Here is a 448,449-nt window from a genome sequence, read left to right as displayed (position 1 = left end):
AAGGGGGTGCATATTACGGTGATCTTTGGGCCGGAGCATGGGTTCCGTGGCACAGCAGATGCGGGTGAAAAAGTGGGGAATTATACGGACGGGCAAACGGGGATACCGGTAGTTTCGCTGTATGGCTCTAAACACGGCCCATCGGCCACTGATCTACAACATGTAGATGTGCTGCTTTTTGATATTCAGGATGTGGGCACGCGTTTCTATACTTATATTTCTTCGCTACAGGAGTATATGGAAGCGGCGATCGAAAACAATAAACCGCTGATCATTCTTGACCGCCCCAACCCCAATGGGTTTTACGTGGATGGGCCGGTATTGGATACGGCTTTCCGGTCGTTTGTAGGCATGCAGCCTGTGCCCATTGTTTATGGCATGACGATTGAGAGTACGCTTATATGCTGGCAGGGGAAAATTGGTTGAGTAAACCGGTTACGGGGCCTATCAATATCCCAGCTTCGCCCGAGCGTGCGGCTATGGAAAGAAGGCGGGCACCAGCTAGTAGTAAATCCTTTTCGCTGACGATCATTCCTTGTCTAAATTATACGCATACCAGTAAATACATTCTGCCGGTAAAGCCCTCCCCTAACCTACCAGAAATCCAATCGATCTACTGGTATCCCTCTACTTGTTTTTTGAAGGGACGGTATTGAGTGAAGGGAGGGGTACAGATAAACCATTCCAGTTATTTGGACATCCCAGTTTACCGAAAACGTTGGCCTCCTTTACACCACATAGTAAACCAGGTGCTACGAACCCCAAGTTAAAGGACCAGTTGTGTTATGGTTGGGACCTGCGGGGTGATGTAGCAGGGGTATTGTCCAAAGTAGACAGCCGTGTACAGATCAAATATTTGTTGGAAGCCTATCAACAATTTCCACAGAAGGATAGTTTTTTCCTGAACAAAGGGAACTTTTTCAATAAGCTGGCTGGTAATAATATCCTGCTACAGCAAGTGAAGGAAGGGAAAACAGAGGCTGAGATCCGGAAGAGTTGGGAGCCAGGGTTGAGTCAATTTAAGGAGATCAGGAAGAAGTATTTGTTGTATGAGGATTTTTGAAAGGCAACAAGGGGCACCAGGCCGGCAGCACACCGGGGTTTTCTGATGAAGGTGAGCCGCTCTACAGCGCTGCATACGCCAAGGCTGCAGAGCGACCCACCTTTAAGGGACAGCTTGCGCCAGGGGCGGCTTTTCTGTTCCTTTGCCAGGGGTGCCTGGGGCACTTTTTATATGTTCTTTTGCCTTGATGCAAAAGAACCAAAAGATCAAGTCTGGACCGATCCCCTCCGGGCGGCCAGACGGGCTCACCCCTCCCCTGTGCAACTTTGGTTATTGTTTTAGGCGACCTGTAGGTTTGAATGACTGGTAAACTTACTGTTCGGTTGGGGTACCAGGACGGCGGCACACCGGGGTTTTCTGATGAAGGTGAGCCGCTCTACAGCGCTGCATACGCCAAGGCTGCAGAGCGACCCACCTTTAAGGGACAGCTTGCGCCAGGGGCGGCTTTTCTGTTCTGTTGCCAGGGGTGCCTGGTGGCGCTTTTATATGTTCTTTTGCCTTGGTGCAAAAGAACCAAAAGATCAAGTCTGGCCCGATCCCTCCGGGCGGCCAGACGGGCCTGCTCCTCCCCAGGTGTAGGGTTGGTTATTGTTTTAGGCGACCTGTAGGTTTAAATGACTGTTAAACTTACAGGTCGGTTGGGGTACCAGGACGGCGGCACACCGGGGATTTCTGATGAAGGTGAGCCGCTCTACAGCGCTGCATACGCCAAGGCTGCAGAGCGACCCACCTTTAAGGGACAGCTTGCGCCAGGGGCGGCTTTTCTGTTCTTTTGCCAGGGGTGCCTGGGGGCACTTTTTATATGTTCTTTTGCCTTGATGCAAAAGAACCAAAAGATCAAGTCTGGCCCGATCCTCCGGGCGGCCAGACGGGCTTGCTCCTCCTCCTGTGTAGGGTTGGTTATTGTTTTGGGCGACCTGCGGGTTTGAATGACTGGTAAACTTACTGTTCGGTTGGGGTGCAAAGACGGCGGCACACCGGGGGTTTCTGATGAAGGTGAGCCGCTCTACAGCGCTGCATACGCCAAGGCTGCAGAGCGACCCACCTTTAAGGGACAGCTTGCGCCAGGGGCAGCTTTTCTGTTCTTTTGCCAGGGTGCCTGGTGGCACTTTTTATATGTTCTTTTGCCTTGATGCAAAAGAACCAAAAGATCAAGTCTGGCCCGATCCCGCCGGGCGGCCAGACGGGCCTGCTCCTCCCCAGGTGTAGCTTTGGTTATTTACTTTTGACGACTTGCAGGCTTGAATGAATTGTAAGCTTAATGGCGCATACTTGCGCTAATTGAGATCGTGAATCGGCAATCGTGAATACGTTTGCTTCGAAGGCACAAGTACGCCAGCACACTAAGCCGGGCTGCATACTTGCGCCAGGGGGGCTAAGAGGTGACACCTTTTCGTTTTCGTGGTAAGGGAAAGGTGTCACCTCTTTCCTGATGAAGGTGAGCCGCTCTACAACGCTGCATTTGCCAGTCTGCAGAGCGCCCCACCTTTCGCCAAGGGCAAACAAATAAAATTTGGATGACAGTTCCTTGCGCCAGGAATAGGAGTTCGTGCTTTGAAATAGAATAATCAAATAATCATGATGAATGATCTATTGAAAGATACAAGGATTGTATTTATGGGTACACCGGAGTTTGCGGTGGCTTCGCTGGATGGGTTGGTAAAGGCCGGTGCATGCATTGTAGGGGTGGTAACAGCGCCGGATAAACCGGCCGGCCGGGGCATGAAGCTGACTGAAAGTGCGGTCAAAAAATATGCGGTGGAGCAAGGGTTGCTGGTGCTACAACCGGAAAAGCTGAAAGATGCGGGCTTCCTGGAAACATTGCGGTCTTTAAGGGCAGACCTGCAGGTAGTAGTAGCCTTTAGGATGTTGCCGGAAGTAGTTTGGAGTATGCCGTCCCTGGGCACTATTAATGTACATGGTTCCTTGTTGCCGCAATACCGTGGAGCCGCGCCCATTAACTGGGCAGTGATCAATGGTGAAAAGGAAACGGGGGTAACGACGTTTAAATTGCAGCATGCAATCGATACAGGAAATATTTTGTTGCAGGACAGTTTTGCGATTGGTGAAGATGATACAGCTGGCGATGTGCACGATTATATGAAGGAGGTTGGCGCCAAACTACTGGTAAAAACGGTGGAAGGGCTGGTGAGTGGAACGATTGAGGAGAAGGCGCAGGAATCGGGAACGGAACATGGTGCGGGTGTGGAGCTACGGCATGCACCGAAGATCTTCACGGAAACGGCTAAGATCGATTGGCATAAAACTTCGTTTGAAATACATAACCTGATCCGTGGTTTGTCGCCCTATCCGGGAGCGTTTACTTATCTGCAGGACAAAATGCTGAAGATCTATCGCTCGAAAAAGAGATCGCACCTCCTACGATCCCACAGGGTACGGCAGATACAAACGGGAAGACGTATCTTAAATTTGCCTGTGCAGATGGCTATATCCATGTGCTGGACCTACAACTGGAAGGGAAAAAAGGATGACGATCGAGGAGTTTTTGCGGGGGTTTCGGTTTTAACCATACAGAACACAGTATACAGAATTCAGAATACAGAATCGTTTGCTTGAGGGGCACTAGTACGCCTAGACACCAGACTGGGCGGTGTAGTTGCACCAGGGGCTAAGAGGAGACACCTTTCCCTCGTCACGAAAACGAAAAGGTGTCACCTCTTTCCTGCATCTCTTTCCAGATGAAGGTGAGCCGCACTCCAACCCTGCATTTACGGCGCGACAGAGCGCGACCCACCTTTGTACTTTGCACCAGGAGATGAATACAGAATCGTGTGCTTCGATTTTGAGCTATTATAAGAAAAAAAGCTGCTGGGGTATCCAGCAGCTTTTTTTGATTCGTTTATGATGTATTAGCCCAGAGCTTAAAGCACGTAGCTAGTAGCTCGTGGCTTAGTATTTTACGTCTACATAGAACTTTCCATTTTCGGCGCCCAGCTCTGAGGCCGCGGCATCGTTGAGGCGAACGGTGAGGCCGAGGCTTTCTTTCATTTCGGGCAGTTGTCCCAATACCTTGGCATAGACGGTTTTTTGGGTAGAAGAAAAAGTGATCTTCACAATGGTGCCTATGGGTACATTGTTCATGAGTGCATAGAACTTACCATCTTTCCAACCGCTGGTGCTTCTGAAGATACCGGCATTGCCTGTAACGATCTTACCTGTTTCACCATATTGGGACCTGAAATAACCGCCTTTGAAATTCACATTGGCGGAGGTATTGTTGTTGGTTGTTGGACCGGCGCCAGGGGTAGTAGCTACGGGTGTAGTGGGGGCCGGTGCAGGGGTAACGGGTTTTTCGGCTGTTTTTCGGCAGGCTTTTCCACTGGTTTTTCAGCCGGTGTTGTAACAGGTGTGGTGGTTTTCGGCTCTTCGGTCTTTACCGTACCGGTGGTGGTTTCCTTTACGGGATTGGTAGCAGGTGGATTGACCGGAGGATTGGTGGTAACAGGTGTTTCTTTTAGGTTCTTCTTTGGCCGGTTCCTTTGCGGGTTCGGTTTTAGCTATTGGCGGAGCTGGGGTAACCGCTGTTATTTTGCTGACACCGGACGCCGCCAATGCAGATTGACCTTGCTTTACTTTGAGGTAACCCACGATGATGTTCATACCAGACTTGAGCTGGTCGTTGGTGATGTTGTTCCATTTTTCCAGGTTGGCCACAGGTACTTTGTTGTGGTTTTGGCTGATGCGGTAGAGCCATTCTTTGTCCTGCACGGTATGGTATAGGGGCACAAACACTTCATCGGCTGCCTTGGCGCCATCGACGGATAAATTGGTGGTCAGGGGAATCTTCAATGATTGCCCGATGGCCAGGGGTTTATCCATGGTAGTAGCGTTGAGGGGAGCTATTTCTTTGGGGCTTACATTGTACAAACGTCCGATACTATACCAGTTCTCTTTGGCCGCCACGGTGTGGGTGAGGTAAATTGAAGGAGATACGCCCTGCACTTTGAGCTGCTGGGCGCCCACCAAATTGGTCAAGAGTACAAAAACAACAATTAATACATTGATTTTCAACATAGACATGAATTTCGTAACGGTGCAAAGATGTAAAATATTTTAATTGTTTCCGCTTTTCAATATCCTCCATGCGGAAGGATAGTAATTGTTAATGCGATTGGCCAGGAGCTTCACCCAACCCAATGTAATGCCTTGGTATTTTATCAGTGCCCAGCCTGTATGGGGGTAGCTATTTTAACTTCCTCCCTCCTCAAATATTGTAAGGCTTCTTCCTTATTTAACGATACAGCAACAATATTTTCGGCTAACAAGTTGCTTAATGCCAATGGATGATCGGGGACGAGGGTATTACCTGCTATTTTACCAATTATTATACCGGCTTTGCGCAAGTAAAGGTGTTCTGCTGTGATGTGGAGCTCCTGTTCGAGTGAAGCCGGGAAAGCAATGATCATATCGGCTTGTTTCCACAGTTGAACAGGTAACTGGTCCTTTAGCCAAGGTTGAATGATGGCTGTTTCGGTTTTGGACAGTTTTTGCCATTTTGTTTTTTGGGTGGGCGTACGGTATTGGGGGTGCTGCCGGTTTTACGAAAGCAAGCGAGGAAGAAGCCCTCCCCTTTCACCTGATCGGGAAAAAAGCGGTACCCGGCGGCCTTGGTTTCGCTTTGGACTTCTACGATGCCCCAAGCGGGATCGATGCTGAGGGGCAGGCTTTCGACTTCCAACTCCTGCATCAACCAATCCATTATTTGCTCATCTTCTTCCTTGGAATAGGAACAGGTGGAATAGATGAGTACACCACCTTCTTTGAGGGTTGCCCAGCTATCGGCCAATATGCGTTGCTGACGCTGGGTACATAGGTGTACATTTTGTTCGCTCCATTCTGCAATGGCTTCTTCATCGCGCCGGAATAAACCACTGCCACTGCAGGGCGCATCGACCACCAATACATCAAAGAAGTTTTCGAGCCGTGCAAAGTGGGCGGGATCGTTGTTGGTAACGATGGTATTGGCCGTGCCCCATTTGGTGAGGTTCTCTTCCAGGATGGCTGCCCTGGATTTGATAACATCATTGCTGACCAGGAGGCTGGTAGGTGTAATGAGGATTGGATCAAAGTAGACTTACCACCCGGCGCTGCGCAGAGGTCTAATACGCGTATATCTTTATTGAGGTCGGTTGTTTGTTTCAATGCTTGTTCGAGGAACATGCTAGAGGCTTCCTGCACGTAGTACAATCCGCCATGGAAGGCAGGATCGAAGGTAAAGGAAGGCCTTTCGGACAGGTAGTAGCCGTGGGAGGACCAGGGGATGGGGGTCATCGTGAAATGTGAAAGGTGAGACGTGAAATGTGAATCGGGTATCGGCAATCGGCAGTCGGCAGTCGGCAATGGGTTGTTGTTCATTGAACTGTCCTGATTAATAGCCTGGTCCATATCGGCCCCTGGTTGCCCATTATCTGTTTTCAATGGGTTGAAACGGATAGAGGTGACCTGTTCGCCGGAATTGTGGACGGCGAGGAAAGTTTGGCGATTGTAGCCTTTAATGCCTTCGAGTGCATCCAGTAATGCCTGTGGTAAATTCAAATTGGAATCAAATTAATCGGCAAATTTACGGCTGAAAAATTAAATGTCAACCCCGTGGTGTGATGGTGCCTGTAAATGGAGGAAGATGGGCTGGCTCCGACGGGTGGATGCTGGATCAAAATGATCATAAAAACCAGTTGTATGCTGGTGATGATCACGAGTGACCAGAAGGGGGCAGTATCAGTTTTCTGTGGAGGTCAGGGGAATATTCTCGTAGCAGGAAATTACATAAAAGATCTATTCAATTGTATCGGCATAGTCGTCCAGGATTCCTGTATCCTGTACAACAATAGCCTTTTTCTCTTTTGTGCTAATACCTTTACCAACAATGTGACAAAACAAGCATGCCCCACGACTAAAAAAACAAGGACAATATGTTTTTCACATTAAATAGAGAGACACGCCACTTCTCAAAGCTTTCATTCCGGAGCAATCTATCTTTGAAATAAAGTATGCAAACATATAGCACAGGCACTATTACAATTGCTAACAAAAGGCTGATTATACTCAACCATACCAGCTTCTTCTGTACTTTTCTCTTTCTGATAACCCAATATGCAATAGCTTCACCCAGCAGGATTGAGACAAATATTCCTGCTATCACCAAAAACTTAAATTTCCTGGTACCGATTAGCAATCCCTTATCTACAGTTAAAACCTGGTATGAAAACCATAGCACCAACAAAATGAGAAATATCATCCACCATACGGGAGCAGTAAAGCTTTTTTAGCATCCAAGCATTGATCAGTTTAGACGTTTAACAAAGAGCAGATTAGGATCAGGCATAATCATTGAGGATATCTTGGCCATCGCTTGTAGCAGTATCTGAATTATCGCTACGTTTTTTAAAGGCATTGATCAATACCAGCACAAAACCAATATGCCCAATTATGATACCAGCCCATATTAAATATCTATTGATATTACTGATCCTGGCTATTGCAGATTGGGCTTCACCTGCGCCATTGGACAAGCTTTGAAAGGCTACAAATACCGAAAACACAATGGGAATCCCAACGAATGCCAGTAAAAGTCCTCCGATATGCATCCATACAAAATCCTTTCTTGTGATCCGGTTGCGGATCCTCCAATAAAGGATTGCTTCAGTTACCAGAATAATCAAAAAAGCACCCTGACTGATGAGCTCTCTTTTGATTTGCTCGCGATAAATATCCTGGATAAACGGCTCTGTTATCCTCATCAATCTTGTGAAAGAATACCATGTACTGAGCAAGAAAAGTATTTTCAGGAGGATGATCAAACTCATCCACCACAGGGGTGTCGTATAACTTTTCTTAGGAGTCAAAGGGGGTATATTGGGTCACAAATTCTTGATCTCTGCAATCAGGTCCTGCAATACTTTTTGGCATCGCCAAAGAGCATGGAGGTTTTGGGTTGGAAGAAGAGGTCGTTTTCGATACCGGCATAACCGGGCTTCATGGAACGCTTGTTGACGATCACATTTTTGGCCAGCTCCACATCGAGGATGGGCATGCCATAAATGGGGAAGTGGGATCGGTTTTGGCGGCCGGGTTCACCACATCATTGGCACCTAAGATCAATACCACATCGGTAGTGGGAAATTCTTCGTTGGCCTGTTCCATTTCCTGCAGCTTATCATAGCTCACATCGGCTTCGGCCAGGAGTACGTTCATGTGACCGGGCATGCGTCCTGCCACGGGATGGATGGCATATTTCACTTCCACGCCTTTGCTTTCCAATAGTTTTTCGAGTTCATGGCAGGCATGTTGGGCCTGGGCCACAGCGAGGCCATAGCCGGGCACGATCATTACTTTGTGGGCATAGGTCATGACGACCGCGGTATCGCTCAGGGAAATTTCTTTATAATGGCCCTGGTCTTTTTGGCGCCACCACCGCCGCTGTTGTTATTGCCTCCTCCAAAGGAGCCGATCAATACATTGAGGAGTGAACGGTTCATGGCCTTGCACATGAGGATGGTGAGTAAGGTACCTGCAGCGCCTACGAGGATACCCCCGGTAAGCATGACTTTATTATCGTACAGGAAACCGCCGCAAGCTGCAGCCACGCCGGTAAAGGAATTGAGGAGGGAGATGACCACAGGCATATCGGCACCACCGATGGGCATAACAAACAAGATACCATACAACAGTGACAAGCCAAGAACAGCATAGAACAGCATGGAGATATAAGCAATATTAAGGGCTACTTCGGGTGCATCGTCGGTAGACCCTACGCTGACCTTGATCTTATAAATGAGGAAGGTGGATAAAGCGAGGATGGCCACCAGGATGACCTGGTTGACAATATGCTGGCCTTTGAAGGCAAAGTCTTTTATTTTTCCATTGAGCTTACCCCAGGCGATCATGGAACCGGCAAAGGAGACGGAGCCAATGATGAGACCGGCAAAGATGGTGATCAATACACCTGTTTGTACGCCAAGGGACAATACAGCATCATTGATCTGATCGCCTGCCTCGTAGGCTTCCTGGATGGAATTCTTAAAACCTGCGTGTGCATAATGGCCAAATTCGATGATGGAGATGAGTGCGGCACAGGCTCCACCCATGCCATTGAACAGGCTCACCATTTCGGGCATGGCAGTCATCTTCACTTTTTTGGCAGTGAGAGTGCCAACGATACCACCAATGAGGAGGCCACTGAAGATCCATAGGTAGTTGTGCAATTTTTCACCGGTATCTTCATCGCGGTAGAGGAAGATGGTACCTATAATGGCGATGGTCATCCCTACCGCCGCTATGAGGTTGCCCTTGCGGGCTGTGGCGGGATTGGACAGCATCTTCAGGCCAATAATAAATGTTACTGAACCGATCAGGTAACAAAGGGTGAGTATACTGAATTCCATAGCGTATAATTCGTTATTTCCTTGGAAAATGGTGGGCCGCCTTTGGAAGGCGACCCACCATTTTTTATTTCTTCTTAGACTTAAACATTTCCAGCATGCGATCGGTGACGACAAAACCTCCCACCACGTTGAGGGTCCCCAGTACCACGGCGAGGAAACCAAGTGCCAGTGCCACATAATTATCACCTTCGGCTTTGCCCATCACGATAATGGCACCGATAATGACGACACCATGGATGGCATTGGCCCCACTCATGAGGGGGTGTGGAGTACGCTGGGTACACGGCCAATGACCTCAATACCTACAAAGATCATGAGGATAACGATGTAGATGATCTGCTGGTTATCGGATAGCCATTTTAATACTGCTTCCATAGCTGCTGAATTTGAGAATTTGAAAATTTGCTAATTTGAAAATGCCTATACGGCCTTCTTCCTGCTCCCTAGCTTACCCGCTGCCGTAGCTCAGTTTCCTTTCACGCGCTCATTTGTCACAGCTCCTCCATGGGTAATGCAGGCTCCTTTCACGAGATCGTCTTCCCAATTGAGGTGAAGGCCGCCTTCTTTATTGATGATGAGCTGCAAAAGTTCAATATGTTCTTACCATACAGTTTGCTGGCATCGGATGGCATGGTAGCGGGCAGGTTGCTATCGCCGACGATGCGTACGCCATTGAAGGATACGGTCTCGTTGTTTTTTGTAAAGGGGGTATTACCACCGGTAGCCGCTGCCAGGTCGATGATCACAGAACCATTGCGCATGTTTTGGAGCATGGGCTCGCTGATGAGGATGGGTGCTTTTTTGCCTGGTATTTGTGCGGTGGTGATAATGATATCGGCTTTGGCAATGCTTTCGGCTATTCTTTGCTGCTGGCGTTGTTTGTAATCGTCGGATTGTTCTACGGCATAGCCACCAGCTTTGGAAGCGTCGGCTGCGCCTTCTACTTCGACAAATTTAGCGCCGAGGCTCATCACTTCTTCTTTTACAGCCGGGCGTGTATCGAATACTTCGACGACGGCGCCCAGGCGGCGGGCGGTGGCTATGGCCTGTAAACCGGCTACGCCGGCGCCGAGGATCAATATTTTGGCGGGAGCAATGCTACCGGCAGCGGTCATGAACATGGGAAAGTAACGGCCATAGGTATTGGCAGCCAGCAATACGGCTTTGTACCCTGCAATATTGGCCTGGGAGCTTAGGACATCCATGCTTTGGGCACGGGTAGTACGGGGCAACATATCGAGGCTAAAAGAAGTGACCTGCCGGGTGGCCCAATGCTGCATGAGGCCTGGATTAAACAGGGGCTGGTATACACCGATGATGATCTTTGCAGCAAGGGTTTCGGTTTCGGGAAACTGGTGGATGGCGAGGATGATATCGGCGGTTTGTAGTACCTCCTGCCTGTTTTTGATCTGGGCGCCTGCTTTGGTATATTCCTGGTCGCTGCTGTAGGCTTTTTCGCCTGCACCCTGCTCTACCAGCACGGTGATGCCTTTTTGGTTAGGGTAGCTACCGCTTCGGGTAGCAGGGATACACGGGTTTCGGCTGATGGTTCTTTTAAAATTCCAAGCGTCATAGCCATTGATTGTGCATTCAAGGTACACAAAAACAGCTGAAGAATACAGAATTCAGAATACAGAATTTAGAATACGGAATTAGGCGTTAGGTGTTAGGGGAAAAGCTGCGAGCCTCGAGCTGCGAGCTTTTGAATACGGTAGCCTACAAAAAAGGTCCATGTACCTTGGGGGCGCATGGACCAGTATATCATCCAAACTCTTATTGATTTCTTTTCTTAATAAGCCTGGGCAAATAGTACGCGTTGTTTGCTGGGCTTGCCGCTCAGTACACAAACGCCTTCTTCCTGTGCATTGTCGAGGGAATACAGCGAATGGTGGCTTTGGTTTGTTCTTTGATCTTTTCTTCGGTTTCGGCTGTACCATCCCAATGGGCGGAAACAAAACCACCTTTTTCGTTGAGGGTCTTTACAAACTCGTCCCAGGTATTGACCCTGGTGATGTGCTCATCACGGAAAGTCAGGGCTTTGTTGTAAATGGCTTGTTGTATTTCGTCGAGGAGGGCAATAACGCGGGCAGCCAATCCGTCGAGTGATACGCTGGTCTTTTCGCGGGTATCGCGGCGGGCCAGTTCGGCTACATTGTTCTCAATATCTCTTGCACCGATGGCAATGCGTACGGGTACGCCTTTCATTTCGTATTCGGCAAATTTCCAACCGGGGCGGGTATTGTCGTTGTCATCAAATTTCACGCGGATACCGGCTGCTTTCAGTTCTGCTGCCAGGGTTTTGGCTTTGGCATCAATGACGGGTTTGCTTTCTTCGCCTTTGTAAATGGGTACGATCACAACCTGGTGTGGGGCAATCTTTGGGGGCAGGATCAGTCCTTCATCGTCGCTATGGGCCATGACGAGGGCTCCAATGAGGCGGGTACTTACGCCCCAGCTGGTGGCCCATACATAATCGAGTTTATTTTCCTTATCAGAGAATTTTACTTCAAAGGCTTTGGCAAAGTTTTGACCCAGGAAATGGGAAGTACCTGCCTGGAGGGCCTTGCCATCCTGCATGAGGGCTTCGATGCAATAGGTTTCAACAGCACCGGCAAAACGTTCGCTTTCTGTTTTCAATCCTTTGATGACGGGTAATGCCATCCAGTTCTCTACAAAATCGGCATATACATGGAGCATTTGTTCTGCCTCAGCTACTGCTTCTTTGGCAGTAGCATGGGCGGTATGACCTTCCTGCCAGAGGAATTCGGCTGTGCGTAAGAAAAGGCGGGTACGCATTTCCCAACGGACTACGTTGGCCCATTGGTTGATGAGAATGGGCAGGTCGCGATAGGATTGAATCCAGTTTTTATACGTGTTCCAAATGATGGCTTCGCTGGTAGGGCGTACTACGAGTTCTTCTTCCAATTTGGCTTCGGGATCGACCATCAGTTTGCCTTTGTGCGCGGGATCGGCTTTCAGGCGATAATGGGTAACAACGGCGCATTCCTTGGCGAAACCTTCGGCATTTTTTCTTCTGCCTCAAAGAGGCTTTTGGGCACAAAGAGGGGGAAATAAGCATTGACGTGGCCGGTATCCTTGAACATTTTGTCGAGGGCATCGCGCATATTTTCCCAAAGTGCAAACCCATAGGGTTTTATTACCATACAACCGCGTACAGCCGAATAGTCGGCCAGGCTGCCTTTAATAACAAGGTCGTTGTACCATTGGGAATAGTCGGCGCTTCTACTGGTGATCTCTTTGCTCATTTTGAATTTTATTAGCTCGGGGCGGCTTTTTCCAGTCGATGGAGGAATGCGATCAGTCGGTTAAAACCAGTGTTTTATCGCTGATTTTCACGGTCAACTTTAACATTCCGGCCACATTTTTAATGGTATTGGCCACCTTTTATTGTAATTTTATTCTGAAAGAACGCAAAAGTAGCAACTTCGCATCGTAAAACATTAAAATCGCACTAATCATGTCCCGACTTCTACTTTTCACTGCTTTGGCAGTTACTGCCTTCTCCAGTTGCTCGGTGTCCCGAACCGGGCAGTCAAAAACACCGGATGATGTTTATTATTCACCCGCCCGTGAGGGGCAGCTTATGTGGAGACGGAAAAGAAGCAGGATGGGTATCGCAACGAAGAATACAGCAATTCGTCGGATGACCGCTGGTTGCGTATGCGGGTGCGGGACCGTTATCGCTGGAGTGCATTTGATGATTATGATTGGAATGACTACCGCTATAATAGCTGGGCGATGGGCGCCAGCACGTATAATCCTTTTACTGGAATAACTGGAACTATAATTTTGGCAATTACTACCGTTGGAATAGTTATTGGAACCCGTATTGCCCTGGGATCATAATTGTAAACCCCAAGGCCAATCAGCCAGTGTATACAAAGGTGCGGGAGTTCAATCCGGGCCGTTATACGAATAGCAATTACAACAATAGCAACCGGCCTCTAAGCACCTCTAAAACGGGCACCATGCGTTATGGATCGCCCAGTTATAACAACAGTAATACGCGCACGAATAGTTTGGGCAGCAGTATCCGCAAGGTATTTTCCAATGAAAATGGCAGTGGCAGGAATAGTTATTATTCCCCGGTTCTTCAGACAGGCCCGCAAGGACTTATACGCCAACTGACAATTCTTCATCACGCAGTTATACGCCTTCTTCTTCCAGTAGCAGTTCCTCATCAGGCAGCAGTGGTGGAAGTAGTGGCGGTGGCGGTGGGGGTGTGAGCAGGCCAAGCCGTGGCGGTAACTAACATCGCAAATTATTATGAGAGGAAACAGGATTTAAGATATCTTGAATTTTGATTCCTCTTTTTTATACCTCCCTGATCATCTTGAATATAAACACATGAACAGAAAACTTTACCTGATTGCCGTATTACTTGCCGGACAGCAGGCGATGGCCCAGATACCGGAAGATGCTTTGCGCATGAGCTGGAATGTACCACAAGGGTCGGCCCGCAGCCAGGCCATAGGAGGGGCTATGGGCGCCCTGGGAGGAGAGATCACCAACCTGTGGGTAAATCCTGCGGGCCTGGGATTTTATAAAACGAGTGAGCTTGTATTGAGCCCTGGGTTTACGATGGCCAGGAGCAAGGGCAGTTTCCGGGAAACGGATGCAACGGCTGATAAGCTGAACCGGTTTAACCTGGGGGCTTCGGGATTTGTATTTGGTTGGGGGGGATAAGTATAGTAAGTGGTCGAGCAAGGCCTTCAGCATCGGCGTAAACCGCACGGCTAATTTTGCCGGCAGCTATCACTATAAAGGAATCAATGATTACAGCTCCTTTACGGAACCACTGGCCAATGAGTTTTTCAATTATTATACCAACCAGCGCCGCAACAATCCTTCTTTGACGGATAAGCAGATCATCAATAATGCCATCGATGACCGTTCTGTATCGGTGCCTACCAGGATGTCGTTGTACACCTACCTGGTAGATGTGGAAAAGGGGGCCAATGGCCAGGGAACTGTATTCTCCCGTGCAGAAGATGTAGGGATCGTTAACCAGGAGAAACAGATCACGACCAAAGGAGGTATTACGGAAATAGCGCTGGGCTTTGCCTCGAATATGGATGACAAGCTCTATATCGGCGGTAGTGTAGGTATACCGATCGTGAACTATCAGCGCAACAGCAGTTTTACGGAATCTGATGCTTCCACAGACGTGAATGATTTTGGTTATTCCAGGTATACGGAAGAATTTACCTCCAAAGGGGTTGGTATCAATGCCAAGCTGGGAGTAATCTTCAAACCCGTAGAAAGGCTGCGGATCGGGGTAGCTGTACATAGCCCAAGCCTATATGCCCTGAAGGATAAGACTTCCAGTAAAATGGTAACGGACGTAGAGGACCTGTTTCCGGGCAAACCTGGATTAGACAGTATCCAGTCCGCTACCTTATTCGATGCCAAGAAAGATCCTGAATTCAAATACGACCTGGTATCGCCCTGGAAATTTATGGTGAGCGGTTCTTATGTATTAAATGAAGTAGAGGATGTTTCCCGTCAAAAGGGATTCATTTCTGCGGATATTGAGTATGTAACGTATGGTAGTTCCAAATTCAATGAAGCGGAGGACAACGGGGAAGGAGAATATTTCAAGCAGGTAACAGAGGCGGTGAAAAAAAGCTATAAGGGTGCGTTGAACTTCCGGGTAGGTGGTGAGCTAAAGTTCAATACGATCATGACCCGGCTTGGCTTTGCTTACTATGGCAATCCTTATGAAGACAAAGAACTGAAAGCACATAAAATGAATGTGAGCGGTGGCTTGGGCTATCGTAATCATGGTATATTTATTGATCTTACGTACGTGCGCAGCCTCAATAAAGATGCCGACTTCCCTACCGGGTGGATGCTCCACGGGCTAATACCTACGCTACGATCAAAGATCAGAGCAGCAATATCATGCTGACGTTTGGGATTAAGTTGTGAGACGTGAGATGTGAAATGTGAGAGAGTCGTGAATCGGCGGCCGGCAATGCGTTTGTTTCAATAGGTTCGTGAATCCTGGATAGGGTTTAATACATAAAGGTTTCTTTATTAAAAGCATCTACGTACTTCAGCAAACGCATCAAAACGATTTTACATAAATGTTTTAAATAATAAACCCCGCCTGAAAAGGCGGGGTTTGTTTTCAAGGTTCTTTTAAAAACCTTAACCCTTCACTTTAAAGTCCTCATAGGGGATCTCTACGGATTGCCGGGATTCGCTCCCGGCTGGTTGTTTGGCATTACAAAAGTCGGATATCTTATTAGAATAATTTCACATCCAAATAGCCGTCTATCGCTAATATTAACAAAATTTACGTTTGGCTAAGTATTAGCCCTTAGACCAAGGGTGTTCACTGGATCGCTGCCCCTGTTTTCATGCTCCAGCCGTTGCCAATTGGCAATATTGGAGTACGGCGGCTTCATTACCCGGAGAAAACCATTGTACATCAATGCTTTTGCGAAACCAAGTGAGCTGTCTTTTAGCATACTGACGGGTGTTTGTTTTGATGGCTTCGACAGCCTGGGGCAAGGTGTTGTGGCCATCGAAATATTGAAACAACTCATTGTATCCCACGGTTTGAAGTGCATTTAATTGCCGCCAGTGTAATAAAGAACGTACTTCTTCCAATAATCCTTCCTGCATCATCAAATCTACGCGTTGGTTAATGTTTCTATGCAATTCTTCCTTGGGTAATTCAATCCAATTTTAACAATCCGGAACGATCTGGCGGCCTTTTTCCTTGTTGGAAAGTCCGGATTGACTGACCGGTGACCAATTTTACCTCCAGTGCTCTCAGAAGCCGCTGGGGTTGTGAATTTCGCCGGTACTGTAATAGAGGGGGTCCTGTTGTGCTACTTGTTGTTGCAACCAGGAAAGGCCCTGCTGTTGAAACTGTTCATTGATATGCTCCCTGACCTCCTGGGAGACGGGGGGATATCGTCCAGGCCTTCACAAAAAGCTTTTACATAGAGGCCGGTGCCGCCGGTCATGACGGCTACCGGGGTGTGTTGATATATTTCGTTAACGGATTGCAGGGCATATTGTTCAAAAGTGGCTGCATTTACATCCTGGTGGATGGAATGGGAGTTGATAAAATAGTGTTGTACGGTGGCCAGTTCGGCTGGCGAAGGTTTTGCGACACCAATGGTCATTTCGCGGTAGCATTGGCGGGAATCGGCAGAAATGATAGCTGTATTAAAATGGTTTGCTACACGGATAGCAAGGGCCGTTTTACCCACAGCTGTAGGTCCTACGATGACTATACAGGTTTGCTGCATGCTTGGTTGTTAACAAAAAGAGGTGACCTCCTGCCGATGTGGATATCACCTCCTGTATAAGTTCCGGGAATTTCTAAATATCTTCTTCTTTGCCGCCTTCTTCTTCGGCTTCTTCTGCTTCTTCGCCCATTTCGAGGCCATCATCATCGCCTTCTGTGCTGAACCCTTCCGCACCGGCTTTCAGGTCATATTTTTCTTCTACTTCGGTAAGTTTATCACCCACGAGGCCTTTGGTGCCATATTGTGAAGGGGCAATGCCTTCGGTTTTAACCAATACAGGATAGTCGAGTTTCGCATTTTCTTCTTTAGACACATTGATCAGCTCTACCATGAAACTCCATCCTTTGACAAAATCATAGTTGTAGATAAATTTCTGGTTGGGATCGCGGATCTCGGAACCTATGGTGGTTTCCTCCATGAGGAGGGGGCCACTTTGTAGGGTCTATCGTATTTGGCCAGGCTTATTTCCCTTCCGCGCTGCCAATGGTCATTGCTGCGGTAGAAAGTAGCCTGGTGTTTACTATCGAATTCGTAAGCTTTCAGGATGATCTGGTGCAATTGCAAGAAGGTTTGTGTGTGCTTTACAGCCACATCACGATAAATGCTATCGTCTTCCTCAAAATATATCCTGAATTTTAATACAGCCATAATAGTTGCTTGTTACTTGTTTCTGGTTTATGGTTCTTACAGGTAGTTACGTTTTTAATTGGACCGAATACCTGTTAAGCAGTTTCTAAGGTTAATAGTGCTGTTACTATTCCAAAAGTAATATAATTCCTTTAAACTCTTTTTTCGCACAACTATCATACCAGCAACTGATTTCGGGGCTGGTATTTATGCGACAGGTTTTAACCCTATTTCTTGTGCCGTTTTCATCATAAAATCATAGGCAGCGTCATAATTATTGTCAATTTTTCCGTCCAAAATGGCTTCCCGGATGGCATTTTTAATATCCCCAACGTATTTACAGGGGGTGAGGCCGAATATTTCCATGATCATTTCGCCGGTGATGGGTGGTTGCCAGTTGCGGATGCGGTCTTTTTCTTCTACTTCTTTTAATCGTTCTTTTACGAGCTCGAAATTTTCGAGGAACCGTTTTACTTTTTGTTTGTTTTTGGAGGTGATATCGGCACTACACAATAACATGAGGGCATCAATATCGTCACCTGCATCGAACAGGAGGCGGCGGATAGCAGAATCGGTAATATCTTCTTTGGTTAGGCTAATGGGACGTAAATGTAGTTCGACCAGTTTACGGACGAAGCGCATTTTTCGTTTTGGGGCAGTTTAAGCCGGGTAAAGATGCGGGGTACCATCCGGCCTCCTACTACTTCATGGCCGTGAAATGTCCAGCCGTGTCCGGCCTCAAATTTTTTGGTGGGGTTTACCGATATCGTGCAATAATGCTGCCCAGCGGAGCCAGAGGTCTTTTGTGTGCACGCTGATATTATCGACCACCTGAAGGGTGTGGTAAAAGTTATCTTTATGTCCCAATCCATCAACAAATTCGGCCCCCACGAGGTCGATCATTTGGGGAAAATAATGTGCAACAGGCCGCTTTTATAGAGGAGATCAAGTCCAATGGAAGGCTTATCGCTTAAGAGTATTTTATTGAGTTCATCGGTAATACGCTCTTGTGAAATAATGCGGATGCGTTCTACATTGTCCTTGATGGCCTGAAAAACAGGCGGGTGGATGGTAAAGCCCAATTGTGCTGCAAAACGAATAGCGCGCATCATCCGGAGGGGTCATCACTGAATGTTTGCAGGGGATCGAGTGGTGTGCGGATGAGTTTATTTTCCAGGTCTTTCAATCCATCAAAGGGATCCACCAGTTTGCCATAATCGGCTTTGTTGAGGCTGATGGCCATGGCATTGATGGTAAAATCGCGCCGATCCTGGTCGTCTTTAATGGTACCGGGTACAACTTCAGGATTGCGGGAATGGTAACGGTAGGATTCTTTGCGGGCGCCTACGAATTCGATCTCAAAGGCCTCTTCAGCCTCCCCCAGGCCCTCTTTTGAAGGAGGGGAGAGAAGATCCGTCTTCGGAGGAAGCAATGTGTCTTTCTTCGTGGTAGAATTCTTTGAGTTTTATTTGTGCAGTACCATAGGTTTTAAAAAAGCAACGTGGGGACGGGGCTTGAAACGATCGGCTACGCGATTGGCCAATTCGATACCATTTCCTACGCATACAATATCAGCATCCTTGGTATTGCGGCCTATCAATTTATCGCGCACGAAACCGCCGATGATCCAGGCTTCAATGCCAATATCGGCTGCAGCATGGGCTATTTTATTGAAAACAAACAGTTCTTTATCAGAACACCGGATATCCATTGGGCAAATGTAAATACAAGAATACAGAATATAGAATTTAGAATGGCCGGGAGTGGAAGGCGATGAGGCAGTGAGGGAGGTTGGGGCTTTCGTTCTATTACCTGGCAGGTAGGTGTAGCAGCTTCGGATGCACCACCCTCTCCCGAAAGTTTTCGAGCGCACTCTCTACTCCAGTGCTGCCAGGAGTTGTTCATCCATGATGTTGCAGGCGCATTTAAAGTGGCCCAGGGGGCAAGTTTTGCGGCCATGTAGTCCGCAGGGACGGCAAGGAAGGGGCTCCTGTACCTCTACGATAAACCGTTTATCGGATAAGGGTCCAAAGCCAAAAGACGGTAATGTAGAGCAATATACTGCAGTAACGGGTGCATTGACGGCAGAAGCAAAGTGCATGGGGGCTGAATCGTTTACATAATTCATCACGGCGCGCTTCATGAGGGCTGTGGATTGGAGAAAGTTCAACTTACCACATAGGTTGGTAAGGGGTAATTGGGGAGCTCCTGCTTTAATGGCTTCGGCCAGGGCAACATCACCCGGACCACCCAGCAGGTAAATGTGATGGGTGGTGGTAAGGCGGTTTACAAAACTGGTCCATTTATCAGCAGGGTACTGTTTGGTGAACCATACGGAAGCTGGCGAAATAGTGATATAAGGCACCTGCTGGTATTGCCATACGGCCTCCTCATCTGACTGTGAAGGGTAGAGCCTGGGTTTTCAGGCGCTCCGCTGGTAAATGCCTTGATCAGTTCGTCGTTCCTTTCTATTTCATGGCGAGTAGTTGTACCATCGCTGATGACGTGTTTGATACGTTTTGTAAAAAACGGCTGAATGGGTTCTTATCGAATCAATGGTCTCCCGGGCGCCGGAAAAGCAGTGAGCAGGCCAGTGGCTGCAAACCGTTGTATATTGATCACTTTATCGTAGTGGCGGCTGCGGATAATACGCAGGAGTTTCAACAGGTTTTTATTTTTTGACCGGATGCTTTATTCCATACCAATACTTCGCGCAGGTAAGGATGGTTTTTGAGCAGGCCTTCGTTGCCTTTGCGCAGCATAAAATCAATTTGTGCCCCCGGGAAATGGTGGTGTAATTTTTCGACTATACCGGTTGCCAGTACAACATCACCAATAAAAGCTGTTTGAATGACGAGGATCTGCAAAGTCTATGCTTTAGAATGTGAAAATTGGTGAATTTCTAATTTTCAATGTTCGATGCTTAATGTTCAATACTCAATGTTCAATGGGTAAGGATCAGGGTCGGATGACGGTAACCTGTCCGCGATCCCATCGCACGACGGCAGACGGTTCGGCAATGGCGGCATCGTGTTGCCGGTATTGCACGATATAATCTACCTGTTGCCTGATGGTTTCGGAAATCTCTGTAAAGGTACGGGGCGTAGGTTGGCTGCTGAGATTGGCGGATGTGGACACAATGGGTTTCCGGAGGCGTTTGATCAGGTGCTTGCAGAAGGTTTCCTGCACGATACGAATGGCAATGGAACCATCCTGGTTGACGAGGTTATCGGCCAGTCCAATGGCGCCCTCGTAAATAACGGTTGTGGGTTTGGTCACTGAGTCCAGGTAATCGAATATGGCGAGGTCGGGATGGGCCACGTATTGCAGGAGGTCGCGCTGATCGGCGAGGAGCACGATCATACTTTTTGATCCGGGCCGCAGTTTCAGTTCATAGATCTTACGAACTGCATCGGCATTGGTGGCATCGCAGCCAATACCCCAGACGGTATCGGTAGGATACAGTATCAATCCGCCTGCCTGTAATACGGTCAGGGCTTTTTCTACATCGGTGGTGAAATCCATGGTGCAAATGTATTGCGTAAAAACAAGACGGGAAAACGGGCCTTGTGGTCCTTAATTTCCCTGATAAAGGATGGGTATGTTGTGGCATTGTTCCGGTAAATATGCCTGGCATATAGTAGATTTGCCAAAAATTCTTCATCATGGAATTGCAACAACTGATTGTAGAAGCCTGGGGTAACCGGGAGTTATTAAAAGAGAATAAGTATACGGAAGCTGTAAAATCCACGATTGCTGAGGTGGATAAGGGTTTATTGCGGGTAGCTTCGCCCGGCGATCAGGGTTGGACGGTGAATGAGTGGGTAAAGCAGGCGATCCTGTTGTATTTTGGCATCCAGCAGATGCAGACCTGGAGTTTGGGGCCTTTTGAATTTTATGATAAAATGTTGTTGAAGAACAATTATAAAGACCTGGGTGTTCGTGCTGTACCGCATGCTATTGCACGGTATGGGGCTTTTATTGGCCGAAATGTGGTATTGATGCCTTCTTATGTAAATATCGGCGCTTATGTAGATGAGGGCACGATGGTGGATACCTGGGCAACAGTAGGCAGTTGTGCGCAAATTGGAAAGGGTGTGCACCTGAGTGGTGGTGTAGGCATTGGGGGTGTACTGGAACCTTTACAAGCTTCGCCGGTGATCGTGGAAGATGGTTGTTTTATTGGCAGCCGTTGTATTGTAGTAGAAGGGGTGATCGTAGAGAAAGAAGCGGTATTGGGCGCCAATGTGGTGTTGACGAAGAGTACGAAGATCATTGACGTGAGTGGTGCAGAGCCTGTAGAGTATAAGGGCCGTGTACCGGCCCGCAGTGTAGTGATACCTGGTTCGTATACCAAAAAATTCCCAGCGGGAGAATACAGTGTAGGTTGCGCCCTGATCATTGGTCAGCGCAAGCCCAGTACAGACCTGAAGACGAGTTTGAATGATGCGTTGCGGGATTTCAATGTGAGTGTGTAGGGAACCAGCATTCAGAAAGCATTGCCGGTATTTTGAAGGGTAGGTACAGAAACAATTTTAATTTTCAGCCCTGGTTGCGGGTGTTTGCTGCTTGCTGCCGGGGCTTTTTTATTGATGACGGAGCTAAAGAAATACAATAGTACTACCTGGGGATTTGGGATTGCCTTCCTGGGCAGTATTCTATTTTCCACGAAGGCGATCATTGTGAAGCTGGCTTTTACGCATGTAAAAGTAGATGCGCTCACCTTACTTACGTTGCGGATGATCTTTTCGCTTCCGTTTTACCTGGCCGCTGCATGGCTGGTAGCTAAACAGCAGGACAATACCCGGCTTAGCAAGCAGCAATGGGGGTATGTGCTGTTATTGGGGATATTTGGTTATTACCTGAGCAGCTTGTTTGATTTTGTTGGCTTGCAATATATCTCTGCCGGGCTGGAAAGATTGATCCTGTTCCTCTACCCTACTTTTGCGGTATTGATCAATGCTTTTGTATTTAAGCAGCCGATACAACGGATGCAAAAGGTAGCTTTGGTGCTTACGTATGTGGGCATTGGGCTGGCTTATTTTGGTGAATTGCGGGTAGACACGCATAATCCCAACTTCTTTTACGGCAGTTTTCTCATTTTCCTTTGCGCCATTACTTATTCTATTTACATAGCCGGGAGTGGTTATATCATTCCCAAGGTGGGGGCTACGAAGTTCACAGCTTATGCGATGCTGGCAGCCACGGGTGGCATCTTTACGCACTTTCTGTTTGCCGGCAATTACGCTGCTTTACAGCAAGGTGCGGGCCTATGGTGGTATGCTTTGCTGTTGGCCATTGTGGCCACGGTAATACCTTCGTTCTTAATCAGCTATGGCATGAAAAAGATCGGTTCCAATAATGTGGCCATTATTAGCAGCATTGGGCCGGTATCTACGATCCTGCAGGCGCATTTTGTATTGGGGGAAGGTATCTTCCCCGAGCAGATTATCGGTACGGTACTGGTAATCATTGGGGTATTGCTGATTGGCTGGAAAAGAAAGGAAGTAGTAAAATAAAAATTCTCTTTTTTGAAATGGCATTTTACCCTATATTTGCACCCCCGAACACAAAGTTAATAAGCCGGGACATCGAGAGATAAACGGCTGAATGACAACCTGCCCAGGTGGCGAAATTGGTAGACGCACTGTGTTCAGGTCGCAGCGCTCGCAAGGGTGTGCTGGTTCGAATCCAGTCCTGGGCACTTAGAAGCTTTGTAAGTCTATGATTTACAAAGCTTTTTAATTTGTACTTGTCAATCTTTGCTGACAAGCAAATGACAAGCAGTTTTCCAATTCTTCTTTTGAAAATTGTTTTTATCCGTAATCATAATTCAAAAGTTATCGTTTTATTACCTGAACCAACCGCAGTAGCAAGTCCTGTAACGTCATCAACCGACCGAGCTTCGTGTAGTTATAGGAAGTGGAAAATGTTTTATAAAACAACACTAAAGTGGAAGAACCGTATAACATCAAGTCTCCGGTTTGAATAGTACCTGGATTGGATGCATTCGTGGGAAGACTGCGGGGCATATCAACATACTTTTCATTGCCATTCAACTCAACCATGTTTACCGTTAACGGTAAAAGTGATTTGAACGCAGTTGCTGTTGCATTGTCATACAATGTTGCTGTAAAAGTGTTATTTCCGATTTTGATTTTCATTTTACCAGCTGTTGGATTTGTAATGTTGTTGCTGTCTGCTATAGAAGTATTCTTACTGCAAGATGCACAACTTGTCAGTGACCATGTCAAGAAAGCCAGCATAAGTAATTGTTTCATAATAACTGATTTTAAGCCTCAATAATTGATGTAACTGATAATCTACGGCTCGAATACTTTCTAATCTCTATTGTACTTTTATCCGTTTTATTGACAACCTACACCACCTGTTATGGTTTATTCTAAAGCTCCTGGGATGTAGGACGGAAGATGACTTCATTGATATCTACATCCTCCGGTTGGCTAATTGCAAATGCAACCACACGTGCAAAACTGTCCGGACTAATCCCTACAGCTCCGACATAACCTTCATTCGCCTCCCTTACGTCTGCTTCAGTAATATGTTCAAGCAACTCTGTTTTAACAGCGCCGGGGCAAACGATTGTTGTACGAATATTATATGGCTTCACTTCCATGCGTAAGCCTTCCGTCAATGCCCGCACTGCAAATTTTGTAGCAGAATAAACCGCAGAGCCATTAAATATTTTATGACCCGCTACAGAAGAGGTGTTGATAATCTGACCTGACTTTTGCTCTTTCATGTAAGGAAGAACGGCAGCAATGCCATTGAGCACCCCTTTAATATTGACATCAATCATCTTATCCCATTCATCAACATTAAGGCGGTCCATCGGTGACAAGGGCATGATACCCGCATTATTAAGTATGACGTCTACACGTCCAAAATGTTCAACAGCTGCATCAACCAATTTCCTTACCTGTTCCCGTTGTGTTACATCCATAGCAACGGCAAGTGCTTTTCCACCATTGTCCTGGATTTCCTTTGCCAGCTTTTCAATTCTGTCCCTTCTTCTTGCACCCAGTACCGCTGTTGCTCCAAGCATTGACAGGTGCTTTGCTGCAGCTTCGCCCATACCACTGCTGGCTCCTGTAATTATTACGACTTTACCTTTGATGTTATTTTCCATTTCTGTTTGTAATTTTAGATTGTTGCTGCATCAATAACGTACCTGTAGCGGGCTTGTTTGTTTACGACCTTTTCCCATGCATCGTTTATCTCTCCCGCTTTTATAATTTGAATTTGCGGATAGATTTCGTTCTTAGCACAATAGTTCATTACTTCCTGTGTTTCAGGAATACCACCAATTAGTGAGCCATTGAAATTTACCCGGTTAAAAATCATATTGAAATTATTAATGGTAAGTGCTCCGTTAATAGGTTGACCAACTTGTGTGAAATAGCCGTAAGGCTTTTACACAATCGATGTAGCCGGACATTTCATAAGCATAAGGGACGGTCGAAATCATGTAGTCTAACTTCCCTTTCCACGGCTTTAGCTTATCTGCTGCATCTACCACAATCACTTCTTTTGCACCAAAACCTTTAATGTCATTCACCTTTGAAGGAGAAGTGGTAAAAGCATACACTTCTGCGCCCTTTGAGGCAGCTATTTTGATTGCCATGTGACCTAGTCCCCAATGCCAACAACTCCTACTTTGTCGCCTTTTTTCACATCGTATTGCATCATTGGAGAATAAGTAGTGATACCTGCACAAAGTAATGGCGCCGCATATTGCAACTCTATATTCTTAGGAATTTTGATAGCAAAGTGTTCGGTTACCACGATGTTGTTCGCATATCCGCCTTGTGTAATACCAGTGGGCGATGATGGTTCTGGTGTACCATATGTACCTACCATACCTGTTGTCTCGCAATGATGTTCCTGTCCCTTTTACAACTTTCGCATTGCATGCAACTGTTGACCATGCAACCTACACCGGCTTTATCACCAACTTTAAATTTGGTTACATTTTTCCAACTGCTGCAACAATACCTGCTATTTCGTGTCCCGGAACCTGTGGGTATTGCTGCTTGCCCCAATGTCCTTTAATGGTGTGTATATCGGAATGGCAAATTCCGGAATATTTTATTTCAATTAAAATATCGTTGTCACCAACCGGCCTGCGTTCGAAATTCCAAACTGTTAGTTTTCCATGTTCATCTTTACCTGCATAGCCTTTCGATTTAATATTACTACCCATATAAATTGGTTGATTTGATTGAGAAAAACCTGCACTGGACTTGTAAGCATTATTCCCGCACCTGCCATTGCCGTTTGCTGAATGAATTTTCTTCTTGATGATTGATTGTTGTCTTCCATAAAAAATGGTTTCAAGATTATTTACTGCTGTTGTATTCTTCATCTGTCACTTTCTGCAACCAGGTCACGATGCCCTTTTCTGTTTTGGGTAGGATATACATCTGTTGCATACCGGTATTAGGGCTTGCACCATGCCAATGCAAAACATTTGGCGGACACCTCACCACATCACCCTTCCTGATTGTTTGCCTTGGTTGTCCTTTTATTTGGTGGTAACCTACACCGTCTGTAATAATCAGTATCTGTCCTGCCGGATGGGTATGCCAGTTGCTTCTTGCTCCCGGCTCGAAGTATACATTTCCAACTACCGTATTGTAGATGCTATCGTTTGGCACCAAAGGAGTGTTCCATGCATTTCCAGTAAAGTTTTCCGCTGGTCCTAATTCACCTTTTGTAAAGATGGCTTGTAATTCACTGCTTTCTTTGTTTGATTTATTTTCCATACAACTGATTGTTAGCAATGCCAAAGAAGCGATTGCGGTTATGTAGCTTGCTTTCATTGTCCTTTGTTTATTGCGTTGACATATTGGCTGTTGCTGAAGGGTTTTCATTCACTTTTGCTGTCTTGTTCTCCTTGTCTTGTTTCAAGTTTTGGGTAAAGAACGCAGTCAGTTTGTCAAAATGGATTTTGTCTAACCTGTCATACAAATCAACGTGGTCTGCACCAGGTACAATCACCAATTCTTTCGGCTCTGAAGCCATTTTATAAATGTCTTCAGAGTAGTAACGAGAGTGAGCATTCTCACCGGCAATCAGTAGTATCGGACGAGGTGAAATCATCTGTATGTTAGCTGCCATGGGGAAGCTGAAGAATGACATGGGTGTGGTAGCCGTCCATGCCGTTGTTGAGTTAATGGACCTTGGGTGAAAACCTCTTGGTGTTTTATAATAATTCCAGAATGCCGTTAAGACTGGATTTGGCTTATTGGGCAGCGTGTCGGGAAGTCCTTTGTTTCCTTTTATGATGTTGCCATTTTCGTCAAAAGGAACTTCGTGCAAGCCCACTGCAGTTTTACCATTTTCTGCATCTATCCAACGCTGCTTGCTAATGTAATTAATCACCTTATGGCGCTGTTCCATTGTATAACTGTCTTTGTAACTGCGGCTAATGCTGCGGGACATGTCATACATAGACGCTGTGGCAACTGCTTTGATCCGGCTGTCGCTGGTAGCGGCTGTTAGTGCCATACCACTCAATCCACAAATGCCCATTACACCAATCCGGTTACGGTCAACGGAAGGCAGCAAGCCGATATAGTCCACAGCTGCGCTGAAGTCTTCGGTGTTAATTTCAGGCGAGCCAACATTGCGAACGTCTCCGCCACTTTCTCCGGTGAAAGAAGGGTCAAATGCTAATGTCACAAAACCTCTGGCGGCAAGTTCATTTGCATAAAGTCCTGAAGACTGCTCTTTCACTGCCCCAAAAGGACCACTCAAGACGATGGCAGCAAGTTTTTGATTACCGATATTTTTGGTGTGTACAAATCTCCAGACACCGTAATTCCATACCGGTTCTTAAAGGTTACTTTTTGCCGTGTAACCTTATCGCCTAATTGAAAAGTGTAATGTTCTGTTTGACCTTGGTTATTCATAAATTCTTTTTTTTTGCTTTGTCTGAGTATAGATCTGCCCTATAAGTAGAAAGGACAGAACTGCTAATAGTGTTAACTTTTTCATTTGTCTAATTATTTATGATTGCTCAATTGCTTTTATTGTTTTTGCAGGTACACCACCAACCACTGTATTTGCTGGAACATTTTTCGATACAACTGCTCCTGCTGCTACTACTGCATTTTCCCCAATGGTTACGCCGGGCAGTATCGTTGCCCCCGCACCAATCCAAGCATTTTTCCTGATGTGAATATGCCCGGGAACAAGTGATTGTCTTTCGTTAGGGAAACTGGGTGTCCTTCGGATAATAGACTTACTTTAGGTGCAATCAATACACCGTCTTCAATGGTAATACCTCCTAAATCAAGGAAGACACAATCGAAGTTGATAAAGACGTTCTTACCGATTTTGATGTTCTTGCCGTAGTTCATATACAACGGTGTGAAAACGGCAACGCTTTCGTCAATTTCTGAATTAGTAATTTGGCTTAGTAAGTCTCTGATTTCTTCCGGGTCAAAGGAGTTGTTTAGCTGAACCAGTAGCTTCTTGGTAGCAAAAGAAGCCTCCCGCAATTTGTAGGCTTCGGGATTATTGGCTGGAATAGCTTCTCCATTTCTTAGCCGTTCAAAAATGCCTTTGCTATGCTGATTTGATACCATACCACAAAGGTCCCACAATAAGTAAGCCTACTAGTAACGATTATCAAACCAATAATTAAGAATTTCAAACTTCCTGCATCCGCAATGCTTTAGGGTTTGTCCCGGTTAGTCTTTTAAAGAAGTTATTAAAGTACGTAGCATATTCAAAACCAAGCGCATAAGCAATGTCGGCAATGTTCCAGGCGGTATGCAGCAGCAGTGCTTTGGCTTCGCTAACGATGCGTTCTGTTATGTGAGTTGTTGTGGATTTGCCTGTTACTTCTTTCACTGCACGGTTCAAGTAATTAACATGCACGTGCAGAACATTGGCATAATCCTGCGCCGTTTTAAGCCGCAAGGGGTTATCTGCACTTTCAATTGGAAATTGCCTTTCGAGAAGTTCAAGGAAAACTGCAGTGAGGCGTGAAGCAGCATTTTTATGCTTGTCGTAATGTTCTGAAGGTTGAAGTTTTAAGGCTTCATGAATAATCAGGTTGATGTAGTTGCGTATGAGATCATCTTTATAGGTATAATCGCTCTTTTGCTCCTCTATCATCCGCTGAAAGATGGTATTTAGAAACAACCTTTGAGGTTCATCTATTATTAAAACCGGTGTGCCGCCTATCTTAAACAAAGGAGAATTTTGCAGGCTTTCTGAACGGTCGGATGCTTTGAAAAATTCCTCGGAAAAAAGGACCGTATATCCTACATAGGTAGTGGAGATAGTCTCCCAGGAATAAGGAATGTGTGGATTGCCAAAAACAAAATAGTTCCTTCCTGCTCAAAGTTTTATCCGCATAATGGATTTTACTTTTTCCTGTAGTCAGGCAAATTTTATAAAAGTCCTTTCTGCTATAAGTCTTTGTGGCGCTACCATCAGCTTCTATTTGAAATACATTGAAGCCTTTCAACTTTAGCTCGTTGTTGAACTCTGAAACCTGCCGCAAATTTTTTCTTTCCATGAAACAAAGTTAAGAAAATCAAAACAGAAAATTTCCTTACCTGGCCGGATATCAAACACTTTAACGTTACCTAATAAATCAGCGATTTTAAACTATAAATTATTCGTAGTTCTTCTTTGGATTGGTTCGATAATTCTCCAATGTGGGGCACTATTTTTTTCTTTCTTCAAAACCCGCTCTGGAGGCGGGTTTTTGGTTCGAAGTCACGAATTGTTTTATAATTAAGATTCCATATACTCTCATTTCTAAATATATTTAGGTTCGAATTTAGTTATGGGTGTCCAAAAATGCAATGGTGCTGACCCTGCATATTTTGCCCGGGCGTTGGCATCGAATTACTGGTCATTTAGCGATCTTTGCAAATACCTGTCGCACTTCATCGTCCCAAAGGGCCACCAATTCTTTTACTGTTCCATTAGTATTTGTAACGAATTGAATTCGTAATCCCGGTCGTCCTTCTACCCCGAAGGTGTTTTCCATAAGGTAGGTAAGTTTTGTGGGAGGCATCTTGTCTTTTGCTTCATAATAAACCGAGTTGTTATCATACGTTACCACCCTGCCATTAGAATAAAGACCTTGTATATTTGAAAGGAAGGAGCTATCTGCCTGTTGCGGATTTAGCTGAGATTTCAATTCAAACAATTTCCATTTATACAGTTGCTGAAGCTCCTGCACGTCAACAGCCGACAATAGTTTTCGCATAGCTTCGACCTGTGCAGTTAATAAAGCTTTGTCAGCATTTATTTTTATATCTGGTATTACACCTGTGCCTTCCCAGTTTGTTTTGGTAATTGCATTGATATTTGCGACAGTAGGGATCATCATATACAGTGTTGAATCGATGGGGAACCTGAAGCCGGGATTGGCTTCACCGTTCGTTTGCTCCCCGATGATTACCGCTCTTTTCAAAGCTTGCAGGGTATACGCTACGCTTTCTGCCGCTGAAGATGTTTTTTTACTTACAATAATATAAACCGGAATACCCGTAAGCTTTTTAACCCGGGTGTCTTTGGAGAGATAAACTTCCACTACCTCGTTGTTTTCCTCTGTCTAAATTCTCCGATCTTAATTGAATCCTCCAGGAAATAACTCAGCAGGTAATTGGCCATATCGGCGTGTCCACCCCCATTTTCCCTCAAATCAATAATAAGGGCGTAAGAATTAGAAAGGAAATTCATGGCGGCTGTCACCGATTCTTTTGCCAGGCTGATATCCGCAAAGTGATTGAATTTAAAATAGCCAATATTACCATCCAGCCGCTTTACCTCCCGCAGACCAAAGTTTTCATATTGAAGAAACCGGAGGTATTTTTCATCAGGTTCTTCTTTGTTTGTAGTGTTTTTATCAGCCATAAGTTGACGTACGATCACTGGTCCGTAAAATATATCCAGGTGCTTATCGCCAGCAATTGTTTCCAGGTCTTTATTGAACATTTCCAGGAAGTCAAACAGAGTGGTAACGGTCTTGTAGGCATTGCTGTTTAGTTTTTGACGAAGCCGGATTTCGATATCAGGCAGTTTTCCGGGGAATACGTAATTGTCTTTTAGCAACCGGAATGCTCTTTCGATAATACTATCCTGTCCTTTGGCAGTGATTGGCCTGTTGCCTGGCTGTCCCAGGCACAAAGTGGTGTTCAGCAACAGGCATGAAATTGCCGTTGCAATGATTTGCATGACTTTCATAAAAATTTATTATGGTTAAATAATCAGGACTGTTTTTCAACAGCAAATAGTAGATGTAAAAGCCAAGAGCAGCAAATAAAGTAATAATCCCAAAAGTCATAAGTCCAAAGGGCAGGAAGTGTGCTACCACTGCTCCTGCACCGGTGCCCGCGAGTACCAATCCCCATTTTAATGCGCCAAACATGGGCTCGGTCCTGGAGAAAGTGAATAATTGTTTCAAGGTTTCTTCCGGCAGGCCCTTTTCAATCATTCTTATTTTAAGGGCCTTATTGGCATTGATCCTGATAATAGTTAATACTACATAAAAGAAAATCAGTATCAGCGCAGTGGGCAGTCCTATCTCAATTACCCGGTCGGGAATTAATTTGTTCTTATCGCGGTCGTATAGGTCCTGCAAAAGATGAGCGGCCTGTCTTAATGAATCAATGGTTATTTGCTTTTTAAGCGAATCAATTTCATCCTGTGCTTTCAGGCTGTTTCCCGCCGGAAAAATGGCCATAAAAAGAACGAATATTATTACCGGGAGCTTTTTCATAATTGATGTTTTGTAGTTTATCAGATTATTCAAACTAATTTTTGTTGCAGGTTTAACAGGCGTTTTTCCATATTTTGCCCTGTAGCTCCATTTACCATCAAGCAATTGAAAAAAAAAGCAGGAGCGTCCCTGAAAATAAGAATACGGAAAAGAACTGTATATATTGATGTTGCCCAAACAACTCTATTATGCCTGAAAAGGCTTGTGCCAGTCCTCTTCCAAACAAAAACAGGATGGAAGCCGGTACTGCAAGAGCTATTCCATACAGAATTATTACCTGGCTCCGGCCAGCTTTATTTTTAGCGCTGGTCATGATATTCGCCATGATGATATCGGGCAAGAGTGTATCTGTTGAAACAGGCAGGTTTTGTTCAATCACTGTAAAAATCTCCTTGTAAAAACTAACCTGCAACCGGCAAGCGGGGCAATCCTGCAAATGCTCGTTTAAAGGGCTGTCCTTGGCCAATACCCCGTCCAGGTATTGTTGTATTTCAGAATCGGTTAAATGATGACTGCTCATAAATCTTCTTTATTTACATGATGAAGGAGTATTTCTTTTAATTGTCTGCGGCTGCGGTATAAATAACTTTTCACGGTACCTATGGGTAAGGCGCAAATGGCACTTATCTCTTCATAGCTGTATTCATGGGTATGATATAATGTCACGATGGCTCTGTAGAGCGGCGGCAATTGCTCAATAGCCGAAATCAATAATTGCTGCGTTTGTTTGAGGTTGAAAATTTCATCTGGCTGAACGTACTCTTCGCTTTTTATACCAATAAGGGCCGGTATATCGTCTTCGGTAATATTATCTTTCACAAGATCGTCCAGCAAGAGATATTTCTTTTTCGCAGGAAGGCAAGGCAGGTATTGTAAGCAATGCGGCCAATCCAGGTGGAAAGTTTTGATTCGAATCTGAACACTGGAAGATGCTCATATACTTTTAAGAACACATCCTGTATAATGTCCGCCCTGTTATCGGGGCAGGGTATCAGTCCCGATACGATCATTGTCACCAGTTGCTGGTAATTTACAATAAGTTCCCTGTACGCCTCAGGATTGCGCTGAATACGATTTATCAATTCCCGCTCTATGTTGGTTAATTGGGGGACTTGCATAAAGTCTATCAGAGCAGAAAATTGGTTTTTGTTGCTGATTGGCAAAAAAATAAAGGCTTGATATTCGCTGTTTTGGTTGGATAAAGATTATTATAAATTGATTTTTAAAGGTTTATTTAGATTAAGAATTGTTTTAAGCTTATAAATTAAATCCAAATCTCCAATAAATTGGTTCGATAAAATTCCATTGTGGGGCACAAAGCCTTCCGAGGTAGTCGGGAGGCTTTTTTATTTGGCGGCGTTGAGCGCTTGCGCTCAAAAGCGAACAAATAAAAAAACCAGCGACACGAAGTGGCGCGAAGGCGTAATCATTCGGTCCTCGACATTACCGAAGCGATTACAAAGGAGCATACATTTACATTAGTTCTTTGAAGCTATTATGACGGGAGTTATTAGAACAGGAGCTCTTTGTAGATTCTTGCTATGATCCGGTATCTACACATGGATACTAATCTTATCGAGACGCCATCCGGCCCATCGCTTTAGGCAGAAACAACTTCCACTTCGCCGGTTCCCCAAACGCTGCTATTACATACTCTCTGCTAGCCACATGTAAACTGCATGATGTTAACGCTTACGACTGGCTCAAGTACGTGCTTACTACTATGCATACCCAATCGGTAATGGTAGAGTATGCAATACTGATATTACTACGTTTAAAGCTGTCCAGTTGGCGGTTCAGCGGCTTATGATCAATAAACTTATCGATGATGATATGGGCTAATAACTCAGGGGTCGCTATGCTTTTGGGCATAGCCTGTGACGGTTGTCCGGCTACTACTATACGGTGTTCGCCAGGCTGACCTGGTAACGGGCATTTATAACAGGGGCAAACAGTGCGTTTGATAAATATCTCGCCCGGCTTCCAACCGAGTTGCTCTTTGACTTCCTCCCCGTCTTTCTCACAATGGCTTACATCTTCATCCGGTTCTATGACTTGCTCTTCTACGCGTAAATGTTCCGGAAAGGGGTTTTGCAAGCCGTTTTCCCGAGGGGCTTGCTTGGTCTTGACATAGCTTATTTTTTGAACATCAGACAGGTTAGTAGCGACGAAGGCCTTTTCAAAATCCAGCGCTAGCTCTTGTTGTCCTTGTGTCCCGGAAGGGATAAAACGCTCAGACTTAAAACCACCTAATAACTTCGTGAGTTGCTGCACCTGATATTGTAGCTGCGTAATCTGGTTTTGTAATTGAAGATTGCTTTGCTGTTGCGAGTTTAATAGCGGCAGCAGTTGCTCGTAGAGCGCTTTGTAATCTATATTTTCTGCTGCTGACATAATGCAAAGATAGCCCGTAGTAATACATTTGATCCGCATAGTATAACCGAAAGTTATACAGCGCAAACGTGGATAAAGCCACACCCAAAACCGATTTAAAAAAATAGCACCAGGAAATGTGGATAACCCGGCATATTTTTCTTAAAATAATAAAAACGTTGCCATGTAAAAAAATGGCAACGTCAAATATATTCATCCAATGATCCATCAGAATCAAATTGTGGCAATGTACCGCTTTCGGAAAAATGCTTTCTTCAAAGAGACACCCTGTAAGATCATACTTAACTGTTTAGCTGTAATACTACTGTGAGTGCCTTCCATAATACCTGCCGGTAACTCAAAGGTCCCTTCCTCTAATCGCTTATAGTATAAGCTAAAACCATCCCCTTCCCATTCTAATGCCTTCAGATGTGTTTGCCGTTTATTCAAAAAATAAATACGTCACCTGTCTGCATTTCCATTCCCAGTTCGTTGGTGACAAGCCCGCTCAAACCGTCAAAACTCTTCCTTACATCCGCCCACTTGTGATACAGCCAGTAATGGGTGCTGTTGTTAATCTGTAACATGAGTTAACTGATTAGAGCTTTAAAAAAACTTACAGATGGCTCCTGGTAAAAACGGATACCACGGTATTCCGCAAAGAGATCCTGGGCACTGGAAACTTCTTGCGACTCCGTCACGTTAAGCAAAGTGAAACTACTTTGGTTCACTATCGGCTTATCTTCTAACCGGGCGTGATATTTCTTTTGCCAGTAGTAATACCTCCCAACGGACAGATCGTATAACTCACAAAAATCTTTTACTGTCATTGTACTGGCCTCATGTTCGGCTATCAGTGCAAACATCTTTTGCTCCTTCGATAACCCATTTACTTGTTTCTGTTCCATTTGTTTACTTTTTTTTGATAAACCCAAAAAGTAAACATTTTTCGACGCCTTAGTTTTTAACTCCTCGGAGGTACACCATGGCCCGGTGCTCCCGGTCTGTGAGGGTGCGGAAGGTTTTATCAATAAAGGGAATTAGTTCTTTTACCAGTAGTTCGGGAAAAACATTGCCGCCCATGAAGCCGGGCCCTCCGGCCGTTGGTCGCGTGGGGTCTGTAGCATATCCCCTGTCCATGACCACGATCATGGGCGTTGCTTTCCCTTCGGCCAGCAGGTTGTCGAGTATGAGGTCCATTTCCCCCTGATTGGACCAGCCCGTCTCATCTTCGCCCGCGCCGTGCTGCAGGTAGAGCACCGGGTATTTTTAGCAGGGTCTGTATCATAACCCGGAGGTGTATACACGTTGACCCTTCGCCAGTTCATTGGTACTGAACTAATCCCTTATGTTGACCTGCACTACAAAACACAACCTTTTAAAATTTTTGCCGGCCATTCATTCGGCGGTATCACCACGATCAATTGCCTGTTAACACAGCCGGATATGTTTGGGGCTTATATAGCGATAAGCCCATCCTTCTGGTGGGATAAGGGATATTTACTTAGACTCGCTGATGAAAAGCTAAAAAGATCGGGTTATAAACAAAATGATCTTTTACAGCGATGCGAACGAAGGATTGTCAGACAATTCTACCTTCCATACCGATCTTTTAAAATTAGACGCTATAATAACCCAAAGAAAGATAGCAGGTTTAGACCATAAGTATGTTTTCTATCCCGAAGACACACATATGACAGAACCCGTAAAAGCCTATTATGACGCTATGCGGTTTATTTTCAGGCAATGGGATCAGGGTCAATAAAAACAGGGAGAAAGTCATGCTTTTTTGTTTACGCACAATACAGCCAAAGACAAACAGTAACAAGGATCATTGCTTCAATAGCTCCCGCACCAGCATAGGTATTACCGGGCTGGCATAAAAAGGAGAAAAGCCGTTTTTCATATCGGCTACCCGCGTAAGGAAAAATCCATACAGGTTGTTCTTTTTATCTATCCAGGGATAGGCTCCGGCCCAACTGGGACTACTTACCAGTGTGGCTTCTCCCCGCTCATTCACTTCTTCGCGCCATTGGCCCAGCCCGTAAATGTCTTTCCGCTTACTGCCTCTTGCCCGCTCTACATACTCACCGGCCGACACGCTGGCATTGCCTACCTGATCGGCCTGCAGGATGGCAATGGATTGAGCTGTCAATATCCGTTTCCCCTTGTACACGCCATTGTTGATGATCATAGACAGGAAATGCGCATAATCGTCCAGTGCAGCACGGGCGCCGCCACCGATCATGGGGTTGTGGCCCGGCGTCTCATCTACCGGTGTAAAATGGGTATAGGGCATATCGAGGGGGCGGGCGATCTTTTCCCGGAAGATGGTTTCCCAATCTTTGCCAGTAGCCAGCTCGGCCATCCGGCCCGCTACCTGCATGGCCAGTCCACCGTATCTGAACTTTGTACCTGGCAGGGTATCGGGCGGCAGGAGAAGGATCTGTGCGACGGCCGAATCGAGCGACTGGTAATTATCGGGCCGACGGTCCCTGGGCTGGTAATCGGTATACCCGGCTGTATGGCTCATCAACTGGCGCAGGGTAGCTTCTCCCTTGCTGCCTGTAAACGCAGGCAGCCATTTTTTTACCGGGTCATCCCAGCTAAGTTTTCCTTCTTCTACCACGGCCGCTATGGCTGCAGCGGCCAGCCATTTGCCGGCTGAGGCGATGTAAACCACTGTTTGTGGCTGGTAATTGCCGAAGTAGTGACGATAGATCTCTTTATTATCTTTCACCACCAGCAGGGAGGCGCCGGTATAATAACCGCTGTCGACCCAGCGCTGTATCTTTTGTTGCAGCGGGGTAAAGTCGGGTTGCTGTGCAACGGCCCGGCTAATGAGACTTAGCAATATGAGGAGGTTTTTCTTCACAGGTTATGCTTTCACTTTATACAATTTTACGCCAAAGAGGAAGATGATCAAATAACATACAATGGGAAGGTAATATGCTTTTGCCACATCTTCATTGGCGATCATGCCCATCAGGTAAGGGAAGAAGGCGCCGCCCACCACACCCATCGAAATGAAGGAGGATGCCTGTTGGGTATGCCGCCCCAGGTTTTTCAAGCCGAGACTGAAAATGGTGGGGAACATGATGCTGAAAAAGAAATTGATCATTAGTAAGGCTATGAAGGAGGGCCAGCCCCAGCTTTGGGCTACCAGCACACAGGAGAGGATGCTGCCGAGCGCAAAGGTGGCCAGTAATTTATTGGGCGCAATGAATTGCATGAGCCAGGTGCCCACGATGCGGCCCGCCGCCATCATGGCCATAAACATAATCATGTAGTTGCCTGCCTTAGTGTCGCTAAATCCCATTTTTTCATGGCCGTAATTGATGAAGAAACCCCAGGTGCCTGCCTGCGCCGCCACATTGAAAAACTGGGCGATGACCGCCCACACGAAATGGCGGTGCCGGAATAGTTTTTGCCCGGCGCCGTATCGATGTTCACCGCTTCAGTAGCTGCAGAAGTGGTCACATGCGGATCGGTGAGCGCCGGTACTTTTACGAAGGCAAATGCCAGGGCCACCAATGCTATAAAGAGGGCGATGCCCGCATACAAAACTTTTACAGAAGATAGATCGCCCGGACTTTCACTGCCGGCCAGCAGGATATTACTGCCCAGTGCCGGGCCGATCATGGTACCCAGTGCATTGAATGACTGCGAAAAGTTGATACGCCGGTCGCTCGTGTGCTGGTCGCCCAGGGATGCTACGAATGGATGCGCTACTGTTTCCAGCGTGGCCATACCACAACCCAGGATGAACAGGGCAATCCGGAAGAAAGAAAAAGATATGCTGTTGGCTGCCGGTATAAAGAGTACGGCGCCCAGCGCAAAAAGTAACAAACCCAACAATACGCCTTTCTTGTAACCAAACCTTTTCATGAACAGCCCTGCCGGGATACTCATGACGAAATAAGCGCCAAATACGGAGAACTGTATGAGACCCGACTGGGCTTTACTAAGGGCCAGCACATTCTGAAAATGCTTGTTCAGCACATCACTGATGGAATGGGCTACGCCCCAGAGCAGGAACAGAGAAGTAACGAAGATGAAAACAACTATAAATTTCTTTTCGGCAAATGCGGCTTTGCTCATAAAATAATCAGGTGGAATGGTTTTGATTTAGGGCTTGATGCGGATGGCCTGCCCGCCGGAAGCTGGCAATTTCACGGTCAGTATGGTGGCCGCCGTTATCTTCTTCTCTTCCACTTTTACTTTGGTAGCCGTGGGCACGGTAGCATCGTCGGAATAAACAATGGCGGTAAAAGTTTTGCCTTTGGGCAAAAAGCTACAGTTGATTGTAAGCGTACGGGCTTCGTTATTGGTAATGGTGCCCAGGTACCATTCCTGCCCCTTACGGCGCGCCGTGGTAATGAATTGTCCCGGTACACCTTGCAATATCCGCGTCTCGTCCCAACTTACCGGAATATGGTCCCAGAATGAAAGTTCCGGTTCATCCTTGCTCATAGCCGGCTTGTCGTACCAGTAAAGCGTTTGTAACGGGCTGTAGTAGATGGCGGCCAATGCCAGTTGGTGGGCATGGGTGGTTTTGATGCGCTTGTCGTAATAGCAGATGGTATAATCGGCCGCACCGGCTATGTAGCGGGTAAAAGGCAATACGGTATTGTGGGTCGCATCAGGCATTTCTTCATTGCCACGTATCCCTTCAGCAGTCAGCAGGTTGGGCCATGTTCTTTGTTCGCCCGTAGGCCGCCAGTCGTCATGCACATTCACCATGACCTGGTTCTCCGCCGCTTTTTTGAACATCTCTTCGAGCCAGGTGGTCCAGCGATGTGACCCTACCTGCACAAAACCAAACTTTACGCCTTTCACGCCCCAGTCCCTGTATACACGAAACAGCGAGTCGGACTGGCTATACAAGCCCTGCAGGTTTACATAGAGCCATACGCCTACGCCTCTTTCCTTACCATACCGGATAATACCGGGCAAGTCGAAATCGGGGATGGCTACTTTGGTTGCATCGGAAGTAAAGGTAAAGGCCGGACCGTACCATTTCCAGTCGAACAGGATGTATTGCAGCCCATGCTTTGCAGCAAAGTCAATATTCTCCCTGGCATCGGCTGTGGTCTGCGTCATTACACGCATGATCTTGCCTGGTTGTATCCAGCTCAGATCTTTGATCTTCGATGGTTCATTGAGATTCAGGAGCAGGTAATTGTTCATGGCCAGTTGCCCGGGCTGCTCTGCCACCATGATCACGCGCCAGGGTGTACTGAAGGGAGAAATGAGATCGGCCGGGGTGTACATACTGGTGAGGATGGTATTGGGAGTTGTTTCGCTCAGTCTGAATTTGGTGCGTGCATAATCTACCATCTGCGCCTCGGCCAGGCAGGCATACAAGCCGTTGGGCAGTTGCAGGGTGAGTGGCCGTTCGCTTTGACCGGGCCAGTTGCGCAGGGGCAGCAGCGTGTACGGCGCCTGCGCCCAGGCAGCATGCCAGGCCAGGGAGCCTTCGGGCAGGGTGAAGGCGGTATTTTCCTGCATCACCCGGTAATAAGTTCCTTTCACATTCTCGGGGAAGTAATACCGGATGGCGGCGCCTTCATTGTAAGCCCTGATGACTATCTCCACCGGGTAGATGGGATTATCATCTTTCACGAGACGAATAGTTAGCGCATTATAATGATCCCGGATATGGCTGCTTTCGCCATAAAGGGGGCTGCCAGGTAGTATCGCGCGATGTACGTATCACTTCTTTTACCTGGAGGTTTTCGCACCAGCGTGCATGGCTGTCTACTTTGAGGGCCATGGCTCTTTCAGACAGGTTGTTGTCGAGTTGTATGTCCAGTGCCGACTCCTGTATAACCGGTTTGTTCTTCCAGGCAAGCTGGTAGTACATTTCTTTTTGCCGGGCGACAGTTGTTTCTGGTAAAACTGTACGGTGAGCTGTCCATCGGGCGATTGAACGGTGGCCCGGGTGCTTTCTATAATTTCCTGCGCTGTTGCACCTTGCAGGGCCAGCAATGTGCCAGCTGTTATCAATAGGGTACGGATCATGATTTGTTTCCTCCTTCCTGTAATAGCCGCTGCCGCAGCAGGGCTTCGATGTAATAATAATCGGCGTAAATGATCGATGCATCGATCTCTCCTCCATTGGGTTGATGGCCCGTGGAATGAAGCAGGAATGCATCGTTGAGGTTCCTGCTCTGGTAACCGGCTGAAGACAGAGAGACCAGCATATGATCTGCCTGCTGCCGGTAATGCTGTGCTTTGACCGTATCGGGCACGAGGGTGGAAAGCTCCAGCAAGGCGGAGGCGACGATGGCCGCTGCTGAAGCATCCCTCGGTTCATTGGGTATACCCGGCGCATTGAAATCCCAGTAAGGGATCCCATTTTCGGGCAACCGTTCAAGATATATATCACTCACTTTCTGAGCAAAGTCGAGAAAACGGGCGTTTTTCGTTTCGCGGGCCACCATGGTAAATCCGTAAATGGCCCAGGCCTGTCCCCTTGCCCACATACTGCTGTCGGAATAGCCCTGGTGGGTGATGCCTTTTACTTTTTGCCCGGTAGCTGTATCGTACACGACTACGTGGTAGGAACTGTAGTCGGGGCGAAAATGATTCTTCATGGTGGTTACTGCATGTGATACCGCTATATCATACAGGCGGCGGGAACCGCCATTGTTGGCCGCCCAGAACAACAGTTCGAGGTTGATCATATTGTCCATGATGGTATTGTGGTACAGCGGCCAGCCGGTGCCCGGCACTTCCCGTGGCCAGGAAAGGATGGTACCCACTTTGGGGTTGTATAGTTTTGACAGGCTATCGGCGGTTTTCAACAGGAAGTTCTTATACTGCGGGGCGTGTGTAAGACGATACCCGTTGCCCAGGCTGCAGTATACCTGGAATCCCAGGTCGTGGTCGATGGCGGCCGAATCGGCCAGCGGCAACAGGGCGGCGGAGAATCGCTGCGCCGCTTGTTTCCATTTATCATCGTGGGTGTATTCGTATGCATACCACAGGATCCCCGGAAAGAAGCCACTGGTCCAGTCGCGGTAATCCACAAACCGCCATTGCTGCTGTCCCTGAGCAATGCTGCGCGGAATGTGCGTGGTATCGTGCAGGGCACTTACTGTTTTTGACAACTGTGTAATGCAGTAATTCAGCTCTTTGCTATTATCTGTCATTGCCGGCCCTTCACCTGTACAGCCTGCCAGCCATCCCGTGATGGCGATCATCATCCATGCTTTTGCTTTGAGTAACTTCATTGATCCTATGTAATTGTTTAATTTTTGAGCTTAACACGTTTCTTCCAAAGGCTTTACTTCCGGACTTTCCGACTATACAGCAGCATTCTCTCAATCGCCAGCCTTCCCGCCGAATGGCGGATGACGCCTATTTCAAAGCCTCCGGCTTTGTTGATTTCGTCAACAGCAGCATTCCTTCAAGTTTGCTATACGGCATGGCGGGCAATTCAAAACGCAGCTGCGGCTGTCCTTTCTTCTGCACGGGCTTTCCGGAGATGCGCTTCGTTTGCCCATTCACAGTAATTGTAAGGATTGTCTTGCCTGCGAATAATCCGGCAGGCACCGTCAGTATTACCGGTTGTGGGGCTGTGATGAACCAGCCTTCGGGGGTGCGCGACAAGGCCGCACTTCCCTGCCCTTTCACGGTGCGCAGACTGTAGCCATGTGCCGACAACGATTGTCCATGACCGATAAACAGGTACTGCAATCCCTTACTGTTTTCACTCACTACTGCATATGTACCGGTAAACATCATTCCTATATGCGTAAAGGACCTGACCTCCTCCGCTGCTGACCATATATACTGCCGGTCGCCCCTGCGGCCAGTCACTACCACGCCGGTGAAATCGCCGGCATCCCCGGCTGGCCGGAAGTAATCGACAGACTGCACGGCAGCCGGCTGTGTGCCGGTAGCCGGCTCAAACACCACTACGAAGGGTTTTGTCCAGGCTTCGCCGCGCTGCCGTGCTACGATAGTGGGTAATGGCAGGTGGGCAATGGAGTCGGGCAATCCCATACGTCCGATGGATTTGGAGATGGGTGCCTTGACTGCAAACAGGGTACGATCCTTCTCTCCCTTGATCCACATATTCATTTGTATGACCGGCTTACCGGGCATTTGAAGATTGAAAACAGCTTTGGCGTCTTTTTCGGTAGCAATGGCTTTCTTGTCCCAGAAATAATCATAGGCAAAGAGGTGACCGCCGCTGAAAGAAAGTTCTTCTGTAGGTTGCAGCGGCAGCAAGGCGCCCTGCCGATCGGTGAGCGTTACCTGCTGGCCCATATTGCGGTAAAAATAATCGTGCATTTTGTCCTGCCCGTCGCGCCGCCGTGAGCGGAAGATATCTACATAATAACCGGTGCTGTCGCCGGTGCGGATGATGCTGGTAAGGCGTCGCTGGTCCGACTGTGTTTCGGGTTCTATGAAATACAGGTCACCATAACTCACGGCCGGGAAATAACCTGCCGCCTGTGCAGAAGCCGGGTAGCAGCTTTTTACCTGGAAGCCATGATTGCTCTTCATCACGGGATAAGCTGAGATGCCATCCACCGCCACGGTATTGTGCGCCGGGAACTGGGAATAATATTCGGCATAGTCCTGCTGGAAATAGCTGGTACCGATGCCGCTTTCGGGGCCAGTATCATGCCTTTGCCAAACAGCTCCATGCTGATGCCACCGGCATGCATGTGGTTGCCTTTGGAACCGCTCATAGCCACCATCAACCCGTTGACCGGATCGAAGCCATTGCGCAGGGCGAAATAACTTACATGGGGGCCGAGAATACAGGTGTTACATACGTTTCTATACTAACCGGTTCAATCGTTTCTTTCAACCGGACGGCTTCGCCGGGTTGCAACAGGGCTGCTATGCCTTCTCTCCTGCCCCCGCCGGCATTACGCTCATCGGCTTGTGGGCCGCCCGTACGCCGGTTGAATGCATCGATGGTTTTGATGTAGCGGGTAAGGGCTGTTTCCTGCATAGCTTTACCATGTTGCTGTGCATTGGCTACCAGGGGCCATGCCGCACCGGTAGAAAGGCGGCCATAATACGTATCGCCAAAGGAGGTAAAGAAGCCGTTCGGAAAGAGGTATTGCGCCGAAGCCGGCACCGCTTTTTCCAATACGCTCATACCGGGTAGCACATCGTGGTTGAACTGACGGTCGAACAGGGCTACCAATTCGGTAAAGTCGCGCAACACATTGAGCGAATAGCCAGGGCATTCATTCCACAATCCCGTTGCAGGATCGTAACCCTGTAATAGTTTGCGAACAGACCACTGGCGTTCGGCATTTTTATTCAGCACGAAGTTGAGGTAGTATTGCCTGCCCTTGCCATCGCTGTACTGCTTATCATCTTCCAGCACACTGGCAATATTGATAATATTGCGGGCTTCAATAAGGTCCCAGTTGTTGAAGGCCACGCCGTGGTTGATCTGCACATCGGCCCACCGGCGCAGCACCGTGGCGAAGAGGTCGGTCTTGCCCGGTGTTTTAGCTTTACAATAGTCGTACAGGTAATCGTAGATACCAATGAGATGGCCCAGTAAACTGCTTTCCTGTATCACCTCAAAAGTAGAAAGCCCGGCAATGGTTTCATGATGACCGTGGGTGAGGTCTTTAGGGGTAGTACGGTAGTACATGCCCGTCATGTAAGTATCGAACAGGTCGAAGGCAAAGCGGGCATACTTTTCTTCACCGCTGATGAAATAGATGAGGGCCGCATTGTGCGCCATGCCCATAATGCCGGTATTAATGTTTTCGATCACCCGGCCGGTTTTGGAGATATCCGTCCATTCCAGGGGCTGGCCTGGTTTTGACCGGTTCACGAGGTACACGCCCCGCGGGTCATCTACATACGGCTGCATGTCTTCCAGTTTGGGCGCTGCATAGACCGTTACGTTATCGCGCGTGCCGGGAAATTTTACAGTAGGCACCGGCGCTTCTCCTTCGGCATGATCATACACGCCTCCTTTGATGTACACTTCGGTCGCCTTTGTTTTCCAATACATCTGCAGGCGCGACAGGATCCAGGCACTGTCGGTCTGGTGACGGGTAACATAGGCATCGATACCCGCCTTCATGCGGGTGAAAGCCTCCTCACCACCACCGGAACGGATGGCTGCATTGATTCTTTCTTTATCGCTTTTATTGACCGACAGGCGCGGATGTTCCTGCGCATAGCTGGCAGGCAATGGAATATCCTGTGCCACTGCTGACTGCAAACAAAAAGACGAGACTATACAAGCACAAAAGTGATGGAACTTCAGGTTACGCATGTTTCAACATTAGAAAAACATTCATTACGGACAGCCCAGTCTAACATTAACTAACTGCCTCGATGTTGGATAAAAGAAGAGCTGTCCGTAATGAATGTGTATATGGGTTTTATTTATTCAATAGAAGGCCTGGCATTACTAGTTTACAAATGCAGTCAATGCTTCTTTACTCGTAAACGTACGTATCCACTCCACCTTATAGCCGGTTGCCGGATCGGTGGGCGGAATATCAGCGATCTTGAATTGGAAAATGGTAAAGTTTATTTGCTCATTCAATCTGGGTGCGCCAGTACCAAAACCTGTAGCAGACATATCCCAGTAATACACGTTTTTAGCAGCAAAATCTGTCGAGTACTTGTTAAATCCGTTACCCAATGAGCCGAGGTTGGTATCGAATGTAACACGTGCACCTTCTGGTTTCGTAAACTTAATGGCCAGGATGGGATAGGTTCCAGTATGTATGCTTACGGGGAGGGTCCTTTTCTGTGCAAGGTCGGCCCTTTTATTGCCCGATGCCTGCGGGAATGTCACATTGAGCGCACCAGCTGCAACTGTTGATGGCGCCGACTGTTGTGGCTCCCAGCCGTCATTGTCGCCATCTTTCATGAACTCCCATATATATTTTCCTACCGGATCGGGCTTATCGACCAGATTGCCATAAAACTCGATCTCTGCAATGTTGCAGTTTCCATCCGGTGAATAATAATAAATATACTTGTAGTTACCCAGGTCGGAGATCGTTACTTCCGTATATACCCCTACTGCTGGTGTTTGGGTTATTTTGTACAACACTTTATAATCATACAGTGTAGGGTCGTTGGCTACCCGTATTTCACCGTTCAGCATACGCGAAGCATGGGTAGACCGGGGCACATAGCGGACAGATTTCAACACCGCGGCTTTACCGGGGCCAAAATCATAACCTACATAGCCTGATGAAGTGGGACCGTCGATATACGTATTGATATTACCATCTACTGCGGCAGCGATCGTATTGGCCGGATTGTTGGCCCAGGAGCCGCTATGCCCCATCAAAGTACCTGTTAGTTTTTCCATGCCCACCATCAGGTAAGTACCGGTCAACCGTTGGCCATCTACAATTATTATCACTGTTCCCGAAGGCACATCGGGTACCTTAAACTTTATTTGAGTGGGTGTAACAGATGTTACCTGCGCTTTGTTGGTCCCAATTAGTACCTCCACTTTGGCCATATCCGTCCCGAAGTTTTCGCCTGTTACGATCAGTTCATCGCCCTGCATCGCTTTATCTGCACTTACTGCTGTAAACCTGGCCGAAGGTAAATATGTGAATGGCGTAGTAGTGGTATCTTTCTTTCCAAAGTAATCCACGGTGATTGTGCCTGAAACACCTTTAGCCGGGATCTGTACCACTATTTTATTATTTTCCACACTACGAACGGTATCGGCCAGCACCCCGTTAAAGTATACTTTTATAGCTTTCACCTTATCTCCGAAATCAGCCCCGTTGATGGTAACATCGCCTCCCACATAACCTTGTGCGGGAAAGAACTCTTTGACAACCGGTGCAGGATAATCAAACTCCCTGTATTTGGGGTCTTTCTGGCAGGATGTGGTATAAAGCAGTGCCACCGCCAATAAGCTCCTGCTAATTATTTTTATTAAGTTATATCGTTGCATAACGAATGGTTGATTGGGTTAAACAAAATAGATAGGGCTTAATCCTGCGTATACATTAATGTACCGAAACCAAGCTGATCAAATCCGCCACTATTGGGTCCGTAATCACCGCCGCCGCCTTCAGGTTTGGTAGTATTCACCCCCATTTCTGTAAAGGGTGCTGTTTTACCTTTGATCTTGGTATAATGAAAGTAAGGCGCCGTCCACATCGGCCGGGCCGTGCCCCTGCCGTCACTGCTTATTGCTGTGTGTACCTCCGTTTGTGCACAATTGGCCGCCCATTTCCGGGTATACTCATGGAAAGGAACCGGCAAGGCAGCCACATTGTATTTTGCAGCGTACTCACATCCTTTTAAAAACGGTTATTGTCCAATCCATAAAAATCATCCCCTGATTCCAGGCCATCTGGCAGACAGTGCCCATCAGTGCAATAACCAGTGTAGCATGCCCCTGGTCGCGCCCGCTTTCCTGCAACTGTGCCAAACCTTCATCTGCGCCGGTAAACACATAGTTGATCGCCTTATACCAATTGCCATTACCCTTTCCGTTTTGCAAATAGGCTACGACATAGTTATACATCATCCTGTTATCGGTCAATATGCCGATGGCCATCACAGAAGCAAGGTTGGCCATGTCCCAGTTGGCCCAATAGTGCGAGTTGCAGGTGCCATTATGCGTGGTTAAAAAGCCATGTTCACACTATAAAATACTGTCACCATCCATTGTTTGAAAGCGGCAAAATCGGCAGCCTGCCAGCCGGAGTAGTCTCTTAACAATTCCGCCGCCAAAGCAAACTGGTAACCATAAATGCCGGCTCCCAGGGCCACGTTGGAATCTCCGCTGAGTTTCTTGCAAACAGCCGCCCAGGCATTCAGTATTTTGATGGCTGTTGCTGCATACGCATCATCGCCGGTAATTTTCCACCTCAGGGCAAGCTGGTAGGCAGCGGCCACATCATTCATAGCCCGGGAATAGTTATCCGGTTCCGGTTCTTCCGCACTTCCTCCTCCCCTGATCAGCTTTGCCACCGGGTTGGGTATATAAGTGGTTTGTGCATGGGTATTGTCGACAAGTTTTTGTACCCCGATACCCAGGGTTCTGCATTGGCTGCAATTTTGGCCTTTATCCTGGTAAAGTCGGCAGGTGTGTGCAAGCCACCCACATGCTTCAGGGCGGTCGACGGCGACAGGGTGTCGATCTTCAGCCCCACCACATTGGAGTCGGCATCGGGTTTACGCCTTACATTGGAGCCCGGTTGTACTTTGGAGCAGGAAGCCGCCACACTGATCATCACCACAGGGATCAACAGCAACAGGAGTAAGGAAGCTTTATGTTTCTTGTATATATTCATGATAGATGCTTTATCTGATTGTTTACAATTAATAGCCGGGGTTTTGGAGCAACTTGTTATTCAGTTTGATCTGGGAGGTGGGTACCGGATATAAATAATGGCGTTGTGATACAGAGTTATTGGAAGAACTGGATATCACTACTGCCTTGAGATTGCCTTGGGGTGTGTTGACCGTCTCTTCACCCCATACATAAGAAGCGGGCTTGTAGGCAGCGGTTGCATTGCCAGTTGCATTTTTAAAAGGCGTGGTGTAGGAAGCATCGCCCACTATTCTGCCCAATCTTGAAGGATTGAGGGCTGCTTCGAGCAAACCCCAGCGTTTGAGATCGTCAAAACGTTTGCCTTCGCGATACAGTTCCACCGCTCTTTCTCTTCTTATTTCTTCTTTCATATCCAGGCCATTGGCTGTCGCGAGGGCATTGGTCAGCTTAGCAACTCCCGCCCTATCCCTTAATTTGTTGATGGATGCATCCAGTTGGGCATCCGTAATGCCGCCGTTCAGCTCGACGAGCGCTTCGGCATAAGTTAAATAAACTTCGGCGAGGCGGATGATGGGCCAGTTGGCCGATTCTGTACGGTCGGTCCTGCGTGTACCAAAACCCAAGACACTGTATTTGCTGTTACCGTATCCGCTAAATCCAAGGCTGCCAAATTCCAGGGTAATGCTGGTAGGAATGGCGCCGTTTCCGTACAGGTAATTGGTCAACCTCAGATCCCTGTTTTGAAATTCAGAAGTAAAGGTCTGGTATCCCTGGAACAAAGGTGATTTGGAAGCAGGCAATCCATCGGTACACAAGATCATATCCATAAACTTCCTGGAAGGATACAATTGTCCTGCAGTCCAGGTAATATTGATCCCTGATTGCTTCAGCGTATAATCATATACTGAATACAGGATGAATTCTTTATTGGTGGTTTTGGTGTAACCGCCCGGGTTGCTGGCCGCATCTTCGAGGTTAAACAAATACCAGGAACTCAACTTGCCCATTTTGGCATCGGCATTTTTGTTCCACAATTCGTAGCCGCCAATGGCCATAATATCTTCACAAATGGCAACTACCTCTGCCAGGTACTTGTTAGCATTGGCCGGGTCGTATCCTTTACTGCCGGCGCCTACGGTAACACCATCTCCGTCGGTAGCCTGTTTTACATATTTCTCCCAGGTAGCTTCATAAAGCATCGCCTGGGCTTTCAGGGCCATTGCCGCCCCTTTGCTCAACCTTCCTTTATCGGTTGCCGGAATACTTTGTTCTGTTGGCAATTTAGCGATCGCTTGATCCAGGTCGGCCAATACAAGCGCCATTACTTCATAACGGCTATTGCGGGGTTCAAACAACAGGGGGAGGAAACATCGAGTACGGTAGTAACAATGGGTACACCACCATATGTTTTCAACAGGTTGAAATAGGCAAAGGCCCTGAAGAAGTAAGCCTCTCCGATATATGGATTGATATCCCCTGCCCCTTTATAGGCACCCGCCTTCGACAATAAGATATTGCTGCTTCTGATCCCTGAATAGGTCCAGTTTGTACTGCCCACGGCAATGGTACCATAACCAATATCGGTGCCATTGCCATTACTGTTGGCCGACAGATCCGAACTATTGTCCCAGGTTCCAAAATTCCAGCCAGGCAGTTGTCCGTAAAAACCGGCTGTATAGGCTTTGAAATCAGCGGGCTTGTCAAAATATACAGCATCCGTGAACTGGGCAGGAGGCGTTAGGTCTATAAAACTTTTCTCGCAGGCCGTCATACTGATGCCGAGGCTGCCGATGATGAAATATTTATATAGCTTTTGCATTTGTATAAGCTTTTGTATTGTTAGAAACCGATGTTCAGGCCAAAAGACCAGGTCCTTGCAAAGGGGTACCCATTTTTATTATCTACAGAAGCCTCGCCCATTTCGGGATCAAAGCCATCCCTGATAGCCGCCACTTCCCACAGGTCGTTGCCGGAGAAGTAAACGCGTACTTTTGCAGCTTCACTTTTTCGGTTAAATGCCTGGGAAGCGTGTAGCCTACGATCAGGGTTTTAAGGCGCATATACCGGTTGTTTTGCAACATGAAATCATTGTTCACATAATTCCAACTTGCACGGGTTGTATTGACCGTTAAGCGGGGAAAAACAGCACCGGGGTTCTTATCCGTCCAGGTCTTGCCAATGAAATTCGGATTCTGATTGGTGTAAAGTGCATAATAAGGATAAGCCATGGGGCCCTGGCGCATAATGAGCTGATCGAGCTGGCCCTGGAAGAAAACATTCATGTCCAGTCCTTTCCAGGAACCACCCATGTTGATACCAAAAGTGTAATGCGGTGTACCATCACCTGCATACCACAAGGAGCTAGTTTCGTTACCGATGCCGGTAATATTGCCCGTATTGGCTACATCCACTTTCTTCACATCGCCCGGGCGCAGGGCTACAGACTGATTGTTGCGGGGCATGTTGGCCAGGTTGGTGCTACCTCCATACTTTGCATAGTAGGCATCCACGTCTGCCTGGTCTTTAAAGAACCCGTCTGTTTTGTATACAAACCAGGGCTGCCAGGGAAAGCCATTTACTATACCATTTTTACCCGCACCATAGCTGTCGGCCCCTTCCACACCTGTTACCTTGGTATAAGTATCTCCCATGTTGAAGGAAATATTATAACTAAAATCCTTCTTTGATTCTTTCCAACCGATCACTACTTCCCATCCCTTGGTATTAAACTTCCCGCTGTTGGTTTTGGGCGCACTGCCTCCTAAAACGGAAGGATAGTTGACATTGACAAGCATGCCTATATTCTCTTTTTCGTAGGCATCGAAGCTTACGGTAAGGCGGTTGTCAAGAAAACCAAGATCCACGCCAATGTTTTTTTGCACTACGCGCTCCCAGGTCCTGGTGAGGCTGATGAGCCCGTTGGCATTTAAACCGGATGATTGCTGTTGTGCAGGCGGATCTCCCAAAATAACACTACCGATGTTGATGGTAGAGAGATAATCAAACGCTCCCAGACCGGAAGCTTCGTTGCCCAAAACGCCATAGCTTCCCCTTATCTTACCAAAATTAATGACAGAGGAAAGTTTGTCCATGAAACGTTCTTTCGTGAACACCCATCCCAGCAATACGGTTCCAAAGTTCTTGAACTTATATCCTTGGGCAAACCGGGAGTTGCCATCTCTTCTGCCCAATAACTCCAGCAGGTATTTCTCATCGTAGTTATAATTGAACCTGGCCAAATAGGAATAACGTCCGTTCAGGGACTTACCGCCACCGTTTGTTTGTGTAGTGGTGGAAGCCAGACCGATGTCGAACACGCCTTCATTTTCAAAGCCGACCCTGTTGGCCGACAGTGCCTGGCTGCTATTTTTTCGGCATTAATACCTGCCATTACCGAAAAATTATGGACATCCTTGAACTGCTTATTGTACTTTATGGAGGCCTCATAGTATTGGTAAAATCCCTGCCATGCATAGGTGTTATATACATTATTGGCACCATCAGTTCCATTGCCATAACCGGTTTGTACACCATACCAATTATATAAAGGCACCCTTAGCACATATCTTTCCTGGTTGAACCTTTCGTTTTGCAAAGAGACCAGCCCTTCCAGCGTCAGGTTCTTCGTAATATTGTAAGTAGCCTTGATGTCGGCCCGTCCGGTGAGTGAGTTCCTGACATTCCTGCCTCCGTCGGCAGTCATGGCTGCTGCATTGCGGGTAGCTCCACCGTCTATACCGTTGAAGGTGGCAAACCACTGACCATACGGATTCTTGGCCGGATAAAGGGCATATCAAACCCATACAAGGTATTATCAAGCCCCACGGAAGGCTCCCTGGTATTGGCATTGATAATGCTGAGATTGGTTTCCAGCTTTAAGTTATCGGTAAGCTTGTAATCATAATTGAAGCGTGCATTGTACTGCTTCTGGCCATCATAGGCAGTAGCCAGGTTGCCCCTGTTATCGGCAAATCAAAAGACAAACGGTAACCTGATTTGTCATTGCTGTTGGATATGCTCAGGTTGTGCTGATGAGAATAACGGGTGGCAAACATTTCATCCAGCCTGTTGGCATTGAAAATATAGAAGTCGGTATTGAACAGGTTGTAGGCTCCTTCATAGCCTTGTTGCATTTTTTTCAGGTTATCCTCTCCCCATATCCACCAGTTGGGTGATGTTTCTTCTTTGTTTGCTTCCAGCCACATGGTGGCATACTCCTTCATATTGGGAGAATAAGAAGTGATGCCATTGGTACTGAAACGAAGATTGGCATTATAGTCCATCCGCACTTTTCCTTTCCCCGTTTGGTGGTCACCAAAATAACACCGTTAGACGCCCTTGACCCATAGATAGCGGCGGCGCCATCTTTCAATATGGAAATACTTTCAATATCATCGCTATTCAGGTTTTGAAAGGAATAATTGTTAAGAACAGGTACTCCATCTACTACGATCAGCGGATCGCTGCCGTTGACAGAAGAGGCGCCACGGATCCGGAAAGTAAGGTCTTCATTGCCGGGACGGGGAGAACCACGCATCACCAACAAGCCGGGCGTTTGCCCCTGCAAGGCCAGCCCCACATTGGTCACCGCGCGGCTTTCAAATGCCTTGGCGCTGATCGTTTCAACAGCACCCGTCAGGTTGGCTTTCTTCTGCCTGCCATAACCTACAACCACTACGTCGGAAAGATCCTGGATCTCGCCCTCCAGTTCTATGGTGATCGTACTACCCGTTGGTTTTACCGCATTCAACTTTTTGTGGCCAACACCCGAAAATTCAAGGGTCTGCCCTTCCTGAACAGTGATGGTGAAGGTTCCGTTGTCGGCAGTAATGGTACCACCTTTGACGCCCGTCACCCCCACGGAAACACCGGCAACCGGCAATTTGGTTTTACTGTCAATAACGGTACCCTGTATCGTCTTTGTTTGTGCATAACCCGGCATGGGCAATGCCAGTATGAAAGCAAAGAACGAAGCGATCAGGTAACCTCTGAGCTGCAATCGTTTGACTCTTTTCATAAATTCTAGTTGTGTTGGTTATTCTATGGGGAAATTTGTTTATTGCGTTTATCGTGTATGGCCAAATTTTCGTTTCATGATCGGGTGAGGTAAAAACTCCGGACAACAGGGTTGGCGGTTTGCAGGCGTGGCGCCGCCATGCGCCCATATTGCCAGGCTGCCACGGTGATCAGTACGGGATATTTTGCTTTGGGTGGAATGGGCGTAAATACGAGGCTATTCCCTTCTACCCTGGCTGGTCCTTCCAGCACATAGTAGTGCACCGGCATACCGGCATCGGATACTGCATTTAGTATAAGCTGTTGAATGCCGGCCCGCTGGTCGGCTATGGCAGGGAAACTGATCTGTTGCGCTTTGCCCTCCGCGATCTTCGCCGGCAGTGTCATCTGCGCTTGCTGCACAATAGGTTTGTATTGTGCATCGCCGGGATGCCGGGCTATAAAAGTGAGTACGTGCTGGCGGGCATTGGGATCGAGGCCGGGGCCCAATTGCAGGCGGAAGGTGGTGTCGTCCAATTTTGCGAATGGTCCTGCCACCCAGTCGATGGTGATTGGCCCGCCACCGGCAGCATGGCCCAACGGGGAACCGGCGGGCAATCCTGCCCAGTTGGCCAGGCGGGGGCTGCCGCTGCCAACCGTATCGTAAAAAGCCCCCTGCAAATGGAAGCTGATGCCATCCTGAACGGGTAAAAATTTGAGATCGATCTGCAAATGCGTATTGCGTTGCGCCGCCATTGTACCTTCCTGCACAATCCCAATGAGTTGGGGCTTTAAACCTTTATACTGCGCCCCATAGGCCTCTACTGCACGCACTGTTTCCTCATCAAAATACCAGAAGGCCTCCTCTTTGTTGCCCGTATAGCGTGCTACCGGTGCAGCCGGCGCGGAAGGTGGTGCATCAGGCCGCCATTTATCGGCCAGCCATCCTGTTGTTGCAGGGTCTACCGGCTGCAAAACGGGTGGTCCCTGCTTCGGGTATTTTTCGGCAGGCGATACTGCGCAGCCTTCTTTATATACAAAGCAATAAGATCCGTTTTGCGTTGCGAAGTGGCAAAATGCCCTTCTGCCGGCACAGCCAGCATACTCAGGGGCATATGGGGATGCGCCTGCCGCTCTTGCAACCCTTCCCTACTCCAGGAAGCAGCGGCCTCATACCCGCCCATGGTTTCCAATGAGGGAATAAAGTCGATGTTTTGTTCCGGCGCCCAGATATCCGGCGCTGCCGTGTTGCGTACATAAGGCCATTGGCCGCTGACGGAAATACAGGCCAGGGTGCGGCCGGGGTTCCAGGCCGCGAAATAATAGGGCCAACTGGCCGCTGCCGAATGACCCAGCCCTACCACAGGGGCATAGGACAGTTCGGGATATCCCGAACGGACCGCCAGGGAATCCATAAAGGCATTGAATACTTCCCCCGCGCTTTCTTTAAAATTGAAGAAGTGGTTGAATGAAGGCGATACCCATATTTCAGCAAAACCTAATCCACTCATCACGCGACGGAAAGAGGGATCCGCCAGGATAGAGAGCTCTTCCATATTGTGCTGCGCTACCACCACGCCACGCACCTGCCGGCAGTTTTCAGGTATCCACAGGAAGGCACGCACCGGCCCTTTGTTGCCGGGTACTGGTACCGACCATTGCCATATGGCCGCTGCTCCGTTGCCCGCTGCCGGGCGCTGCGCGTGGCTACATAGCAGGCACAGCAACAACAGGCAGACACCGGTTGCCGGCCTGGAGACAGCCCTCGTAAACAATAAAAATGCTCGAAAGATGATCATGAATAGTGGTTAGGTCTGGCCAATAAGAAACCGTTCAGGTATTGCGGGCGCAATTTACCTGTCAATTAGGGTCAACGTTTACTTGTTAAATTAGCTTCCGGCAGCAGTGCAGCTTCGGAAACGGTGGCGATGAGGCGCCAGCGGAGGTTGGTGTTTATACATACCGGCAAGTTGTTTTTTCATGCAATCGTTTTTATCTGTTCGGGGTCAGGCGTCGCCCAGCAACAAAAGGTCATTTAACTGATCGGGCGCCTGTTCTAAAAAACCAGCCCGGGGTGGAACCGGTACCAGGATTTTTACAGTATGCAAAATACAAGGGGGAAACAAGAAGCCGGCGGGGGTAAAAGCCGTAAAGGGGGTAAACTGGCCATTTGGCGTTTTCCCCCTATCATAACAGCTGGAGGAAAAGCTGGGAGTCATTTTCAGGGCACAACAGGGGTAATAAGGTTTATGATCTTTACGCTTTGGTTTGGCTAAAAAACTCCCTGATGAGTGCGGTATACAGTTTGTTAGCCGTAACATTGAGTCTTACCTGCGCTACGTGACGCAATGCCTCATCCCTAAGGATACTTTTTGCGTTCACATTGGCCGCTTCCATGATAGCCATACAATAACATTTTAAAGGTTTGGTAGAAGGGACTTCCTCCTCTATTCAACCTATGTAGTACCTTGTATCTTAGATTCTTCTTAGGGTATTAATAAGGTTATTTCAGGAAAAAAAACCAATCATAAGCCTGAAAAGACCCAAGGAAAACCCTAGGATGACCCTAGGATACACGAAGGTAAAGAGGTACAAACAGGTATGATCTCCCTCTTCTACTTCAGGTTTACCTGGTACTGATCACCGAAGGCTTTGCGGTATTTTTTGATGTAGTCAGAAGGATTCATGCCGAATACCTTGTTGAATTCGGCCCGGAAGAATTTGATGTCATGGATGCCCACGCGGAAGGCTGTTTCATTTACATTGTAATTGGTGTGGATGAACAGCTCCGCAGCCTTGCGGAGTCGTATGAGGCGGATGAAGGAACGGATGGACAAGCCGGATACCGATTTTACTTTCCTGAACAGGTTGGATCGGCTCATGTTGAGCTCGGCCAGCAATACATGCTGGCTGAACTGGTCGTCTTCGAGGTGGCTTTCCACGATAGCGATGCAGCGCTCCAGGAACTCCTTGTATTCGCGCGATACTTTCTGATCAGTATGGCGCAGGGTGATGGCATTATAAAAGTAGTGTTGCAGGATGGTCCGGGCTTTGAGCAAACTGGCAACCCGCGCTATGAGGATATCATTATCAAACGGTTTTGTAATATAGTCATCGGCGCCACCTTCCACACCCTGCAGCCGCATGTCTGTAGCTGCGCTGGCCGTAAGCAGGATCACAGGAATATGCTGCAGGGCTTCATCTTCCTTGATGTGGCGGCAGAGTTCGATCCCATTGAGACCCTGCATCTGAACATCGGAGATCACGAGGTCGGGCAGGTGTTTGCTCGCCAGTTTCAGGCCATCTTCCCCGGTTGAAGCCTGGTACACCTGGTAGGTATTGCGAAACAGCCCCGAGAGGTATTGTACCATCTGATCATCGTCGTCGATGAGCAGTACCGCTTTCTTTTCGGTCACGATGGCTTCCAGCGGTTCGCCGGCTGTGGCTGTGGCTTCCTCTGCCTGCATTTCCGTGATCTCATCGGGCGCCAGTTCTTCCAGCAACACAGGTGGGGCCGGCGGCTGCTCCAGGATCACTTCCGGATCAAAATGCTGTGTACCCTTCCGGATGGACAGGGTAAAAATTGTGCCTTCCCCTTCCTTGCTTTCCCAGGCAATATGGCCCTTGTGCTGGGCTGTAAAATGCTTCACGAGGTATAGACCGATGCCAAAACCCTGCTGTGCCGTAATGGCCTTGCCAGAGGCACGGTAGAATTTTTCAAATAACTGCTCCCCGGCCTCCTTGCTGATGCCGATACCGTTGTCCTGTACGCGGAACACCACTTCCGAGGCCGTTTCGCTCACCTTCAGGGCAATATGACCACCTTCCTGGGTGTACTTGATCGCATTGGACAGCAGGTTGTATAATATGATCTCCAGTTTTTCCCGGTCGGCATACAAGTCCGGCTGCTCACACTGGCAGTCGAAAGTATAACTCATCTTCCGTGTCTTTGCCTGCTGCACGAAACACAGGTACACTTCCTGGGCCAGCGCGCACACATCCTGCCTGGCCGGCCTGATGCTGTCCATCCCACTCTCGGCCTTGCGGAACAGCAGCAACTGATCTACCAGGCTCAGCATTCGCCGCGCATTGCGGTACACCGTATGCAATTCACTGTCCGGTGTCGCCTGCTCTTCCTGCCGGCGGCCCAGCAGGTCCTTGAGGGGATTGATGATGAGGGTAAGCGGTGTCCGGAACTCATGCGATATATTGGTAAAGAAGGTGAGTTTTTTCATTGATGGCGCGCTCCCGTTCATTGAGCACCTGCTCTTTTTCGCGCTCGGCCCGCTCCCGCTCCAGTTCGGAGCGTTTGTTTTCTGCATCGAGGTGGGCAATGGCCACTTCATATTTCAGGCGGGTTTGGCGGTTACGGTAGCGCCACCAGGCATATACCAGCCCTGTCACTGCACTTGCATACAATAGCCAGGCAAGCCAGGTACGGTACCAGGGCGGCAGCACAGTAATGTGCAACGTCACCTCCCGGGGATTCCAGACCCCGTCCGTATTGGTGCTCTTCACCCTGAATGTGTAGTCGCCTTCACTAAGATGGGTATAACTGGCCGAACGCTGGCTACCGGCCTGGTTCCAGCCCCTGTCCCACCCAACCATATAATAAGCATAATTTATTTTATCGGGCGTACTGTACTCTGGCGCCACATACTGAAAGGAAAAACCGCTTTGTCATAGGGCACTTTGATCTGTGCAGTAAACGGCACGGGATGGCCATCGACGGTAATACCGGTCAGGAATACCTGCGAAGGCAGGGCGGTAGACCGGATCTGTTCCGGATGAAAAATATTGAATCCTTTAATTCCACCGAACATCAGTTCGCCGGAGCGTAAAACCAGCCCCGCATTGGGGTTGAACTGGTTGCTTTGCAGTCCATCTCCCTGGTAATAGTTTTGAAAAGACCTGGATGCCATGTGAAACCGCGACACGCCATTGGAAGTGCTCATCCACAAATTACCCTGCTTGTCGGGCAGGATGTTGAGTACTGTATTATTGCACAACCCCTCTGCAGTGGTGTACCGTGCCATGATCCGTTTTTGCACCGGATCGAAGAGCACGAGCCCCCGCCTTCCGTACCCACCCAAAGATGGCCGGTACTGTCTTCCACTATACTACGAATGGTATTGCCAAAGTGGAAATATTGGTGTTGTTTGTCAATACGGTCAATGCGGATCAACTCCGCCAGGTTACCTGACCACAATACGCCGTTGCGGTCTTCTTTTAATACAAATAGTTCCGAGAGACGGGTATCGAACGCTTCGAAGCGGTCCTGCTGTTGGTTATAGCGGTATAGCGCCCCCTTCATACCCCCTTCCTGCAGCGTGGTGGCCCATAAGGTGCCGGTTTTGTCTACCAGTAACTGGTAACACATTTTATTTTCCTGGTTGTTATAGGCAGGATTGAGACATTGATAGCGGGTAAAAGTATTGTTTGCTTTATTGAAACGATTGATGCCACCCCAGTAAGTGGCGATCCATACATTGCTGGCGCGGTCCTGCTGTATGGTGGTGATAAAATTGTTGCTGATGCCGGAAGGATGATCAGGATTGTATTTGAAGTTGGTAAACAGGTTATGCTGCCGGTCCCACAGGCTGATGCCGCCAAATTCAGAACCTACCCATATGCGTCCGTCTTCCATTTCATAGAAAGCAAACACATAATTGTTCACCAGGCTGTTGGCATTGAGTGGGTCGTGAGCCATGGTGATGAAGCGGTCTTTCTGCCGGTCGATGACATTGATGCCGCCCCGCTGCGAGCCCAGCCAGATCCTGCCATCCCGGTCTTCCATTACCGCATTGAAATTTTCATTGCTGATGCTGTTGAGCCGGCCGTCGGCTACCAGGTGCGTCACTTTACGCGTAGCAGGATTAAAGCATTTGACGCCATTGCCCCTGGTTACCATCCATAACTGGTGTTGCCGGTCGATGGCAAAAGCGGCCACCTTATCGATGGCCAGTTCCGGATCATAAGCCGTGAGCACGCGGGCATAAGTATTGTTCGTGGTATTGTAGGTATAGATACCATTGTTGGTACCCACCCATAATTGTGCCCCGTCGGGCTGCAAAGCAAAGGCAAATTTAAGCTGGTCATTCACCAGTTTCAACTGGCGGGTACCGGCGTCGTAACGGCAAAGCCCTACGGAGACTACAAAAACCCATACACGTTCCTGCCCATCGATGCGGATGGCAGCTGCTGCATAGCGGGTATAGAGCGTATCATGCACCACCAGCGGCACCTGCCAGGCTATAACTCCGGCTGGAGCGATGATCAACCCATCGATCAGGCTGCTGACCAGCATGGTACCATCCGCATCCCGTTGAATATCCTTGACCTCGGTGGTAAGCGAGCGAATTGCCTGGGTGCCGTGCTGGCGATACTTCAGGAGGGAGAATTTATCCGTACCGGCCGAATAAATGCTGAGGCCATTACTGGTGCCGGCCCAGATATTACCGGCCGCATCTTCATTCACAGCATGTACATAATTGTTGACCAGCGAACTGCTGTCGTTAAAAGTATTGCGGAATACTTTGAAGCTGTAACCATCATAGCGGTTAAGCCCGTCGAAGGTGCCGAACCACATAAATCCCTTGCGGTCCTGGAAAATACTGCGCACGGTATTGTTGGAAAGTCCCTGTTCGATACCGAGGTACGTGAGCGGCAATCCGTCGTTGGCAAAAGCACCGGTCTTTCCGGCACAAAGGAGGCAAAGAAGTAATGTTCGCAAAACCATAACCCGCTAAAATTATCCCTAATTCCTGAAAAAACGTGAACCGGCAGTTACCCTGTGGTAACTCTTTGACACTGACCTGGGGATCGGCATTGGCTGTTTTCCTGAAACTGACCCCTTCCACATGGTTACCGGTATAGATCCCTGCCATATCACCCGTCTTGTACCAGGCAGGTTTGCCCTTTATATTGCCGGCAAGGGGTACAGGAGCTGGGATACAACTGCCCGGTGGTGCTCACCAGCGCGCTGGACCAGGCGCAGCAAGCAGCATGAACGAGTCAATACCTCCTGCCCCGGCACACTTATATCCTGCTGGGATCGTCGGGCGTGGGCAAAAGCATTTCCAGGCCAGCGCAGCGGATAAGCGGCGACATGAAAAGCGATTCACTAAAATGGCCAAGCAGGTATTCAAGCACCGCAAAGACAGCAAGTATTGATACCCGTAATCATTAAAGTAAAGCGGCCTGAATATATACAGGCCGCTATTTTATGCTTTCAATAATATTCAGCTCTATGAGGAATTACATCCTGAAGGTAATATTGGCGGATACGCGGGTAGGCATTTGAGGGGCCAGCCGAAATGACCAATACTGCTGGTTGGTGATATTGTCCAACTTCAAGCCAAGCCGGTAAGATCGACTGTCGTAATACAGCGTGGCATCGAGTACGGTATAGGAAGGAATGGTAAACTTGAATGCAGCGGTGTTGGTCTGGAAGGAACTGCTGCCATAATTGCCCCCACACCGACACCCAATCCTTTCACTTTGCCACTAAGGAAGCGGTAGCTCAACCACCAATTGGCCAGGTGTTGAGGACCGGCGGTTGCGGGACGCAGTCCCTCCACCGTTTTATCGGAACGTTTGTACTTGCTGTCATTGTACGTATAGCCGGCCACGATATTGAGGCCTTTTACGGGATTGGCAATCACCTCGGCCTCGATACCTTTACTCGCCTGGGTTCCATCCTGCAGGCTGAAGCCGGGATGATCCAGGTCTTCGCGTGTCATGTTGGTCACATCGATGTTATAATAGCTAATGGTGCTGCTGAGGCGGTGGTTGAACATATCTACCTTAATACCTCCCTCCCATTGATTGGCCTGCTGTGGCTTGAAGCCAACACCACTGAAGTCCTGACCACCCAGGTTGTTGAAACCATTCATGTAGTTGCCGAAGAATGACAATTGACCGGGCAGCAGTTCATACACGATGCCCAATTTGGGAGAGAATGCGGTTTGTTCAAAGGCACCTACGGTAGAATCCTGGGCTGGATAATAGGTACCCTTGTCTACGTAACGGTCTGCGCGGATACTTAGCATTACATTCAACTGGGGCGTAATATTGAGCACGTTTGATACATAGGCGCTGTAGGTGAACTGGTTGGTACGGTATATGGAGAAAGGGGCTCTTGCTGCAGCAGAATCCACTTTATCGGCATTGAAGTTGTTGTACGCTGGGCCGGGACGTTTAAAGTTGATGGCAGGTAAAGTAACGGTTGGTGTATTGCGGTCGCTGCGTTGGTTATAAAAGTCGATACCGGCTACCATACGGTTACGCAGGCCACCGATGAAAAAGTCACCGATGATATTCTGCTGTATCTCCGTGCCGTTGTAGGGGAAGTTTTCTTTTGTGCACTTTGTTGCAGGGTGCTGTCGGTACGACCGATCAATTGGGTTACATATCCTTTTGTGGCAGAATAGGTACGGGTATAGTTGGTTTGCAGTTTCCAGGCAGGCGCCAGCTGGTAGTTGATCTGACCATAAAAGTTTACCTGGTTGGTCACATAATCCAGGGTGTTGCTGGTAAAGGAGCGTTTGTAGTCGATGCCCAGGTCTTCGATGTTGGTGACCTTTCCGGTACGTGCGGGCGCAAACCGGATGGGTGATGTGGCATTGAAGGCAGAAGCTTCTATGTCCAACAAGAAGGTCAGTTTGTCGGAAGCCTTGTAAACAAAGCTAGGCGCCAGCATCAGGTTACGGGTAAATCCGGCATCCTGAAAGCTCTGTTCGGTGTGTAAGGCGCCATTGATGCGCATCAGCACTGTTTTCTCTGTATTCAAGGGACTGTTGACATCAAAGGTGATGCGGTTGAGGTTGTAACTGCCGCCTGTATAGCTCAGTTCTATTTTCCTGTTTTCATTGGAACGTTTGGTAACGCGGTTGAACAAGCCGCCAAAGGATATCTGGCTACTGTTGAACAAAGTGCCGGAGGGGCCTTTCACGGCCTGCAGCACTTCGAGGTTGGCGGGGTCGATATTGGTGTACACGAAACCGGAAATACTATTGCGGATCAGGTTGGCGGTGGTAAACCCGCGGGATAACATGGCGCTGCGCCCCTGATTGTACACCACCGGCACACCAGCACCGGGCACGTTCTTGAAAACGCTGTTGTAATCAGTAACTAATTGTTCCGCCATCAATTCCTTGGGAACAATGGAATAAACCTGTGGATTCTCGATATTCCTGAGGGGCAGCCGGGCTACATCATCTGTCTCTTTCTTGTTGAACCTATTGTACCCGGCAGTGATGGTCACTTCCTGCATCTCTGCATTGGCGGCCAGCAGCCGGATCGACAGTTCTGTCATTACATCTGCACTTACCGTAACCTGCTGGGAAAAATTGGCATAACCAATGAAGGAAACGGTCAATTCGTAGCTACCCGGCTTTATGTTTTGCAGGCTGAAGGTACCATCCTCTTCAGAAACGGTTTCCCTTTTAAGCCCCTTTGAGCCGTATGGTAGCGCCATTGGCCGGCGTATTGACATCGGTGAAGATCTTTCCCCTGATGCCCCCATTACCAGCAGCAGGATTGGCTGCGGCAGGGAACCCTATTCCTGTCATCAGCAGCAGTAACATTGCGTATAACTTATTCATAACAGAGCCTTTAACCAGTTTTTAATACTGGCCCGCAAGATGGCCTAAGTTTCGTAAAACGTATTAACGCAACAGGAAAAATGGGTTACGGGATGCGGAAAAAGGCAGTTCTACAAAGCGAGGCCCCCTAAAGGGACCCAGCTATGGGGAAGGTTTTCTTTTTGTTCCAAGTATGACCAATCCGGGGATCGCACAGCAGGTGCAATCCAAACCGCCTTACTCCCAACTGCATTTGTGCGTCTCCGAAAGTCCGGAAACAAAGTACAAGTGATCACCTTTGTCTGCATCATGCCGTTATTGACCGGAATCGATTTCGTAGTGGTATGGTTGAGCTATTGGAGTGATGCTATGGTGATTTTTATTGTATTATCTCCCGGAGTTTTGGTACATTTAGGAACAGACGTTGCTTTTTGACGCCAACCATCAACGATACCGAAACTAACCTCTTGTCTTTACTAAGAGCAGGAGATGAGCAGGCTTTTACCCAGATATACAATTTGTATTGGGAAAAGCTATTCTTCATCGCTCATAAACGTTTACACGCTGTTGAAGACGCCAAAGAGATCGTTCAAAATGTATTTTTACACTTTGGCAGAAGCGGGCTCACCTGGAGATCGAGCATCTGTCATTTTATCTAGCTGCCATGACCCGGTATGCGGTGTACCGGCACCTGAGTAATGAAAAAGGAGGTCAGGGCTGCTCAGCGGGTTCCGCAGCCAGGAACAGCAGGCTGACTCTTTCGATATAGACAATAAGCAATTGCTGGACCTGCTGGTACGTTTTTCAGAAGACCTGCCAGACAATTACCGCCTTGTATTCCTACACCATAAATTGTTGGACGAGCCGCTGGAAACAGTGGCGAAGCAGTTGGGCGTTTCTCCCCGGACCGCCGAAAGATATGTTAGTAAAGTAATGAGTATCATGCGTCATCGTCTGCAAAAGTTAGGCTCTCCCTGTTTTCATTATTTTTTTTTAGATCTCTGCGTACGATTTACCGGCTGATGTCTCTTTATGTATATGGGCAGTAAAAATCTAACGGACAAGCAGCTCGGCCGGCTTGCGAAAAAATTCATATCGGGGACCGCTAGTGCGGAGGAAAGTGCCTTACTGCATGAATGGTATAATTCAGTAGATCCTGATCATACGGAAATAGTACAGGTTGACTCCCCACCAGCTCCCAGGAGATCGGTTCGGCAATATTTGCCAGTCTACAGGCAAAAATAGAACAGGAAAGAGGCAGGGTGCTGGAAATGCCCCACCGGTCCAACTCCTGGAAGTATGCAGCGGCGGCGGTCCTGGTACTGATTGCCGGCATATCTGTTTATCTGAACCTGAAGGTAAAGACCATAGATGAGCAGTTAGCAACTACGAACCTTTCGGTAACGGAGGTGGCTGCCCCACAGTCCACGCGCGCGGTAATCACGCTTACCAACGGGGACCGGTTGTACCTGGACAGTCTTACGGATGGCATCATTGCCTTTGAAGGAAATGCGCGTGTAGTAAAAAAGCTGATGGTGTGGTATACGAACCCACGCTTGATACGAAGATCATTCATTATAACGTGTTGACGGTTCCCCGTGGAAGCCGGGTGGTGAACCTCACGCTCTCGGATGGTAGCAAGATCTGGCTCAATGCGGAAAGCTCCATGCGTTACCCGGTTAATTTTACGGGTTCAACAAGAAGTGTAGAGATCACGGGCGAAGGCTATTTTGAAGTGAGCAAGGACCCTCAACGCCGGTTTTATGTGACCTCGCGCGGATTGACCACGGAAGTACTGGGCACGCATTTCAATGTAAATACTTATGCGGACGAACCGACGATGAAAGTAACGCTCCTGGAAGGAAGTGTTCATATTCGGTACGCTCGTGGTGGAGAAACGATGCTTCAACCCGGCGAGCAGGCCAGTGTAAGTGAATCCGCCTCCCTGGTGGTTAAAAAGGATATCGATACTCAGGCGGTCATTGCCTGGAAGAATGAAAACTTTATGATGAAAGGAACAGATATCGGTGCATTGGCCCGGCAAATGGCACGCTGGTATGATATCCAGGTAGTGTTTGAGGGCAAGGTACCCGATCGCAAATTCGGGGATCTATCAGCAGGAATGTGAACCTTTCCACGATGCTGAAAGCACTGGAGGAAAGTGGGATCGAAAGTGCGTTTGAAGAAGGGAAGGTCCTTATCAAGTGAATCCGGAATGGGCTAAAAAAGCCAGAAATGAAGCAACATTTCTGGCAGAACGTTTAGGCTATTCCAATAAATACGCAACTGCATTTATTTATCTAACCAAAACTTAGCGAAGTTATGCAATTTATGGCTTCCCCACCCCCTTTCCGGACGGGGTGTGTCCAAAATCGCGGTAATTCAGACGGGATATGTAGAAAACCGTCTTATACCCCACTTAAAAAAACATTTCTGGCAATGAAACTAACAGCTATTCTTCTGTTTTGCTTTGCCATGCAGGCCAGTTCAAAAGGCTTCTCGCAGAAGGTTCACCTGACTGTTAAAAATGTTCCGCTGGCGGAAGTATTTAAGGAGTTAAAAAAGCAAACAGGTTTTTCCTTCATGTGGGACGAGGAAACGATTCGTTTAAGCAAATCGGTTACTATCCGGGCTAAAGGAAAAGAGTTCCGGGATGTACTGAATGAACTGATGAAACATCAGCCTTTGTCTTATTCGATCATTGATAACATGGTGCTGGTAAAGATCCGCAGGGAGGAGGCGGAGATGGTTGCGCCGCAGCCTCCTGACAAACCGCGGGATACGGTGCAGGTCAGGGGACGTGTGCGGAACCAGGCTGGTGAAGCGCTTGCCGGGGTTACGGTAACGGTGAAAGGGAAAAGCACTGTTGTGCAATCGAACGATGACGGCACTTACGCTATTCCTGCAGGGCCAAACGATGTACTCATCTTCAGTTATACGGGCCTTGGCAGTAAGGAAGAGCGGATCGATCGCCGAACGCAGATCGATGTTTCGCTGCAAATTGCGGCCAATGACCTGAATGAGGTGATCGTGATCGGTTATGGATCGAGGAAGAAGAAAGACCTGGTGGGGGCCGTAGGAGTTGCCAACTCGAAGGATTTTGGGGATGTGGCTACGAGTAACGCTTCGCAATTGATACAGGGTAAAATGGCGGGTGTCCAGGTACTGGACAATGGAGGTAATCCCGGCTCGGGTACGAACATTGTGGTGCGCGGAACGGGCTCTTTCACGAATACGACCCCGTTGTATGTGATCGACGGTATCCAAAGTGATGCGAATGTTTTCAACTCGCTCAGTCCTTATGATATCCAGGACATCACGGTTCTGAAAGATGCGGCCTCTGTAGCTATATATGGGGCACAGGGGGCCAATGGCGTGGTGATGATCACTACCCGCCGTCCGAAAAACCGCAAGGCGCAGGTATCTTATGACGGTTATGTTGGTGCTACGCGCCCCTGGAAGAGCTTTGACCTGATGGATGCTGCACAATATGTTGGCATTGTGAAGGAATGGTTTGCCAATTCCGGCGCCACGATGCCGGGCAATCTGAACAGTCCTGATGTATTGGTTACGAGAACTGATTGGCAGGATGTGATGTTCAGGACGGGTAAGCTGCAGGAGCATCACCTGAATATAGGTGGTTCAACGGAAAACATGCATTACACGGTTTCGGCAGGATATACAAAACAATCGGGCCAGGTGGTGGGTTCTGATTTTCAGCGTATGAACCTCCGCGTGAACCTGGAAGAAAAGGCGGGTAAACGATTTAAGTTCGGTCAGCAGCTAAGCACGCGGTACCGTGTAAGCAGGGGTGTATCGGCCAGCCTGGTGAATGGGCTGAGGATGCCGCCTTATATCCCGGTATATGACGCATCGAACCTGCTTGGTGGTTTCGGTATCGCCACCAGTGCGAAAGATGCGAACGATAGTCAGAACCCGCTGGTGGCTACCACTTACCGGGATGTACGGAACCGCGGATTCAACAGTTACCTGCAATTATATGGGGAGGTACAGCTCATGGAGGACCTTAAATTCCGTTCGCAGATGGGGGTCACCTTCGACTTTACGCAAAGTTATAATTATAACCCAACGTATGCTGCCAACCAGTTGATCACTCAGAACGGCATTACAGAAGGTTATGGCTATAATCTGGGCTATATCTGGGAGAATTATTTCAATTATGATAAGACTTTTGGGCTGCATGGATTGAACCTGACGGCAGGTATGTCGTACAAGGATGAGGGCCTGCTGAGGGGCTCACGATCAACGGCAGCAATTTTCCCAATAATGAAATCCACCAGATCGGTGCGGCGAAGACTGCTGTTTTGGGCAGTGCTTACGCTAATTCAGGCTCGCGGTTCATTTCTTATTTTGGCCGTTTGGGTTATAGTTATAACGAGAAATATATCCTTTCCGGAACCATCCGGCGGGATGCCACTTCTCTGTTTGCCCGCGACTTCCGGGTAGGTTATTTCCCTTCAGCAGGTGTGGCCTGGCGATTGTCTGATGAAAAGTTCATGCATACGGTAAGCTGGATCTCGGAACTTAAGGTTCGTGGAAGCTGGGGTAAGACGGGCAACTCGAATATTGATGGATTTGCCTTCCAATCGAATGTATGGACGGGCTCGAACAATAGCATTGTGTATCCTCTTGGTCCCGGAGAAACGCTTTTTAATGGTACTACGATCGCGGTTCCCTTCTCACCGGCTTTGCAATGGGAAACGACTTATTCGACTGACATCGGTATCGATGCAGGGTTCTTCAAAAACAAACTTTCGGTGAGCATTGGTTATTATAACCGGGATAACAGGGACCTGCTGGTACGGGTTCCCTTACCTCCTTCCCGGGGTTATGGCGGTGTTTCGGGCGCTCCCAATTCGCAGGTGATCAATGCGGCCTCTGTTTATAACCGGGGTGTGGAAGTGACTGTTGGGTATGCGGACCGTAAGGAAGGCTTTTCATACGGTGTGAACCTGAATGCTGCCTATAATAAAAACGAGGTAGTATCGCTGGGTACGCAGGGCGCGATACCCATCGTTGAAGGGGCTTTCTATGATGTACCCAACTCTACGCGTACGGCGATCGGTTCGCAGATCGGGGCCTTTTATGGATTTGTGTATGACCATGTGGCGATCGATGAATGAATGATGTAGAGAAATACAATGAGATTGCCAGAAAGGCGACGGGCAATGGCAGCGCTGTTTACCAGGATGGGCTATTGCCTGGAGACCGTATCTATAAAGATGTCAATGGGGATGGTGTGGTAACGGATGATGACCAGACGATCATTGGCCATCCTATTCCCAAATGGAGTTATGGCGGCAATATTAACCTGGCTTATAAGAACATTGACCTGATGATCGGTATCCAGGGTCTTGCCGGTGTAGACTTAGTGAATGGGCTGAATTTTTACATGCAGGGATTTGCGCTTCCCTTCAATGGAAAAACTGATATTCTTAACCGTTGGCAGAAACCCGGCGATATTACTGACATTGCCCGGGTTGGTCAGAATGTACCCAGCAATGTACAGCGGATGTCTTCGTGGTATGTAGAGAACGGTTCCTATCTCCGGTTGCGCAACGTGACGCTGGGTTACACGTTCTCTCCTGCCAAACTGAAGGCCTTTACCAAAAATGCACTGACGAGTCTCCGGCTGTATGTTACGGGTCAGAACCTGTTGACGCTTACAAAGTATACGGGATTTGACCCTGAAGTGGGTGGAGGCATTTTCGACCGTGGTGTGGATACGGGTGGTTATCCGCATGCCCGCAGTTTCCTGGCAGGGGTACGGTTGTCTTTTTAAACATCTAAGCTCATTCAAAATAAATAAAGGATGAAAACGACATTCATTTTAATAGTATGTACGCTTCTGTTTGTATTCACGGGGTGCAGAAAAACCCTGCTGGATACCAAGAATGAGAATGCGTACGATGCGCTCACTTATTTCAAGACGAAGAAGGAGTTCAATGAAGCGATCATTGCTGGTTATGCGGTACTGAACCATGGCGGGATGATGTCGCGCGAATGGTACTTCAATTTCGACCTGATGGCCAATGATGCATCTCCGGCCTTTTCGCTGGTAGGTACTGAGCTGCAGCTTTCGAACTATAGTTTTACGAATGCGAATACAGACATTGTGATGATGTGGGCATCGCTGTACCGGATGATCTTCCGGGCCAACCTGGCGCTGGAAGTGATGAAGAAATGGACGCCTGCCACGGCTGGGGAAGCGGGTTTGAAAAAGCAGTATACTGCAGAGGCACACTGGCTTCGTGGTTTCGGTTATTTCTACCTGGTATCCTGCTGGGGCCGTGTACCGGTGAAACTGGATTTCGAAGCATCGCTCCGGAATTCGGAACCGCGTGTTGCGGTGGCTGAGGTATGGAAACTGGTGGAAGATGAGTTTTCTGCTGCTATACCTGACCTGCCTGTCAATTATTCATCGAGTGATCTTGGCCGTGCTACGAGGGGCGCAGGGATAGCTTATCTTGGAAAAGCGTACCTGGCTCAACACAAGTACGGTGCAGCAGCAGCTCAGTTTGAGCAACTGACGAAGGCGCCTTATGGTTATAGGCTGGATCCCAGTTTCGACAACCTGTATTCCGACAACAATATCAATTCTCCGGAAGTGGTGTTTGCGGTGAACCATGTGTTTACCACGGATAATACGACCTACTACATGTTTGAGGGCTGGGAAGGTGATGATGGAAAGACGGCGCATACGGGAAGGGCGCAGGAATATGGATTCAATGACTGGTATAACGTGGACCTTTCGGATGCGTTGGTGTCGGCCTTTACCTACGGTAATCCTTCGCTACCCGGCAATCCGGCCTACCTGGACCCGCGTGCACGGCTGACCTATTATGGCTCTGCAGGTTCGGGAGGTGATGAAGAAATCTGCGACCATTGTCCGGGTGGGCCCCTGGATTACACAGACCAGGAAATATGGCATGGTCTTCCTGCTCCGCTTCCGAACACCTGGCGAAAATATGAGCCTTACGAATTTCAACAATTTACGGAGGCTCCCCGGAGCGGCATCAACACGCATGTAGTACGTTATGCGGATGTAAAACTGATGCTGGCGGAATGTTATATCGAGCAGAATACGAAACTACCAGAAGCGCTGGGCCTGATCAATGATGTGCGGAACCGGCCATCTGTCATGGCCGCGAACTATTTCACGAGCCTGAACCAGGCCAATGCCCGTATTGCGCTTAGGCGTGAACGACAAATAGAACTGGCGGGTGAACAGAGCCGGTGGTTCGATCTCAGGAGATGGGGTATCGCCAAACAGACGCAGAATACAGAACGTCCACCAGGCAGTGGTCAACGTGCATTTGAAGACAAGCACCTGCTGCTTCCGATTCCACTGGGAGAAATACAAACGAACCAGGCATTGGCCGGTGATATTGCGAACGACTGGAATTAATCCTAAACAGGAACTATGCGACTTAATTGGTGGTTGGCAGGCTGCTGGATACTGATACCGGCGGTCTGCATGGCTCAGCAAGCTGTGCCTGTCAAGAAAAGCAATGGTTATGAGCTCAGCAGCCTGAAAGGTCAGGTAATGGGGATTGACCCGGAAAAAGGCGGCAGGATCACGTTGCTTAGTATTGATGGGAAAAACTTTCTCACTGATAGTTTGGTGAACAAGGATAACTGGGGATCTACTTTTTGGCCCAGTCCTCAAAGTGACTGGAACTGGCCACCACCGGCTGCCTGGGATAACCAACCCTATACAGTTCAATTGGAAGGTAACCGGATAAAAATGCAAGGTGGAGTGGATTCCAAATCAGGACTGGCTGTGACGAAGATATTTTCCGCGGATGTAACAAAAGGGTTTTATGAACTTGAATATGTGATCACCAACCAATCAGCCCTCGTTAAAAGGTAGCACCCTGGGAAGTAACCAGGGTGCACCCCAACGGCTTTTCTTTTTTTCCGATGGGTAAAGGCAATCTCCGCGGTGGACTGATGCCCCAGACAAAACTCGAGAACGGGATCTGCTGGTATACTTACGATCAGCAAAAGATACCTTCCACAGGAGATTCACAACTTTACACGGATGGCAGTGAAGGCTGGTTTGCCACCGTGAACGGAGATGTGATATTGATCAAAAAGTTTGGGGATATCGCAATTGAAGCAGCGGCTCCTCAAGAAGGAGAAGTGGAATTGTATGCCAATAAAGAGGTACCTCAAAAAAGTTATGTGGAGATCGAACACCAGGGCGCCTACACCGAACTGGCACCCGGACAATCGTTTTCCTGGACAATGCAATGGTATTTAAGAAAACTTCCACGCAGTATCAAGGCAGCCTCCGGCAACGGAAGCTGATCGATTATGTGCGTAAGGTGATCAACTAATTTACGCTAACCTTTTAAGATTGGGTTATATGAAGGTATTGAACGGATTATATAATCTACCTACGCTACCAACTTATGTTTTCCTTTTGGTGGCAGTACTTACCTGCACTTGCTGCAGGGATAAAGAAGACCGGTCGTGGGGCGCTTACAAGGCGGATGCTGCCAGTACGAGTTACTCGGCACACGACCAGATCAACCTGGAGAACGTGACGAAACTGCAGGTTGCCTGGACCTTTACCCGGATGATGCAGCAGAAGGATCCCGTTTCAATGGCAGCCAGTGTAATCCGATCATCGTAGATGGTGTGATGTATACGGCCTCTGCGCGGCACAGGATCTATGCGATCGATGGCAAGACGGGGCAACAGGTGTGGGGATTCGATCCTTTCGACGGCGGCCCCGGCGGGGGCCTTTCGTGGTGTGACTTATTGGGAAGACGAAGGGGAATAACAAGCGGATCCTTTTCACGGGCGGCGATGTATTGTTTGCCGTGGATGCCAGAACAGGCAAGTTGATCCCCGCCTTCGGGGACAGTGGCCGGGTGAGCATGAACGTGGGGATGCGGGATAATCCGAAACTGATCTCTATCAAACCCACTTCTCCCGGGATCATTTACAAGGACCTGATCATTATCGGGAATGAAGTATCGGAGCTGTATGGAGCGCAGCCCGGTTATGTAAGGGCTTACAACGTAATTACCGGGAAACTGGTCTGGACCTTCCATACGATCCCATTGCCCGGGGAAGTTGGATATGAAACATGGCCGAAGGATGCCTGGAAATATGCAGGCGGTGCGAATAGCTGGGGCGGTATGAGTGTGGATGCCAAAAGAGGGATGGTATTTCTGTCGACGGGTTCGCCTGCTTATGATTTTTATGGGGCAGACCGGGAAGGGAAAAACCTGTTCGGGAACTCTGTGGTGGCGCTGGAAGCCGCTACGGGCAAACATATCTGGCATTTTCAAACTGTTCACCACGATCTATGGGACTATGACCTGCCCGCGCCTCCCAACCTGATAACGGTAGAGCATGAAGGGAAAAGGGTCGATGCGGTGGCGCAAACGTCCAAAGTAGGTTTCCTGTATGTGTTCAACCGGGAAACGGGTGAGCCACTGTGGCCCATCGAGGAAAGGCCTGTGCCTGCTTCGGATGTGCCCGGCGAAAAAGCGTACGCTACTCAACCTTTTCCAACAAAACCCAAAGCCTATGCTCGCCAACTGCTGACGGAAAATGACCTTTCCGACTTTTCCCGGGAGGCGCACGACTCCCTGGTACAGTTGTTCCGGCGTTCCCGATACGATGGTCTGTTCACGCCTCCCTCGGTGAAAGGATCGATCAACTTTCCTGGTACGATCGGTGGATCGGAATGGGGCGGGGCTGCGGTGGATCCTTATACGGGTGTGATCTACCTGAAGTCGAACGAATCGCCCGAGATCGACCTGCTGGTCAAGATCGACAATTCCAAGCTGAATGGCGCCGCTGAAGAACGGGTGAATGGAAGGGAGGTGTACATGACTTACTGTGCCTCCTGCCATAAGGCTGACCGTACGGGTATTGAACCCCAGTTCCCTTCGCTGGTTGGGCTGAATAAGCGCATGACGGAGGAACAGGCGTTGCTGCGGGTGCGTGAAGGGGCCGGGAAGATGCCGCCCTTTAAACAGATCCTGAACGGGAAAGAGCAAGCGGTGATCGACTTCCTATTTGATAAGAAAAGAGACGGTTCTGTACTGAATGGTGAACACCTGCAAGAGATCCAGCAAAACCGTACTTCGATGGGGCAGGTGAAAGCAGACCCGACTGCGCATAAAGATACAAGTGTACTATACCTCAATACTCAGGCTTATTACCCGCTACGGGATATTGAAGGGCGGCCTTCTATCCAACCACCTTACGGTACGCTGAACGCCATTGACCTGAATACGGGTGAGTTTGTATGGACGGTTCCTGCTGGCAACCTGGCGGATCTGCAACAAAAGGGGCTCCTCCCACGGGTACCACCGGATCACCGGGCCCGATGGTAACGGGAGGAGGGCTGGTGATCCTGGGCGGGGGCCGGGATAAACAACTACAAGCCTACGATAAACGAACAGGCAGGTTGATCTGGGCGTTTACGCTGCCTGCCTACTCTTCCTCCTCCCCTTCTTCGTATATGGTAGCCGGTAAACAATATATCGCTGTTTCTGTAGGAGGCAATAAAGAACATCCTGCCGGGATGATCATGGCCTTTGCATTACCCAACTAAATCATCATTTCATGACATTTAACATTCATTTTAATGGATTATCAGTGCTGGCTCTTCTGTGGGGGCTAAGCTCCTGCGCACAACAAAAAGCCGCAACGGAACTATTCAAAGCTACTGTACTGACACCTGTCAATAGTTTTACCAGTGATGTGGAAGGCCCTGCGGTGGATAAGAACGGGGTGTTGTATGCGGTGAACTTTCAAAAGCAGGGTACGATTGGCAAGGTACTGGACGATGGTACGGCCTCCATCTATGTTACGCTTCCTGACGGCAGCACGGGCAATGGCATCCGTTTTGACAGTCATGGCCATATGCTGATTGCGGATTATACGGGACATAAGATCCTGCAAGTGGATGCTGCAACGCTCGCCATTTCTGTGCTGGCGCATGAACCCAGGATGCACCAACCCAATGATATTGCCATCGACAGCCAGGACAGGCTGTATGCTACTGATCCTGATTTCAAAGCAGACAAGGGGCGGATCTGGCGGATCGATCCTAACGGCACCACCACGCTGCTGGATAGTGTGGGAGAAGGGGCCAGCAATGGCATCGAGGTAAGTCCGGATGAAAAGACGCTGTATGTGAATGGAGGCAAGTTTATCTGGGCCTACGACCTGGATGAAGGCAAGATCAGCAACAGAAGGGTTTTGATCGAATTCGCTGATCATACGGTAGATGGTATGCGCTGTGATATCAAGGGAATATCTATCTCACACGCTTCGGGAAAGGTGTGGTAGCACAGATCTCACCAGAAGGTAAGCTCCTGCGGGAAATAGTGACAGCCGGTAAACGGACGACGAACCTGGCCTTTGGCGGTCCGGATGGTAAAACTGTTTTTGTAACGCTCATGGACAAAGGAAATATCGAAAGCTTCCGGGTGGACGAACCCGGCCGTGAATGGAAGATGCTGAGGAAATGAGTCCGGAAGCCGGAAGTCCGGAAGTCCGAAAGAAAAACTTTTAGATGCTTTCGACAGGCTCCTTTGGAGTCCGGAAGCCGGAAAGTCCGGAAGTCGGAAAGAAAAACTTTTAGATGCCTTCGACAGGCTCCTTTGGAGTCCGGAAGTCGGAAAGTCCGGAAGTCGGAAAGAAAAACTTTTAGTTGCTTTCGACAGGCTCCTTTGAGTCCGGAAGCCGGAAGTCCGGAAGTCGGAAAGAAAAACTTTTAGTTGCCTTCGACAGGCTCCTTTGAGTCCGGAAGCCGGAAGTCCGGAAGTCGGAAAGAAAAACTTTTAGTTGCCTTCGACAGGCTCCTTTGGAGTCCGGAAGTCGGAAAGTCCGGAAGTCGGAAAGAAAAACTTTTAGATGCTTTCGACAGGCTCCTTGGGAGTCCGGAAGCCGGAAGACCGGAAGTCGGAAAGAAAAACTTTTAGATGCCTTCGACAGGCTCCTTTGGAGTCCGGAAGTCCGGAAGACCGGAAGTCGGAAAGAAAAACTTTTAGATGCCTTCGACAGGCTCCTTTGGAGTCCGGAAGCCGGAAGACCGGAAGTCGGAAAGAAAAACTTTTAGATGCTTTCGACAGGCTCCTTTGGAGTCCGGAAGTCGGAAAGTCCGGAAGTCGGAAAGAAAAACTTTTAGATGCTTTCGACAGGCTCCTTTGGAGTCCGAAAGTCGGAAAGTCCGGAAGTCGGAAAGAAAAACTTTTAGTTGCCTTCGACAGGCTCCTTTGGAGTCCGAAAGTCCGGAAGACCGGAAGACCGGAAGTCGGAAAGAAAAACTTTTAGATGCCTTCGACAGGCTCCTTTGGAGTCCGGAAGTCCGGAAGACCGGAAGACCGGAAGTCGGAAAGAAAAACTTTTAGATGCTTTCGACAGGCTCCTTTGGAGTCCGGAAGTCGGAAAGAAAAACTTTTAGATGCTTTCGACAGGCTCAGGGTGAGATTGCCCAGGCTGACCGCTTAATTCAACAATATTGAATCACGCTCTATTATTTTTTATATGAAAAGAAGAGAATTGATCAAAAACCTATCGCTGCTGCCAGTGGCAGCAGCGGTTCCCTGGAATCTTTGTTTGCGGCCCCTCCCAAAGTTGCTTCGACTGCGGCTTATACCAGTGGTTTTGATCCCAATACGAACCTGTTCACGGAACTGGGGTTACTCCTATTATCAATGCGCTGGTGACGATGACCTTCCTATCGGGTTCGCTGATGCTTCCGGAAGTACTGGAAGCGATCCATTCCACATCGGGTGACTTTGCCAACATGTATGAACTGCAGGAGAAAGCAGGCGCCAAGATCGCGGAGATGTTGGATGCAGAGGCGGCCATGGTGACCTCAGGAGCGGCCTGCGCCATGGTGCTGGGCACCGCAGCCTGTATCACGGGCAAGGACCAGCAAAAAATCAAAGCACTGCCCAACCTTCCGGGACCGCAGAAAGAAGTGATCATGCAAAAATCACACCGGTACCTCTTCGATCAACAGATCACTACGTGTGGTGTGAAGATCGTGGATGTGGTGGGGCCACAGGAAATGGAAAAAGCGATCCATGAAAATACGGTGATGGCGTTGTTCTTCAATGCAGCGGATGAATCGAGTGTGACGCGGGAAGATTTTGTGGCTATTTGCAAACATCACAAGATCCCTTCCTTCATTGATGCCGCCGCGGATGTACCACCGGTAGAGAACCTGTTCCGGTTTCAGAAAATGGGATTTGATCTTGTGACGTTCTCGGGCGGAAAAATGCTTCGTGGCCCGCAGAGCGCTGGCCTGCTGTTGGGAAGAAAAGACCTGATCGAAGCCGCCAGGCTCAACCATAGTCCGCATGAATCACCCATTGGCCGGCCTATGAAGGTGAACAAGGAAGAGATCTTCGGTATGTATGCCGCACTGAAAGTATATCTTCAGAAAGACCATAAAAAGAATGGCAGGATTGGCTGGACCGTATACAATTCATTGGGGACTACCTGAAGAAGGTTCCTACTGTTGTGACAGCCACGCGGCTTCCCAATAGTGAGGCCAATAATTTCCCTGGTATGACGGTGAGCTGGGACCAACAAAAAGTGAAGATCACCCCAGAAGAGGTATCCAAACAATTACTGGCCGGCAAGCCCAGTATTTTTGCTTCGGGAAGAAGGGATCAACTGTCCATCGGGGTGGTATTGCTGAAACCGGAGCAGGTGGAGATGGTGGCGCGACGGGTGAAGGAGATCCTGACTGCGGCAGTAGGATGATGAGTCGGGAAGACGGGAAGACCGGAAGTCGGGAAGTTGGGAAGTTGGGAAGTTGGGAAGACCGGAAGTCGGAAAGTCGGGAAGAAAAACCTTGAGACGGCTTCGACAGGTTGACAATCGGAAAGGCTGACATGGGTCTCTTAATTCAACCCTATTTTTTATTCAACCTAAAATAATGTTTATGCAAAAAAGGAGATCTGTTTTGAAAAATTACTGGCTTCGGCAGCCTGCATGGCCGGGGTGAATGGAGTGGCCAATGGAGCCGGCCATGCTGAAGCAGCCCCCATTCAACGGAAAAAGAAGCAGGGAATATTACTTATGATCAAGATGTGCCGCTCTTCTCGGGTCATACGAAACATAATGGCCTGGTGTATATTGCCGGTAAAGGGGCGCACGTTGCCCCCTTCGAGATCAAGGCACATACAGAGATTGTGCTGAAAGAGCTGGAGAAGGAACTGATCAAAGCCGGCAGTTCGATGGATAAGGTACTGAAGGTAAATGTGTACCTGAATGATATTGCGGATTACAAAGGAATGAATGAAGTGTATAAAGGCCGGTTCGGCCGCAACCCACCTGTACGCACGACTGTGGCAGTAGCCAAGGGCGGTGTTCCGGGCGACTCGCTGGTTGAAATGGATTGTATCGCGCTAGCAGGCTCTTAAGTAAAAAAGGTATATGAAGCAATTATTAATTCTAACGCTGTTCCTCCTGGGCACGGGTTGTTGTTTTGGGCAGGGCTATTCGATTGTGATCAAGGGCGGCCATGTGATCGACCCAAAGAACGATATGGATGGGTTATTCGATGTGGCTATCCGTGACGGGAAGATCGTGGGTGTGGCAAAGGATATTGATGGGACGCAGGCGGTACAGGTAGTGAATGCCACAGGTCTATACGTTACGCCGGGGCTTATTGATATTCATGCGCATGTTTTCGCCGGCACTGAGTTGGACCGTTACCTGAGCAATGGGCCTGATGCGCTCGCACCGGATGGTTTCACTTTCCGTGTTGGGGTAACGACGGTGGTGGATGCGGGTGGTGCAGGCTGGAAGGATTTTGGGCTGTTCAAAAGGAATATTATTGACCGGTCGAAGACGCGGGTACTGGTCCTGCTCAACGTGATGGGTGAAGGCATGCGGGGCGGGGTATACGAACAAAATCCCGAAGACATGAGCCCTGCCCAGATAGCCAAGGTAGCCGCCGCGCACGGGGACCTTATTGTGGGTATCAAAGTGGCGCATTATACCGGTCATGACTGGCGGCCTGTAGACAGTGCGGTGGCGGCCGGCCGGCTGGCGGATATTCCGGTGATGATCGATTTTGGCGGCAGCAGGCCGGCGCTATCGTTGGAGGAATTGTTCCTGCAGCATCTTCGACCGGGAGATATTTTCACGCATGTGTATGCGAACCTGGGGCAAAGCCGGGAGGCGATCGTTGATGAAACCACGGGCACGCTGAAGTCTTTCGTATTGGAAGGGCGCAAAAGAGGGATCTTCTTCGATGTGGGTTATGGCGGAATCAGCTTCCGTTTTTCGCAGGCGATCCCGGCCCTGAAACAGGGTTTCTACCCCTCCTCCATCAGTACGGACCTTCATGTTTCCAGTATGAACAATGCCATGAAGGACCAGCTAAATGTGCTCTCTACCTTCCTGGCGCTGGGTATGGACCTTCGTGAGGTTATCCGCGCCAGTACGGCTACACCAGCCCGTATGATCAAACGGGAAGAGTTGGGCAACCTGTCGGCGGGCAGTGTGGCCGACGTAGCGCTGCTGAACCTACGAGAAGGCTCATTCGGATTCTATGATCATACCGGGTATAAGATGGAAGGCTCCCGGCGATTCGAGTGCGCCCTGACTATCCGCAATGGAAAGATCGTTTATGACCTGAATGGCATTGCTACGCCTATTTATCCTCCGGGTGGGGAAAGGCAGGGAGGGAACAGGACCGGCAACGGTCATTAATACTTAAGGTACCAGTATAAAACAAAGCAATATGTCCTCACACGGAACGGTAAGCACTAAAAACGTACAACCAGGATTAAAGGCAGCCATCTGGCTGTCGTTCCTACTGCTGCTGGCGGCGCTTGGCATGACTGTATCCGGGAAGGTCTCAACTGCCGGTCCGCTCTACATTTTATTTTTTATTTTACTAGCGATCGGATTCCAGGGTTACGCTTCGTTAAAAGGGTTTTCGTATACGGTGATCATTTTTGCAGCGGTGACCACGGCGCTTTTCTATCCTCAGTACTTCAGGGCCTATCATGGATTCAAATTTGCGGTGCTGATCTCACCGCTGATCCAACTGATCATGTTTGGGATGGGCACTTCGATGAGCTTCAGGATTTTACAGGGGTGGTAAAAATGCCCAAAGGGGTATTGATCGGTGTGATCAGTCATTTTATCATTATGCCGCTGGTGGGGTTTACGCTGGCCACAATCAGCGGGTTTGCTCCTGAGATCGCAGCAGGGATCATCCTGATCGGCTGCTCTCCGAATGGCTTGGCATCGAATGTGATCTCGTACCTGGCCAAGGCCAACCTGGCGCTATCGGTGACGATCACAGCGATCTCGACGATGCTGGCACCCTTTGTAACGCCGATGCTGATGAACCTGCTGGCGGGGGCCTTTATCAAGATCAATATAACAGACATGATGGTGGACATTTTCAAGATGGTGATCGTGCCCATCCTTGCCGGACTGATCTTCAATAAACTGTTCAGTGGCAAAGGGGCTGGCTGGACCGTGCGATGCCCAAGGTTTCTATGGCGGGGATTGCCTTCATCATAGTGATCATTACGGCTGCAGGCCGCGACAGTTTGTTAAACATCGGTCCTGCCCTGGTGCTACTGGTGTTGATCCACAACCTTTCGGGCTACCTGCTTGGCTATTGGAGCGGGCGGCTGTTTAAAATGAGTGAGCGGGATTGCCGCACGATCGCGATCGAAGTAGGTATGCAGAATGGCGGTCTGGCCTCGGGCCTGGCGAAAGCGATGGGAAAGATTGGCACTGTGGGACTGGCCCCTGCCATTTTCGGACCACTTATGAATGTTACGGGCTCGATCCTGGCTTCTTACTGGCATCGTAAGCCGCCGGTGGAAAAGGAAGACCGGAAGTCGGAAAGTCCGAAAGACCGGAAGAAAAACTTTTAGTTGCCTTCGACAGGCTACTTTGGGGTCCGGAAGTCCGGAAGACCGGAAGTCGGAAAGAAAAACTTTTAGTTGCCTTCGACAGGCTACTTTGGAGTCCGGAAGTCAAGAAAGTCCGGAAGTCGGAAAGAAAAACTTTTAGTTGCCTTCGACAGGCTCCTTTGGAGTCCGGAAGTCCGGAAGTCCGAAAGACCGGAAGAAAATCCTTAAGACGGCTTCGACAGCCTGACACCGTGCTTCAGTAAACGGGATTGAATAAACACGCGCTAAAAAAAAAGGAAGTATGAAGCAACTATTATGTTTTATATCGGGTTTTATCCTGATCAGTTTTGTCACGCACGCCCAGGTGCCCGATGAAACCGCTGTGGCCAACCAGGTTAACTTGTTTAACAAAGCGATCGTGGCTACTGATACGGCCACACTCAGGCAACTCAGCCTGCCGCAATTGAGCTTTGGCCATTCCAGCGGTAAAGTGGAAGATCAGTCTACCTTTGTGAGCAATGTTAAAAAGGCCCGGTCTTTTTCAGTCGATCGATGTTTCGGAACAAACGATCTCGTTCTCAGGCAACAGTGCGATCGTTCGTTATACTTTCTTCGGAAAGATGACACAGGATGGCAAACCCGGAGAAATTACGCTGAAGGTGTTGATGGTATGGCAAAAGATACGAAAAGGCAAATGGGTGCTACTGGCACGCCAGGCGGTTAAAATATAATCAACCTGTTTGATAGGACAGCTTATATGAGCAGTAAATAAAACAATAAACAGAACTTAAAGTGTTTGAGTTTATGAAAAGCATGTTGAATCCTTTGTGTACCGTTTGTTTTATATCGGCATTTCTACTGGCAGGTAAGTTATCTGCGCAGCAGATCGTTTTGCCCAAAGAACAGTTGACAGCCCTCACGGCCAAATGGACGGGTGAACGCTTTGCCGACGGAAGACCTAAAGTACCGGACAGCCTGATCAAACGGCTGGCGAATATTTCGCTCGAAGATTGCTGGCAATATTTACAGAACCTGGGATATAATAATCAATTCGAGTCGGGCTGGAAAAATGTGCATCCCGAAAAAGTGCTGGTGGGCCGGGTGGTCACGGCCCAATTTATGCCTTCGCGCCCGGATGTGGACAGTATCATCAAAGCTAAAGGAAAAGCGGAAGGCCGGACCGGCGCCACCAATTCCTGGCCTATCGATGTTTTGCAATTGGGTGATGTATATGTAGCTGATGGTTTTTCCAAAGTGATCAATGGCACGCTGATCGGCGACAATCTCGGCAATGCTATTTATGCGAAAACGCAAACAGGTGTCATCTTCGATGCAGGGGTACGTGACCTGCAAGGCCTGGAAGGGATCGAAGGATTCACCGGCTATGTAAGAGGTTTCGACCCCTCCTTCCTGAAAGATGTGACGATGACAGGGATCAATTACGCTATCCGTATCGGAAGAGCGATCACGCTTCCCGGTGACCTGGTGCTGGGCAAGAAAGAAGGGGTGGTTTTCATTCCTGCACACCTGGCAGAAAAACGATCGTCTATTGTGAGTTCATCGCGCTGAAAGATGAATTTGGGCATGCGCGATTGAAAGCCGGCACTTACACACCCGGACAGATCGATGCATCGTGGACGGATGTGATCCGCAATGATTTTTTGCAATGGTTGAAAGATAATCCTTCAAAAGTGCCGATGACGAGAAACCAACTGGATGAATTCATGAAGGAAAGGACCTGGTGAATCGCTGATTAAGGGATTAAAGTGATTTCGCGGATTGAACCGGCAACCGGTATTCGACAACCGGCAATGCATACACGGTTGCTTCGATGGCTTTGGCAATTGGCAGCCGGTCATCTATTGGTTCGACGGCTTTTTTGGTCTTAAAACCGGCGGTGAGTGAGTAACCGCCGGTTTTGTTGGGTTTTATCTGGTCAGGCGCTTTTGCGTTGTACGCCGCCGGCATCATGCGGATCTTTCATGTGGGCTAAAACGGCCGGCAATTTATTCAACGGTGCACATTTGTACCTTAATTCCTGGCTGAGGCTGTATAACCAAGTGACCTTAAAACCGGCCAGGTCCAACACGAATGATCTTTCACCGAGGATATTGAACAGGATGGCATCAATGATCTTCCTATGCATTATGTTAGCCGGATCGTATAGTTCGGCGTAAATATTGACAAAATATTTACCGCCACCCAGGCTGGAGATAGCCCCAGGAGCTATCCATAGCTCACCTGGTTCAATACAGGTAGGACCAAAGCGATCCACTATGTTGTATCCCGGATGCCTGGGCGGGTACAAAGCATGGAAACTCCAGCCAGGAATGGCGGGCGCCTGTTGTACGAGCTGATGGATGATATCAATGTACTGTGCTTGCCTTTTTGTGGTAAAGATCATATCTGTACAGGTTCCATCCGGGCCTTGTTTGAGATGGACCTGACCACCATACCCGCAAAAAAGCCGTAGGTGTGCAATAAGTTCATCCATCCAAAAAACAGTGTCTTCCAGGGGAGCTTATGCACGAGTTGATACACTTGACTGAAACGGCTGAACCAATTCCAGAAATTTGCTACTTGTTTCGTATTCATAGTATATTTTTTTATTACAAATAATTAATCCCAGTTAAAGAATGCACAGACTTTGTCTATGTCGAACTTTGTGAACTCACAGAATTCGATAAGAAAACCGGCGCACCGGCTTGTTTTCCAAAGAGTTCTCTTACCTGGTTTAATTTACGTGTGGCCGAGCTTGGGCTTATTACCATCAACTCCTGCACGTTTTTATTGGTGATCCTTCGGAATTGCCTTGATTTGCGCATATATAATCGTTTTGATATTAAATTTTAAAATAAAGAAAGTGCAACGGTTGTTGCGATGGAGTTGTTGCTAATAGATTTGTATTACGGGCATGGTGGTCCGTTGGCCATGGGCCAGCCGCGCCAAGGAAGCAATGGCATAGAGTTTCTTTTGTGGTTAATAAAAAAGCCGGAAAAGTGCTGCAATAGTCTTAACTCTATTGGAGCATAAGAGGAAGCGGCAGCATTGGATCATGATGCCGTGGAAAGGATGTGCCTGAACAGACCCTTCCCCGAGTGTGAAGACAAGGTTTAACAAATAGTGATGTCTGGTTGGGACAAGTGGTACTCAATGGTGGGGGACCAATTTACAAGAGCTCTACTATTGAGATGTTGGGGTTGCATTTTTCCATAACAAAAAATATAAAAAGTTAAAAGACCGAAAACCTGGCATCACTGGTACCGCATATAGATGATGCAGAGGGGGCCGGGGGCTTTCTGACCAGGGCACCTTTATAACCTGCAGGGTCATACCAGTGGATGCCTACGGCTACTACGATCAGGCGGCCTTTCATGTGGGTAAATTCAGCTGTGAGATGCCTGGCCTTTAGTTGTATTTGTTTAATGGGGATCAGTGTGGTGGTCTTGGTTATTGTTTCCACCTCCTCTTCGTCCTGGCAGTTGATGGCTGCCGTTGTAGTAAAGATGCGACAATGGGTGATGCCTTCTGGTGGCATCAATGCCTCGGCGGGAATGAATGCGGGCAGCCTGGTGGTGATCCAGTTTTTATTTGTATTGGCTACTACTTCGGGAAGGATGGTGGTGCATTGCTGCCAATCGATGCGGAAATTGAAGTTGAAGTCAATGAGGTTATCGAAACAGGCGGTGGAGAAATCGCGGCCGGCGGATGTGCTGGTGCGCAGGGCAGTAAATAATCTGCCTGCCAGCAGGTGGACATTGGTTTTGATGGTGGTGTGTTGGAGCAATGCATTTCGGATGCGTTTGCCAAGGCGGGCTGCTTTTGCAAAGTCGCCGGCACATAGGCGGGTGCGGTGAAAAGCCGGATCTTTTTTACGCGTTCGGCAGTGAGGCTGATCTTTCTTACCTGGTGGTGATCGCCTTTGGGAATGAGGGAGTAGCCGGGAATGGCGGTTCTTGATATTTTGTTTTTGTAGATCATGATGTTTCGTTTTTGGATGAAGAGAATACAGAATACAGAATACAGAATACAGGAGACAGAAGAATACACGGTTGCTTCGATAGCTTCGGTCCCGCCATGCGGCCTATCGTGTGGACACATTTTTTGAATAGTTTGCGTGTTTAAACTATGCAAAAGAGAGAATTTACGGATTTAGACGACCTGCGTTTATTGTATCGTGGCAATAAGATTTTAGGGGATTTATTTAGCAAAGGAGTTCACTCGATCCCGCAGCTATCGTCTGATGAGTCTTCTGCCAAGGGGTTTTATCGTTTTTTGCAGAATGACCGTGTGAGTGAAGAAGAAATTGTCCGGAATCTGTCCGCTAACTGTAAAGCTGCCTGCCAGGATAAGTATGTGGTGTGTATTCAGGATACTACAGAAATAAACCTGAGCAGCCATAGCAGGCGGATTAAAAAAGATGAGTATATAGGTACCACCAATGCCAATAATAAAAAGGGTTTGGGTTTCCTGCTGCACCCCAGCCTGGTATTGGATGCTGTTGAAGGGATTCCTTATGGCTATGCAGATATCAAGGTCTGGAACCGGTCACTGGAGTTTAAAAGTAAACATGAGCGCAACTATAGTTCATTGCCGATAGAGGAAAAAGAGTCGTACAGATGGATAGAGGTGTCTAAAAACACCAAAGAGGCGTTGAGGGATGTAGTAAAAGGAATGGTCATTGTACAAGACCGGGAAGGTGATATCTATGAGCAATTTGCTGTTATTCCGGAAGCAGGGGCCGATTTATTAATCCGGGTAAGGACCAACCGGACATTAAAGGATAAAACAAAGTTATTCAGTTGTTTGTCAGATCATCCGGTGCAAGGCACTTATGAACTGATTGTGGATGCTAAAAACGGCAGGAAGAAGCGAATTGCCCGAATGGAAGTCCGGTATAGAGAAGTGGAAATTAAGAGAACGTATGGTAGCAGCGAAGGAGTAGTTCCATGGGTTAAACTTTGGTTGGTAGAAGCAAAGGAAGTGGGTTATGAGGGATCCGATAAGATATGCTGGCGTTTGTTAACCACCCTGGCTGTTGAAAGCGCGGACATGGCAAAAAGTTGCATTGAGTGGTATAGCTGGCGGTGGATGATTGAAGAAGTATTTAAGATACTGAAGAAAGAAGGTTATAACATAGAAGCATCGGAACTGGAATATGCTTCCTCTGTGCGAAAGATGTGTTTACTGATTATGGAAGTGGTCATTAAACTGTTCCTGATGAGGTTGTCTTATGCAGAACCTGAAGTCGCCCTTGGGGCAGAGGCTTGTTTTAGTGAGGATGAACAATTGTTTCTGGAACACCAGATTATACGACTGGAAGGCAAAACGGAAAAACAAAAGAACCCATACAGAACTCAGGATTTAAAAAGGTTTGTATGGGTTATTGCAAGAATGGGCGGATGGAAGGGCTATGAAAGTAGAAAACACCCTGGTATTACGACCCTTTGATTGGAATACAATACTTTAAAGCTGCTTTCGATGCATGGATGATAATGAAAAATGTGTCCACACGATAGGCCATGCGGCGGGAGCAATGAATACACTGTCGCTTCGAAAACAGCTGCGAGCTACCAGCTGTGAGCGAATACACGATTGCTTCGAGGCGATTGCTTCGATCATTTTTGAAAAGGAACCGGGATGAACCCGGTTCCTTTTTTTGCAGGTGTAGGGCTATCTACCAGGGTGAGCCGCCTTTGAAAGGCGACCCACCCTTTGAGAAAAGCCCCTACCCTGTTAAGGGAGTTGGTCGACCTCCCGGACCTGTAAGGAGCTAAGGCCCTTACTGAGTGGGTATGACTTGCCGTTGACGAGCTTCACAAATTCGACTCCCAGCAGGAGGAAAATGGGGAGCGGGGTATTGGGCGCCACAGCCATCTGCAATACAGAGAGTGTAGTAGGGTTATTGTCCCATGGCAGGTTGGCACTGTTTGCCCGGGTAATGGAATACTCACCTGTTGCAAAATCAATTGCGGCTGCTGCAGCAAAGAAATTGTAATGGGTGGCATTTTCGGGTGCTGCTATTTCCAACTTTGGAATATGGGAAAGCAGGTTAATGGATACCTGACCTGAAACGCGGTCGATGATAAAAGGAAACAGGGTTTTGACGGTGGCCGCAAAGGTGACACCGATGTTGAACTCAAATCCTTTAACAATGTGAGGTCTCCATTTTCCACGCGCCGAAACCCGAGATCACTGACGGGATCTGATTGCAGTATGGCCACCATGGCCTGAGTAACCCTACTGGTGACGCGGTTGTCACGGGCTTTGTTGAGCTCGGTAATCCATACGTCGCGGAAGAGTTTTCCGGATTTGCCGCCAGCGCCAAATTCCTGACCAGCCCTGCGGGTGAGGTCGAATTTGGGATCTGTCTTCATGCGTTCGGCAGAAATGGAAGTTTTCTGTCGTGCCATGAACCCGTCCTGGGATTTGTAGAAACTGAGATCGTCAATGGCTCCTTTGAGCTTGACGATGGGACTTATTTGTTTGGGCATTGTTTGTTGTTTGAAAATGTTAATGAATGTTCTTTAGAATACAGAATACAGAAGACAGAAGACAGAAGACAGAATAATACACGTTTGCTTCGCATCTTATGCTTTGCATTCTATGCTTCGTATTCCAGGCTTCGATGGCCTGCATTAACTAAAGAACTGTTTGGGACGGTTGCCCGCGGTGCAACCTATATACAACCATCATTGCTTTGGGTGGGAGGCGCCAGCTTCCCTGCCACTTTGTTCAAAAATGGGCTGTTTTTGTATTTAGTGCTATTAGCATACTCTATCTATAGGGAAGGTATACTGAAGCTATGGAGAAGGGATACTGAAGGGGTACGGATTCTTAATTACTAATTATTGATTATTGGTCGTTGACTGCTCAGGATTCTTCACGTTCTTCATTGTTGTTTTCTTGTCTTTCGTTCCATCCTTACCTTTTCTCTTTTTGTAACACTTCTCAACAAACATACGATAACGGTCAGGCCATTTCCAAATGTCTACATGTCGTTTCAGCTTTTTTGGTCGAAACGGTATAAAATCGACGTAATTAACGTCAATTTATAGCCGAAACGACATAAAAAGGTCAGGGGTATTGGAAACGGGTATCTGCGTGTCGTATGTTTGTGCTGAACAGTTAGACATAAGTATTTAATCATCGTTCTTAAACCACTTTATTATGAAAGCAAATACGATCCAGACAACAAACCAATCAGTATCTCCCTATCATGCGCAGGCTGATTTCGGAAGAGTAGCCAAGTATAATCAACTTATCTGCGACGCCTTCCATAAGCCTTTGTTCAACCTGCGTGAACAGCATTTGAACAGTCGTTTATTTGCGCGTGTATATGATGTATTGCGGAGTGACCAATTGCATGCTGCCGGATCGAGGACAATGACTTCGGGTAACCTTGGGTTACTGGAAGGCTTTGATTTTAATAAGCGAAAACCCTTGCACAGGATCTTTAACGGACCGTTTGATGTAAGGATCAACCGCAGTAAAGGGGAATGTGTGGTGGATGTGCCAAACTTTGATCCAATACGTGATCTGCGTTGGGATGGACGGATCACGCATATAAAAATACTGGCACAGCGGCGGTACTGGATTTCAGGTGTATGAAATTTCTGCCTATTTCCCAGGAGAGTGGTTTCCTGGATATTCAGAATCTTATTGGTGTGACGCTGTCGCTTCCTTTTCCTGCAAGGACACGCCGGCCACTCATCGTGGTGATGGGGATCGAGTTTTACCAGTTGGTAGGGAGCCGCTATTTTTGCGGCAGCAGGATGGGGCGAAGTCGTTGACGATAATAAAAACGAATCGCTGATTAAGGGATTATAATGGATTTCGCAGATTAGGAACTTTTGCTTCGCTGGATTCCTTTGATGGAATGGGCGGGGTTTAAATAAAAATGCTGATCGACTGTGTGGACGGGGCCCCTAAGCACGGTTGATGAATGGTAGTGTTGTGCAACACGAAATGAAGGCAGCTGTGAGCTGCGAGCTTCGAGCTACGAGCATTGAACGGTCAATCATCAAAGGTTGATGGTTTAGTGTTAGCTATCAGCAGTTTGGGTTCAGCTAATAGCTTTTAGCGATTGGGTTTTAGGGATTGGCTTCTTAGGTTTTAGCTGCCGTTATTTGCTTTTTGCAGATAGCTATCGGCTGAGGGCTATTGCCACTGGTTTTTATTTTGCCGCTGTGATCAATAAAAGCTTTGGTGAGCCAGCCACCAGGCACTGGACAGTGGTCCGCAAGCAACGGGGAATAAAAGGCAGGTTTTGGACGAGACATACAGCTACCGGAAGTTAGTTGTCTGAATCCAGTTATTAGCAGTTATGAATTAACTGTTAGTTATTAGCTGTAACCAATAGCGGATAAGGTATTGGAGAAGTAGTTATTTTTAACAATTAAAAAGTATCGTATGAGTATACAGGAAAGAATGCAGTCGCCTACGCCGCCCTTCTTTGTGAAGTTGCGGAACTGGAGTCTGATCCTGGCAGCGGTTAGCGGAACTATCCTCACCACACCGGTGGCCTTGCCGGCGATCGTGGTGCAGGTAGCGGGTTACCTGGCTGTAGCGGGCACGGTGGCTGGCGCAGTCAGCCAGGCGGTGACTGATGTTAAACAGGAAAAGTAATCATTGTTCCTGATCTGGTATTCCTATGAATTGGCCCCGTTCGGAAGAGCGGGGCCTTTTTTATCGCTGATTAAAGGATTATAGGGATTTCGGGGATTGTATGAGGTTGCCCCTGGCAGCCATTGAATAAGGAAATCCATTTGACTTAAAGCATTATGGTATTGAGTAAGTTTTCTATTCCGGACATAAACGGTTTGATTGGGGAATTCACTAAAAATTGTTATTGCCCATTTTCTAAATACCATTCAAAAAAACGAAAAGTTTCAGCACGTGGGTACAACTGATCCTGAACTGCCCGGTTATTTTCAAGGCGCATTGCATTAGGTATGGCCTTGCCGGTTAACAGTTTTTATATGTTTTATATAACCTGGCATTTTTGAGAAACTTTTCGCTCTTGTCATAATTTACAATCCTACCTTTTGCTTTCAGTTGTTCGGATATTTCATTACAATTGGCAAACAATCGGCTGGTGTATACAAAGTGAAGCAACAGCCATATTTCAAAACAAGGGTTGTTTTCAAGTACAATTATACCTGCAGCTTCGGCTACAGCTTTATCCTGCATGTATGCTGTTTGCTGCTTATCCTGGATGATTTTATCCATGTCAATAAGTGCATAAACGTAATCATAGTTTTCTGCAAGAGTTTTCGCCCGATCCAATACGCCCTTATAGTTACCGATTTTCCTGGGATAATCTGGAAAAATAGAGAGATTAGCCGGCCGGTCTGTATCACGCACATCAGAAAAATAGATGCGTTCGGTTTGCCCATCTCCAACTATTGCTACGGTATCTCTTTGTGGTTGTAGTTTGGAAGCTCTTGCCATAATTCTATTCCTCTATTAAGTAAGGGGAACCAAGATTAGGCTTTGCTCCCAATTTTCCTGCTTTGTATGCATTAATAATACTGGCATCTTTTCTTAAGGTAGCGCTGTCAAAATCAGCAGCGGAATAAAGATTGATTGAGCCGTCGTCGTTTTTTTCACTGAACCATAACGCATCCTTTCTTATGAAATCCTGGTTTTCCATCAATGAAACATTGTGTGTAGTAACAAGTAATTGCGAGTTCTTTGCATTCAGTAAGAAAACCTGCAAAAATGTTTCATTAAATCAGGATGAAGCGAAGTTTCCAGTTCATCAATACAAAGCAGCCGGGAGGCATGAATCAGTTCGTATAAAGGGCCACCCAACCCAAAATACCTTTTCGTGCCGCTGCTCTCTGATAAAATGGAAAGTGCATAATTTTTATCGTCCGACACTTTATGAACAAAATCAATTTTTCTCTGTACTGAACCACCACCAAAGAAATTTGGACCGGGAACGCCTGTTTTAGGTTTGACGGTAGTTTTTTTAGAATAGCTACCCTGGGTAAGAAATCGTGCGCCAAATTCGTTCTGTAAAATATCTTCTAAAGGAACACTGATCAGCTTGTCGGAATCAGAAACATTTACTTCTGAAATTTGATGATCGGCTTTATTCAGGAAAGTATTGATCCATTTATTGATCAAAGGGTTTTGATCAATAAGAGAAACCGTAACGTCTGTTAAGTTGTGGGTGGAAGTGATCATGCCTAACAGGAAAACGTTGAACCATCTATTCAATTTTTCCAACTCGGGGATATCAACATTTGTCTTGGCATATGCCCCGATAACTGTATTGTTATGCAGGGTATTACTTTCCAGCAAATCCCTTTCACGCACAGGCACTTTCACCTTAGTGCCGAACTGAATTTTAGCCAGCCTTTTCTTCATATCGGTTGACCTGGAAAATAATTCGGTAGGTTTGGCTGTTTGATAAAAGACGATCCTTTCGCCCAGGATGGCTTGTTTGGTAAAAGATATTTCATAAACATACCGGAGACCTTCAGTATAAAAGGATAACTCAAAACGAGATGCTTGTTTATATGGATTATTGCGAAAAAGAAAAGGCTCAAAGTCCAGTTCGATGGCTTTATCAGTTATGGGCTTGAGTAGCAATTTTCTTAAAAATTCAAATGCTTTGAGAATGGTGGTTTTACCGGAAGCATTGGCGCCGTAGATATAGGCCAATTTGAGCAGTCGTCTACCATCGGGCATTATTACCTCGTAGGCATCCTCCGTCTGTTCAGCCACTTCAAAGTTCATTTCCACCTCATCATTGACAGGCCCGAAATTCTTTATTTTGAGGTAATGGATCATTATTATGTTCGTTTTTGCAGATATTCTGCAAAAATAACACAAATAATTAAGTTTTCATAAAAACCATCAGGGGCGCTCTAAGGCAGGCGGTGACTGATGTTAAACAGGAAAAGTAATCATTGTTCCTGATCTGGTATTCCTATGAATTGGCCCCGTTCGGAAGAGCGGGGCCTTTTAATCGCTGATGAAGGGATTAAGGGATTTCGGGGATTGAATCGCTCATTGATGAATTAAAGTGATTTCGCTGATTGACGGGTGTGGTCTTAAAGCCGGCAGCGAGTGAGTAACCGCCGGTTTTGTTAAGTTTTACCTGGTCAGGCGTTTTTACGGTAAGGTCTTTTGGTACGGATGGCTGGCCAATGCCACCAAGCAAACTTTCAAATTTAAAAAAGCACCTGTCAACAGGAGACAGGTGCTTTCTCTATTGGGAAGTCATCTGTACTGGTTGGTTTACCTCAATCATGGCCTTGATCACTTTCGACTCTGGTAACAGCAGGCCTTCAAACAACTGTTTTACTTCGCTAAGCTGCATCCTGTGGGTGATATATTTTTGAGGATCGACGAGCTTTTCTTTGATGGCCCGGATCACCTGCTCAAAATCGGCCCTGGTGGCATTGCGACTGCTCATAAGTGTTGATTCCCGTTTATGAAAATCGGGATGGCTAAAGCTGAATGCTTCTTTTGCAACCCAATCAGTACAAAGGTACCCCCATGGGCCAGGTAATCAATGCCCCGGTTGATGGCTACCAGGTTGCCTGTGGCATCTACCACAACGGTAGCCATATCACCACGGGTGATGGTTTGCAATTGTTCCACTGTATTTCCCTGCATTGGATTCAGGGTATGGGCAATACTCAGTTGTGAGCGGCAAAAGGCCAGTTTATCGTCGCTCAGGTCCATGGCAATGACTCTGGCCCCTGCTACCCTGGCAAATTCCATAGCTGCCAGGCCAATCGGCCCGGCCCCTATCACTAATACGTTGTCATTTTTCTTGACCCCTGCCCTGCGAATGCCATGGGCTCCAATGGCCAGGGGCTCTACCAGGGCCAGCTCATCATAAGAGAGGGCTTGCCCAGGCAGCAATGCTGTAACAGGCACTTGCAAGTATTGAACCATGCCCCCATCTATATGCACGCCACATACCTGTATGGTTACACAGCAATTGGGTTTTCCGGAACGGCAGGCGACGCAATGGCCGCAACTCAGATAGGGAATAATGGCCACTGGATCGCCGGGTGCAAAACCAGTGTCAGGATCTACCTGCAGCAGGTCGCCGGACAATTCATGCCCCAATATGCGGGGATAGTTAAAAAAGGTTGTGTGCCGCCATAAGCATGCAGATCGGTACCACAAATACCTATGCGCCTGATGGCAACAATGGCATGGTCCTTCTTAAGCACCGGCATGGCCGCTTCGGCATAATCAAAAACACCCGGCCGGGTGCATATCAATGTATTCATCTTCATGGTATGGATCCAATTGTTTGTAGTTCGTTCCAAAACCCGGGGCCGCCGGACCTTGCCAGGTTGGCCTTCACGCAATGGACCCGGGTAGTATGGAGTAGCTGCTGTAAATATACTTTTATTATAAAAACCATACAGCCTACAAAAAAATCAACCCGCTTTGACGAATGGCTTTTGGGGCATTAGTTGTTTTGTATAAAAACCGGCCAGGTCCCGCCGCGCCGCAGGGCGGCCTCGGCCCAAATGCGTCCAAAGCCACGCGATGCGCCTGTAATGAACCAACCCTTGCTATTTCGTTGATTTTCCATACTCCTTTGTTTTTTGCATTTATTGATCCTGCAAAAATCAGGAGACGCCGCCTGCGCTGTGTAGTCAAGTTGAGGGCATTTGTAGTCTAACCGGGGTTGGTCATTCAAAGAAAATACATGATGCCCTTACTATGGGTACTGTATCCTTATATAAATCAAATAATACACCCGCGCAACCGTTTGCACATTGAAAACATATACCAGAGCCATGTGCAATCTTTGATGTTGTATGGCATGAAGATCACGGATGATGTAGATAGGGTGCGCGACGCTATTCACGATCTTTTCCTCGAATGCTGGAAATACCGGAGCAACCTGGCCGATGTAGCAGATCCCCGCTTTTATTTATTTCGTGCCTTGCGCAACAAGCTCACCAAAGCAATCGCCAATCAATCTTTCGTTAGCATCAGTGAGTTGCAGCTTGCAGCCGAAGACTTTTCGGTTACCCATATCGAGCTCGACATTATTTCCCTTGAACAGGAAACCTATAGCAGTGATACGCTCAGGAAACTGATGGACCATTTGCCCCGCCGTCAACAGGAGATCATTACTCTTCGTTTTTATTATAATTTCTCTTACGAAACAATAGCGTCGGTGATGGACATGAACTATCAATCGGCCCTCAACCTGCTGCAACGTGCCCTTAAAACCTTGCGTACCAGGTATACAGCATTGAAATCCCGCTCCTGACCGGTGCACTTACCTGTTTTTCATCCTACTTCAAAAAAATAGTTGCGCGCCGGTGAGTATATACGGTGCATTCCAAACACTATCTATCAGCAGCACCGCTTATGGATGAAAAAGAAGAACAGCTAAGCCAGTTACTGGCCGATCACCGGTTTATCGATTGGGTTGTAAACCCCGATAGTATTTACAGCAGCTACTGGTTGCCATGGATTGCCGAGCGTGATATCCATGCAGCGCTGGCAACAGAAGCACGCAACTTTATTATACTGCTCGGCGGGGCAGGAGTCCGAAACGATCATCCCCTGCCTCAGCAAGGTGTGCATAACCTGTGGCAGCAGATAGCGGACTCGGTACAACGGGAAGCAGCGACAGATACGGCCACACCCCTTGTGCTGATGAATACACAGGGCGTTGACAAACGCACCAAACGCCGGACACTCTATTGGCTCGCAGCAGCAGTAGTCATTGGCCTTGTTACGACCATTACGTTATTCTACCCGCGCAACAACGATATACGGTCGGCCATAGATACCAATAATACCACGTTATCCTCCCAACTGGTACGGTACAATGGCACCGACAAGAACCAGTTGATCTTCCTGCCCGATGGATCGAAGATCACCCTCGCCAAAGGGGCACAGGTGACTTACCACCGGCTGATGAACGGCGATACCCGTAATGTGGAGCTTACCGGCGAGGCTTTTTTGATGTGGCGAGGAACCCGGCAAAACCCTTCTTTATCTATACGCCTAAAATGGTGGTGAAGGTGTTGGGCACCAGCTTCCGGGTTATCAGCGGCGGCGAAAAAGAAACGGTACTGGTCAAAACAGGCAAGGTATCTGTATTTCTCAAAGGGCAGGATGTAGCACATGATGCACCCAATATTGTGCTGCCCAAACAAACCTGTACCTTATCCGGCGCAGCGGCAGCACTGGTTACAGCGACATATACCGGCCAGTTAAACATTGACCTGAAACTGATAATCAAAAGGAATACACTTTTGAAGATGCCTCCCTTGAATCGGTATTCAAGGCGCTGGAGAACATGTACGACCTGCCCATTCACTACGATCGCCAGGCATTTGAACATTGCTACATCAACATTACGCTGGGTAATGAGAAGCTGGAAGAAAAACTGGCTGTTATTACCCAAACCATCAATGCAAGTTTTACACTTAGCGATAAAGGCATTAAGATAGAAGGAACAGGATGTAAGTAACCCCCAATAAAATATAATGAAGCCCAACTAAAGACAACAAAAGGGCCGGCCACTCTGGAACAGTTGCCAACCCTTTCAAGGCCTTTTCATTTTCCCTTGCGAAGAATGGTGAAAAGGAGTTTTTACATTGTTCCTAAGCCATTACCCTTTACTGGCGGCCTGTACGCAATTGGATGGCGGCGGTATGCATACGGATTATAAGTACCTGGTTGATCTTTTCTATCAACACAAGGATAAGGTAAAAGCCTGTGTAAGCGGACATATTCACCTGCAAGATGAAGTGAGTTATAACCAGGTGCAATATTTCTGCAATGGTGCCCTTAGCGGTTTCTGGTGGGAAGAGGGTGATAAGAAATCAGCCGGCAAGTACTGGTACCTGCAAACGCCTCCCGGCTATGCCCTGATCGACCTTTATGAAGATGGCAGTATTGAAAACAAATACATAGCGCATCCTTACTAATAGTTATTCCGGTTATTACCTGTTTTTTGCAACAGGACGCAAAAACGCTCTCTGCAGGGCGTTTTTATTGATATCCTGCAGCGGTCTCTTTTTATGTTTGTAAGTAGCTTTGCCCTCTCCCATGGCCCCTGTTCTACTATTGCACGCACTGCACCAAAGTTGAATTGCGCTGTCAGCAATGACCTCCTGCTTTTCGGTTTTCCGGATTGATCGTATGCTGTACAAGTAAATTGGCAGCAGTGGGGGAACAATCATCCAAAAGCATGATCTTTTCGTGAAGAGCAGTCAGAAATCATTAAAAAGAGGAGTACAAATACGCGGTTATCAGCCTTTATTTGCAATAGTCAAAAAGCTTTAAATCAGGGAATGAAAAAGTTATTACTGCTACTGCTTGTGCTGATGGCATTGGGGCCTGTGCCATTGTTTTCCCAAACGCATGAGCTGGACAGCCTCAAAACCATCATTGGGAAGCATCCGCAACGTGATTCGCTGCGGGTAAGTTTGGTATATTTACCTTCAGATCTATTACTCAGACAGGGGTGATTTTGCCGCTTCTACGCTGTACGCAGATACTGCCATCCAGGTGCTGGAAAAAGGCACTGCCCGGTATGCGCTGTTCAACCTGGCTAGTTTGTATAATAATCTTGAGGAGACAGTTATAAGATGGGCGATTACCACAAAGGCATAGAACATTATACAAAAGCTACGGAACTATTGGAGCGGTATAAGCCTGAAAGGGTTGCTTCGGCGTATGGTGGACTTTCGGCCGTGTACGAGGCGATCTCACAGCCGGATAAAGCTTTTGAGTATGACAAAAAGCAATAGGGGCTGCGGAAAAAGTGGCAACAAAGCATCGATGGCGAGGCGTTACCTGAATTATGCTGAAAGGCTGCTCAACCTGAAATATTATAAAGCAGCAGACAGCATCTCTTCTGATGAAACGAAAAGCAAGATCACGCTGATGGAGACCCGTTTCAGGGTTGCCGGCAAAGACAGGGAAATAAGATCATTGCAGGATGAGAAAATGATACAGGAATTGCAGCTCCGTCAAAAGTACCTTTATTTACATCTTAATAGGTAGTGCCTTAGCGCTGCTCATCATTACCTTACTTCTCTTCCGCCATAACCGGCACCGCCAAGAACTGCAGCAGGTAAAAATCGATAGCCATGTAACGATTGATCAAACTACCCGTGTTGCCATTTACCTGATTGTACAGGAATTGGTCAACAATGTCATAAAACATGCCCAGGCAAAGGGTGTACTGGTACAATTGCATCATTCTGTTCAGGAAAAGATATTGGCTGTTACGGTGGAAGACAATAGCAAGGGGCTTAACGTAAACGCGCTGAAAGATGCTGCCGGACTGGGCTGGCGCAGCATTCAACACCGCATCGACTTTCTGAAAGGGAAAATTGATGTACATTCAAAACCTGGTGAAGGCACTTCTGTAATGATAGAGACGGGGGTATAAATATTCATTGTGATACCAACTGCATGAAAACAAAATTATTTATTGTAGATGATCATTATCTGGTAATAGAGGGCATTCGCCCGCTATTGCAGCATGAACATACTATTGAATGGATGGGGCATGCTACGAATGCTGGGTCCTGCCTTAGCCTTAAGGGAATCAAAGCTCACACAGCCACTGATCACGCGTCGCGAAAAGGAAGTGCTGTGTTTAATTGCCGAAGGGTTTACCAATGCCGAAATATCCGAAAAGCTATTCATCAGTATACCCACGGTGAACACACACCGGAAAAGCCTGCTGGAGAAATTCGGAGCTAAGAATACCGCAATATTGATCAGCATGGCCAGCAGGCAGGGGCTGATCCTGTAGTGCCGGCCAGGTGCCTGGTAAGCAGTAAACCACAAAATGGCCGTACATTAGTGGTTGAAACCACCAGATATGAAAAAGAACCTTTCAGTAGTCTTATTGCTACTTGCATTTGTCATTGGATCTGCTCAGCCGGTGAAGGAGCATGGCCGGTTGAAAGTGACCGGCGTACAGCTCCTGGATGAAAAAGGGGCGCCGGTGGTATTACGCGGCATGAGCTTTGGCTGGCATAACTGGTGGCCGCGGTTCTATACTGCAGGAACGGTAAGCTGGTTGAAAAAGATTGGGGTTGTACTGTGGTACGGGCAGCCATGGGTGTTGAACCAGACCGGGGATATATCAACCAACCTGATTGGTCGAAGGCTACCATCAAAGCGGTGATCGATGCGGCCATCAAAGAAGGGATATATGTTATCGTGGACTGGCATAGCCACAACATACGTCAAAAGAGGCACAGCAGTTCTTTACTGAAATAGCAACCACCTACGGCCAATATCCCAATATCATTTACGAGATCTTCAATGAGCCCGAACAGCAATCCTGGGCGGACGTTAAAGCCTATTCCGTTGAGCTGATAAAGACGATCAGGGCTATTGATCCGGACAATATTATTCTTGTTGGCTCGCCACACTGGGACCAGGACGTTCACCTGGTAGCCGATGATCCAATCAAAGGGTATGATAACCTGCTGTATACCTTTCACTTTTATGCTGCCACCCATAAGCAGTATTTGCGCGACCGGGGCGATTATGCCCTGAAGAAAGGGTTACCGCTTTTCATTTCTGAATCGGCCGGTATGGAAGCTACGGGCAACGGCCCAATCAACGAGGCAGAATGGAATGCCTGGATCACCTGGGCCGAGAAAAACAATATCAGTTGGATCACCTGGTCGGTAGCTGATAAAAATGAGACTTGCTCGGTTCTATTGCCTTCCGCTTCTTCCACGGGTAACTGGTCTGATAAAGACCTGAAACCATCGGGTATAAAAACCAGGGCATTGATCAGGAAATACAATGGGGTGAAATAGGTTTCCTACCTTCCTGTTCGCCCAGCACCTGGCCATTCAGTTTTACCTGGGCATAGGAGTTGACGCCATCAAACCGCACGAATACCCGTTTACCTTTCCAGCCGGTGGGTAAGGCCTAAATATGTAGCAATTAGGTTAATTTAGTTACCAAATGAAGGCACAATACCTAGATGTAGGGCTGGCAGGGGCCAAAACCATACAGATCAAGAAGGTAGACCAGGATTACCTCGATACGCCTTTTCATTTTCACCAGTCCTGCGAGCTGGTATTGATCGAAACAAGTTATGGCAAGCGCATTGTAGGAGACCGTGTAGACAATTTTGAAGTGGGTGACCTGGTATTGATGGGGCCCAACCTGCCGCATATATGGCAGAACGATAAAGCATTTCACCGGAACATGAAAGGAGGCGCCCCGGGCATGGTGCAGGTGCCACTCCCTGGCTGCTTATAGCCATTTAAGACCGGTTTGTAACAGCGCATTAAAAATCAAGATCATGAATAAACGTTTTAACCGGGTTCTTCTTCCCGTGTTGACTGGTATGCTTACGGTTTTGTCCAACAGTCTCCTGGCCCAGGACGGTAAGCCTTATGTACGGATCGCCAGCATTGTCGTTGATAGTGCACAGGTAGAAAAATACAATACGGCATTAAAGGAACATGCAGCCGCCGCTATTGCCAGGGAGCCGGGTGTGCTGACCTTGTATGGGGTATATGACAAAAACAATCCCACGCATGTAACGGTATTTGAGATCTATGCCAGTGTAGCGGCTTATCAAACGCATATTCAAACAGCTCATTTTCTACACTACAAAGCCACTGTAAAAGACATGGTAAGATCGCTGGTGCTGACTGATGTAGTGCCCATAGCGCTTGCCACGAAGCCGAAGTGATGGGGAGGGGAATGGCTACCGCTTTAATGGATCAGGCTTTGGGCGCCAGGGAATATAATTTTTCCAATACAAAGGGTATAATGATGCGCTCAACTACGTTGGTGGGGGTATCAAAGGCCAGGTAGCCTAACTGCTCCTGATATTGTTAAAAGAGGGTGTATGATGATACCGCTTTTCTACCTCATTGCTTCCCCGGGCCCCGAGGACCCAAAGAGGAGAACCCGAGGAGGCAAAGAGGAGGCAATGAGGAGAAACCGAGAAGAAACCTATGTTTTTATGTCGTTCGTCCCAATACACTCCCCGTTCGTCCCAGGTTTCCGACCACTCCGTCCCAAATTTCCAGGTGCTTTCGAGGGGAATATGTTGTTCGTCCCAAAACATCTGTCGTTCGTCCCACCTCCGCCCGAACTCCGATCTAAATTTTGACAATTGGGTTAGAAACTGGTTTAGATTTGTTCTATCAGTCACTGCAAAGGGGTTTTCACTTAGGGATAACAGGAAGAGTGAACTTGTGAACCCTCTCCTTGGCAGGGTCTGGTACAACAAACAAAAATTTTAAAAATTGAAAATTTATTACTCATGGCACATTCAAATAACAGTATTGTAACTGGTAAATTCAGCGGAACCCTCGGAAAAGAGTTGGTGTTCCGCGATTGGGACGGCAAAACAGTAGTGGCGAAATCTCCTAAAAAGAAAGGGAGGTCCAACGCCCGGGCAGGCCGAAACACAGAAAAGGTTCCTGCGTGCTTCAAGATTTGCACGGGTGTTGTAAAAACCCTAACCAGGGTATGGCCGCGGCTTATGCTACTAATCTGCGTCCCAGGCAAAACGTGTATAGCAGGGCGGTGGAAGATTATATGAATTCACCCGAAGTTTTCAGCATCCATACACGCAATTACACGGGTGTCAGTGGCGGCAAGATTATTGTTAGCGCCATGGACGATTTCCGGGTAGTAAGTGTACGGGTGGAAATATATGCCGCCAACGGACAACTGCTGGAATCGTCTAATACAGCACAAGATCCCAATAATAGTCTTGACTGGAACTTTACTGCCACGATGGCTAACAGCCTGCTGGCTGGTAGTAGGATCGTTGCAATCGCAACCGATGTTCCGGGCAATGAAGGAATAATGGAAGTTACGCTGTAATGGTTTTACCAGGAAGGTGTTCCGGCTCTCCGTGAACACCTTCTACTTATTTTTGATAGACTACAAAACAAATTATATGAGCAAGTTATCAAAGCGTCATTTTTGGGAATGGTTCAAACGCCATCACCAGGAATATCTTTCGCTGAAACAAAAGTCTAAAAAAGAAGTCACGTATTGGCTACAGGAATTGAATGCTCACGTACGGGCCTATTTCAAATTCTTTGGGTTTACCCTCGTAGTACCTGACCAGGGAACTGCCCGGTTGACTATTACGGTAAAAGGCAGGTCCAATCATTTTAAAAAGGCAGATGCATTTGTTGCCACTGCTCCCGACCTGCCCGGCTGGAGTTTCCATTCACTGGAAGATCCTATTCCTGTAGATTCTTTTTATTGGAAGAACAACTGGAAGAAACGGGTATCGATCCCTGGGATTTTCAATTCTCCATTGGAGGTGAACATCCGGAGGATGCCGTTATTACGATGTATCACCCGTTGTACACGACAGACTACAGGTCTCTTTTTTTGGAATCGGCTAATCAAACAGTCTTTCACCTATTGGGAGAACGATCTTTCGGGCTCGATGTCACTTACGTGGAAGTGGACAATCTTTCCTGCGCCGATCCTGAAGAATTATACAGGTTGGAACAATTGGCCGTCCATATCGGCAGGCGCAACTCTTCTATGGTGGTCAACCAACTTGGAACATTAGTAATTATACATTAGCAGATCATTGGCTGTTTCTTTTTTGTTATTTTAGATTTTGTCATATTTGCCCCGCATGTCCATGCGGGGCATTTTTGTCCGGCTAATCCTAACAGAGTAAGACTGAGTGCAAGTATACCCACAATAATAAGCAGTACATAAATGGTGAGTAATCTTTGATGAAAATATTTCATGAATTTATCATCTTTAAAAACAAGAAAGTAATTAGGTATTCCGAATAATAACGAAATACCAGCACCCCAATAGGCATCACACTTAAAGGAATTATCAATCAGTAGCTGATATGCACTTATCAGTGCATAGATTAAAAACTGCACCATAAGCAATGTCCCAAAAATGCACCTAAATAGGGGATATCAGAATTTACTTTATTCCGGAGAAAGTAAAACAGCCCGCATACAAATTTCTTATACAGGACCAGCATATTATTTAATCGTCTTTCAATAATGGTAATTTTGGTCGCTTCAGGCCCATAATAGATCACCAATCACTTCATAACATTTTACATAAACTCATTTATCCTTTCCGGGGAAATGCAGCCATCAGAACGAATATAAGGACAAACGAAGCTATGCAGTAGATTACAAGATATCTTCCACCTTTCTTTACCTTGGCTTCATTATACTGAAGAGTTTTTATGTCCTTTGGTTTTACCAGGTAAGCAACAAGGAGGAAAATTGGCAAAAGGAAAAGCGCCATTTTCCAATATTTTACCCTTGTGAATCCCCTTTTCTCGCTGGTAAAATTTCATCAATTCCATTCAAAACAATGAGTACTTGAACAATGTGAAAAAAAAATCAGTGTAACTACAGCACACAACGCACTGAAATAAGGGATGTGTCTTGTTCCTCCTGTTGAATAATACTTGTAAAAAGGTACATTACAAATTTTAATGTTTTCATGATTCTTATTTACAGCACTATCAGCCAGGTTGAAAAACATACAGTAAGGGCATACTTCCTGGTACCTAAATTACAAAGACCCATCTATCTTACTATCAATATAACAATGTTGCCAATTAAAATAACGCAGTAGCAACTACCTTAAATGCGGCTGGATTAGTTTCGCTTTTCAAACGACTGGAAAAGAGAAGCCGCAATGTATAAAATCTTGTTCCAGACCACTTTCATAAACAATGTCCTGATTAAGCTTGCCTTAACTACGAGCCGAATCGGGCCCTGCGATCACCTTCAAAGAAAGGCTACCAACAATTATTACCACAATTATTAGCAGTACATAAATGGTGGGTAATCTTTGGTGAAAATATTTCATGAATTTATCGTCTTTAAAAACAAGAAAGTAATTAGGTATTCCGAATAATAACGAAATACCATATCCCCAAATAGCATCACACTTAAAAGAATTATCAATCAGTAGCTGGTATGCACTTATCAGTGCATAGATTAAAAACTGCACCATAAATAATGTCCCAAAAATGCAGCAAATTTAGGGATATCAGAATTTACTTTATTCCTGAGAAAGTAAAACAGCCCGCATACAAATTTCTTATACCAAATTAGCATAACTTATTTTTTAATCATTGCTCCATAACCAGTTTTCGGCAAGTCCATAAAGAATGGCAACTCCCGCTCCATACGGACCACCCAATACTCCAATTGCCTGAACAAGACCGTTTACAATCAGATGCGCTCCAGATATCTCTCCTCTATCATATTTATTCCAATCATTGATTACACTAATACCAGCGGTAACAATACCCAAGCCCTGAAGCCCCACTTTCATTCCTTTCACCACATTTCTGCCAACCTCTACTGTTCTACCGGTTAACGGCACCTCAATATTTACCGGTCTTGTTCGAAGGTAGGGATTATTCCTTAGCATCCATTTCTCATTGCCTCCCCATATTTGATCCAGCCTATTATACTTTTTCCAAGCTGTCCCAACCTGATATTCAATGCCCGAGGTTGGTGCGCCAAAAGGAGTCAGAAGATCGTTAATCTTGTTAATTACTGGCGGATTTCCAGCTAACAACTTCATTACTTTTTCGGAGCTATAAAAGTCGTATCCTATGTTTTCATCCGTCATGGTCGGATCTGAACTTGAACTGATATTATATCCTTGGCCACCTTCCTGACGATCTACTATAACATTGTATCGTTCCCCACCTGATCGATACTGGAATAACCCCTTTACCATTCCCTCTGAAACATCCCTTATTTTTAAACTTCTTAGCACTTCTTTAAATGATCGCGCCCAGTTAGGTTGGCTACCCCACAAGTTATTTTGGGTCATATAACCTGCTGCATAACCCAAGGCCTCATCATTGCTGCCAAAAATGTAACATACCCGCCACCGGTATAAAAGATCCCATTCCCCCTCCTACTGCACTCCAATGCCCTCCGGCAGCAGAACCAAAAAGGCTTTAACCAGGCCGTCTAGTTCCTTCTGCGTTAATGCACCTGTAGGGTCATTGTAAGTAAGGGGGTTATTGAATCCAAACTGGTAGGGGTTGATGCCAAAAGTTTGTTCGGCGAGTATATCAATCCCATTGAAACGGCCGATCTGAGGATCGTATTTACGGAAGAGCGTATTGTAGTAGTTAAGGCCAAAATCTTCTTCCAGTTCGGTACCACCATTGAACTTCTCGGCGGTGGTTTGCTTCAACAAGGCCTTGTCGCTGATGGCGGCCATCTGGAGGCCAAAAGGATAATAGCTTTGTTCCTGAACCAGCGGGCCGGTATAATGCTTTACGTTTAGGTCGTCAAAATAAACGTCCTGCTGGCTTTCGTTGCTAACGTACACATAAAGATAGCCATTCCTGGTAATGGATTGCAAAGGAGCCACCAGGGCCTGCTTGCTACTACCGGGCTGCACTTGCTGTACGCCCGAATTGGAAGCTACATAATTAAACTGGTTATCGAATAAGATCCAGTTGAGATAAGCCTTCGGTTTTGTATTGTCGTAAGACCGGCCATTGAGGAACTGCACCACATTCGGACTCAGGGCATTGCCAATTCCAGTGACATCACCCAGCCCCACTTTACCCCCGCTGCTGCTTACCACACCCCACCCAATACAGTTATTATTTCTGACGCAAGATCTACTCCTCCCGGCGGGGGCTGAACAGCCCCATTGTAAAAGCATAAGTGCTGATCTGCACTTTATCGCCGGCCATTACTTTTAATACCAGGGAAGGGCCGGTCTTTTTATTGACGCCGGCAATGGCATTGAGGCGGGCCACCTGCAAGTTGGCATTGTCGGTATCAAATCCGGCAGGCTTGGCGGCAACGGTTCGTACGGGCGTATATACATTGCTGAACAGGGCATTGACCACGGCACTGTCGGCAGTTTCCATGGTGGCGGCATATGTAGCCGTATCACGGCCTTCGGTGAGCACGGTACGCACATTGCCCAAATGGTCTTTTATGAAATAATCGTATTCAAAAGCATAGTAAGTCGCACCAGATACGCTGTTCTTCTTTTTTGCATACCTTATACGCCCCTCTTCCTGGAGTACGTATTGTAAGGTATCGTTGAGGTAAACAAAACCATTGACGTACACATAATTCTTTATAACACCGCTAACGTCTTTTACTTCCCTGCGTAGCTGAACCCCACCCGCATCATAAAAGTAGCTGATACGTCCTTTGCCGGCAATAACGATGGAATCGGGTTTATTCATAAAATTGTAAACTGCCCCGGAACCATTGGAAGTGGTATGCAAATGACGATTGTAATCTTTGGTGATATTGCCATTGACATCATAGGTATAATCATCAGCAGCCAGGGCGGTATCCTTGAAATCGCCCATGGGGCTCAGGTCGGCAATACCGTCGGCTACCTTTTGCAATTGATTGCTGTTGGCCAGGTATTGGTAGTTGAGCGAGTCGATGGTAGCAGAATTACCCAGCTTTAGCCCCCGCTGCTTCATAGACAGTATATTGCCATTGGCATCATAACCCAGGCCGCTCACGGTATAATCTACAGGGTTATTGGTCCAGGCGGTGGAACCCTGGTTCTGCTGGGAAAAATCGGCTGTCTTCAGCCGGTTGGCTTTGTCGTAGGTATAACCATAGGCCCTGGCGATGCCATCACCGGCAGCTTTCCATTTGGTACCGGCAATTGCGCCATTGAGCTGGTTGGTAGTAAAGCCATAGTCGAAGGACATGGATTCACCGAAATAGTTTGCAGTACTGCCTGCGGTATTGATGTAGGCCTCATTAATGCCAGTAAGCCAGCCACGGATATGGTAACTGTAATTTTGGGTTTCGGTATTTGCGCCGAATACCTTTGTTTTTACCTGACCCAGTTCATTATAGGTGTACTGGCTCACCACTGTTTCGGGTGTATTGTCGAGTTTCTTTGCCAGGGTCAATAACCTACCTACGTGATCGTAGGTGAATTTGGTGAGCATGGTATGGCTTTGGGCATTGGTACCCGCTTTCTGATGTTGAACATGGGTACGCAAAATTTTTCCACTAAAGCTATATTGCATGGTAGCAATATCGGTACCACCGGTATAATTGGTGGAAGCTATTTGAATGGCCTGGATATTGTTGTCGTAAATGGCCAGGGTATATAATACAGTGGCGCTATTCAACACAATGCGTTTATTACCAGTTAATGACCCCCGCAGGCGGTTGCTGGCCGTAATGGGCTGCGCATACTCGGGAGATGCATTGTAGCTGGTGATAAAATTAGTGCCGTTGATGTTGGTGGTAACCAAACTGCTGCCCAGGGGCGAACCGCTGGCAGCTACCCAACTGTAATCATCATAATAGTTAATGGACAAATAGGTGAAGGTAGCCCCTGACGGCAGGGGGCTTTTGTTGACGTTGACGCCCTGGATCACGGTGGTTTCACCATCGGGACCGCCCTGGGCAGCGGCTGTTTGGGTGGTGACCAGGGTTTGCAGGTCGGTGCGGGTGCCTGTGTAGGTAAGCAAGCCACCGATCAGCGGGCGGTTCATGGCATCATACAAGATGGCGGACCACTGGGGCTGCGCCTGCCCACGCAAGCCTGGGTCTTGTGCAAATACTACCCGGTCGCGAATATCATACACGATATAGCTCTTGCCCTGGCCTGGTATGCGCTTCATTACCAGTCGCCCGCGGTGATCATAGTAATAAGCATAACACAGGTTGGTATTGATGGTGGGGTTGGCAGTGAGGTTCCAGTTGGCCGTAGCATTATTGAGGGCTTCTACAGCTTTGGGGGTAATGACCAGCCGCAACTGTCCCATTTCATCAAATACATTGTAGGTACAAAGCCAGCCTGCATGGCCAGTGGATGGAACAGCAGCTACCTGGCTTTTGGTTAAAACGGTTCTTCCTGCTTCATCAATGTATTGGATGGTTACGGCCCCCTGTTCGTCGGTTACCTGCATCACCATCAAGGTACCGGGTAGGTAGGTAGTGGTGGTGGCAGGGATATCGTCTTCGCCGGTGATGGCAATGGTCCACAGGCGTACGCTATCGGCTATTGTATTGGTTCTTTGGGTAGTACTGATGCCCTGTCCCATGCCTGTCCAACTGGTGCCGGGAGCGGTTGATTTGGTCAGGCGGTTAAGTGGCGACCCGTCGAAAAACAACTGGCTGTAATTGTATTTTTCATTGGGGAAAAGGGCCTTATAGAATATGGAATCCTGGTAATAGGGGTTCTTTTAAACTGGCCATCCTTGTTGTTTCCGGATTGGGCGGCAAAGGGCAGGTATTGGGTGCTGACCCTACCCCACTCGTCGTAGTGAACGGCTGCTACGAGGTCGTTTTTGGCTGGTGTAGCCTGACGGGTAACGCTTTGTATGGGTCGACCATAACCGTCCTGGTATTGGGTTTGAATGCCCACTTCATTGACGAGGGCGCTCAGGCTGAGTTGTGTAGTATCCTGTATGGGTTTGAGGCTGGTATAGGTCCGCACAAAGTTGGCGGGGTGGCATAAAAAGTGTCCGGTAGTTTTTTGAGGGGCACTATGGGTGCGCCGGGACCTGTGGCCCCAGTGGGCAGGTTGGTTTGGCCGAATGTTGTGGCAGTGCCCAGCAGCAACACGGGTAATAGCCGGAGGCTACGGAATATCCTCACTCGCCTCCGGCGAGCAAGTGAGCGATCTAGTGAGAACAGACTATATAAAAACTTATACATAAAGCAGGTTATAATAGGTTATTGGGATCTATTGGTTAATGGCGTTTTCGAGATCGGTGTTGAGGGGATCGATGACGTTGGAAAATACGCCCACGAGCCTGCCTTCCTTATTGACCAGGTACTTATAAAAATCGGCTTGCACAGGGCTGTCCATTGCCCCGTTGGCCGACGACCGGGTAAGCCATTGGTACAATGGGTGCATACCCGTACCACTGACGGTTGTTTTGGCTGCCAGTAAAAAACTAACGGGATGTATTGAGCGGATGGAATCGCCAAGGGCCGCATCAGCAATAGGTAAGTGGCCAAAATCGTTGGAAGGAATGGCTATTACCACCAATGCGTTTTTATGCTTTTGATACAATTGTTCGAGCTTTTCCAATTGGCCGGTATAACGGCTACGGGTAGCAATATTGACGATCAGGATATGCTTACCCTTGTAATCGCTGAGCCGGATGGTATCGCCGTTGATACCTGTAAGGGAGTATTGATAAATATCGCCTTGCAACAAGAGGGAAAGCGACAGGTATAATATATTGAACATGGTTTGTTTTTTTTTTTAGTTTTAAAAAGTCCGGAAGAAAAATTCTTAGTTGGTTTCGACAAGCTCCTTCAGGTCAGGGTGAGCCGCCCTTGAAGGCGACCCACCCCTGGACAGGCTGGTAACATTAATCACAAGCCGCGTTGACAGGGCAAGCGGTATCCCTGTATTCCACCCAGGCATATACGAGGGAGCAGTCGCTGTACTTCCAGTACAGGGTACATTTCCATTTCCAAACGCCGGTCTCTTTGGTCCACAGGGATGCACCTACTACCAGGATGCCGGTCTCGCATTGACAGTTGATCAGTTTTTCCGGTGGGGAGGTACATGTAGGGGCACAGGTAACGCAATCGTTGTGATCAAGTATTTTACGAATGGTATTGTAGGTATCGCTGTATGGATTCATATCCTGTTCGATCCTGTCCACTTTACCATTGAGTGGTATTTGGCATTCGGTTCCCTGATTTTGCCAATCGGGGTTGTTATTAATGGCGATAGGATTATTGCCATACTCATATTTCCTCAGGATGTTGAGATCTTTATCCCGCAATGCCTGAAGTCGCCCTATTTTATCATAAGCATAATAACTTATGGTATTATTGGCATCGGCAGCGCTGGTGATGCCCAAGACAGGATCGTAGGTAGTAGTAGCCATATTGGCTTCGCGTGGGTGTAGTCGCAATTCATCGATGAGGCCGGTACCGCTGATCGTAATGGTGGTAGCCCCTGTGACACTGGCCTGGTACAAGTTCCAGCCATTTTGGGTAGCCAGGGCTGTGCCAACCCCTGTTCCATTGACGCTTACAGAAGCGCCAGCCTTAGCCCACAGGAATACCAGGTAGATACGGGAAGCGGTTAGTCCGCTCTTACTGATAGCGCCTCCTGATAATTGGTAAGACCTGTTGCCCGTTACACTGCTGCTATAATCGCGGTTGGTGCTGCCAATGGTCCAGTTGCCGGTCCCGTCTGATTCAAAGCTGGTATAGGCCATATCGGTGTAGGGTGTATTGGCAACCCTGGCAATAGCGAATTGATTGGCATAGTCCATGACCAAAGCGCTCCTTTCGCCCGACAAGGCATTTTTCGACTCCAGGAGATTGCCCTTGGTATCGTAGGTGAGGAAGTTTTGTTGTGCTACCAGCCAGGTACTGTTGCGCACCAGTGATGCCGGATTGAAAGCACCGATCACTGATTGGGCTACGGGTGCATTTGACTGCAAGGCATAAACCGTCAGCGGGCGGATATAGCCCTGCGGCAATTGCTGGTAATCGGTAATACCTGCCTGCAGCATCCTGGGATTGGCATCGCCCACGATCCAGCTTTCGGCCGAAACCTGTGCACTGATGATACTGCTGTCCTTCATTTTTTTAATAGCACCTGAGGTCAGTGTATAGTGATAAGGATAATACAAACGTTTTTCGAGTGAAAGCGACCGGGTTTTATTGTAGGGGGTGGTGACTTTAACCAGGTTGTAACTGGTATCGTATTGCATGGTTTGTTCTGCCACCTGAATGGAGCCATTGGGGTGATACAAAGAATCTACGCTGGCTACCAGGTTGACGCGGCCGGATTCGGGGAAATACCCCTGGGCTACATAGAGTTCTGTACGCGGCGTGGATTCCAGGTTGGGATCGCCATTATAAGTAATAGAGAACCTTCCTTGTTTGACAGATTGGAATTGGCTGTTGTTATAAGCAACGGTGGTAATGTCGTAGGTATTTCTTTTCACCTTTACCAGGTTGCCCAGGCTATCGTAAGTAGTAATACGTTTTGGTAAGCCCAGTGCCCAATCGCGTTGTACAAGGGGTGGGTAAGGGAAAAGGGCTGGTGCATTGCTGGTATTGGCATCCTGCAGGGTGGTGAATTCATATACTTCCCTGCCCAGGTTACGGCTGGAGGTGCCTTTGTATACCACTACACGGCTATATCCTACGGGGCTACCCTGGGTATATTGGGTGTTCTTCACAGGATCGCTGGAAATAGCGGTATAGTAAGTGGTAGTAGCCAATCCATTGACTACTGTTCTTTGATAGGGATAATCGTATTTAGGTAAGGCACCGAGAAAGCCGGAGCTTTTACCATCGGCTGTAAGGTAATTGTAAGTAGCCACTGTATCCCATTTTTGGGTGACGGGATCATACGATAGCTGCTGTTTGATCCTTATGCCGCCTGATATCACTGAATTGGCCAGGAATGATTGGTTGAGCCAACTGATATTCAAGGGCACAGCAGCAGGGGCAGTACAACCGGCCGGCATGCTGGTGCTGACCTTGTATTGCGCATTGGGGCCATTGAAGGAGAAGTTTAAAGACCCGAGTTGGAACAACTCTGATAAGCTGGTAGCAAAACTACCATAAGTGGTCAATCCATCGGTACTGGTGACCAAAATCGTTAGATTACAAGTGCCTGAAAATGTAGGGGCAAACAAGGTTAAATAATCCGGCACGCTGAATTTTAAGGTATGGAGATTGTTTTGTGCCTGACTGCAGGTAATGGTAGTTTGTGCGTTGACCCTGGCATCGGTAATAGTAGCATTTTGTTGTACATAAGCATAATCGCAAACATCATTCGACTCATACAGGTACCTCGTAGTACTACCGGAGGGATCGGCAATGCTAAATAAGGTACTTGCCCTGGACGAAATTGGGGAGGCTGTTCGATTGGCCCCATTATAAATACCTGGCACTGTTGGAATAACATTGATCCCATTATCGGCTTTGTTATAAAAACCCCAGTGATCTCTTTTATTGAAGAAGGTATCGCCGGCCGAACCAACTGGTTTAAAATAAGGTCCGTAATAACTAAACTGGTAAGCGGGTATAGTTTCAGTGGAGGTATACTTTTGTAAACCATTCAGCAAAGTATAGTCCATCCCTACTTCGGGTGTAAACCATTTGAACAGGTATCCATACCTGAATACGGAGTCACTGATCTTGATCTTGTCAATGACGGAATCCTTTCCATCGTAGGTATACAGGCGGTGGTACAGGATACTCACCTGCTTATTACCCGGGAAACTGATACCGGCCAATTTCTTGAAATACCTTGTCCTGGTTCCTGTAGGGGTATACCTGAAATCGGCAGCCAGGGTATTGTTGTTTACAAACACTGTTTGCGGATAAGCAAATGCATTGGTTTGGTTTAAAGTGGTATAGGAAAAACGGATGGTATCGGTACCAAAGGTGCAATGACCTGGCTCAGGTACCAGGCGGTGGTATAATTGGTATTTTTATACCCGATGGCAAAATCGGGTGAATTGATATTTTCATATTCCAGGTCATTGAAAACATACTTAGTCCCATCTTCTGCTACCATGTAAAAGGAGGTGATGGGGCTGTTGGCAGCAGCGGTATAGCCAATGCGTAATTTGGAAAGGGGTACCACCACAACTTGTTTGTTCTTTCCGACATAGAATTTGCCGGACCGGCCATTGACGTTGAACTGGAACACATCCTGTTCTGCATCCAGGGAATCGTAATAGTATTTGGAAGCATTGTTGCGGTAATTGACCGGTAAAGCAGGGGCGTACATATATCCGGTGGCATCGATGTCATCAGGCCGTCCCCGGACGGTTCGGGTAATCACACCGCCTGCATTGAGGAACCACCCTATGCCGGCCGGAGAAGGGGCTTCATTGACCCTGATGCCTCCGCCGCCAATATAATCCAGCGTTACAGCCAGCGATAGTCCACCGGGGCTGCTGTATTGGTATAGGGGAAAGAAACATTGGGCGTACCGGTATACAAATTAATACCGGCATTGGCCTGCTGGTTGGCTGCATTGGCCGTACCACTCAAAGGGGCAAAATTGGCATCGCTGGGAGCTTGCGCCAACAGGATCATGCTTTTTAGCACCAGGGCTACGACGAATAGGGGTTTACATTTCATATTAATTGACATTGAACTTATTATCGAAGTTTAGAAAGCGTATCCAATACGAAATTTGATGGCTTGGGTGCGGGGCACCTGCTGGTAGCTCAGAAAATCCCATAGCAATTGCGCCTTTGTTTTTTTTGAATGTTTTGCTGCGCAAAGAGATCACCTTACTGATGCCCAACAGGCCACTTTGTTTCCATAGGTGGGTATCCGGTCCATCAGTTGTTGACGCAGGTGTGGCAGGCTGATAATTGTATTCAAATCCACCAGAGGCATAGAAGCTCTTTTTCAAACGCATATCCAGGTATGACCTTACACCCATGCCCTCGCTGGTGATACGGATATGGTTGATATTTTTGCCCCATCCAACTTTATAGCTGGCGCCTATGCCTACTACACTGTTATCGTTCAACTGATAACCAACGCTTAGACCCAAATCGCTGGTTGTAGGAAAGAAAAGGTTGGCCCTTACGCTTTGGAGGTTGGCGCCCAATTCCAGTCTTTGAAAAAAGTTTTGCTCCGCTGGCTATTGCGTTTAAAACCGGGTATGTCCAGTTCGGCTCCACCTATTCCCAAACGGCTGATCTTTTCTTTCATGGTATATAGCTGGGCCTGTGCAGCCTGTATTTGTTGTTGTACCACCTGCATGGCATTGGGGCCGCCTGCAGCCAATTGATTTTGCAGGAGTTCCTGTACTTGGGTTCTTGTTTGCAAACCGGTTAAATTGGCTGCATTGCCATAACTTCCGGGCAGTCCAAACAGGCGAGCCAACTCACTGTGCTCCTTCATAAAATCCTGGAATGCAGGCAGTTTATTTAACAACGCCAATAGCTTGCGTTGCATTTTATCCGGATCATTGAGCAGTGCCTTGTACTCCTGTACCTGTTGGGTGTAGTAGTAGGTTTCTTTGTTAATGGCAGCATAGCAAGCGGTGATCTCTTTGGGTAGACTGGTATAATTATCCAATGCCTGCTTAATCAATTGTTTGCGCTGCAATAGAAAGGCTTTTATTTGTTCGGATTGTTGTAGTTTGGATTGTAACTGCTGAACCTGATGGAGGGCATTGCTGACCTTGTCCTTTATTGCTTTTGTGTTGGTGAGCAGTTGTTGATTTTGCAGGAGAAAGGAAAGGCTGGTTTTGAGGGAATCGACATGGGAAAGGTATTCACCATTTTCATCAGGAGATTTATTTACACTGGTTATCAAGGCCTGATAATTGGTTGCAGTAGACTGATTGAACAATTGGTTGGCGGCAGAGGAATCGAGCTGGTGCAGCTTTCTTTGTAACCGGGCTTCCTGTTGCTGGATTTTTTGAGGTAGTTTTTGTCTGCCGGTTAAGCTGGTCACTTAATAGGGCAACGCGCCGGGCAACTTTATCTGTGAGGCGGGATTGAAGCTCAGTGACCTTAGATAAGGTCGCCAACTCCTGGGCAGATGTATGCAGGTAGCAGGCCATCAGGCATACCATCATCAACACACTACTCTCCTTCTTCATGCTGCGTTTGGGTTACAGGGTTACGGGTATCAATAATTGCGCAAAGAAAAAGCATCCGGTTAAAAAGACAGGCAATTATTATTTTTTTATTTATGATCATTTTCGTATGTGCAAATAGTTGCATATATGATTTTCAATCGGTTACTAACATGCGCCAATTTGAAAAATACAAAGCCACCCTCCAGGCAATTACTGGTACAGATTGGCTTATTCCTTTTGCGTATTTGTCAAAAAAGAATATGGTGCAATTGTTCTAAGGAAGTTGATTATTTAGAAGGGATAACACCTAAGGGGGTGGGTTATGTCAAATAAAGACCATTGAATCTATCCTACTAACTAAAACAAACAAACAGAAGGTAGGTACTAATTCCTTACTGTTTATCTTTTTGCAACCTAATCGCAGTTTACGCGGATTTGGATGGATTTCGCTGATGAAGGGGTGAGTGGGAAGTAATGAGAAAGGATGAGGGTTGTAGCCCATACCACTCCGCGCAGTTTTATGGCGGGCAGCCTACTATTGAAGCTTTTGCCAGCTATTGAATCAGAAAAATCAACTAATAATTTAATCGGGCTATTTTATTTAAAAAATACCCCGATTAAATTATGTCAAATATGACTCATGCTTGTTTTCCTATTTTAAGGAGCAAATACAGGTAAACGTTCTTATATAGATACTGCTGTTTTAATAGCAAATGCTCCCGAACAGATGCTTATGGAAAAGGTATTCCCACTATACCGATCTTTATGCGCCCTGCTTTTTCGAGCTCGTTGCCATTGGTTGTTATTGCTGTGCTCTTGTGCAGCGACTACCCTTCACGCGCAATTGCCTGATCCTTCGTCCTTTCCCTACCGTTCCTACCCGGGGCAGCCGGGGTTTGGCATCCCGCGCATCTGGCAGATGCCCCAGGTACCACCGGTAAATGGATATGTTCCACCCGGTTATCCTCCTTCTCCCGCACTTGATCCTGCAGTTATTAATGACTGGAACAGGCGGGTGCTCAATGGCTCATTACATGGAAACCCACATATTCATGTCTTTGATGTTTCCATCCAACCTGCCGCTGCAACCCATGCAATTGTCAGATCAGGAAGTTTATGAGTTGTCAGCAAACCGGGAACGGGATATACGGCTGGCCCGTACCAGGGCCTACCGGAAGACATTTAAGATGCTCCAGACCATTAGCCCGGACAACTATTCACTGACGATGGTGCAGTTCCTGGTGGAGAATGCCTATTATGATAATGCCTATGATTTCAACTCCTTCGATAGCCTCATCCGTTTTCATGGCGCTGCTATGCGTCAATTTTTGAAAAAGGAGGGCTTACCGCTCAACAATACCACGTTAAACTATGGCATCCAGCAATTGTTCCGGCGCAACCTGACGCTGCATGACGAAAAAGGCAGGTTGATTACCTTAAAACCTTTGACGTATCATTTTAATGATTTCAAAGGAGTAAACGATTATAGTCAACTTTTTACGCTGAAGCTGCTGCAAAGCGGCAAAGGGCAATGCAATAGCCTGCCACGCCTATACCTGATGGTGGCAGAGGAACTGGGGGCGCAGGCCTATTTATCACTTGGGCCTCAACATTCTTTTATTCAATACCCTGATGCCCGGAATAAGCTGGTAAATTTTGAAACGACCAACGGAACGGTGGTAACCACGAACTGGCTGATGCAATCGGGTTATATCAACGCCAATGCTTTAAAGATGAAAACTTACCTGGATACGCTTTCCAGGCGGGCGTTGTTGCCAGGAGCCTGTGCGACCTGATGCTAGGCTATGTACACAAGTTTGGCTATGATGAACTGGCGGAAGAAATGCGCCAAAGAATACTTCAGATTGACCCGCAGAATTTAACGGCACTGATCGTTGGGGCCAACCTGAAGACGCAGGAGGCCTTGGATAAATACATAGCGGCAGGCAAACCTCCGCTGCAGGAGCTTGATAAATACCCTGCTGTACAGGCTGTAAGACAGGAAATGCTGGCGGCCTATGAGCGGGTGGATGGGCTGGGGTACCAGGACATGCCAAGCGGGGCCTACCAACGATGGCTACGCTCGATAGAGCAGGAAAAAAACAACGGGCACAACAAGCCCTGCAGCAGTCGATACAGGATGATATCAGGCGGCTGCGAAATATTAAGGTCACGATCACACAAAAAAGGGGCGGTAAGCCGGCCCGCACAATAATATGAGACGCACTGCATCATTTGTTATTGTAATCATTTTGTTGGGCATTTAGTCCAAATATTTAAGAAATGAAAGCCCTTACTATTAGCCTTTGGCTTATATACTTGCTGTTGTCTTCATTTGTCATCAAGGCGCAAGTCGTTGAAGCGCGCCAGGTATTACAAGCCTTACAGAATGAAATAGATCCAAGACTGACCTTTGCAGATTCGCTATCACCGCTGAAGTTTAGTAAGCCTAATGATAAAAGAATACCCCTCACTAAAAAGAATGCAAGGAGATCAGAAAAAAAGTCATCCAACAAAAGGGCTTACACTCGATCACTCTTACTTCCCAGAAGGTCGGTTTATTTCCGCGGCCCGCGTTTATGAGACCATTATTAAACCGGATTCGGTCAGTAGAAACTTTATCCTTTCCAATAAACCCTTTTACCTGATCTCTCAACCCCTTCTTTTCAACAATTCGCAAAATGCCATTATTGACGTAGACCTGCTAGGAAGACATGGCATCACCTATATACTGGAAAAGAAAAATAATGCATGGGTAATAAAAACAGTGATTGCCCGCTGGTATGCTTCGGGCTAAGTGCATGGATATTACAATAATAAATAACAATTTAAGGAAGGGTGAGCAGGGAAAAAGTTATTTAACTCAAAATAAAAATAGTAAATGAGCGGAAGGCGCTATTCGGAAGGATTTTATCGGGGCATATTCCTTAACCTATTCCTTTTTTATTATCCATGTAGTTCGTTTGCACAAACAGCGGAAGACAAATTGACCTTTCAAGTACTTAAAATTGTTAAAAGGAAATGGACCTAAGTGTGCCAATCATTGACAGTCTGCCCCCTTTCGTTGTTACCCGGTTCGGAGCTGACTACAAGCTAACCAGAAAAGAGATCAGGGAGATCAAAAGGCAAGCTCAAGATCAAAAAGGTCTAAAACTAAATGAAGAAAATTTTAATGGAGGCCGCTTCATTCCTGCCGCACCAATCCTTGCTGCGTTCAAAGATGTGGATTCTGTCAGCTTCAAGATTATTGGTAAGCAAAAGCCATTTTACATGATCTCTATGCCCGTCTTTTTAACAATCAATGCAATGCTATACTATATCTTAATCTTATTGGGTCCTATAGTGCTACTTACATTCTTGAAAAAGGGGACAAGAGTGGATCATTCAAAAAACCATTCCTGGCTGGTACGTATGGAATAGCAAATACGTGCCAATGCCCCTTTATGGAACCATCAGAATGGAAAACTTAATACTGCGCGTAATGGGTTATGGAAATATACAGCGTGATGGAACAGATCATAGACCGGGGACAAAAATTGAAAATCCAAGTAAACTCCCCGGCTTCTGAATTAAACCTCTAATAAATGAATTACTATAATATCATTTTCAATCGTGCCCTATGGGATTAAAGCCAATGCAAGGAATAATACCGTCATTGAGGTATTTACTATCCTTTCTATTCATTTTGTTATCCACTTCCTGCTTAGGGCAAATTAATAAGGACTCACTAATATATTTAGTTTTGAACCCAATCAAAAGCAAGCTTGAATCCGATATAGCCATTGCTGATAGTTTAGCCCCTATTTCCTATATAAAATTTATTAAACAGTGGCAGGTATCCCGGCCTACTCAAAAGGAAATCCACCGCATCTTAAAAAAGAAAGAACCGGCTACTCTGTTAACGACAGCTATTTTCCAGGTGCCAGGTTCGTTTCCGCTAAAGAAATTTATGCAGCTTTCCGGGTTCCCGATACTATTACCATGAAAGTGATTGCCAAACTTAGACCCTTTTACCTAATTTCCGCACCACTCTTTTATCATAATCACCAGCGAGCCATTGTGTTTATTGAAATGGTTGGTGGATATGGCATGACTTATTTTCTTGAGAAAAAAATGATGAATGGATCATTTTAAAAGAATTTATCCGATGGGTATCGTAAATGAATTGTAAGATGGGTAAAATTTTGATACCAGGCCATTGTAATGATCTGGATGATACCCGGGTATTTGTTTACGTTCTTGTATGAAAAGAAACAAGATGCCTGGGAACAAACGAAGTCCCTGGGCGGATTGGGACACTATTAAAAATGACTTTAGGTAAATGACCATTGTTGGAAAGCTGATTTGTGGGACTTGCTTTGTACTCAAGATTTAGAATTTTAAGTATTTCAAATGAAACTACTATTTATATTATTTAACTTCTTATTGATTATTTCTGTTCATACCAATGCTATTGCGCAGGACAGTATTGAATTTGTACTTCAACCCATTCTCCGCGAGATTCAGCCAACTATACCGATAGCTGATAGTTTAAATGCTATTCCCGGTATCGTGTTTCATCGTCATTGGCCTATTACCAAAAAAGAAAAGAGGGATATTCTAAGAAATCTCAGGCGACAAAAAAGTAGTATTCCCTTCAAAAAAGTTATTTCCCTGGATGGGCCTTTGTACCCGCCAGTAAGATATTTCCGCCTAATGGGGTGCCAGATACTACGCTCATGAAATACATATCCAGCATCAAGCCATTTTATATTATTTCGGCACCGCTTTTCTTTAACCAAAGACAAAATGCCATTGTTACTGTAGACATGATTGGTTATTATGGCGTGACTTACCTACTTGAAAAAAGGGTAATGAATGGTTTATTTTAAAAGACATTCCACGATGGTACGTTTTACATAAAGAGCCTGCACCAATAGAATCTTATCTGGCAAACACCTTTGCAAGTAAATACCTCCGGGGCGCTATTAGATAAAACAGTTTGTATGGCACTACCTAAATCCCTTCAACTATCAAGGCCACTGAAGCGGCATTTGTCAACTATTGCATTTTACGCCTTAGTAAATGGTTGTTGTATGGCCCAGGCCCAGCCTTACCCGGATACCACGTTGAAAGCATACTATGCCCAGGCTTTATCCCGGCTGGACAGTCTGCTGCGGGTGAATGGCTCCTTCAAGGAAGCAGTGTATACAGTTGAAAATGCTTATTTCCGGGGCAGTTGGACAGGGACCGATTCATGCAGCCGATCCAGTTCCTGACAAAGTTGTGCCAGGGCTGGCGAATTGCGAACCCACTTCGGGATTACCGGTATGCGGACAGTGTGAACTTCCAAAAGAACTTAGCGATCTACCGGGTATTGAAAGATACTGTACGATTGAAGGGTAAGGGGGATACCATGTACAAGTTTGTACCCTTCCGGTATGAATTCGATGATTTTGCGGGCACCAGGAATTGGACGAATATGTTTGTATCGAAGCTGCTGGTGACCCGGAAGGGTAATTGCCATAGTCTACCCTACCTGTATAAGATACTGGCCGAAGAGACGGGCGCCAGCTGCTGGTTTTCACTAGCCCCCAACCATATTTACATTAAGAACCGCAGCAAAGAGCACGGCTGGTACAATACAGAGCTGACCAGCGGGGTGTTTCCGGTAGATGCCTGATCACGGCCTCGGGATATATCCCCTGGAGGCGATCCAAAAAGGGATTTACATGGATACGCTTAGTAATGTGCAGTCGCTGGCACTCTACGTACTGGACCTTACCAAGGGATATGAATTTCAAACCGGCAACTACCGGGATGATTTTCTTTTGCAATGCAGTGCGTTAGCCTTGCAATATTATCCGTTGTGTGTACAGGCACTGCTGCTGAAAGCAGAAACCCTGAAAAGGATCTATGAACGGGAACAGGCCGCACAAACACAGGCCGCCACGGTCGGCTACGGGGAATTGGAAAGGCTGTATACACAACTGTTTGACCTGGGTTACCGGGAAATGCCGGACGGGATGTACCGGGACTGGTTGCGCAGCTTGCAACGGGAAAAGAGTAAATACCTAAATAAACAAATTGAGAAGGGGAATCGATGATGAAGCGGTGAGTGGTAACTACCGGAAAACAGGTAAAAAAATTACCCAATAATAGGGTATTGGCAGATTGGGTTACATTAATTTGCTTTGTACTCAAAGTGTCCCGGCGGCGATGGCCATCCGTACCATCCGCACTTATCTAAAATACCACCCATGAACATAATGAAACGCAGTACCAGGCAGGCTTTTCTGTGCAGCCTCCTGTTGATGGCCGGCCTATCCGGCGCTCTGGCACAGAAGACCCCGGCCTTTATTTACCCTTCCACGCCTTTTAATGAAGAAGAAGCAGCCAAACAAATGGAAGAAGGCACGGCCACTATTTCGGGCATTGCCAAAATAAAAAGAAAGGCAGTACCTACTTTCCCTGGCAAAAGACCAGATCAACCTGTTTCCTGCCACCGCCTACATGCTGGAGTTTGCAGAGTTGAAAAAAAAGTACACGAAAGGCAAGAAGGTAGCCACCATCACCAATGAGGCATTTACCTACCGTATAGAAGGACGAACCACGGATGACAGGGGAAGTTTTGAATTCAGGAACCTGAAACCCGGCAAGTACTATATTGTTACCTGGATCGATTATGAAAAGCAATATACGACCAAGGAGCAAACCGGTACCGATTACGCTTTCAACCAATATGGCAATATGGTAGCCTCCTACCCCGTCTATACTTACTACACGCATAAGTATGCCGTAGAGAAGGAAGTATCGGGCTTGGTAGAAGTAAAGGCGGATGGAGAAAAAGTAACCGTAGAGATCACCAATTAAACCAGGAAGTAATGAAAGCATTAATTATACAACTCGGTGTGGCCCTGTTCTTCACGGGCAGCGCCCTGGCGCAAAACGTCAAGTTTCCCGACCCCAATTTCAAGAAAGCCTGTATCTATGCCGAGGTAGACCTGAATGGCGATGGCGAGATCCAGGTATCGGAAGCACAGAAAGTGACGAAGCTGTATGTAGACAAACGTAATATCGAAAACCTCACGGGCATCAAGCGTTTTACCAACCTGGAAGAGTTTGGATTTTACTACAATGATATCCGCAACGTAGACCTGTCGGGCCTCAAAAAGCTCCGGGCCGTATATGGCTTCGACACCAAACTGGAAAGTATCAACCTCCAAGGCTGCACCAATGTGGAAGGCATCTTTCTCAATTATAATGCACTTCGCCAGATAGACCTGACTGGATTGACGAAACTGAAAGAACTGGAACTTACCAAAAACCAGCTCTTTCAGCTGGACATCAGTAATATGCCCTTACTGGAAAAATGCAAGTTGAATGAAAATGAGATCAGGAGTCTCAAGTTCGCAGGTTCCAATAATATTAAAGAGCTGCAACTGCAAAAGAACAACCTCACTTCGCTGGATGTAAGGCCCCTTAAGAACCTTGAACTGCTTTGGCTATGGGACAATCGTGATCTGACCTCCCTGAAGGTGATGCAACTGAGAAAACTGGAGGACCTCAATGCCTGGGATTGCCCGCTCACGAACCTCAATATGAGCGGACTGGTAAGTTTGCGGAAATTCAACTGGTAGTACGGTGCTAAATAATCATATCCAACACCAATACACCGGCCAGGCCGATGATGGAGATGATGGTTTCCATCACTGTCCATGAGCGTAAAGTTTGAGGTAATGATAGTTGGAAAAACTCTTTGAACATCCAGAATCCTGAATCATTGATATGGGAGCCGAATACGCTGCCGGCTCCCACGGCGAGCACCATCAATTCGGGTGATAGATTAGGTGTTGCCAATAATGGGGCCACTACACCGGCGGCGGTGATACCGGCCACTGTGGCCGAGCCAATCATTACGCGCAAAAAGCCGTCACCACCCAGGCAAACAACAGAGGCGGCATGGTCCATTGCTTACTGAAGCCGGCAATATAGGTAGCTGTACCGCTGTCTATCAGCACCTGTTTGAATACGCCACCGGCTGTAATGATCAGCAATATCATGGCAATGCCGGCAATCGAATGACTTAGCAACTGCATCATTTGTGCAATGGATTTGCCGGCTTTGCGGCCCAATAGGTAACCGGCCAGCATTACGGTAATGAGCAGGGCGATCACTGAATCACCGGTAAACAATAAGGTGGTTTGTATTTTACTTCCCGCCGGCAAAAATGATCCGCCACCACCGCCAGGGCGATCAGGCATACTGGCAGCAGCGCAAACAACAAACTGGTAGCAATAGAAGGAAGCGCTTTGACCTCCTCTACCCTGGCTGTTAAAGCGCGGTCCTGCATAACCGTGGTGGTATTTTTATGCAGTTTGCCCAGTAGAGGTCCTGCAACGATCACTGCAGGGATGGCCAATATGGTACCATATACCAGCACCTTACCCATATTGGCATTAAAGGCTTTTACCAGCACCACAGGGCCCGGATGGGGGAAGAAAACAATGCGTAGTGCTTAGTGAAGCTGCCATGGGAATTACGATGTACAATAAAGGCAGGCCCGTTTTACGGGTCACTGCTACTACCAAGGGTACCAGGATCACAAACCCTGCATTGTAATAGAGGGAATGCCCATTAAAAATCCCGTGAGCAATACCGCCCATTGAATATGTTTGATGCCAAAAGCGCTGATAAGGGTGGAAGTAATTTGTTCTGCTGCACCCGTTACCTCCAGTATCTTGCCCAGGAAGGCTCCCAGGCAAATGATCAGGGCCAACCCACCCATGGTACTGCCCACCCCTTTTTCGATGGAAAGCAATAATTGGGCCGGTGGCATCCCGAGGAATAAACCAGCCAGGATTGCTACCACCAGCAGGGAAATGAATGGGCTTACTTTCCGGGCAGAAAGGAATATCTGTAACGCAATGGCCAGTACGAAGATAAGGATGGTCATGCTTTATTGTACCGTATTAATAAGTGTTCCTATGGAAGCAATGGTAATGCTTATTTCGTCACCGCTTTGCAAGGTAAAATCATGGCCCGGCACAATGCCCGTGCCGGTCATGATCAAGCAACCGTAAGGGAAACTACATTCTCTATAAACGAATGAAACCAACTCTTCGGGTGTCCGCTTCAACTGACTGATGGATACTTCGCCTTTAAAAGCAGGTAATCCACTGCGGTTGATCACCAGGCTGATCAGTGTGTCTTGCCCAATGGGTTGGTGTGTAACATAGATACAAGGGCCCAGGGCTGCACAACCATCGTATGTTTTTGCCTGTGGCAGGTAAAGTGGGTTTTCTCCTTCAATGCTCCGGCTGCTCATATCATTGCCAATGGTATAACCCACTATCTTGCCGGAAGCGGTGACCACCAATGTCAATTCAGGCTCTGGTACATCCCAGGTGCTGTCCTGCCGGATACGCACCTGACCGCCATGCCCTACTATACGGTGATGGGTTGATTTAAAGAACACCTCAGGCCGGGGCGCCTCATATACTTTAGCATAAAAATCAGCGCCGCCTGCTGCCTGGCTTTCTTCCTGCCGGCCAATTTTACTGCGCAGGTACGTCACCCCACAGGCCCACAATTCCTGCTGCCTGCTCATCGGTGGCAGCACATCCGCTATCAGACTGCTATCTCCTTTTGACAATGTCTCCGTAAGCCTGTCCAGCTTTTCCGACAGCCCGTCATCATTCACCAGCTTTCCCCAATCTTCATCGACAGCATAATAATGTCCATCCTTTTCAATAACTGCTCCTTTTGTAGTATTGTATAATTTCATATAGCGCAATTAGCATAAAATATCAACTCTTATTCCTACCCAACCCTCTTTTCTTCGTTCTCTTTCTCCTCTTCCTCTCCTAGCCCAAGCTCCTTTTTCCCCTTCCTCTCTTCCCCGCTTAGCTAATGGGAGTCTCTTGTTACCGTCGATCCTGAACTGCCCTGTAAAAATCGAGGTCAGCGCCTTTCTCTGCACCCAATACATGCCTGATGTACAGGCTCATATAGCCACGGGTGGCTACCGGCTTAGGTGGTGTCCAGGCCACCCTTCGGGCGGCCAGTTCATTGTCTGTTATATCGAGGTGCAGCCTGCGCTGCGCTACATCCAGCTCGATCATATCACCATTTTGTACGAGGGCCAGGGCGCCGCCGATCGCGCTCTCGGGCGATACATGCAATACCACGGTACCATAAGCTGTACCGCTCATTCTGCCATCTGAAATGCGTACCATATCAGTAACTCCTTTTTGTAATAGCTTTTTGGGAAGCGCCATATTGCCCACTTCCGCCATGCCCGGGTAACCTACCGGCCCCACGTATTTCAATACCATCACACAACTTTCATCAATATCCAGATCCGGCGTATCGATCCTTGCATGGTAATCTTCAATGCTTTCAAAGACCACCGCCCTGCCCCGGTGTTTCATCAGCGCCGGCGTGGCAGCCGATGGCTTCATTACTGCACCATTCAAGGCCAGGTTACCCTTCACTACAACACAACCTGCTTCGGGCATAATGGGGTTGGCCAATGTGGCGATCACGTTCTCATTGTAGCTGGTAGTGGCTCCCTGGATATTCTCGTGGAGGTTCTTTCCCGTGACTGTCACCACATTTTTATGCAAATGATCTTTTAGTTCATTCAATATCACGGGTAATCCGCCCGCATAATAAAAGTCTTCCATCAAATATTTGCCCGAAGGCATCAGGTTCAGCAGCATCGGTATCTTACTACCCATCCTGTCAAAGTCTTCCAGTTCCAGTTTCACCCCCATCCTTCCGGCAATCGCCAATAAATGGATAATGAAATTGCTGGAACCGCCTACTGCGGCATTCACGATGATGGCATTCTCAAAAGCTTCGCGCGTGAGTATTTTATCTATGGTTAAGTTCTCCCTTACCATCTCCACGATCCGCCGGCCACTGAGTTGCGCCATTTGCTTTTTCCGGCTATCCGCCGCCGGTATAGCAGCAGCCCCGGGTAAGGTGAGGCCCAGCGATTCCGCCATACAGGCCATCGTACTGGCCGTGCCCATTGTCATACAATGCCCGATACTGCGGCTCATACAACTCTCCGCAAATTCACAATCCTCAGCCGACATTCTCCCCGTTTTCATGTCCTCATCAAACTTCCACACCTGTGTGCCCGAACCAATTTCCTGTCCTTTGTATTTTCCATTCAACATCGGGCCGCCGGGCACTACGATCGTTGGCAGCCCCACGCTAGCTGCGCCCATCACTGTAGAGGGGGTGGTTTTATCACAACCTGTTAATAATACCACTCCATCCATGGGATTGCCGCGGATGCTTTCTTCTGTATCCATACTGGCCAGGTTGCGAAACAACATGGCCGTAGGTTTCAGCAGTGTCTCTCCCAGGCTCATTACCGGAAATTCCACCGGGAAACCGCCCGCTTCCAGCACGCCCCGTTTGACCATTTCGGCATGCTCACGGAAATGGGCATTGCAGGGAGTCAGTTCACTGAAGGTGTTACATATTCCAATCACCGGTCTGCCATCGAATAGGTCATTGGGCATCCCCTGGTTTTTCATCCAGCTCCTGTAAATAATGCCGTCCTTGTCTTTTCTGCCAAACCAATCGTGGCTCCTTAATTTTTGCTGGTCGCTCATATTTCGTGGATTTAATCTATGTGGTCCGGGAGTCTGAAAGACCGGAAGTCCGGAAGACCGGAAGTCTGAAAGACCGGAAGTCTGAAAGACCGGAAGACCGAAAGTCCGGGAGTCCGAAAGTGCGAACTTTACCGACTTCCCGACTTTCCTGACTCAACCTACTTTACTAACTTCCCGACTCTACCAACTTTACCGACTTTAAGGCTTATCCCACCATACCCTGGTACTTAATTTATCTGCCCCTTGATTAGCTATGGCTTTATTTACATTTTCGGTATTCACACTCAGTTCAGAAGCAGGGTAGGTAAGGCGCCTGATAAAAGTGCCATTGGGTACATCGGGGTTATTGGGTTGTCCGTACGGATTGGGGTCAGTGCCGGGAAGCCGCTTCTTCTAAAATTAGCGAAAGCTTCCGGACCATTCAAAAGGAAGCGATCCAGTATTGTGTATTGATCTGCTGCAGCTCGGTGCCTGCTGTAAGTGGATTGGCAGCAACATAGGCATCACGGGCTGCACCAGCTACAGCCGAGTTGGGATCATATACGGCCATTTGGTCTATATGGGCCCTGATCCCATCAGAATAATATTGTGTGGCCGAGCCCATTGTGATCCAGCCCCTGAACTGCGCTTCGGCCAGTAAAAGGTTGGTTTGTGCAGCGGTTAGCAGGAATACCGGCGAGGATACCTTCAGCATCCGCCGGCGATCGGCCTGACTATAATCATAAAAGCTGGCCAGCCCGTCTGCAGTAGCCGTTGCTACGATCGTACCATTGTCTTTCCCGACCGGCATGCCGATCTGCCTGGTGGGGTCGGTAGAACCGGTGGCCACCGTTTGTCCCGCACCGCTGGTAGCTCCTACATAACGAATGGCAATGGCCTGCAGGCGCGGATCATTGGTGTTTTTCAATTGATCTATAAAGGGCCTGGTGAGGTAGAAGTTGGCCGCCTCACTACCATTGAGGGTGTTGCCTATGGGCTGTGTGAAATTGGCATCGTGGCGTATATAGGCATTGTCGGCATTGGACGTAATCACACCACCGGCCACGGCGGCCTGCACGGTACTCCTGGCTTTGGTTTCATCCCTTTTGCTTAGCCGCATGCCCGCACGCAGCAGCAGGGAGTAAGCAAATTTTTCCATTTGGCTATATCGCCTGCATACAATACATCTCCACTCTCTACAATGCCTGCAGGGTTTAAAGCAGCAGCAGCTTCTGTCAACTCCTGGATGAGCCTGGGATAAATATCCTGCTGCTTATCATATTGGGGGAAGAGTACCTGGCTCGAAATACCGGCCCCTCCTTCCGAATAAGGAATGTCGCCATAAGCATCTGTCAGGATCATGAACACATACGACTGGTAAATGCGGGCCATCTGGTACATATTGCCCCTGGTGGTATTCTCTTTGGCACGTGTCAGTGCATCATGCGTATTCTTGATCACGCTTTGGTAGTAAGCCGTCCACAACGGTTGCGTGGTTACGTCGCGGCTGTCCTGGTTGAAATTAGCGCCTGCCAGTACACCACCATTGGGCGTTACCAACTGCTGCACCACGCCCATTTCAAATACCATGGTCTTTACCGGGAAAGAGGTATTGATAACTGCCTGGTTCAACAACAGCGCCGGGTCGAGCGAAGTAGGATTTGTTTTGTTCACATTCATGTCCGACAGTCCTTTCTCACAGGAACCAGCGGCCAGCAGGAATAAAACAGGTAAGCTATATTGAAATATCTTTTTCATAATGCAAAGTGTTAGAATTTAATATTCACATTCAGTCCTATGCTGCGGGCGGTAGGCAGTCCGGGCGATTCAATCCTACCTGGTTATCTGAGCCAAAGCCAAATGTCTCCGGATCAATATTATCTACCCATTTCTTCAACATCAGTACATTGTTGGCCACAAGGTCAAGCTTTAGTCCTTTGATGGGCCATTTGGCAGGTACCCATTTGGTAAGGTCATACCCCAATGATACCTGGCGCAGCTTCAATAACCGGCATTGTACACTACTGCTTCCACGATCTGTTGTGAACGCAGGTGTTCCCAATACGTTTGTACAGGCGCTACGGCATTGTTGGGATTACCATTGGCATCTACCCCATTTCCTTTCACACCGCCTGTGCGGCCTTCCAATGTCATCTGGTGCAGCCCATGCCGCACGGCATTGAAATTGGTGCCTGACAGCATTTTGCCGCCCAGCTTATAATCAATGAAAACGGTCAGGTGAATGCCTTTGTACGTAAACGAGTTGAGGAAGCCGCCTACCCATTTGGGTAATGCGCTGCCAAACAATACGAGGTCGGGTGTGCGCAGTGGCAACCCATTGGATTGAAATATCCTTTGGCCCTTTACATTCCGGGCATAACCATAGCCGGCAATCTGACCGATCTCCTGGCCCACCACCTGCCGGGTTTCTCCGTTAAATACATGTGTACCCGTGGTGATACGCTCGCCGGGTTTGTCTGTAATGATGCTGAGTACCCTGGTAATATTGTAAGAGGTATTGGCTGTAAACTCCCAAGTGAAATACCTGTTTTTGACGGGCACCAGGTTCAGCATTCCCTCAAAGCCATAGTTGCGACTTTTACCGCTGTTGATCGGCGTATTGAAATAACCCGATGCATCGGATATCTGCACCGAAACGATCTGGTCGCTCGTGATCTTCCGGTAAGCTGCCAGGTCGAGGTTCAGCCGGTTATTGAACATGCGCAGCTCCAGCCCGATCTCTGTTTCGGCCACGCGGCTGGGTTTCAGGTGAGGATTGGGCAGGGTAGTACCGCTGGTGGTACCGGTAATTATATTGCTGGTACCCACCGGTACCGGCACGCCAGCCGGATTATTGATGAAATTGGCATTGACATTATAGAACAGTTGATCCGAATAGGGCGCCACATCCCCATCACTGCCCACTTCTGCATAGCCCAGCCTCACTTTAGCAAAGTTGAGCCAGGAAGTATTTGGTATATGTTCCGAGAATACATAACTGCCCGATACGGAAGGATACAAAATGCTGCTGTTCTCCGGTGACAGTGTAGAGAACCAATCATTGCGCACGGTACCCGTCAGGTAGAAGGTCTTCTTCCAGTTTAGTTCCGCAGAACCATACAGTGAATTGACGCCTTGCTCTGAAAGCGCGTACACCGGGTCCTTCGCCCTGCCGTTCTGCACGGTATACAAACCCCTGATGATAAAATCCGTGACCACCACATTGTTAATGTCCGACCGCTTGCGCATGCGGTTGCCGCCCGCGTTTATATTGATGCCCAGGTCACCAAACTCCTTATTCGCATTCACCAGGAAATCGAGGTTCGTTTCCCGGAACCGGCGCGACTCCTGTGTAAACACACCATTCACAAATCCGGGAGGTGCAGCCGCCCTCGATGCCTGCCCCGTGGGGAAATTATTGACATCTACATCGCGCGACCAGTAATCCTGTCCAAAACGGCCCTGTACATTCAACCAGCTCAGCAGGTCGTACTTCAGTGTTATGTTGCCAAAGATACGGTCGCGTTTGATCGTATTGAACTGTTCTGCCAATACCCAATATGGATTTGTCCGGTTCGTAAATCGGGACCAGGGATATTCATTGCCGGCTGCATTGTACTTATTTTCATTCAGTACGCTGAGCGGCATCGAAGTTGCCAGCGCCATCAATGTGGTAGGGATCGAATTGTCCTGGTTCGTAATATTCGGCGGGTTCTTATTGATCTCCCTCGAATAATTCACATTGCCCGCCATGGTGAACCGTTCTGTCAGGTCATAACTGAAGCCCAGGTTCATGGTTTTGCGGTTGAAGGAGTTATTGGGCATGATGCCCTTATTCTCCGTATTGTTGAGTGACAGACGCAAGCCTCCTTTCCCGTTACTGCTCTCAAAAGCGATCGTGTTGGCAATATTCTGACCATGGCGGTAGAATGCCCTGGTGCGGCTTCCCTGTGGCAGGTAAGGAACAGTCAGGTTATTAAACAGCACCTGTGTGGCCGCCGGCGTAAATTTCTCACCAAACGACCATTGCCCTGAAGTAGGATTGGGTGATGTAGGACGTACACCATTCTCTCCTTGTCCATATTCATTTTGAAAACCGGTAAAGTCCAGTGGTGTATCGTTGGTATAATTGAGGTTGTATGTTATGCCGATGCCTTTGGTTTTTCCTTTCGTTTTGGTGGTGATCATGATCACCCCATCTTTGGCGCGTGAGCCATACAGTGCCGAAGCAGGCGCCCCTTTCAAGATAGTCATGCTTTCAATATCATCGGGGTTGATGCTTGACAAACCATCTCCGCCGTCGGCATATACCCCGCCTCCTTTTACCGATATTGTATTGTCGTTGAAGTTTGTATTGTCAACAGGTACACCATTGATAACGATCAGCGGATTATTTTGTCCTCCCAACGATGATTGACCACGGATACGGATCTTTGAAGTACCACCGGGTCCCGTGCCCAGGGAGGAAATATTAACACCGGCCACTTTGCCCTGCAATGAATTCATTACATTACTGGTCCGGTTCACAGTAAGTTCTTCGGGTTTTACACTGGTAGCAGCATAGCCCAGTCCACGCGCTTGCCTTTTGATACCCAACGCCGTTACGATCACTTCCCCCATGTCCCCGGTAATAGGTACAAGCGATACATTGATCACTGTGCGGCCCGCAAGGTCTACTTCCTGGGTTTTATATCCAATCGAACTGAAAACAAGCGTGGCATTGTTTCCAGCACCGGGCGGAATAGGAATACTGTATTTGCCTTCATTGTCGGTGATGGTTCCCTGTGAGGTTCCTTTTACTATTACGGAAATACGTGCAAGCTTCGTATCTTTTCCATCGGATACAATACCTGTCACTATTTGAGCATGGGCGGCGGATATAAACAAGAGCAGAAAGCTAAGCAGCCACAATCCCGTATAACGGGATGGCCTGCCGCTGGGATACTTTTTCATACCGGCAAGTTTGTTTTGGTGAGTAATCGTTAAGCTGCCAAATTATCTGCTATTGTGTTCAAAAACTTCCAAAATAGAACTGTGTTGAATTTTGTACATCTGACACGAATAAATTTCCTTTCTTTATGTAGCCCGATCGAAGAGCTGTAAAAATGTTTTTCTTCCGGACTTCCGGTCTTTCCGACTTCCGGACCACATCTAACGCCATATGAATCAATTCCTGCTACAACAAGGCAAGTCTGCAGAACTGCGGTTATTCCCGCACTTGCTCGAAGTGGGCGTTAGAAAGAACGGCGCAATCCAACTCAATGCATTCCTCACCACCACTACCGAATGCCTCCGTATATATATTATTATAGAAGGCAAGTTCGAATGGCGGATCAACCACCAGCCCTATGTTTTTATCCTGGTGATGTAGCCATTATACTGCCCGGCGTACCCTTTGGCAGCGACATCGGCATACTCGAAATAGGTTCCTTCACCTGGCTACACCTCGCTATTCAAAAACTCGACAACGGCCACCTCCTGCCCGGCAAATGGAGCGGCCTCTCCAAAAACGAAGGCGCTGCCATTGGTAAAATGTTGTCCTTAAACACCTCACCGGTGTTGGCAAGGTTTACCGAGGCCGTCAAAATATTCAAATGCATACAGGCCGAACTCTTCAACCATGAAATTGGTTACCAGGCATCCATCAATCACCAGCTCGATGAGCTCATGATTCAAACCACCCGGCACATGAGCCGGCAAAGCCAGCCCGGCAGAGACTTTCCCAAAATATTCATGCGCCTCGAAGAAGTATTGCGGAAAGACCTCTCCCACCAATGGACCGTAGAAGAAATGGCCGCCCTCGTAGGCCTCGGCACTACCCTGTTTACAGAAAGAGTAAAAAGCTATTCCGGCTTTTCACCCATCAACTACCTGATCAATATCCGTATATCAGAAGCCATTAAATTATTGAAGCGGCCCGATATCAGTGTTACCGATATAGCCCTCGATACCGGGTTCTATTCATCACAACATTTTTCCACCACCTTTAAAAACTGACCGGCTACAGGCCCAGTGAATTCAGAAAAACCATTTGAAGAATAAATAATTATTATACACATGAAATGTATCATCACCATTGAGCTGGGAACAAACGGGATAAGAGTGTTTGCCTTCGACCTCAATGGCCGTGTCATCGGTTCCCTGAAAGGGTACTACCCCACCTTTCATACCGAACCCGACCACAGTGAGCAGGACCCCGAGCAGATATTCATTACCACCCTCTATGTGCTGAAGAACCTCCTGAACGAACACGTACACCCGAAAAATACAAATGCGCCTGTATTTGTTTCAGCGCCGCCATGCACAGCGTACTGGCCGTCGATAACAATGGTAATCCCCTGGGTAATGCCATTACCTGGTCCGACAACCGCGCCAAAAAGAAGCCCTGGAATTACGCAGCTCCCCTCCGGCAAAAATTGTACGACGCCACCGGCACCCCATCCATCCTATGAGCCCCCTGCTCAAAATAGCCTGGATCAGGGAACACGACACTGAGCGCTTCCGGCGAACCAGCAAGTTCCTGTCCATCAAAAGTTATATCATCCACCAGCTTACCGGTGAATACCTCATAGACTATAGCATTGCTTCCGCCACCGGCCTCCTCAATATCCATACCATTGCCTGGGAAGAAGAGGCGCTGCAATACGCCGGCATTACAGCCGGTCAACTGCCCAGCCTCGCCCCCATATTTACTACTGCCGGCAAATTGAAAAAAGCCTACCAGCAATCCCTGGGACTGCCGGCCGATACCAAAATATTGATTGGTTCCAGCGATGGTTGCCTGGCCACCCTGGGCGATGGCGTAAATGGCGAAGGCAATGCCACCATTACCATTGAAGACAGCGGCGCCGTGCGCATCATGGGCCCCGCAGTATTGAAAGACGACCAGATGCGTTTCTTTAATTACCTCCTCACGGAAGGATCTTATGTATCCGGCGGCCCTACCAACAACGGCGGCAATATCTTCGAATGGTTTACCCGCCAGTTTGGCGATTTCACCAATCCCTTCGATATAGAGCACAGCATGCAGCAACTGATCGAAGAAGCTGCCCAGGTGCCCGTAGGTTCAGAGGGATTGTTATTCCTGCCTTACCTGCTGGGTGAGCGCGCTCCCATTTGAATGCCAATGCCCGCGGCGCTTACTTCGGACTCAACATCAAGCACGAACGCAAACATTTTGTGCGTGCTACCATCGAAGGCATCCTGTATGAAATATACAGTATTGGCAAAAGCCTGGGCGAGCAGCGCACCATCAAAAGCCTCTCCGTCAATGGCAGCTTTGGTACCCTGCCTATCTGTACCCAGTTAATTGCCGATATGTACAACAAGCCCGTGCGCCTGCGACAGCAGTTTCACAGTGTGAGCTATGGCGCCTGGTTATTGGCCGCTACGGAAATGGGTATTTACAAATCACTCGACGAAGCCGCCCAGACCGTGCAGCTCCCCGATCTGTACAAACCCAATCAACAACACCATGCCGTATATGCAGATTACTTCCGCATTTTCGAAAGACTGAGCACCAAACTATTCGATGAATTTGAAGCCATCGGCAACCTGCAACAAAAAACATGCAGCCACCGAAGCACCCATCAACCAAAAACAAAATAATGACAACGAAACCAACACCCGACAGACACCACCCTTCCGCCCCTCTCGTTGCCTCATTGCCTCTATGCCTTGTTGCCTTTTTCCTCCCTGCCTAAAAAAACTATATGAAAAAGAACACACTCACATTGATCCTCTCACTCCTGTGCGGCCTCCTCCACGCCCGGCAGGTAACCCCTCCCCGACCAGATCAAAGGCCTCACGCCTGAGTGGAAAGGTGAACGATCTGCCGACGGCCGTCCCCATGTGCCCGACCGTTTATTGAGCGCCTCAAGGCGGTCCACCTCGAAGAAGCCTGGGGCATCCTGCGCAACAAGGGTTACCAAAACCAGTTTGAGGGCGAATGGATCGTATTACATCCCGATTCAGCCATGACAGGCCGCGCCGTCACAGCCCAATACATGCCCCTGCGCCCCGATGCCGACAAGCTCATCAAAGACAAAGGCAAGGCCGAAGGCCGCATCGGTGCCCCCAACTCCTGGCCCATTGATGTGTTGAAAAATGGCGACATATACATTGCCGATAGCTATGGCAAGGTCGTCGATGGCACCCTCATTGGCGACAACCTCGGCAATGCCATTTATGCCAGGTCTGCCCGCGGGGTTATTTTCTTTGGTTCCGTACGCGATGTAGAAGGACTCGAAGAGATCAAAGGATTCAATGCCTGGATCAAAGGCTACGATCCATCCTATATACAACAAATGATGTTGGGTGGTATCAATGTGCCCATTCGCATCGGCAGGGCTACCGTATTGCCCGGCGATGCCGTGCTGGCGAAGAAAGGCGGTGTCGTATTCATTCCCGCCCACCTGCTCGAAGAGGTCGTATTGAATGCCGAGTTTATTTCCCTGCGCGATGCCTTTGGTCACCAGCGGCTTCGCGAAGGAAAATATACCCCGGCCAGATCGACACCCAATGGACCGAAGATATCAAAAAGATTTCCTGCAATGGCTCGATGCCAATCCCGGCAAACTGCCCATGAGCAGAAAAGAGCTCGACCAGTTCATGAAAGACCGTAGCTGGTGAGCCGTCATTTTTGTCGACCCCTGTATTCATCCTGGATTCTGGATTCTAAATTCTGTATTCTCAAAAAAGATATTATATGACACCATCACAACAACTCCTCTCCAAACTGGGCCTTTCCGATCCCGCCCCCATCAATGACAATCAACTCCATCCCGGCGATGCCCACAACAGCCGCCGTTCCTTTTTCAAAAATGCTTCCCTCGGTGGCCTCTCCCTCGGCGGCGCTTTCCTGTTCAGTCCTGTGGAAGACCTTGTAGCCCAATCCACCCAACGCGTCAACCGCGCCTCCGCGCCCTGCGACCTTAAGATCACCGATATGCGTTATTGCGTTACCACCGTACTCGGCAGAACCGCCATGATACGCATCGACACCAACCAGGGCATCTATGGATTGGGCGAGGTAAGAGACGGCGCGGACGAGCGCTATGCCTTATTCCTCAAAAGCCGCCTGCTTGGAGAGAATCCCTGCAACGTAGAAATGCTCTTCAAAAAAATAAGACAATTCGGCGGACCAGCCCGCCAGGCCGGTGGTGTATGCGCTGTGGAGATGGCCTTGTGGGACCTCTGCGGCAAAGCCTACAATGTACCCGCCTGGCAATTATTGGGTGGGCGCTACCGTGATAAAGTAAGATTGTATGCCGATACCCCCGAAGCCAATTCCCCGAAGAACAAAAGAAACTCATTAACTACCGGCTGAAAGAACAGGGATATACCTGGTTGAAGATGGATATTTCCATCAATGAATTAAAAGACAAGCCCGGCACCCTCATCAATGCAGATGCCTGGCGCAATGCCCAGGGCAACCTCGCCCAATGGGGCGACCTCAACAACCCCATGTCATACGCCAACACCCAGCATCCCTTCACCCAGATACAGATTACCGATAAAGGCCTGGCCGAGCTGGCAGCCATCGTAGACAATGTACGCAGCATGGTGGGTTATGAAACACCCATCTCCTCCGATCACTATGGCCATTTTGATTTGAACAATGGCATACGCCTTGGCAGGGCTTTGGAAAAATACCGCCTCGCCTGGCTCGAAGATGTTGTGTCCTGGGAGCTCACCGATCAATGGAAAACATTGAGTGATGCATTGAAACACCCTGCCTCACCGGCGAAGATATTTTCCTGCTCAAAGGATTCAAAGCTTTGATTGATAAAAGGGCCGTTGATATTGTGCATCCTGATCTCGCTTCTTCCGGCGGACTCCTGGAGACCAAGCGCATTGGCGATTATGCCGAAGAGAATGGCATCGCCATGGCCATGCACCAGGCCGGCACTCCTATTTCATTTATGGCCAGCGTACATTGTGCAGCAGCCACCCAGAATTTCCTGGCCCTGGAGCATCACTCTATTGACCTGCCTTGGTGGGAAGACCTCGTCAAAACAACCGATGGCAGAAAACTCATCACCAAGGGATTTGCCAACCTGCCCCTGACTGCTCCCGGCCTGGGCATTGAATTGAATGATGAAGTGATTAAACAACATTTGCATGCTTCCGACAAATCCTATTTCGCACCCACTCCGGAATGGAACGCCATTCGTTCACACGACAGGATCTATAGCTAACGTCGACAATAACCGCAATAATCAATAATTATTAATGAATAATTATTCCCAATGAATCGTTCATCCGTTTACTACCTTATCTCCACTATTGTTCTAATCACCTACATCGTGCTGTCCCTCCAGCAACACCACCAAAGGGGCGGCTGGTTATTATTGGCTTTCTTCTTCAGCCTGGCCCTGGCCTTCCGGCAACATCGCCTGTTGAAAGGCCTTTCCTACACCTTGATGGTGATGGCCGTGGTGAGCCTGGCCATGTATTATCCCCAGCATTTTAAAACCTATCGCGGTTTTAAACTGTCCGGGCTTATCATTCCCTTATTACAGATTATTATGTTTGGCATGGGCACCGAATTAAGCCTCAAAGATTTTGCCCATGTAGTGCGCATGCCCAAAGGAATTATCGTAGGCGTCGTATGCCATTATATCATCATGCCCCTGATCGGTTTTTCCCTGGCTTACCTGTTCAACTTTCCACCCGAGATTGCCGCCGGTATCATATTGGTGGGTTGTTGTCCCAGCGGACTCGCCTCCAACGTCATGTGTTACCTCGCTAAGGGCAATCTTGCTTTATCAGTGTCTGTTACCACCATTTCTACCATGGTGGCTCCTTTCTTAACACCCTTGCTCATGCGCTTGTTGGGTGGCAGTTTTGTAGCCATTGATTTTTTGGGTATGGTATGGGACATTACCAAGATCGTGATCCTGCCCGTGGCCGCTGGTCTGGCATTTCATTACCTCATCCATGGCCGGTTCAAATGGCTCGATAAGGCCATGCCCCTGGTGTCCATGTCTGGCATTGCCATTATCCTTACTGTTATTACTGCGGCGGGTCGAGACAACCTGTTGAAAGTAGGCGCCCTCTTACTCATCGCCACCATCCTGCACAATGTATTGGGTTATATCATGGGCTATTGGTCGGCCAGGGTATTGCGTTTTCACGAGCGCGATTGCCGCACCATTGCCCTCGAGGTGGGCATGCAGAATGCCGGACTCGCCTCCGGGCTGGCTTTGGCCATGGGCAAACTGTCCACCGCCGGATTAGCCCCGCCATCTTTGGTCCCGTCATGAACATCAGCGGTTCTTCTTTGGCCAGCTGGTGGCACAACCATCCGCCCAAGGACGACGAGACCAGTAAAGGAGCAAAGCCCTTAACTTAAACCCTCACCCCTCGAAAGCGGTTTTTCTTCCGGACTTTCCTCCGATTGTTATCGGAACAGTCTTCCGGTCTTTCCGACTCTAAAGGAACCTTTCAAAGCCCGAAGGTTTTTCTTCCGGACTTCGGGACTTTATTAACATACTCACTTCAAACACATCTATATGCCTCAATGTAAAAACCTGCTGCCTGCATTCATACTAATGCTCTTTTGCCAGTTCACCGCCGCCCAGGAAGTGCAGATCAGCAAAGAAGAGCTCCTGGCCTTAACCCCCGAGTGGAAAGGCGATCGCTTTCACGATGGAAGGCCCAAAGTGCCCGACAGGATTCTCGAACGCATGAGACAGGTAAGCGTAGAAGAGGCCTGGGCTGTGATGAAGAATGCCGGTTATGCCTACCAGGTCGCTGAGCAGTGGCAGGTCATCAATCCTGATAGTGTGCTCGTGGGCAGGGCCGTCACCGCCATGTTTATGCCTGCCCGGCCCGATGTATGGAAAGCCATTGATACCGTGGGCAAGAAAAAGGGAAGCGCGGACAAAACACCTGGCCCGTCGATATTCTCGTAAAGGGAGATGTATACGTGGCCGATCAGTTTGGCGCCCATCGGAATGGTCCTACCATTGGCGACAATGTGGGCAACGCCATTTATGCACGTACTGGTAATGGTATTGTGTACGATGGGGCCCTGCGCGATGTGGAAGGCCTCAAAGAGATTGGGGTTTCACTTCTTATTATACCAGTTATGATCCTTCTTACCACAACCCGCCGGGCGATCTCAATACCATGATTGTGGGCATCAACCGGCCTACCCGCATCCGCACCGTAACCGTTATGCCCGGCGATGTGGTGTTGGGCAAATTGGGCGTGGTCGTATTTGTGCCGCCCCACCTGGCCGAGAAAGTGTGTACTACTTCCGAGATTGTGCGCCTCCGCGATATGTTTGGTCACCAGCGACTGCGCGAAGGCAAATACACCGCCGGACAGATCGATACCCGCTGGGCCGACGACATTGAAAAGGATTTTTCCAAATGGATCAATGACCATATCCATGAATTGCCTGTGCCCAAAGAAACCATTCAGCAATTCCTGAAAGACCGTACCTGGTAAATCAATATTAAAAACACCTTACAATGTCCAACTCAAGAAGATCTTTCCTAACCAAGGCCGCCATTGCCGCCGCCATGTCTCCCCTGGCCGCACTCAACAGTTTCGGCAGCGGATACGAAACCGCCATTGCCAATACCCCCAAGCCTTCTGCACCTGCCGACCTCAAGATCACCGATATCAAATGCGGTTACATCCGTGGAAGCCTCTTCGTAAAAATATATTCCAACCAGGATATCTGGGGCTGTGGCGAGGGCGTCGATGCCATTCCCGGTACCTATCATTTGGTGAAGAATTTTGGCGAGCGCATCAAGGGAAAGAATCCCTTGAACGTGCATCGCCTGTTTGAGGATATCCGCAAATCAGGTTTCTTCCAGGGGGCCCAGTCAGGTATGTATGTGGCTGTGTTGTCTGCCATTGAAGCTGCTTTGTGGGACCTGGCGGGCAAAGCCCTTCATTTGCCCGTATACCAGTTGCTGGGTGGTAAGTTCCGCGATAAGGTGCGCGTGTATTGCGATACTGCGCTGTATCAACGTGCCCTGCCCAAGCCTTCAGATTTTACAGAAGCCGCCACTAAAGCAAAGCAGATGGGTTTCAATGCCATCAAGTTCGACCTCGACCAGGCCAATGATCCCAACAAATATGATTTTTACAACTGGACTGCCAGTCCTGCTGAGCTGCAGCGCATGTACGACCAGTTGGCCGCCGCCCGCGAAGCTGTAGGTCCCAACATTGATATCTGTGCTGATATGCATGGCCGCTATGATGCCGTGACCGCCCAGGCCATCGCCAAGAGACTGGAACCCCTCAACCTTATGTGGCTGGAGGAGCCCATACCCGCCGAAAATGTGGAAGCCTATAAGCTGCTCACCGAATCCACCAGTACCCCCATCTGTGCCGGCGAGAACCATTACCTGGCTTATGGTTTCCGGCGGATGCTGGAGTTGGGCGCCGTGGACATCGTGATGCCCGACCTGCAAAAGTGTGGCGGCCTCGGTGAGGGCCAACGCATTGCCAACCTGGCCAACCTATACTACATACCTTTCGCCCCCCATATGGTGGCCTCCTTCCTGGGCGCTATGGCCTGTGCTCATGTATGTGCTGCTGTACCCAATTTCATGATCATGGAATGGCAATCCTATTTTCATACGCAGCCTATGTTCAAAGAGATCATCACTTATGATGGAGAGTGGGTGAAGGATAGTTTCATCACGGTATCGGATAAACCAGGCATCGGTGTAGAGATCAATGAAGCTGGCATGAAGAAGTATGCTATACCTGGTATGCCTTTCTTTGAATAGTGCCTGGTAATTCTTCTTTTGTCCAGGTGGCGGGCGGGTGAGCCGCTCCCATAGGACGGCCCACACTGTAGCGCCTGATCACAATAAAGAACAAAGCCGCTTCCGTTACCGGAAAGCGGCTTGTCTATGAATAGAACTACTGCGCTTACTTATTTGACCACGATCCACCGGTTGAGGAAATTATCCGGTGTTTCAATCACGATCTTGTAGAACTTACCAGTGCCATCAGTATCAATAATGGCTTCGCCTTTGGAAACGGGTACGGTGGCTTTTAATACGTACTCATCGCGGCCACCTTCTTTGAAACGGTTGGTGGTGGTAACCCAGATCTTCGCATCGCCTTTACGCCCGGCAGGCTTCCAGGTTACGTTGATCTTGCCATCTACCAGTTTGGCATCGGGGTGAGTAGCCGCTATTTTACCGGTCAATGGTACGCCGTCTACCTCCATCAACTGTTCACGGGGGATGGTTACCCCTAAAAAGTTGGCGATGGAAGGCATAATATCTACCACACCCGGATTACCGGTTTTGAAGTAGTTGTTCAGCTTTTGGGCATTGGTTACCATCCAGGTACTTCTTTCACGATTGGATTGGCCGCCATGGCCTTTACCGGTGGCGCTGTCGCGCCCATGATCGGTCGTAATGTAAATGACCCAATCTTCGTTGAAGTTTTGCTGACGGTAATTGATGGCTTCCCACAAACGGCCCATCTGCTGGTCCATATAGGCAATGGCCTGGTGAAACTCCGGGCTGTCGCCATACCGGTGTCCCATATCATCGGTGTACTCCAGGTATACCCACGATAGGTCGGGCGCTTGCTGTTTGATATACTCAGTAGCCTTGTCCACCACCGCCTCGTCAATGCGGTGCATATAGTCCTTCTTTTTGTCGTGGGGATAATTGACAGTATCCAGTTCCAACCCATCAAAATGATAGTCCAGTTGTATGTTGCCCGTAGCAGGCAAGCCCTCTCCTACCAGTTTGGTGCGGTTGTCGAGCCAACTGGAGAAAATGGCCGCTTTCTTTTGAGGGTACTGTTGTTTAAAGAAGCGGAAGATGGTCCAATAATCATAATCAGGCCTGGCTATGTCATTGTCCCATACATTGTGTTTATTGACCCAGGTGCCGGTAAGTAAACTGTTGTAGCCTACGGCAGAAATGGTGGGTGTTTGCGAATAGCCGCCTTTTTCTCCCCCTACATGGGCGCGGGCATAGCCGCCTACGCTGGCAATCTTTTTCAAATTGGGCGTGGGTTGCTGTTCGATCACATCGGCCGCAATACCATCTACGATCACAAATAATGCCTTCTTCGGTTTTTGCGCTTGCAATACTGCAATACTGGCAATCAATACGGCCGTTAAGATTCCTTTCTTCATGGTGCTCTAAATAACGTTGTTATTGTAATATCCACATCACGCCATTGATATTATCCCCATTGGGATACTGGCTTTTTACCGCATTCTCCACGTTTATCCGGTTATTGGTATACTCATCATTGGGGTACATCCAGCGTTTGGGAATAATACCACCATTCAGGATACCGCTTCCGGTAACATCAAAAGCAGGAAAACCGGTACGCCGTTGCTCATAAAAAGGCATCCAGCCGGTATTCATGAACATGCTAATGTACTTCTGTGTAATGATCTGCTTTACTTCCTGACCAGTTTGCAAAGTTACCACCGGCTGAGCGAGGTAATCATTGATCTCGGTAGTAGTATAGCCATTGTTGAAATTAGAAAACTCCAGGGATGCTTTGATACCGTTCTTGTAATAGGTATCGGCATTGCCGGTGATCCAACCGCGCACTACCCCTTCGGCCAGTATGAGCTGCAATTCAGCATAGCTCATCAATAAACTGGGCTCGTTGATGGCCTGGTAAGAATAGCGGTCATGGATCTGTGAAGCATTCCCTGCCTGTCTTTTAGCTGTATTCTGCGACAGGGCAGCGCTGCCACGCAATCCATCATAGGCATTGAAATCTTTCACAGGCAGGCCACCGGCAGGCTTGGGTTTACCAAAAACAAATAAGCGCGGGTCTTTCAGGTCCTGAAGGATATCCACGAAAGTACTATCCAGGTAGTAATCCGTTTTCATGGAATTGTTGTTGAAATAGGGATACTGGTTGCCCGTGATATCGTAATAAGGCAAACGGCCATTATCGGCATTGGAAACCATTAAAGGATATTTAGCCGGATTGGAAACGATCTCATTAAACCGTTGTTTGATATTCAGGGTAGCATCGCCTTGTTTTTTAGAAAGGCTGATCAAAACACGTAAGGTAAAAGAATTGATCAGCTTTCTCCACCTGTCAATATTGCCCCCATACACGAGGTCGCCGTTGATGGCTACTTCGGCAGCCGACAAAGAATCGCTGGCAATCTTCAGTTCATCCAGTACACCCTTGTATACCTCCTGTTGTTTGTCGTAAGCTGGCCTGATAGCGGCCGTGTCTACCACATTATTATTCCGGATGCTTTGCATCATTTTTGAATAGGGAATATCACCGAAGGTTTGCGTCATGCCTACGATGAAGTAGGAAGTGAAGAACTTACCAATGTAACGGAAATTCTTCTTGCCTACGCGGGCAGTTTCCTGCTCCATCTTCACTACCTGCGAAATACTGCTATATCCCATACCACTGCGCTGCCAGCCATAATACTGGGTATTGCTGGCGCCCTGGGTATACACCAGGTAACGGGATGCCAGGGCAGCATCGGCCGATATGGTGGAAAAGGCATTTCTTTCAATATTGGTGAGCAACAGCGCCGGATCGGCTTCCGTGGGATTATTGGGATTTTTCTGGAATTCCTCAAACTTCTTGCAGGACCCAAAGGCTGCCAGTGTTGCCAGGAATAAATATGTATATCGTTTCATCTTGTTGTCGTTTAATAATGTTAATACACTGAATTAGAACTTGAGGTTGACGTTGATCCCCATGGAGCGCATAGAAGGCGATTGCAGGTTATCGCTCTCTGCATCCGGATCCACATTCTTCAATTTGGAGATGATAAACAGGTTGTTGCCAATCAGTGAAACAGAAGCGCTGTTGAAAATACCTTTGATCAGTTTATTGGAGAAATTATAGGTCAGCACCAATTCACGCATCTTCAGGTAAGTACCCTTGTAATAGTGGTAATTGTTGAGCATACCACCGCTGGTTGTTTGCATGAAGCTGATGTAGTTAACAGCTGTTGTGTTGGGCGCAAATTTGCGGGTATCGGCCGTGATATTGCCATAGGCATCGTAGGTCACAGCACCATCTGTTACCACCACGCCGGGTCCTACATAGGTGTTTTTGCCTGCATTGGCATCATCCCGGTATTGGTTCACTGTACCGGGCGCTGAACCACCCCACCACATTTTTGGTTGGTAGTTGAATAGATCCAGCCACCGATGCGACCATCAACTGAGAAGCTAAGGGTAAAGTTCTTGTAGCTAAAGCTGTTTTGTACGCCATAGATCCAGTCGGCATCGCTATTGCCAAAATACTGGCCTACGGGGGTATTGGCCTGCATACCATTGGCATTGTAGATGGCCTGTCCATCAGGAGCGCGGCTTTCGGTGATATAGATCCGGTCGGTACGTTGTCCTTCCTTGATCTGGCCCAGGTAACCATCGGGATTATCTGTAGCGTCTTTCAACCAGCGATGTACGCTGCTGAAGTTCACACTGGCTTCCCACTTGAAATCCTTGCTTTTAACAGGTGTACCGTTCAGCATAAACTCCCATCCCTTGCGGATATACACGTTGGCATTCTTGAGGATGCTGGTATAACCGCTGCTTTGAGAAAGGGCTACATTGGCAAAATTGTTATAATCCTTGTTGCGGAAGTAGGTTACATCCACATTCAGGCGGTTGTTGAAGAAACCGGCGGCAATACCATACTCACCGGATAAAACTGTATTGGGAATAAGGTTGGGTGAAATGAAGGTGCCCGGCCAGGTAAGGGAAGGCACATTGTTCCATTTGGGGCCAATACCATAGGTAGTAATATGCCTGTAAGGATCATTCCCATCAATGGTACCGGAGTTCACTTTGGCCCAGGAAGCGCGTGCTTTCAGGAAGGAAACCGCCTGAGGCAGCTTGAGGGCATCAGACAGTACGGCGGAGATACCGGCAGAAGGATAAAAGAAGCCATTGTTATCGAGGGGCAAGGTAGATGTTTTATCATACCGGCCAGTGAAGTTGAGGTACAGGAAGCCCAGGGTTTCAATGTCCACCATACCATAGGCGCTGGCTGCCCGGCGTTCACGGAGGAGGCTGGAAGCCTTGAGGGGTTGATGGAATTGCTGAGGGAGTAGAAACCGGGGATGGTAAGACCATCGGTAGTAGTAGATACATACTCATACCGGCGGTAATTATTCGCTCCACCCGCTGTTACATTCAGTTTAAGGTTATTACTAAACTGGTGGTTGTAGTTAACGATCAGGTCGGAGTTGATGTCGAAGTAATTGCTGACTTCGGTAGCATAGTTGCCCCTGGAAATATAGCTGTACGCAATATAGCTGTAGGGCTCACGCACATCGGCATTGCTGGCATACTGGTTAAAACCATTGCGGAACTTGACAGACAGGTCGTTTGTGATCTTGTAATCAAAGGTCAACGAACCAAAGCTATTACTCCTTTTATAGCCATTCAGGAATTCGTTGGCTACGAAATGAGGGTTGTTGTACCAGGACAGGTTATAGTTGCGCTGCTGCAAACCTTCTTTTCCTTTGACCCAGTAATTTTTGAGGTCATTGATGTCGATGTCCGGACCGATCCAAAGGATCAGGTTGTACAGGTAGTTGGGCGGACCATAACCAATGGTGGGATAGTTGTCGGAGTATTCGCGGTTATAGGTCAGTTTGCCATCCATGGTTAATTTGGGCGACAACTTATAATTACCGCCAATGGAGAAGGAGGAGTTATTCAAACTGGTATTGGGCACCATACCTTTCTGATAGATATGGTTGGCCGATACGCGGAAAGAACCTTTCTCGGTACCGATAGAGGCGGATACGCTATTGGTAGATAATAAACCGGTGTTGAAGAAATTCTTAATATTGTTGCTACCTCTCGATACCCAGGGTGTTTTTACACGCTGTCCGGTTACCGGATCGATGGGGCTATCGTATTGGGTGGTTTCATAGTAACCGCTGGGCGTGGAAGGATCACGCTGATCGAGCTTGGGCCCCCATATCCAGCCACCGCCTTCGGTACCGCTGCCAGAACCATTTACATAGGCATACTTACCCTGGTCGCCACCACCATAAGTAGTTTGTACTTTAGGGATGACGGTATAACCAGTTTGGAATAAGGTAGAAGAATTGAACTCAACGGTTAGCTTTCCTTTATTGCCTTTTTAGTAGTATACATGATAGCGCCATTGATACCCATAGAGCCATACAGGGCGGCAGCAGCCGTACCCTTCAGTACGCTGATGCTTTCGATATCATCGGCATTGACCTTATAAGGATCGGCATCGGGATCGGGTATACCATCAATTACCACCAGGGGCGTTCTGCCACGGAGGGATATACCGGGATTACGGAAAAGATCGGTGGTATTGGTGATATTCAAACCGGCTACTTTACCGGTCAATGCGCTCATCACCGTGGCCGTTTTAGTTTTGGCCATGGTTTCGCCACTTACTTCCTGCACAGCATAACCCAGGGTCTTTTGTTGTTTTTTAATACCCAGGGCGGTGGTTACTACCACGGCGCCCAGCTCAGTGGAAGTACCTGGCTGCAATTGAATGTTGATCTCTGTCCTTCCATCCAGGGGCACTTGTTGGGAAATAAATCCTAAGAAAGAAAAAGCGAGCCTGGCATCTTTTGCCACTACAATAGAATACTTACCATCCTTGTTGGTAGTAGTGCCGCGGCTGGTGCCACTGGCCGAAATAGAAACGCCGCTCAGCGGAGCATTGTCGCTTGCCGAACGGACGGTACCTGTTACGGTAACATTTTGTGTAAATGCTACATACTGCAACAGTAAAGCGCAGATTAATAAAGCAGTTGTTTTCATAACTGAACTTGGTTGTTAATAAAATGAAAGTTGCAGGAGATTGGAGCCTTTTTTATACCGGCGCAAAAATGATCATTTAAAGCAAAGTACAAAAATTAATTGAACGTTCATTCAATTAATTATTACAACCGTAATACAAACTTTACAATTAGATAATACAGGCATTGCGTTAAATAGCCTACGGCCAATGCTTTCATAGGATCACGCAATCGATTGATGGGATTGTGCAACCGGTTGTTTTATCTGCAAATGTTATCCTGGATCAGGTGAAAGCATTATTCTGGCAGACCAGCACCAATGAAGAATGAAACCTATATATTTGCCTGAAATCAGCAGAACCAACTCTATATGGGAAGAAAAAGCATCAAGGAATCCAGGCAAAAGAAATTATTGAAGCTTTTTACCTGCTCGCTAAAAAGGAGGGATTGGAAAATGCGTCGATCGCCAAAACTGCCGCACTCATCAATATTAACCCCAGCCTGGTGATCCATTATTTTAAAACCAAGGAGTACCTGGTATATGGGCTCATTGAGTATATACTGGACCAATACTTACTGATCTTTAAAACACCTTCCACTTATCATAGTGATCCCAGGCAACGGCTGTTGAAAGTGATCGACAATATCTTCTCGCAAAAATGGAATACGCTTTTTGATGACAGTGTTTCTTATAGCTGTTATTCGCTGGCTTTTCGTGACCAGAATGTAAAAGAAAATTACAAGGTGCTGCTGGATACGTTGCGCAATAACCTGAAGGGTATTATTGAGGAATGCAATGAACAGGGAATATTGGAGGTAAAAGATCCGGCACAAACAGCCGATACGATATTTGTGATGGTGGATGGCGCCTATTATTATTTGAGCCTGGTAAGCAACAAACAGGAATACAAAAGAAAATTAGTGCAGTACAAGGAACTGGCCTTACAGCAACTCAATTTTGTTTCTTCTTCCTCCTCCGGTAAATCACGAACAAAGCACAGATCGCAATAAGTCCCCACACAAAATTGACCACTACATTGGGCAGGTCGGCATAATACAGGGCATTGACGGTAAGCCCGATGGCCCCTACTACATTAAGGGTATGGTAGCTCAATTGCCGGGCATTGATCCTGCCCACACTTAGCAGGAAGTAGGCCAGCAAATAAGCCAGTGTACCTACCCAGCCCAGCACGGGATAGATACTATTGATCGCAAATAAAAACATATTACATTAATTTGGTTGTCAGAGCTATACTGGCCCACTTAGGGCCCAATATACGCAACCTCATGCATACGGGTTAAAAATGTGACTGGAGGCGGGCTAGTGGCGAGGTGGGGAAGTCGGGGAAAGTCGGGAAGACCGGAAGATGGGAAGAAAAACCTTTTAGTCCTTCAAGAAGCGCCGGGAGTCATTATACCCTTAGAAGAACACAAAGCCAAAGGCTTTGAAATTGGTGTCAGGAGAAGGCGAGTGAAGAGATGATGCATTCGAAAACGATTATGCATGGGCTTATATGCGCTTACTTTGGAACCTGCAAAAATGTATGAAACCGGGCCTTAAGTTTTGAGAACAACAAGCTGTAGTTAGTTGCCGGCTTACATTTAAACATTATTTTCACCCGACCATTTTCTTAACATACATAGTTAGTAGCGTACAGGTTATTTAGTCTGTTTAACTAACACCCATATCAATATATACATCTAATAATCAACAACTCGAATATTTTCACAATTTTAAATACAATAAACAATCCTATAGAAAACATATTGACTATATTTACGTTAGTATTTGGTACTTAATCCAACAAAATGGACTCTTTAGCATACAAACCTAAAATATTAGAAACGTTAAAAAACGTTCAAAAGCTATCTTTTGCAGAAAAGAAAGAAGCAATATTGGATGAAGGAAAAATTAATGCATTTCTAGATAAAGTTTTAGAGTTTAAAAAAGCATTTGCAGAGAAAACAAACAAACTAAACTCTCTTATCGAAATAATCGAGCAAATTACCTGGTTTACAGATGTGGATAGCGAATCTTTAATGAAAATAAACGATTTGATTTCAGCAATAAGAGACTTACGCTCAACTCTATTAAGACAATATGTATCACTAGATGTCATTCGTGTTAAGGGGATTGCAAAAGTTGAAATTAAAAATTTTAAATCCACCATAGACGACTTAAGAGATGTTGCAAGCGATCTTGAATCCAGATTCTTTTTCTTACCAAACATCCCCGGTTTTCAAGAAACCACTAAAGAACTCTCCTTAGTTTAATGACTATCCTGTCCTGTGCATAGACAGTTTTAAAGTTGAATTTGATAAATTAAAGAAAAAGACTTCTTATTCTTTCCTTGAGAGGGATATTATAGAATATTTTTTTGATAAAGACATAATTCACCTAAAGGCAGGGACAAGATTGAATAATAGTGACGACACTCCTTACATAAAGAAGCGATTAAATGGAAGTGGAGGTTTTCGGGTATATTATTTACTGATCATAAAAATGAAACCGTGTACTTAATGTTTGTTCATCCCAAGACTGGCTCTTTGGGTTATGACAACATTACTGATGAATCAAAAGCCTTATTATACAAAAAGGTTTTACAGTGCATACATACCAATGACCTATACGAGCTTACAGTTGAAAATGCCAAATTAGTCTTCAAAAGGAGGCAATAAATAATACAAAAGAAAATCTTACCTGTAAATACCCATTACGTTGCCCCCAAAGCAATGCAGTTCTAAATGGAATAATATTACCCATAAAAAAACCGCCTCTAAGCATAGAGGCGGCTTGTTGAATACTATCTACTGCGTAGGTGCTACAATCATTCTACTCCTGAATACGGCGGAAATCAACATTCCACACGCTTAGGCCCTGGGTACTGAAATGACCATTGGAAGCGTTGCAACCTGCCTTGATCACCACATAAATGGTGCCGCTGGCGCCAAAGGTCATGTCCACCGTTTTGGTGCCATTAAAGGGCGTCCAGGTACCCCAGTTGATGAAGCTGATCTTCTGGTTATCGGAATAGTCCTTACCATCGGCAGGTACTGCCTGACCAAACAATATCTGGAACCAGGCATCCTGGGTCACTCCATAGGAGCCGTTCATGGTATAGCGGTAGGTTTTATTGGCTACCACCTGTACGGCCTGGTAAATACCCCCATTTACCGAAGCGGTAACCGGCCTGTTGATGGTAGTAGCGGTATAGGTATTGTTGGCCAGGGTCCAGATTATTTTACTGGCATTGGCATCATACTTACCCCAATACTGATCGTCGCCGGCATTCATTTTTCCGCCCTTGATCAAATTATCATACGCCGGGTCGTTCCTGGTGGTCGTTACACTAGCGGCGGCTGCGCTGTACAATTTACCTCTTTTATCCAGGGCCTGCATTTTAATGGTATAGGTACCGGCCAATGGATAAAAACGGTATCGGATGTTTTACCCATCACGGCGCCACCGCCTTTACCTACATCCCACCGGGTACCCACAAAATCGCCCTTGGTGGTATTGGTGATCACAAATTTGGTATCATTTCCCGGCACCGGGGTTACTGTAAAAGTAGCAGCCAGGCTATCAACGGGTGCATACACTTCATAATCGGAATTGGCATCCTTATCGCACCCGATCAGCAACAGGGCACCCAACGCCAATGGCGCCAGGGTTGTTTTTATGTTGACATTGATTGAAGACTTCATGATCATAATTTTAATAGTATTTATGATAATAGCTGTGTTTCCTTACCAACCGGCATTCTGTTCCCAACCGGTTTTGGTGATCTCAGCTTGTGGAATGGGATACCAGTTCATTTTAGATACATCGAACACCCGGTCTTCCAGTTTAGTAGGGGTATATACAAAATTGGACCCATTGAGTGTGATGGAAATGCTTCTTACGGGTGTGGCAAACACATTGCCTTTTTCCAGCGGCGTACATCCCACCAGCGATGGCCTTCAAAGCCCAGTTCAACCCTGCGCTCATGAATGATGGCATCCTGTGTTATATCAGCCAGGTTGGGCATGGTAGCGCGTGTTCTTACCCTGTTGATGGCCTGCAGGGCGGTAGTACCATAACCCAGGGGATCGCCCGATGCACCGTAGGCATTGTACATCGCCTCGGCATAGTTCAACAATATTTCGGCATACCTGAAATACAACCACTGGTGTGAAGTAGTGGTATTGTTGAGCAGGTCCACGCTTGGGTTCACATATTTGGATAAATAGTAACCGGTTTTGGTAGCATTCAATTTAGGCTGACCACTGTTGCCCCCATAATAGGTTTGGATGGTGGTAGATTTAAAGGAGGCGCCATTGAATATTACGGAAGCCGCCAGGCGGGGATCTCTGTTGGCATAAGGATTGGCTGCATGCACGGGATTGTTCCAATCGAAAGGAACTGAAGTAGCGCCGGTCTTCACTTCAAATTCATCTACATAATTCTGGCTGGGTGTAATGCTGTTGCCGTTGGCGCCTTCAAATACGATGGGGAAATTGGCTCTTTCAAGACCATTTTGGTTACCATACCGCTTGAAGAAGATGGCTTCTACAGAAGCGGCATTGGTAGCGCCAAAGTTGTTTCCATAGGTAGCATCCAGGTTGAATACATTGATGGCCATCACTTCGCGGGCTGCTGCTGCCGCATCTGCCCAGGTATAGGTAGCGCCTGCATCTTTAAACAGGGGACTGGCAGCATACAATACAGCCCTTGCTTTCAGGGCCTTAATGGCGCCATAGGTGGCCCGGCCCGATTCGTACCAACTGGTAGAAGCGCTGGTGCGCACGCTATCGGGTATTATCAGGGCCGCCTTATCGCATAAGGAAACGATGTACTTAAAGCAATCATTGACGGTATTGCGGGGCAATCCCTGCCAGGTGGAGGGCTGGTTATAATCCAGGGGTTGGTCAATCACCGGCACACTTCCATAACGCTTTACCAGTTCCAGGTAAAAGAATGCTTTTAAGAAATAGCATTCGCCTTCCATAAACTTCAGGTTATTGACGGCTCTTTTGTAGGCAACAGAATCGTTGTTAACGATACCATTGGCAATAGACGACAGGTCAACGGATCCCTTATTCTTCAAAAACAGGTTGGCCTGGTAAATACCATTGAAGTAGTTGGACCATACGCCATCAGGATTGTCGAATTGGTTCCAGACACCGTAATTAAAGGTATGCGACCGGTTGTTCACATTGGTATGGTAGGCATCGTCGGTGGCGGCTTCCATATCCATCCAGGCATAACCATCGGGCATATAGCTGTAGGCACCCCATACAATGCCCTGTATGTAATCGTACCTTTTGTACATCAGGTCGATGGGCATATCGGCCGGAATCTTTTTCACATCCAGGAAGTCCTTCTTACAGGAAGCCAGACCAGCTGCTGCAAATACGATAAGAAGGATGGTATAATAATTTCTTTTCATGCTGCAAGATTTCAAATGTTCGTTCTAAAATTTTACTTTGGCTCCCAGGGTAATCGTCTTCATCAAAGGATAGCCCATGGACAATCTTTCCGGCTCAAGGCCTTCTACTTTTGAGCTCAGCAGGTTGTTGCCGCTCAGGTAGAACCTCATCAATTCAAATTTCTTCAGGAATCCTTTTGCCGGCAGTGTATAGCCCAGCTCAATGCTGCGCAATTTGACGAAGTTGCCATTGCGAAGCCAAAACTCAGCCTGCTGGTTATTGTTGTTGTTGACCAGGGTAGACAACCTGGGTGAAGTAGCGGTATTGGCTGTTTCGGGCGTCCAGGGATTGTTGGAGAAAACAGTGATGTTGTTGTTATTGGCCAATGGATGGGTATAATCAAAGGCATCATCCAATAAACTAACTGTTCTGTTCATGACGCCCTGTACAAAAGCGTCAATATCAAATCCGGCATACTTGAACCCTATATTGAAGCCCAGGGTAATTTCGGGGAGTTTGGCAAACTTCAGGGGTGTTTTATCATAATCATTGATGATCCCATCCTTATTAATATCCACATATTTCAGATCGCCGGGGCGCACCTGTCCATAAGTAGATTTTACCACACCTGCCTTCAGGCTTCCATTGGCTTCAAAATCTGATGCCTGGTAGAAGCCGGCATTCTGCAAGGCCCTGAACTGATTGATCCGATAACCTTTCTCATAGAGGTAGTTGTAAGGCTGTGCATCTTCGGCCCTTTTGGTGATCTCATTACGGGCGAAAGAAAATGCAGCTCCTGCATAGTATTCCAGGTTGGAGGCGGTTTTATGGCGGTATTGAAGGGCTACTTCTATTCCTTTATTAACCACTTCTCCGCTATTGGTGTTTCTAAAATTAAAGCCTGTATAAGCAGGCACACCTACGGGCGCTTCTAAAACACCGGTACGTTTTTCTCTAAACACGTCGATGGTAGCATTCAACTTATTCAGCAGGACTAACTCTACGCCCAGGTTGGCGGTTTGTTTTTCCTCCCAGGTAAAGTTGGCATTGGCATAGTTGCCTTCGCTACGGCCACCTGAAGTAGTATTGGTAGTACCCAGGATAATGCCGGTACGGGTGGTGCCCCAACGCTCGAACAGGAAACGGAAGGCTTCATTGGTACTGGCAGTAACGCCATAAGAGGCCCTTACTTTTAAGAAACTAACTGTTTTGTTATCTTTTAAGAATGCTTCGTTACTGGCCACCCATCCCAAACCAATGGCGGGAAAGAAGCCATACCGGTCGCCTTTTTAAAATCGCCGGAACCGGCATAAGAGAAAGAAAAATCAGCTACATACTTTTGGTTGTAATCGTAGGTAATGGCGCCACGCAAACCCTCTTTTACAACAGGATAGAATTGACCATCGTGGGTATAGTTGGAGCGCTGTACCTGCAACATACCGGTAAACGTATGAAGGCCAAAGCTGCGGTCGTAATTGAAACCCAACTGGAAGGAGTTCCTGTTCCAGTGGTCATTGCCCTCATCGGTGATACCCTGGCTTACAGCACCCAGTACTTTATACACCACATTGCCATTGGCATCAATCACCGGGTTATCGAAGGCATCTTTTGTTACTTCGTAAGAAGGTACGCTGAATCGCTTTTCATAAATACCCACGTACAGGTTGCTGTATGAAATTCCTCCATTGAAAGACAGGCCCTTGACCAATGCATCCAATTTTTGGTTGAAGCTTAGGTTGGTTTGTATACTTCTGGTATGAGAACTATAGATACCATTTTGTCTTAATAACTGTACGGGGTTAAAATTGTACACGGCATTGTTGCCCCAGCCACCATCTACATTCTTCACCGGAAATGCAGCGGCCGGTATCTTTAACAAATTGGAGAAAAGTGAGGAAGCCGTAAAACCAGCGGGGGTGCTACGGTCTTCACTAACGCCGGACACTGTTGCTTTGATGGTTAAGTTTTTATTCAACTGCACGTTCACATTTGCTCTCAGGTTCAACCTCCTGTACCTGGCATTGGTACCAAAGTCCTGATCGATCGCATCGGCATTTTTATAAGCGCCGGTGAAATCGGTATAACCACCCAATACATAAAAACGGGCCTTGCTGTTGCCCCCACGGAAAGAGAGGTTATAATCCTGAGTAGCAGAACTATTGTTCAATACTTTATCGTACCAGTTCACATTGGGGTGAAAAGGGTCGTCGCTTGCTTTGTACAGGTCCGGATTGTAATATTTAATAGGCAATCCATCATTTTGCAAGGCTTTGTTATAAGCTGTTGTATAGCCATAGGCATCCATTACTTTGGGCATGGCGATGGGCCGCAGGTTGCCATAGCGGGCATTTACTTCAATTTTAGTTTTGCCGGTGGTAGTGCCTTCTTTGGTACGCACACTTAATACGCCGGCGCCTCCATCAAATCCAAAGATGGCCAAGGCGGCAGCATCTTTTAAGAGGGAAATGGTTTCAATCTCGAAGGGAGACAGTGCCGATAAAGCATTCAGGTCTACCTGGAACCCATCGAGGTAAATGGCGATCGCATTACCTGCTACGTTCCAGCTGCTTTGTCCACGCAGGTATAAGGTGGGGTTATCGTATCCAGGCTCACCAGCTCCTGTGGCCACCGTTAATCCCGGGATCCTTCCTTGTAAGGTATTGAGCAAATTACCGGTGTTGGTTCTTGCCAACTCTTCGCCGGTGATGGTGAAGATAGCGCCGGTAGATCTCCAACTTTGTTCGGTCCTTAGCCCCTGGTCAATGATCCTGACCGAAGGTTGCAGGGGAACAGCAATAGTATCTGGCAGGCTGGCATTGGTTGATTGTGCCTGGGTTGCGGTGAACCCGCACAAAAGAACCACGCAAGCGAGAGGTATATGTTTATATTTCATTGTTTTCAGGTTAATCGTTCAAATAAGCAGTTATTACCATCCGGGATTTTGGCCATCCCAATCCTTTCCACCCAAATACCGCATACTGATCTCTGTATAAGGGAAGGGCACATAGTAATATTTAACCGGGAATGTTCTGGTACCATAACTAACCATGTTCCAATTGAGGAAGGGGTTGGTAGGTTTGGGGTAACGCCATTGGTGGAGGCAGTTACTGCAAATCCATTGAATGGTTTATTCAATACTACATGGGCAGTGAGCCAACGGTGCAAGTCGTTGTACCGATGGTCTTCAAACGCCAGCTCTATGGTACGCTCATTTTGGATAGCGGTTCTGAAACTTACCTGGTCGGCCAGCATGGAGGCATCCTTATTGGGCATACCCGCTCTTTGCCTGATGAGGTTTAAGTACTGGAATGCTTCGGCAGTAGGGCCACTGTATTCATTCAATGCTTCGGCATAGGCTAAATAGCATTCGGCCAGTCGGAAAACGGGCCAGGCAAAGTGACCATCGTTGTTGTTGTCAACGCGGGCAATGAATTTGGCGCATTCAACGGCACTGCCGGTATTATCACCTGCATTGGTATCATCTACCAGCCGGCCTTTTACGTACGACGTACCATCGGCAGAAGCTTTGTAATAGGCCAGGAATGTTTTGCCGCCATTGAACCATTGACCGCCCCAGGCCAGTGATTGATAAGCACGGGGGTCGAGGTTGAGGCCTTCAAAGTAGGTTTTGAAATCTGTTCCGGAAGCAGTGGCTGTCCATTTGGTACCATCTCTTTTTCATACAGTTGCAGGAATTCAACGGGCACGTTATTCTTAGCGCCCCATTCCTGCATACGTACTTTGGAGGAGTTGTACCTGCCCCAGTCGGCCCAGCCGGTACGGTTGGGGTCATTTTGGTTGTAGGTATTTGCCAGGATGAATTCGGGATTGCCATAGGTTCCTGCGGTGCCGAATACATTATTGAACACGGCTTCATAATCGCCCAAACCGGCATAGTTATCTGTTTTGACGGTAGTCAGCGGCTTATTGGTATTGTACAACTGAACGCCTGCAGCCGGCGCCGCATCGATCACTGCTTTGGCAGCATCGGCAGCGCGTTTCCAACGTTCTTTACTATAAGCGGCGTAGGCCAATAAAGTATCCTTGCCATCGCCATAGCGGGCGCCGGCAATGGCAGCTTTCATATCCTGGGGTGTATTGTACAGTGGACTGGCAGCATACAACAAGATCCTTGCTTTGAGTGCTAAAGCAGCCAGGCTTGTAATGCGGCCATAGTCGGTAGTGGGCCTGGTAGCGGGCAAATTGCTGGCCGCCATATCGCACCATTTCACCAGGGTATCGACCAGCGATTCGATGGAAGCGCGGGGAATGTCGATCTTACCGTCGCCCGATAAGGGTACAGATACGATGGGAATACCGCCGTATAAACGGAAAGCGCTGTAGTGGGCCATGGTACGGCAGAACAAGGCCTGTGCTTTTACATCGGTCTTCCATTCTTCGGGAGCATCGGTTACCTTATCAATATTCTTCAGTACCAGGTTGGCCTTGCGGATGGCCTTGTACCATCCTGTAAAGGCAACGGCAGCGGTGTTACCACGCTGTGCAATGGGCCCACGGTCGATACTGGAAGTGGGACTCATACCCCCACTACATAATATTGATAATTGAGGTTACCAGCCACCCAATTGGCACCGGGTAGTAACAGGTGCACCTGGTCGGTCAATACATCCTCGCGGCTATCGGCGGAGTTATTCATGACAAAACCGGTAGGTACACACCAATTATACATATCTGCTACCGCATATTGGGCCTGTCGCTGGGTATGGAAAACGGTGTCTACGGTTACATCGCCCCCTTTGGGTTTTTCAAGGAATTCTCTTTACAACCTATCATGCCGGCCGTAACGAATACGGCTACCAGCATCAGCGGAATATATAATCTTTTCATTGTTTTTCTTTTTCTGTACAAGAATTAGAATCCAACATTAATACCTGCATTGTAGGTGCGGGTAAGTGGATAACCCATAAAGCCCATATTTTCCGGATCGCCCCAGATCTTATGTGCACTCCAGGTGTACAGGTTAAATCCATTGGCATATACACGAACGGTGTTCACACCCAGTCTACTTAGGATACCGCGTTGGAAAGTATAACCCACTTCTACGTTCTTGAGCCGTATGTAAGCAGTATTCTTATTGAAGTAGGTATTTTGCCAGGCCTGGCGGTTGTAAGCTGCAATGGGGAAATCGATCTTTTCGCCGGCGGCATAACGCTCGGGTGTAAAACGGTTCCAGTCTACTTCAAATAAGGCTTCGGTAGTACCGTTGAAGTGCAGGTTGGTGGCCACCATGGGATCGGCGGCTACCCTGGCAGCACCTTGCAGCAATACGGACATATCGAATCCTTTGTAGCTAAATCCGAATGACATACCGTAGGTGATCTGCGGAATGTTGGTATAGCCGGATCTTTTATAATCCCTGTTATCAATCACCCCATCGAAATTGATATCCTGTAACTTAATATCACCAGGTTGCAAAGGCATATTCCCGAAAGAGAGGTCTCTTTGTAAAACATCCTGGCCGCCGGCATTTTTATAGGTTTTACCGTCGGGACCTTTGCCAATACCGGTCTGGATAAAATGGGATTGTTGTTGGCATCTACTTCATACAGTTGAGCCCAGGAAGTATACAAACCATCGGCTTGTAAATAAGACTTCTGGTTGATGGGCTTGCCGGTGGAAGCCTGGTACTCCAAGCCTGGAACAATGGCCTCATCCCGGAAAACGATCTCATTCTGGTTGGTGGCGATATTCGCTTTTACCCAGAAGCTGAAATCTTTTCCCACTTTGTCGCGGTAGGAAAGGTCCAATTCCATACCCTTGTTCTTCACTTCACCTAAGTTATAGAAAGGCAGATCGGCCGCCACGATGCCGGGTATGGTTCCTTTACGGCCAAGAATACCCGTTCTGTTTTCAGTAAAAACGTCGAACTCGGCGGTGATCTTATCCTTCCAAAATTGGCGATGAAACCAAGGTTGTTTTTTTCGGCGGTCTCCCAGGTTACATTCGGGTTACCCAGCCGGCTTTCAAAGGCAGCCTGTACCAGGTTGCGGTTGGAACCGTATTGGCCAAAATAGTATCCTTGCAGCGTGTTGGAGCCATAAGCCCATACATCGGGCAAATACAGGTAACGGTTGTCATTTTGGCTGGAACCACTTAACCTGTCATTACCTACTTTACCATAGGAGCCTCTAAATTTCAGGAAAGTAACCACATCATTTACCGGCCAGAAATCTTCTTTGCTGGCTATCCAGCCCAAAGACACGGCGGGGAAGTAAGTAAAGCGTTGTCCTTCGGGAAAGTTTTCCGATCCGTTGTAACCCATGTTCAATTCACCCAGGTATTTTCCCTGGTAGGCATAGGTCAACCGGCCCACCAGGCTTTGGTAAGCGTGGGGAAGTTTAAATTGTAGATTGGGGTCGTAGGTCTTGGTCAGGTTGCCCATGGCCAAAGCGGTAATGGCATGATCGCCAAAAGTGCGGTTGTAGTTGAGGGCAAACTCTGCATACCAGGTACGCCATTTGCCGGAATACCAGTTTTGCCATCTTTGAGAAGGCGCCTCGTTGTTCAGTTGCACAAGTATCGGATTCAGTTTATCGCCATTGGGATTCTCCCGTGCCGCCCACATCACGGGGTACGACTGGCCACCTGCGGTGCTGGAGAAATAACTATCGTAAGAAACCCTGACATTGGCAGTAAGTCCTTTGGTGATGAAATCCAGTTTATGGGTAACATTCAGGGCTGAATTCAGCAGGCTGTTGTTGTTGAGGTTATAGGCATTGCGCTGGGCCAGGCTGTATAAAGGATTGAACTGTTCGGCCGTCTTTTGCCAGATGAACACAAACTTGCCATCGATGTACCCGGGAGAGCCCATGGGATTGGTCCACATCAGGTTCTTTTCATAGTTGTACCCGTCGTTGTTCATACCGGAGATCTGTACGAACTGGGTTCCTACATCGAGGGAAACCTTGAGGTTGTCGGTTACCTGGAAATCGAAGTTGCCCCTTAAATTGTAACGATCCTTCCTGTAGTCCATTTCTTTGGAGAAAGGCATGTAATCGGTATTGAACAACCCTTTTGTGATAAATAACCGGCAGAAATAAAGTATTTCATGCCTTTGGTGCCACCAGACACGTTCACGTTGGCCTGGGTTTGGGGCGCCACGTCCTTATAGATCTGCTTTTGCCAATCCTGGTCGGGATGGAAATAAGGATCGTAATAAGGGTTGGGAGAACCATCAGGCATTTTGGGTGTGTGGGCATTCTGATAGTATTTCAGGTCCTCATTGGAATATTGAGGGGTATACCCTGTATTTCTTTTCTGCACAAACTTAGCCCAGCCATCGGGCTGGCCCCACACATCGTTGTCATTGGCATGTTGCTGCCACCAGGTTTCAAAGATCTGCTCGTTGCGCAGGGTGGCATATTGGTAGGAGTTCACATAATTGGGCATCCTGGTAAACTGGTTAAGGGCGCTTTGAACGGTAGCGCTGACCTTGGGGGTGCCTTCCCTGCCCCGCTTGGTGGTGATGAGGATGACCCCATTGGCGCCGCGAACACCAAATACGGCAGTAGCACCCGCATCTTTCAGGATACTGATGGTTTCAATTTCGTTGGGGTCGATATCGTTGTAGGAGTCGCGCACGATACCGTCGAGCATGATGAGGGGGCGGTATTACCATTATAGGTACCAATGCCCCGGATGTACAGGCTGGAGGCGTCGGCGCCCGGTTTACCGGTACCTTGTACTGAGATCAATCCAGGCAAACGACCGGCCAGTGAATTACTGATATTGGCAACGGGTGATTGTACAATTTCCTTGGCACTGATGGTGCTGATGGCAGCAGTGACCGAAGCCTTTTTCTGCTGTCCATAGGCTATCACCACTACATCGGTGAGGTTCTCCGCATCACTCCTTTGCAGGGTAACACCAAAAACCGTTTTATTACCAATGTCCAGATCCTGGGACGCAAAACCTACCCCAGTTACCGTTAAAGTTTTATAGGAGGGGTCGACGGTCAGGGAAAAGTGACCGTTGGCGTCGGTAGCAACACCTATGGAAGTACTTCCTGGTTTGGTGGCTGATACAGAAACGCCGGGAATAGGAGCTCCTTTATCATCATTGACGGTGCCACTAATTTTTCTTGTTTGTGCGATACTTTCCTGTTGAATAACAATCGCCAGAAAGAAAAGCAGGAGCCGGCACAAAAGTTTTCCTTTGTTCATGATGCTCATCAGTTGATTTGGTTGATAAATGAAATTCTTACGGTAAAATTTTGCACTAAACCGTCGTGTTGACCATCAGGTCGGGAGTATAAATAATCGTTTGCTGAGGATGGCCGGATACGTTCCGATATACGCGTTTTGAGTTCGCAAGCATGTCGTTAGGGGTTTTAGTTACGGGATGCAATTTTGGATTACCAGGAGAAATATCCAAAATAAGGGGTACGTCAAAACCTCTACATCAAGAAATACATTAATTGAAAATCAATCACTTGCATATACGCACCACTACATAAGGCTACTACAGCGGCTTTCCTTGCTGGCAGAAACAAATATTTGCCTGCTGCTATAACAAAATCCTATTTGTTATTCACCAAGCATATATCCTACTATAGGCACTTACAGATCAGTACTTATTATATAATCGAGTAGGAAGTAAGGGATTAGTTCCCTTACTGTCCTCTCACACCACCGTACGTGCCGTTCGGCATACGGCGGTTCATTAAACATAAACAGATTGGCAAGGCTTTACTATGTCCATCAGACTGGTAAAGCCTTCCTTCTTTAAGTAGCTGTTATTCAGTGCCCGGGTAAGTATAGGGCTGTGTACACTTCGCCATTGTCCTTTACGCGTATTACCCCATTGGTAAGCCTGGTTCTCCGCTATGCCAAGTTTCTTTAACTCGGCAATCCGCGTCCGTACACGTTTCCATTGAGCAGGAAACCAGTAGTAATGAGCAAGCGCTGATGGCGATGGATAATATTCTTTTCAACATGGTAAATAATTAAGGAATGAGTACCTGGTTGATGCCATGCACCACACCATTGCCGGCCGGTTGGTTGGCGAAATTGTGGCGTTCGTTGAGCACGCGGTAAATACCGGCTGTGCTGGTGTTTTGCCTGCCACGAAAGGTGGTGGAATTGTAGGTGTCTATATTTCCTCCGATCATGATCTTTGCGCCCTGCAATGTGGTAACACTGGCATCGCCAGTTGCCTTGGCGGCCCGGTGGATGCCATCCAGGAAATACCGGCCCGGCAGGATATGATACTTCAGCAATTCAGCCAAAGTTGCCGGGTCAGTTGCCAGGATATCAGCAGATGAACTGAGGTTGATGCCCGGTTGAATGGTCCCCTTACTCCTTAAGGCTACATTGTGTGGCGCCAGTAAGGTATATTCGCCGGTTTTCAGGGTAGACAACAATCCGCTGTGCTGTAAAGCCTGGGTGAACAAAGTGAAGGCCGTATCGCTTAGCAGCTTGCCCACCAGGTCGTTTTTCGTTTCCGGTTGTATCACTTCCAGCAGAGACTGCATTAAACCATTGCCCGTTTTAATATCGATCACCGAAACCCTGGCTCCATTCACCCGGGTGATGGTATCGCTGCCTGCTTTGTACCGGGTTACATACCATTTATAACCTGATGAAGTGATTAGTGGTTGATTTTCGCCCAGGGGGGATGGCCCGCAGGCTATGCCTGCCGGGCAGGATCATACCTGGATACGTATGCCAGGCTGCTGTACAAATCGGGGCGTAAGCAGGAAGGCATCAACGCGATGAAAAAGGGATAGAACTTGGAAAACTGGGCAAAGAGGACATCCGTGCCAGTAAGAAATGGTTGCAGGAGTCATTACCTTTATGACCTAATACCCGTCAATCGTATGAAAAAGGTGCCCGGATTTTCCAAAAGGTCCTTAAAAGGATAACGATCGTACTACTGCTCCTTGTTGTTATTGCAGGCATCGTATTGTTCTATATGAGCCCCGGCACCACATCGCCCATTGTGGATGACCAGGGGCATCCCCTCCCTAACAGTATCGCCACTATTGAACAACCTGTTATTGGGGGCATTGAGCAATCGCTGATCATACGCGGTGAAAATAGCAAGAACCCCGTGCTGCTGTTCCTCCATGGAGGGCCTGGCATGTCGACCTATCCCTTCATCAAGGACTCGTTTAAAGGGATGGAAAAATTATTTACGATTTGTTACTGGGAACAACGGGGGCCGCCAAATCGTATTCGAGTAAGATAACACCTGAAAGTATGACGCTGGATCAATTTACGGCGGACGGTGTGGAAGTGAGCCGCTACCTTCTCCAGAAATTCAACCAACAAAAGATCTATGTATTGGGCCATTCCTGGGGATCTTACCTGGCATCCTTTATGATCCATGAACACCCCGAGTTGTATCATGCTTACCTGGGTATCGGCCAGGTGGCCAATACGCCTTTGTCGGAACAACGGGGCTATGAATTTGTAGTTGGGGAAGCCAAAAAACGAAATGACCAGGAAGCATTGAAAAAGTTAGTGACCTTGAAGACACCTACGCAGGCATCCTCCAATCAGGAGTGGTATGATTATCTCTGGATCGAGCGGCAACTGGTATTCCAATATGGAGGCGCCCGCTATGGTGTTGACAGAAAGATTAGCGACCTGGTGAAGCCATTGCTCAACTGCCGGGAGTATTCCATCGCAGACAAATTAAACTATCAACCGGGTATCAAATTCTCCACGCTTCATTTATGGAAAGAAATGGTGATAAAGAATCCGGCTAGTTTATTAACAGAACAACAGATACCGGTTTATATTTTCCAGGGAAAACATGATCATCAGACGGACTTTGGGGTAGCCAAGGACTATTTCGATCAATTAAAAGCGCCCGTGAAAAAGTTTTATGCCTTTGAACAGTCAGCGCATGTGCCTCACCTGGAAGAATATGACTCCTTTATTAAGATCATACAAACAGACGTACTGGGCAATAAAAATTAGAAGCGCCGGTAACGATGATTTTCATACTCCAACTGTGTTTGGTAAAAATATAACCAAAGGTAGCTGGACATAGGGGCTATGCCTGGACGGTTGGCGCAGGAAACTGGACTTTTGGGTAGAAGTCCGGAAAGTCCGGAAGTCGGAATGAAAAACCTTTAACATTAATTTCTGATCAGGGTGAGCCGCCCTGAGAGGGCGACCTACTCTTTGACAAGTTCTTTTGGTGGCATTCGCAAAGCCGGAGGCTTTGAAATAGGCGTCACCAGCCAGAGGCTGGCGACTGTGCGAGAAAAGGCGTACCCGCTTACTGATTAATAATTCCTTTTGCTTTTGTTACCAATCCGGCAGCATTGGTGGCCGACAAGTTTTGATAGAGAATGTAGCTAATGCGGTTTCGAGTTCTTTTAATTTGGCGGATTGACTGCCCGCTTTGTATTCTTTTCTTAGTAGTTGAATTTTTCATGGTCCTGTATGCCTTCTATCAGCTTCTCGAATCGAATAGAGCTGAACGGACCGGGATATACCTGGTAGGTATCGCCGCCAGGCCAGGCTGTAAAGCGGCTGTCTTTCAATGGCTCCTTGGTCCAGCTATTGAAGGCCCAACGCAGGTACCCATCCATGTTGGAAGCAGCAGTATACCAGCCCATCCACACATGCTCATCGGGCGGAGAGAAGGTAAAACCATTGGGATAGTTTTCAACGCAACAGGTATACCAGGTACTTATTTTTCCTTCGCTTTGGCGCCTTGCCAACACAGGAGCCGGAAACTCCTGCTTGAAAGCAATGCAATAATCGGTAATATCCTGCTCTATTTCGCCATGGTAATTACCCGCCAGGGCGATCTTCCAGTCTTTATCGATGGTCTTTAATAAAGCAATTACTGATTTCATTGCATCCAGGGGACGTTCATCCATTGCAATGGCAGTAATAGCAAACCAATTCTTTTGCTTCAAATGACGGGTAAAATCCTTTAACATGACGGTCCAAAACTCATTGTAAGCCGGAGTTCCGATTGCTTGTGTAAAAACGGTGTCCTTACCGGTCGCTTCATCATAATAGGTAAAGGCGATCTTCCAGGGAACCATACTATAACAGTTGATGCGGTTTTTGATGCCGCAATCCATCACAAAGGATACATACTTATCAAACAGGCTGTAATCAAAGTTCCATTGGCCGTCTTTCTTTTTTGTCCATTTGATGAGGGAGGGAAAATCGTCATAGGTTTGATGCCCCCAGGGCTCGTTGACTATACTGGCGGTGATATTTTTCTGTCCGGCGGCTGCCAGCATGGTATAGTATGCTTTCATGCGGGTAAAATGGGCATCGCTCCATAATGGCAATTGGTGTATCCGCGCTATAGCAGCCGGATGCTGCCAAAGATCGAGCTGATAGGCCCATTGGGCGGGAGCAGGTAATATTCTGTTAATAACGTTCAATGACACCTGCAAGTTGTATCGTTTATCGGCCACCACGGTGATGGTACCGGTATACAAACCCGCCGCAGCAGTAGCCGGGACGCTGATGCTTACCCATACCGGTTGCACGGATTGTGCTGTAAGATCAACCGCCGGCAAACCGGTTTGTATGAGATCGGCCACGAGGGAAGAATCAAAATTGGCTGGCTTTCTGTAGCCACAACCATTCTTAAATTCATCGGTCATTACGTATTGTACAAAACCGGTAGTAATGTTTTGCTTACTAATGGTATTGCCCCGTTTGTCTTTCAGGTCAACTTTCTCTATGCTTACCCTGCTCACCGGCCGGGTTACCCATACGAGCACCTGGGTATGTAATTTTTCCCCCTTCCAACCCGATACGGCCCACTGATTGCGCATAGCTACGGGTGGTGGTGTATCCTTATCAAAACGGGTACTGCTGGCAGCAAAGCTTACATAAACAGGTTGCTTCAACTGATCCCAGGGGGCCGCTTGTTGACCAGTTGTATTGGTTACCTTTTGAGGCAAGGGGTGATTGGTTTCCTGAGCAAAAGAACTCTTGAGCAGGAAAAGGACTGCAGGAAGAAAAACCAGGTATTTCATCACTATTATTTAGATGTCGAAATTTGAAAACCGCAGGCCCCTGATGATCAGTGACCCCAATGGCAACAAATTTACCTGCTTAATCCTACTCCTGGAACCGGCAAACTTAACTTGCGCAACCGGTTGAAATGGCTGATTACTTGTTTGGCTTCTTATTTTTGGATTTAATCCAAAGCCTCCTTGTTGTATTTACTGCGGTAAGCCAATGGAGACACGCCTGTAATTTTTCTGAATACTTCCCTAAAGGCTTTCATATCGGAATAACCCACTTCGTACATCACTTCATTGATAGACTTACGACTTGTTTCCAGTGATTTTTGGCCGATTCTATTTTTACTCTTTGTGCATATTCAACGGGGTATTACCAGTAGCTTTAATAAAGCGCCGGTCAAAATTGCGCCTGCCCACGGCAAACCTGGATGCCAGGTGCTCTACCGAGATCTTTTCATCCAGTTTGCCCTCGATATAGGCTTGTGCTTTTTCACCATATCATCGCCATGCAACTTCTGGCCTTCAAAGATGATAAATGGCGACTGGCTTTGCCGGTCCAATTCGATCTGAAAAACTTTGGAACAATAAATAGCGGTTTGGCGGTCGAAGTATTTCCCTATGAGGTAGATGACCAGGTTGAGAAAAGAAAAGCCCCTCCGTTGGTATAGATCCCTTTTTCATCGGTGATCAATTTATCGGTTTGCAGATGCACCTGGGGAAAAAGGGTTCTGAATGCATCGGCCACGATCCAATGGGTAGAGCAGGTTTTTCCATCGAGTAAGCCGGAAGAAGCCAGCATGAAAGCCCCGGCACAAATACTGGCAATTTCGGCGCCGTCCTTGTATTGCTTTCTTATCCACTCCACCAGTATCTTGTTTTCTAATGTAGTTACCTGGTAATCATGGTTCAAAGAAGGGATAATGATGAGATCGGTTTTGTGAATAGCCTCCATGCTGGTATCGGGCCTGGCTATGAACGATCCGCCGGAGAAAGTGACCTGTTTGGAGATGCCGGCTAATGCTATTTTGAACAGTTCCTCTCCTTGTGTTGCTTTCCAATATTCATTGGCCCGGATAAATATTTCATGGGTTCCTACGATGCTGCTTAGGTTGCTGGGGCCGTCGGGGACAATAATGGTAAGGTGTTTCATGGCTAATTTTTGGGAAAAGGTAGGTTATTGGTCTGTCCAAATCAACCCATCACAAAGTCCAATATGCACCCCGGCTATGCAAGAATCAGACAATACTTTTACAGTCTGCAAATCATCATTAACCAAGGTTATTCATACCTAAAAGTAAAGTCATGCAAAATCAAGATTTCACACTTACGTTTACAACCAACCATTCGCCCCGGGAAGTATTTGATGCGGTGAGGAATGTACGAGGCTGGTGGTCGGAAGATATTGAAGGCAATACCGGCCAACTCAATGATGAGTTCCGGTATCAATACCTGGACGTTCATCGTTGCACGATGAAGTTAACAGAAGTGATTCCAGATCAAAAAGTGGTATGGTATGTACTGGAGAACTATTTTAGTTTTACCGACGACACAAAAGAGTGGACGGGCAACAACATCATTTTTGACATCTCGCAACAAGGCAATCAAACGCAGCTTAGTTTCACGCACCAGGGGTTGGTTCCGGAATATGAATGTTACAGTGCCTGCACCAAAGGATGGGCGCAATATATACAGCAGAGTTTGCCGAGCCTGATTACTACGGGCAAGGGGCAACCCAATACACGTAAACAAGCCTATACGATTCATGAAGTGGCGGCACAATTCGATATACTGGCACAGCAGGAAAAATGGTTTGAGATCCAGGATACTTTGTTTGCTGACAATGTTAAAAGCATCGACCCGTCGCATTCGCCTTATTTTAAGAATGCCGAGGGAAGGCAGCAGTTCGCAAAAAGGGGGAAGACTGGGTAAAACGGGTGGAAGCGGCACACAAGCTATTTACGGGCAAACCCATTGTGGCGGGTAATCATTTTGCGGTAGTACGGGAGGTAGATATTACAGTACAGGGATTTGACAGGATACATATTAACCAGATCATGCTGTATGAGGTAAAAGACGGAAAGATCATATCGGAGCAGTTCTTCTATTAGGATATTTTAGAAGGCAACAAGGCATCGAGGCAAAAGGCAACGAGCAAGACCTCGACGGCCCTTGGACAAGCTGCTGTTGCACCAGGCCCCTTTCCCGGTAATACGAGGGAGGGGCCTCGTTATTTATCCAGGTGCATGGGTAAACAATAACCCGGGTCTGCAGGATATCTTTACTTTTTTAAGTTACCATAACATTTGTACATTGTACTTTAGGAAAGTTTGTGTGTCTTATCGTAACCCCCACACCAATCATGAAAAAGGTATTGTTCTATTTGCTGTATTGCTGGCCTTTACCATGGTGGTAAAGGCACAACTGTCTGACCCAGTTAAATGGACCTTTGTCGCCAAAAAGAAAGCAGCCAACACGTATGAAGTGATCATCAGTGCCGTTTTTGCCAAACCCTGGCACCTTTACTCTCAAACGACTCCCGATGGCGGCCCTGTACCTACGAAGATCACGTTTAAGAAAAATCCTTCCCTAACGATGGAAGGCAAGGTAAAAGAGGTAGGCGCTATGAAGACGGTTTACGAAAAGCTCTTTGGTGTAGATGTAAAATACTACAGTGAGGAGGTCAATTTTGTGCAGGTGGTGAAAGTGAAGGGGAATGTTAAAACCAATATTACGGGAACGGTAGAATACATGACCTGTGATGACAGACAATGTATGCCGCCTACCAGCAAAGCATTTAATATTCAACTACCCTAGGCACTTGATCGCCAATTGTATACCCAAAGCTTTACAACAGGTACGCAAAAAACCGGCCGCATGAGCGGCCGGTTGCCTGAGAAGGCAAATCCCCATAGGATAAAGTGCAGGGATTTGTCCGCAACGGACGTCCTGCATTTAAGCACAGACAAACTACTAAAACAACTATTCAAACTACCTACACGGAACGAAGGTCCTGTGTGGATAAGCGGATAGTTTCTTAACTCTTAGCTCGATAATACTGGTCGATCAGGTTGCTGATCAACAGGCCGAGGACGATGCCGGCACAAAGGATCATGATCAGGACCATGGGCAAGCATTTAAAGGCGCTAAATTCCCCGGTACGCTGACGGGCAGGTACCAGGCGCCCGATGGCGCTTGCCGGAAAGGAATGGATCGGTTTAGGGTTTCAGAGGAAAGCAGTTTTGGTTTGGTACGGTTAAATTTCATGGTGTTGAGGTATCTTTGTTTTAGGAACATTGCCCAACAAATATAGGAACTATTTGGAACAATTGCTAATATTTTTAGGAAATTTGTTATTCACATTATCCCCTGTTAATTCAACCTCATGGCATTTGGTAAAGAGATAAAAAGGCTTAGAGATGGTATTAATTTATCGGCGCAGAAGCTGGCCGACCTGATTGGTATTGATGCTGAACGACTTAGAAAATGGGAACAGAAAGACCTGAATCCCCGGGAAGAGGATGTGCTAAAGATTGAATCGTATTTCGGTCTGCGGCTGGAAGAGATCATGGGCCTGCAGCATTTCAGAGCGGCGACGCTGCCTCCCGGGCCGCACACGGATGCCATTGCCCAAGCTGTTGAGCGGATCATTGAGGCCCGGGAATCGAAAGGATGGACACAAACGGAGGTAGCCGACAAATTAGGTATAGCCCTGGGGCAAACCTATTCGCTAAGGCAGTACCAAAAGATGGAGGCGGGTGAGTTTCCCAAGTTTAAAAAGAAGTGGTAAAGCAATTGGAAAGTCTATTGAACATATCCATATATGAACTAATATATGAATTAAACAATCCCCGATATGAAGGTTTAGACGCGCTATTGGAAGGACCGGTCAATCACCAGGCATTGCGGCGGAAACGGAAGATGGAAGAAGACTATGAAAATGATGGGATTATTTATGTGCCCATTGCCGCTCAGGCTGGTTACGCCAAGTCATACGGCAGTCAGCTTTTCCTGCATCACCTGCAAAAGTTTGTGTTGCCGGGGTTTCCTTACCGGGGCGAAAAATACCGGGTGTTTGAAGTGAAGGGAGACAGTATGGAACCAGTATTCAAGGAAGGTTATCATTTGATATGTGAGCGCATTGAACAGGAGGGCTGGTTACAAATAGCACAATTTTATGCGTACATCATTGTACTGGAATCGGATATTATTTTGAAGCGGCTGGCCTTTAAAGACGATGCCAATTATGTAGCCATCAGTGATAATGAGTTCTATAAGCAGTTCCTGTTGCCCATGAATGATATTAAAGAACTCTGGCTGGTAAAAAGGAAAATGGACTGGGAGATGGCGCCGGGGAAGAAGTATAAGATTGAGATCTGAAGAGGCATTAAGGCGAGGCTAGGAGGAAACGAGGATGCGAAAAAGCTTTGATCATCCTTTGACAGGCTACTTTAGAGTCCGAAAGTCCGGAAGTCGGGAAGTTGGAAAGAAAAAACTTTTAGTCGTTTTCGTCAGCCTTTCGACAAGCTACTTTAGAGTCCGAAAGTCCGGAAGTCAGAAAGTCCGGAAGTCGGAAAGAAAAAACTTTTAGTCGTTTTCGTCAGCCTTTCGACAAGCTACTTTAGAGTCCGAAAGTCCGGAAGTCGGAAAGAAAAACTTTTAGTCGTTTTCGTCAGCTTTTCGACAAGCTACTTTAGAGTCCGAAAGTCAGAAAGTCCGAAAGTCGGGAAGTCGGGAAGTTGGAAAGAAAAAACTTTTAGTCGTTTTCGTCAGCCTTTCGACAAGCTACTTTAGACGAATGCCTGGGTCCCTAGCCGGAGGCCAGGAAATAGACTCTTCCCGCCATACGGCGGGATGGCGAGCGAGTGCAGCGCTTCTTTAGCCCAGGGTGAGCCGTCCTTAGAGGGCCGACCCACCCTTCGACAGGCCGGTCTGTTACTTGTGTATTCGTCAGCGGGGCTACTTCTTTTCTGCCAGCACATCGAGGACTGGCTTATGCAGGCTTTGCAAACTGTTTTGACCGGTAGTCAGTAATTCCAGTACTACGATTTCATTCTTCCCTTTCCGGAGCCATTCAGCCGGCACATAGATGGTTTGCTGGGGACCAATGGCCCAGTAACGGCCCAGGTGATGGCCATTGACCCATACGGCGCCCTTGCCCCACAGGCGCATATCGAGATAGGTATCCCCTGTTTTAGTTAATTCAAATACTGCCTTTTTCAGTATGGGCGCTTGTTTTGATTGGTAAGGTTTGTTGAAGGAGATATTACCAATATGGTCAAAGGGCAAGGAATACATTTGCCAATTGTGGAGTTCCTGTCCGTTAAATGTGACGCGATTGGTAATGCCTTTTTCATTCTTTAATAAATTGGGGCCAAAGTTGATGCGTCCCATGTTTTCTACCAGGATGTCGATGGTTACGTTACCCGTTGGTAACTCTACCAGCAGGCTGTCCTGCTTCAAGCGTCTGTCCAATACGCCGACTCTTTTTCCATTGATCAAGACGATGCCATAATCGCGCAATTCTTTGATGGTAAGGGTTCCTTTTTACCACCCGGTTGTATAGTACGGTACAATACAAAACCATAGGGTTGATTGAGCGCTTCAAAAGTGAGTGGTTGAAGGGATGACTTTGGTGCAGGTAATACAGAAAAGATATCTGTTGTTCTTTGGAAAGTAATGGCTGGCAAAACAATGGTTGGTTTAGGCACTGGTATTTCGGGCAAGGATTGTCCGGCAGGCAGGTGCTTTTGAATGATATTCCTGAACTGCATAAACTTAGGGGTGGCATTGCCCGCTTCATCCAGCGGGGCATCATAATCATAACTGCTGGTCTGGGGTTCATAAAAACCGGTATCGTAACAGTTGGCGCCATTCATGAACCCTCTTGTAGTACCACCATGAAACATGTACATATTCACAGAGATGCCGCCGGCCAGCAGGGTGTCTAACTTGCCGGCATAATATTCCGCCGGAACGGTATGGTGTTGTACGCCCCACCAATCGAACCAGGCGGGGTACCACTCTGCCACATAAAAGGCCCTTTGCCATTGTTGTATTGGCGCACGAGTTGTTTTATCTGCCCGGGCTTATCCAATCCATTCACTGCTGGCAAAAACCGGGCAGGTATCCTTTGACTACATCGCGTGCAGGATCGCAGGTATAGAGAAGGCAATCAAAACCAGCCTCTACAAATAGCTTTTGATTAATGGCTAAGTATTCCTTATTGGAATCATAGGAGCCATATTCGTTTTCGATCTGTACCAGTATAATATTGCCGCCATGGGTTACGAGGTAGGGGGATAATTGTTTACCCACCTGGTGAATGTAATTTTTATACGCAGCCAGGTATTGTGGTTCGGTACTTCTTACCTGCAAGCCTTTCCTATTCTGGAGCCAATAAGGATAACCGCCAAACTCCCATTCAGCACAAACGTAAGGACTGGGTCGCAGGATGACCCATAGACCTTCTTCCTGGGCAATTTTTACAAAAGCGGCAATATCATTGTTGCCTGAAAAATCATACACGCCTTTTGAGGCTCATGCACATTCCAGAACACATAGGTGCCAATGGTATTAAGGCCCATGGCTTTGGCCATTTTCATCCGTTGCCGCCAGGCTTCGCGTGGTACACGGGGATAATGGATCTCGCCGGAAATCATCTGGAAGGGTTTGCCGTCCAATAAAAACGCCTCTTCGCCATAACTAAAACTATGGGCTGCTTGTGCTATTGCTCCCTGCCGGATAATCAATAAGGCGATCATCCATACAATACATCTAACCATGATAAAGGGTCTTTTTATGAATAATGTTGCTAATAAGTAAAGGACAGCCGGCATTGGTTTATTGGTAGGGAATTACCAGTGTAACAATGCTTTCGGGTTGAATGTCCAGGGAACCAGTAACCTGTTGCCTGGCCAGGCGGCTGGATACGCCGGTGGTATAGGACGTCATTTGTGTAAGGTGTTTTGTTCTTTTACCTGCCGGTAGCTGGATGTTTAAGGAATAGGTTGCTTTGCCGGTATTCACGATCACAGCTACCAGTTTGTGTAACTTACTATCGCGGTAGGCGGAAACAAAACAATCGGTGGTTGTGGCGGGAAAGGATGCGGCCACGCGTTGCATACCCGGTCTTATGAAGCGGCTGTAGTTGCCTAAGGCCCATAGCATTTTGCTATCATAGTAATTCCCATCGGTTTTACTCTTGTCGATATAGATCAATCCATCTTTGTAATCGTAGGGAGAGATGGCCAACCACCATTGCCAGGCTGCTGCATTGGCTATGGCCAGATCGGTATGCAGGGTGCGGGCCAGGTATAAGGCCGATTGCATGCCGGTATCGCGTTTATTACCGCTGATCTCTCCTTCATTATCGCCCAGTATACAATACTCCGTTTGCCAGAAAGTAAGTCCGTTCACAGCAGCCACCCGTGTGGCCAGTTCCTTCCTCAGGGTTACTGATTGTTGGTAAGGGGCGGTACTAAAGTAACTGTGGCCGGCTATTACTTTGGCCAATGGGACTAAGTTGCCAACATAATTGGGTGATGCCCGCTGCCAAAAATCATTCACCTGGTTGCCCTTGCCCGGTTTATCATCCTCCTTCAACAGGTATTTGATATTTCCTGCTTCGCCTAGCAGTATTTTGGTGGGCAGTTTGTGTTGTTGTAATTGGCGGGACAATGCCTTCACTGCTCCACTGATCTGTTGGTTGGTAAACGGGCAGCCTTCCTGCCCGCCATCGCTCCAATCCCATTGGGGTTCATTAATGGGGCTGATGTAATTAAAACGGATGGCATGTTTTTGCTGGATGGCTGCCAGGGCTTTTACGGTATAGGCGGCCCAGGCAGTATATTGGGTACTATCGATATTGGATTGGCCCTTCACTGCAGCAAAGGCCTGCTTATTTTTAGTGAATTGTACAGGCGGGCTGTTGTAAAAAGCCAGGAAATTATTAACGCCCCGTTGCCTGGCAGCCGTTAAAAACCATTGCTCCCCTGCCTGTCTATTCCAATTGTAACTGCCATCTGTTTCCAGAAAAGATCCGGCCCTGCGCCATTCATCTTTAATACCGCTGGCATTGGCTTGCTGGCTGCTACCTGCACCCAGGTTAAAACGCCATAGGGAAAGGCCAATGCCTTTGGGATTGCCATTGGACATGGTATCGAGGCTAAACAACCAATCGGCGATGGCATTCTTTTTAGCATCGGGCCAATTGCCTACAAATTGGCAGGCCCAGGCATCGGAAGCACCAAAGTTGTCGATGGTTTGAAAGGTGGTATTGGCATCAATGGTCAAGGCAATGGTAGCAGACTGTGCTGCTACCATTTGACTGTACAATAAACAAACTGCTGGTACGAATTGCTTTGCGTTCAATTGAATCATTGTTTCCTTGTTTACGATCCCATGTCGTTTACTTAAATGTGATTTCGGTTTGTGCTCCTACTTCCTGTAGGGTTAGCCGCGCTTAGAGGGCAACCCACCCAAAGACAACGCTTCGACAGGATCAGGGTGACAAGGCCAGGGTGACAACTAACGTAAACGACATGCCATTATAGTTGCGCTATCTGCCATTGCTGGTTGCGGCCTCCGCTATAGGGCCATTGAATAATGCCGGCCCCATTGGTATTGGAAGCTCCATTAACATCGAGTGATAAACCGCTGTTGCGGTTGATGATCTCAAAGTATCCAAATCCTATATCTATAATTTTCCATTGCTGGTTATTACCTCCCCAATAATCCCATTGCACAATACCGGTACCACCGGCAGTAGAACTACCATTTACATCGAGGGCTTTGTTGCTATTGCGGTTGATGATGCTGAAGTAGCCATTGCCCAGGTTGGTGATCTTCCATTGCTGGTTATTACCTCCCCAATAATCCCATTGGATAATGGTGCCACCATTGGTGGTGGATGATCCGTTTACATCCAGGCTCTTATTGCTTTGCCGGCAAACCAGCTTATACCATACGGAGCTGTTGAAGCCAGCGCCCGGCTGGGTGATGCTGTTATTACCCCAGGCATATTGCAGGCGCGATAAACCGGATGCATTGTTGGTGGTTAAGGTGGTTCCACTAAGGGTCAATAAGCTATAGCCGTCGCCATCGCGCAGGCCAGGCCAGTATACGCAACCCATGGAGCGGGCCAATATACCATTGGTCATGCCCTGGAAATAAGCGACCTCACGGTCGGTACCCGGCGCACCGAGGTAATTCTTCCCATTGGTCATGGGAATACCAAATTCGGTCACCACGGTACGGGCAGGATAAGCAATGGACTGAATAGCGGCTTCCCAATCGCCGGTGGTTGTTTTGTTGTTATCGAACCAGGTGTAATTGTGGCAGGACAACAAGCAATTGGTAAAACGGGTATCGGACCCCACTACATTTACATCCTGGGCATACCCTGCTCCATCCAGCAGTATGCGGTCCTGCGGCACGGATGGATAATTGGTGAGCCAGGTAGCATAGATATTCTTCAGGTCGGTGGCACTATAACCATGTGGTTCGTTGAAGGGCTCAAAGAATACGTGGCTGTTTCCGGCATACTTGTTCACGATGGTCTGCCACATGCTCCAAAACTGGGTTGTATTATCAATGATGCCATCTCTTGAACTGCTGCCTTCCCAATAGGCCAGGATCACATTCATGCCCTTGTTGACAGCGGTATCGATGGCGCCTGTATAGGCATTCCACCAGGCTTGGAGCACGGTGGGTGGATTCACGGGCATACGGATGGTATTGGCGCCTATTTGCTGGAAAGCATTGATGATGTTACCGGCTTTTGATTTGGTGGTGGCATAGTTGTCGGTGGACGATAAGCCACTGATGACCACCCAGCCATCTTCAAAATTATCATCGGGGTCGGCCCAGTTCACGCCTTTCAGGTCGGCCGAAGTAGCCAGGAGTGAAACGGATGCCTGGACTGCGGATGTGGCATCATCATTGATGCCGGTTGTTTCTTTCAGATTTTTCCTGCAGGCAGTTAGCGCCAACAGGAGAAGCAGGTAACTTAGTAACTTTTTCATAGCAAGCGTTTTTTGATGAAGGTTTAATGATTGAAAGGGAACGCGGTTAGTTGGGTGAGCCGCCCGGGAAGGGTCCGAAAGTCCGAAAGTCCGGAAGTCCGGAAGATGGAAAGAAATACCCATCAACAAGGTCCTTTTAAACTACTACCCGGGTTTGTAGCCGGAGGCTACAAAATAGCCTCACTCGCCAGCGGCGAGCGAGTGCTGGATATCCTGGAAGGGCGACGCACCCTGAAGGCGGTTTCGACAAGCTCCTTTAGACCAAAGGTGAGTCACCCTGCAACCCGGCAAAGCAGCGCGGCAGGGTGGCCCAACTTCTACAAGGTTGAAGGTCGACAGGCACCTGACAAACGTTACTTTACTAAATGACTTGATCAATAATTGTCGTTTTGTTTGATCTTGTTGGCCGAGGCCTGTATTTCGGCACGGGGTATGGGTAGCCAGTAATGCTGGGTCAGGAACTTGCGGCCATCGAGGGCCACCTTGGGTGTATAGGTAAAATTGCTGCCTGACTTACCGATGAGCATACCGCCTGCGGGTTTATTCTCTGTGATATCGGCAATTTTCCAGCGGCGTACATCATAGTAACGGTGTTCCTCAAATGCCAGTTCTACTCTTCGTTCGGACCGTACCAGGTCGCGCAACTGTGTTTGTGAAATCCCTGCTGCAATGGCAGGCATGTTGACACCCATGCGCGCCCTTACCTGGTTCACCGCTGCTCTGGCGGTGAAAGTAGCACCGGCAGGCAGTACATCCGGCCCATAGGCTTCGTTGGCCGCTTCGGCATAATTGAGCAATACTTCTGCATAGCGGAAATAGATCCATGGTTGGAATCCTGCATTGCCCCAGGGATTTTGTAATGGATAGGCATCGTTCATGAACTTCCTGAGGTAATAACCTGTTTTGGAAGTGTTCCAGTTCTCCGGACCATCCTTGCTGTCTTTACCACCAGGCGTAAACGTTTCAATGGTCGCCCCGCGGTAGGTAGCGCCATTGTACAGTACGGTGGCATAAAAGCGGGGGTCGCGGTTATCGTAGGGATGGGTGGGATCATAGCTGGTGCCGGGTTCTGTAATGGTGGTACCATCCATCATGCGGTAATCATCTACCAGGTTTTGCATGGGCAGGTTGCCTCCCCAGCCACCATAACCATTGGGACCATTGGCAATTTCGAGGTGGGTATGATTGGCATTTTTGGTGTAGAGGCGGGCAAAGATGATCTCGTTGTTGTTATCGGTGGTTTGGAACAATTTACCGTAACCGTCCTGGTAAATATTGTATTTGTTCAAAGCGATCACGGCTTGTGCTGCGGTGGCTGCCGCAGCCCAGGTACCGGTAGCATAGAGGGGACTGGCAGCGTACAGCAATAACCTTGCTTTGAGTGCTAAAGCAGCGCCTTTGGTAGCACGGCCCAGTAGCCAGTTGCCATCATTATTGACGGGTAATGAGGCGGCGGCTTCATCCAGTTGCGCTACTGCATAATCAATGCTTTCTTTGAGGGTAGCTCTTTTAAACAGGGACTCGTCCTGTAAATTATCTTCCAGGTTCAGTACCTTATCGCCCATCAGTACTACGCCACCGTAGTTGCGAATGAGGTCATGATAGCGGAAAGCCCTGATGAATTGCAGTTCTCCTTTGAGCCTGTTCTTGCGCTCCTGGCTCATGGTGATGGCTGTGAGGCCATTCAAGGCAAAGTTGCACTCGCGGATACTGCGGTAGCTGCGTGGCCAGATGGTGCCGGCCATACCCAGGTTTTCCGGCGCGAGCAGCCCCCGCTGGATCAACCAGGTATTGTCGTCGTTGTTGTAGATTGACTCATCGGTAACAGAACTCCACATACTGTACTCGAATCCCCTGCCGAAACCGGGATCGGTACCATCGCCTTCTTTGTCCTGCAAACGGGCGCCAATATACCGGTTCACTACAAATGCCTCAAACACCACCGAGTCTGTCAGTACCACCCCTTCGGCAATTTTATCTGTAGGCTGTATGTCGAGGAAATCTTTCTTACAGGAAACCAGCAGGGTGGTCAATGCGGCCACACCCATTGCATATTTAAGTTTATTGTTGATTTGCATCATTCTTTGTTTTAAGGTTAGAACCTGACATTTACGCCCACGTTGATGATCCTTTGCTGGGGATAGAACTGGCCGCTGCCACTATTGCCCTCGGGGTCATAGTCTTTTACTTTGGTAATGGTAAACAGGTTAAAGGCATTTACATAGATCCTGGCGGCTTGCAGGCGTACGGCCGATAAAGCCCTGCCTGCTACATTATATCCTAATTCGATGCTCTTTAAGCGCAGGAAGGACGCATCGTTGAGCCAAAAGGTATTGTTGTATAAGCCACCATTGATGGAAGAAGAGGTACGGGTATCTACACGCGGATAGGTTCCATTGGTATTGGAAGGGGTCCAACGGTTATCGGCCCAACTACTGTAAAAATTACCTACGGTACCTGATTCGGGCAATACATACTGGCTCACTTTTGTCTGACCAGCGAATACAGCGGACAGGTCGAAATTCTCATACTCTACTGACAGAACGGTACCATAAGAAATGAGGGGAATATTGCCGTACCTGCTTCTTACCTGATCGTCGGCAGTGATCTTTCCATCGCCATTGTAATCCTGGTAGATGAGGTCGCCCGGCTGTGCAGCACTCAGATGGGGTGTTTTATCGATCTCTTCCTGGGTGCGGTAAATGCCAATGGCATTGTACAACAGATAGGTGTTGAGGGGATGGCCGGTTTGCCTTTGATGGCTTAATACGCCGGGCGCTTCGTCGATAAACACGATATTGCTTTTGGCATAGGTAAAATTACCGGTGATGGTATAACGCAGTTTACCCTTTCGTTTAGAATAACCCAGGGTAGCTTCAAACCCATTGTTGTCTACTTTACCAATGTTCTCAGATGGCACCAGGGGATCGGCCTGGAAGGGGTTTACAATACCTGAAATAAATGGAATGGAAGCATTGCGGGTGGCCAGGATATTGGAACGTTTCTGCCGGAAATAAATGAACTCAAGATTAAAATTATCCAGGAAGGTGGCTTCAATACCTATATCCAATTTACGGGCATCTTCCCAGTGAATATTGAGGTTCTTTAATTTGGTTAGGTCCAGGCCTGGCACAATGACCGGTCCGCTGCCGGAATTCACTACAAATTGGTTCTTTAGGCTATAGTTGGTAAAGTATTGGAACAGGCCGACGTTGTCATTACCCAGTGCGCCATAAGAAGCTCTTAATTTGAGGTCATTGATAAAGGTCAGGAAGTTCATAAAAGGCTCTTTGGATATTCTCCAACCCAGGGAGGCAGAAGGGAAAAACCCGTATTGGTTGCCTTTGGGAAAGGTAGAAGAGCCATCGATACGCATTTGCACTTCGGCCAGGTATTTTTCATCGAAGTCGTAGGCGATCTTTCCGAAATAGCTTTTGCGGGTAAAGCTGTAACTGCTGCCGCTGTTGTCGCGGTCGGTTGCAGCTGAGCCGCCTTGTGACAATTCGGGGGTGAGGGTACTTAGGAAGTTGATACGGGAAGCGGCAAAATTCTCACGTTTGATCTGGCTTTGCTCGTATCCGGCAAAGGCATTGAGGTGATGACTGGCCCAACCAGTTTGGTAATTGAGTTTGATATTATAGGTGGATTGGGAAAGGGTTTGTTGTGATTGGTTGATAGAAGCAGCATTATTGTTGCCCCCTACAATACGAGGTTCGTAAACATTGGTACTCTTTTTATAGGTGTATAATACGTAGGGGGTAGCAAATGCTTTACTGAATGACCAGGAACGGTCAAAAGCCGCAAAACCATCCACGGACAGTCCTTTCACCGCCGCAATATTGTAACTGCCTTTCAGGATACCATTAAAAACCTGGGTAGGGTTTTTATTGATGCCTCAATGCCGGTAGCCATCATGATGGGGTTATTGCCTTCGATACCGGAAGAGGGTAATGCATTGGGATAGCGGGCAGGTATGGTGGAATAGGCGCGGTAAATAGAACGGAAGATATCGCCGGCGCCGGCTATAGGATACTGGCGGTTCTCTTCCCGACCTGACAGGTAGAGGCTGACTTTAAAGTCTTTGGTGATGTTGGCATCGATATTAGAACGGAAACTGTATTGTTTGTATTTGGTAGCGCCGCTCTTGTATAAACCATCCTGGTAGAGCATACCAGCGCCTACGTAGTAGCGCACATTTTCGGAGCCGCCTGAAATAGAAATATTGGCCTGGTTTTGTAAAGCAGTTTTCTTCAATGTTTCTTTGGTCCAGTCGGTATTGGGATAATTGATGGGATCGCTGCCGTTGGCAAATTTGGCGATCTCGTCCTGGGAGTACTGCTGGTTTAGGCCACCTGACTTGTTGTTGTAGTAAGCCACTTCATTGCTAATGGCGGCATAGGTAGCAGCATCGGCCATATTGGGTAACCTGGTGGGAGATGCAAATCCCTGGTTGAAACTGGCATTGATGACGGGTTTGCCTGTTTTACCGCGCTTGGTGGTAACGAGGATGACGCCATTGGCAGCGCGGCTTCCGTAAATGGCGGCGGAGGCATCTTTCAATACGGAGATGCTTTCGATATCGTTGGGATTTAATCTTTCTAATCCGCCTACCTGACCGGGCACGCCATCTACTACGATGAGCACATCGTTGTTGCCGGTGGTAGCCAATCCGCGAATGGTAAAGGAAGAGCCATCATAACCCGGTTCGCCACTGCGGTTATTGATCACAATGCCCGAAAAACGGCCGGCCAGTGAGTTGGATAGATTGGGCTGGGGACTTTTAACCATATCGGCCCCTTTTACCACGGAAATGGAACCAGTAAGGGTGGCTTTTTCTGAGCGTTGTACCCCACGATCACCACTTCGCCCAGGCTATTGCTTAGCAGGTCGAGCTGGATATCCAGGGCGCCGACGCCTGCTACAAGCGCTTCTTTGGAGGTGTAATTGACGTGGGAGAAAACCAGGGTGGCATCGGTTGTCGCATTGATGGTGAACTTACCCTGTTCATTGGTGAGGGTGGCGGTTTGGGTGCCTTTTATTGTTACGGTAACACCGGCTACAGGTGCATCGCCCGACCGGACGGTACCTGAAACAGGTTGTTGGGCTATGAGGGAAAGGCTGAGGAAAGTGAATAAGCTACAGCATAGCAATTTCAGGGGTATACCCATTGGCAGGAATCGTCTCATATTTACAAGCGGTGTTTAGTTTTTACAATCGTTTCGCAATCTGGCCGGGTGTTCGCTTTTTGGCATGGCGGGACGGCCCGAAACACTAAGGTAACGGTGTGAAGTGGGGCCGCTGGGTGGGCCAACTGATAAAATGAGGGGGTAAATTGTATGATCTTGCTCTTTCTGGATAGTTAATACGGCCTTGTAAATAAATAAGTTATCGTGTAAACCAGGTAAACTGTCACTCCAGACCAGGGTGAGCCGCTCTTGGAGAGCGACCCACCCTAAGAGGTTAAAAGCCCTCTTCTTCGCGCAGGATGTTCAAGTCGTTGTTGAAAGATTGGCGGTATTTCTTAATGTAATCGGAAGGGGTCATACCAAATAGCTTTACAAATTGCTCGCGGAAGTACCTGGTATCACCGATACCGACCTGGAAGGCAGCCTGGTTGACATTCATGTTTTCGCGGATCATGAGCACGGCCGCCCGGCGCAACCTGACGCTGCGGATGAAAGCATTGAGGGACTGGCCAGAGATATGTTTTACTTTGAGGTACAGGGTTGACCGGCTTAACCCCATGGCCTTGCAGAATTTCTGGATGGTAAAATCTTCTGTATCCAGGTTTTGTTCCACCACTTTAAAACAATGGCGCAGGAATTCACGGTACTCGGTGGGTACTTTGATGGAAGATTCCTGTAAGGTGATGCTGTCGAGGAAATACCGTTGCAACAGGTTGCGGTTCTTTACAATGGTTTCTACCCGGGCCAGGAGCAATTGGCTATCGAAAGGTTTGGTAATATAATCATCGGCCCCGCCTTCAATACCCTTTAATTTGGTATCGGCCGATGAAGCAGCGGTTAATAAAATAACGGGGATATGGCCCAGGAGATCGGATTGTTTTACTTTGCGGCATAGCTCCAGGCCATCCAGGCCATCCATATTGATATCGCTGATAATGAGATCGGGCAGGCGCTTGTTGGCCTGTTCGAGACCAGCGAGGCCGTTATCTGCTGTATACACATGGTATTTGTCTTTAAATATATGTTGCAGGTAATCTCTGATCTCGGCATTATCGTCGACCACCAATACGGTTTTCTTTTCTGTGATCATTTCTTCGGCGGTTCTTCCTTCGGCAGGCGCCGCTACCTGGCTGGCCACGGGTGTGGCGGTTTCGCCGGCGAGTTCCTGCAATAGGCGGTGATCGGTATTGCCGGCTGTATTGATGGCATTTATGGGCAGGTGTGTCATTCCTTTTTGGAGGTAGATGGTAAAGACGGCACCTTGCTGCAATTTACTGCTCACCTCCACTCTACCCTGATGGCTGGTAATAAAGTGTTTCACCAGATAGAGGCCAATACCAAATCCTGTTTTTGGGTACCGGCAGCAGGAGCCTGTTGAAACTTCTCAAAAATATTGGCGGTGTCCGTTTCGGGAATACCGCAACCGGTATCTTGTATGGCAATGACTATATGGGTGGCAGTTTGGCTCACCTTAAAAGTGATGGTACCACCATCGGGGGTAAACTTAAAGGCGTTGGAAAGCAGGTTGAAGAGGGCTATTTCGATCTTCTCATAATCTGCATATAGCATTATTTCCTGACCGGCAGTGGTAAACTGGTATTGTATATTCCTGGCCTGGGCCTGTTGCACGAAACACTGGTATACCTCGTTGCAGAGATCAATGATATTTAAGTGGGATATTTTAAGGATATCATTGCCACTATCGGCTTTGCGGAAAAGCAATAGCTGATCTACCAAACTCAACAAGCGTCGGGCATTACGGTAAGCTACGGAGAGTGCCACATCGGTTTGCTGGTTCAGTTTTTCCCGGATGGGATTGATGATGAGGGATAGTGGGGTACGGAATTCGTGGGATATATTGGTAAAGAAGGACAGCTTTTTCTCCATCAGTTCTTTGTCCTTTTCATTTTCAAGATGGGCCAGCCTGATCTCGTAGCGTAATCTTTCCTGGCGGCGGGTGTATCGGATATAGGCATAGATGCCGCTAAACAGGATGCAAGCATATAATATATAGGCCCACCAGGTTCTGAACCAGGGCGGCAAAACGGTAACCTGTAATAACCGGGCTTCGGTGCCCCAGCTTCCATCGGGATTGGAAGCTTTTACCAGGAACTGGAAGGTACCTTCCTGCAGGCGGGAATAATTGGCAGTTCTGCTGTCTTTCACATAGTTCCAGGTTTTATCCCACCCCTGGAGTAACCAGGCATATTTTATTTTATGGGCGCCGGAATAATCCAGGGCAATGAAGTCGAGGGAGAGCACGGCCTTGTCATAAGGCACAGTAATATGTTGTATGGTTTCGAGGTTGCGGGCGGTAATGGCAGGATCATCTTCTTCCACGGGTTTGTTATTGACCCTTACTCCATCCAGGAATACAAGGGGGTGGGCTGCTGTTCGGTTATACTATCGGGGTGGAAGCTATTAAAACCCCTGATACCACCAAAGAGGAACTGGCCGCCCGATAAGGCCAGGGCAGCATTAAAGCTGAACTGGTTGCTTTGCAAGCCATCGGTTTGGGTGAAATTGGTACAGGTGTTGGTAGCGGGATTAAACCGGGCCAGGCCATTGTAGGTACTGAGCCAGTAATTACCTTTCGCATCTTCCAGCATGCGGAGAATGGTATTGCTGGGTAGTCCTTCGGAAGTGGTAAATTGTTTATATTGGCCGGTATTTTTATCCAAAAGGAGTAAACCCGCGCCTTGTGTACCCAACCATAATTGGCCATTCTTATTTTCATGAATGCTGCGTACGGGAAGACCAATATTGTAAACGCGGTGTTGTTTGTGTACGCGGTCGATCCTGATGACAGCGGTATAATTGCCACCCCATAAATTGCCCTCCCTGTCTTCAGCAATGGATTGGAGGTTGACGATGGCCGGATCAAAAGCTCAAAGGTATTGGTGGTGGGATTGAAGCGGTACAGGCTGCCATCGTTGGTAGCGCCTGCCCATATATTTTTTGGGCATCTTCGTACACGAACCAGGCATTGGTCTCTTTGGTATTGGTGTGTGGATTAAAGAGGGTAAAGTGTTCAAAGCTGTGGCTACCTTTTTCAGGCGGTTGATGGCTCCAAACCAGGTGGATACCCAAATGTCCTGTCGGGTGTCTTTGATGATGCCGGTGATAAAATTGCTGCTGATGGAAGCGGGGTTACGCGGCTCGTGGCGAAAGGTGGTATAGGTACTTTTTGGCGGTTCCAGTAACGCAGGCCAGCGCCATCGGTGCCTATGTATACATTGTGTTGATCGTCCTCGCAAAAGGACAGGATGAAATTATCTACCAGGGAATTGCTGCCGGGTGCGCTGTAGGTAATGTGGCGGAAAGGCTGGGCCCTGGGCTCGATGAGGTTAATGCCGCCACGCAGGGTGCCTATCCACATGCGTCCATCGCGGTCTTCGCGGATAGCATATACCACATTGCTGTTGATGACGGAGACCTCATTAGGTAGTTTATAAGGGATGGCAACGGGGGCGCCGGTAGTCAACCTGTAAAGCCCTGCTCCATCGGAACCAATCCATAGCTTGTCCTTTGAATCGAGGTAGAGGTTGACCACATTGCTGTTTTCCGGCATCCGATTATTGGAAAGGGTATGTGTAACGGCATTGAAGAGGAAGAGGCCATCGGCATTGCCAATCCAGAGATCGCCTTGTTTATTGGCCAAGAGGCAAAAAGCCTGTTTGACATTGGCATCAACGGGGTGAAGTTGTTTTTCAGGGTATCGTACTTACACAAACCATGGCCTTGTACAAACACCCATATATTATTGTGGGGTTGGTCGTATTCGATCTTGCGGGCCTGGTAATTGTATATTGTTCCTGCTGCTGTAACCAGGGGCACCTGGCTGGCGGTTCTATTGCTGTTCTCAAAAAGGAGTAAACCGCTGAAATAGGAGCAAGCTAATACGGAAGTATTGTTGATACTCCTGATGGAAGTTATTTCCTGTTGTATTTTAATGGGCCTGCGTTTGGCTTTGTCGATGTACCAACCGGTGGTGAATTTCCCGGTCAATGGGTTATAGATATTGAGCCCATTTTGTCCGCCAATCCAAATATTGTGCTGGGCATCGCCTTCAATATTGTATACGTTGTTGGTAGAAAGGGAAGTGCTGTCGCCTATGATATTCCGGAAGATCCTGAAGTTATAGCCATCATAGCGGTTCAATCCATCGTAGGTGCCAATCCACATAAAGCCCTGGTGATCCTGGTAAAGGACTACTACGGCATTGTTGGAAAGGCCCTGCTCTATGCCCAGGTAGCGCACAGGCGTGCCACCTGCCCTACTCACAAGACTGGCTATGAAGAAAAGGACGACCAGCAAAAGTGTTTTAAATAACATGGTTGGTATTGGCTTATAAAGAAATGATGGACGGGACAGGTATAAATCCAACATTAAATTACATTTTTTGATGCAATGAGGGGTTATTCCTGGTTGGAACTGTTGTGGTTTTCTATTGCGCTGAAAGGGGTTTTTGTGTACGCCTCGGAAACAGTCTTTATATTTGCCTTTTCAGGTTATTAATCCGTGCATACAAAACTATAAACGATGTCAACGCTGAATCTCGATATACCACACGAACTTCCCAAAGAAGAGGCGCTGGAAAGAATTAAAGGGCTGCTTACCAACTTAAAAGAGGAGCAAAAGCAGATCATTTCCAATGTAGCAGAAAAATGGGAAGGTGATAATGGGCAGTTCAGTTTTTCGGCCAAGGGGTTTGACCTGGCTGGGAATATAGAGGTACAACCTTCGCGTGTAAAGATCAATGCCGACCTGCCCTTTGCGCTGTCTTTTTCAAAGGCATGATCAGTTCGGTGATCATGGACAAAGCGACTGCCTTGTTGAAATAATTATTGGTTACCGGCAATCAATGGCCGTCTTCATCTTATTTAGTTGTTTTTCAGGCTTCAAGAGAATCTTGTTCTTTTGCCTTAGGCGATGGCCCAATTGGCTATGGCATAAAGTACGGGTTATTGCAATGCGGGAAGGCCTGCCGGAAAACGATTACCAACTAAACAGGTATGAAGTAGTGGGCAACCGGGGTTTTGCCGATTTTGCCAAAGCGTTTGCTTTTGCTTATAACCATCATTCCCGATAAAGCCATATAATTAGCAGGGCTGCCCAAACCTGTGGGCAGCCCTTGCTTATTTTATCCTACTATTCTTTGAGCTCTTTTATTGTTCCCTGGTCCTGTTCCTGTTGGATATATTGAAGAAGGGCAGGTCTACGGCCAGGAAGAAACACCAGCGAACGACAGGATTGCGCACGGTAGTATTGTTTCCTCCATCAATCTTCGCTAAGCCGGGACCATACTGGAATCCATAACCCAGCGATAAAGGGAGGTTGCCGGGAAAGCCGTATACCAGGTAGAGGCCGGGTGAAAATATTTGTCCCAGCTTGACGGAGTAATCCTTGGTGACGGTGGTACTGGCAGTACCTGTAGCACCTGGTACGGAATCTTTGCGCAGCTTGTAATCGACAATAGCGCCGATGTCAAACACGGTTCCATATAAACTAAGGCAACCTTTTTCCTGCCAGCTTAAAAAGCCGGGTGTCCAGGCCACGCCGATGGTGGCCGTAACGCCAAATTTATCGGACCAGGCGCCCATGGAAGCGGTTTTGCCGTTGGAGGTAGACAGGTAAGCACCGAGATAGGTTTGCAAAGTGAAATTGGAATGGGTGTTCTTCTTGATGGTAGAGCTGCCCACAGGCAGGATGACATTGGACAAGGCTGCTTTTACTTCATCGGGGTTTTGGCCTGGGCCATATTGGCCATGAAAATAGCATAGGGTTTTACCTTTTCTACAAAGGTGGACAGTTTGTCCAACAGGTCATTTTTATCGGCAATGGTCCTGGTGGAGCCTTTCACGAGGTTGTGTACCTGTGTCAGGATGGATAAACCATCATCTACGGCCTGGGTATACTGTTGGGTATAAATGTCTTTGTACAAGCTGTTGGATTTTCGGGCAAGGGTAAGGTACTCGCCGGTAGAGAAGCGGGTATCAAATATTTTCACCAGACTAAATGCATAGTCAATGGCATCCAATGACAGGTTGATATAATTGTAATAGTCTTCATTCTCCAGCTTACGCCCAGACCGAAGGTCTTTGACAGCGGTATTTACTTTGGTAGCCAGGCCGATGAACCCGGACAATTTGCTTTGAAAAAGAAGATATTGTCTTTTGTTTCAGGAATATGGTGGCTATGTCCTCAGGTTGGCCATTGGCGTTGATAAATTTAACGCCGGTTCCCCCATCACGTTTGATCTGCTCATAGAGCAATGCCATGTATAACCTTAGGGTGACCTCATCGGTTACCAATGCCTGGATCTTTTAACGGGTACCCAAATGCTGGTTGAATCTTCGGCTTTATTGCCACGCATGCTTTCGGAAATAATGGCGGATAGCCGGAGCATACTGCCGATATTCTTAAAGTTCCTACTGCCGGTGGTATCGCTCCAATCGGCTATGGTACTAAAATCGCGGATCACATCGGCCGCATTGGCCTCGTCGTTAATGAGCCTCCGGAATATCTGTATGCTGCGTATGGCTACTCTGATCTCCGGAAAATTGGCCAGGAGGGTCTTGTACTTATCGGAAGTCAGCAGGTTTTCGAGGTGGTAGGTAAGTTGTTTGAGGTCGTCGAAAAACCTTCCCGGAGTTTAGGCAACATTTGGGGATAGTTATAGGCCAGCAGGTTGCTCAGGTTGTCGGTGGTTTTGGGAAATAAGATGGCAAATTCAGGATGATCGGGATCGCTGGCAAATGCTTTGAAGCGGTTGAAAAAGGCCACGGTCAATTCCTGTTTGGCCCGCTCGATCATGAGGTCGGCAATGCCATTGACTATATTGGTTACATCCAGCCCCCACTTTATTGGCTAAAAAGCCGGATACATTGAGGCTTGAACCGCCCTGTACATCGAATTTCATCCTGGTGTTCACAAATTCATTGGCACTGAGGGCGGCTTTTACTGCGGCTGCGCCGCCGGGAATGATGTCTTTGAGGTCATTGGCGATGGCATCATCGATCATCACGATGGTATCACCGGTAACGGTGCTGTAATTTTTCTTCAGGGCAACGGCTTTGTAATAGAGCCCTTCCTGCGCCACTACAGCCAGGGAAAGCATACACATCAAAAACATGAACAGGGTCCTTTTCATAACGGTTTATTATAATTGTTCAAAAGATTAAAGGGGTTGATGAGCCTTTTTGTATCGGAGCCACCAATCATGTCGCCCGTATTGTAAATCGCTTTCAGCAATTCTTTTTATCCCAATTGTTGGAGTGGTTCTTTTTTTTTTGAGGTAGGAAACGGCCAGGGCTGCTATGGCGGCTACGATGGGTGTGGCAAAGCTGGTACCCGAAGCCGGGCTTGGCATGTTTTGGGTATCGTAAGCTTCTATGTCAACGCCGGGGGCATGGATGATGGTCTTATCGCTTATGATGGTGATGGAACTGATGTTGCCGGCAGCATTGGTGGCCCCTACGGAAACGCAATCATCAAAAGAGGCAGGGTATCGCTCTGCGTGGATCGGATCGGCGCCGGCATTGCCCGAAGCTGCAAAAATGAGTACGTTCTTATTGGCTACTAATTGCTTCACCTGGGCATTAAAATCTTTCACCTCCTGGTCGGTCAGGTCGCCAATGGAATAGCTGATGGAAATAATATCTGCTCCTTGTTCAATGGCCCATTTGATGCCCTTGATGATGTAATTGAAATCGCGCATTTCTTTGTTGACGCTTATTTTTCCAGCGATCAACTGGCAGGCGGGAGCAATGCCTACGATCCAATTTCTGTTGTTGAGGGCGCCTACCAGGGAGGTGGTGCGTGAACCATGGGCATCGGTGCTTTGGTCGTTCATTACAAATGCCGGCAGGTTGGGATATTTGGTTTTGTCGATGATGATATTGGTGGCGGCGATCTTTCCTGCTATTTCGGTATTGGTGGATAGAAAGCCGGTATCGAGTATGGCTACTTTGGCCTGGTCGCCACGTTCATGGTATTTGTCCCATACACGGCGGATACTGAGGCGATTGAACCAGGAGAAGGTGACCTGATCATGGCTTACGCCGCCACTCCAGTAATAATTGCCAGCGCCATCTTTTAGCCAGGTGTCAATGCCTTCCAATACATCGCCCTTGTACAACTGGCCATCTACGTCGATCTCGCTGCCGGGGGCTATGTACTGGAAGCAGTCGGCATTTACGCTGGGGTGACCTACCCTTACGTTGAGGTACCTGTCTTTTACGGTTACTTTCATGGCCTATCCCACTCTCTCTATTTTTTTAACAGGAGTTGTTTCTTTGCCTGCGTTGCTCTTATCGGCGGGTGGCGTGGAACCTCTCAGTTTGATGAGCTTGTTGAGCAGGTCGAACCAGAAGGGGGCGCCAAAGGAAATGGCCAGGGCGGTGAGTATCCAGCCGGGGAAGCTGTAGCCATCGAAATTCTTGCCCAGGAAACCGCCATCCCATCCCAGGCCCAGTATATCGTTCAATTGTTTGATATCGCCCTTTACCAGGTCGGCGGCCTGGCTGTATAAACTATCGCTTAGCTTTTTTGCCTGGAGGTAGCCGGCATCGGCATTTTTTGAGGCTGTCTTTCACGGCCTGGGGCATACTCAGCATGTTTTCGATGGCTTGTTTTCGCTCGGCCAGTTCTTTATCGAGGTTGGGATGTGCTTTGGTGAATTCGGTGGCCTGGGCAATTACCTGCTGGCGCAATTGGGGATCGTTCTTGAGCTTGTCGGCAATTTTAAGGGTATCGACATTGAACCCGATGGCAATGCCCAACCCCAGTATGAGGAGAATGAGCTGGGTGTATTTTTTGTACCAACCGGTGGTACGGTCCATCATTTCATTGAACCATTGTTCGAGGAAGCCTTTGAATTTTTGTACATCGCCCTGGCTATCGACCCATAAAGTTTGGAGGTAGAGGTGGGTTTCTTCTTCTATCTGCACATTGCTGTTCCAGGCCAGTTTTTTATCAGTGAGGCTGGTATCGATGAGGGGCCTGATGGGATCGCCCGGCTTGACATCCTTTCCCCTCAGGAGGTCGATCACTACTTTGGAGAAGGTTTCCTGTGTAAAATAAGCGGGATCTTTTTTGATGGCCCAGGCGTCGGCGCGGAGGTATTTAATGAGGGGATGATCATAATAGGCCTGGCTAAAACGGGCGCATTGACTTTTTGATTTGGCCGCACCATCATCGAGCATACGGCGGATGGCCATTTTGAGGATGATGCCCCGAAGACCAATATTGGTAGCTACGATCTCTTGCAGGAGGGTACCCAGTAAACTGTAGAGGAGGTAAACAAATACCAATCCGATCACTACGTCCAGGGCCGCATTGTTGAACATATAGGAGGGGTTTTAATCTATTCCAAGGGTGGCTTCAACAGTTTCCCAGGTCAGGACTGATTCCGGAGCAACGGATTGATTCGCAAGCATGAAGCTACGCCGCCCCGCTACCTTGTGCTACGGTGAAAACACCTAATTGTTAAACGTATTAATACTGGGGATAGTATTGGGGGAGAGGTAAATCGGCAATCGGCAATGAATACACGTTTGCTTTGGAGGCACAACAGGTACGCCAGCACACGGAGCTGGACTACATACCTGCGCCAGGTAAGTGCCTTGCCAGGCGGAGCGGCTTTTCTGTTCTTTTGCCTTGATGCAAAAGAACCAAAAATCAAGCCAGGCCCGAGCTCTGTCCCCGCCCTAAAGGGCATAGCAATAACCTGCCCCCTGCGCAACTTTGATTACTTATTATTGGCAACCTGCTGGCTTGCGTTGTCTTTGCTACCATGGGATCTCTCCTGCTACAGGATCGTTTTCTTCGCTGATGAACCGGCCGGTAGGCCCCTCTTCACCAATCGTAGCGTACTTCACCAGTCTTTCTCCGGCATCGGCCACTTTTCCAGTGCCCCGGTGGTGATTGAAATCGGTGGCAATGTATCCGGGATCCACCATGTTGACCTTAAACGGGGTTTCACGCAGTTCGTGTGCGAGTGCAACGGTGTACATATTCAGTGCGGTTTTTGATGGCAAGTAAGCGGCGAATTTATAATCATAATACTGCCATGAGGGATCGCTGTGGAGTGTGAGGGAGCCCATGGCGGAACTCACATTGACGATGCGGGGCTGGGAGGAGGCCTTTAATAAATCAATAAATGCCTGGGTAACTCTTATGACACCGAAAAGGTTGGTATCAAACACCTGCCTGAAAATAGTCATGTCTGTTGCTGTGGCGGTTTGGGGGGATGCTTCCGCTGATGCCAGCGTTGTTGATGAGCACATCGAGGACCTGAGTTTTAGCTCCTATCACGGACCGGGCGGCGGCTACCGAGGTTTCATCGGTCACCTCCAGTTGTACGGCTTCGACGGCGGAAAGTCCTTCGGCTTTTAGTTTTTCTACAGCTCTCTCCCCGTTCTCCAGGTTGCGGCTACCTAAGTATACATAATATCCCTTTGCAGGAGTTGACGGGCGGTTTCAAATCCTATGCTTTTGTTGGCTCCGGTAATTAATGCTTTTTCATTTGTTTTATTTTGTAGTGAACCATTCGGGGAGTTCAGTCGCCTGTGGTGGCTATGTACTCCTGCGTTTTGTTCCTACAAAATTGAGTCAAACAGAAAGGCTGCCGTTAATGGGAATCAAACCAATATGTTCAATTTTCAAACCTTTTTCTTTCTGAAGGATTGGGGGTAACGGCCGCGATGCGCTTAAAATAGGTATTAAAGTAGGTGGGATATTCAAACCCGAGGCTATAGGCAATGTCTGCAATGCTCCAATTGGTATGTATCAGTAAGGCTTTGGCTTCGGCAACAACCCGTTCTGCGATGTGTGCGGAGGCAGGCTTACCGGTTACCTCTTTCAGGGAACGGGTCAGGTAATTGACATGAACAGCGAGTGCGCCGGCAAAGTCGTGGGCGGTTCTAAGCCGAAGGGGTTCGCCGGTGCTATCCACTGGAAACTGTCTTTCCAGTAATTCCATGAACAAACGGGTAATGCGGGTAGCTCCGTCCTTTGGTTCGAGGTTGTTATTGGCAGGCTTAATCCTCAGTACTTCGTGAAGAATAAGTGTGATACAGCTTCCCAGCAGATCGTCTTTATGCTGGTAATCGCCATTGTTCACGTCCATCATTTTTTGGAAGATGCCGGTCAGGAATGTCACCTGCTCTGTATTCAGGCGAAAGATGGGTATTTCACCAGCGCGAAAGAGGGGTGATTGCTGTAGAATACCGGCGCGGTCCCTGGCAGCCATAAAAGTTTTGGTAAACAGGCATACGTAGCCCCTTCTACCGGGAGAATGGTCGACCACTGAATAAGAAACTGTTGGATTGGCCAAAAACAGGAAGGTGTCCTTAATGCGGAATAGTTGATCACCGTAATTGATCGTCATATCGCCGGTGACCAATACGATCTTGTAAAAATCGCGCCTGTTCAGCGAAGACGGGTGGCTGGCACTGTGTTTAAATTCATGGACCTTAAACCCTCTCGATGCGGGGTCGAGCCCATAAGATGGATGTGCAGATCTTGTTTTGACGGCCATGGGGCAAAGTTAGAGAATCAAACCTCAAAAACGTAATCGGCAATCGAATCGCAGATTACGCAGATTGTGGCGGATTTCGCAGATTGGAGAAACGGATTATCGGCAATCAGTCGGAAATCGGCAATCGAATCGCAGATTACGCAGATTGTGACGGATTTCGCAGATAGGAGAAACAGATTATCGGCAATCGACAGTCGGAAATCGGCAATCCTTAGCTTCGATAGCTGATAGTTTGCAGGGAATGAGAAAAGGGCCGGAAGGAGACCTTGAGCGCAAGCGCTCCAAATAAAACGATTATATGAAGGAAAACCTGGCAGCCATTTTGATTAAAGTAGCGGTATTCTTTGCTTCAAATTTAGCCAGCAGGTTTTTCTATGCGAATCAACTGTTGTGATGCTGATGAACAGTTGTTTGGCAATTTCATTATTGGTCAATCCATCGGCAATGAGTGCCAATATCTCCATCTCCCTTCGGGTAATCACTGGTATTTTTACCTCTTCATTACTACTTATCGTTTCTGCAGCCTCCAGGCTTAGAAATGTATGGCCCTGCATCACCACTTCAATGGCCTCGATCAACTCTTCCCGTGTGGCATTTTTTAATACATATCCGCTTGCTCCGTTTTCCATCATCTTTTGAATAAAGCTTTGCTGGTTAAAAGAGCTTAGCCCCAAAATATGCATGGCAGGATATTTTGTTTTTAGTTCCTTACATAAATCGATACCACTCTTATCGGGGAGATTGATATCCAACAGGAGTATATCGGGTTGTTGCTCCTGCAGCGATGAAAGACAAGCGGCTGCGCTCATCGCATGCCCCATCCATTCCAAACCTTTTTCCTGTTGCAGCAGGGAGCGGATCCCTTCCACAATCATGTAGTGATCGTCTGTAATAAATATTTTTATTGCCATCAGTTTTCCAATTCAATATGAACAGAGGTCCCTTTACCGGGCTGTGAATCTACATCCAGTTTGCCTTTCAAAAATCAATCCGATGTTGAATATTTCTCCATCCCATACTTGTTGAACTTTTTACATTCGTGGTATCAAATCCTTTACCATCATCCTCCACCGTTACCATTAGCCGGTTGTTTGTGTTGGCCAACTGAACGATGGCTGTTCCGGCGTTCGCGTGTTTCAATGTATTATTTATCAATTCCTGCACAATTCGATATACGGTCACTGCCACGGTTTGTTCTATTTGCAGGCCGGCAATTCCAATTGACTGGTAACTGACCTTCAACGCACGGCTTTTGTTAATGCTATTACAAAAATCTTTTAGTGCTGTATCCAGCCCAAAGTTCAACAGTGACTCGGGCATCATGTTGTGCGCCACCCTGCGCATTTCCTGTATGGAGCTGTCGAGCATGCCCATGCTGCGCTCGAAGGCCAGGTAATTCTCGGGTGTCATCACCATATTTTCTTTAATGGTATTAAAAGAATATTTTATTCCGGAAAGCATGCCACCCAATCCGTCATGAAGATCCTTTGCCAGCCTGGAACGCTCCTGTTCTTCCCCTTTCAGAACGGCTTCGGTAGCAGCCAGTTGTTTTTCTGTTTCCAGCTCTGTAATGCGTTGCTGCTGGAGTTTTTGTTTTTGCCTGTAGTTCCGGTAGGAAAGTAAGGAGATGACGAGTATAATCATTGCAGTAGCAATCAAACCGTAATTCAGTGTATTTTTTTTGCCGGATGGAAAGCTGCTGTAATTCCCCTTCTGTTTTCAGGTTTTTAATTTCGTTTTCCTTGCTTGCAATCTGATACTGCATTTCAAGGGAAGCAATCCGTTTATTATTTTCTTCGGAAAGAATACTGTCATTCAGTGCTATGGCCTTTTTAAGATAAATGTTTGAATTTCTGTAATCCCCTTTTTTTCATACCATACAGCAAAACCGTCATATACTTCCTTTCTTCTCATTTTTAAACCAGCTTCTTCGGCCAGTAAAAGGGTTGAATCCAGGTATATTCTGGCTTCAGGAAGCATATTAATTGCATTATAACAATCGAAGAGGAGGCTCATTGCACCTGATACCTGGTGTGCATCATTATCTACTTCTGCCAATTGGAGTGACTTCTTTAAAGATATAATGGCGCTCCCAAAATCTTTCTTCCGCAGGTCCAGGTCGCCTTTCATGTAAAAATAATATTGTGCATAGGCTGTGTTTTCCAGTTTCAGCACAATTGGCTCCGCTTTATTAAGTACATCCTGTGTTTGGGCAAGTTGACCTTTATTGAGTAGTTCATTGGCATAATTCATCAGGGTCTGGCATTTCAGATCATCATTTGCCGACTCTTCTGCCAGGACCAATGCTTTTTGGATATACTCAATGATTTCGTTGAATCGCCTGTATGGGTATAAATGCTAGACAAATTCCCATAGAGTGAGGCCAGGTAATTTTTATCCTTAAATTTCTCAAAAAGTGCAATGGACAGTAAATAATACTCGATGGATTTGTAATAGTCGCCAATGCGGTTATAATTATTGGCCATATCCCAATACAGAATACCCATTTCTCTTTTAACCGCATAGGTGGTATCGTTTTTCAGAAAACCGGTCAGGGAATCAGCATACGCAAATGATTGCTGAAAATCGCCTCTGTCGCCATGGTATTTAACATACATGGAAAAGCCTTTGCGAATACCATAGGGGAAATTAATCTTTCTGCTTATAGCCAGCATTTCCCTGATATAGGGATCGTGGCCGGACGAGTTATAGAGGGTTGCCCTCAGGTATTGATAAATTGCTTTTGCCCTGAAACTATCCGGCGTGGGGTGATGATCAATATTGCGCTTCAGGCTATCAATTACATCCGCCGTTTGCGACTGCGCCTGCAGGCAAAAGAGGAATGAAAATATAAATGCTGCGAATTTTATCATTTATTAAAACAGTCTTTATACGTTACCAGAAACCATGTCTACCAGAAATTCAATCTTTATCCCCTTTTTCCATGATTTTTCCGTTTTACTAGAAAATCCTGCTTTTAGGGGTATTAATTTCATTGGCACTTGACTACATTAGCTTATTAAATCTAATCATTACTCAAGACGATGAAAACAATGGCAACCATAAACAAGATTGAATTTTAAAAGCCGGAGGACCAGGATTTGTTTATTGCAGAAAAGACAAAATACGGAAAAAGATCCGGAACGCAACAAAGTCTTTTACCGGATGGTTTTTGCACATTGTAAAGCTGAAGGAGCAGGTTTACTTAAGCCTGGAGAAGCGTCATCCCGCCGGGGCGGGACAAGCTCAACATTGAATCCTACTTTCCATTAGCCCCTGCGGTCATCCTTCCGGAATGAACACCCTTAAATATCTACAAATGAAAAAGAACAAGTTAATGGCCACTTCTCTTGAAGTAATTGGTTTGGCTGTGCTGGTAAGCTGCGGGGGCGCGGGCTCTGCGGGCCCTTCCACCCCCAAGCCGGTAGTCGCTGAAAACAGCACGTCTATTGCTACGCAAAACGGCAGCGCCATGATGGACCATGATACGGAACTTTCTACCGCGTTTGCGGGTCTCGCCGTTGAGCAGGCTTACATCATAGATGGCAACGACAAAAAAATTACAGGCAACAAGGTGGCGCTCCACTCGAATTTTTCCATTGTGTATGAAGGTGTAAAAACTATACGCTTAAAAACGATAAAGCGTTCCCCAATTTATCGATGCAGGTAATTGACGACCAACAACAAACCATACTCAGTAAATCTGACCTGTTTGCTGCTTCCTATCCCGACGGGCTTTCGGTAAGTGATGCTTCTGTTCTCCGGGCTACAATTACTGTAGGCGATCCGATAAAGCCTGGCAAATACCTTTGTTCTGTTCAGGTAATTGATAAGCATAACAACAATGCCTCTATCCAATCGACCTGGGAATTTGAAGTAGAGTGAAACCGAACCGGATGGCCTGGTTAAATGCACTCTTTTATGAACCCGGTATATCAAACATGAACCTCATGAAAAAGTATGTTCTCCTCTTACTGTTTATTGCCGTTACTGCGGCAGGTACGGCGCAAACCAAACCAAAGCCTAAACCGAAGGAAGCTGTTCCTACCCAAAAAGAGTTGGCAGACATGATGAAGGAGATGCAGAGCGCCATGGATGGAATGAGCCCGGAAGATAAAAAGATGATGGACAGCATGGGCATTAAAATGCCGGACATGAAAGGTCTTAAAAGACGGTTTCCGGATAACTGATGCGCAAATAAAAAAAACATACGAAGCAGGAAACAGGGTTGTTCCCAACCGGGATGGAGCAAGGATTGCGGCGATACCCCAAGGAGTAACTGATGCCCGCCTGGCAACGTATGTTTCCTCCATTCATAAAAAAATAATACCGCTGCTTGAACCGGATGTGGTAAGCTCCGGTGACAATATGTTGACCTACCTGGAAACGAAGGGTATTAAAACTGCGGCAGCAGGCCATATAGCGGCCGGCCTGTGGGCTACGGGCAATGCAAAAATAGCGCTTTACCTGATGGGGAAAATTTGCGCTGCGGCACCTGTTACGGACAACCTGAACAATTATGCCTCCATGCTGAGCATGATGGGTGCTGAACAGCTGGCCATACCGATATTAAATAACCTGAACACCAAATTCCCCCACAACAGTACGCTGCTTAATAACCTAGGGCAGGCCTGGTTTGGGTTAGGTGAAATAAGCAAAGCAGAAAAATACCTCGACAGCACGATTCGCCTTTATGCCTATCATTCGCAGGCCAATTACACCAAAGCTGTTATAGAAGAAAGCCGGGGTAAAATAAGGGGGCAACGGATGCGTTGATCAAATCTATTAAAAGGGGCTATAGCGCCGATAAGGATAGTAAACTACAGGAGCTGCGCAAAAAGCAGGCTGACAAGGATATGGATTTCCCCTTTCCCATGCCACAGGATCCTTTGGGGCTGGAAAAATTTAACTGGCCCGACTACCCTACCACTGTGCAGGAAAATGCGGTGAGGGAAAAAGAATGGGCTGATTTCAGGGAAAGATGCAATGCGGAGAATAATGATCTGAATGAGCGTGCGGCACAACTTGAAAAAATTGCCGAAGATGCCCGTAATAAAAGAACAGAAGCCATGTTTGCAGCGCAGCGGAATGGAAAAATATTCCTTCCCTTTCCCTGGTATGCGGCTGCAGGCGCCCGAAAGCTACAATACCTGATAGAGGATAAGGACAATGGTGTTCAATACAGGCTGCTGTCAACCAGGGAGCGGGTTGCTGATGTGATGAAAAAGATGAAGCATGGCAAGATAAGCGGGCTGCTGCAGAAAAACTGGTAGATAAAGAATTTCAGCCGCGGATTGGTGAAGGGCGGGAAAATCCGCTCAGTGAATATTGCGAGGCAGTGAATAAAGTGCGCAATGAATACCTGTCGCTGGCGAACACCCAACTGCAAATGGCGCAGCAGGCTGTGATAGACAATATGCGCCGCATGCTAAATGACCAGGTGTATTATGCGCAGTATACCAGCTGGCCCGAGGATTTTGAGGTAACAAAAATTCATGCTAAAATGGGGTGGCTGTCGATCCTATCGGGGCAGGTGGTAAGATTTATGGACAAAGCATCGATCTGTTCCTTTAATAAGGAACCTGACCTGGTGAAAACAAAGCTGGCAGAATTTGATGACATCGCCTGTCAGTATAATAGCAAAACGAGTTTCCCTGGCCTTCTCACGATGGAAACAAACTGTAGTCATACGACATACCGTTTTGAAGCCAGCATCATTAAATACACGCGTGTGGAGGCAGGGAATGAGTATTTGCGCTCTACCCTGGTATTGAGCCCGAAGATAGGGACAGGCTTAACGGAGGGCAGCCCGGTAAAAGCAAGTGCATCGGCCGGTGCGGATATTACCATTGACATGGATAAAGATGGAAAAACCGAGTGGGGGCCGTAGTAAAAGCAGGTGTTGAACTGGGTGTGGGTGGCAGCGCAGGTCCTGTAAAAGCTGAGGCTACCATTGGTTCGGGGATCGAACTGGAGATTGATCAAAGCGGGGTACAGGATGTAAGCATCGTATCGAAAGCCAAACTGGAAGCTGGCATTGAAGCGCCGAAATCGCCCGGTAAAACGCCCACAGACAAAAAGATCAATAAGGGCATAGACCAAATAAATAAAGGCATCAGTAAGTTGGACACCTCGGTAGAGATAGGCGTAGAAAGCCGTTCAAGCCTTATCAGTGGCCGGGGATCGGTTAGCGGGACCGGTATACTTAAAGGCATCACTTTATCACAATGGTAAAATACTCAACCACCCCATATGAAATACATTCTTACAACCTTTTTCTCCTTAATAACCCTAACTGTCTTTACGCAGGATTGCAGTAAAGAATTGCTCCGTCAGAAACCGGGTACCTGGAAAGCGGGGCCGCAAGGATCTATTCATGATGTAACTGCGGCAGACCTGGCAAAAGAAAAAGCGGTCATAGCAGGTATCCATAAAATGATTACGACTAACTATGCCCCCACGGGATGCCAAATCGGATACAGTACTGTATATGGCAAGTACTCCGTTGCCGGACAAACCTGGGTTGCAGACCCCTATCATTATATCATCTATATTCTCCGGTACCTGTGTGAAGGGAGTAGCACTGATAAAACAAAATATTATGTTGATTACTCTACTCCAACCACGGTAACCATTACAGCTAATGTGGTGTACTCCTTAAATAATCTCTATGCCGCCACTGTTGCCCCGGATGAAGTGAGAAGTTATTTAAAATTAAAGCAAAGGCCCGTGCAAAAAGATGGGGTATGGTATATGGGTGAAGAGGTGGTGGGTGATTATGGCACGCCCGGCGAAATTAAGGAATATCGCTGGCTGATCACGTACCATGACACGCTTCCCTTTTATTATGTAAGCCGTAAAGAATATTTACTGATACAGAAGCAAAGATTGGAGAAATCAATAGCGGAAGTGCCCAGTGAAAAAGAATACACCAACCAATACCTCCACAACGTGAACGAATATTTAAAAAGCCGGAAGCCGAATTAGCGCTCCCGGCCATTAGTATGTGGAATGAAGAGGAAAGGTTTGAAAAATTTGTGGAGGAGGGAACGCGTGGCTCTTTCCTGGCAGTAAAGCCCAATCTTGATTACTATCGCAAAAAATTGCCTAAGTCTACGCCCCAGTTCTTTACTGTGGTTTATAAAATAGCCAAAGGCGATGCGGTATTTGCAGACAACTATGCAGCGATACAAAAAGCCGTCGATCTTACAAAACTGAAAAGCATGCTGGGAAAATAACTGATCTGAACGTAAAAAAGGCATTCCACCGCTATAAGGATATGAAAACAATTTTTCCACTCCTCGTCCTGCTATTACCATCAGCTTCCGTATTGGCACAGCAAGCCACCTTTGACCTGATCACCTATACAGTGCCCGTAAACTGGGCAAAGGAAACCAGGGAGAACGTGGTGAGCTATGTTAGTGTTGACCAGCAAAAAAGTCGTGGTGCAGGATCAGTATTTATAAAAGTACGGTCAGTAAAGGCAATATTGACAGGGATTTTGAAAGCGAATGGAATAACCTTGTTGTAAAAGCGTACAAGGTAACCGAAGCGCCACAGACGGGTGAACCAGCGGAAGAAGCGGGCTGGACAATAAAATCAGGGGTCAGTAAATTTATTTTTGACAAGGCAACCGCCACTGCCCTGATGACCACGCTTAGCGGTTTTGAACGCGTGGTGAGTATTGTTGCCGTTACCAATGATCAGGCATATTTGTCGTTCGTGCAGCATTTTTGAGCACGATCTCGATGGGAAAGCCGGAAACGGAAAAGGCGCCAACGGCTACCACGCAGCAAACTGTTATAAGCGACCGCTCGTCGGTTATTGGCACCTGGGTAAAAGCCTCGACCAATAACAATAGCCATGATGTTGGTAATGGCCTCCACGGGTACTTCAGCTGTCAATACCTGTTTGATAAGAACGGCAGGTACAGTTTTGTTAGCCGGACTTTTTCTTACCTGCCCGATATTATTCTGGCAAAAGAAAGTGGCAGCTACTCAATAAATGGCAATACAATAACGCTTACGCCTCAAAGCAGCATTATTCAAAAATGGAGTAAGGGTTACACGACCGGGGCGGATGGCCGAAAAGTATACGTGGATAAACTCGGCACTTTGCTATCGAGCCAGCAACGACCCTTGGAAAAAACCAGCTACCGGTTCACCAAAGAATATTTTTCCGGTGTGCAGGAATGGAGCCTGGCCTTATCGGCAGACAAGGTAACCCTTCGCGATGGTCCTTACAATGGGGGCCATTATTATCCCGGCACCTGGTTGTACAAAGCCGTTGTTTCGGATAAATTTCTTGTCAGGACTGATTAATGTGTTGGTTTACTCGCGGAGAGGAAGTGACGCATCGGGCAACCATGATGGCCATTCATGGAATGTACCGGAGGTAGCGCCCGAGCCTTTTAAGCTGGTCGTAGCGCTATTCCGCTGCAGAGGGACAAGTTCTGCGGCACCGCATTGAATACACAACAAATTGTTACAAATCGAAGATCCCTTAAAGGAGGCTACATACGCTGTGCTTTAATACTCCCTGTGCAATGCGTAAAGCAAAAGATCAGGGAAGATATTTAATACCGGATATGGTATGAGGAAGGGGAAATATGGCCTTAATCAGGAGTAAATGAGGAGGAACCCAGAAGGAGAGCACAAGGAAAGCAGAAGGAATATCGCTATAAGGTCGCTATAACATCGCTATAAGGCCGCTATAAGACCGCTGTAATACCACTATAGTATCGTAGAAAGTACGCTGTAATATAAGGTAAAATACAACTATTAAGAAGGCATTTATCTGATTTAACTTTCATATGTTTTGATATATGGGCATAATGATTACCTGTTTGTCCTTTGTTTACTTTTAAAATAGTTTTATGGAAAAGTGTAAACCGGCTGTTATCAGGTTGCAAACTCCATCCCGGATATGATAGTGGTACGTGGCAGGAATGGCTTGATCAAACACTACCTTTAAACAACAATTAGCTTGCCAATATGTTCTTTGCTGCCATAATAAAAATGAGGCTAAAGTGCGTGGGGTATGATGTGTGAGTTGTCAGTGGGGAGCCGTGAGTAAGGGTATGAATAGTCAATAGTGAATGCGTATGCTTCGATAGCGGTTGGCAACCGTGAATCGTCAATCGGCAGTCGGCAATCCTTTTGTTTCTAATAGAATAGCTGTGGTAAAGACAGAAGTAGCGAAGGGAAGCCGGGCATGCCCCCTTAATTTTGTTGGAGCAACTTTTGATGTTTTTGTTATGGGGTATTTGCATTGCTGTCTGGTTGGTTGGGCATTGGCAGGCGGAATCGCTGATTACGCAGATTTGAGTGGATTGCGCTGATTAGATAGTGGATTTCGCAGATTGGAGGAAGGATTACCATAACCAGAAGGGCACAAGTACGCCAGTGTACCGGGCTGGGCTGCATACGCCAGGGGCTAAGCCGTGACACCTTTCCCTTGCCACGAAAACGAAAAAGTGTCACCTCTTTCCTGATAAAGGTGAGCCGCTCTACAGCGCTGCATTTGCCGGGCGACAGAGCGACCCACCTTAAAGAGGCAGCTTGCGCCGAGGGGCTAAGCCGTGACACCTTTCCCTTGCCACGAAAACGAAAAAGTGTCACCACTTTCCTGATAAAGGTGAGCCGCTCTACAGCGCTGCATTTGCCGGGCGACAGAGCGACCCACCTTAAAGAGGCATACTTGCGCCAGGGGCTAAGCCGTGACACCTTTCCCTTGCCACGAAAACGAAAAAGTGTCACCTCTTTCCTGATAAAGGTGAGCCGCTCTACAGCGCTGCATTTGCCGGGCGACAGAGCGACCCACCTTAAAGAGGCAGCTTGCGCCGAAGGGTGGGCAGGCCTACAGCTTCGAGCAGTGAGTAAAAATATTTGAGGTATGAAACGGCGGGCAGCAATGGCCCTCCACAAAAGTAAAAGAGGCCGCCTCAATAAAATTTGGAAACGGCCTCTTCGGGGCAACCAGCTTGCAGGTTTATTGAATCATTATTTTGGTAACTACCTGTTGTTGGGTTGTCGTGGCTTTTAGCCAATAGACACCTTTGGGCAATTCTTCTACGCTTATAGTAAGATTGTTTTTGACGCCCGCTCTTACCAGTCTTCGCCTGCCCTCGCTATCAAACAATTCAATACGGGCATTGGGCGGGCCCTGGTATTGAATATGGAGATACCGGCTGGCGGGATTGGGAAATACTTTTACGGATAGGATGCCCGACGCAGCCAGGCTATCGGCTGTTGCGCCTGCAATAACAGGCGTGGTAATGATTCTTCCCCCATCAAGGAATTACAGGGTGTTTCAAAAGCCCATTTGAAATTGTCGTTGTTCAACCATTCCCACTGTACAATATCATCGCCATTGGCAGTACCGCTGCCCAATACGGCCAGGGTTTTATTGGTGTAACGGGAAACGATCTTGTAATAACCGCTGCCCGCATCGGCAAGTTCAAAGCGCTGATTGGATTGGCCCAGGTTATCCCACTGCACCAGGGCGGCGCCGTTGGTAATGCTTTGGTTGCTGACGGTAAGCAATTTTGTGTTGTATACGGGCTTGATGGTGTAACCTGCGCTGGTAAAGGTAACGGTAAACTTCTCATTGTCCTGGCATACATTGGCCCACTGCTCGATGATGGCGCCATTGCCGGTGGACTCACCGGCCACGGACATTACTTTGCTGCTGTGTTTGGCCTTGATGGTATAGGTGCCATTGGCCAGGGGAGACGCTAAAGCTACGGGGTTCAATTTCCATTTGGCATTATCATAATTCAACCAATCCCATTGTACAATGTCATCGCCATTGGCGGTACCATTGTTGGTAACAGCCAGGCATTTGCCGCTGCTGCGGGAAACGATCTTGTAGTAACCACCACCCACATCTACCACACTAAACCGTTGGTTGGTTTGCCCATAATCGGCCCACTGGTTGATGGCACCACCATTGGCATTGCTGTAGCCATTGACGGTAACGGCCCTGGCATTGTAGGATGGCAGTAATTTATACCCGCCGGGGGTAGCTTGTATATTGAATACCTGGTTGGACTGGTTGACGGAATCCCATTGTTCGATAATGGCGCCATCGGAATCGGACCACCCGGCCACGGTCATGTATTTGCTGCTGTGTTTGGCTATCAACCGGTAATTACCGCTGGTCAATGGTGTGGCGGTGGCCTGGGTAACGGGAATGAGTAAAGTGCTAATGGATTTTTATTGGCAGTAAAACTGAATATGCCATTTGAAACAGACACGGGGCTTAGTAAGGCACATTCTTCATTATTGCCATGGCTAAGGCTTTGGACATAATCGGCAGCGGCGGTATTGGCGGTGCTCCAGCCGGGAATGGTTTGAGAAAACACATTGGTATTTTCAAAATTGTAATTGGCCACATAGTTGGCGCCGGGCGCACTATTGAGGTAAAGCTCAATATCATCAAACTCGCACCAGGTGTTGCTAATCCCATCAGAATAAATACCTATTTCGCATTGTGCATTGGTAACATTGATATTGGTGATGGTGACCTGGGTCCAGGCAGCGGAACGGGGTATATTGGTGGTAAGGGCACTGCCACCATAATTTTTGCACCCAGGTAGCATTGCAACTGACGGCCACTTGATTTGACCCAGGCTTTGGCGGTATAGGTGCCATTGGGAATACCGGTGATCAACTGGTAAGTATATACCTGGTAAGCAGACCCGGAATAATGGGCGCCTTCCATACCAGTGGAAGTGCGGTATACCTGGGCGGTGCTGCCGGTGGCGCCAAATAAATTGAGGTTGATGGAATAGGCTTTATCGGTCAGGGAGCTGTTGTTGATGACGAGGGCAATGGTATCGTTGGTAGGATTGATAGCGGCCAGGGAAGCGGCCTCACTGCTGGCAATGAGGGTATAGCCGGGCTTGATGAACCTGGATACCTGCATGCGGTTGTAATAATTGGGTATTTTGGCAAAAGTGGCATTGGAATCGTATTGTATATGGCACCAGGTATTGCCCAGGTCGCCATACTGCCAATCGCACCACACGACGGGCTTCAGGTTGCGCATGTCCTTAATGAGGGCATCGGTCATGTATAAGTTATTGGCAAAACCATCGCCGGGAATACTGCCCAGCCCCAGGGGCCTGATTCGGACTGCCATAAACGTTTCTGGTATTTCTTTACGGTATCGTACAATTGCTGGTACTGTACTATGGAATCCAAATGGGTATAGGCATGCACATTGACCTGGCTTATTTTGGAGAGGATGTTATTGGCCGCAAATACATTCAGCTCGTTGATGGTTTCGCGGGGATTGCTGGCATCCATGGCGCTGAGGGTACAATAGCTCAACATGGTTTTTGACTGTAGCTTGCTGTACACTTCATTGAATATACTGACCTGGTTGGCCGAGGAAAAATGGCAACCGGCCTGTCCACCATTTACATACCACCAGCCAGAGCTGGGTTCATTGATGGGTGCCAATGTTCTAAAAGTAATGCCGTAATTGTCGTGGTAATATTTTACTACTTCGGTGAGGTAATCGGCAAAATCATCATAATAGGCGGTCTTTAAATTATCGGTACCGCCTGTATTGCCGGCTGTACAACCGCTGTTGGTCATCCAGTAGGGAGGTGAATAAGCAATGGCCTCAAAAATACAATCGCTTCTTTTTGTTTTTAGCTTCAGGAGGATCTTGCGCTGGGTAAGATCCCTGGTAAAATCATAAGGGCCTGCTTCGGTGGTCTTGTAGCCCTGCAACTGGGCGCTGTACCGGAAATGGTTGTGGGCAGGATTTTCTTCCCCGGCAATGTTGAAGCGGAACACATTCATGTTTAAACCAGTGGGGCTGGTAAGCCAGGTGCATAAGGTGTCTATTTTGTCATCGGACCAGCCACCGGCCACATTGGCCCACCAGGCCAGTGACACCCCCCAGCCTTCGATGGTTTGGTAGCGGCTATTGGGATCAACGACGAGGTTGGTTTGGGAAATTCCGGGCAATACATAGGCAATCATCCATACGATGAGTACAGTTTTTTTCATAATGGCAAGTTTGGTAATGAAGGGATGAAAATAACATTATGAAAATATTCAGGATACTGATTTTATACAATAGCTATAATTGTGGAAATAATGGATATTCTTATGGATCACTGATTGAATCGCTGATACGCTGATTAGAATACGGATTACGCTGATTGAGGCGCAGATTGAATCGCGGATTATGCGGATTAGAATGAATTTCGCAGATGAATGGAATGATATGAGTCCGCTACACGCAGTGCCGCATACGCGCCAGTAATGGTAATAAGATTGGATTGGTTTAGCCCCAAGGGCTTTTTTGTTCTTTTACCAGGGTGCCTGGCGGCCCTTTTTCTATGTTCTTTTGCCTTGATGCAAAAGAACCAAAAGATCAAGTCTGGCCCGATCGCTCCGCGCGGCCAGACGGGCCTACTCCTCCCCTGTGTAAGGTTGATTATTGTTTTAGGCGACCCTTGGTAGCATTGGGGTTAGTTGTTGTGGTTTCAGGGTGTGAGGTTGGTTATTGTTTTAGGCGACCTGTAGGTTTGAATGACTGGTAAACTTACTGTTCGGTTGGGGTACCAGGACGCCGGCGCACCGGGGTTTTCTGATGAAGGTGAGCCGCTCTACAGCGCTGCATACGCCAAGGCTGCAGAGCGACCCACCTTTAAGCGGCAGCTTGTGCCAGGGGCAGTTTTTCTGTTCTTTTGCAAGCTCCTTCTGTTCTTTTGCCTTGATGCAAAAGAACCAAAAGATCAAGTCTGGCCCGATCCTCCGGGCGGCCAGACTGGCCTACTCCTCCTCCTGTGTAAGGTTGGTTATTGTTTTAGGCGACCTGTAGGTTTGAATGACTGGTAAACTTACTGTTCGGTTGGGGTACCAGGACGCCGGCGCACCGGGGTTTTCTGATGAAGGTGAGCCGCTCTACAGCGCTGCATACACCAAGGCTGCAGAGCGACCCACCTTTAAGCGGCAGCTTGTGCCAGGGGGCAGTTTTTCTGTTCTTTTGCAAGCTCCTTCTGTTCTTTTGCCTTGATGCAAAAGAACCAAAGATCAAGTCTGGCCCGATCGCTCCGCGCGGCCAGACGGGCCTACTCCTCCCCCTGTGCAACTTTGGTTATTGTTTAAGGCGACCCTTGGTAGCATTGGGGTTAGTTGTTGTGGTTTCAGGGTGTGAGGTTGGTTATTGTTTTAGGCGACCTGCGGGTTTGAATGGCTGGTAAACTTACAAGTCGGTTGGGGCACCAGTACATCTACAGGGCCAAGGCTAAGTATTTTAAATACGAAATAAATCGTACATTGAAGCTTCAATTAAGAACCGTGAAAAAAACCGTCTTATTAATTTTTATACTGCTCCTATTTGAGTATTGTTTTTCGCAACGTACATCACCCGCTTGTTATATAACCCCTATTACAATCGTTGATGTAAAGAATGGGAAAATCCTTCACGACATGACAGTTGTAATTACCGACAGCGTCATATCAGCCGTCGGGTCATCCAAGAAAATCAAGCTACCTCATGACGCTAAGATCTTTAATGGCAAAGGTAAATTTATTATCCCCGGGCTTTGGGACATGCATGTTCATCTAGGAAATGCGACTGGTTATTCTTTGCCACTATTTATTGCAAATGGAATCACCGGAGTCAGGGATATGGGTACTAAAAGTTTTGATTCAATACAGCTATGGAGGAATCAGATTCATTCGGGTCTAATTACAGGCCCGAGGATTGTTTCCTGCGGGCCAATTTTGAATGGGGAAAATCACTGCCCGACTATCAAATTGGCGTTACTACTACTGAATACGCCAAGCATGTAGTGGATTCGCTTGTTTCGCTCGGCATTGATTTTATTAAAGTACACGGCGGACTCACCAGAGAAGTGTATTATGCTATCGCCAGCGAATGTTCAAAACTTCACATTCCCTTTGCAGGTCATGTTCCCGCATCCAGCACGGCCGTTGTCATTTCAGGTGAAGAAGCTGCCGAAGCCGGCCAACGCTCCCTGGAACACATGCTTGGAATTCCTTTTGCCCGTGATACCATAAAAGAATTTCAAAATATTTACCCTACCGAAGAAAGCCTAAAACGTCTTTTTCTGTACTTATAAAACACAGAGTTAATGTTACCCCGACACTTTCAGTGTATGCTGTTCCGCCGAATTACAAGAAGATCTTACAAAGGCAGGATTCCTTAATGAAATACATTTCACCTGAGCTTATATCCTTCTGGAATAGCCAAACTGGTGACTGGTCCAAAAGGGATAAATGGTTTATGGACTGGATGTTAAAAGCGAGGGCAAATATGGTTTTACCGCTATTTAAAGCAGGTATTTCGATTCTGGCAGGAACTGACACCGGCTTCCCTTATGTACTTCCGGGATTTGGTTTGCATGATGAATTACAATATTTGGTTGCGGCAGGACTCAGCCCTTTAGAAGCACTTCAATCAGCTACTATCAATCCCGCCATTTTTTTGGAAAGCAAAACAAATTGGGTGCTATTGAAAAAGGGCACCTGGCAGACCTTGTTATATTAAATGCCGACCCAACTCAAAACATTGAGAATCTACGATTGATTGATGCTGTTGTCGTGAATGGAGAAATGTATGACAGACGGGCACTTGATATTGTATTGACAAATGTCACAACCCGGTTAAGCCCAATAAAATAAGGATATATTGGATAGGCGTTTACTTCAGATTTTGATGATAGAAACTCAGTTGTTGAGAAAAACATTGAAAAAGGAATCAAAGAAAACTGCAACAATAAATGGAAAGACAGGCAAGCACCAGACAAAAGTATTTGTAAAAGCAAGGCTGGACAATCAATGAATTCCCTGCCTTCGTAAATATCCCAACATTGTACGCAATTTATGAAACAGCATATCTTTTTAATTAATGTTCTATTTGTTTTATTATTCATTAACAAACAGTCTTGCGGACAAAACGGTATAACACCCGGACATTCGATCGGTCAGGTATCGGTAGCAGGCGATTTAATCGTGATCGAGTTGCACAGTGCAGCGCTTGGGGAATCGAACCTGTTTGATCTTGCCGGCCGCACGCTTCGATTTAGTAAAGCCGGTTCCAGCTACCATGTGACGAATGAGCCTTTACGATGGGACACCACCTATGGTGTGGAATTCACCGGTGCTGACGTCAGGCTTCAGCGGTTCACGTTTCCCTTTCAGGGCAACGGTGGAGTTCATTTTCCGTGGGGGCGTCGGGCTCCATTCGATTCGGTCCGTCACTGAGCGTGGGTGATATCGATGCGTACGGTCGCCCTGATGGCGGAATCGCTTCGGCCATTGGACGATTTGACCATCTCGCTGAAGTGGCCCCAGTCTGGGTGAACGTGCACCAGCCATTTGCGTGTTTCTGAAGCCCAGGATGTCCGGCACGCGCTACGTGCGGGAGTTGGCTGATCGCCTCGTCATCACATGGGATCTCACCGAATCATTCGGAGGATATTTGGATTTTTCCTGGTTCCCCACGACCAATATGTTTCAGGCTGTCCTGCACCGCGACGGCTCAATCGAGATGTCGTACAAGACCATGGCAGCGAAAGACGGCATCGTGGGGATTTACCCAATCTTATCGGCGGGTAAGCGTATGCAATCCATTGACCTGTCCAGTCTGACTCCGAAGAGCGGTCCGTTCGCAGCGTTGTATGAGTCGTTTCATTACCTGAGGCCGCCCCGACCACAGGATCTTTCCTGCACAGTCATTCAGGCGCTGGGCGACAAGTTCGATTTTCTCGCCTACTATTCGGATTTCCGGATCGACAACCAGGAGGCCAGCAGCCCGAGCGATGGGCCGATTGGTGGCAAGGTCACCGGGATCGGGGATACCAAACAAGCTCAAACGAAACCGATCCTCGGGAGCCGCTGCACGGGTGGGCGATTTCAGCTCGGCCTGTATCATCCAATCTTTGTCGGTGCGAACGAAATGCAAGAGAGCCCGCCCGACAATGCGCCAGGCGGAAATCCGAAAAATATTGCGTTCTATACAGGCCCGCTCGGACAGGCGACACCCGACGGGAAGCCCCGTCCATACAATTATGCCGTTGGGCATCTCGGTCATGAGATCGGACACCGCTGGTCGGCATATGCTACTGCCCATGTGAATGGCGAGACGATCAAGCTCGGAACGTGGCCCCATTGGGATCCCGGATTGGAGGCACGGGTGGCGTATCCTTATTCACTGCCTCTGGAGGCTTCCACCCAAGGTGGAAGTGCGTGGCAAGACAATCCCGACGGCACGTTCACCAAATTGCGCGATGGCTTTTTTGTACCTGCCTCGGGGTACTCCTATCTCGAACTCTACCTGATGGGATTGATTGCCGCCGCTGAGGTGCCCGACTTCTACCTCGTGAGGCCGCTTATGCAGATCGGCACGGATGCAAACGGACGTCCCATCTTCAAGGGCCAACGAATGAGGATTACGATTCAAGACGTCATCGCCGCGGAGGGTCCGCGCTTACCCGACGTCAATCATTCCCAGCGACATTTCAACACCGGGATCGTGGTGATCGTGGAGCACGGTCGAAAGCCAAGTGCTGAACTCATTAACCGAGCTAACGGTATCCGGCGGCAGTGGATTGACTACTGGGCCATCACGACGGGACATCGTTCATCGATGACGGTCGATCCACACTGACGAACCCAGCGGCGCAATCATAGAAATTATAGGAGATAACTTAATATTTTCACCTGATCCATTATTTAATGTGGTAACTGCTACACGCAGGGCCGGGCCGCATACTAGTGCTAACAAATTTGGATGACAGTTCCTTACGCCAGGTATTGTAAGTGCCTTGAAAGGGGGCGGCTTTTGGGTTCTTTTGCCTTGATGCAAAGGAATCAAAAGATCAAGTCTGACCCGATCCCTCCGGGCGGCCAGACGGGCCTACTCCTCCCCGAGTGTAGGGTTGATTACTTACTATTGGCAACCTGCTGGCTGGCGCTAACAGAGGATTAAAGCTATTTCACAGATGAAAGGCAGGAGGAGGCGGAGGGTTTGAAACAGGTTCAACAAGACATTGAGGCAAGGAGGTAACAGCCAGGGTGAGCCGCCCTGCAGCGCAACAAGAGCAGGGCTTGAGGGCGACCCACCTTAGTGATCAAGCTGATTATTTAAAATAGTTTTGAATGGTGGCTGGTTGTACATTGACCTGGGGTTTGAAAGCAGGGCTGTTCATGTATTGCAGGAGGCTGTATCTTAATTGCCGGGCTTGTGGACGTTGATCTAAGTTGGATAAAATATCAATGGCTGAAACAATCAAGCTGCCTTTGCCCACCTTCGCTTCAAACAGGTTGGTGAGGTGATGGTTGCGTACAAAGTTATCGATCACCCGCACAATAATGGCTTGTTGTGGCAGGCTATCGGCAACCAATGTTTTGCTGTGTATGGCAAGATCCCACCACTGCCAATCGCTGTGAAAGGAAGTAGGGAAACTGGCCAGGGCTTTGTGTTGCTCATTGATCAACAATCCCATGGTGCCGGGCTGGTTGGGAAAATGTACGGGACTCCAAAATACAGGGACAAATTTACCGGTAATGCCTTTTAAGGTATCGGGCAAGGGACATAATAATACTTTACGGCCCTGCTGCAATGCCTGCAGGGCTTGATCAACAGCAGAGGTAACCAGTACGTCTTTGTTGTTCCCGGGTAAAGCTGCCGGATATACCCATATATGCCACTCATTCCGGTAAGAGGTACCTGCTACAGCTACTTCAACGGTTAATTGACGGGCCAGGCTGACGGCAGACAGGTTGTAGTTAATTTCACCGGCCGGCAGGCAATTGCCAATAGGGTATTGCCGGGATGTTGTGGTACCGGTTTTTAATACGGCGCCCTTGTTGTCTTTAATCGTCCACCGTAATACGGCATTGGGTAATGGCTTATAAAAGTTGGCCAGCTCGATGGTGGCGTTGAATGTTTCGGCATTGGTATAAATGGCTTTGGGGAAACGCAGCAAGGGAGTCAGCTCGCTGCAATACTGTCTGAATGCTGCCGGGGTTAAAAATCCCTTGGCTTCCCAGAATGCATTGAGCAAACCTACGAGGGCAGTACCCTGCCCGGGGAAGTCCTGCAACTGCAACAACTGGAATCCGTCAAAACCTTTGGTTTTATACGCGCGTTCTATTTCTTCTTTGTACAATAAGGTAGCAAACTTGCCGGTTGCTTTGAGATAAGCGGGCGCCAGTTGCAGCATGGCTTTTTTAGTGAGATCGTTCCTGATACCAATCATATTCTGCGGCAAGAGGTTGCCTTTGTATCTGGCTATCTCCTGCATATCGGGGAAGACGGAGTATTGTCCAATCTCATGTGAAATGATGGGAATATCCAAACCGGCTATGGCAGCGGTATAGTCTTTTGAAAAATTGGGCGCTTCATCATTAAAAACGCCCTGTCCTCTTACCCACCCTTTTTTTGGTCCATTGGGTGACATAGTAATCGTCCTGTGGCTGAGGCAAGCCGGTCAATTCTTTTTGAAAGGTAAAGGTGGTGGTACTGTACAGGTGGCGGTTGTCTTTTGCTTTGAGGGTAGCCACGAGGTTGTTGAGCTTACTGAAATCGCCTTCCAGTTCATTGCCCATGCTGAAGAAGAGGAAGGAGGGGTGATTGCCATAGGTATCCAGTATGCGGTGGGCTTCGCTTTCGAGAAAGGCAAAGGAGGCGCTATCCTCTCCTACGTTCAGGCTCCAGTGTGGTAGTTCGACCTGCAAATAGAAACCCAGTTCATCGGCGGCTTCAAAAGCAGCAGCGGGCGGGCACCAGCTATGGAAACGAAAGCTGTTCAAGCCGTAAGACTTGGCGGTGGTGAACAAGGCTTTCCATTCTTTCAACTGCATGGGAGGATAACCTTTCAAGGGGAAGATGATGCATTCCAAGTTGCCTCTTATAAATATCCTGTTGCCGTTGAGGTATAGATCGCCTGCCTTGGTAGTCAACTCGCGCAGACCAAAGGAAGACCGTACGGTATCGGTACCTGCTGCTGATTTCAGAACGGCAACGAGTTGGTAAAGCTGTGGGTTGAACTCGTTCCAGTTTTGTGCATTTTTAGCAAAGGGAATCTCAGCTACTGTAATGCCATCCAAGACGCCTGAGTTGACAACACCTATTGGCCAGGATCTGCCGGTTGCAGGATTCACTACGGCAAAAGCGATGTTGCCATTTTGGCCAGCGGGGTTGTTTACTTTGTATCGAATGTGCAGCTTTTTGTTTTGCAGGTCGGGCCGGATAATGATGTGCTCAATGTGTACCTGTGGGCGGGCAGTGAGGGTTATATTGCCCAGGATGCCATTCCATTTTATTTGGGTATGGTTGGTATAGGCATGGGCCATTTCGCTGCTTTCTTTGGCCGGGTATTGTTTTGCATATACGTTGATGCCGGGATGAATATTTTCATTGTCAACACAAATAAGGAGTTGCTGGGTTTTACCAGGTTTGATGTAAGTGGTCAGGTCGTATTGATGTGGTGTAACGAGGCTCTCCTGGTTTTCTTTTACAAGCACGCCATCTATCCATACGGAGGATGACCACAATACGCGGCCGAGTGTTAAACTGATCTGTTTGGATTGCCAGTTGGCCGGTACTGTAAAACGCCTGGTATAATACGCTTTGCCAATGAATTGCACTTTACGGGCCAGGTGGGCCAGGGCAGCAATATCCAAGGAGGGCGCTACTGTATTTTTGTACCGATGCCTGCATCATCCAAAGTGCCTGGCAGGTGAATGGAATGGGCCGGTGCATCGGGCGAAGCCAGGCTTACTTTCCAGTTGCCAGCCAAGGATAATTCTTGTGCACGCACATTACCAATGCCTAAAGCGGCTACCAGCATCAACAGAAAATACTTCATATAAGAAATCGTTTAATCAAGGAAAAAGTTGCGTCACCTATGGCGCCGCATTGAATACATCATATTTTTTTCTACAAAGCTGTGGCACCTAAAGGCGCCAATGGAAGGCAGCGGCTTTGAAATAGGCGTCACCAGCCAGCGGCTGGCGAGTGCCGGATTCTGTGATTCAGGATGAGCCGCCCCTGGAGGGTATCGACAAGGTACCAGTTTACCGCCGATGTTTGTAGCCGGAGGCTACGGAATAGCCTCATCCCGCCAGGCGAGCGAGTGCAAGAAGGCGGTTTTGACAACCAGGGTGAGCCGCCCTTAGAGACCCACCCTAAGACGGTTTTCCCGTCAGCTGGCGGGACTCCACCTGACATCGTAGACAGCATACAATCTGACATTTGTTTCTTGTTTTCACACGCCTGGTTATTTATAGGTACCTGTAAATGTAACAATGGACTTCGCGCCGATCTTAATGTTTTCGCCCGCTGCCGATTCAGTGAATTGTAATTCCTTGTTATCGGAAGTGGTATAGGTTTTTAGTTGGGCGGTGGCGAAATTCAATCCGGCCAGTTTGATCTTTTCACCGGTATTGCTCATATTGATCACCACAATGACCAGCTCTTTGGTAGTGGGATTCTTGTAGGCCGAGATCATCAATTTGGCAGCCGCGGTTTGTGGACTTGTAATGCCCTCAATAGTCGCCTCTACCCTGATCATACCGGGCCTTACAAAACGGGAATAATTACCCAGGGCCCACAACATTTTGGATTTATAGACGAGGCCATCATTTTTGGTAGCAGGCAGCTCACCCATATTGCCATTTGCATCAGCCACATATACCAGTCCATCTTTGTAATCGGAAGGACTGATGCCCAGCCACCACTGCCAGGAGCTGGCATTGGCAATGGCGAGGTCGGTATGGATCACGCGGGCGATGTACAGGGCTGCATTGATGCCGAGGTCGCGGCCGCCACCGGCTATATTGTCTTCGTCGCTCAGGATGCAATATTCGGATTGCCAGTAATTCAATCCCTGGTTGGCTGCGGTTACTTTATTGGCCAAACTTTGGCGGTTGGAGATCAAAGAAGCCATATCGGGCTGTGAAAAATAACTGTGGCTGCTGATGATCTTTTCCACGCCACTCATGGAGCCGATATAACCAGGGCTGGTGGGATTCCAGAAATAATTGATGACATCGCTGCGGTTTGGGTTGCCTGTAATGGGGCCATAGGCATAGCTGTGCTGAGCCACTTCGCCAATGGCCAACTTTGAGGTAAGGGATTTATTGGTGAGTTGAGTTTGCAGTTCTTTGATGAGTTGGAATGCTTCGGCATTGGTTGCAGAAGAACCTTCCTGGCTGGCTTCGGATCCTCCTTTGGCGGTCCAATCCCATTGTGGTTCATTGAAAGGACTGATGTATTGGATGGGAATACCTGCCTGTGTATAGTTCTTGGCTACCTCTGTGAGGAAGTCGGCCAGGTCATCGTATTTATCGGCCTTCAAATTCAGCTTGCCCAATTCTGCTCCCCCATCGCCAAAAGCCAATCCATTCTTTGCCATTTGAACAGGGGGTGCAATGGAGAATAGCAGGAAATTCTCTACACCTCTTGCTTTGGCAGCCTGAGCAAACCAACGGTTTCCCGCTTGTTTGTTCCAGTCGTATACACCCGCTGCATTTTGAAAGCATTCTTCGCGCCTCCATTCGGAGCTGATCTTACTGGCCGCACCTTGTTCATAACTACCGGCCCCCACATTGATGCGCCACATGGAAAGGCCAATGCCTTTGGGATTACCATTGGCATCAAGGTCTTTACTGAACAAGAGGTCGGCTATCTGGTTGCGTTTGTCCAAGGGCCAGTTCTTACCAATGAATTTAACGCCCCAGCAATCGGAAGCGCCAAAACTGTGGATGGTTTGCTTTTCGCTGCCCAGGCTGATGGTTGCTTTCAAGGAAGCATTGGCCGCGCAGGTATCCACGCCATTGTAGATACAAGGGTTTACCGGATCGGGCGGCGGTGTGGGCGGGCCAAATTTGTTACAGGCCAGCAGGCAGAGTGCGGCTATCAAATTGATCATCATATAAAAATAGGTTCTGGTTTTCACGTATTATAATTTTAGAATTTGCGGTAGGGTTGTGCGCCTATGGCGCACAAAACTCCTTAAATACATTTTTCTATAAAGCGGGAGCCCCTATAGGGGCTCGTCGAAGCTGGCTTGCTACAACAAGCCGGAGGCTTGTAAATACACTCACTCGCCGGAGGCGAGCGAGTGAAGCGGAAACTCTCTTAATCAGGGTGAGCCGCCCCTGAAAGGGCGACCCACCCTTGACGTATTCTTAATACCCCGGGTTTTGTACCAGGGCGCTGTTGGCATTGATGGCGCTGGCCGGGAAGGGCCATAATTCATTGATGCCTTCTTTAAAATAATACCCTTTATTAATGGCCTCCCGGTGGCCGGCTTTTTCAATAGGGTCGGTGCTGGTGGTGGTATTGTACTTTACAAAAGTTCCATTGGGTCCCATGAGCAGGGCAATGAGTTTTTGCCGTTGATGGTAATGCGACGAATATCGTCCCAGCGGAAGGTGCCTTCCCCTGCCAACTCCAGGCGGCGCTCATTCCAGATGGCCAGCTTCAGGGCATCACTGCTGATGCCTGTTTTATCGGCCAGGCCTACGCGCGTCCGCACCTTATTAAGGGAGATCAGGGCCTGGGGTTCTTTGTTGTTGAAAGCGGAAGCTTCGGCATGAATGAGGAGTACCTCGGCAAAACGCATTTTGAGGTCATTATAGGGCCAGGGTGATCCTACGCGTTTATTTAATGGAATATAAAACTTTCGATAATAACGGAAAGAGGTATGGGCGGGTTTACCGCTGATGAGGTGGGATGGGAAAATGCGGGCAGGCAATTCATTGTCGACCACTTCGCCGGCCTTGTTGATGGTGGCTTTGCGGCGTACGGCATCGCCTTCGGCCAGGTAGGCATTTTCCAGATCGCTGGTCAATCCAAACCATCCCCAGCCCCCATCAACGGTGGCCGCACCGGTTACTTCGGCTGGTATGGGACCATTGCCAAAACCTACAGCATTCTTATAATTCACTTCAAAAAGGCTTTCAGTGCCATTCACATTTTCGGGTTCAAATATTTTACTGAAAGTAGTTTCGAGTTTGTATTTGTTGGATGCGATGATGGTTTGGGCAGTGGTCTCGGCATTTGGATAATCGCCATTGAATAAATAGGCTTTGGCCAGGAATCCCAGGGCGGCGCCTTTGGTGGCACGGCCTATATCGGCACTGCCATATTCATCTCTCTCCGGCAATCCGGCGCTGGCTTCCTGCAGGTCTTTGTAGATCTGTTTGTAGATATCGGCTACAGGTGTTTTGGGCAGGAACAAGGTAGCATCGTTGGCATCGAAGGTATTGTGCATTACATCAGCGCCAAAATGCTTGACCAGTTCAAAGTAGAACCAGGCGCGCAGGAATTTGGCTTCTGCCATATACCGGTTCCTGGTCCCTTCGGGCAGGGTCTTTACTTTTTCGAGGGAGGTGATCACAAAATTGCAGTTGCGCACACCCTCGTGCATGTTCTTATAGAAGTAATCGATATAAGAATTATTGGGGCTAACACCGGTAAAATCACAAACGCCTAGCTCGGCGGGGCGGTCCTGGTAGTCGTTGGCGCCCCATCCATTGTCGGTACTGGATTCCATTAACAGGCGGGGAAACAAGGCCTGGTTCCAATCGCCTCCATTGACATAGGCATAGCAGGCATTCAAGGCAGCCCGCGCATTTTCCGGATTGTCGAGTGATCCCGATTGTGGGTTGACGCCAATCAGCTCCCGGTCGAGGAAACTTTTGTTGCAACCTGTTATTATTAGCAGGATCAATGCGATGAGCGCGGTAACTATCCTGTTTATTGTATTCATACAAACGCTTTTAATAAAATGAAATAATTTATAAGCCAATGGCCAATCCAAAAGTGGCGGCCTTGCGGGTAGGTGATTGTGACAGATCGAAGCCAGGGGCCAGCAAACCAAAATCGGTATTGAATATTTCGGGATTCAATCCTTTGTAACTGGTGAAGGTGGCAATGTTTTGCAGGTTTACATAGACCCTTAGACGGTTGATGTGTAATTTTTCGGACAACCGGGGACTTAGGGTATAACCGAACTGCACATTGTTTAACCTGAAATAATCACCATTCTCAATGAACCAGGAGTTGGACGATTTGAGGTTGTTGTTGGCATCCTGTGCATCGTTGATGAAGCGGGGGTAAGCGTTGGTGAAACCTTCGCCACTCCAGGCTTTGTTGAGTGAACCTTTGAATACATTGGAGCCCAGGGCACCCATTTCAAACCATTTCTTGGCTACCCAAAATACTTTGTGTCCAAAGCGGCCGTAACCGGTTACTGCCAGGTCGAACCCTTTGTATTCTACGCGCAGGTTGATACCTATTTCCAATTTCGGATAGGCATTGCCCATAACGTGTTTGTCCTTTTCGTTGATCATGCCATCGCTGTTGAGGTCGGCAAATTTGAAATCACCGGGTACAGCATTGGGTTGGATCTTGTTGCCATTCTTATCGGTATGGGCATTTATTTCAAACCAGTTTTGGAATACGCCCAATACTTCATAGCCATAGAAGTTGCCCAGCAGGCCACCTTCTTTTTCTACCTTGATGAGGCTGCCGCCAAGATCTTCCCCACCCTATAAGAACCTTGTGAGGTAGCCAGGATGGGTACTTTGTTGGTGCCGAGTTCGTTGAGGTATACGCGATTCCTGGACAGGTTAACGCTTACATCGTATACCAGGCCATTCTTCAGTTTGTCTTTATAACCCACTACAGCTTCTATACCTTTTACTTCCATGGTGCCCAGGTTGTACCAGGAGCCGCTGCGGATACCCAGGTCGGGGCGGCCAGCATCGTCAAAGAACAATACGTTCTTTGATTGGCGGTTGTATACTTCGAGGTTTACGTACAGTCTGTTCTTTAACCAATAGGATTCGATGGCGCCATTGATATCCTGTGTGGTTTCCCATATCAGGCCGGGGTTGCCTGGCCTTGCCAGGGCCAAAATGCTGGAAGGCGCACCACCAATTACATAATAGTTATTGGGGCCACCGTAACTCACGATGCGGGTGCTCAACAGATCGAGGCCTACTGAAGGATCGTTGAAGGAGGCGTTGCCCACGGTGCCATAACCACCGCGTATTTTGAGGAAGGAAAGTTGTTTGAGGCCTTGTGCAAACTTTTCATTGGATACGATCCAGGACCCGGAGACGGAAGGGAAGGTACCATACTTGTTGTTGGCCGGGAAACGGGATGACCCATCTCTACGTACGGATGCTTCGATAAAATATTTGTTGGCGTATTCGTAGTTCAGTCTACCGAAGTAGGACAGCCAGGTTTCTTTATAGCGGCTGCCGTCGGCGCTGATAAAGTTATTGGGTGAGGTGGATAAAATAGGTGTACCAGCATTGCTGGGATTCCACAAGCCCGGCTGATCAACTGGTATGTAGGCACGACCGGTGGAATTGTTGGCGCCACTTTCTTTTCTCGATTCGGTACCGATCAACAAATTGAACCGGTGATCGCTGCCGATGGAGTAGAAGTAGTTGGCGGAGTTGGTAATACGCCAATCCACATTGTACCTGCTGGAAGAATAAGCGCGGGAGGCATATAGGTAATTGTCTTTTGTTTGATCGGGTTTGGAAGCCACGCTGTCGTAGTTCTGATCGCGGGCGCCAAAAGCATTGTTATAAAAAGGTGGTGAATAAGAACGGGAAAATGTATTGCCGGTATTGATGCCTACCTGGCTGCGCAGGGTGAGGTTCTTGATAGGGGATATATCTACGTGCACATCACCGATGAGACCAATAAAATAATTCCAGTTGTGGCGTGAGCGGGCCAATACAGCTACCGGGTTGGCATTTCTTTCAATGAAGGAAGCGGAGTATTGGCTGTATTCATTTTGGCCGGGCCTGCTCACAAAAATAGGCAAGGTAGGTTCGGTACGCATGGCGGGCATGAGATCACCTAATCCTGAGTTTTGCCAGTTCTCCCACCGGGGTACAGGCTGGTACCTGCTTTGATAAAGCGGTTGGGTTTAAAATCTATGTTGACCCTGGCGGTAGCGCGTTGGGTATGGCCATAGTAATAAGGACCTTCGGTACGGTAATAACCCAGGCTGCCATAGGAAGTGAGTTTATCGCTGCCGCCGCTCATGCTGATGTTGGCGTTGACCACATTGGCAGGCTTTACAACGGTGCCCCACCAATCGGTATTTTGGGCCCAGGTGGGTACGGTGTAATTGGAAAACCTTTTTCTGTATCTCTATGTATTCGTTGGCATCGGCCATGTTGGGGTTTTTATAAAACTCTGTTCCATAGTTCACATTGGCTTCGGTTTGTGTTTTACCGGCTTTGCCTCTTTTGGTGGTGAGCACAATTACGCCGCCTGACGCATCGCTTCCATAAATGGCAGCAGCAGCGCCGTCCTTCAAAATGTCGATGGTTTCAATATCGTTTACATTCACCAGGTTGAGGTTGGCCCGGCCCAGGTTGATACCATCCATGATGATGAGGGGATCGGTATTGGTGTTGAGGGTGGTAAACCCGCGAATCAAAATTTTAGGGTATCCGTTGCTGGTATTGGTAACCTGTACGCCGGTGGCCTTACCTTGTAATAAGGTACCGAGGTTATAGGCCGGCTGGTTTTGGATATCCTTGCCGCGCACGGAAGCAATGGAAGAGGAAACGGCGATGCGCTTGCTTTTGCCATAACCTTTATCTACAATCACCTCCACATCGGCCAGGTTGGTGGATTTGGGGTGAGTACAATATCCATATTGGCTGCAGCAGGTAGTTCTTTTGATTCGTACCCTATGTTGGAGATGATGATTATGGCGCCACTGCTTACTTTCAAAGAAAAATAACCATCCTGGTTGGTGGTGGTCACGGCCTTACCATTTTTCGGTAATGGTAGAGCCGGGCAAGGGAGTGCCTTCGGGTCCTTTTACCTGGCCCCGGGTGTTGACCTGGGCAAGGGAGTTGGTGGTGATTGCAAGCAATAGAACAGCCAGGCAAGCAGCCAACTTTGTTGTGATCTTCATAACTATCTTTTTGAATTTATTGCTTTTCAAATTTGCTTCTGTTTAAATAGGTATCGAAGGTTACCTTATAGGTAACGGTGTAGACGAGATGGGGAAAGGGCCACCGGTATTGCCGCCATTAAAAACGGCAGCTTCGGGATCGGTGCCGCTGTCGAACCGCCAGAAATTGGTCCATCCATTGTTGGTGGTAAAAATGAAAGAGGCTTCTGTATAGGTTTGGCCAGGGGTACACCCAATTTCAGTGTTTTGGTAAACAGGTAAGGGTTCACAGGGTCCTTATCCATTAAGATCAGATCAGGCATTGTGTTTTGCCACAACATATTGGGGAATTCATAAAACCCCTGACCTGCCAGGGCTACCTGGGGGTAAGCATTGGCTGGATTGGGGGTGGGTAAAGGGGTTACGGAATAGGTAAGGTTGAGGGTATGGAAATTGATCTTGTAATAGCCAATGGCGGGCAATATAATGGGTTGTGCATTGGCGTAATCGCCGGTAAGCTTTGCATTGTTGGCGGGATCGATACCATACATGATGGGCTTGAGGGCTGTTTTGCCTGGAATGAACCATATTTTGGTATTGGCCGCCGCTGCATAATAAGTGGCTTCGTAGGTATAGGAAGTTAGTTTTTTGATGAGCATGGGCAGGCCAAAAGATCGTTGGTGAGCCTGGCCGGGTTGGGATCATCTACCAGGTACATCTTCGGGGAATCGGCATTGAGGAGTATCTTGAATTGAGCCGCGGTTTCCTTGTTGCCTACATTGGTAGCAGTCAGGGTAATGCTGTGAATTTTATTGGCGGCGGTATCGGGCATCCGGAACTTATACCGTACGTGGTATTGGCGGGGATAATTGCTATCCTTCAACGTAACGGTATTGTACAGGTACCAATCGTCATAACGCAGGGTAAAAGACTTCAGTCCTACTGAATCGGCCAGGTCGGCTTCCATAAAATTCCCCGCCCAGTGAGGTGATCACGATATCGTTGGATACGGTGATCCTGGGCGGATTGGGTGCATCGGGCAGTTTTTCGCCGTCTTTCTTACAGCCTGTTATGAGGAGGAGTAAGAAGATCGTAAAGAGATGGGGTGTGCTATTTTTCATACTGCAGTGTTTTGAATGGTTTATTGTCTGATGGCTTGTACGCGGCCTGTATAGGTATCGAAGGTGAACAGGCAGGTAACGGGCGTGGTGGTAATAGGAATATCGGTATTGGCGCCGGCATTAAAAACAGCCAGCTCGGGGCTAAGGGCATCATCGAAGCGCCAGAAATTGGTCCAGCCATTGTTGGTGGTCAGAATGAATTGAGCGGTGTTATAAGTTTGTCCGGGTGGTGTGCCTAGTTTAACCTGTTTGGTGAAGAGGAATTTGTTGACGGGGTCTTTGTCCATCAGGATGAGGTCGGGCAGGGCATTCTGCCAGTTCATATTGGGAAAATCATAGAAGCCCCGGCCTACGATGGCTACCTGGGCCTGGGCATTGCCCGATGGGGTAAAGTTTTCTACGGTATAGGTAAGCAGCAGGGTATTGACGGTGATTTTATAATATCCTTTAGCGCCCAGTGTAATGGGGAGTGATTGGCTGCCTGTGGTGAGGAGTTTTTGGGGATTGGCCGGATCGAGGCCAATGGCTACGGGTGTAAAGCTGGTTTTATTGGGAATAAAACGCAGTTTTATATTGGCGGTGCGGGCATAATAGATGAGTTGGTAGGTATGTGATCCTGTTTTATCCATCACCATGGGTACGCCAAACAGGTCGGTACTTAAAGCAGCGGCATCGGCTACATCGGCCAGGTAAAGTTTATTGTAATTGAGGTCCTGCAAGCCCACTTTCACTTCTGTAAAGTTGGTAGCGCCTTGCTTGTCGGTAGCCTTGATGGTTACAGCATGGATCTTCAGACCTGCATTGGCCGGTATGAGGATGGACTCACTTAAGGAATAGGACTTGGGATTGGGGAAGCTGGTAATGGTTTTGGCAATGTTCCAGGGCTGGTAAATGAGCTCAACTTGTTGCAGCTCGTTGGCTGCCTGGATGGTTGTTTTGGCAGTAATGGTTTTGCCGGTACTGTCGATGATAAAATCGGATGTTTCGGTAAATACAATGGTTTGTGATGGGGGCCGTAAACCGGCGCACCACTTTCATCCTTTTTACACTGTACCCCTAACAGGCAAAGGCATAAAAGCGGCAGCAGGTGATAGGTTACTTTTTCATATTGGCGTTATAAATGTGTACAAGCGTTAACGCCGGCAGCCAGGAATAGTAGTTGGGTAGTAGTAAGCCTCCGGCTTACTCATTCAACTCACTCGCCGGAGGCGAGCGAGTGTGAGCGAGTGAATACCCAAGTTGGTACTATAGAAAGGATAAGGCAATACTAATCGCAAGCAACCGGAAACAGAAACAGTTTGATAGGTATAAGGTTACGGAATCTGGTTTTGCATTGGATAATGAAAGGTTTGGTTGGGTCAGGATAATACTTTGTTCATTTCTTTTCGTTTTATATCGAGCATGGCTTGGTGAAGGATAATGCCTTCGTGGGCAGGATCAAGCGCCAGTCCTTGTTTGAATTGTTCAGCGGCCTGCTCCCATTGTTGCAAGCCCAGGTAACCCAGTCCCTGCAGAAAATGGCAATGGATGTTGTTGCGCTGATCGAGGTCATCATCAAATACGGTTAGATCGGGCAGGGAAACGGCAAAATAATCCAGCTTAACCTTCTTATTGCTATGCTCACTGCCATAACGTACCAGGTTGTTGAACCGGGTATGGGCTGCTTCTTTTACCCAGCTTCATCAGGGCCATGCCCTGGTAAAAGATCTTATCAGGCTGCTGGTCGTTGTAGAAAAATGCCTGGGCAGGTACTTCCAATCCAACAGAAGCGCGGGTAAAATATTCCAGTGCTTTTTCGGATTGGTGCAAAGCTGTATATACCACGCCCATCCAATAATGAATATCATTTTCCTGGGCACCATAGAGTTTGCCTTCTCCCAGGCCATCCGGGTATTGTTGTGCTTGTTGCAGCCAGGTCAGCGCTTCTTCCCATTTGCTTTCCTGGATGGCCTGGCGGGCCAGTTCTACATGAATGAAAATATGGAGACGGGAGGTCTTCCCTTCCCCACCCTCCCAGGGATGGAAATTGCGTGCTGCCAATAATTGTTGGGCACTTGCATATTGACCGGTGAGGGCATGCAGTAGTACATACTCTGTATAGAGGTCGTCGCGCTCTGCCACCAGGTGTTCATATTGTTGTAAGTAGGATAAACGGTCGGCAGGCTGTTTGTTAAAGCGTTTGTGCAATTGGTCCAATTCAAACAATACACGGGCATCAAGCTCATCGCAGGCAAAGGCTTTTTCAAAAGCCACCAGTGCCTTTTCTTTTTGTTGAACTTGTTGTAGTAAGCGATGCCCAGGTTTCTATGGGCGGTAGGGAAGGTATCGTATAGGGCGGTTGACTTTTTCCAGCAAGTGCCGGCATCGTCATAACGCCGTTTGGCGTAATAGAAATTGCCCATATAATAGAGGGCCTTGTAATCTTCGGGATTGAGCTCCATGGCTTTTTCCAATACCTCCATATCTTCCAGGCGATTGGGGAATACGGCATCGGGCGAACATTCAAAGGCATCGATCACCCAATCTTTGGCTACGGTGTGATTGTCACTGTGGGCTGCATAAAAGCCCAGGTAATAAAATACCATGGGATCTCTTTTTGCACGGCCAGGGGCAATAGGAGTTGGTAAGCATCGGCATACGCGCCGCTATTGGCATAATCAATGGCTGTTTCGATATAATTAGGACTGGCATCGCGCATGAGCCGCCGGGTATCGGCCAGTACGCCGGAAGCCGCTGTGGCATTGCCTTGTTCTACCAATACTTTGTACAGTTCATTCCGGCTGCCAAAATCAAAATGATCAATGGCCAGTGAAGTGTTGATCCACTGCAGGGCGGTATCATACTTTTTGGTGTGGCGCAGTATGATAGCTTTCAGGTGCCTGGCTTTGAGGCTATGGTTATTTCTGACCAATGATTTTTCCACCAGTTCCAGGGCCTGAGGCCAATTGGCTTTCCTGCTTTCTATCTGTGCCAGCTGTAAATAAGCGGTATCCTGCCAGGCGGCCGTCCAGGTGGATTTGTGGAATACGAGGACTGCCTCCTCATAACGTGCCTGGTATTTTAAGGAGAGGCCCAGGTTGTACAAAGGTTCGGCTTCATAGGCATTGGGATTGTGCCTGGTTAGTTTTTCCACTGCCTTCCTGAAGTAGGGTTCGCTTTTGCGGTACTCACCCCGGCGGAGGTACAGGAGTCCCAGGGCATTGTTGCTGCGGATATCGGAAGGATCGCGGCGAATGGCTTCGGTATAATAATCTTCGGCGGCATAGGTTGCATGGCGGTATTGCTCCAGGTGGAGGCCTGCCAAATACAATTCTTCCAGGGTAGTTATTTCAGCCGGTACCAACATCGGTTTTGCCGGTTCGGGATTGGCTTCTTCCTTGCGGGTAACGGGGCGGTAACTGATCAGCACTTTACCTGCTTCATCAATGACCTCAATGCTGTAATCGGGTTGCGCAGTTACCGGCTGTGGTAATGTAACCTGCTGTCTGAAGGTGGCTGCGGGTGATAGCTCTTTGGTTTGGGTATAGATGGACTTGCCATTTTGCAGGAGGTTAATGGTGACCTTTTGGGCTTGTGTAAGGTACGCACCAATGGTTGCGGTATTGCCCTCTATTTCCAGGTTGACCATGGCATCAATGGAAGCGTTTTTCACATAACCAATCTCTTTATAGGGCATGAAATATTGCCTGAACTCGCGGGCTTCATTGGGCATGATCCAACTAAAATCGGGTTGATTGTCGGTGTATACGCCGCACATCAGTTCAATATAGGGACCATCGGTATCGGTCAACTGACGATCCCAGGCCTGGCCAAAATCGCCTGCGCCCCAGGTCCATTGTTTTTTGCCCGGACTGATGTGGTGATCGGCTATGTGCATCATACCGGCTTTCTTCTGGTGGTGGTAGCCACCGACAAAATTGAAATCGCTGTTGACAGCCATGTACGAAGTGGGCACTGGTATGTTGGTATAACGTGATATATCGGTGCCGGGCGCATAATCCACTTTATAATAGGTGCCTGTAGCGATGGGAAAGGAACTCACGGCTCTTTTGCCATGATCGTACACGGCCTGTACATCAGGCGGAAAACGCTTTGGTAATGCTCATCAACTGCCACGGCAGGATTGGCCCACCACAAAAAGGTTTGTGGGAAGGGGGTTGCATTGTATAGTTTGGCATGCAGCTCAATATAGGCCTTACCCGGATACAATGTGAAACCTAAAGCACACTTGGTACGGAACATGATCTCATATTCATTGACCCAAACGGTTTTACTGCCATCGGCATTTTCTTCGATGGTATAGTCGGTGGGTTCAAAAGTAGAGGGCCGGTGGTGCTGGGGCCAGTTGAATTCAATGCCACCGCTGATCCAGGGACCGGTTAATCCTACCAGGGCGGGTTTGATAACATTGTTGTAATAAATGAAATGGTAATCATTGGTTTTATCATAGGCCATCTGGATACGTCCGCCGAGCTCGGGCAGGATCATTACTTTGAGGTATTCATTTTCGAGGTAGAGGGCGGTCCATTCTTTGGGTTCTTTTTCATCGAACACTTTATCAATTACGGGGTGGGGATATACTACGCCACTGCTGCCCTGGTACACTCTTTTTCGAGGAACATCGGGTTCTTATCGGGTTCTCCAATCTTATAGGTTGGGATGGTTACCAACTGCTTCCATGCTTTGACCTCCATTGGTGTATTGATTTTACTTGTTGAATGCTTGTATGAATGCCGAGCTTCGAGCTACGAGCGGAAAACCTTTTGACTTTTCAGAGGTGACACCTTTCGCTTGCGACGAGAACGAAAGGTGTCACCTCTCTGCTAACCCTTCGACAGGCTCCTTTGACCATGGTGAGCCGCCTTTGGACAGTGCAACAAAGCCCGAGGCTTTGAAATAGGCGTCACCAGCCAGAGGCTGGCGACTGAGCTTGACAAGTTCCTTTGATCAGGGTGAGCCGCTCTTGAAGAGCGACCCACTCTTGAGTCGCCTTCGACAGGCTGACAACAGTCTTAATGTCCTGAAAAAATATTCTCCAGGTCTTCCAGTGATTTGCCTTTTGTTTCTTTCACTTTGCGGCGCACGAACCAAAAGCCCACTAGGCATATACCGGCATAGATATAAAAGGGTGTATAGGCTCCCATATTCCTGGCCAGGATGGGAAAAGTAAATACCAGCAAGGCATAGGAGAGCCATAAGGCGATCACGGCTACTGAAGTAGCTACGCCTCTTACTTTATCGGGAAATATTTCGGATATCAAAACCCAGGTTACAGGCGCCAGTGACATGGCATAGGTGGCAATGGCGGCCAGTAATGTCCAGGCGGCTGCGGGTGATCCGCGCTGTAATAAAAAAGCACTGACCAGGTACAGGAAAGCCAGGCCCGCCGCACCAAATAACATCAGGGGTTTTCGGCCGATCTTATCTACCTGCCACATGGCCAGGAAGGTGAATGCCAGGTTGATGACGCCTACGAAAACGGTTTGCTTTAGTTGATCATCCTGGTTAAAACCCACGCTTTCAAAAATGGTGGTGGTGAAATTGAATACGACATTGATGCCGCAGAACTGTTGGAATACGGCGAGGCCAATGCCGATGATGACAGCCGGTAATACTGATCTCTCCCATACGGCTGCATAATTCACTTTGTTATTGTTGCTGACCACCGGCGCCATGCCCTGCAAGGTATCTTTTGCATAATCGCTGCCACCGATCCTGGCCAGTATCAAAGCCGCTTTGGGTTGGTACCCTTTGGTCAATAACCAACGGGGGCTTTCGGGCAGCCAGGCTACGCCCACCAGGAATAAGAGGGAGGGTACTGCCCCCAACCCCACCATCCAACGCCAGGCATCGGGACCATCATTGCGCAGGGAATAGTTAACGATATTGGTGATGAGGATGCCAATGACAATGGTGAGTTGATTAATGGCTACCATTCTTCCCCGGATGGAGGGAGGTGCTATTTCGGCAATGTACAGGGGTGAAAGCATGGAAGCCATCCCTACGCCAATACCGGCCACCAGGCGGGCGCCAATAAAAACGCCGCGGGTAGTAGCCCATGCCATGGCCAGTGATGATAGCAGGAAAATAAAGGCGGCCATCATGAGGCCTGGCCTGCGGCCATACTTATCGGCAGCAGAACCGGCCACGATACAACCTATGACGCAACCCAATGCCAGGGAGGCGGTGGCGAAACCTTCCCAGTATTCATTGAATGCAAACTGCTCTTTTAAAAAGGGAAGGGCACCTGAGATGACGGCAAAATCGAATCCAAATAAATAACCGCCCAGGGCCGAGATAAAAGAAAGGGCCAGAATATACCCGTGTTTGAAAGGATAACGTGTTGTTTCCATCATGGCAAAGCAGTTGTGATAACAAAAATGGGTTAAATCAAATCAAAGGACAATGGAAAAAAGCTGTAAAAGATGGATATTATTACGAAATTCAACAAATCAAAAAACGGGCATCGCTATTCATTCCACCCGTTAAACAGGATATTCATGGATAAAATTATGAAGCCAGTGGGCGCTGTTGTACGCAAAAAAGAAGGCTTTGAAGGGCAAAGGGCCTGCATTCTTACGCATGCCAAAAGGAACTATTGCGCCAGGCATTCATTTTGCCAGCAGCTTTATATTACGGATATCGGGTATTATCCCACAGCTGCGCTTCATGACCGGGAAAGGAAAAATGGTTGTGCGCAATATATACTAATATATTGTGTGGGGGTGCGGGGTGGTATACGCTTTATAATAAAACATACCCCGTAAGCGCCAATCAGTACTTTATTATACCCGCTGGGGTGGGCCATAAATATGGGGCGGACATGACGAATCCCTGGAGTATTTACTGGGTGCATTTTACGGGGCATCATGCAGGATTTTATCATAAGCTCTTAACGGGCACCACCAATTATGCACCGGCCATTGCTATTGGTAATGCTACCCGGCTGATGTTGTTTGATGATATATTACAGCACCTGGAGTTGATGAACAACAATGACAATATTGTGTACAGCAATAGTTGTTTGTACGCTTTTTTGGCTTCGTTCCAGGTATCGGAAATGAAAATATCGATCAATGAAAATGACCTGATACAGCAGTGTATTGGGTATATGAAAGCCAACCTGCACAAAAACTTACGGCTGGATGAACTGGGTAAGGCGGTGAATTTATCGTCGAGCCATTTATCGGCACTGTTCCGCAGCCGGATGAAGTACTCCCCTATTCACTTGTTTACTTTCTTCAAAATGCAGCGGGCCTGTCAAATGCTGATGGACGGGCATCACAATATTAAAACGATTGCACATAAACTGGGGTATGATGACCCTTATCATTTTTCACGGGTGTTTAAGAATACGATTGGGGTGTCGCCGAAGAAGTTTAAGAAGGAGTAAGGGAGTGATAAGGATTTTAAGGACATAGCAAACCGGGTTTGCTTCCTTAATCATCAGCGATTAAACAAGTGCTAGGTACAATACAATATATAAAGCAAAGAAACGAATCAACAATCCAAAAAACCTGACAATCCATAGCGTTTATCCCTCCATAATAATCAGGTGTTTTAACGGTGACGGTAGTTCATAAGAGATAATAATTTTACATGTTACTTAATGTGAACATTTAAAATTAAAGCTTATGAAAAGACTTAAAAGGCCTGGATGGCCAGGCTATTTATTACGCAACACCCATTTACTTGCCGTTGTAATTATATTGTTCCTCCTGCCTCAGTGTAAGTCTTCTTCACCCCAATTCACAGGCAGGGAAATACCTATTGAATTTGCCCAGGAATTCAGGGATCGATTTGGCTATCAATATTACAGATTGGCCATCCTAAAACAGAGTACATCGTACATAACTATGAGGAATTGAAGGCTTATTTAGATAAACTGCAATTTAATGACATAGACACTCCGGATACAAAAACAAATTACCTCAAGGGTGTGGCCTTTTACTTTGCCAGGTCTTATCACAGGACGGCTTATCTTCATACTGACAGTATAAAAGGGCCTGCAGTACTTGAACCCAATAATCTGACCATTATACTTTATCCCGTTAAGTACACAGAAAAGGAGGTCGCTCTTGCCACTCACAGGAGAATATACCCCAACCCAAATGGTAAATATGAACCCAAAACTAAATATAAAAAACTCGACCAGGTATACGATAATTTTGATAAAAACCTGAAAAAAGCAATAAACTATGAAACCTCAGGCAATTTACCTTTCGACCTGGGTCATACCAAACCATGACAATATTAGGAGTGATACAAATTGCAACAGAAGTGATCGCCTGTATCACTTCTGTTGTCTTTACCGGTCATTGCATAAGCACCACTGGGCGGTATGGATCCCTTTTTGTTGTATACCTGCTTTGTGGAGATATGGGGGTTCATCATCGCTGACAGCCCACAAGACTTGTCCAATGTATGGCTATACAATCCCTATATTATTATTTCAGTTACTTTTTATTGCTGGTTCCTGATCTCGATAGCCATCCTGCCCGGGCAGGTCAAACGGCGTCTTTATTGTATCCTTTTCCCATTGGGCACTGGCGTCTTAACAGCCTATTTGATATGGGGTAACCGGGAAAGCCTGATCAAGCCAATCCTTAATATTGGCGCTTTCCTTATTAGCCTGCTGTGCTTACTTTTCTTTTATACGCAAATTAAAAACCCGGCTTGTCATCAATCCCTGCTACGGGTTCCAGGCTTTTGGATGGCGGCTGGCTTATTGATCTTCTATACGGGCATTTCCTTACTGGCCTCTGTTTATGACCTCTTAGAAAAAAGTAGCATTAATATTGGAGGGTCTTCTATACAAAACTTCATCACCCAGGTACTGTCATTATTCCTGTATACCTGTATAACCATTGCCATCATTCAATGCAGTTATCCACCGAAAACATAATTGCCATCCTGCTAACAGGAACGCTTTTCCTGGTTATGCTGGCAGGATTTATCCTGCTGTTGGTAAAGGCTTTTGACAATGCCCGAAAGGCGTTCACGCTGGAGAAGGAAAATATCAGCAAGGAATACGAAACGCAAATACTGCAAACACAACTGGAGATCCAGGAGCAAACGCTGGAAAAGATAAGTCAGGAGATCCATGACAATATCGGTCAGGCTTTGAGTTTTGTAAAGCTGAGCATCAGTACGGTTGACTTGCAGCAACCAGCAGCCACACAAATCAAATTAGATGAATCCAAAGACCTGATCACAAAAACTATACAAGACCTCCGCAACCTGTCGAAAATACTCAATACCAGCTTTATTAATCATGTAGGGCTTATCACCGGTATACAATACCAGCTTGAGTACCTGCAAAAAACCGGGGTTTACGAAACGGTCTTTGACTTTCCGGATACTACGCAAGGGCTTCCACCCGATGCGGAAATGGTCTTATTCAGAATTGTACAGGAGTTGCTCAACAATATTGTAAAACATGCAGGGGCTACGAAAATACAGATAGGATTGGTGTTTACTGATGATAGTCTGTTTATTACTGTACGGGATAACGGGAAGGGGTTTGATAAAACCTTACTGGCAGATAAGCCCAATTTAAAAGGCCTGGGTTTAAGCAATATGCACAAAAGGCTGGCGCCTATCCAGGGCAATATGAGCATCGAAAGCGATGGAGCCACAGGCACCTGTATAACAATCCAGGTTCCCCTACCCTCTTCGCCCTTTCAGTACGCTTAAAACCTGATCACAGCATTGGGAGCAGGGCGTTCTTTGGTAATAACGGCAGGCGCCACCTCTTTCCAGGCGACTTTACCAAATTTAGTCATATCAGCATAAGCGCCCAATAAGGTAAAGCGTTCAAAAGCAAATGGGATACCTTCTGCTCCCAGGGGTGAGTTGGCATTGGCCACGTGAAAATGAAGATGGGGGCCGGTTGTTTGACCGGTAAAGCCCAGTGCCGCTATTGGTTCTCCTTTTTAACGGCCTGCCCTGGTTTTACTTTGATGCTGCCCGGCTGAAGGTGTTCATAAAAAGCGATATGGCCCTTGTCCAGGTCGATGGCGAGATAGTTGCCGGTTGCCTTATCCGAAGGATACACAGGATGGGCTGAAAGAGTTTCGCTTTCTGGAAAATCATTTTTCGCAGCCACCACTACCCCATCGGCTACAGCTATAACGATTGCCGCATAACCATACCAGTTTTTGATATTGTTCTCATCACCGGTTGCATACTGGCCCAGGGAATCGAGTTGGATAAAGTCGATGGCAAAACGGCCGGGTATGCGACTGGTTCCATCGGGTGCATATACTACGCGGCGATGGCCACGGAGCCAAGCGGGTTCATAGATGGCTGCCCAGTTGCCTGTCTGCAAGGGAGGGCCTAATAACAGCGTAGTTGGCTGATAGGTGGTCAGCGCTCCATGCAGGGTTTGTGTTTTTACCTGCTGGTGATGGATGGTTTCAAAAGTGAGGCGATGGCTGAGTTTGCCGGGTTTATCAGCCGGCAATGCTACTGAGGTAAATGATGGCTGCGGAGCCTGGAGGCAACAAGGTAACCCACCGGGTGCCGCTTTCTTTTCGCGGCTGGTTCTTTTGCCCAGCTCATTGTTGTCAAGTGTCCATAGGCGGGTGCCTTTATTTCCCAGCACTTCCAGTTGTTGCAAACGGATGGAATCGGGGCCATTATTGGTGAGGTGCAATTCATAATACACGGTGGGCTTGCCGTTGATGGGCACTGACTGCGGATTGAATTGGGCCTTCAACTCCACAGGGGCATTGGATTGCTGACCACAAGCAGGCAGCATCAACAGGACGGATATGAAGACACTCAACAAGCGGATAGCTACGGCAACCTGGTTTAATTGTTTGAGCATGGTACTGGGTTTTGAAATTGAATCGCTGATTATACTGGTTTTTATGGATTGCGCTGATTAAAGATAATTGACAAGTTGAGAAGTTGATAGGGTAATATGGGTAGGAAGTTGGTAGTATAAAAAAGCCTCACCATAAACAGGCAAGGCTTCTACAATATGGTTATATACCTATTAAATCACTTTTTTCCAGAGGGTATTGAACCCACCGGTGAAGCTGTAGGGTAGTATTTCGGCTACTTTACAATCAAGTGCCTGGAGTGCTTTCACTCTTTTGGTGAGCAGGGAGAAAGGAAATACGTCTTCTACAAAATTGGTCTTGCTAAAGCGGATGATCTTAAATTGATTGGCAGCGGCCAGTTTTTCCAGGTCGCTTTGGGAGAAGAACTGTACATGATCCAGGTTATCGGCCTGTGATTGAACGGTGGTACCCTTATACCCCAATGAACCTTTAATGCGGTGAATAAAGTTTTGCAACTTCGGGTTCTTGCGGGCGCGTAACATAGGCTTGGTTACAAACACTTCGCGCGGGCCTTTGCCATTGGGCACTGTAACTACGAGGGTGCCATCATCTTTCAATGATCTATAGAGGGTTTTGAGCAGGATACCCGGCTGGTGCAGGTGTTCCAGCACTTCACTGCATATTACGGCATCGAATTGCTTGCCCTGGGCTATGAGGTCTTCGGCACTGATCACTTCAAACCTTACATTGGGCAGGGTATTTTTGCTGGTAGCTACTTCGATGGTCTTTTGGCTGATATCAATGCCCAGCACATTGTACCCAAATTGGCCTAAGTGCCTACTGATCACACCATTACCACAACCCACATCCAAAATATTGCCTCCGGCCGGGATGGCCTTGGCCAGGCTATCGGTAATAAATTTCAAGCGTTTTATATCCGCAATACGCTCGTATTCATACGAAATTGATGACTGTTGCATGCAACAAAGTAACGAATGAGAACGCAGGTATGCAATAACTGCTTGTTATTTTTCTTAATATCCTGAAAATCAGGTGCAAGAAAGGGCATCACCCATACAATATTGTACTAATGCGACCTATGGGCAAACAGGCTCACGGGGATGTATGAATGTTACCTTCCTCCGGAATTGGGATGGTATTTGGCGGCAAAATATTGGGCTTCTTCCTGCAGCAGCTGCAATACATCGGGCGGGATATTGTCGTTGTATTGGGTGCTTACGTATTTATAGAGGCTGTTGAAATCCATGTGGGCTTTCCGTACTTCGGCAATGGCTTTCATACGGGAAGAAGTTTGTGCAGTGGTTGTTTCAAGGAATTTCTTTACTTCAGTGTCTGTGATTAAACTCATAGGGATAAGCGTTATGGCATGAAAATACAACAAATGCACAGATCAAAAGCAAATCCCGGTAACATATATCAAAAATACCGTTTTTACCCGGTATAGTACCCCGTAAAAAAACGGGTAGTTTCCCCAAAGAAAACTGGTGATTGAATTGAGCGGTTGATTAATTTTTGTTAAAGGAAGGTAATCTGTACAACAGGCTTATTTGCAAACCGATCCAGCTTTTGTTGCTGGAGGTAACGCCTGCCTTATAGTTATTACTGATGGTATATACAGGTTTGACCACGTAATAGGTACCGTCGATATCTGTTCCGGGAGGGAAACGGGTATCAAGGGCAGTAGGTTTACCACTGATATAATAATTACTGCTCAGCAAATTGAATACGGGTCCAAAGCGTAGCTGCCAGTGGTTATTCAATTCTTTTTCGAACTGCAGGCCCAGGCGCATCAAACGCCCTTTACCAGGACGGACATGGTATCCATGGGCAGGTATGATTTGGACAGGTTTCCCATGGATACATCAAGGCCTATTTTCCAGTTATTATCTCCCAGTCGCAGGGAAGTACCTACGCCATAGGAAATCCCCTGCACATCGAAATTGGTGTTCCATTTGGCCAGGAGGTACAGCCAGGGGAAACCTGCGTTGAGGGTAGGGCTTGCATAAAAACATCATCGGCTGCCAAACCTCCTGCTACAAAAAAATTACTATTTCCGCTGCGGGTACGATCTCTCCCCCACGGCGGCCACCACCAGCATTTCCGCCGGGCTTGTTATTGGCAGAAAGGTTGTTGGCTGTTGATTGTGTAAGTAATGGACGGGAAGTAGTAGCCCGTGGTGCAATAGCACTGGGGTTAATGCCCGGCCTGTCGTAATTGCTTACCACTGCTGGCAATACGGTCAATCGTTGGGCAGGTTGTTGGTGCCTGGTGCCAGGTGTAGTAGTAGTAGTAGTAGTAGTAGTTGCCACAGGTGGTTCCTGGGAGCTGCTATTTGACCTGGGTCTTGTATTACTGGTGGTTGTCGACTTTGCGGTTGTAAGGGGTTTATGTCGGGTCGTATTAGGGGTGGTATACGCTTTACGGTTGCCGGAGTAGCTGCATTCGGCGGGGGTGTTGGAGCCAGGGGCAGTTCCTTAGTAGTAAGTGGTTCATTGTGGATAATGATATAGTTACCAGCAACCCTGTGCCGCAGTTTATAACGGCTTTTGAGTTGTTGCAGTAAGGCTTGAACGGTGATGGATCTGCCGGTTAGTAAGATCAATAGGCCAGGGTTGATCTTTTGGGCATTAAAAGAAAAATGTATCCGGTTTGCCGGGCAACGAGGGCGCCCAGCGAATCCAACCGGAGTTTTTACCGGGCAGCAACAATTCTTTCTCCTGTTTGAGGCTGCTTTGCTGCGCATAAGCGGGTTGCAACAAAGAAATAGACAAAGAAAAAGAATGATCACAGTTATACTTACCGCTTTACCTGCACTCATCCCCTGAAATATAAATGGTTTGTTGTTCTATTCTGTAATGGATCCCTAAAGAAGCTGCAATTACCTCCATGATCTGTTGTATGGACTGGTGATTAAATTGGGTATTCAGCCGGCAGTGCGCCAATTTACTGTTCTCAAAAACAATCTTCACGCCATAGGCGGCTTCCAATGCCTGCTTTACGTCCTGCAAGGGCGTACTGTAAAAGTAAAGCTCGCGGGTGGCATAAGCAAAATTGTTGCGCACAACGGAATCCCACAGCTTCAATTCTTTTGTTTGGCGGTTGTAGATACCGGTTGAACCGGCCGATACCAATAGGTTGCTGGCGCCTGCATATAATTTAACCAGGCCCTGCTTTACGCCCACGGTAATAACAGTGGTATCCTGGTTTACATTAAATTCCGTTCCCACTACTTCTATTTTTAGCTCACCGGCTGCAATGGTAAAAGTTTTGCCTGCCTGGTGTTTTACGGAAAAGTATCCCTCTCCTTCCAGGGTTACCTGCCGGTTGCCGGTAGCAAATCCCGGCGCCAGCTTTAAACGGCTGTTCCTGGTTAAGATAATAATGGACTGATCGGCCAGGGTATCGGTACGGACGGAATTACCGGCGGTAATGACGCCTGTTGGGGGCGTAAGGGTGGTACGGTTCAGAAAAAGTAACTGCCCAGACCGGCTCCCAACAGCACCAGGATGGCCGCAGCAACGGCAAATGGCCGCGAAAAAGCTTCCGGGCGGGGGCTGTTGCGGGCACCTCAATACCCTTCCTTAGTTGTTGCCAGGCGGCGGCATCGTCGGGCGCCTGGTAGGTATTGCCTGGCGAAGCCTGTTCCCATAAGGTAACCAGGGCCTCAAATTGAAGGCGGTTGTCTCTTGACTGGTCCAGCCATTCATCAACGGCAATAGCTTCCTCCGGCGAAGCTTCACCGGCCAGGTACCTGCCTATCAGGGATTCATTGATTACTATGGGAGGGTTTTGGTTCACTATTGTTTACTACATTTATAACCAACTATTTGCATACAAGATAAGCAGGCAAAGGTATTCGCCCAATCGAGCACGAAATATTTTCAATGCTTTACCGATCTGTGCTTCCACAGTTTTTACTGAAATATTCAACTCATTAGCAATATCTGTGTATTTCATGCCTTCGACGCGGCTTTTAATAAAAACAAGGCGGCACTGGGCAGGCAGGCTATCGGTGACGGATTTTATTTTTACGGACAGTTCGCTCACCACCACTTTATCCCGCGCGTTAGCAGCCATCATGGGTGCATTCATGGCCATGGCCTGCACATGCCGGACCCTTAATTTTTGATCGCGGATGCTATTGAGGCATAGGTTGTGGGTAGCTTTGTACAGGTACGCCTTAATATGCTCTTCCATCAACAATTCATCGCGTTTTTCCCATAGCTTTTTGAAAACAAGTTGTACTATATCGCTGGCGGCATCGGCATCCTTGAGTAAGGTAAAGGCATACCGATGCAGCTTTGCATGGTAATCATGAAAGAGTTGTTCAAATTTTGCCAACTGATGGTTATTGCCTGATACTTTCAACACGTTAAAAGGTCCCCCCGCTTTGTCTGTAAAACTACCTCAAAACGCTCCAAGGGGTTAGAAAACAATAGACAAGTTATCTCCCCCTACCGTTGCACCTACAGGTATTGAGCCGGACAGGGGCAATTGGAGCAAATCAAGTACAATACTCCCACTTTTTACTAAACAAAGCAGTCATTTCCTACCAACAACCTGTTAAAGTCTATGAAACGTTGGATCCATATTTTGCCATTATTTTTTTAAACCGCTCCAGATGGTCATTCCATTGGTATTTACCCAGGATACGGCTGGTTAGCCCGGGGCCTACCCATTGTTCCATTTGGCGGAATAAGGTGATATCATATTTCCGGTGAAAATTGATCCAGCAGCCATTGCAATCGCGGCAATGTTTCTTTTGCTGTTCAATGGTTACGGCATCATTGAAAATAGTGTCGAGGCTTGCTTGATAAATATTGCCCAGCTTGAGGTCGAGGTTTTGACAAATTGGTACATCGCCATTGGGTAAAACAACCAGGCTGTCGAAAATAGAATAGCAGGGCAATTTTAACTGGCCTTGTTGCCAATGCTGGTACAACAAGAGGAAGTCGAGGTTTTCTTCAAAATGACCCAGCTGCTCAATAATGTCTGCTGGAATGTTGAATGTAGCAGCCGGTTGTGCAGCCATCTCCCCCTGGGCTGCTTTGCTGGCATTGGCTGTGTCATGTGCTTTCTCAACGGTATCAAAATAGGAGATATTGTTGTAGATGCCTACCCGCAAGTCAATGGCATGGGTTTTACAAACTTCCATTACATGGGTCAGGTCGGCAAAACTATTGTAAGGGGAAAGGGTAAACATCACAGATATCCTGCATGTAGCTTTCAGCGCAGTGATCACCTGCAGCACTTTATCATAACCATCTTTACCCCGCATGTGTTGGTAGGTTTCGCGGGTGCCATCCAGTGAAATGAATAGTCTTTGGGGCGGAAATTGTTCTACTGCCCGGATCACTTTTTCGGGCTGGAGGCAGTTGGACAACAAATCGAAATTGGGATGGTGTTGGTGAAACCATTCGAGTATTTCAAAAGCCTGTGGATGGAGGAGGAACTCACCGCCTTCCAGGCCGATCGTCGTTGAACTATTGATGCAATCGCTTTGCATGATCTCAATGATGGTGTCCTTGGGCAGGTGGACCACTGGCCGTTTGGCCCATATCAGGCAATGCTTACAACGTGAATTGCACAGATCGGTAGCATAGATCATGAGGGTGGACAATACTTTCTTTGCAGGTTGTAATTGATTGCGTACAAACCTGGATCCGCGGGTAATATAATCGGCAGTGGTATACATAGTATCAGCTTAATAGCACAACAAGTAAAAGGATCATGCCTGCGAGGATAACCACCAGTATAGGAATCACCATATAGAGTAGCATCCTGGTCAATTGCCGGCACTTTTCCACCTCTTCGTAGTGCATGTGATTGCTTTAGTATTGGAACCCTTGTGCCAAACAATACCCTTACATGGTTTGGGAAATTAATTTGGAAGCGGCTAATGAGGAATGGCTGGTGGCTAGTGGAGAATCAGGTTCTTTTCAGCCAGCCGGTGATACTCATACGCGGTCTGGAGGCTATGGGTGGAGTGGGCGGAGAAATAGCACCGGCTTAGCGGCTACAAAGATGGTTATCAACTAATGAGGATTGGCCCAAAGCAGGTTTAATTGGGGGCCAATCCTCACTTATAGTGCTGCTATTTCTTTCTTATTGTCGCACAAGGTGCATAGAGCGGTTTATTCCTCCTTCCTGGTATACGGCATTATAGATACCCGGCAGCAGTTTTTGCACCTCAAAGTCTTTACCTGGCTGCCCTTTTGTACGAGCCATTGGGTACGCGCTACCAACCGGCCGGTTGCATCATAGACAGCTACCGGAATAAGCTGATCAATGGGCGACTGGATACTAAAAATGGCTTGACTACCGGTAACGGGATTGGGCATTAATTGAACAGTTAATTGCTGCGCGAGTCCACGATCGAGCATAATGATGGATGCATAAGTGATGGCACCATTGCTTTCTTTCATTTGCAGGTGGTAATAGGCTTTACCGGCAATTGGGTTTTGATCGGCCAACTCAAAAGGGTTATTGCAATCGCCTACAGTGGCCAATACCAAACCTATCTGCAGGAAGTGGATGCCATCGGTACTCCGTTCTACGATAAAGTCGGTGTTTTCGGTGCAGGAAGCTTTCCATTGCAACCTGTTGGTTACCGGCCCGGTTACACCTTTAAAATATTCCAGTTTTACCGGCAGGGCTGCGTATGCCTTACTGGCGAAGTAGAAAGAAGAAAAATGGTTCACCTGTGCTGTGTACACATAATCCAGGCCCCAGGTGGTGACGGTAGCTATAATGGGGGTTGCTTTGGCACCCACCTCGCTGGAACAGGCTTCTTCGTTTTTAAAAATGGTTAGATCACTTACGTTCAAGAGGCCAGATGCAGGGGTATTTTTAAGGATTCAAATTCAGTCTTACGAATATAAAAGCGTACGCTTACAGGTGTGGCGGGTTGGTTAGCTACGGTGATGCTGATATTGCGGTCAAGGTACAACCTGCCGGCTGCATCTTTTCTCGTGGCGCCATTGTGGGTATAGAAGCTAATAGATACGTTGCCGAGGTTATTGCCATTGGCATTGATCTCGGCCACAGCATACCCTTCGTCATCGGTAAAGGGCACCCAGGTAGTATTGTTGGTGGTATTGATCATTGCCGATCCACCGGGTGTACAGGAGCCGGGGGCGCCAGTAGCTACGAGGGCAGGCACAGTGGTAAGCTGGGTAAACCGTGGGCTACTACCATTTATCACATTGAAAGCGGACCTCTGCTGGTAATTATCCATCACCGGATCGTATTCATACAACACACCGCCATCATATACATCGCCCCTCGCCAGGTGGTTCCATAAAATTTATTATTGAGTATAGCAAGGCTTGCCATTGGATAATTTCCGCCGGGTGATTTGAACTCATGGTGTTTGGTGTATACACCCGTTCCCAGGTTGTAGGAGTACAAAACGCCATTGCCATCGGGTGCACCGCCCATATTGGTAGTGCCGTAGAGTTTGTTGTTGAACACCACCAGGGTAGCCCGCGGATGTTCACCCTGGGCCGGCGAAAAATCATACAATTTCTGAAAACCATTGCCGGCCGGTGTGTACACAAACAAGGTACCTGCATCATTGGCGCCACCACCGGCGGCAGTGCCGTATATTTTGCCGTTGTGCAGGGTGAGCCCGGCGCAGGGCCATTTGCCAAAGGAGCCGCCAAAGGTCACTTTCACCGAATAGGTACTGGTAGCCAGGTCGTATTCGTAGAGCACACCATTGAATTACCACCACCCAGGTAAGCTGTACCATAGAGTTTGCCATTGTAGTACACGGGGATTCCCAATGGCATCATACCTGTTGCTATTTCGAAATAATGCTTTACGGTATATTGATCATTGAGGGGATTGAATTCATACAGTACGCCTTCATTGCCGTCATCATATTTGGTTACGCCATAAAGCCTGTTGTTGAAAAGCATCATACCCCCTCATCATCTACATTGCCGGTTGCGGTGGTCATATGGTACCGGATGGCATACGTGTGCGTAGCGATGTCGTAGGAATATATGACGCCTTTGTTGAAATTACCTCCTGAACTTGTGACACCGTACAGCTTGCCACTGTAATAGGTAAGCTTGCCTTCAGGCCTAAAGCCATTGCTGGAGCCGAGGTCTACCCGCCTGTGGTATCCGTTCACATCGGGATCGTATTCAATAAGGGCTCCCTGGTTATTGGCGCCTCCTTCGTTGGGCAGTCCATACAGCTTGTCATTGTACAGGCATAAGGTACCCACCGGATAAGCGCCGGAAAATTCGCGCTGGAAGATGAGCCGGGGCTGGTATTGATTCAGCACGGGATCGTACCTGAACAAAGTGCCCTGGCTCATCGAAGCGCCTGAACGGGCGAGGCCATACAGCTTTTGATCGTATACTACCATGGCGCCGTTGATAAAGGTGCCCATGGTAGCACTGAGGTCGATCTTTTTCGTCAATTTATTCGCCAGCGGATCGTACTCATAAATAACACCGCCATTGTTGGCACCACCCTCCCGTGTACCGCCATAGAACTTGGTCCCGTTGTTGAAAAATCGCACCATACCGCCTGAAGCTTCGGCAGCGCCTATGGAAGCCATATCCGCTATTTTGTTCAGGGTATTGGTGTTGAGGTCGAAGCTAAATAAGATACCGTCATTCAATGTACCGCCAGCAACCGTTGTACCGTACAATTTATGCTGGTACTCCAGCAAAGCGCCATTGCGGTAATACCCCATGGCATGAGGAAATTCGGCCAGTTTGGAAAATACATTCGTTTCCAGGTCAAAGCTATAGATCACACCCGCATCTACCCCTCCGTTGAAAGTAGTACCATAAATTTTATCAAAGGCCACTGTGATATTGGCATCCGGAACGTAACCGGTAGTACCCTGGAAAATGTGTTTGATGGCCAGGGCATTGCTCATGGGGTTGTATTCAAACAAGACTGCCTTTGTGATCCCTCCACCCTCTACAATACCATACAATAATCCATTGTGGATTACCATGGTACCCTGGGCTTATTAATACCATAATCATAGAAGTCGATCTTTTTGGTATACGTAAAGGTCAGGGGATCGTACTCATAAATGAGGCCCCAGCTTTGTTTGCCGGCACTGGGCAGCATACCATATAGCTTGCCGTTTGCAGCGATCACCCCTGCATCATAAGGCTGCCCTCCGGGCGTGGATATATTGAAAGCATTGTATGCCCTGATACCGGTGCCATCATATTTGGCGGAGAACAGGGTACCCTGGTCATTGTTGCCACCACGCTCGGCAACGCCCCAGAACTGGTAGATACCCTGGGCAGTGCCGGTAGTGAAGAGTACCAGCAGGCAATAAACGATGGAGTATACTTTTTCATATCGATCATGTTTTAAGGAAGCACCAAATTAAACCGGGAGCAGGGGCGATCACATGATCGCTTAATGGATAGGGTGTTTGGCTTAACGGAATAGATATTCCTAATAGCAGTATTCAACTGAAATAAAATTACAGTACTGCCACTTAATTTTACCCGAACCTGTCTGGGTGCACCTATAAACCTTTTCTTACTGAATGATAGCCCCTTTTGATACAATACCGGACTCATTATCTATGCCAGTCATATATGATCTTCGTAGTGCGTTGGCTATGCTTGAACAATTGCCTGGGCAATTGTTGCAGACGGATGAACCGGTAGACCCTAATGCCGACCTGGCTGGCATCTATAAGCTCATTGGTGCGGGTGGTACTGTAGAAAGGCCTACCCGTACAGGTCCTGCCATGATTTTCAATAATGTGAAAGGATATGCAGATGCACGTGTGCTGGTAGGATTAATGGCCAGCCGCGAGCGGGTTGCTGCTTTGCTGGGGGCCCCGGCTGAGGAACTTGGTATTTATCTTGGAAAAGCAGTCAGGAATCCAATTCCCCGGTACTGGTGGAAAATAAACAGGGGGTATGTCAGGAAATAGTGTACAGGGCAACTGATCCAGGCTTCGACATTATGAAAATCATACCTGCACCCACCAATGCTCCAGATGATGCAGGACCATTTTTTTGCCTGGGGTTGGTTCTTGGCACTGATCCCGATACCGGATATAATGATGTTACTATCCATAGGTTATGTGTGCAGGGAAAGGATGAATTATCCATCTTTTTGCACCCGGGCGCCATATAGATGTATTCAGGGCTAAGGCAGAGGCTGCGGGAAAAGCTTTGCCAGTATCCATTAATATGGGTCTTGATCCTGCTATTTATATAGGAGCCTGTTTTGAGGCACCTACCACGCCATTAGGTTTTGATGAATTGTCTGTGGCTGGTGGATTAAGGGGGCAACCTGTGGAGTTAGTGAATTGTATTACTATTCCACAAAAATCAATAGCGCACGCAGAAATAGTGATTGAAGGGGAAATTTTGCCAAACATACGGGTCAGGGAAGATCAGCATACCAATACAGGACATGCAATGCCCGAGTTTACAGGTTATGAAGGAAAAGCGAACCCGGCTTTGCCCGTTATTAAAATTAAAGCGATTACGATGCGTCGGCATGCGATCCTGCAAACACTGGTAGGCCCAGGGGAGGAATGTACCAACCTGGCAGGGCTGCCCACAGAAGCAAGTATTTACAATGCGGTAGAAGCAGCCAGGCCAGGCCTTGTTAAAAACGTTTATGCCCATACTTCGGGTGGTGGTAAGCTGCTCTGCATTATGCAAATCCATAAACAAGGCCCGCTTGATCAGGGGCGTGAACGACAGGCCGCCATATTGGCGCTGGGCGTATTTTCGGAATTGAAGCAGATCATTTTAGTGGATGAAGATGTAGATATATTCGATAGCAGCGATGTATTGTGGGCATTAACGACCCGTTTTCAGGGAGATGCCAGCACCATATTCATTCCTGGTGTGAGGTGTCATCCGCTCGACCCTTCACAGACACCAGAATATAATAGCAGTATAAGGGGAAAAGGTATCAGTTGCAAAACGATATTCGATTGTACCGTACCCTATGAGTTGAAGGCCGTCTTTCGCCGGGCAAAATTTAAAGAGATAGACCCCAGGCCCTGGGCGCCTGGGTTGTTCCCATAATTTGTTTACTTAACTTTTTCACTATGGAAACTTCATCTGCTCAGCCGCTTGCCTCGCCTGCCGGCGAAATGTTTGAACTTTCAATTGCTTTCTGGCGATCATGCTGTTTGTATACAGCCGTTCGGATTGGAGTTGCAGACATGTTGGAACAGGGGTCTCAAACGGCTAATGCCCTTGCCAGCGCAACGGGGTGTAACCCCGATGGACTTTATCGCTTATTACGTGCGCTGGCGGGCCTGGGGGTGTTTAGAGAAGAGAAGGAAAGAACATTTTCACTGACGCCATTGGGCACTACCCTAACGAGCAGCAATCCTGATTCCATGCGGTCCTGGATTCTATGTATGTTGGGAGAAAGGTTTGTTCCCTGGGGTGATCTTCTGTATAGCGTTCAAACGGGCCAGCCCAGTTTTACAAAGGTACATGGGCTGCCAGTGTGGGAATATTACTGCTTGCATCCACAGCAACGTAGTAATTACATCCAGGCTATGGAAAATCATACCAGGCCGGTGATCAGGAATGTGATAGCAACTTATGATTTTTCGAAGTTTGCAGTCGTAGCAGATATAGGCGGTGGAAATGGTACGCTATTAGGGAGCATCCTGGCCTCAGCACCACAAAGCATGGGGATTTTATTTGATCAACCTAATGTTATAGCCGCCATACCCGAAGTTGGAGACCTACCAGCGCTGAAAACAAGGTGCAGTATTATACCGGGTAACTTTTTGAATCCGTGCCTACAGGAGCAGATTGTTATATTCTAAAAAATATTCTACACGACTGGCCAGATGAGCGGGCTTTGCAGATCATGAAAAACTGTGCGGAAGCTATGAAACCAGCAAGCAAGTTGCTGGTGCTGGAAGCTGTATTAACCGAGGGCAATGACTATCATCCTGGCAAATTCATGGATATCAATATGCTGATAGTGCAGGGCGGTAAGGAACGCACAGAACAGGAGTTTAAACAACTTGCAGCATCTGCGGGATTACAGTATATCCAATCCATACCCACAGGTTCCCTGAATGCAACATTATTGAATTAGAAAAGCTGCCATAAAAAACCAAAATACTTTTTCATTAATCAACTTACTATGAACGATAATCTACAAAGCTACCCACGGTATTCACTATTTGTGAAAAATATCAGCAGCCCCTGAGCTCGATTCCCTATCACAGTGATGTAGAAGGAATAGAACGTTTCACTGCCCAGGACTTCCCCTCCATCTTGCCATCCATAAGGTCCAGGATTTGCAGGTTCGGCCATCACCTTATACAAAGCCACACACACATAATGATTTTGATGAGATCAACATCCTGATTGGCGATTCATTACGGTACCTAATACAACTCGGAGAAGAAACATACGAAATGGAAGGAAACCACAGCATCTGGATACCTGCCGGCACTTTACATGCAGCCAATGTGATACAGGGAAGCGGCTATTTTGTAGCGATAAGGCTAGAATTCAGGAAATAATCTTTATAATAAACAAAAATACAACATCATGCAAGACGAACATACTGCCGGACCCACAAAAAAATGCTCCAGGTACTTGAGTATCACTGGTACTCCTGTTGTGTATTTGTAGCAGCGAAGCTGAATATTTCAGATCATCTTTATAACGGACCGAGATCAGTGGAGGCGCTTGCATCTGCAACCGGAACGCATGCCCCATCCCTTTACCGAGTGCTGCGGGCATTGGCATCTAAAGGTATATTTGAAGAAATAGGAACGGCAGTTTTTTCGCTCACTCCCGATGCTACTGCCCTATTGAGCGATGCACCGGGCACCATGAAACATTTTATACTGGCAGAACATGGAGAATTATACAATCCCTGGGGACAATTGCTGCACACGGTACAAACAGGCGGTACGGCTTTTGATCAGTATTATAAGATGGACCTTTGGCAATATTATGCTACAAACGAGGAAGCGGGGGTGAATTTTATGCAGGCCATGACGAGGCTTACACAATATTCCGAAAAAGCCATTGTAGAAGCATACGATTTTTCCAGGCTTAATACCCTTGTAGATATTGGCGGGGGCAATGGGGGCTTGCTGATGAGCATTGCAAAATCTGCTCCACAATTAAAGGGCATTGTTTTCGACGCTCCTTATGTAGCGGAAAAACAAAGTTGGCTATTGAAGCGAATGGAATGAACGACCAATGCACGGTACAAGGTGGCGATTTTTTAAGGAGGTCCCAGCCGGCGCCGATGCCTATATTATGAAATATATTCTGCACGACTGGCACGAAGCTGATGCCATACGTTTGTTACAGTGCTGCCACCGCGCCATGAAAAAGGAAGCAAGCTGCTTGTTGTTGATGCGGTAATTCCGCCAGGCAATACGTTTCACCCGGGCAAATTCATGGATATAAACATGATGGTGGTTACCGGGGGAAGGGAACGTACCGCAGCAGAATTTCAGCAACTATTTGAGCAAGCTGGCTTACAGTTTAACCGGGTCATTGACCTGAAGGTTCCAGATGTAAGTATTGTTGAAGGAGAGAAGGTGTAAAAGATTGAGGAAGGATAGTGACCATCGCGGCAGCAAATGGATTTCGCAGATTATTGTGGTAATATATAAAAAGGGCGGCACCTTGCCATGCGGCCCTGTATTGAATGAAGCTATACTTACTGATTAATTGGGGATCATGCCATGGGGGTCGATCACAAACTTTTTGGCGACGCCTTTGTCGAAATCGTGGTATCCGCGCACAGAATCCTGCAAGGTGATCACTTCCACATTGACAGCCTTCGCTATTTTGATCTTATCGTATAAGATGGCATTCATAAGTTGCCGATGGTATTTCATAACGGGGCATTGTCCGGTGTGCAGGGAATGGGATTTGGCCCAACCCAAACCAATACGTATGCTAAGGCTTCCTATCTGAGCGGCTTTATCTACAGCATCGGGATCACCGGTAACATATAAGCCGGGTATACCCAATTGGCCGCCTGCACGGGTAATTTCCATAATGGAGTTCAATACGGTGGCGGGATGCTCTGTATTGCTATCATGCCCATGCCCGCGGGCTTCAAAACCATAAGCAGCACCTGGCCGGGCTGGATTGACGTTGAGGCAAATACCTGTTTGACCGGCTTTACAATTGTGGCAACGGCCACAGGCTATATTGAAAGGAACGGAAACCAGGTCGCCCACTTTAATAAATTCTACATCGCGGCCTGTTTCGATGATCTGTCCGGTAATCTCATGACCCAGGATGAGCCCTTCTGGGGCAGTGGTACGTCCGCGCACCATATGCTGATCGCTGCCGCAGATATTGGTGGATACTATTTTGAGGATAACGCCATGTTCACATTTCCGGTTGCCCAAGGCCAGTTTGGGGTATTCGATTTCCCTGATCTCGACTACCACGGGTTTTACATAGGCTACGCCATGATTTTGACACATACGACAAGCTTTTTAAGTGAAAGAATTGTCAATGTTAGGATCAATCAACATGGATTAATTGAACAATATTCTACATTAATGCAACTATTGTATTGAGGGATTCTGTACTGAACTCGTTAGCAATTTCCTTTCACGAGATCAACATTTCAATAACGATGCATAATTATAATTCTCCTAATTAATTCATTACCAATTATATAAAATTAAATCAGGAATATTAATCCATGGAAATGCGGAATATTTTTATTGATTTTTGCAAATAACTTACCTTCGTGCAAACGATGCTATATGTCCAGACAAATTCTTCGTCTGAAAGATGCGCAGCCAATCTTATAAACTGTACATCAGGATTTATTACACGTAATACAAAGTGGTTTTAATGACTGGCTGAAGATGAGGGAATTTTCCGGAACCCTTGGTGCTAGCCCTGTTAACTATAAGCCACGAACGAAGGCTGGCATAATTCATGACCATACTGAAAAATACGTAATAGAACAGTTCTCAGGCCGTGATGGCATTTTAGTAAAAGATTTCAATGGCGTATTTGGGATGGTTTTGCAAGAGGAGTTATTTATTCGATTCAAAAGATGGATAATACCTATTCAGTCAGGAATTTGCATACTCATCAACACACCAAATACATGAAGCAAGGGCAAATAGACGGTTTTCCGGAAAAACCTACATTCCTATTTGCGGGATATATACCAGACAAAACCTGGTCTGTTATCAAGGGCATATATGTTGCTTGCTGGATTAATGATACACTTGAATGGGTTGACGAATTTGGGAAATACACTGCGGAGCAAGCGATCCTGGATTTTGAACAAAAAGAAGATTCAACAATAGGGAAATTGAAAGGCGTATCCAACTAAAAGGGAAAAGCAAAGACGGAGAAAAGAAAACTGGTACTGATAATGAATAGGGTATGGAAAAATAAATTCAGAAATATTAAAACTTGCAAGAGAGATCAGGGGTGTCACTCAGGAAGAATTAGCGAACAGTATTGGCATAGAGCAAGGTACATTATCTAAAATTGAAAAAGGAATTTTACCAGCAGATGAGGAAATTATAAAAGCTTTTTCGAAGTCATTAGACTTCCCCAGTACCTTTTTTACCAGGATAAAAAGTATTTCTGGTAGAGGGTCATTACAGGCGAAAATTTTCGATTCCGGTTAAGAAAATGAAGCAATACGTTGCGCAAATGACAATTGCAGAATGGCATTTAATTTCAATGCTGGATGAGGTTGAATTACCCGAAGCCAAACTGCCTAAGTGGGATGTTGTGGAAGATGGCAATCCAGCTATATGCGCAAAATTCCTGAGAGATTTTTGGAGAATTCCCAAAGGCCGAATTGCAAATCTTACAAAGTATATAGAAGATAATGGAGTAGTAATAATTGCACTTGATCTAGGTGAGCTAGACGGTTTTTCAACTTTCTTCAACGGTAGTATTCCGGTAATATTTGTTAACAAAAATCTATCCCCGGACAGATATAGACTAACCGTTTCACACGAACTAGGACATTTGGTATTGCATTTTGGAAACAAAATCGGTCTGGATAGAGATTTGGAACATGAGGCCTATGAATTTGCCATTGAATTTCTCATTCCTGAAAATAATGTACGCCCCTATCTCACTAGGCTAACAATTGAAAAACTAGCTGATTTAAAAGGATATTGGTATGTGTCGATGGCCGCACTTTTGAAGTATGCCAATACACTTGGTATGGTTACAGGTAATCAATATCGCTACTTATGGACACAAATTGGAAGTTTGGGATATCGGAAAAAGGAACCAGTTAATATTCCCTCTGAAACACCAGGGATCATTAATGAAATTATTAGTGCTTACCTATCAGATTTAGGATATTCCAAGGAAGAATTAGCCTCTACTTTACATATTTCTGTTCCTGAACTTGAAAGGGTTTATTTGCATTCCAGAGTTAAACTAAAAGCGGTATAAACGATTCTTGATAATCGCAGTTGCGCATCAATTTATCACAGGTGTGGTTTTTCAACAACCTTCATTAAAGCTCTTTAAGAACGATCTCTTCTGAAGTTTTACTGTTCTGTTGGATCAGCAACTTTCTCCCATTGGGATACTCATGAATAAATTGGTTGTCTTTCTTGCAGAAACTATTTCTATAAACCAGGGGCAGGTTCATCCTGACTTTTTTTCCAGTTCTGTTTTCAGTACATTTTCAAGCTGAATATTCAATTCAGCAATGGAAGTATCAAGAATAACTATAGCTTTCTTTTTTGACGGCATGCTTTTTACCTTAGTAGGGCAAATTTACCAAATCTGCCAAAGAGTAGAAAATACAGTATTAATTAATATTCAACACAATACAAGCATTTACAGAATCCCCGTATTTTTACCCCGGCCATTGTAATATTTCTATTTATTTGACTACTAACAGGTGGTTATCTTTCTTCCAATAAAAACAACTTCTATGGGACTGTTTGATTTTATTAAGAATGAGTTTATTGAGGTCATTGAATGGGTAGATGACACGACGGATACGGTAATCTACAAATTTCCCGACAAGGGCAATAAGATCATGAATGGTGCACAGCTTACGGTGCGGGAATCGCAAGTGGCGATATTGATGAATGAAGGAGAGTTTGGAGATGTATACCAACCCGGCCGGCATGAGCTCACCACGAATAACATGCCCATCACCACTACGCTCAAATCCTGGAAATACCTGTTTAATTCGCCCTTCAAGGTGGATGTATTTTATGTAAGCACCAAACAGTTCACCAACCTGAAATGGGGCACTTCCAATCCAGTGATCGTGCGTGATCCGGAATTCAAACAGGTGCGCTTACGTTCCTTTGGTACGTATACGATGCGGGTTGTTGACCCCAAGAAATTCATCAAGGAATTTGCAGGCACCAACCCCTGGGTACGGATTGACGGGGTGAGTGAGCAATTGAGGAATACCATTGTGAGCAAACTGGCCGAGGGCCTGGCAGAAGCCGGTATTTCGGTGCTGGACCTGGCCGCTAACTTTACGGAGATCGGAGAGAAATTAAAACCCATCTTCCAAACAGAGTTCGATGCCTGGGGTATCGAGCTGGGCAAATTCTACATTGAAAATGTAACGCTTCCGGAAGAAGTGGAAAAGATGCTGGACAAAACTACGCAACTGAATATGCTGAGTGACAAGCTCAACCAGTTCAACCAAATGCAGGGTGGCATTGCACTGGAGAACCTGGCCAACAACCCTGGAGCTGCCGGCACGGCTGGTATTGGCGCTGGGGTGATCCTCACGAACCTGTTACAACCACAGCAACAACAACAAGCCAATAATACACCTGCAGTGGACCCCAACGAAAAGCAAAAGCTGCTGGACGTGTTAAAGCAGTTGAGCGAATTGAAAGCACAGGGCATTTTAACAGAAGATGAATTCAACCAAAAGAAAGCGGAGATATTAGGCAAGCTGTAATCGCTGATTACGCAGATTTAAAACTGATTGCGCGGATTTGAATAGGGATTTTACTGATGTGAAACCCGATTGATACGATCATAATTCATGGAACAAGTACAAACAGAACCCTTATTGCTCTTTCCCTGCCCGGGATGTAATGCACAATTGTATTTTAACCCCAAGTTACAACAGCTGGTATGCGAGCATTGCGGCACCAGGGTAGCCATTGATAAAGCTACTGACCTCATTAAAGAAAATAACCTAAGGCAACAGTTAAACGGCAGTACGGATGCTGCGGTGACCGTAGAGCAATTGGTGTATAAATGTAATCGCTGCGGCTCGCAATCGGTATTTACTACGGAAACACCCACTTTTACCTGTAGCTTTTGTAACTATGAAGCGGTCAACCCGGTAGCTTATAAAACCCGGATCATACAACCTTCGGGCATGATCCCTTTTATAGTGGACCAGCAGCAGTCCTTGACCATATTTAAAACCTGGACCGGGAAAGGCTGGTGGGCACCTGGTGATCTACAACAAGTTGCCCGCCATGATGCGCTGCATGGCATCTACCTCCCCTTCTGGACCTACGACGCGCAAACGAATAGTCAATGGAGTGGTTATGGCGGACGGTATTATTACGAAACGGAATATTATACAGATAGTCAGGGCAACCGGCAATCGAAACAAGTACAGAAAACGGAATGGATCTACCGCAGTGGTACCTACGATCATTTCTTTGATGATATACTGATCGGCGGCGCTACGGAACTATCACAAAAGGAATATGAAAGCATTTTCCCCTACCAATTGGGAGAGCTGGTCAACTTCGACCCCAAGTACTTATCTGGCTGGAAGGCGGATGTATATGATATTGCGGTTAATGAAGGGTACGACAAAGCAGAAGGCATCATGAAGGACGCCATCTATGAATCCTGCGCTGATCTGTGCCGCATTGATACCTACCGCGACCTGGATGTCAATACCTCGTACTCGATCAAACTTATAAGTATATTCTTTTACCCATCTGGCTGTGTACGTATGCCTATAAAAGAAAGACTTATCATTTTCTGATCAATGGGCAAACGGGTAAGATACATGGTAAGAAACCGGTGTCTACTACCAAGGTAGTCCTCACTATCCTGATCGTATTGCTGATCATTATTGCGATTCTTGTATTTGCGCAGGGGCAATAAGAGGTGACACCTTTCGCTTGCGATGCAAGGGAAAGGTGTCACCTCTTCAAATCTCTAAAACACTGCTGTGGAAATAAGGGAATTTCGCATCCAATTACTAAAACAACATGTTCAACCCGTATTATATATTTCTGATCCCGATGCTTTGGCTAGCTGGTGGCCAGCATCAGGAAATCGCCCAAGGGGCACAATCATTGGATCTCGGCTGCAAATCCTATTACCACAAGACACTTAAGAAAACAGTTTACACACAGGTGGAGATTGAAGCTCAATTTGACGGAGGTCCCGGTTCCTGGCAGCGTTTCCTCACCAAAAATCTGCGTATTCCTCAAGCTCTAATTGACTCAGATGACATTCAATCTTATATAGGGTTGCAATTCATAGTAGACGAAGACGGGCAAATTATCAACCCGGGCATACAGCATAAAAGTGATACCGCATCCTTTACCCCACTCGAAAAAGAAGCGGTAAGATTCGCTAAGCTAATGCCTATCTGGAAACCTGCTTTTGCCAGGGAAAGAAGGTGGCTTCAGAAAGAAAACAGCCTATTTTTCTTTGCTTCTTCAGTCCAGAATAAAATAAAAGCTGATTCAACATCTATTTACTCCTTTACCGCTTCCTCGATCGCCTTCAATAAAGATTTTGGTTGATCGCCCGGCACGTCCTGTGTTACTTCCCAGATCATTACGCCTTTGAAACCTTTTCTTTTGGCATAGCTGGTCTTTTCTTTGATCAGGGCAGGTCCGTTAAATACTACGAGGTTGTGCTCATTTACATCAGCTCCCAGGAAAGGAAACCAGTTAACAATTTCATTATACGGTACCTGATCGGCCAGACCGCCTGCATCACTCTTGAATTTATAGCCATAAAAGGGAAGACCGATCACCATATTGGCTGTTTTGGTATACCCCTTCTGTTTCCAGAAATCCACGGCATCGAGTACATGCTGAAAAGTAGCATGGTTGCCATAAGGGCTGGCAGCCCAGGAGCCCGATTGGTCATACACCATGAGTTGAATCCAATCGGCATATTTTAAAGCATGGGCCGTATAATATTCACCACCCCATCCATGGGCCACGGTGGCCACCAGTAATAATTGTTGGGCATGTAATTTTTCAGACAGCACCTTCATCAAGGCTTCATAATTGGCGGCATTGGTATTGTCGCGTATGATCTCCCAATCCATGTCTACACCCTGCAGGTCATTGTCTATGCAAAACTGGAGGCAGTTTTGTGCAAAGGCATTGCGGCCCGCCTCGGTAGTAGCCATCGCTGGCAAGGTTTGATCGCCACCACCACCCAGGCTGATGAACCTTTTTTACCAACCGACCGGCTTATAAACTGTGCAAAGGCAGCCTGCTCCTGGGCATTGAAAGCTGGTAAACTACCATCGGGATTGGCTTTCACGAATGAAAAAGACATGGGTCAGTCTGCTGTAATCGATGGTCGATCCATCTTTCCAGGATGGTACATAACCGCCTACCAGGAAGGATTCTTTTTGGGCCGTGCTTTTGGTACAGGCGAAGCGGAGGATAAAAAATAGTGTATGGATTAGCTTCATTAGTAAATAGTCAATGGTGAAAATTGATTCGTTTGCTTAGGCCTAGCCCTTTGAAGGTGAGCCGCTCTGCCGCGCAGCGGATGCGCTACTGCAGAGCGACCCACCTTTACCTTTTCCGCTCGTATCTCGTAGCTAGCAGCTCGAAGCTTTCTTCCTAATTCAGTGCTCTGAAGACGGTACGGAATAATGATTTGGTGGAGTCGGCTGCATCGGCATCAATGTACCAGCCATACATTCCTTTATAGGTGCTTGATTTAATGAAATTGGCTTTCTCTTTGATCAGGGGCACCCCATTAAAATAGATCCCTTTGGCCGAATTGATGTATTCTTTGGTATCGGCAGTAGCATCTAAAGCCAATATGCTTTTGTAAGGGGCATAATCATACGACGACCAGCTGGCGCAATTGCCATTGGCATCGAGTGCTGTATACCGCAATCCAAATACCGGGAAACCCACTACTACCTTGGAAGGGGGCACGTGGAATTGGGCCCAGATATTGGCGGCTGTTTTCATAAAATCCAGGGAAGAAGCTTGTCCTACCGGGGCACCAGGACCTACATGCACCCCATCTTCAAAAGCGCGTACATTGACCCAATCAACTGCCGACAGGTCGGGGTATTCCCAATGTTGCCATCCGGTACCCGCCGTGATGGTAATAATTGCATTGGCGGGTAAAGCAGCCCTTAATTCTTTTACAAAAGGCCCAAGGCGGTAAGGCTGGCGCTATAGCTGGGCGAGCCATTGAAATCGGTCATCATCACATCAACACCATCCATTTTCGATGCTGCCAGGTAATCTTTTACCTGTTTCACCAGGCCAGCACGTAAGGCAGCACTGCGCAGGGCAGGGCCCATATCATCGCTCTCATACAAGGCCCAGCCATCCACCGGTGTAAGGCGGCCAAACAGGGTAAGTAATACAGGTATACCCCTGATATGGCCCCTGGCCACCAGTTCATCGGCCAGTTGATTGGCATTGCCTCTTGTAATATCCAAAGCACCATCGGCACTTACCTTGCCCACTTGTGCAGCCAGGTGGGTAATAAAGGGCCATTTTACATCGGTACCCACACCATCATAGCTGAGATAGCCCATCACCACTTTGTTGAAGTTCTTAGGGGTATAGGAGGCAGGCTTTACCACTACCTGTGAACTGCGGGTGGATATCAATCCATTTACTTCCACTTCCAGCTTGATATTGTATTCGCCACCGGCGGTGGGTACAAAGGTGAAACTGGTATCATTCGATTTTACTTCTTCATTTACCTTCCAGCTGATCTTCACTTTGCCGGCCGGGGAGTAGGTAATGCCACCATATTTGGCGCTGCCTCCCTGGTTGATGATGATGGCCGCAGGGAAATTGCCCTGGGCATAAAATATCCGGGGATAATCGCCCTCGCCAAATTCAGGATTATCGGCAATATCTTTTTGCAAGCCTGCAATATGGAAATACAGGCCATCACACCAATAACCTGTATGAATAAGGGGAAAGTTCTTTTATTGATAATACGCATACTATTTTGATTGATGATGTTCTAAATGATCCAATACGCTGTTCCTTAGCTCAAAGCATGTTTACCTGTCAGTGGGCCCTTGAGGGGGTGAGCCGTTGGGTAAGAACGACTCACCCTGGTGGCTCTCCGTTCGTTTATGGCATATCCCACCAAACGCGGTTGTTCCAATCATCTTTGCCACCCATGCGTGTAATGGCTTCGCCGGCATTGGTCGCATTGAGCGATTTTTCGGAAATGGGATATTCCATGCGGCGCGGCATCTGCGTAGCATCTGAATATCCGCTTTTAAATCCTGAAGGCAATACGGGAAATCCGCTCCTGCGCACATTGGCATAGGCTTCGGGGCCATTTAAAAAGTATACGATCCACAATTGAGTATTGATCTGCTGTAGCTCTTTGCCGGGCGCCAGGGCATTATCGGCAATGAATTTGGTAATAGCAGCATCATCAATGGCCGGCGCATTGGGGTAAATGCTCAACTGCCGACAGGCTGCTGCCAGGCCACGTTTATAATGTTCTTCGGCACTTACGCCCAGTGTTATATTAAACCTGATAGAAGCATCAGCCAACAGGAGCTCTGTTTCGGCATAACCCAGGTGCAGGAAAGGGGCATTGGGCGCTATCAGCCAATTAGCTGCCTGTATAAACTGTTCGTTGTTTGATACGGGCACATTCTGTGCATCGGGTGTATTGATATAAATGGTATTCTGCCAGTTGTCCCATATAAAATCGGTGGGTTTAACACCAAAAGAACCTACCTGTGCTTTTACCTGCTCGGTAATATCAACGCGCTCGAAGGGCTTGAAAGCTTTGTCCAGGTAATTACGGGCCATGACATAGAAACGAGGATCATTGCTGTTTTGGAATTGGGCAATGAGGGTAGTAGTCATTCTGTAAGCAATAAAATCACCTTGGTTAAGGGCGGCTGATACACCATTGCCCCGCAAGTCGGTATAATCGTTCTGTACATCATCGTGCCTCAGCATGCAATTGTCATCAGCCGAGGCGATCACACCGGCCGCATAGGCTTTCTGTATTTCTTCTTTGGCTTTGGTGGGATTGCGTTTGGCCAGGCGCAGGGCCAGTCGTAAACGCAGGGAAGCGGTGAACTTCTTCCATTTGGCTACACTGCCTTTGTAAAAGCATCATTGCTCACCACATCCTGTCCTTCATTGAATTTGGTGGCGGCAGTATCCAGCTGCTTGAAAAAGTCGGTATAAATATCTTCCTGCTTATCATATTTGGGAGAGGCTTTTCTTTTGAATAAGCACTGGAGGCCTCTGAATAAGGAATATCCCCATAGATATCCGTCAGGCGTGCAAAGAGATACACTTTCATTACCCGGCACATGCCATTGAGGTTTTTGGCGGTGCTCACGTTGCGGGTACGCTCTTCGGCATCCAGGATATTTTTTATTTCATTCACATAGTTATCTTCCCACAACAGGGAGGAAAAGCGTTCTTGTTTGATGTAGAATTGTCCATACTGGTTGGCCCAGGCGCCACCCAGGTGCCCCACCAGCGGCATGGTAAGAATGATGTTCAGCCTTTCCTGCACATTGAGGTCGCCGGAAAATTTTTGTTGTGCATAGCCCAACTGGATCGAAGGATCGAGGTTGGAAGACTTGGTAGGGTCGGTATTGATGTCGCCAAACTTTTTACAGGATGTTACCAGCACCACTGCCAAAGCTATTAAGGATATATATTGTTTCATAACAGTTGTATTGGGTGAGGTAGATTTAAAACTTTACGTTAAGGTTAATACCCCAGCTTCTGCGTCCAGGCAGGGAACCATATTCCAATCCTTGTCCATTGCCATTGTTGTAATTGGAATCGGGGTCAATATTGGGTACGTTTTTATGGATGATGAAAGGATTGCGGCTCACTACTGAAAGGGAGATGCCTTGTGCGCTTATTTTCTTCGACAACCTGGAAGGCAGGGTATAGGAGATCACGATCTCGCGCATTTTGATATAACTGGCATCATAGATAAAAGGAGGTGCAATGCCTTTATCATCGCCATAATAGCCGGGCCAATAGGTATTGGGATCTACGGGTTTGGTGTTGGCGCTGTAGATGGGTTTGCCTGATGCATCGGTACCCGTTTGCACCACACCCTGGGGCACATATCCTTTGGCATTGCCCGATGCCAGCCATTCATCGAGGGGTTTACCAGCAGCCAGCCTGGCTTCTTCGGATTGGATCCATTCTTTGCGGCCGGCCAGGGTCATCTTGTGCTGACCACGGGTTACAGCAAAAAGGTTGGTCATCGAAAACAGGTCGGCACCTGTTTTAATATCAATTACAGCCGTAAGGGAAATATTTTTGTAGCGGAAAGTATTGGTTAAACCGCCTGTCCAATCCCAGGTACCTTTACCAACCGGCACGCGCTCATCGCTGGCCAGTGGTTGCAGGGTTACGGGATCAAGTATCGCTTGCCCGTCGGGTGTGCGCTGATAATCGTATCCCAACATGGTGCCATAGGGCATATTGGGTTGGGCTATGACGGAAATGCCCAGCCACCTGGCTTCAGAGAGGGTGATAAAAGAAACACTTTCGGCCAGGGATTTTACAGTATTCTTATTGTGAGCGGCATTGGCAGCTACCTCCCAGGTAAAGTTTTTGGTAACCACTGGTTTGCCAGTTACCAATACCTCTACGCCGGTATTCTGGATGGTACCAGCATTAATGACCTGTGTGGCAAAGCCACTGGAGAAAGGCGTGTTTACGTAGTTGATCTGGTCCCTGGAAGTTTGCGTATACCAGGTAAATTCAAGACCAAGCCTGTTGTTGAGAAACCGCATATCGGTACCCACTTCAATGCTGCGGGTGCGGGTGGGCAGGAGATCTGCATTGGGATTGGCCGGATTGAAAATAGAACCTATAACGGTACCCGACGGTTGCAGGCTATGCAAGCCATAATTAAGGCTCAACTGGTAAGGGTCCACATCATTGCCCACCTCGGCAGCAGAAGCCCGTATTTTCAGGTAATCGAGGAATTTGCTTTTCAGCTCCAGGGCATCACTCACTACAAAGGAAGCACCCAGGGATGGATACCAGTAGCTGTTGTTTTTGGATGGCAGGGAAGAGGAAATATCCCTTCTGATGGTGGCATCGAGGAAGAGGTAGCCATGATAACCCAGGCTTAGGGTAGAGTAAAAAGAATTGGTGCGTTTCCGGATATTTGTTTCGGTGACAGTATTGGTTTTAAAACTGTTGAAAGCTACTGCATCAGTTACCACCATATTGGTGCCTACTTTAGCACTGCCGCGGTTGCGGTAAAACTCCATGCTGCCCCCAATATTAACCGACCCATCAAGCTGCCCCCACTTCTTCTTCAAGGTCATCAATACATCGGCTGATGTAAACGAAAACCGGGTATCGGTACCATCCAGGCGGCCCGTAAGCGCGCCGGGGGTGGTAGGGGGGACTGAACCGCTGAAAGCCCAGGAAGGTAAAATCATTGTTGATCCTACCTTGCAGGGAGAGCCAATAAGTAGGGTTGTAGTTGAGCTGAATAATGCTCATCAACCTGTCTTTGCGGGTAATATTGCTCATGCGGTTGATGACCCAATAAGGATTGAGGTGATATTGACCTCCACCCCACTCTACATAGTTACCAAACTGGTCCTGGTAGCCTTTTTCAAAAACCTTTTGGTCAACATTATTGGCCAGGCCTACGAAATTGAAACCAATATTGCTGGGATCATCCGCCAGTCCGGGCCGGTTCTTTACATATTCATTCATGTAAGTGGCCCTGACATCAATATTTAACCGGGTGCCTATTTTACTCGTTCCGCGCAGGGTAAAGGTGTTGCGGTTGATATAGCTTTTGGGTACAATATCATTGTTGTACAGGTTGCTGTAAGAAAACCGGAAGGTGGTTGTTTCATTGCCACCGGTGAGGGATATATTATTGGCAAAGGTGGAACCGGTGCGGAAGAAGTTCTCAATATTGTTTTTCACCAATCCATATGGAGCAGTACTGCCGTCAAAAGCAGGTATGGAAAGATTGGGATCGAGCTTGGCGCCAAAATTAGAGAACAAGGTATTCCGCGATACCAACTGACTGGTAGGGATACTGCCGCTCATGCCTTGTCCATATTCATACTGATTATCACTGGCCCTGGTGAGCAGGGTTTCAATAGTGGCCGTGGAATTAATCTCTATGCCCAGGCTTTTGCGTACAGCGCCTTTGCGGGTGGTGATCATGATCACCCCATGGCCAGCCCGGCCTCCGTAGAGGGCCGAAGCTGCGGGGCCTTTCAACACTGAAATAGATTCAATATCATTGGGGTCAATGGCCGAGATCGCATCGCCCAGGTCAAAACCCGAAGCATATTTATCACTACTGGAAGCGCCATAATTGGAATTATCCATAGGCACCCCGTCTACAACATACAGAGGTTGGTTGGTACCGGTTATATCTGTATTGCCTCGTATCAATACTTTGGCTGCACTACCGGGACCACCGGCCGTATTGCTGATGATCAATCCGGGTACGCGGCCGGCCAGGGTATTGATCACATTGGGATCGCGGGCTTTGTCAATATTCTCGCCTTTCACTTCGCCAATGGCATAACCAAGGGCTTTCTTTTCTCTTTTAATACCCAAAGAAGTAACGACTACTTCATCGAGGCTTTTAGCAGAAGAAATTAAACTTATGGTAGCCTGCTGATCGAAAGATTGCACCACCACCATTTTATCTTCAAAGCCTACGCTGGTGAAAACCAGTCGTTGCTGCAACTGGGCAGGCACTTCAAATACACCATCCTTGTCAGATGCCACGGTGATCTTCAGACGTGGGTTGCTGATACTTGCCAGGGGAATGGCTTCACCTTGTTCATTCACTACTTTGCCCCGGTATACAGTATTGACCTCATTGCCCGAAGTACTTATTGATTTTACAGTAACGGTATTGTTTTTGAGCTGATAGGTAAAGCCTGCCAGTGAACATACCTTATCGAGCAGGTCTTTTAAGCGGTAATTGGCAGTTTGCAGGGTGATCTTTTAGTAAGATTGATCTTGCCTGCATCATAGGCAAAACGAACGCCGGCTTTTTGGGTAATTTCATTGAATACCTTTTCTACGGGAACATCGGTAAAGCCAATTTGTACCATTTGGCCCTCTTGTGATAAGCCCAGTAAGGGCAAGAGTGAAATTAAAAGCAAGGCAGTTCCTTTGAGCAAAGTAGTCACTTTGCCCACAGCATTTTCGTGTAGGTCATAAGCAGTATTGTTTAAGCGGCCCGGTTAAAAGGCGATGTTGACTGTTTGGTTGTGGATCGTGTATTTTAGATCATAGGTAAATTCCAGCGATGATAAAATTGATTCCAGTTGGTCGGCCTTGAATTCTCCTGTAAAACTGATGTCCTTCTTATCATTGTCAAAGACCAGTTTTTTATCAAAGTATTCTTCGATGATATTCCTTACCTGTTCCCAGTTGGCATTTTTGAAAATGACCATTCCTTTGGTCCAGTTCACCAGTGCATTCTGATCAAAAGTTGATTTCACCAATTCCTGTTCAGTATGATAAATACCTTTTCATAGGGCACCAGGTGAATGGGCGACTGTCCTTCCACTTCTACCCTTACCTTGCCCGTGAGGAGGGATACTGTAGTGGGGGCTTTATTGGAAGATTGGTGGATATAAAAAGAAGTACCCAGGGCCGTAGTGCTTACCTTACCGCTGATGACGGTAAATGGTTTATCGGCATTTTTGCTACCTGGAAGAAAGCGGTTCCATTCAACAATACTTCCCGTCTGGTATGGTTAAAGCCTGGTGTAATGCTAATGGAGGAATTGCCATTCAGGATCACGGTACTGCCATCGGGCAATGCAACCTGCCTGATATTCTTTTGGGTAGTAGCAAAAGCCACAAAATCCTTCAGGGGTGTAGTTTGCCTGACGGTTTGCCTGAAATACCAGGTGCCTGCCAGCAATATAATTACCGCTGCTGCAGCCGCCCAGGCATAACGCAGCCGTGACCGCTTGCCGCTCACAGCAGAGATCACTTTTACCCGGTCGCCATTGTCCGCTTCCGCTCTACTGATCAGCTGTTTTAACTTCGCCCGTTCTTCCTCTTTATTGATATTGACTGGTTTATATTGATCACGCAGGGCAAAGAACAGGGTTATGGCGCGGTTGATCTCCTGCTCTTGTACCAGGCCGGCATCCCGCCTGTTTTGCCATAAGCTGGCATCGGCTTCATTGTTGCGAAGCAGGTAGTTTACAAAGGAGGGATCGGATAGATAATCTTCAGCGGTATAATTCTTAAAGTCAGCCATACAAAGGGTTACAGGGGTAAAAAGGGTTGCCTACGCCGGCAAATCATTACCCTGTATATATAAGATACATAGTAGGGGAGTTTTTACCGTGGATTGGGGATAATTTTTTAATCGCAGATTGTGCCGATTTGGGCGGATTGCACAGATTAGATGCAAATGGCGGCAGTTCGTGAATCGGCAGTCGGCAATCGGCAGTCGTTTGCTTCGAGGGGAGGCATGAGGGCAGCCGTGACACCTTTCGTCCGCATCGCCAGGAAAGGTGCCACCTCTCTCCCAATAAAGGTGAGTCACCCTGCAGCCCCGCATAGCAGCGCAGCAGGGTGGCCCACCTTTTTACCGCTTTATTTATCAAATATCTTCTTCAGGGCTTTGATGCTTTCGTGGATGCTGTTGTAAACGGTGCGGACTGATATATTCAATTGAAGGGCTATATTTTCATAGCTCATTTCTTCTATGAACCGCAGTTTGATCAGTTCTTGCTGCCGGTCGGTGAGGTGGCTTAAAAGCGCGGCTGTTTGTTGTTTGAGTTGTTCATATTCCTGCAGTTCAATGAGTGTTTCTTCTACTGAAGCGGTGGAGGCCAGGAAATCATCTGCCACTACCTGTAAAGGCACCAGCTTTTTTCCTTGCTGCTTTAAGCGTACCAGTTTGTTTTTGTAACAGGTAAAAAGATAGGCCTTGGGGTGGGTAACTTCAGGCAGGCGGAGACGGTTGTTCCACAAGGCGGCAAAAACCAGGTTGATGGCATCTTTACTATCGTCGGCATTACTACAAAGCCTTAGTCCATATTGCAGTAATTCATCATAATACTGGTTGTACAGGGTATACAAAGCACTTTCATCACCATTTCGCAATTGGTTCCATAAAGCAGTATTAGTTGATGGCGTCATATTGTGGACCTGCGCCCAATGTAATAATTTCTGCCATTAATTGCAAAAAGTCGTGATGAGAGGTGACACCTTTCGTTTGCGACGCAAGTGAAAGGTGTCACCTCTCATCAGCTGCGAGTTCGCAGCTTGTACTCCTTATGGATTTTCGTTTTTCATGATAATGAGGTTGGCCACCAAACCTGTCCAACCCGTTTGGTGCGAAGCACCCAGCCCTTTACCACTATCACCATGAAAGTATTCATGAAACAGGATAAGGTCTTTAAAATGGGGATCTGTTTGCATTTGTTCCTGGTTGCCAAATACGGCCCTCCTGCCCTGCTCATCACGCAGGAATATTTTCAACAGGCGGTTGGCCAATTCCGTACCTACTTCTTTTAATGAGCGGTAATGGCCCGAAGCAGTAGGATATTCGATCCTGAAATCATCGCTGTAGTAAAAATGATATTTGCGCAGGCTTTCAATCAACAAAAAGTTCATGGGCATCCAGATGGGGCCCCGCCAATTGGAATTACCGCCATACATATCACTATCACTTTCACCAGGTACATATTGTACCTGTAGCGCTCCACCATTAATATGTATGCTATATGGTTGCTCACCATATTTTTTCGATAGTGAGCGGATACCATATTCGCTTAGAAATTCTGTTTCATCCAGCATACGGCTCAGGAGTCTTTTTCATGCGATGGCCCCTTAGCAGTCCCAATAGGTGCACATCGCCCTTGCCTTCTTCAAACCAACGCGATACCAGCAGGGCCAGGTCGGGCCGGTGATCCAGGAACCATTGCATCCGTTCGGCAAATACCGGATTGTTTTTCAGCGTTTCTTCCGTGATCACTTCCACTGCAAATAAAGGGATCAGCCCTACCATGCTTTTCACCTTCAGCTTTACAATGCCTTTATTGTGTACCCGCACCTGGTCGTAGAAAAATTCATCTTTTTCATCCCACAAACCGGTATGCCCTTTACCCATGCTGGCCATGGCGCCTGCTATATACAGGAAGTGCTCAAAGAATTTAGTGGCCATGCCCGTATATGCCTTATTGTGGGTAGCCAGTTCTAAAGAGATGTGCAGCATATTCAAGGCATACATGGCCATCCAGCTGGTGGCATCCGCCTGTTCAATGGTCGCGCCTTCGGGCAGGGGGCACTTCTGTCAAACACCCCAATATTATCCAGTCCCAGGAATCCACCTTCAAAGATATTGCTGCCCTGGCGGTCTTTCCGGTTTACCCACCACGTGAAATTGATGAGTAATTTATGGAATACCGATTCCAGGAAGGCATAGTCCTTCCTGCCTTTGGCCCGGGCATCCTGGCGGAAAACGCGGTACACCGCGCCGGCATGGATGGGCGGATTGGCATCGCCAAATGACCATTCATAAGCTGGCAACATACCCGATGGGTGCATATACCATTCTTCCGTAAGCAATTGCAACTGCTCTTTGGCAAAATCGGGATCTACCATACCCAGGGTAACACAATGGAAGCCCAGGTCCCAGGCAGCATACCAGGGAAACTCCCATTTATCGGGTACAGATAAGATATGCTCATTGTTGACCTGTTTCCAATCGGCATTGCGTCCTTTCCATCTTTCCGCCGGCGGCTGGGGCATGGCGGGGTCACCATCCAGCCACTGTTGTACCTTATAAGAATAAAACTGTTTGTTCCACAACATACCGGCTATGGCCTGCCGGTGTACCAATTTTTCGTCTTCATTTTGAATAGCATGTTGCAGGTGGGCAAAGTAGCCATTGGCTTCATTGATCCTGTCCGTAAAGATCCTGTCAAAATGATCAAAAGGCTGTTCTGCTTTTTGATCCCCCAGCCGAAGCCTGATGGTATGCGACTGTCCGGCTGCAATGGAAATATCAAAATCAATGGCTGCTTTGGTGCCCTCCATGGCGGGGTTTACCGAATCGGTGGCATGTACAATATGATCCGCTATGCCATCCTTAGGCCAGGCATGTTTGTTATCATAATTGTATAAGCGCCGCGTATTGGTTTCATTGTCACAAAAAAGCGTTCTGGCATTTTCCTCAAAATGCAAATACGAAACGGCCAGGTCTTCATGCGAGATGCCAATGCTGTTTTCCCCTACCTGGTACAAGGCCGGTTTATAATCCTGCCTGCCCCAGCTCCAGGTATTGCGAAACCATACCGTGGGTAATACATGCAAGCTCGCATCTACCTGCGCGCGGTTGTGGATCGTTATCCTGATCAGGATATCGTCTGTACCCGCTTTGGCATACTCCACCACTACATCAAAATATTTATTGTCGTTGAAGATGCCCGTATCCATCAATTCAAACTCTTCTTCCTGTTTAGTACGACGGGCATTTTCCCGCACCAGCCAGTCATAAGGAAATTCCTGCTGCGGATACTTGTACAGCATTTTCATGTAGGAGTGCGTAGGCGTGGCATCCAGGTAATAGTACAGCTCCTTCACATCTTCTCCATGGTTACCCTCCTTATTGTTGAGGCCAAAAACGTTCTTTGATCAGGGGATCTCTTTTATTCCACAAGGCCAATGCAAAACACAACAATTGTTTCTCATCACTGATGCCGGCAATCCCTTCTTCACCCCAGCGCCAGGCCAGGCTGCGGGCCATATCGTGCGTAGTATAATTCCAGGCATCACCATTGGCGCTGTAATCTTCCCGTACAGTACCCCATTGCCTGTCGGATACATACGATCCCCATCTTTTCCAGCCGGACTGTTCTAAACGGTGTTGTTCTGCATTCATGGTATTTCTTTATTGAGCTGCGAGCTTCGGGCAACGAGCTATAAGCCATTTGATTAGAGCTATACAAGAATGTCCTAACAAAGATAAGTGCCTAAGGTTGAAGTCTTAAAATAGCGGTACCTTTCAGGTATAATAAAATGCTTATATGGAAATCCAGGCAGTAACCACCTTAACTATCCGGAAAGTACAGGCCGGACAGGTAGTGGAAGCCGATGACAGGCTGGCCATTGAAGAACCGCTGGAACTGCAACTGCTGTATGGCCCCGAACCTTTGTCGAGAAATGTGGCTATTACCATGCGTACACCTGGTAACGATGAAGAACTGGCCGCAGGTTTCCTGTTTACCGAAGGGATCATTCAAAACTGGCAGCAATTAGCCGCTATTCAACCCGTATTGCCCGGCATGAATACCGTGCGGGTGCATTTACAAGCTGATTATCTACCCCGGTTGGAAAAAGCCGACCGCAACTTCTATACCACCTCCAGTTGTGGCGTTTGTGGCAAAACAAGTATCGATGCTATTAAAACCGTTTCCCCTTTCGACCCTATCTCCACAGACCTGCTAATAAGTGATGAACTATTACATGGCTTGCATGAACGGCTCTTAGCGCAGCAAGCCATATTTGATCATACCGGTGGGTTGCATGCCGCCGGCCTGTTTAACGCTGATGGTGAACTGTTGCTGTTGCGCGAAGATGTAGGCCGGCACAATGCACTGGACAAGTTAATTGGTGCCGCTTTGTTGCAAAACCAGTTGCCACTCAACCAGGCTATTCTGTTATTAAGCGGACGTGCCAGTTTTGAGCTCATTCAAAAAGCAGCCATGGCCGGCATAAAAGTGGTGGCGGCTGTGGGTGCTCCTTCCAGTTTGGCAGTGAGCCTGGCGCAGGAATATGGTATTACACTGATTGGCTTCCTGCGGCAGCAACGATTTAATATTTATTGTGGTAGCGAAAGGATAATTATATGAACGAAGAAACAGTACCCATACCCGGTGCAGAGAACCCGGATATCTTTACCGGCTTAAAGCTGGGCAGTGTTAAAACCAGTGCCGCCGGTATGCCGGCTGTATTGAACAGTTTCAAACAGGTATTTGGCGAAGCAGGCGTACTGCGGGGATTAAAAGCGTTAAGCCACCTGAATCAAAAGGTGGCTTTGACTGTCCCAGTTGCGCCTGGCCCGATCCGGACGATGAGCGCAGCGGCATTGCCGAATATTGCGAAAATGGCGCCAAGGCCGTAGCAGAAGAAGCTACAGCCAAAAAACTGACGCCGGATTTTTTTGCGCAACACGCCGTACAGGAATTGGGTTTGCTGACTGATTTTGAGATCGGCCGCAAGGGGCGTATCGCCCAACCCATGTACCTGCCCAAGGGAGGCACCCATTACCAACCCACCACCTGGGAGGCTGCTTTTGAAAAAAATAGCCACTACCCTTCAATCATTGGCATCACCCAACGAGGCCATTTTCTATACTTCGGGCCGAACGAGTAACGAGGCTGCTTTCCTGTACCAGTTGTTTGTGCGGGCTTATGGTACCAATAACCTGCCCGACTGCAGCAATATGTGCCATGAAAGCAGCGGTGTGGCCCTGGGCGAATCATTGGGCATTGGCAAGGGATCGGTAAAGTTGGAAGATTTCTATGAAGCAGAGGTGATCATGATACTGGGGCAAAATCCCGGCACCAACCATCCCCGTATGTTAACCGCCTTGCAAAAGCCAAGGCTAACGGAGCGCAGATCATTTCCATCAATCCCCTGCCCGAAGCGGGCCTCATGGGTTTCAACAATCCACAACAATTAAAGGGCTTGTTGCACATGACCGTTCCCCTTACCGATCTGTACCTGCCGGTAAAGATCAATGGCGATATGGCCTTACTGCTGGCCGTGGAAAAATTATTACTGCAAGCCGAAGAACAAGCACCCGGTACTGTATTTGACCATGATTTTATCAAGGCCAATACGGTAGGCTACGACGCTTTTGTGCAGCACTTGCAACAGCAAAACATGGAAGAGCTGGTACAGGCTGCAGGAGTTGACCTGCCGCAAATACAGGCCCTGGCACAGTTGTTACAACACAAAAAAGATCATCGCCTGCTGGGCCATGGGTCTTACACAACATAAGAATGCGGTAGACACCATTAAAGAGCTGGTCAATTTATTATTGCTTAAAGGCAGCATTGGCAAAAAAGGCGCCGGCACCTGTCCCGTACGTGGACATAGTAATGTGCAGGGCGATAGAACCATGGGCATTTACGAACAGCCTTCGGCCCGCTTTCTTCAATCCATCAAAGATCAGTTTGGTTTCGACCCGCCACAGGCGCATGGCTGGGACGTAGTAGCTGCCATTAAAGCCATGTATGCCGGTGATGGCAAAGTATTTATTGCCATGGGTGGCAATTTTCTATCGGCCACCCCGGATACCTTGTATACGGCAGCGGCCCTGCAAAAATGTTTATTAACAGTGCATGTATCAACCAAATTGAATCGCAGTCACCTGATACATGGCCAGGAAGCACTGATACTCCCCTGCCTGGGCCGCAGCGATAAAGACCTGCTGAACCAGGAGGAGCAATTTGTAAGTTGCGAAAACTCCATGGGTGTTATTCAATCGTCCAAAGGGGTATTGACGCCCATCTCCGATCACCTGCTTAGTGAACCGGTAATCGTATGCCGGCTGGCCAAAGCCACGCTGGGCAACCGCAGTACGGTGAACTGGGACAAATACCTGCAGCATTATGACCATATAAGGGATGATATAGAACGCACCATTCCCGGTTTTGATCAATACAACCAACGGGTGCGTATACCAGGCGGCTTTTACCTGCCCAATTGCAACCGCGAAGGCAGTTTCAATACCGCCAGTGGCAAGGCACATTTCAATATGGCTATTCCTCAATCCATTACCCTGCAACCAGGCGAGTTGCTGATGATGACCATACGCAGCCACGACCAGTTCAACACGACCATCTATGGATTGGATGATCGTTACCGGGGTATTTACCACGAACGCCGGGTGATACTCATGAACCAGGAAGATATCCATCAACAAGGATTGGAAAATGGCGCCATCGTAGACCTATTCAATTACCATGATGGTGTAGAAAGAGTCGCCCACCGTTTCATTGTCGTACCGTATGCTATCCCCATGGGTTGTACCGCTACTTACTTTCCCGAAACGAATGTACTGGTGCCCATTAACAGCGTGGCCGATAAAAGCCATACGCCTACATCCAAGCTTGTGGTGCTACAGGTGAGGAGGAGTGGGTTGTGAATCGGCAGTCGTGAATCAATGTCGTTTAGTTAATGCTCGAAGCATTCGAAATGCAATAAATTAAAAGTTCTTTGACAATTGGTTGTAATTCAATTGTGGGCGTTATTTTTGGGATATAGATTATAGGGGCTGTTTAAACGATCCAACTCCTTTAATCGATTTTCGGGAAAATTGTATTGATGACGTAATTCAAACCATAGAAGATGAGAAATTTGTTGAAAGAAGCCGTTCGAAAGACGGCGGAAATGGATTTTCCCGTAAACGAAAATTACACTTCATAGATCTAATAACATTACTTACGCAAGGACTAAGCCGCTCTATACAACGGGAACTCAATAGCTTCTACCAGAAGATCAAATCAAAGGATTTTAGTATACAACATGTAACCAAGGGTGCTTTTAGCCAAGCACGGGTGAAGTTAAAACCTGAGGCATTTATTGAGTTGAATCAGGTTGGCATCAGATCCTTCTATAAAAACGCGCCTTACCTGACCTGGCGAGGATGGCGATTGTTGAGCATAGATGGCAGTACTATAGTATTGCCTAAACATAAAACAGTAACGGAGGAGTTCGGCATTACCAATTTTGGCCCACAGGCATCCTCACCCCAAAGTGTAGCGAGGATATCGATGCTGTATGATGTATTAAACTTTACCACATTGGATGCCTGTATAGATCGCTATGATGTACCAGAAACAAAACTGGCCCGCAAACATTTAGGGCAGGTAGAATCAGGAAAAGATCTGCTGATCATGGACAGAGGATATCCGAGCTTGGCGTTGCTTTTTGAGTTAAAGATGAAGGGCATCGATTATTGTATTCGAATGCGGGATGATTGGTGGCTGGAGGTGAGGAAGATGTTACATGAAGGGGAAAAGGATAAAGAAGTCACATTTAAATTACCAGCAAATCATAATGACCTGCTCAGTCAATATAACACCAATGACCGGGAAATAAGATGCCGATTAGTAGTGATAGAATTGCCAGATGGAAGCCGGGAAGTGCTTTGTACATCTGTACTGGATAATCAAAAACTTCCATACGAGAACTTTGGGGAATTATATAATTATCGATGGAATATTGAGGAAGGTTATAAACTGTACAAATGCCGGCTTCAATTTGAATCTTTCTCTGGCAAAACTGCCATTGCAGTCAAACAGGACTTTTATGCCAAGGTATTCATGATGTCTATGATGGCAGTGTTAGCCTTCCCACTGGAGGAAAAGCTAAAGCAAGAACAAGCGCAGGGTAGAAGAAAACATCCTCATAAAATAAATCGCACCAATGCCCTGGCTATGGTCAGGAAATTGCCCATAAATTATTCATTGAAAAGATGATCAGGCCTGCATTAGCAGCCTTTGATAAAATATTAAGGGTAACGACCGAAATCATCCGGCCCAAAAGAAAAGCGCCCAGAAAAAAACGCACCAAGAAACCTCCTGCTATGAATTACAAACAATTGTAGCTAACTTAACGACATTGAGTCGTGAATCGTGAATCTTTTGACTCGAAATAATTGTGACACTAAAAAGGCTGCCCTTGATGGAGCAGCCTTGTATAAGTTTAGATTACGTGATAAAGATCATGCACCCGCGGGCTTATCATAATCCTTTGTAACCTGCTGAATGAATAAGGGTTTCAGTGTAAACCAGGCCAGTGCCGGGAAAAAGTGCATGGGCACCGCCAGGCCGGGAAATAATTCCGGCATTTCAGCTTCCAGGGGCAGTCTATAGGCCAGGGGCATTAAAATGCTGGCAAAGCTCAGGATGGTAAGCAAAAAATTGAATACGATCTCCCCTTTGCTTTTTAATAACTTGTACAAGAGCCAGTACCCTACTGCCGCCAATACCCCACCCAATAAGGATGCCGCGATGATAGAAGTAGCAGCAGCTACGGTAGAGAAATCAACACCTAATGAATCGTGATACACCTTGGCATAGATCAGGGATGCTGCTCCGGCCAATGCACCAGATACGAGGCCCAACAAAAATGCTCTTTTAAACATGTGGGTACGTTTTATTTTTTAGTTACAGGCACGTACACTTCCAGCTTGATCATAGCCGCTGCTCCTGTAGCTGGTTTACCAATACCAAAATCGCTGCGGTTCACATTGAAAGTTCCGGAGAATACAGCATCATTGCCCTTAGGTACAAAAGTAAAAGGAATGGTTACCTCTTTCTTTACCCCACGCATTTCCAGGGTACCGGTTGTTTGCCAGCCACTGCCTGCTTTGCTGATCTTGGAAGATTTGAATACGATCTGAGGATATTTTTCAGCATCAAACCATTCAGCTCCCTTGGCATGTTTGTTCTGCATACCATTGCCTGTATTAATAGAAGCAACATCTATTGTTACATTGAATGTTGAAGCTGCCAGGTTTTGCTCATCAAATACAATAGATCCGGCAAAGGTTTTGAATATGCCCGAAGCATCTTCGCCCGAGAACTTAATACTGTAATCTTTTTGATATCCCAGCTCTTGGCTATGGAGAAGGCAAACACTGCTGTAAGTGCCAGCAGTGTTGCGAATGATAAAACTATTTTTTTCATCTAGTCCCTGATTAGTCTTTAATGAATTCAAAATCGCCATTGAGGGTTACTTCATCAGCTAAAGCAGCTGTGGGGAAACCGGTAGCTATACCAAAATCTGAACGTTTGATAACGCCAGTAACTTTAAAGCCTACCATTTCTTTTTTGCTTTGTGGGTTAACTGCATTTCCTACATGCGTAGCATCCAGTTCAATTTTCCTGGTAACACCATGTAAAGTAAGATCGCCGGTTACTTTATAGGTCTTGGCGCCTGTCTTTTAAACGAAGTGCTTTTGAAAGTCAATTGGGGGAATTTGGCGGCATCAAAGAAATCAGCACCTTGTAAGTGCTCATCACGCATTTGATTGTCGGTATTGATGCTTTTCACTTCGGCAGTCAATTCTACCGTTGCATCAGCAAAATCAGCACCAGGATTGGTGAGGGTAATTTTGTAATCTTTGAAGCTGCCATTAAAGGTAGCAATACTCATGTGGGTTACACTGAATCCAAACCTGGAGTGTACACTGTCACTCTTCCAGGTGCTTGCCATAGGCAGGGCGAAAGACATCATCGCAATAGCGGCTACAACTGTAATTGCTTTAAACTTGAACATTGGGTGATTTTTATTGTTTTTAATGAAGCTTCTTCTCTTTTACGGTACAAAAATAATTACCTTTACTATACAAAAGTAAGCACTATACAAAAGTATACCGGTATATTTTTGTATAGCAATATACAAAATTCCCCAAATATGTCCACTTTTGAAAAAGAGTTAAAAAATGTTAAAAGTTGTTCCTCGGAATTCATCCTGGCAGTGAATGACACACTCAATGTATTGAGTGGCAAATGGAAATTGCCCATTATCGGAACTTTATTATTTGGTAAGAAACGCTTTCGGGAAATGGAACGTTGCATACCCAATATTACAGCTCGTATGTTATCAAAAGAATTAAAAGAGCTGGAATTAAATGGAATGGTAAAACGTACCGTATATGATACCATACCGGTAAGTGTGGAATACGAGCTTACCAAATCGGGCAAATCGCTTACCCTGGTACTGGACAGTATGGCCGTTTGGGGCTTGCGGCACCGGAAGATTGCCATGAATGGCGAAAAAGTATAACCAGGCCATGCCTTCCCGCACTTCCATACCTACCTATTCCCTGCGTGAAAGAAGCACCTGCGGCGTTGAACTCCTCCGCGCCGATCACCACACCGCTGGCGAACCTACCGCCCACGCCGCCCACCGCGATGAACATTATGTATTGATCTTCCAGGAAAAAGGGCGCAGCAGGATCATGGTCGATTTTGAAAAGATCACCGTCAAAGGGGCCGCTGTTTTAACCATTTTACCAGGCCAGGTACACCAATCATTAGCGGCCCAGGAAAATACCATCGCCTGGTTTATAGCCCTGGATGTATCCTGGATGAATGAAAGCTTTCGCGCTGTATTCCAAAACTCCCCACCAAAAAGCCCCCATACCCATTGCTGCCCCTGCCATACCTCCATTAAAATCCTGTATCAACGCCCTACGGCAGGTATATGAAAGCCCCGCTCACACACCCTTTCATGAACATACCTTACGATCACTCACCGATGCCTGCATCAGCTTGTTTGCCGCCGCCTACCTGCAACAGGAACAACCGGGTGAACGTACAGACAACCGTACTGATATTATTACCCGGCAGTTCAGGAGCTTGCTACAACAGCAATTCAAGACCATGAAAAGTCCTTCGGCTTATGCCGCCGCCCTGAACATCTCTCCCGCTTACCTGAATGAGGTGATCAAACAAAGTACTGGTTTTCCCGTAAGCCATTGGATACACCAGGAGATCATCCTGGAAGCCAGGCGCATGCTTTATTACACCGACAATACGGTAAAAGAAATTGCCCACCTGCTGGGTTATGAGGACCATACCTATTTTACCCGCCTCTTCAGCAAAATAACCGGCCTGTCGCCCCTGGCTTTCCGGCAGAAATACCGCAAATAGTCCAACCTTTTCCGGGATGCGGGCATTGCCCGGTCAATCCTTTGTTGTCACTTTGCAGTATGAAACACCACCATCATTCAACCCATACCCATGAGCAGGGTTCCTGCACCCACACAGATCATGCACAAGGGGCCTCCCTTCATATTCACCCCGTGGTGAAAAATATGCGGGTAGCACTTATACTCAACGTACTATTTACCATCATAGAATTTATTGGCGGCTTGTATACCAATTCCATTGCCATCCTTTCCGACGCTATTCACGACCTGGGAGATAGCATCGCGATTGGCGCTGCACTGGTGTTGGAAAACAATCGGAACAAGGCCGTACCTCCACCTTCAGCTATGGTAAAAGAAGGTTTTCTACCCTGGCCGCCTTTCTTACCTCTTTAATACTGATCGTAGGATCGGTAATGATCTTAACGGCGGCCATACCCCGCTTCTTTGTGATCGAACCCGTAAAAACAACCGGCGTATTGTGGCTGGCGGTAGCGGGTATCCTGTTTAATGGCCTGGCCATTCTACGCCTGCGCAAAGGCAAGCACCAATCCTTAAACCAACGGGCTGTGATGTTGCACCTGTTGGAAGATGCATTGGGATGGATTGCTGTATTGCTGGGCGCCATCATCATGTACTTTACCCAATGGTATTGGATCGACCCCTTGCTATCCATAGGCATTGCCCTGTTTGTTTTTTACAATGCCGCCCGGAATATCATCGCCACTTTAAAGATCTTCCTGCAGGCAGCGCCTGCCTCAGTAAATGCCCAGGCCATTATAGCCGAACTTATAAAACTGCCGGAAGTAAAGGGGTACACGATGTACACTGCTGGAGTATGGACGGTGAAAAGAATATCCTGTCATTGCACCTGGTGGTGAACCCTACCCTGGACATGCCAGGCATTAGCAAACTATTGCAAAGCGCCCGTGAAATTACGGCGGCTCAAAATGTGCAGCATCCCACCATACAGGTAGAAATGGATGGCAGCCCCTGTAACCTGGTGAATTGTTAACCAAAAGGTCTTACATCATTTTTGCAGGCAGGTAATACGAAAGGTCCAAGGTCAATTGCAGCTAAATAGGTATATTTATTATATGAACTGCCTGATCATTGATGATAATAAAATAGCCAGAACTACACTTAAACAATTGGCCAGCCAGGTAAACGACCTCACAGTTGTAGCCGAATGCAGCAATGCCATGGAAGCCTGGAACATTATTCAGGAACAGCCCGTACAATTATTACTGCTGGATATTGAAATGCAAGGCATGAGTGGCCTTGAACTCACCCGCAACCTGGGCAACAAAAGGCCCGTCATTGTATTTACCACTTCCAAAAAAGATTATGCAGCTGAAGCCTTTGAATTGAATGTGGCCGATTACATTGTAAAGCCCGTCACACCGGCCCGTTTTGTACAGGCTATTGACAAAGTGCGGGAAATATTGGACAGTGGCAAGGAGGAGGTCAGGTATACAGACGATGCCTTTTTGTTTATCAGGGATTCCAATATTGTACGGCGCCTTAGCCTGGATGATATTTTTGTATGCAGAGGCCATGGGCGACTATGTAAAACTACATACCCCGGGAAATTCTATGCCATTCATACCACACTGAAAGCGGTAGAGGAACGATTACCGCCCGGCAAATTCCTGCGCGTACACCGCTCTTATATCGTAGCTGTGAGCAAGATAGAAACCATTCAGGATGGCGCCCTCATTGTCAACGGAAAACCCCTGCCCGTAGCCGACGCCTATCGCAGCGCCCTCAATAAACGGATGAATATCTTGTAAGGCTATGAGGCAACAAGGCATCGAGGCAACGAGGCAACGAGTCCTTCAGACTTCCGGACTTTCCCGACTTCCGGTCTTTCAGACTTCCGGTCTTCCGGACTTTCCCAACTTTCCCAACTTCCCAACTTCCCACCGACTGCATTTCCCCATTCAACGACTCATTTTTCCCCGCCATCGTGTAGCACTTTTGGGCTATGGCAATTAGCTGCAATTTTACAGCAGCAAGTACAACAAAATATACACACAGTTCTTTATCTATTTTTCATAAGCAGTTAGTTTTGGTTACGGCCCTGGTTTCCACCGGGGCCTGTTTTTTTACACATGAAAACAATGCTGACCATATTATTTATCGCCGACACCTTTTTACTCATTGGGTTGGCCCTGTCTTTCCTGAAAACGATGGACAAGGGCAGGCATAGCTAAGGATCACCCTTTTGAACTACATTAGTATAATATTTACCAGCAATGACCAGTAAAAGAATCATTTATTATATACTGGCTGCCTTTATTGCGGGCAACTTACTGCTGATCTATCTGCAATATAATTCTGCCAAAAACATCAATGGCCTCATCACCGGCAATGAACGGCTAATGGACGAATTCAAGGTCGACAATGAATTACGCGCCCTGGAGATGAGCGTACATGCCATCGAAAATGGCGTATTGCACACCATTAGTACCAGGGATACCGTCAACCTGGTAGGGATCGAGCGACAGGTAGTCGAAGTGGAAAAGGAGCTGGGCATGTTGCAAAAGATCAATGATGACGACAGTTCCGTAAAGTTTATTGATCAACTGGATGCATTGGTACGCCAAAAGCTGGCCATCAGTCATCAGGTGCTGGATACCTTTCACCAGGCGGGCAAAGTAGCTGCGGAAGCCGTATTTACCACCCCTCAAAACAGGCAGTTGACGCTTGACATTGCGGCTACAGCCCATAAGATAGACAGTAGCCGGCAGCAACTGCTGTCCACCTTAACAGATGCCATCGACAAAAATGGCCAGCAGGCCCGTACCTCCGGTATGGTGCTCATTGTGCTGGTACTGATCAGTGGTACTATCCTCTTTTGGTTCATCATCAACCGCATAGGCCAACAAAACCAATTGATCCTTCAGCTCGATGCTTCGGAAAAGGAAGTGCGGGAGGCAGCAAGGATAAAGGAAAACTTCATGGCCAATATGAGCCATGAGATACGAACCCCCCATGAATGCCATCCTGGGCTTTACCAGCCTGCTGCAAAAACGCGAGCTGGACACTGTTTCAACCGGGTATGTACAGGCCATCCAACGATCGGGCGATAGTTTACTCACCATCATCAATGACATCCTGGACCTTTCCAAAATAGAGGCCGGTATGATGCGCATTGAGCCCACCCCCTTCAGTGTGCGGGAACTGCTGTATTCAGTAGAAACCATGTTCCTCGAAAAAGTAAAGGAAAAAAACCTTCAGCTGATCACCGGGGTCGAAGAATCCGTACCCGATACCCTCAATGGCGATGCCACCCGCCTCACCCAGGTACTGGTGAACCTGATTGGCAATGCAGTTAAGTTCACACAGAAAGGAACCATCAGCGTTAACATCCATAATGAAGGTATCCAGCAAAACAGCATATCGCTGGGCATCACGGTAAGTGATACGGGCATTGGTATTGACCAGGATAAACTGTCCGGCATTTTTGAACGCTTCCGCCAGGCAGAGGATTCCATTACCCGCAAATATGGAGGTACAGGCCTGGGACTTTCTATTGTAAAAGACCTGGTTGAATTGCAGGGAGGGTGGATCACCGTAAGCAGCGAACCAGACAAAGGAAGTAGCTTCCGGCTGATGATCCCTTATAAAATAAGCCACGAAACCATCAACAACCAACACCGGTGGAATAACACCCCGTTAAAGAATACCGTTCCCGAACATATCCGGATACTGGTAGTGGAAGACAATGAGATCAACCAACAGTTGATGAAACATTTGCTAGGCTATTGGGAACTGCCCTACGATATGGCCGGCAATGGGAAAGAAGCCATCGAAAAACTACAGCAGCAGGCATACGACCTGATCCTGATGGATATTCAGATGCCCGGTATGGACGGCTACACCACTACGGCGCAGATACGCCATACCTTACAATTGAATACCCCCATCATTGCCATGACGGCCCATGCGCTGGCAGGAGAAAGAGAGAAATGCCTTAGCGCCGGTATGAATGAATACATTTCCAAACCCATCCATGAAGAAGAGCTATACAGACTCATCATCAAGTTTACAGGCAACCAGCATACACCTGCGGTGCCCGCCAAAAAGCCGCCCTATGAACATACCCCGGCTGCCTACCGGCATATCCACCTGGGTTATATGCGCGAGGTGAGCAATGGCAACAAAGAGTATGAGAGAACAGTTACGGAACAATTCCTGGAAATGATACCCGAAGACCTGAAGAGCCTGGAACTGGCCTGGAAAAGAAAGGACTTTATTATGATCCGCGTATTGGCCCACAATATGAAAACATCCGTATCTGTCATGGGCCTCACAGAAAAACTGCAACCTTACCTCGATATTTTGGAGCAGGAAGACGCCGATGAAGAAACCCTCTGGAACAATATCAAAGCCGTACAGCATGTTTGCATCCCCGCATTGAAAGAAGCCCGCCACTTTTATACTACTTTGTAACCTGCACAATGCATACACTTGTACAGCTACACCATTGATAAATGCCCTTCCACACACCCTTTTGATTTCATTAACAATCACCCTAAGCAGGTTGCAGTAAGCATACTTTACTATAACAAATGATTTAGGCCTGGCCAACGATCCATTTAGCCTGTTGGCCGAGCGGCGCATGGGAAGCCACCCTACCGGGAGTAGCTTTATACCACAATTTAATTATTACCATTAAAATATTGTAAGATGAAAACAATAATGATCGCCGCTATAGCCATGATGCTCACAGCAGCCGTTTATGCACAAGCTCCATCCGACATTGCCGCTGTAAAAGCGATATTAAACAAACCACCAAAGAAGAAACCACCATAAAAAAGAAAAGAGAGCCGAAAAGAAAGCCCTGCGCAAAATGGAAGGCAAACAAGCCAGTTACCAATCCAAACAACAATTTGATCAGGATTTTGGGATGATGGACAATGTATCCTGGAAACGTACCAATTATTTTGACGAAGCTACTTTTACCAAAGAGGGTCATACCATGACCGCTTTCTATGATTATCAAAACCAACTGGTGGGTACTACCGAAGTAAAAGCAATGACCGGCCTGCCCGCTGTAGCGCAAAAAACCATCAGCAATAAATACAAAGATTATACAGTCCAGAAAGTGATCTTATTTGATGACAATGAAGACAATGATACGGATATGTTATTGTACGGCCATCAGTTTGACGATGCAGACAACTATTTCGTAGAACTTCAAAAAGACACTAAAACCATTGTTGTACAGGTAGACCTGCTGGGAGGTGTAACCTACTTTACCAATATGCACTAAAAAAGCAAGAATTTGCCGGAACAAAGGTGGGCCAGGCTGCAGCGCTGCATCTGCCGGGCAGCAGCCAGGTATATTTCTATGGCATCAACGATTTTGGCAAATAAAATATTTCTTACTGGTATACTTTGCATAGAAGGTTAATTTGTGGTATTTCAGCAGCCTTCCCGGTAAAAACGGGGAGGCTTTTTAGGTACTGGCAGCCCTTTTAAGCTTTATTTTATACATATTACCTTTGCGCTATGGAATATTTCAAAAAGCTACAGGAGCTACTGAAAATTGAGCAGGAAGAGGATAAAAAGCTTTACCAGCAACAGGCTACAACCCTTTCCGTAATTGAACGACGGTCCTATGGATTAACCTGGTATCCCATTGCCATCCGCGATACGGAAATGACCCGGGGTGACTACCTGAGTGTGGAAGTGGAACGCACCACCCACCAGGATATCGTACACCAGTTGCGCTTTGGTGCGGCTGCCGCCCTTTTCTCCAACCACAATGCCAAAGACGACCGCGTAGAAGGCGTGGTTACCTGGCAGGGCGGTAACAAACTGAAGATCACTTTACGTACGGATGAACTGCCCGACTGGGCACGTGATGGGAAACTGGGCATCGACCTGTTGTTTGATGACAACAGTTATGAGGAAATGCAAAATGCCCTGAAACAGGCCATTGTGCACAGTGAGAAAAAAAGAAGAGGGCCGTTTAATACAAATACTTACAGGTGCCCAATCCCCCGGCTTTCAGACCGATATTTTTGCCTATCCCATTCCACGCCTAAATATTTCCCAGCAGGAGGCGGTACACAAAATTGTAGCCGCCAATGAACTGGCCATTGTCCATGGCCCTCCCGGAACCGGCAAAACCACTACCCTGGTACAGGCCATCAAAGCTCTCATCAAACAAGAGCCGCAGCAGGTACTGGTGGTAGCGCCCAGCAATGCCGCTGTAGACCTATTAAGTGAAAAACTGGCCGATGAAGGACTCAATGTACTGCGCGTAGGCAACCCGGCACGGGTATCAGACAAGTTAGTGGCGCTGACACTCGACAGCAAGGTAACCGAACATCCTGGCACCAAAGAAATAAAGCGCCTTAAAAAACAGGCCGCCTCTTACAAGGATATGGCCCATAAGTACAAGCGCAATTTTGGTAAGGCCGAACGCGAACAGCGCAAAGCCCTCTTCGATGAAGCCCATAAGATCATGAGAGAAGTGGAGCAAACAGAGCAGTACATTACCAACGACCTGCTGGCCAAAGCCCAGGTGATCACCGCTACCCTGGTGGGCGCCAACCATTATACCGTTCGCCACCTTAAATACAAAACCGTAGTGATCGATGAAGCAGGACAGGCCCTGGAGCCTGCTTGCTGGATACCCATCCTGAAAGGACAAAAACTGGTACTGGCTGGCGATCATTGTCAGCTGCCGCCTACCATCAAAAGCAATGAAGCAGCTCAAAAGGATTGGCAGTAACTCTATTGGAAAAGTGCGTACACCTGCATCCCGAAGCCGTGGTATTGCTGGAAGAACAATACCGCATGCATGAAATGATCATGGGTTACTCTTCCGGTGTATTTTATGGCAACCGGTTAAAGGCCCATGCTTCCGTAGCCAGCCATGTATTGTTTGATGCCGATAAGCCACTGGCCTTTATAGATACCGCCGGTTGTGGTTTTGACGAAAAGCAGGATGGCACCAGTACCACCAATCCGGAGGAAGCTGCCTTCCTGTTCAAACACCTGACCCAACTGGTAACCGGCCTCGCAGCCCATTACCAGCCCGGCAGCTTTCCTACCATTGCCGTGATCTCGCCTTACAAACAACAGGTGGAACTATTAAAAGAACAGCTATTGCATTCCCCTGCCCTACAAGTGTACAATGGCAAGATATCTGTCAACACCATCGACAGTTTCCAGGGGCAGGAACGGGATATTGTGTATATAGGTATGACGCGCAGCAATACCGAAAACAAGATCGGCTTCCTGTCCGATATACGGCGCATGAATGTGGCTATGACCAGGGCCCGCAAAAAACTGGTAGTGATTGGCGATAGCGGCACCCTCTCTCAATTGCCCTTTTATGCCGGTTTTATTACCTATGCCGAACAACGCGATGCATGGCAAAGCGCCTGGGAGTTTGTGGATGCCTAGCCGGCATACACAAAAAGCCGGTAGCGCCTAATGCTACCGGCTGTAATGAGGCAGATAACCTGCCTTACCTGCATGGACCTGTTTAATCTTTCTCGTCAACTTCTTTCTCTTCCTTTATAAACTTGCCCGTGTTATCAAAAACCAACGTAGTTTCTTTGATCTCAATTTCATAGATCACCGAGCCATCGGCCCTCGTGGTTTTAGCGGGATCTTTAATAGCAGCACCTTTATGATGCTGTTTCACATAATCGCCCACCCCTTTAGGTAATTCAGCGACAGTGATCTCCACTTCCGTTTCTTTCAGGGCGCCCTTTAGGTCGTAAATCGCTGACATTTTTTTACCCTCTTTTTTAAACTCAGCTTCATAATCGCCTTCTTCCTTATACCATTTAACGCCTGAGATGCCTGGCCACGCTTTTTCAAAAGCTGCTTTTGCTGCGGCAGGGGGCGTCACAGGTTTTCCTTCCTGCGCCAGCACACTCATTGTGAAGCCTGTTGCCAATAACAATACCATGTAATGTTTCATCGATGATAATTTTATGAAAGAATAAAACAAACCTATACGACGATCCTGTTGAAATGCTGTAGTATACCAGGAGGCCAGCCTTATTAACAAAAAGTTTTAAAACCTGCGCACCATGCATAAACCGATGGCGCCTTGCTGATAAAAAGGAGCTACTACGGTAGCTGTTTTCTTATCCTTCACAAAGATCCTTTTCACAGTGGGATACAGGCAATAGGCCAGGTCGGTAGAGAGAATGCCAATACCTGCACCCGCTACCACATCGCTAAACCAGTGTTTGTTGTTGTACATGCGCAGGTAGCCGGTAGTGGCCGCAGCAGCATAACCTGCAATGCCATACCAAGGTGACACTTTCCAATATTCCTTTCTCAGAAATTCGGCTGCGGCAAAAGCTGTGGCCGTATGGCCAGAGGGAAAGGAGGATCTGTCCGATTCATCGGGGCGCCATTGCTTGCTCATGCTTTTGGTAGCATATACCGTCGAAGCCATGATAGCCGTAGATAGACCATAAATTATGGTACGATCCCTGAAATTATGTTCCCCTTTAATACCCAAAGCATTTAAGCCATATACAGCAACTGCAGGCGCCCATTGTAAATAGTTGTCGATTTGTATTTGCCGGTGCGGTTTGTCGTCCCATATCTCTTCCCGGATGCCCTCATTGATCGATTTCAGTCCATCGTTCTCCATGGAGGTAATGCCATAGGTAATAAGCGTAGCGGGAATAATAAGCATGCTTACCGGAAAAGTTTTTTTAACAGGGGCTATTATCCTGGCTGTAACTGCAGGCAGGGAATCACTCAAAGGCAACCTTGCTGAAAGGGTACTGTCTACAGATTGCCCCAGGGTATTCCTTGCCATCAACAGCAACAAGGGAACAAAACGCACAAATAACTTAACCATTATTAGTTGTTTTAAGAATAAGCAAATACGCCAAACAATGAATGATTAATCAGGGAAAACAATTTGAGCAGTTTAAAAGTACAGAGTGATTCTGGAGGAAATCTAAAGAACAGGAATAGGTTTGGCTTACCCATTGGATTCAAACAATAGGGCAAATACATGTTTCCCGCCAGTATATTGGTATTTAATAGTATACCCCGATACATCACAGATCTGTTTGATGAGGGACAACCCCAAACCATTACTGTCGAAAGAGGAGACAGGCTTATAAAAGCGGGTAAATAACTGATCCTGTTGCAGGGCTTCCCGCCTGCCTGTATTACTCACCTGCAACTGTTGCCCATCCAAAACTATATCCAGGGTACCCTTCGTATCGTTGTGCCTGAATGCATTACCCAACAGGTTATTGAGCAGCACATCAGCCAGTTCAGGGCTCATGGTAAGCTTCAGCGGCTGCAGGTGCGTAGTTATCGTCAATTGTTTCCCTTCCCATAGCTCACTAAAATGCACCAGTTTTTCTTCCAGTTTGGCAGTCAGGTCCACCGGGCAGGTATTGGCAAATTGCTGGTTTTCAATTTTCGCCAGCAGTAATAAAGACCTATTGAGTTTCGACAATCTTTCCAGTGACCTATCCGCCCCCTGTACCGCCTTACTCTGCTGTTCTGATAAATGCTCATCCTGCACCAGTATGTCTAATTGTGAGCGGATGATGGCCAGTGGTGTTTGTAATTCGTGGGCGGCATTTTCTGTCCATTCTTTCAGTAACAGGTAATCCTGTTGCACCTTCCCTGTCACCTTCGTCAGGATATTGTTCATCAGCGCAAACTCATCTATTGCCGTGGCAGAAAAATGAACAGGTTCTTTTTGCCCCAGCTTAAAACCAGCCATGGTACCCAGGGACTTATAAAAGGGTTTCCAAAGATTGCGGAGTACCACCCGGTTGATGAACATGGTCGACAATAGAATGAGAAAGATGGTAATAACGGTAATAATGATGATCGAACGGATAATATCGTCCGTTTCTTCCAGGGATTTACGCACAGTTACTTCCTGCCATTTCCCCAGTACAGGGATGCTGAAAATAAACTGCCGGAAGGCTTCTTTTCATGATCGCCCAAATCAGTAGCCTGTACCGTGCTAAGCCTTTCTCCAATCTGGGTATCCACATGCCGGTAAGTTATTTGCAGATCGTGTACCGGTATTATTTCAGGAAGTTTGTTGTATTTGCGGGTATAGCTGGCAATTTCCTGTTGTTCAATATGGAGGCTTTCATCGAGTTGTTCTATTAATACAAATTGCAAGAAAAATAAAAAGCCAGGCTGGCCAGCAGAAATACCAGGATGGTGGCCAGGAGGGTAATACGGTTGTATTGACTGATTAATTTCATGGAGGCCTTATTGCCTGCTTTGGGTTAATTTATATCCCATACCATATACTGATCTGATGTAATCAGGGCAACCGGCCTGCAGCAGTTTTTGCGCAGGTTCTTGATATGCGTATAAATAAAATCAAAGCTTTCGGCCATGTCCATATCATCACCCCATAAGTGAGCGGCAATGGCTTGTTTACTAATAACCCTGTTCTTATTGCTGATAAAATACAAGAGCAGGTCATATTCCTTGCGGGTAAGGTCGATTATTATATCCCTTACGCTGGCTGTTTTTTCGGCGAGGTCCAACTGCAGTTCATCGAACTGTACTATATTATTGCCATTATAGGTTTTACGCCTGATGATGGCAAATACCCTGGCGCCCAGTTCGGGTAAATGAAAAGGCTTGGTAAGGTAATCATCGGCGCCTGCGTTCAACCCCTCCACTTTATCGTCGAGAGAGTTTTTGGCAGAAATGATCAGTACCCCGTCTGATTTATTGGCCGCTTTTAATTGTTGCAACAGGTAAAGTCCACAACCACCCGGTAGTGTAATATCCAGCACAATACAGGTATAATCGTACAAGGCTATTTTATCCAGTGCTGTATCAAAGTTGGGGGCTATCTCGCATACAAAACTTTCATTACCCAGGTAAGTTTTAATACTGGCCGCCAGGGATGGTTCATCCTCCACAATCAATACTTTCATGATACCTGGTTTGGGTTGGGATTGACCGGTAAATGCCTGCCAGCATTACGGGTAGGGATTACTCTCCCTGTTTTTTATTTTTAACAACCAGCTCGTACACTGATAATAAGCGATGGCCTGATTTACCAGGCTGTCATTAAGGCTGATAGCTCCGGCATTACCGGTTTCAAAGTCGGGCTTGAATTGACGTACCGTTTTAACCGGCGATTGTATCACCAGTTTGCCGTCCCGCAAATAACCCAGTCCCTGGTAAGTACTGATAAATGCCCGTTGCTTTTCAACAGGCGTATTCAGTGCATCCAGCCCAAAGAACTTCGACCGGTACTGGAAATTCAGCATACCCAGTATGGTGGGCGCCACATCAATTTGAGCCGTTAAGCCCTCAACAATCCGGGGCTGCAATATTTTGGGAGCATAAATAAGCATGGGGATATGATAACCCGTTACAGGCAACTCTACACTGCCCGCACTGCCGGCGCAATGGTCGGCAACGATAACAAATACCGTACTATCAAACCAGGGTTTGGCAGCCGCTTCCTTCAGAAACTTGTTGATCGCATAGTCCGTATACTTCACCGCCCCTTCCCTTGATTGCGTGGAAGGAGGTATATCTATCCGGCCATCGGGATAAGTATAGGGCCGGTGATTGAAACCGTCATTACCTGCGTAAAGAAGGGTTTCCGACTGGCAGCATTGGAATCAAGCGTATGCAGGGCCAGCGTAAACAGGTCTTCATCAGCTACTCCCCAGATATTCTGGTAATGCACATCTTCCGGTTTAATGGCACTGCGGTCAATCACCGCATACCCATTGTTGCCAAAGAAGGCCTTCATATTGTCAAAATAGCTATACCCCCATAAATGTATTGCGTGGTATACCCCTTGGAGCGCAATACACTACCCAGCGAAAACATACCGCCATTGTCGGGCCTTTTTACAATACTTTGTCCCGGCGTGGGAGGTATCGACAGCGATAAGGCCTCCAGCCCGCGCACCGTGCGGGTACCTGAAGCGTATAAATTCGTAAAAAACAAACTATGCCTGGCAAGCGAATCAAGATAGGGCGTAATGTTTTTGGTACTGCCAAAGGCCTGCATAAAATCGGCACTGAAACTTTCCACACTGATCAATACCACATTGAGCTTTCTTTCGGCGCCCGTGGGCAAAATATCCCGCTCTATACTGTAAGGGTCATTACCTGCAAACCGCGTATTGGGCATTTGCAACTGCTGCTTCACCAGGGCAAAAGCCGTTGTATCCGGAAGCGTTTGGTAAAACTTATAGAAGTCCAGCTCATTTTGTGTGAAGGCGAGGGCAAATTCATAGAGGCCATTGCCTGCCATGGAATTGGCATACTCATTTTTACTAAAGTGACGCCATTTTTCAGTCATACCAACATATACCAGCGCAGGTACCGCCAAAAGACATACCGCCAGCAGCGTACGGCCTGCAAAAGAAAGCGGCTGACTAACACTGTTGCGGATCAGGCGCCGGCTCATAAAAGCCAGGGCAATAGCAGTGACGATCAATACCGTCATGATCAAGGCGATGGGATACGACTCAGTAATATTGCCCAATACCTCCGTAGTATATACCAGGTAATCGACAGCAATGAAATTATAACGGGTAGAGAATTCCTGCCAGAAGAAAAACTCACTCACCGCATTCAACAACAATAAAAAGATCACCAATACAAAACCAAAGTATAATACACCGGTACGCCAGCGTTGGCGAACACCAAGCGGCATAAAGAACAGGAAGAGATAAACCCCAAAGCGGAAAATAATATAGCCTATAAGGGCCGTGAATAAAGGAGGACTAAAATCCTTGGGTATAATATTGGTAAACAGCAGCAAGGCCAGCAGGGCTATAAAAACACCGCTCACCACCGGCAACATGCCTTTGCGGTAAATAAATTCATTCTGCAGCCAAAGGTGCAATACGAAGGGGATGATAACAAAGGAAACAATAGCCAGGTCATACACAAAGCCAATAAAGAACAATCCGGCAAACTGACCAATGGTAATGCCTGCTGAGCTGGTGATCAATAAAAGCGCTATCCGGGTAAGCACAGAAAGGATGAGGTATAAGCCAATGATCACCCAAATAAATGCAAACCTGTTACGAGTTATCCTGTTGTACATTCAAGCAATTTTAGAAGCAGTTTCTGTTGGGGTTAAAGCAAACGTAAATTCCAAATCTGTAGGAATTTTAAAGAAAACGGCTAATTGCGGGTATCCCCTACCCCAGGCTTCCACTAAATTTTATTGTATGGAGAAGAAAATAAAGAGGAACCACTGCCTTGGCCTGCCGGCAGCAAGGTGTGCTGCTGGCTGATTCAGCTTGTTAAAGCACAGTTAACAACCACCCACTGGTCAGTTACTCAACCCAATAAACCCGTTTAGCGCATCCGGCACCAGGATAATTAGCCAGCCAGGCAGCTCCTATCCCGCACCTGCCTGCAGCTTAGCCAGGCCCCATTATTCATTCCTTCAACTTAACTTTAGAATTCACCAGTTCATTTGTGTTATGTGGAAATACTATGCCTTATTATCAGCCGTTTTTGCCGGCCTCACCGCCATCCTGGCCAAAATGGGCTTGAAGGGCATCAGCGGCAACCTGGCCACTGCCATCCGTACGGTCGTCATTGTATTTATTTCCTGGGCCATTGTACTGGCCGCCGGTCAGTTGAAGGATGTAAAGAGCCTGACACGTAATAACTTACTATTTTTGATACTCAGTGGCATCGCTACCGGCCTTTCCTGGATCTTTTATTTCAAAGCCCTGGAAACCGGCCCCGTATCGAAAGTGGCGCCTATCGACAAATTGAGTGTGCCCATCGCCATTGGCTTATCGGTATTGCTGTTGAAGGAACAGCTAGATTGGAAAACCGTTACCGGCGCCCTGCTCATTGTGGCAGGAAGCATCATCCTAATACGCTAAGCCCATGAAATTATTATTGGTAGAAGACGAACCACTATTGCTGGATGAAATGGACAACTACCTCACCGAGCAGGGATACCGTTGCGAGAAGGCAACCACCTTTGAGGAAGGTGAAGACAAAATAAGTCTGCATGAGTATGATGCCATTGTATTGGATATTACCCTGCCTGGCGGCAATGGGCTGAAGTTGCTGGAGCTGCTGAAAAGCAACAGAAAGAAGCCGGCGTACTCATCGTTTCCGCAAAAGACTCACTCACCGATAAACTCACCGGCCTCGAACTGGGGGCCGACGATTATATCACCAAACCCTTTCACCTGGAAGAACTCAATGCACGGGTCAATGCCCTGCTACGCAGAAAATCATTCAGCGGGCGCAACCATATTTTGATCGACGACCTGGTAGTGGATACCGTAGCCCAGGAAGTGCGTTGGAAAGACGATATCATTGCCCTTACCAAAAAGAATATGAACTGCTACTCTACTTTATTGTGAACAAAAACCGTGTGGTGAGCAAACAGTCCATTGCCGAACATTTGTGGGGCGATCATTATGATATGGTCGATAATTATGATACCGTATACGTGCATACCATGAACCTGCGTAAAAGATCACCACCTATACCGGTACCGACTATATTAAAACCGTGTATGGAATGGGTTATAAATTCATGTTGCCATGAAACTGCTGCACCGCACTACCCGCGATTTTTATCCGCCACCATTATCATACTACTGATCACTGGGGTTGGCATGTACCAATTGCTCCAAAAGAGGTTACCGATGAAATGAATGAGCAGTTGACATTTCAGGCAGCCCTCGTAGCCGATCAATTGGCCACCAGCCAGGCCCCGGCTACCCTTTTGCCCAAATTACCCCCACCACCGACCCCGTTAATACCAGTCCCATCTATGGCGATACCCTGCTTTATGACAGGGTACAGCATCAGAAAGAAGATTACCATTACCTCGATATCGTAAAGCAGGTTGGGGTGCCAACTACCATATTAAAGTCATGACCGCCTATATTGGCTGGGGCAATTATTACAAGACCATCTTTTACCTGTTGCTGGCCGCCATTTTATTGCTGGCAGCATCCGGTGTACTGATCAATTATTTCTCCAACAAAAAGATATGGACCCCTTTCTTCCTCAACCTGGAAAACCTGAAAAAGTATACCGTCAGCTCTCCTACCCCACTACAACTACAAAGCTCTCCCATCACCGAATTTAAAGAACTGCAGGCAGCCTTAAAAGACCTCACCGATCGCAGTCACCGTGAGTACATGGCCCTGCGCGAGTTTACAGAAAATGCCTCCCATGAGATCCAAACACCCTTGGGCATCATACAATCCAAACTCGATCGTTTAAGTCAACTGGAAATAAATGAAGAAATGGCCAGGTATATTGTAGAAGCCAGAAGTGGTGTGGAACGCCTCACCAAAATGAATAAGAGTTTGCTGCTGCTGGCCAAGCTCGACAATAAGGCCTTTGAAACCAAACAGGCCATCAACTTTCAGGAGGTGTTGCAGCAACAACTCCAAACCATGGAAGACCTGTTTGCAGCCAAGCACATCAATATTACTACCCGCCTGGTGCAGGCTACCCTGGTGAGCGATCCTTATTTGTGTGACGTATTGCTATCGAACTTATTTTCCAATGCCCTTCGTTATACCGAACAGGGCGGCACGGTCAATATCACCTTATGGCCCCATCAACTCATTATCGCCAATACCGGCGAGCCGCTTGATTTCCCGGCCGAACTATTGTTTGAGCGCTTCAGGAAAAGTTCTAAAAATATACAATCCACCGGCCTTGGATTGGCCATTGTGCAGCAGGTATGCCTACTCAACGGCTGGGAGATCAATTACCACTACCAGGAAGACATGCACGTATTTACCATGGCGTTTTTACACCCTCTTTTGGTATATAATGTAAAAATCAAATGCCATCTACAGGGGCAGTTGGTGCATTCATTTTAACTGCATAAATACCAGAATCCCGACCTGCAATAGTTTCATACATTTCACTTACTCCAATTATTTGGCTATTTACCGCGGCCAGGTTAAAGTAATATTTGCCATTACTCGCAGTCTTTTTAATGAACCTACTTTCTTCCTGAGAATTCGTTCGAACGGATTCAATTCCGTTGTTACAATTAGCCTTTGACGAATAACCCTCACTTACTAGAATTGTTTCGCCATTATTCGCCGTTAACTTGAAACGAAACTCTCCATTCTTATCCTTCGATATTATAAACTTACCCATATTTAAACTCTTTAAGGTGTCTTTAAATTTACTTCTGCTACAAAACCCTCAATAGCTTTTTTCCATTTCAATACTTGGCTATAGCTTATCGATTTATATCTATGATTACCGCTGCCAGCATTATCATTTCGATCAGCTTGGTGAACTATGTGATGCCTTCGTTGTATCATAGGGTCTAACTCAGTAAAACATTGCCTAATATCTGGCGAAATTGTACAATTTATCTGAGTTAATCTCGTAGCTAAATCCTTTGCATTATTAAAACTAACAGTATCTAAATGCTGCTTCACAGAAATAGTCAATAGCTCCATAATAGTCTTATTCCTGTCGGAGTGTAACTCACCAAAATCGAACTTAAAATTCCTGGAATCACCACCAATTAATGGCACTTTACTTAGAACATCAGGTTCATCCGTTCAGCGGGCATTCCTTTTGAACTTGCACAATGAAAGGGAATTTGCTCTTATCGTCAATACCAATATTGGCGCCCATCCCGCCGGACATTGTTTGTGCAGTCCCCATTTGCCAACACAACAATAAGGCAACAATTGTCAACACAGATTGCTTGATCAGCTTTTGCATATAACGTATGTTTTTAAATACAAGATTCAACGTTGTAAAACCTACGTAAATATGCATTAGCCAGATGCAATTCAAGCTGGTGTTTTGCCCCAATTATTGAGGGGCATTCCCCTAATTGATGAAGGTAATGATCGCTTCGCCATTTTTACTGGCTTCAGCATATACTTCTTTGACAATTTTAAAATGTTCCAATAAATAATCCACCGCATCCGCTTCATCCCATATCGTGGGATAAATGTCAAGCTCCGTCATTTTTTTACATCATATTTACTACTTAGATCGGCAGCAGTGATAGGAGCAATTTCTGCATGTACTTCTTTTACCTGGCGTGGTGTTAAGTAGTGACCCGGTCCATAACCCAGGTCCTGTTCTTCATCAATGATCTGTCCACTAAATAGTACCCTGGCAAGCGGATGATCCAATTCATCCAGGTTTTGCCCCGTCAGCAGAAACAAAATACCGCTCCAGGCTTTGTCGATGTCTGTCAGGCCGGGGTCTCCTTCTTCGGATGCATCTTCATAGATCCTGTTTTCCAATAGCGAACTGTTTTCCAAATACCTTTCCAACGCTGCATTGGAAACCCGAAGCAAATTGCCGACCATGCCCATGATAACTATCTTTTACTGATTGATTTAGCCATTACAGTCACTACTAAAATGCCAAAGTACCAAGATATTACAAATCAACGACTTACTATTGTATTTCAGCCCTTTTACTGTCCGGTTTTGATACGTAAAGTGTACGATTTATTGGCTGTCCTTCGTCAATATGTTATGGTTATTTGTTGTATTTTAAATGCAAATTGAATAAGAGGAATATGAAACACGGAAAAAGAAGCAGGTTGCTTTCAAAAAAGACAGAAAAAAACAGCAAGAGCCACTACAGCGCCAAAGCACGATCAAGACAATTTATTGATCTAAGCGATTTTGAGGAAACTGCTGATCGTTCGTTCTTCCAAAACGTAGGGCAGACTGCTGCCAAAAATGCGGTGAACGAAAACAAGGCAATGCGCATTCCAATAACCTTCCTGCAAGATGGATGGATTGTAAGAAGAATGCCTACCGGAGATATTCAAAAGATCTTTGAAGTAGCGGCCAGCTACAAAACATTTAAAAGAAGAAGAATAGCCAAAGGAACCATACTGCATGCTAACAGATCTGCCTGCTAAAAGAATGCGTGTGTTCGCCGGCCCAAACGGATCAGGCAAAAGCACGATTATTAAAGAAATCGCCAAACAAGTAAGAACAGGCACCTACATTAATGCAGATGACATTGAGCAGGCCGGCAGAACCAATAAATTCATTAACCTCGGGAATTACAAGGTAACCTCCTCTACTGAAGAGTTTATTAATTATCTGAGTACTTCACCCATAATCAAAAGGCTTATTTACTAACTTTTCCTATCTCCCTAAAAGATACTATGCGAGGCGTCTACCAGTGCAAGGAACTCAATCTGCGGCTCCACTTCCAGTTCACTTGCATCCCTTTGTTGCTGGAACGATTTGAAAGAAGGAACATCCAACAATTGCTTTTGGATCGCTTCATGCTTGTATTGCGACAGGTGCACAAAGGTTTTACCATCGGCGCCGGCCAATACCGTATACCGGAAATCATTGCCCAGTACTTTGAAATCATTCAGGAACCCTTGAATATTCTCTTTGTTTTTAGCAGCAAAGTTTGCTTGTACCGTGTAAGTTACTTTTACAGTGATCATAATATTGAGTTGTGAATGGTGAATAATGAATGGTGAATAGTGAATCTTCCTGCCGGGCGGGATAGGTTTTGCTTCGATGTAGTTGTAAATCCTCTATGAATTAATTAAGCCACTTACGAAAAAGGCGATTATACAGCGGCAGCAGCCAATACGAGGTTAAGGGAACTGCCAATAGGGTAAGTACAAAAGTTCTCCCTACCAGGGGCAGTGGCGCCAGGTAGCCTTCCAGGAGGTACACCAAAATGGTGATTAGTGGAAAAATGGCCAGCCAGATGATAAACGTTCTTTTATGCTGTAGCTTCTTTTGCTGACTGGCAGATGTTGTAGTAGGTGTCATCACGGTTATTTTATATTCTAAAATGTATTGCTACAAATAAAACACCCGTGTGATCTGAAACGTGACGAGGACTTTAAGAAAAAGGAATATTTTTTAATTTTTCAGGATCCACCATCGAATAGATATGCTTGATCTTGCCACTACCTGGTTCTATATCAAATATTTGGCAGTTGATCAGCACCGCTTTGTCGTAAAATAAAAGTGCGGGCTGGTGGTTAACAAAGCTATGCCGGATGGTAAATTGTTGCTGGTATTGCTGGTATACGTACATGACAAGGCGGGCAGCAGCCTCAATACCTTCCGTCAATTCGCTGACGATCTTAATTTTTCCACCGCCATCGGTAGTAACCGCTACTTCCTGCGCCAATAATTTTTCCAGCGACTGCATATCTCCGCTTTTGATCACAGCTATATAATTTTCCAGGTAAGCCGGCGCATTGAGGGTAGTTTCCTCAATAGGTTTTACAGGATTGGCCAATTTGCTTTTTGCCCGGCTAAGTAGTTTGCGTGAGTTTTCGACAGTAATAGAAAGTGCGGCTGCAATATCCTCATGCGAATAATCATAGGCTTCTTTTAAAATAAAGGCAGCCCTTTCTTTGGGATTGAGGTGTTCCAGCAATACCATCATCGAATAAGAAATGAGCTCTTCCCGGTTGATGCCTGTATCTGCTTTTTCCGTGGCTACCGGTTCGGGCAGCCACAGGGGATCGCCGGCTATACGCTGCTTTTTCTTCCTGATATTGATCGATTGGTTGATCACCCCCGGATCAGGTAATTCTTTTCATCTGCAATATCCTGCCGGGCGCCTCCCAGGTATTTGACCATTACATCCTGAATGGCATCTTTGGCATCTTCTACCGAGCCAAGGATATTATAGGCATATGAAAATAAAGTACGCTGATAATCCTGCACCATCACAACTGTAGTTTTCCGTGAAAGACAAAGCTAGTCCGAAAAACGTGACCAACCCCACAACATTTTTTTACATGCCACTCACTTTCACCACGGCCATAGCTTTGGTAGTAGGTACATCCTTTGCCACACCCTTCACAGCTCCCGCCACACCTAGAAACAATATCCAGGGGGCCGAAGTAGATGGCATAGGCACCTCAAAATGGAAATGTTTCAAGTCATCATTAAAAGAAGTGACCGGCGCACGCAATACCACTTTCTTACAACGATCCTGTTTAAAGTCAGGAAACACCACCACCACACTCAGCTGGTAGCCTTCCAGGTATTCTTTCTTCCTCCACTGTGGATGTTGGTAAAGATCAATTGTCACCTGCATCTTTTTCCTTTGCGCGTTTGTTTCAACAGAAAATTGATTGTGCAATACCTTATCCAGCGAGTATTGCCGGCTGCATTCCAGCTTAATTAGCGAGGGTAAACTAAAACCTTTACCTTCTTTCAATTGTTTTCTAAATAGCGACAACAAGTCCGTCCAAAGGTTGCCATCTTTGTGTTCACTGCGAATGGCATCAAAGATCAGTTTGGCAGGTTTATTGCTGCTTAATAAGCGTTCTTTGCTTTTTATCAGTTCGAATTTAGTTTGGCGGGTTTAACAGTGCCGCGTTTTCGCCGGGCATGCCTTCCATACTTGATACTATCAACGATGGTGTAGTCATCAATCGTTCCTGCCAGCTTAATAAGAGAGGGTTTCACCTTTGCCATAAGACATCAGTTTTAAAAATGAAACAATAAGCGGGGATCACTATGCTAATATACGAAAATATATGATAAAATATGCTAATAAATATTGTACTTTTATATCCAAAACGGCCCATACTACAGCGTTTTTACAACGGGCTTACACCAACTTCACAGCGGCTTTATAGCGACCTTACAGCGATATTATAGCGACCTTATAGCGATATTCCTTCTGGTTACCTTCTCTTTTCCTCCTGGTCTCCTCCTCATTTACTCCTGATCAGGTCTATATCTACCCCTTATTACCATTATCCGACTTGTTCCATCCCTTCATGATCTCTATTACCAAGCCCTGGCATGGGGTAGCATTTTCACCTTCTGTCAAAAAAGACGCACTCGAAATTCATTTCTACAACTGCATGTACTATCTTGCAGCCACATTGGTCATAGATAACACCCCCTTTGTCCACAGATCAATGTCTCCTTTAGAGATAATACAAATACAATGGCAGGTTATTAACAGCCACCGTTGAGCGCATCGGGTATTCCATTAGTGATAAAAATTGTTAGTTAAAGTGCCGCAAGCTGGCAGCACCAACCATTGCAGCGTACTTACCCGCTATGATATGGCAAGGTATTGCCGTGCGCCGAGAAGGCATTGAAGAGGAATATAGGTAACATCAGGGAAGAAAAGACTTGGTAACAGGGAGGCGGGTAGCCTCTGTAATCGTTACCGGCTATAGAAATATGCCAATTGATCAATTCAAAAGCCCGGAGGCTTTCATAGGTTCCTCCAGGCTGTTACGGAACTGCTACATAGTATCCGTATTGCTATTGACATTATACACATGCTCCGCACGGGCATCGTATAATGCTGGGGAGTTGTCCAAGGACACGATGATGTGTTCCAACTACATGAAGCCGGTATGTTTACCGGCTTTTTTGCTGTGTATTGTTCAAAGCACTGCCGGGATGGCGGCGCTTTCCTTATTTCTTCGTAAGTTAGCCCTGCTGTAATACCAATAGGCTTAACCGCTCACCCAAAGGTGCAGAGGCTGGCCATTTTTGTATTTACCAGCATATTGGGCATGGTATAGCCAGCCCTGGCATATCAGTAAGGATGAGTCCTCCTTTGCTGCCATGCTCATTATTTGCTTTGGACAAGGGGTTGCCAGCAGGCTTATCGCCTCCCTGGAAACCGGTGAAACTGGAAAGGAACAGGGCAAATATAGGTCAAATATGACATAAAAAGGTGCTTTTCTGTAACATTTTGTAATTATTTTTAACCGCTTAGTTTGGAACCAGTTAACGAGCTTGATTATATACTTCAGTTTTTGGATGCCAATGGCGTTAATATGCACGAGGTAGCCAAGGAGCTTAATAAGGGGTATAACTATGTAAAGGCCCAGAAAACTCAGAAGGACCCAGGGCTGCAAAGCAAAAAATTACTACGAAATATCAAACTGAAGTTCGCTGAAAAATTAAAGAACCTCGCTTCTTACCCCAAGCCATATACACCCAACGAAACAAATCAAGAAGCCAATGAGGATGAACCTAATTATGCAAAATCATCAGAAATTGCCAACACTGGAGAGAAACCTAAAGAGAAAAACAATCACTTATTACACAGCATTAATAATAAACTACAAGTGATTATAGAAAATCAAAACAAACTAGATGCTAAGCAACAAGCACTCGCAAAATATGTAGCTAAAAAGGAATCTGGTGGTGATGAAACAAGAATGAAAGAAATACTTGATCAGATTGAACGAGATGCCATCGCAATTGAAGTTCCTCCTACGCCCGATAACTAAGAATTATTTACTCTTGGGGAGAGGCCCATCATAATTAAACAGCTCCATTATTTCTACCTCCAGGGCATCAGCCATCCGCGCTATAGTATAGAACTCCATATTGACCAATCCATTTTCAATTTTGCTGATCTTTCCATGATGCATTCCAGTAATAGATTGCAAATCTACTATAGTTAATTCTTTATGCTTGCGGATAGCGCGTATACGCTGCCCAGTTTTGACTAACTCATTTGTTAACTTTTCTGGCTCCATTGGATATGATGATATAAGTAGAAATAATTTAAAATAATATATATCTTATACGGTACATTGAAAAACTCTTCTTATATTTGAATATCACTTAATACTTACTGTAATGAATACTTCATAATAGTATGCCAAACATTGGCACAAGGCTTCTTTATGCTCAAACTTTAGGGCTGCGTATCCTGAAGGTCTGAATGGGTTTTCGCTGGTCACTCAATTATTCTTTTTTGATTAATAGCACTACACCATTATTCTTTCACTTCAAATATAACAATTATGAAAAAGGCAAACAAACAACTTGAAGTACAACACCAACTCCACAAGTTAACAAAGCAGGAACAGGAAAATCCAATATTGGTATTGGATGCATTCTTCGACAATTACCACCTGAAAGATGTACGGGAAGCACTGTGGAACTGGTTATCGGCCGGGCTTACCAGCAATAACAGTAATTTCCGGGATAGCCGGGAGCGCAGCAACCTGCTCTTTCTCTACGAACATTTAGAAAGCCTTACCGAAGCTGCCTGGATAATCCTGCAGCACAGGAAGGCGGCACAATCGAAAGATTAATCAACACTTACCGCTAAGAAACAACTCCCCATTTTATCCCCCTTTCCTTCTAAAACTGCTCCCTTACCACTTTATCCTTCGGCATACTTATCACATCAACACCCCAATAAGCTTATTCCTGCAGCATCAATACAAAAAACCTGCTACTTACGCAACAGGTATCCAACTATTCAATTTGTTATTTATTAGTAGGCACTTACAACAGTGAAATATTATCTACTTCAGAGAAATGACTATCCTTTGTATACAATGGTAGATTATACTGTAAAGCAGTTGCAGCAATCCAGATATCATTTTCCGGTATGGGCTTCCCTTTCTTCAATAAGGCAGCCTTTACTTTCGCACAAGCTTCTGCAGTAGCTTGATCAGCACTAAGCACTGTACACCGCAATAAAAATCCTTTTATCTGCTGAATATGTTTTTGTTCATTAGCTGATCGATAAGCGCCTAAATACAACTCAGCCAAAACTGCAGCAGGTATAAACACATTTTGTTGCTCATCCAAAAGGTTAGAATTTGCTGGTCCCCTTTGAACAAGTCTATTACTATGTTAGTGTCCAGTAGTACTTTATTTCCAGTCATCAGGATTTATTTGCTCAAAGCTTTCTTCTATTATACGTTTCATCTCATCCGCCTCTTCTGAAGACCAGATTCCCGAGAACTCTTTAAAGCTTTTACGCTCTACAGAATGAAGCTTACTTTTACTAATTACATTATCTACTTCATCCAATACCGCATCATTCTCAATTTTGAGAATTTCTTCAATCAAATGCAACTTTTTGGCCTCGCCGTACATAACTCGCTGGTTTATTGAACAAATCTACAAATTTTAATCCTTACCTGAAAGAGCAGGATCAAGCCAGGCATTTTACCCTCACTTATCATAAAATAGCCTGTCCCACATATACCAATTTAGGGCTTTCAAAAGGGTACTATTTCCCATTAATATCCAAATATTTACATGGCGAATCCCTCCTAAAACTGCTCCCTTACCACTTTATCCTTCGGCATACCAGGTTACAATACCCCTCATCAGGTAATCCCTACACTATCGAATGGACAACAGCTTTCCATCTAATTAAATTGAAAAAAATATTACGGTACTGCTTATAGCATTGTTATATACATTATTTTAATTATATTGCAGTTGTAATACTATGTCTAAAGCAAAAAAATACCACCTCAAATACCCAATCAGGAAGAAGTACAAAGTCAGTTAAAAGACTTTATTACCAAATACCGTGAGTCTATTACTACTAAAGCCGGCTCCCTTTTACATGGAGAGCAATTGCTGGAATTAGGAGCTAAAACTTCAGATATCCAGGAATTGGAGCAGCTATTCTTTAACCCCATACAAGGCTTAGTAAACGCAAGGAAAAAGATCGACAATAATTTATTCCAAATCACTGATAAGATGATTTGCTTTTTTATCAAAAGAGCAATAAATGATGAGGTGATTTCATCCGCTTTCAAAAAAGTAAAAGAAGGAGAACCCTTACTTTATGGTATAACCCTTGTTGAAGATACATTTTCCAATAGAGAATTAGTACTTGGTTTTCTTACTTTTTACTCATCGTTAGAGCTATCAGAAAAGATTCCTGTCCATTTTCAATTTGTACCACAAGCTTTAAGATCATCATTTAAAAAGTACAAACCGTTGTTTAGCCTATGGACGAATTCGTTATGCATGCAAATCACAATGATGTTTTTCACACCTCGATTTGCAAAAACTTTCCCGATACGTATTATGATTGGAAATTAACTTGTTTATTTTATGTTGCCATCCATTACCTGAAAGCCCTGGCTAAAAAAAGGAAAAAGATATTGGACAATCGCACTTTGAAATAAATAACAACATTAAATCAGGCAGGCACCGGCCTGCAATGCCAATCACCGATACTGCTTTTAATAATTATATGAACCTATTTCATTACAGCCAATCAGCAAGGTATGATGGAATTGAGGACATTAAAGTTTTCACCGCGTTAAAAGGGGAGACTACCAACACGCTTTAAAGTGTTTTGGCGACTTTCAAAAGTTTATTATTTCAAGCGGGGTTCAATTGTCTTAGCTATATCTTAAAGCTGATAATAGAACCGTTTCACAACAGTTCCTAAAACTGCTCCCGCACTACTTTATCCTTCGGTACACCTAGTTTCAACAGGGTAGCTTCCAAACCATCCACCATCGCATCAGGTCCACAGAGGTAGAAGTATTGATTAAAATCTGGTACCTTCTCTTTGAGGTAATCCGCATCGATTTTCCGGTTATCATACCGGGTAGTGGTTTGTTGCGTCAGTGTATTGATAAAGTTGCTGCCCAGCATGGCCGTAAACTCATCGCGCAAAATGATATCCCTTTCCGTGCGGTTGGAGAAAATGAGCTGACTGTTTTCGAGTTGATTTGTTTTGTGCAGTTGCCGCAGTATGGCAATAAAAGGGGTAACGCCCGCCCCGCCAGCAATAAAAGTACCAGGCCCTTTATAATGAATGGTGCCCCATACATCGTGCAGCAGCAGCCTATCACCCGGTTGCAGTTTTCCCAGCTCATTGGTCACCCCATTGTGATCCGTATAGATCTTGATCGTAAACTCAAGCGTAGGCCACTCTGCCAAACCGGTGAAAGTAAATGGACGACGCTCATTCTTCCACTCGGGTTTATTGATGCTGATCTCCGTAGCCTGCCCCGGTTGAAAGCTATAACCAGCCGGTTTCTCCAGGGTGAAGCGACGAACATTGTGCGTAACAAATTCAGCCGCCAATATCTTTACCAGGTGTTCTTCTGCTGCCATATAGATTGATTTGTAGAATAATAAATAACTTAAATAATTATGCCACAAAGATAAAAGGCTCAGGCAGGGGAATAGTTGTACATATCACTGCTTTTGTTAGCTGTATTGTGGCTATAATAGCTTTTTTGTGGCACCTCAATCAGTACAGAAGTGCCTTTACCCGGTGTACTGTCAATGAGGATATGACCTTGTATAATAGCAATTCGTTTTTCATATTGCCCAATCCCAGCCCCTTTTCCCCATGGTTCAATACCTGTGCAGCCGGCATAAAACCTTTGCCATTATCACTTACCGTGATCAGCTGTTTACCCGCCTCACATTCCAGTTTCACATCAATGGCAACTGCTTCAGCGTGTTTTACAATATTGTTCAACAGTTCCTGCACAACGCGGAATAAAACCAGTTCGGTTTCAGGCTCGCTTTTGCACCAGCTTTCCGACATATAAAAACGGGTGGTGTATAAACCCGTCTTTTCCAGAAAATGCAACTGGTATTCTATACAGGCAGCCAGGCCCGCTTCATTGATGAAATCCGTATTGAGGGATTTGGCCACATTGCGCAGATCCTGGATGGCCTTGGAAATAAGCTCTTTCGATTCAGTAAGTTTATTTTGCGTCTCTTCCAGCTTACATAAGTCGATCGTATTGATGTTGAGCTTTACAAAGGTGAGCGCCTGCCCTATATTATCATGGATCTCCTGACTAATTTGCTGCAGCGTTTGTTCCTGTAATTCCAATTGGGTTTTGAGCAATTGGTTTTCCAGTTCATTATTGCTTGCGGCTGATGCTACTGGCAGGGATTGCGCCTTGGGTGGCGCTTTGAAATATTTGAGCAGGAGAATAATACAGGCTGTTACACTGATCACAAACAGTGTGGCAGTCAGAAAAACATCAATAATGTTGTTGACGGGCATAGGTGTTTAATAGCTAATACAATCTTTGTGATAACAGAACACCCTGGTACATGAGTGAACAGTACGTAAATTGGGTATGCAGGGCTATTTTCTTAAAAGGGATGGGATAAAAGGAAGGTGGTACTAATGCAGGGCCGCAGAAATTTACTGCTAATATAAGCGGATTATACAATACATACAAACGTAGAACCACGGATTTTACACATTCCTGATGAGCTGGTCAGGGCATCAAGCTAACGGAACTACGAAAAAGGTGCAATTAAATGATCCTGGTCAAGGCTTTACAGCGCAGGCTTTCAACTATAGCGGTCATTGCGCCAGGGATAGGCCGTATTGGAATAGCCGCGCTCTTCCCAAAAGCCCAATACATTGTGTGCCAGGAACTCAATGCGGTGGATCCATTTAGCCCCTTTCCAGGCATAGAGCTGGGGAGTGATCATGCGTACCGGGCCACCATGTTCCTGCGGCAGGGGTTGCCCTTCCACCGTATGCGCCAGCAATACATCGGGCTTCAGCGCTTCTTCCAGCGAAACATTGGTCGTATAATCGTCATAGCCATAACACAAAATATGCGTGGCCGTATCTTTAGCTTGTACATAGGCAGCCAGGTCAAGCAGGCGAACGCCCTTCCAGTTCATATCCAGTTTGGACCAGGTGGTTACGCAATGGAAATCTGAAGTGTCATTGGTTTGCGGTAAGGCCATAAAATCATCCCAGGTTAGTTCAACAGGCTGTTCCACTTCGCCATCCACTATTAGCCGCCATTCATGGAGGGCAATATCCGGCTGGATACCCAGATCCAGCACCGGCCACTTTTTAGTAACGATCTGCCCAATGGGCACTGCCGGCATACCATGCCGGTTGGGGTTTCCGTACCCAGTGGTTTATCATCGGCTACCGAAGGAGTGCCTTTTATCTTTTCCTCAAAACGGGCTTTGAGCTTCATACGGGCTTCTACTACCCTTTTCAGTTTGTCAGAGGCTTCCATGTGCGGATAATTATGACTATAAAATTAATCCAATTTGGGCAGTCCCCAACGCCTGATCCTATTACTGGGGTTGCTCAAATCATGTCTGTAATCCTCCAATTCATGCAGCGGTCCATTCCCCATTCTTCGTGTTTCCTGTTGTTTTGCGCCTGCAATATTCATTCATCTTTTAACAGGAAATGCTATTAAGCCTTTTTATGAAGCAATTTATTACTTCCCTTTTATTTTTTGTACTACTGGCTGGTAACCTGGCTGCTCATCTGCCCAACCAGCCTTGGGCGCCACCTACAGTACCAGCTACCAATATCAGCTTTGGCAGCGGCGCCAGCACTGGCGGCGGGTATTCTGTATACAACAACAATGGCAATACCGTTACAGTAACCGGGATCACCGGCGGCGCTACCTATCATGTAGCCATCTTTGAATACAATGGCAGCACCCAACCCGTTCACATTACCAGCAGTTATCCTACCGCTTCTTTTAGTACCTCCAATCAGTCATATTGTTTTTGTAAAAACTCCATTGAGAGGTAAATCTTCTGCCGTCAGGTAGGATAAATTGCCACTCATTAAACGGCGTCCCATTTGAAAAATTACCGAATAAAACCATTGAGTATCCAGGTTGGTGTATTGCCACAATTCGGCCTCTACACTATCAGGTCTACTATCCATGAAATCTCCGAGCGCAAAGTAGCTGTCTTCGAAAACATTCCGGTACTGATGACCTCCTGATGACCTTACCTGGAACTTTTCGTTCTTTCGCTCTCTAACCCCTTGAAATTCACATCCTATAATCAGGAACTGGCTAATTATCAATCCAATTAGGAACAACTTCCGTTCTTTCGGAATGGCATTTGGCTTTATTGAACAACTATGTATATCACCATTAGAGGCTCTGGATGCAGAAGTTAACCCTATTATCGTATCATTTTGGGGTTCAGGGAACGAAATAAGGACGATTTACCTAAACCACCAATTAAAACAACTACGATATTAATCTCCCTAAATTATAACGCCCCATCCTTTACAGTGTTCAATAGGTCTTCTACAGCGAATACACTACCCGGCTATACAACATCATTTCGTTTGTAAGATACCAGCAGGTACTTTGCCTGCCGGAAAATCCAGCCCCAGCAATAGCGCAATGACCGGCGCTATATCCGTCAGGTTCATTTCATTAATAACAACTCCTTTGGCTATACCGGGACCATACGCTACAAAACCGGTTTGTATCTCTTTGAAATCGGGATAGAATCCATGCGTACCCCCTTGGCAGTTTTTACCACCCCACCCGTGAGGCCACCGCCAATCGTAGTGTTGTTCATACCCGTGATAGCGAAAGCAGCATTAGGGTCGGCGCCTATTTCATCCAATTGCTTACGCTCTATTATTTTAAACAATTGCTTTTGTTCCTGGGGCAAGCTGTTGAGCAGCTGCCGTACCTGGTTAAGCGTTTGTACATCCCCTTTGTCTTTTAAATGGAGAAAGGCCGAACCGCCGGCAGAATGAAATTGCGCTTTCCAATCGTCTTTCTTAATATCTTTTATAATTCCTGCCTGCACCAGCACTACATTGGGCTGAAAGGAGGTTTTAATATCTACAAATCCATGATCGCCCGTTACTATCACCACCGTACTGTCCTGCATACCGGCACGCACCAGCGCTTCTAAAATAGTGCCTATACCCCTATCAGCGCCGGCCACAGCCTTCCTCACCAGGTACCCGTCCCGGCCCTGCTCATGCTCATAGTGATCGGTACAGGCCAGGTGCAAAGCAGTAAATGCAGGTTTATACGTTTTCAGCATATAAGCTCCCATACGGGCCACATTTTCATCCATCACCAGTTCTTCTTTTACCATATTGAAATCGGCCGCTTCCATAACCCCCGTGGCTTTCTCCTGCAACTCCTGCCACAACGTGGCTGGTGTGCTACTGGCTGCCGTAATGGCCCGCCTGTCTGTTTTTAACCTGGGCGACCATACATCAGGTACATTGTAATCAATGGGCCCGCCAACGGTTACAGGCCATATCACATTGGCCGATTTCCTTCCTGCTTTACGTACCGCATCAAAAGCGTGGGTACTTTAATAGCAGTGTAATGAAAATACCACTGGCCGCTGGCGCCATTGGGCTCAAAGGGAGCATTGTAATAAATACCATGTTGCGCGGGCGGCTGGCCGGTAATGATGGTAGTATGGTTGGGATAAGTTACGGAAGGGAACACACTGTTCACCCCCTCGCACATACGCCACTATCCTTCATCATCCGCAGGTTGGGTGTTCCCCACGAAGCATCCATATAAAAATCCGGACGAAATCCATCCACCGTGATCAATACTACATACCTGGTTTGCTGTGCCCAGCCTGTGCAGGCAAAGAGGCTTACTAAAAAGAATAGGGTATATTTTTTCATAAAACCGGCAATTTAGACCAAGTTACTATGAAAGAGAGATGTTTACAATAAGATAATGCGTGTACTATTTACTCTTTTTCTTACCCCATTTTTGTTGCACGTAGGCATAAGCTTTCTTTTCCCTCGGCCGCTGGCAGGATAGCATTATTATAATCCTTGGCCTCCTAGGCGCTCCTGATACGCGACCGCAGAAAGGACATATTCATGGAATCCCTGGCCAATCCAATTTCCAGTAGACTATCAGCTCTATTGAAGTTTTTCAGGTCGATCAGTACTTCCGCCAGCGATACCAGGTTCCTCCCATCGCCAGGCGCCATGGCATAGGCCAGGTCAAGGAACAACAGTGCCGGGTCTTTCAGCTTACTGCGACTAAGCAATGCTCCCAGCCCCCGGTAATAATGCGCTGAACTGGGTTGCAGCCGGATCAGCCGTGCAAAGAACTGCATCGCCAGTTCTGGATCCCTGTTATAATAAAACGTGGCCAGGTAATGATTGGCTGTTATGTTGACAGAATCATTGGCAAACATTCTCCGGTAACATTGCTGGGCTGTTTTTACATGGTCACTCATGTAATACGCATAACCCAGGTAACGCAGCGCCTGCTGATTGGCCGGATCAGCCGACACAATAGGTTGCAGGTAGTCAATGGCTTCATCAAACTGTTGTTCCTGGAAATAATCCAGCACTTTGTTCTTATCAATGGACGAAGGCTGAGCCAGCGCAGTAAGTGCCAGCAACAGACAAATAACGGAGCATAAAACAGGCTTTTGCATATAGGTTGGTACTGATGGATAAAAAGGAAACAGGCGCCGGAATAACCAACGCCCGGCAGGGGGTGTACTACTAAATGGAGGTGAGATTCAAGTGTGGCAGGAATCCATAAAAGAAAACAGCTTTTTTTTTTTTAGCCACTATCTTTGCCCTATTCAACTCAAGGGGTGCCTTGCCGCCGCCAAAAGCGGCCGCTGAAAAACAGGCTGAGATTATACCCATTGAAAGAACTTGCTTCTTTCAGCCACCTGATCCGGATAATACCGGCGTAGGGAAGAGGAATAATACTTACCGGTGCATAACTTATGCACCTGCCTCCCTTTGGGTTCATACAATCATAAATAATCTACCAGGTATGAACTTGTCAGAATGGATAACCCTGCTGAGGCAGCAATTAGCCGAAACACCTTTTATTCAATGGGTCGCACTGGCACTGGGCGTATCAGAAGTGCTTTTTGCCAGGGCCAATAAAATATGGCTGTACCCTACCGGCATAGGAGCTACCAGCCTCTCCATCTTTATTTTATTTGAAGCCGGCTTGTATGCCGAATGCCTGTTGAACGGCTATTATATTGTCATGAGTGTATATGGCTGGTGGTACTGGATCAAAAAAGAAATGAGCCGCCCGTAAAAATTACACGTAGCAGCCGGCAGGAATGGATCACCGTAGCCCTCATTGTAGTACTGGGCTTTGTCTTGTTGTCATTCTTGCTCAAGCAATACACCCCTTCTACCGTTCCTTATTGGGATGCCTGGGTAAGTGCCACCGCCTGGGCAGGTATGTGGTTACTGGCCAAACGGAAATTAGAGAACTGGCTTTTACTCAACTTATCAAATGCCTTTGCCATTCCCTTACTCCTGCACAAGCAGTTGCCATTATATGCCGGCCTCACCCTTTTCCTGTTTATTGTAGCCATTCAGGGATACATCAGGTGGAATAAGCTATTGAAGAAAGAACAAAGCATACAGAACACAGGAGACAGCATACAGCAGGTAGAATACAGCGCTTAGAATACAAAAGACAGAATACTGATTAAAGAATTTAGAAGACTAAATATATGACTACAATAGCCCATCCAGGCAGTGTGATACCGGCTGAATTAACAAATACCATCAGAGAACTGGCGCCTGTGGCAGAAAAACTCGGCAAGTTGCATGACCAGCAATTGGCCATTATATACGACCAGGGTTGGTTCAATTTGTTTGTACCCAAAGTATATGGCGGATTGGAACTTTCCTTACCCGCTGCACTCCGTACAGAAGAAGCATTGGCCTGGACAGATGGCAGTACGGGTTGGACAGTAACCCTGTGCAGCGGTGCCAACTGGTTTGCCGGTTTCCTGGCGCCATCTGCCGTACAGGAAATTTATACCAATAAAAAGGTTTGCCTGGCAGGCAGTGGCCGGCCTTCAGGCATTGCCCAGGTAACACCAGCGGGATACCGTATTACCGGAGAATGGCACTATGCTACCGGTTCTTTGCACGCTACTGCATTTACCGCCAACTGTACAATAGAAAAAGACGGGGTGCTGTTGCAAGATGCCGCAGGAAATCCATTGATACAATCATTTTGGTTTTATCCCCATGAGGTCAATATCATCCAAAACTGGCACTGCATCGGTATGATGGCCACCGCCAGTCATGGTTTTGAAGTGAAAGGAGTAACCGTTCCTGTCAATAGAACATTTATTCTTGAGCCCGGCAAAGCAGTGCTGGAACATCCGGTTTACCATTTCCCTTTTCTACCCTTTGCCGAAGCTACCCTGGCAGTCAACTATTCCGGCATGGCCGTACGGTTCCTCGATCTTTGCCAATCCTTATTTGAAGATAAACTCAATAATCCCCACAATAGCAAACATATCCAGGCACCACTTCGCGAGACCCTGCAGCAGGCAACCGCAGCACTGCAACAGGCCAGAGATGCATTCTATGCAGCCATCGAAACTGCCTGGCAAGCCATGCTTACACAACAGGCGGTTGCTGCTGAGCTACTGCAAGCCATCAGTCATACCAGTCGCCGCCTAGCCACCATTGCCCGGCAACAAGTGGATACCTTGTATCCATTTTGTGGCATTACTGCCGCCAACCCTTCCACTGAGATCAACCAGGTATGGCGCAACCTCCATACTGCCAGTCAACATTCACTGCTGGTATATCCTCAATCATGATGTGTTGGAGTTAGCTATGAGCGGCGAGCTAAAACACCGTAACACAAATACAGTATAACCAAAACGATAATAGTATCTTTAGGCCTGGTATCACCAGGCTTTATTCTTTTATGATCTTCTTGCCAGTTTATGTGGCAAAGCAAATCGTTCGTGCAGCAATCGTACACAAAGTATCGTCTTACTAATATGTACTTACCAACCCCTGGCAACCACTGGAAAATCCATCACCGTAGCAAACGATTGAAAGGCAACCTCGCATCGGGCAGTGTATTGCAGGCCCCCGCTTTAGCGGAAATAATGCTGAACGGCAAGTTCAAAACAACGAAAGGTGCAAATTCAGCAATACAGGTGCAATATGTAGAATAAACGAATCGACAAGTTAAGTTATACAACGACCTAGAGAACCCCTCCCTACTTCATGATATTGTATTTAAACCAAAAACCATCATACAGGTATGCAAAATTGTAACACAAGCAGGCATGCTGATGCCCGGTTAAGAATGAAAAGGTTGCTTCGCGTCATACGACTGACAACCCTTCTACTATTTACAGGGATACTCCATGCGGCTGCACAAAACATTAACGGAACTGTACTCGATGAAAAAAATGCGCCCATTGAAGGCGCTTCCATTGTAATTACGCCCGGCGATAAGGGAACCACCTCCAACAAGGATGGGAAATTCACCTACAGCCAATTAACGCCCGGCACCTACAAGCTGGAAGTTTCTTTTGTGGGATTTGAATCGCAAACAAAAGTGGTTACAGTTGGCAGCGGTACTTCGGCTACCGTAAGTTTCACCTTGAAAATCAGTGACACAAAAACAGAAGCCACCGTAGTAGTCACCGCTTTTGGTGTAACCGCCCAAAAGCGATCACTGGGCTATTCCTTACAGGAGGTGAAAGCACAGGCCATCACCGAATCGCACCAACCCAACCTGGTGAATGCCTTACAAGGTAAGGTAGCCGGTGTGCAGATCACCAATTCGGGTGGCGCTCCCGGAGCATCGTCCATCATGCTCATCCGGGGAGGTACTTCACTAAGTAATAACAACCAGCCCTTGTATGTTATTGATGGTATCCCGATGGATAACAGTACCCAGGTTACACAGGGCACCAACCTGGTGGGCCAATCGGCGCCGGCTTCCAACCGGGCCATTGACCTCAACCCCGAAGATATTGCCAGCGTAACCGTATTGAAAGGCCCTGCCGCTGCAGCCTTGTATGGTTTACGGGCTGCTTCGGGTGCCGTGATCATTACTACAAAAAAGGCGTAGCCGGTAAAGCAGTGATCAGTTATTCCGGTACCGCTTCTTTTGATCATGTGAGCAACCTGCCCGATATGCAAAGCACTTACAAGCAGGGTGAGCAAGGTGTATTTGATCCGGCCTCCACAGGTTCCTGGGGACCTAAATTCAACGCAGGCGAAGCTATTTATGACAACCTGGGCAATTTCTTTAAGTCGGGCTTTACCCAACGGCACGATATCTCTTTCAGTGGCGGCAATGACCGTACCACCTTCTATGCCTCAGGTTCTTACTTCGATCAGGATGGTATTGTAAAGAAAACCGATTTCAACCGCAAATCATTCCGGGTGGCAGCAGATACCCGCATCAGCGATAAATTCAAAGTAGGCGGTAGCGCCAACTATGCCCGCACCGACCGGCGTTATGTATTACAAGGTAAAGGAGTGGCCGATGGCTCTACCTCCAATACCGGTGGTGGAGGTACCATGCTGGCAGTCATGTTCTGGCCCAAAAATGATGACATGCGCAATTACCTCAAGCCAAATGGTACACAAAGAACCATTACTGGTACCGACAATCCTTATTGGGGTATTGAGAACAACCCGATCAATGATAAAGTCGACCGGTTCATTTTTGTAGGTAATGCCATCTATGATCCCTTCAGGTTCTTAAACATTACCTACCGCCTGGGTACGGACTTTTACACAGATAACTTTTCCAGTATCCGTGCTGTCGGAACAACTATCCTTGGGGAAGAAAAGGGAGCCCTCTCACAAAATACCCGCAATAGCCAGATATCCACTTCTACTTTGCTGGTAACAGGAAAACACGCCATTAATGATATAAATCTAAGTCTTACCCTCGGTAATAATATTGAAGATTACAGGTCTCAAACCCAATACTGGTATGGCCGTAATTTTATCGATCCTACCTTCCCCAGCATCAACAATGTGAATCCAGGCGACCGAACTATCTCACAAACCATTGAGCGACGCAGGATCTTAGGTTTGTTTGGCGATTTCAATGCCGACTGGAAAGGCATTGTTTACCTCAATGTACGCGGTAGAAATGATTGGTCTTCTACCCTGCCGGTAAACGCCCGCTCTTTCTTTTATCCTGCCTTCAGCACCTCCGTGGTAGTAACCGATCTGCTGGATGAACTGGGCGTGAAAGCCACCGGCAAGCTACTATCCTATGGTAAGATCAGGGCTTCCTGGGCACGGGTAGGTAAGGATGCCCCATCGCATGTATTGAATACCACCTTAGCAAACGTCACCAATACATTTACCATCAACCCACGTGGGTTTATCCTGAACTCCAATAGTTTTTTTGGTAACCCTTCCCTTCGACCCGAATTTACCAACTCATTGGAATTAGGCGCTGAGGCAAGGTTCCTTGACAACCGCCTGGGATTTGACTTTACGTATTACAGAACAGTCTCTGACGATCAGATACTTCTCACACGGACACCCCCTTCATCAGGTTCATTCCTGGCCTACCTGAATGGAGGTTCCATCAAGAATACAGGGGTGGAATTGATGATCAATGGTACCCCCATCAAACAAAAGGATTTTACCTGGCAGGTAGACCTCAACCTGGCCAAAAATACCGCTACAGTTGAATCATTACCCGGCGCATTGGACCGTGTTGAATTGTCCGATGCCTGGGCCGCCGGCAATGTGGCGCAGGGTGCTGCCTTCTTGCGTGGTAGCTTATTTGGCATCAATGGTAATGTGTGGAAACGCAATGCAGCAGGTCAATTATTATTGGCCAATAATGGTTATCCGCAAGTACAATCCACCAACCAGAATATTGGCGACCGTAACCCCGATTGGGTGGGTGGCATCACCAATACCTTCACCTATAAGCAATTCTCACTGGCCTTTATGTGGGATGTGCGCATTGGCGGAGACATTTACAATGCCACCGAAAACTACCTCGTACGGGCAGGCTTAAGTACTAAAACACTCAACCGGGGCAGCTCTATGGTATTTGACGGTATTATAGAATCCAGCGGCGCCAAGAATACCCAATCCGTAGTACTGGATCAGAATTTTTATCAAACCTTGTATCCTTTTATCGGTTACGATTTTGTGGAAGATGGTTCCTGGTACCGCATGCGGTATGCCACACTTAATTATACCCTTCCCAAAAACTGTTGGGCAAAACGCCTTTTACCAATGCCATCGTATCCGTTACCGGCCGCAACCTTATCCTGATCACCAATTATTCGGGTGTTGATCCGGAAGTATCAGGTAGTGGCGCCGGTGTTGGAGGCAGTGGCTCCTTTGGTTTTGATAACCTGGGTATACCCGCTACCCGCGGCGTGGACATCAGTTTGAAAATAACACTCTAAAACTACCGATTATGAAAAGTATAAAAACCAAGCTCAATTATACCATACTGGCCATGGCCTTATTAACGGCCAGCTCCTGCAAAAATACCTGGATGTAAACAAAGATCCCAATAACCCCAGCGCATTGCCGGCCCATAACCGGTTGGTGGGCGCCATCACCACCACCAATGGCGCTTCCATGTGGCGGGGCGAACGGGAAATAGCGGGGTAACCCAATACGGCGTCACCAAATTGCTCACAGGTACCAACCGCAATGCAGAAACCTGGCGCTTCACCGCCAGCTACTTCTTCTGGCAAAATGTTTATGTATTTACCATGCCCAATTGTATGGACCTGATCGTGCTGGGCAAAAGAAAACAACCTGCATTTTGCAGGAGCCGGGCAGGTATTACTGGCCATCAACCTGGGTATGCTGGCCGACCAATATGGCTCCATCGTAGCCCGCGATTTTTATGATGGCAATGCACAGATCAACCTCCTGCCAAAAATGGACGATGGGCCCACCGTTTATCGCTATATTGATTCACTGCTGGCAGATGCTGTTACCAAGTTTGATGGCGTCAATACCACGCCCCTGAATTTCAGTGGTGGTGACATTATGTACCAGGGCGATGTGAACAAATGGAAACGCCTGGCCTGGAGCTTACGGGCAAGGTATATGAACCACCTGTCTAAAAAGGCAGCCAGTACAACAGCGCCAACATCATTGCTGCTTGTAACAATGCTTTCAATGCAGATGGCATGGATGCCCAGTTTGCCTATATTGCCGGAGCCCAGCAAACAGATGAAAACCCCTGGTCGAGCTGGGGAGGTTTTACAGACCTGACCAATCCCAGGTATTTTACCTGGTCGCAGTTCTTTGTCAACATCCTCACTAAATTCCCGGTTACAGAAACCAGTTACCAGGACCCCCGCATCAGCCGCATCATGAAGCCCGCTACTTCCGATGGGCAATACCGTGGCTTGAGGTCCGGCGCAGGACTGGCAGGTGGCATGGATGGCAGTGGCACCTTTACCAATGAAGCCGACTATGGGCCCTTTAGTAAGAGTGGCTATTATACCAATACCATTTCACCTTTCCCTTTTATCACCTATTCTGAGGTGAAGCTGATACAGGCAGAAGCCAGCTTACGGGCAGGCAGCAAACCCGATGCATTGGCTGCTTACCGCGAAGGCGTCACCGCCAATATGCGCAAGCTGGGTGTTACCACCGCCGAGATCAATACCTACTGGACTGCCCAGGATGCCGATGGGCTAAGTACCCATTTTGACAACCTCACACAGGGGCTAAGCCATATCATGCGGCAGAAATACATTACACAATGTCTCAACCCCGAAACCTGGGTTGATATGCGGCGTATGGATTTCAGTACAGCCATCTACGGCCCTTCACTGAGAAGACCAGCCAATATCAACAATGTGATATTCGACGTAGCCAATCCCAATCAATGGATACGGGCCATGATCTATGAAACGAATGAACAAAACCGCAATCCACAAGCAGTAGGTGATAATTCGGAGAAATACCGGTTACTGACACCACTGTGGTGGGATACCCCATAGGATATTGCAACCGCGATCTATTCGATTGTGAGGATGGGTAAGTGGAAATAACTTTTAGTGGGCAGAATATCCAAGGGAGAGAGGGTGTATCGGGTACGATACATCCTTTTTCATTTGAGTTGCTGATGAAGACACGCTAACCCCTATTTTTGATCAATGGAACAGGCTACCAATACCGTGCAATGGATCGTCCAAAAGAATGTAACCAACCCCAACGATTTAGATGGATTAAGGGAGGCATGTAAGCTTATCAATGTGAATTGTATAGAGGTAAATATTATTCCTTTTACGGATGAATTACCAGCCTTTGAAATAAAGCCTTGCAACGTTTATTACGGATCAACCACTTTTACGGGCCTTATCCATGAGCGTGTGCAAGACAGAAAAGGGTTATTTTTTGACCCGGTGGCTTTTTCAATGGAAAACTATATTGAACACTGGGGTAAGCATATGCTCAATTTTGAAGCCTCGATCATCACCTTTAAGGAACTTATGGAGCGTGATCATGATAGTGAAAAAATGTTATTTATCAGGCCCAATAACGATGACAAATCATTTTCAGGAGAAGTGAGAAAATTCAGTGAGATAGCAGGCTGGTACCAGCAACTGGCGTCGATAGAGAATTTGAACCTGAACCTGGATACAAGAATCGTTGTATCAGAGCCCTATAATATACAATACGAGTGGCGCCTTTGGATAGTGAATAAGCAAATAATTGCGGCATCGAAATACCGGGAATACTTTAAGCTAACCAAAGAAGCCGGTTGCCCGACCGCTGTGAAAACGTTCGCAGAAGACAGATGCAAGGAATATACCCCGCACGATATTTTTGTAATGGATATCTGCCTTTGCGGAGATGCCTATTATATTGTTGAATGTGGCTGTATGAATGGCGCCGGCTTTTATCATGCGGACATTTCTGCCATTGTAGCGTCTGTAACAGCTTACTTTAGAAAGAACTGTCAATAATTTTACTGATAAGCTTAAGCCTTCTTCTTTTCCTGCGGCTTTTGCAGGGTTCATCCCAGATCCGCCAGAAAATCGGGTTGATTGCAGGTGAGTCGGCCGGTTAATTTCCATTCAACACCCGGTTGTATCACTTTCATCAGGAAATGATTCCAACCCTGGTGCAGTTTGAAGTACATAAGCCTTGGCCCTTCCATTGGTGTAGGATCCCTGTCAATCGACAACCTGATCATTCTCAGGTTTAGCCCGAAAATTTTCCAAATCAACAGTATTTATGCAACGAGTTCACACTATAAGCTATCATTCATCCGTTACATAATTCCTTAAACCCATTAGCTTGTACACCAGTATCTACACTGACCAGGCCAAAAAGCCTGTGCATAAACTATTCCGGGATGCCCTGGATAGGACTTATGATCAATGGTCAGACATTAGAGATTATGTGTTTCAAAACAGGCCGGGGACAGAGGAATTGTGGTACTTCAACAGCAAGGTAGGTTGGCATATTCGCCTGAGATATCATAAACGGGTGATCGTATACTCCATCCCCTGCGATCAGTATTTCGTAATCCTGCTGGTATTGGGCGAAAAAGCAGTAGGAGAAGCCCTGGACAGCAGTATTTCATCAGCTACCAAAACAATCATCCAGCAATCAGCGGCACACACAGAAGGGAGAGGTTGCTATTTTGTTGTCAACGAACAAGACGCCGGGATAGACTACCTCATCAAAGACCTGAAAAAACTCCTGGCCATCAAACTCTTTCTATAAAATCCTTTCAGGCGCCCCATCATAAGAATAGTGTTTACAACAAATTACGCAATATGTTCTTGTAATCGAACTATCCATGGTCAGGATGGAATATGCGTGTAAACCTGGAGCGTTTTTATAAAATGGAGCAAATGGGGGCAGCCGCCTGATGCTTATCAAGGCTATTATTGAGTAAACTCAGTACCAAACGGTGGCAGGTGTAGTATCTTTGATGAAAATCCAGGAGATATGAAAACACTTTTCGTTGCTACCGATTTCTCCAATGCAGCTCACAATGCTTTATTATATGCCCTGGCCATGGCCAAACCCTTCGGCGCAAAGGTCATCCTATTTCATGCTTACCAGGTGCAGGTGCTGGCTGGGGTAGATACAGCAATGCTTGTAGCTGAAACCGACACGAAGAAAGTAGTGGAAGACCGGCTGCGGCAGCACCTCCTGGCCATTAATGAAAGTGAAGTTGATATTGAACTATTATATGGTGAAGGACCCGCTGCAAGGACCATCCTGGAAACCGCTGTAGCGCAAGGAGCTGATATGATCATCAGCGGCATGAAAAACCATGGCAAAACCTTCCGGCAATTCTTTGGCAGTACAGTTACAGAATTGGCACAAGCCTCCACACTACCCCTCATTGTAGTACCCGAAACAGCCAGTTATCGACCTCCCCATAAAATAGCCCTGGCCAGTGATATAGCACCTGAAACGGATTCACGAACACTGGACAGCCTGGCTACCATTGGCGAACGTTTTCATTCTAAACTATACATTGTACGCGTGATCAGAGACCGGTTTGAAGAAGTTTATGAATTATTGCACCGGCCTGCTAAGCTAAACCGCCTGCCCAATACACTCGAAACAGAATATACCTATACACAAAACAAGAGCGTACCAGAAGCGCTGGATTTCTTTATCCATGCAGCGCAGATCAATCTGCTGGCTATGGTGCCACATAAACATACCCTCCTGGAAAAATGGTTCTTCAAAAGCAATACAAAGGCCATGATCTTTAAAAGTGATATACCATTACTGATATTGCCGGAGGGAGAACGTAAATAAATATCGTTTACTTATGCATACTTCTGTCAGGTTGTACTTGTCGAAGGGTGGGTCGCCCTCCCTAGGGCGGCTCACCCTGGCCTAAAGGAGCCTGTCGAAACCGTCTTCTAAAACTAACATTTTCACTGTCTACCTTTCAACAAGCTCAAGGTGACAGGTTAAGTAAACGTCATTGTTGTTGATTAAAAAAGTCTCCCATTGCGGGGAGACTTTTTACTTGGACATTGATATGTGGTATTAGCAAAAACAGTTGAATGGCTGCTTTGTAAACGCAGCACTTTTTAAAGACCCGCCCGCCCACAGGCGAGCCACTCACCACTAGCCTATCATACACCCCTGGAGGCATTGTACAATTCGTACCAATCCTGGTTGTCCAGGTCGATGTTAAAAGCATTTGCAATATTGCGGATCCTTTGTTCACTGGTAGTACCAATAAGCGGCAATGCCCCCAACTTTACCAGCCAGGCCACGGCGATCGACTCCTGGTCGGCCCCGTATTTTTACCAATCTCCTGCAGTTTGGCGCGTACCCGTACGGCCTGTTCAGACTGGCCATTGGCAATTTGCCCCGCAGCCAAAGGCGCCGAAGCCAGGGGACGCATGTAACGTTGCTTGCTGTAATCTACCTGCCCATTATCAAGGGCAGTCGTATTTAATAAGTTCAGCTCCACATGATTCGTTACCAGGGGCGTTTTAAGAAGAGCCGCCAATAACTGGTGCTGGAAAACAGAAAAATTCACCACACCAATATTCTTCACCTTGCCCGATTCTTTGAGACGTTGGAGCGTAAGGGCCGTTTCTTCCAGGTTAGATATGGGATCGAGGTTATTGAGCAGGAAAATATCTATATAGTCAGTCCTAAGTTTCTTCAAAGAACTTTCCACACTTTTCAGGATATGGTCTTTGGAAGTATCGCAATAGCGCACGCGCACATCAGGGCGTGAAGCGTGTGGTTCCAGTATACCGCATTTGGTAAAGATGACCAGGTCTTCTCTTTTAATAGAACCCTGTGTGATCACATGGCCAAAGAGCTCTTCACAAGCATAGCCGCCATAAATATCGGCATGATCAAAAGTATTGATACCCAGTTCGAGGCACAGGTGGATCGTTTTCTCCATGGCCTTTTCCTTGTTGTCAACTTCCTGCCACCGGTAAAAACCATAAATAGCCGGTGATACCTTGGGGCCTGCGTCACTTAAATAGATCTTTTTCATGTTGTTTAATACAGGTTAAAATGGATACGTATCAGGATGAAAGATAGTAATTTTCTATCAATTTAGTAGGGAATGGGGATGCCCCTCTAATTGCTTACAACTAACTACTGGCTTTTTCTACGCCATCGCCAGCCGGAAAACTGGCCCCTGTATAGGTTGCATCAGCGTTAGACCTTGCATTGATCATTTCGGCCGAAAGATCGTCCGCTGTCAAACCACCAGTGGCGGGGCCACCCCGGCAGGCAGTTCATGAAAAGGTTCCTGCACTACCCCGTCGGCTTGTACCAGCCTGATCAATTCTTCCATATTACGGCGGGCAGCACTGATGTATTCCTCATCATTGCGGATGGTGGACAGGTATTTGAGCGCCTTTTCATCATGCGTAAAAATGTCTTGGCGGCACGGTCCGCAATATCGGCTGTATACCCCAATATTTTCAACACATCTACACCCACCCGCAGGCTGGTATCGAGGGTTTCGCGGTAAATATGCAGCATCCCCGCATTCATAAGGTCGTAGGCATCGTACCGATTGGACGACCGGACCAACATTTGCAGGTTGGGAAAATGTTTTTAATGGTATCAATTACCTCCAACCTCTTCTTTCCATCGCCTATGGCGATCACGATGAGCTTAGCCTTATGGGCCCCGGCTATTTCCAGCAGGTTATGCCGGCTGGCATCGCCATAATATACTTTGTACCCAATGCGGCGCAGCCAGTCAACATTGTCGCTATCCGTATCGAGGATCGTAGTACTGATTTTATTGGCCCGCAAAAAACGGCCTATCGTATTGCCAAAATGGCCATAACCGGCAATGATCACGGGATTGTTCTCTTCCTGTACATCACTTTCACGTACCTGGAGGGTGGCGGCTGTAACGGCACACAAGCGGGGCACGATCCATTTTTCATTCACCATCATCACCAACGGGGTAAGGGCCATACTTAGGGCCACTACCGCCATCATGATATCCGTCAGTTCTTTGGAGAGGATACCGCCCTGTGAAGAAAAACTGATGAGCACAAAGGCAAATTCACCGATCTGGCTAAGACCAACAGCAAAGATGAAATTCTGCGCAGTACTCATGCGAAATGACTTCCCTACCACAAACAGTATCGCCATTTTAAGCAAAAGCACAGCCAATACCAACCCCAATATGAGGAAAGGATGGGGTAATATGAGTCCAAAATTGATGGAAGCGCCCACAGCAATGAAGAAGAGGCCGAGGAGCAATCCTTTGAAAGGGTCAATATCACTTTCCAGTTCATGGCGGTATTCACTGTTGGCCAATACCACCCCCGCCAGGAAGGTGCCCAGGGCCGGACTTAGGCCTACTGAGGTCATCAATACTGCAATGCCCACCACCAGCAACAACGCAGTGGCAGTAAACATTTCGCGCATCCCTGTTTTGGCAATCAGCCTGAACAAAGGACGCATCAGGTAGCGCCCCGCTACAATGATAAACAATACAGAACCCAGGGTCATGAGCGTTTGGGCCCAGGCAGGCAGTTCACCTACCCATCCATTGTTGTGGGCAACTGCGTGGCTACCGCTACTGTCGCCACTATTGACAGCCAGCAGGGGAAATAAGGCCAGCATGGGGATCACAGCTATATCCTGGAAAAGGAGTACAGAAAAAGAGCTTTGACCTGCGGCAGTTTGCATCAATCCTTTCTCTTGCAAAGACTGTAATACAATGGCAGTAGAGGAAAGAGAAACGATCATGCCCAGGGCCAGGGCTTCGCGCCAACTGACATTAAACAGCATCGTAATACCAGCCACTACAATGGCCGTAAGCACTACCTGCATACCCCCATGCCCAGGATGGAGCGACGGAGGCGCCAAAGGCGGAAGGTTCCAGCTCCAGGCCGATCACAAACAACATCATGACGACACCAAACTCGGCAAAATGCATGAGGTCCTCCCCTTCTTTACCAATGAGTTTCAGACAGGCGGGACCAATAATAATACCCGCAATGAGGTAACCCAATACAGAGCCCAGCCCCAATCGCTTTGCGATGGGAACCATAATAACTGCCGATGCGAGGTAAAGCATGGCCTGGAAGAAAAATGAATCTTGCATAGTCGTGATTGCAAATTTAGGTTACCCGGACCGGTTCTCCATACGAAGGCTATTTACATAGTACAGCCTGGCAGACTTAGCCCCGGCCAGATGTTACCCGTTGATTTACTGTGGGTTTTGCAGGTGGTAAGGAATTGTCGCAAGAGACCCTTATTTTGTCGCTTCTACCCTGCCGGCAAACCGGCACAAGCAGTAAATTTGTATCATTACCTTACACTCAAAAGTTGACTTATGGCTTCCAGTATGAAAAGCGCCCCTGCCCCGGATATTGATGCCTATATTGCCGGCTTTCCAAAAGAGGTACAAGCTGTATTACAACAGATCCGCACCACCGTCCGGGCCGCTGCACCTGCTGCACAGGAAGACATCAAATATGCAATGCCCGCATTTATACTCAACGGGCACCTGGCACTATTTGCCGCCTTCAAAAATCATATCGGTTTCTTCCCCGCGCCTACCGGTGTAAAAAGCTTTGAAAATGACCTGGCAGCCTACAAAACGGGCAGGGGGTCCGTCCACTTTCCCTCAACAAACCCATGCCATTGGACCTGATCACTAAAATTGTCAAGTACTATATTAAAAGGAATGCAGCAGCCGCGAAAGAGAAAGCAAAAGCCAAATAATAATCTTCTCCCATAATCTACAAGGCCCATGTTTCTCTGATGGAATATGCCAGGTGGAACTTTCATGAGTCATGATAATTTACCACACCAGTCAATTACCTGGATACCGGTAGTTTGGAATAACGATTTCCAAGGATTGTTACCAAGCTGTCCGCCCTATATTTTTGCGGGAAATTTTTCCTTTTTAAAACGAAGTCATGAAAAAAATTGGTGTATTAGCTGGTACTTTATTATTTTCAATAGTTCTGTTCGCTCAGAATGGAGCCTATTCCAAAGGTGATAAATTGTTGAATATTGGCCTGGGTCTTAATTCTTATTACAGTGGTGGTATTCCTTTTGGCGCTTCTTTTGAAGTGGGCATAACAGATGACATCAGTGTGGGTGCTAATTTTGACTACCTCTCCCATAAGTATAAAGGGTTAGGTGATTACAAATTCACGGCCTTGTATTTCGGAGCAAGAGGATCCTACCATTTCAACACCTTATTGAATATCGAAAATAACAAGTTCGATGTGTATGCCGGCGCTACACTTGGATACCGCACTTTCAGCTGGAAGGATGGTTATTCCGGAACAGGACTTAAATCCAGCTATGGCAGCGGCTTATACCTGGGTATCCTGGCTGGTGGTAAATATTATTTTTCTGACAAAATCGGAGCTTTTGTTGAGCTCGGCGCCATTGGGTCTACCAATGCCCGTATCGGCGTTGCCTTCAAGTTCTAATTTAACTTATTTATTGATGAATGCCTGCAAGCCTATGCTTGCAGGCATTTTTATTTATACTAAGAAGTACTGACCCAAATAGCCAGGGCCCCATTGATTTAAACCAGCTTATGAAATACATTTTTTAACTTTAGCTAATCTCATCAGATAAGTTTAAAGCATTCATAATGGACATTACAAGAATAGGTTCTAAGCCTTCCGGCAAAGGCCCGGGCGACTGGTTTACTGGAAATGTACGTATTGACCCATTGTTTGATGCCAATGAGGCAAGGCGCGCAGCAGCAGCCAATGTAACCTTTGAGCCAGGGGCAGAACGGCCTGGCACACCCATCCGCTTGGGCAAACGTTGATCATTACTGCCGGCTGTGGTTGGGTACAACAGGAAGGAGGGCCCATTGAGGAGGTACATCCTGGCGATGTAATATGGTTTCCACCAAATAAAAGACATTGGCATGGCGCTACCGCCACCTGTGGAATGACGCATATAGCTATACAGGAAAACCTGGATGGAAAAGTGGTAGAGTGGATGGAAAAAGTGAGTGATGAGCAATACGGCGCCCTGTAAAAATTGCTTAGACCGTAATCGTTAAATCCTCCTCTATGGAATCAGGTTGCTTTTACGCGCCATCTTCCGGAAACGCAGGATCAGAAAACCCGAAGCGAATGTAAGGCCTGTAATAAGCCCCAGCCAGATGCCTGGCGCCCCAAGATCAAAATGAAAAGCAAACAGGTAACCCACAGGGATACCGATCACCCAATACGCAATGGTTATAAAAATAGTAGGCGCTTTTACGTCTTTAATACCACGCAACAAGCCTGCACTGATCGCCTGCGTACTGTCGGATATCTGGAAGACCGCAGCAAACAACAACAGCAATCCTGCCAGTTTTACTACCTCCACATCGTTATTGAAGAATTGAGGTAACACATTGCGCAGCACGGAGAAAATGATGGCGCAAAAGATGCCATAACCCAGGGCTGTAAAGATCGTGCTCTTACCAATGACCCGGATTAACGGCCAGTCTTCCCGTCCGTACGCATTACTCACGCGTATGGACCCAGCTTGTGCTAACCCCATTGATACCATAAAGGTAAAAGAAGCAAGACTGAGTGCAATTTGATGTGCTGCCAGTGTAACGGCGCCGAGGGTTCCGATAATGATGCTGGAAACAGCAAATGCACCGGCCTCCATACCTAATTGCAGACTGCTGGCAGTACCGATATGCAATAGTTCGCCCATCGTCTTTTACTTAGCTTCCACTGGCTTTTACTAACGGCTATATATTTTCTAAAAGTCCGGTGCTTTAGTATAATGATGCCCAGTACAATAAATATGAGTGTCCGGGTGATGAGCGTAGCCCACCCCGCTCCTATTAGTTCCAGGCGTGGAAATCCTGCATTGCCATAGATCAACAACCAGTTGAGCAATACATTGACAGGAAGGGCAGACAAGGACAGCAGCATAGCTGTTTTGGTAAACTCAACCCGTCAGTAAACTGTTTGAGTGTCATGAATAGCAACATGGGGATCAGTGAGAAACTCATGAGCTGCATAAAAGGGATGGCCAGCTGCACGACCTCCGGATCCTGCCCAAGATGGTATAAGATATTTTTTCCGAATACGAGGCCTAAAGAAATAATGATCGCGAAAACCGCGCAAAGGATGAATCCATTGAAAAAATAATGGGAAACCTGCTTTGAATCGTACCGCCCATTGGCCATGGATACCATCTGCGATACCGCGATGGTCATGCCAATTCAAATACAAAGGGGATATTCACCGTGGCCAGCACCAGGGAAACAGCTGCAAGTTGTTTGTAACTAACGGCTCCCACCATCGCAGCATCGATGATGTGCAATGACATCTGCGCCAGCTCTCAATTACGATGGGTATGGCCAGTTTAATAGTCGATGACGCCTCTATCCTTAATCCGGTACTTTGATCCTGCATAACAAGCTACAAATGTAATAAGGTTTACAGGCATATCAGTGAACCAGTTAAAAGGTTTAGCCGACAGATAAGTTGCTGGGCAGCAATACCCTTGAATACCATAGAGATAACCAGGATAGTGGAGTTTTGTGTATATTCGCTACCACAAGAAGCAAGATATGAAAGCAGCTGCATTATTCGTTTTAGCATTGATAAGCCTTAGCGCCTATTCACAGTCTACGCTCAATAATTACAAATACGTGCTGGTACCCGAAAAGTATGACTTTGCAAAATCAGAAAACCAATACCGGTTGAATAGTTTAACCCAAATACTACTGGAAGAAAAAGGATTCACGGCTTTTGTGGGCAATACCAACTTACCCCGGCAGTAGCTGCCAACAAGTGTAATGCACTGAAAGCCGAAGTGGTGGAGAAAAGAGGGCTATTTGTTACCAACCTTACGCTGCTGCTCAAAGACTGCCAGGGCAATATCATCTTCAAAAGCAAGGAAGGCAAAAGCAGGGAAAAAGAATTTGATGCTGCCTACTCACTCGCTTTACGGGATGCTTTCACCTCCCTGAACAATACACCATATCAATATGACAGCACCACAGTCATGCAGCCAGCACCAGCTACCATGACACCAACGCCAGCGCCGCCGGCAACTGCTCCAGCACCAGCACCAGCCACCACACCAGTAGCTATAACAGAAGCTACGGGCACCTTATACGCACAGGCAACCGCCAATGGATACCAATTGATCGATACCACACCCAAAAAGTATTAACGCTGCTCAAAACCTCCCAACCCGATTATTTTATAGCAGAGGGAGGTGCCTCAGCCGGCATTGTTTTCAAACAAAACGGGGCCTGGGTATTTGAGTACTACAAAGACAATAAACTTGTCTCACAGCCATTGCAGATCAAATTCTAAGAGGAACAAAAGAGATTGGCTATTGCGGATTACCCAACGGTGATAGAATTCACCGCTTGAACAGTTCACCCTTCCGGACCGAATACCAGGCTATTAACTAAGGTCGGGCGTTTTACTTGTTGGCCTCCGCCTGATCTTTAGCAGCCATACCCTGGCCATCGTTCAGTTGAATATTCTTTTGTTGCTTGCCGCGCAATTTGATATTGAGCATTTCCACACCCAGTGAAAAAGCCAGGCAGGAATAAATAATGCTCTTGCTTACTTCCTGGTGAAAACCACTGGCTACCAGTACCACTCAATAACAACCAGGAAGGACAAGGCCAGCATTTGCAAAGAAGGATGTTTATTGATGACGCGGGTAACAGGACCGGCAAACAGCATCATTACCCCAATAGACACCACCACGGCAATGATCATGATGATCACATTTTCTACCAGTCCTACAGCCGTAAGGATCGAATCAAAAGAGAATACCGCATCTACCAGGATGATCTGGCCCAGTACAGAAGCTACAGACATAGAAGCCTTTTTGCCAGCGCCTTTCTCTTTATCCCCTTCTTCTTTCCTGACCAGCTTATGGTGAATTTCGAGGGTGCTTTTGATGATGAGGAAGACTCCACCGGCAATGAGGATGAGGTCTTTCCAGCTAAGGCCAATCGGGCCATCCGTAAGTCCTTTTACCTGAGGCAAGGTAAAGACCGCCTCTTTAAGACTGATGATCCAGTTAATTGAGAGCAGCAGCAGCACACGGAAGAGCATGGCCAGCAATAAGCCCGTATTGCGGGCTTTGCGCTGCTGTGCCTCCGGCAGTTTGCCAGCTACAATAGAGATGAAAATGATGTTATCAATACCCAATACGATTTCAAGGAAACAAAGGGTCAGGAGGCTTATCCATACTGCCGGGTCGGCAAAATTGGGAATCAGAAAATGGTCCATCTGTTATTGTTTTATTTACTCGGCAGGGAGGGGTTCTTTTTCTTCCGGTCCGTGATCATTTTTATCAGTACCGGTGCAGTAGTGATGACCACAATACCAATTATGATCTTATCAAGGTTGGCCTTTACCCAGGCATTTTCACCGAGCAGGTAACCCGCGGTTACAATGCTGCCGGCCCATGCACAGGCGCCGAGAATATTGTACAACGAAAACTTCCTGGGTTCCATCTTGACAATACCGGCCACGATGGGGGCAAAGGTACGTACTACGGGCAGGAAGCGGGCGATCATAATGGCGCCCCCACCCTTCTTTTCATAAAAAGCCTGTGCCTGGACCAGGTATTTCTTTTGAACAACCAACTGTCTTTTCTTTTCATCAGCATTTCACCGGAACGTTTACCAAACCAATAGCCCACATAATTGCCAATAATGGCTGCCCCGGAAATGAGCAATACCCAATACAGCAAATTCAATACAGGTTCCGTACCGGGGGCCACAGACTGCGCAATGATCATACCCGTAATAAACAGGAGCGAATCGCCGGGCAAAAAGAAGCCCGCAAATAAGCCCGTTTCTGCAAACACGATAAATACTACAAAATATAAGCCCCCATGGGCCATGATCCAATCGGGGTTCGTAAGGTTGTGAAACAGTTCCAACAATGCCGACATACTACTTTAGGTTTTAATGATCCAATTTGTTTGTGAATGCCTAATCAAAATCAAACAGCTCACCCAGGAAACCTTTTTTTCTTATGGGGTTTGGGATAATGGTTGTTGTTGTGTTTGTAATGATCGTTATCGTTCTTATAATAAGGGGGTTGATTATGCTGATAACCGGGATGCTGTTCCTGGCCTTTATTGTAATCCTCCTTGCCGGCATGGTGTTTTTGCTCCGCATACTCGAGCATTTTATCCAGCTCTCCTTTATCGAGCCAGATGCCACGGCAAACAGGACAATAGTCTATTTCAATACCGTTTCTTTCAGTCATGAGCAAAGTCTCATTACAGGATGGACATTTCATATTATTAAGTCGGGAAGTCCGGAAGTTGGAAAGTCCGGAAGCTATGAGTCCGGAAATTCTTTGGGCCGCCCCGTTTTTTGAATGTTAGGTAAATTCCGGAAGTTGCTTGGTTTGAAAATCCGGCAGTTAAAATGTTGATAAGAGCAATGGAGTGGAAGGATTACAGCCGGAATGACTGTATAGTTCCAGGATGGCCATATTGGTCGATCCGTATGAGGGGGATCAAAATAAAGTAAACCGAAAGAGGAAACTATAATAGGCAGGACGGGCGCCCTGATCATAACCATTCGGTGAAAAGGGGAGGCTATTGTCAACCTGTGTCCATTTTGCAGCCAGGGCATCCTGTGGCGAAGATTTCTTGACACATTTTACCTTGATCTGTTTTCTAACAGTAAGATGAAGGTCATTGTTGGGATTGGAGGCCAGGTGCGATTCGGCCAGGTAATCCGTGGCCGTAGTGGCGTTGTGCAGGGACCAACCAGGTTGATCGCCAGTCAATGCTTGTTGATACTGTGGGGTAGTGAAACTACAAAACACGATGAACAGTAGTCCCAGTATACACAACTGGGTCCGTACGGTTACTTGTTTCCAATTCAACAATATCTTACTGATCATACCTTGTTTCATAATTCCCGGCGGCGCGAAAATAGCGCAAAAACAGTTTTTAAACTGTTAAAGTGGGAGAAGAAGGGCTTTTGAGTCATTACCCCTAGGGTAGTCCTGGGGTACCGGAAGGGTAGTAAAGGCGCATTTTCTTAAATAAACGCCCCACTGTAGGATACAAAAAGTAGTCACAACAAGCCATATTATGCCATTGCAAACACCTTACTGGAAATTACCAGCACCATGATGAACCTGATTGCCTCGGGGCACACACTTCCTTTACACAAAATAATCCCCTTACTTTTCAACCTGATCCAGGATGACTACAAAAACGTCTTCAACATGCACAGGACTACAGCCGTTACATGCTTTATATCAATTAATGCGGTTTCGACAGGCTTAACCTTACCACCGGCATTTTTACAAGGTGACCTTCGGGATACCCTCTACCAATTACTTACTTCAATATCTGCTCAATCTTCTCCAACTCATCGCCCGAGAATGGCTTACTTTTCAAACATTGCAGTGAATCAGCCAATTGATCCGGACTGCTGGCGCCAATAAGCACAGAAGTAACACGCTGGTCTTTCAGCAGCCAGGCCAGGGCCATCTGGGCCAATGACTGCCCACGCTGCATAGCTATTTCATGGAGTTGTTGTATTTGGGTAACACGTGCCGGGGTAACCTCTTCTTCTTTCAAAAAGCCATGTTCCTTAGCAGCCCGTGAACCGGCAGGTATGCCTTTGAGGTATTTGTTGGTGAGCAGGCCTTGTGCCAGGGGAGAAAAGGAATACAACCTACCCCTTCCTCTTCCAGTACATCCAGCAAACCTTCTTCCACCCAACGCACAAACATCGAATATTTGGGCTGATGAATAAGGCAAGGGGTACCCAACTGACGTAGGATAGTAATGGCCTTACGCGCTTCTTCGGCGGGGTAATTGGAAATACCGGCATAAAGAGCCTTACCCTGTCGCACAATATGGTCCAGGGCGCTCATGGTCTCTTCCAGGGGCGTATTGGGATCCGGACGGTGGTGATAAAATATATCTACATAGTCCAGGCCCATGCGCCGGAGACTTTGATCCAAACTGGCTACCAGGTATTTTTAGAACCCCAATCACCATAGGGGCCTTCCCACATCGTATACCCAGCTTTGGATGATATGATCAGCTCATCGCGGTAACCCGCCAGGTCTTCCCTCAATATCTTACCAAAATTTTCTTCAGCACTGCCGGGGGAGGGCCGTAATTATTGGCCAGGTCGAAATGGGTAATGCCATTATCAAAAGCAAGGCGTATTATTTTACGGGAATTTTCCAATACATCTACATGGCCGAAGTTGTGCCAAAGGCCCAGGGAAATAGCAGGTAATTGGATACCGCTTTTACCGCAACGGCGGTATTGCATGGTACCGTACCGGTTGGAAGCTGGCTGGTAGTTAGTCATGCTTCCAAAGATAATCCGGCCCCTACAATTTACAAGGATTATTTACTATCTTAACCCGTTGTTTATACCGACCGGTTTATAAAAATGAGCCATGGAAGAAACCATTACACTTAGCATAACCTGTCCCTGCATCAACAGGAAAACTTTTGAGCACCCGGTAAAGAAAGCCGCCAAACAAAAAGCGCCCCCTGGCCGTGCAAATTGATTGCCCTTATGGGCATCAAAACTACTGTCTTAAAAGGATCACCATTGAACTGCCGGGTGGTATACAACCAGGTCACGATGAAGAAATACTTAGGGGCGAATAAAAAGCAAGTATTATGTCAGAACAACAACTACCAGCTCCGCCCATTCCCATCCAGGCTACTGCCGCCAAAGCAGCCGACAGCAGTTGGATAAGCTGGCAACAGCAGGAAAAGCAGGCCACACTGAAAAGACTGGAAAAACTGCATCCTGAATACCTGGCCGATCTTACGGATACCATGAGCGGATTACTACACCAGCAAAAAGGAATGGAAGCATTTTGGCAAACGGTACAAACACAACCGCAGCACAGTTATCATTTACACCTTACGCATAAAGATAAAGCACTGCTGAACCTGCCTTGGCAAATGGCCATCGACCGGGATGCCTATCCTTCGCTATATGTTTCGAAGGGAACCCGATAGTATCACGCTTTTGCGCTGGTTTATTTTTCGGCAAGGAGTGAACTGATCAATTCTTCAAACTCCTTTTTAAATGCTTCATAATGCTTACCCGTGGCAGGGCCATCATAACCGGTATGGATCTTGCGCACCTGGCCCTTCTTATCAACAAAGATGGTTGTAGGAAAACCTTGCAAAGGTTCAATCTGCGGCAGCGTTTTTTCGGTACGCTGAGGATCAGAAACAGCAGCCGTAGTGACCAGGAAAGGATAGTTCACACCCAATCTTTTTTTGAAAGGTAGCCAATGATTTCTTAGACCGCTCAAACTCTGTAGTACGTTCATACGCCAGGCCCAATATCTCCACACCTCTGTGCTTGTTCTTCTTGTAATAATCTACCAGGAACTGTGTTTCATCCATACAGTTGGGGCACCAGGAACCTAGTATTTGTATCACAACAACCTTGTTCTTATACTTCTCGTCATTGATAGATACCTGGTCGCCATCGGTAGAAGGGAAGCGGAAATTCAGTTTGCTTTCGCCTGGCCTAAGTTTTACTGCATCAAAACCATCGGGCAATTGCGCCTTGGCATCTTTATGGGCTACCCAGTTTTCAGTACCAGCCGCACCCGCATAAAAAACAGCCCGGGTAATGGTGCTGTCATTATCCAACCTGGCAGTAAAGAGGTACACATGACTGCCATCGAAGGCCGAAAGTTTCAAGGTATCGGCATAGATGCTTCCTTCTAAGTAACGGTAATCGCCGGTAGGGGTAAGAAAGGTGCCGGTTACTTTTCCATTAGTAGCCTGCTGAAACTCTCCTACTGCCTGACTGGCGTCTTTGCCTTCTCCGAAAGTAACTGCCCATCGGCCTGAAATATTATAGGGCGATTTGGCTGAAACGGGATAACGTTCTTTATTGCCTGGCAAAGCATAAAAGGGATCTCTGACCGGCGATCACCACTGATCTTAATGAACTTGCCTTCCAGGCGGCCATCGGCTTTGATCACCGTGGCAAAATGGGCATCATAGAAAGGCATCGTGATCCAGAGAGAATCGCCTTTTGACGGATATCATCTACCAGCATACGCTCGGTAGCATTGAGCACATACAACACCGTTTTACCATTCAAAGGCTTTACCTCAAAATTGAAAATGATCTGTTGGCCATCGGCGCGATGGATCACGGCTTTATAGATACCGGGTTTCAGGGAGGTTTTTGCCTCCGCTGCCGCCTGACTGCTGAGGACCCAACTGGCTAGCAGCACCAGGCTAAAGCAAATTTTTCTTACTACAATGTGCATGGAGCGAATTTATATATTTTTCTGTTTGCTGAGTTGTTAATCCATTGGGCTAAAGCCCAAGATTGTATTTGTTTTTTGTCCCTCGCCCTAAGGGGTGAGGTAATACAAGGTGATATGCTTAAAGCTATTAAAACCGATCAAACCATAATTTGGTCAATAAATTGTCGGTACCCTGGTCAATGACGGCTTTTTTGTAACTATCGCCATTCAGTGCCTGTTCGGAACCGGGATAGATAAACCGCACCGGTATCTTACCATCGAGGGTGCCGGCAGCGCCCGCTACAAGCTGGGGATAATCCAGCCTTCTCCATTCAGCAAATGCCTCCAGGCCCTGGCCAAATAATGCGATCCATTTTTGTTCGCCAATAGACTTCTTATAATTGGCCGCATTATACTTCACAGTAGCCTGGGCCGTATAATTATTGATAACAGTATTATCTGTAATCCCATATTGATTAAAGGATGCTTTAATGGCCAGGTTGTACAAAGCTTCCGCATCTTCAGTGGTAAATCCTCTTGCTGATGCTTCGGCCCGGCCAAATAACACCTCAGCATAACTTACAATCACTGCAGGAGCCGTGGCCGCAGAAAAATAAGAACCGGGCTTGGATGTTTTAGCAAAGCCCAGGTTATTGGCATCACTATTCGTTAACCCACTGGGCACACCCACGTAATTAGTAACAGATGGATCGGTGGGTTTGTTGGCAAAGATGGGCAGGCGCGGATCATTCAACCCATAGAGTTTGTCCACCAGGGTTTTACCTATGCGAAAATCATCACGTGTATCAAACCAGGCCCCCACGGGATTTTGCTGGGGTGGTGTAGTATAGGCAAAGCGGGTAGCTTCGTCAATACCGGCAATCAACCCGCCTGCATCATTTAACACCTCATTAATAACCTCCTTTGCTTTGACTGGCTCGCGGTCAGCAATGCGGAGGGCGATGCGCAAACGCAAAGCATTCGCAAACTTCTTCCACCGGGCAATATTGCCGCCATAGATAATATCGCCTCAATGGCGCCACCGGAAGCTGACAGAGAGGCCCCCGCCGCTTTCAGTTCATCCAACAATCCAAAGTAGACCTCCTTTTGTGTATTGTACTCCGGAGTCAGGTATTGGCGTATATCACCAGCTTGCTTATAGGGTATATTACCGTAGGCATCAGTAAGCAGGCTAAATATCCAGGAACGCAAGATCGTGGCAACACCTTTGTAATTGACATTCGTCCTTGCGTCCGGCATCTTCAAAATAGTATTGAGGTTGGTAATGCTGGTAGCATAGCCCGTACTCCACAGGGAGGTGAAACTACTATTGGAGAAAATATACCGGTCTGGCTCCGTATACTGGATCTTGGCCCAATGCTGAATGAGCAGCAGGGTGGAATTGAAATTGTTATCAGCGCCCCAATAGAGATCGGAGGTTATTTTTTGGGTAGCGGTGAGCAGGTAATCCGGTTGAGGATTTTCCGCGGCATTAGGATTCTTGTTGATCTCTGCCAGGTCCTTTTTGCAGGAGGTGGCCGTTAAGGATAAGCCCCCGATCAACAGCGCATATATATACTTAGTCATGATTGTACAGTTTAAAATTTAACGTTGATGTTGAAGCCATAACTGCGGGTAGTGGGCAAAGTAAGATCTTCCAGGCCCTGTGCATTGCCATTGGTGAAGGCTGTTTCGGGATCAATATTGGGCACATCCTTGTGAATGATCCACAGGTTACGACCTACCAGGCTTACGGTAGCCCCGGTAAGACCCAGTTTTTTGATCCAGCCCAGGGGCAATGAATAACCCAGCTTCAGCTCACGGAACTTAACATAGGAAGCACTGTAAACAAACTCTTCTTCAATGTTACGGGCGGCCTTATAGTATTGGGAAGCAGGGATGATAGCAGCATTTTTATTGCCATTGGCTGTAACACCATCGAAAATGATACCATCCTCATACACCGTTTCGCCAGCCGGCGCATTACCGCCTTTGGGTAGGCCTACAGTACCATTGGCTTTGTTGTTGCCCGGATAGTAATAGTACAATCCACCATGGTCAGCATCACGGCCAGGCAGCGTCATCGCCAATACACCGGTATAGCTGCCAGTAGAATTGGTACCAGCAAACAAGGAACCACCCACACTGGCATCAATGAGGAAAGACAGGTTAAAATTCTTATAAGTAAAACTATTGTTGATACCGCCTATCCAATCAGGAGTAAACTTGCCCAATACCTTTTTGGAAGGGCTAGCCAAAGGAATACCACTATTATTCACCACAATATTGCCTTTGTCATCGCGCAGGTACCCATTACCATACAGAGTGCCATACGCTTTACCTACAGAAGCCAGTACCTGGATATTCCGGTAGGAGCCTAGTACATAATTCTGCAATTTCCCTTCATCATCCAATCGCTCCAGCTTGCTTCTGTTGGCTGCATAGTTCAGGTCAATATCCCACCTGAAATCTTTTAACTTAACCGGTGTGATGCCCAATTGCACTTCAACACCCTTGTTGTTGATCTTACCCGCATTCAGCAGTTTTTGGTTGTATCCGGTTGTGGAGCTCACATCCACTTTCAGGATCTGGTCAACACTATTGGTATTGTACAACGACACATCCAACCGCAGGCGGTTATTGAGAAAAGCTGCCTCCACCCCAACTTCCGTTGAGTTGGTGCTTTCTGATTTGAGATTAGGGTTTAAGTCAATACCCGAAGTGCTTAATTGAGGGTTGCCATTAAAAGGGGCATTGAAGTTATAGATATTGATCAGTTGATAAGGATCGGCATCAGCACCTACCTGCGACCAGCCACCTCGTACCTTTAAGAAACTAAGGATATTGCTTTTAATATCGAGGGCATCGGAAAGTACCACACTGGCATTTACTGATGGATAGAAATAGGAAAGGTTTTGCTCTGGTAAGGTAGACGACCTGTCATTACGCGCAGTAACATTAACAAAAGCAAAGTTCTTATATCCCAACTGGGCCGAAGCAAAAGCGCTCCAGGTTCTCAGTTTAGAATAGTAACTGGAAGAAACGAGCGGATCGCGTGAGTTGGCCAGGGTATATACATTGGCTACCGCCAGCCTGGGGGCCTGTTGATCATTCTCTTCATAGGTTTTGGTCCGAACATTGGTACCAGCCAATACATCGAGGCTAAAATCACTGCTGATGTTTTTATTGTAGCGCAGGGTGGCTTCGGTATTATTCTCAGTTACGATATAGTTGGTTTCCTGGTAGGAGCCAAAAGGTGTACCATTGGTTCCATAAGCTATTTTTGATTTGCGCTTATCATTGTAGTAATCACTGCCCGTGCGGAAATTGAAAGTAAGTCCATCCAGGATATCGTAGGTAAGATTCAGGTTGCCGATAAAGCGGTTACGCTTTTGCTGAACAGTATTTTCATACGCTACCCAGAATGGATTGCTGTAATAGCTGTTATTCCAGTTGAACGTATTTCCATCAGCGTCTTTGTAATCCCTGAGCTGGTTAATATCTACCTGACGGCCAAACCAGGTGAACTGGAGCATGGTGCTGGTAGCACGGCGTCCACCCGATCCTGGTAAATTGGGCGCATTGTTTACAATATAATTAGCGCCTACTCCTATTTTCAGTTTGGGAGTTACATCGAATGAACCATTAAAAGAAAGATTGTTCTTACCAGCTTCGCTGTTGGGAACAATACCCCATTGTTTTTCATTGTTGAAAGAAATGCGGTAATTGTATTTATCACCGGCGCCATCCAGGGCAATGCTGTTGCTGAGTAGTACACCGGTTTTGAAATAGTCTCTTACATTATCAGGATGGGCTACAAAGGGTACAGCAACCCCTTTGGAATTGAATTGGGGAATGAGGCGGCCATCGAGTTTTGGGCCCCAGCTTTCGTCCACACCATCATTGATACCACCACCTTTTCCATCTACATAACTAAACTTGCCTTCGGCGCCCTGCCCAAATACATTCTGGTAATCGGGCAATACGAGCAAACTGGAAAAGGTACTATTGGAATTGACAGTAACGCCAATGCCATTCCTGCTTTTGCCCGTTTTTGTTTTAATGAGGATCACCCCATGGGCGGCACGGGAGCCATACAGGGCGGCTGCGTTGGGGCCTTTCAATACACTGATGGTCTCTATATCTTCCGAATTGAGATCCGCTATCGCATTCCGGTAATCCCTGGAGCCGCCCGCTCCCAATTGGGAGTTATCAACGGGAATACCATCTACAATAAACAAGGGCTGGTTATTACCTGCAATGGAGGTTTCGCCACGGATCACAATACGGGAAGACCCCATATCACCCTGCGTATTGGTAATACGTACACCAGCTATTTTACCGGTCAGCGCATTTACAATATTGGCCTCCTTGGCTTCAGAGATATCTTTTGCCTTTAATTCCTGCGTGGCATAACCCAGCGACTTCTTTTGTTTGAAACACCCAGGGCGGTAACCACCACCGCATCCAGTGAGTTATCGGAAGGGGAAAGCCATACCTGTGCATTTTGTTGCAGACTATCAACAGGCAACTGACGGGTGGCATACCCCACATAAGAGATCGTGAGGATGGTTTTACCCGTAATGCTGATGGTAAAATTTCCGCTGGCATCCGTAGTAATGCTGCCTGCAGCACCCCGGCCTGGATGGTAACACCACTCAGAGGTTGGTTGTTTGACTTGTCAACCACCGTCCCCTGCACAATACGGGTTTGTGCGGCGAGGCTGGCAGGCAATACAATAATAATAGCCAATAAGGCAATGATCCTGTTCATTGTAACTTATAATTGAATGTTAGGGAAATCGGGCAATAAAGCAATGAGCCGGAACACCGGTCTTGCTTCATTAATGGCAATAAAACGTTTGTGCTACCCTTGGGATAGCACCAGGTAAATTCAGTAAATCAATTGGTTAAATACAGCAACAACAACGAGCAATGCTGTAGGATAGAATATTCGAATGAAAGGGGATTTCATCCGGGAAGGGTTCAGCAGCGATGTAGGCATTTGTCTCATGGTATAGCTTTTAGTAACCTTTGGTTGGACAAGTAATCTGGATAACCAGCGCAAAGATACCGGCCTGATGATTAAATGCAAAATAAATCTACTTATTTAGTAGACTTCACTACAAATCATGCCGTTGCATAGCCCATCGGGCCTGTGTATCCCGTCAGAAGAGGAATAGACTTTGCTTTCCGCCCACCTTGGCTGGCTTAAAGTTTCGGATATTATAAGTAAAAGTGAGGAGCCAGTACCTGCGTAAGATGTTTATCTGCCGGTCGTTGATAAAGTTTTCGGCGGAATACCTTGTCACAGCTATATTCTGATTCAAGGCATCGAACACCGCCAGTTTTAATTGACCTTTATCCTCTTTTAAGAAAAGCCAGGTAATGCCTGCATTGAGCAGGAAATTGATCTTTGAATACCAGCCACTGCCTGTGAGTTATATTTATGATCCAGGGAGGTTTCCCAAACTATTTTTACGTGGCCAGCGTATCACCACATCCGTACTGATCCCATACCGGTTCACGGTCAGGTTATCAAAATCATTTCGCTCATACCTGGTGTTGTAAATACCTTTGCTAACGCCCAGGTTCCACTCGATCTTATCTTTCCAGTTGATCCCAGTCCTTACAAAACCGTTCAGGTCAGTAGTATTTACAAAACCTTTCAGGCTATTAACAATAATTAAGTTTCTATAATAATTAAGCGAGTACCCAATTGAGGTTACCAATTGGACACCCTTATCTAACCTGTATTGTTTATTAATGCTTGCCTGGTTAACAAAATGCTGGAGTCCACTTGCATTTACAGGATAAGTAGTTTGAATGCCGGTTTCATCCACCGTTCTGCTTCTTACAACCCCATTCCTGCTCAAATTTGCGTTGAGATACGCACTTATGGAAAGAGAACGGGAGGGAATGCTTTTGTAAAAGTTCAGGTAAATATTGTGAACCACTACAGGTTGCAGGTCAGGATTACCCTTGATCACATACAGGGGATTGGTGTTATCGGGTACTGTTTGTACATCTGAAATAGCCGGCGGTGTTACCGAGGCGCTGTATTCTACATTCAGTTCTTTCCAATCGATGGCAATGCCAGGAAAGAGGTAATTATAATTTTGCTGGAACTTATTGCTGTTGCCTGGACGGTATTTCAGAGCGAGGTGCTGATAGTTTGCTGAACCTGTGATGGTAAGGTCTTTAAAACTCCATACCCATGCAGCCGAAAAGCTATTACGCCAGGTGTTCCTGAAGATGGAATTGGAAAGCGTTTCATTCAATTCATCATACTTACCGCTTGAATTATTCCGGTAGTAAGTAGTAAGCCTGTCTTTATTGTCAAGAAACTGTAGTGCATAAACCAATCTGATCTTCGTGTTTTTGAATAAAGGTTCATTGTAAGTGAGGGTTGTATTGACCGATGTATTAGCAGGCATCCTGTTTCGCAGCTGATTAATATATAGGGTATCATCAGGATAAAGGATATTTTGCACAGCGTTGATCTGGTCATTATCAGTCCGGTTGAAATTCGCTAGCTGGTAGAAGCTAAATGTCCGGCCCTTCTTTTTAAAGGTCTTTATCACGCTGAGTATATGGTTATACCCAATATCCTTGCCATCAGCACCCTGCTGGTTGTTGCTCCTGTTTAAAAGCCCATTTTTATTACTCACCGTACTGATAGTTGTAAACCGGTCGCTATGTTGATCTGACAGCACAAAACCTGGCCTGAAATCAATCCTTGTGGAAGGATTCACCTTCATGCGGAGTGAAAAATTGATCCGGTGATTGGAGCTTGCTATGTTTTCATTCCTGTTGGTACGCGTATTCAGTATGGTATCACGGATAAATTGCTGCCGGTTATTCAATTCAACAATCTCACTTTTGAATGGCCGTAAAAGTATTGTGTATTCAGTGTAACATTCTTTTAAACACATAGTTGAGGTTAAATCCCGCCCCAGCTGACGTCTGTACGCCCTCACCAGTGGCACCGAATGAAATACCGTTAATCGTCAGGCCGCCATTCACGGTTGAAATGGCGCTGATACCGCTTCTGTCAAACCCTCCCAACTTTCGCACATCACTGAATCCGAAACCTGGCCTGTTCAGGTTATTGGCAAACCCCAAAATGCTAACCTGCAGGGTATCCCTAAACAGGTTGAGAATAGTTCCTGCTTCATACCGGTCATCGGTTCCTCCCCCGGCATAAGCTTTTCCAAACCAGCCTTTCTTGATTCCTTTTTTTAGTTTAAGGTTGACTACTTGCCCTATGGAAGCTTTTGCTTTATCCGGAAATTGTTCCAGTTCCTGCTCATCATTGGTTACCTGAACCTTATCAATGATATTGGCCGGGAGGTTCCGGGTAGCCATTTTGGTATCGCCACCAAAAAATTCTTTGCCATCAACGAGAATCCTGTTTACCCTTCTCCCATTCACCGTTATATTCCCCTCTCCATCCAGTTGAACGCCTGGTAGTTTCTTTAGCAGGTCTTCTACCAGGGCTGTTGGCAGGGTCTTGAATGAGGAAGCATTGAATTCGATGGTGTCTTTTTAATGATAATAGGGGACGTTCAGCATATACCAGCACTTCTTCTAATGACCGGTTGTCTGGCACCATTCGGATCGTACCGGGTGATCCCTGTGGATGTTCCTCTGTCAGCACCAATTCTATCCGGTAAACAGCATACCCGGAGTAGGAAATAAGTAAACGGAGTGCGGTATTCAATGGAAGGCCGGGCACCTTAAATTCTCCATCCGGGTTACTCATCCTGTAAGTTAGCAGCACCGTATCCTTAGCAGAAAATACAGCGACAGTGGCCAATGGCATAGGCTTTCCGGAAAGAGAATCAATAAGTTTACCAGTAATAGTGCCACCACCCTTCTGCTGTGAGAATAAGGTGTAGGGAAAACAAACAACCACATAAGCAGGAGACAGGTACGCATAACAGTGTTTATTGAAGCGCCGGAACACCGGCAAAATTTAGCTTATCTTATTTTTAGCAGCAAGCCAGTAAAAAGAGTCAGTAGCAATGCCATCACTCCAACACCAACTTGTATCCGGAGGTCTATGTCGAAAAAAATATTGGAACAACCACAATTACTGCCGGTTTTGATGAAAAGAAGTAAGCTATAAAGTGTATATCCTGTAAAAGCAACAATGGCCGGCCATACAGCGCCCGGATGGTCCCAAAAGATAAGACAAAGCACAGCTGTCGTATTAAGGGCTATTAAGCACCACGGAATAATCCCGGTCATTTCAGGAGAAAAAAATGACTCATGCCCAGTTTAATCGTGATCGTGTCCCTGTACTGATACAGGTAAAAGATAATTACCAATAGCAAGGATATGATGAGTATATGAGCAATCCTGGAAGCCTGGCTTGCCATGGGTTGCCTAAAAATGATTGATGGCATATTTAATGATTGACTGGTTTTTATACAGAACAAAGAGCACACCATCCTGTAGGGCTATACTGACAGGGCCTTCGGCTTTCCCGTTACGGGGTACAAAAAAGCTTTCCTTGTAATTTCCCTTTCTTTCGAGATCATACACATCAACCACATAGTCTCCGGATTCGTTAATTGAATTCAATAAGTACAGTTCATTGTTATACAAACAAGCGCTGGTGAAAAACATGATATCAGGTTTGATCTCCAACGATTTATTTTTCGGTGTGATAGACACATAAAACGCATGGGGCGCAGGGGTTTTGTCAATCGTTACCCCCTGTACCGCTGTTGGTTTACCTGATTTATTAAAGTAAATAAACCGGCCTGTGAAGGAGCAATAATAAACCAGGTAATCACTGGTACTATGAGTAATAAACTGGCCATCATAAGCCATAGAAGGGAAGGGCTTCTTGTTGGTTATTTGTAGCAGCTCATTCAATGACCAGGTAGCTTTTATACTATCCCTGGCTGCATCCAGCAAGATAAAATCCACATCCATCAAACTATCTCTGGGCTGTGCAAAAATATATTGATCGTCAGAAAGACGCCCTACCCTGTAAATCCCGACAGAATCGCGCAACTGCCGGCTGTATATAAGCGAATTGTCAGTAACGTTGTACCTTTTTATGGTCCTGTTACTAAAGTCGTATAGGAAAAGGCTATCATCCCAAAACTCAACAAACAACAGGTTCCTGTTGGTGGTCAAATAATTGGCTACTTTTTGTTCAAGTGGATTGATTCGGGAGAGGGCAGTATCGAAGAAGGCAAGCCGGGATGCCTGGTAATTGAGCCCTGCCAGTGTACATTGATTGATATGCAAACTCAGCAGTCGGCCATCTTCAAATACAGTCCGCCCGGTTGCACTAAGTTTCTTATTAACATTTCTTATAAAATCCCATTTATAGGAAGACTTTTTGTCTTTATACTGTACTGCAATACTTCCTGTAAGGGAAGCATAATCTTTTTGTTGCCAGGTATTGCAGCTTTGCAGGGTGGAGCATACAATGAAAATGAGTAAAACAACGGAAGGGAACTTCATGGGTATCAATTGAGATAGGGAAAACCCTGGGGTTAGGCCAGAAAGATAAGGTGGCGCTATCTGTTAGCTACTTGCTAGTAAACAGGCAGCATGAAATGGCGCCACCCTATTAACCATAGTTACTGAAGCAATTAATTTGCAACCAGTCTGCCGGTACCTTCACCTACTCCGGTGATTATGCACTTATTCTGGTTGGAAGCATCGCACATTTTTGCTCCGCCATCGCCAGGTACTTCTACTTCCTCCTGGGCAAAAGCGCCATATACAGAAATAGCCAATACGGCGCAAAGCATCAGTTTTTTTAACTTAGCATTCATTGTATAAAGTTGATGTGATTTAAAAATATCCCCTGTTTATCGGTAAGGAGATTTTTTACCTAGCCTCATTTTAGACGGACAAGGCTGAACCGCTTCCTGGCCGGGAATATTTTTACCTAAAGAATTGTTAATAAAAAGCCTGTGTTTGATGAATGTTGTTTTTAAGGAGTATTCTATAATTCTGGCTACTACCGAATGAATAAGTAACTAAAGTTATTTTCAATTGATATAGCTACCAATACGGAATACCACTACAGTTTATGCCAAAAGGCATTAAATTTAATTTGGTCCCGATATACTGCTTTCGTATATTCATTTTAGGTATATACAGTTACTTAAACCTTATCAGCAAATATGCCACCCATCAACATCGCCATAGCGGACGACCATGCACCTACCTTAACCAAAATAGCTTCTTACATCAACAGCAGAAAAAAAGTACAGCATAAACTTTGAAGCAGTGAATGGTTATGACCTCATGCTGAAAATGAACAGCGCCAAAAATCTTCCAGAGGTGGTCTTGCTGGATATCAATATGCCTGTAGTCGATGGAGTTTGTGTAGCTTTCTACCTTAGCTATCACTTTCCACAGGTTAAAATTATCGCTTTGTCCACCTATGACAGTTTGAAGATGATTGTCAATATTATGCATTCAGGCACCGTTGGGTACCTTTTAAAAACAAATATGGAATCCCTGCTCGATGAAGCCATTTCCCAGGTACTGGCAGGCAAGGTATTCCTTGATCCGCGTATTGAACTGGATGAACAACAATTGTATAATTTAGTGGTGAAGAAACATGAAAACAGCTTCAAAAAAGGGAACGCTTTTGGGCTCACAGCCCGGGAAGCCACCTTTGTTATTCTTAATGCTACCATGTTGACCTACGACCAGATTGCCAAGATCATGTTTGTGGAAACCAAAACCATTCAAACCTATTTTGACAGGGTATCCAAGAAACTCAATCTCAACAGCAGGCAGGCATTAACCATTTATTCCATCCAGAATGGGTTGTCCAAACTGGCCTTTTATTCCTAAATCCATTTCTTTAAGCCTGAATTCCAAACCATTCACCTTTCTCCCTAGCCGCAGTTTGGGGTCAGCCCGGATTTCGTTACCTTAGCCGTTACAAACTGAATCCCATGAATTTATCTACCCCGGCAAAAGCATTTATTGGCATTTTTCTATCCTTTTCCATAACCTTGCCTGTTCAGGCACAAACGTCCAAAAAAGGATTTATTATCAAAGGGCATATTGAGGGTATCACCAATAATACACCTATTTATCTTTTCGATATTGAAGAACAGGTAAGAATTGACTCTGCCATTTCCAAGAACGGCCATTTCACACTTAGTGGTAAGGTCAAAAGACCTACCACCTGCTGGCTGGAATGCAAGGACCAATACGCTATTTTACAGGTTGAAAATACCCTTATGGAATTTAAAGCCCCTATTCAAAACATGCGGCTATATGCATCCGCAAAAGGAGGCCGGGAACAATCGCTTCAAAATAAACTGGCTCAATTACAATTCCCGTACGACAAAACTTATATGAGCGCTTATGACAGTCTTGAACATAACCAATTTACCACTGAGCAGGACAGGAAAAGACTGGTAGACATTTTCAATACCAACCAGGACATCTCTCAACAGGTTTACATCAATTTTGGAAAACAACATCCCAACTCCTGGCTTGGACTGGATATCCTTTACCGGAACAGGGAACAGATAACTCCTGATACACTAAAGTTAATTTTCGATGAGCTAGACAGCACATTAAAAACATCACAGAAGGCAATATCACTAAGAACTTACCTGTACGGAGAATTAGCCGATATCGGTAAACTGTTCATCGATTTCACTGCCCAGACATTAGAAGGCGCCTCTTTCCGGTTATCTTCTCTAAAGGGAAATTATATTTTGCTCAATTTTTGGAGCGCAGCCTGTGTGCCCTGCCGGAAGGAGAATAAAAGATCAGTAAGAACTATGATAGATTTGATAATAAAATTTCCGTAGTCAGTTTTTCTATCGACAAAAATAAAGACACCTGGATGAAGGCCAGTAAATCAGACAATATAGTATGGACCAATGTTTCGGATCTGAAAGGGGACAACGGAATTATTAAAACAAAATATGGCGTTCAGGCCATACCCACCTCTTTTTTGATCAACAAGGATGGTATAGTCGTTGAAAAATTCGTAGGATTTGACCAGGATTTCAATGATAAGATAAACAGGCTGCTCAAATAGGCGCTGTTAGCTGGAACAACCATTCGTTTGCCTTTTCCTCTACCTGTTGTTGCTATAGCAACTTTGTTATCTGGCCCGGGTATTTAATTGTTACTCAAGCCGTTTGATGATTTCCTGTGCATGATAATACTTCATGGCATAATAGATAGTCAGCCCAAGCGTGATCTTACCGGCAATACAGAAAATAAAAACCAGGAACGCCAGTTCTTATGTACGGTTATATAAGGAGATCGTTCATATACGGGAATAGGATGAGACTGGTTGTTGCCATTGCCGCCACCTGGTGGTATTTGTTCGCGCCTGTATCGAACTACCGGCGAACTTCGAGTGAAGTTTTCCTGGCGTTGTTTAATTTCAGGAGGAGGAGGAGGCACTTCATGGTCAAAAGCCAATCGTTCTATCGAACGTTCAAAAGCAAACATGGCTTGCTACAATTCGGGATAATCAGGTAAGAGGTATTCAAACTCTATCCGTTCGGCATCACTTATCAATCCCAATACATAGGCTTCTACAATGCCACTTTGTATGTATGATTGTAAGCTCACTGCATATTTTTTTGCATGATCAGCAGGCTCTCCTTCAAGAGACGGCTGATTTCCTGTACCTCTTTTGTAATTGAATAGCCAGATCTTCTTTATCACGACCATGGAGATAGATCTCACTAAACACCAGTTTTTGCTCGTCTGACGCATTCTGTAATAAAGAAAGGTAGTACGTATTTTTATTTGCCGGGGCCGGATGGGGCTGACCATTCGCCCCCTTGGCCTTTTGCTTTCTGTAATCCAGGATTATTTTCCTGGCTTCTACCTGCATCCAGCAATATACGCTGAGAGTAGAAGTACAGGCTTCCTGGAGGCGGGCAGCCAGGGTACCGAATACAAGCACCAACACTTTTTCGGCTTCCTTTTCATCAGGAATAAACTGTAGGACATAGCCATACAACATGGAGCTATAATGGGAATACAGCAAATCAACCGCTGGTTCGACGCCGGCATTCAGCTTGGATTTCAGCGTCTCTTTAATATTGAGGGTTTCCAAATTGTAGAATGGTTTTCACAACAACTAATTTCATAGGTCGCTCCGCGTAATGAAAATAAGTAATATTACTTAACTCCATCAAAAAAAATCGTTGAAAATGCGGTTATTATCGGGTAAGTATGCCCTACATTACAAAAAGCCGTAGGTGCCCGTTATTGTTCTACCCAAATACCCTTTGTGTTCTATGAACAAGAAGTGGCCTGACTTAGGGCTGCTTCGCGGGCAGGCTGATCCGGTCAATAAGCCAATTCATCCATTGAAATTGTCATTTTGTAGGCTTGTGCTGGTTAGCAACATTGCCCCAGGGTAATTTTAGGGTCAACAACACACTGAGCCTTATTAAGACATGAAAAAGATTACCGGTATACTATTGTTGTGCCTGGGAGTAGTGGGCACGATGGCATTTGTAGCCGTCAATAGTATTTTTGACCAACTGGACATTGCAGAAGCAGAGGCCAAGGAAAGCATTTTCGACAATTTCAGGGAAAGCAAACTAACCTTTCCTGTTACATCGGTCATTAAGGGAATGGCTACCGGCAAAAGGGCCGGAGTAGTAAAAGAGCTGGGCGATTATATCCGTAAGTATACTAATTCACCAGCATTTGCAGAGGAATATAAAAGGTACGTGCAGCGGAAAACCCAAAAACCAGTTAATAAGGAAGAGAAGATACAGAAACAGATTGCCGAAACTAAAGCAGAGATCGCAGAAACAGAGAAGGAATTGAAAACAGCAACCGCCGATAGTAAGAAATTACTGGAGATGGCGCTTCAATTGCAAAAAAATATGTTGAAAGACCTGCAGGACCCCAACAGCCTTCAATACAATTATACAGTAGGTATCGGGGAAATGACACAAGCGGAATTTGATGCCGCCATGAAAGTGTATGAAAAGGAGTTTCCTGTTAATCCACAAGATATGGTGAAACAAAGGCTGCAGGATTTCCTGGCACTTACTGCTGATATCAATTTTGATGCCCCCTTGGATAGCCGTAAGCGTTTTGTTGATCCCAAACTGGAAGCCAGGGATGATAATTGGAAGCGTTGTTTCCGTAGTGGGCGGGAAACGATCACTGCTGCCAGGGTTTATGCCCAGCAATGGCTGAAGGAATTGAAATAGGCCCTTGTCAATTGGCCATTAACTTGTTGGCCGCTTCTCTTCCGCTTACCAGGGCCGCTTCCACGGTACCCGGGTGTGAACCTTCATAAAGTGCTTCACCGGCAAAGTATAAGGTATTCGATACAGGTTGTTGGAGTAATTGCCTGGCTGTTTTAGAAGGCAGCATATCGTAGGAATAAGCACCACGGGAAAAAGGATCATTACCCCAATCAGTTATGCGCCAGGCCACCAGTTGTTGTTCGAGGAAAATGAGTGGTAAACCAAATATGGCCGAGAGTGAATAAAGGGCATATTGTAACATCTTTTCCGGCGGCAGTTGGGCGAAAGCATTGGCCTGTGGACCATTGATCCAACCGGTTAACAAGGGCACGGGATGCGGCAATTGAGTCCACCAGGTAGGAAAGATCTCTTCGCTGAAAACAAAACCCAGTTCTTTTTCATATTCCTGCCAGAAAGGCTGTTTGAATTCAAGACTTGCTTTGATCACCGAACTGAAGCCTATTTGTTGAAAAGCCGTTATCTGCGGCTCAATGGCAGGTATAAAATCAATGGCATTTTTACCAGCATTTTCCTGCCATAAGCCAAGGGGTATGGTCACAATAACCTTACCAGCTGCAAATGATCGCCCATCGGTGGTGATGGCCTCTACCCCACCTGCTTTCCAATGCACCTCTTTTACAGGCGTGTTAAAGTGCAATACACAACGTTGACTCACACAGTGGGCCAGGAGAAAATCCGTTAGCTTTCCATAGCCGCCGCCAATATGGTACTCTTCCTCTTCATCTCCCTCATTTATCCATTCGTGACGTAGGGCAAGAATACTGGCTTTATTAATATCAGCCCCATCATAGCCTTCTGCAAAACGCTGTACAGAGCGCCTGAGTTCGTCAAAACGATGTTCGGGAAAATGGGTATTCAAGAAATCACGGATGGTCATATCATGCTCCAATCCCCGTAAATGCTCCAGCAAGATATCCCATCCTTCAACAAAATGATCCTGCCGATGCCAGCGGCCCTTGCGCACCTCGATCATACGGCCTTGTACGGGTGTGTAGGCAATTCCAGCTTCCTGTAAAAGGCCCAATGTTAAAGGCAGTTGACCATGTACAAATTCAGCGTCGGCCTCTACAGGTACGGTAAACCCATCAGGATGCAGGGTATCCATACGGCCTCCCGCACGGTTACGAGCTTCGAGAATGGTAACGGCATACCCTTGGGCCAACAAGTCGCGGGCGGCCATTAAGCCCGCCGCCCCTGCGCCAATGATCAAAACAGATGAAGCCATGTTTAGCGGTTGATAAAAAGACAGCTGCAAAACTCCGGCCAGTGATGTGGAATTGCTCAATTGGCAGTATTGGTCACGGGAATATCCAGGGCCTGCATGATCTTATAAAACAGCGCAGTATTCTCATACACGCCGCAGAAAAGCCTGGAATGGGGGCCATAGGCAAAAACGGGTACTGGAATAGAGTATGATCATCGGTCACAAACCGGGCACTGATATAACTACTGTCATAATTGCCATCCAATAAGGTAAGTCCGCCGGTTTCATGGTCGGCCGTTACGATCACCAGGGTTTCGCCATTGGTATCGGCAAACTGCAGGGCACGCCCCACCAGTTGGTCAAAATCCATCACTTCAGTAGCCAGCCAGGGCAGGTTATTGTCATGTGCGCCATGATCAACCTGGGCCCCTTCGGCCATCATGAAAAAACCAGCTTTATTACGGGCAAGTATATTGATGCACCTATCAAAAGCATCTTGCGACCAGGAGCCCCTACCCTTGAGCATGGATAAACGGGCGCGTTCATCGGCCACGATCCATTTATCCTGGGAGGTAACAGGCAGGCTATCGAGGGAAGTAGTGATCTTGAAGCAGTGGTTTTGGAGCGCCGACTTTGCCGCCTGATCAAGGGCTTTATTAGATGCACCCATCAATAACTGAATGGGAGCTGTAGCCAGATCGTTCAGGATACCTGCTCCATTGGGCGCTCGGTACGGTGTGCATAAAAAGCCGCTGGTGTGGCATCAGTCATATCGCCCGAAGTGATGAGGGCTGTACGCAACCCCTTTTATGTACATAATCAGGAATGAGCGATAAGGCCACGCCGGTATGATCTACCCCTACCGACCGGTTATTGGTTTTTACGCCACCGGCAAGGGCCGTGGCCCCGGGGCCGAATCAGTAATAAAATTATCATAGGAACTGGTTTTAGAAAGTCCAATACTGCGCATGTTAAATACATTGAGGCGGGCCTGGTTGGCAGTATAACCAGTATACCAATGGGCCAGGCCGGTACCATCACCAATCAACAGGATCACATTCTTTACCTTTTTATTGGCGCCATCGGCCTTATAGGTAGGCTGATAAGGGATATACGTTTTATCCTGGCGGTGACTATTATTCGGCAGTTTGCGCAAGAAGGCACCCATCTCTTCAGTACGATCAGTATTGAGGTAATCCACTTTCAATTTCATCAACTGGTACCAGGCATTGACATTATCAGGCGTAGCCCAAAAACGAACAGGTTTGCCCAGCGCATGTGCGGAGGAAATGAGCTGCTCCAGGGTATCGAGCTCTTTGGCCACCAACCTTCCTTTACCATTCCAGGCTGTGAACTTATGGAAGTCGGCGCTCATTAGGGCTATCCTTTCAAGGGCTGCGGCAGGATAGGTTTGCGTAAGGTTGCCATCAAACCAAATAAAGGCCGGGTATTGATGCCAGGTAGCCGGATCGGGTCTGCTGCCAGAGATCACAAAACGGATATGGGCATTATTAGCTAGCGAAGGATACTGGCGTAAAGCGGTTACCACTTTATCGAGAGTGGGAATGGCGGCTGTTTTAAGGTCAATGAGCACCTGCAATTTTTTAGTATGGTCGGCATAAGGATAACCATTATGGAGCCCTACTTCTTTATCGAGGGGTTGCAGGTACAGCCTTTCAAAGGTGGGGCTGATGCCTGGCTTTGCACTGTCATGGGCCACCCATAAGGTGTCATTGATGAGGTGCAGGTCGGCTTCTATGGAACCGAAGCCTTCATTGTAAGCCGCACGAAAAGGCAGGGGATTTTCATAATCGTTGTGCGAATGGGCATTGGCTGTAGTATAGGCAGCAGGTTGAGCCAGGGCCATCATGGCATAACAATTTACTAAACAGAGGAGTAATTGCTTCATGGAGGGAAGTTAAGCGTTCGGCGCAAGTTACTACTACGGGAAAAGGATTGAAGGAGGGTATAATTAAGAAATTATTACTAAACCGGTTTCGATGAAAGGGCGGGTCGTGAGTGATCAACGGCGGATATTTCCACTCAACCGTATTTGGCAACTTTTTTGCGGGAGGGTGCTTTTTTCAAAACAAACGCTATGAAATATGTATTCCTGCTGCTGGTCATCTGCAGCCTGCAAGTATCCGGACAAGACAAAACGATTCAGGGTTTAAAGAGTGAATCCAGCCGTACCATTAGTAAAAATGCTGCTGATACAAGTAAGCGGAAGTGGAAAACAGGTGGCACTTTCAACCTCAATGTAAACCAGGGAGCCCTCAGCAACTGGGCAGCAGGGGTGACAAATTCTCTTTGTCACTGACATCTTTGCTGAATTTATTTGCACACTACAAACATGGCCGTCATTCCTGGGATAATAGTTTGGACCTGGCTTATGGTATGGTAAATACGACCAGCCTGGGACAGCGTAAATCAGACGACCGGATCGATTTCGTTTCCAAGTACGGTTATGAGCTGGATAAGAAATGGTACCTGAGTAGCCTGTTGAATTTCAGGAGTCAGTTTGCCAAAGGGTATGCTTATCCTACTGATTCCACCAAAGTATTAACGTCCAATTTCATGTCGCCGGCCTATGTGGTACTGTCGCTTGGTATGGACTACAAGCCAGTGCCTGAGTTTTCGTTGTTCCTATCGCCCATTACAGCCAGGTGGGTCATTGTCCAAAATGATTCTTTGGCATCAGTAGGCGCTTTTGGGGTAGACAGTGGCAAGAATGTAAAAATGGAGGTGGGCGCCTATGCATCCATCAATTGGGATAAAAACTCACTCCTACTACTTCCTACAAAACCAGGCTGGAACTGTTTTCCAATTACCGGCATGATCCCTTAAATGTGGATGTATTCTGGACCAATATAGTAATGGTTAAGGTAACCAAACTGATCAATATGAATCTTTCCGTTGATTTGATCTATGACAATGATGTAAAGACCGTAAAGGCTAATGGTACAGCAGGCGGCGCCACGGCCCAGATCAAGGAGTTGCTGGGGGTAGGATTTGTCTATAAATTTTAAAGAGCTCTTAACCACCCAATGAAGCTTTTCTTCTTACAGGGGCCTTATATTGCAGGCTTATCAACTTTACCCACATGAGATATTGGTTATTGGCCGGATTATTAGGTGCAGGCCTGGTGGCCGGCGCACAATCAAAAAAAACTTCGGGCAATCCGGTCTTTCCAGGTTGGTATGCCGACCCGGAAGCTACGGTCATCAACAAAGAATACTGGGTATTTCCTACTTATTCGGATAAGTATGAAAAGCAAGTGTTCATGGATGCTTTTTCCTCTCCTGACCTGATCAATTGGCAAAAGCATGATCGGATCATTGATACAGCTTCAGTGAAATGGGCTAAAAAGCCATGTGGGCGCCCGCCATCGTAGAAAAGAATAAGCGCTATTACCTGTTCTTTGCAGCCAATGATATCCAAAACAACAATGAAGCAGGTGGTATAGGAGTAGCAGTGGCTGATGCGCCACAAGGACCTTTTAAAGACCTGCTGGGAAAACCGCTGCTGGACAAATTCCACAACGGCGCTCAGCCCATTGACCAGTATGTATTCAAAGACAAGGGTGGTCAATATTATATGATCTATGGAGGCTGGCGGCATTGCAATATCGTAAAGCTGAAGGATGATTTCACCGGCTTTATTCCATTAGCCGATGGCACCACGTTTAAAGAGATCACACCCAAAGGTTATGTGGAAGGGCCCATCATGTTTATCCGTGATCATAAATACTATTTCATGTGGTCCGAAGGTGGCTGGGGTGGCCCGCATTACAAGGTAGCTTATGCCATGTCCGACTCCCCGTTTGGACCTTTTGAAAGGATTGGTACAGTATTGCAGCAGGATTCAACAGTGGCCACGGGCGCCGGGCACCATTCGGTGATACCGGTGGCAGGCAGCAACGAATGGTATATCATATATCATCGCCGGCCATTGGGAGAAACAGACCCCAACCACCGGGTAACCTGTATTGACAAAATGATCTTTGACAAAGACGGGCTGATACTACCAGTGAAGATCACATTTGAAGGAGTGAAGAAGCAGAAGCTGAAGTAGCTCTGTATGCTACTTCCGCTCCATCACATATCCATTAAAGGAGATCGGTGTACGGTTATTGCTGGTAACTTGTAAAGTAGCAGAGCCATTGTTGAAGATTGTAAGGAAGAACTGTTGTACATCACTCACATCCGTTGGTTTGATGGTTACCTGCCAGCCTTTCTTAATCGTTTCTACCTTATAATCAAACTTGGTTGAATTGAACTGAATACCTCCCCGGGTAGGGTCAATAGGTGCGGTAAAGGCGCGCCCAAAATAAGGCAGGTCAGATACAATGGTATCCTTGCTCACCTTCACACTGTATTCAGTCGTTAACTGTACCGTACGCCCCCGCATAGGATTGGCGCTTTGGGGTTTAAATATATATCGCTGGGCATCGATCATAGCCTGCACTTCGGCCGCTTTGGCCGCTCTCTTAGCCGCCTTGTCATTTTGGGCCCATCCTGTAGTGACAGCAAGAATGCTGATCATTCCCAGCAATGCCAGGCTTCGGATAATTTGCAATGATTTCATACTGTGTGTGTTTTAAGATGAATAATAATGCATAATAATATACATGAATATAATTCATCTGTAATAAAACACCTGAAAAGCATCGTAGGTTTTATTCACCGCCTGATAGGGGCAAACTTTAACTATTGAGCCAGAGGCTACTTATGGCTTTATTTCCAGGGCATGGTCGGCGGGCAGATCCTGTCCGCTCCACACTTTTACGGCCGTCCAGGCTTCAGCAGGCCCAGCCCAAAATTCATCAGTATCGGGAAGTCCGAGGGGTAAAAAGATGACTGTACACAAATACACGCTGCCCGTATTGATATATCCTTCCGCCAGTCCGGGTTGGCTGCCATACAGCCCAAGATTCAGCCAGCCTTCCTTGGTAAAGGTGGTGGGCGGCTCAAAGGTTTTATTGATCACAGCCGTTAAGGCGCCCCTTACCTGCGCTGGTTTTAATTCCTGCGGCAATTGTTTACGCCAGCTCATATCCGCCAGGTGGTGGAAAGCGCCGCCACGGTAACAAATAGAACGGCCGGTTACAGGAAAAGAACCATCGGTATTGATAAGACGTTCCTGCACCACGGCATAGCGTTTACTGATCTGTTCAAATTTAGGTGCATACCAATCATAAGCCCGGGGATTGCGTTTGCGTAATACATCGAGAATATTGCCTATGTAAGGTTGTATCACATAACTGTTGTAATAATCCCAATGAAATTGGGGGCCATCGCCATAAATGCCATCGCCCATATACCAGTTATTGGCAAATTCACGGATACCATAGTCAATGCGCATAGCATCGTACGCCAATCCATATTTACAAAAGAAAGCTTCGATCATGCCCGAAAACAATATCCAGTTGTTATAACCGGGCGTAATGGTACGGGTGGCTTTAAAAGCAGCTACTACCTGGTCCTTTACTTTGGCATCCAGGTGTTCCCATAACCAGGGGCAACGTACCAAACCAAGGGCCATGAAGGAGGCATCTACCAGGGGCTGGCCGCCTGTAAAGCGCATATAATCTTTATCTGCGGTATCTACTGCATGGGCGATCGCTTTGAGGGTCCATTCGCGGTATTGATTGCGCAAGGCTACTTCTTCTGCCGTACCACCTTCGCCATTAAGCCAGGGAGCAATGCCCGTTAATACCCTGCCAAATGCTTCGAGGTAGGCCACCTGAGCACGGTTGCCGGCATTGTCAACTTTGGGAGACAGGATCACCGGCATGTTTTGCCTTAAAGTGCCTGCCGCCAGGTTCGACAATACAGGCCGGGCCAGTTTATCGAGATGGGCCAGCCACATTTTTCTATCATTGATGAGGGCAATTGATTTCTTGACGGTTTGAGCCTGTGTGGCAAAGACGCACACCAGGTAACAGATGGCAAGGGTAACTCTTTTCATTTCGTTCTTTTGTGAGGCAACAATATACGAAGGATTGCGGAAGTCAGTTTGATCAATGGAGATTTCTTCACACGGCCGCACAAAAAAGCCCACCTGCTTTTCCTGACAGGTGGGCAACGATGACGCTAACAATCCTACACCTACTGCAGGAATATTTTTCTGACAGCTTTGTTACGGGCATCAAGATACGATTGCTTTAGCTGCTGAATCCCATACATTGGTTTCAATAATGGGATGAACCAATTCTGTCGTGCCGGGCATAGTGCGTTTAATAAAGGCTTCGACTGATTCATGATCCCCCTCACAACTGTTTGGGCAAAAGATAGGGTACCAACAACGAGGAACCCTATAAAAAGTAAGGCGCGTTTCATAGTGTTTGGCAGTATTTAGGAATACCCTTATTTACTCAACTCTTTATACCGTTTCATGGCCTCTACGTAATAATAATCACCATAAGTAAGTGGCACATCAACTTCTGATTTCGCAGGCAGGTGCCCTACCCCATGTTCAAGAATAAAACCACCGTTGGTGCCCGGCGCTGCTTTGTAGGCAGGCGAAGAAAGGGTACGCAACATGGTTTCTGCCGCCTGGAAATATTCCTTTGCCCGGGCAGCATCCACATAGGATTGCAATTCCAGCAGTGCAGCAGCCATAATGGAAGCAGCCGAAGCATCACGCAGGACATTGGGAATACCAGCAGCATTGAAATCCCAATAGGGTACCTTATCCGCAGGCAGGTTAGGATGCGATAAGATGAACCGGGCAATATGATTGGCCTGGTCAAGATATTTCTTGTCTTTGGTAGCACGATACATTACCGTGAATCCATAGAGGCCCCACGCTTGACCACGTGCCCATGCCGACTCATCGGCAGCCCCCTGTGCAGTACGTTTTTGTTGTACCGCTCCGGTTTCAGGATTGTAGTTGATCACATGGTAAGAACTGTAATCAGGACGGAAATGGTTCTTAATGGTGGTTTCGGCATGGGTAACGGCTATTTTATAATAGGTAGAATCGCCGGTAGCCTGGGTAGCCCAAAATAACAATTCCAGGTTCATCATATTGTCAATGATCACCAGGAACTCAGGCTTTTGGAATCCCAGGACTTAATACAGCCTACCTTAGGGTCGAAGCGGGTGATGAGTGATTTGGCGCTATTGACAAGGATATCTTTATACTCAGGTTTAGACTGTATACGTTCTGCATTGCCAAAGCTGCAAAACATCATAAAGCCCAGATCGTGCGTGCTTTTATTGTATTGTTCTTTCTTAAGCGGTTCCAATATGCGCATGGCTTCATTGTACAACGTGGCATCTTTTGTTTGCTCATAGAGATACAACAGGGTCCCGGGGTAAAAACCGCTGCACCACCAACCGGAGCCACTGTATTCATGTTTGCCCGTAGTGGGAAAATAGGTTTTGGGGAACTTATCAGCAGGCAGGTCTTTCGCCAATATTTTATACTGGGCGCCGGCCTCCACAAAACCTTTATCGAAGGATTGTACCAAGCCTTTATCGGGAGTAATGGTGACTTTCCGGGCCGGACTACAGGCAAGGCCCGTAAAGGCCAGGGTAATGGATAAATAGCTTAACCAGGTGATACTACGGTTCATATTTGTTGTTGGCTGTTTTATAGTGGTCAAATGTAAATTACTTCTTATCCACCAGCCTGATGATATAGGCGTAGGTATATTTTTTATCCAGCAGGCGATAGGCCTGGTGGGGCAATGCGCCCCAGCTGTCATCACCCCCTACACCTCTTTGCCTGAGATCAATATGCAGGTTTACTTCATTGCGTGGCCTGATATCAATAGGATGCTGTTGTTTTTTGGTAAAGCCGGGATCGATGTCCTCCGTACGCTGATCGAGGGCACTGAAACAAAGGGGTTGAAGGCCTTCGATCTGCACACCATTTCCTTCGGCATTGGTAAGAGACAGCCACCGTACATCCGTCTTGTACCCATTTTCCTGTGGACGGATATAACTGCGGGTACTTTGGTCTTTCACCTCGCCGGCATAAAGTCCAATGAAGGCAGCCGTGTTGCGGTCACCGTAATTTTCCCAGGGCCCCCGGCCATAATAGCGGAGGTTGCCATACCGGGCCGGCAGTATCATCCGCATACCAAACCGGGGCAGTTCGGGCAAGTCCCTGCCGGTCATGTCAATCGCAGCTGTTACTCTGATGGCCCCATCGTTCTGAATAAAATAGTCAATGGTATACGGTACATCTATACCTGTCAATACCAGCGAAACAGTGACAGGCAATCCAGTGGCCGACTGCTCGCCTACCTGTACATTTTTCACCACCCTGTTCACATGCGCATTGCGCCAGATACCCAGGCGGGCGGGCATACCATTACCAAAATCATTATCGGTGGGTGCACGCCAGAAATAGGGCTCCGGGAATTGACCGATCACCCATTGATCGTTGATCGTATAGCGATTGATATTACCATTGCGCAGGTCGATCTCCCCTTTCACCACACCGGATTGAAAGCTGAGTTTACCAGGCTCTTTAGTAATGGAGAGTGTGCCGCCGGCATCGGCCGTACGGGTAAAATAATTCGCTTGCCCCAGGTGAAACTGCTCACGCGCTATTTCATGCCCCGCCGGAAACAACTCAGTAGCCTGTGGTACCATGGCATATACATTGAGTAAATATTCACCACTGTCTCCTGCGGGCATGACCGGCAAGCCTAGTCTTACTTCTTTTTGCTGATGGGGGCCAGGCTAATGCTAAACTGATCTTGCTGTACTTTTTCTCCATTCCTGAACAACTGCCATTGGAAGCGGTATCGATCGAGATTGGTAAAATTGAACTGGTTGTGTACAGTGATAATGCCTTTGCACAGGTCCTGTGGCAGAAAGGCGATATCCTGGTATACCTTCTTTACTTCATACAATTCGGGATTGGGGGTACGGTCAGAGCTCAGCACGCCATCGGCAACACCATTCTCATCGTTTTGCAGGTAAAAGCCACCCAGGTCCCCGCCATAAGCCCAATAGGATTGACCATTATGATCGGTTGTTTTGAGGCCTTGGTCCACCCAGTCCCAGATAAAACCGCCCTGCATGTGGGTACTGCTGCGGATGATGTCCTAATACTCCTGAAAATTGCCATTGCTGTTGCCCATGGCATGGGCATATTCACACATGATATAGGGCCTTTTCTTAGCGGTATCAGCTGCATACTTTTTCATGGAGTTGATGCCGGGATACATGGGGCATACGATATCGGTATTCCAGTCTTCTCCTGCCTGTTCAAACTGCACCGGGCGAGAAGCATCTCTTTGCTTTATCCAGTTGTAAGCATCATGGAATACGGGGCCATTGCCACATTCATTGCCCAATGACCAGATAATGACCGAGGGGTGGTTCTTATCGCGCTCCACAAGACGACGGATTCGATCCATATGCGCAGGCGCCCATTGCGGCAGATAGGCCGGGTGTTTTGACTTATCAAACCAGGCCTGCCATTCGGCGCCCATGCCATGGGTTTCAATATTGGCTTCATCAACGAGGTACAAGCCATATTCGTCGCAGAGCTTATACCATAATGGATCGTTGGGGTAATGGCTGGTGCGCACGGCATTGATATTGAATTGCTTCATGAGGCGAATATCCTTCAGCATGATCTCACGCCTCGGTACATGTCCTTCTTCATCATCGTGCTCATGGCGGTTCACCCCTTTTACCAGTATGGGCATGCCATTGATATGCAGTTGAGCATTTTTGATCTCCACCTTGCGGAAACCCGTTTTGGTACCGGTAATACTTAGTGGATTACCTTTATCGTCATTTAGGGTAATGATGCAATCATAGAGGTAAGGTGATTCAGCACTCCATTTCGCAGGATTCTTTACAGAGCCGGTAAATGTGAAGGTTTGTATGGAATCGGATGCGTTGTTTATTTTTGCTGTTGCCTGAACACCCGCTTGCCCAATTTGTCGTGCAGCTCGATGGTTAGTGTAGCCGTCCTGGTAGTATTGCCCTGGAAAGGGCGCATCGATACGGCTGCGGAGAACAAACCATGGGCGTATTTGCTGTCCAAATCGCCTTTCACAAAAAAGTCCCAGACCGTGAGTTTGGGCAGGGCATATAGGAATACATCCCTTTCAATACCGCTCAGGCGCCAGAAGTCCTGGTCTTCCAGGTAGCTTCCATCATGCCAGCGAAATACCTGTACGGCGAGGATATTGACGCCCTTTTTCAACAAGGAAGTGATGTTGAACTCAGCAGGCGATTTAGCCGCTTTGCTCATACCGGCTTTTTGTCCGTTGACGTATACCACGGCATAACCAGCTATGGAACCAAAATGCAGTAATACCTCCCGGCCATCCCAGCCCGCAGGTACAGTAAATGTTTTCCGGTAAGTACCTACGGGGTTATCGGCACCGATGAAGGGCGGGTTGCGCGGATGGGGATAGACAATATTGGTATAGATGGGAATGCCAAAACCTTTCACCTCCCAGTTGGAGGGCACGGAGATCGTTTGCCACCTGGCATCGTTGAGGGCGGGATCATAAAAATCCTGGATACGGTTGGCATACCTGTCGGTATATACAAACTTCCAGTTGCCGTTGAGCGACTGGTACCAGGGCGAACGGCTGTAATCATCTGCCTTTACAGCAGCGGGCGCATCAAACAACATAAAAGTAGCATGGGCCTTTTCCTTATTCAGGTCTATCAACTCCGGGTTTTCCCAATCGTTGCGCTGGGCTATGGCCGCCATGCTGTCTGCTGCCAGACAGGCCACCAATAACAAATGTTTCATCTATTGTGTCGGATTTTTGTAGGGTAAGTCAGGGTTTCCATTCTAATACATAAACCGGTTGCGGGGGATATTGGCTTTACCTTCGCCGTCCACCTGCTCCACCCGCTGTACAAACAGCTGTAATACTTTTTTGCTTCCACCATTCCGTATCATAAGTAGGCTCCCAGGCGCCTACGGCATCCTCTGTGAGATCACTGATCTGCCAGGCGCCGCGGGCAAGGTCTTTTTCGTAGCGATGGAAATCTTATTCTGGCGCTCGGCATCTCGGAAAACCAGGGTGACAGATATGCGCTTACCAGAATAGCCTACGATGACCTGCGGCCGGGCAATGGGAATACGTTTGGTACCTCCTCCGCTGAGGCTGAAAGGAGTTTTTCGGAAGCCCAGGTCCTGCACCTGCCATTGTTTGCCATCAGCATATACCAGGTGGTATTGTGGTATGGTGGAGCCTTCCTCCCGCCAATAGGTGGCTATATAGGGCCTGCTGTTCTCATCTGCATAGATGGATGTTTGGTTGATCAGCTCACTCTTTTGAGGAATGCGGCAGGCATATTCTGCAGTGGCGGCTGTAATGGGCAACCGGTATTTTCACCGGATAATTTTTCCCAGGTGATCCCTCCATCCGTGGAGCGGGCATAGGCAAGGTCATGGTTGCTGGCCACATCCGGGCTTTCGCGCCATACCCACGAAAGATGAATAACACCTTTGGTATCAACACAGGCCTGCCAGTAGGCATTGCGCTGTCCTTCGCCATCAATGAGGTTGTTGTGCAAGGAAGTCCATTGACGGGTACGACGGTCATACCGGTTGATGACGAGATTACCCTGTCCCGATTGCCCGTTGCGGTATAGGAAAAGAAGGTCGCCATCGGGCAATTTATAAAACTCCGTGTAAGCAACCTTTTCTTCTGCTTCACCTGTCATCGGCATTTTGGCAGTTAGTTCAAGCGAACCTGGTGTTATGCTGCGACAATACCGGAGTGGATGATTGTGGTGATCCCAGGCCAGGTGCAGGTAACCATCGCCATCGATCATCAGACTGATGGTATTGTGGGCATCGGCGGCATTGCCTTGGTAAGCTGTCTTACTGAGCGTCCATTGAGAGCTGCCCTGTTTACGCTTTCCCAACACCACGTAACGATCCTGGTCGTAAAAAGCAGTGTATTGCCAGTTATTGTGGGTGACCAGCGAGTTTTTACGGAACACCACTACATTCACCGAATTATTGGCCCAGCCATCGGCCACGATAGTGCTGGTAAGTGCGGGCCTCGATGTTTGACCCTGTATTGTCGCTACCTGCAGCATCGTCAGTAATAAGATCCACCCCTTCCCGGAAAGTACCTCATCAATAAATTATTTAATCCGTTTCATTGGCAGGCCATTCGCCTTTGCCCCGCTAAAGTAAGGATGGATGGGGAGAAAAGAGGGGGTAATTCATTCATTGAAGGGGATAATCGTAAAAATGCCATCCCTTTCCGGGATGGCATTTCCTTTCAGCACTTTATGAGTCGCAGGACACTCACCAGCCCGGGTTTTGTACCATGGCCGGCATCTTGGATATCTCCGATTGCATGATGGGGAAGAGGTACATCTCTTCCCGGAAATTGTGCAGGCGGATGGAGTTGACCACTTCGTAGGTATAGGTACTGCCACTGCTGGTGATCTTCATACACTTGTTGTAGCCATTGCCCACGGCCACGCCGATCTTCCAACGCCGCATATCCCAGAAGCGGTGCTCTTCAAATGCCAGCTCGATACGCCGTTCATTTTGCAGGAGTGTCCGCATTTGTACGACCGTCATATTGGGCGCCAGACCGTAACTGTTGTCCACTCCGGGATCGATGCCTGCACGCTGCCGCAGTTCGATGAGTTTGGGATAGGCCAGTTCGGGATGACCCGTTTCGTTGACCGCTTCGGCATAATTCAGCAATATTTCCGCATAGCGGATGAGGGCCCATCCCCGTTCGGTATTGGCGCCGCCGCCTGCACTGGTATTGGCATCGCACATCTTGGCCACATAATAACCGGTGGTGGTACGGATTCCATAACCATCCTGCGCCGCATTCACATAAGTATATACCGGCTGTTTGGCATTGGCGCTGGCCCGGTAATAAAGTGCGCCATTGTAGGTGATGGTATACCCAAAGCGCGGATCGCGGTTGACGTAGGGATTGGCTGCACTGTAACCCGAAGTGGGATCGGTAATGGATTTACCATTCTTCATAGGGAAGGCTTCAGCGAGGTTGTGCGAGGGCCAATGGTAACTGGCGCCGCCACGGGTAGGTGGATTGTAGAAGTTCTCAAAATCCTTGTTGGCCGGCCGCAGGCGGGCAAAGATGAATTCGCTGTTGACTCGTTTGAGGAATACATTATAAAATCCATAACCCGGCTCGGTGGTATTGTCGACAAATAATGAATAATAGCCAGATTTGATCACCGCATCGGCCGCATCGGCAGCTCTTTGCCAGCGGGCCACATCATAAGCGGGATAGCTCACTATTTTTCTCAGATCGCCTTGTGCCTTATCGATAGCGCCGCCATTGAACAGGGGGCTGGCAGCATATACGAGGATCCTCGATTTGAGGGCCAGGCAGGCGCCCCGTGTAGCCCGGCCATAATCCTGCTCGGCATAGCCGACGGGTATTGCCGTTGCAATATTGTCGAGCTCGGATACCATGTACTCCACGCACTCTTCGTAACTATTGCGCGGGATATTGATGATATCATTTATCCCAAACACCTTATCGCCGATGAGGGGTACGCCGCCAAAGGCCCTTACAAGGTGAAAATAATACCACACGCGCAGGAAGCGGGCTTCGAGGGCCGTACGGCTTTGCATTCCGGCCGACAGGGGCGTTGATGGCAGTTTGGACAGGAAGAGGTTTACCCGCCTGATATTGGTGTAAGGGGTATTCCAGAAATCGGTGAACGGAAAATTGACGGGGCTCAGCGTACCTGCATATAGTATTACCGCTTTCTGGGTGGCTCCGCTGTAAGTGTATTCGGCGTCATCGGTGGCGGGGTCGAGGCTGCCGTGGTTATCCCAGCGATCCTTGCGATAGCTGAAAGCCACATCGGTATAAACGGCATTCAGGAACTGCATGGTACGGGCACTATCGGTGAATACATCCTTTTCACCAATGCCGGTGGTTTGTGAATCCAGGAAGTCGCCGGCCTTTTACAGGCAGCCAGCAACAGCAGGGAAGTGAGTATGATAAGAATATGTTTCATGATCGTTTGATTTGTCGTTAAAAGGTGGCCGTAATGCCGAAGTTGATGATGCGTTGCGGCGGATAGTTGCTCCTGTCATTGCCGGAATTGATCTCGGGGTCGAACTGGTAGCGATCCTGTATTTTGGACCAGGAGAAAAGGTTATAGCCATTGATGTATACACGGCTGTTGGAGATGCCCACCTTTTGGTCCATTTCGCCGGTAAGGCATAGCCAATTTCCGCATTGCGCATCCTGATATAGTCGCCTTTGATAAACCAGAAGGTAGAGGGATAGGCCCTTGGTTCATTGGTGCCCGCCTGCAGGGAAAGCCGGGGATACCTGGCTGCATTACCCCGCTCGGGTGTCCAGTACTCCTGGTGCAGGGGCTGCATATTGGAGCCAAATGCCTGGATGGCTTCGGCCACACCTCTTACGTTGAAATTGAATGCACCCTGGAAAAGCACGCTGAAGCTAAAGTTCTTATAGCTTGCCCCGAAGCTAAAGCCCACATTGGTATTGGGCAGGTTGGGGAACCCAGCATATTCCTGGTCGTATCCATCGAGAATGCCATCGCCATTGAGGTCGGCATACTTCAGGTCGCCCACCTTGGGCCGGCTGCCGAATTTGGCGCTCTTGTCGATGTCCTCTTCGCTTTCATAAAAACCGATCCAGCGGTACACCATGATCATGCCTACACTATTGCCGGTTGCTTGCATCCAGGGATAGGCAGCCTTGGGCTCATCGAAAAAGATGATCTTATTGCGGGCTAAGGAATAATTGGCGCGTACCCAGTAATTGAAGTCTTTGCCAACATTGTCCTTCCAGGTCATGTCTATTTCAAAACCATGGTTGTTGACCTTACCGAGGTTGACGGGCGGCAGTGTCTGTCCGAAGATGGCCGATACTGTACCACGGGTGGTCAGGATGTCATAGCGGTTGTGATCAAAATAATCGGCTGTAAGGGTAAGCTTGCTGTTGAAGAGGGTAAGATCGACCCCAATGTCCAGCTTCTTTTCTTTTTCCCAGGTCACGACCGGATTGGCGAGGGTGCCCTCGGTGATGATCGTTTGCCCGTTGTCGGCAGTACCGAAGGAAGTACCTCCGCCGGAATTGTAGTACTGCTCATAGGAATACTTCATCCCATTGGGCAGCTGGTCGGAGCCTACGAGGCCGTAGGAGCCGCGGATCTTGAAGCGGTCGATGAACTTGATATTGTTGCGGAAGAACCCTTCCTCGGAAATATTCCAGCCCGCAGAAACCGCCGGGAACAGCCCAAAGCGTTTGGAGCCAATGAAACGTTCCGAACCATTGTAACCCGCATTGAACTCGACGAGGTATTTCTGCCTGAAATCGTACCCGATACGGCCTGAATAACCACGGAAATTGGAAGGGATATAATTGGTAAGTCCATTGTCTTCATATTTGATCACCGTATTCTGGTTGACGAGGGCGAGGCCATATACATGGTGATCGCCGAAAGTGCGGTTGTAACTAAGAATGCCCTGCAGGTTCACTGTCCGGCCGGTATTGCCCGCATTGTATACAAGGAAGAAGCGGCGCACCCTGTAGAGGTTGGCATCTTTGGGGGTATATACCTTGGTATCCGGATTGTAAATGAACTGGGGGTAGTCGTTGGTCTGCCGGTTCATATCCCGGTTGTAGGAATAGGTGCTGGCATAGGCCACTGTACCGCGCACCGAAAGGCCCGGGGTAATGAAATCGAGCTTTTGGTTGAGCGTGGCATTGAGGTTCATATTGTTCTCAAAATTGCGCTCATACCCCCTGCGACAGCCGGGCCACGATATTACCGATATTGTAGCGGTCGGGTTGTTTGGTACTATATCCATACGAACCATTGGGGTTGTAGATGGGATACGCGTAGGGCGACAGGGTGAGGAAGCTGCCGTATTCCCAAAACACATCATTGATACCATTGGCGCTGCGGAAATAGGGACTGTTGCGCTCGCCTACATTGCCATAGAGATCGAGGCGCAGATCGGTCGTGCCGGTCACTTTCACATCGAGATTGAGCGGTAATTATATCGCTTGTAATAAAAACCGCTGTTGACATCATTGTCTTTCCCGAGGTTCTTCAGCATCCCGTTCTGCCAGAGGTAGCCTACCGATACGAAATACTTTACCCGTTCGGTACCACCGCTGATATCGAGGTTGTTGCGCCATTGGGCGCTGTAATCGCTGAACAGGACCTCCTTCCAGTTATTGTTCGGATGGCCATAGGGGTCGGAGCCATCTTTATACTTCTGCAGATCATCATCGGTAAAATAGGCCGTCCCTCCATCGTTGATCCTTGCCTGGTTGTAGAGCTTCGCCGTTTCATAGGCATCGAGGTATTTGGGAAAACGGGTTGGCTGCTGGGCGCTGACCTCTGAGCGCAGGGCGATCTGGGGCCTGCCAATACGGCCACGGCGGGTAGATACCAGCAACACCCCGTTGGCGCCTTTGATACCATATACAGCGGTCGTGGAAGCATCTTTGAGGATGGTGACATTCTCAATTTCATTGGGGTCGAGGCGGGAGAACTGATCGTAGGTAAACTCAATATCATCTACGAGGATGAGGGGATTGGTATTGCCGCCGGCGAGGGTGCTTACACCGCGGATATTGAAGGCAGCGCCATCAAGGCCCGGCTGGCCCGAGCGTTGCTGGGAGAAAAATCCCGGCAGGCGGCCCGATAAGGAATTCTGCAAACTGGCTGAAGGGTTTTGTCGTATGTCCTGCCCGGTTACCGAGCTCACGGCGCCTGTAAGGGTTACTTTCTTCTGCTTACTGTATGCTACCACCACTTCTTCCATCTCATTGCCTTTCTTTTCCAGCTCTACTGTGACGGTGGTTTTGCCGGCCACGTTTATTTCTTTCGTGAGGAAGCCGATGGATTGTATCACGAGCACCGTGCCGGTGCCGCGGAGGGTGATGGTAAACTGACCCTGTTCGTTGGATGTCGTACCATTATTGGGCACCCTTTCTCCATTACCGATACGCCGGCCAGCGGGCCATCCGCATCTTTTACCGTACCGGTGATGACTTTTTGCTGCGCCCTTGCCGAGCCTGCGCTGGTAAGGATCAGCAGCCAAATGATATATAAGTAGTATCTCATAACAATTTTATTAATTCATGTGTGTAAAAGGATTGCGCCTCGATTACCATCCTTCATTTTGAACAAGCGCCTGGTTCTTCACGATCTCACTGTAGGGAATGGGCAGGTGGTACAGTTTGGCGGCATTGAAGGTAACCGGTGCAGCATCCACAACCTGGAAGGTGAGAGCACTGGTGCCGGCATCTTTGGTAATGCGCATACCTTTTACCTGTCCGGTCAATACATCCGGCGCAATTTTCCAGCGGCGTATATCCCAGAAGCGGTGTTCTTCGAAAGCCAGCTCAATACGGCGCTCATTCCGGATGACTGACCGCATCTGTGTTTGATCGAGGCCCGGGGTGAGTCCGTAGAGATTATTGCTTCCGGCAGTAATACCGGCCCGCTTTCTCAACAACACCAGCTGATCGTATACTTCTGTGGTGCGGCCCAGCTCATTGAGCGCTTCTGCTTTATTGAGGAGTATCTCGGCGTAGCGGAAGTAAATAAAATTGTGGCTCTGGTTGGTGTAGGTGGTATTGTTGGACATATCGGCCATGAACTTGCGCAGGTAATAACCGGTACGTGTTTGCACCGTAGTACCACCCGGCTTGTCCTTACCACCGGTAAAAGTTTCCACGGACCGTTTCAGCCATGTTGCGCCATTGCAGAAAACAGTGAGCGCCAGTCTTGGATCGCGGTTGGTATACGGCGCCTGCGGGTTGTAGCCCGAAGTGGGGCTGGTAATGGCCTGGCCGTTGGTCATGGGGAAGGCGTCCACGAGGTTTTGCGTGGGGCTGGTAAGTCCGTAACTGATGGCAGGATCGCCATAACCCACGGGTGCATTATTGGTTTCAATATCGAAAGTATTGCCTCGCTGTTTGGCAAAGATCACCTCCGTATTGCGCTTGACGGTAAATACATTGTTGAAGCTGGCTTGCAGCGCATAATATTTGAGCGCGATGACCGAATCGGCTGCGTCCAGCGCTTTTTGCCAGCGGCTGGCATCGTAGGAGGGATAACCTGTGAGGGATCTTAAAGCGGGATTGGATTCCACGCCACCACCATTCATGAGTGGGCTGGCGGCATACAGGAGCACCCTGCTTTTCAGCGCGAGGGCGGCGCCGCGCTGGGCTTTGCCCCAATCGCCATCGGCAATGGTTTCCTTGCGTAACTGGTCTTTAATAGCATCACATTCGTTCACTATATAATTAACACACTGCTCAAAATTGTTGCGCGGAACCTGGAGGTTGTCCTGGAGGGTAAATACCGTATCACCGATCAGGGGCACGCCACCATAACGCTTTACCAGCTCAAAGTAGCTCATGGCCCTCAGAAAGCGGGCTTCTGCCTTGCCAAAGGTGCGCAGCACATTATTGGGCACCTTATCAATATTCTTCAGAAAGACATTAGCCGCCCTGATACCATAATAAGCACTGCCCCAATAGGGATCGGGATTGTTGAGCACATTGATGCGGCCATTGGTAAAATATTGTACCGGCTGGTTGTTCAGCGAAGGCAGGGCGTCATCGGTCGCTGCATCGAGGAAATCGCCCGCGACACGGTTAAATCCATTGGGCAGATAGGTATAAATATCGGCAAGGAACCAGCCTGCCAGCGTACCGAGTGAATCGAGCTCATCCCATACCAGCTCGTCCTGGATGGTATAGAGTGGTTCTGTCTCATACTTCCTGCAGGCCTCCGTGCACAAGAGCACTGCCAGCAGCAAGGAAAGCACAGTATATTTTGATGGAGAGATTGCCATAATGAATATTTTTTGCACTTAAAATTTGATAGTGATACCGGTATTGATCATCCGTTGATTGGGATAGGCAGTGCCAAACACTTCCGGATCCACCCGGTCGAAAGCGGCGATGGTAAACAGGTTGGTGGCATTGACAAATACCCGTACCGTAGAAAGCTTCACTTTTTTGATGAGGCTTTGCGGCAGGGCATAACCCAGTTCTACAAACTTGAGGCGTGCATAACTGCCATTGTGTACCCAGTAGGAAGAAATTATATGATTGTTGACATTCGTACCGGCGGTTAACCGGGGATAGGTGGCCGTGGCAGCATTTTCGGGAGTCCACCGGTCGAGGTGGTGTTGGAATGCCTGACCAAAACCATTGAACTGGAATTCCCATTCGCTGTTGCCGGAAAGCACAATATCCCGGTTGGCCACGCCCTGTAGCAGGGCGCTTATATCGAATCCATTCCAGGAAGCGCCGGCTGTCACACCATAATAGAAGGTCGGTTTATTACCGGCAATGGGCGATTCATCAAACTGGTTGATAATACCATCGCCGTTGAGGTCTTTATAACGTATATCACCGGGCTGTGGTGCATACCCATCGATGGTAGCGCTTTTGTTGATCTCATCCGGTGTTTGAAACAGGCCGGTAGCGGTGTAGCCAAACAGGGCGACTATTTGCTGGCCGGTACGTTTCATCCATTCATACGGTTGATTGACCTCATCCTGGAAAAGCACTTTTGTTTTGAGGGTGCTGGCATTGGCCTGCACAAAATATTGCAGCTTGCCGGCCGTGGCCTGCCAGCCTGCAGTGAATTCCACACCTGACAGGCGGTATTGACCAATATTCTCATCGGGATAGGTATTGCCAATGATGGTGGAGTTCTTACCACGCTGCATGAGCAGGTCATACAGTTTGGTAGAAAAATATTCCGCTTTGAAGCTAAGGCGGTTGTCGAGGAAGCTGCCTTCTACCCCTGCATTGAACTTATTGGCTTTTTCATAATCGAGGTTGGGATTAGACAGTACCTGCTCGCGTATGGTGGTGGTACCCGAAGCTGAAGTGCCATAGGTATAACCGGGGCCATCGAAGTAGTACTGGCGGTAAACAAAATAACCGGCTTTGTCCCATCCTGTGCGGCCGAAGGAGCCATATAATTTGAGTTGGTTGATCCAGCTCAATGGCTTCAGGAACTCTTCTTCCTGTACATTCCAGGCCAGGCCCACAGCGGGAAATGCGCGGAGGCGGGTGCCTTCGGGGTACCGGTTGGAACCATTGTATCCTACTGTTACTTCGGCGACGTACTTCTTTTTCCAGTCGTAAGCTACGCGCCCGGAAACTCCCTGGTAAGTAAGCGGCAGGTTGGAGCCATCGACCACATTATCCTTATTGGCAAGTACGATGGCATTGATGCCATGGTTGCCAAAATTGCGCTCGTACCCAAGGGCAAACTCTACATAGCTTTGCCGGCCCTGGTATTCTATATAGGTATTGTTGGCCTGGGTGCCATCGCTGCGAAACCTGGTATAAGAATTGGCTCCATTCCATTTATACGTAGCAAAGGATTTACTGCGATCACTATTCTGCGAAAGCGTAGCATTGAATGACAGGACACCTCTTACCCATAATCCTTTGGTGATATCATCGAGGGAACGCCTTAGATAGAGGTCGGCCAGTGCATCGCGTTTATAATTCAACTGGTAGCCCGAACGCATTGACAGACCATACAGGTTGGACTGGTAAACCGTGGTACCGCCCAGTGAACCATCGGGATTGAAAACCGGGGTAGCATTATTGGGTGTATTCATAATGCCGTTGATAAGAGACAGGGTACCGGCTCCGGGTTGATAACCATTCAGGATACGCCCCAGCAGGTTGAGGCCTACTGTAAGGCGCTTATCGAGGTTGATATCGACATTGGAGCGGATGACATAACTCTTAAAATCGTTGTTGGTATTGTACTTGTTAGCGGAGCTGGTACGCAGGAAACCGCTTTGGTTGATGTGTTCGAGCGAAACAAAATAATGGGCAGTCTGGCTGCCTCCGCCAAAACTCAGGGTGTAGCGGTCGAAACGGGAGCTGTTGCGGAACAATTCATTTCGCCAGTCAACATCGGGGTGACCATAGGGATCGGAATGATCTTTATAGGCCTGCAGGTCGGCATCGGTATAAGCCGGTGGAAGGCCATCATTGGTGAGGGCCTCGTTGTACAGCCGGGAATAATCATAGGCATTGAGGGGTTTTACAAACTTCAATGAACGTTGTACACCCGTTTGTGCCGTAAAGGAAAGCTGTTGTTTGCCGGCCTGCCCTTTGCGGGTGATAACCGACAATACACCGGCGGAACCCTTACCCCGAGCATGGCCGTCGATACGGCATCCTTTAGTACCGTAACCGACTCGATCTCTTCGAGGTCGAAAATGGTGAGGTTGCGGGGATGCCATCGATCATCACGATCGGGCTGATGCCCCGCAGGCTCAGGAATACGCCGTCATTGCCGGGCGCGCCTGAGGTCTGGTAAGTGTACACACCTGCCAGCCGGCCGGTGAGGGTATTGCGCAAACTGGTAACGGGCATTTTCACGATCGTTTCATTGTACAATACCCCAGTAGCAGCAGCCGTGAGGTTTTGGGGTGCCCTGGTATAAATAAGGTCTACCTGTTTTTTATTACTGACTACGATCACCGGTTCTTCCTCGAGGGTAAAAACGAGTGTCTTTGCTTCCGTAAGGGTGAAGGATTGGGGATAAAAACCCGGTGCAGAGAGGACCAGTTCATCACCTTCATTGGCGCGGATGGAAAAGCGGCCCTCGCTATCGGTAGAGGTATTGAGGCCGGAGGCGGTCACTTTGACCGTAACACCCGCCAGGCCTTTGTGTTGCTTATCGCTCACTTTGCCTGTGTATAGCGGCGCTTCCTGCGGCACCTGCCAGGCATTGATGTGGTTGAAATTGTTCAGGGGCTGCCTACCAACGGCCCGGCACACAAGGCGCCAGCCATCAACAGGCAGCAGGTTTTGTATAAATAGGTTTGCATAAGAGTTACTTTAGAAGAGATAATCGGAACCGGGTATACGTTGGAGGAGGGAACCGGCCGGTTCTTTGTACAAATAATAGCGGTATAACAGGAGGTAAACGGGCAGTGCCGGCCTGATGCCACGCAGCAATCGTGTAGTTTGATGTTCCATACGGCAGTTAACTTTTCTTTCGTTTGTTTTGGGGCGGCCCTGGTCTCCCGGATCGGGCAGGGCCTTTGTATTACAGCAAACAGTTGTCAATGCTTACTTCTGCGCACCAATATCTTCTTTACATAATAATTTGTTTCGGCCTGTGGCCCAGGCATACCACTGGAGCCTTCCATCTGCAGGTTGATGATGATCCATAAGGGCTTGTTCATAAAATTGCAGCGGTGTACTCCTGTGAGCTGATCGTCGAAATAATAATAGATGTCGATATCCGTAGCGTTTACTTTTCTCAATATGGCTTTATAATGGTGCCAGGTAGTAGCAGCATCCGGAACAGCCACTTTGGTGGTATTGGCTTCCTGTGGAATGATAAAAGTGTTGAACCAGTTAATGCTATCGCCCTTGAACTCAAGGATATCGGATTCCGGAGGCCATCCTTTCACGGCAGTGAGCCAGAATGCTGGCCAGGTCCCCTGGCGACGGGGGCTTTGAAATAACCGCTTACCTCATAGCGGGGATATTCGTTGGATACAGTAACCTGGTGCCTGGCATGAATGGCGCCGGAATGGTACTTAATAGCCTGGTAAGGCTCATGCCTGCTTTTACCTTCATCGTGGGTAATATAGCTGGCGCGGATACGAAGTGTTTTGTTTTTCAGGGCTACCTGCCGGTGGTTGGTGGGGCTGGCATACATCCTGGCCGATCCATTATGGTCTTTTCCCCAGGGGTATAAATAATTCCAATGCTGTTCAAAACGGGTATAATCGGAAAAAGAAGTACTATCCAGCACCGTTTCCCAAACCACGGAAGTGTCCCCATAGGGAGGATTAAAAAAGGGAGAAATCATCAAAACCTTCACCCGGCCATTCGCCATTGACGAACAGCCCGCTATGATCAGGAGCAATAAAACGGGGACTTTTTCATAAAGACAGCAATTGGTATCTCCATGTTATATAAGTGTCAGAGATACAATTGCTAAAGTAGGATTTGGGGGGATGATAAAAGAGGGGGTAAATCGCCAAATTGGGGGTAGGATCTCGTAATGTCGCCTATTTATTCACCTGGAAGTTCTTCTGAAAAGGCTTGCGGTACTTCTTAATGTACTCGGAGGGGTTCATGCCGAAGAGCTTATTGAACTGTTCGCGGAAATACTTTACATCGGTCATTCCCACCTGGAAAGCAGCTTCATTGACATTGCAGGTGGTATTAATGAACAAGGCGGCGGCCTTGCGCAGGCGGATGAACCGGATAAAACCATTGACCGATTGGCCGGAAATGGACTTTACCTTTTATAGAGGTTGGAATGGCTCATCCCAATTTCAACGGCCAGGGTCTTGATACTGAAGGAATCATCATCGAGATGCTTTTCAACAATGGCAATACATTTTTCCAGGAACTCCCGGTATTCCTCGGCAATATTGAGGGTATTCTGCTGGAGGGTGATCTCATTGTAAAAATATTTCTGCAGATGGTTCCGGCTTTTGCGGATACTGTTTACCCGCGCTATCAGCAATTCTTTTTCAAATGGCTTGGTGATATAATCATCGGCCCCACACTCCACCCCTTTCAGTTTGATATCCGACGAGGAACTGGCTGTAAGCAGGATGAGGGGAATATGGCTGAGCGCAGGGTCTTCCCTGATACTGCTGCACAGTTCAATACCTGTGAGCCCCTGCATGACCACATCGCTGATGATGATATCCGGTTGGTGCCGGCGGGCGAGAACAAGTCCTTCTTCTCCATTTTCGGCCTCGTAAATGCGAAAGCTTTTCCGGAAGATCCGGGAGATGTATTGACGGATCTGATGGTTATCATCCACCACCAGCATAATGGGCAGGTCGGTAACCAACAAACCGGGGTCTTCTTCCTGCTCCGTTACCGAATTGTCATCCTGCCCTTCCACAGGGTCCATGATCAATTCTTCCAATAAGCCCGAACTGCCGGATACTGGTTCTTCCTGTATTTTACTGGCAGGAAAATGTTGATGGCCCTTTTTTAAGGCCACTACAAAGCGCGTACCTTCTCCGGGCCTGCTGGTGTAATCAATCTGCCCATCATGGCTTGCCACAAAATGCTTTACGAGGTAGAGGCCGATACCGAAACCCGTTTTCTGGACATGATCCCTGTCCTGCACCTGGTAAAAACGTTCAAAAGCCTGTTGCCAGTGCCGGAGGGAATACCTGGGCCCGTATCGGCAATGACCACTTCGACATGCCCAGCCGTTTCTGTTACTGCAAACAATACCTTCCCTGCCCGGGCGTAAACTTCAGGGCATTGGACAGGAGGTTGAACAAGGCAATCTCTATCTTTTCGCGATCCGCATACAATTCGAGGTGAGGGTTATCACACTGAAACTCATATTGTATCTTTTACTACGGGCCTGCTGCACAAAACAGAGGTATATTTCCTTACAGAGGTCCGAAAAATTCAGCCGGGCCACCCGCAATTGATCCGCCTCACTGTCGGCTTTGCGGAAAAGTAATAACTGATCCACCAGGCTCAGCAGGCGGCGGGCATTACGGTATACAACATTCAATTCGCCGGTATCGACCAATTGTTCTTTACTGTATAATAACTCCCTGATGGGATTGATGATGAGGGTGAGCGGTGACCGGAACTCGTGGGAAATATTGGTAAAGAAGGATAGCTTTTTTCATTCAGCTCTTTTTCCTTGTCGGCATTGATGCGGGCCAATTGCACTTCATATTGCAACCTGGCCTGCCTGTTCTTATACAGTAGATAATAACGAATGGCGGCAGCGATCAATAAGGCATAGATCAAATAAGCCCACCAGCTGCGGTACCAGGGCGGCAATACCGTAATGTTGATAATACGCTCAGGGCCTTCCCATACCCCTTCGGCATTGGTAGACTTAATGCGCAAGGTATAATGGCCTTCCTTGAGGCGGGAATAGGTGGCAGTTCTTAACTTACCGACATAGTTCCAGTCCTTATCCCATCCTTCCATATAATAAGCGTAGGCGATCTTATCCGGGGCCGAATATTCGAGCGCTGAAAAATCGACTGATAATACCGCCTTATTATAAGGCAATGTCAGTTGGCCGATGCCTTCCAGTGTTTGCCCACGCAAATGCGTATTGTCCTGCTCAACCGCCACATTATCGATCTTCAGCCCTGTCAGCAACAGATTGGGGATGTGGTTATTATTGCCAATACTATCCGGATAAAAAATATTGAACCCTTTGATGCCGCCGAAAACAAATTCGCTACTGCTCAGGCGAAGGGCTGCATTGTAATTAAATTGATTGCTCTGCAAGCCATCCGACACAAAGAAATTCCGGAAAGTACCTGAAGCAGGTGTGAACTTTGAAATACCGTTGAACGTGCTGATCCAAAGATTGCCAGCATTGTCTTCGAGCGTATTAAGCACGGAATTGCTGGAAAGGCCCTTCGATTCAGTGTATGCTTTGAAAGTCCCTTTTTCCCGGTCGAACAATAACAGGCCATCGCCTTCTGTACCCACCAGCAATTGCCGGCCTTGTCCTCATAAATGCTGCGTACCGCATTGCGCATGGGAAAAAAACGATGCTGCCGGTGTTGTACATCCACCTTTATCAGGCTGTTGAACGTTCCAGCCCATAATTGCCCTTTCCGGTCTTCGGCCAATGTGATCACATCCACCAGCTTTTCGTCAAACGATTCAAACTGGTTGGTAGTACGATCATACCGGAACAACCTGCCGGAGGCAATAGCGCCTGCCCAGAGGTTGTGCTGACTGTCCTCCAACAGCTTCCATACATTCCGGTCGCCATAGCTATATCCCGGATAAGTGCAATTATAATGTTCAAAAGAGCGGGTATGCTTATTGAAACGGTTGATTCCTCCGCCATAGGTAGCCATCCAAACATTGTTCTGGTGATCCCGCACAATACTCGTCACAAAATTATTACTCAGCGATTGTCCATTACCGGGCTCATGCTTATAATGCGTCCAGGTATGTTGCCGCCGGTCCCAATAGCTGACGCCGCTGCCATCCGTGCCTACCCAGCAATTGCCAACCTCGTCTTCGCAAAGGACAATACAAAATTATCGGCCAGGCTATTGCGGTTCAATGGATCATGCGCCAGGGTGGTAAAACGGTTCTTTTGCGGATCAATGATATTGATACCTCCCCGCAGGGTGCCGATCCATTTGCGGCCTTCCCGGTCTTCGTACACAGCATATACAGAAGTGCTGGTCAACGATTTTTTTGCTGGCCAGGCAAGAGGTAGCTAATACTACCGGTTGCGACATCGAGCATATTGATACCTCCCCCATCCGTAGCGATCCATAAGCGGTTGCTTTTATCCAGGCAAAGGGCCACCACCCTATTGCTGGTGAGCATGCCCGGCTGCTCATCATAGGCCTTTACCCTACCTGTGGGCATATGCCAGGATACCAACCCGTTTTCCGACCCTATCCAGAAAGTGCCCTTATTATCGGTTTCGAGGCAGAAGCCTGTATGCGCTACCTTGCTCACCGGCTTTACCACACCCGCCTGCTCATCATACAGGCAAAGACCCTTGCCCTGGACAAACAGCCAGATGCGTTGCTGCTGGTCGACCCTGATCGCCTGCGCATGATACCGGAGTAATACATCGGCACCCTCGCGGTAGGGTATCTGCCGGGCCTGTCGCTGCTCTTTACGACAAACCATCAATCCCCGGCCGCCCGATGCGATCAGGATATTACCCTGCTCATCGGTTTTGATATCATTAATGGCGAGGTTGAGGCGTTCGGGAACAGCCTGCTGATAAGGCAGGTAAGTGAGCGGGGCAAAAGACAGTGTTTTGTTGCTGTAGACACTCACGCCCTGCTTCGTACCGATCCAGAGGTTATCCTGCTGGTCTTCGCAAATGGCTACAATGCGATTGTTGATGAGCGAAGTAGTATCATCGGGCTTATTGCGGTATACTTTGAACTGGTATCCATCATACCTGTTGAGGCCATCGTAGGTTCCAAACCACATCTGGCCGTAGTGGTCCTGGTAAATGGCCGTTACCGCATTATTGGAAAGTCCCTGTTCAATACCGAGGTATTCGACCGGCATATTGCTTTGGGCGTAGGCCCGCACTAAAAGGAGGAGACGTAGGCATAGGCAGGCAAAAAGCCGGCAGTAACGGCGTATTGCAGCAAGGCAGGCGTAGCAGGGGTTATATGGCACAGTCATCCATCGCAGCATAAGACAGTCGGCATGTCCTTCAGGACCAACAGGGGTCAAAATTACATCCAAAATTAATAAGCGTCAAAATTACAGCCATCCTGCAGCTACCGGCAGGCCCCTTCCTGCCATTCCTAAAGCAACCATCAATCCGGAAAACAGGATAAATAAATCACACACCGGGAAATCCCTCACATCCCGATAAAAGCTGCAACACCCTGTATACTAATATTTGCCTTTCAGCCTCCTTATCGCTCCTTCGCTGGTCCATGACCTCAAAGTGAAAATAGGCCTGTTCCTTTTGTATGGCCCAGCCCTGGTTAAGTTTGCCCATGCCGTTAAGCTTTTGCTCCAGGTCAGGAAGACCAATAGCCGTAAGCCTGATACCGCTATATGCCCGGGGTTGTATGGCTCTTTGTTCATACCAGTATGCCTGGTTGCCCTTATAACCAATGATCAATACATCATACTTCATCAGTTCATTCAATTTTTCTTCGTACCTGCCATCAGCGCCCGCTACACGCATAAAGCTGGTAAGGCTATCGGGCAGCAGGTACACATACAGGCGGTCAAATTGGGTTGGCTCCTCAATTTGAAAACTAACAGGCAGGTATTGGATCACAGCCTTTTTCCTGTAAGGCGATCAGTCGCATTCAATGTAGTGCGGGCGGCTGTAGCTTCTATTACTGCCCGGTCAATATTGTACCACCCTGTATTGACGATCTGTACAGCGTATTGCTGACCAGGTGGTAAACGCAATGCACGGCCGGTATCGTAACCCAACTGACGGGCTGCTTCTTCCAGGTTAATGCTCAACTCCTTCTCGAAGTTTCCCTTAACCCGGTTTAAAGAATCCCTGGTATGTTGTTGCTTCTTTTGATCAGCATTTGCATCCAAAGCCGCTTGTTGTTTCCAATGAGCTTCATTTGTTTTGCTTACCGCTTCCATATAAGCGGTTGTTTTTGACTCATAATAATCCCTTAGTTTTTGAAAAGATACAGAGGTCTGTTTTACTTTCCCATCTTTTCGGGCAGCAAATGCCTGGAATTTTTCAGCCAGCCAGGGATGCACTTGTAAAGCAGCCAGCGAATCAATGTACCATAAGGGTTTATCCAGGTTATGGATATACAGATCAAGCACTTCGTTTGAAAATGAGCGGTGGATCCAGGGCATCCGTTCTCCAAATTCGCGGGTAGCCAGTAAAGTGTTTTGGAAAACTTTATTCCATATTACCTTGATCTTAGCCGGGTTGATTAGGCAGCCTGATACATGATCGGCGTAGCGTTGGAACTCCAAATCCGGCTTTGTTGTGCCTTTGAGCGAATTACTCACAATACCGGAAACACTATCCTGTCCCATATTATCTTCTTCCTTAACAGGTGTATCCAGCATATCCGACTTTCCTCCTGGATAATAATCAGCCATTGCATAATACAAACTATCCGTAAATTGTTTATCCCGGCTATTGTATCCCCATGCCTTCAAAGAATCGAGGTACCCCGGCGGATAAAAATCCAATGATAAAATATCTACGGTTAGCAGGTCTTTTTCCAATGGTACCGGATTTACCCAATCTATTTGGCCATCAGGCAGTCGTTTGCCATTGTACAATTGCATACCAGGTTGGATGGTATCGGCAGGCACCTCCGCATAAATGCCAGCAGTGGGATTGATCTTTACCCGTTGTTCTCCCTGCCTGGCATCCAGGAAGAACATACCGCCGGTTTCCAATAACTGGTTACCGCTTGTAGTAGAAAGTCCTCCCTGCATGACCGTGGCTGCATCCAGTGCTTCCTTCACCACCAGCGATAAAGATCCGGCAACTGGTGCGCCACTTTCATCCAGGAAACCATTGGCGGGAATGGCCATCACGATACCTCCCTTTGTTTCAATCACCGTATCACGGCCGGCGTGAATGGTGAATGCCTGCGCAGCAATATGCTTATCAGCATCAGCCCATTCCTTGGTACCCACCTCATTGTATTGCGGTAATTGCTTACCCTCATAGGAACCGGTGTGATGGCCATTATTCATTACCAGGTACAACACCAAGGCCCCTGATATCAGGATGCCGAACCCACCTAAGCCCCATCTTGTAAAATGGCGCCAGCGTATAAATTGTTTGCCTGCCTGTTGTATTTGTTGCCGCAATGCCGTCCTTGCCACTCCCTGCATAACTTCCTGCTGCAACTGCACCGCTTCCTGCAGTTGGGGATCATTGGTCAGTTGTGCTTCAAAAGCGGCCTTTTCTTCAGCCGGCAGTTGATCACTTAAGTAATCTTCTATTTGTTGGATCAGTTCAAGTTCTTTACGCATCCTATAAAAGATTAAATAGTTTGAGTGGTTTGTTTCAGTTCTTTCAGCTTGTTACGGGCTGCTTCCAGGCATTTGTATTTCTGGTTCTTTGCGGTGTTCTCAGAGCTATAGCCCATCCTCGCGGCAATGTCTTTGAGTTTCAACCCGCCATTGTAGAAAAGGAGCAGTAATTCGCGGCAACGTTCACCCAGTTCAAGCAATACTTTTCGGCCAGGCCGGCTTGTTGATCTGCTTCGCGTCCTGCTTCCAATGCCTGCTCTTCTACCGGGGTGAGGCCGGTATCAAAATCAGGTAGTATATCCAGCTTGCGTTTTCAATTCATCTTTCCAGAGGTACCGGCAAATGCTGAAGAGGTAGGTACTTAATTTGGCAGTAAGCTGCAAGTTCTTTCCCCGTACCTGGGTGCACAGGATGATCAAAGCCTCCTGGAAAATATCCTGGGCATCCTGCCTGGTGCCTCCCTTTGGCTCGGATCATTTTTCCATCATCGGGAATGACCTGTACAATGCCTTCAGGGCCTTACTATTACTGCCCGATCGGAGTAGGTCGATAAGCTGCGGATCGTCCATTTTACAGGGTTTACAAGATATATGGTCAAAAACGAAAAAAGTCACCCTGAATAGATGACTTTTTCAAAAAAATATTGCGTACCGGAGTATTAAGCAGTTACTGCGGGTCGAGGGCGTCAATGGCTTCCTGCACTTTTTCCCGGATGAGGGATTCAGAAAGCTGGTCTACCTCTACCCGGGTAGCATCTTCATAATTCCATTCATCGCCTTTATGAATTAACGTGCGCATGGCTATTTTACCTTCCGTTTCCATGGGCGCCAGGAGGAACATGCAATAGCTTTGGGTATCATACCGGATATCCAAAGATACATGAGGATGAGCCCGGTTCATCCGGTCTACCTGTTGTGCCACGATGCCATACCTATTGAGCGATTGAACGCATTTACCAAAAGCAGGGGTAATGACCTGCTCCATTTTTCGCGGAAATTTTTGATGAAACTGGCGCGGCGGGCCTGATCATACGGCTCCTGATCCTCTTGCGCAGGGTGTGTAAGCTGGTCAATACGTTGTTGTTCCAGCCTCTTTCTCCTGCAAGCTAAAAAGTCTTCCCACATCATAAACTCAGTTGTTAATGGTTATTAAATGATCACTGGACTATACGTAGTAGCTTTTCCGGGGATAAAGGGGACTCAGGAACGCAATCGTTTGCATTTATGAATACATTAAATTACTAATTTTTCCTGACATAGAAATAAGGGGCGATAAAGGCCCAAATGTCCCATTTTGTCTGGCAAAAACCTGCAATTGTATAAAAACTTAAACATTTGATAAAATACATGCTGGCACATCGTTACATTTGGTAACTAAGTTTGCCGCCATTATGAACTATCAGGAATTTACCCCGATGAAGGGTCATTACTGTTGCAGTTACGAGCGGGGACAAAACTGCTTTTGATGAGCTCTTCAACCGCTTTAGCGGCCCGGTGCATACCTATATACGGATGCGCCTCAACGGGTCAGAAGAAGCCGATGATGTATTGCAGGAAGTGTTCATACGCCTGTGGCATAAACGCCAGTCCATTGTTATCCACTCTTCTTTCCGCAATTATCTCTATACCATTGTTCAGCATTGTATCAGTGATCATATCCGCGCCAGTAAAAGAAGAAAATATACTTTACCCGAAGATATGCCCGAGCAGGAAGAGGGTACGCCCCAGCCTGATGAACAATACCAATACAAGCAGGTGTATTATATGTGGCGCGGCGCCATGGAAAAGCTACCTGGCCAGATGCGCCGCATCTATACCATGAAAATAGAGGAACAACGTTCTGTGAAAGAAATAGCTGCCGAACTACAGTTGAGCGAGCAAACCGTCAAAAACCAATTGCATACAGCCGGGCAACGCATAGTAAAGTTATTGCGGCAGGTGCAGCTGTTATTTTAATTGAACGTTGAGCATTGAAAATTGAGCATTCAGCGTCTCAAACGAAATGTTCAATGCTCAATTTTCAATATTTATAGTCCCCCCCCCGAATGTGACCAAATTATTAACTCGCCATTTTTCTTCAAAACGCTCTAGTACCAGATCCTTTCTGTCTACGTCTATATAATAAATAAGGCGCTCATGCCCCGTAAATCAAAGCCAAAACATACACCTCACGAAGATCAGCAATGGCAGCAGGCATGGGAACAACCGGATGCCCTCCACCCCGACCGGAAAGAATTACTGCTCCACAATATTCACCAACGATTCGACAGTGGCCGACGGAAAAAAAAGCAGTTATTCTACATTGGCCTTAGCGCAGCCGCCGCGATACTGGTAGCCGTATTGATCAAAATACCCTGGACACAGCAGGAAGTACCTGTAGAAGCCTGGACAGAACTGGTATCTACCGACAGTACACGCAAGGTTCGGCTGGAAGACGGGTCGGTATTGTGGATGGCGCCACGCTCAGTGGTAAGGGTATATCCCGATTTCAAGCATAAACGGAATACACTACTTACAAAGGGTACCGTATTTTTCAGCATAGCCCGGGATACAACACGTCCGTTTTCCATTGGTGTCAACAACCAGGAAGTAACAGTACTGGGCACGCAGTTCACGATCAACAAGCTGGATTCGACCGATATACAATTAACAGTAAAGGAAGGTAAAGTAGCACTTAGTAATATGGACGGCAGGAATGTGCTTGCCGCCAGGCAACAGGTAACTACCCGTCATGGAAAAGCCGGTGCTGTACAAACAGCCGATCCATTGACAGCCGATTGGTGGGCCCAACCTGAAATACGGCTGTACAATATTTCTATAGAAACCTTACTGCGTTGTATAGAATCTTATTATGGAGTAGTACTATCGAAAGGACATATCAACCCGGCCATGAAAATTAGCTTAACCTGGAATATGACGATACCACTGGCAGATAACCTAAAGGTCCTGAACGCACTGACAGGCTATAATATCCACTAACATATCATTGGAATAACCACTTGGTTCATCACTGCTTCTGCTCATTGTGGAGCAGCAAGCTAACCTATTGTCTATACTGTAATGCAAAAAACATGGAAAACGTAAAACGTAGAACACCTCTCCTTTTTTTTTGGTACTGCTACTCACTGCAGGATGGCTGCAAGTGCAGGCACAAACAAGCCAATTAAAATTCCGGCATGGCGCAGGTAACCTGGCCAAGATAGCCGAGGACTTTGGCAGTCAGTTTAAAGTGCAATTGGCCTATGTCAATGAAGAACTCACAGCTATCAGGGTACCGGCAGGCAATTATGAAGCCCCCACTGTAGGCGAGCTGCTGAACAAGGTATTGGCGCCGGCCAACTTTAAAGCCATTGCCAATGGGAATAGCTGGATCATCCGCAAATCAGAAACGCCCCGGCAGGTGCTCGCCACCATGGTATTGCAGGGCGTCATCAGGGAAGGAGATAACCCTGTAGCCAGTGCTACGGTCATTATTAAACAGGCAGGACAGGGCTCCACTATTGCCGTAGCCGACGAGAAAGGGCATTTCAGCAAAAACTCCCTTTACTGGAAGGAACCGTGGAAATATCAGCGGTTGGTTACCTACCCATGAAAAAGAAATTCGCCGCCGCAGAACAACAAAGTATAAAGATAGAGTTGCAGAAGGATGAGCAACAAATGCAGAATGTAGTTGTAACAGCACTGGGTATTAAAAGAGCCGAAAGGGCGCTCGGTTATGCTACCTCTACTATAGATGGCCAGCAATTGACGGATGCCATGAGTGGTAACTGGACAGATGCCTTGAGTGGTAAAGTAGCTGGTCTTAACCTGATCCGCTCCAATGCCGGCCCTACCGGTTCAAATAAGATCATTTTGCGTGGTGAAAATAACCTGACAGGCGATAATGAAGCGCTTATCGTTGTAGATGGAGTGGTGATCAACCGAAGCAGTGGCAAACGCACAGGTATTGAAGGGGAAGTAGCCTATGGCGTAGGATCAGAAAACATGCCTTCGGATTATGGCACCAGCCTCAATGATATTAACCCGGAGGATATTGAAACAGTAACGGTATTGAAAGGACCGGGCGCGGCTGCTTTGTACGGACAAAATGCCGCCAATGGCGCCATCATCATTACCACCAAATCGGGTAGTAATAAAAGAAAAGGCTGGGGCGTAACGCTTAACTCAAATGTAGGTTTTGAACAGATCAACCGCTGGCCCGACCTGCAATGGGAATACGGTATCGGGTTAGATGGACAAGCTGATTATGATTATGGCAGATCAACCAATTCAACTTCCAGTTCGGCCTACGGGCCCCGGTTTGACGGTCAAAAGTTTTATCAATTTAATAACGGACTGCAAGGAAGAGATACCGTAGCCACCCCTGGGTAGCTTATAAAAATAAGATCCGCAAATTCTTTGATGTAGGCAGCACCATTACCAATAGCATCAGTCTGGATGGCGGTACCGATAAAACTACTGCCCGCTTTTCGGTAACGAATGTGACCAACAAATGGATCATCCCCAATACAGGTTATAAACGCAATACAGTGTCCTTGTCGGTCAATTCAAAGATCAACGACAAGCTGCAGGTAAGCTCAAAATAAATTATACCAATAAGTACAGTGACAACCTGCCAGGCAGCGGCTACGGCAACCAGTCTATTATGTACTGGTATATATTTTGGCAGCCCAATGCAGATATTGACTGGTTAAAGAACTATTGGGTAAAGGGACAGGAAAAACAAAAGATATTCTATCCTTACAGCACCTTCCCCGAGAACCCCTATGCAGTGGTCAATGAATTCATCAACAAAACCAACCGTCACGGAGTTACCGGCAATATCCAGGCTACCTATAATTTCAATAAGGAGTTAAGCCTGATGGTCAGAACATCGCTTGACTTTGGATACGACCAGCGGGCACAAGAGCGCCCTAATGATGCAGGCTCCAAATTCCCTTATGGCAGTTACCGTACACAAAATATCTTCTCGATTGAAACCAGCGGGGATTTCCTGTTGAAGTACAACAAACGTATCAGCCCTGATTTTGATTTCTCCATTACCGGTGGTGGAAGCGCCCTGCGCAATACCTACAACCGCGATGAAGTACGTGCAGATTCCTTAACCAACCCGGGCGTATATTCCATGGCCAATAATGCAGGGCCATTGGTCAGCTTACCTTACAAGACCAGGTTGGCCATCAATAGTTTTTATGGTGTAGCTACTGCCGGCTTCCGCGACTATCTGTACCTCGATATCACTGGACGGCAAGACTGGAACAGTGCACTGGCTACGCCCGAGCGGACAGAAAATGCCGGCTTCTTTTATCCATCAGCCAGTTTGAGTTTTGTAGCTTCTGAAGCTTTCAAGCTGCCCAAGGACATCAGTTTCCTGAAACTTCGCTTTTCTGCTGCCAACGTAGGTAGCGGACAAACGATCCCGTACCGCACTTCTTTTTATTATTCTTCAGCAGGCAGCTTGTACAATGGTGGTCTGGAAAATCCTACTACCCGCAATAATCCCAACCTCAAACCATTGCGCACCATTACCTACGAAGCAGGTATAGCCATGAAAATGTTTAAAGACAGGTTGGGCGTTGACCTCGCAGTCTATTCAGGATTCACCAAAGATCAGATCCTGTATCGCCAACTTGACCGGGCATCAGGTAATGCTACTGCCCTCATCAATATTGGCAAAGTAGCCAACAAGGGTATAGAAATAGCCCTGAATGGTACACCCGTGGTAACCAAATCGGGCTTTAAGTGGAATACCAGTATTGTGTTTTCAGCCAATTCCAATATTGTAAAAGAACTGCCCGACAGTTCGATCGTGTTGCAAACAGGACCAGTAGGTGGCGGACAGATCGTAGCGAAAGTAGGCGGCAGTATGGGCGACCTCTACGGCAGGGGTTATGTAAGGGCTCCGGACGGACAAATTGTGTATGATCCCAACACCGGGGTAGCACTTATTTCACAAGATGTTCAATACCTCGGCAATACCATTCCCAAATGGAAAGTAGGTTTTAGCAATGAGTTTTCCTTTAAACAATTCCGCCTGGGCTTCCTGTTCGACGCACAATACGGCGCAGTAGGGCACTCCCTCACACATTACAAACTATCAGAACAGGGCAAACTTACCAAAACATTACCCGGACGTTACAGTGGTATCATTGGCAATGGTGTGATACAGGATGCAGATGGCAAATACCGGAAGAATGATGTGATCGCTAATGACATTGATGAATACTACCGTTCGCATTTTGGAGTAGACAATGCAGAAGGCAGCACTTTCCGTACTGATTACATCAAGTTCAGGGAAGCTCACCTGGATTATACCTTAAAACCTTCCATTGCTAAAAGATCGGGCTGCAACGGGTTACCGTTGGCGTATATGGCCGTAACCTGTTTATCTGGACCGACTGGCCCATGTTTGACCCCGAATTTGGAACGCTTACGGGAAGTGATATTGTACAGGGATTTGAAATTGCACAATTCCCCTCTACCCGCTCTTTTGGATTTAACCTTTCTGTTGGACTCTAATTCCTGAAAAAATGAAAACGATCATCAATAAATTCACTGTTCTACTTGTGCTGACCAGTTTAATACTGTCGTCCTGCACCAAAGATTTCACCGACCTGAACACCGACCCCAATAGTACACCTTCGGCCAAACCCCACCAGTTGCTGGCCCCTACCCTGGTAAGTATAGTAGGGTATAATATGATCCGCAACCGCAACTTCAATAATGAACTGATGCAGGTTACGGTAGATATGGGTGATGGAGAAGGTAAAGTATTCAGGTATGACTACCGCGCCACCTGGGCCGACTATCTTTATAATGGCTGGTACCTCGAAATGCTGAACCTGAAGGATATGCAAAAGATAGCAAAGGATACGCCTACTTTAAACAAGTCGTACCAGGCTATTTCGCTCATCCTGCAATCCTGGGTCTTTTCCCTGCTCACAGATACCTATGGAGATGTGCCCTACTTTAAATCCAGCCTGGCCAAGGATTCACTGTTGTTTGAACCACCCTTTGACAGGCAGAAAGATATTTACCTGGATATTTTCAAAAAACTGGAAGAAGCCAATACACTGCTGGCCAGCGGACCTCAAATTGTAGCTTCCAGTGATCCGGTCTATAATGGGGATATCACCAAATGGCGCAAGTTTGGCAATTCACTTTACCTGCGTTTGCTGTTGCGCCTTTCCGGAAAAGCAGAAGTAGCCAGCGACTGTATTGCCAAGATCAAGGAAATAGTAGATACGAAAGCCTCTACTTATCCCAAGATCACCAAACTGGAAGAATCGGCTATCTTACGATGGACGGGCCAGGGCCCCTATGTTTCACCCTATATGTCCGTGCGGGAACAGGATTTCAGGGCGCCAGGCATTTGCAGTTTCTTCATTGATAACCTGACCACCTGGAGCGATCCCCGCATTAATATTCCTACCTATGGAACAGGTTCTCCCACAAAAACCAACCGTTGGTGCATAGCCCCTTCTTCCGGAGCCTTTGTAGGTGTGCCCAGTGGTTATTCGCCCGGACAAGTAACCAGCAAGAAAGCCTCTTTCTATTCTATTACCAACAATACCAATACAGGCCCCACCCTGATGACCGACCAACTGACGGGTATGATGCTCAACGTAGCCGAAGTAGATTTCATGCAGGCCGAAATGGCCGCCAATGGATGGATCAATGGTTTAGCTAAGGCTTTCTACGACAGCGGGGCCTTACACAGCATCCGCCAATGGCTGCCCCAATGGCCCGATACCTCTACCAAGATCTATACGATCACCGATTACCTCAATGCTTCCGACCTGGGCTATAATGAAAGCGGCACGCTGGAAGAAAAGATGGAACAGATACACCTGCAAAAATATTATGCCCTTTTCCTCAACGATATGCAGCAATGGTTTGAATACCGCCGTACAGGGCACCCCCTGTTACCCAAAGGACAAGGTTTAAGGAATGGTGGTGTAATGCCGGCACGTATGACCTACCCGGTATCGGTACAATCGACCAATCCCACCAATTATAAAGCCGCAGTCGCACAACAGGGTCCGGATGTGATCTCTACACAGGTATGGTGGCAGAAGCCGTAAAAAGGCGGGTAGCGAATGCTGAATAGTTCATAGAGAATCGTTTGCCTCGAATAATGAAAAATTAAAGTAAGTGCTCAGCAATAAATAAAACGCAATGAAAAAGCTTCAACTATATTCTTTCATTTTGCTGTTATCAGTTCCCTTTTGGGGATGCCAAAGGATAAGTACCCGGGTGGGGAAATAAGTCCTTATATCGCCATGTATGATCTCAGAAATATCTTTAAGGGCCAGGATGTAACCCTCACCAGGGAAAATATGCTGGGATCAACCACCATCACCGGTACGGTCGTATCGGACCACTCCGGCGGCAATTTACCAGCCGGTCTGCTGGTCATACAAGACAATCGACGTTTATCGCTGCTGCGTGGTATTTCCATTCCCATTGGCGCCGAAGCTGCCAATTACAAACCGGGTGATTCCGTAGTACTCAACGTAGAAGGTAAAGTATTAAAACGCGTAGATGGTATTTTGCAAATTACAGGAGTAGAAGCCAGCAGCATTACCAGGGTATCTTCCGGCAATAGCTACCTGGCCTTGCGGGTGCCGTCCAGCAATATCCTGAACAACCCCGAAAATTATGAAAGCATTTTATCAATCATCGTAAAAGGTGGTTTTGACCCACTGCCTTCACCGGGTGATATCTTATCGGGCGACAAGCTGGTGAATGACGGCTTTGGCAACCTGACCCTGCATACAGAAGCTACTGCTAATTTCTCCAATGAACCCGCTCCCGTACTGGCCAATTTCTATGGCATTGTTTTCAACACCAATGGGCCTGAAGGAAAATTAACCCCGCAATTCAGGATGCGCACCAAAAATGACCTGGTGGTATTGAGTGCAGTGATTGAAATACCGCCCGTTATTATTAGCGGTATTATGAGCGATGTAGATGGAGGTGATGGCAACTATGAGTATGTTCAATTCCTGGCTACGCGGGATATCAATTTCGCTACCACCCCTTATTCGATGGTTACTACCAACAATGCCGGTACCTCGGCCCCAGGTGGTTATCCGGCCAATGGATGGGCCACCGGCAATATGCGTACCTATAAGTTTAACCTCACTACCGGCACCGCTGCCAAGGGCACCTATTTCTATGTAGGGGGCACCGGCAAACGGATCAATGGCGCCAGCTCTACCAGTATGAGCACTTCCAACTGGATCAAAGCGTATGACTATGTAGGCAAAGACGGTGAAGGTTTTGGCAAAGCAACCGGCGGCCTGTTGGCCAATAGCGGTAATGCCTGCGGGGTAGCCATTTTTGAAGGCACCAATGTAACAGTTAATTCCAAACCGGTTGATGTGCTGTTCATCAATGGCGGCGGTCAGTTGTATACCTCCACCCCTACCCCCATGGGATATCGCATCACCAACAATGACTGGTACGATGTGGTGAACCCCCTCAATTTACAAAGTCAACCTTTTTTTCCGGCAGGGGGCCAATAACCTGTTCCTCGCTTATCCTCCGGGCCAGGGCTATTTTTATGTTTTGGGCGGCGAATACAACCTGAACCTGGCCCGATGGACAAAAGCCAGAACACAAAACCTGATATTGCTTACCAAGCAATCACCTGTTATTGATATTGAGGGCGAAACAGCAACGAAGCTGAAGTAATAACAAAGTCGGGAAAGTTGGGGAAGTCGGGAAAGTCGGGGAAGTCCGAAAGTCCGAAAAGTCAGGAAGTAGAACCGCTTAGCTCTGTACTAGTGTAATGACAAATTAATTATGAAACATTTTGTATATTAGTGCTCTAAATCGACACTAATATGGCATTATCCTTAAAGCTTAACCGGAAAGAACTATCCTTTCTAGAGTCTAAAAAGCAAGGTAAGGATTTGGGGTTGCGCAGATATAACCGCATTAATGTGCTATTGCTTCTTCACAAAGGGAAGAAGGCGTCAGAGATAGAGGAGTTCCTGGGAGTCGACCGTATCACGGTCTGGCGCACAAAGAATCGTTATCTGGAACAAGGGATAGAGGCGGCCATTGAGGAAGAAAGTCGTACAGGTCAGCCGGTGAAGTATACAAGCGATCATGAAGCTGAATTGGCCTCATTAGCCTGTGGTCCGTGCCCTGCAGGCAGAAAGCGTTGGACAATACGTTTACTCACAGAAGTGATCCGGTCCAAACCCGGTTTTGAACAGATCAGCCGCGAAAGTGTGCGGCTGGTGTTAAAAAAATGAATGTAAGCCTTGGTTAAGGAAGATGTGGTGCATTCAGGAGATAACCCCGGAATATCGTAAACGAATGTACCGGCTCCTGGATCTTTACAAGCAGCCATATGACGATAAACACCCGGTGATCTGCCTGGATGAAAAAAGTAAACAGTTATTAATGGACAGCCGTTCACCGATAGCGGCCAAACCCGGAAATCCGGAAAAGTATGATTACGAATACAAGCGAAAAGGAACCTGTAACATATTCGTTGCAGTTGTACCCAAAGCCGGAAAGCGTATCGTGAAGGTAACAGATACAAGAACAAAGGCGGACTTTGCCTGCTTCGTTGAAGAACTGCTGAACAACCATTTTCCAAAAGCCGATTACATACAGTTAGTCGTGGACAACTTAAATACACATTTTGAACGTTCCTTTTATGAAACAATGGGGCATCAAAAAGCTTCCCGGATACTGAAGCGAATAAGATTTATTTACACCCCGAAACATGCAAGTTGGCTGAATATGGCAGAAATTGAAATCAATATTATGGATAGGCAGTGTACCGGCGGCAGGATAGAATCAAAGAAAAAATTGATCACTGACATCCACGCCTGGAGCAAAAAGCGCAATCGTAATAAATGTGACATCGAATGGAAGTTTACACAGCAGGACGCAGATAAAAACTTTCTAAACACTACGTTTCATAATTAATTTGTCACTACACTAGTTCCGGTCTTTTGGTCTTCCCGACTTCCGGTCTTTCAGTCTTCCGGTCTTCCCGACTTCCCGACTTCCGGACTTAATAAAAACACAAAGTAGCTGCAAGGAAAATTATCATCCCAGTTACTACCTTTCTTATTCTATATAAACAACAACCAAATATCTATGCTCAACAGAAGAAGTTTCCTCAAAAATTTTGGTTTGGCAGGGGCTGCATTCACTGCACCCGTTGCCCTGGTGCATGCTGCTCCCGTAACAGCCATTGGCAGCCTTACCTTGAAAGGAAAAGTGCAAAGTAATGGCAATGGCCTTGCAGGCGTTGCTGTAACCGATGGTTATAGTTTTACTACCACTGACAAAAAAGGGAATTACACTATACAGGCACATTCAGCCGCCGAATTTGTATACATCAGCATACCGGCGGGTCATGCTTTTCCCAATGATAAAGGTATTGCCCAATTTTACCAACCCATTACCCAAAAGGAAGGCAGCTTTAAAGCCGACTTCAACCTGGAAAAGCTGACGGTAGATGATACCAAACACAATTTTGTAGTGTGGGCCGATACACAGATCATTTCTGAAACAGATGGGGAGTTGCTCAAAACACAGTCTGCCCCCGATCTGAAACAACTCGTAGCCTCCTATCCCCAGGGAGCCTTGTTTCATGGCATTGGTTGCGGCGACCTGGTGTGGGATCATTTTGAATTGTTTGCCGATTACAAGGAAGCGGTAAACATCGCCGGTGTTCCTTTCTTCAATGTTATTGGCAACCACGATATGGATATTGATGGCGGTTCCGATGATGTATCGGCCAAAACTTTCAAGCAGCAATTTGGCCCTACCTGGTATTCCTTCAACCGGGGTAAGGTGCATTACATCGTATTGGATAATGTATTCTTTATTGGCACAGCTAAGAAATACATTGGTTACCTTACTGATGCACAATTGCGTTGGGTGGAACAAGACCTGGCATTGGTGAAGCCCGGCTCAACAGTTGTGGTGAGCAACCATATACCGACTGATACTGGAAATCAACGCAGGAACAAACTGGCCGAAGAAGCCATTGGCGGTACGGTTGCCAACAGGAATCAATTGTATAAGTTGTTAAAGCCTTTCAAGGCTCATATCATGTCGGGCCATACCCATGTAAACGAAAAATGGGAAAAGGACAACCTGATGGAGCATGTACATGGTACCGTATGCGGCGCCTGGTGGACGGGCCCTATTTGCAGTGATGGAACACCGAATGGTTATGGGGTATATGAAGTGGATGGGGATGACATCAAATGGTATTACAAATCGACCGGCAAAGAAAAAGGCCACCAGTTAAGGGTCTATGCCAAAGGAAAACTAAGTACGGCGCCCGATGAAATAGTGGCCAATGTATGGAACTGGGATCCCAAATGGAAAATAGAATGGTGGGAAGACGAGGTTGCCAGGGGTTTGATGGAACAAAGAGTTGAGCTGGACCCCTGGTCGATAGAATTGCACGGTGGGCCACAACTGCCCAAAAAACATAAGTTTGTAGAACCTACTTTAACAGACCACCTTTTCTTTGCCAAGCCTTCTCCTGCTGCTAAAAAGATCACCATCAAAGCAACAGACCGGTTTGGGAATGAGTTTACAGAAACGATTACTGTGTGAGCCGGGAGTTGGCAAGCTGGGGCGTTGACAGGTTAAAAAGGTAACTAGGCTTTTATTAATGAAAAGAGAGTGTCTTTAAAAGAAGGCATTCTCTTTTTGCATTAGGGGTAGGCGTATCGCTGATTACACAGATTGGAAAGGATTACACGGGTTAAGTGGATCAGGCGGCAGTTTGAATCGCGGATTTATTGGATTTAGTAATTTGCCGGTGTTCTTCCTGTTCTTTATAGCGGTCTTTGAAGTATTGTTCTTCCAGCCATTGGCGTTTCTTTTCACGTGCTATACACCTACGTTCCTTTTCGAGCAGTCCGGCTGTGTTATCATAACTGCTTTTCCAATGATTGGCCCCCAGGATGCGGCGGTACCGGTGGCGTTTGGGATTGCTGTTGCGGTGTTTCAATCGGGTGGCATAATCTTTATCACGGCGGAAGGATTGTTTTTTGGGGCCCGTATCGAGCTTTACGCCGGTGGCTTGCTGGTAATGTACCCAATATTCCGCATAAGTTTTCCATAGGTAGTCATGAGCTTGCTGTGGGGTAGCTCCTTTAGCGTGTACCTCCGAGTAGCTAAAAATTAAGATATTATAAAAAGTTTACTTTTGGGCTTATCAAAAATGTAAACGTATGGAACAAAAGCAATCAAGTGGCTTATCGAAGGAGCAAAAAATGTTCGCGTTGATAGCTGAACATGAAGCCAGTTCGATGACAGTAAAAGATTTTTGTGAGTTGTATGATCTTTCACCTGGTACATATCACTACTGGCAGAAGAAATATCACGCCCGGTTGGAAGATAAGCCGATGGAGAATCAAAGTAGTTTCACTTTGCTAACAGTGACAGGGCAGCAAGAGGTTTCCATTTCCCAGGATCTCTTTGCGGAATACCGGGGCATCCGTTTTTACCGGGAGCCATCTGTGAGTTTTTAAAAGCTTTAATCAGTTAACTTATGTTACAGATCAACAACGGCACCCATTACTGGTTGTATCATAAGTGGGCGGATGTAAGGAAGAGTTTTGACGGTTTGAGCGGGCTTGTTACCAACGAACTGGGAATGGAAATTCAGACGGGTGATGTATTTATCTTTTGAACAAACGGCAAACGCACCTGAAGGCGTTAGAATGGGAAGGGGATGGTTTTAGCTTATACTATAAGCGATTAGAGGAAGGTACCTTTGAGTTACCGGCAGGTATTATGGAAGGCACTCACAGTAGTATTACGGCTAAACAATTAAGTATGATCTTACAGGGCGTTTCTTTGAAGAAAGCGTTTTTCGAAAGCGGTACATCGGTACGATGTAATCCTTATGGATCATGGGTTGAATATATTTGACGTTGCCATCGAAAAAATGGCAACGTTTTTTATTTTAAGAAAAACAGGCCGGGTTATCCACATTTTTGGTGCTGTTTTTTAAAATCATTTTTGAATGCGGGTTTATCCACGCATCGGCTGTATAACTTTCGGTTATACGATATAGCTTAAATGCATAGCCGGGCTATCTTTGTATAATGTCAGCAGCAGCAGAAAATATAGATTACAAAGCGCTCTATGAGCAACTGCTTCCAATGCTGCAACTACAGCAACAAAATAATGGACAATTACCACAAAACAACCAGGAGCTATTACAAAGCAATAAAGAATTACGCGATCAGGTAACGCAGCTTCAATATCAATTGTATCAACTAACGAAGTTACTGGGTGGTTTTAAGACTGAGAAGTTTGTTCCTTCCCCTTTACAGCAACAGCAGGAATTAGGCCTTTCCTTTGAGCAGGGGTATAAAGCAACCAACCTTGCTGATGTTCAAAAGATAAGTTACGTAAAGCAAAAACAGGTTCAACGGGAAAACGGGTTAGCCAATGCCTTTCCGGATCATCTACGGGTGGAAGAGACCGTGATAGAGCCTCCGGAAGATGTGAGCGGATGCGAGAAGGTGGGAGAAGAAGTAAAGGAACAGCTTGGCTGGAAGCCGGGAGAAATATTTCTCCAACGTACTATTATCCCTCAGTATAAATGCTCTGTAGCAGAACGGCCTGATCAGCATCGTATAGTGCAGGCGCATCTTCCAGAGCAAGCCTTGTCTAAGAGCATTGCCACGCCGGAGTTGTTAGCACAGATCATTATAGATAAGTTTATAGATCATAAACCGCTGAATCGTCAGTTGGACTGCTTCAAGAGAAGTAATGTCACCATTGCTTATTCAACCATTACCGATTGGGTACGGCAGGTTGCGAACGTGGTAGCGCCACTGGGCCATCTGCACCTGCATGAGATGTACCAATATGATTATTGGCATGGTGATGAAACAACCATACAGGTTCTGGACAGGAATAAGAAGAAAGATACCCACCAGGGGTATTACTGGACGTACTTAACGCATAACGGGCAACTGATCTACTTTGATTATCATCGGGGAGGGATACATTGGCAGCCAAACATATCTTACAACATTTTAAGGGTTACTTGCAGGTAGATGGTTATGATGTCTATGAAGAGTTGGACATCAAAGGAATACATGTGTTCTTTTGTATGGCCCATGCCCGTCGTCATTTTTATGAGGCGAAAGGCAATGATAAAGTTCGGGCAGAATATGCTTTGACCGAGATAGCGAAGCTTTATAAGATCGAGGAGCAATGTAGAGAAGAGCAGCTCAACCCGGACCAGATCAAAGTGCGGCGGACAGAACAATCTGTGCCTATTTTAAAAGAACTGGGAGAGTGGATGAAGCAGGAGTATGTAAAGCTAAAACCGAAAAGCCCTATAGCACAGGCTATAGCTTACAGCATCAAACGCTGGGACGGCTTAAGTCTCTATGCCTCTACTAATCATTTGCATATTGATAATAATCCCATAGAGCGCTGTATGAAAAACCTGGCTGTCGGACGCAAAAACTACCTGTTCTGTGGCTCGCATGAAGCGGCCAAAAGAGCAGGCCTCTTATACTCGCTGCTGGTTACCTGCAAACTTAATACCGTAAACCCTTATGAGTGGCTCCGCGAAGTGCTTAGTCATAACATCAACGAGATGACTACCGCGCAACTCAGGAAACTCTTACCCCACCAGTGGAAAAAAACACAAGCCATCACTACGGCTTAAAGCAAAATTAGGCAACTAAACAATACGATTTTTAGGCTACTCGGAGACACACGGCACAACAGCGCAGACAATTTGGATTAGGCATAGCCACCAATGTACCTTCGGGATGTAAAGTCAATTCCGTATTAATAAATCTGACTGTAAAGTTTTTCCAGGATAAGACATCGATAAACTTCCGGCAATACCCATTTCCAATCCCCGCAGTTCGGCCAGGCCTTTTAGCCGCCCAATGGCTGAATAACCCGGGTAGGTTTTCTTTTGCAGGTCGCCCAGCATCTGGTGGCCATGATCGGGGCGCATGGGTATGGATACCTGCCTGCGTTGCATGATGTGGACCACTTCTTTTACAATGGCGTACATATCTGCATCACCACCCAGGTGATCGGCTTCATAGAAATTACCTTCAGCATCTCTTTTTGTATTGCGCAAATGCAGGAAATGAACCCGGTCGCCAAATTCCTGTAACATAGTCAGCAGGTCATTATCCGCTCTTGCACCAAAGGAGCCGGTACAATAGCACAAGCCATTGGCCGGCGAAGGGGCAGCGGCCAGCAAGTCCCTGGCATCCTGCGCAGTACTCACAATACGTGGCAATCCCAATATGCTATAGGGTGGATCATCGGGATGAATCGCCAGCTTCAATCCACAGGCTTCGGCTACAGGTACCACTTTGTGCAGGAAATAATACAGGTGTTGTTTCAACTTCGGGGCATCAATTCCTTCATAAGTTTTCAATGTAGTTAACACCTGCCCGGGAGTAAAGGCTTCATCACTACCCGGTAAACCCAACATAGTATTGCGGAAAAGGGTCGCTTTTTCCTCCTCCTGCATGTTGTCAAACTTAGCCTTTGCTTTGGCAATGTCCCCAGTGGTATAATCGTTTTCAGCCTCTGGCCGTTTCAGCAGGTAAAGATCAAAAGCAATAAAGGCCGCCCGTTCAAAGTACAGGGCTTTGCTTCTATCTGGCATTTCATAAGCAATATCCGTACGCATCCAATCCAGGATGGGCATGAAATTATACGTCACTACTTTCAAACCGCAGGCGGCTATATGGCGCAGGCTCTCAGTATAATTCGTAATGTATTGCCGGTAATTACCCGATTGCTTTTGATGTCTTCATGTACCGGCAGGCTTTCGATCACCGTCCAGGTCATCCCCACCGCTTCGATCATTGCTTTGCGGGTGTTGATCTCCTCCAACGTCCATACCTCCCCTACGGGAATATGGTGCAAAGCCGTTACTACACCCGTACAGCCTGCCTGTCGTATATCCCATAAACTTACCGGGTCATTGGGCCCAAACCAACGCATTGTTTGCTCCATTAATATCATAAACACTATTTTTACATACCGTTCAGAAAAGTTCATTTTCTTTGTTAAACAACCAGCTACCGCAATGGCCGAACACCGGGAAATAACGATTTACGACATCGCCAAACACCTCAATATCTCGGCAGCCACCGTGAGCAGGGGATTGAAGAACAACCCCTCCGTCAACAAAAATACCCGGAAAAAATTGCCGAAGCCGCCGTAGAGCTGGGTTATCAGTCCAATACATTTGCCAGCAGCCTCCGTAGCAAAAGCACCCATACCCTTGGGGTATTGGTACCCCGGCTCAACAGCTATTTCATGTCTTCCGTTTTAGCAGGTATGGAAAATGCAGCCAACAGGCATGGGTACAACCTCATCATTGCACAATCGCTGGAAGATGCAGAAAAAGAAAAGATCAATGCCGCCACCATGTTCAATAAACGGGTGGATGGACTGCTCATCTCGCTTTCCTACGATACTCAGAACATCAACCACCTGGAACCGTTTTTTAAACGTAATATACCCGTAGTATTCTTCGATCGGGTGCATCCACACAATGCCAGCACGTCTATTGTCATCAACAACTATACCGCTGCTTATAACATTACCAAACACCTGGTAGACCAGGGCTGCCGCCGGATCATGCACCTGGGCGGCAATATGTTTAGAAATGTTTATAAAGATCGCTTCGATGGTTACCGGCAGGCATTGAAAGACCATGACCTGCCCTTCCATGAAAAATGCATTACGTCAGTAACCTGTCTGAAAACGCCGGTGCAGAAGCGGCAAAACATATCCTTACCCTTACTCCGGCAAAACGGCCCGATGCCGTATTTTCGGCCAATGATACGGCCGCCGTTTATTGCATGATGGCCCTCAAAACAGCCGGCCTGCGCATTCCGGAAGAAGTAGCTTTTGCCGGTTTCAATAATGACCCCATCAGCAAGGTGATTGAACCCAACCTCACCACCGTCGACTACTCAGGCGACACCATGGGCAATACCGCCGTCACCAACCTCATCAATCACCTCAAAGGCATTAGCAATCTCTATAACACCAATTCCATCACGCTACGGGCCGACCTGATCATCAGGGATTCTTCGTTAAAGAAAGTCTGAAAGTCGGGAAGTCAGAAAGTCCGAAAGAAAAACCTTTTACGACCCTTCGACAAGCTCCTTTAGATCGGATGAGCCGCCTTTGGAAGGCGACCCACCCTTCGACAAACTCAGACTGACAGCTAACTTTTTACGGTATCTTTTTTAAGAACTCATTTGCTTTGATATCATCCAGGTTATTCACCGGCCGTTCCAGGTAATAAGGGATGGGCATGCCGCTGAATTGTTGAAAATAAAGCAGGCAGGCATCTTTCCATACAACCGCATCACTGCATTGCGTACGCAGTTTGCGCTGTACTGCCTGGAAGCGGACGCTGTCAACATAAGGCTGCACCTTATCCCAGGTCTTTTGAAACCCACGCACTTGCTGCACCCCTTTGTCATAATGCACACATAACTCATCCCACAAACGCTGTCCGCTTTTCATCGTATAGTTCCAGGGTAAATGATGAAACCACAGCAAGAACATATCCGGACAGGTTGCCGGATCGTTGAACCGTGCCGCCAGCGGTTCATGATACTGACCAACCGCATCACTGCCTTTTGCGTACGGTCAAAACCTACTCCGTTTGTGCTTGCCTGGTGATAATAAGGCGGTGTCCAGTCTGCCCGCATCTTTTCGGGCGCCCACCAGGGGCCGGGGCCATAATGCCCGTTGGACGACATGATATGGTGCAAGCCCAGCGGCGTCATATAGTTTACCACCGCTTCCCTGCTTTCCAGCATCATATTTTTTACAGGCACCAGGAAATTTTCTTTCCACTCACTGGAGTAAAGCGTTGATCCTATTGAGGCAGGTGCTACCGGGGTAAAGGTTAGCCTGATCCATTCATCGGCAATCTGTTCACTCCTTAATTGGTTGTTCCAGGCCAGGCGTCCATAGGCATACCAGTTGGCCTGGGCAAGGTCGTGGCCGCACCAGTTGGCATCCAACCCCACATTGGATACACCTGCAATAGCGGTCAATTTTTGAGCATAGATACTTCCGTCGGTACAAAGGGCCACCGTGCTTCCTGCTCCTCCCTGCCAGGTATCAGTTTTCAGGCATTCTTCCCACATCGTCGATAAAAAAGCTATATGGGTTGAATGCCCCAGGTATTCCTGGGTTACCTGCAATTCGGGCATTACCGGTGTTTTTCATCGCTCCAAACAGCGGGCTGAAGGGCTCCCTTGGCTGAAAGTCGATGGGTCCGTTCTTTACCTGTATGATCACATTATCCCTGAATTGCCCGTCAAGTGGTACAAACTCATGGTAAGCCTGTTTTGCCCGGTCCTTGTCGTTGGGGCTGTATACAAAGGCGCGCCATAACACAATGCCCTTATAAGGTTGTAAAGCATCGGCCAGCATATTGGCGCCATCCGCATGTGTGCGGCCAAAATCCTGCGGGCCTGGTTGCCCTTCACTGTTTGCTTTTACCAGGAACCCGCCAAAATCGGGGATCAGCCCATATATCTCTTTCACCTTATCCTTCCACCATTGCATCACCCCGGGGTCCAACGGATCAGAGGTAGGTAAACCACCAATTACTTTGGGTGAAGAAAAATTTACCGACAGGTATGTTTTTACACCATAGGGACGTAATATGCCGGCAATGGCTTTTGCGCGGTTGAGGTAATCAGTTGTTAAAACATTGGGAGAAGCATTCACGTTGTTGATCGATGCGCCATTGATACCGATCGAGGCATTGGCGCGTGCATATTCCTGCCAGCGCTTTTTATCCTCCTCCTTCACCACAAACGCATCATCCTTGCGCCAGAATATCGACATACCTGCATAGCCCCGCTCCACCGTTCCATCCAGATTGTCCCAATGGTTCAACATCCTGATGCCATACGAAGGGTTGCAAATCTCATCTTGTACTACTTCACCCGTTTGCTGGCGACGCAATAGCTCATACACCCCGTACAGGATACCCATATCCGTATTGGCCTCTACCCCATTGGGTGTAAGCCTGAATCCATCGGGCTTCAGTGTATTATTTTTTGTGAGCGTAAGGGTAATCATGGCATTGGGTTGCCCTTGCCATCCTTCCTGCAGTTCCTGTTTTGCAATGGTAAGTGCGGGTGTGTTTTTAGCACAGATGATCTTTACCGGCACTCCTTTTTTGTTATTACCCAACCAAAGTTCATGACCATCCTGTGCCACCAGGGCAAAAGCCATAAATACAAAAAGGATACTGAGGGAGATTGTTCTCATTATTAGATGCTTATTGTCTGGTGTTTTACAACAGGGAAGGAAGATAGATCAATGTCGTTTACTTAGGTTAGTAATTGTCCTTTAGACCAAGGTGAGCCGCCCTTGGAGGGCGACCCACCTTTTGAAGTCGTTATGATAAGCTCCTAACTTAAATAAACGATATCGCCTTACTGGTATCCGGGATTTTGATAGGCCGCTTTTTCTTCTGCTGTCATTTCCATACCATCCAGTTGTCCCTGCGGAATGGGCCGGATATAATGTTTTGGTTCAATAGTACGTGTAAACGTTTCCGGTGTATGGTTGCCATAAGCTACACCCCCTATCTGATAAGTACCGGCCAGTTCATTCCACTTTTGCGTACGCACCAGGTCGAACCAGCGATGGCCTTCCCCGAAGTATTCACGGGACCGTTCGGCCAGGATATAATTAATGTCGATCGCAGCAGGGGTGGCAGCGATCATCGCCGCACTGTTATCAGCAACAAGCGCCGCATTGTTCCTGTTGGAAAATTTCCACTTGCCGGCACGTGCACGGACCACATTGATCAGGTCGCGGGCGCTTTTGCCTGCTACCGTAGTAGCACCTTTTACCGCTGCTTCAGCTGCTATAAAATAGAGTTCGGAGAACTTGGCAATTTTGAATGGACGGGTGCTGGTAGCATTGGGCTGGCCCAGTCCTGTGCCATTATCAGTACGGTATACACCCATTTTCCATAAGCCGGGAAATACCACCCTGCTGATGCCCAGGGGAGCGATCACAAAATCGGCCCTGCCTGGCATTACACCCGCGCCAACATTATTGGAGGTCTTTCCGGGAAAGGATGCCCCTGCAGGATAAACAAGGCCCACCGCGTCTGCCTGGTATTCCAGGAAACTCAATATAGGCTGCCCCGGCGTAACCGCCATATCATTCGCATTGTAAAGCGTTGCATTGGTAGTTCCTCCCTTGGGCCAGTTACCTCTGTACACCGTGCTGAACGTACCATCATAACGCGAATCCAGGGTTTTCTCCGCAAACGTGTTCGTAAATACACCAACAGGAGGCGCCATACGCGTATAAGGACGGCCTAAAGCCTGCGCTGCCTCACGCTGTACCGAACTTATGCCGGCGCCCGTACCATCGGCATTCGGAGCGCTTCTGATCACCGTATAGTTGGAGGTAACCATCCACACAGCCGAATTCTTGCCATTGCCATTTTCATTGTCAAAGCAAGCCAGGCAGGCCCCATTATAAAACTCACTTTCCTGGGTATGGTCCGCATACAAGACCATTTCCTTGTTGCGGTCATTGCCTCCTGCATGCAGGTCATAAAACGTATTTTCCAGGCCAAAACCACCCGGCTGGTCAATGCCCTGGGTAGCAATATCATAAGCCTTTTGAAAATACCAGGCAGGATCATGCGCATCGGGGTCCGTCCTGGCGCTTTGTGGATAAGTAGGAATATTGTTCGGATTCTGCAGCCACCAGCCATACGTTAAATAGGCTTTCGCCAGGTAAAGGCGTGCCGCTGTTTTAGTAACACCACCCGTTACCCTTGGCGCCGCCGGCAGATCGTTGATGGCCTGAACCAGGTCGGGGAAGATAGCTTTGGTGTATACTTCGGGTACCGTATTGCGCACCGATTTGCGCGAGGGAGCAGTATTGAATTTCAATTCACCGGCGCCCAGGTCCAAAGGCACACCACCAAATGTTTGTACCAGGAGGAAATAATCAAATGCCCGGAAAAACCTCGCTTCGGCTATCAGCGAAGCCGGGATGGTGCCCACCGCTCCCGCATTCTCAATAATACCACTGGCCGTATTGATATTGGAAAAGGCAGCGCCCCATAAGGCATCTGAGCGGCTGCTGGCAGCAGTTAAATTGCCTACCCCACTAAGGTCCGCATCCTTAAAGTTAGCATCAGCACTTTGCGCCCAGGTATATTCATCCGTACCCGTTTCCAAAATATTGTAGTAATAGGGTTGGCCATATATGAAGCGCAGGTGCGCATACTGAGAGGTGATGCCACCTTGCACCCCTTTTTCCGTTTTAAAGAAGCCCGGTTCATAAAAACTGCGGGGCTGCTCCTCCAGGATCTTGCTACACCCTGAAAATACCAGCATTGAACAGGCTGATACTATAAGTGATTTTATAAGCAGATGTTTCATATCTAATGATTTAAAATGTCAGGTTAACGCCAACAATATAGTTACGGGTGGCAGGGGTATTATACCCTACAGTCAGGATACGCCTCAGGTTGGCGTTGAGGTTGACCGACGCATTTTCATTGCCAAACGAATTGGTCTCCGGGTCCATACCCGATTCTTTGTGGAATGGCGAGAACAGCACAAATGGGTTTTGAGCCGTAAAGTACATGCGCAATTTAAAAGGAGAATTCTTCAGCAGGCTCCGGTTGAAGTCATAGCCCAGTGTGATCGTACGGATCTTCAGGAAAGAACCATCGAAGTAACTGAGCGTGCTGCCATATTTGGGATTGTCATTGGCAATAATGCCACCGGGTTTGGGATACCTGGCATCCGTATTTTCCGGTGTCCAGTAATCCACTTTGATATTGTTCCGGCGACCACTCAGCAAATTAAGATAGCCGTTTGAACCATGAATGGTGCTGAATAGAATACCACCGCTCCTGAAAAATCCTACCACCCCCAGATCAAAGCCTTTATAGGATACCCGCGTATTGAAACCTCCCTGGAAATCGGGGTCCACATCCATGATCTGCCGGTCGGCCGTACCGATCGCCCGCTCCGGAGTTCCATCGGGCTTAAAGCCACCCGTATATTTCACTTTGATCATACCGATATTGCCACCCGGTTCCAACGTACTCAGGTATTGATCCTCCTTTTGCCAGAGACCTGTTTTCTCATAATCGAAGATCGCATTGATATTATGCCCTACAAAAACCAGTTGGCCTCATCGCGGGTAGTACCCGAAGCGAGCGATACCAGCTTGTTATTGTTCACATAGAAGTTAGCACCCATCTCCCAGGTCCAGCCATTCACATTATCGAGGATCGTACCATTCAGCGATAGCTCAAACCCCTTGTTTTCTGTGGCGCCAATATTGGCTGAAGTACCCAGCACGCCGGAAGTTGGTGGCAAGCCTAACCCAAGCAGGATATCTTCGGTCTTCGTGATATAATACTCGATGGTACCTGACAAACGATTCTTGAGAATAGAGAAGTCAAGGCCGATATTGAAGGTCTTGGAAAACTCCCAACCCAGTGCCGGATTGGGCAGTTGCGACACATAGTACCCGGTAGAATAATTCGAGGGACCAAAATTATAAGGCCTGGTGTCCAACCGTCCAAGCGTAGCATAAGGGGCAATTGACTGATTGGAGGTTTGTCCAAAGCCGGCACGCAATTTCAAGCCGTTGATCAGAGATACGTTTTTCATAAACGATTCATTGACGATATTCCATCCTACCGACACGGCAGGATAGGTATGCCACTTGTGACCCGGCGCCAGCCTGGAAGAACCATCAGAACGAACCGTTGCAGAGATCATATAGCGGTTATCGTACGAGTACATCACACGCCCCATGGCCGACATAAGGCCCGACAACTGGTAATCCTGGTTATTGGGATCGATGGTCAACTGACCACCAGCCTGTCCCAGGTTATAAAACTGGAAGGCATCGGCAGGAATATCCCTGGCCGCCATGTTTGACCGGTTGTATTTTTGTTGCTCTACAGAATATAGGGCCACCGCATTGATCGTGTGCTTACCAAAACTGCGATCGTAGGAAAGCAGGTTTTCCAGTATATAGTGATACGTAGTTCTGTTATCAACAGAAGCAGCCGAAGGGGTAGTAGCATTCAGTGCATCGCCTACACCGGCTCCGGTATATGCTCCATTATTCGTTTGTATATAATCCAATCCCAGGTTTACCCGGTACTTCAATCCATCTACAAAGGGTGCTTTCACTTCTGCATATAGCGCATTGTAGGTGGCAAAACCCCGTGTTTCATTGATCCATTGACTATTGTCTCTTAATTCTTTTACCCTGTCTTTTGTAAATATATACTGGTTATCTGCCGCCATCCTGATACCTCTTCTCAAAGTTCCGTCGGCGTTATAGGGAGAAGAAATAGGCGTCATACTTAAGGTATTGTATAAGCCCACCTGGTTGCCTTCACTTTGATTGTAGTTGGTATTGCTGGTGAAGCCAACCCGTACATATTTACCCACCTGCTGATCAATAGAACCCCTCAGCGAATAGCGTTTGTACTGCTGCGTAGGGATCACACCCTGGTTAAGGTAATAACCTCCGCCAAAGTTGTAGCTGCCAGTCTCTGTACCACCCGACAGGCTGATGTTGTGATCTGTTACGAGGCCCGTTTGATAAAACAGGTCCTGCCAGTCCGTATTGATGTCGTCCGCCTCATCCTGTCCGTTGGGGTATAGGTTAGCCGCTTTACGAAGCGCCACAAACTCGGGACCATTCATCATGGGGTATTTGGCAAAAACTTCCTGGGTCCCTACATATCCACTGTAGTTAATGCGGGGTTTCCTGTTCTTAGCTCCTTTTTCTGTGGTAATAATTAATACACCGTTGGCGCCACGGGAGCCATAAATGGCCGTTGCCGAGGCATCCTTCAGCACATCAATGCTTTTGATATCATTGGGGTTGATATCCGCCAACGACCCGATAAAGGGAATACCATCCAGTACGATCAGCGGATTGTTGTCGGCAGTCAGCGACCTCGTACCACGAATACGGATCTGCATGGTAGCACCCGGCCGGGTGGAGGTTTGTGAAATATCTACCCCTGCCATACGCCCTTGTAGCGCCTGTGAGATATTGGGCGAGGGCACTTCCCGCATCTTCTCTCCGCCAATAGAAGCAACCGAGCCGGTTACGGCTTCTTTTCGCTGCGTGCCATAACCCACCACGATCACTTCGCCCAGGTCGCCTGTTTTGGCAGTCAACCGTACATCAATGGTGTTATTATCACCCACCGTAATCTCCCGGGTGGTATAATTAATATTTGAAACAACAAGCGTGGCTCCCTTTGCTGCTGTAATGGAATAACTGCCATCCACACCGGTATTGGTACCAATGGCAGTTCCTTTTACCACTACAGAAGCGCCAACAACAGGCTCGCCGGTGTTGCCTGTTATTGTACCCTTGACAGTATTTTGAGCAAATGCTGCTGTTCCTGCAAAACAGGGCAATAAAACCAGAAAAACCATGGCAGTCGTTTTCTCCCGCACCAGCCTTAGCAGGATAAACCTTTTTCGGTTTTGAGTCTTTTTCATATTCATCGTTTTGGTTGTAGACAATTTTGATGGTTATTAAATGAGATCAGCATGCTTCAATAAGGGAGCTGCCCCGGTATGCCTAAGCCGGCTACAGTTATTTTTTCGCGCCAGGGTTCCTTATAAGGGCGGAGTTCAATAATAGACAGGCCAAAGAAAGGGGTGGAAAAGGCAGCCGCTAAACCGGCTCGCATGACGAAAATGCAAGGGGAAAATGGTGTGCTCGAAAGGCAATTGGGTTGTTGCATACGGCAATTTTTAAATAGAAATTCAATCGTTGAACAAGTAAAGGGGCTTACCTGCGGAAACGAATATAGGGAAAAAATCCAAAATAGCAACCGATTGCATTTTTTTAATACTAAATCTTGCTTTAATGCAAAAGGCCTGGACCCTGGCGGGCAGGTTGAAGCCATTGAATACCTATATTATATAGGGTGGGTATTGTGTCCTTAAAACAAATTACCACAAGTTGATTATTTTTGCGACCTTCAGCAACCGATTGCAAATATGAACCAGCAAAAAGAGGTTACGATCCATGATATTGCCAAAAACTCGCCCTTTCCTCGGCCACGGTGAGCAGGGCCCTGCAGGATAATCCCGCCATTACCAAAAAAACGAGGGCAAGGGTACAGGAGGCTGCGCGGCTCCTGGGCTACCGGCGTAATATTTTTGCCAGTAGCCTCCGGAAGCAGCATACGAATACAATTGGTTTGATCGTACATGAATTGAGGAGTAACTTCATTACATCGGTGCTGGCGGGCATAGAAAGGATCACCTCGGAAGCAGGATATGATCTGATCATTGCGCATTCTTCGGAAAGCTTTACAAAAGAAGCTGCTAATGCAGCCAATCTTTTTCATAAAGGGTAGACGGCCTTATCGCCTCTCTCGCATTCGATACCATCGGCCTGGACCATTATGCTTTGTTCCAGGACAAAGACATACCGGTGGTATTCTTTGACCGGGTGGAAGAAGGATCGGAAAGTACAAAAGTGATCATCGACAATTACCAATGTGGTTACCAGGCCACCAAACACCTGGTAGAACAAGGTTGCCGGCGGATCGTAATGGTAACGGCCAGCCTGGGACGCAACGTATATGAGCAACGCTTCCTGGGCTATAAAGCTGCCCTTGCCGACAGTGGATTGCCTTTCGATGAACAGCATTTGCTGATTAAGGACCTGAGTGAAAAATGCGGGGTGGAAGCAGCACGGCAGATACTACAAATGCAACCCTTGCCGGATGGCGCTTTTATCACGAATGATTTCTCTGCCGCGGTGTGCATGCAATATTTAAAAGAACAGGGGGTGCGGATACCCCAGGACATTGCGGTAGTAGGTTTTAACAATGATACGATTGGCAGGATCGTTGAACCCTCGTTAACCACCATTGATTACAGGGGTCAGGATATGGGTGAGATCGCTGCCAGGAGCCTGATCAATCACCTGCAGGGTATTTCCAATATCAGGCATACCAATACGATCGTGATCCGTTCGGACCTCATCATCCGCAAGTCATCATTAAGAAATGGAACTGCCTGAAATATTTAAGAACCTTAGAACAGACTATAAATCAAGTATACTATGACAGCAACGCGCCCAAAAACAGCTATTGTGACCGGAGGCGGTTCAGGCCTTGGATTGGCCATTGCCTCCACCTTTGTACAACATGGCATCCAAACGATCATTGCAGGCAGGGATAAAGAAAAACTGGATGCTGCGCAACAACAACTGGGTCAACTATGCACCGCCCTACCCTGTGATGTATCGGACCTTGGATCCATACCTGGCTTTGTGCAACAGGTTATCGGGCAATATGGCCAGATCGACATCCTGGTGAACAATGCCGGCATCAATATGAAGAAGGAGTTTACTGAAGTTACGGATGAAGAATTCCAACAGGTGATCCTCACCAATCTGACCTCGGTATTCTCGCTCAGCCGCGAGGTAGTAAAACACATGCTGACCAGGCAAACAGGATGCATCCTCAACATCAGTTCCATGGCAGCACAATATGGCCTTCCGAAAGTGATTGCCTATTCGGCCAGTAAAACAGCCATCGATGGCATGACCAGGGCCATGGCCGTTGAGCTGTCGCCCAATGGTATCCGCGTGAATGCCATTGCGCCGGGTTTCATCTATTCCGAAATGACGGCGAAAGCACTGGACAGTGATCCTGAAAGGAAAGCAAAGGTCTTTGGCCGTACACCCATGGGCATCATGGGGCAGCCTACGGATATCGGCGAAGCTGCTTATTTCCTGGCCAGCGATGCGGCTAAATTCATAACGGGTGTTGTACTGCCGGTAGATGGTGGTAACTCCATTGGTTTTTAAGCTATCCGCCACCATAAAGGCTACTCAAATTCCATCACAAAACCTCCATTGGGCAACAGGTTAACAGTTGTTGGTTTACCCGCTGGTGAAGCAACAGGCTCCTGGACAAAGGAAAGGGGCTGCTTACCATCTGTAATAAGGGTACCTTTCCTGCCACGCAGAAAAGACAGGTTGAGGTGTATTGCCTTGGCTGTTTTCTCCCCGTTAAGGCCCGCTATATACCATTTGCTGCCAGCCCGCCTTGCCACTATGTACAGCTTGCCGGGAAAGCCATCCAGGAAGCGTACATCATCCCAATGATTGGGCAGGGTACGCAAAAATGCTTTTACATAATCCGGCACCTGGCTCATGCCTTCCGGGGTTTCGGCATAATGTTGAATTCCTGATAAAAGGCCACGGATAAGGCCAGCTCAAAAGCACTGGTCGTTGTTCTTTCTATCCGTGGTATCTTATACAGGCACATGGGCGTAAAATCCATCGGATCGAAAGCATTGCGGGTAAAAGGCAGCATGGTGCAATGATTGGCAGCAACATCGGCATCCTGCTGACTGAAAGTGATCATTTCAAATCCTTTTACGGCTTCAGCACTCATAAGGTGGGGGTAAGTACGTTGCCATCCGCGGGGTAATGTAGCACCATGAAAATTTACCAGCAGCTTGTACCTTGCAGCATCAGCCAAAATATCCAGGTAATACTGCATCATCGATCGACCATCGCCATTGAAAAATCAATCTTTACGCCTTTAATTCCCATGGACTGTAACCGGGCAAATACTTTTTCTCTCGCCTCCCTGGTTAGCAAAGCACTCTTTGGATGGTAGGGAGTGGTATTCCAATTGCCGGAAGAATTGAACCAAAGGATCAACCCTACGTTTTTGGTGGCCGCATAAGCCGCCAGTTCTTTGATCTTATCATAACCAATCCTCGTATCCCAATCCACATCCACCAGGCAATATTGCCATTGCATATTGGCAGCATAATCAATAAATTGTTTCTGTACATCATATACCACGGAATTGTCTTTCAGCAAGGCCCAGCTCCAGGAGGCTTTACCTGGTTTAATAAAAGAAGTGTCGACTGCTATAGCCGGCTTTGCCAGATCGGTGCCCAGGGTAGATTCGGCAATAGTTTTTAAAGAACCGATGGTGATGATACGCCAGGGAGAATACCAGGGTAAGGCCGACTCGGGCAATAGTCCCTTACCTGTAAATACTTCGCGCGGGTCGGGAAAACCAATGGTATATTCTCCACCAGGTGCGGCAGGTTGCAATCGGGTAGCACAAAAGGAGCTGTCTACAGCCGCCTCAGTGATCAGCACCCAGGTATTTTTTTTCCTGAATAAGGCGGGATATACCCATCCCGCTTTGGCAGGAGAAGGCGTAGCCGGAGAAATGGCTTGGAGGTAGTGTTCTTCATAACAGGGAAATGCATGCTCCCAGCCACCCTGTGCCTCCTGCATGGGCTGCAGCCAGGCTTGTACATCATTACCCAAATGCCAGGAAGTATATTCGGCCGTAATTGTTTTACGATCAGTAGAAGCATCCGGAAAATAATAACGGAAAGCTACTCCGTCATCCGACACCTGGAATATAATGTCCAATCTTTTGCCAGCCGCATTTTGCAAATGCAGTACCCTTTATTGGCCTTGTAAGTAATGGCGCTTTTCTTCGCGTTGAGGATATTATAATTATCTATTACCTTTTCCACGGCAGACTTACTCTTTAAAAGCAGCCCTTCTGCAAATTGCTCATCCTGCCTGCTGATCCCCAACTTCGACCGTTGCAATACCTCTTCACCGTTGTATTGTACCCGGTACCAGGCCCGCCCCATGGTTACACCGGCCGTAACAACTAGTTTTTTATCAGGACTTGGAATAGCCATTTCCGATTGTGCAGTGGCCCATAAACTGCTGATGATTGAGGCTAGCCAAAGAAAGGTTGTTTTCATAAACAAGCATTTATCAATAGAGGCGTAGCGCCTCGTTTACGCATTTTAAACAGGAAGGTAGTTTTTATTGTCAATATAACACTAAAATGAATGTAGCGGCAATAAAAAACAGGAAAGGGATGTCCTTTCCTGTTTTTGGCGGGGAGTAGCGGTGGCCCTCCCCTGTCAATTATATTAACTATGATCAGCTTTCGCCGGATAAGATGTTTTTATCCACTTCATCCTGCTCCCGCTGGTTTTCCTTCAGTTTCCGCAACGATTTACCATAAGCGATCCTGGTGATCAGTACAAACAATACGGGCACCACAAAGATGGCCAGGGTGGTAGCTGCCAGCATACCGCCAAATACCGTCCAGCCAATCGTTTGGCGCGATACAGCTGCGGCTCCACTGGCAAAGGCCAGGGGCAGTACACCCAGGATGAAGGCCAGGGAGGTCATTACAATAGGTCGCAAACGCAGTTGCACGGCCTGCAGGGTAGCATGTACCACATCAATACCCCGGTCAACCCGCTCCTTGGCAAACTCCACGATCAGGATGGCGTTTTTAGCTGCCAACCCGATAAGGGTGATCATACCAATCTGCGCGTATACGTTATTGGTGAGCTTGGGAAGTAAGGTCAGTGTTATAATAGAACCCAGCATACCGATGGGTACAGCGAACAATACAGAGAATGGAATAGACCAGCTCTCATACAAAGCCGCCAGGAACAGGAATACAAACACGATGGAAATGGCAAAGATGGTAGTGGTACTGCTACCCGCCTTGATCTCTTCACGGCTCATACCGGAAAACTCATAGGAGTAGCCGGCTGGCAATACCTGGGCTGCTACCTCACGCAATGCCTGGATGGCCTGTCCGCTACTGAATCCCGGCTTGGGCGACCCATTGAACTCAATAGCACGGTAGATATTATAGTGAGATATTACGGCCGGGTTTTCTACCACTTTAGAAGTTACCAGTGAGCTCAGGGAATCATATTTCCCTGGCTATTGCGTACATAATAATTCTGGAAATCATTCACTGATGAACGGAAGCTGCTATCGGCCATGGCCATTACCCGGAAATTACGACCATAGAGGTTAAAATCATTTACATAACTACTACCCAGTAAAGTAGACATGGTAGCATACACATCAGACACGAGTACACCCAGCTTTTTTGCTTTTTCTTTATCTACATCTACCTGGTAACTGGGAGTTTTGGTAGAAAAGAAGGTATACGCTACGCCAATCTCCGGGCGTTGGTAAAGGGCCATCAGGAACTTCTGCCCTACTTTCTCAAACTCCTGTATATTATCGGTACTGGTGGTTTGCAACAGTTCAAAAGTAAAGCCTGATGTGGCGCCAAGGCCCGGAATGGCAGGCGGGGCAATGGGCATGATCCTGGCTTCCTTGATATCGCCGGTACGTTTGCGTATCTCCCCCATGATCCCTTCCAGTTGCAGTGATTTGTCCTGTCGTTCATCCCAGTGATCCAGGCTTACAAACATGGTACCGGAGTTGGACTTGAACGAGAAGTTGATGATGTTCAAGCCTGCCAACCCGCCCACTGTTTTCACACCGGGAATGGACTGTACCCGGCCCATAATATCTTTCAGCATGGCCACGCTGCGGGTGGTAGAAGAACCTTCGGGCATTTCATAAGTCACAAACATACGGCCTTCATCTTCTGTAGGAATGAACCCCGTTGGTTTGTTTTTGAACAGGAAGAATAATCCTACGAAGAGGCAAAGCATCATAATCACCACATAGGGGTTGCTTTGATCCACTTACCTACGCCCCTGGTATAGGAGCTGGTAAGCCGGCCGAAGACCCTGTTGAACCAGGCAAAGAATTTCTCCAGTATATTCTTACGTGCATTCTCCGCTTTGGAGGGTTTCAGCATAATGGTACACAGGGCAGGTGTTAACGACAAGGCTACAAATGCCGAGATAACGACTGATACGGCAATGGTAATGGCAAACTGCTGATACAGCCGCCCCACAATACCCGGAATAAAGCCTACGGGAACGAATACGGCCGCCAGGATGAGGGCAATGGCCACTACCGGGCCCGAGATATCGGCCATGGCTTTTGGGTGGCTTCTTTGGGCGATAGCTTTTCGTGGTCAATATAGTGTTGTACGGCCTCCACCACCACAATGGCATCATCTACCACAATACCGATGGCCAATACAAAGGCAAACAGGGTAAGTGTATTGATGGTAAATCCAAAGGGGAGGAAAAATATAAACGTACCGATCAAAGATACCGGAATGGCCAATACAGGAATGAGGGTGGCTCGCCAGTTTTGCAGGAACAGGAATACCACTACGATCACCAGGATCAGGGCTTCTACCAGGGTATGCATTACCTCATTGATTGAAACCTTTACTACTGTTGTTGTTTCAAGTGGTACGGCATAATCTACATCCTTGGGAAAAGCGGCTTTCAGGTCTGCCAGGGCTTTCTGCAAACCATCCCAGGTCTCAATGGCATTGGCGCCGGGGGCCTGGTAGATGAGAATAAAGGCGGCAGGCTTACCATTCACAAATGAATTGTTGCCATAATCAAACTTGCCCAGTTCTACGCGGGCTACATCTTTCAGGTGTACAATACTACCATCGGCCGGGCGGGTGCGCACAACAATCTTTTCAAATTGGGCAACGGTATTGATACGGCTATTGGTGAGTACACTGTATTCAAATGCTTGCAAATTGGGCTGTGGGTTACCACCGATGGTACCGGCTGCCACCTGCAGGTTCTGTTCGGTAAGAGAACTCAATACATCGGAGGTGGTCATGTTCAGTGCAGCCAGCTTTTTAGGATCGAGCCAGATACGCATACCAAAATCATCGCCCCGGGTAAAGATATCACCTACGCCCTTTACCCGTAACAGGGCGTCCTTCATATATATATTGGCATAGTTGCCCAGGAAGATGGGGTTCCTGGTACCATTGGGTGAATACAATGCCAGGGCCACCATGATGCTGGGATTACGTTTACGGGTCGTCAATCCCAAACGTTTGACCGCGTCCGGTAAAGTAGGCTCTGCTACACTCACCCGGTTTTGCACATCCAGTGTGGCAATATTAATATCAGTACCTACTTCAAAGTTGACGGTAATGCTACTCTGTCCGCTACTGGTACTGTTACTGTTGATGAAAGTCATACCCGGCGTACCATTTACCTGGGTCTCAATGGCCGTGGTGGTGGTTTGTTCCACCGTCTGAGCATCCGCACCGGTAAAAACACCCGATATAGAAACGGTAGGTGGTGTAATATCCGGGTACTGGGCAATGGGCAGGTTGATCATAGTGATCAGGCCCACCAGTACGATCACGATGGATATTACAATGGCGGTTACCGGGCGTTTTATAAAAGTATCTGCTATCATTAGTTATCGTCTTTAAGGTCCTCAGTTCAATTAATAACGCGAAATCGGAAGCAAAGGAGTAACCTGTTTTTACTTCCTGGCGGGCGCTGCACCTGCTCCTGGTTGTGGTGGAGCTGCGGTGATTATCTTAGCACCTTCGCGCAGGTTCTGTACGCCCTGTACTACAATGGTTTCACCTTCCTGCAAGCCATCGCGGATGATGACATCCGACCCAATCTGGCGACCCAATACCACCTTACGCTGGGTAACCTTACTACTATCACCTTCTACATACACAAAGAAATCGCCCAACTGTTCAGTAATGGCTTTATAGGGAATGATCACGGCTGCAGCGGCAGTATTTCCTTTCACCCTTACCGTACTGCTCATACCAGCTTTCAACATGCTTTTAGGATTGGGGAATACCAGCCTTGTTTTGATGGTACCCGTTTGAGGGTCAACCGCACGATCGATCAGGCCTATGGAACCTGCAAAAGGATATACATCATTACCAAATGCAATCAGGAATACGGAATCCTGTGGCCTGGTGCCATTTTGCTGTAATTGAATAAACTTGTATAGTTCTTTCTGATTGATGGCAAAATCAACTGCCATCGGATTGTCGGAGGAAACAGTATTGAGAATGGTGGTGCCGGCATAGATGGGGCCACCCACTTTTACCTGCGAGATGCCGATGGTGCCATCAAAGGGCGCCAGAATAGTGGTGTAGCGTACATTGGTTTGTACAGCCCGTATATTGGCCTTCGCCGCATCTACCTGCTTTTGGCAGCTTCCAGGGCAGCATCGGCATTGTCCACCTGTTGCTTCGCAATGGCATCCTGTTTATCCAGTTCATGAAAACGGTCAGCATCTTTTGTGCTTTCACCAGGTTGGCTTCCTGTACTGCCAGGCTGGCCACCGCCTGTTGGTAAGTAGCTTCATATGCCTGCTGATCTATTGAATACAAACGTTGTCCTTTCTTTACCCGGGCGCCATCTTCAAAATAGATACCTGTAATGTATCCATTAACCTGCGCCCGCAGCTCTACCTGGTTAAGGGCAGTAACCGTGCCGGGGTATTCATCATAGAAAACGGCATGGCTGGTTGTTACCTTGGTTACAGTAACAGGGATTGCCTGGGGGCTTGTGCTCCGGGTTGTTGCTGCTTGTTTCCTCCACAAGAGGCCATCACCACCAGGCAACCTACGCTTGTAAAATATCCTATCCTTTTAAACAACATATGCTGAGATGTTTGATATTAATAATTGAATTGTCCCAATGCCTTTTGTACATCTATTTTAGCGGATAACAACAGGTATAAAGCATTGTAATAGTTAATGCGGGCAGTGCGCAGGTCGGATTCGGCGGTTACAACTTCCAGGTAGGTTTTAACGCCGGAGCGGTATTGAAGATTGATCACATCATATACTTCCCGCGCCAGCTCCATATTTTCCTTTAAGGCCAGGTAACTGGCCAGGCTGCTCTTATACACCGCCAGGGCCTGGGCATGTTGTGAGTTGATGCTATTCCTCAGGTTGATCTCCTGCCAATCCAAAGACTTCAATTCCCATTCGGCCTGCTGGATATTGTATTTTCTTTTCCCTCCCTGAAACAGTGGAAGTGACAAGGTAAGCGCCGCAAAGGAATTGGGATAATTGGTATTATATAGCTTACTGAATTTATCGTTCTGGAAGTTGAAGTTATAAGCGCCGGAAGCATATACATTGGGCAGGTAGCTCCATTTATTGTACCGCACATTAGCTTGTTGCAGCTTTTTTTGTGTTTCTAACAACTGAAACTCGATACGGCCTGTATAGTTCACCTTTTGCAAGGTATCCAGGGCTACCTCATTTTCCATTTGAAGGCTATCGTAAACAATATCTATTGGCTGGCTGGCGGGATATCCCATCAGGGCCTTCAGGTACTCCTGTTTTGCTTTCAGGAGTTCTTCATTGCCTTTTAGCTGGGCTTTGGCATTGTTCAGGGCAATGGTAGCTCTTTTATAATCTGTTTTATCGGCCACACCAGCATTGTACTGGGCCCTGGCATCCTTTAAACTACGCTCTAGCCGCATGATGTCCTGGTAGGTCACTTTGATCTGCTGTTCGGTAGCCAATACATCATAAAATGCTTTGGATATATTAACCGCTACGTCAATTTTAGTACTGCTGGTATTTTGCTTTGCCAGCCTACGCACATCCTTTGCTGTGCGGCTGGCCAACAGGGCATCGCGGTTAAACAGGTTCTGTGTAGCGTTGAACTGCAAGGCAGATGTATTGTTTACACCCAGTTTACGGGCCTCTCCTCCAATCACTGCTGTTTGCACCTCAAAGTTGTGTTGAAACAGGTAGTTGAAATTCAGTTGTGGAAACCAATCGGCCAGCTTGCTCCTGATGGTTGTTTCCGTCGTTTCCTCATCGATCATCGATTGCTGGATCAGGGGTTGCCGTTTAATAGCATACTGTATTACATTTTGAATAGTGGCCACTTGTAATACACTGTCGCCACCTGGTTGCTGTGCGGGCAACAGCAGGGGCATAGCTAAAGCCAATAGGCAGGCCTGGAAAATCTTCTTTTTTTCAGAAAGCCTTTCTTTATATAGGTTGCTCATAATGCACATTTATTTACTAATATACCGGAACACGCAAATGCCTGCATGGGTAATCATGGCTGCTTTTAATAAAGCAGGGATGACTGGGGCGTCAATCCTGGATAATACCTGCCTGAGAGTTGCAGGAACTTTTCCTGAGATGCTCCAAAATTATTAAAGTGCTTTGTAAAAGGCAATTTATTTTGAGCTTACGCCGCTTTAGTTTATTTGGTTACAATATTTTATTATCGGGTGAACCAACTGTTCAACTTTTTTGCATGCCTCGTTTTTGATCTCTGAACGCAAAGTTCAGCCCGCAAAAATCAAAGAACAATTGGCATTCTCATAGATTGGAGCATTAAAAAGAGATTAATAGCAAAGACCTATTGTGCTATGGGTTGCAGCGTGTGGTCCAGCTGTATATTTTCCGATTGGTTAGGATGCCCGGCAATGGTGAAAAAGAAAGTGCTGCCCTTGCCTGGAGAAGATTCCACCCAGATCTCACCGCCATGTATTTCCACGATCTTTTTACAGTGTGCCAGACCAATGCCCGAACCCTCATAATCCGACCGGTTATGCAATCGTTGAAAGATAATAAAGATCCGGTCCTGGTGACTAGGGTCGATGCCAATGCCATTATCCGCTATTGAAAACCTCCAATACCCATTCCTTTGCTGTACATCAATCCGTACCACCGGAGGTATGCCGGGTATTCTGAACTTAATAGAATTACTGATGAGGTTTTGAAACAATAATTTCAGTTCGGTTGGATAGGCATTGATCACAGGAAGGTCACCCACTTGAATAACCGCTTCGCTTTCCTTGATCACAGTCGCCAGGTCGGCCAGTACTTCAGTCAACATAACCTTGCAGTTAACTTGTACAAATTGCTTTTCGCGTCCCAGGCGGGAATAGTCCAACAGGTCTTTGATGAGTACTTTCATACGATCGGAAGACTGGGCAATATAGTCGAGGTACCTGTCTGCATGTTCATCCAGCATGCCTTTATATTGTTTACGAAGTGCTTCTACAAATCCACTGGTAGTTCTCAAAGGTTCCTGGAGGTCGTGAGAGGCTACATAGGCAAATTGCTCTAACTCTTTATTCTTTCGCTCCAGCTCTGCCGTACGTTGTTCTACTTTTCGTTCCAGGTCGACATTCGTTTCCTGGATCACATCCGTCATGCGTTCCAACTCTGCCGCCATGATATTAAAATCGTTGGCCAATATACCAATCTCGTCTTTGGAGAAAGACTTTGCCCTGGCACTCAGGTCACCCAAGGTAACCGCTCGCGCCGAGTTGAGCACTTCATTCAATCCTTTTTGTATACTGCGGCTTACAATGATGGCCAGGCCCAAACCCGTTAGCTCAACAGAAAGTGCAATAATGAACAATATCTTTAGTACCAGGTTTTCCAGCCAGCGGGAACCCTCCCCCATGGTGAGAGAAAATTTGTCTTCAAAGGGGGTGATTTTTTTATTGAGTGGATCAATTTCTTCCAGGATGGCATTGATACGCTCCGATGACGGCTGAGCACTATTGATTTCCCGATGCAGCTTATCACCTATTACATAAAATTCCGGGACCAGACTATCTGCTGCATTCCAGGCATCAATTGCCCGGTGAATATAATAGTTGTTATAAAATCTCCTGAACAACTTGATCATACCTTCCACATCATCCGGATGATTGCGGCCTGCTATCAACCCTTCTTTGACGATTTGCAGGTTAGGCTCAGGTTTGCTTAATTCAACCAGCGCCCGGTGATCACCTATCGGCACCTTCATAAATTCCTGAAATTCCTGGTAATCTGCTTCACTTTTACTTCGGCCATATACAAGCAACTGATACATGGCATCTTTCTGGGCTTTTGACCAAAGCCCTTCGCCATTTACATAGGCCCTTACGGAAGAAAGTGTGTTAATGGAAAATATTAGCGCTCCTAATTCAATGATAATCAGTAAGGCCATTATACCCACTGTGAAATAGAGCTTTTTTGCAATCGATACGTTCCTGAACCACCGGGCAATGGAGAGTCCTTTCATGTTGTGTAATTTAGACGAGCCCTTATACCCAAAAGCGAAAATTGAAGCGCCCGCTACAAGGCAGCAAATACACGAGAAATGTACGAAGATTTTAGAAAGAAAGTTGCGATAAAACACGAATTAGAGCGATTTCAGCGAATCACTCCTCCTTAAAACCACTATTGTGATATAGAAAAATAACGAAAGCCAAAAACAAAGGCCGGTTAACAGCACTATCCAATAAAGAGATAATGTTGTTGACCAGCCCTGTTACCCGAAACAAAACTTGTCTTACTCCACAGAACGCTCCTATCTGTTCACCAGTTTCATTGCCCCCTCACTATAACGTTCGCCGGCAGTGGGGTATTTTTTCAACAGGGATTCGATGGTTTGCAGATCATCTGCCGTTAATACCACCTCGGCCGCAGCTGCATTTTCTTCCAGGTATTTCCGCTTCTTGGTACCGGGAATGGGAATAATATCATCTCCCTGTGCCAGCACCCATCCCAGGGCCAGTTGCGCAGCCGTTATGTTCTTTGCTTCGGCCAGTCCGGCAAATTCTGCTACCATGCGCTGGTTATTGTCCCAGTTGGCATCACTAAAGCGAGGCAGCGTACGACGAAAATCGTCTTCGGCCAATTGATTTTTATCCTGCACCGCCGCGGTGATCAATCCTCTTCCCAGCGGGCTGTATGGAATCAAGGAAATACCCAGTTCACGAAGTACAGGTAATACTTCAGTTTCAATACCCCGGGTTACCACAGCATATTCACTTTGTACCGCCGAAATAGGATGCACAGCATGTGCTTTGCGAATGGAAGCCACTGAAGCCTCTGACAAACCCAGGTAACGTACTTTACCTTCCTTCACCAGTTGCGCCATGGCACCTACCATGTCTTCCACCGGTACATTGGGATCAATACGGTGGGCATAATACAAATCAATCGTATCAATTTTCAAACGCTTCAGGCTGGCTTCCACGGCACTTTTAAGGTGCGCTACTGATCCATCAAAATAATAGGAGCCATCCTCTTTGAACCGGAAACCGAATTTGGTAGCGATGAAAACTTTATCGCGATTAGGTACCAATACTTTTGAGATCAGTGCTTCGTTGGCGCCATTTCCATACATATCAGCCGTATCCCAGAAGTTGATGCCCAGGTCGAGCGCACGGTGCAAGGTGGCAATAGACTCAGTATCATCTACCGGTCCGTAAGCAAAACTCATTCCCATGCAACCCAAACCAACAGCCGATAATTGCTCTCCTGTATTCGCAAGTGTTCTGTATTTCATTATTTTAAATTTAGATACCAAAGGTACATGACATCCCAGGGGGTGTTTATAAAGTTCAAACCAATACTTATGAAATTCAAATAAGATCGGCAGCCGGGAATCGGTAGTTGGCAATCAATGTCGTTTAGTCAGGAAAATCCTGGCCAGTTACAAAGGTGGGCCACGCTACAGCGCTGCATCAGCCTGGCGGCAGGGTGACTCACCTTAAAGGTGCGACAAGCTAAACAACATTGAGTCGTAAATAAGCAGTAGGCAATGGGCCGCTGAACTGTAGAAATGCAGGCAGTCATTTAATTGCCGCATTTGCCATAAAAAACCAGTTACCGGCAACCGGTAACTGGCCACAGATAACCAAAAGAATTTCCTTTATTGGGATACAGGAACTACTTTAACAATTTTCACATCCGCCCCATTCCTGATCTCCTCACTGGCTTTTTCACCAGCTGATCGCCAGGCTGCAGGGTGTTTCCATAGATCTCCAGCTTACCATCTGCTTCGCGACCTTTTTCACATCTACCCATTCGGCTTTATTATTTACAACACGGATCACGAACACGCGCTCCGGCGAATTGACCAGGGCTGTTTTAGGAACGATAAGGGTACTGTCTTTGGCAGGAAAGGCAATATTCACCTCCGCGATCATACCGGGCAGCAATTTCTTGTTGTTATTTTCCACATCTATTTCTATACGCTCTGAGCGCAACCTGGCATCCAGGGCACCGGATTGACGATTGATATTTCCGGTAAAGGTGTCATTGGGAATGGCTTTTACGGTAAACTGTACCGGATGCTTGCTATCCAGGTAGCCCGTATAGGCCTCTGGCACCGATACTATTAGCCTCAACTTTCTTTGCTCTTGTAAGGTAAACATGGGAAACTCTGATCCTTTGCCTGATGGCCCCACATAGGCGCCGGGATTGGCATTACGTGCACTGATCACACCATTGAAGGGCGCTCTGATCTCAAGATAGCCTTGCGTAATGATCACCTCTTTATGGGCTGCCCTGGCCGCTTCGAGTTGTGCATAATCCGAGTTTTTGCGGGCAGTAGCCTGGTCCAGGTCATTCTGCGAAATGGTGCCCGGTGTTTTACTCGTTTCATACAAACGGTCGTACTGCGACTTACTGGCTGTGTAAATAGCTTCTTGCGATTTCAATCTCGACTCTGCTGCAGCCAATCTTGAATTAAGCTCCGGCGCTTCCAGGGAAACAAGTAGCTGACCCGCCTTCACTTCCGAACCTACATCCACATAGAGTTTCCGCACAAAACTATTTTCCTTGGCATACAGGTCTACCTGCTGCCAGGCAATCAATTCGGCAGGTGTTTGAAAAGAAGTAGATAGCTTTTCTTTTTGCAGCGAAAATACTTCGGTTGCTGCCGGAGGTGCTGCTACTGCATTGTCGGCCTTCTTTTCTCCATGAGAAGAATTACAAGCCGATTGCACCATACCCCAGCCTGCTAAGGCCAGGAATAATATATGTTTTGATCTCATATGCGCTGTTTTAAAGATCCAGGAATTAGCGGTCAGGTGTTAGCCGTTGGCTATTGTTCCAGATTTCAAAGTTCTCAATTATTTTAGGTATCCTGCTGTATTTGAAATACGCTTCTCCATAATCAATGCTCAATATTCAACGCCCAATACTTCTTATTCACCTACATAATGCCTGCTCTCTTTATCCTCGGGATCCAATGACACGGAAACTGTAGGCGTCTTCCCCTGTACCCAGGCAAATACCAGGGCAATAGCAACAATGTGGCAAATGTGGAAGCCACCAACCCGCCTATTACTGCCCTGGCTAAGGGAGACACCTGATCGCCCGCTTCGCCCAGGCCGGCCGCCATGGGTATCATACCCACTACCATGGCCACACTGGTCATCAGGATAGGGCGCATACGCAGGGCAGCAGCTTCGCGGGCGCTTTGCAAAGCATTACCATTGTGTTTACGCAATTGCTCGGCATTGGTAATCAATAACACCGCATTGGCAATGGAAACGCCTACGGACATGATGATACCCATATAGGATTGCAGGTTGAGGGTAGAGCCCGTAGCCAACAGCATAAGTAAAGCACCCAATAAAACCGCTGGCACCGTGGTTAATACCACCAGCGATACTTTGAAAGATTGGAAATTGGCCGCCAGCATCAGGAAGATCACGACAATGGCCACCACCAGACCTGATTGCAAACTATCCAGCGTTTCAGTTAATACCTGTCCCAATCCAATTGGTTCAACGCTTAACCCGCGTGGCAGTTCACCCAGGGCAGCAATGGCTGCTTTTACATCATTGGTAGCCGTTCCCAGGTCTTTATTTACCAGGTTAGCCGTGACCGAAATGATGGGCATGGCCCCAGGTTGTCATTCTCACCATAAGTAGTATCCGCTTCAATAGTAGCTACATCACTTAATACAGGACGGGGTGCATTGCGCAATACAGGGATCTCACCAATGCTTTGAATGCTGGCCATCTTATTTTCTGGTATCTGTACTTGTACACTGTAGCTCAGCCCCGCCTTTTCATCCAGCCACACATTCTTTTCAGTATACCGTGAAGAAGAAGTGGAGGCGATAATAGAACGGGAAATGTCCGACATATCCAATCCAAGTTGCGCAGCCTTGACCCTGTCGATATTGATGTTAAGGGCGGGGTATTTTATGGGCTGTGCAATTTGTATATCACGCAGGTAGCTGATCTGGTGCAGTTTGTCCATCAATTTATAAGCATACGCCTCATTCAGCTTTTTGTTGCGTCCGCCAATCCGCACTTCAACCGGGGTAGGCGATCCCTGGCTTAATATCTTATCCGTAAGTTCTATGGGCTCAAAGGACAACATCACTTCGGGCATTGCTTTTGCGACTTCTGCCCGGAGCTTTTCTTTCAGCTCATCCATATTTACTTTATACCCTTCCTGCAGGGCTACCTGCAATACCGCTTCATGCGGGCCGCCGGTAAACAGGTAAATAGGACTGATGGAAAACAAGGCAGGGTGTTGTCCCACGAAGGCCGAACTAATAGCTACATTTTCCTTGCCTACTGTTTGGTCCAAAATGGCCAGCATTTTAACCATCTTCTCTTCTGTACGTTCAATACGCATTCCCTCCGGTGCTTTGAGCCGCACCTGAAACTGAGAACCATTTATTTTAGGCAATACATCACGCCCGATATTGGACAGCAATAAGGCTACAGCACCGATAGCCAGTATGAGTGAGACAGCCGCCACTGGTTTTCGGAAGCGCAGCAACCGGTCCAGGAAACGCATGTACCGTGTACGGAATTTCTCAAAGCGGGTAAGTTTACCATCCCGGTTGGTATCAGTTCTTTCGGCCATGGCTGCTTTCAGTTCCCAATCTTCCGCATGATCAGATACGGCAAGCTGCTTACCCTTATGACCTTTCATGATCCAGTTGGCCATGATGGGTACAAAGGTTTGCGACAACAGGTAGGATACGATCATTGAAAATCCGATGGCCAGCGACAAGGGCAGGAACAAAGAACCTGGTATACCCTGCATGGTAAAGGCAGGTGCAAATACGGCCAGGATACAAAACAGGATCAATAATTTGGGGAAGGCTATTTCTTTACAGGCATCCCAGATGGCCTTGGCCTTGGGTTTACCCATATCCAGGTGCTGGTGAATATTTTCAATCGTTACGGTCGATTCATCTACCAGGATACCAATGGCCAGCGACAGACCGCTCAGCGTCATGATATTGATCGTTTGACCAAATAACTGCAGGAACAATACACCTGCAATGATGGAAGTAGGAATGGTTAATATAACGATCAGGGCGCCCCTGGCATCACCCAGGAACATCAATACCATCAATCCCGTAAGGATAGCACCAATGGCACCTTCACTCAATAGGCTCTTCACGGCATTCATTACATATACGGACTGATCGAACTCGTAGGACAATTTCACATCTTCCGGCAGTTGTGCCTGGAATTTGGGCAGGGCCTCTTTCAATTTCTGTACCACCTCCCAGGTAGAAGCATCAGCCGATTTTGCAATACTCAAATAAACAGAACGTTTACCATTTACCAGGGCATAACCCATGGTAATATCAGCCCCATCCTCTACAGTAGCTACATCCCGGAGATAAAGGTTCTGTACGCCTCCCTTGTATAAGGGCATACCTTCAAAATCTTTAACTGTTTTAATGACTGTGTTTGCCGGAGTTAAGTAATTGTAATCGCCAATACGCACATTGCCGCCGGGCGATATCTGGTTATTAAGTCGCAGGGCTTCCACCAATTGATCAGGTGTAAGTTGGTGCGACCGCAATAGTTCAGGATCAGCTTTGATAACGATGGTACGGATATTACCACCAAAGGGCGGCGAACCCACCAATCCGGGTATTGATGTAAAGGCTGCCCTTACATATACATTGGCCATATCCATCAACTCGTTGTTGGTACGCGTAGGGCTGCTTAGTACCAGTTGTCCTACCGGTAAGGTAGAAGCATCAAAACGTATTATGAATGGTGGTTGTGAACCTGGGGGAAAATGGCCTGGGCCCTGTTACTGAAGGCGCTCAGCTCGGCAGCCGCCTGAGCCATATTCGTATTGGGATAAAAAGTGATCTTCAATAAACTAAGGCCTTGGGTATTCTTCGTTTCAATGGTCTTAATACCATTTACAAATAATAATATATTAATGTATTGTTTACCAAAGAAGGCCTCCATTTGATTGGGCGTATAACCACCAAAGGGGTGAGATATGTATATTACCGGCAGGTTCATTTGCGGAAATATATCCACCTTGATGGTACGTACAGCCCCAATACCAAAAAACAATAACCCGGCCACCATTACCAGGATGGAGATAGGTTTTCTAAGTGCGGTTCTGATCAATCCCATGGCTATGATAGGTTCAGTTAAAACTCATTAATAAATAAAGAAAAATCGCCTGTGGCGGCAGCTTTCAGCAACAGGGCCTGCCACACATTACTATAAGTAATGGCACGATCGGTTTCGGCACGGTTCAGTGCGTACAAAGCCTGCGTAACATCCACCATATTGGTAAGCCCGTTGGTATACAAGACCGATTTCTGTAGGTAAGCATCCGAAGCGGCCTTCACTTGAACAGGCACTTCCTTGTAATTGTCCAATGCATTCCTGATCTTGTTATCGGACAATGCCAACTGTGCTTTTAATCGCTGGTCAGTTAACTCATATTCATCTTTAAGCGCCTGTGAAATAAACTTCTGGGCATTTACCTGCTGTTGTATACGCAAAGGAGTAGTAAGGTTCCAAACCATGCCCACACCTAGCAGGTAGTTGTACCTGTTAGGATTGATACCTGAAAAATAATCGGTTTTATAGTGATCCAATCCCTGGATGCCGTAATTATAATCAAAGCCCGATCCCCTGCCCTGGAATACACCAAACAAAGAGAAGGTGGGGTAATTGAAGGTCTTGAAATATTTTGCCTGTTCATTGCTCAGGTCTATGCGCCGTTGATAAAAGACAGTATGGGATGCTGCTGGCGGGAGCCTGAATCATACAAGGCAGCAGGTATACGCGCTATAAATAAGGTATCGAGGATAAAGCTTTGTGCAGGTACCCCATGAAAATGGCCAGTTGATTGGCCTGCTCCTGTTCAAAATCACGGGCACGGGTCAATACGATCCGGGCATTCGATACTTCTGCATTGGCCAGCGAAGAATCGACACCTGCATTAAGGCCATTTTTACCCGGGTAGTTACGATACCCTGCAAGGCCACCGCCCTGTCGAGGTTATTTTGCCAGGATTGGGTAAGCCTTTGTGCTGCCAATAGGTTCATATAAGCAGCCGCCACCCTGATCTCATGCTGAAACTGCTCTTGTACCAGGTCACTTTCATCCCTGGCCACGGTAGCCTGTGCCGTTTTGATCTTTTCTTTGGCGCGACCAAAAGAGAAGAAGTCCCAATTAATGTTGGTGAGGTACAGGGCGCCGAAAGCAGCATGCCAGCTTTGTTCGGGCAAGGGTGCACCGGAAGAAGCAGCATTGCTAATGCCCCGCAAAGCATAGGAAGGGCCGGTAGTTCCATTCACAGTTCCAAAATCGTGCTGGAAGGAAATACCCAGATCGGGCAGGTAATCCCTTTCACTTTGCCTGACGCCTGCTTTAGAAGCATTGACATAATTGACCTTTGCTTTGATCGCACTATAATTATGCACACCTGTTTGTACTGCCTCTTTTAGGGTCAATACCTGTGCTTCAGCCACCTGAAAGCTAAAAGCAATACTTAGAAGCCCTAATAGGGAAACCGGGTAATTTTTTGACATGCTATTGCAAATGAATGAGAATCAGATTGTAATATCCTTAACCACGAGGCAAGCTATTCGTTAGCGAAGAATTGCATTTCAAGGAAGTAAAGGTAGCCAGGGTTAAAGGGATTGTCATTATACATTTCAAACAAAAACCTATAAAATTCAAACAACCACACCACGGAATGACCTGGGCGTTACAAGGGTTTGTTTTTAAAGAAGTTGTTAAAATAGGCAGGATATTCAAAACCGAGGCTGTACGCAATTTCAGATACGTTCCAGTTGGTATGCAACAACAGGGCTTTCGCTTCTTTCACGATCCGGTCGGCAATATGTTCTGTAGTTGTTTTGCCTGTAATTTCCTTTACCACCCGGTTGAGGTGATTGGCATGTACTGATAAATTGATGGCATAATCGCCGGCTGTTTTCAGTTTGAGTACATGATCGGGCGAGTCGATGGGAAATTGCCTTTCCAGCAATTCAATAAATAAGGCAACTATTCTTGAGGAAGCATTGGTGTGCTGGAAATAGCTATCAGCAGGTTTCGACTTCAATGCTTCATGAATAATGAGGTTGATATAGTTGCGCAGCAGATCATATTTATGAATATACTCGGATGCAAGCTCTACCTGCATTGTAGCGAAAATACCGCATAGCAGGTTAACCTGTTGTGGTGTTACAAAATAGATAGGATCGCCCCCTATTTTAAACAAAGGCGATTCCATGATGCCTTCATTTCTGTGGGTACGGTCGGCAAACTGTTGATCAAAGAGACAGAAGTATCCTTCCTGCTGTGAAGAAGCCGCTTCCCAGGCATAAGGGATGGAAGGGTTGGAAAACAATAAGGCCGGCCTGTCTATCTTAATGCCTTTATCGGCATAGTACAACATACCCTCGCCAATTATAAGCGATATCTTGTAAAAGTCGCGCCGGTTATACGGAGAATAGGTTTTACAATAAAAGTCACTACGCTTGTACACATTCAGGTGACCCAATTCCTGCCGCTGATTTTGCTTGTCGTAAATAACCCGTCCGCTACCCGTTACCGGACTACCGAGCCGTTTGTAAAAATCGCTGATTGATTCCGCCTTGCCCATAAACCGAAATTATGAAATTCAAATAATTAGCAGATTAAAATGTTTATAAAATTAGACGGATTGCCCAATTGTTGAGATGGACGGTATGCCCTTTTCGACCACTGCGCAAATGTCGGTTTGCCAGTTGTTAACGGCTTGTTACCGGGGAGTAGAAAGTCAACAAGGCATCGAAGCATAAAGACAACGAGAAAGGGATTCGACTAACTCCTGGCAATCGACAAATAAGGAGAAGGGCAACTGCTGCCTGTCAGGATACTAGCCGGATCCATGTGGGATACACTGAATACCCTATGATACTTGCACTGGAACCCATACAGACTTGCACTGGCCTCCTATGGTGCAGTGCAAGTATCATAGTATACCAGTGCAATTATTAGTGAATTATTAGGCGTATAAGCTAGTACCAGACTAGGTTTCAGCTACATCGACTAGTGAATATTAGTACAACAGGGCTTGGCAGCCGTCTGCCCGAGGATAGAATCGGTTTTCCTTAATTTCTGATAAGCAATTGGTTATAAATAAATTACCTTGCACCTTATGCATCTGTACATTAAAAATATGGTTTGCAACCGCTGTATCATGGTGGTAAAGCAGGCATTTGAACAAGAAGGACTGCATCCCCTCCAGGTAAAACTGGGAGAGGTAGAACTGGATAAAAAGCCGGCCAGCGCTACCCTGGAAAACATAAAAGCCAGGCTGGCCGCCGTGGGATTTGAAATACTGGACGATCAGAAACAACAGACCATTGAAAAATACGCGATGTCATCCAGCAATTGATACAGGGAGGTGAGTTGGATGAAAACCATAAGTTCTCTGAATTGCTTTCTAATGCCATGCAAAAGGATTATGCATTGCTTAGCAAACTATTCTCTGAAGTGGAGGGTATCACCATTGAGAAGTATGTGATCCTTCAAAAAATAGAAAAGGTAAAAGAACTGATGATCTATGATGAATTACCGCTTACTGAAATTGCCTTCCGGCTGGGTTATAGCAGTGTAGCGCATCTATCGGCACAATTCAAAAAAATAACAGGTTTCAATCCTTCTGATTTCAGGAAACTCAAAGACCACCATCCTACTATCGGGCACTAAGCTGAATTATATAAATAATACCTGGAATGGTATAACAGGGCTGTCTGGTGCTGGCAATAGTTTTGTGTAATTAATCACCTACCACCGGGCAATAGACCTACTGTTGTTTTAAAAGTGACCAATATGCACAAATTCTTACTTACACTGCTCACCACTGTTTTTGTAGTTACAGCCACCAATGCCCAGCACGAGCACCATAGTGTAGATAAAACAAAACGCAAGGCTGCACAAAAAAACGGCCACGAGGGGAATAAGATGCCCATGCCCGAAGATCAAGAAACACCCGACAGCAGCATGAAAATGGGGGTTCCCATGAGCCATGCTTTTTCTTTAAACCTGCCTATGAACCGGAATGGTTCCGGCACAGGCTGGCTGCCGGATGCCAGTCCAATGTATGGGGTGATGCTGCATTCCAAAAAATGGATGTATATGATCCATGGTAGTATATTTCTTCGTTATAACAAACAGGATATTGGCAATAAAGGGGTAAGAGGAGGAGAGAAATGGGATGCGCCCAACTGGCTCATGGCCATGGGACAACGTAAAGTAGGCGAAAGAGGATTGTTCAGGTTCAGTGCCATGGTATCCCTGGATGCTCCTATTGCAGGAGGATCCGGCTACCCGCTATTGTTCCAGTCGGGCGAATCCTGGAAAGGGCAACCGCTGGTGGACAGGCAGCACCCGCATGATCTGTTTTCAGAACTATCTATCGGCTATACATATGCCATTTCAAAAAAGGTAGATGTATTTGGTTATTTCGGTTACCCCGGCGAACCTACCCTTGGCTCGGTAGCCTTTATGCACCGCCCCTCGGCCTTGCCCAATCCCGATGCGCCGCTCAGCCACCACTGGAATGATGGTACCCATATTACTTTTGGCGTGGCTACCCTGGGTATAAGATTGGACAAATTCAAATTAGAAGGCTCTTCCTTTACCGGCCGTGAGCCGGATGAAGACCGGTACAATTTTGACAAAGCCCGGTTTGATTCATGGAGCGGACGATTGTCGTACAACCCTACCGCTAATTGGGCTTTCCAGGTAGGTCATGGCTATATAAAAAGCCCGGAAGCGCTCCATGGCGAAGAAGATGTACACCGCACTACTACCTCTGCGGTTTATAGCTTGCCCATGAAGCATGAGGGCTCACTCAATGTTACTGCTCTTTGGGGCCTGAATAAAACAGCCGGACATGATGGAGAACATGCTGTACTACTGGAAGGCGCCTTGCAACTTAGGAAACTGGCCATTTACAGCCGGTATGAATGGGTACAGAAATCTACGGAAGAGTTGGACCTCGATGAAACAATTTATGGCCATGATGCCATTTTTCCTGTACATGCATTAACCGCCGGATTGAATTATACAATGCTAAAGGTTGGGCCAGTACGATTGGCTACTGGCGGACACCTAAGCTTTTACCATGCGGATAAAAAGCTGGATGGACTCTATGGGAAAAACCCCATTGGCGGACAACTGTACATCCGGATCTATCCCAACCTGATGCGCATGTAAAGTTGAGCGCTTGCTTACCTGGAATAGCTGGTTACTAAGTTTTCCAAAGAAAAAAGGGGAATATATACCGGAAGATCAGAAGAAGTTAATACCAACACTAAAGCCCGACCAAATTTTTAATTCATCATCTTTAGACATGGACCTGATATTTTGCTTGTAGCCGTCGAACTTGGTTTTTTGATCAGAAAAGTAGATGGACACGGATGGACCGGCAAAGAGTGAGATGTATTTATTCAGTTTAAAGGTCAGGTGCGTTTCCAGGCGACTGAGCACGTTGGCATAGTTCCAGCTACCCAGGTATACATGTTGCGCAGTGACTTCTGCATTCACTGCCCAGCGAGGATTCAGGTAAAATTCCCTTCCCAGGCCATATCCAAAAGTATAGGCTTTATTATCTTTGGTAGGTTCAACACCCCCCCAACAAAATACTGTACAGTTTGGCATTTCCGGTTTTAAAAGCCGCATTGAACGGAAACACTTCGTTGCCATAGAAGGCCAGTTTATGGTATCCCTTGAAGATGATATTGATCAATCCTATACTATAACCATCCGATGTATCGGCAATATTAATCAGGCCCACCTGTACGCCCGATAGCTTCCTTGTATAATTGATCACACCGGAAATCTGTGCCCCCTTTACCTCCTTAAAGTTGACATTCAGCACGCCGGCAATTTGTGCACCATCCATTCTGCCACCATTAACATTTAAAATACCGGCAATCTGAGCTCCATTGGTTCCACTGTTTGCATAATTGCCAATACCGGCAGCCTGCAACCCATTCATGCTGCTTCCAACATGATTATAGATACCGCTTAATTGTGCGCCTATAAACTGCCGCCTTACAAAATTGGAAATACCAGCTGCCTGTACACCTCTTACACTGTCCATCACCGTATTATGAATACCTGCCCATTGTACCCCATCTACCTGACCACCGACGATGTTGAACCATCCTGCTGCCTGTACATAACGAACATCTTTTTTGACCAGGTTAAACCATCCTGCCAGCTCTACACCATCCACCCCACCCGAATAACCGCCCAACATGTTGAGGGAAATATGGTTAATGACCTGGCTGTTCAATGGCCCGTTGGTACTTAAACCTGGCAGCAGGGATAGCTGATAAGGCCGCCTAACGAAAAACTTTTTCAGGTTAATGGTCTGCACTTTCTGCCAGGTAGACAGGAGCCATTGCCCCATTTTTGTTTTTCGACCATGGTCGAATCTGTTTTCCGGTAGGTATACAACCAATGAGTACTATCGGCTTTGCGCACGGCTATCACAATGGAGTCGGGTGCATCAAAAGTATAGGGGCTGATGGTAATTGTTTTATCGGAGTTTTCCACCGGCATGATGGCAATTGAAACCTGTTGATTGTACCTGGGCTGTATAACAATGGTGGTATCTTCATAAAACTCTTTACTCACGGTTATTGAGGCCTTGTCATGTCGGCTCTTTAGCCTGAGCTTAAAATAGCCTTGTTTGTCGGAAATGGCGGAAACCAACTGGTTCTTTTCATAAATACTGGCATTACTGATGGTTTCACCGGTTTGATCGTCCAGGATAAAACCGCTTACATAATAAACCTTTTCTTCGCTGGCGGTCCGGTTAGTGATCACCGCCATCTTAATGGGCGTTTTGCGAAGGATGATATAATTGCCACTTTCCCGGTATTCATACCCTTCTGAAAAAGCAAGTCCATTACCTGCTTCACCGTTTTATTGTACACCTTCAAAGTAACCAGGCTATCACCTTTGATAATATTGCTATTGTAAGAGAAATAAAAGTTCCCCTTATTGCTCAATATCTCCAATACCTGGTCCAACTGTTGCCGGTATACATCAATCGAAACCGTTCGGCCCAATACATTTTGCGCCGAGGCTGCAACGGAAAACAATAAAATATTTGAAAGTAAGATAGCTCTTACCAATCCTGCTGTCTGCTTCATAACTTTTTCTGCGTATAACTTATTTCAATATGATCTTGGGGTCGTTACGTACAACGGTAAAATCAAACGTCTTAGATAAAATATTCAGGGCACTGTCAAGGGGCTGATTGTGCAAAGTGGTGGTCCAAAGGTATTTTTTCTTCTCATTTGACTCAATGGTGATGTTTACATCATAGGCTTCATTGAGTACCTGTACTACTTTCCACAAGGGAGTACGATCACATACAAAGGTCTTATCACGGTAATACTTGTAAAGCTGATCAGTTACCTGCTCTTTCATCAACACTGAATCCGGATGATTGACAATGACTTTTTCTTTGGGGGTAAGAGACACTGTTTGCTGGTGGCTACTTACCCGTACGGTACCAGTTTCCACAATCACTTCAGTTTTACTGCCGGTGGTCTTGATATTGAAGGAAGTACCTGTTACGGTAACAGTAACGCCATTAACAAGGACCACAAAGGGTTTATGCTTATTGGGCTTTACATTAAAAAAGGCCTCTCCTTCAAGCGCTACTGTTCTGCCATCTTCATTAAAAGCCCCTGCGTAGCTTAGGGATGAATGCTTGTTGAGCGTAATGACTGAACCATCGGGTAAAGTATCGACCTGGCTGGCATTGGTGCTGGCGAGGGTGACTGACACATCTGATACCCGATGACGGGCAAAGAAGAGGATCATAGCTATTACCCCTCCGGTGATCAGGATCATAGCCGCTATCCGCCAAGGCCTCAACCGGCTGTTGATAGAACGAACAATAGCGGGTGCATTACCACCGCCATTAATAACCCTTTGCTGAAACCTATTCCAGGCAAGGTCTTCATCAACTGTACTTTGAGCAGCCAGTTGCCGGCTTTGATCCCAGATCAGTTTAAAATGCTCAAAATAACGCTGATTGGCAGCACCCGTCCCGATCCAGGCTTCCACTTGCCTGCTTTCATCAGGCGTGGTTTCCTGCAACAGGTATTTCACCAGCAGGTCATCATTCATATCGTGTACATGATCTTTCAAGCTTTTTCTGGTTTACAGGTTTAACAGGGATAAGATCACAAACGGTAAAAAATCGATCAGCTTTAAACGCATTAGTTTAAGGGCTTTACCCATCTGGTTTTCTACGGTCTTGATGGACAGGCCCAACCGGTCGGCAATTTCCTGGTACTTGAGTTCTTCAAACCTACTCATCTGGAAAATGGTACGGCATTGCTCGGGCAATTCTTTCAGTGCCGTACACAAACGTTCTTCCAGTTCCCCATCAATACTTTCTTTTCTGCGTTATCTGAGTGTTGATTCATACGCGCTGTAGCATAGGACTGATAGGCCGATTTCACTTTCAGGTGCTTGATGTAATTCAGGCTTTCATGATAAACAGCGCGGTACAGGTAGGCGGTCAGGGAGGTTTGAATGGTCAGATGGGCCTTACGTTCCCAGATCTTGTAAAACACGTTCTGCACCATTTCTTCGGCCATAAAATCATCCTTCACAATAGTACAGGCATAAGCATGCAAGTTCTTAAAATGTGATTTAAAAACATCTTCAAAAGCTGCTGTGCCCACTTCAGTACGTAACTGAATGTTGCCCGTATCGTTAACTGCCATTCGAACGGTTTGATATCTGCCGCCAAATATAACTGCTTCTGCCAATTGCGCTTTATTATATGACAACCGGCAGAAACCTTACCCCTATTTGGGTGCACGAAATACAGTAATTAAAACGAATTGGACAAATGAAGAATGGAGTAAATGGTTGATTTACGCGTTAAATATCAATGTACTGCAATTAAAGTGGCGACATTAATTATTGATACGGTGCATTTGTTGATTCACATATTCCATATAGCGTTCGCGGGCAATGATAGAGGCTACCAGGTGGTCGTGTGAAGTAGTAGCTTCCGGCGCAATATCGTAGGCCTTCGCTGCCGGCAGCAGGGTAGGGTCATTATTGGCCCGTACAAAATAAATGGTATCCATTTCGGTCATGCCCGTTTTATAGTACTTATAAAAGGATTCGTGCTCCATAAAGAAGCGGCTTGCCAAAAGCAACTCATTTTGCCAAAATTTGTATATGTCTTGTTGATCTTCTTCAGGAAGGAATAAAGCCGCTTTATATACCAGTGCATAATACTCAATCAAGCCGGTAAACTTGGGTTTGATGGTTTTGAAGAACCAGGCTTCTTCCGATTCACTGTGAAACCTATAGGTATGCAGGAGGTTTTGTAGTTGTTTCCAGTTCATTTCACAAGTACGGAAAGCGCATTCAATATGCTCTTTTTCGGTGAGGTGCTGCTGCCTGCAGGACTCCATTTCAGCCAACATCCTCTCGTACAAGAGTTTGCATTGTTCTTGCATAGATAAACCAGGGGATTTTATAGGGATGTAAAAACTTTGTATCAAAAAAAAAAGCAGGGAGAGTAAAAACAATCCCTGGTTAACCAAAAGGTCACATGAGAAAATCTACTATTTGAAACAAAGTTTATTGTCATTGATTGGTTTCTTCCGGTTTGCCCGTGTCCCATCCCGGCATGACCGGGATAAGGACAAAGCGGACATTGACATATAAGAAGAAACAAAACCCTCCTGGAAATTCCCAGCTATGCTATACCTGGGTTTTAAAACAGGCATACGGAAGCAAATAGGGAAGTCTTTTAATGGTTACTAATTCATTACTGGGGTGGGAGCATAAAAAAGCCCACCTGCTGATAAGCCAAGTGAGCCTGAAAATATTTAACAATGCCAATGGCAGTGCCTTTCAAAGCTGAACACAGACTTATCTACCTCCGCATTTTGTGCGAAGCAGGAATTGGCACCTTCATTCCCCGCATCATGCACAATGTCTATACAGCATGAAACAAAAGAAGGGTTGCCAAGGCATCATCGGGCCCGTTTTCCCTCAGCCTTTCTTGATAAGCAACACATAAAAGGAACGTAGCAAATATATACAATCCATCTGTTTAAACTGAAAGTGAAGCTGTAAATATTTTACTACCTGAAGCGAAAAGTATAAATAAACGAGAATTTACGCCATGGAATTGTCACAATTGCCAATTGTCAAATGCGTAACCCTTACACGTTAGAAAGGCCAACAGCCTGTTCCCGCTGCTCCTTTAATTGCATTTTGTATTGGGAAGGAGTAAAGCCAGTAAACTTTTTAAAGGCCTTATTAAAAGAAACTTTATTATTAAACCCTGTGTCCAGTGCAATCGACTCAATTTTACTATTATCTCCCGCTATTAACATCTTTTTGGCCGCTTCAATTCGTTGTTGATTAACAAAATCCGGGAAACTGATGCCCATATGTTCATTAAGCACCTGTGATAAATGGTGAACGGAAGTAGCTAGTTTATCGGCAACCTCCTTCTGTTTAAGATCCCGCTGCAGGTAAAACTTTTCTGTATCTACCAATTGTTGTAATTGTAATTGAATTGCCTGGGCCGTTTCATGATCCAGCTTGGAAAACTTGTATTTTTCGGCTGGCCCCGCTGGCATCTCCATTACTACAGGTGCCACCTGGTGTGCATGTTGTACATTCAGGTAAGCGATGGCAAAAATACCTATTGTAGTAAGCAGTTTTACCAACACCGAAACGTACAGGGATATAACAAATGGAATATAATACCAAAGCGAAAACCCAATGAGCTGTACCACTGAATAAGCAGCAAAGAACAGCAATATCCATTTCAGGTAAAGCTTTGTTTTCAGGCTATTTTCTTCAACAGTGCTCCAGACTGCATATACACGGAATTTGTAATAACAAAGAAAGGTAATACCGGTTACATAGGTAAGGCCTAGCCAGCCATAACTCACATAGTCCTCTCCTCTTCTAGATGCATATATATAACGAACAAAGACAAGGATCGCAAAAATGCAGTTGGAAGCCAATATAGCCAGGCCATGCGTGGCCAGGGCCTTAACCCAAAACAAGTACGCAAATACATCAACAGGAAATTGGCACCTGCTGTACCCAATATCCAGCCTGCTACTACACCGGGGTAAAGTGGATGATAATAATAATCTTTGTAATAGGTGGCAATAAAGAACAGTACACCAAGTGAAAACATAAGTACCAGCCAGCCAAGCAACTGGTTTTGTATTCGGTTGTTTTTAAACCGCCACAAAACAACTGCTAACACCAGTCCCTGCGTGCCCGCCATGAGGAACAGGAGCATGAACGCACCTGGTAGAATAAACATAGCATCCGACATACCCGTAAATATTGCTGTCTATTAATGTTTACACAGCAATATTATACAGAATGGCCTAACCCTAATAAAGCTTTATTAAGTATTTTCAACCGTTCCTGTAAAAGCAGCCCCGAAGACGCTATTCACCCAACCATATTTTAAAGCCATTTACCCGCTCCCGGCTGATGATGACGTCTTCCGTTGCACCCGGCTGGATCCCGACCTTGAGCTTGCCATTGAACCATACGAGTATTTTGGCGATGGCGGCATGGCTAATAATGTATTTTCTGCTTACGCGAAAAAAAGGACAGGCGCAACCATTTCTTCGATCTGTGTAATGGTAAAGGGTAATACATAGTCTTTATTATCCAGGGTTTTGACAAAGCATATTTTCTCCTTTGAATAGAAATAACGGATATCTGTAACGGGGAGGGAAATGTACTGGTGTCCTTTCCTGATCAGGAAACGATTTCTGTAAACAGGCTCCTGCTGTTTTTCCGGATTGAGCAATTGAAGCAACTCTTCTAACTGTGACGACAGGTTGTTCGTTGATGATGGAAATTCCTTGCTAGGGGATAGGAAAGGAATGGCGGGTTCGCCTGTATGCCGGAATGTCATATCCCGGACAGTACCCTGGGTTGTCTTTTTCGCTAATAGCACGACGCATAGTAATTGTTTTTCTTGACACCCCAAAGGTCACAGTTAGACATATCAACAGCATTTTCCGGAGCAGGAAAAGCGTAAAGCTTTATAATCTTTCACACGAAATACAAGTTTGCTGCGGGCATTTACACGTTTGTCGAATCCGGGAAAGGGGGATGACTAGTCAATTCAAGAATGGCAGCAGGCTTTCCTATTGATTGAAGCGATCATTGATTAATAAAATAAGGGGCACCTGCCATCTCATTTTAATGACAAATTGACCATAAACAAAAAAGCAGGTGGTAGAAACCACCCGCGAGTCACATGAGAAAAATTCTATACCGCAACTATTTTTGTAGATCCAGGGATGAGTTGCGATAGGCATATACCGAAATCCCCGGAGTTCGTTTATCCTTCGGCTTTTTGCCGAATGACCTTTGAATGATGTAATGGCTGTTTGTTTAAGATATCCAGTAACAACTCAAAGAGGTCCGCATCGCGGAAATTGTACCGGAATTCTGTTTCCTTGACATGGAGGTACAAGGTGTTGCCATTTAATCCCCTGAATTTTACGAGGCGTGCCTTAAGCATACCCCAGAACAGGTCAATTTCATCAACATGCGAGCGCCCTCTGGCAGCCCCATTGAGGCCTCCCTGCAGTCGCAATAATCGTACATTGTTGAAATCGGCAATACCATTGTAAACATACAAATGGTGCTTTTGTAATAGATCTTCATCAGCCTCTACCCTGCCTTTTAACCAATCATACAACCAACTGGTTTCAATGCCGGGCATTTTGTCTGTGTAGATATGCTCCTCTTTTTTGAAAATACCATAGAAGGGTTTCTTCCCCGAAAGTCCATTACTTTCAGCAGGATGAGGTATTCCATGGTCAATGGGAAGGAAAGCAACATTACCGTTCTGGTAACGAAGGGGATTTTTCTCTTCGCAAAACCGCGCGATGTGCGTGCGAATGAGTTTAAAATAGGCGTTCACCGTGATCCGGCTTATACCGGAGATGTTTGCTATTTGCGTAGCGGTGAGGTCTTCGCAAAATAATTTCAATAGCTCCCTCACTTTCCGTTCGGAAAGGTGGGCGCCTTTAAGGTATTTGTTTTTCATGGCGCTAGCTGGTGGTTAAGTACGATACTCTACGTAAATAAGACAAATTTTATTATAACCGATTTGTTAAAATATTATAAGCGGCCAATGCAGGGGATGTATGCAAGAATCTTAAAATCTACTTATCATGTAAAACCAACTAATTGGGTAGAATAAGTAGAATGTCACAATAATGTAAGCTGGCTTTTTTGCTAAAACAATAGCAGCCTGCTTATGGCAGCTTTTACTTTTTCAGGATTAGGTAGAGCAACTTGTTCCAGTTGCATGTTCATAGGTATGGCTGGAATGTTTATGGTACCTGTTACTTCTACGGGGGCGTCGAGGGATTGAAAGCAATGCCGGGAGATACGGCCAGCCAGGGCTTCAGCAAAGGAGTTTAGTTGTTGTTCTTCAGTTAACACAAGGCATTTGCCATGTTTTTCACTGTGCTAAATACGAGTTCTTCGTCTAAGGGGTATAGTGTGCGCAGGTCTATTATTTCTATCTGGCCGGGAAAATGAACGGCAGCAGCCTTGGCCCAGTACACACCCATACCGTAGGTAATGATGCAACAGGATTCGCCCCTGTTTACAGCCTGTTCACTTGCTTTTACTACAATATTTCCCTTTCCTAAAGGAAGTATGTAGTCACGGGAGGGTTCAGCGGTTTTGGCATCTTCGGTGCCAGGTACTTTACTCCAGTAAAGCCCTTTGTGTTCCAACATGATTACAGGATTGGGGTCCAGGAAGGCTGCTTTCATCAGGCCTTTCATGTCGGCAGCATTAGAAGGATAGGCTACTTTAAGGCCCTTAATAGATAACAGTGTTGTTTCTATACTGCCACTGTGGTAAGGGCCGCCACCTCCATAAGCTCCTATGGGCACCCGGATCAGGGTTTGAACCGGATACTTCCCACAGCTAAGGTAGCATGATTTGGAGATTTCAGTGACAAGTTGGTTAAAACCAGGGTAAATATAATCGGCAAACTGCACTTCTACGATAGGTTTAAGCCCTACCGCACTCATTCCCACGGTGGAACCAATAATATAGGCCTCCTGGATGGCCGTATTGAATACGCGGTGATCGCCAAATTGCTCGGCCAGCGTTGCAGCTTCGCGGAATACGCCTCCCAGCCGCCTACCCACATCCTGTCCATACAATAGGGCTTCAGGATGATCTTCCATAATTTCCCGGATGGCAAAAAGAGCTGCATCTACCATCATTATTTTTCCAGCCGCAGAATTAGGCTGACTACCGTTCCGGTTGCCTTTTTCGGTGCTTACTGGCGTTGGGGCAAAGACAAAGTCAGCCACGGTGGCAGCCTCGGGTTCCGGAGCCTCGGTAGCCTGCCGGAAATGCCCGGCCACTAGATCTGCAGATTCTTGCTCAATCAATTTCAGCTGTGCCTCCGTAATCCCTTTCTGAATGAGTTGTTGACGAAGCCGGGGTACGGGGTCATTGGCAAGGTGCTTTTCCCAATCTTCGGCTGAACGATAAAATTCTTTGCGAACCCCACTGGTATGGTGTCCCAGCAGCGGTACTTTAGCCTGTACCAGGTAGGGCCCACGGTGCGTCCTTACATACTGCACCACACGCCGCAGGCTGTCATAGCTTTCTTCAAAATTACTGCCGTCTATACGTACTCTTTCCAGGCCAGGAAAGCCGCCAGCATAGTCGTAGGCATCCATTACCCGCGCTTCTTCCGCGCTCACACTGATACCCCAATTGTTATCCTGCACCAGGTAGATAATTGGTAGTTTTTTCAAAACCGCCACCTGGAAAGCCTCGCTCACCTCCCCTTCTGTTACACTGGCATCGCCCAGGGAACAGATTACTACCGGTAATTCGCTATTAGGGCCTTTTTTAGCCTGGAATTCAGGGATGATTCCAGGTACTGAACTCCCTGCGCCAGGCCGGTAGTAGGAATCACCTGCATACCTGTAGCGCTACTTTGATGTATAATACCTGGTTTATCTTCTCCCAGGTAATTGGGGTGTGAATAATATTCTCTACCGCCGGTAAAGGGTCATCGGCTTTAGCCAACAATTGGAGCATCAACTGATAAGGAGTAAATCCCAGTCCCAATAAAAGGCTTTCATCCCTATAATAGGGGCTTACGAAATCACAAGGCAGTAACTGAAAAGCGGCGGCCAACTGGATAGCTTCATGGCCACGGGAAGTGGAGTGTACATATTTACAAACAGACCGGTTGGCTTCATAGGTTTGAGCCATAGCGCCGGCGGTACACATTAAGCGATAAGCTTTTAACAAGATATCAGGATGGATCATGGCAAGCAAACAATGTATGGAAAATAGTCAAAAAGCCATTCCGTTGTAACGAAATGGCTTTTGATATTCTTTATCATGTAATCAGATCTTATTTAACTCCTACGCTCAACAGGCTGTCGTCTTCGATAAACCCTTCGAGTTCATCACCCACTACACATTCTCCTACACCGGCAGGTGTTCCTGTAAATACCAGGTCACCGATGTTGACGGAAAAATAGTTGGAAATATAGGCTACTACCTTATCGAAGTTATTGATCATCAGGTTGGAATTACCCTGCTGCACCAGTTCCTTGTTTTTGTACAAACAGAAATTGATGTCCTTTTATTTTTGATATTCTGAAGGGGAATCCATTTTCCAATGACGGCCGAGTTATCCCAGGCTTTGGCTTTTTCCCAAGGTAATCCTTTCTCTTTGAGCTCATTCTGTATATCACGCGCAGTAAAATCAATGCCTACTGTCACTGCATCATAATATTTGCTGGCAAAGCGATCCTGGATATATTTTCCATTTTTGGATATACGCAATACCAACTCACATTCATAGTGCAATTCGTTCGTAAACTCCGGATAATAGAATGGCGTGTGTGCCTGTAATAAAGCACTTTTGGGTTTCATAAAAATGATAGGTTCGTCCGGAACCTCGTTACCCAATTCTTTTGCGTGAGCCACATAGTTACGGCCTACACAGAAAATTTTCATACTCAACAAAGGGTTTAACTGAGATAATTGTTTTCAAGTTTCATAGCCTGGAAAGGCAGGGGGTACAGGTTCACAGGAATATTAGATACTAAAAATACAATATCCAGTAGGATATTATTGGCGAAAATAAAGATTGAAATTAACAAATCATAGCGGAAACTCCAATTTATTCGCTTCATTCATAGTCCTTTCGATACCAATCGTAGTAAAGCTTTCAATGATTTCAACGCATTTTTCCACCTTTTGTTTCACTACCGGCAGCTCCGTATCGTCCCAGCGCCCTAGTACAAAATCCACTTGCCTTCCTTTGAGAAAATTATTCCCGATCCCGAAGCGTAACCGTGGATATTTGTCCGTTAAGAGGGTCTCCTGAATACTTTTAAGTCCATTATGACCAGCATCACTACCCGAAGCACGTAAGCGTATTTTGGCCAGGGTTAGGGCCAGATCATCCAGTATTACCAATATATGCTCCAGCTGAACCTTCTCTTTGTCCATCCAGTACTTGATAGCTTTACCACTTAGATTCATATACGTGGCAGGCTTGACAATTATCAACTGCCTCCCTTTCCATTTTACTTCGGCAATTTCGGCCAGGCGATCTACTCTGAAAAAGGCTCCATGTTTCCTGGCGAGCGCATCAGCCACGTCGAACCCAATATTATGACGGGTACCTACATAATCAGCCCCAATATTTCCCAAACCGACGACCAGGAATTTTGACATGGAAAAAGTAGTTAAAATAAGTAGTACGGCCTATACTCACATAATAGTATTCATGCAATATTGGAAGGATAAAAAAAGCCCGGATGGATACCGGGCTTTGCTAATATAGACAAAATATCTATTATTATTTTTTTGCAGCCGGTTTTGCAGCAGCAGCGGCAGCGGGTTTCGCAGCGCCTGCAGCAGGCTTAGCGGCAGCAGGAGCAGCAGCTTCTTCCTGTTTCAACTGACGGGTCATAACAATAGAAGCGATGGGAATACGGGGAGAGTTGAGAATTTCATAATTGTCAACTACTACATCTTCCACACGTATGTTGGAGTTCAACTCCAAATTAGTAAGATCTACTTCAATATTTTCCTTCAGGTACTTGGGGAGCGTTTTTACCTTGAGGGATTTGATCTTAGTGATCAATTTACCACCTGCTTTTACACCAGCAGCAGAACCTGTAAACTTCAAAGGAATGGTAGCAATAACAGGTTTGTCAGCTACCAGCTGCAAGAAGTCGATATGTGCCAGCTGATCTGTAACGGTATCAAATTGCAGGTCCTTCAGGATACACTGATAGGATTTATCACCTACTTTAATATCTGCTAACAAAAATTCGGGCGTATAAACGAGCGATTTGAAAGCCAGCACAGGAGCAGCAAAATTGATCTCCTGTGAACCGCCGTAAATTACACTGGGTACCAGACCCTGAGAGCGGAGTTGGCGGGCGGCTTTCTTCCCGGTTCCGGTCCTCAGTTGGCCTTCAATTGTAATTGATTTCATTGTATTTAATTTAAAAATTTCCTGATTTTCAAGAGCTGCTACCTTCAAATGGTATGCTCTGTTTTAGCTCATAGCCCGTAATTACTTATTCCTCATTTGGCTGTGGATAAACAATCCTGTAATACTTCTGTTTTCATATGCATTGCGAATAGCTACGGCAAACAGTTCAGCTACACTAAGCAACTTGATCTTGGAGATCTTTTGCTTTAACGGGATAGTATCACAAACCACTAGTTCTTCCAACACGCTGTTTTCAATGTTTGAGTAAGCGTTACCACTTAAAACCGGGTGTGTACACAAAGCTCTCACACTGCGGGCTCCTTTCTCTTTTAATAACCCGGCCGCTTTGGCCAGGGTTCCCCCGTATCACAGATATCATCAATCAATACGATATCCCGGTCAGTCACATCCCCGATCACCACCATACTCGCAATCTCATTAGCCCGCTTACGGTGTTTATCACAAATCACCATTTCGGCATTGAAATAAGTGGCGATTTCCCGGATCCTATTGGCACTTCCCACGTCGGGGGCCGCAAAGGTAAGGTTTTCCAGTTGAAGTTGCTGTATGTAAGGAATAAATATGGCCGAGCTATCCAGGTGATCCACTGGGATATCAAAATAGCCCTGGATCTGTGGCGCGTGTAAGTCCATGGTAATCACCCTATCAGCACCAGCGGCCACCAACATATTGGCAACCAGCTTGGAGCCAATGGCCACCCGGGGTTTGTCCTTCCGGTCCTGGCGGGCATATCCATAATAAGGTATTACTGCCACCACTTTATAGGCAGAGGCGCGACGCGCCGCATCGATCATTAATAACAATTCCAGCAGGTTCTCGGCCGGCGAAAAAGTGCTTTGGATCAGGAAAACCATGTCGCCCCGGATACTTTCCTGGAAAACAGGCTGGATTTCCCCATCACTGAACCGTGAAATTGTAATTTTTCCTAATGTAATCCCGTATTTTCGGGCAATTTTTTCAGCCAGGTATTGTGAACCCGTACCGGAGAAGACCTTGACAGACGTTTGCATACCACGTAAATGTGCGGCGAAGATAGAGAGAAGGAAAGGGATTTAACAGTACCTGTACAGGAAATTTTTCCCCGGGGTGAGATAAAAAAACATATCCTGATCCAGCCACAGAAACCTGCAGATTGTATCAGGATATACCTTTTGCGATGGCCGGCAGCCGGCCTGAGTAAAATAAAAAGATTGAACTTATTTGGTTACAGTAAGCAAAACCTGTTTACTACTGGCTGCTGTAGCTGTTTTTTGAACAGGAGTATCATTTTTGCGAACAATAGAAATTTTAGGATTTAGTACATGAAATATGGCTGAACAGATGAAAATGGAAAAGAAAAGCGCCACGCAATACATACCGATGCAGAAAAAGAAAGGCTGATAGCCGCCAATTGCTAAAAATGTAGTTTTCCGTTTCATGGGATTGTGGATTAACAAGTTTCTAAATAAGGATTGGATTTTCTTTAACAATAACGACAGTTTGGTAAGCTTATTACACACTGTGGTTACTATTCAAGGGTGAAAATTAACAGAACCTTTTTATACATGCAAGCGAAGAATTACCCTATCAAACACTGGGCAGAAGACGATCGGCCCAGGGAAAAACTACTAAGCAAAAGTCCCACTACCCTGAGCAATTCCGAATTATTGGCCATCCTGATCCAATATGGATGCAAAGGGAAGTCGGCTGTAGACCTAGCCCAGGACATTCTAAAGTATAGTAATAACAATTTGAACAACCTTTTAAGCTGACAGTCAGCGAGTTAATGGGACTAAAGGGAATTGGCATGACCAAGGCAGTATCTATTGTGGCTGCCCTGGAACTGGGGCGGCGGCGGCATGCATTGGAGGCCTTCGACCGATCGGTCATAGGCAATAGCCGGGATGTAGCTAATTACCTGCGTACCCTTTTAAGAGACCGGACAGCTGAGGTTTTTGCGGTTATATACCTGAGTCAATCCAATAAGATCACCCGTTTTAGCATTGTGAGTGAGGGCGGAATTACCGGCACTATTGTCGATCCCCGGCTGATCATTAAGAAAGCGCTGGAAGAAAATGCCGTACACCTCATTCTTTGCCATAATCATCCCTCGGGCAGCCTCCAACCCAGCCTGGCCGATCGGGCCCTTACACAGAAAATCAAACAGGCCGCCCTCCTGTTTGACATCAAAGTGTTGGACCATATTATTGTAGGTGAAGAGGGATATTACAGTTTTGCCGATGAGGGCACCCTGTAGGCCTGTCCTATTTCTAAGCTTGCGCAGTAGGGCCGCCAAAATTCATAGGGAGCTGTACATCTTCCAGGTCTTGTATTTTACCATTGAGGGTTTCAAAGCGATTAACATTCTCAATAAGCGCCTTCATAAACCTTTTGGCATGCTGTGGCGTAAGGATAATGCGTGATTTTACTTTGCTTTTGGGTGTACCCGGCATTACATTCACAAAGTCAATAACAAATTCGGCATGAGAGTGTGTAATGATAGCCAGGTTGGCATAAATCCCTTCGGCTATTTCTTCGCTGATCTCAATATTAAGTTGATTCGGTTGCTGATTTTCATTATCCATTACCTATATAATTAGGCTGTAAAAGTAGGATAGTTTGCCGTGGCAGCCAAAGTAAACAAAACAGGCTGACTCCATTGCGGGAATCAGCCTGTTTTCTTATTTAGAATATCAGAGATTAATCTACATCCCAGAAGATCTTCGTATCAAATGCACTGATAGCACCCTGTGCCTTTACATTTACCTCGTTGCTGGATTCTTCAGATTGCGGATAGAAAAGACGGGAGGGCCTTTTCTGACCCACGGCCGCAGAAGCCGAAGCAGGTGTTTCAGGATAATTGGTACGGCGGTACTCACTCCAAGCTTCCAAACCACCATAGTGCACCAAAGCCAACCACTTTTGCATCCAAATAGCTTTCAACTTATCGGTGGAAGCTGTCCAATCGGCCAGGTCTTTGCCACTGGTCAGCAAAGTAGTAGCCGCGGCTGAAGCTGTTCCTGTAAGGCGGAATGACTCTTTAACACCTTGTCCATAATATTCCTGCGCAGTGAGTGGCAGGTTTACAGCTCCTGCATAACGTAGTTTCGCTTCGGCGAGCAGGAAGAAACTTTCGGCCGCAGTAAACAATACCATTGGCTTATTGAACACGCCTCTTACAATCTGGGCGGGGCCAATGTAGGAAGAATTCTGGGCAAGATAACCAGAACTGGCGCCAAAGGGAACAGGCACATAATGCTTCAGGGTATCTCCTTTTGCACTTACACCCGGATTATTCTGATTCTCCCCTCCTGCCGCATAAAATAGGCGTTTGAGGCGGAATGTATCATTGGAAGCTTTTAATACATCAAAAGAAATACTGTAGGGCGTGGGTAACGACCCAATGGGCGAACTGCATTATTGGCCTGGTAGCCCCAGCGGTCATAGAAAGGATTGGTCTTTCCATCGCTGGCAATGTATCCCGGGTTACTGGTTACATCCTGACCGGCTGCAAGGAACCCTTCTGCTACTGCCACTGCTTTATTGATCTCTGCAGTAATATACCCATCACGGCCACTTATTTTGCTTTGCCTGATCAGTAAACGCAGCTTGAGGCTGTTGGCAAAACGGATCCAACTGGTAGCAGAACCTTTAAAAACAATGTCAGCACTTACCCCTGGAGCACCAAATACATTTGCTTTTACATCAGCAATGGCACCATCCAGTAATTTGATCAGATCTTCATAAACAGCCTTTTGATCATCAAACTTGGGCGCCAGGCTGCCTGTTCCTTTCAAGGCATCGGAATAAGGCACATTACCATATACATCCACCAACTGGTGCATGATATACGCCTTCATTATTTTGGCCGGCCCCTTCATATAAGGTTGTGGCTGGGCATGGTCATCGGCTGTGTCGATCACATACTGGTAATCTTTCAAAATGTCATACCAGGTATCCCAATAGTTGAAGTTGGTATTATTAAAAATATACTGAAATTGAGACGGGCTGATGATATAGGTGCTGGATTGGGTCATCTGGCCACTCCAGTAAGAACCCAGTTCATTGGGGTCAAGCACAGCGGCTGTACGATTGACAGCTGCCGTGAATACATAATCGGCTGTAGACGTAGGCAACTGATTAGGGTTGGTATTAATATCCAACCATTTCTTCTGGCATCCACTCAATGCAACAGCAATACAAAGAATGGGTATTATAGATTGACGTAGTTTCATGATTACTTTGTATTTAGCAATTATTTAAAAGTCAGGTTTACATTGATACCATATTGACGAACAGGAGGTGTTTGGCTGGTATTATTGATACCCAAACCATTACCAGTTGTAAAGCTGTATTCAGGATCAGTGAAATCGTTCTTTGAATCCACAATAGTAATCAGGTTACGACCATATAACGAAATGCTGGCGCCGGCAAATATCTTTGTCTTGGAGATGAGCGTTGAAGGGAAATTATAAGAAAGGTTGATATCCCTTAACTTGATAAACCAACCTGGAACAGTGAAGTTTTCAGCGATCAAACGGTAATAATCTACCCACAGGGAATATTCTGCTTCTGCTACATTCACGTTCGTATTGGGAACAAATTTGCCGGTACCGTCATCATACGCTGAATTGGGGAATACATGCGGTGCACGATCTGCTGTCCAACCACCGGAACCTGTAAAGGTCATCTGGCGGCCAAGATCACTGTAAATAACATTACCACCACGATATTCAAAGTTAACAGCCAATGTAAAATCCTTATATCCTGCCTTTGTACCCCAGCCAAGGATATGTTTAGGCAGCGCACGGCCAAGGTTTTTCAATGGTCCTTGAGAAGGATAACCAGTGGTTTTATTTACAATAACCCTGTTTGTAGCAGGATCACGCACATAAGAAATAGCCTTTATTGATGGGAATGCTTCCTTGTTTATTACATAAGATCCTGCGTAGGTGTAACCGCTTAACAGGAAGTCATTTACACCAGGATACAGATCGATTACCTTGTTTTCGTTATTGGAATAACGAACGCTGAAATCCCAGTTGAAATTGGTATTGCGGATGATCTGTACTTTCAGGTCTGTTTCATATCCCCAGTTCCTGGATTTACCTACATTCAAGCGAAGGTTATTATATCCTGTAGAATTGGGTATTTTTACAGTGATCACCTGGTCAGTGGTGGTTTGTGTATAGTAAGTAAAGTCAAGGTTCACACGGTTATTGAATAACTGGAACTCACCGCCTACCTCAAATGAATTTACTTTTTCAGGTTTTAAGTTATTATCGGGCAAAACATCACCCACTGTCAAACCAACCGTATTACCGTAAGGGAAACCACCGGCATTGGGGTAAGTAAGATCAAGGCCATATAATGGAATATTATCAGCTACGTTCTTGCTATATCCCGCGCGGATTTTTGCATAATCCAGTATGTTGGTTTGCAAACCTGGCACAAGGTCAGTTAAGTTTGTAGAGATATCAACACCGTAATACGGATATTGATACAGGCTGGAAGAACGATTTTCTTTGTAGAACTTGGATGTTCCATCCATACGGAAAGTACCATGTATAAATACCAAGTCTTTCCATCCTGTTAACAAGTCGGCATAATAACCATATTTCCTGTATTCAGTATTACCTTCACCACCGCCCAATTCACCTTGGCGGTTAGCAACGTTATTTACACCAGCCACTACAATAGAACCGGAACTTACTTCTACTGTTTTGGTTTTCCTGTCATATAAGCTAAAGCCCAGTACACTCTTAAAACTCCAATCACCAAAGTCCTTATTCATTTGTATCTGGAACTCATTGTTCACGATGTTTTCTACAGCATTCATATCATACACACTTCCTGCAAGGTCAGCACCTGTACGGGTAATACCTTCGCCATCATCCTGATCCCAGGGATCTGGTACATAAGCTTTTGTCTTGGCCCAGGTGCTGTACGTGTATTTCCCAACAGTATTTTTTGACTACGCGTATTGTTGAGCACACCCAGTTTGTTGTAAATATTCATCCAGCTGAACAGCTTATAGTTCAACTCCACATTTCCAGTAATATTGGCATCACCATACTTTGTACGGTCATTATCCAACCGAAAATAAGGGTTGGTAAAGTAATCATTATAATAAGCATTGGGGCTGGCAAATTTATTGTTTCTCCAATCCCTCAACTTAGATAGAGGTATATGTGCTGCCTGGTTGATCGTTTCATTATAAAAATCAAACGTGGTCCGGTCATAATTGGCTTGCACATAACCCAGGTTGAAAGCAGCTTTCAGGCGACCTGATTCATGAGCAGCAGAAAGCCTTACACCTGTACGGCGGCTCTTGTCTTCCGGCACAACACCTTGCGCCAGGTTATTTTCAAGCGACATGTAATAGCTGGTATTATCATTACCACCACTGAATGAAACCTGGTTATTGGTTGTCAGGCCTGTGTTCCAGATACGCCTTCTTTCACCTGCAATAGCAGAATAAGGTATCTCATAAACACTGCCATCTTCCAAAACGCGGCCTACGGGACGCATGGACCCATCATACTGATCACCAAATTGCTGGTTCTCATAAGAGCGCCAGTTGTCTTTCATGCGATCCAGGTAATTCGGCTTCCAGGCACCGGTACCAAAACCAGCTGCATAGTGCGAACCACTACCAAATTTATCCTGGTACTCAGGCAGAAAACTGATCTGCTCAATATTGGTAGCATTGCTATAGGTAACCTTCATTTTGCCTTTGCTTCCCTTTTTAGTAGTAATAACAAGTGCACCATTTACACCATCCGATCCATACAAGGTAGCAGCCTGTCCACCTTTCAGGATCGAAATACTTTCAATATCATTGGGGTTAAGCAAGTTGAGCATGGTAGCTGATCCGGGTGGCATGGGCAATCCATCAATCACCACCAACGCGTCATTATTACCCGTCATGGAACGGTAACCACGCAATACTATTTTAACAGCCGGGTCTACTGAGTTATTAACATTGAAGATGGCCAGACCAGACACTTTACCAGATAAACTTTGCGCTATCTGGGGCGACCTTCCCACCGTTATGTCTTCATTGGTTACCCTGGCTACTGAATAGCCCAGCTCTTTAGGCCGACGGCGGATGCCCTGCGCTGTTACAATCACCTCATCCAGCTGTTTATTTGATTGTAAACCTGCAGTAAGTGTAAGCTGGTTTCCAACAGTTATTTCCTGTTGATCATAGCCTACTGCGGTAAACACCAATACATCGGTGGAAGAAGCTTCGATAATAAAAGTACCATTTTGATCTGCGGAGGAACCTGTAGTTTTTCCTTTGATTCTGACTGTGGCAAAAGGGATGGGGATGCCTTTTCCGTCAGTGACTTTACCAGTAATCTTTCTGGTTTGGGACAGTGCAGGTAATGCAATGACCACCAGCACTGCGAGCAGTGATAGAATTTTTCTCATGTGACTGTTAGTTTATTTTTAAACTTTTTTAAAAGTAGGGATTTTTATACTTTTAAAAAAATTAACAAATAATAAATTGCGTATCGGTATAAAAAACGTACTCACACATGGGTTTGCTTCCCGACATAATTAATCCTAGCCAAACCTACCCCGCACACGCAAAAAGCCGCAAGTGCAAATGATGGGGACAGCAAAAAATGTTGTGGAGGGGAAAAACAAGTTGAAGTAAAACCAACCACAGAGGTAATGAACATCCCGGGAGATGCCAATAATGCAGTAGCATAAAGTACTGACGCTGTAGGCAGCGATAGCTTTTTTCTCATGTGACTGTTCTTTTTAAGTACCTGGTAAAGCGTACTTATTTCAAATGTTTAAATGTCCAATGTAACAATTAGGATTAGACAAAGTCAACATTGTAATAGCTGCAATATGATGAAAATTATCCGAAAGAATCAAATCATCCTACAATTATTACCTCAGCTTATATGATGCAAAAGGAATCAATCACTTATAAATAAAACATTTGTATCTATCGAAAAACAAACGCCCCGGAATGATTTCCGGGGCGTTTAATAAATACAGAGCAGTGCTTATTACTGCTTCCAATACCCGATAAAAGCTGGTTACTTCGGTCTTTTATAGATCAGTGTATCAGTATGTAACCTTGCTGCAGGCCCTGCTCCCCAGGTAAATTGAATATAAAATGTTTTCGTAGCAGGGTCGTAATGCTGGTCATAGGTACTGGTAGCTATAATACCAGCAGCACTTGTAATGGACAGTTTATTGGTTGCCTCATCCAGCGTAATTTTGGGCTCATAGCCACCAGGCAAAGCACTACCTCCTCCATTTGCCCAGGGTACCTGTCCTTCCCATTGGATGGAAGTAGGTCCTGCGGTTCCGAATGACCTTTCTATAGGACCTACCGGCCCACTCAATACAGGATCACCTGCCCTTAAGGCAGCACCCCGCACTTCATAAATGCCTTCATAAGCATTTTTAATGCTTAATAAAGCCAATATATCCAGCTTGCCGGTAGTGAGGGTATATGTTCCGCCATCCGTAACTGTAAATCCCAAAGCATACCTTTTGGAGAGGTCCCATTTTTTCCCATTCAGGTTAATGGCAAATTCATGGGCAAACTGACCTGCCTGGAATTTAACCTCAAATTGAGCTCCTACTTTAGGGTTGCTTTCATGCCAGGTATACAAGCTATCGGGCAATAATTCGTAGGAAGTACCATGAGCACCATTGTAAGCGGCTAACAGGTCAGGCGTTGCCTTCAATTTGACAGCGCCTCCCCCTCCTGCAACCTGGCAGTTGAATTCGCATCTTTCCGAACACTGAACAGCTCTATTTTTTAATCGTTGAAAAAGGTGTCAAAAAGAGTTGATTTTCGGGTGACTCCATTACTTTGACAAACGTGCTTCCATGATTGGTCGTATCTGTTACTTCGTCCTTGATACAGGAAGCGAACAACAGGCAGATCCCAGCCACCAGGAGTGCTTTATTGATTATGTTGAATTTCATATACTTTCAGTTTTATTGGTGTTAGGGCAGGTTTATTGATCCCACCATACTTTAGCGTCCTGTGTATCGCCACCGGGCATAGCGGCCGCTGCTGCTTTTACAACAGTATTGTTGGTTCCATATTCATGTATACCGTACGTCATCCGGCGCACAATTTGCTTGGAAGGATTGGTTGCATCAGGAGCTGGTGTCAATACCGGGAAACCCGTCCTCCTCCATTCGCTCCAACCTTGTAAACCATCGGGATAAGTAGCAATCCAACGTTGGGTAGCAATTTGCTTCAGGTTGGCCCCTGTTCCCGTAGGAGCAGTGAAAGCCACATTGGTTTGGGTAAAGTAGTTGGCAGCAGGAGCAGGCAATGCCCACTGATCAAAAGAGGATCTGATACCGTTCTCAAATAAGGCCTGTGCACTTTCGGTAGTCCAGCCACGATCAGCCGCTTCTGCCCTGGCCAGGCTTACATGGGAAGCGCCTAAAACCACCACAGAAGCTTTCTCCACCCTATAGGAACCACGCAGAATACGAGCCCATCCGGGATTAGCAGTAGTAAAAGCCTCTGCTTTGGCTCTTTCAAGACCGTAAGGCACCCCAACATTAGAGGTTACATTGAAGTCAGGTGAGGATAACAGTTCGGACTTACCACCAAAAGCCGTTTGACGACCATCGCCCAGAGCAGCCATCATATCCGTCATGGTTTTACTTTCTGCCACATCCTTTCTTCCATCATATGCAACGTACCAGGGACTCTTAAATCCTTCGCCTGGATAAGTAACTATCAGGTTATCCGCATTGGTAGTAATAATTCCTCCTGGTGCAGTCAGTGCAGCTTTAAACTGGGTAGCAGCATATTCACCAGCGCCAGGGAATTTTTTTGATAAGCGTAATGCCATTACCAACCGCACAGAATTGGCAAATTTTTTCCATTTTGCCACATCGCCATTGGTAACTACATCGCCTCCGAGAAATGAATTATCGAAAGCGGCAGCTGCCTCGGTTAACTCTTTAATTACTCCTTCATAAATGTTTTTTGTGCATCATATGTTGGATTAGGATTCCCTTTAGGGCCGTACTGTAAGGCACATCACCCCAACGGTCGGTCACAGTCCAGAACACATAGGCCTTGATAATACGGGCCAGTTGTTTTTGATTATTAGTGGCATCCTTAAGCTTGCTCAGGTATTCACAGTCATATAAAACACCGGCATATTCATCCCTGAATTCAGCTTGCGGAACACTGTACAAGGAGGCATCGGTATATTGTGTTTCAGAGAAAAACTGGCAATACAATCCGCCCCTTCCCTGAGTAGCATAACCTCCCACACTTGCGGTGATACTGGCCATTAAGGCATTGGGAATAGCCGTACCGGTAGTACCAGGATTCACGTTGGTATCTCCGAAATCATCTATTTTGGTACAGCTTGTTGCTACCATCAGCGGCAGTAACAGTACTGGTATATATTTCTTAATATTCATGATTTAATACTTTTAGGATAATCAAATTAAAAACTTACGCGAAGGTTAAAACCAATGCCACGTGTACCAGGCAGGTTACCTGCTTCACCACTTAGGCTGCTGATCTCAGATGGATCAAAGTCTTTTGTTTCAGCATAGATCAGTAACAGGTTCCTGGCTACCAAGGAGAAATTGGCCCTGGTGATCCATTTATCAATACCCAGCTTTTTAATAGGGATGTTATAGCCTATTGACAATTCGCGCAGTTTCACATAAGTGAGATCGTATACAAACTCATCAAAGGTTCTGTTATTATACATGTTATGATAGTATTCCTGTGCTTCCACATAATGATCTACAGGTTTACCATCAGCATCTACCCCAAATATGTGCATACCGCCACCATCAGCCACTGCATCACGAATGGGATTTCCTTTATCATTCACAGCAGCTGTGCGGGCAGTAAGACCAGAATAAGATCCCCACATATCAGACAGGGAGAAGAACTTACCACCTTTCTGATAATCGATGTTTACGTTAACGGTAAAGTTCTTGTAGATCTCGAAATTGTTCTGTATACCACCAGTATATTTAGGTAAGACGTTTCCATAAAACACTTCAGCATCACGAACATAAAAGCCATGATCGTCCAATACGGGTTGTCCGTTAATGCGCTTGATACCATTGCCGAAGATCTGTCCCCACTCTTTTCCTTCGTCATGTACCAGAATAGGACCAGTGGTTCCCCATAAGCCTTCAACTGTGATACGCTTAACCTGGTCGGCAATTTTCACGACCTTATTTTCCAGCAGGCGTCCCCAAGTAGCATTGATCTCCCACTTGAAATTAGGCATCCATAAAGGACGGGCATTAAATTGTAGATCTATACCTTTTTTGGTGATCTCACCTGTATTAATGAGCAAGCTGGTAAAACCGCTGGCACCATTTACAGGTACTGACCTGGGGATGTTTTTTTCTGTACCGTCCCAATAGGTAACTCCTAAACCGATACGGTTATTTAAGAATTTCAGATCAATACCTATCTCTTTCTGTGATTTTACAGCACCCTGGATGGCAGAATCTACCAATCCATCTGGCGTACTCATCAGGAAGTTGGAACCCCAGGGGTTAGCTCCTACACCAAACTCAAAGCCTGGATAACGGTATGCTCCAAAGGTTGTAGAGGTTGCTCCCAATGCTTGGGGATCTCACCCCAGGAAGCCCTGATCTTACCATAACTCAAGGCAGGTACCTTCAGCAGGTCACTAAATACAAATGAAATACCAAATGATTTAGACAATACATCATTGTTTGCAGGAGGCAACGTAGAATACCAGTCATTACGCAGGGTAAAGTCGGCAAACAGTAAATTACGCCAGCCGATATCACCTTTCACTAGGATGGCTTTGTACTTTTCTTCTGTTCTACCGTTACCGATAACGGGCCGGCCCTTTGAGTTGTTGATATTAAATAAGTCCGGCACGTTCAATCCATCCACGGTTTGGGCCGAATTGGATTTAAACAACCAACGGAAGAAATCAATACCAGCATTAACACCAAACTGAAAATCATTGACCTTTTTGGTATAAGTGGCCATAACCTCCAGGTTTTCCCTGTTGGAATAGGATTCGCCAGTGCTATAGAAACCTTTACATTCGCCACAGTTACCCGTAGTTTGGGTACCGCTGGTAGCCAGGTTGGAACTATATTTTGATTCACCCCAGGTGGTATTTTGTTGTTTGCGATAGGTACCTCTAACGCGAAGATCATTGTTGATCTTATAGGTCAATGATATATCACCATAGAGCCTGTCGAGACCATCGTTATTTCTTACCAGGTCGGCCCAGGTATAGAAATTATACCAATAGTTTCCTGCGTAAAATGCAGCAGGATCATCAGCTTTGTAGGAAGTTGGATCATTGTGGTTCCAACTGGCATAAATACCTGTAGGAGTTCTCAGGCCTCTTAACTCCTTCATGATACCCATATCGAGATCGCGGTGAAACCACTGGTTAAATGAACCTGTTGACTGGTTGGAATAACCATCATCGAAATCCCCTTGCCTTTTTTGTGAAATATAGTTCACGTTGGCGCTCAAGGTAAAATGTTGGTTAAGGTCAACGCTGGTGTTTATATTAAGCGTATGTTTCTTAAGCCATGAACTGGGTAACAAACCTTTTACATCCACATTACCATAAGATACGCGGAGGTTCATATTATCAGTGGCTTTAGAGAAACTGATGGAGTTATTATAGATCGAGGCCGTTTGAAAATAATCCTTGCCGTTATCAGGCTGTGGATTCAGCTTGGCCGTTTTAAAGGAGTAAGGAGTTCCTTCATACCAGGCATACCAGGGAATATACTCCTGGCCTACCATGCGTGGACCCCAGCTGGCATCATCAGAATAGTTGTGGTAATATTTTCCATCCAGTGCTTTCCAGGCTTCGGGCTGACCTGGTTTCCATACATACTGTTGGAGATCAGCATTACCACCACCAGCATAAGTATTCTGATAATTGGGCAGTACATACACTTTTTCAAATTGTGCACCGGTATTTACATCAACGCCAATACCTTTTGCATTCTTTTTAGCCTTTTGAGGGTAATAACAATGGCGCCATTAGCACCCTGTGAGCCGAACTGGGCTGCAGCAGCAGGCCCTTGCAATACCGTAACGTCCTCAATATCATCTATGTTGATATCGTTGGCGCTTGGTAAAATGGTTCCATCTACTACATAGATAATACCTTCATCACCACCTAACCCAGAAGCACCACGTAAACGGATATTACCTACGTTACCCAGTTTGGCGGCTGATTGGCCACGAAACTGGAGGCCGGAAACTTTACCCGCCAGTGCACCATTGAGGTTCGTTTGGCGAATCGTGTTCAACTGCTCATTACTAACAACTTGTGCGTTGTAAGAAGTAGAACGCTGTGTTTTTTGGTACCATACGCACCAGTCACAACTACCTCTGCCAAGGCATTGTTGTTTTTGGTAAGCGTAATGGCTACCACATTGGTGGCGCCCACTGTAACTTCTTTGGTAGTAAGGCTTTGTGCAGAGATCACTAAAACATCGCCTGATTTAACTTTTGCGGAGAAGGTGCCACTGGCATCAGAAACGAAGGCAATCTTGGTGCCCTTAAGTACAACAGTGGCGAATGGAACGGGATCACCTAGCTCATCAGTGATCTTACCGGTAACGGTTTTGGTTTGCGCAAATGCCAATACTGTATATAGTACTAGCACTGCGAGCAGTGTTAGAAATTTTCTCATGTGACTGTAATTTTTAAATATGAACCAACGTAAATATAGGAACTTTCGAATAACCTCAAAAAAATGTTAAAATAGGATGACGGTATATATAGGTAGACAAGCGGAAAATTTAAAGTGCTGCAATGTTTTTCATGAAAACTTTATCGCATTGAGAATCATTATTTAAGAATATCGATGAGTGTTAGTTTAAGATTGATCAGTTACCAACTGCATCCTACAGATAACCGTTGTAAAAAGGAGGATTCAATTTGGGGGAGGTGCTATATGGGGGCCAAAGCAGTAAAAAAGCCGGCTGTAGAGAACTACACCGGCTGAATTACAGTCACAAAGAATAAAAAATGTTATTGGTCAACCCATGTCCTGGTGGTCAACGCGTCGGGCCCTTGTCGGCCGATGACTGTATTATAATTTTCTGTATTGAGATCTCTTTCGGTAGTGGGGTACGCCTGCCTGCGGGGTATTTGTCCGCCTGAAACCGGTGCTGCGCCGGGTGCAGGGGTCAAAACAGGATACCCTGTTCTTCTCCACTCTGCCCATGATTCATAACCGTTACCGAGATAGCTGGCGATCCATTTTTGTGTTTGAATAAGTTCTACAGCATTGGCTGCATTGTATACTACCGCCGGTTGGATGATATATGTGGCATAACCACTTGCTTCAAACTGATCCAAGGATGCTTTGATACCAGCCAGGTAGAAGGTAGCTGCGGCGGCTTCTCCGCCAGGTATCCAACCAAGGTGAGCAGCTTCGGCCTGTGCAAACTGCAACTGGGCATAAGTAGTAACTGCTGCTTTGGAATTTTGCTGCCTGAATACCCTGCCTATCAGGGAGATATTACCTGGTCTATCAACGGTACCGGCTGCATAGCCTACAGGCGAGGTAAGCCCATAAGGCATTCCCGCATAAGTACCACTGGCTGTAGTATCGGCAAATTTTGCCAGGCGTGGGTCATTCAAAGCTTTCAGTTTATTAACCATTGTGGTACTGATAGCGTAATCATATCTTTTACCCACCACATAGTTATTGTACCAGGGGTTTTGGTTATTGGCATCGCTGAGGTACTTATAGAAAATAGTATGGTTGTTATTTTCGAGTACGCCGTCTGCCAATGCTGCTGCAAACTCGGCTTTACCGGTAGCGGCATCCGCTTTTGACAAGCGCAAGGCCATGGTCATGCGGATAGAAGCAGCCCATTGTTTCCACCAATCCATATCACTACCCAGCAGGATATCGCCAGTGGGACCGGCCCCGGCATCAATTCCCGCAGCGGCATCCTTTAATTCCTGGAAGAGCGCCTTGTATACATCCTGTTGCTTATCAAAAGCCGGGGTAATATCTTCCAGCTTTTTCAGGGCGGCAGAATAAGGAATATCGCCCCAGCGATCAGCCATTTGCATAAATATATAGGCCTTCAATATACGCGCTGCAGCAATTTGATTTGCATGCGAACCATTCGGAAAAACATACGCCAGATCCTTGGTGGAATCATAGGTATTCAGATCAATGACCGTTTGCAGATCATTGAGCGCACCGTTGTATAAGGAGTTGTAATCAAAGATGCGGCTCGAATAGCGGGAGGCCTGTGTATAAAACACCTCTGATATTTGTTGCACATACAATAATGGATCTGCAGCAGTTATTGATCCTATACCTGTGCTCAACCCGGACCGGATGGCATTGGTAAATAACAATTTGGTATTGGGATCTTTAGGATTATTGGGATCGACATTCAAATCACCAAAATCGCCTGGTTTCTTACAGGAGGCTACTACTGCAGCAACCAGTAAGCAGGAGGCCATATACTTGACAATACTTTTTTCATAATTCTCTCTTTTAAATTGGTTAGAACTGCAGCTTCAGGTTAAATCCAAGTGTGCGTGTACCTGGTAACTGACCACTGTCGAACCAGGGAGTTTGCAACTGAGAAGGATCAATTCCTTTCACCGTACTGTAAATGAGCCAGGGGTTCTGAGCGATGATGGAAAAGGTGGCATTTTGGATAGCCAGCTTTTGATACCAGCGTTTGGGCAGGTTATATCCCAACCTTACTTCACGAAGTTTAACGAAAGTGGCATCATATACCCACTGCTCCCAAAGGGAAGAAAGAACAGACTCATAATATTCCTTGGTATCCAGGTACACTTCATTGGGTTTACCATCTGATTCACGTACACCATCTACGCGTACGCCACCACCATCGGCCACATCATTACGCTTGGGAATTCCCTTGTCATTATTACCTACAGTAATTTTTGCCAACCCAGAACTCGCATTCTGCATGCTGGTCAAAGACATCAGCTTACCGCCTTTTGAAAGTCAATGGAAAATCCAAGGGTAAAACCTTTATATGTTACTTCGTTGTACACACCACCGGTATAATCAGGCAAAATAGAACCCAGTTCTTTATTTTGCTCAACAATGGGATAACCATCATCGTCTACCAGAATTTTTCCGGCATCATTGCGCTTGTAACCATCACCCACCAATATACCGTATGACTCCCCAACGCGTGCATTCACGCTGATAGAAGGAGATCCTACGAACCCAAAGGAAGAGCCTAGTCCGGCAGGATTCACTACCAGGTTCTTACTATCCATATACAGTTTCTTAACCTTATTCCTGTTAAAACCAATATTAAAATCAATATCCCAGGTAAGGTCTTTGGTCCTGATGGGTGTACCACCCAGGCTTACCTCAACACCATGGTTGGCAATATTACCGGCATTCACCAGGGCAGCACTATAACCTGTAGTACTTGGAATGGTCAGGTTAATGATCTGATCCTTGGCCTCACGGCTATAGTAATTGAAATCAAACCTTACCCTGTTCTTCAGGAACCGGAGTTCGGTACCTACTTCATAAGAAGTAGACAAGGTTGGTTTCAATACGCTATTGGGAATTGAATTGGGTACAGAGAGTGTAGGATAAATATCATACAGGGTACCCATAGTATAGGACTGATTAATATTATAAGCATCAATATCAGATCCAACCTTGGCTACTGAAGCCCGGATCTTACCAAAGCTGAGGATATCATTGGCAGGGAGCAATTCAGTGAATACGAATGAAGCTGCTGCGCCGCCATACAAATAAGAGTTGTTGCTTGCAGGTAGTGCTGAAGACCAATCGTTACGTAAGTTCAGATCCAGGAACACCATATTTTTCCAGCCCAGTGAAGTGTAGCCATATACACTTCTGACTTCTTTCCGTGTTTCCAGGTTATTGGTAGTGGGCCTGTTTACAGAAGCGGCAATATTATAATATCCAGGGATTGCCAGTCCACCTACAGTAGCCTCATTCACATAATTCCTGTAGTTGGTTCTTTTCTCTACATAGGCACCGGCACGAACAGAATAGTCACCAAATTCATTATCATACTCCACACTACCTACAAAGTTCAATTCGCGGGTATTATCGGTATAAGTTCTATAAGAATCCTGATTCAGCGTTCCAGAAGCAACACGGGTATTGAAATTTTGGTTGTATACATCCGCTCTTGCCAATATGGAAGCCCTTAAGTGTGGAGTAAATTTATAAGTACCACCTATGCTTCCGTAAACTCGCTGGCGCTTATTATTGGAGATATTCTCATACACTTCAGTATAAGGGTTGTCCCAGTATTTCGGACTGGGGTCTCGGGGATCATTAATATTCCAGGAGGTATAACTACCGTCGGATTTCTTATATCTTTTCAACTTACCCACTTCCAGGTTACGTTGAAACCATTGGTTGAATGAACCGCTGGTTTGGGTACCATACCCTTCTTGCGGTACATTGAACAAATACTCATACACATAGTTGATATTGGTATTTAAAGTAAACTGCTTGGTGAGATCAATACCGTTATTGATCGACAACCAGTTTTTAGTTTGACGGCTATTGGGGTTATACCTGTACGCGACAAGTTAGTAAATGATACACGCGTATTGGAATTATCCGTCACCTTTGAGAAAGCCACATTGGTATTATAAGCAACACCGGTATTGTAGAAATCCCGGATATTATTGGGCTGTGCTACAAAAGGTTTTTGCTTTGCATATTCAGGATCTTCGGAATCCCATGCATACCAGGGCGCGTAGAGAGAACCATCCATGCGGGGGCCCCAGCTTTCGTCTGCAAAATAATCATAGTATTTAGCACCATCCATAGCCTTCAAGGCAATGGGATCGGTGGCAGGATCGTATTTGAAAGTATACCAGTCCTGTGAATAACCACCGCCATATTCATTTTGGTATTTAGGCAAAGTTGCCAGCCTTTCAAAAGTAGTGCTTTGATTAAACTCCAGGCCAATACCTGCACTCTTTTTACCTTTTTTAGTAGTGATCACAATCACACCCTCCGAACCGCGTTGACCATATAAAGAGGTAGCGGCAGGTCCTTTAAGTACGGAAAGTGATTCTACATCATCCATGTTCACATCTCTTGCATCGGTAGGTACGCCATTCACTACATACAATGGGTTACCAGTTCCAAGGCTATTTACCCCACGAATACGGACAGTAGAGGTACCAAACTTGGCACCAGAACCACCCAATACCTGTATACCTGCTACTCTACCAGCCAGGGCAGTATTGAGGTCCACCTGTTTCGTTTGGGTAAGTTTGTCGCCCTGGATCTCCTGGACAGCCACACCCACAGATCTTTTGGACCTTGAAACGCCCATGGCAGTTACCACCACTTCCTGCATGGCTTCGGCATTCCGCAGGAAACATTGACAGCGCCGGAGGCGCCTACTTTTGCTTCGGTATTTGTATATCCCGAAGCGCTGATCACAAGAACAGCTCCTTGTTGTGCATTAATGGAAAAGTTACCGTTGGCATCAGCGGCAGATCCGGTAGTAGTGCCTTTGATTTTGATAGAAGCGAAAGGAATGGGGTCTCCTTTGCTGTCTTTTACCTGGCCGGTCACTGTGCGGGATTGACCATGGGCCATAACAGCGCATAATGCCAGCGCTGTTAGCAGCGTTAGAATCTTTCTCATGTGTGATTTTAATTAATAAATAAAAAGATGCAATAAACCAGAAGGAGTATTAATGTGACTGTTACGGTGCCAGACATACTAAGTGTCCTCCAAATTTTCGGTGATTAAGGCAATGCAATTAAACAAAACGCTGTTTATTTAAGAGTTTGTTAACGCATTTTTAACCAGCTTTTAATTCAAGTTAACGACTGGTTAACACTAATTAACACACGAAAATTTAGGCAGTATTAAAATCCTACCCCTTGTACAACTCAATACCAACAAGCATTTCATGCGATTCAAAAAAACGTTGCATCAGGTGCCAAACAGCTTGTAAAAGGTTTTAAAAAACACTAACTGAATAGGACAACCTACATTTACTTCATACATTAATAGGTTATTAATAAGTGTTATTAACGAGGCGTTAACATAAGCTGTATCCTAAATTCTGTCTTGCGTGGAGTAGTCATTTCATCAAATCCGCTACCAATAAGCATTTTTCCAGGGAATAAAAACTGTGCCAAACGCATCCAAAGGATACAGTCTATCTTTCTGGCACGCTTACGAACCAACATGTCAGATAGATTTTGCTTATAATTAATATAGTAGCGTAAGCCCTTGCCGCTAAACTGGGGAATGGAGAAATAGTATTGAACATCCTGTTCGTAAGCATATATCCGGGCATTGTATCCATCGGTTTCAAAAAATTGCAAGCGCATATTAGCGGCAAAGGAATGCCGGGGTGCATAAAAACTTCTGTGAAGGCTGAAAAACCTTTTTCAGTTATGGCATTCTCTCCGCCCTGGTACCAAACCAATTCTACCCTACTCTTTATCGTAATGGCTTCACCAGGCTGGAAGATCAACAGAGAACGCCAGTTTTGCCGCAGGGCTTTTACTACAGGCCTCAAAGGAAAATCCTCCACTAAACCATTGCTGGGTTTGTGCTCATGCCGGTAACGGGTTAATAGCTCAGTCGTTTTATTGGGTTTATACAATAATTGTATCAGGTATTCAGCACCGCTACCGGGTGCATTGACCCGGTATTTCAACCAGGGAAAACGAAAGCAATCGGCATAGGCATCGAGCTGCCAGGCAGGTGCTGGCCGTAAACTCAACCCCGCATACAACCCCTGTTCATTACCGGGCAAATAGTTTTCCGTGAAAGCGTTTCCCTGTATGGATTGATATGCCTTATCCATGCGCCAGTATACAATGGCTAGATCGGCTTTGGCATCCAGGCTCATCAACAGGCCATTCAACAAGGCCTTTTTGAATTGCCGGTCAATGGCCATTTCCCCATATACATGCAGGTTGCGGTGCGTAAAACTATAATCCAGACTATGGTTACTCCAACCCTTTCCCTCAACGGCAAAAAGATCATACATGTCAGTAGCCCTTTTAAAGGGTTTGGTAAATTGGTATTGTACGGTATTGAATCCAATATGCCAGGCTGGCCTCACATACTTGATAGATCCGCCCAGGGTAATGCGGCCCATATTTTGACGATCCTTCAATTCAGCCAACGTACGATGATAACCGGAAGTAAGGATAGAAGTCACGCTATCCTGGTCAAGATTAGCATCCAGTTTACGCCAGGAAGCAAATACCGTAGTTTCCCAATTCCTGTGTTGTAGGGTTATCCCCGCTCCCCGATGAAAATAATATTCGCCCGCTGCACTATAAGGTTTTAATACCGGCCCCTGCCGTTTTACCTGTAATACTGCCGAACTTTTTTAAAGGCCAGGCTTTGCCAATGTATGAGCCCCTGTCCCATGTTGACTGTAAAATCGCCCAGCGCCAGTGTTTTTATTTTACCCAGTTGCCGTGCAAAAAAGTGGAAGGAATAGAAGTCGAACCCTGTTCGTTGAGCACCCTTGAAAAATGACTCACCGGCATCCTTATCGGCAGTAATACCATATTGAAGCAAGTTGGCATAATTATACC

549 protein-coding genes, 1 tRNA gene, 38 pseudogenes and 1 riboswitch (2 of these 589 running past the window's edge) are annotated in these 448,449 nt (G+C 46.9%); of the genes and pseudogenes, 210 read left to right on the top strand and 378 right to left on the bottom strand.

Annotated features, from left to right (window positions below; translation table 11 throughout):
• The 3 genes from RS881_RS13990 to fmt form a co-directional block, all read left to right on the top strand.
• Positions 1–426: the 3' portion of an exo-beta-N-acetylmuramidase NamZ family protein gene (locus tag RS881_RS13990; protein WP_315821642.1), read on the top strand. It extends 255 nt beyond the left edge of the window; 426 of the gene's 681 nt are visible here — the last part of the coding sequence; its start codon lies off the left edge, out of view; the stop codon is at positions 424–426.
• Between the two features lie 205 nt (positions 427–631).
• On the top strand, positions 632–1,063 hold the full coding sequence (locus RS881_RS13985; protein ID WP_315821641.1) for a DUF1343 domain-containing protein: 432 nt from the start codon (positions 632–634) through the stop codon (positions 1,061–1,063).
• A gap of 1,578 nt (positions 1,064–2,641) precedes the next feature.
• Positions 2,642–3,640, top strand: coding sequence for a methionyl-tRNA formyltransferase (fmt, locus tag RS881_RS13980; RefSeq protein WP_315821640.1), 999 nt, complete (start codon positions 2,642–2,644; stop codon positions 3,638–3,640).
• A gap of 333 nt (positions 3,641–3,973) precedes the next feature.
• Here the strand turns inward: fmt and RS881_RS13975 are convergent, their stop codons facing one another.
• Entirely contained in the window at positions 3,974–4,285 is a 312-nt protein-coding gene (locus tag RS881_RS13975) for a hypothetical protein (RefSeq protein ID WP_315821639.1), read from the bottom strand.
• Between RS881_RS13975 and RS881_RS13970 the strand changes: the two genes are divergently transcribed.
• Entirely contained in the window at positions 4,275–4,427 is a 153-nt protein-coding gene (locus RS881_RS13970; protein WP_315821638.1) for a hypothetical protein, read from the top strand. The genes RS881_RS13975 and RS881_RS13970 overlap by 11 nt on opposite strands.
• Here the strand turns inward: RS881_RS13970 and RS881_RS13965 are convergent.
• The 13 genes and pseudogenes from RS881_RS13965 to RS881_RS61605 form a co-directional block, all read right to left on the bottom strand.
• The gene (locus tag RS881_RS13965; protein WP_315821637.1) at positions 4,412–5,098 is read right to left on the bottom strand and encodes a muramidase family protein; all 687 of its coding nucleotides are present in this window, start codon (positions 5,096–5,098) and stop codon (positions 4,412–4,414) included. The two genes, RS881_RS13970 and RS881_RS13965, sit on opposite strands and share 16 nt — an antisense overlap.
• A 39-nt stretch (positions 5,099–5,137) precedes the next feature.
• Complete coding sequence (locus RS881_RS13960; RefSeq protein ID WP_315824472.1) at positions 5,138–5,212, bottom strand: hypothetical protein; 75 nt, start codon at positions 5,210–5,212, stop codon at positions 5,138–5,140.
• Between the two features lie 29 nt (positions 5,213–5,241).
• The gene (locus RS881_RS13955) at positions 5,242–5,490 is read right to left on the bottom strand and encodes a hypothetical protein (RefSeq protein ID WP_315821636.1); all 249 of its coding nucleotides are present in this window, start codon (positions 5,488–5,490) and stop codon (positions 5,242–5,244) included.
• Positions 5,491–5,528: 38 nt separating this feature from the next.
• A complete protein-coding gene (locus tag RS881_RS13950) occupies positions 5,529–6,080 on the bottom strand; it encodes an NOL1/NOP2/SUN domain family protein (RefSeq protein ID WP_315824471.1) in 552 nt (183 codons plus the stop codon).
• A 230-nt stretch (positions 6,081–6,310) separates the two neighbouring features.
• A pseudogene (locus RS881_RS13945) lies at positions 6,311–6,355 on the bottom strand (hypothetical protein); the annotation flags it as partial.
• A 1,043-nt stretch (positions 6,356–7,398) separates the two neighbouring features.
• Positions 7,399–7,854 carry a hypothetical protein gene (locus RS881_RS13940; protein WP_315821635.1) on the bottom strand — a complete coding sequence of 152 codons (456 nt, stop codon included), beginning with the start codon at positions 7,852–7,854 and terminating at the stop codon, positions 7,399–7,401.
• A 110-nt stretch (positions 7,855–7,964) separates the two neighbouring features.
• Positions 7,965–8,431: pseudogene (locus tag RS881_RS59440) on the bottom strand (NAD(P)(+) transhydrogenase (Re/Si-specific) subunit beta).
• A 17-nt stretch (positions 8,432–8,448) separates the two neighbouring features.
• On the bottom strand, positions 8,449–9,465 hold the full coding sequence (locus RS881_RS59435; protein WP_350340125.1) for an NAD(P)(+) transhydrogenase (Re/Si-specific) subunit beta: 1,017 nt from the start codon (positions 9,463–9,465) through the stop codon (positions 8,449–8,451).
• 64 nt (positions 9,466–9,529) lie between these two features.
• A complete protein-coding gene (locus RS881_RS13930) occupies positions 9,530–9,721 on the bottom strand; it encodes a proton-translocating transhydrogenase family protein (protein WP_315821634.1) in 192 nt (63 codons plus the stop codon).
• Complete coding sequence (locus RS881_RS61610; RefSeq protein WP_315821633.1) at positions 9,718–9,840, bottom strand: NAD(P) transhydrogenase subunit alpha part 2; 123 nt, start codon at positions 9,838–9,840, stop codon at positions 9,718–9,720. Before RS881_RS61610 ends, RS881_RS13930 begins: the two co-directional genes overlap by 4 nt.
• 149 nt (positions 9,841–9,989) lie before the next feature.
• A complete protein-coding gene (locus RS881_RS13920; RefSeq protein WP_315821632.1) occupies positions 9,990–10,946 on the bottom strand; it encodes an NAD(P) transhydrogenase subunit alpha in 957 nt (318 codons plus the stop codon).
• Between the two features lie 355 nt (positions 10,947–11,301).
• The gene (gene proS, locus RS881_RS13915) at positions 11,302–12,411 is read right to left on the bottom strand and encodes a proline--tRNA ligase (protein ID WP_315821631.1); all 1,110 of its coding nucleotides are present in this window, start codon (positions 12,409–12,411) and stop codon (positions 11,302–11,304) included.
• A 29-nt stretch (positions 12,412–12,440) separates the two neighbouring features.
• The gene (locus RS881_RS61605; protein WP_315821630.1) at positions 12,441–12,731 is read right to left on the bottom strand and encodes a class-II aminoacyl-tRNA synthetase family protein; all 291 of its coding nucleotides are present in this window, start codon (positions 12,729–12,731) and stop codon (positions 12,441–12,443) included.
• Positions 12,732–13,071: 340 nt separating this feature from the next.
• Here RS881_RS61605 and RS881_RS13905 point away from each other — a divergent pair, with 340 nt between their 5' ends.
• The 4 genes from RS881_RS13905 to RS881_RS13890 all read left to right on the top strand — a co-directional run bounded on the left by RS881_RS13905 (position 13,072) and on the right by RS881_RS13890 (position 15,397).
• On the top strand, positions 13,072–13,332 hold the full coding sequence (locus RS881_RS13905; RefSeq protein ID WP_315821629.1) for a hypothetical protein: 261 nt from the start codon (positions 13,072–13,074) through the stop codon (positions 13,330–13,332).
• Positions 13,333–13,370: 38 nt separating this feature from the next.
• Entirely contained in the window at positions 13,371–13,712 is a 342-nt protein-coding gene (locus tag RS881_RS13900; protein ID WP_315821628.1) for a hypothetical protein, read from the top strand.
• 121 nt (positions 13,713–13,833) lie between these two features.
• The gene (locus RS881_RS13895; protein ID WP_315821627.1) at positions 13,834–14,172 is read left to right on the top strand and encodes a hypothetical protein; all 339 of its coding nucleotides are present in this window, start codon (positions 13,834–13,836) and stop codon (positions 14,170–14,172) included.
• The gene (locus RS881_RS13890; RefSeq protein WP_315821626.1) at positions 14,150–15,397 is read left to right on the top strand and encodes an OmpP1/FadL family transporter; all 1,248 of its coding nucleotides are present in this window, start codon (positions 14,150–14,152) and stop codon (positions 15,395–15,397) included. Before RS881_RS13895 ends, RS881_RS13890 begins: the two co-directional genes overlap by 23 nt.
• Positions 15,398–15,849: 452 nt before the next feature.
• Here RS881_RS13890 and RS881_RS13885 read toward each other — a convergent pair whose 3' ends face one another.
• From RS881_RS13885 to RS881_RS13835, 11 genes and pseudogenes are all read right to left on the bottom strand, one after another.
• On the bottom strand, positions 15,850–16,155 hold the full coding sequence (locus tag RS881_RS13885; protein WP_315821625.1) for a tRNA dimethylallyltransferase: 306 nt from the start codon (positions 16,153–16,155) through the stop codon (positions 15,850–15,852).
• 173 nt (positions 16,156–16,328) lie between these two features.
• Positions 16,329–16,754: a tRNA (adenosine(37)-N6)-dimethylallyltransferase gene (locus RS881_RS13880; RefSeq protein WP_315821624.1), complete on the bottom strand. Its 426-nt coding sequence runs from the start codon at positions 16,752–16,754 to the stop codon at positions 16,329–16,331.
• A 73-nt stretch (positions 16,755–16,827) separates the two neighbouring features.
• Positions 16,828–17,172, bottom strand: a complete 345-nt coding sequence (locus RS881_RS13875; RefSeq protein ID WP_315821623.1) for an IS1096 element passenger TnpR family protein — start codon at positions 17,170–17,172, stop codon at positions 16,828–16,830.
• Complete coding sequence (locus RS881_RS13870) at positions 17,154–17,402, bottom strand: IS1096 element passenger TnpR family protein (RefSeq protein ID WP_315821622.1); 249 nt, start codon at positions 17,400–17,402, stop codon at positions 17,154–17,156. Before RS881_RS13870 ends, RS881_RS13875 begins: the two co-directional genes overlap by 19 nt.
• A gap of 186 nt (positions 17,403–17,588) precedes the next feature.
• Complete coding sequence (locus RS881_RS13865) at positions 17,589–18,023, bottom strand: HD domain-containing protein (protein ID WP_315821621.1); 435 nt, start codon at positions 18,021–18,023, stop codon at positions 17,589–17,591.
• A gap of 96 nt (positions 18,024–18,119) precedes the next feature.
• Positions 18,120–18,284, bottom strand: a complete 165-nt coding sequence (locus RS881_RS13860) for an HD domain-containing protein (protein WP_315821620.1) — start codon at positions 18,282–18,284, stop codon at positions 18,120–18,122.
• Positions 18,281–18,493: a tRNA nucleotidyltransferase/poly(A) polymerase-related protein gene (locus tag RS881_RS13855; RefSeq protein WP_315821619.1), complete on the bottom strand. Its 213-nt coding sequence runs from the start codon at positions 18,491–18,493 to the stop codon at positions 18,281–18,283. Before RS881_RS13855 ends, RS881_RS13860 begins: the two co-directional genes overlap by 4 nt.
• Positions 18,490–19,092 (bottom strand): annotated as a pseudogene (locus RS881_RS13850) (hypothetical protein). Before RS881_RS13850 ends, RS881_RS13855 begins: the two are co-directional and overlap by 4 nt.
• Before the next feature lie 165 nt (positions 19,093–19,257).
• Positions 19,258–19,746 carry a glycosyltransferase family 9 protein gene (locus tag RS881_RS13845; RefSeq protein ID WP_315821618.1) on the bottom strand — a complete coding sequence of 163 codons (489 nt, stop codon included), beginning with the start codon at positions 19,744–19,746 and terminating at the stop codon, positions 19,258–19,260.
• A gap of 295 nt (positions 19,747–20,041) precedes the next feature.
• Positions 20,042–20,248: a glycosyltransferase family 9 protein gene (locus tag RS881_RS13840; protein WP_315821617.1), complete on the bottom strand. Its 207-nt coding sequence runs from the start codon at positions 20,246–20,248 to the stop codon at positions 20,042–20,044.
• A gap of 91 nt (positions 20,249–20,339) precedes the next feature.
• Positions 20,340–20,906: an L-threonylcarbamoyladenylate synthase gene (locus tag RS881_RS13835; RefSeq protein WP_315821616.1), complete on the bottom strand. Its 567-nt coding sequence runs from the start codon at positions 20,904–20,906 to the stop codon at positions 20,340–20,342.
• 140 nt (positions 20,907–21,046) lie between these two features.
• On the opposite strand from RS881_RS13835, the gene RS881_RS13830 reads away from it, so the two are divergent.
• From RS881_RS13830 to RS881_RS13820, 3 genes are all read left to right on the top strand, one after another.
• Complete coding sequence (locus tag RS881_RS13830) at positions 21,047–21,859, top strand: 2,3,4,5-tetrahydropyridine-2,6-dicarboxylate N-succinyltransferase (RefSeq protein WP_315821615.1); 813 nt, start codon at positions 21,047–21,049, stop codon at positions 21,857–21,859.
• Positions 21,860–21,943: 84 nt separating this feature from the next.
• Positions 21,944–22,900, top strand: coding sequence for a DMT family transporter (locus tag RS881_RS13825; protein ID WP_315821614.1), 957 nt, complete (start codon positions 21,944–21,946; stop codon positions 22,898–22,900).
• A gap of 101 nt (positions 22,901–23,001) precedes the next feature.
• Positions 23,002–23,085 (top strand) — tRNA-Leu (locus tag RS881_RS13820).
• Between the two features lie 136 nt (positions 23,086–23,221).
• Here RS881_RS13820 and RS881_RS13815 read toward each other — a convergent pair.
• From RS881_RS13815 to RS881_RS13735, 18 genes are all read right to left on the bottom strand, one after another.
• A complete protein-coding gene (locus RS881_RS13815; protein ID WP_315821613.1) occupies positions 23,222–23,662 on the bottom strand; it encodes a cyclophilin-like fold protein in 441 nt (146 codons plus the stop codon).
• Between the two features lie 122 nt (positions 23,663–23,784).
• A complete protein-coding gene (locus tag RS881_RS13810) occupies positions 23,785–24,531 on the bottom strand; it encodes an SDR family oxidoreductase (protein ID WP_315821612.1) in 747 nt (248 codons plus the stop codon).
• A gap of 14 nt (positions 24,532–24,545) precedes the next feature.
• Complete coding sequence (locus tag RS881_RS13805) at positions 24,546–24,746, bottom strand: hypothetical protein (protein ID WP_315821611.1); 201 nt, start codon at positions 24,744–24,746, stop codon at positions 24,546–24,548.
• A 28-nt stretch (positions 24,747–24,774) separates the two neighbouring features.
• Positions 24,775–25,026, bottom strand: coding sequence for an MDR/zinc-dependent alcohol dehydrogenase-like family protein (locus RS881_RS13800; RefSeq protein WP_315821610.1), 252 nt, complete (start codon positions 25,024–25,026; stop codon positions 24,775–24,777).
• Between the two features lie 5 nt (positions 25,027–25,031).
• Entirely contained in the window at positions 25,032–25,262 is a 231-nt protein-coding gene (locus RS881_RS13795) for an MDR/zinc-dependent alcohol dehydrogenase-like family protein (RefSeq protein ID WP_315821609.1), read from the bottom strand.
• A 106-nt stretch (positions 25,263–25,368) separates the two neighbouring features.
• Positions 25,369–25,605: an alcohol dehydrogenase catalytic domain-containing protein gene (locus RS881_RS59430; protein ID WP_350340124.1), complete on the bottom strand. Its 237-nt coding sequence runs from the start codon at positions 25,603–25,605 to the stop codon at positions 25,369–25,371.
• Positions 25,548–25,724 carry a twin-arginine translocation signal domain-containing protein gene (locus RS881_RS59425; protein WP_350340123.1) on the bottom strand — a complete coding sequence of 59 codons (177 nt, stop codon included), beginning with the start codon at positions 25,722–25,724 and terminating at the stop codon, positions 25,548–25,550. Before RS881_RS59425 ends, RS881_RS59430 begins: the two co-directional genes overlap by 58 nt.
• A 17-nt stretch (positions 25,725–25,741) precedes the next feature.
• Positions 25,742–26,167, bottom strand: coding sequence for a (R)-mandelonitrile lyase (locus tag RS881_RS13785; RefSeq protein ID WP_315821607.1), 426 nt, complete (start codon positions 26,165–26,167; stop codon positions 25,742–25,744).
• Between the two features lie 67 nt (positions 26,168–26,234).
• Positions 26,235–27,191, bottom strand: coding sequence for an alpha/beta hydrolase (locus RS881_RS13780; RefSeq protein WP_350340216.1), 957 nt, complete (start codon positions 27,189–27,191; stop codon positions 26,235–26,237).
• 222 nt (positions 27,192–27,413) lie between these two features.
• The gene (locus RS881_RS13775; RefSeq protein ID WP_315824470.1) at positions 27,414–27,542 is read right to left on the bottom strand and encodes a hypothetical protein; all 129 of its coding nucleotides are present in this window, start codon (positions 27,540–27,542) and stop codon (positions 27,414–27,416) included.
• Entirely contained in the window at positions 27,530–27,994 is a 465-nt protein-coding gene (locus RS881_RS13770; protein WP_315821605.1) for an LbetaH domain-containing protein, read from the bottom strand. Before RS881_RS13770 ends, RS881_RS13775 begins: the two co-directional genes overlap by 13 nt.
• 64 nt (positions 27,995–28,058) lie before the next feature.
• A complete protein-coding gene (locus RS881_RS13765; protein ID WP_315821604.1) occupies positions 28,059–28,607 on the bottom strand; it encodes a helix-turn-helix domain-containing protein in 549 nt (182 codons plus the stop codon).
• 670 nt (positions 28,608–29,277) lie between these two features.
• Complete coding sequence (locus tag RS881_RS13760; protein ID WP_315821603.1) at positions 29,278–29,964, bottom strand: S41 family peptidase; 687 nt, start codon at positions 29,962–29,964, stop codon at positions 29,278–29,280.
• Positions 29,964–30,617 carry a S41 family peptidase gene (locus RS881_RS13755; RefSeq protein WP_315821602.1) on the bottom strand — a complete coding sequence of 218 codons (654 nt, stop codon included), beginning with the start codon at positions 30,615–30,617 and terminating at the stop codon, positions 29,964–29,966. The genes RS881_RS13760 and RS881_RS13755 overlap by 1 nt, the downstream gene beginning before the upstream one ends.
• On the bottom strand, positions 30,508–31,152 hold the full coding sequence (locus RS881_RS13750) for a DUF6249 domain-containing protein (RefSeq protein ID WP_315821601.1): 645 nt from the start codon (positions 31,150–31,152) through the stop codon (positions 30,508–30,510). Before RS881_RS13750 ends, RS881_RS13755 begins: the two co-directional genes overlap by 110 nt.
• 97 nt (positions 31,153–31,249) lie before the next feature.
• Complete coding sequence (locus RS881_RS13745) at positions 31,250–31,672, bottom strand: anti-sigma factor (protein WP_315821600.1); 423 nt, start codon at positions 31,670–31,672, stop codon at positions 31,250–31,252.
• Positions 31,669–31,986, bottom strand: coding sequence for an RNA polymerase sigma factor (locus RS881_RS13740; protein ID WP_315821599.1), 318 nt, complete (start codon positions 31,984–31,986; stop codon positions 31,669–31,671). The genes RS881_RS13745 and RS881_RS13740 overlap by 4 nt, the downstream gene beginning before the upstream one ends.
• A complete protein-coding gene (locus RS881_RS13735) occupies positions 31,968–32,234 on the bottom strand; it encodes an RNA polymerase sigma factor (RefSeq protein ID WP_315821598.1) in 267 nt (88 codons plus the stop codon). The genes RS881_RS13740 and RS881_RS13735 overlap by 19 nt, the downstream gene beginning before the upstream one ends.
• Positions 32,235–32,737: 503 nt before the next feature.
• On the opposite strand from RS881_RS13735, the pseudogene RS881_RS13730 reads away from it, so the two are divergent.
• Positions 32,738–32,848, top strand: a pseudogene (locus RS881_RS13730) (hypothetical protein); the annotation flags it as partial.
• Here RS881_RS13730 and RS881_RS13725 read toward each other — a convergent pair.
• The 4 genes and pseudogenes from RS881_RS13725 to RS881_RS13710 form a co-directional block, all read right to left on the bottom strand.
• Positions 32,845–33,024 (bottom strand): IS66 family transposase, encoded by a 180-nt coding sequence (locus RS881_RS13725; RefSeq protein ID WP_315824469.1) that lies wholly within the window; start codon positions 33,022–33,024, stop codon positions 32,845–32,847. The pseudogene RS881_RS13730 and the gene RS881_RS13725 overlap by 4 nt on opposite strands.
• A 735-nt stretch (positions 33,025–33,759) precedes the next feature.
• Positions 33,760–34,112, bottom strand: a pseudogene (gene tnpB / locus RS881_RS59420) (IS66 family insertion sequence element accessory protein TnpB).
• A 3-nt stretch (positions 34,113–34,115) separates the two neighbouring features.
• Positions 34,116–34,433, bottom strand: a complete 318-nt coding sequence (tnpA, locus tag RS881_RS13715) for an IS66 family insertion sequence element accessory protein TnpA (RefSeq protein ID WP_315815416.1) — start codon at positions 34,431–34,433, stop codon at positions 34,116–34,118.
• Positions 34,434–34,482: 49 nt separating this feature from the next.
• On the bottom strand, positions 34,483–34,785 hold the full coding sequence (locus RS881_RS13710) for an alpha/beta hydrolase (protein WP_315821596.1): 303 nt from the start codon (positions 34,783–34,785) through the stop codon (positions 34,483–34,485).
• A gap of 48 nt (positions 34,786–34,833) precedes the next feature.
• On the opposite strand from RS881_RS13710, the pseudogene RS881_RS59415 reads away from it, so the two are divergent.
• Positions 34,834–34,986, top strand: a pseudogene (locus RS881_RS59415) (alpha/beta hydrolase-fold protein); the annotation flags it as partial.
• A gap of 88 nt (positions 34,987–35,074) precedes the next feature.
• Complete coding sequence (locus RS881_RS13705; RefSeq protein ID WP_315821595.1) at positions 35,075–35,290, top strand: hypothetical protein; 216 nt, start codon at positions 35,075–35,077, stop codon at positions 35,288–35,290.
• Between the two features lie 66 nt (positions 35,291–35,356).
• Here RS881_RS13705 and RS881_RS13700 read toward each other — a convergent pair whose 3' ends face one another.
• The 29 genes from RS881_RS13700 to RS881_RS13560 form a co-directional block, all read right to left on the bottom strand.
• Positions 35,357–36,400, bottom strand: a complete 1,044-nt coding sequence (locus RS881_RS13700; RefSeq protein ID WP_315821594.1) for a serine hydrolase domain-containing protein — start codon at positions 36,398–36,400, stop codon at positions 35,357–35,359.
• Between the two features lie 3 nt (positions 36,401–36,403).
• The gene (locus RS881_RS13695) at positions 36,404–36,898 is read right to left on the bottom strand and encodes an MFS transporter (RefSeq protein ID WP_350340122.1); all 495 of its coding nucleotides are present in this window, start codon (positions 36,896–36,898) and stop codon (positions 36,404–36,406) included.
• The gene (locus tag RS881_RS13690) at positions 36,808–37,626 is read right to left on the bottom strand and encodes an MFS transporter (protein WP_315821592.1); all 819 of its coding nucleotides are present in this window, start codon (positions 37,624–37,626) and stop codon (positions 36,808–36,810) included. The genes RS881_RS13695 and RS881_RS13690 overlap by 91 nt, the downstream gene beginning before the upstream one ends.
• A 27-nt stretch (positions 37,627–37,653) precedes the next feature.
• Positions 37,654–39,150, bottom strand: coding sequence for a glycoside hydrolase family 97 protein (locus RS881_RS13685; protein WP_315821591.1), 1,497 nt, complete (start codon positions 39,148–39,150; stop codon positions 37,654–37,656).
• Between the two features lie 19 nt (positions 39,151–39,169).
• Positions 39,170–39,391 carry a hypothetical protein gene (locus RS881_RS13680; protein WP_315821590.1) on the bottom strand — a complete coding sequence of 74 codons (222 nt, stop codon included), beginning with the start codon at positions 39,389–39,391 and terminating at the stop codon, positions 39,170–39,172.
• Between the two features lie 154 nt (positions 39,392–39,545).
• A complete protein-coding gene (locus RS881_RS13675; RefSeq protein ID WP_315821589.1) occupies positions 39,546–40,763 on the bottom strand; it encodes a glycoside hydrolase family 88 protein in 1,218 nt (405 codons plus the stop codon).
• Between the two features lie 127 nt (positions 40,764–40,890).
• On the bottom strand, positions 40,891–42,072 hold the full coding sequence (locus RS881_RS13670; protein ID WP_315821588.1) for an endo-acting ulvan lysase-like protein: 1,182 nt from the start codon (positions 42,070–42,072) through the stop codon (positions 40,891–40,893).
• Between the two features lie 214 nt (positions 42,073–42,286).
• Positions 42,287–43,744 carry a hypothetical protein gene (locus tag RS881_RS13665; RefSeq protein ID WP_315821587.1) on the bottom strand — a complete coding sequence of 486 codons (1,458 nt, stop codon included), beginning with the start codon at positions 43,742–43,744 and terminating at the stop codon, positions 42,287–42,289.
• Positions 43,745–43,936: 192 nt separating this feature from the next.
• Positions 43,937–45,409: a DUF4979 domain-containing protein gene (locus RS881_RS13660; RefSeq protein WP_315824468.1), complete on the bottom strand. Its 1,473-nt coding sequence runs from the start codon at positions 45,407–45,409 to the stop codon at positions 43,937–43,939.
• A gap of 86 nt (positions 45,410–45,495) precedes the next feature.
• Positions 45,496–45,780 (bottom strand): hypothetical protein, encoded by a 285-nt coding sequence (locus RS881_RS13655; protein WP_315821586.1) that lies wholly within the window; start codon positions 45,778–45,780, stop codon positions 45,496–45,498.
• Between the two features lie 19 nt (positions 45,781–45,799).
• Positions 45,800–46,072 carry a hypothetical protein gene (locus RS881_RS13650; RefSeq protein WP_315821585.1) on the bottom strand — a complete coding sequence of 91 codons (273 nt, stop codon included), beginning with the start codon at positions 46,070–46,072 and terminating at the stop codon, positions 45,800–45,802.
• Positions 46,073–46,137: 65 nt separating this feature from the next.
• Positions 46,138–46,485, bottom strand: a complete 348-nt coding sequence (locus RS881_RS13645; protein ID WP_315821584.1) for an alginate lyase family protein — start codon at positions 46,483–46,485, stop codon at positions 46,138–46,140.
• Positions 46,473–46,808: a hypothetical protein gene (locus RS881_RS13640; RefSeq protein WP_315821583.1), complete on the bottom strand. Its 336-nt coding sequence runs from the start codon at positions 46,806–46,808 to the stop codon at positions 46,473–46,475. Before RS881_RS13640 ends, RS881_RS13645 begins: the two co-directional genes overlap by 13 nt.
• Before the next feature lie 28 nt (positions 46,809–46,836).
• Positions 46,837–48,144, bottom strand: a complete 1,308-nt coding sequence (locus RS881_RS13635) for a RagB/SusD family nutrient uptake outer membrane protein (protein ID WP_315821582.1) — start codon at positions 48,142–48,144, stop codon at positions 46,837–46,839.
• Positions 48,111–48,608, bottom strand: a complete 498-nt coding sequence (locus tag RS881_RS13630; RefSeq protein WP_315821581.1) for a RagB/SusD family nutrient uptake outer membrane protein — start codon at positions 48,606–48,608, stop codon at positions 48,111–48,113. Before RS881_RS13630 ends, RS881_RS13635 begins: the two co-directional genes overlap by 34 nt.
• A gap of 82 nt (positions 48,609–48,690) precedes the next feature.
• The gene (locus RS881_RS13625) at positions 48,691–50,106 is read right to left on the bottom strand and encodes a SusC/RagA family TonB-linked outer membrane protein (protein ID WP_315821580.1); all 1,416 of its coding nucleotides are present in this window, start codon (positions 50,104–50,106) and stop codon (positions 48,691–48,693) included.
• Entirely contained in the window at positions 50,046–50,492 is a 447-nt protein-coding gene (locus tag RS881_RS13620) for a hypothetical protein (RefSeq protein WP_315821579.1), read from the bottom strand. Before RS881_RS13620 ends, RS881_RS13625 begins: the two co-directional genes overlap by 61 nt.
• Before the next feature lie 172 nt (positions 50,493–50,664).
• The gene (locus tag RS881_RS13615) at positions 50,665–51,072 is read right to left on the bottom strand and encodes a hypothetical protein (RefSeq protein WP_315821578.1); all 408 of its coding nucleotides are present in this window, start codon (positions 51,070–51,072) and stop codon (positions 50,665–50,667) included.
• Positions 51,009–51,806, bottom strand: a complete 798-nt coding sequence (locus RS881_RS13610; RefSeq protein ID WP_315821577.1) for a TonB-dependent receptor plug domain-containing protein — start codon at positions 51,804–51,806, stop codon at positions 51,009–51,011. Before RS881_RS13610 ends, RS881_RS13615 begins: the two co-directional genes overlap by 64 nt.
• A 74-nt stretch (positions 51,807–51,880) precedes the next feature.
• Complete coding sequence (locus RS881_RS13605; RefSeq protein WP_315821576.1) at positions 51,881–52,759, bottom strand: hypothetical protein; 879 nt, start codon at positions 52,757–52,759, stop codon at positions 51,881–51,883.
• Positions 52,747–53,409 (bottom strand): hypothetical protein, encoded by a 663-nt coding sequence (locus RS881_RS13600; protein ID WP_315821575.1) that lies wholly within the window; start codon positions 53,407–53,409, stop codon positions 52,747–52,749. Before RS881_RS13600 ends, RS881_RS13605 begins: the two co-directional genes overlap by 13 nt.
• Before the next feature lie 631 nt (positions 53,410–54,040).
• Positions 54,041–54,190, bottom strand: a complete 150-nt coding sequence (locus RS881_RS13595) for a hypothetical protein (protein ID WP_315821574.1) — start codon at positions 54,188–54,190, stop codon at positions 54,041–54,043.
• A gap of 209 nt (positions 54,191–54,399) precedes the next feature.
• Complete coding sequence (locus tag RS881_RS13590; RefSeq protein WP_315821573.1) at positions 54,400–56,019, bottom strand: hybrid sensor histidine kinase/response regulator transcription factor; 1,620 nt, start codon at positions 56,017–56,019, stop codon at positions 54,400–54,402.
• A complete protein-coding gene (locus tag RS881_RS13585) occupies positions 55,982–56,440 on the bottom strand; it encodes a triple tyrosine motif-containing protein (RefSeq protein WP_315821572.1) in 459 nt (152 codons plus the stop codon). The genes RS881_RS13590 and RS881_RS13585 overlap by 38 nt, the downstream gene beginning before the upstream one ends.
• The gene (locus tag RS881_RS13580; RefSeq protein ID WP_350340121.1) at positions 56,407–56,820 is read right to left on the bottom strand and encodes a two-component regulator propeller domain-containing protein; all 414 of its coding nucleotides are present in this window, start codon (positions 56,818–56,820) and stop codon (positions 56,407–56,409) included. The genes RS881_RS13585 and RS881_RS13580 overlap by 34 nt, the downstream gene beginning before the upstream one ends.
• Complete coding sequence (locus tag RS881_RS13575) at positions 56,736–58,517, bottom strand: ligand-binding sensor domain-containing protein (protein ID WP_315821570.1); 1,782 nt, start codon at positions 58,515–58,517, stop codon at positions 56,736–56,738. Before RS881_RS13575 ends, RS881_RS13580 begins: the two co-directional genes overlap by 85 nt.
• 619 nt (positions 58,518–59,136) lie before the next feature.
• The gene (locus RS881_RS13570) at positions 59,137–60,075 is read right to left on the bottom strand and encodes a TonB-dependent siderophore receptor (RefSeq protein ID WP_315824467.1); all 939 of its coding nucleotides are present in this window, start codon (positions 60,073–60,075) and stop codon (positions 59,137–59,139) included.
• Entirely contained in the window at positions 60,057–61,262 is a 1,206-nt protein-coding gene (locus tag RS881_RS13565) for a carboxypeptidase-like regulatory domain-containing protein (RefSeq protein ID WP_315821569.1), read from the bottom strand. Before RS881_RS13565 ends, RS881_RS13570 begins: the two co-directional genes overlap by 19 nt.
• On the bottom strand, positions 61,231–61,389 hold the full coding sequence (locus RS881_RS13560; RefSeq protein WP_315821568.1) for a hypothetical protein: 159 nt from the start codon (positions 61,387–61,389) through the stop codon (positions 61,231–61,233). The genes RS881_RS13565 and RS881_RS13560 overlap by 32 nt, the downstream gene beginning before the upstream one ends.
• A gap of 410 nt (positions 61,390–61,799) precedes the next feature.
• On the opposite strand from RS881_RS13560, the gene RS881_RS13555 reads away from it, so the two are divergent.
• From RS881_RS13555 to RS881_RS13435, 24 genes and pseudogenes are all read left to right on the top strand, one after another.
• Positions 61,800–62,027: an RNA polymerase sigma factor gene (locus RS881_RS13555; RefSeq protein WP_315821567.1), complete on the top strand. Its 228-nt coding sequence runs from the start codon at positions 61,800–61,802 to the stop codon at positions 62,025–62,027.
• 121 nt (positions 62,028–62,148) lie between these two features.
• Positions 62,149–62,391, top strand: coding sequence for a sigma factor-like helix-turn-helix DNA-binding protein (locus RS881_RS59410; protein WP_350340120.1), 243 nt, complete (start codon positions 62,149–62,151; stop codon positions 62,389–62,391).
• Positions 62,392–62,630: 239 nt separating this feature from the next.
• Positions 62,631–62,957, top strand: coding sequence for a hypothetical protein (locus tag RS881_RS13550; RefSeq protein ID WP_315821566.1), 327 nt, complete (start codon positions 62,631–62,633; stop codon positions 62,955–62,957).
• Positions 62,906–63,496, top strand: a complete 591-nt coding sequence (locus tag RS881_RS13545) for a FecR family protein (protein ID WP_315821565.1) — start codon at positions 62,906–62,908, stop codon at positions 63,494–63,496. The genes RS881_RS13550 and RS881_RS13545 overlap by 52 nt, the downstream gene beginning before the upstream one ends.
• A 311-nt stretch (positions 63,497–63,807) precedes the next feature.
• Complete coding sequence (locus RS881_RS13540; RefSeq protein ID WP_315821564.1) at positions 63,808–65,835, top strand: SusC/RagA family TonB-linked outer membrane protein; 2,028 nt, start codon at positions 63,808–63,810, stop codon at positions 65,833–65,835.
• Complete coding sequence (locus RS881_RS13535; RefSeq protein WP_315821563.1) at positions 65,748–66,512, top strand: TonB-dependent receptor domain-containing protein; 765 nt, start codon at positions 65,748–65,750, stop codon at positions 66,510–66,512. The genes RS881_RS13540 and RS881_RS13535 overlap by 88 nt, the downstream gene beginning before the upstream one ends.
• Positions 66,509–67,171, top strand: a complete 663-nt coding sequence (locus RS881_RS13530; protein ID WP_315821562.1) for a hypothetical protein — start codon at positions 66,509–66,511, stop codon at positions 67,169–67,171. The genes RS881_RS13535 and RS881_RS13530 overlap by 4 nt, the downstream gene beginning before the upstream one ends.
• A 30-nt stretch (positions 67,172–67,201) precedes the next feature.
• Positions 67,202–68,797 carry a RagB/SusD family nutrient uptake outer membrane protein gene (locus tag RS881_RS13525; RefSeq protein WP_315821561.1) on the top strand — a complete coding sequence of 532 codons (1,596 nt, stop codon included), beginning with the start codon at positions 67,202–67,204 and terminating at the stop codon, positions 68,795–68,797.
• A gap of 69 nt (positions 68,798–68,866) precedes the next feature.
• A complete protein-coding gene (locus RS881_RS13520) occupies positions 68,867–69,262 on the top strand; it encodes a hypothetical protein (protein WP_315821560.1) in 396 nt (131 codons plus the stop codon).
• Between the two features lie 80 nt (positions 69,263–69,342).
• Positions 69,343–69,702, top strand: a complete 360-nt coding sequence (locus RS881_RS13515) for a DUF4380 domain-containing protein (RefSeq protein WP_315821559.1) — start codon at positions 69,343–69,345, stop codon at positions 69,700–69,702.
• A 118-nt stretch (positions 69,703–69,820) separates the two neighbouring features.
• Complete coding sequence (locus tag RS881_RS13510) at positions 69,821–70,030, top strand: hypothetical protein (RefSeq protein WP_484557632.1); 210 nt, start codon at positions 69,821–69,823, stop codon at positions 70,028–70,030.
• A gap of 8 nt (positions 70,031–70,038) precedes the next feature.
• A complete protein-coding gene (locus RS881_RS13505) occupies positions 70,039–70,245 on the top strand; it encodes a hypothetical protein (protein ID WP_315824466.1) in 207 nt (68 codons plus the stop codon).
• Positions 70,221–71,971 (top strand): annotated as a pseudogene (locus RS881_RS13500) (BamB-related PQQ repeat family beta-propellar protein). The gene RS881_RS13505 and the pseudogene RS881_RS13500 overlap by 25 nt, the downstream one beginning before the upstream one ends.
• A gap of 11 nt (positions 71,972–71,982) precedes the next feature.
• A pseudogene (locus tag RS881_RS13490) lies at positions 71,983–72,893 on the top strand (SMP-30/gluconolactonase/LRE family protein).
• Between the two features lie 1,202 nt (positions 72,894–74,095).
• A complete protein-coding gene (locus RS881_RS13480; protein WP_315824465.1) occupies positions 74,096–74,878 on the top strand; it encodes an aminotransferase class V-fold PLP-dependent enzyme in 783 nt (260 codons plus the stop codon).
• A 17-nt stretch (positions 74,879–74,895) separates the two neighbouring features.
• Complete coding sequence (locus RS881_RS13475) at positions 74,896–75,141, top strand: hypothetical protein (protein ID WP_315821553.1); 246 nt, start codon at positions 74,896–74,898, stop codon at positions 75,139–75,141.
• 329 nt (positions 75,142–75,470) lie between these two features.
• Complete coding sequence (locus RS881_RS13470; RefSeq protein WP_315821552.1) at positions 75,471–75,803, top strand: RidA family protein; 333 nt, start codon at positions 75,471–75,473, stop codon at positions 75,801–75,803.
• A 13-nt stretch (positions 75,804–75,816) separates the two neighbouring features.
• On the top strand, positions 75,817–77,100 hold the full coding sequence (locus RS881_RS13465; protein ID WP_315821551.1) for an amidohydrolase/deacetylase family metallohydrolase: 1,284 nt from the start codon (positions 75,817–75,819) through the stop codon (positions 77,098–77,100).
• A gap of 31 nt (positions 77,101–77,131) precedes the next feature.
• Positions 77,132–77,497 carry a hypothetical protein gene (locus RS881_RS13460; protein WP_315821550.1) on the top strand — a complete coding sequence of 122 codons (366 nt, stop codon included), beginning with the start codon at positions 77,132–77,134 and terminating at the stop codon, positions 77,495–77,497.
• Between the two features lie 2 nt (positions 77,498–77,499).
• The gene (locus tag RS881_RS13455; protein ID WP_315824464.1) at positions 77,500–77,925 is read left to right on the top strand and encodes a bile acid:sodium symporter family protein; all 426 of its coding nucleotides are present in this window, start codon (positions 77,500–77,502) and stop codon (positions 77,923–77,925) included.
• Positions 77,901–78,287, top strand: a complete 387-nt coding sequence (locus RS881_RS13450) for a bile acid:sodium symporter family protein (RefSeq protein WP_315821549.1) — start codon at positions 77,901–77,903, stop codon at positions 78,285–78,287. Before RS881_RS13455 ends, RS881_RS13450 begins: the two co-directional genes overlap by 25 nt.
• Before the next feature lie 497 nt (positions 78,288–78,784).
• Positions 78,785–78,997, top strand: a complete 213-nt coding sequence (locus RS881_RS59405) for a nuclear transport factor 2 family protein (RefSeq protein WP_350340119.1) — start codon at positions 78,785–78,787, stop codon at positions 78,995–78,997.
• Between the two features lie 61 nt (positions 78,998–79,058).
• The gene (locus RS881_RS13440; protein WP_315821547.1) at positions 79,059–79,835 is read left to right on the top strand and encodes an RraA family protein; all 777 of its coding nucleotides are present in this window, start codon (positions 79,059–79,061) and stop codon (positions 79,833–79,835) included.
• Positions 79,836–79,858: 23 nt separating this feature from the next.
• Positions 79,859–80,011 (top strand): hypothetical protein, encoded by a 153-nt coding sequence (locus RS881_RS13435; RefSeq protein ID WP_315821546.1) that lies wholly within the window; start codon positions 79,859–79,861, stop codon positions 80,009–80,011.
• Positions 80,012–80,202: 191 nt separating this feature from the next.
• On the opposite strand, the gene RS881_RS13430 is transcribed toward RS881_RS13435, so the two are convergent.
• Both RS881_RS13430 and RS881_RS13425 read right to left on the bottom strand, forming a co-directional pair.
• Positions 80,203–80,670 (bottom strand): hypothetical protein, encoded by a 468-nt coding sequence (locus RS881_RS13430; protein ID WP_315821545.1) that lies wholly within the window; start codon positions 80,668–80,670, stop codon positions 80,203–80,205.
• A gap of 828 nt (positions 80,671–81,498) precedes the next feature.
• Complete coding sequence (locus tag RS881_RS13425) at positions 81,499–82,053, bottom strand: hypothetical protein (protein ID WP_315821544.1); 555 nt, start codon at positions 82,051–82,053, stop codon at positions 81,499–81,501.
• A 341-nt stretch (positions 82,054–82,394) separates the two neighbouring features.
• On the opposite strand from RS881_RS13425, the gene RS881_RS13420 reads away from it, so the two are divergent.
• Positions 82,395–83,717 (top strand): IS4 family transposase, encoded by a 1,323-nt coding sequence (locus RS881_RS13420; protein WP_315821543.1) that lies wholly within the window; start codon positions 82,395–82,397, stop codon positions 83,715–83,717.
• Positions 83,718–84,002: 285 nt separating this feature from the next.
• On the opposite strand, the gene RS881_RS13415 is transcribed toward RS881_RS13420, so the two are convergent.
• A complete protein-coding gene (locus RS881_RS13415) occupies positions 84,003–84,296 on the bottom strand; it encodes a hypothetical protein (protein WP_315818208.1) in 294 nt (97 codons plus the stop codon).
• A complete protein-coding gene (locus RS881_RS13410; RefSeq protein ID WP_315818207.1) occupies positions 84,287–84,760 on the bottom strand; it encodes a hypothetical protein in 474 nt (157 codons plus the stop codon). The genes RS881_RS13415 and RS881_RS13410 overlap by 10 nt, the downstream gene beginning before the upstream one ends.
• A 676-nt stretch (positions 84,761–85,436) precedes the next feature.
• Between RS881_RS13410 and RS881_RS13405 the strand changes: the two genes are divergently transcribed.
• From RS881_RS13405 to RS881_RS13395, 3 genes are all read left to right on the top strand, one after another.
• Complete coding sequence (locus tag RS881_RS13405; protein ID WP_315818206.1) at positions 85,437–85,877, top strand: hypothetical protein; 441 nt, start codon at positions 85,437–85,439, stop codon at positions 85,875–85,877.
• A complete protein-coding gene (locus RS881_RS13400; protein ID WP_315818205.1) occupies positions 85,874–86,059 on the top strand; it encodes a hypothetical protein in 186 nt (61 codons plus the stop codon). The genes RS881_RS13405 and RS881_RS13400 overlap by 4 nt, the downstream gene beginning before the upstream one ends.
• 619 nt (positions 86,060–86,678) lie before the next feature.
• Complete coding sequence (locus RS881_RS13395) at positions 86,679–86,894, top strand: hypothetical protein (RefSeq protein WP_315821542.1); 216 nt, start codon at positions 86,679–86,681, stop codon at positions 86,892–86,894.
• Positions 86,895–87,233: 339 nt separating this feature from the next.
• On the opposite strand, the gene RS881_RS13390 is transcribed toward RS881_RS13395, so the two are convergent.
• The 8 genes from RS881_RS13390 to RS881_RS13355 all read right to left on the bottom strand — a co-directional run bounded on the left by RS881_RS13390 (position 87,234) and on the right by RS881_RS13355 (position 90,840).
• On the bottom strand, positions 87,234–87,719 hold the full coding sequence (locus tag RS881_RS13390; RefSeq protein WP_315821541.1) for an RloB family protein: 486 nt from the start codon (positions 87,717–87,719) through the stop codon (positions 87,234–87,236).
• A 4-nt stretch (positions 87,720–87,723) separates the two neighbouring features.
• The gene (locus RS881_RS13385; RefSeq protein WP_315821540.1) at positions 87,724–87,921 is read right to left on the bottom strand and encodes a hypothetical protein; all 198 of its coding nucleotides are present in this window, start codon (positions 87,919–87,921) and stop codon (positions 87,724–87,726) included.
• 47 nt (positions 87,922–87,968) lie between these two features.
• Positions 87,969–89,069, bottom strand: coding sequence for an AAA family ATPase (locus RS881_RS13380; protein WP_315821539.1), 1,101 nt, complete (start codon positions 89,067–89,069; stop codon positions 87,969–87,971).
• 193 nt (positions 89,070–89,262) lie between these two features.
• Positions 89,263–89,442 carry a hypothetical protein gene (locus RS881_RS13375; RefSeq protein WP_315821538.1) on the bottom strand — a complete coding sequence of 60 codons (180 nt, stop codon included), beginning with the start codon at positions 89,440–89,442 and terminating at the stop codon, positions 89,263–89,265.
• A gap of 48 nt (positions 89,443–89,490) precedes the next feature.
• Positions 89,491–89,697 (bottom strand): hypothetical protein, encoded by a 207-nt coding sequence (locus tag RS881_RS13370; RefSeq protein WP_315821537.1) that lies wholly within the window; start codon positions 89,695–89,697, stop codon positions 89,491–89,493.
• The gene (locus RS881_RS13365) at positions 89,694–90,362 is read right to left on the bottom strand and encodes a zinc-binding dehydrogenase (RefSeq protein ID WP_315821536.1); all 669 of its coding nucleotides are present in this window, start codon (positions 90,360–90,362) and stop codon (positions 89,694–89,696) included. Before RS881_RS13365 ends, RS881_RS13370 begins: the two co-directional genes overlap by 4 nt.
• The gene (locus tag RS881_RS13360; protein ID WP_315821535.1) at positions 90,326–90,535 is read right to left on the bottom strand and encodes an alcohol dehydrogenase catalytic domain-containing protein; all 210 of its coding nucleotides are present in this window, start codon (positions 90,533–90,535) and stop codon (positions 90,326–90,328) included. Before RS881_RS13360 ends, RS881_RS13365 begins: the two co-directional genes overlap by 37 nt.
• 179 nt (positions 90,536–90,714) lie before the next feature.
• Positions 90,715–90,840 carry a hypothetical protein gene (locus RS881_RS13355; RefSeq protein ID WP_315821534.1) on the bottom strand — a complete coding sequence of 42 codons (126 nt, stop codon included), beginning with the start codon at positions 90,838–90,840 and terminating at the stop codon, positions 90,715–90,717.
• A gap of 210 nt (positions 90,841–91,050) precedes the next feature.
• Between RS881_RS13355 and RS881_RS13350 the strand changes: the two genes are divergently transcribed.
• The 7 genes from RS881_RS13350 (at position 91,051) to RS881_RS13320 (ending at position 94,286) form a co-directional block, all read left to right on the top strand.
• Complete coding sequence (locus RS881_RS13350; protein ID WP_315821533.1) at positions 91,051–91,530, top strand: RNA polymerase sigma factor; 480 nt, start codon at positions 91,051–91,053, stop codon at positions 91,528–91,530.
• Positions 91,531–91,631: 101 nt separating this feature from the next.
• Entirely contained in the window at positions 91,632–92,291 is a 660-nt protein-coding gene (locus RS881_RS13345; RefSeq protein WP_315821532.1) for a FecR family protein, read from the top strand.
• Between the two features lie 280 nt (positions 92,292–92,571).
• The gene (locus RS881_RS13340; protein ID WP_315821531.1) at positions 92,572–92,745 is read left to right on the top strand and encodes a FecR domain-containing protein; all 174 of its coding nucleotides are present in this window, start codon (positions 92,572–92,574) and stop codon (positions 92,743–92,745) included.
• Positions 92,746–92,872: 127 nt separating this feature from the next.
• Positions 92,873–93,205 carry a metallophosphoesterase family protein gene (locus RS881_RS13335; protein ID WP_315821530.1) on the top strand — a complete coding sequence of 111 codons (333 nt, stop codon included), beginning with the start codon at positions 92,873–92,875 and terminating at the stop codon, positions 93,203–93,205.
• Positions 93,206–93,571: 366 nt separating this feature from the next.
• On the top strand, positions 93,572–93,748 hold the full coding sequence (locus RS881_RS13330; RefSeq protein ID WP_315821529.1) for a hypothetical protein: 177 nt from the start codon (positions 93,572–93,574) through the stop codon (positions 93,746–93,748).
• 120 nt (positions 93,749–93,868) lie between these two features.
• Positions 93,869–94,030: a tetratricopeptide repeat protein gene (locus RS881_RS13325; RefSeq protein WP_315821528.1), complete on the top strand. Its 162-nt coding sequence runs from the start codon at positions 93,869–93,871 to the stop codon at positions 94,028–94,030.
• The gene (locus tag RS881_RS13320; RefSeq protein WP_315821527.1) at positions 94,014–94,286 is read left to right on the top strand and encodes a hypothetical protein; all 273 of its coding nucleotides are present in this window, start codon (positions 94,014–94,016) and stop codon (positions 94,284–94,286) included. Before RS881_RS13325 ends, RS881_RS13320 begins: the two co-directional genes overlap by 17 nt.
• 25 nt (positions 94,287–94,311) lie before the next feature.
• Here the strand turns inward: RS881_RS13320 and RS881_RS13315 are convergent, their stop codons facing one another.
• The gene (locus tag RS881_RS13315; protein WP_315825058.1) at positions 94,312–94,476 is read right to left on the bottom strand and encodes a hypothetical protein; all 165 of its coding nucleotides are present in this window, start codon (positions 94,474–94,476) and stop codon (positions 94,312–94,314) included.
• Here RS881_RS13315 and RS881_RS13310 point away from each other — a divergent pair.
• The 7 genes from RS881_RS13310 (at position 94,426) to RS881_RS13285 (ending at position 96,960) form a co-directional block, all read left to right on the top strand.
• Positions 94,426–94,677: a sensor histidine kinase gene (locus tag RS881_RS13310; protein WP_315821526.1), complete on the top strand. Its 252-nt coding sequence runs from the start codon at positions 94,426–94,428 to the stop codon at positions 94,675–94,677. The two genes, RS881_RS13315 and RS881_RS13310, sit on opposite strands and share 51 nt — an antisense overlap.
• Before the next feature lie 93 nt (positions 94,678–94,770).
• The gene (locus RS881_RS13305; RefSeq protein WP_315821525.1) at positions 94,771–95,046 is read left to right on the top strand and encodes a response regulator transcription factor; all 276 of its coding nucleotides are present in this window, start codon (positions 94,771–94,773) and stop codon (positions 95,044–95,046) included.
• Between the two features lie 69 nt (positions 95,047–95,115).
• Positions 95,116–95,424: a hypothetical protein gene (locus RS881_RS13300; RefSeq protein ID WP_315821524.1), complete on the top strand. Its 309-nt coding sequence runs from the start codon at positions 95,116–95,118 to the stop codon at positions 95,422–95,424.
• Complete coding sequence (locus RS881_RS59400; RefSeq protein WP_350340215.1) at positions 95,355–95,519, top strand: cellulase family glycosylhydrolase; 165 nt, start codon at positions 95,355–95,357, stop codon at positions 95,517–95,519. The genes RS881_RS13300 and RS881_RS59400 overlap by 70 nt, the downstream gene beginning before the upstream one ends.
• Positions 95,516–96,070, top strand: coding sequence for a glycoside hydrolase family 5 protein (locus RS881_RS13295; RefSeq protein WP_315824463.1), 555 nt, complete (start codon positions 95,516–95,518; stop codon positions 96,068–96,070). Before RS881_RS59400 ends, RS881_RS13295 begins: the two co-directional genes overlap by 4 nt.
• 151 nt (positions 96,071–96,221) lie before the next feature.
• A complete protein-coding gene (locus RS881_RS13290; RefSeq protein ID WP_315821523.1) occupies positions 96,222–96,521 on the top strand; it encodes a cupin domain-containing protein in 300 nt (99 codons plus the stop codon).
• 43 nt (positions 96,522–96,564) lie between these two features.
• The gene (locus RS881_RS13285; RefSeq protein WP_315821522.1) at positions 96,565–96,960 is read left to right on the top strand and encodes a putative quinol monooxygenase; all 396 of its coding nucleotides are present in this window, start codon (positions 96,565–96,567) and stop codon (positions 96,958–96,960) included.
• A gap of 126 nt (positions 96,961–97,086) precedes the next feature.
• Here RS881_RS13285 and RS881_RS13280 read toward each other — a convergent pair whose 3' ends face one another.
• Entirely contained in the window at positions 97,087–97,389 is a 303-nt protein-coding gene (locus tag RS881_RS13280; RefSeq protein ID WP_315821521.1) for a hypothetical protein, read from the bottom strand.
• A gap of 359 nt (positions 97,390–97,748) precedes the next feature.
• Here RS881_RS13280 and RS881_RS13275 point away from each other — a divergent pair, with 359 nt between their 5' ends.
• The gene (locus RS881_RS13275; RefSeq protein WP_315821520.1) at positions 97,749–98,108 is read left to right on the top strand and encodes a hypothetical protein; all 360 of its coding nucleotides are present in this window, start codon (positions 97,749–97,751) and stop codon (positions 98,106–98,108) included.
• Between the two features lie 76 nt (positions 98,109–98,184).
• A complete protein-coding gene (locus tag RS881_RS13270; RefSeq protein ID WP_315821519.1) occupies positions 98,185–98,817 on the top strand; it encodes a hypothetical protein in 633 nt (210 codons plus the stop codon).
• Between the two features lie 1,547 nt (positions 98,818–100,364).
• Here RS881_RS13270 and RS881_RS13265 read toward each other — a convergent pair.
• From RS881_RS13265 to RS881_RS13220, 10 genes are all read right to left on the bottom strand, one after another.
• Entirely contained in the window at positions 100,365–101,105 is a 741-nt protein-coding gene (locus tag RS881_RS13265; RefSeq protein WP_315821518.1) for a hypothetical protein, read from the bottom strand.
• A gap of 66 nt (positions 101,106–101,171) precedes the next feature.
• Positions 101,172–101,855 carry an RHS repeat-associated core domain-containing protein gene (locus tag RS881_RS13260; protein ID WP_315821517.1) on the bottom strand — a complete coding sequence of 228 codons (684 nt, stop codon included), beginning with the start codon at positions 101,853–101,855 and terminating at the stop codon, positions 101,172–101,174.
• 37 nt (positions 101,856–101,892) lie between these two features.
• Complete coding sequence (locus RS881_RS13255; protein ID WP_315821516.1) at positions 101,893–104,382, bottom strand: RHS repeat domain-containing protein; 2,490 nt, start codon at positions 104,380–104,382, stop codon at positions 101,893–101,895.
• Positions 104,349–104,708 (bottom strand): DUF6443 domain-containing protein, encoded by a 360-nt coding sequence (locus RS881_RS13250; RefSeq protein WP_315821515.1) that lies wholly within the window; start codon positions 104,706–104,708, stop codon positions 104,349–104,351. Before RS881_RS13250 ends, RS881_RS13255 begins: the two co-directional genes overlap by 34 nt.
• 249 nt (positions 104,709–104,957) lie before the next feature.
• Positions 104,958–105,470: a glutathione peroxidase gene (locus tag RS881_RS13245; RefSeq protein ID WP_315821514.1), complete on the bottom strand. Its 513-nt coding sequence runs from the start codon at positions 105,468–105,470 to the stop codon at positions 104,958–104,960.
• 124 nt (positions 105,471–105,594) lie between these two features.
• Entirely contained in the window at positions 105,595–108,576 is a 2,982-nt protein-coding gene (locus RS881_RS13240) for a hypothetical protein (protein ID WP_315821513.1), read from the bottom strand.
• 32 nt (positions 108,577–108,608) lie between these two features.
• Positions 108,609–109,052 (bottom strand): hypothetical protein, encoded by a 444-nt coding sequence (locus RS881_RS13235; protein WP_315821512.1) that lies wholly within the window; start codon positions 109,050–109,052, stop codon positions 108,609–108,611.
• Positions 109,053–109,138: 86 nt separating this feature from the next.
• Positions 109,139–109,354 carry a hypothetical protein gene (locus RS881_RS13230; protein ID WP_315821511.1) on the bottom strand — a complete coding sequence of 72 codons (216 nt, stop codon included), beginning with the start codon at positions 109,352–109,354 and terminating at the stop codon, positions 109,139–109,141.
• 1 nt (position 109,355) lies between these two features.
• Entirely contained in the window at positions 109,356–109,835 is a 480-nt protein-coding gene (locus RS881_RS13225; RefSeq protein ID WP_315821510.1) for a hypothetical protein, read from the bottom strand.
• Positions 109,811–110,689 carry a hypothetical protein gene (locus RS881_RS13220; RefSeq protein WP_315821509.1) on the bottom strand — a complete coding sequence of 293 codons (879 nt, stop codon included), beginning with the start codon at positions 110,687–110,689 and terminating at the stop codon, positions 109,811–109,813. The genes RS881_RS13225 and RS881_RS13220 overlap by 25 nt, the downstream gene beginning before the upstream one ends.
• A 1,179-nt stretch (positions 110,690–111,868) precedes the next feature.
• Between RS881_RS13220 and RS881_RS13215 the strand changes: the two genes are divergently transcribed.
• From RS881_RS13215 to RS881_RS13165, 11 genes are all read left to right on the top strand, one after another.
• Positions 111,869–112,612, top strand: a complete 744-nt coding sequence (locus RS881_RS13215) for a hypothetical protein (protein WP_315821508.1) — start codon at positions 111,869–111,871, stop codon at positions 112,610–112,612.
• Positions 112,612–113,031, top strand: coding sequence for a hypothetical protein (locus RS881_RS13210; RefSeq protein ID WP_315821507.1), 420 nt, complete (start codon positions 112,612–112,614; stop codon positions 113,029–113,031). The genes RS881_RS13215 and RS881_RS13210 overlap by 1 nt, the downstream gene beginning before the upstream one ends.
• 267 nt (positions 113,032–113,298) lie before the next feature.
• On the top strand, positions 113,299–113,613 hold the full coding sequence (locus RS881_RS13205) for a hypothetical protein (protein WP_315821506.1): 315 nt from the start codon (positions 113,299–113,301) through the stop codon (positions 113,611–113,613).
• A gap of 236 nt (positions 113,614–113,849) precedes the next feature.
• Entirely contained in the window at positions 113,850–114,236 is a 387-nt protein-coding gene (locus tag RS881_RS13200) for a hypothetical protein (RefSeq protein WP_315821505.1), read from the top strand.
• Positions 114,237–114,644: 408 nt separating this feature from the next.
• Positions 114,645–114,950: a hypothetical protein gene (locus tag RS881_RS13195; RefSeq protein WP_315821504.1), complete on the top strand. Its 306-nt coding sequence runs from the start codon at positions 114,645–114,647 to the stop codon at positions 114,948–114,950.
• A gap of 941 nt (positions 114,951–115,891) precedes the next feature.
• Positions 115,892–116,074, top strand: a complete 183-nt coding sequence (locus RS881_RS13190; RefSeq protein ID WP_315821503.1) for a hypothetical protein — start codon at positions 115,892–115,894, stop codon at positions 116,072–116,074.
• Entirely contained in the window at positions 116,053–116,478 is a 426-nt protein-coding gene (locus RS881_RS13185) for a hypothetical protein (RefSeq protein WP_315821502.1), read from the top strand. Before RS881_RS13190 ends, RS881_RS13185 begins: the two co-directional genes overlap by 22 nt.
• Before the next feature lie 49 nt (positions 116,479–116,527).
• Complete coding sequence (locus RS881_RS13180) at positions 116,528–116,902, top strand: hypothetical protein (protein WP_315821501.1); 375 nt, start codon at positions 116,528–116,530, stop codon at positions 116,900–116,902.
• A gap of 153 nt (positions 116,903–117,055) precedes the next feature.
• Entirely contained in the window at positions 117,056–117,376 is a 321-nt protein-coding gene (locus RS881_RS13175) for a hypothetical protein (RefSeq protein WP_315821500.1), read from the top strand.
• Positions 117,327–117,668, top strand: coding sequence for a hypothetical protein (locus RS881_RS13170; RefSeq protein ID WP_315821499.1), 342 nt, complete (start codon positions 117,327–117,329; stop codon positions 117,666–117,668). Before RS881_RS13175 ends, RS881_RS13170 begins: the two co-directional genes overlap by 50 nt.
• Positions 117,669–117,679: 11 nt before the next feature.
• The gene (locus RS881_RS13165) at positions 117,680–118,435 is read left to right on the top strand and encodes a leucine-rich repeat domain-containing protein (protein ID WP_315821498.1); all 756 of its coding nucleotides are present in this window, start codon (positions 117,680–117,682) and stop codon (positions 118,433–118,435) included.
• A 7-nt stretch (positions 118,436–118,442) separates the two neighbouring features.
• On the opposite strand, the pseudogene RS881_RS59395 reads toward RS881_RS13165, so the two are convergent.
• The 7 genes and pseudogenes from RS881_RS59395 to RS881_RS13115 all read right to left on the bottom strand — a co-directional run bounded on the left by RS881_RS59395 (position 118,443) and on the right by RS881_RS13115 (position 127,360).
• Positions 118,443–119,751 (bottom strand): annotated as a pseudogene (locus RS881_RS59395) (gluconate:H+ symporter).
• A gap of 3 nt (positions 119,752–119,754) precedes the next feature.
• Entirely contained in the window at positions 119,755–120,582 is an 828-nt protein-coding gene (locus RS881_RS13140) for a fumarylacetoacetate hydrolase family protein (RefSeq protein ID WP_315821493.1), read from the bottom strand.
• Between the two features lie 139 nt (positions 120,583–120,721).
• Entirely contained in the window at positions 120,722–122,428 is a 1,707-nt protein-coding gene (locus RS881_RS13135) for an IlvD/Edd family dehydratase (RefSeq protein ID WP_315821492.1), read from the bottom strand.
• A 198-nt stretch (positions 122,429–122,626) separates the two neighbouring features.
• Complete coding sequence (locus RS881_RS13130) at positions 122,627–122,710, bottom strand: hypothetical protein (RefSeq protein WP_425476379.1); 84 nt, start codon at positions 122,708–122,710, stop codon at positions 122,627–122,629.
• A gap of 139 nt (positions 122,711–122,849) precedes the next feature.
• Positions 122,850–124,087 (bottom strand): annotated as a pseudogene (locus RS881_RS13125) (SusD/RagB family nutrient-binding outer membrane lipoprotein).
• Between the two features lie 115 nt (positions 124,088–124,202).
• The gene (locus RS881_RS13120) at positions 124,203–124,412 is read right to left on the bottom strand and encodes a hypothetical protein (protein WP_315821491.1); all 210 of its coding nucleotides are present in this window, start codon (positions 124,410–124,412) and stop codon (positions 124,203–124,205) included.
• Entirely contained in the window at positions 124,409–127,360 is a 2,952-nt protein-coding gene (locus RS881_RS13115) for a SusC/RagA family TonB-linked outer membrane protein (RefSeq protein ID WP_315821490.1), read from the bottom strand. Before RS881_RS13115 ends, RS881_RS13120 begins: the two co-directional genes overlap by 4 nt.
• A 208-nt stretch (positions 127,361–127,568) precedes the next feature.
• Between RS881_RS13115 and RS881_RS13110 the strand changes: the two genes are divergently transcribed.
• The 13 genes and pseudogenes from RS881_RS13110 (at position 127,569) to RS881_RS13040 (ending at position 136,164) form a co-directional block, all read left to right on the top strand.
• Positions 127,569–127,778, top strand: coding sequence for a hypothetical protein (locus RS881_RS13110; RefSeq protein WP_315821489.1), 210 nt, complete (start codon positions 127,569–127,571; stop codon positions 127,776–127,778).
• Positions 127,733–128,404: a helix-turn-helix transcriptional regulator gene (locus tag RS881_RS13105; RefSeq protein WP_315821488.1), complete on the top strand. Its 672-nt coding sequence runs from the start codon at positions 127,733–127,735 to the stop codon at positions 128,402–128,404. Before RS881_RS13110 ends, RS881_RS13105 begins: the two co-directional genes overlap by 46 nt.
• A gap of 60 nt (positions 128,405–128,464) precedes the next feature.
• Positions 128,465–128,617 (top strand): annotated as a pseudogene (locus RS881_RS13100) (gluconokinase); the annotation flags it as partial.
• A gap of 89 nt (positions 128,618–128,706) precedes the next feature.
• A pseudogene (locus RS881_RS13090) lies at positions 128,707–129,527 on the top strand (FGGY family carbohydrate kinase).
• Positions 129,524–130,015: an FGGY-family carbohydrate kinase gene (locus RS881_RS13085; RefSeq protein ID WP_315821485.1), complete on the top strand. Its 492-nt coding sequence runs from the start codon at positions 129,524–129,526 to the stop codon at positions 130,013–130,015. The pseudogene RS881_RS13090 and the gene RS881_RS13085 overlap by 4 nt, the downstream one beginning before the upstream one ends.
• Before the next feature lie 368 nt (positions 130,016–130,383).
• Positions 130,384–131,031 (top strand): RraA family protein, encoded by a 648-nt coding sequence (locus RS881_RS13080; RefSeq protein ID WP_315821484.1) that lies wholly within the window; start codon positions 130,384–130,386, stop codon positions 131,029–131,031.
• An 83-nt stretch (positions 131,032–131,114) separates the two neighbouring features.
• Positions 131,115–131,735: an enolase-like domain-containing protein gene (locus tag RS881_RS13075; protein WP_315821483.1), complete on the top strand. Its 621-nt coding sequence runs from the start codon at positions 131,115–131,117 to the stop codon at positions 131,733–131,735.
• A gap of 26 nt (positions 131,736–131,761) precedes the next feature.
• A pseudogene (locus tag RS881_RS59390) lies at positions 131,762–132,606 on the top strand (enolase C-terminal domain-like protein).
• A gap of 108 nt (positions 132,607–132,714) precedes the next feature.
• Entirely contained in the window at positions 132,715–133,674 is a 960-nt protein-coding gene (locus RS881_RS13060) for a bile acid:sodium symporter family protein (RefSeq protein WP_315821481.1), read from the top strand.
• Positions 133,675–133,923: 249 nt separating this feature from the next.
• Positions 133,924–134,325 (top strand): RraA family protein, encoded by a 402-nt coding sequence (locus tag RS881_RS13055; RefSeq protein WP_315821480.1) that lies wholly within the window; start codon positions 133,924–133,926, stop codon positions 134,323–134,325.
• 14 nt (positions 134,326–134,339) lie between these two features.
• Positions 134,340–134,546, top strand: coding sequence for an RraA family protein (locus RS881_RS13050; RefSeq protein ID WP_315821479.1), 207 nt, complete (start codon positions 134,340–134,342; stop codon positions 134,544–134,546).
• 2 nt (positions 134,547–134,548) lie between these two features.
• Positions 134,549–134,866 (top strand): RraA family protein, encoded by a 318-nt coding sequence (locus tag RS881_RS13045; protein WP_315821478.1) that lies wholly within the window; start codon positions 134,549–134,551, stop codon positions 134,864–134,866.
• Positions 134,867–134,889: 23 nt separating this feature from the next.
• Positions 134,890–136,164 carry a mandelate racemase/muconate lactonizing enzyme family protein gene (locus RS881_RS13040; protein ID WP_315821477.1) on the top strand — a complete coding sequence of 425 codons (1,275 nt, stop codon included), beginning with the start codon at positions 134,890–134,892 and terminating at the stop codon, positions 136,162–136,164.
• A gap of 149 nt (positions 136,165–136,313) precedes the next feature.
• Here the strand turns inward: RS881_RS13040 and RS881_RS13035 are convergent, their stop codons facing one another.
• From RS881_RS13035 to RS881_RS13020, 4 genes are read right to left on the bottom strand one after another with little or no spacing between them, the layout of a single operon-like run.
• Positions 136,314–137,540 (bottom strand): alkaline phosphatase family protein, encoded by a 1,227-nt coding sequence (locus RS881_RS13035; protein ID WP_315821476.1) that lies wholly within the window; start codon positions 137,538–137,540, stop codon positions 136,314–136,316.
• A 19-nt stretch (positions 137,541–137,559) separates the two neighbouring features.
• On the bottom strand, positions 137,560–139,038 hold the full coding sequence (locus tag RS881_RS13030; protein ID WP_315821475.1) for a SusD/RagB family nutrient-binding outer membrane lipoprotein: 1,479 nt from the start codon (positions 139,036–139,038) through the stop codon (positions 137,560–137,562).
• Between the two features lie 33 nt (positions 139,039–139,071).
• Positions 139,072–139,524 carry a hypothetical protein gene (locus RS881_RS13025; RefSeq protein ID WP_315821474.1) on the bottom strand — a complete coding sequence of 151 codons (453 nt, stop codon included), beginning with the start codon at positions 139,522–139,524 and terminating at the stop codon, positions 139,072–139,074.
• On the bottom strand, positions 139,491–140,387 hold the full coding sequence (locus RS881_RS13020; RefSeq protein ID WP_315821473.1) for a SusC/RagA family TonB-linked outer membrane protein: 897 nt from the start codon (positions 140,385–140,387) through the stop codon (positions 139,491–139,493). The genes RS881_RS13025 and RS881_RS13020 overlap by 34 nt, the downstream gene beginning before the upstream one ends.
• 729 nt (positions 140,388–141,116) lie before the next feature.
• Between RS881_RS13020 and RS881_RS13015 the strand changes: the two genes are divergently transcribed.
• Complete coding sequence (locus RS881_RS13015; RefSeq protein ID WP_315821472.1) at positions 141,117–141,296, top strand: hypothetical protein; 180 nt, start codon at positions 141,117–141,119, stop codon at positions 141,294–141,296.
• A gap of 190 nt (positions 141,297–141,486) precedes the next feature.
• On the opposite strand, the gene RS881_RS13010 is transcribed toward RS881_RS13015, so the two are convergent.
• Positions 141,487–142,173 carry a TonB-dependent receptor plug domain-containing protein gene (locus RS881_RS13010; RefSeq protein WP_315821471.1) on the bottom strand — a complete coding sequence of 229 codons (687 nt, stop codon included), beginning with the start codon at positions 142,171–142,173 and terminating at the stop codon, positions 141,487–141,489.
• Between the two features lie 425 nt (positions 142,174–142,598).
• Between RS881_RS13010 and RS881_RS13005 the strand changes: the two genes are divergently transcribed.
• The gene (locus tag RS881_RS13005; protein WP_315821470.1) at positions 142,599–143,162 is read left to right on the top strand and encodes a TetR family transcriptional regulator C-terminal domain-containing protein; all 564 of its coding nucleotides are present in this window, start codon (positions 142,599–142,601) and stop codon (positions 143,160–143,162) included.
• Here RS881_RS13005 and RS881_RS13000 read toward each other — a convergent pair.
• Positions 143,104–143,376, bottom strand: a complete 273-nt coding sequence (locus tag RS881_RS13000) for a CBU_0592 family membrane protein (RefSeq protein ID WP_315821469.1) — start codon at positions 143,374–143,376, stop codon at positions 143,104–143,106. The two genes, RS881_RS13005 and RS881_RS13000, sit on opposite strands and share 59 nt — an antisense overlap.
• 584 nt (positions 143,377–143,960) lie before the next feature.
• Here RS881_RS13000 and RS881_RS12995 point away from each other — a divergent pair.
• Positions 143,961–144,425: a hypothetical protein gene (locus tag RS881_RS12995; RefSeq protein WP_315821468.1), complete on the top strand. Its 465-nt coding sequence runs from the start codon at positions 143,961–143,963 to the stop codon at positions 144,423–144,425.
• Between the two features lie 559 nt (positions 144,426–144,984).
• Here the strand turns inward: RS881_RS12995 and RS881_RS12990 are convergent.
• The 15 genes and pseudogenes from RS881_RS12990 to RS881_RS12920 all read right to left on the bottom strand — a co-directional run bounded on the left by RS881_RS12990 (position 144,985) and on the right by RS881_RS12920 (position 157,649).
• The gene (locus tag RS881_RS12990; protein ID WP_315821467.1) at positions 144,985–145,524 is read right to left on the bottom strand and encodes a hypothetical protein; all 540 of its coding nucleotides are present in this window, start codon (positions 145,522–145,524) and stop codon (positions 144,985–144,987) included.
• Positions 145,497–145,856, bottom strand: coding sequence for a hypothetical protein (locus RS881_RS12985; RefSeq protein WP_315821466.1), 360 nt, complete (start codon positions 145,854–145,856; stop codon positions 145,497–145,499). The genes RS881_RS12990 and RS881_RS12985 overlap by 28 nt, the downstream gene beginning before the upstream one ends.
• A 42-nt stretch (positions 145,857–145,898) precedes the next feature.
• A complete protein-coding gene (locus tag RS881_RS12980; protein ID WP_315821465.1) occupies positions 145,899–146,069 on the bottom strand; it encodes a hypothetical protein in 171 nt (56 codons plus the stop codon).
• Positions 146,051–147,580 (bottom strand): RagB/SusD family nutrient uptake outer membrane protein, encoded by a 1,530-nt coding sequence (locus tag RS881_RS12975; RefSeq protein ID WP_315821464.1) that lies wholly within the window; start codon positions 147,578–147,580, stop codon positions 146,051–146,053. The genes RS881_RS12980 and RS881_RS12975 overlap by 19 nt, the downstream gene beginning before the upstream one ends.
• Positions 147,581–147,604: 24 nt before the next feature.
• Positions 147,605–148,804 carry a TonB-dependent receptor domain-containing protein gene (locus RS881_RS12970; protein ID WP_315821463.1) on the bottom strand — a complete coding sequence of 400 codons (1,200 nt, stop codon included), beginning with the start codon at positions 148,802–148,804 and terminating at the stop codon, positions 147,605–147,607.
• Positions 148,780–150,453 (bottom strand): TonB-dependent receptor plug domain-containing protein, encoded by a 1,674-nt coding sequence (locus RS881_RS12965; protein ID WP_315821462.1) that lies wholly within the window; start codon positions 150,451–150,453, stop codon positions 148,780–148,782. Before RS881_RS12965 ends, RS881_RS12970 begins: the two co-directional genes overlap by 25 nt.
• A gap of 5 nt (positions 150,454–150,458) precedes the next feature.
• Positions 150,459–151,166, bottom strand: a pseudogene (locus RS881_RS12960) (RagB/SusD family nutrient uptake outer membrane protein); the annotation flags it as partial.
• Positions 151,058–152,101: a RagB/SusD family nutrient uptake outer membrane protein gene (locus tag RS881_RS12955; RefSeq protein ID WP_315821461.1), complete on the bottom strand. Its 1,044-nt coding sequence runs from the start codon at positions 152,099–152,101 to the stop codon at positions 151,058–151,060. The pseudogene RS881_RS12960 and the gene RS881_RS12955, both read right to left, overlap by 109 nt.
• A 331-nt stretch (positions 152,102–152,432) precedes the next feature.
• Complete coding sequence (locus RS881_RS12950) at positions 152,433–153,002, bottom strand: hypothetical protein (RefSeq protein ID WP_315821460.1); 570 nt, start codon at positions 153,000–153,002, stop codon at positions 152,433–152,435.
• Positions 152,948–153,418, bottom strand: a complete 471-nt coding sequence (locus RS881_RS12945) for a hypothetical protein (RefSeq protein WP_315824459.1) — start codon at positions 153,416–153,418, stop codon at positions 152,948–152,950. Before RS881_RS12945 ends, RS881_RS12950 begins: the two co-directional genes overlap by 55 nt.
• Entirely contained in the window at positions 153,355–154,590 is a 1,236-nt protein-coding gene (locus tag RS881_RS12940; protein ID WP_315821459.1) for a SusC/RagA family TonB-linked outer membrane protein, read from the bottom strand. The genes RS881_RS12945 and RS881_RS12940 overlap by 64 nt, the downstream gene beginning before the upstream one ends.
• Positions 154,524–155,177 (bottom strand): hypothetical protein, encoded by a 654-nt coding sequence (locus RS881_RS12935; RefSeq protein WP_315821458.1) that lies wholly within the window; start codon positions 155,175–155,177, stop codon positions 154,524–154,526. Before RS881_RS12935 ends, RS881_RS12940 begins: the two co-directional genes overlap by 67 nt.
• Positions 155,105–155,752: a carboxypeptidase regulatory-like domain-containing protein gene (locus RS881_RS12930; protein ID WP_315821457.1), complete on the bottom strand. Its 648-nt coding sequence runs from the start codon at positions 155,750–155,752 to the stop codon at positions 155,105–155,107. Before RS881_RS12930 ends, RS881_RS12935 begins: the two co-directional genes overlap by 73 nt.
• A 773-nt stretch (positions 155,753–156,525) precedes the next feature.
• Positions 156,526–157,104, bottom strand: coding sequence for a fasciclin domain-containing protein (locus RS881_RS12925; protein ID WP_315821456.1), 579 nt, complete (start codon positions 157,102–157,104; stop codon positions 156,526–156,528).
• A 347-nt stretch (positions 157,105–157,451) separates the two neighbouring features.
• Complete coding sequence (locus RS881_RS12920; RefSeq protein ID WP_315821455.1) at positions 157,452–157,649, bottom strand: hypothetical protein; 198 nt, start codon at positions 157,647–157,649, stop codon at positions 157,452–157,454.
• Between the two features lie 131 nt (positions 157,650–157,780).
• Here RS881_RS12920 and RS881_RS12915 point away from each other — a divergent pair, with 131 nt between their 5' ends.
• Positions 157,781–158,506, top strand: a complete 726-nt coding sequence (locus RS881_RS12915) for an alpha/beta fold hydrolase (protein WP_315821454.1) — start codon at positions 157,781–157,783, stop codon at positions 158,504–158,506.
• A 443-nt stretch (positions 158,507–158,949) separates the two neighbouring features.
• Here RS881_RS12915 and RS881_RS12910 read toward each other — a convergent pair whose 3' ends face one another.
• The 3 genes from RS881_RS12910 to RS881_RS12900 all read right to left on the bottom strand — a co-directional run bounded on the left by RS881_RS12910 (position 158,950) and on the right by RS881_RS12900 (position 161,686).
• The gene (locus RS881_RS12910; protein WP_315821453.1) at positions 158,950–160,545 is read right to left on the bottom strand and encodes a DUF4091 domain-containing protein; all 1,596 of its coding nucleotides are present in this window, start codon (positions 160,543–160,545) and stop codon (positions 158,950–158,952) included.
• 164 nt (positions 160,546–160,709) lie between these two features.
• Positions 160,710–160,823 (bottom strand): hypothetical protein, encoded by a 114-nt coding sequence (locus RS881_RS12905; RefSeq protein WP_350340214.1) that lies wholly within the window; start codon positions 160,821–160,823, stop codon positions 160,710–160,712.
• A gap of 329 nt (positions 160,824–161,152) precedes the next feature.
• Positions 161,153–161,686 (bottom strand): DJ-1/PfpI family protein, encoded by a 534-nt coding sequence (locus tag RS881_RS12900; protein ID WP_315821452.1) that lies wholly within the window; start codon positions 161,684–161,686, stop codon positions 161,153–161,155.
• Positions 161,687–161,838: 152 nt separating this feature from the next.
• On the opposite strand from RS881_RS12900, the pseudogene RS881_RS12895 reads away from it, so the two are divergent.
• The 4 genes and pseudogenes from RS881_RS12895 (at position 161,839) to RS881_RS12875 (ending at position 164,913) form a co-directional block, all read left to right on the top strand.
• Positions 161,839–162,644, top strand: a pseudogene (locus RS881_RS12895) (SnoaL-like domain-containing protein).
• A 223-nt stretch (positions 162,645–162,867) separates the two neighbouring features.
• Positions 162,868–163,350 (top strand): protein-disulfide reductase DsbD domain-containing protein, encoded by a 483-nt coding sequence (locus RS881_RS12885; RefSeq protein WP_315821449.1) that lies wholly within the window; start codon positions 162,868–162,870, stop codon positions 163,348–163,350.
• 568 nt (positions 163,351–163,918) lie between these two features.
• On the top strand, positions 163,919–164,323 hold the full coding sequence (locus RS881_RS12880) for a helix-turn-helix domain-containing protein (protein WP_315821448.1): 405 nt from the start codon (positions 163,919–163,921) through the stop codon (positions 164,321–164,323).
• Complete coding sequence (locus RS881_RS12875) at positions 164,317–164,913, top strand: S24 family peptidase (protein ID WP_315821447.1); 597 nt, start codon at positions 164,317–164,319, stop codon at positions 164,911–164,913. The genes RS881_RS12880 and RS881_RS12875 overlap by 7 nt, the downstream gene beginning before the upstream one ends.
• A gap of 579 nt (positions 164,914–165,492) precedes the next feature.
• Here the strand turns inward: RS881_RS12875 and RS881_RS12870 are convergent.
• The 5 genes and pseudogenes from RS881_RS12870 to RS881_RS12850 all read right to left on the bottom strand — a co-directional run bounded on the left by RS881_RS12870 (position 165,493) and on the right by RS881_RS12850 (position 170,558).
• Positions 165,493–166,056 carry a glycoside hydrolase family 35 protein gene (locus RS881_RS12870; RefSeq protein ID WP_315821446.1) on the bottom strand — a complete coding sequence of 188 codons (564 nt, stop codon included), beginning with the start codon at positions 166,054–166,056 and terminating at the stop codon, positions 165,493–165,495.
• The gene (locus tag RS881_RS12865) at positions 166,032–166,565 is read right to left on the bottom strand and encodes a beta-galactosidase (RefSeq protein ID WP_315821445.1); all 534 of its coding nucleotides are present in this window, start codon (positions 166,563–166,565) and stop codon (positions 166,032–166,034) included. Before RS881_RS12865 ends, RS881_RS12870 begins: the two co-directional genes overlap by 25 nt.
• Positions 166,566–166,635: 70 nt before the next feature.
• A pseudogene (locus tag RS881_RS12860) lies at positions 166,636–167,195 on the bottom strand (beta-galactosidase).
• 181 nt (positions 167,196–167,376) lie between these two features.
• The gene (locus RS881_RS12855) at positions 167,377–168,915 is read right to left on the bottom strand and encodes a glycoside hydrolase (RefSeq protein WP_315821444.1); all 1,539 of its coding nucleotides are present in this window, start codon (positions 168,913–168,915) and stop codon (positions 167,377–167,379) included.
• Positions 168,916–169,082: 167 nt separating this feature from the next.
• Positions 169,083–170,558: an RICIN domain-containing protein gene (locus RS881_RS12850; RefSeq protein ID WP_315821443.1), complete on the bottom strand. Its 1,476-nt coding sequence runs from the start codon at positions 170,556–170,558 to the stop codon at positions 169,083–169,085.
• Positions 170,559–170,663: 105 nt separating this feature from the next.
• Between RS881_RS12850 and RS881_RS12845 the strand changes: the two genes are divergently transcribed.
• Positions 170,664–170,927, top strand: coding sequence for a hypothetical protein (locus tag RS881_RS12845; RefSeq protein WP_315821442.1), 264 nt, complete (start codon positions 170,664–170,666; stop codon positions 170,925–170,927).
• A 5-nt stretch (positions 170,928–170,932) separates the two neighbouring features.
• Here the strand turns inward: RS881_RS12845 and RS881_RS12840 are convergent, their stop codons facing one another.
• The 9 genes from RS881_RS12840 to RS881_RS12800 all read right to left on the bottom strand — a co-directional run bounded on the left by RS881_RS12840 (position 170,933) and on the right by RS881_RS12800 (position 180,133).
• On the bottom strand, positions 170,933–172,639 hold the full coding sequence (locus RS881_RS12840; RefSeq protein ID WP_315821441.1) for a RagB/SusD family nutrient uptake outer membrane protein: 1,707 nt from the start codon (positions 172,637–172,639) through the stop codon (positions 170,933–170,935).
• A 14-nt stretch (positions 172,640–172,653) separates the two neighbouring features.
• Entirely contained in the window at positions 172,654–174,387 is a 1,734-nt protein-coding gene (locus RS881_RS12835; protein ID WP_315821440.1) for a SusC/RagA family TonB-linked outer membrane protein, read from the bottom strand.
• 23 nt (positions 174,388–174,410) lie between these two features.
• The gene (locus tag RS881_RS12830) at positions 174,411–175,346 is read right to left on the bottom strand and encodes a TonB-dependent receptor plug domain-containing protein (protein ID WP_315821439.1); all 936 of its coding nucleotides are present in this window, start codon (positions 175,344–175,346) and stop codon (positions 174,411–174,413) included.
• 11 nt (positions 175,347–175,357) lie between these two features.
• Entirely contained in the window at positions 175,358–175,744 is a 387-nt protein-coding gene (locus RS881_RS12825) for a carboxypeptidase-like regulatory domain-containing protein (protein ID WP_315821438.1), read from the bottom strand.
• 274 nt (positions 175,745–176,018) lie between these two features.
• Positions 176,019–177,065 carry a response regulator transcription factor gene (locus tag RS881_RS12820; RefSeq protein ID WP_315821437.1) on the bottom strand — a complete coding sequence of 349 codons (1,047 nt, stop codon included), beginning with the start codon at positions 177,063–177,065 and terminating at the stop codon, positions 176,019–176,021.
• Entirely contained in the window at positions 177,062–178,084 is a 1,023-nt protein-coding gene (locus RS881_RS12815) for an ATP-binding protein (RefSeq protein WP_315821436.1), read from the bottom strand. Before RS881_RS12815 ends, RS881_RS12820 begins: the two co-directional genes overlap by 4 nt.
• A gap of 17 nt (positions 178,085–178,101) precedes the next feature.
• Complete coding sequence (locus RS881_RS12810; protein ID WP_315821435.1) at positions 178,102–178,455, bottom strand: two-component regulator propeller domain-containing protein; 354 nt, start codon at positions 178,453–178,455, stop codon at positions 178,102–178,104.
• A 341-nt stretch (positions 178,456–178,796) separates the two neighbouring features.
• Positions 178,797–179,297: a ligand-binding sensor domain-containing protein gene (locus RS881_RS12805; protein ID WP_315821434.1), complete on the bottom strand. Its 501-nt coding sequence runs from the start codon at positions 179,295–179,297 to the stop codon at positions 178,797–178,799.
• Positions 179,225–180,133, bottom strand: coding sequence for a ligand-binding sensor domain-containing protein (locus RS881_RS12800; protein WP_315821433.1), 909 nt, complete (start codon positions 180,131–180,133; stop codon positions 179,225–179,227). Before RS881_RS12800 ends, RS881_RS12805 begins: the two co-directional genes overlap by 73 nt.
• Positions 180,134–180,286: 153 nt before the next feature.
• Between RS881_RS12800 and RS881_RS12795 the strand changes: the two genes are divergently transcribed.
• Positions 180,287–180,544 carry a polyhydroxyalkanoic acid system family protein gene (locus tag RS881_RS12795; RefSeq protein WP_315821432.1) on the top strand — a complete coding sequence of 86 codons (258 nt, stop codon included), beginning with the start codon at positions 180,287–180,289 and terminating at the stop codon, positions 180,542–180,544.
• A gap of 368 nt (positions 180,545–180,912) precedes the next feature.
• Here RS881_RS12795 and RS881_RS12790 read toward each other — a convergent pair whose 3' ends face one another.
• The 15 genes from RS881_RS12790 to RS881_RS12720 form a co-directional block, all read right to left on the bottom strand.
• Complete coding sequence (locus RS881_RS12790) at positions 180,913–181,467, bottom strand: hypothetical protein (protein WP_315821431.1); 555 nt, start codon at positions 181,465–181,467, stop codon at positions 180,913–180,915.
• Between the two features lie 8 nt (positions 181,468–181,475).
• On the bottom strand, positions 181,476–181,892 hold the full coding sequence (locus RS881_RS12785; RefSeq protein WP_315821430.1) for a hypothetical protein: 417 nt from the start codon (positions 181,890–181,892) through the stop codon (positions 181,476–181,478).
• Between the two features lie 159 nt (positions 181,893–182,051).
• Complete coding sequence (locus RS881_RS12780; RefSeq protein WP_315821429.1) at positions 182,052–182,228, bottom strand: hypothetical protein; 177 nt, start codon at positions 182,226–182,228, stop codon at positions 182,052–182,054.
• A 110-nt stretch (positions 182,229–182,338) separates the two neighbouring features.
• On the bottom strand, positions 182,339–182,530 hold the full coding sequence (locus RS881_RS12775) for a hypothetical protein (RefSeq protein WP_315821428.1): 192 nt from the start codon (positions 182,528–182,530) through the stop codon (positions 182,339–182,341).
• Positions 182,478–182,897, bottom strand: a complete 420-nt coding sequence (locus tag RS881_RS12770) for a hypothetical protein (protein ID WP_315821427.1) — start codon at positions 182,895–182,897, stop codon at positions 182,478–182,480. Before RS881_RS12770 ends, RS881_RS12775 begins: the two co-directional genes overlap by 53 nt.
• 27 nt (positions 182,898–182,924) lie before the next feature.
• Complete coding sequence (locus RS881_RS12765) at positions 182,925–183,998, bottom strand: S8 family peptidase (RefSeq protein WP_315821426.1); 1,074 nt, start codon at positions 183,996–183,998, stop codon at positions 182,925–182,927.
• Between the two features lie 3 nt (positions 183,999–184,001).
• Complete coding sequence (locus tag RS881_RS12760) at positions 184,002–184,232, bottom strand: hypothetical protein (protein WP_315821425.1); 231 nt, start codon at positions 184,230–184,232, stop codon at positions 184,002–184,004.
• A 46-nt stretch (positions 184,233–184,278) separates the two neighbouring features.
• Complete coding sequence (locus RS881_RS12755; protein ID WP_315821424.1) at positions 184,279–185,094, bottom strand: hypothetical protein; 816 nt, start codon at positions 185,092–185,094, stop codon at positions 184,279–184,281.
• A gap of 441 nt (positions 185,095–185,535) precedes the next feature.
• The gene (locus tag RS881_RS12750) at positions 185,536–185,970 is read right to left on the bottom strand and encodes an SDR family NAD(P)-dependent oxidoreductase (RefSeq protein ID WP_315821423.1); all 435 of its coding nucleotides are present in this window, start codon (positions 185,968–185,970) and stop codon (positions 185,536–185,538) included.
• The gene (locus tag RS881_RS12745) at positions 185,945–186,172 is read right to left on the bottom strand and encodes an SDR family NAD(P)-dependent oxidoreductase (RefSeq protein WP_315824457.1); all 228 of its coding nucleotides are present in this window, start codon (positions 186,170–186,172) and stop codon (positions 185,945–185,947) included. Before RS881_RS12745 ends, RS881_RS12750 begins: the two co-directional genes overlap by 26 nt.
• Positions 186,173–186,401: 229 nt before the next feature.
• The gene (locus tag RS881_RS12740; protein WP_315821422.1) at positions 186,402–187,286 is read right to left on the bottom strand and encodes a helix-turn-helix domain-containing protein; all 885 of its coding nucleotides are present in this window, start codon (positions 187,284–187,286) and stop codon (positions 186,402–186,404) included.
• Between the two features lie 326 nt (positions 187,287–187,612).
• Positions 187,613–188,197, bottom strand: coding sequence for a response regulator (locus tag RS881_RS12735; RefSeq protein ID WP_315821421.1), 585 nt, complete (start codon positions 188,195–188,197; stop codon positions 187,613–187,615).
• Positions 188,198–188,264: 67 nt separating this feature from the next.
• Positions 188,265–188,945, bottom strand: coding sequence for a sensor histidine kinase (locus tag RS881_RS12730; RefSeq protein WP_315821420.1), 681 nt, complete (start codon positions 188,943–188,945; stop codon positions 188,265–188,267).
• Between the two features lie 162 nt (positions 188,946–189,107).
• Complete coding sequence (locus tag RS881_RS12725) at positions 189,108–189,539, bottom strand: hypothetical protein (protein ID WP_315821419.1); 432 nt, start codon at positions 189,537–189,539, stop codon at positions 189,108–189,110.
• A gap of 14 nt (positions 189,540–189,553) precedes the next feature.
• Positions 189,554–190,159 carry a tetratricopeptide repeat protein gene (locus RS881_RS12720; protein WP_315821418.1) on the bottom strand — a complete coding sequence of 202 codons (606 nt, stop codon included), beginning with the start codon at positions 190,157–190,159 and terminating at the stop codon, positions 189,554–189,556.
• 446 nt (positions 190,160–190,605) lie between these two features.
• Between RS881_RS12720 and RS881_RS12715 the strand changes: the two genes are divergently transcribed.
• The 11 genes from RS881_RS12715 (at position 190,606) to RS881_RS12665 (ending at position 195,607) form a co-directional block, all read left to right on the top strand.
• Positions 190,606–190,956: a hypothetical protein gene (locus RS881_RS12715; RefSeq protein WP_315821417.1), complete on the top strand. Its 351-nt coding sequence runs from the start codon at positions 190,606–190,608 to the stop codon at positions 190,954–190,956.
• Positions 190,947–191,171, top strand: coding sequence for a hypothetical protein (locus tag RS881_RS12710; protein ID WP_315821416.1), 225 nt, complete (start codon positions 190,947–190,949; stop codon positions 191,169–191,171). The genes RS881_RS12715 and RS881_RS12710 overlap by 10 nt, the downstream gene beginning before the upstream one ends.
• A gap of 65 nt (positions 191,172–191,236) precedes the next feature.
• On the top strand, positions 191,237–191,476 hold the full coding sequence (locus RS881_RS12705; protein ID WP_315821415.1) for a hypothetical protein: 240 nt from the start codon (positions 191,237–191,239) through the stop codon (positions 191,474–191,476).
• A 157-nt stretch (positions 191,477–191,633) separates the two neighbouring features.
• Positions 191,634–192,062, top strand: a complete 429-nt coding sequence (locus RS881_RS12700; RefSeq protein WP_315821414.1) for a hypothetical protein — start codon at positions 191,634–191,636, stop codon at positions 192,060–192,062.
• Positions 192,059–192,559 carry a hypothetical protein gene (locus tag RS881_RS12695; protein ID WP_315821413.1) on the top strand — a complete coding sequence of 167 codons (501 nt, stop codon included), beginning with the start codon at positions 192,059–192,061 and terminating at the stop codon, positions 192,557–192,559. Before RS881_RS12700 ends, RS881_RS12695 begins: the two co-directional genes overlap by 4 nt.
• 65 nt (positions 192,560–192,624) lie before the next feature.
• Positions 192,625–193,176, top strand: coding sequence for a hypothetical protein (locus RS881_RS12690; protein WP_315821412.1), 552 nt, complete (start codon positions 192,625–192,627; stop codon positions 193,174–193,176).
• Complete coding sequence (locus RS881_RS12685; RefSeq protein WP_315821411.1) at positions 193,164–193,520, top strand: hypothetical protein; 357 nt, start codon at positions 193,164–193,166, stop codon at positions 193,518–193,520. Before RS881_RS12690 ends, RS881_RS12685 begins: the two co-directional genes overlap by 13 nt.
• Before the next feature lie 18 nt (positions 193,521–193,538).
• Entirely contained in the window at positions 193,539–194,273 is a 735-nt protein-coding gene (locus RS881_RS12680; RefSeq protein ID WP_315821410.1) for a hypothetical protein, read from the top strand.
• Between the two features lie 17 nt (positions 194,274–194,290).
• Positions 194,291–194,524 carry a hypothetical protein gene (locus tag RS881_RS12675; protein WP_315821409.1) on the top strand — a complete coding sequence of 78 codons (234 nt, stop codon included), beginning with the start codon at positions 194,291–194,293 and terminating at the stop codon, positions 194,522–194,524.
• 41 nt (positions 194,525–194,565) lie between these two features.
• Positions 194,566–194,817, top strand: coding sequence for a hypothetical protein (locus RS881_RS12670; RefSeq protein ID WP_315821408.1), 252 nt, complete (start codon positions 194,566–194,568; stop codon positions 194,815–194,817).
• Between the two features lie 217 nt (positions 194,818–195,034).
• Positions 195,035–195,607 (top strand): hypothetical protein, encoded by a 573-nt coding sequence (locus tag RS881_RS12665; RefSeq protein ID WP_315821407.1) that lies wholly within the window; start codon positions 195,035–195,037, stop codon positions 195,605–195,607.
• A 1,669-nt stretch (positions 195,608–197,276) separates the two neighbouring features.
• On the opposite strand, the gene RS881_RS59385 is transcribed toward RS881_RS12665, so the two are convergent.
• The 5 genes from RS881_RS59385 to RS881_RS12645 all read right to left on the bottom strand — a co-directional run bounded on the left by RS881_RS59385 (position 197,277) and on the right by RS881_RS12645 (position 200,311).
• A complete protein-coding gene (locus RS881_RS59385; RefSeq protein WP_350340213.1) occupies positions 197,277–197,510 on the bottom strand; it encodes a T9SS type A sorting domain-containing protein in 234 nt (77 codons plus the stop codon).
• Complete coding sequence (locus tag RS881_RS12660) at positions 197,498–198,451, bottom strand: RICIN domain-containing protein (protein ID WP_315821406.1); 954 nt, start codon at positions 198,449–198,451, stop codon at positions 197,498–197,500. The genes RS881_RS59385 and RS881_RS12660 overlap by 13 nt, the downstream gene beginning before the upstream one ends.
• Positions 198,448–198,681, bottom strand: a complete 234-nt coding sequence (locus tag RS881_RS12655) for a hypothetical protein (protein WP_315821405.1) — start codon at positions 198,679–198,681, stop codon at positions 198,448–198,450. The genes RS881_RS12660 and RS881_RS12655 overlap by 4 nt, the downstream gene beginning before the upstream one ends.
• 86 nt (positions 198,682–198,767) lie before the next feature.
• Positions 198,768–199,430 (bottom strand): glycoside hydrolase, encoded by a 663-nt coding sequence (locus RS881_RS12650; RefSeq protein WP_315821404.1) that lies wholly within the window; start codon positions 199,428–199,430, stop codon positions 198,768–198,770.
• The gene (locus tag RS881_RS12645; protein ID WP_315821403.1) at positions 199,358–200,311 is read right to left on the bottom strand and encodes a glycoside hydrolase; all 954 of its coding nucleotides are present in this window, start codon (positions 200,309–200,311) and stop codon (positions 199,358–199,360) included. The genes RS881_RS12650 and RS881_RS12645 overlap by 73 nt, the downstream gene beginning before the upstream one ends.
• Positions 200,312–201,975: 1,664 nt before the next feature.
• Here RS881_RS12645 and RS881_RS12640 point away from each other — a divergent pair.
• The 4 genes from RS881_RS12640 (at position 201,976) to RS881_RS12625 (ending at position 204,947) form a co-directional block, all read left to right on the top strand.
• Positions 201,976–202,398 carry a hypothetical protein gene (locus RS881_RS12640; RefSeq protein WP_315821402.1) on the top strand — a complete coding sequence of 141 codons (423 nt, stop codon included), beginning with the start codon at positions 201,976–201,978 and terminating at the stop codon, positions 202,396–202,398.
• Positions 202,399–202,484: 86 nt separating this feature from the next.
• Positions 202,485–202,826: a hypothetical protein gene (locus RS881_RS12635; RefSeq protein ID WP_315821401.1), complete on the top strand. Its 342-nt coding sequence runs from the start codon at positions 202,485–202,487 to the stop codon at positions 202,824–202,826.
• 335 nt (positions 202,827–203,161) lie between these two features.
• Positions 203,162–203,542, top strand: coding sequence for a hypothetical protein (locus RS881_RS12630; RefSeq protein WP_315821400.1), 381 nt, complete (start codon positions 203,162–203,164; stop codon positions 203,540–203,542).
• 118 nt (positions 203,543–203,660) lie between these two features.
• Complete coding sequence (locus tag RS881_RS12625) at positions 203,661–204,947, top strand: hypothetical protein (protein ID WP_315821399.1); 1,287 nt, start codon at positions 203,661–203,663, stop codon at positions 204,945–204,947.
• A 472-nt stretch (positions 204,948–205,419) separates the two neighbouring features.
• On the opposite strand, the gene RS881_RS12620 is transcribed toward RS881_RS12625, so the two are convergent.
• The 16 genes from RS881_RS12620 to RS881_RS12545 all read right to left on the bottom strand — a co-directional run bounded on the left by RS881_RS12620 (position 205,420) and on the right by RS881_RS12545 (position 217,078).
• On the bottom strand, positions 205,420–206,742 hold the full coding sequence (locus RS881_RS12620) for a DUF8487 domain-containing protein (RefSeq protein ID WP_315821398.1): 1,323 nt from the start codon (positions 206,740–206,742) through the stop codon (positions 205,420–205,422).
• Positions 206,690–207,967 (bottom strand): glycoside hydrolase family 2 protein, encoded by a 1,278-nt coding sequence (locus tag RS881_RS12615; protein ID WP_315821397.1) that lies wholly within the window; start codon positions 207,965–207,967, stop codon positions 206,690–206,692. The genes RS881_RS12620 and RS881_RS12615 overlap by 53 nt, the downstream gene beginning before the upstream one ends.
• An 8-nt stretch (positions 207,968–207,975) precedes the next feature.
• Positions 207,976–208,152: a hypothetical protein gene (locus tag RS881_RS12610; protein WP_315821396.1), complete on the bottom strand. Its 177-nt coding sequence runs from the start codon at positions 208,150–208,152 to the stop codon at positions 207,976–207,978.
• 411 nt (positions 208,153–208,563) lie between these two features.
• On the bottom strand, positions 208,564–210,243 hold the full coding sequence (locus RS881_RS12605) for a glycoside hydrolase (protein ID WP_315821395.1): 1,680 nt from the start codon (positions 210,241–210,243) through the stop codon (positions 208,564–208,566).
• 232 nt (positions 210,244–210,475) lie between these two features.
• Positions 210,476–210,661 (bottom strand): RagB/SusD family nutrient uptake outer membrane protein, encoded by a 186-nt coding sequence (locus RS881_RS12600; RefSeq protein WP_315821394.1) that lies wholly within the window; start codon positions 210,659–210,661, stop codon positions 210,476–210,478.
• Positions 210,637–212,061 carry a RagB/SusD family nutrient uptake outer membrane protein gene (locus RS881_RS12595; RefSeq protein WP_315821393.1) on the bottom strand — a complete coding sequence of 475 codons (1,425 nt, stop codon included), beginning with the start codon at positions 212,059–212,061 and terminating at the stop codon, positions 210,637–210,639. The genes RS881_RS12600 and RS881_RS12595 overlap by 25 nt, the downstream gene beginning before the upstream one ends.
• 28 nt (positions 212,062–212,089) lie before the next feature.
• Positions 212,090–212,761, bottom strand: coding sequence for a hypothetical protein (locus RS881_RS12590; RefSeq protein WP_315821392.1), 672 nt, complete (start codon positions 212,759–212,761; stop codon positions 212,090–212,092).
• 44 nt (positions 212,762–212,805) lie between these two features.
• The gene (locus tag RS881_RS12585) at positions 212,806–214,155 is read right to left on the bottom strand and encodes a SusC/RagA family TonB-linked outer membrane protein (protein ID WP_315821391.1); all 1,350 of its coding nucleotides are present in this window, start codon (positions 214,153–214,155) and stop codon (positions 212,806–212,808) included.
• A 17-nt stretch (positions 214,156–214,172) separates the two neighbouring features.
• The gene (locus RS881_RS12580) at positions 214,173–214,382 is read right to left on the bottom strand and encodes a hypothetical protein (RefSeq protein ID WP_315821390.1); all 210 of its coding nucleotides are present in this window, start codon (positions 214,380–214,382) and stop codon (positions 214,173–214,175) included.
• Positions 214,342–214,941 (bottom strand): TonB-dependent receptor plug domain-containing protein, encoded by a 600-nt coding sequence (locus RS881_RS12575; protein ID WP_315821389.1) that lies wholly within the window; start codon positions 214,939–214,941, stop codon positions 214,342–214,344. Before RS881_RS12575 ends, RS881_RS12580 begins: the two co-directional genes overlap by 41 nt.
• Positions 214,932–215,093, bottom strand: coding sequence for a hypothetical protein (locus RS881_RS12570; protein WP_315821388.1), 162 nt, complete (start codon positions 215,091–215,093; stop codon positions 214,932–214,934). The genes RS881_RS12575 and RS881_RS12570 overlap by 10 nt, the downstream gene beginning before the upstream one ends.
• Before the next feature lie 4 nt (positions 215,094–215,097).
• Complete coding sequence (locus RS881_RS12565; RefSeq protein WP_315821387.1) at positions 215,098–215,247, bottom strand: hypothetical protein; 150 nt, start codon at positions 215,245–215,247, stop codon at positions 215,098–215,100.
• A 65-nt stretch (positions 215,248–215,312) separates the two neighbouring features.
• The gene (locus RS881_RS12560; protein WP_315821386.1) at positions 215,313–215,885 is read right to left on the bottom strand and encodes a cadherin repeat domain-containing protein; all 573 of its coding nucleotides are present in this window, start codon (positions 215,883–215,885) and stop codon (positions 215,313–215,315) included.
• A complete protein-coding gene (locus RS881_RS12555) occupies positions 215,867–216,193 on the bottom strand; it encodes a hypothetical protein (RefSeq protein ID WP_315821385.1) in 327 nt (108 codons plus the stop codon). The genes RS881_RS12560 and RS881_RS12555 overlap by 19 nt, the downstream gene beginning before the upstream one ends.
• Positions 216,138–216,347 carry a hypothetical protein gene (locus tag RS881_RS12550; RefSeq protein ID WP_315821384.1) on the bottom strand — a complete coding sequence of 70 codons (210 nt, stop codon included), beginning with the start codon at positions 216,345–216,347 and terminating at the stop codon, positions 216,138–216,140. The genes RS881_RS12555 and RS881_RS12550 overlap by 56 nt, the downstream gene beginning before the upstream one ends.
• A 20-nt stretch (positions 216,348–216,367) precedes the next feature.
• Positions 216,368–217,078 (bottom strand): hypothetical protein, encoded by a 711-nt coding sequence (locus RS881_RS12545; protein ID WP_315821383.1) that lies wholly within the window; start codon positions 217,076–217,078, stop codon positions 216,368–216,370.
• A 675-nt stretch (positions 217,079–217,753) separates the two neighbouring features.
• Here RS881_RS12545 and RS881_RS12540 point away from each other — a divergent pair.
• Entirely contained in the window at positions 217,754–217,915 is a 162-nt protein-coding gene (locus RS881_RS12540; RefSeq protein WP_315821382.1) for a hypothetical protein, read from the top strand.
• Positions 217,916–217,967: 52 nt separating this feature from the next.
• Here the strand turns inward: RS881_RS12540 and RS881_RS12535 are convergent, their stop codons facing one another.
• From RS881_RS12535 to RS881_RS12520, 4 genes are all read right to left on the bottom strand, one after another.
• Positions 217,968–218,600 carry a hypothetical protein gene (locus RS881_RS12535; RefSeq protein ID WP_315821381.1) on the bottom strand — a complete coding sequence of 211 codons (633 nt, stop codon included), beginning with the start codon at positions 218,598–218,600 and terminating at the stop codon, positions 217,968–217,970.
• A 277-nt stretch (positions 218,601–218,877) separates the two neighbouring features.
• Complete coding sequence (locus tag RS881_RS59380) at positions 218,878–220,413, bottom strand: DUF5107 domain-containing protein (RefSeq protein WP_350340118.1); 1,536 nt, start codon at positions 220,411–220,413, stop codon at positions 218,878–218,880.
• Positions 220,386–220,952 carry a DUF5107 domain-containing protein gene (locus tag RS881_RS59375; RefSeq protein ID WP_350340117.1) on the bottom strand — a complete coding sequence of 189 codons (567 nt, stop codon included), beginning with the start codon at positions 220,950–220,952 and terminating at the stop codon, positions 220,386–220,388. Before RS881_RS59375 ends, RS881_RS59380 begins: the two co-directional genes overlap by 28 nt.
• 407 nt (positions 220,953–221,359) lie before the next feature.
• Entirely contained in the window at positions 221,360–222,703 is a 1,344-nt protein-coding gene (locus tag RS881_RS12520; RefSeq protein ID WP_315821380.1) for a sugar porter family MFS transporter, read from the bottom strand.
• Positions 222,704–222,772: 69 nt separating this feature from the next.
• Between RS881_RS12520 and RS881_RS12515 the strand changes: the two genes are divergently transcribed.
• From RS881_RS12515 to RS881_RS12495, 5 genes are all read left to right on the top strand, one after another.
• Positions 222,773–223,114 carry a cupin domain-containing protein gene (locus RS881_RS12515; RefSeq protein ID WP_315825057.1) on the top strand — a complete coding sequence of 114 codons (342 nt, stop codon included), beginning with the start codon at positions 222,773–222,775 and terminating at the stop codon, positions 223,112–223,114.
• On the top strand, positions 223,039–223,740 hold the full coding sequence (locus tag RS881_RS12510; protein WP_315821379.1) for an AraC family transcriptional regulator: 702 nt from the start codon (positions 223,039–223,041) through the stop codon (positions 223,738–223,740). Before RS881_RS12515 ends, RS881_RS12510 begins: the two co-directional genes overlap by 76 nt.
• A 471-nt stretch (positions 223,741–224,211) precedes the next feature.
• A complete protein-coding gene (locus RS881_RS12505) occupies positions 224,212–224,595 on the top strand; it encodes a hypothetical protein (protein ID WP_315821378.1) in 384 nt (127 codons plus the stop codon).
• Positions 224,596–224,688: 93 nt separating this feature from the next.
• Complete coding sequence (locus RS881_RS12500; RefSeq protein ID WP_315821377.1) at positions 224,689–225,252, top strand: hypothetical protein; 564 nt, start codon at positions 224,689–224,691, stop codon at positions 225,250–225,252.
• Complete coding sequence (locus tag RS881_RS12495; protein ID WP_315821376.1) at positions 225,228–226,043, top strand: sensor histidine kinase; 816 nt, start codon at positions 225,228–225,230, stop codon at positions 226,041–226,043. The genes RS881_RS12500 and RS881_RS12495 overlap by 25 nt, the downstream gene beginning before the upstream one ends.
• Here the strand turns inward: RS881_RS12495 and RS881_RS12490 are convergent.
• The 16 genes from RS881_RS12490 to RS881_RS12415 all read right to left on the bottom strand — a co-directional run bounded on the left by RS881_RS12490 (position 226,040) and on the right by RS881_RS12415 (position 236,290).
• Positions 226,040–226,216: a hypothetical protein gene (locus RS881_RS12490; protein ID WP_315821375.1), complete on the bottom strand. Its 177-nt coding sequence runs from the start codon at positions 226,214–226,216 to the stop codon at positions 226,040–226,042. The two genes, RS881_RS12495 and RS881_RS12490, sit on opposite strands and share 4 nt — an antisense overlap.
• Before the next feature lie 50 nt (positions 226,217–226,266).
• On the bottom strand, positions 226,267–227,178 hold the full coding sequence (locus RS881_RS12485) for a hypothetical protein (protein WP_315821374.1): 912 nt from the start codon (positions 227,176–227,178) through the stop codon (positions 226,267–226,269).
• A 171-nt stretch (positions 227,179–227,349) separates the two neighbouring features.
• Positions 227,350–228,063, bottom strand: coding sequence for a class I SAM-dependent methyltransferase (locus RS881_RS12480; RefSeq protein WP_315821373.1), 714 nt, complete (start codon positions 228,061–228,063; stop codon positions 227,350–227,352).
• A 206-nt stretch (positions 228,064–228,269) separates the two neighbouring features.
• On the bottom strand, positions 228,270–228,506 hold the full coding sequence (locus RS881_RS12475; RefSeq protein WP_315821372.1) for a hypothetical protein: 237 nt from the start codon (positions 228,504–228,506) through the stop codon (positions 228,270–228,272).
• 157 nt (positions 228,507–228,663) lie between these two features.
• Positions 228,664–228,948: a hypothetical protein gene (locus RS881_RS12470; protein WP_315821371.1), complete on the bottom strand. Its 285-nt coding sequence runs from the start codon at positions 228,946–228,948 to the stop codon at positions 228,664–228,666.
• Complete coding sequence (locus tag RS881_RS12465) at positions 228,948–229,091, bottom strand: hypothetical protein (RefSeq protein ID WP_315821370.1); 144 nt, start codon at positions 229,089–229,091, stop codon at positions 228,948–228,950. The genes RS881_RS12470 and RS881_RS12465 overlap by 1 nt, the downstream gene beginning before the upstream one ends.
• A gap of 100 nt (positions 229,092–229,191) precedes the next feature.
• A complete protein-coding gene (locus RS881_RS12460) occupies positions 229,192–229,467 on the bottom strand; it encodes a hypothetical protein (RefSeq protein WP_315821369.1) in 276 nt (91 codons plus the stop codon).
• 495 nt (positions 229,468–229,962) lie between these two features.
• Entirely contained in the window at positions 229,963–230,730 is a 768-nt protein-coding gene (locus tag RS881_RS12455) for a FecR family protein (RefSeq protein ID WP_315821368.1), read from the bottom strand.
• Positions 230,731–230,971: 241 nt separating this feature from the next.
• The gene (locus tag RS881_RS12450; RefSeq protein ID WP_315821367.1) at positions 230,972–231,529 is read right to left on the bottom strand and encodes an RNA polymerase sigma-70 factor; all 558 of its coding nucleotides are present in this window, start codon (positions 231,527–231,529) and stop codon (positions 230,972–230,974) included.
• 199 nt (positions 231,530–231,728) lie between these two features.
• On the bottom strand, positions 231,729–232,853 hold the full coding sequence (locus RS881_RS12445) for a radical SAM protein (protein ID WP_315821366.1): 1,125 nt from the start codon (positions 232,851–232,853) through the stop codon (positions 231,729–231,731).
• Positions 232,854–233,292: 439 nt separating this feature from the next.
• The gene (locus RS881_RS12440; protein WP_315821365.1) at positions 233,293–233,985 is read right to left on the bottom strand and encodes a hypothetical protein; all 693 of its coding nucleotides are present in this window, start codon (positions 233,983–233,985) and stop codon (positions 233,293–233,295) included.
• The gene (locus RS881_RS12435; RefSeq protein ID WP_315821364.1) at positions 233,982–234,419 is read right to left on the bottom strand and encodes a hypothetical protein; all 438 of its coding nucleotides are present in this window, start codon (positions 234,417–234,419) and stop codon (positions 233,982–233,984) included. Before RS881_RS12435 ends, RS881_RS12440 begins: the two co-directional genes overlap by 4 nt.
• Complete coding sequence (locus RS881_RS12430; protein WP_315821363.1) at positions 234,395–234,874, bottom strand: choice-of-anchor tandem repeat GloVer-containing protein; 480 nt, start codon at positions 234,872–234,874, stop codon at positions 234,395–234,397. Before RS881_RS12430 ends, RS881_RS12435 begins: the two co-directional genes overlap by 25 nt.
• On the bottom strand, positions 234,832–235,083 hold the full coding sequence (locus RS881_RS12425) for a hypothetical protein (RefSeq protein ID WP_315821362.1): 252 nt from the start codon (positions 235,081–235,083) through the stop codon (positions 234,832–234,834). The genes RS881_RS12430 and RS881_RS12425 overlap by 43 nt, the downstream gene beginning before the upstream one ends.
• Positions 235,080–236,141 (bottom strand): choice-of-anchor tandem repeat GloVer-containing protein, encoded by a 1,062-nt coding sequence (locus RS881_RS12420; protein WP_315821361.1) that lies wholly within the window; start codon positions 236,139–236,141, stop codon positions 235,080–235,082. The genes RS881_RS12425 and RS881_RS12420 overlap by 4 nt, the downstream gene beginning before the upstream one ends.
• Positions 236,135–236,290: a hypothetical protein gene (locus RS881_RS12415; RefSeq protein ID WP_315821360.1), complete on the bottom strand. Its 156-nt coding sequence runs from the start codon at positions 236,288–236,290 to the stop codon at positions 236,135–236,137. Before RS881_RS12415 ends, RS881_RS12420 begins: the two co-directional genes overlap by 7 nt.
• Before the next feature lie 442 nt (positions 236,291–236,732).
• Here RS881_RS12415 and RS881_RS12410 point away from each other — a divergent pair, with 442 nt between their 5' ends.
• From RS881_RS12410 to RS881_RS12380, 7 genes and pseudogenes are all read left to right on the top strand, one after another.
• Entirely contained in the window at positions 236,733–237,089 is a 357-nt protein-coding gene (locus tag RS881_RS12410) for a UbiD family decarboxylase domain-containing protein (protein ID WP_315821359.1), read from the top strand.
• Positions 237,056–237,630, top strand: a pseudogene (locus RS881_RS59370) (UbiD family decarboxylase domain-containing protein); the annotation flags it as partial. The gene RS881_RS12410 and the pseudogene RS881_RS59370, both read left to right, overlap by 34 nt.
• A gap of 24 nt (positions 237,631–237,654) precedes the next feature.
• Complete coding sequence (locus RS881_RS59365) at positions 237,655–238,203, top strand: UbiD family decarboxylase (RefSeq protein WP_350340212.1); 549 nt, start codon at positions 237,655–237,657, stop codon at positions 238,201–238,203.
• 23 nt (positions 238,204–238,226) lie between these two features.
• Positions 238,227–239,242, top strand: a pseudogene (locus RS881_RS12400) (methyltransferase).
• Between the two features lie 205 nt (positions 239,243–239,447).
• On the top strand, positions 239,448–239,675 hold the full coding sequence (locus RS881_RS12390) for a cupin domain-containing protein (protein WP_315821355.1): 228 nt from the start codon (positions 239,448–239,450) through the stop codon (positions 239,673–239,675).
• Positions 239,676–239,738: 63 nt separating this feature from the next.
• Positions 239,739–240,359, top strand: a complete 621-nt coding sequence (locus RS881_RS12385; protein WP_315821354.1) for a methyltransferase — start codon at positions 239,739–239,741, stop codon at positions 240,357–240,359.
• Positions 240,360–240,366: 7 nt separating this feature from the next.
• Positions 240,367–240,719 (top strand): annotated as a pseudogene (locus RS881_RS12380) (methyltransferase).
• 123 nt (positions 240,720–240,842) lie between these two features.
• Here RS881_RS12380 and RS881_RS12375 read toward each other — a convergent pair.
• Positions 240,843–241,616 (bottom strand): alcohol dehydrogenase catalytic domain-containing protein, encoded by a 774-nt coding sequence (locus RS881_RS12375; RefSeq protein WP_315821352.1) that lies wholly within the window; start codon positions 241,614–241,616, stop codon positions 240,843–240,845.
• Positions 241,617–242,257: 641 nt separating this feature from the next.
• Here RS881_RS12375 and RS881_RS12370 point away from each other — a divergent pair.
• The 3 genes from RS881_RS12370 to RS881_RS12365 are packed head-to-tail and all read left to right on the top strand — an operon-like array spanning position 242,258 to position 243,579.
• Entirely contained in the window at positions 242,258–242,488 is a 231-nt protein-coding gene (locus RS881_RS12370; protein ID WP_315821351.1) for a hypothetical protein, read from the top strand.
• A 46-nt stretch (positions 242,489–242,534) separates the two neighbouring features.
• Positions 242,535–242,792 carry a type II toxin-antitoxin system RelB family anti-toxin gene (gene relB / locus RS881_RS59360; RefSeq protein WP_350340211.1) on the top strand — a complete coding sequence of 86 codons (258 nt, stop codon included), beginning with the start codon at positions 242,535–242,537 and terminating at the stop codon, positions 242,790–242,792.
• 25 nt (positions 242,793–242,817) lie between these two features.
• Entirely contained in the window at positions 242,818–243,579 is a 762-nt protein-coding gene (locus RS881_RS12365) for an ImmA/IrrE family metallo-endopeptidase (RefSeq protein ID WP_315821350.1), read from the top strand.
• Positions 243,580–243,643: 64 nt separating this feature from the next.
• Here RS881_RS12365 and RS881_RS12360 read toward each other — a convergent pair whose 3' ends face one another.
• Positions 243,644–243,781, bottom strand: a complete 138-nt coding sequence (locus RS881_RS12360; protein WP_315821349.1) for a hypothetical protein — start codon at positions 243,779–243,781, stop codon at positions 243,644–243,646.
• 288 nt (positions 243,782–244,069) lie between these two features.
• Between RS881_RS12360 and RS881_RS12355 the strand changes: the two genes are divergently transcribed.
• From RS881_RS12355 to RS881_RS12345, 3 genes are all read left to right on the top strand, one after another.
• Positions 244,070–245,068 (top strand): SPFH domain-containing protein, encoded by a 999-nt coding sequence (locus RS881_RS12355; protein WP_315821348.1) that lies wholly within the window; start codon positions 244,070–244,072, stop codon positions 245,066–245,068.
• An 87-nt stretch (positions 245,069–245,155) separates the two neighbouring features.
• Positions 245,156–246,124 carry a TFIIB-type zinc ribbon-containing protein gene (locus tag RS881_RS12350; protein WP_315821347.1) on the top strand — a complete coding sequence of 323 codons (969 nt, stop codon included), beginning with the start codon at positions 245,156–245,158 and terminating at the stop codon, positions 246,122–246,124.
• 229 nt (positions 246,125–246,353) lie between these two features.
• On the top strand, positions 246,354–246,896 hold the full coding sequence (locus tag RS881_RS12345; protein ID WP_315821346.1) for a hypothetical protein: 543 nt from the start codon (positions 246,354–246,356) through the stop codon (positions 246,894–246,896).
• Here RS881_RS12345 and RS881_RS12340 read toward each other — a convergent pair.
• Positions 246,848–247,516 carry a glycosyl hydrolase family 18 protein gene (locus tag RS881_RS12340; protein WP_315821345.1) on the bottom strand — a complete coding sequence of 223 codons (669 nt, stop codon included), beginning with the start codon at positions 247,514–247,516 and terminating at the stop codon, positions 246,848–246,850. The two genes, RS881_RS12345 and RS881_RS12340, sit on opposite strands and share 49 nt — an antisense overlap.
• Before the next feature lie 12 nt (positions 247,517–247,528).
• Here RS881_RS12340 and RS881_RS12335 point away from each other — a divergent pair, with 12 nt between their 5' ends.
• Complete coding sequence (locus tag RS881_RS12335; protein WP_315821344.1) at positions 247,529–247,789, top strand: hypothetical protein; 261 nt, start codon at positions 247,529–247,531, stop codon at positions 247,787–247,789.
• 172 nt (positions 247,790–247,961) lie between these two features.
• On the opposite strand, the gene RS881_RS12330 is transcribed toward RS881_RS12335, so the two are convergent.
• From RS881_RS12330 to RS881_RS12265, 14 genes and pseudogenes are all read right to left on the bottom strand, one after another.
• Positions 247,962–248,459, bottom strand: a complete 498-nt coding sequence (locus tag RS881_RS12330) for a glycoside hydrolase family 18 protein (protein ID WP_315824455.1) — start codon at positions 248,457–248,459, stop codon at positions 247,962–247,964.
• A gap of 41 nt (positions 248,460–248,500) precedes the next feature.
• Complete coding sequence (locus RS881_RS12325; RefSeq protein WP_315821343.1) at positions 248,501–249,241, bottom strand: hypothetical protein; 741 nt, start codon at positions 249,239–249,241, stop codon at positions 248,501–248,503.
• Between the two features lie 214 nt (positions 249,242–249,455).
• A pseudogene (locus RS881_RS12320) lies at positions 249,456–250,451 on the bottom strand (SusD/RagB family nutrient-binding outer membrane lipoprotein); the annotation flags it as partial.
• Positions 250,445–250,669, bottom strand: a complete 225-nt coding sequence (locus RS881_RS59355) for a SusD/RagB family nutrient-binding outer membrane lipoprotein (protein ID WP_350340116.1) — start codon at positions 250,667–250,669, stop codon at positions 250,445–250,447. The gene RS881_RS59355 and the pseudogene RS881_RS12320, both read right to left, overlap by 7 nt.
• Positions 250,645–250,848: pseudogene (locus tag RS881_RS59350) on the bottom strand (hypothetical protein); the annotation flags it as partial. The gene RS881_RS59355 and the pseudogene RS881_RS59350, both read right to left, overlap by 25 nt.
• A 1,787-nt stretch (positions 250,849–252,635) precedes the next feature.
• Complete coding sequence (locus RS881_RS12305) at positions 252,636–254,171, bottom strand: TonB-dependent receptor plug domain-containing protein (protein ID WP_315821341.1); 1,536 nt, start codon at positions 254,169–254,171, stop codon at positions 252,636–252,638.
• A gap of 125 nt (positions 254,172–254,296) precedes the next feature.
• Positions 254,297–254,527 carry a hypothetical protein gene (locus RS881_RS12300; RefSeq protein ID WP_315821340.1) on the bottom strand — a complete coding sequence of 77 codons (231 nt, stop codon included), beginning with the start codon at positions 254,525–254,527 and terminating at the stop codon, positions 254,297–254,299.
• Between the two features lie 45 nt (positions 254,528–254,572).
• Positions 254,573–254,833, bottom strand: a complete 261-nt coding sequence (locus tag RS881_RS12295; RefSeq protein WP_315824453.1) for a FecR domain-containing protein — start codon at positions 254,831–254,833, stop codon at positions 254,573–254,575.
• Positions 254,834–254,996: 163 nt separating this feature from the next.
• On the bottom strand, positions 254,997–255,605 hold the full coding sequence (locus RS881_RS12290) for a FecR domain-containing protein (RefSeq protein ID WP_315821339.1): 609 nt from the start codon (positions 255,603–255,605) through the stop codon (positions 254,997–254,999).
• A gap of 341 nt (positions 255,606–255,946) precedes the next feature.
• Positions 255,947–256,495: an RNA polymerase sigma factor gene (locus tag RS881_RS12285; RefSeq protein WP_315821338.1), complete on the bottom strand. Its 549-nt coding sequence runs from the start codon at positions 256,493–256,495 to the stop codon at positions 255,947–255,949.
• A gap of 135 nt (positions 256,496–256,630) precedes the next feature.
• Positions 256,631–257,155 carry an MGH1-like glycoside hydrolase domain-containing protein gene (locus tag RS881_RS12280; RefSeq protein WP_315821337.1) on the bottom strand — a complete coding sequence of 175 codons (525 nt, stop codon included), beginning with the start codon at positions 257,153–257,155 and terminating at the stop codon, positions 256,631–256,633.
• A complete protein-coding gene (locus RS881_RS12275; protein WP_315821336.1) occupies positions 257,145–257,588 on the bottom strand; it encodes a hypothetical protein in 444 nt (147 codons plus the stop codon). The genes RS881_RS12280 and RS881_RS12275 overlap by 11 nt, the downstream gene beginning before the upstream one ends.
• Positions 257,576–258,943: an MGH1-like glycoside hydrolase domain-containing protein gene (locus RS881_RS12270; protein WP_315821335.1), complete on the bottom strand. Its 1,368-nt coding sequence runs from the start codon at positions 258,941–258,943 to the stop codon at positions 257,576–257,578. The genes RS881_RS12275 and RS881_RS12270 overlap by 13 nt, the downstream gene beginning before the upstream one ends.
• 22 nt (positions 258,944–258,965) lie before the next feature.
• On the bottom strand, positions 258,966–259,241 hold the full coding sequence (locus tag RS881_RS12265) for a hypothetical protein (RefSeq protein ID WP_315821334.1): 276 nt from the start codon (positions 259,239–259,241) through the stop codon (positions 258,966–258,968).
• Between the two features lie 145 nt (positions 259,242–259,386).
• Between RS881_RS12265 and fdhD the strand changes: the two genes are divergently transcribed.
• From fdhD to RS881_RS12235, 6 genes are all read left to right on the top strand, one after another.
• On the top strand, positions 259,387–260,211 hold the full coding sequence (gene fdhD, locus RS881_RS12260; protein ID WP_315821333.1) for a formate dehydrogenase accessory sulfurtransferase FdhD: 825 nt from the start codon (positions 259,387–259,389) through the stop codon (positions 260,209–260,211).
• A complete protein-coding gene (locus tag RS881_RS12255) occupies positions 260,208–260,483 on the top strand; it encodes a hypothetical protein (protein ID WP_315821332.1) in 276 nt (91 codons plus the stop codon). Before fdhD ends, RS881_RS12255 begins: the two co-directional genes overlap by 4 nt.
• Positions 260,484–260,654: 171 nt before the next feature.
• Complete coding sequence (locus tag RS881_RS12250; protein ID WP_315821331.1) at positions 260,655–261,044, top strand: hypothetical protein; 390 nt, start codon at positions 260,655–260,657, stop codon at positions 261,042–261,044.
• Positions 261,017–261,364 carry a hypothetical protein gene (locus RS881_RS12245; RefSeq protein WP_315821330.1) on the top strand — a complete coding sequence of 116 codons (348 nt, stop codon included), beginning with the start codon at positions 261,017–261,019 and terminating at the stop codon, positions 261,362–261,364. The genes RS881_RS12250 and RS881_RS12245 overlap by 28 nt, the downstream gene beginning before the upstream one ends.
• Positions 261,345–262,514 (top strand): molybdopterin dinucleotide binding domain-containing protein, encoded by a 1,170-nt coding sequence (locus RS881_RS12240; protein WP_315821329.1) that lies wholly within the window; start codon positions 261,345–261,347, stop codon positions 262,512–262,514. The genes RS881_RS12245 and RS881_RS12240 overlap by 20 nt, the downstream gene beginning before the upstream one ends.
• A gap of 115 nt (positions 262,515–262,629) precedes the next feature.
• The gene (locus RS881_RS12235) at positions 262,630–263,850 is read left to right on the top strand and encodes an IS4 family transposase (protein ID WP_315824452.1); all 1,221 of its coding nucleotides are present in this window, start codon (positions 262,630–262,632) and stop codon (positions 263,848–263,850) included.
• Positions 263,851–264,095: 245 nt separating this feature from the next.
• Here the strand turns inward: RS881_RS12235 and RS881_RS12230 are convergent, their stop codons facing one another.
• From RS881_RS12230 to RS881_RS12215, 4 genes are read right to left on the bottom strand one after another with little or no spacing between them, the layout of a single operon-like run.
• Positions 264,096–264,518, bottom strand: a complete 423-nt coding sequence (locus RS881_RS12230; RefSeq protein ID WP_315821328.1) for a hypothetical protein — start codon at positions 264,516–264,518, stop codon at positions 264,096–264,098.
• 11 nt (positions 264,519–264,529) lie between these two features.
• A complete protein-coding gene (locus RS881_RS12225) occupies positions 264,530–265,093 on the bottom strand; it encodes a YceI family protein (protein WP_315821327.1) in 564 nt (187 codons plus the stop codon).
• Positions 265,074–265,256 (bottom strand): YceI family protein, encoded by a 183-nt coding sequence (locus RS881_RS12220; RefSeq protein ID WP_350340210.1) that lies wholly within the window; start codon positions 265,254–265,256, stop codon positions 265,074–265,076. Before RS881_RS12220 ends, RS881_RS12225 begins: the two co-directional genes overlap by 20 nt.
• A 35-nt stretch (positions 265,257–265,291) precedes the next feature.
• Complete coding sequence (locus RS881_RS12215) at positions 265,292–265,654, bottom strand: YceI family protein (RefSeq protein WP_315821326.1); 363 nt, start codon at positions 265,652–265,654, stop codon at positions 265,292–265,294.
• Positions 265,655–265,792: 138 nt separating this feature from the next.
• Here RS881_RS12215 and RS881_RS12210 point away from each other — a divergent pair, with 138 nt between their 5' ends.
• From RS881_RS12210 to RS881_RS12145, 13 genes and pseudogenes are all read left to right on the top strand, one after another.
• A complete protein-coding gene (locus RS881_RS12210) occupies positions 265,793–266,164 on the top strand; it encodes a winged helix-turn-helix transcriptional regulator (protein WP_315821325.1) in 372 nt (123 codons plus the stop codon).
• Entirely contained in the window at positions 266,148–266,588 is a 441-nt protein-coding gene (locus RS881_RS12205) for an AraC family ligand binding domain-containing protein (RefSeq protein ID WP_315821324.1), read from the top strand. Before RS881_RS12210 ends, RS881_RS12205 begins: the two co-directional genes overlap by 17 nt.
• Positions 266,473–267,033, top strand: a complete 561-nt coding sequence (locus RS881_RS12200) for a helix-turn-helix domain-containing protein (RefSeq protein ID WP_315821323.1) — start codon at positions 266,473–266,475, stop codon at positions 267,031–267,033. Before RS881_RS12205 ends, RS881_RS12200 begins: the two co-directional genes overlap by 116 nt.
• Positions 267,034–267,092: 59 nt before the next feature.
• Positions 267,093–267,910, top strand: a pseudogene (locus tag RS881_RS59345) (cation diffusion facilitator family transporter).
• A complete protein-coding gene (locus RS881_RS12185; RefSeq protein WP_315821321.1) occupies positions 267,868–268,044 on the top strand; it encodes a hypothetical protein in 177 nt (58 codons plus the stop codon). Before RS881_RS59345 ends, RS881_RS12185 begins: the two are co-directional and overlap by 43 nt.
• 82 nt (positions 268,045–268,126) lie before the next feature.
• Positions 268,127–268,822 carry a LytR/AlgR family response regulator transcription factor gene (locus tag RS881_RS12180; protein WP_315821320.1) on the top strand — a complete coding sequence of 232 codons (696 nt, stop codon included), beginning with the start codon at positions 268,127–268,129 and terminating at the stop codon, positions 268,820–268,822.
• Positions 268,823–269,287: 465 nt separating this feature from the next.
• Entirely contained in the window at positions 269,288–270,124 is an 837-nt protein-coding gene (locus tag RS881_RS12175) for a CHASE3 domain-containing protein (protein ID WP_315821319.1), read from the top strand.
• Entirely contained in the window at positions 270,009–271,487 is a 1,479-nt protein-coding gene (locus RS881_RS12170; protein ID WP_315821318.1) for an ATP-binding protein, read from the top strand. Before RS881_RS12175 ends, RS881_RS12170 begins: the two co-directional genes overlap by 116 nt.
• Positions 271,488–271,724: 237 nt before the next feature.
• A complete protein-coding gene (locus RS881_RS12165) occupies positions 271,725–271,850 on the top strand; it encodes a hypothetical protein (RefSeq protein ID WP_315821317.1) in 126 nt (41 codons plus the stop codon).
• A 37-nt stretch (positions 271,851–271,887) separates the two neighbouring features.
• Entirely contained in the window at positions 271,888–272,310 is a 423-nt protein-coding gene (locus RS881_RS12160) for a hypothetical protein (RefSeq protein ID WP_315821316.1), read from the top strand.
• 239 nt (positions 272,311–272,549) lie between these two features.
• The gene (locus RS881_RS12155) at positions 272,550–273,134 is read left to right on the top strand and encodes a hypothetical protein (protein ID WP_315821315.1); all 585 of its coding nucleotides are present in this window, start codon (positions 272,550–272,552) and stop codon (positions 273,132–273,134) included.
• On the top strand, positions 273,016–273,780 hold the full coding sequence (locus RS881_RS12150; RefSeq protein ID WP_315824449.1) for an AAA domain-containing protein: 765 nt from the start codon (positions 273,016–273,018) through the stop codon (positions 273,778–273,780). The genes RS881_RS12155 and RS881_RS12150 overlap by 119 nt, the downstream gene beginning before the upstream one ends.
• Positions 273,781–273,785: 5 nt before the next feature.
• Complete coding sequence (locus tag RS881_RS12145) at positions 273,786–274,457, top strand: ATP-binding protein (protein WP_315821314.1); 672 nt, start codon at positions 273,786–273,788, stop codon at positions 274,455–274,457.
• An 82-nt stretch (positions 274,458–274,539) separates the two neighbouring features.
• Here the strand turns inward: RS881_RS12145 and RS881_RS12140 are convergent, their stop codons facing one another.
• From RS881_RS12140 to RS881_RS12105, 8 genes are all read right to left on the bottom strand, one after another.
• Entirely contained in the window at positions 274,540–274,983 is a 444-nt protein-coding gene (locus RS881_RS12140) for a hypothetical protein (RefSeq protein ID WP_315821313.1), read from the bottom strand.
• 96 nt (positions 274,984–275,079) lie between these two features.
• The gene (locus tag RS881_RS12135) at positions 275,080–275,883 is read right to left on the bottom strand and encodes a phosphatase PAP2 family protein (protein ID WP_315821312.1); all 804 of its coding nucleotides are present in this window, start codon (positions 275,881–275,883) and stop codon (positions 275,080–275,082) included.
• A gap of 126 nt (positions 275,884–276,009) precedes the next feature.
• Positions 276,010–276,924 carry a sensor histidine kinase gene (locus RS881_RS12130; RefSeq protein ID WP_315821311.1) on the bottom strand — a complete coding sequence of 305 codons (915 nt, stop codon included), beginning with the start codon at positions 276,922–276,924 and terminating at the stop codon, positions 276,010–276,012.
• Positions 276,925–276,926: 2 nt separating this feature from the next.
• On the bottom strand, positions 276,927–277,184 hold the full coding sequence (locus RS881_RS12125; RefSeq protein WP_315821310.1) for a hypothetical protein: 258 nt from the start codon (positions 277,182–277,184) through the stop codon (positions 276,927–276,929).
• Between the two features lie 110 nt (positions 277,185–277,294).
• Positions 277,295–277,960 carry a response regulator transcription factor gene (locus RS881_RS12120; RefSeq protein ID WP_315821309.1) on the bottom strand — a complete coding sequence of 222 codons (666 nt, stop codon included), beginning with the start codon at positions 277,958–277,960 and terminating at the stop codon, positions 277,295–277,297.
• A 45-nt stretch (positions 277,961–278,005) separates the two neighbouring features.
• Positions 278,006–278,536, bottom strand: a complete 531-nt coding sequence (locus tag RS881_RS12115) for an LTA synthase family protein (RefSeq protein WP_315821308.1) — start codon at positions 278,534–278,536, stop codon at positions 278,006–278,008.
• A gap of 35 nt (positions 278,537–278,571) precedes the next feature.
• Positions 278,572–278,793 carry a hypothetical protein gene (locus RS881_RS12110; RefSeq protein WP_315821307.1) on the bottom strand — a complete coding sequence of 74 codons (222 nt, stop codon included), beginning with the start codon at positions 278,791–278,793 and terminating at the stop codon, positions 278,572–278,574.
• Positions 278,790–280,103, bottom strand: coding sequence for an LTA synthase family protein (locus RS881_RS12105; RefSeq protein ID WP_315821306.1), 1,314 nt, complete (start codon positions 280,101–280,103; stop codon positions 278,790–278,792). Before RS881_RS12105 ends, RS881_RS12110 begins: the two co-directional genes overlap by 4 nt.
• A 385-nt stretch (positions 280,104–280,488) precedes the next feature.
• Between RS881_RS12105 and RS881_RS12100 the strand changes: the two genes are divergently transcribed.
• The 5 genes and pseudogenes from RS881_RS12100 to RS881_RS12075 all read left to right on the top strand — a co-directional run bounded on the left by RS881_RS12100 (position 280,489) and on the right by RS881_RS12075 (position 282,878).
• Complete coding sequence (locus tag RS881_RS12100; protein WP_315821305.1) at positions 280,489–280,902, top strand: EamA family transporter; 414 nt, start codon at positions 280,489–280,491, stop codon at positions 280,900–280,902.
• A 4-nt stretch (positions 280,903–280,906) separates the two neighbouring features.
• Positions 280,907–281,181: pseudogene (locus RS881_RS59340) on the top strand (response regulator transcription factor); the annotation flags it as partial.
• A 209-nt stretch (positions 281,182–281,390) separates the two neighbouring features.
• Entirely contained in the window at positions 281,391–281,690 is a 300-nt protein-coding gene (locus RS881_RS12085; RefSeq protein ID WP_315821304.1) for a winged helix-turn-helix domain-containing protein, read from the top strand.
• Entirely contained in the window at positions 281,687–281,878 is a 192-nt protein-coding gene (locus RS881_RS12080; RefSeq protein ID WP_315821303.1) for a hypothetical protein, read from the top strand. Before RS881_RS12085 ends, RS881_RS12080 begins: the two co-directional genes overlap by 4 nt.
• Positions 281,879–281,912: 34 nt before the next feature.
• A complete protein-coding gene (locus RS881_RS12075; RefSeq protein WP_315821302.1) occupies positions 281,913–282,878 on the top strand; it encodes a sensor histidine kinase in 966 nt (321 codons plus the stop codon).
• On the opposite strand, the gene RS881_RS12070 is transcribed toward RS881_RS12075, so the two are convergent.
• The 3 genes and pseudogenes from RS881_RS12070 to RS881_RS12060 all read right to left on the bottom strand — a co-directional run bounded on the left by RS881_RS12070 (position 282,838) and on the right by RS881_RS12060 (position 284,348).
• Positions 282,838–283,164, bottom strand: a complete 327-nt coding sequence (locus RS881_RS12070) for a YegP family protein (protein ID WP_315821301.1) — start codon at positions 283,162–283,164, stop codon at positions 282,838–282,840. The genes RS881_RS12075 and RS881_RS12070 overlap by 41 nt on opposite strands.
• 408 nt (positions 283,165–283,572) lie before the next feature.
• Positions 283,573–283,746 (bottom strand): hypothetical protein, encoded by a 174-nt coding sequence (locus tag RS881_RS12065; RefSeq protein ID WP_315821300.1) that lies wholly within the window; start codon positions 283,744–283,746, stop codon positions 283,573–283,575.
• Between the two features lie 111 nt (positions 283,747–283,857).
• Positions 283,858–284,348, bottom strand: a pseudogene (locus tag RS881_RS12060) (DUF1877 family protein).
• A 215-nt stretch (positions 284,349–284,563) separates the two neighbouring features.
• Here RS881_RS12060 and RS881_RS12055 point away from each other — a divergent pair.
• Complete coding sequence (locus RS881_RS12055) at positions 284,564–284,914, top strand: hypothetical protein (protein WP_315821299.1); 351 nt, start codon at positions 284,564–284,566, stop codon at positions 284,912–284,914.
• Between the two features lie 10 nt (positions 284,915–284,924).
• Entirely contained in the window at positions 284,925–285,140 is a 216-nt protein-coding gene (locus RS881_RS12050; protein ID WP_315821298.1) for a hypothetical protein, read from the top strand.
• Positions 285,141–285,154: 14 nt separating this feature from the next.
• On the opposite strand, the gene RS881_RS12045 is transcribed toward RS881_RS12050, so the two are convergent.
• The 6 genes from RS881_RS12045 to RS881_RS12020 form a co-directional block, all read right to left on the bottom strand.
• The gene (locus RS881_RS12045) at positions 285,155–285,460 is read right to left on the bottom strand and encodes a hypothetical protein (protein ID WP_315821297.1); all 306 of its coding nucleotides are present in this window, start codon (positions 285,458–285,460) and stop codon (positions 285,155–285,157) included.
• Positions 285,461–285,560: 100 nt separating this feature from the next.
• Positions 285,561–285,797 (bottom strand): hypothetical protein, encoded by a 237-nt coding sequence (locus RS881_RS12040; RefSeq protein ID WP_527250426.1) that lies wholly within the window; start codon positions 285,795–285,797, stop codon positions 285,561–285,563.
• A 73-nt stretch (positions 285,798–285,870) separates the two neighbouring features.
• Positions 285,871–286,557, bottom strand: a complete 687-nt coding sequence (locus RS881_RS12035) for a sigma factor-like helix-turn-helix DNA-binding protein (RefSeq protein ID WP_315821295.1) — start codon at positions 286,555–286,557, stop codon at positions 285,871–285,873.
• Complete coding sequence (locus tag RS881_RS12030) at positions 286,554–286,712, bottom strand: sigma factor (RefSeq protein ID WP_315824448.1); 159 nt, start codon at positions 286,710–286,712, stop codon at positions 286,554–286,556. Before RS881_RS12030 ends, RS881_RS12035 begins: the two co-directional genes overlap by 4 nt.
• Before the next feature lie 67 nt (positions 286,713–286,779).
• Positions 286,780–287,208 (bottom strand): hypothetical protein, encoded by a 429-nt coding sequence (locus RS881_RS12025; protein WP_315821294.1) that lies wholly within the window; start codon positions 287,206–287,208, stop codon positions 286,780–286,782.
• Between the two features lie 122 nt (positions 287,209–287,330).
• A complete protein-coding gene (locus RS881_RS12020) occupies positions 287,331–287,468 on the bottom strand; it encodes a hypothetical protein (RefSeq protein WP_315821293.1) in 138 nt (45 codons plus the stop codon).
• 1,271 nt (positions 287,469–288,739) lie between these two features.
• Between RS881_RS12020 and RS881_RS12015 the strand changes: the two genes are divergently transcribed.
• Entirely contained in the window at positions 288,740–289,258 is a 519-nt protein-coding gene (locus tag RS881_RS12015; protein WP_315821292.1) for a hypothetical protein, read from the top strand.
• A 3-nt stretch (positions 289,259–289,261) separates the two neighbouring features.
• On the opposite strand, the gene RS881_RS12010 is transcribed toward RS881_RS12015, so the two are convergent.
• Positions 289,262–289,420, bottom strand: coding sequence for a helix-turn-helix domain-containing protein (locus RS881_RS12010; RefSeq protein ID WP_315821291.1), 159 nt, complete (start codon positions 289,418–289,420; stop codon positions 289,262–289,264).
• A 360-nt stretch (positions 289,421–289,780) separates the two neighbouring features.
• Here RS881_RS12010 and RS881_RS12005 point away from each other — a divergent pair, with 360 nt between their 5' ends.
• On the top strand, positions 289,781–290,074 hold the full coding sequence (locus RS881_RS12005; protein WP_315821290.1) for a hypothetical protein: 294 nt from the start codon (positions 289,781–289,783) through the stop codon (positions 290,072–290,074).
• 196 nt (positions 290,075–290,270) lie between these two features.
• On the opposite strand, the gene RS881_RS12000 is transcribed toward RS881_RS12005, so the two are convergent.
• A complete protein-coding gene (locus RS881_RS12000) occupies positions 290,271–290,579 on the bottom strand; it encodes a PIN domain-containing protein (protein WP_315821289.1) in 309 nt (102 codons plus the stop codon).
• Positions 290,580–290,642: 63 nt separating this feature from the next.
• The gene (locus RS881_RS11995; protein WP_315821288.1) at positions 290,643–290,870 is read right to left on the bottom strand and encodes a hypothetical protein; all 228 of its coding nucleotides are present in this window, start codon (positions 290,868–290,870) and stop codon (positions 290,643–290,645) included.
• A gap of 492 nt (positions 290,871–291,362) precedes the next feature.
• Between RS881_RS11995 and RS881_RS11990 the strand changes: the two genes are divergently transcribed.
• Positions 291,363–291,836: a hypothetical protein gene (locus RS881_RS11990; protein WP_315821287.1), complete on the top strand. Its 474-nt coding sequence runs from the start codon at positions 291,363–291,365 to the stop codon at positions 291,834–291,836.
• A gap of 351 nt (positions 291,837–292,187) precedes the next feature.
• On the opposite strand, the gene RS881_RS11985 is transcribed toward RS881_RS11990, so the two are convergent.
• From RS881_RS11985 to RS881_RS11970, 4 genes are all read right to left on the bottom strand, one after another.
• Positions 292,188–292,865, bottom strand: a complete 678-nt coding sequence (locus RS881_RS11985; protein WP_315821286.1) for an FAD-binding oxidoreductase — start codon at positions 292,863–292,865, stop codon at positions 292,188–292,190.
• 139 nt (positions 292,866–293,004) lie between these two features.
• On the bottom strand, positions 293,005–293,778 hold the full coding sequence (locus RS881_RS11980) for a sensor histidine kinase (protein ID WP_315821285.1): 774 nt from the start codon (positions 293,776–293,778) through the stop codon (positions 293,005–293,007).
• 296 nt (positions 293,779–294,074) lie between these two features.
• Positions 294,075–294,584 carry a molybdopterin-dependent oxidoreductase gene (locus RS881_RS11975; RefSeq protein ID WP_315821284.1) on the bottom strand — a complete coding sequence of 170 codons (510 nt, stop codon included), beginning with the start codon at positions 294,582–294,584 and terminating at the stop codon, positions 294,075–294,077.
• Positions 294,533–294,766 carry a hypothetical protein gene (locus tag RS881_RS11970; RefSeq protein WP_315821283.1) on the bottom strand — a complete coding sequence of 78 codons (234 nt, stop codon included), beginning with the start codon at positions 294,764–294,766 and terminating at the stop codon, positions 294,533–294,535. Before RS881_RS11970 ends, RS881_RS11975 begins: the two co-directional genes overlap by 52 nt.
• 197 nt (positions 294,767–294,963) lie before the next feature.
• On the opposite strand from RS881_RS11970, the gene RS881_RS11965 reads away from it, so the two are divergent.
• On the top strand, positions 294,964–295,299 hold the full coding sequence (locus RS881_RS11965) for a hypothetical protein (RefSeq protein WP_315821282.1): 336 nt from the start codon (positions 294,964–294,966) through the stop codon (positions 295,297–295,299).
• Between the two features lie 680 nt (positions 295,300–295,979).
• Here RS881_RS11965 and RS881_RS11960 read toward each other — a convergent pair.
• The 4 genes from RS881_RS11960 to RS881_RS11945 form a co-directional block, all read right to left on the bottom strand.
• Complete coding sequence (locus RS881_RS11960) at positions 295,980–296,798, bottom strand: alkaline phosphatase family protein (protein WP_315821281.1); 819 nt, start codon at positions 296,796–296,798, stop codon at positions 295,980–295,982.
• Complete coding sequence (locus RS881_RS11955; RefSeq protein WP_315821280.1) at positions 296,795–296,998, bottom strand: alkaline phosphatase family protein; 204 nt, start codon at positions 296,996–296,998, stop codon at positions 296,795–296,797. The genes RS881_RS11960 and RS881_RS11955 overlap by 4 nt, the downstream gene beginning before the upstream one ends.
• A complete protein-coding gene (locus tag RS881_RS11950) occupies positions 296,995–297,177 on the bottom strand; it encodes a hypothetical protein (RefSeq protein WP_315821279.1) in 183 nt (60 codons plus the stop codon). Before RS881_RS11950 ends, RS881_RS11955 begins: the two co-directional genes overlap by 4 nt.
• 164 nt (positions 297,178–297,341) lie before the next feature.
• Complete coding sequence (locus RS881_RS11945; RefSeq protein WP_315821278.1) at positions 297,342–297,950, bottom strand: tetratricopeptide repeat protein; 609 nt, start codon at positions 297,948–297,950, stop codon at positions 297,342–297,344.
• A 353-nt stretch (positions 297,951–298,303) separates the two neighbouring features.
• Between RS881_RS11945 and pnuC the strand changes: the two are divergent.
• The 6 genes and pseudogenes from pnuC to RS881_RS11910 all read left to right on the top strand — a co-directional run bounded on the left by pnuC (position 298,304) and on the right by RS881_RS11910 (position 303,716).
• Positions 298,304–298,959: pseudogene (gene pnuC, locus RS881_RS59335) on the top strand (nicotinamide riboside transporter PnuC).
• A 47-nt stretch (positions 298,960–299,006) separates the two neighbouring features.
• Positions 299,007–300,116 (top strand): acyl-CoA dehydrogenase family protein, encoded by a 1,110-nt coding sequence (locus RS881_RS11930; protein WP_315821275.1) that lies wholly within the window; start codon positions 299,007–299,009, stop codon positions 300,114–300,116.
• A 186-nt stretch (positions 300,117–300,302) separates the two neighbouring features.
• Positions 300,303–300,482, top strand: coding sequence for a hypothetical protein (locus RS881_RS11925; RefSeq protein ID WP_315821274.1), 180 nt, complete (start codon positions 300,303–300,305; stop codon positions 300,480–300,482).
• Between the two features lie 89 nt (positions 300,483–300,571).
• Positions 300,572–301,390, top strand: coding sequence for a carboxypeptidase regulatory-like domain-containing protein (locus tag RS881_RS11920; protein ID WP_315821273.1), 819 nt, complete (start codon positions 300,572–300,574; stop codon positions 301,388–301,390).
• 11 nt (positions 301,391–301,401) lie between these two features.
• Positions 301,402–303,579: an outer membrane beta-barrel protein gene (locus RS881_RS11915; protein ID WP_315821272.1), complete on the top strand. Its 2,178-nt coding sequence runs from the start codon at positions 301,402–301,404 to the stop codon at positions 303,577–303,579.
• On the top strand, positions 303,519–303,716 hold the full coding sequence (locus tag RS881_RS11910; protein ID WP_315821271.1) for a hypothetical protein: 198 nt from the start codon (positions 303,519–303,521) through the stop codon (positions 303,714–303,716). Before RS881_RS11915 ends, RS881_RS11910 begins: the two co-directional genes overlap by 61 nt.
• 33 nt (positions 303,717–303,749) lie before the next feature.
• Here the strand turns inward: RS881_RS11910 and RS881_RS11905 are convergent, their stop codons facing one another.
• Complete coding sequence (locus RS881_RS11905) at positions 303,750–304,151, bottom strand: hypothetical protein (protein WP_315821270.1); 402 nt, start codon at positions 304,149–304,151, stop codon at positions 303,750–303,752.
• Here RS881_RS11905 and RS881_RS11900 point away from each other — a divergent pair.
• The 3 genes from RS881_RS11900 to RS881_RS11890 all read left to right on the top strand — a co-directional run bounded on the left by RS881_RS11900 (position 304,126) and on the right by RS881_RS11890 (position 306,248).
• The gene (locus RS881_RS11900; protein ID WP_315821269.1) at positions 304,126–304,542 is read left to right on the top strand and encodes a SusD/RagB family nutrient-binding outer membrane lipoprotein; all 417 of its coding nucleotides are present in this window, start codon (positions 304,126–304,128) and stop codon (positions 304,540–304,542) included. The genes RS881_RS11905 and RS881_RS11900 overlap by 26 nt on opposite strands.
• Positions 304,458–305,279, top strand: coding sequence for a SusD/RagB family nutrient-binding outer membrane lipoprotein (locus tag RS881_RS11895; protein ID WP_315821268.1), 822 nt, complete (start codon positions 304,458–304,460; stop codon positions 305,277–305,279). The genes RS881_RS11900 and RS881_RS11895 overlap by 85 nt, the downstream gene beginning before the upstream one ends.
• Before the next feature lie 156 nt (positions 305,280–305,435).
• Positions 305,436–306,248 carry an ATP-grasp domain-containing protein gene (locus RS881_RS11890; protein ID WP_315821267.1) on the top strand — a complete coding sequence of 271 codons (813 nt, stop codon included), beginning with the start codon at positions 305,436–305,438 and terminating at the stop codon, positions 306,246–306,248.
• Positions 306,249–306,298: 50 nt separating this feature from the next.
• Here RS881_RS11890 and RS881_RS11885 read toward each other — a convergent pair whose 3' ends face one another.
• Positions 306,299–306,478, bottom strand: coding sequence for a hypothetical protein (locus tag RS881_RS11885; RefSeq protein WP_315821266.1), 180 nt, complete (start codon positions 306,476–306,478; stop codon positions 306,299–306,301).
• Positions 306,479–306,582: 104 nt separating this feature from the next.
• Between RS881_RS11885 and RS881_RS11880 the strand changes: the two genes are divergently transcribed.
• Complete coding sequence (locus RS881_RS11880; RefSeq protein WP_315821265.1) at positions 306,583–307,014, top strand: DUF3788 family protein; 432 nt, start codon at positions 306,583–306,585, stop codon at positions 307,012–307,014.
• Between the two features lie 228 nt (positions 307,015–307,242).
• Positions 307,243–308,070: a universal stress protein gene (locus tag RS881_RS11875; protein WP_315821264.1), complete on the top strand. Its 828-nt coding sequence runs from the start codon at positions 307,243–307,245 to the stop codon at positions 308,068–308,070.
• Between the two features lie 326 nt (positions 308,071–308,396).
• On the opposite strand, the gene RS881_RS11870 is transcribed toward RS881_RS11875, so the two are convergent.
• The 5 genes from RS881_RS11870 to RS881_RS11850 all read right to left on the bottom strand — a co-directional run bounded on the left by RS881_RS11870 (position 308,397) and on the right by RS881_RS11850 (position 311,367).
• Positions 308,397–308,540 carry a hypothetical protein gene (locus RS881_RS11870; RefSeq protein ID WP_315821263.1) on the bottom strand — a complete coding sequence of 48 codons (144 nt, stop codon included), beginning with the start codon at positions 308,538–308,540 and terminating at the stop codon, positions 308,397–308,399.
• A complete protein-coding gene (locus RS881_RS11865) occupies positions 308,525–309,283 on the bottom strand; it encodes an aldo/keto reductase (RefSeq protein ID WP_315821262.1) in 759 nt (252 codons plus the stop codon). The genes RS881_RS11870 and RS881_RS11865 overlap by 16 nt, the downstream gene beginning before the upstream one ends.
• Positions 309,284–309,576: 293 nt before the next feature.
• On the bottom strand, positions 309,577–309,792 hold the full coding sequence (locus RS881_RS11860; protein ID WP_315821261.1) for a hypothetical protein: 216 nt from the start codon (positions 309,790–309,792) through the stop codon (positions 309,577–309,579).
• Complete coding sequence (locus RS881_RS11855) at positions 309,789–311,093, bottom strand: cation:proton antiporter domain-containing protein (RefSeq protein WP_315821260.1); 1,305 nt, start codon at positions 311,091–311,093, stop codon at positions 309,789–309,791. The genes RS881_RS11860 and RS881_RS11855 overlap by 4 nt, the downstream gene beginning before the upstream one ends.
• Complete coding sequence (locus RS881_RS11850) at positions 311,041–311,367, bottom strand: cation:proton antiporter domain-containing protein (RefSeq protein WP_315821259.1); 327 nt, start codon at positions 311,365–311,367, stop codon at positions 311,041–311,043. Before RS881_RS11850 ends, RS881_RS11855 begins: the two co-directional genes overlap by 53 nt.
• 231 nt (positions 311,368–311,598) lie before the next feature.
• Here RS881_RS11850 and RS881_RS11845 point away from each other — a divergent pair, with 231 nt between their 5' ends.
• The 4 genes from RS881_RS11845 to RS881_RS11830 all read left to right on the top strand — a co-directional run bounded on the left by RS881_RS11845 (position 311,599) and on the right by RS881_RS11830 (position 313,277).
• Positions 311,599–311,919, top strand: coding sequence for an iron chaperone (locus RS881_RS11845; protein WP_315821258.1), 321 nt, complete (start codon positions 311,599–311,601; stop codon positions 311,917–311,919).
• Positions 311,920–312,187: 268 nt separating this feature from the next.
• A complete protein-coding gene (locus tag RS881_RS11840; protein WP_315821257.1) occupies positions 312,188–312,712 on the top strand; it encodes a hypothetical protein in 525 nt (174 codons plus the stop codon).
• A 167-nt stretch (positions 312,713–312,879) separates the two neighbouring features.
• Complete coding sequence (locus RS881_RS11835; RefSeq protein ID WP_315821256.1) at positions 312,880–313,062, top strand: cupin domain-containing protein; 183 nt, start codon at positions 312,880–312,882, stop codon at positions 313,060–313,062.
• The gene (locus RS881_RS11830; protein ID WP_315821255.1) at positions 313,059–313,277 is read left to right on the top strand and encodes a cupin domain-containing protein; all 219 of its coding nucleotides are present in this window, start codon (positions 313,059–313,061) and stop codon (positions 313,275–313,277) included. The genes RS881_RS11835 and RS881_RS11830 overlap by 4 nt, the downstream gene beginning before the upstream one ends.
• A 33-nt stretch (positions 313,278–313,310) precedes the next feature.
• Here the strand turns inward: RS881_RS11830 and RS881_RS11825 are convergent, their stop codons facing one another.
• Genes RS881_RS11825 through RS881_RS11815 form a run of 3 tightly spaced genes read right to left on the bottom strand, consistent with a single transcriptional unit; the run spans position 313,311 to position 314,433 of the window.
• Positions 313,311–313,952: an MATE family efflux transporter gene (locus tag RS881_RS11825; RefSeq protein ID WP_315821254.1), complete on the bottom strand. Its 642-nt coding sequence runs from the start codon at positions 313,950–313,952 to the stop codon at positions 313,311–313,313.
• Entirely contained in the window at positions 313,907–314,164 is a 258-nt protein-coding gene (locus tag RS881_RS11820; RefSeq protein WP_315821253.1) for a hypothetical protein, read from the bottom strand. Before RS881_RS11820 ends, RS881_RS11825 begins: the two co-directional genes overlap by 46 nt.
• A complete protein-coding gene (locus RS881_RS11815; RefSeq protein WP_315824447.1) occupies positions 314,122–314,433 on the bottom strand; it encodes an MATE family efflux transporter in 312 nt (103 codons plus the stop codon). Before RS881_RS11815 ends, RS881_RS11820 begins: the two co-directional genes overlap by 43 nt.
• Positions 314,434–314,820: 387 nt before the next feature.
• Here RS881_RS11815 and RS881_RS11810 point away from each other — a divergent pair, with 387 nt between their 5' ends.
• Together RS881_RS11810 and RS881_RS11805 are read left to right on the top strand one after the other, a co-directional pair.
• Positions 314,821–315,033 carry a hypothetical protein gene (locus RS881_RS11810; protein ID WP_315821252.1) on the top strand — a complete coding sequence of 71 codons (213 nt, stop codon included), beginning with the start codon at positions 314,821–314,823 and terminating at the stop codon, positions 315,031–315,033.
• A 32-nt stretch (positions 315,034–315,065) separates the two neighbouring features.
• Positions 315,066–315,428, top strand: a complete 363-nt coding sequence (locus tag RS881_RS11805; RefSeq protein ID WP_315821251.1) for a hypothetical protein — start codon at positions 315,066–315,068, stop codon at positions 315,426–315,428.
• Between the two features lie 258 nt (positions 315,429–315,686).
• Here RS881_RS11805 and RS881_RS11800 read toward each other — a convergent pair whose 3' ends face one another.
• From RS881_RS11800 to RS881_RS59325, 8 genes and pseudogenes are all read right to left on the bottom strand, one after another.
• Positions 315,687–315,869: a hypothetical protein gene (locus tag RS881_RS11800; RefSeq protein WP_315821250.1), complete on the bottom strand. Its 183-nt coding sequence runs from the start codon at positions 315,867–315,869 to the stop codon at positions 315,687–315,689.
• Complete coding sequence (locus RS881_RS11795) at positions 315,857–316,510, bottom strand: TerC family protein (protein ID WP_315821249.1); 654 nt, start codon at positions 316,508–316,510, stop codon at positions 315,857–315,859. The genes RS881_RS11800 and RS881_RS11795 overlap by 13 nt, the downstream gene beginning before the upstream one ends.
• 11 nt (positions 316,511–316,521) lie before the next feature.
• Complete coding sequence (locus RS881_RS11790) at positions 316,522–316,800, bottom strand: DedA family protein (RefSeq protein ID WP_315821248.1); 279 nt, start codon at positions 316,798–316,800, stop codon at positions 316,522–316,524.
• Positions 316,797–317,180, bottom strand: a complete 384-nt coding sequence (locus RS881_RS11785) for a DedA family protein (protein WP_315821247.1) — start codon at positions 317,178–317,180, stop codon at positions 316,797–316,799. The genes RS881_RS11790 and RS881_RS11785 overlap by 4 nt, the downstream gene beginning before the upstream one ends.
• A gap of 59 nt (positions 317,181–317,239) precedes the next feature.
• Positions 317,240–317,500 (bottom strand): TFIIB-type zinc ribbon-containing protein, encoded by a 261-nt coding sequence (locus RS881_RS11780; RefSeq protein ID WP_315821246.1) that lies wholly within the window; start codon positions 317,498–317,500, stop codon positions 317,240–317,242.
• Positions 317,501–317,755: 255 nt separating this feature from the next.
• Positions 317,756–318,148, bottom strand: coding sequence for a hypothetical protein (locus tag RS881_RS11775; protein WP_315821245.1), 393 nt, complete (start codon positions 318,146–318,148; stop codon positions 317,756–317,758).
• A 445-nt stretch (positions 318,149–318,593) separates the two neighbouring features.
• A pseudogene (locus RS881_RS59330) lies at positions 318,594–319,204 on the bottom strand (aldo/keto reductase).
• A 133-nt stretch (positions 319,205–319,337) separates the two neighbouring features.
• On the bottom strand, positions 319,338–319,583 hold the full coding sequence (locus RS881_RS59325) for an aldo/keto reductase (protein WP_350340115.1): 246 nt from the start codon (positions 319,581–319,583) through the stop codon (positions 319,338–319,340).
• Between the two features lie 320 nt (positions 319,584–319,903).
• On the opposite strand from RS881_RS59325, the gene RS881_RS11765 reads away from it, so the two are divergent.
• Positions 319,904–320,251 carry a hypothetical protein gene (locus RS881_RS11765; protein WP_315821244.1) on the top strand — a complete coding sequence of 116 codons (348 nt, stop codon included), beginning with the start codon at positions 319,904–319,906 and terminating at the stop codon, positions 320,249–320,251.
• Between the two features lie 20 nt (positions 320,252–320,271).
• On the opposite strand, the gene RS881_RS11760 is transcribed toward RS881_RS11765, so the two are convergent.
• The 12 genes from RS881_RS11760 to RS881_RS11705 form a co-directional block, all read right to left on the bottom strand.
• On the bottom strand, positions 320,272–320,505 hold the full coding sequence (locus RS881_RS11760; RefSeq protein WP_315821243.1) for a TlpA family protein disulfide reductase: 234 nt from the start codon (positions 320,503–320,505) through the stop codon (positions 320,272–320,274).
• Positions 320,465–321,157: a peroxiredoxin family protein gene (locus tag RS881_RS11755; RefSeq protein WP_315821242.1), complete on the bottom strand. Its 693-nt coding sequence runs from the start codon at positions 321,155–321,157 to the stop codon at positions 320,465–320,467. The genes RS881_RS11760 and RS881_RS11755 overlap by 41 nt, the downstream gene beginning before the upstream one ends.
• A gap of 76 nt (positions 321,158–321,233) precedes the next feature.
• A complete protein-coding gene (locus RS881_RS11750; RefSeq protein ID WP_315821241.1) occupies positions 321,234–321,530 on the bottom strand; it encodes a hypothetical protein in 297 nt (98 codons plus the stop codon).
• 127 nt (positions 321,531–321,657) lie between these two features.
• Positions 321,658–322,479 carry a SusD/RagB family nutrient-binding outer membrane lipoprotein gene (locus RS881_RS11745; protein WP_315821240.1) on the bottom strand — a complete coding sequence of 274 codons (822 nt, stop codon included), beginning with the start codon at positions 322,477–322,479 and terminating at the stop codon, positions 321,658–321,660.
• Positions 322,410–323,096: a SusD/RagB family nutrient-binding outer membrane lipoprotein gene (locus RS881_RS11740; RefSeq protein WP_315821239.1), complete on the bottom strand. Its 687-nt coding sequence runs from the start codon at positions 323,094–323,096 to the stop codon at positions 322,410–322,412. The genes RS881_RS11745 and RS881_RS11740 overlap by 70 nt, the downstream gene beginning before the upstream one ends.
• Before the next feature lie 11 nt (positions 323,097–323,107).
• Complete coding sequence (locus RS881_RS11735; RefSeq protein ID WP_315824446.1) at positions 323,108–325,894, bottom strand: SusC/RagA family TonB-linked outer membrane protein; 2,787 nt, start codon at positions 325,892–325,894, stop codon at positions 323,108–323,110.
• An 11-nt stretch (positions 325,895–325,905) separates the two neighbouring features.
• Complete coding sequence (locus RS881_RS11730) at positions 325,906–326,070, bottom strand: peptidase associated/transthyretin-like domain-containing protein (protein WP_315824445.1); 165 nt, start codon at positions 326,068–326,070, stop codon at positions 325,906–325,908.
• Positions 326,071–326,955: 885 nt separating this feature from the next.
• Positions 326,956–328,374 carry a porin family protein gene (locus RS881_RS11725; protein ID WP_315821238.1) on the bottom strand — a complete coding sequence of 473 codons (1,419 nt, stop codon included), beginning with the start codon at positions 328,372–328,374 and terminating at the stop codon, positions 326,956–326,958.
• Between the two features lie 43 nt (positions 328,375–328,417).
• Entirely contained in the window at positions 328,418–328,942 is a 525-nt protein-coding gene (locus RS881_RS11720; RefSeq protein ID WP_315821237.1) for a hypothetical protein, read from the bottom strand.
• A complete protein-coding gene (locus RS881_RS11715; RefSeq protein WP_315824444.1) occupies positions 328,908–329,477 on the bottom strand; it encodes a carboxypeptidase regulatory-like domain-containing protein in 570 nt (189 codons plus the stop codon). The genes RS881_RS11720 and RS881_RS11715 overlap by 35 nt, the downstream gene beginning before the upstream one ends.
• 422 nt (positions 329,478–329,899) lie before the next feature.
• Positions 329,900–330,994 (bottom strand): hypothetical protein, encoded by a 1,095-nt coding sequence (locus RS881_RS11710; RefSeq protein ID WP_315821236.1) that lies wholly within the window; start codon positions 330,992–330,994, stop codon positions 329,900–329,902.
• 131 nt (positions 330,995–331,125) lie between these two features.
• Complete coding sequence (locus RS881_RS11705) at positions 331,126–331,311, bottom strand: hypothetical protein (protein WP_315821235.1); 186 nt, start codon at positions 331,309–331,311, stop codon at positions 331,126–331,128.
• Positions 331,312–331,771: 460 nt separating this feature from the next.
• Here RS881_RS11705 and RS881_RS11700 point away from each other — a divergent pair, with 460 nt between their 5' ends.
• The 3 genes from RS881_RS11700 to RS881_RS11690 all read left to right on the top strand — a co-directional run bounded on the left by RS881_RS11700 (position 331,772) and on the right by RS881_RS11690 (position 333,557).
• A complete protein-coding gene (locus RS881_RS11700; RefSeq protein ID WP_315821234.1) occupies positions 331,772–332,347 on the top strand; it encodes a response regulator in 576 nt (191 codons plus the stop codon).
• Positions 332,348–332,451: 104 nt separating this feature from the next.
• Positions 332,452–333,324, top strand: coding sequence for a TlpA disulfide reductase family protein (locus RS881_RS11695; RefSeq protein ID WP_315821233.1), 873 nt, complete (start codon positions 332,452–332,454; stop codon positions 333,322–333,324).
• Positions 333,282–333,557 carry a TlpA family protein disulfide reductase gene (locus RS881_RS11690; RefSeq protein WP_315824443.1) on the top strand — a complete coding sequence of 92 codons (276 nt, stop codon included), beginning with the start codon at positions 333,282–333,284 and terminating at the stop codon, positions 333,555–333,557. The genes RS881_RS11695 and RS881_RS11690 overlap by 43 nt, the downstream gene beginning before the upstream one ends.
• Positions 333,558–333,706: 149 nt before the next feature.
• Here RS881_RS11690 and RS881_RS11685 read toward each other — a convergent pair whose 3' ends face one another.
• Complete coding sequence (locus tag RS881_RS11685) at positions 333,707–333,979, bottom strand: hypothetical protein (protein ID WP_315821232.1); 273 nt, start codon at positions 333,977–333,979, stop codon at positions 333,707–333,709.
• Positions 333,980–334,136: 157 nt separating this feature from the next.
• A complete protein-coding gene (locus tag RS881_RS11680; protein ID WP_315821231.1) occupies positions 334,137–334,595 on the bottom strand; it encodes a hypothetical protein in 459 nt (152 codons plus the stop codon).
• A 346-nt stretch (positions 334,596–334,941) separates the two neighbouring features.
• On the opposite strand from RS881_RS11680, the gene RS881_RS11675 reads away from it, so the two are divergent.
• Positions 334,942–335,712 carry a hypothetical protein gene (locus RS881_RS11675; protein WP_315821230.1) on the top strand — a complete coding sequence of 257 codons (771 nt, stop codon included), beginning with the start codon at positions 334,942–334,944 and terminating at the stop codon, positions 335,710–335,712.
• Between the two features lie 7 nt (positions 335,713–335,719).
• On the opposite strand, the gene RS881_RS11670 is transcribed toward RS881_RS11675, so the two are convergent.
• The 3 genes from RS881_RS11670 to RS881_RS11660 form a co-directional block, all read right to left on the bottom strand.
• Complete coding sequence (locus RS881_RS11670) at positions 335,720–336,997, bottom strand: flavin monoamine oxidase family protein (RefSeq protein ID WP_315821229.1); 1,278 nt, start codon at positions 336,995–336,997, stop codon at positions 335,720–335,722.
• 73 nt (positions 336,998–337,070) lie between these two features.
• Positions 337,071–337,646 carry an alkaline phosphatase gene (locus RS881_RS11665; RefSeq protein WP_315824442.1) on the bottom strand — a complete coding sequence of 192 codons (576 nt, stop codon included), beginning with the start codon at positions 337,644–337,646 and terminating at the stop codon, positions 337,071–337,073.
• 210 nt (positions 337,647–337,856) lie between these two features.
• On the bottom strand, positions 337,857–338,846 hold the full coding sequence (locus RS881_RS11660) for a phosphatidylinositol-specific phospholipase C/glycerophosphodiester phosphodiesterase family protein (RefSeq protein ID WP_315821228.1): 990 nt from the start codon (positions 338,844–338,846) through the stop codon (positions 337,857–337,859).
• A gap of 228 nt (positions 338,847–339,074) precedes the next feature.
• Here RS881_RS11660 and RS881_RS11655 point away from each other — a divergent pair, with 228 nt between their 5' ends.
• The 5 genes from RS881_RS11655 (at position 339,075) to RS881_RS11635 (ending at position 341,050) form a co-directional block, all read left to right on the top strand.
• Positions 339,075–339,296 (top strand): hypothetical protein, encoded by a 222-nt coding sequence (locus RS881_RS11655; RefSeq protein ID WP_315821227.1) that lies wholly within the window; start codon positions 339,075–339,077, stop codon positions 339,294–339,296.
• A 5-nt stretch (positions 339,297–339,301) separates the two neighbouring features.
• Positions 339,302–339,823 carry a DUF3078 domain-containing protein gene (locus RS881_RS11650; protein WP_315821226.1) on the top strand — a complete coding sequence of 174 codons (522 nt, stop codon included), beginning with the start codon at positions 339,302–339,304 and terminating at the stop codon, positions 339,821–339,823.
• A gap of 2 nt (positions 339,824–339,825) precedes the next feature.
• Entirely contained in the window at positions 339,826–340,005 is a 180-nt protein-coding gene (locus RS881_RS11645) for a hypothetical protein (protein ID WP_315821225.1), read from the top strand.
• A gap of 74 nt (positions 340,006–340,079) precedes the next feature.
• The gene (locus RS881_RS11640; RefSeq protein WP_315821224.1) at positions 340,080–340,370 is read left to right on the top strand and encodes a glycoside hydrolase family protein; all 291 of its coding nucleotides are present in this window, start codon (positions 340,080–340,082) and stop codon (positions 340,368–340,370) included.
• Positions 340,349–341,050 carry a glycoside hydrolase family 43 protein gene (locus RS881_RS11635; protein ID WP_315821223.1) on the top strand — a complete coding sequence of 234 codons (702 nt, stop codon included), beginning with the start codon at positions 340,349–340,351 and terminating at the stop codon, positions 341,048–341,050. The genes RS881_RS11640 and RS881_RS11635 overlap by 22 nt, the downstream gene beginning before the upstream one ends.
• Before the next feature lie 9 nt (positions 341,051–341,059).
• Here RS881_RS11635 and RS881_RS11630 read toward each other — a convergent pair whose 3' ends face one another.
• From RS881_RS11630 to RS881_RS11490, 29 genes and pseudogenes are all read right to left on the bottom strand, one after another.
• Entirely contained in the window at positions 341,060–341,563 is a 504-nt protein-coding gene (locus RS881_RS11630; RefSeq protein ID WP_315821222.1) for a DUF4251 domain-containing protein, read from the bottom strand.
• A 141-nt stretch (positions 341,564–341,704) separates the two neighbouring features.
• Positions 341,705–342,946, bottom strand: a complete 1,242-nt coding sequence (locus RS881_RS11625; RefSeq protein WP_315821221.1) for a DUF2264 domain-containing protein — start codon at positions 342,944–342,946, stop codon at positions 341,705–341,707.
• A 398-nt stretch (positions 342,947–343,344) separates the two neighbouring features.
• A complete protein-coding gene (locus tag RS881_RS11620; RefSeq protein WP_315821220.1) occupies positions 343,345–344,022 on the bottom strand; it encodes a YyaL domain-containing protein in 678 nt (225 codons plus the stop codon).
• Entirely contained in the window at positions 344,019–344,558 is a 540-nt protein-coding gene (locus RS881_RS11615) for a hypothetical protein (protein ID WP_315821219.1), read from the bottom strand. The genes RS881_RS11620 and RS881_RS11615 overlap by 4 nt, the downstream gene beginning before the upstream one ends.
• Before the next feature lie 37 nt (positions 344,559–344,595).
• Positions 344,596–346,821: pseudogene (locus RS881_RS59320) on the bottom strand (beta-galactosidase small subunit).
• Between the two features lie 31 nt (positions 346,822–346,852).
• On the bottom strand, positions 346,853–347,719 hold the full coding sequence (locus tag RS881_RS11600; protein ID WP_315821218.1) for a sugar-binding domain-containing protein: 867 nt from the start codon (positions 347,717–347,719) through the stop codon (positions 346,853–346,855).
• Between the two features lie 171 nt (positions 347,720–347,890).
• Positions 347,891–349,023 (bottom strand): annotated as a pseudogene (locus RS881_RS11595) (BNR-4 repeat-containing protein).
• A gap of 214 nt (positions 349,024–349,237) precedes the next feature.
• Positions 349,238–350,821, bottom strand: coding sequence for a RagB/SusD family nutrient uptake outer membrane protein (locus RS881_RS11590; protein ID WP_484557622.1), 1,584 nt, complete (start codon positions 350,819–350,821; stop codon positions 349,238–349,240).
• Between the two features lie 75 nt (positions 350,822–350,896).
• Positions 350,897–352,684 (bottom strand): SusC/RagA family TonB-linked outer membrane protein, encoded by a 1,788-nt coding sequence (locus RS881_RS11585; protein WP_315821217.1) that lies wholly within the window; start codon positions 352,682–352,684, stop codon positions 350,897–350,899.
• Between the two features lie 19 nt (positions 352,685–352,703).
• Positions 352,704–352,949 (bottom strand): hypothetical protein, encoded by a 246-nt coding sequence (locus RS881_RS11580; RefSeq protein ID WP_315821216.1) that lies wholly within the window; start codon positions 352,947–352,949, stop codon positions 352,704–352,706.
• Entirely contained in the window at positions 352,946–354,022 is a 1,077-nt protein-coding gene (locus RS881_RS11575; RefSeq protein ID WP_315821215.1) for a TonB-dependent receptor plug domain-containing protein, read from the bottom strand. The genes RS881_RS11580 and RS881_RS11575 overlap by 4 nt, the downstream gene beginning before the upstream one ends.
• A gap of 66 nt (positions 354,023–354,088) precedes the next feature.
• On the bottom strand, positions 354,089–355,786 hold the full coding sequence (locus RS881_RS11570; RefSeq protein ID WP_315821214.1) for a RagB/SusD family nutrient uptake outer membrane protein: 1,698 nt from the start codon (positions 355,784–355,786) through the stop codon (positions 354,089–354,091).
• Between the two features lie 18 nt (positions 355,787–355,804).
• Positions 355,805–358,105, bottom strand: coding sequence for a SusC/RagA family TonB-linked outer membrane protein (locus RS881_RS11565; protein ID WP_315821213.1), 2,301 nt, complete (start codon positions 358,103–358,105; stop codon positions 355,805–355,807).
• Between the two features lie 49 nt (positions 358,106–358,154).
• The gene (locus tag RS881_RS11560; protein WP_315821212.1) at positions 358,155–358,757 is read right to left on the bottom strand and encodes a carboxypeptidase-like regulatory domain-containing protein; all 603 of its coding nucleotides are present in this window, start codon (positions 358,755–358,757) and stop codon (positions 358,155–358,157) included.
• A 60-nt stretch (positions 358,758–358,817) separates the two neighbouring features.
• Positions 358,818–358,958 carry a hypothetical protein gene (locus tag RS881_RS11555; RefSeq protein WP_315821211.1) on the bottom strand — a complete coding sequence of 47 codons (141 nt, stop codon included), beginning with the start codon at positions 358,956–358,958 and terminating at the stop codon, positions 358,818–358,820.
• 86 nt (positions 358,959–359,044) lie between these two features.
• On the bottom strand, positions 359,045–359,398 hold the full coding sequence (locus tag RS881_RS11550; protein WP_315821210.1) for a LamG domain-containing protein: 354 nt from the start codon (positions 359,396–359,398) through the stop codon (positions 359,045–359,047).
• Positions 359,395–359,859 carry a hypothetical protein gene (locus tag RS881_RS11545; RefSeq protein ID WP_315821209.1) on the bottom strand — a complete coding sequence of 155 codons (465 nt, stop codon included), beginning with the start codon at positions 359,857–359,859 and terminating at the stop codon, positions 359,395–359,397. Before RS881_RS11545 ends, RS881_RS11550 begins: the two co-directional genes overlap by 4 nt.
• Positions 359,860–360,004: 145 nt before the next feature.
• A complete protein-coding gene (locus RS881_RS11540; protein ID WP_315824439.1) occupies positions 360,005–360,190 on the bottom strand; it encodes a helix-turn-helix domain-containing protein in 186 nt (61 codons plus the stop codon).
• A gap of 47 nt (positions 360,191–360,237) precedes the next feature.
• Positions 360,238–361,089 (bottom strand): response regulator, encoded by an 852-nt coding sequence (locus RS881_RS11535; RefSeq protein WP_315821208.1) that lies wholly within the window; start codon positions 361,087–361,089, stop codon positions 360,238–360,240.
• A 168-nt stretch (positions 361,090–361,257) separates the two neighbouring features.
• Complete coding sequence (locus RS881_RS11530; RefSeq protein ID WP_315824438.1) at positions 361,258–361,548, bottom strand: hypothetical protein; 291 nt, start codon at positions 361,546–361,548, stop codon at positions 361,258–361,260.
• Positions 361,488–362,243, bottom strand: coding sequence for a triple tyrosine motif-containing protein (locus RS881_RS11525; RefSeq protein ID WP_315821207.1), 756 nt, complete (start codon positions 362,241–362,243; stop codon positions 361,488–361,490). Before RS881_RS11525 ends, RS881_RS11530 begins: the two co-directional genes overlap by 61 nt.
• Before the next feature lie 317 nt (positions 362,244–362,560).
• Positions 362,561–362,842, bottom strand: a pseudogene (locus tag RS881_RS59310) (hypothetical protein); the annotation flags it as partial.
• Positions 362,843–362,955: 113 nt separating this feature from the next.
• Positions 362,956–363,156, bottom strand: coding sequence for a two-component regulator propeller domain-containing protein (locus tag RS881_RS11515; protein ID WP_315821205.1), 201 nt, complete (start codon positions 363,154–363,156; stop codon positions 362,956–362,958).
• The gene (locus RS881_RS11510) at positions 363,153–364,028 is read right to left on the bottom strand and encodes a ligand-binding sensor domain-containing protein (protein WP_315821204.1); all 876 of its coding nucleotides are present in this window, start codon (positions 364,026–364,028) and stop codon (positions 363,153–363,155) included. Before RS881_RS11510 ends, RS881_RS11515 begins: the two co-directional genes overlap by 4 nt.
• Positions 364,029–364,287: 259 nt before the next feature.
• Positions 364,288–364,737 (bottom strand): hypothetical protein, encoded by a 450-nt coding sequence (locus tag RS881_RS11505; protein ID WP_315821203.1) that lies wholly within the window; start codon positions 364,735–364,737, stop codon positions 364,288–364,290.
• Positions 364,734–366,431 carry a hypothetical protein gene (locus tag RS881_RS11500; RefSeq protein WP_315821202.1) on the bottom strand — a complete coding sequence of 566 codons (1,698 nt, stop codon included), beginning with the start codon at positions 366,429–366,431 and terminating at the stop codon, positions 364,734–364,736. The genes RS881_RS11505 and RS881_RS11500 overlap by 4 nt, the downstream gene beginning before the upstream one ends.
• A gap of 11 nt (positions 366,432–366,442) precedes the next feature.
• A complete protein-coding gene (locus RS881_RS11495; protein ID WP_315821201.1) occupies positions 366,443–366,631 on the bottom strand; it encodes an RNA polymerase sigma factor in 189 nt (62 codons plus the stop codon).
• A gap of 87 nt (positions 366,632–366,718) precedes the next feature.
• Positions 366,719–366,850, bottom strand: a complete 132-nt coding sequence (locus RS881_RS59305; protein WP_350340111.1) for a hypothetical protein — start codon at positions 366,848–366,850, stop codon at positions 366,719–366,721.
• Positions 366,851–367,097: 247 nt separating this feature from the next.
• Positions 367,098–367,415 carry a hypothetical protein gene (locus tag RS881_RS11490; RefSeq protein ID WP_315821200.1) on the bottom strand — a complete coding sequence of 106 codons (318 nt, stop codon included), beginning with the start codon at positions 367,413–367,415 and terminating at the stop codon, positions 367,098–367,100.
• Positions 367,416–367,924: 509 nt separating this feature from the next.
• Between RS881_RS11490 and RS881_RS11485 the strand changes: the two genes are divergently transcribed.
• The 10 genes and pseudogenes from RS881_RS11485 to RS881_RS11440 all read left to right on the top strand — a co-directional run bounded on the left by RS881_RS11485 (position 367,925) and on the right by RS881_RS11440 (position 379,036).
• Complete coding sequence (locus tag RS881_RS11485; RefSeq protein ID WP_315821199.1) at positions 367,925–368,386, top strand: RNA polymerase sigma factor; 462 nt, start codon at positions 367,925–367,927, stop codon at positions 368,384–368,386.
• Between the two features lie 180 nt (positions 368,387–368,566).
• Positions 368,567–369,409 (top strand): FecR family protein, encoded by an 843-nt coding sequence (locus RS881_RS11480; RefSeq protein WP_315821198.1) that lies wholly within the window; start codon positions 368,567–368,569, stop codon positions 369,407–369,409.
• Between the two features lie 130 nt (positions 369,410–369,539).
• Positions 369,540–370,022 (top strand): hypothetical protein, encoded by a 483-nt coding sequence (locus RS881_RS11475; protein ID WP_315821197.1) that lies wholly within the window; start codon positions 369,540–369,542, stop codon positions 370,020–370,022.
• Positions 370,019–370,801: a TonB-dependent receptor plug domain-containing protein gene (locus RS881_RS11470; protein ID WP_315821196.1), complete on the top strand. Its 783-nt coding sequence runs from the start codon at positions 370,019–370,021 to the stop codon at positions 370,799–370,801. Before RS881_RS11475 ends, RS881_RS11470 begins: the two co-directional genes overlap by 4 nt.
• 274 nt (positions 370,802–371,075) lie before the next feature.
• Complete coding sequence (locus tag RS881_RS11465; RefSeq protein WP_315821195.1) at positions 371,076–372,956, top strand: SusC/RagA family TonB-linked outer membrane protein; 1,881 nt, start codon at positions 371,076–371,078, stop codon at positions 372,954–372,956.
• Positions 372,957–372,960: 4 nt separating this feature from the next.
• Positions 372,961–374,514 (top strand): SusD/RagB family nutrient-binding outer membrane lipoprotein, encoded by a 1,554-nt coding sequence (locus RS881_RS11460; protein ID WP_315821194.1) that lies wholly within the window; start codon positions 372,961–372,963, stop codon positions 374,512–374,514.
• A gap of 198 nt (positions 374,515–374,712) precedes the next feature.
• The gene (locus RS881_RS11455) at positions 374,713–375,960 is read left to right on the top strand and encodes a DUF5689 domain-containing protein (RefSeq protein WP_315821193.1); all 1,248 of its coding nucleotides are present in this window, start codon (positions 374,713–374,715) and stop codon (positions 375,958–375,960) included.
• A 43-nt stretch (positions 375,961–376,003) separates the two neighbouring features.
• Positions 376,004–376,129, top strand: coding sequence for a hypothetical protein (locus RS881_RS11450; protein ID WP_315821192.1), 126 nt, complete (start codon positions 376,004–376,006; stop codon positions 376,127–376,129).
• Between the two features lie 152 nt (positions 376,130–376,281).
• Positions 376,282–377,379 (top strand): annotated as a pseudogene (locus RS881_RS11445) (IS630 family transposase).
• Between the two features lie 178 nt (positions 377,380–377,557).
• Positions 377,558–379,036 (top strand): calcineurin-like phosphoesterase C-terminal domain-containing protein, encoded by a 1,479-nt coding sequence (locus RS881_RS11440; protein ID WP_315821191.1) that lies wholly within the window; start codon positions 377,558–377,560, stop codon positions 379,034–379,036.
• 160 nt (positions 379,037–379,196) lie between these two features.
• Here the strand turns inward: RS881_RS11440 and RS881_RS11435 are convergent, their stop codons facing one another.
• Positions 379,197–379,436: a hypothetical protein gene (locus tag RS881_RS11435; protein WP_315821190.1), complete on the bottom strand. Its 240-nt coding sequence runs from the start codon at positions 379,434–379,436 to the stop codon at positions 379,197–379,199.
• Between the two features lie 223 nt (positions 379,437–379,659).
• On the opposite strand from RS881_RS11435, the gene tnpA (RS881_RS11430) reads away from it, so the two are divergent.
• The 4 genes and pseudogenes from tnpA (RS881_RS11430) to RS881_RS59300 all read left to right on the top strand — a co-directional run bounded on the left by tnpA (RS881_RS11430) (position 379,660) and on the right by RS881_RS59300 (position 382,124).
• The gene (gene tnpA, locus RS881_RS11430) at positions 379,660–379,959 is read left to right on the top strand and encodes an IS66 family insertion sequence element accessory protein TnpA (RefSeq protein WP_315815413.1); all 300 of its coding nucleotides are present in this window, start codon (positions 379,660–379,662) and stop codon (positions 379,957–379,959) included.
• A gap of 20 nt (positions 379,960–379,979) precedes the next feature.
• Positions 379,980–380,362: pseudogene (gene tnpB, locus RS881_RS11425) on the top strand (IS66 family insertion sequence element accessory protein TnpB).
• Between the two features lie 176 nt (positions 380,363–380,538).
• Positions 380,539–381,977 (top strand): annotated as a pseudogene (tnpC, locus tag RS881_RS11420) (IS66 family transposase); the annotation flags it as partial.
• Positions 381,975–382,124 (top strand): transposase domain-containing protein, encoded by a 150-nt coding sequence (locus RS881_RS59300; RefSeq protein ID WP_350340209.1) that lies wholly within the window; start codon positions 381,975–381,977, stop codon positions 382,122–382,124. The pseudogene tnpC and the gene RS881_RS59300, both read left to right, overlap by 3 nt.
• Before the next feature lie 114 nt (positions 382,125–382,238).
• Here the strand turns inward: RS881_RS59300 and uxuA are convergent.
• Positions 382,239–383,434 (bottom strand): annotated as a pseudogene (uxuA, locus tag RS881_RS11410) (mannonate dehydratase).
• An 85-nt stretch (positions 383,435–383,519) separates the two neighbouring features.
• Here uxuA and RS881_RS11405 point away from each other — a divergent pair.
• The 3 genes from RS881_RS11405 (at position 383,520) to RS881_RS11395 (ending at position 384,552) form a co-directional block, all read left to right on the top strand.
• A complete protein-coding gene (locus RS881_RS11405; RefSeq protein ID WP_315821188.1) occupies positions 383,520–383,657 on the top strand; it encodes a LacI family DNA-binding transcriptional regulator in 138 nt (45 codons plus the stop codon).
• Between the two features lie 95 nt (positions 383,658–383,752).
• On the top strand, positions 383,753–384,304 hold the full coding sequence (locus RS881_RS11400) for a substrate-binding domain-containing protein (protein WP_315821187.1): 552 nt from the start codon (positions 383,753–383,755) through the stop codon (positions 384,302–384,304).
• On the top strand, positions 384,193–384,552 hold the full coding sequence (locus tag RS881_RS11395; RefSeq protein ID WP_315824437.1) for a substrate-binding domain-containing protein: 360 nt from the start codon (positions 384,193–384,195) through the stop codon (positions 384,550–384,552). The genes RS881_RS11400 and RS881_RS11395 overlap by 112 nt, the downstream gene beginning before the upstream one ends.
• 127 nt (positions 384,553–384,679) lie before the next feature.
• On the opposite strand, the pseudogene RS881_RS11390 reads toward RS881_RS11395, so the two are convergent.
• From RS881_RS11390 to RS881_RS11375, 4 genes and pseudogenes are all read right to left on the bottom strand, one after another.
• Positions 384,680–386,371, bottom strand: a pseudogene (locus tag RS881_RS11390) (alpha-glucuronidase).
• Positions 386,372–386,913: 542 nt separating this feature from the next.
• Positions 386,914–388,893: a RagB/SusD family nutrient uptake outer membrane protein gene (locus RS881_RS11385; RefSeq protein WP_315821186.1), complete on the bottom strand. Its 1,980-nt coding sequence runs from the start codon at positions 388,891–388,893 to the stop codon at positions 386,914–386,916.
• Between the two features lie 10 nt (positions 388,894–388,903).
• Positions 388,904–389,539: a hypothetical protein gene (locus tag RS881_RS11380; RefSeq protein ID WP_315821185.1), complete on the bottom strand. Its 636-nt coding sequence runs from the start codon at positions 389,537–389,539 to the stop codon at positions 388,904–388,906.
• 98 nt (positions 389,540–389,637) lie between these two features.
• Positions 389,638–392,007: a SusC/RagA family TonB-linked outer membrane protein gene (locus RS881_RS11375; protein WP_315821184.1), complete on the bottom strand. Its 2,370-nt coding sequence runs from the start codon at positions 392,005–392,007 to the stop codon at positions 389,638–389,640.
• A gap of 162 nt (positions 392,008–392,169) precedes the next feature.
• Between RS881_RS11375 and RS881_RS11370 the strand changes: the two genes are divergently transcribed.
• The 4 genes from RS881_RS11370 (at position 392,170) to RS881_RS11355 (ending at position 394,339) form a co-directional block, all read left to right on the top strand.
• On the top strand, positions 392,170–392,460 hold the full coding sequence (locus tag RS881_RS11370) for a hypothetical protein (protein ID WP_315821183.1): 291 nt from the start codon (positions 392,170–392,172) through the stop codon (positions 392,458–392,460).
• 119 nt (positions 392,461–392,579) lie between these two features.
• Complete coding sequence (locus RS881_RS11365) at positions 392,580–392,876, top strand: LacI family DNA-binding transcriptional regulator (RefSeq protein ID WP_315821182.1); 297 nt, start codon at positions 392,580–392,582, stop codon at positions 392,874–392,876.
• A gap of 53 nt (positions 392,877–392,929) precedes the next feature.
• A complete protein-coding gene (locus tag RS881_RS11360) occupies positions 392,930–393,547 on the top strand; it encodes a LacI family DNA-binding transcriptional regulator (RefSeq protein WP_315821181.1) in 618 nt (205 codons plus the stop codon).
• Between the two features lie 42 nt (positions 393,548–393,589).
• On the top strand, positions 393,590–394,339 hold the full coding sequence (locus tag RS881_RS11355) for an SDR family NAD(P)-dependent oxidoreductase (RefSeq protein WP_315821180.1): 750 nt from the start codon (positions 393,590–393,592) through the stop codon (positions 394,337–394,339).
• Positions 394,340–394,359: 20 nt separating this feature from the next.
• Here the strand turns inward: RS881_RS11355 and RS881_RS11350 are convergent, their stop codons facing one another.
• The 16 genes and pseudogenes from RS881_RS11350 to RS881_RS11270 form a co-directional block, all read right to left on the bottom strand.
• Positions 394,360–394,689 (bottom strand): glycoside hydrolase family 97 C-terminal domain-containing protein, encoded by a 330-nt coding sequence (locus RS881_RS11350; RefSeq protein ID WP_315821179.1) that lies wholly within the window; start codon positions 394,687–394,689, stop codon positions 394,360–394,362.
• A pseudogene (locus tag RS881_RS11345) lies at positions 394,686–395,920 on the bottom strand (glycoside hydrolase family 97 catalytic domain-containing protein). The gene RS881_RS11350 and the pseudogene RS881_RS11345 overlap by 4 nt, the downstream one beginning before the upstream one ends.
• The gene (locus RS881_RS11340) at positions 395,902–396,285 is read right to left on the bottom strand and encodes a glycoside hydrolase family 97 N-terminal domain-containing protein (RefSeq protein ID WP_315821178.1); all 384 of its coding nucleotides are present in this window, start codon (positions 396,283–396,285) and stop codon (positions 395,902–395,904) included. The pseudogene RS881_RS11345 and the gene RS881_RS11340 overlap by 19 nt, the downstream one beginning before the upstream one ends.
• A 184-nt stretch (positions 396,286–396,469) precedes the next feature.
• A pseudogene (locus RS881_RS11335) lies at positions 396,470–398,022 on the bottom strand (efflux RND transporter permease subunit).
• Positions 398,023–398,027: 5 nt separating this feature from the next.
• Entirely contained in the window at positions 398,028–398,354 is a 327-nt protein-coding gene (locus tag RS881_RS11330; RefSeq protein ID WP_315821177.1) for an efflux RND transporter permease subunit, read from the bottom strand.
• Complete coding sequence (locus RS881_RS11325; RefSeq protein WP_315821176.1) at positions 398,330–399,661, bottom strand: efflux RND transporter permease subunit; 1,332 nt, start codon at positions 399,659–399,661, stop codon at positions 398,330–398,332. The genes RS881_RS11330 and RS881_RS11325 overlap by 25 nt, the downstream gene beginning before the upstream one ends.
• A gap of 69 nt (positions 399,662–399,730) precedes the next feature.
• Positions 399,731–400,396: an efflux RND transporter periplasmic adaptor subunit gene (locus RS881_RS11320; RefSeq protein WP_315824436.1), complete on the bottom strand. Its 666-nt coding sequence runs from the start codon at positions 400,394–400,396 to the stop codon at positions 399,731–399,733.
• Entirely contained in the window at positions 400,344–400,841 is a 498-nt protein-coding gene (locus tag RS881_RS11315; RefSeq protein WP_315821175.1) for an efflux RND transporter periplasmic adaptor subunit, read from the bottom strand. The genes RS881_RS11320 and RS881_RS11315 overlap by 53 nt, the downstream gene beginning before the upstream one ends.
• A 56-nt stretch (positions 400,842–400,897) precedes the next feature.
• On the bottom strand, positions 400,898–402,250 hold the full coding sequence (locus RS881_RS11310) for a TolC family protein (protein ID WP_315821174.1): 1,353 nt from the start codon (positions 402,248–402,250) through the stop codon (positions 400,898–400,900).
• A 362-nt stretch (positions 402,251–402,612) separates the two neighbouring features.
• Complete coding sequence (locus RS881_RS11305) at positions 402,613–404,274, bottom strand: sensor histidine kinase (RefSeq protein WP_315821173.1); 1,662 nt, start codon at positions 404,272–404,274, stop codon at positions 402,613–402,615.
• A 288-nt stretch (positions 404,275–404,562) separates the two neighbouring features.
• Entirely contained in the window at positions 404,563–405,546 is a 984-nt protein-coding gene (locus RS881_RS11300) for an aldo/keto reductase (RefSeq protein ID WP_315821172.1), read from the bottom strand.
• Positions 405,547–405,982: 436 nt separating this feature from the next.
• Complete coding sequence (locus RS881_RS11295; RefSeq protein WP_315821171.1) at positions 405,983–407,038, bottom strand: efflux RND transporter periplasmic adaptor subunit; 1,056 nt, start codon at positions 407,036–407,038, stop codon at positions 405,983–405,985.
• Between the two features lie 153 nt (positions 407,039–407,191).
• Positions 407,192–410,407, bottom strand: a pseudogene (locus RS881_RS11285) (efflux RND transporter permease subunit).
• Between the two features lie 17 nt (positions 410,408–410,424).
• Complete coding sequence (locus RS881_RS11280; RefSeq protein WP_484557621.1) at positions 410,425–410,940, bottom strand: TolC family protein; 516 nt, start codon at positions 410,938–410,940, stop codon at positions 410,425–410,427.
• 228 nt (positions 410,941–411,168) lie between these two features.
• On the bottom strand, positions 411,169–411,819 hold the full coding sequence (locus tag RS881_RS11275; protein ID WP_315821169.1) for a TolC family protein: 651 nt from the start codon (positions 411,817–411,819) through the stop codon (positions 411,169–411,171).
• A gap of 179 nt (positions 411,820–411,998) precedes the next feature.
• On the bottom strand, positions 411,999–412,898 hold the full coding sequence (locus RS881_RS11270) for a helix-turn-helix domain-containing protein (protein WP_315821168.1): 900 nt from the start codon (positions 412,896–412,898) through the stop codon (positions 411,999–412,001).
• Between the two features lie 579 nt (positions 412,899–413,477).
• Between RS881_RS11270 and RS881_RS11265 the strand changes: the two genes are divergently transcribed.
• The 3 genes from RS881_RS11265 (at position 413,478) to RS881_RS11255 (ending at position 415,501) form a co-directional block, all read left to right on the top strand.
• Positions 413,478–413,675 (top strand): hypothetical protein, encoded by a 198-nt coding sequence (locus RS881_RS11265; RefSeq protein ID WP_315821167.1) that lies wholly within the window; start codon positions 413,478–413,480, stop codon positions 413,673–413,675.
• 14 nt (positions 413,676–413,689) lie between these two features.
• Positions 413,690–413,989, top strand: coding sequence for a helix-turn-helix domain-containing protein (locus RS881_RS11260; protein ID WP_315821166.1), 300 nt, complete (start codon positions 413,690–413,692; stop codon positions 413,987–413,989).
• A gap of 123 nt (positions 413,990–414,112) precedes the next feature.
• Positions 414,113–415,501, top strand: coding sequence for a hypothetical protein (locus RS881_RS11255; RefSeq protein WP_315821165.1), 1,389 nt, complete (start codon positions 414,113–414,115; stop codon positions 415,499–415,501).
• Between the two features lie 75 nt (positions 415,502–415,576).
• Here the strand turns inward: RS881_RS11255 and RS881_RS11250 are convergent, their stop codons facing one another.
• From RS881_RS11250 to RS881_RS11150, 22 genes and pseudogenes are all read right to left on the bottom strand, one after another.
• Positions 415,577–415,831 carry a hypothetical protein gene (locus RS881_RS11250; RefSeq protein ID WP_315821164.1) on the bottom strand — a complete coding sequence of 85 codons (255 nt, stop codon included), beginning with the start codon at positions 415,829–415,831 and terminating at the stop codon, positions 415,577–415,579.
• 76 nt (positions 415,832–415,907) lie between these two features.
• Complete coding sequence (locus tag RS881_RS11245; protein ID WP_315821163.1) at positions 415,908–416,702, bottom strand: hypothetical protein; 795 nt, start codon at positions 416,700–416,702, stop codon at positions 415,908–415,910.
• Positions 416,651–417,121: a carboxypeptidase-like regulatory domain-containing protein gene (locus tag RS881_RS11240; protein ID WP_315821162.1), complete on the bottom strand. Its 471-nt coding sequence runs from the start codon at positions 417,119–417,121 to the stop codon at positions 416,651–416,653. Before RS881_RS11240 ends, RS881_RS11245 begins: the two co-directional genes overlap by 52 nt.
• Entirely contained in the window at positions 417,118–417,450 is a 333-nt protein-coding gene (locus RS881_RS11235) for a hypothetical protein (protein ID WP_315821161.1), read from the bottom strand. Before RS881_RS11235 ends, RS881_RS11240 begins: the two co-directional genes overlap by 4 nt.
• Positions 417,451–417,469: 19 nt before the next feature.
• Positions 417,470–418,459, bottom strand: coding sequence for a FecR domain-containing protein (locus RS881_RS11230; protein WP_315821160.1), 990 nt, complete (start codon positions 418,457–418,459; stop codon positions 417,470–417,472).
• Between the two features lie 12 nt (positions 418,460–418,471).
• A complete protein-coding gene (locus RS881_RS11225) occupies positions 418,472–418,681 on the bottom strand; it encodes a sigma-70 family RNA polymerase sigma factor (RefSeq protein ID WP_315821159.1) in 210 nt (69 codons plus the stop codon).
• Positions 418,666–419,043 (bottom strand): sigma factor, encoded by a 378-nt coding sequence (locus RS881_RS11220; RefSeq protein ID WP_315821158.1) that lies wholly within the window; start codon positions 419,041–419,043, stop codon positions 418,666–418,668. Before RS881_RS11220 ends, RS881_RS11225 begins: the two co-directional genes overlap by 16 nt.
• Before the next feature lie 195 nt (positions 419,044–419,238).
• Positions 419,239–419,793 carry an RteC domain-containing protein gene (locus RS881_RS11215; RefSeq protein WP_315821157.1) on the bottom strand — a complete coding sequence of 185 codons (555 nt, stop codon included), beginning with the start codon at positions 419,791–419,793 and terminating at the stop codon, positions 419,239–419,241.
• Positions 419,794–420,208: 415 nt separating this feature from the next.
• Positions 420,209–420,354: riboswitch (SAM riboswitch) on the bottom strand.
• Between the two features lie 153 nt (positions 420,355–420,507).
• Complete coding sequence (locus RS881_RS11210) at positions 420,508–421,248, bottom strand: helix-turn-helix domain-containing protein (RefSeq protein WP_315821156.1); 741 nt, start codon at positions 421,246–421,248, stop codon at positions 420,508–420,510.
• The gene (locus tag RS881_RS11205) at positions 421,245–421,646 is read right to left on the bottom strand and encodes a hypothetical protein (RefSeq protein ID WP_315821155.1); all 402 of its coding nucleotides are present in this window, start codon (positions 421,644–421,646) and stop codon (positions 421,245–421,247) included. The genes RS881_RS11210 and RS881_RS11205 overlap by 4 nt, the downstream gene beginning before the upstream one ends.
• A 118-nt stretch (positions 421,647–421,764) precedes the next feature.
• The gene (locus RS881_RS59295; protein WP_350340208.1) at positions 421,765–421,878 is read right to left on the bottom strand and encodes a hypothetical protein; all 114 of its coding nucleotides are present in this window, start codon (positions 421,876–421,878) and stop codon (positions 421,765–421,767) included.
• A gap of 38 nt (positions 421,879–421,916) precedes the next feature.
• The gene (locus tag RS881_RS11200) at positions 421,917–422,285 is read right to left on the bottom strand and encodes a hypothetical protein (RefSeq protein WP_315821154.1); all 369 of its coding nucleotides are present in this window, start codon (positions 422,283–422,285) and stop codon (positions 421,917–421,919) included.
• A gap of 390 nt (positions 422,286–422,675) precedes the next feature.
• A complete protein-coding gene (locus tag RS881_RS11195) occupies positions 422,676–423,389 on the bottom strand; it encodes a hypothetical protein (RefSeq protein WP_315821153.1) in 714 nt (237 codons plus the stop codon).
• A gap of 191 nt (positions 423,390–423,580) precedes the next feature.
• Positions 423,581–425,160 (bottom strand): annotated as a pseudogene (locus RS881_RS11185) (thiamine pyrophosphate-dependent enzyme).
• A 133-nt stretch (positions 425,161–425,293) separates the two neighbouring features.
• Positions 425,294–425,656, bottom strand: coding sequence for a thiamine pyrophosphate-dependent enzyme (locus tag RS881_RS11180; protein ID WP_315821150.1), 363 nt, complete (start codon positions 425,654–425,656; stop codon positions 425,294–425,296).
• 88 nt (positions 425,657–425,744) lie between these two features.
• Positions 425,745–425,939, bottom strand: coding sequence for a fumarylacetoacetate hydrolase family protein (locus tag RS881_RS11175; RefSeq protein ID WP_315821149.1), 195 nt, complete (start codon positions 425,937–425,939; stop codon positions 425,745–425,747).
• Positions 425,915–426,355: a fumarylacetoacetate hydrolase family protein gene (locus RS881_RS11170; protein ID WP_315821148.1), complete on the bottom strand. Its 441-nt coding sequence runs from the start codon at positions 426,353–426,355 to the stop codon at positions 425,915–425,917. The genes RS881_RS11175 and RS881_RS11170 overlap by 25 nt, the downstream gene beginning before the upstream one ends.
• Before the next feature lie 147 nt (positions 426,356–426,502).
• Complete coding sequence (gene pth / locus RS881_RS11165; RefSeq protein WP_315821147.1) at positions 426,503–427,081, bottom strand: aminoacyl-tRNA hydrolase; 579 nt, start codon at positions 427,079–427,081, stop codon at positions 426,503–426,505.
• A gap of 124 nt (positions 427,082–427,205) precedes the next feature.
• Positions 427,206–427,850: a 50S ribosomal protein L25 gene (locus RS881_RS11160; RefSeq protein WP_315821146.1), complete on the bottom strand. Its 645-nt coding sequence runs from the start codon at positions 427,848–427,850 to the stop codon at positions 427,206–427,208.
• A gap of 81 nt (positions 427,851–427,931) precedes the next feature.
• The gene (locus tag RS881_RS61600) at positions 427,932–428,159 is read right to left on the bottom strand and encodes a phosphoribosyltransferase family protein (protein WP_322791222.1); all 228 of its coding nucleotides are present in this window, start codon (positions 428,157–428,159) and stop codon (positions 427,932–427,934) included.
• 20 nt (positions 428,160–428,179) lie between these two features.
• On the bottom strand, positions 428,180–428,881 hold the full coding sequence (locus RS881_RS11155; protein WP_322791221.1) for a ribose-phosphate diphosphokinase: 702 nt from the start codon (positions 428,879–428,881) through the stop codon (positions 428,180–428,182).
• 186 nt (positions 428,882–429,067) lie between these two features.
• The gene (locus RS881_RS11150; RefSeq protein WP_315821145.1) at positions 429,068–429,289 is read right to left on the bottom strand and encodes a hypothetical protein; all 222 of its coding nucleotides are present in this window, start codon (positions 429,287–429,289) and stop codon (positions 429,068–429,070) included.
• Positions 429,290–429,415: 126 nt separating this feature from the next.
• Here RS881_RS11150 and RS881_RS11145 point away from each other — a divergent pair, with 126 nt between their 5' ends.
• Entirely contained in the window at positions 429,416–429,622 is a 207-nt protein-coding gene (locus RS881_RS11145; protein ID WP_315821144.1) for a UPF0758 domain-containing protein, read from the top strand.
• A gap of 35 nt (positions 429,623–429,657) precedes the next feature.
• Entirely contained in the window at positions 429,658–430,107 is a 450-nt protein-coding gene (locus RS881_RS11140; protein ID WP_315821143.1) for a JAB domain-containing protein, read from the top strand.
• A gap of 13 nt (positions 430,108–430,120) precedes the next feature.
• On the opposite strand, the gene RS881_RS11135 is transcribed toward RS881_RS11140, so the two are convergent.
• From RS881_RS11135 to RS881_RS11040, 20 genes are all read right to left on the bottom strand, one after another.
• Positions 430,121–430,435 carry a DUF3467 domain-containing protein gene (locus RS881_RS11135; RefSeq protein ID WP_315821142.1) on the bottom strand — a complete coding sequence of 105 codons (315 nt, stop codon included), beginning with the start codon at positions 430,433–430,435 and terminating at the stop codon, positions 430,121–430,123.
• A gap of 115 nt (positions 430,436–430,550) precedes the next feature.
• Positions 430,551–431,102 (bottom strand): SusD/RagB family nutrient-binding outer membrane lipoprotein, encoded by a 552-nt coding sequence (locus tag RS881_RS11130; protein ID WP_315821141.1) that lies wholly within the window; start codon positions 431,100–431,102, stop codon positions 430,551–430,553.
• Positions 431,103–431,209: 107 nt separating this feature from the next.
• A complete protein-coding gene (locus RS881_RS11125; protein ID WP_315821140.1) occupies positions 431,210–432,085 on the bottom strand; it encodes a SusD/RagB family nutrient-binding outer membrane lipoprotein in 876 nt (291 codons plus the stop codon).
• A gap of 20 nt (positions 432,086–432,105) precedes the next feature.
• Positions 432,106–433,689 (bottom strand): TonB-dependent receptor domain-containing protein, encoded by a 1,584-nt coding sequence (locus tag RS881_RS11120; RefSeq protein ID WP_315821139.1) that lies wholly within the window; start codon positions 433,687–433,689, stop codon positions 432,106–432,108.
• Entirely contained in the window at positions 433,686–435,287 is a 1,602-nt protein-coding gene (locus tag RS881_RS11115; RefSeq protein WP_315821138.1) for a TonB-dependent receptor plug domain-containing protein, read from the bottom strand. Before RS881_RS11115 ends, RS881_RS11120 begins: the two co-directional genes overlap by 4 nt.
• A gap of 623 nt (positions 435,288–435,910) precedes the next feature.
• The gene (locus RS881_RS11110) at positions 435,911–436,570 is read right to left on the bottom strand and encodes a DUF1735 domain-containing protein (protein ID WP_315821137.1); all 660 of its coding nucleotides are present in this window, start codon (positions 436,568–436,570) and stop codon (positions 435,911–435,913) included.
• A 67-nt stretch (positions 436,571–436,637) separates the two neighbouring features.
• The gene (locus RS881_RS11105; protein ID WP_315821136.1) at positions 436,638–436,814 is read right to left on the bottom strand and encodes a hypothetical protein; all 177 of its coding nucleotides are present in this window, start codon (positions 436,812–436,814) and stop codon (positions 436,638–436,640) included.
• Between the two features lie 32 nt (positions 436,815–436,846).
• Positions 436,847–437,821, bottom strand: coding sequence for a SusD/RagB family nutrient-binding outer membrane lipoprotein (locus tag RS881_RS11100; protein ID WP_315824434.1), 975 nt, complete (start codon positions 437,819–437,821; stop codon positions 436,847–436,849).
• A 7-nt stretch (positions 437,822–437,828) separates the two neighbouring features.
• Entirely contained in the window at positions 437,829–438,287 is a 459-nt protein-coding gene (locus RS881_RS11095; protein ID WP_315821135.1) for a SusD/RagB family nutrient-binding outer membrane lipoprotein, read from the bottom strand.
• Positions 438,288–438,313: 26 nt separating this feature from the next.
• On the bottom strand, positions 438,314–439,372 hold the full coding sequence (locus RS881_RS11090; RefSeq protein ID WP_315821134.1) for a SusC/RagA family TonB-linked outer membrane protein: 1,059 nt from the start codon (positions 439,370–439,372) through the stop codon (positions 438,314–438,316).
• Positions 439,373–439,401: 29 nt separating this feature from the next.
• Positions 439,402–440,799 carry a SusC/RagA family TonB-linked outer membrane protein gene (locus RS881_RS11085; RefSeq protein ID WP_315821133.1) on the bottom strand — a complete coding sequence of 466 codons (1,398 nt, stop codon included), beginning with the start codon at positions 440,797–440,799 and terminating at the stop codon, positions 439,402–439,404.
• Between the two features lie 23 nt (positions 440,800–440,822).
• A complete protein-coding gene (locus RS881_RS11080) occupies positions 440,823–441,158 on the bottom strand; it encodes a TonB-dependent receptor plug domain-containing protein (protein ID WP_315821132.1) in 336 nt (111 codons plus the stop codon).
• On the bottom strand, positions 441,155–441,517 hold the full coding sequence (locus tag RS881_RS11075; RefSeq protein WP_315821131.1) for a carboxypeptidase-like regulatory domain-containing protein: 363 nt from the start codon (positions 441,515–441,517) through the stop codon (positions 441,155–441,157). The genes RS881_RS11080 and RS881_RS11075 overlap by 4 nt, the downstream gene beginning before the upstream one ends.
• Before the next feature lie 368 nt (positions 441,518–441,885).
• On the bottom strand, positions 441,886–443,343 hold the full coding sequence (locus RS881_RS11070; protein ID WP_315821130.1) for a SusD/RagB family nutrient-binding outer membrane lipoprotein: 1,458 nt from the start codon (positions 443,341–443,343) through the stop codon (positions 441,886–441,888).
• Positions 443,344–443,386: 43 nt separating this feature from the next.
• The gene (locus tag RS881_RS11065; protein ID WP_315821129.1) at positions 443,387–443,803 is read right to left on the bottom strand and encodes a hypothetical protein; all 417 of its coding nucleotides are present in this window, start codon (positions 443,801–443,803) and stop codon (positions 443,387–443,389) included.
• Positions 443,804–443,838: 35 nt separating this feature from the next.
• Positions 443,839–445,401, bottom strand: a complete 1,563-nt coding sequence (locus RS881_RS11060) for a SusC/RagA family TonB-linked outer membrane protein (RefSeq protein ID WP_315821128.1) — start codon at positions 445,399–445,401, stop codon at positions 443,839–443,841.
• A complete protein-coding gene (locus RS881_RS11055; protein WP_315821127.1) occupies positions 445,356–446,231 on the bottom strand; it encodes a TonB-dependent receptor plug domain-containing protein in 876 nt (291 codons plus the stop codon). The genes RS881_RS11060 and RS881_RS11055 overlap by 46 nt, the downstream gene beginning before the upstream one ends.
• Positions 446,213–446,524 carry a carboxypeptidase-like regulatory domain-containing protein gene (locus RS881_RS11050; protein WP_315821126.1) on the bottom strand — a complete coding sequence of 104 codons (312 nt, stop codon included), beginning with the start codon at positions 446,522–446,524 and terminating at the stop codon, positions 446,213–446,215. Before RS881_RS11050 ends, RS881_RS11055 begins: the two co-directional genes overlap by 19 nt.
• A gap of 523 nt (positions 446,525–447,047) precedes the next feature.
• Positions 447,048–448,064, bottom strand: coding sequence for a hypothetical protein (locus tag RS881_RS11045; protein WP_315821125.1), 1,017 nt, complete (start codon positions 448,062–448,064; stop codon positions 447,048–447,050).
• A 149-nt stretch (positions 448,065–448,213) separates the two neighbouring features.
• Positions 448,214–448,449 carry the 3' end of a hypothetical protein gene (locus RS881_RS11040; RefSeq protein WP_315821124.1) on the bottom strand. 250 nt of this gene lie beyond the right edge of the window, so the window shows 236 of its 486 coding nt (coding positions 251–486); the start codon falls outside the window, past its right edge — the gene reads right to left on this strand; its stop codon occupies positions 448,214–448,216.

The sequence above is a fragment of the Paraflavitalea speifideaquila genome (genome assembly GCF_032395985.1).
In the GTDB taxonomy this organism is placed as follows: Bacteria; Bacteroidota; Bacteroidia; order Chitinophagales; family Chitinophagaceae; genus Paraflavitalea; species Paraflavitalea speifideaquila.
This window is presented reverse-complemented; position numbering and strand designations above follow the sequence as displayed.

What these genes read in the sequence shown, in the direction of transcription:
- RS881_RS12850 (WP_315821443.1), bottom strand. Translation starts at nt 170,558, where the DNA reads ATGAAAAAGTTACTAAGTTACCTGCTTCTCCTGTTGGCGCTAACTGCC.
- RS881_RS11655 (WP_315821227.1), top strand. Translation starts at nt 339,075, where the DNA reads ATGAAATATGTATTCCTGCTGCTGGTCATCTGCAGCCTGCAAGTATCC.
- RS881_RS11860 (WP_315821261.1), bottom strand. Translation starts at nt 309,792, where the DNA reads ATGAATGCGGGGATGCTGCATATTTACCGCGAAACCCTCGATACCAGC.
- RS881_RS12170 (WP_315821318.1), top strand. Translation starts at nt 270,009, where the DNA reads ATGAGATACGAACCCCCCATGAATGCCATCCTGGGCTTTACCAGCCTG.
- RS881_RS11950 (WP_315821279.1), bottom strand. Translation starts at nt 297,177, where the DNA reads ATGAAAAAATATACCCTATTCTTTTTAGTAAGCCTCTTTGCCTGCACA.
- RS881_RS13285 (WP_315821522.1), top strand. Translation starts at nt 96,565, where the DNA reads ATGAATAAACGTTTTAACCGGGTTCTTCTTCCCGTGTTGACTGGTATG.
- RS881_RS11930 (WP_315821275.1), top strand. Translation starts at nt 299,007, where the DNA reads ATGACTACAATAGCCCATCCAGGCAGTGTGATACCGGCTGAATTAACA.
- RS881_RS11625 (WP_315821221.1), bottom strand. Translation starts at nt 342,946, where the DNA reads ATGAAAAGAGTTACCCTTGCCATCTGTTACCTGGTGTGCGTCTTTGCC.
- RS881_RS13610 (WP_315821577.1), bottom strand. Translation starts at nt 51,806, where the DNA reads ATGAAAAGAGTCAAACGATTGCAGCTCAGAGGTTACCTGATCGCTTCG.
- RS881_RS11570 (WP_315821214.1), bottom strand. Translation starts at nt 355,786, where the DNA reads ATGGCAATCTCTCCATCAAAATATACTGTGCTTTCCTTGCTGCTGGCA.
- RS881_RS12500 (WP_315821377.1), top strand. Translation starts at nt 224,689, where the DNA reads ATGGATCCCTTTTTGTTGTATACCTGCTTTGTGGAGATATGGGGGTTC.
- RS881_RS11705 (WP_315821235.1), bottom strand. Translation starts at nt 331,311, where the DNA reads ATGAATGCTAAGTTAAAAAAACTGATGCTTTGCGCCGTATTGGCTATT.
- RS881_RS12930 (WP_315821457.1), bottom strand. Translation starts at nt 155,752, where the DNA reads ATGAGCATCATGAACAAAGGAAAACTTTTGTGCCGGCTCCTGCTTTTC.
- RS881_RS12080 (WP_315821303.1), top strand. Translation starts at nt 281,687, where the DNA reads ATGAATGAGCAGTTGACATTTCAGGCAGCCCTCGTAGCCGATCAATTG.
- RS881_RS13230 (WP_315821511.1), bottom strand. Translation starts at nt 109,354, where the DNA reads ATGAAATGTAAACCCCTATTCGTCGTAGCCCTGGTGCTAAAAAGCATG.
- RS881_RS11695 (WP_315821233.1), top strand. Translation starts at nt 332,452, where the DNA reads ATGAATTTATCTACCCCGGCAAAAGCATTTATTGGCATTTTTCTATCC.
- RS881_RS12830 (WP_315821439.1), bottom strand. Translation starts at nt 175,346, where the DNA reads ATGGTTAAAAGTCCCCAGCCCAATCTATCCAACTCACTGGCCGGCCGT.
- RS881_RS13830 (WP_315821615.1), top strand. Translation starts at nt 21,047, where the DNA reads ATGGAATTGCAACAACTGATTGTAGAAGCCTGGGGTAACCGGGAGTTA.
- RS881_RS12955 (WP_315821461.1), bottom strand. Translation starts at nt 152,101, where the DNA reads ATGAGTCCCACTTCCAGTATCGACCGTGGGCCCATTGCACAGCGTGGT.
- RS881_RS13930 (WP_315821634.1), bottom strand. Translation starts at nt 9,721, where the DNA reads ATGAGTGGGGCCAATGCCATCCATGGTGTCGTCATTATCGGTGCCATT.
- RS881_RS13330 (WP_315821529.1), top strand. Translation starts at nt 93,572, where the DNA reads ATGAAAAAGTTATTACTGCTACTGCTTGTGCTGATGGCATTGGGGCCT.
- RS881_RS13520 (WP_315821560.1), top strand. Translation starts at nt 68,867, where the DNA reads ATGGCTCAGCAAGCTGTGCCTGTCAAGAAAAGCAATGGTTATGAGCTC.
- RS881_RS12585 (WP_315821391.1), bottom strand. Translation starts at nt 214,155, where the DNA reads ATGCGTACCGAACCTACCTTGCCTATTTTTGTGAGCAGGCCCGGCCAA.
- RS881_RS11585 (WP_315821217.1), bottom strand. Translation starts at nt 352,684, where the DNA reads ATGAACCTCAATGCCACGCTCAACCAAAAGCTCGATTTCATTACCCCG.
- RS881_RS11050 (WP_315821126.1), bottom strand. Translation starts at nt 446,524, where the DNA reads ATGAGAAAGATTCTAACGCTGCTAACAGCGCTGGCATTATGCGCTGTT.
- RS881_RS11195 (WP_315821153.1), bottom strand. Translation starts at nt 423,389, where the DNA reads ATGAAAAACAAATACCTTAAAGGCGCCCACCTTTCCGAACGGAAAGTG.
- RS881_RS11970 (WP_315821283.1), bottom strand. Translation starts at nt 294,766, where the DNA reads ATGGAAGCCTCTGACAAACTGAAAAGGGTAGTAGAAGCCCGTATGAAG.
- RS881_RS11305 (WP_315821173.1), bottom strand. Translation starts at nt 404,274, where the DNA reads ATGAAAGGACTCTCCATTGCCCGGTGGTTCAGGAACGTATCGATTGCA.
- RS881_RS11685 (WP_315821232.1), bottom strand. Translation starts at nt 333,979, where the DNA reads ATGTTTGCTTTTGAACGTTCGATAGAACGATTGGCTTTTGACCATGAA.
- RS881_RS12240 (WP_315821329.1), top strand. Translation starts at nt 261,345, where the DNA reads ATGGGTCTTACACAACATAAGAATGCGGTAGACACCATTAAAGAGCTG.
- RS881_RS13030 (WP_315821475.1), bottom strand. Translation starts at nt 139,038, where the DNA reads ATGAAACGATATACATATTTATTCCTGGCAACACTGGCAGCCTTTGGG.
- RS881_RS12205 (WP_315821324.1), top strand. Translation starts at nt 266,148, where the DNA reads ATGGCGAAAAAGTATAACCAGGCCATGCCTTCCCGCACTTCCATACCT.
- RS881_RS11375 (WP_315821184.1), bottom strand. Translation starts at nt 392,007, where the DNA reads ATGAAAAAGACTCAAAACCGAAAAAGGTTTATCCTGCTAAGGCTGGTG.
- fdhD (WP_315821333.1), top strand. Translation starts at nt 259,387, where the DNA reads ATGGAAATCCAGGCAGTAACCACCTTAACTATCCGGAAAGTACAGGCC.
- RS881_RS11615 (WP_315821219.1), bottom strand. Translation starts at nt 344,558, where the DNA reads ATGAACCGTAGTATCACCTGGTTAAGCTATTTATCCATTACCCTGGCC.
- RS881_RS11270 (WP_315821168.1), bottom strand. Translation starts at nt 412,898, where the DNA reads ATGGGCAAGGCGGAATCAATCAGCGATTTTTACAAACGGCTCGGTAGT.
- RS881_RS12230 (WP_315821328.1), bottom strand. Translation starts at nt 264,518, where the DNA reads ATGTTTAAAAGAGCATTTTTGTTGGGCCTCGTATCTGGTGCATTGGCC.
- RS881_RS12675 (WP_315821409.1), top strand. Translation starts at nt 194,291, where the DNA reads ATGTGGAATGAAGAGGAAAGGTTTGAAAAATTTGTGGAGGAGGGAACG.
- RS881_RS13395 (WP_315821542.1), top strand. Translation starts at nt 86,679, where the DNA reads ATGAGTATACAGGAAAGAATGCAGTCGCCTACGCCGCCCTTCTTTGTG.
- RS881_RS13680 (WP_315821590.1), bottom strand. Translation starts at nt 39,391, where the DNA reads ATGTACTACCAGCTTGCCTGGAAGAACAAACCGGTTATACAGGAGTCG.
- RS881_RS13305 (WP_315821525.1), top strand. Translation starts at nt 94,771, where the DNA reads ATGAACATACTATTGAATGGATGGGGCATGCTACGAATGCTGGGTCCT.
- RS881_RS11845 (WP_315821258.1), top strand. Translation starts at nt 311,599, where the DNA reads ATGGCTTCCAGTATGAAAAGCGCCCCTGCCCCGGATATTGATGCCTAT.
- RS881_RS13865 (WP_315821621.1), bottom strand. Translation starts at nt 18,023, where the DNA reads ATGCGCTTCGTCCGTAAACTGGTCGAACTACATTTACGTCCCATTAGC.
- RS881_RS12845 (WP_315821442.1), top strand. Translation starts at nt 170,664, where the DNA reads ATGGAAAGAAATACCCATCAACAAGGTCCTTTTAAACTACTACCCGGG.
- RS881_RS11885 (WP_315821266.1), bottom strand. Translation starts at nt 306,478, where the DNA reads ATGATCAGGTTGTCGATTGACAGGGATCCTACACCAATGGAAGGGCCA.
- RS881_RS12140 (WP_315821313.1), bottom strand. Translation starts at nt 274,983, where the DNA reads ATGAAACATTACATGGTATTGTTATTGGCAACAGGCTTCACAATGAGT.
- RS881_RS11265 (WP_315821167.1), top strand. Translation starts at nt 413,478, where the DNA reads ATGGTGGTAAAGCAGGCATTTGAACAAGAAGGACTGCATCCCCTCCAG.
- RS881_RS13140 (WP_315821493.1), bottom strand. Translation starts at nt 120,582, where the DNA reads ATGAAATTATACAATACTACAAAAGGAGCAGTTATTGAAAAGGATGGA.
- RS881_RS12340 (WP_315821345.1), bottom strand. Translation starts at nt 247,516, where the DNA reads ATGGCTACTACCGAGGCGGGCCGCAATGCCTTTGCACAAAACTGCCTC.
- RS881_RS12385 (WP_315821354.1), top strand. Translation starts at nt 239,739, where the DNA reads ATGCTCCAGGTACTTGAGTATCACTGGTACTCCTGTTGTGTATTTGTA.
- RS881_RS13705 (WP_315821595.1), top strand. Translation starts at nt 35,075, where the DNA reads ATGATCTTTTACAGCGATGCGAACGAAGGATTGTCAGACAATTCTACC.
- RS881_RS11295 (WP_315821171.1), bottom strand. Translation starts at nt 407,038, where the DNA reads ATGAGATCAAAACATATATTATTCCTGGCCTTAGCAGGCTGGGGTATG.
- RS881_RS11945 (WP_315821278.1), bottom strand. Translation starts at nt 297,950, where the DNA reads ATGCAAAAGCCTGTTTTATGCTCCGTTATTTGTCTGTTGCTGGCACTT.
- RS881_RS12740 (WP_315821422.1), bottom strand. Translation starts at nt 187,286, where the DNA reads ATGGCCGTCAAAACAAGATCTGCACATCCATCTTATGGGCTCGACCCC.
- RS881_RS11145 (WP_315821144.1), top strand. Translation starts at nt 429,416, where the DNA reads ATGCAAGCGAAGAATTACCCTATCAAACACTGGGCAGAAGACGATCGG.
- RS881_RS12245 (WP_315821330.1), top strand. Translation starts at nt 261,017, where the DNA reads ATGGGTTTCAACAATCCACAACAATTAAAGGGCTTGTTGCACATGACC.
- RS881_RS11500 (WP_315821202.1), bottom strand. Translation starts at nt 366,431, where the DNA reads ATGCGTAAAGAACTTGAACTGATCCAACAAATAGAAGATTACTTAAGT.
- tnpA (WP_315815416.1), bottom strand. Translation starts at nt 34,433, where the DNA reads ATGGAACAGAAACAAGTAAATGGGTTATCGAAGGAGCAAAAGATGTTT.
- RS881_RS11780 (WP_315821246.1), bottom strand. Translation starts at nt 317,500, where the DNA reads ATGACTGAAAGAAACGGTATTGAAATAGACTATTGTCCTGTTTGCCGT.
- RS881_RS13620 (WP_315821579.1), bottom strand. Translation starts at nt 50,492, where the DNA reads ATGACTGCCGACGGAGGCAGGAATGTCAGGAACTCACTCACCGGACGG.
- RS881_RS13795 (WP_315821609.1), bottom strand. Translation starts at nt 25,262, where the DNA reads ATGGTAGGTACATATGGTACACCAGAACCATCATCGCCCACTGGTATT.
- RS881_RS12160 (WP_315821316.1), top strand. Translation starts at nt 271,888, where the DNA reads ATGGAAGGCAAACAAGCCAGTTACCAATCCAAACAACAATTTGATCAG.
- tnpA (WP_315815413.1), top strand. Translation starts at nt 379,660, where the DNA reads ATGGAACAAAAGCAATCAAGTGGCTTATCGAAGGAGCAAAAAATGTTC.
- RS881_RS13560 (WP_315821568.1), bottom strand. Translation starts at nt 61,389, where the DNA reads ATGAATAAGTTATACGCAATGTTACTGCTGCTGATGACAGGAATAGGG.
- RS881_RS11840 (WP_315821257.1), top strand. Translation starts at nt 312,188, where the DNA reads ATGAAAAAAATTGGTGTATTAGCTGGTACTTTATTATTTTCAATAGTT.
- RS881_RS13405 (WP_315818206.1), top strand. Translation starts at nt 85,437, where the DNA reads ATGAAAGCAAATACGATCCAGACAACAAACCAATCAGTATCTCCCTAT.
- RS881_RS13590 (WP_315821573.1), bottom strand. Translation starts at nt 56,019, where the DNA reads ATGAAAAAACTCACCTTCTTTACCAATATATCGCATGAGTTCCGGACA.
- RS881_RS13430 (WP_315821545.1), bottom strand. Translation starts at nt 80,670, where the DNA reads ATGATCTTTACCACAAAAAGGCAAGCACAGTACATTGATATCATCCAT.
- RS881_RS11890 (WP_315821267.1), top strand. Translation starts at nt 305,436, where the DNA reads ATGGAACAGGCTACCAATACCGTGCAATGGATCGTCCAAAAGAATGTA.
- RS881_RS11440 (WP_315821191.1), top strand. Translation starts at nt 377,558, where the DNA reads ATGCTCAACAGAAGAAGTTTCCTCAAAAATTTTGGTTTGGCAGGGGCT.
- RS881_RS12715 (WP_315821417.1), top strand. Translation starts at nt 190,606, where the DNA reads ATGAAAAAGAACAAGTTAATGGCCACTTCTCTTGAAGTAATTGGTTTG.
- RS881_RS13755 (WP_315821602.1), bottom strand. Translation starts at nt 30,617, where the DNA reads ATGAAAGTCATGCAAATCATTGCAACGGCAATTTCATGCCTGTTGCTG.
- RS881_RS13075 (WP_315821483.1), top strand. Translation starts at nt 131,115, where the DNA reads ATGACACCATCACAACAACTCCTCTCCAAACTGGGCCTTTCCGATCCC.
- RS881_RS12995 (WP_315821468.1), top strand. Translation starts at nt 143,961, where the DNA reads ATGGACTCTTTAGCATACAAACCTAAAATATTAGAAACGTTAAAAAAC.
- RS881_RS11635 (WP_315821223.1), top strand. Translation starts at nt 340,349, where the DNA reads ATGTGGGCGCCCGCCATCGTAGAAAAGAATAAGCGCTATTACCTGTTC.
- RS881_RS12825 (WP_315821438.1), bottom strand. Translation starts at nt 175,744, where the DNA reads ATGAGACGATTCCTGCCAATGGGTATACCCCTGAAATTGCTATGCTGT.
- RS881_RS13880 (WP_315821624.1), bottom strand. Translation starts at nt 16,754, where the DNA reads ATGCAGCAAACCTGTATAGTCATCGTAGGACCTACAGCTGTGGGTAAA.
- RS881_RS13965 (WP_315821637.1), bottom strand. Translation starts at nt 5,098, where the DNA reads ATGTTGAAAATCAATGTATTAATTGTTGTTTTTGTACTCTTGACCAAT.
- RS881_RS11765 (WP_315821244.1), top strand. Translation starts at nt 319,904, where the DNA reads ATGTCAGAACAACAACTACCAGCTCCGCCCATTCCCATCCAGGCTACT.
- RS881_RS11385 (WP_315821186.1), bottom strand. Translation starts at nt 388,893, where the DNA reads ATGAAACATCTGCTTATAAAATCACTTATAGTATCAGCCTGTTCAATG.
- RS881_RS13040 (WP_315821477.1), top strand. Translation starts at nt 134,890, where the DNA reads ATGTCCAACTCAAGAAGATCTTTCCTAACCAAGGCCGCCATTGCCGCC.
- RS881_RS13420 (WP_315821543.1), top strand. Translation starts at nt 82,395, where the DNA reads ATGCAAAAGAGAGAATTTACGGATTTAGACGACCTGCGTTTATTGTAT.
- RS881_RS11350 (WP_315821179.1), bottom strand. Translation starts at nt 394,689, where the DNA reads ATGAGCCAGGTGCCGGATTATGTAAAAGCATTTTTGCGTACCCTGCCC.
- RS881_RS13300 (WP_315821524.1), top strand. Translation starts at nt 95,116, where the DNA reads ATGAAAAAGAACCTTTCAGTAGTCTTATTGCTACTTGCATTTGTCATT.
- RS881_RS12445 (WP_315821366.1), bottom strand. Translation starts at nt 232,853, where the DNA reads ATGTATACCACTGCCGATTATATTACCCGCGGATCCAGGTTTGTACGC.
- RS881_RS12670 (WP_315821408.1), top strand. Translation starts at nt 194,566, where the DNA reads ATGAAAACAATTTTTCCACTCCTCGTCCTGCTATTACCATCAGCTTCC.
- RS881_RS12410 (WP_315821359.1), top strand. Translation starts at nt 236,733, where the DNA reads ATGCCAGTCATATATGATCTTCGTAGTGCGTTGGCTATGCTTGAACAA.
- RS881_RS12975 (WP_315821464.1), bottom strand. Translation starts at nt 147,580, where the DNA reads ATGAAAAGAAATTATTATACCATCCTTCTTATCGTATTTGCAGCAGCT.
- RS881_RS12475 (WP_315821372.1), bottom strand. Translation starts at nt 228,506, where the DNA reads ATGAGTTTAATCACAGACACTGAAGTAAAGAAATTCCTTGAAACAACC.
- RS881_RS12770 (WP_315821427.1), bottom strand. Translation starts at nt 182,897, where the DNA reads ATGAAAAGGACCCTGTTCATGTTTTTGATGTGTATGCTTTCCCTGGCT.
- RS881_RS13615 (WP_315821578.1), bottom strand. Translation starts at nt 51,072, where the DNA reads ATGGACTATAATGCCAATCTTCGTTTCAGTACCAATGGCATCACTTCT.
- RS881_RS12165 (WP_315821317.1), top strand. Translation starts at nt 271,725, where the DNA reads ATGAAAACAATAATGATCGCCGCTATAGCCATGATGCTCACAGCAGCC.
- RS881_RS12795 (WP_315821432.1), top strand. Translation starts at nt 180,287, where the DNA reads ATGTCAACGCTGAATCTCGATATACCACACGAACTTCCCAAAGAAGAG.
- RS881_RS12275 (WP_315821336.1), bottom strand. Translation starts at nt 257,588, where the DNA reads ATGTATGCCTTGAATATGCTGCACATCTCTTTAGAACTGGCTACCCAC.
- RS881_RS13640 (WP_315821583.1), bottom strand. Translation starts at nt 46,808, where the DNA reads ATGAATATATACAAGAAACATAAAGCTTCCTTACTCCTGTTGCTGTTG.
- RS881_RS13380 (WP_315821539.1), bottom strand. Translation starts at nt 89,069, where the DNA reads ATGATCCATTACCTCAAAATAAAGAATTTCGGGCCTGTCAATGATGAG.
- RS881_RS11775 (WP_315821245.1), bottom strand. Translation starts at nt 318,148, where the DNA reads ATGATCAGTAAGATATTGTTGAATTGGAAACAAGTAACCGTACGGACC.
- RS881_RS13810 (WP_315821612.1), bottom strand. Translation starts at nt 24,531, where the DNA reads ATGGAAAATAACATCAAAGGTAAAGTCGTAATAATTACAGGAGCCAGC.
- RS881_RS12915 (WP_315821454.1), top strand. Translation starts at nt 157,781, where the DNA reads ATGACGCTGGATCAATTTACGGCGGACGGTGTGGAAGTGAGCCGCTAC.
- RS881_RS11900 (WP_315821269.1), top strand. Translation starts at nt 304,126, where the DNA reads ATGCTGGCCGACCAATATGGCTCCATCGTAGCCCGCGATTTTTATGAT.
- RS881_RS11170 (WP_315821148.1), bottom strand. Translation starts at nt 426,355, where the DNA reads ATGAAAATTTTCTGTGTAGGCCGTAACTATGTGGCTCACGCAAAAGAA.
- RS881_RS13860 (WP_315821620.1), bottom strand. Translation starts at nt 18,284, where the DNA reads ATGATCGACCTCGTGGGGGCCGAATTTGTTGATGGATTGGGACATAAA.
- RS881_RS13450 (WP_315821549.1), top strand. Translation starts at nt 77,901, where the DNA reads ATGGCGGGGATTGCCTTCATCATAGTGATCATTACGGCTGCAGGCCGC.
- RS881_RS12635 (WP_315821401.1), top strand. Translation starts at nt 202,485, where the DNA reads ATGAAATACATTTCACCTGAGCTTATATCCTTCTGGAATAGCCAAACT.
- RS881_RS13835 (WP_315821616.1), bottom strand. Translation starts at nt 20,906, where the DNA reads ATGGATTTCACCACCGATGTAGAAAAAGCCCTGACCGTATTACAGGCA.
- RS881_RS11105 (WP_315821136.1), bottom strand. Translation starts at nt 436,814, where the DNA reads ATGAAATTCAACATAATCAATAAAGCACTCCTGGTGGCTGGGATCTGC.
- RS881_RS11140 (WP_315821143.1), top strand. Translation starts at nt 429,658, where the DNA reads ATGACCAAGGCAGTATCTATTGTGGCTGCCCTGGAACTGGGGCGGCGG.
- RS881_RS13165 (WP_315821498.1), top strand. Translation starts at nt 117,680, where the DNA reads ATGAAAGCATTAATTATACAACTCGGTGTGGCCCTGTTCTTCACGGGC.
- RS881_RS11465 (WP_315821195.1), top strand. Translation starts at nt 371,076, where the DNA reads ATGTACTGGTATATATTTTGGCAGCCCAATGCAGATATTGACTGGTTA.
- RS881_RS12665 (WP_315821407.1), top strand. Translation starts at nt 195,035, where the DNA reads ATGGGAAAGCCGGAAACGGAAAAGGCGCCAACGGCTACCACGCAGCAA.
- RS881_RS11455 (WP_315821193.1), top strand. Translation starts at nt 374,713, where the DNA reads ATGTATGATCTCAGAAATATCTTTAAGGGCCAGGATGTAACCCTCACC.
- RS881_RS13110 (WP_315821489.1), top strand. Translation starts at nt 127,569, where the DNA reads ATGAATCAATTCCTGCTACAACAAGGCAAGTCTGCAGAACTGCGGTTA.
- RS881_RS12555 (WP_315821385.1), bottom strand. Translation starts at nt 216,193, where the DNA reads ATGGAAGCCGACCTGGCCGATTCAGTAGGACTGAAGTCTTTTACCCTG.
- RS881_RS11095 (WP_315821135.1), bottom strand. Translation starts at nt 438,287, where the DNA reads ATGAATATTAAGAAATATATACCAGTACTGTTACTGCCGCTGATGGTA.
- RS881_RS11090 (WP_315821134.1), bottom strand. Translation starts at nt 439,372, where the DNA reads ATGAGTACGCCAGATGGATTGGTAGATTCTGCCATCCAGGGTGCTGTA.
- RS881_RS11750 (WP_315821241.1), bottom strand. Translation starts at nt 321,530, where the DNA reads ATGCACATTGTAGTAAGAAAAATTTGCTTTAGCCTGGTGCTGCTAGCC.
- RS881_RS11850 (WP_315821259.1), bottom strand. Translation starts at nt 311,367, where the DNA reads ATGCAAGATTCATTTTTCTTCCAGGCCATGCTTTACCTCGCATCGGCA.
- RS881_RS11180 (WP_315821150.1), bottom strand. Translation starts at nt 425,656, where the DNA reads ATGATCCATCCTGATATCTTGTTAAAAGCTTATCGCTTAATGTGTACC.
- RS881_RS13895 (WP_315821627.1), top strand. Translation starts at nt 13,834, where the DNA reads ATGAACAGAAAACTTTACCTGATTGCCGTATTACTTGCCGGACAGCAG.
- RS881_RS11150 (WP_315821145.1), bottom strand. Translation starts at nt 429,289, where the DNA reads ATGAAACGGAAAACTACATTTTTAGCAATTGGCGGCTATCAGCCTTTC.
- RS881_RS12855 (WP_315821444.1), bottom strand. Translation starts at nt 168,915, where the DNA reads ATGATTCAATTGAACGCAAAGCAATTCGTACCAGCAGTTTGTTTATTG.
- RS881_RS12765 (WP_315821426.1), bottom strand. Translation starts at nt 183,998, where the DNA reads ATGAAAGTAACCGTAAAAGACAGGTACCTCAACGTAAGGGTAGGTCAC.
- RS881_RS13010 (WP_315821471.1), bottom strand. Translation starts at nt 142,173, where the DNA reads ATGAAAACAACTGCTTTATTAATCTGCGCTTTACTGTTGCAGTATGTA.
- RS881_RS11665 (WP_315824442.1), bottom strand. Translation starts at nt 337,646, where the DNA reads ATGGGTGCATCTAATAAAGCCCTTGATCAGGCGGCAAAGTCGGCGCTC.
- RS881_RS13000 (WP_315821469.1), bottom strand. Translation starts at nt 143,376, where the DNA reads ATGTTTTTATTTGCGATCAATAGTATCTATCCCGTGCTGGGCTGGGTA.
- RS881_RS12985 (WP_315821466.1), bottom strand. Translation starts at nt 145,856, where the DNA reads ATGAAGTCTTCAATCAATGTCAACATAAAAACAACCCTGGCGCCATTG.
- RS881_RS13245 (WP_315821514.1), bottom strand. Translation starts at nt 105,470, where the DNA reads ATGTTCAATATATTATACCTGTCGCTTTCCCTCTTGTTGCAAGGCGAT.
- RS881_RS11590 (WP_484557622.1), bottom strand. Translation starts at nt 350,821, where the DNA reads ATGCAGTTCCTGAATGCCGTTTATACCGATGTGGCTTTCAGCTATCGC.
- RS881_RS12065 (WP_315821300.1), bottom strand. Translation starts at nt 283,746, where the DNA reads ATGCAAAAGCTGATCAAGCAATCTGTGTTGACAATTGTTGCCTTATTG.
- RS881_RS12630 (WP_315821400.1), top strand. Translation starts at nt 203,162, where the DNA reads ATGAAACAGCATATCTTTTTAATTAATGTTCTATTTGTTTTATTATTC.
- RS881_RS11660 (WP_315821228.1), bottom strand. Translation starts at nt 338,846, where the DNA reads ATGATGGCCCTGGCTCAACCTGCTGCCTATACTACAGCCAATGCCCAT.
- RS881_RS13205 (WP_315821506.1), top strand. Translation starts at nt 113,299, where the DNA reads ATGCAAGGAGATCAGAAAAAAAGTCATCCAACAAAAGGGCTTACACTC.
- RS881_RS13815 (WP_315821613.1), bottom strand. Translation starts at nt 23,662, where the DNA reads ATGAAACAATTACTTATGCTGGCTTTCTTGACATGGTCACTGACAAGT.
- RS881_RS12110 (WP_315821307.1), bottom strand. Translation starts at nt 278,793, where the DNA reads ATGAAGGCCTTCTTTGGCAACAATGGGTATGCGGTGATTGACCGCAGT.
- RS881_RS11600 (WP_315821218.1), bottom strand. Translation starts at nt 347,719, where the DNA reads ATGAAACATTTGTTATTGGTGGCCTGTCTGGCAGCAGACAGCATGGCG.
- RS881_RS12070 (WP_315821301.1), bottom strand. Translation starts at nt 283,164, where the DNA reads ATGGGTAAGTTTATAATATCGAAGGATAAGAATGGAGAGTTTCGTTTC.
- RS881_RS12840 (WP_315821441.1), bottom strand. Translation starts at nt 172,639, where the DNA reads ATGATGCAAATCAACAATAAACTTAAATATGCAATGGGTGTGGCCGCA.
- RS881_RS13770 (WP_315821605.1), bottom strand. Translation starts at nt 27,994, where the DNA reads ATGGTATCAAATCAGCATAGCAAAGGCATTTTTGAACGGCTAAGAAAT.
- RS881_RS11555 (WP_315821211.1), bottom strand. Translation starts at nt 358,958, where the DNA reads ATGGAACATCAAACTACACGATTGCTGCGTGGCATCAGGCCGGCACTG.
- RS881_RS11980 (WP_315821285.1), bottom strand. Translation starts at nt 293,778, where the DNA reads ATGCCCGTCAACAACATTATTGATGTTTTTCTGACTGCCACACTGTTT.
- RS881_RS13115 (WP_315821490.1), bottom strand. Translation starts at nt 127,360, where the DNA reads ATGAAAAAGTATCCCAGCGGCAGGCCATCCCGTTATACGGGATTGTGG.
- RS881_RS11785 (WP_315821247.1), bottom strand. Translation starts at nt 317,180, where the DNA reads ATGTCGGCATTGTTGGAACTGTTTCACAACCTTACGAACCCCGATTGG.
- RS881_RS13355 (WP_315821534.1), bottom strand. Translation starts at nt 90,840, where the DNA reads ATGGAAAATCAACGAAATAGCAAGGGTTGGTTCATTACAGGCGCATCG.
- RS881_RS11330 (WP_315821177.1), bottom strand. Translation starts at nt 398,354, where the DNA reads ATGGCCGATATCTCGGGCCCGGTAGTGGCCATTGCCCTCATCCTGGCG.
- fmt (WP_315821640.1), top strand. Translation starts at nt 2,642, where the DNA reads ATGATGAATGATCTATTGAAAGATACAAGGATTGTATTTATGGGTACA.
- RS881_RS13175 (WP_315821500.1), top strand. Translation starts at nt 117,056, where the DNA reads ATGAACATAATGAAACGCAGTACCAGGCAGGCTTTTCTGTGCAGCCTC.
- RS881_RS12950 (WP_315821460.1), bottom strand. Translation starts at nt 153,002, where the DNA reads ATGCCTTTGCAACCTGGTGATATTAAGTTACAGGATATCAATTTCGAT.
- RS881_RS13135 (WP_315821492.1), bottom strand. Translation starts at nt 122,428, where the DNA reads ATGAGCGACCAGCAAAAATTAAGGAGCCACGATTGGTTTGGCAGAAAA.
- RS881_RS13805 (WP_315821611.1), bottom strand. Translation starts at nt 24,746, where the DNA reads ATGATTTTTAACCGGGTAAATTTCAATGGCTCACTAATTGGTGGTATT.
- RS881_RS13630 (WP_315821581.1), bottom strand. Translation starts at nt 48,608, where the DNA reads ATGCAAAAGCTATATAAATATTTCATCATCGGCAGCCTCGGCATCAGT.
- RS881_RS13565 (WP_315821569.1), bottom strand. Translation starts at nt 61,262, where the DNA reads ATGGCGCTACCATACGGCTCAAAGGGGCTTAAAAGGGAAACCGTTTCT.
- RS881_RS12185 (WP_315821321.1), top strand. Translation starts at nt 267,868, where the DNA reads ATGGACGGTGAAAAGAATATCCTGTCATTGCACCTGGTGGTGAACCCT.
- RS881_RS12520 (WP_315821380.1), bottom strand. Translation starts at nt 222,703, where the DNA reads ATGATGGAAACAACACGTTATCCTTTCAAACACGGGTATATTCTGGCC.
- RS881_RS12290 (WP_315821339.1), bottom strand. Translation starts at nt 255,605, where the DNA reads ATGGCTGACTTTAAGAATTATACCGCTGAAGATTATCTATCCGATCCC.
- RS881_RS11215 (WP_315821157.1), bottom strand. Translation starts at nt 419,793, where the DNA reads ATGCAAGAACAATGCAAACTCTTGTACGAGAGGATGTTGGCTGAAATG.
- RS881_RS12030 (WP_315824448.1), bottom strand. Translation starts at nt 286,712, where the DNA reads ATGGTGCAGGATTATCAGCGTACTTTATTTTCATATGCCTATAATATC.
- RS881_RS12640 (WP_315821402.1), top strand. Translation starts at nt 201,976, where the DNA reads ATGGAGGAATCAGATTCATTCGGGTCTAATTACAGGCCCGAGGATTGT.
- RS881_RS12100 (WP_315821305.1), top strand. Translation starts at nt 280,489, where the DNA reads ATGTGGAAATACTATGCCTTATTATCAGCCGTTTTTGCCGGCCTCACC.
- RS881_RS11070 (WP_315821130.1), bottom strand. Translation starts at nt 443,343, where the DNA reads ATGGCCTCCTGCTTACTGGTTGCTGCAGTAGTAGCCTCCTGTAAGAAA.
- RS881_RS11675 (WP_315821230.1), top strand. Translation starts at nt 334,942, where the DNA reads ATGAAAAAGATTACCGGTATACTATTGTTGTGCCTGGGAGTAGTGGGC.
- RS881_RS13955 (WP_315821636.1), bottom strand. Translation starts at nt 5,490, where the DNA reads ATGATCATTGCTTTCCCGGCTTCACTCGAACAGGAGCTCCACATCACA.
- RS881_RS11460 (WP_315821194.1), top strand. Translation starts at nt 372,961, where the DNA reads ATGAAAACGATCATCAATAAATTCACTGTTCTACTTGTGCTGACCAGT.
- RS881_RS11205 (WP_315821155.1), bottom strand. Translation starts at nt 421,646, where the DNA reads ATGTCGGATGCTATGTTTATTCTACCAGGTGCGTTCATGCTCCTGTTC.
- RS881_RS12175 (WP_315821319.1), top strand. Translation starts at nt 269,288, where the DNA reads ATGACCAGTAAAAGAATCATTTATTATATACTGGCTGCCTTTATTGCG.
- RS881_RS11235 (WP_315821161.1), bottom strand. Translation starts at nt 417,450, where the DNA reads ATGAAGCAGACAGCAGGATTGGTAAGAGCTATCTTACTTTCAAATATT.
- RS881_RS13290 (WP_315821523.1), top strand. Translation starts at nt 96,222, where the DNA reads ATGAAGGCACAATACCTAGATGTAGGGCTGGCAGGGGCCAAAACCATA.
- RS881_RS12600 (WP_315821394.1), bottom strand. Translation starts at nt 210,661, where the DNA reads ATGGGACCCAATGGAACTTTTGTAAAGTACAATACCACCACCAGCACC.
- RS881_RS59365 (WP_350340212.1), top strand. Translation starts at nt 237,655, where the DNA reads ATGCGTCGGCATGCGATCCTGCAAACACTGGTAGGCCCAGGGGAGGAA.
- RS881_RS13180 (WP_315821501.1), top strand. Translation starts at nt 116,528, where the DNA reads ATGGATACGCTTAGTAATGTGCAGTCGCTGGCACTCTACGTACTGGAC.
- RS881_RS12595 (WP_315821393.1), bottom strand. Translation starts at nt 212,061, where the DNA reads ATGAATACAATAAACAGGATAGTTACCGCGCTCATCGCATTGATCCTG.
- RS881_RS12515 (WP_315825057.1), top strand. Translation starts at nt 222,773, where the DNA reads ATGGATATTATTACGAAATTCAACAAATCAAAAAACGGGCATCGCTAT.
- RS881_RS11795 (WP_315821249.1), bottom strand. Translation starts at nt 316,510, where the DNA reads ATGGACCATTTTCTGATTCCCAATTTTGCCGACCCGGCAGTATGGATA.
- RS881_RS12040 (WP_527250426.1), bottom strand. Translation starts at nt 285,797, where the DNA reads ATGACACCTACTACAACATCTGCCAGTCAGCAAAAGAAGCTACAGCAT.
- RS881_RS12610 (WP_315821396.1), bottom strand. Translation starts at nt 208,152, where the DNA reads ATGAAGTATTTTCTGTTGATGCTGGTAGCCGCTTTAGGCATTGGTAAT.
- RS881_RS13410 (WP_315818207.1), bottom strand. Translation starts at nt 84,760, where the DNA reads ATGCCCAAACAAATAAGTCCCATCGTCAAGCTCAAAGGAGCCATTGAC.
- RS881_RS11790 (WP_315821248.1), bottom strand. Translation starts at nt 316,800, where the DNA reads ATGATCGCCCGCTTCCTGCCCGTAGTACGTACCTTTGCCCCCATCGTG.
- RS881_RS12355 (WP_315821348.1), top strand. Translation starts at nt 244,070, where the DNA reads ATGGGACTGTTTGATTTTATTAAGAATGAGTTTATTGAGGTCATTGAA.
- RS881_RS13540 (WP_315821564.1), top strand. Translation starts at nt 63,808, where the DNA reads ATGAAACTAACAGCTATTCTTCTGTTTTGCTTTGCCATGCAGGCCAGT.
- RS881_RS13275 (WP_315821520.1), top strand. Translation starts at nt 97,749, where the DNA reads ATGGCCGCGGCTTATGCTACTAATCTGCGTCCCAGGCAAAACGTGTAT.
- RS881_RS13465 (WP_315821551.1), top strand. Translation starts at nt 75,817, where the DNA reads ATGAAGCAATTATTAATTCTAACGCTGTTCCTCCTGGGCACGGGTTGT.
- RS881_RS13325 (WP_315821528.1), top strand. Translation starts at nt 93,869, where the DNA reads ATGGGCGATTACCACAAAGGCATAGAACATTATACAAAAGCTACGGAA.
- RS881_RS13515 (WP_315821559.1), top strand. Translation starts at nt 69,343, where the DNA reads ATGCCCCAGACAAAACTCGAGAACGGGATCTGCTGGTATACTTACGAT.
- RS881_RS11740 (WP_315821239.1), bottom strand. Translation starts at nt 323,096, where the DNA reads ATGACTAAGTATATATATGCGCTGTTGATCGGGGGCTTATCCTTAACG.
- RS881_RS13055 (WP_315821480.1), top strand. Translation starts at nt 133,924, where the DNA reads ATGCCTCAATGTAAAAACCTGCTGCCTGCATTCATACTAATGCTCTTT.
- RS881_RS12935 (WP_315821458.1), bottom strand. Translation starts at nt 155,177, where the DNA reads ATGCTCGACGGTATCGTGCGCGACTCCTACAACGATATCGACCCCAAC.
- RS881_RS13190 (WP_315821503.1), top strand. Translation starts at nt 115,892, where the DNA reads ATGGCCCAGGCCCAGCCTTACCCGGATACCACGTTGAAAGCATACTAT.
- RS881_RS11055 (WP_315821127.1), bottom strand. Translation starts at nt 446,231, where the DNA reads ATGCAGGAAGTGGTGGTAACTGCCATGGGCGTTTCAAGGTCCAAAAGA.
- RS881_RS11470 (WP_315821196.1), top strand. Translation starts at nt 370,019, where the DNA reads ATGAAAAAGAAATTCGCCGCCGCAGAACAACAAAGTATAAAGATAGAG.
- RS881_RS12215 (WP_315821326.1), bottom strand. Translation starts at nt 265,654, where the DNA reads ATGTTCAAGTTTAAAGCAATTACAGTTGTAGCCGCTATTGCGATGATG.
- RS881_RS11865 (WP_315821262.1), bottom strand. Translation starts at nt 309,283, where the DNA reads ATGAAAAAGATCTATTTAAGTGACGCAGGCCCCAAGGTATCACCGGCT.
- RS881_RS11825 (WP_315821254.1), bottom strand. Translation starts at nt 313,952, where the DNA reads ATGGGCGAACTATTGCATATCGGTACTGCCAGCAGTCTGCAATTAGGT.
- RS881_RS12255 (WP_315821332.1), top strand. Translation starts at nt 260,208, where the DNA reads ATGAACGAAGAAACAGTACCCATACCCGGTGCAGAGAACCCGGATATC.
- RS881_RS59400 (WP_350340215.1), top strand. Translation starts at nt 95,355, where the DNA reads ATGGGTGTTGAACCAGACCGGGGATATATCAACCAACCTGATTGGTCG.
- RS881_RS13875 (WP_315821623.1), bottom strand. Translation starts at nt 17,172, where the DNA reads ATGGAGGAAACCACCATAGGTTCCGAGATCCGCGATCCCAACCAGAAA.
- RS881_RS12360 (WP_315821349.1), bottom strand. Translation starts at nt 243,781, where the DNA reads ATGAACCTGCCCCTGGTTTATAGAAATAGTTTCTGCAAGAAAGACAAC.
- RS881_RS11985 (WP_315821286.1), bottom strand. Translation starts at nt 292,865, where the DNA reads ATGGCAGCAGAAGAACACCTGGTAAAGATATTGGCGGCTGAATTTGTT.
- RS881_RS11275 (WP_315821169.1), bottom strand. Translation starts at nt 411,819, where the DNA reads ATGTCAAAAAATTACCCGGTTTCCCTATTAGGGCTTCTAAGTATTGCT.
- RS881_RS12485 (WP_315821374.1), bottom strand. Translation starts at nt 227,178, where the DNA reads ATGCTCAAACAATTAAACCAGGTTGCCGTAGCTATCCGCTTGTTGAGT.
- RS881_RS12725 (WP_315821419.1), bottom strand. Translation starts at nt 189,539, where the DNA reads ATGAATTATGCCAATGAACTACTCAATAAAGGTCAACTTGCCCAAACA.
- RS881_RS13185 (WP_315821502.1), top strand. Translation starts at nt 116,053, where the DNA reads ATGCAGCCGATCCAGTTCCTGACAAAGTTGTGCCAGGGCTGGCGAATT.
- RS881_RS11875 (WP_315821264.1), top strand. Translation starts at nt 307,243, where the DNA reads ATGAAAACACTTTTCGTTGCTACCGATTTCTCCAATGCAGCTCACAAT.
- RS881_RS13345 (WP_315821532.1), top strand. Translation starts at nt 91,632, where the DNA reads ATGGATGAAAAAGAAGAACAGCTAAGCCAGTTACTGGCCGATCACCGG.
- RS881_RS12045 (WP_315821297.1), bottom strand. Translation starts at nt 285,460, where the DNA reads ATGATCACTGTAAAAGTAACTTACACGGTACAAGCAAACTTTGCTGCT.
- RS881_RS11155 (WP_322791221.1), bottom strand. Translation starts at nt 428,881, where the DNA reads ATGCAAACGTCTGTCAAGGTCTTCTCCGGTACGGGTTCACAATACCTG.
- RS881_RS11965 (WP_315821282.1), top strand. Translation starts at nt 294,964, where the DNA reads ATGAAGCAATTTATTACTTCCCTTTTATTTTTTGTACTACTGGCTGGT.
- RS881_RS12020 (WP_315821293.1), bottom strand. Translation starts at nt 287,468, where the DNA reads ATGGCAAAGGTGAAACCCTCTCTTATTAAGCTGGCAGGAACGATTGAT.
- RS881_RS13690 (WP_315821592.1), bottom strand. Translation starts at nt 37,626, where the DNA reads ATGAGCAAAGCCGCATTTGCCGAAAAGAAATTTATAGTTGTTTTCATC.
- RS881_RS11925 (WP_315821274.1), top strand. Translation starts at nt 300,303, where the DNA reads ATGTACTTACCAACCCCTGGCAACCACTGGAAAATCCATCACCGTAGC.
- RS881_RS12920 (WP_315821455.1), bottom strand. Translation starts at nt 157,649, where the DNA reads ATGGAGGAACAGCAGCACGGGGTTCTTGCTATTTTCACCGCGTATGAT.
- RS881_RS13525 (WP_315821561.1), top strand. Translation starts at nt 67,202, where the DNA reads ATGAAAACGACATTCATTTTAATAGTATGTACGCTTCTGTTTGTATTC.
- RS881_RS12705 (WP_315821415.1), top strand. Translation starts at nt 191,237, where the DNA reads ATGAAAAAGTATGTTCTCCTCTTACTGTTTATTGCCGTTACTGCGGCA.
- RS881_RS13025 (WP_315821474.1), bottom strand. Translation starts at nt 139,524, where the DNA reads ATGTGGTGGGGTGGTTCAGCGCCCGGTACAGTGAACCAATACCGGGAT.
- RS881_RS13505 (WP_315824466.1), top strand. Translation starts at nt 70,039, where the DNA reads ATGTATACGGCCTCTGCGCGGCACAGGATCTATGCGATCGATGGCAAG.
- RS881_RS13580 (WP_350340121.1), bottom strand. Translation starts at nt 56,820, where the DNA reads ATGGCACGGTACACCACTGCAGAGGGGTTGTGCAATAATACAGTACTC.
- RS881_RS61605 (WP_315821630.1), bottom strand. Translation starts at nt 12,731, where the DNA reads ATGAGCAAAGAGATCACCAGTAGAAGCGCCGACTATTCCCAATGGTAC.
- RS881_RS11310 (WP_315821174.1), bottom strand. Translation starts at nt 402,250, where the DNA reads ATGAGCAACCTATATAAAGAAAGGCTTTCTGAAAAAAAGAAGATTTTC.
- RS881_RS12345 (WP_315821346.1), top strand. Translation starts at nt 246,354, where the DNA reads ATGTTCAACCCGTATTATATATTTCTGATCCCGATGCTTTGGCTAGCT.
- RS881_RS13320 (WP_315821527.1), top strand. Translation starts at nt 94,014, where the DNA reads ATGACAAAAAGCAATAGGGGCTGCGGAAAAAGTGGCAACAAAGCATCG.
- RS881_RS12375 (WP_315821352.1), bottom strand. Translation starts at nt 241,616, where the DNA reads ATGTGTCAAAATCATGGCGTAGCCTATGTAAAACCCGTGGTAGTCGAG.
- RS881_RS13785 (WP_315821607.1), bottom strand. Translation starts at nt 26,167, where the DNA reads ATGGAAAATAAATCAAACAAAGAAAGCAGTGAATTACAAGCCATCTTT.
- RS881_RS12200 (WP_315821323.1), top strand. Translation starts at nt 266,473, where the DNA reads ATGAAAGCTTTCGCGCTGTATTCCAAAACTCCCCACCAAAAAGCCCCC.
- RS881_RS11300 (WP_315821172.1), bottom strand. Translation starts at nt 405,546, where the DNA reads ATGAAATACAGAACACTTGCGAATACAGGAGAGCAATTATCGGCTGTT.
- RS881_RS13360 (WP_315821535.1), bottom strand. Translation starts at nt 90,535, where the DNA reads ATGAAGATGAATACATTGATATGCACCCGGCCGGGTGTTTTTGATTAT.
- RS881_RS12280 (WP_315821337.1), bottom strand. Translation starts at nt 257,155, where the DNA reads ATGCTGGATGAAACAGAATTTCTAAGCGAATATGGTATCCGCTCACTA.
- RS881_RS12965 (WP_315821462.1), bottom strand. Translation starts at nt 150,453, where the DNA reads ATGAAATATAAACATATACCTCTCGCTTGCGTGGTTCTTTTGTGCGGG.
- RS881_RS13370 (WP_315821537.1), bottom strand. Translation starts at nt 89,697, where the DNA reads ATGAGCAGTCGCAATGCCACCAGGGCCGATTTTGAGCAGGTGATCCGG.
- RS881_RS59405 (WP_350340119.1), top strand. Translation starts at nt 78,785, where the DNA reads ATGTTAAAAAGGCCCGGTCTTTTTCAGTCGATCGATGTTTCGGAACAA.
- RS881_RS12055 (WP_315821299.1), top strand. Translation starts at nt 284,564, where the DNA reads ATGAAACACGGAAAAAGAAGCAGGTTGCTTTCAAAAAAGACAGAAAAA.
- RS881_RS13460 (WP_315821550.1), top strand. Translation starts at nt 77,132, where the DNA reads ATGTCCTCACACGGAACGGTAAGCACTAAAAACGTACAACCAGGATTA.
- RS881_RS61610 (WP_315821633.1), bottom strand. Translation starts at nt 9,840, where the DNA reads ATGGAAGCAGTATTAAAATGGCTATCCGATAACCAGCAGATCATCTAC.
- RS881_RS11380 (WP_315821185.1), bottom strand. Translation starts at nt 389,539, where the DNA reads ATGATCAAAGTGAAATATACGGGTGGCTTTAAGCCCGATGGAACTCCG.
- RS881_RS12350 (WP_315821347.1), top strand. Translation starts at nt 245,156, where the DNA reads ATGGAACAAGTACAAACAGAACCCTTATTGCTCTTTCCCTGCCCGGGA.
- RS881_RS13870 (WP_315821622.1), bottom strand. Translation starts at nt 17,402, where the DNA reads ATGGCTGTATTAAAATTCAGGATATATTTTGAGGAAGACGATAGCATT.
- RS881_RS12750 (WP_315821423.1), bottom strand. Translation starts at nt 185,970, where the DNA reads ATGACTATTTTCAGGCAGGTGTTTGATACCAACCTTTTCGGTGTCATA.
- RS881_RS12735 (WP_315821421.1), bottom strand. Translation starts at nt 188,197, where the DNA reads ATGGCAATAAAAATATTTATTACAGACGATCACTACATGATTGTGGAA.
- RS881_RS11480 (WP_315821198.1), top strand. Translation starts at nt 368,567, where the DNA reads ATGCCCCGTAAATCAAAGCCAAAACATACACCTCACGAAGATCAGCAA.
- RS881_RS12075 (WP_315821302.1), top strand. Translation starts at nt 281,913, where the DNA reads ATGACCGCCTATATTGGCTGGGGCAATTATTACAAGACCATCTTTTAC.
- RS881_RS12800 (WP_315821433.1), bottom strand. Translation starts at nt 180,133, where the DNA reads ATGTTGGATTTATACCTGTCCCGTCCATCATTTCTTTATAAGCCAATA.
- RS881_RS13675 (WP_315821589.1), bottom strand. Translation starts at nt 40,763, where the DNA reads ATGAAGTTACTCAAAGCAAAAGCATGGATGATGATCGCCATCACGGGA.
- RS881_RS13340 (WP_315821531.1), top strand. Translation starts at nt 92,572, where the DNA reads ATGTACGACCTGCCCATTCACTACGATCGCCAGGCATTTGAACATTGC.
- RS881_RS12560 (WP_315821386.1), bottom strand. Translation starts at nt 215,885, where the DNA reads ATGCTCATCAAAAAACTAACTTCCTATACCTACGAAGCCACTTATTAT.
- RS881_RS12285 (WP_315821338.1), bottom strand. Translation starts at nt 256,495, where the DNA reads ATGACGCCATCAACTAATACTGCTTTATGGAACCAATTGCGAAATGGT.
- RS881_RS12710 (WP_315821416.1), top strand. Translation starts at nt 190,947, where the DNA reads ATGCAGGTAATTGACGACCAACAACAAACCATACTCAGTAAATCTGAC.
- RS881_RS11640 (WP_315821224.1), top strand. Translation starts at nt 340,080, where the DNA reads ATGAGATATTGGTTATTGGCCGGATTATTAGGTGCAGGCCTGGTGGCC.
- RS881_RS12880 (WP_315821448.1), top strand. Translation starts at nt 163,919, where the DNA reads ATGGCATTTGGTAAAGAGATAAAAAGGCTTAGAGATGGTATTAATTTA.
- RS881_RS13530 (WP_315821562.1), top strand. Translation starts at nt 66,509, where the DNA reads ATGAATGATGTAGAGAAATACAATGAGATTGCCAGAAAGGCGACGGGC.
- RS881_RS12425 (WP_315821362.1), bottom strand. Translation starts at nt 235,083, where the DNA reads ATGATGCTTTTCAACAACAGGCTTTATGGCGTAACCAAATATGATGAC.
- RS881_RS12905 (WP_350340214.1), bottom strand. Translation starts at nt 160,823, where the DNA reads ATGTACGAAGTGGGTTATTCCGATATGAAAGCCTTTAGGGAAGTATTC.
- RS881_RS13595 (WP_315821574.1), bottom strand. Translation starts at nt 54,190, where the DNA reads ATGGCTATCATGGAAGCGGCCAATGTGAACGCAAAAAGTATCCTTAGG.
- RS881_RS59325 (WP_350340115.1), bottom strand. Translation starts at nt 319,583, where the DNA reads ATGACTAACTACCAGCCAGCTTCCAACCGGTACGGTACCATGCAATAC.
- RS881_RS13455 (WP_315824464.1), top strand. Translation starts at nt 77,500, where the DNA reads ATGCCCAAAGGGGTATTGATCGGTGTGATCAGTCATTTTATCATTATG.
- RS881_RS11135 (WP_315821142.1), bottom strand. Translation starts at nt 430,435, where the DNA reads ATGGATAATGAAAATCAGCAACCGAATCAACTTAATATTGAGATCAGC.
- RS881_RS12755 (WP_315821424.1), bottom strand. Translation starts at nt 185,094, where the DNA reads ATGTTCAACAATGCGGCCCTGGACGTAGTGATCGGATTGGTATTTGTT.
- RS881_RS12135 (WP_315821312.1), bottom strand. Translation starts at nt 275,883, where the DNA reads ATGGTTAAGTTATTTGTGCGTTTTGTTCCCTTGTTGCTGTTGATGGCA.
- RS881_RS11835 (WP_315821256.1), top strand. Translation starts at nt 312,880, where the DNA reads ATGGACATTACAAGAATAGGTTCTAAGCCTTCCGGCAAAGGCCCGGGC.
- RS881_RS59435 (WP_350340125.1), bottom strand. Translation starts at nt 9,465, where the DNA reads ATGGAATTCAGTATACTCACCCTTTGTTACCTGATCGGTTCAGTAACA.
- RS881_RS12910 (WP_315821453.1), bottom strand. Translation starts at nt 160,545, where the DNA reads ATGAAATACCTGGTTTTTCTTCCTGCAGTCCTTTTCCTGCTCAAGAGT.
- proS (WP_315821631.1), bottom strand. Translation starts at nt 12,411, where the DNA reads ATGGTCGATCCCGAAGCCAAATTGGAAGAAGAACTCGTAGTACGCCCT.
- RS881_RS12005 (WP_315821290.1), top strand. Translation starts at nt 289,781, where the DNA reads ATGAAAAAGGCAAACAAACAACTTGAAGTACAACACCAACTCCACAAG.
- RS881_RS12265 (WP_315821334.1), bottom strand. Translation starts at nt 259,241, where the DNA reads ATGAATGCAGAACAACACCGTTTAGAACAGTCCGGCTGGAAAAGATGG.
- RS881_RS11905 (WP_315821270.1), bottom strand. Translation starts at nt 304,151, where the DNA reads ATGGAGCCATATTGGTCGGCCAGCATACCCAGGTTGATGGCCAGTAAT.
- RS881_RS12720 (WP_315821418.1), bottom strand. Translation starts at nt 190,159, where the DNA reads ATGATAAAATTCGCAGCATTTATATTTTCATTCCTCTTTTGCCTGCAG.
- RS881_RS59430 (WP_350340124.1), bottom strand. Translation starts at nt 25,605, where the DNA reads ATGGGTAGTAATATTAAATCGAAAGGCTATGCAGGTAAAGATGAACAT.
- RS881_RS13855 (WP_315821619.1), bottom strand. Translation starts at nt 18,493, where the DNA reads ATGATGCGCGCTATTCGTTTTGCAGCACAATTGGGCTTTACCATCCAC.
- RS881_RS13725 (WP_315824469.1), bottom strand. Translation starts at nt 33,024, where the DNA reads ATGCCCAAAAGCATAGCGACCCCTGAGTTATTAGCCCATATCATCATC.
- RS881_RS13750 (WP_315821601.1), bottom strand. Translation starts at nt 31,152, where the DNA reads ATGAAAAAGCTCCCGGTAATAATATTCGTTCTTTTTATGGCCATTTTT.
- RS881_RS12565 (WP_315821387.1), bottom strand. Translation starts at nt 215,247, where the DNA reads ATGAAGATCACAACAAAGTTGGCTGCTTGCCTGGCTGTTCTATTGCTT.
- RS881_RS13800 (WP_315821610.1), bottom strand. Translation starts at nt 25,026, where the DNA reads ATGGCAATCAAAATAGCTGCCTCAAAGGGCGCAGAAGTGTATGCTTTT.
- RS881_RS13745 (WP_315821600.1), bottom strand. Translation starts at nt 31,672, where the DNA reads ATGAGCAGTCATCATTTAACCGATTCTGAAATACAACAATACCTGGAC.
- RS881_RS13035 (WP_315821476.1), bottom strand. Translation starts at nt 137,540, where the DNA reads ATGAAGAAAGGAATCTTAACGGCCGTATTGATTGCCAGTATTGCAGTA.
- RS881_RS12495 (WP_315821376.1), top strand. Translation starts at nt 225,228, where the DNA reads ATGCAGTTATCCACCGAAAACATAATTGCCATCCTGCTAACAGGAACG.
- RS881_RS11670 (WP_315821229.1), bottom strand. Translation starts at nt 336,997, where the DNA reads ATGGCTTCATCTGTTTTGATCATTGGCGCAGGGGCGGCGGGCTTAATG.
- RS881_RS11710 (WP_315821236.1), bottom strand. Translation starts at nt 330,994, where the DNA reads ATGAAGTTCCCTTCCGTTGTTTTACTCATTTTCATTGTATGCTCCACC.
- pth (WP_315821147.1), bottom strand. Translation starts at nt 427,081, where the DNA reads ATGTCAAAATTCCTGGTCGTCGGTTTGGGAAATATTGGGGCTGATTAT.
- RS881_RS11120 (WP_315821139.1), bottom strand. Translation starts at nt 433,689, where the DNA reads ATGAATGCTGTAGAAAACATCGTGAACAATGAGTTCCAGATACAAATG.
- RS881_RS11895 (WP_315821268.1), top strand. Translation starts at nt 304,458, where the DNA reads ATGGATGCCCAGTTTGCCTATATTGCCGGAGCCCAGCAAACAGATGAA.
- RS881_RS11160 (WP_315821146.1), bottom strand. Translation starts at nt 427,850, where the DNA reads ATGAAATCAATTACAATTGAAGGCCAACTGAGGACCGGAACCGGGAAG.
- RS881_RS12645 (WP_315821403.1), bottom strand. Translation starts at nt 200,311, where the DNA reads ATGAAAAAAACTGTACTCATCGTATGGATGATTGCCTATGTATTGCCC.
- RS881_RS12210 (WP_315821325.1), top strand. Translation starts at nt 265,793, where the DNA reads ATGTCCACTTTTGAAAAAGAGTTAAAAAATGTTAAAAGTTGTTCCTCG.
- RS881_RS11115 (WP_315821138.1), bottom strand. Translation starts at nt 435,287, where the DNA reads ATGAGAAAAATTCTATCACTGCTCGCAGTGCTGGTGGTCATTGCATTA.
- RS881_RS11405 (WP_315821188.1), top strand. Translation starts at nt 383,520, where the DNA reads ATGGCCGAACACCGGGAAATAACGATTTACGACATCGCCAAACACCTC.
- RS881_RS11810 (WP_315821252.1), top strand. Translation starts at nt 314,821, where the DNA reads ATGAAAGCAGCTGCATTATTCGTTTTAGCATTGATAAGCCTTAGCGCC.
- RS881_RS12470 (WP_315821371.1), bottom strand. Translation starts at nt 228,948, where the DNA reads ATGCGCCTGGGCCTGCAGTTCGAAAAAGAATTGAATAACCACTGGCAG.
- RS881_RS59425 (WP_350340123.1), bottom strand. Translation starts at nt 25,724, where the DNA reads ATGGAAGACAACAATCAATCATCAAGAAGAAAATTCATTCAGCAAACG.
- RS881_RS13105 (WP_315821488.1), top strand. Translation starts at nt 127,733, where the DNA reads ATGGCGGATCAACCACCAGCCCTATGTTTTTATCCTGGTGATGTAGCC.
- RS881_RS13480 (WP_315824465.1), top strand. Translation starts at nt 74,096, where the DNA reads ATGACCTTCCTATCGGGTTCGCTGATGCTTCCGGAAGTACTGGAAGCG.
- RS881_RS11920 (WP_315821273.1), top strand. Translation starts at nt 300,572, where the DNA reads ATGCAAAATTGTAACACAAGCAGGCATGCTGATGCCCGGTTAAGAATG.
- RS881_RS11255 (WP_315821165.1), top strand. Translation starts at nt 414,113, where the DNA reads ATGCACAAATTCTTACTTACACTGCTCACCACTGTTTTTGTAGTTACA.
- RS881_RS11815 (WP_315824447.1), bottom strand. Translation starts at nt 314,433, where the DNA reads ATGGCCAATGGGCGGTACGATTCAAAGCAGGTTTCCCATTATTTTTTC.
- RS881_RS12550 (WP_315821384.1), bottom strand. Translation starts at nt 216,347, where the DNA reads ATGAAAAATAGCACACCCCATCTCTTTACGATCTTCTTACTCCTCCTC.
- RS881_RS13215 (WP_315821508.1), top strand. Translation starts at nt 111,869, where the DNA reads ATGTCTTTGATGTTTCCATCCAACCTGCCGCTGCAACCCATGCAATTG.
- RS881_RS13390 (WP_315821541.1), bottom strand. Translation starts at nt 87,719, where the DNA reads ATGGCAAGAGCTTCCAAACTACAACCACAAAGAGATACCGTAGCAATA.
- RS881_RS13400 (WP_315818205.1), top strand. Translation starts at nt 85,874, where the DNA reads ATGAAATTTCTGCCTATTTCCCAGGAGAGTGGTTTCCTGGATATTCAG.
- RS881_RS12420 (WP_315821361.1), bottom strand. Translation starts at nt 236,141, where the DNA reads ATGGTAATCCACAATGGATTATTGTATGGTATTGTAGAGGGTGGAGGG.
- RS881_RS12370 (WP_315821351.1), top strand. Translation starts at nt 242,258, where the DNA reads ATGAAGCAAGGGCAAATAGACGGTTTTCCGGAAAAACCTACATTCCTA.
- RS881_RS11400 (WP_315821187.1), top strand. Translation starts at nt 383,753, where the DNA reads ATGTCTTCCGTTTTAGCAGGTATGGAAAATGCAGCCAACAGGCATGGG.
- RS881_RS13385 (WP_315821540.1), bottom strand. Translation starts at nt 87,921, where the DNA reads ATGGAAAACCAGGATTTCATAAGAAAGGATGCGTTATGGTTCAGTGAA.
- RS881_RS12105 (WP_315821306.1), bottom strand. Translation starts at nt 280,103, where the DNA reads ATGTACAACAGGATAACTCGTAACAGGTTTGCATTTATTTGGGTGATC.
- RS881_RS12120 (WP_315821309.1), bottom strand. Translation starts at nt 277,960, where the DNA reads ATGAAAGTATTGATTGTGGAGGATGAACCATCCCTGGCGGCCAGTATT.
- RS881_RS12365 (WP_315821350.1), top strand. Translation starts at nt 242,818, where the DNA reads ATGACAATTGCAGAATGGCATTTAATTTCAATGCTGGATGAGGTTGAA.
- RS881_RS11490 (WP_315821200.1), bottom strand. Translation starts at nt 367,415, where the DNA reads ATGGAGCAGGTCATTACCCCTGCTTTTGGTAAATGCGTTCAATCGCTC.
- RS881_RS12155 (WP_315821315.1), top strand. Translation starts at nt 272,550, where the DNA reads ATGGAATATTTCAAAAAGCTACAGGAGCTACTGAAAATTGAGCAGGAA.
- RS881_RS11220 (WP_315821158.1), bottom strand. Translation starts at nt 419,043, where the DNA reads ATGGCAGTTAACGATACGGGCAACATTCAGTTACGTACTGAAGTGGGC.
- RS881_RS13080 (WP_315821484.1), top strand. Translation starts at nt 130,384, where the DNA reads ATGACAGGCCGCGCCGTCACAGCCCAATACATGCCCCTGCGCCCCGAT.
- RS881_RS12680 (WP_315821410.1), top strand. Translation starts at nt 193,539, where the DNA reads ATGAAATACATTCTTACAACCTTTTTCTCCTTAATAACCCTAACTGTC.
- RS881_RS11340 (WP_315821178.1), bottom strand. Translation starts at nt 396,285, where the DNA reads ATGAAAACAACCTTTCTTTGGCTAGCCTCAATCATCAGCAGTTTATGG.
- RS881_RS11630 (WP_315821222.1), bottom strand. Translation starts at nt 341,563, where the DNA reads ATGAAATCATTGCAAATTATCCGAAGCCTGGCATTGCTGGGAATGATC.
- RS881_RS12900 (WP_315821452.1), bottom strand. Translation starts at nt 161,686, where the DNA reads ATGAAACACCTTACCATTATTGTCCCCGACGGCCCCAGCAACCTAAGC.
- RS881_RS11355 (WP_315821180.1), top strand. Translation starts at nt 393,590, where the DNA reads ATGACAGCAACGCGCCCAAAAACAGCTATTGTGACCGGAGGCGGTTCA.
- RS881_RS12650 (WP_315821404.1), bottom strand. Translation starts at nt 199,430, where the DNA reads ATGGCAGTCCGAATCAGGCCCCTGGGGCTGGGCAGTATTCCCGGCGAT.
- RS881_RS11995 (WP_315821288.1), bottom strand. Translation starts at nt 290,870, where the DNA reads ATGTACGGCGAGGCCAAAAAGTTGCATTTGATTGAAGAAATTCTCAAA.
- RS881_RS12620 (WP_315821398.1), bottom strand. Translation starts at nt 206,742, where the DNA reads ATGTCACCCAATGGACCAAAAAAAGGGTGGGTAAGAGGACAGGGCGTT.
- RS881_RS11245 (WP_315821163.1), bottom strand. Translation starts at nt 416,702, where the DNA reads ATGGGGCAATGGCTCCTGTCTACCTGGCAGAAAGTGCAGACCATTAAC.
- RS881_RS11125 (WP_315821140.1), bottom strand. Translation starts at nt 432,085, where the DNA reads ATGAAACTACGTCAATCTATAATACCCATTCTTTGTATTGCTGTTGCA.
- RS881_RS13020 (WP_315821473.1), bottom strand. Translation starts at nt 140,387, where the DNA reads ATGGTGGACATTGAAACCCTGGGCTTCCTGTACCTCAACTTCACTGGC.
- RS881_RS12180 (WP_315821320.1), top strand. Translation starts at nt 268,127, where the DNA reads ATGAACTGCCTGATCATTGATGATAATAAAATAGCCAGAACTACACTT.
- RS881_RS13270 (WP_315821519.1), top strand. Translation starts at nt 98,185, where the DNA reads ATGAGCAAGTTATCAAAGCGTCATTTTTGGGAATGGTTCAAACGCCAT.
- RS881_RS11855 (WP_315821260.1), bottom strand. Translation starts at nt 311,093, where the DNA reads ATGCAGGTAGTGCTTACGGCCATTGTAGTGGCTGGTATTACGATGCTG.
- RS881_RS13210 (WP_315821507.1), top strand. Translation starts at nt 112,612, where the DNA reads ATGCTAGGCTATGTACACAAGTTTGGCTATGATGAACTGGCGGAAGAA.
- RS881_RS11325 (WP_315821176.1), bottom strand. Translation starts at nt 399,661, where the DNA reads ATGATAGCAGATACTTTTATAAAACGCCCGGTAACCGCCATTGTAATA.